Origin of the sequence: Tsukamurella paurometabola DSM 20162 (genome assembly GCF_000092225.1) — a bacterium.
Lineage (GTDB): Bacteria > Actinomycetota > Actinomycetes > Mycobacteriales > Mycobacteriaceae > Tsukamurella > Tsukamurella paurometabola.
In genome coordinates this window covers 1883438-2344810 of the sequence record NC_014158.1, presented here as the reverse complement: position 1 = coordinate 2344810, position 461373 = coordinate 1883438, and the positions used below count along the sequence as shown (strand labels likewise).

Here is a 461373-nt window from a genome sequence, read left to right as displayed (position 1 = left end):
CCACCGACGCCGAGCGAGGCGCTCATCGTGCCCACTGCGGAACCGAGACGGGCGGCGGGCACGATGTCGCGCAAGATGCTGATGCCGACCGCGATCGCACCGATACCAAGACCCTGCAGGCCGCGGCCGAGCAGGAACGGAATGAAGGCGGGCGACATCGCGCAGACCGTGGAGCCGACAGCGACAGCAGTCATCGTCCCGAGAAGTACGCGCCGCTTGCCGAACATATCGCCGAGCCTCCCGGCGATCGGGGTGCCGACCGCACCGACCAGGAGGGTGATGGTCAGGGTCCACGACGCATTGCTCGGGGAGGCATGGAGCATATCGGGCAACTCCGGAATCAGCGGCACGATGATGGTCTGCATGAGGGCGACCACGATCCCGGCGGCGCACAGCACGGCGACCGCGGCCCGGGGGTAGGTGGCCGTCCCGTCGCCGCTCAGGGGCTCCCTGTTCGCGCGAGGCGACGGTGGCCCACGACATCTGCCATGACCATGATCGTCCGTTCCGTCCGTGAGAAGGTTCGGACCTCACACTACGAGGCCCTCGATGGTGGTTCTTCGGCGGCGTCGGACAGTCGCACCGAGTCGGGCTGGCATAGGAATATCGAGAACCAAGAAAGACGCGGTGACGGTTCCATGAAACGCGCCGCCGCGAATACGAAGAGTTCGTGAACGGATCGCTATTTGTTCGCTTGACGTTGGCACCGCGGTCGCCCGGTGTGGATACTCGAAAGTAGACCGGTCGAGAAAGAAAAAGTGAACTCAGCCGACCGGTATTTGAAAGAATCGCGATGGAGGTCAAGAAATGAATGTGAACGTGAATACGAAGACGTCTTCCGCGGTGATCACGAAGATCGGCGCGGGCGTCCTCGCCCTCGGCGCCGCGGGTGCGATTTTCGGCGTGGGGTCCGCCGCGGCGAGCCCGGTCCCGGGTAGTCCGAGCGGGTATCACGAGGATCACGTGGTGAGCCCCGGTCAGAACCAGGGGATCGGTCCGCAGGGCGCCGGGCACGGCACGATCGTGGTGCCCGGTAATGCACTGCAGCCGGGCAATGTGAGCGATGACAGCCGGACCGCGAACAATTCCGGGCCGAATGCGGCGGTGCCCATCGATTCCGGCGATCACCCCCGCAGTAATCCCGGTTTCGATAACCCGCTCGCGCCCTTCTGATGGTGTTGCCTGGGCGGCGGGACAGGCCTCTCAGGCAGAACGGGAGAGAGTGACGCCAGCCCATTATGTGCGGTGGGGAAGTCTTCACGTCCGGAGTATGAATTGACTGGTTGTCCGCGCAGTGTGTCGGACATCATCGCGGTATCTCGGCGTCAGCTCAGAGCGGCGCGAATGCCGTCCCAGGCGGGTTTCGGGCGGTAGTGCGCGTCGAGCAGATTCGCGTTGCCGTATCCGGAGAAGGTTGCGGGATAGTCGGTGATCCAGGAGCGCTTGTCCGTGAAGCCCCAGACCGTAGCGCCGGTGCAGCGGCGCAGTTCTCGACACAGCGACACCATGGTGCGGTACACCTCGCCCTGGCGTCGCTGGTCCGCCGTGGTGGACTGTCCGTCTTCGGTGGGGATCCGCACGTCGAGTTCGGTCAGCCGCACCTCCAGTCCGGCGTCGATGAACCTGCGGAGATTGGTTCGCATATCGGCGACGGATGGTTGCTGATCGGCTCCGCCGAGCATGTGTGCCTGGAATCCGACACCGTCGATCAGTGGCTTGCGGACGCGGGTGCCGTCGCTCTCCACGTCGACGCTCATGGCCTTGAGTTTCCGGGCCAAGGTCAGCAGCGCAGTCGACTTGTCGCTGACGGTCTCCGCACTGTGCTCGTTGAGGTACAGCTTCATCTTCGGTGCGGCCAGCCGGGCGGCGCGGAAGGCGTCCACGATGTACCGGTCATCGCCCGTGGTCCGCCACCAGGCGTTGCGCTGCAGGTTGCCGCGCTGGTCGAAGGGCTCGTTCACCACGGTCACGGTGTCGGCCGACCCGGCGTATCGCCGGACCACCGCGGTGACCAGTTCGAGCAGGAAGTCGTGGCGCGCCGGATCGCTCATCCGCTGCGCGTACGCAGGCACGATTCCCCACGCCTGTTGGTCGAGCGGATCCCAGATCAGTGAATGGATCTGGAAGCGTTGCCCGCTGCGGCGGGCGGTCTCGGCGACCGCATCCGCCTCGCGGAAGTCGAAACGGCCTGCCTCGGGGGCGACGGTGTTCGTCATCGTCCCGATCTCTGTGGTCAACGAGCTGAAGGCGGCGCGCGCCACGGCTTCGTAGCAGGTGTCGCCGGGCGCGAACGAGGATCTGTAGGCGGTCCCGACGTCGATTCCGGACCGCTGCGCCAGTGTTCGGAGCGAGGCCGCGTCGGTGCCGCACACGGTTTCGTCGGGAGGCGGGTCCGGCGTTGATGGGGGCGCCGCCGCGCAGCCGGCAGCGAGAAGTGCGACCGTCGACAGGAGTGCGGCACGACGGAACATCCCCCGACGCTACCGGGCGCGGTGCGATTGTTCGGCGAGCAGCCTGCGGTGGTCGACGGGGCATCCGCCCGCGAAGGTACCGAGCTCTCGGACCGCGAATCCGTTGGGGTAACTCTTGATCTGCGGTGACTCGTGGACGTAGACCCGGTTCGTGCGCGGCGCCATCCGTGCCACGATCGCCGCCCTGACCTTGAGCCCTCCTCGTGACAGCATCCGGGCGATCGGGTTCGGTCGCCGGTAGCGGAAGGCACGCAACAGTCGGTCATCCATGACGGAGCGGCTGAAGACGTCGACGGCGGGACGCACCAGGGCAGGCTGAAACGAAGCCATGAGTTCCAGTGTGGCGTCGGCGACCTTGCGCGCACCGTCGTCGTAGGCGTAGTGCTCGGATTCGTACTCGTCCATCAGGTGAGCGAAGCCCTCATAGGATTCGGGCATATCGGCAATCGCCATGTGCCGGCCGAGGTCCCGGTAGTAGAGCACCGACGCCTGCACCTCGGCATCGGTCAGGCGGCGCCATCCGTAGTCGTCGATCCACCGCTTCGGTACCACGACGAACGTCGCAAGAACGTATCGCATGTCGTCGTTACTGATGTCGTACATCTTGTGCATCTGGTTGATCCGGCGCACCGCGGCACGCCCGCGCTCGTCGTCGAATCCATGGAGCAGGGGAACTTCAAGGAGAAGCGCGGTGTCGTCGTAGCGCTTCTGTGTGCGCTCCTCGAATTCCCGTGTGCGGTGCAGTAACTGACCGATACTCGGGACGGCGTACGTGCGGAACAGGGCGAAGCCGAGCGCCTGGGTGAAGTCCCAAGGGAATTCGAGGGTGGTGAGGTCCCGATAGATCCGGTGGTAGTCGACCTGCGGATCCAGGTCCGCCGAGCGAGGTGTGCGCGCCATCTGGGCCTCCTTCGTGCGTGCATCTCACCATAAGTCGAGTTACGGTACTGTGCAAGAGGTCACATCGAGCGGAGGGTGGTCAATGCAACCGAAGAGCAAGTCCGCGCCCACTCGATGGGCGCGGGAACGACTCCTGGACGCAGGTCTGCACGTGCTGGCACGACAGGGGCATGCGGGCCTCAAGCTCGCATCGGTGTGCGATCACCTCGGCGCGACGACGGGCAGCTTCTATCACGCCTTTCCTAGTTGGAACGCGTACCGGTCCGATCTGATCGCCTACTGGCGCGAAGATCAGAGCCACCGGCTGATCGTCGAGGCGGAAGAGATCACCGACCCGTCTGAACGCCTCGAACGCCTCACGCAGATCGGCTTGACCCTGCATTCGGATGTCGAGGCCGCCATCCGGGTCTGGGCTGCCCATGACCCTCAGGTGCAGGCTTTCCAGGCGGATGTCGATGCCACCCGCTACGCCGTCATTCGTGACACTTACCGTGAGCTTCGCGACGACGCCGAGCGGGCCGATGCGTTCGCGCGCATCGCGATGTATCTGCTGATCGGCTATCAGAGCGGCACGCTGCGCTCGGATGCCGCTCTGGAGCGCGGATACCGCATGGTGATCTCCGCGGCGCTGAGTGACCCGGACTGAGCGCGCTCATCTCGATCGTCCTTCGACGGGCGTGAGGTGTTCGTCACATGGATCTCCGAATGTATTCCGGCACACATCGATGAATGTCGTGCGATCGTGCGCCGCGACGAGGGGTTCGGCGGCCCCGTGTCATCCGGGATGCGGGAGTGACGCGCGTCGCTGTGCCAGCTCACACGCCTGATGACGGTCTGGTAGCCGCCCGAGAATCTGCATCACCGAAGGGTTCGTCGGAGGCGACGCCGGCCGATCGAACCGGAGTACGTCGTGGTGGTTCGGTATTGCAACGTGCGGATCGTCTGGGGTCCGCCTATCCGATACCGCTAGTCTGCGTTGGCGTCCGAAGTACCGGCGGACGTGGCGTGCCCCTCGGAAGTGGGGGCCGATGGAAGCTAGTAGCAGTGTGAGGGTCCCGTGTCGATCGTTCAACGCAGCGTTGCCAAGGCCGCGCAGGGTGGCACGTCCGCGCTGACCCAGGCGGGAATGATCTTCCAGCTGTTCGCCGACATCGTGCGCAACACCTTCCGCCGTCCCTTCCAGTACCGCGAGTTCATCGAGCAGTCCTGGTTCATCGCCAGCGTCACCATCCTCCCCACCGCACTCGTAGCCGTTCCGTTCGGCGCGATCGTCTCGTTGCAGACGGGTTCGCTGATCGGCCAGCTCGGAGCCGAGAGCTTCACCGGCGCGGCCAGCGTGCTCGCAGTGGTCCAGCAGGGCGCTCCCGTGGTGACCGCCCTGCTCGTGGCCGGTGCCGCAGGTAGCGCCGTCTGCGCCGACCTCGGCGCTCGTACGGTGCGCGAGGAGATCGCCGCCATGGAGGTCTTGGGCATCAATCCGGTACAACGTCTCGTGGTTCCGCGTGTACTGGGCATGATGCTGGTGAGCATGTTCCTCAACGGCCTGGTGTCCGTGGTCGGCGTGGTGGGCGGCTACTTCTTCAACGTCGTTCTGCAGCACGGCACCCCGGGCGCCTACCTCGCATCCTTCTCCGCACTCGCGCAGCTGCCGGACCTGCTGGTCGGCGAGTTCAAGGCACTCGTCTTCGGGCTGATCGCGGGTGTTGTGGCCGCGTACAAGGGCCTGCACCCGGGTGGGGGACCGAAGGGCGTGGGCGATGCCGTCAACCAGTCGGTGGTGATCACCTTCCTGTTGCTGTTCTTCGCGAACATCATTCTCACGGCGGTGTACCTGCAGGTCGTCCCGGCGAAGGGGTCGTAGATGTCGCGCAGCTTCACTGACAAGGCGCGCAAGGCCGCCGGTGCACCGCTCAAGGTGCTCGATGGCGCGGGCGAGCAGATGTCCTTCTACGGACGCTCGATCGGATTCATCCCGCAGTCGATCGCGCGGTACCCGAAGGAGGTCGGCCGCGTTCTCGCCGAAGTGGCCTTCGGCAGCGGCGCCTTGGCCGTCATCGCCGGCACCGTCGGCGTGGTCCTCATGCTCTGCGGTTTCACAGGCATCGTCGTCGGTTTGCAGGGCAATGCGGCGCTGCAGCAGCTCGGTGCCTCGGTCATGACCGGATTCCTCTCGGCATACGTCAACACACGCGAGCTCACCCCGCTCGTGGCGGCCCTGGCCATGTCCGCCACCGTCGGGTGTGGCTTCACCGCCCAGCTCGGCGCCATGCGGATCTCCGAGGAGATCGACGCGCTCGAGGCGATGGCCATCCCCTCGATTTCCTTCCTCACCGCCACCCGCGTGATCGCCGGCTTCGTGGCCGTGATCCCGCTGTACATCGTGGGCCTGCTCGCGTCCTACGTGATGACGAGGTTCGTCAACACCACGCTTCTAGGGCAATCGACGGGCACGTACGACCACTACTTCAACCTGTTCCTGTCACCCGACGATGTGCTGTGGTCTTTCGGCAAGGTCCTCGTGTTCGCCTTCGTGCTGGTGCTGGTGCACTGCTACTACGGTTACAACGCATCCGGCGGCCCCGCCGGTGTCGGCGTCGCGGTCGGCCGGGCCGTGCGCACCTCGCTGGTGGCCATCGCCCTGCTCGACTTCTTCCTCAGCCTCGCCATCTGGGGCACCACCACCACGGTGAAGATCGCATGATGCGGACGGTGCGGCGGCGTCTGCTCGGTCTCGCCTTCTTCGGGGTCTGCGCGCTCTTCCTCGTGGCGACGATCGGCAAGTACCAGCAACGGTTCGAGACCTTCACCTGGGTCGAGCTCGTCACCGATACTGCCGGCGCCTCCCTCCCGGTGAACTCGGAGGTGCGTGCCCGCGGCGTCGAAGTGGGAACCGTGCGCGATGTGTCCGTGCGGGACGGTAAGGCCGTGATCCGGATGGGACTCAAGCCCGACGAAGCGCGGCAGATCCCCGGGGCGGTCACCGCCCGCATCCTCCCGAAGACCTTGTTCGGCCAGCGCTACGTGGCATTGCAGGTGCCGGAGGGACAGGGCGGCCCCGGCACTCCCGGTGGAGCAGCACTCGCCGACGGCGCCACCATCCACACCGACAGTTCCGGCAACGCCACCGAGCTCAACGAGCTGTTCGACAAGCTGCTGCCGCTGCTCCGTGCGGTGCCGCCCCAGGATCTCAACGCCACCCTGGGTGCTCTGTCGAATGCGCTGTCCGGCAACGGCCAGAACCTGCAGACCACGATCGGCCGGTTCACGAACATCTTCTCCCAGGTGAACGCCGTGATGCCCGATCTGCAATCCTCGCTGCGGTCGCTGGCCACCGTCTCCGCCACCTACTCGCAGGCTCTGCCCGATCTGATCACCGCGCTCGACACCTTCCGCACCACCAACAGCACCGTCGTATCCGGGCAGCAGGCGTTTCACGCCTTCTGGACCTCGGTCGCCGACGGCGCCGGACGGACCGCCGGGTTGCTCGAGGGCAACCGCGAGCAACTGGTGACGGTGATGAACAAGTCGAATACCACGCTCACCATCTTGGCCCGGTATTCTCCCGAGTTCGGTTGTACCTTTGAACGATTCGCGACCCTCCTGCCCGAGGCCAACCGGATCGTCGGACAGGGCACCAATCAGCCGGGCGCGCGAATCTCGATGATCGTCACCAACTCCCGCGGGCGGTATCTGCCCAATCAGGACGAGCCGCGGTGGTTCGACGATCGCGGTCCCGCCTGCTACAACGCGATCAAGACGCATCCGGCGCCGATGTACCCCGGCGGCCCGTACGCCGGCGGTGCGTTCCCGACTCCGGCGCGCAACCCGGGAGTCCAGGACTCCCGCTACCAGTTGCCGGAACCGTCGGTGAGGGCCCCGTCGCCGATGCCGACCGCCGCTGTCGCGGGCCAGAACTCGCGTGCCGCCCGGGCCTCGTTCGCTGTGGCTTCCGGCGTCGACCCCGGTGACGTGCCGGAATGGCTCACCGGTGTCTTCGTGCCGGCCATGGTGGGCAAGGAGGTGCAGATCCGATGAAGCCGCTCACCGGGCCGCTGCTCAAGTTGATCGTCTTCGCAGTCGTCACCGCGACCGCGACAGGCATTCTCGGCGCGTCGATCGCGCAGCTCAACTTCAGCTTCGGCCGTGACTACCATGCGATCTTCTCCGACGCGACGATGGTGCAGAAGGGCGATGAGGTCCGGATCGCCGGGGTGCGTGTCGGCCAGATCACCGGCGTGGCGATTCACGACCGCGGCCAGGCCGATGTCGCATTCAATCTCAGCGATCGCGACTCCATCCCGGGGTCGGCCACCGCGGCGTTGCGGCTGCGGAACCTCGTGGGACAGCGCTACCTCGAACTCATGCAGGCCCCAACGGACAACGATCCGGTGCGTGGCGAATCCCGGGCCACCCCGTACCGACCGGGCGATACCATCCCGATCGAGCGCACCCGGCCCGCGGTGAATCTGACCGACCTGTTCAACGGGTTCAAGCCACTGTTCAAGCAGCTCACTGCCGACGATGTGAACAAGCTGGCGAGCCAGATCATCACGGTCTTCCAGGGGCAGGGCGGCACTGTGAACGACCTCGTGGTCAATACCGCGTCGCTGACCAACACCATCGCCGACAAGGACGCTGTGATCGGCGAGCTCATCACCAACCTCACGAAGGTGCTGGGCACGATCAACGAGCGCGACAAGCAGTTCACCGACCTGCTCGACACCACCCAGCAATTGGTGACCGGGTTGTCTGAAGATCGTGGCGCGATCGGATCCGCCCTCGGCTCGGTATCGCAACTGACTGCGGTCACGGATTCGATCCTCACGCCCACGCGTGGCGCGATTAAGGACGATGTGGCTGCCCTGCGTGCTCTCACCGACAAGCTCAACGGCCGCAGCACCGACGTGGCGCACACCCTGAACTTCCTTCCGGAGAAGATCCAGGCCGTGGGCCGACTCGCGTCCTTCGGCGGGTGGTTCCAGTTCTACCTCTGCGGCGCCGACATCGTCGCCGGCACAGGCAAGGGCGACAACATCGCGCTCGCGATCGACGTGCCGTCGGTGAACCAGCCCGTGTACACCAACACTGCCACTCGCTGCTACCGGGACGGGAACCCGCGATGACCGACGACGACACCGCACAGCGGTTCCCCGAGCGCCGGCGTGGCGCGCGCCGGTCGCCGGTCACGGTCGGTGCCATGGGCATTGTGGTGCTGTTGATGGCCACCGCTTCCGCCTTCTTCATCGACCGCCTGCCGCTCATCGGCGCCGGCACCACCTACACCGCGTTGTTCAGCGAGGCCGCGGGGCTGTTGCCGAGCAACGAGGTCCGGGTGGCCGGCGTCAAGGTGGGGACCGTGCAGGCCGTCGAACTCGATACGAAGGCCGCCAAGGCCAAAGTCACGTTCCGGGCGAAAGACGTCTGGCTGGGCGAGAACACCTCCGCCAGCATTCAGATCAAGACGGTGCTCGGGCAGAAGTACGTGGCGCTGGAGCCGCGCGGCGCGAACCGTCTCGATCCCCAACGGCCGATCACCGACACCACGTCGCCGTACGACGTGGTCGCAGCGTTCTCCGACGCCAGCGCATCGATCGACAAGACCGACACCACGAAGTTGGCGGCGAGCATGCGCACGCTGGCGGACGCCTTCCGCGAGACGCCGCCCAATGTGCGGGAATCACTCACCGGGATCACGCGGTTGTCCGAGACGATCAACAAGCGCGACGAGGAGCTGCAGCGGCTGCTGGACCAGGCGGGTAAGACCTCGAAGATCCTCGCCGACCGGACCGAGACCTTCCGCACGTTGATCACCGACGCCGGACTGCTGCTCACCACATTGAATCAGCGGCAGGACGACATCACCAGGCTGCTGCGCACCACGCAGTCGTTGTCCACCACACTCACGGGAATCGTGCGCGACAACGAGCAGCAGATCGGGCCCGCGCTCGCCTCGTTGCGCCAGGTGGTGCAGCTCCTGCAGGACAACAAGAAGGGGCTCGAGAGCACCATCACGCTGCTCGCGCCGTTCTACAAGGTGTATGCCAACGTCTTCGGTAACGGTCGCTGGCAGGAGTCGGTGGTCACCAACCTCACGCCGCCCGGGCTACCGGTGATCCCCGGTTCCCGCGAACCCGTGCGCAAGGACCTGTTGACGAACGGGGGGCAGAAGTGACGGACCGTATTCCGCTCTCCCGGAAGATCATGGGCCTCAACCCCACCCGCGTTGCGATCCTCGTCGTGATGCTGGTGGCCGTGGTGGTCCTGGCCGGAGCTGGCTGGTGGCTGGTCCGCAGTGCCGGTGCCACCCGCATCACCGCCTACTTCGACCGCGGCGTCGGCATCTACGCCGGCTCCGATGTGCGGATCCTCGGGGTCAAGGTCGGCGAGATCGACGAAGTCAGCCCCGAGCGCGACCGGGTGCGGGTCCAATTGCACGTCGATCGTGGAGTGCAGTTGCCACAAGACCTGTGGGCCGCGCAGGTCACGCCGTCGGTGATCTCGGACCGCTACGTCCAGCTGCTTCCGGTGTACTCCGACGGTCCCACCGCCCAGTCCGGTGCCGTGGTCGCCGAGGATCACACGATGACGCCGGTCGAGATCGACCAGGTCTACGCCTCCGTCAGTACCCTCGCGCAAGCGCTCGGTCCCGAGGGCGCGAACAAGCGCGGAGCGCTCACCGAGGTGCTCGATGTGTCCTCGCAGAATCTCGCCGGCAACGGCCAGGCAATGGCCGATGCCATTGCCGGACTGTCGAAGGCCGCCACCACACTCTCCGATTCGCGCGACAACATCGCCGCAACCGTCAAGGGGCTCAACACCTTCGTCACGATGCTCGCGGAGAATGACAAGCAGGTCAGGGTGTTCAACACCCAGCTCGCGGATCTGACCGGCTACCTGGCCGGAGAGCGGGACGACTTCACCAAGGCGCTCAACCTGCTCGCCTCGGCTCTCGGCGATGTCGGCGCCTTCGTCCGCGACAACCGGGACGCGTTGACCTCCAACGTCAACGGCCTGACCGAGATCACCAAGATCCTCAACGACACCCGGACCGCACAGGCACAGATCCTGTCGTACCTTCCGATCGCGGCCAGTAACCTGCAGCAGGCCTACGACGGTGACACCGGGACGCTCACGCTGCGCCCGAACCTTCCCGATCTGCAAGATCCGTTCGGAGCGGTCTGCAAGATGGCCGATCTCGGCAAGCTGATGCCCGGCAATCCGCAATTCGAGCAACTGTCGAAGACCCTGGGGCCGTTGCTGAGCCAGTGCACCGGTTTGGCCAAGCAGATCACCGATGGTGTCCGCGTGCCGCAGCTCAACCTGCCGTTCGGAATCCTCTCCGGCCTGAACCTGCAGCAGGGGCCCGTGCCCGGCACGGTCCCGGGGCGCACCTCCCCGTCGGTCGACGGCGTGCTCCCCAAGACCCCCGCGGGCACCCGGCCGGCCCCGTCGAGCTCCCCGGCACCCGCGTCCGCGCCGAGCACACCGAAGCCCTCGTCCTCGGCTTCCACGGCGCCGGCGTCGTCCACCGCGACCACCGGAGGTGCCCGATGAGCCTGCGACGCCGGATCTTCGCGGGCGGAGCGTTGGCGACCGCCGCCGTGGTCCTCACCGCGTGCGGCAGCCAGGGCATCTACTCGCTGCCGCTCCCCGGCGGTCCCGCGCTCGGTGCCCGCCCCACGACCCTGCACCTTCAGTTCTCGAACGTGCTGGACCTGGTGCCCGAATCGTCGGTCCGGATCGGCGGTGCCACCGTCGGCAAGGTCGAGTCCATCGGGATCGCGGCGGATGGCTGGACCGCCGAGGTCACCGTCAAGGTTCGCGACGGGGTCACGGTGCCCGCGGATGCCCGGGCCCAGATCGAACAGTCGAATCTCCTGGGCGAGAAGTACATCACCCTCGTCTCGGCCGGCGGATCGGACGGCCGGTCCCTGCCCAGCGGCGCCACCATCCCCGCCACCCAGAACAAGACCACCGCCGGTATCGAGGAGGTGCTCGGGGTGCTGTCCCTCGTCCTCAACGACGGGGGAGTCGGTCAGCTGAAACCGATCGTGGATGAACTCAACACCGCCATGAGCAATCCGCGGCAGGTGCGCTCGTTGATCACCCAGACCGACGAACTGATCAAGGGGCTCAACGAGCAGCGGGGCGATATCACTCGCGCCATCGACGGGTTGGCCGCGTTGTCGCGACGAGCACAATCGCAGACCACGCAGATCAGCCGGATACTCGCCGAACTGCCCCGCGGTACAGCGGTACTCAATCAGCAGCGTCCCGAGATCATCGAGATGATCAAGCAACTCGATCGGCTCGGCACGGTGGGCACGGACGTGCTCAGCCGGTCGCAGCAGGAGACGATCGAGAACCTGCTCGCGCTTCGTCCCACGCTGCGCGCCCTCGCCGGTGCTGCTGATGACATCGTCACCGCGCTGCCCTTCGTCGCCACGTTCCCGTTCCCGGACGCGGGCGTCGACGCGATCAAGGGCGACTCGATGAACCTGTTCATCTCGCTCGACACCCGTCTGATCAACCAGCTCGAGGCACTCGGTGCGGGCAAACCCGCACCGACCTACGTCCCGCCGAAGTACGGTCCGGGTTCGGGACGGGGAGGCAACCGATGATTCCCAAGCTCCAGCGCCGGCAGTTGCTCGTGTTCGCCGTGCTCGCCATCGTGGGCATTGCCTTCGTCGGGGCCCAGTACGCACGGATCGACAAGATGCTCGGTTTCGGTGTGTACACCGTGAAGGTGATGCTCAAGGATTCCGGCGGCATCTTCACCAATGCCGAGGTCACCTACCGCGGCACCCCGGTCGGGAGGGTCGGGCAGCTGCACCTCGTGCCCGAGGGCGTGCAAGTCGATCTGCAGTTGGATACCAGCCGACCCAGCGTTCCCGCCGACGTGCAGGCCACCGTCGCCGAGCGCAGTTCCATCGGCGAGCAGTACATGGACCTGGTGCCCAAGAAGGTCGCCGAGGGGGTGCGCCCGACCGACGCCGTGCTCGTGGACGGTTCGGTGATCCGCGATGTGAAGACCCAGGAGCCGATCGAAGACTTCCTCAAGCACGTCACCGTGCTCAGTGAGTCGGTCGATCCGGCCAAGCTGAAGACGGTGGTCACCGAGTTGTCCGTGGCGCTCGGCGGCAACGGCCAGAATCTGCGGGCCTTGATCGAGTCGCTGTCGCGGCTCGGAAAGACCGGCACCGACAACCTCGATGCGACGCTCTCGCTCATCACGAACAGCACAACGGCGCTCGGGACGCAGGCCGAGCAGTCGTCCGCCATCCGGCAGTGGGCGGACAGCCTGAAGGTGGTCACCGAGACACTCGCCAACAGCGATCCCGATGTGCGGCGTCTACTGCAGACCGGCAACCTCTCGGCCACGCAGCTGAGCGCGCTCGTGCAGCAGGCCGGTGGTGATGTGACGAAGGTGGTCCACGATCTGGCCTCCCAGCTCACCGCCGTGGACAAGGTGGCACCCAATCTCAAGCAGGTGCTCATCCTGTTCCCGAAGATCGCCTCCGGTGCGTTCTCCACATCGCCCGGGGACGGGCTGTTGCACTACGGTGTGGTCCTCGAAGTGAACAACCCGCCGGCGTGCACCGTCGGCTATGAATCGACGCAGAAGATGATCGACGAGATCAAGAAGTCCAACCCTGATTTCGATGTGAACCGGGATCCCTTCCCGTTCAATACCGAAGTCAGTTGTGATGTGCCCCAGGGAAACCCGACCGGTGTCCGAAGCGCCGACCGCGCTCGGTACGCCGACCCGCGGGTGTCGCAGCCCTGGGATTCGAAGCCGAAGGTCCTCGCCCCCGACCGCATCGACCTAGGCCCTCTGGCGCAGGCCGCCGCCGTCATGCTCGGAGGGCACCCGAAATGACCGACGAAGTGCACGAGCCCAAGACCGGTACCGACCGCCGGCGGGTGCTCGCGGTGGCGCTGCTGGCCGTGGCCCTGGTGGCCGCCGTCGTGGTGGGGGTCCTGTGGTGGGGCTGGTTCTCGGAGCATCGCCGCGCCGCCGACCGCGACGCCGCTGTGGACGGCGCACGCCAGGCCCTGGTGGACTTCCAGACCTTCGACACCAAGGATCCCGAGGGCACGCTCCGGCGGATGGAGGGTGCGATGACGGGGGATCTGCTCGACAGCTGGCAGAAGTCGCAGCGTGCGTACACCGCAGATCGTCTCAAGGAACGCGCCGGAACCGATCTGAAGACCGACCCCGTGATCGTCGCTGCGGCACCCACCGAGTACGACTACGACGCCGGGACTGCGAAGGTGCTCGTGTACTCCGTGGTGAAGTCCGTGGAGAGCGGCAAGCTCGCCGCCGACGCCTACCGGTGGACCTATGTGGTGTCGGTGTCGAAGACCGATCAGGGCTGGAAGGCATCGGAGATGGTTCCGCTGCAGCAGCGCGGGGCCACCGGTTCCAACGATCCGAACACACCGGCCACAGCCGTCGTTCCCACCGCCGATGCGCCCGCTCCCACACCAGCGCCCACTACCGCGGGAGGGACGCCGTGACCGATCACGAAGACACGCACGACGAGCCGGTGCGGGGTGCTGCGACGGGTGCCGAGGATGAGGGAGCGAGCGACGTGCACGCCCCGCAGCCGCCCCGCAAACGCCCGGTGGCGCGGGGCACGTCGCTGCGGCGCCCGGGTGCGACGCCGGACGAGACTCGCGCCGGCGTTCCGACGACCACCGAGCCGACCGCCGAGCCGACCGCCGAGCCGGAAGCGTCCGGGGCTGCGGAGCCGGACCCGGAGTCCGGGGAGGTCGTTTCTGGCGATGCGGACTCGAGTGCCGGTGGCTGGGTGAACTATGCACTGATCGCTGCCGCGGTCGTCATCCTGGCCGCGGCGCTCACTGTTGCGTTCGCGCGGCCCTTCGCGGGCCGAGTGTCCAATGAGGCGTACGTGAACACCGCGCTCACCACGCAGGTGGCGTCGATCGCGAAGCAGGCGGCCAAGGACATCTATTCGATCGACATGAACAACGTGGGGCAATGGGAGCAGCGGATGAATGCGCTGCTCACCCCCGGCATGGTCGACGAGGCGAAGAAGATGCGACAGGGCATCACTCAGGCCGCGGGGCAGCTTCAGGACGTGACGATCACGGTCGAGGACACCGGGTTGACGGCGGGTGTTGCCTTCGCCGCGCCGAACCGGGCAGAAGTACTGCTCAACGTGGTGCGCCAGGTGACTGAGCGGGGTGTTCCCGGGATGACGGGGCAGGCGCCGGTCAAGTTCGTGCTCGACCGGTTCGACGGCGCGTGGAAGGTCTCGTCGATCACCGAGCTGTGATCACCGCGTCCAGATCACCCTGCCGGGACGGCGTTGCGGGTCGCCAATCGTCGGCCGGTCACGGTGCCGATCGATGCCGGGATCACGATCAGCAGAGTGGTGAAGCACGCCCCGATCACGAGTTCGAACGGCAGCGAGCCCTGGCCGATCCCGGGTAGCAGCCAGGTACCAACGGCCCAGCACACCGCGCCGGAGACGACGCCGGCGAACAAGGCGGATTTGAACCACCGTGATGTCAGGTCCACGCCCTTGTCGGCGTCGGGGTAGCGGCGTGCGTCGATCAGCCCGTCGTAGCCGCCGAAGACCATAGCGACGGCGATCACGACGGCCACGGCGGCGAATCTCTGTGGTGTGCCCACAGTGGGGAAAGTCGTGATGCCCCAGCCGAGTACACAGCGGACCGCCACCATGAGAACGGCCAGCGCGATACCTCGAAGCAGCCACGGTTTCATGCGGTGCAGTCTATCCGGGATCCGCCCGGACCTAGGAATTCGTGGAATCGATATATAGAGTTAGGGTACCCGAAAACAGGAGGTGATCGCTGTGCCGGAGGAACGAGGTGCGATGCGCGAGGGGGCGTGGGTCGAAGCGATCGGCCTCTTCTCCGAGCTGCGCGACGGAAGGCAGCGGGCGGCGCTGCGTCTCATCCAGAGCGCGGCCCGGCCGGATGATTTGATCGGGGATCTGATGAGCCTGCTCGGCGTTCTGGTGCGGGGGCTCGACCCCGCGGAGGTCGACCGATTCCTCGATGCCGCATACGCCGCCGGGCCGCCGCCACGATTCGGGGCGAGGCCGGAGCTGCCCCCGCTGTCCTGACGCGAATCCCGATGTGTGGAACATGTCACAACACTGTTTCGTCTAAGTAACGATACTCTCGACTGTGTCGGGCGAGACAGTCCGGCGGCAATCACATCAGGGAGGTGTCGTCGTCATGCGCGTGCGCAATCAGCTGGAATCGTCGTCCACCATGCTCGTCAGTGCGCTCAGCACGCAGACCTCCTCGGCGCTCTCGCTGCAGACCTTCTCGCGCGCCGGACCCGTCCCGGCGTCGGGGCTGCGCATGGCAGGCGCGGCGGTCATGATGTGTGCGCTGACGCGGCCCAACCTGCGGCGGGTCACTACGCGGGAATGGAGCGCGATCGTCGCCTTCGGTGTGGTGATGGCCGCGATGAACCTGTGCCTCTATCAAGCGATCGACCGACTTCCGCTCGGCGTCGCTGTGACGTTGGACTTCCTCGGCCCGTGTGGCCTCGCATTCGTGATGGCCAAACGGTGGCGAGAACGCTGCTGTGCACCGATCGCGCTGCTGGGAGTCGTGCTGATCGCCGGGCAGGGGAGCGGGATCAACCTGGTCGGCATCGCCTTCGGGCTCGGAGCAGGATTGTGCTTCGCGGGCTATGCGCTACTAGCCGAACGCGTCGGTCGGCAGAGTCAGCCGCTGTCCCGACTGGCGCTGGCGGTGACCATCGCTGCCGCGACGACCGCGCCCTGGTCGCTGCGGGCGATCGGGCATCTCACTCTACGGACCACGCTCCTGCTTCTCGCCGCCGCGTTCTTCGGTGTGGTCGTCTCATACACCTGCGATGCGATCGCCGCCGCCCGTGCGTCCGCAACGATGATCGCGCTGTTGTTCGGGCTCGATCCGGCGATCGGAGCCGCAGTGGGGGCGATCTTCCTGCATCAGCACCTCGACGCGGCCGCGATCGTTGGAATGGTGCTCGTGGTCGGCGCCGGTGTGGCGGTGAACTGGATGATGGCCAATCGACCGCACGATCGGGAACCCGACGCCGTGCTCCCGGCTCCGGAGTCACCGGCGTATGCGGCCACCGTCGGGGCCGCGGGTGAGCTCGTCGGGGAGCGGTGACGGGTGCGATCGCTCCCGTCTGGGAGCGGGCGATTGTTCCGCCAGTGTTCACCGTGCTGGTCCGCCGCGTTGATCGCCTGGTGGGATCCGGCGGTTCTAGTGCTGACTATGACGCTCTCTTTCCGCAGCCGAGCCGCCGCCCGGATCGCCACCGTGGTTCTTGCTGCCGCCAGTATCGGCACTCTCGCTCCAGCCACTGTCAATGCGGCACCGCCGAATTACGACACCTGGCGCGCCGACGTGCGCGCTGCGATGGCCGGCGGAACGAACTGGCTGGATCAGCGCAAGCAGCAGGGCGGCGAGCGTCTCGCGATCGTCCTCGACATCGACAACACCGCCCTGCAGACCGACTACCGGCCGGGCCAGGCCACCCCGGAGGTTCTCGAGTTCGCTCAGCACGCCAAGCAGATCGGCTTCGCCGTCCTGTTCGCCTCGTATCGGAAGAGTGCCGAGAGTGCGACCGCCGCGGTGACCTCGGTCGGATACCCCGTGGACGCGATGTGCCCGCGCACCCCGCAGACCGCGAAGCACGCCACTGACAGCAAGCAGGCATGCCGGGAGAAGTACACCGGCGAGGGCTACACCATCACCGCGAACGTGGGGAACCGGCCGGGTGACTTCACCGGTGGGAACTACGAGAAGGCCTTCAAACTCCCGGACTACGACGAGACCCTTCAGTAGTCGAACGGCGGTACGCTGCCGGGATGGACGTGACGAGCGAATCGGGGCCGTTCTTCCACGGCACGAAGGCGGATCTCACGGTAGGAGACCTACTGACTGCTGGCTTCCGGTCCAACTATCGACCTGAGGTGGTGATGAACCACATCTACTTCACCGCCCTGCCCGACGGTGCCGGTCTGGCAGCCGAACTCGCCGCGGGGTCGGGGGAACCGAGGGTGTACGAGGTGGAGCCGACGGGGGACTTCGAAGACGATCCGAACGTCACCGATAAGAAGTTCCCGGGGAACCCCACGCGCTCCTACCGCAGTGCCGCACCGCTGCGCATCGTCCGCGAAGTCAGGGATTGGACGCGGCTGACGCCTGAAGCCCTGCAGGTCTGGCGCGACCGGCTTGCCGCGATTCAAGCGGATGACCGTGCCGAGATCATCAATTAGCGGGCTGGAACTACGGGTCTCGCATCTCGCCCGAACTGATTCTGATCAACAACAATTCGGATCGAGAACCTTGCACAGGGCGGCCAGCGACTCTCGGCGAGGGGAGTGATGCATACTCATCCCATGCCGCTGCGACGAGATGAAGCCGGCAGTGCGGAGCTGGCTGAGGTGGTGGCTCACAGTGGATTCCGTGAGGTCGACGGCGGCGGCGAGCGAGCCGGTCGTGCAGGGCTCGCCGCACGTGAACAGTAGCGACAGCAGCTTCACTCGAACGGGATCGGCCAGGGCTTTGAGGCGCAATGCGACGTCAAGGGCGGCCGCATCGTCGGCGGGCGATGCGGCGACGGGTGCGCAGCACACCGGGTCGGTCATGTCGATCACGGGCAGGGCCTTGGGCATAGCTCGACACTACCGGACCATATTGACATATGTCGAAGAGGTGGCGTAGAACAGGGACTGGAATTAATTTGACATACGTCGCATAGCTAGGGGGTTCCCGCCATGTCCCGCGCTCAACTAGCGCTCAACGTCGACGATCTCGAAGCGTCGATCGCCTTCTATGCCAAGCTGTTCGGCACCGGTCCGACGAAGGTCAAACCAGGCTACGCGAACTTCTCGATCGCCGATCCCGCGCTCAAGCTGGTTCTCATCGAGAACCCGGGCCAGGGCGGCACTCTGAATCACCTCGGCATCGAGGTCGAATCCAGTAACACCGTTCATGCGGAAATCGCGCGCTTGACGGAGGCAGGTTTGTTCACCGAGGAGGAGATCGGTACCACCTGCTGTTTCGCTACGCAGGACAAGGTGTGGGTGTCGGGCCCGGGAGGGGAGCGGTGGGAGGTCTACACCGTTCTCGCCGATGCCGAGACCTTCGGCGGCGGAACGCAGGTCGCCGCGACCGCGGCGTGCGACTGCGGCGCGCTGTGACATCGCCCGCCGCAGGACCCCGGGTCGTGGGGAAGTTGTCGCCCCTGGATCGGTTTCTGCCCCTCTGGATCGGCGCCGCCATGCTCACGGGCCTGCTGCTCGGCAGGATGATCCCGGGGCTGAACTCCGCACTGGAGCGGATCCAGCTCGACGGTGTCTCTTTACCGATCGCCCTAGGGTTGTTGGTCATGATGTACCCGGTGCTCGCGAAGGTTCGTTACGACCGGCTCGGCACCGTCACCTGCGACCGCACACTGCTCCTCGCCTCCCTGGTGCTGAATTGGATCATCGGGCCGGCGCTCATGTTCGCGCTCGCGTGGCTATTCCTACCGGACCTTCCTGAGTACCGCACCGGCCTCATCATCGTGGGCCTGGCGCGGTGCATCGCCATGGTGATCATCTGGAACGACCTCGCCTGCGGCGACCGCGAGGCTGCCGCCGTTCTCGTCGCGCTGAACTCAGTGTTCCAAGTGGTCATGTTCGCGGTGCTCGGATGGTTCTATCTCACTGTGCTGCCCGGCTGGCTCGGGCTGGAGCAGGCGGCGATCGATGCGTCGATGTGGCAGATCGCCGCGTCGGTGATCGTCTTCCTCGGTATCCCGTTGGCGGCGGGCTATCTCTCCCGCCGGATCGGGGAAAAGCGCAAAGGGCGAGATTGGTACGAATCGGTGTACCTGCCCATCGTCGGCCCGTGGGCGCTGTACGGGCTGCTGTTCACCATCGTCGTGTTGTTCGCCTTGCAGGGCGATCAGATCACTTCGCGTCCTTGGGATGTCGCGAGGATCGCGATTCCGCTGCTGGTGTACTTCGGCATCATGTGGGGTGGTGGCTATCTGCTCGGCGCTGCGATGGGCTTGGGCTACGAACGCACGACCACAGTGGCATTCACTGCTGCGGGCAACAACTTCGAGTTGGCGATCGCCGTCGCGATCGCAACGTACGGTGCCACCTCGGGGCAGGCGCTGGCGGGAGTCGTCGGTCCCCTGATCGAGGTTCCGGTGCTCGTAGGCCTGGTGTACGTCTCGCTGGCGTTACGACGGAGATTCACGATCGCCTCGCCGGTCGCGGAGACCGGTGTGAAGGGGGCACACTAATGGCGGAAGCATCGAAGTCGGCCGGAAAAGCCAGGCCGCGTGTGCTGTTCGTCTGCGTGAAGAACGGTGGGAAGTCGCAGATGGCTGCCGGCCTGATGCGGCAGGCCGCCGGGGGCGCGGTCGAAGTGCACTCCGCCGGCACCAAGCCCGGCGCTGCGATCAACAGCCTGTCGGCCGCATCTCTTGCGGAGATCGGCATCGACATCACCGGCGAGGCGCCGAAGTCGATCGATCCGGAGCTGCTCGTGCGCGTGGATCTCGTTGTCACGCTCGGTCGCGAAGCAGTCATCGACCCGCCCGTTGGCGTACGCCTGATCAACTGGGATACCGACGAGCCCTCAGCGCGAGGTATCAACGGAATCGATCGGATGCGTCTTGTGCGTGACGACATCGCCAGACGTGTCAGCGCCTTGGCTGCCGAGCTCGCCGGGGAGTGACCAGCACAGTCGGTGCTCGTCCACTGACCTGCGTAACGTAGATAGATCGGCAATTATGTTGCAACGCAACATCATGTATCCGCGGATAGTGATTGCAAGGTTAGACCACATAAAGAAGCCTTGCGACGCTGAATGTGCTGTGCAGGAAGTGCTCGCACGGTACCTGTGACCAGGGGCGAATGGTTACGGTCGTTGAACCTCCTCCCTCCTGCTGCGCGCGCACGATCCCGCCCAGCTGCGACTCCAGCGTCTTCGTCGCAGCGGCAGGCAATTGCGAAGCCTGCGTCAGCTCCCCCTGCCCGGCGTCGCCGGGAGCTGCCCCGGTCTTGAAGAGGGTGCGGCTGACGAACTCCTGGGAGCATCAGCGTGTGCTGGCACGCATCTGTCGCCTCATGCGGGGGGCGTAGAAAAATTCGGGGGGGGGGAGTTGTTCGGCTGCACGGCAATCTGAGCGTGCTCCACTGCGACGTGCTCGCCGGGCGGCTCGTCCGCGCGCGGCCAAAGTGTCCCTTCGGAGAAGGTGGCGATCGCCCATTTGGTCGCCGGTCGTTCGGCGCTGTGATCTCCGCAACTTGGCGTGGCTGTGCGTGTGCGCTCGAATTGCTGTGGGTATCTAATGGTCTGCCAATAGGACTCCGAACAGGGAAGTAAGCGCTATGCGCTCCGCGTCGATTGGTTCAGGCTTCGGCATTCTCGGGATGGGTGGGTACCTGCCCAGCGAGGTGGTTGACAACGAGGAGATCGCCCGGGGTGCGAACACCACCGTGGAGTGGATCGAGGAGCGCACGGGCGTGCATAGCCGTCGGCGGGCCCGTTCTGGGGAGCGGGTCGCCGACATGGCTGCGGCCGCGTGTCGGGCGGCGATGGCGGACACTGTCGGCCGGACGGGTGGACGGGCGCATCCGGAACTGCTGGTCACGGCCTGTTCCAACCCGGACCGTAGACTCCCGGCGCACGCCTTCGACGTCCACAGCCGGCTTGAGCTGGGGCACATTCCCGCGCTCAACCTGGACGCGGCGTGCGCGGGTTTCGCGCAGGGGATGGTCACCGCGCACGCCTACTACCGTGCGGGCATGGCGAGCGAGGCTCTAATCGTAGGGTCGCACCGGGTGGAGGGTTCGGTTGACATGACGGATCGCCGTGTCGCGCCGCTCTTCGGCGACGGTGCCGGTGCGTTTGTGATGGGGCCGGTGCCCGAGGGGTACGGCATCCTGGGCGAGTTGCTGCTCACCGAGTCCACGTACGTCGAGGCGCTGCACGCCCCGTATCCGGGCACCGTCCCGCTCGGCGAGGACCTGATGGACATGGACGGCCACACCCTCACGCAGGTCTTCGCGACTTTCCTGCCACAGATGATGAACAAGGTGCTCGGCGAGCTTTCGATGACCCTGCAGGATGTCGAGCACTTCATACTGCACCAGGCGAATGTCCGCATGCTGGCATCGATGGGGGACGCCCTCGGCGTGGACCCGCGACGGATCAGCACCGTCGGCAGGAGGATCGGCAACACCACCTCGGCGTCGCTCCCGCTCACTAGCGTCAAGGCCGAAGAAGAGATCGGCTTCCAGCGCGGCGATCTGATACTTTTCGCGACAGGTGGGGCCGGAGTCAACGGCGCCGTCATCGTTCTGCGGTGGTATTGATGCGGCGGGTCGCGCTGATCACAGGGGCGTCCGGGTCGATCGGGGCTGCGTTGGCACGGCGACTGGCGCCGGAGTACGACCTCGCGCTGCACGGAGGGTCCGACGGTGCGCGGCTGGCCGTTTGTTCCGCCGACTGCCGGGAGGCGGGGGCGAAAGTCACTGAACATATTGCGGACCTGGAGGACTCGGATACCGCGGCGGGTCTGATTGACGGTGTGCTCGGCGCGCACGGCCGGCTCGACGCCCTGGTGCACAACGCCGCTCACGCGGAGTCGGACAAGCTGCATCGCCTCTCGCGCGAGACGTGGCGGAAGGCGTTTGCCGTCAATGTGGACGCGCTCTACGAGTACCTGCACCACGGAGGGCGGCGGATGACCGAGGGCGGGCGGGTGATCACGATCTCTTCCGCGAACGTGCGTTTCGGCCTGCCCGGCAGCGCGGCGTACACCGCGTCGAAGGCGGCCGCGGATGCGTTGACCGGTGTCGCCGCCGCGGAACTCGGGCGGCGGGGGGTCACCTGCAACACGGTGGAGCTCGGCGTCGTCGACAACGCGCTTTCGCGCCGCACGACGCCCCCTGAGATGCTCGACCTGATCGCCGCTCGCACCGCGGTGGGGCGCAATGGCACCCCGGACGACGTGGTCGGGATCATCGCCTTTCTGCTCTCGCCCGCCGCCGCGTGGATCACCGGCACCACCATCCCTGTCGACGGAGGCCTGCGATGACTACCACCGAGAGCCCCCGCGGGTCCGGCGCCGCCGCACCGTCCGTCAACGAACTCGGCCTGATCACAGCATATCTCGCGGAGCGCCTCCCGGGTGACGGTCCACTAGTCGCCGCGCCGTTGGACCAAACGGCGGGGAACAGTCACAGCATTTACACCCTCGACCGCGACTATCACCATTGGATCCTGCGGGTCGCGCCCGCTCACGCCCAGGCCTATTTCAGAGGCGCGTTCGACCTCACCCGCGAGGCGACGATCATCGAATCCCTCGCGGGATCGGGTGTTCCGCACGCAGCCGTGGTTTTCGCGGCAGGAGACGACCGCCCGACCAGGCGAGACTTTGTCGTCCTCGATCGGATCGACGGGCGTACCCTGCACGGTGCGCCGCCGCCCAACTGTCGGACCACCGCCGACGGTGCGGCACTCGCCGAGGACATCGTCGACGTCCTCGTCCGGATCGCCGCGATCGACGTGACGACGGTGCCCGTCCGGCCTTTGCGCGGGACGTTCTGGGAATCGCAGGACCGTAAGGGCCGCGAAATGCGTGCACGGTTCCGCACCCGGGACACCCCGCTCATCGACGAGTTGGCCGAGGCCGTGACCGGGGCCCCGCCCGCGCACGAGCGAAGGGGCCTCATCCACGGCGACTACTGTCCGCTCAACATCATGGGCACGGTCGACGGTCCGCCGCGCGTCGCGGCTGTGCTGGACTGGGAGACGGCTGCCGCTGGCGACCCCCTGGTGGACCTTGCGTACCTCACGGCGCGGTGGGTCACGCCCGAGGAGGATCCGCTGATGGCGGCGTTCACACTCGGCGGCGGCGACCCGGCTGCGCACGCCCTGTTGCCACAATGGACCGCGCTCGCCGGCCGGTACGCCGCCGCCACCGGACGCGACCTCACCGACCTCCCGCGCTACCAGGGCCTGGCGATGCTCCGCCTCGCCACCGCGCTCGAGGGGCGAGTCGCCGCCAGTGCCCGGCGTGGAAACGAAGCCATGCGAGCGGGATTCGCCGCCATGGCCGACACCGCCGCGCGCCGCGGCCTCACCCTGATGGAGCAGCAATGACGAACCTCCTGGACGGTGTCCGTGTAGTCGAGCTTGCACCGCTGCTCAGCGGCGCGCTCGCCGGCATGACCCTCGCGGACCTCGGCGCCGACGTAATCAAGGTGGAGCCGCCCGGAGGCGACCTGCTTCGCCACGTCTTCGGCGCCCTCGCGCCCGGGTTCAGCCCGCCGTTCGTACAGCTGAACCGCGGGAAACGCAGCGTCACCGCGGATATGGATGCCGAGGACGACCGGACGTTCGTCGCCGAGCTGGCCCGCGACGCCGACGTTCTGGTCCTCGGATATCCGCCCTCCGCCGTCGCGCGGTGGGGCCTCGACGAGGGTTACCTCAACGCCCCACATTTGATCTACTGCAGGATCACCGGATTCGGCGCTGACACCGTCTACCGCGATCAGCCCGCCCACGGCCTCACCATGGCGGCCGTCGCGGGGGCCACGTGCGGGGGAGCGGACGCGGGCGGTGTATCCGGCGACGGCACCGCGGCCGTTGCGGTCGCGCACGCCGCGGTGGAACACGTCACTGCGGCTCTGGTGCGACGCGCCAGCACCGGACAGGGCTGCTCCCTCGATGTTTCAGGGGCCGAGGCGATGCTCGCTGCCGACGTCATGCGGGTGACATACGAAACGAACGCCGGCCGTGAGGGCGTCGACGCCGCAGCGGCCGAGGCGGTGCTCCGCGGGCCCAGGTACGCCGTCCATCGCACCAAGGGCGACGGTGCTGTCGCCTTCGCCGGTGTGGAACCCCGTCAATGGCAGCGGTTCTGCACCGCCACTGGCGCGACGGACCCCGGCGGCCTACCGGAACTGTTCGCTTCGAAGACGCTCGCCGAATGGCTCGAGCTGGGCAGAACGCACCGTCTGGCCCTAGCACCCGCCTACCGCGATGCGGGGGAGGCGCGTACCGATCCGGCTCTGACTGAGCGCGGCGCGTTCGTCGACGAGACCTCCCCGCTGTACGGGGACTTCACCTACCTCGCGCCTCCCGCACGGGTAAACGGGCAGGACTATCGACTATCCGGCCCGGCACCGGCCGCGGGCGCCGACACAGACACCGTCCGTGCGGAACTCGCGATGCGGAAAGGCGTCTGATGGCCGCCGACAGCATCCCGCACCCGCCCTGGCGCGTCCCGTTCCTCGGCGACGTGCTCGGCATCGACCGAGCGCACCCGATGCAACAGGCCACCGCTCAATTCCGCGAATGGGGACCGATCCTCAAGCGCACCTTTGCCGGCCACGACTTCGTCGCGGTCGGCTCGGCTGAGCTCGCCGACGCGGTATTCGACGACGAGAATTGGCGCAAGTACGTCGGCCCGCCCCTGCGCGCATTGCGCCCGCTCGCGGGACAAGGCATGCTCATCCAGCCCGACGGTGCCGACTGGGCGCGCGGGCACGCTGCCGCCGCACCGGCGTTCGCTCGCGGACCGATGGAGGGCTACCACCACGTCATCGTCGAGTCCCTCGATCGTGCCGCCGAATACTTGCGGTGCGCCGACGGAGCCGTCGACACGTTCGAATTCACCAGCGCCCTCACCCTCCATATCGCCTGCATGACCACCTTCGGAGAGTCCGACGTCGTGATCGGTGGCGAGCCATCGCCCGTAAGCACTGCTCTCACCAGGACTCTGCGGGCGATCACTAGCACGTCGATGATCGCGCCGCGATGGGATCGCCGCCGCCGGCCGCGGACCTGGCGTGCCTTCGATCGCGATGTCGCGATGCTGCACGAGATCGTTGACCGCGCGGCACGAAAGAGAACCGCCGACGGCGCCACACACCGGGATATCCTGCACCACCTACTCAACCCCCCGGCGGGCGTTGAGCTGCGACCCGAAGAGGTGCGCGACCACGCGGTGGTGTTCCTACTCGCAGGACACGAGACAACGGCATCGTCGATGGCGACCGCCCTGCACTTTCTGGCCACGCATCCCGACGTTGCGGACCGCGTCCGAGTAGAAGCCGCGAGCGTTGACCCGCGCGAGTACGCCGACGTCGCGCGGCTGCGGTATACGCGTGCCGTTGTCCATGAGACGCTGCGCCTGTGGCCGCCGACATCTGGCGTGTTCCGACAGGCCAAGTACGACACCCAGCTCGGTGGTCACGCTATTGCGGCCGGGGAATGGGTGTTCGTGGTTCTGCTCGCCGCGCAACGCGACACCTCATGGGGGCCGCGCGCCGACGACTTCGACCCCGACCGGTTCCTCCATCCCGAGACCGGGAAAGCCCGTGTCGCTTCGCTGTTCAAGCCGTTCGGCCACGGACCACGGCAATGTATCGGACGAGCCTTCGCGCTGCATGAGCTCACGCTCGCCCTCGCCGTGCTACTGCGTGACTTCGACGTTCACGGCGACCCGGACTACACCCTGCACATGTCCGAGGCTGTCACCACGCGACCGAAAGGATTGCAACTCCAATTCGCACACAGCGCCTGAATGAGACCCCGCTCCATCACTCGCCGACCGGCTGCGGGGCAATCAGTGAAGTAGACCACCCGACCTTGCTCACCGTTCACAACGTCTCAGGCCATCGTTCCCCAGTCCGAGCCTGTTTCAACCGGCGGCCGTGCAGATCTATGACCGATCTGATCGCGACACAAAGACGCTGATACTTGTGAACATCGCTAGCTCTCAATGTCATAATGTAGATTATCGGTGAACCGTGGATGTGGGACCCTGGGTCACCATGCGCGCCGGTCCATTCCATGTCCGTATGCAGCAGTCCGCGTTGCCGCTGGCTGTCATCACTGTTTGTGACGCACCCTCAGTCGAGTTGGCGCATCCGCCGGTCTCGCTCAACTCCGGTGCGCGATTCTCGGATTGGTAACGCAGTCATCGGCTTGCCCCGCGCGGCCGTGAGTCCCGTCTGGGTCTACGTTCGATACATGCAGGCGTTGCCGGCCCCGACCTCTCTGGTTGAGTGCCGCCGGGCCCTCATCCTGCAATTCTGTCACTGTGACGTATTTGTCGTGGGGTTTTCCCCTCGGGCGGTACTCCGTTTACAGCTCGGGTCCGCGCTCGCGGACATCGTCGACGTTCTTCATCGCCTCACGCAATTGCGCCAGCCATTCATCGGTGTGCTCGCCGACGAGCCGGACGCACCATGCCAGGGCGTCGGCCCGAGACCGCGCTACGCCGCTGTCGACCAGAGTGTCCAGGACGAGCCGTTCGGGCTGCCGCAGTCGCGTCATCACCGGAACCGCCTGATGCGTGTACAGAATTGTCGCACCAGCGCCGCGGACGCCCCACGACACGCGTCGCTGATACCGGCCCTGTGCCTCGTCGGCGATCTGCATCCGCTGCTCACGGGTATCCTCGCGGAATCGCGCGGCGCGACCCTCAAACTGGGCCGCGGATTCGTCGGCGGCCACGGGTAGGTCGCCTACCACGACGATCTCGTCGCGATCGACGGTCACCGTGGGCGGACCGTCGAACCAGGCCTCCGGGAGCCGGCCGGAGAACCAATCACCTGCATCGTCGGCGCCGGGTGTTGTACCGCGCTGGCGCCCCGGTCCTCGTCCTGTCATCATCACGACCTCCTTGAACGATGTGATGATTACATGATTACACCGCAGGTGAGGGTGTGTCGATGCGTGATCGCTCTCAGCAGAATCAGGATCAGTACGGTAGATCGGGCTCCGCGAGCTTGGCCTTGATCGTCGAGAAGACCACTTGATCGCGCGCCGCGGCGATCTTGTCGCTGGAGTGCTCGGCGAAGATCGCGTCCAACTGATCGCTGATGTTCGTCACCAGTTCGTCGGACGCCGTGGTGATGGTGCCGAGGTCGGCCCACCACGCTTCCAGCGCGGGTGCGAACTTCGACATCATCGCCTTGAACCCGCCGGGCCCGCCGCCGAGGCTCGAGTTGACGAACTGTCCGAGCACCGCCCACCGTAGACCGGGCCCCTGCGACAGCGCCTTGTCGATGTCTTCGACCGAGGCCACCCCCTCCTGCACCAGATAGAAGACCTCGCGCACCACGGCGGCCTGGATCCGATTGGCGATGTGGCCCTTCATCTCCTTACGCAGATGCACCGGCACCTTGCCCTGCGCCTGGTAGAAACTCAGGGTGCGCGCGACCACGTCTTCGCTCGTCTTCGTGCCGCCCGCGACCTCGACCAGAGGAACCACATGCGGTGGATTGAACGGGTGTCCCAGGATCATGCGTTCGGGCGCCGACATGGCCTCCTGCATATCGGAGACCTTCAGGCCGGACGAGCTGCTCGCGATGATCACGTCCGGCCCCACGGCGGTTTCGATGGACTGCAGAAGTGAGTGCTTGATGTCGATCCGCTCCGGGCCGTTCTCCTGAACGAAATCGACTCCGGCCAAGCCGGATCCGAGGTCGGAGTCGAATGTCAATTGCGCTGATTCGGAACCAGGCTGGAGCAACCCGTGCTCGCTGATCTCCGCGAGAGCGGTGTCGACGTATGCGCGGAGCCTGCCTTCGGCCCCGTCGGCCGGGTCAGTCGCGGCCACGTCGAGTCCCCGCGAGAGGTAGAACGCCGCCCAGCTGGCACCGATGGTTCCGGTGCCGACGATGCCGATCTTCCTGATATCCGTTGCCATGGTTCCACTCCCACTGTCGTCCGATTGGTTGAGTCCGGTTATCGCACCGCTGCGGCGTAAGCGATGCCGGTGAGCATCCCGAGCTTCGCGATCACCCGGGCATCGTGTGCACCGTCGAGATTCACCGCGAGGATGTTGCCTGCCAAATCGCTGACGAAGGCTCGCCGCCCCTCCCGGTCGAGCGCTAGGCCGATCCCTTCCTGAAGTCCCGTCGCGAGTACCTCTTTCGGTCCGGCCGTGGCTCCGTCGAACCGGATGCGATTCAGCGAATTTCCTTCCGGGAGGTCACCTCGGTCGGTCCAGTAGAGAGCGTTCTCGGCGTCGTCGTACTCGAGGTCGATCGGCTCGGGTAGGTCCGCAGCCACGACGGTGATGTCTCCGCGATCGTCAGGTGTCGCACCGGTGGGCAGGTCGATACCGGCGGTGAAGATGCGTCCCGTGCCGCTGTCCGGCGCGCCCTTCTGCGTCCAGAAGACCCGGTCGTTGCGGTGATCGACGGTGACGCCGACGCAATGCAGAGCCGCATCCGCGGAGTCCCTGGGAAAGACACCGGTGCGCACGAGCACTGTCACGTTCGCACCGTCGAGCCCCGACCGCATCAGGCGCATGCCCTCGCGATCGCCCCAGTACAGATGACCGCGCTCGAAGTCGCCCGTCAGCTGCTTCGGCGTCACGATCTGGCCCCATCCGATGAGCGGCTCGGTACTCCCCTGCGCGGACGTGCGAAATATCGCGCCGTCCATCTCGAAGAACTCGCCCTTGGGAACGTCGGTCGGGGTGCCCATATGTGTCCACAGGATCGACGAGGTGGATTCGTCGACCACGATGCCGTCGGGAAAGTACCCGGTGACATCGGCGACGGTACGTACGCCCGACCCGTCGGGTGCCAGTTCGATGATCTCGGCACGCGGACGGATCTGGAGGACGTACAGCTTGGCATCGGTCATGGGATCCCCTTGTCTTCGGGCTAGAGCCAGGACGGCTTCCACGAGCCGAGTGGCGTGAGCGGGTAGGTGTACGAGCCGGGAGTAGCCGACATCCGGACCGTCTCGCTGACCCCCGTGTAGGTACCGAGTGGCGTCTCGACGGTGAACTGTTCGGGATCCGGGTACACATGGCCGGGGCCGGAACCGGCAATGGAGTGGGCGAAGTCGCGGTCGAAGACGGTCATTTCCGGCAGCCACAGCGCGCACCGGGACAGCGATACCCGCACCCGGTACGAGCCGCCCTCGGTCGCGCGACGGATCAGGGCCGCCACCGCACCCGCAGCGGCGAGCCAGCCCACGACGTAGTCGCAGATCACGTAAATCGGAGGGTGCGCCGGCACCTCGTCGGTGCCCTCGATGTTGTTGAGCCCCCAGGCCGCGCCCGCGCTGATGTCGAAGCCGACGCGGTCGGACCACGGCCCCGTCTCCCCCGCGTAGAGCACTTGGACGTCGACCAGGTTCGGATTGGCGGCCTGCAGTTCGTCCGGTCCGATGCCGAACCGCTCGCGCCACCCCGGCCGACGGTTCGAGTAGTAGACGTCCGCGGTGGCCGCGAGGCCGAGGAAGGTCTCGCGCTGCGCCGGGTCTGAGAGCTCCAGGCGCGTCGACCGGGTGCCGACGTGCGAGGTGTAGTGGAAGAGCTCCTGCTCGACATCCGAAGGACGCCACACGTTGAGGACGTCGGCGCCGTGCAGTGCCAATCCCCTCCCGATCGACGGCCCGGCGATCACGTGTGCGGTGCCCAGCGCCCGGATCCCGTCGAGCGGCGAGCGCGGATTCGTGGTGAACGGCACCGGCTCACCGTCGGCTACCTTATCGACGCTGATCAGCGGCATCGCGCCCACGGACTCCGTGAAGGCCGGATGTGTGACGATGTCGGAGACGGGCCGAGCCAACGCCCCGACCACGCCGGCGTCGGCAGCGGCGCGTTCGAGCTCCGCACCGTCCCAGCGGGCGACTGCATCGGCGATCGCATCCCCGGATCCGCCGGCGCCGAGAAGCCGCACTGCCCGCTCACGAATGGCGGGATAGATGTTGAGCATCATGATCCACTGGCCGTCGCGGGTGCGATGGAACAACGGGTTGGGAGAACCGAAGGGGTTATACGGGTCGGCCTTACCGGGGAACCCGTTGACCAATTCCCACTTCCCCTCGGCGAACGGCGAAAACCGGCGGAGGGCGAGCGGCACGTCGACGTGGATATCCTGTCCGATACCGGTGCGCACGCGCCAGGCTTTGGCGATCAGAGCCGCTTTCGCGGCGAGGCCGACCGCCGACATCGTCCCGAATGGAAGGCGGCTGGCGATGATGGGGTCGGCGCCCGAAAAGCTCAGGTCTCCACCGATATCCGCCACTTCAGCGCCACACATCGCGAGGACCTGATCAAGGTGACCGCGCACCGGAACGTCTGCCTGTGTTCGCGGTGCCGCGAGATTCGACAACAGGCGCGCCGCGAGTTCGCTCGACGTCTCCACCTCGTGGCCCCGCTTTCACAATGAAGTGTGATGTGCGGCGAAGACGTGCGACGTGCGGCGCCACTGAAATGCGTTGCACTTCGAATCAATTCGCTTCGCGTAAATCCGAGAGTACTGCCACCGACAGCGGTGTGCGCGCACTCTTCTCGGAATTGCGAACGTATTGTCTGATCTAGGCTTACCTGGAAACATGATTGGCGATATGCAATCGCATAATGCGGCTACGGCTGCTCGGCTGCGTAGGCTCGTGCCCAGTTTCCGAACTCGCAGGCAAGGTGCCACTCGTGCGCGCGGAGCAGGCGGCGCGGGGTTAGTGCGGGAAATTGCACGGACAGCGACGCCTCCATTGCGCCACCTCGATCGCGGAGCTGGTGGCGCACGCCGCCGATGACTGGTCCGTCATCGAGGCGCGCCTCCCCAGCGATCTGAAGCGGGAAGGTCGAGTCGGAGGGGATCGCAACACCGGTGGTTGCGGTGTAGTCCACGACGAAGCGGGACGCCGCGGGAGCGCCGCCCGTGGTTTCCACGACCTCTTGGTGACCAGATGGCGTGCGGCGCAGCAAGTAGTGGTCCGGGCAGGCGCTGAGCATCTGGACACGGCGGTCCTCGTCGACCAGGGAGGTGAACCATCGGGCGAACCCATCGGCGGAGACGTCCTCGACGCGAATAGACGTGTGGGCGAACGCGAACCGGCGCTGTCGGGCCCCGACTCGCGCAACCCTCTCCGATGCGGCGAGCTCACGTTTGAGCATTGCGTACGTACCGACCGGACCGAGGGCGAGTTTTGCAGCAGTGAGTGCCGCGCGGAGGTCGTCCGCCGGCAACGCGACGAGGTTCGCTGGGTTGTCGCCGGTGGCCTCGCGGAATCCTCGTTGTCCGAGGTGTCGGGCCAGTTTGCGCACGACCGCCCGTGCGCGCCGAGATTCCCAGGCGTCGATGTCGCCCTGCTCGATGACCGTGTTGTTGATCGACGTAGTGATCCGAGGTGTCACACCCACTCCTTTATCGCTATCAAGTATAGCGATAAAGCGCACCGCCTGCGACCCTCGCGGATCTCGCGGGGCCGATGTGCATGGCGTACAAATGCACCATGATCGCTAGGGAAGAAGCTCCGCAGCCGCGTCGGCGCACTGGCGGCCGCTCGGCCCGGGTTCGTCGCGCCGTGCTGGAGGCAACGATCGCCCAGCTCGGGGAACGCGGCCTCGACGGACTCTCAATCGCCGAGGTCGCCAGTCACGCAGGGGTGGCCGAGACGACCGTCTATCGCCGCTGGCCAACGCGCACCGCGCTCGTGGCGGACGCCGTCTCCGACCTGGCTGCGAGCGGGAATCCGGCCCCTGATCTCGGCGACGTCCGCACCGACCTCACTCGAGTTGCTGAGCAGATTGCGGGGCTCCTCTCCATGCCGGGCATCCCCGGGCTGATCGGCACCGTGCTCGCGATGGCGGCCGATCCGCACGTCGCCGCGTCGCGGCAGGAATTCTTCGATGCGCGAATCGGCATGATTGCCCCCGTCGTCCGTAGGGCGATCGCACGCGGTGAACTGGATTCCGGTGTGGACGAACGCGACGTGATCGAGACATTGGCAGCGCCGTTGTACTTCTGCGTGGTCGTCGGTGGTGAGTTGGACGACGCGGCTGTGCGGCGGAGTGTGGACCGATGTCTACGTGTGCACGCCTCGCCCTGAGTATGCGATCACGAATAGTGGCTGAGGGATGCACTAAGTCCCTTTGCTTAATCGCAGTGGTGATTCAGAAAGGGTTTTCGGATGTGTCGAAACCCTTTGCGCTGCGGTTCTTCTCGGGGCGAAAACCAATGCAGGATGGGCCCACACTGTTATCGTGAAATCATGGCGAATGAAGAGCTGTCGATCCTGCGTCGTGCCCAGGAATTGGTCAAGAGTCACGATGAGCAGGCCCGCGCCCAACGAGTCGAACGCGAGGGCAAGGTGCGCCAGGTGGCCGCCATGATCGCGACCTACAGCAAGGATTGCTCACAGCGCCTCTCCGAGGTGCTTGAGATCTCGGCGAAAGATAAGCCGGCCCCGGTGCTGAAATGGCGGCTTTCGGAGTCCGGCGAGAAGCTCATCTCATTCAACCCGGTCGACAACGACCTCATGGTGGACATGCACCGGATGCCCATGTTGGTCACTGATATCGAGGGCTATGCCGTTGGTGTGAAGCACCTGCTCGGCACCGACGTGTACGAGTTCGGACTCACCTGCGGCGCCGACAATTGGAGCGGGTTCGACGATCTCGAGTCCTTCGGGCGGTCGACGCTCGATTCGATGGGTGGCCGGTACAAGTGGGGTGAGGCGAAGTTCTCCCAGTACAACGCGTGATCGTCGCGGAGTGACGGTAGCCTGATCCGGTTGCCGCCTCGACGACACCAGGAGCGTTCATGTCTGTGCCCGCCGTGCACATCGCCGACACTCACGAGATGATCCGCGTGCACGGTGCGCGCGAGAACAACCTCAAGAATGTGAGCATCGAGCTGCCGAAACGACGGCTCACCGTGTTCACCGGCGTATCCGGGTCCGGCAAGAGCTCGCTGGTGTTCGGGACCATCGCGGCCGAGTCGCAGCGACTGATCAATGAGACCTACAGCGCCTTCGTGCAGGGCTTCATGCCCACCCTTGCGCGACCCGACGTCGACGTCCTCGACGGACTCACCACCGCGATCATCGTCGGTCAAGAACGGATCGGGTCCGACCCGCGGTCGACCGTCGGCACGGCGACCGACGCGAACGCCATGCTCCGGATCTTGTTCAGCCGCTTGGCCACCCCGCATATCGGTTCGCCCCAGGCGTACTCGTTCAACGTCGCCTCGGTCAGCGGTGCCGGCGCGGTCAAACACGGTAAGGGCGGACGCGAAGTCACAGAGCGGGTCAGCTTCAGCATCACCGGCGGCATGTGCCCGCGCTGCGAGGGCCGCGGTTCGGTCAACGACATCGATCTGACGGCGCTCTACGACGACAGCAAGTCACTCGACGAGAATCCGTTCACCATCCCCGGCTACAGCATGGATGGCTGGCAGGGCCGGATCTATCGTGGTAGCGGCTTCTTCGATCCGGCCAAACCGATCGCGAAATACACCAAGCGTGAGCTGAACGACCTGCTCTACAAGGAGCCCACCAAGATCAAGGTGGAGGGGATCAATCTCACCTACGAGGGAATCATCCCCAAGATTCAGAAATCCTTCCTATCGAAGGACGTCGACGCGATGCAGCCGCACGTTCGCGCGTTCGTCGAGCGCGCCGTCGCGTTCAGCGTGTGCCCGGAGTGCGATGGCACCCGGCTCTCGGAACTCGCCCGGTCGTCGACGATCAACGGCACGTCCATCGCCGACTGCTGCGCGATGCAGATCAACGAGCTCGCCGACTGGATCCGCACCGTCGACGATCCGTCCGTTGCTCCTCTGCTGGAGAACCTCCAGCAGACCCTGGACTCGTTCGTCGAGATCGGGCTGGGCTACCTCTCGCTCGACCGGCCCGCAGGCACACTGTCGGGCGGCGAGGCGCAGCGCACCAAGATGATCCGGCACCTGAACAGCTCGCTCACCGACATCACCTACGTGTTCGACGAGCCCACGATCGGCCTGCACCCGCACGACATCGCCCGGATGAACGATCTGCTGTTGCGGCTGCGCGACAAGGGCAACACCGTGCTCGTCGTCGAACACAAGCCAGAGGCGATCGCGATCGCCGACCACGTCGTCGACCTCGGGCCCCGGGCCGGTACCGCGGGCGGAGAGATCGTCTTCGAAGGCACCGTCGAAGACCTACGGGCGGCGGACACTCTCACCGGGCGTCACCTCGACGATCGGGCTCGACTGAAGGAAGAGGTTCGCACTCCGTCGGGTCACCTCGAAGTACGGGGCGCGACCGAGCACAACCTCCAGGACGTCGACGTCGATATCCCCCTCGGTGTGCTCGTCGTGGTCACCGGTGTCGCAGGTTCCGGGAAGAGTTCGCTGATCCACGGCTCCGTGAGCCCGCGCGAGGGCGTCGTCACCGTCGACCAGACCCCGATCAAGGGCAGCCGGCGTAGCAATCCCGCGACCTACACCGGCCTGCTCGATCACATCCGCAAGGCCTTCGCCAAAGTCAATGGCGTCAAACCGGGCCTGTTCAGCGCCAATTCCGAGGGAGCCTGCCCCGCGTGCAACGGCGCCGGCGTCATCTACACCGACCTCGGCATCATGGCGGGCGTCTCCACCACCTGTGAAGAGTGCGAGGGCAAACGGTTCCAAGCATCGGTTCTCGACTACCACTTCGGCGGTAAGGACATCAGCGAAGTGCTTGCACTACCGGTCGCCGAGGCGCTCGAGTTCTTCGGTACGGGTGAGGCGAAGATCCCCGCCGCCCACAAGATCCTCGGCCACCTCGACGACGTGGGCCTGGGCTACGTCGGGCTGGGGCAACCGCTGACCACTCTCTCGGGCGGCGAGCGTCAGCGACTCAAGCTCGCCACGCACATGGGTGACAAGGGCGGCGTCCTGGTGCTCGACGAGCCCACCACCGGTCTGCACCTCGCCGATGTGGAGCAACTACTCGCGTTGCTGGACCGACTGGTCGATTCCGGCAAGTCGGTGATCGTGATCGAGCACCACCAGGCGGTGATGGCCCACGGCGACTGGATCATCGATATCGGACCCGGAGCCGGCCACGATGGCGGCCGGATCGTGTTCGAGGGCACCCCCGCCGATCTGGTCGCGGGACGAACGTCCCTGACCGCAGAGCACCTGGCCACCTACATCCGGGACTGACGGCGCGCTGACAGCGACTGCACAGGAGACTCGCCTACTATCGCGGCGTGGCCACTGTTGAAAATCGTCGCCCGTCCGGAGCGGTGCTGATCGTCACCGGCGCGCTGGGACTCCTTGCGTCTGCGATGCTGACCATCGACCGGATCAAGCTCCTCCAGGATCCCTCGTTCCGACCGGGATGCAGCATCGACGGTGTGCTGTCGTGCGGGTCGATCATGGAGTCGGCGCAGGGTGCTGTGTTCGGATTCCCCAACCCCCTGCTCGGCCTGGTGGCGTTCACCGTTGTGATCGTGACCGGCGTACTCACCGCTGGTGGTGTGCCGCTCCCCCGGTGGTACTGGACCGGCCTGGCGGTCGGATCGGCGGCGGGCCTGGTGCTCCTGATGTATCTGATCCACGCCAGCCTCTACGACATCAGGGCACTGTGCCTGTGGTGCATGCTGGTGTGGACCGTGCAGCCCGTGGTGACCGCGGTAGCGACCGCCGGCGCGCTCGGCGAGCGGGCCACCCTGCAGGTCAAGCAGGGCTTGGCCGCACTCGTCCTGGTCTGGTACATCGTGGTCATCACGCTGATCGCGACCGCCTTCTGGGACTACTGGAGCAGCAAGTTCTAGCGACTCGCTCAGTTCCAGGTGTCCTCGAGCATGCGCGGCCGGCATGCCTGGTAGGCGCCGACACCCAGGATCACCAGGCACACGAACAGCATCATGAAGGGTGCGGTCCATCCACCGGTCATCTCGTGCAGCAGGCCGAAGCCCAGCGGGCCGGCGCATGCGGCGAGGTAGCCCACTCCCTGCATGAAACCCGACAGGGCGGCCGACCCGGCGCCGGTACGGGTGCGCAGGTTGACGAGGGTGAGCGCCATCGGGAATGTGGTCGGTCCGAGGCCGGCCGCGATCACCCACAACCAGGTGTTGGTCATCGGCGCGAGCAGCAGGCCGAGGAAACCGATCACGAAGAACATCAGGAAGACCAGGACCAGCGGGAACGGGTTACGCATCCGCACGCAGATTCCCGGGATCACCAAGGTGGCCACGAAGCCGACGCCGGAGAAGAGGGCGACCATATTGCCGCCCAGGGCTGCACTGCCACCCGAGTCCGAGAGGATCGTCGGGATCCAGGTGAACATCGAGTACGTGCACAGCGAGGTCATGCCGAACATGGCGGCCGCGCCCCACGCGAGCGGAGAGCGCCACACCTGGCCCTTGGGCTCGGCGATCTCCTCCGCGGAGACATCGGCGACGTCGTGGCCACGGCGGGCCAGGACGATGCCGAGCCACGGAAGGAAGGCGGCGATCGGGATGATCGCCCACATGCCGAGCGAGAAGCGCCAACCCAGGGCGTCGGCCACCGGGACCGCGGTCAGTGCGGGCACCATCGTGCCCAATTGGACGCACGTGAGGTACGCCGTGCTGAGGAACGCGACGCGCTCCGAGAAGTAGCGCTTGACCAACGGCGGGATCACCACGTTTCCGATGCCCATGCCGAGCAGCGCCAGGCACGAGAAGGCCAGCAGACCTCCGGTGCCGGACATGGTCGCGCGCACCGCCACGCCGATCGCCGTGGCGGCCACCGCCATCAGGGTGGTGCGTTCGAGGCCGAACCGGCCGGTCAGTATCGGGGTCACGATGCCCGCGGCGGCGAACATCGCGGTCGGAAGCATGCCGAAGACGCCGATCACCGTGGCGCCGAAACCGACCTCGTGACTGATCTCAGTGAGCAGCGGCGTCAGCGAGGTCACGGCGGCGCGCAGCGTCAAGGCGAACAGCAGGATCGCCACAAGGACCAGTGCGCGGCCCTGCATCATCGATCGCACGACGGTACTGCCCTCCGACGTCTCCGGATCGGTCGCGGTGCTGGTCATTCGGCCTCCTTACGGTCGAGGCAAATCATAGGATGAATGGACGTATAGTGGCAAGGTGATAACGCGCGGATAGGATGAATGTGATGCAGCCCGTACGACGACAGACCTTGATCGCGCAGGTCACCGAGCAACTCCGCGCCGAGATCGCAGGTGGCCGTTGGCCTGTGGGCAGCCGGATCCCCACCGAGACCGAGCTGCGCGAGCTCACCGGTACCGCGCGCAACACCGTCCGTGAGGCCGTGCAGGCGCTCGTCCATGCCGGAATGCTGGAGCGCCGCCAGGGGTCGGGAACCTACGTGCTGTCGGCATGCGCCTCCTCGGCGCTGGGCGACTACTTCTCCGCAGCACGCGACACCGACCTTCTGGAACTGCGCGAGGCGCTCGACGTGACCGCCGCGGGCCTCGCCGCGCTCCGCCGCGACGAGGACGACATCATCGAGCTTCGCCGCCTGCTCGCTCGCCGCAACGAATTGTGGTCGCCGGAGCGGGTGGCCGCGGGCAGTGAGGAGGAGGCGGTGCGGGCCGACCTCGCCATGCACCGCGGCATCGTCGCCGCCAGTCACAACACCGTTTACCTCGAGTTCTACGACTCCCTCGTGCCGGTTCTGCAGGAGCAGCTGGAGGAGTTCCCCGTCGGTGCCGCAACCTCGTACGAATCGGGTCACATCACGCTCGTCGAGGCGGTGATCGCCGGCGACGCCCAGGGTGCGCGGGATGCGGCGCAGCATCTGCTCAACGAGGTTCGGCTGCGTCGCCGCTGACCTCAGATACCCCAGTGGGGTATCCTTTCGGCGTGCGAGCGGTGCGAACGAGAGCGGTGGCCTTCGGGTTCGCCGTCGTCCTCGGGCTCGCGGTGATTCTCATGCACACCGGGCTCACGCCGGCCGGGCACCAGATGCCCACCGCCGGGCATGATGCGCCGCCCACCGCCACGGCGGCCGGCCTTCAGCACGAGACGCACGCGGGTAAGCCGTCCCTCGATGCCGTTCACGATCACCAGGCGCATGACTGCGCGGGCCCCGTCGTCACACACTCGTCGATCGGCTCCCCCGCGCTGGTCGCCGTTCTTCCCTACCTCGACGCCGGCGTGGGCCAGGAACCTCGCGCCCGTGCAGCCCTCGCCCGCGGCCCCCCGCCCTGGACCGTCCTCTCCCTCACCGACCTCTGCCTCCTACGGATCTGATCGACGCCCGCGCGCGGCCCCGCCGCGGCGCGCTCGCAGCTATCCACAACCAGCAGACTCCGAGTGAGGAACCGACAACCATGACCATCTCTCGTACCCGTATGGCCACAGCCCTGACCGCATTCGCCGCGGCAACATCGATCCTGTCGGCCTGTTCGTCGGCAGATCAGGGGGCTACGGCCGCCCGATCCACTCCCGACGGCGGACACGGCGGCCACGCGGCGTCCTCGGCCGCTTCCTCCGCCGCGGTCACAGCGGCGTTCAACGACACCGACGTGACCTTCGCGACCATGATGTACCCGCACCACGCCCAGGCCGTGGACATGGCGAACATGGTCGACGGTAAGAACGCGAGTACCGACGTCGTCGGTCTCGCCGCCGAGATCAAAGGCGCCCAGCAACCCGAAATGGACGCGTTCACGCGCCTACTCGCGTCGTGGGGCAAGCCCGCCCCTTCAGCGACGATGGCACATGCGATGGACGGCATGATGACGCCCGACCAGATGCAACGCCTGAATACATTGCGTGGCGCTGAGTTCGATCGGGAATGGCTGACGATGATGATCGAGCACCATCGCGGCGCGATCGCCATGGCCGATACCGAACTCGCATCCGGGGTCAATGAGGAGGCTCGCCGGATCGCCTCCGCGATCAAGGCGGGACAACAGGCCGAAATCGGCCGGATGCAGAAGCTGCTCGGCTGATTCGACGCAGTGGGGCGGCGTCCTCGGGGCGCGCCGCCCCACTGCTTTCCGGTGGTGGAGCGAGCCCGTCGAGTGCTCATTCGCACGGGTACAAAAAGGGCTGAAAGCGACGATTGAGGAAGGGTGGATTCGGCCTCGCGCACGGTGTTCGGCTGCGCATAATCATCGGGCTCGTGGGAGCCCGTCCCGCGCAGCCGTGACGAAAGAGAACGCCCATGTCGTCCAGCCACCGTCGTCCCGCCGCCCGTACTCCCGGTGCCTGCACCTGCGTCGCCGCGGCCGGCGCGGGACTCGTCGGAGCCTTCCTCCTCGCCGGACCCGCCTCAGGCCTCCTGGCCCAGGCGGCCGCGAAGACCATCGTGGTGGTGGGCGGTGCCAACGACCCCACCGGCAAGGACCAGTGGGCCCGCATCGGTCGCGATCATTCCGGCACGCCACCGGTGTTCGTGCCCTACTCGGCTCAATTCGGTATCGGTTGGCCCGGACTGGCGCTCAGTCAAGACCGGCGGACGACCTACGCGCAGTCCGTCGACGAGGGTGCGAACGCCACCGTCAAGGCCGTCGAGGCCGCTGCGGCCCACGACGACGAGGTCGTCGTGTACACGATCTCGCAGGGCGCCGACGTGGTCGGGCTCGCCGTGATCCGTTACGGCAAGGACCATCCCGCGCCGTCGGGCGGCGGTGGTCCGAGACTCACCTTCGTCGAACAGGGCGGTCCCAGCTTCATTCGCACCGGCATGTGGAACGTGATCCCGGCAGGGGTCCCGGGGCTGCACACCGGCCCGATCCGCAACGACGGTGCGTCCGGCGCGACTGTCGTTGGAATCTGCATCAAGGGTGATATCGCCTGTGGTGTAGGAAATCCTGTCTCATCCGTGTTCTACGCATTCCCGGGGTTCATGCTGCACGGTTCCGGGTACACCGCCGAATACATCGGCAGGTACTCCCCCGTCCATGGCGGCGAGCCCTACACCCCGGGTTCCCAGGGAGAGGTTCCGGTACGGGTCGAGACCGTGCGGCGGGACGGGCGCACAGTCACCGAATCGATCTACGCCGATGGCTCGTCGAAGCGGAGCTGGACCGAGGACGGCACCACATGGGTGGTGATCGATACCGGAGAGAACCCCTGGATGCGATTGCTGCGCTCGACCGGTACGCCGGTCCCGACGTCACTCGACGCGGTCCTCAACCGTGTGATCCCGGTGCCCGAGCCCGGTGCAGTCAATCCCTGGCTGCCCCCCGAAGAGCCGGTGCGAGCCGTCCCCGCAGCAGCGCAGCACGTCCCTTCCACCCTGCGCCACGGTATGGACCGCAGCGACGCCCTCCCTGTTGCCGATCTCCTTCGCAGGTCGAACGCAGGCGGGGCGGAACGACCGGCAGCTGAACCTCCTCGGGCGGACCCGGTGACGGACACCGACAGCGCGGTCGCCGCGCGTGACGTGTCGGAGGAGTACGCACGTGGGGCCGACGGCGCGGATTCCGATGCCTCTTCCGTCGGCGATGGCGGAGGTTCGGACCAGGTGACGCCGGACCGCAGCGACGGCACCGACACCGCCGATTCTCCGGCGCTACAGTCCGATGCGAGCCCGACGACGGCAGTCGCAGCCTGACGCCGAGCTCCGGGGTGCGGACCGGGCCGCGTCCCCGCGCGATTCGCCGCCCGGTCCGCCAGGCGTTTGCAACTGTTAAAGTGAGCGATGGTTCACTGGCGCGGCGGCGACGAGGCGAGGACGACGGTGTTGAGGCACACCAAGACTGCGAGGCATCATGGGGTAGCGATCGCGGCCGGTGCCGCCCTGTTCGTTATCGCGGCGGTCGCGGTACCGAGCAGCCTCCCTCCGGTACTCGCGGCCAAGACACTGGTCGTCGTCGGCGGTGCGGGCGATCCGACCTCTGAGGCGCAGTGGCGGCGAATCGGCGCCGACTACGCCGGCGCACCGCCGATCCTGGTCCGGCATCCGGCGCAGATCTCGGCCGGATTCCCCGGCTTCACGATCGGCGGTGACGGTAGGACCACGTACGACCAGACCGTCGATATCGGCGCGGACGCGACGGCCAGGGCGATCGACGACGCCCGGCGGGCGTCGAACGGTGACGGCGTCGTCGTTTACGCGCTCTCCCAAGGCACCGATGTCGCCGCCGCGGGATTACTCAGGTACGCCCGTACACATCCGGCGACGATCGACGGACCGGCGAATCTCACCGTCGTCCTCCAGGGCGGGCCGAGCTTCATCCGCACGGGCGCGTGGAACGTCATTCCCCCGGGAATCCCCGGGGTGAGTACCGGACTCATCCGCACCGCAGGCGCCGCCGGCGCTCGCGTGGTGGCGGTCTGCATCGCCGGCGATGGAGTCTGTGCCGCAGGGAACCCGTTCGCCACCGCCTTCTACGCACTGCCCGGGCTGGTGATCCACGGGACCGCCTACAACTCTCGGTACATCGGGCGGTTCTCCTCCCCCGGCGGCGAGCCCTTCACGCCGGGCTCCGTCGGCGAAGCTCCGGTGTCGACGACCACCGTCGTCCGGGGCGGTCGCGAGGTCGTTGAAGCGGTCTACGCCGACGGCGCGGTCAAGCGAACCTGGTTCGAGGACAACGTCACATGGGTGGGAATCGACACCGGCGAAAACCCGTGGATGTGGATGGTCCGTGCGGCAGGAGTGCCGGTGCCCACGGTGTTCGACCGAGTGCTGAACGCCCTCGTCCCCGTTCCGCAGGCCGGTGAGAGCACGCCCGGCGCCGGGAATACTCGACCGTCGAACCCGCCGACGAACGCCACTGACGACCAGAGCGGGTCGGTCGCCCCGGTATCGCCGCCGCACCCGGTGGAGCGAGCCCCCGCCGCCGCGGACACGACCGCGGGCGGTGTCGACGGACCCGCCGGGAAGTCGATACCGGTGAAAGCTTCCGACCCGGAACCCGAAACCACCCCGCCGCCGACCGCAGCGCAGTCCGAGTCGGTACGCCAAGCTGAGCCGAGCGTTGGTGACGTACCCGAGACCGCCGGCACCGCCCCAACGCGGTCCGACCGCGCAGAGCCCGTCGAGCCGGCGCCGACCGCCGAGTCGGTCGGATCCGCAGCGCCGGGCGGCGGCGACGTCGCCTAGCCGTACATCTCGTCGTACAGACTTACGATCTGCGCGGCATCGGGAACCCGAGGATTGTTGCCCGGCGATCCCGAGGCCAGTGCCTGCTCCGCCATCAGCGGTGCGAGCTGGTCCCAGCGGGAACGCTCGATGCCGTACTCCCGCGGCGTGGGCACTTCGAGGTCGGCGCACAGCTCCTCGATCGCCGTGACCAGCGACTGCGCCAGTGCCGCATCGGTATCACCGGCGATCCCGAAGGCGCGCGCGCAATCGGCGTAGCGCGATACCGCGGCACCGACGGAGAAGCGCATCACCGCGGGTAGCAACATGGCGTTCGAGAGACCATGCGCCACATGGAAATGGGCACCGATCGGGCGGCTCATCCCATGCACCAACGCCACAGAGCTGTTCGAGAAGGCGATTCCCGCCTGTGTCGCGGCCAGCATCATCGACTCCCGTGCGGGGCGATCATGGCCGTCCGCGTACACTCTCCGGATGTTCTTCGCGATGGTGCTGATCGCGCTGAGCGCGAACCCGTCCGCGAACGGGTTCGCCCTGCGGCTGACGTACGCCTCGATCGCGTGGGTGAGGGCGTCCACCCCGGTATCGGCGGTGAGGCGAGCGGGCATCGACAGCGTCAGCTCGTAGTCCACAACGGCCGCCACCGGGAGGAACGCGGGCCCCGGGCACAGCATCTTCTCGTCGCTGGCGCTGTCGGTGATGATGCTGAACTGCGTGGCCTCGCTGCCGCTGCCCGCGGTCGTGGGGATCGCGATCACCGCGAGTGCGGGACCGGGGGTCACGGTGGGTGCCTTGTAATCCCGCATGGATCCGCCGCCCACCGCGAGCACGGCGAGCGCCTTCGCGGTATCGAGCGGGCTGCCGCCCCCGAGTCCGATCACGCAGTCCGCAGCGTGCGCACGCACCGCCTCCAGCCCCGGTACCAGCGATTCGGTGGTGGGGTCGGGAACTGTTCCATCGAAGACCGCAGGAACACAACCGGCTTCCTCCAGCGCCGACACCACCCGCGCGGCGGTTCCCTGGGCGACCAGGAAGGCGTCCGTCACCACCAGCGGGCGAGCGAATCCCAGTTCCCGGACCACACGTCCGACATCGGCACTCGCACCTCCCCCGACCACGAGCCGACGCGGAAGTCCGATCTGTGCTGCCGTCATGCCCCGAACCTACCTAGACTCACGACCATGGCAGAGGGGATCGGCGGGGATCGCGACACCGCACCGGATGACTTTCACTACGAACCGCACCACGACGCCGTCGGCGGTCGCCTCAACTGGCTGCGCGCAGGCGTGCTCGGCGCGAACGACGGTCTCATCTCGACGGCCGGCATCGTGATCGGCGTGGCCGCCGCGACCGGTGACTCGTCGGCGATCCTTACCGCCGGAATAGCCGGCCTCGTCGCCGGCGCCGTGTCGATGGCATTGGGCGAGTACGTCTCGGTCAGTACCCAGCGCGATAGCGAAAAGGCGCTCATCGCGAAGGAACGGACCGAGCTCACCGAAGAGCCGGACGCCGAGTTCGCGGAGCTGGAAGCGTTGTACGTCGCCAAGGGGCTGACTCCCGAGACCGCGAGGCAAGTCGCGATCGAGCTGACCGCGCACGACCCCCTGCAGGCACACCTCGATGCCGAGCTCGGCATCGACGAGCAGACGCTCACCAGTCCGACCGCGGCCGCGGTCTCGTCCGCGATCTCGTTCAGCGCGGGCGCGGCCATTCCGATCCTGGCGTCACTCATCGACACGAACCGGATCCTCTGGATCGTACTGTCCGTGGTGGTCGGGCTCGGCATCACCGGCTACACCTCGGCCGTGCTCGGTGGCTCGGATCCCAGGCGCGCTACCGTGCGGGTCGTGGTGGGCGGGCTGCTCGCGATGGCCATCACCTACGCCGTCGGTAAGCTTCTCGGCACCACGGGCATCGCCTAGATCACTCGCAGGAGGAACGCATGATCGCACGCTTCGGGCAGGTCGTGCCCCGCATCGCGGACACCGCTTGGGTGGCCGAGAACGCCACCGTGATCGGCGATGTCGAGCTCGGCGACGCGGTCGGCGTCTTCTACGGTGCGGTGATCCGCGGCGACATGGCCACCATCACCGTCGGCGAGCGCAGCAACGTGCAGGACGGTGTGGTGCTGCACGCCGATCCGGGAGTGCCGCTCTCCGTCGGTGCGCGGGTCTCCATCGGGCACAACGCCGTCCTGCACGGCTGCACGGTGGGCGATGACGTGCTCGTGGGCATGGGGGCCACCGTGCTCAACGGCGCGGTGATCGGTGCGGGGAGCCTGATCGCCGCCAACGCGCTGGTGCCGCAGGGAATGCAGATCCCGCCCGGCTCGATGGTCGCCGGTGTCCCGGCCAAGGTGCGCCGCGAGTTGACCGAGGCCGAGCGTGCCGGGGTCACTGCCAACGCCGCCGTCTACGTCGAGCTCACGCGGGCCCACGGCACTGAGACCGCGCCGGCCTGACGAGTCAGATCCCCGACCACACCATGGTCGCGCCGGAGTGCCCGGCGGCGATCACACCCGCGATCACCGCGGCGGCGGACAGGGTCGCGAGCACTCCGAGGGTGATCGCGGCGGACCGTCTGGACAGCACCTCGACACCGGGGATCCGTTCCCGCACAGCCGCATTCGACCCCGCCCACACCAGGACGGCCAGGACCAGCACTGCGAGCGACCAGTACAACGTGGCGTCGCCCTGGGTCTCGTGCTCGGAGATCCGGTCCTGCATACGCGCCATCGACGGTCGTTGCGCGAGCCGTTCGCCGGACTGTGTGGCGAGGAACAATCCGACAGTGGCGACCAGAGCCAGTACCGGGGTCCCCGCACCCAGGCGAGCGCGGGCGGCCGGCCACCACGCCGCGGCGACGAGCAGCAGTGCGGCGATCGGTGGCAGAACCACCGCGCCGTGGACGAACAGCGGGTGAGCCGGAATTCCCGCGATCTCGGTGAGCACGTACCAATGCTGGCAGAGTGGGAGGGGTGACGCAGACGACTCAGCCAGTCCCGGCCCACGAATCGACGCTGCTCTGCCCGAGCCGTCGCGCGGTCCTGTCCGCCTTGCCTGGAATCGCCTTGGTCCCGGTGCTCGCAGCCTGTGGCGGCGGCGAGGGCGGGGGTGACGGCACCGCCACACCGGCGGGAGGCGGCACCCGCGGTCCCGGTGCGGGTGCGGCGACGGTCGCGGCCGCACAGGTCCCCGTCGGCAGCGCCGTGGTCATCGCGGGCCCCACCCCGTACGTGGTCGCGCAACCCGCCGTGGGCACCTACGTGGCCTTCAACGCTGCGTGCACCCATAAGGGCACCACCGTCGCGGCGTCGGACGGGCTGGAACTGGAGTGCCCGGCGCACGGGAGCACGTTCGACGGTGCGACCGGCGCGGCCACCAAGGGACCGGCGACCGATCCGCTCACGGCCGTCACGGTCCGCCTGGACGGGGACACCCTGGTCGTCGGGTGATCCGGCGACGGGAGGATCTGGACCCCGTCGAGCTCCGAGATGTACCATGACCCCAGTTATTGAATCGGTCTCAGTAAGCAGCCCCGAGGCTTACCGGGACCGCCAGCGACCGAGGAGTTCTTCGTGGCCAATCCCGAGGCTATCCAGACGGACGTGCTGATCGTGGGCGCCGGCCTCGCCGGCATCGACACCGCCTATCGCGTTTCCAGCACCGTCCCCCAGCTCAGCTACACCATCCTGGAACAACGCGCCGAGATGGGCGGCACCTGGGACCTGTTCAAGTACCCCGGCATCCGGTCGGACTCGGACATCTTCAGCCTGAGCTACCCCTTCCTCCCGTGGAAGGGAACCAACCGGCTCGCCAGCGGCCCGGAGATCAAGGCCTACATCGAAGAAGCCGCCGCCACGTTCGGGATCGACAAGAACATCCGGTTCAACACCAAGGTCGGCACCGTCGACTACGACTCCCGCACCGATCTGTGGACCGTGACCGCGGAGCGTGACGGTGAGCAGGTGCTCTATCAGTCGAAGTTCCTCGTCGCCTGCACCGGCTACTACAACTACGACGCGGGCTACGAGCCGCCCTTCCCCGGGATCGACGAGTACCAGGGCCAGGTGGTGCACCCGCAGCACTGGCCCGAGGACCTCGACTACGCCGGCAAGAAGGTGGTCGTGATCGGCTCGGGCGCCACCGCGATCACCCTGATCCCATCGATGGCCGACGACACCTCGCATATCACCATGCTGCAGCGCTCCCCCACGTACGTGCTGCCCGTGCCGAACGCCGACCCGCTCACCCTGTTCGGGGCGAAGGTGCTGCCGCCGCGGGTGGCGCACAGCCTGACCCGCAACATCAACGCCGTGATCAACGTGGGCCAGTACGTTCTCGCACGCTCGTTCCCGAAGACCTCGCGCAAGTTCCTGCGCAAGCTCAACCAGAGCATGCTGCCCGCAGGCTACGAGGTGGATGTGCACTTCAAGCCCAAGTACGAGCCCTGGGACCAGCGCCTGTGCGTCGTCCCCAACGGTGACCTGTTCAAGACCATCAAGGACGGCAAGGCCGACGTGGTCACCGACACCATCGACCGCTTCACCGAGAAGGGCATCCTGCTGGGCTCGGGTCGCGAGCTCGAGGCCGACATCGTGATCACCGCGACCGGCCTGCAACTGCTCGCCTTCGGCGGCGTCGATGTGCAGGTCGACGGTGCGCCGGTCAAGCCCAACGACCGCTTCGCCTACCAGGGCTACATGCTCGAGGGCGTCCCGAATTTCGCGTTCATCATCGGCTACACCAACAATTCGTGGACGCTGCGCGCCGACATCTCCGCGCGCGCGATCGCACGCCTGCTCAGCTACATGACGACGAAGGGCTACACCCACGTCGAGCCCGAGGTCGGCGCGCAGGTGCTGACCGAGCATCCCGCGCTCGACCTCACCTCCGGCTACGTGCAGCGCTCCCCCGATGCGATGCCCAAGGCCGCGACCGAGCAGCCGTGGATGATCCGGCACAACTTCGTGCTCGACTCCCTCGACTTCGCTCGCTCGCGGGTCGACGCACCGGAGCTGAAGTTCGGCACCGTCGCACCCGAGAAGGCCGGCGTCTGACGGTCCGAGACGAAGCAAGACCCGCCCCGGCGAAAACCGGGGCGGGTCTTGTCGTTCAGGGGCGCTAGGAGCCGGGCGTGTAGGTGCCGCCGACGGTGCCGCGCACCACGATCGGGGTGCCGATCGGGAAGTTGTCGTAGATGAACTTCCCGTTCTCGGTGCTCACGTTGAGGCAGCCGTGGCTGACGTTCGACACACCCTGCTGGTTCACCGACCACGGGGCGGCGTGCACGAAGATGCCGCTCCACGACATGCGCGTGGCGTACTCGACATAGGTCCGGTATCCCTCGGGGGAATTGACCGGCACCCCGTACGTGGACGAATCCATGTACATGTCGCGCTTCTTCTCCATGGTGTAGTACGTGCCGTTCGGCGTCGGGTGCTTATCGCTGCCCATCGACGTCGGCATCTTCCGCACCACCTCACCGTTGTGCCAGATGGTGATCTGCTTGGTGGCATCGTCCGCCAGCGCGACCCAGCCGGTCTTCGTGGCGACCGGAGGCGCCTCCTGCGTGGGAGCGGGCTCGTCCGTGGGCGTCGGCGTGGGCGGCACGGCCGGGGCCGCCGTGGCGATCCCGACGGTGGCGGTGGCCGCGACGAGCGCTGCCGCGGCACTCGCACCGAGACGAGCGAAGCCCCGGCGGGTCAGTGCGGTGGCGCCGGTGTGGCGGTCAGTCATCGTCATTCCTCCTGGCGGTATCAAGCATTGCGCACAATCCTACGTGTCGGTACCGACAAACCTCGAAAACACTGAACCCGAGCTGAGAACCGCACCAGCACTGTTAAGGGCCCAATGAGCGGCCATCGCGGGCCACAACCTGCGGGTTCGCCCGACCAGGGCGTCGAACGCGGCTCCCGCGACCGACGTAACGACGATTGTCGGAAATACGGGGTCGTGGGCCGCCTGAGCGGCACCCACATGCCACAGGCCGAACGTGAGCGCCCCGGCGACGGAGCCCACGGGACGGCCCAGCGCCGCCTCCCACTGCGGTGTGAGGGAACCGCGGAAGAGCAATTCCTCCGGGACGACGGTGCCGAACGGGATGTCCAGCGCTATCCATCGCGCCAGCTGCGGTGGATCCTCGCGCGGCACCGGCCGAGACCGGAGCAGACCCGCTGCCGCCAGGGCCCCGCCCACGCCGACACCGAGCGCCGCCGGGACCGGGACACGAGCCAGGGCGGCGTCGGCCGCGCAGAATCCGGCGGTGACCGCCGCCCGGGCCTCGCGGCCCAAGCCGAAACGTCGGGTCAGTCTCGGAAGTACGGCGTTCGACCAGGCGATGGCGGCACCGGAGGCCAGTGCCGCCCCGCCGAGCGCGTTCCGGTCCGTCACTGCATCGAGACCCAGGTGCCCACCGTCCGATTCAGGCTCGCCGAGAACGGCAGGTCGTTCGCGCCGTAGCGCGCCGGATCGCGGGAATCATCTTCTTGCAAGGCGTAACTCACGCCGCGCAGGCGGACGAAGTTCGCGTGCGTGCCGGTCATCATGTCGACCACGCCCTGCACCGCGGAACAATCGACCGCGATATCGGAGTCGGAACAGGTGACCAGATTGTGCTTGCGCTTGTCCAGGTACTTGTTCTGTGCGTCGGTGAGCGCCAGGGTGTTCTGGTAGATGTCCGGGGCGTTCGGCAACGGATTCGCGACCACCGGCTCGATCAGCGCGATCGGCCTGGGCGGACGTTGCGCCTGCCCGGCACCGATCGCCACCACGAGCGGTGCTGCCACCCCGTGGCCCACGGCGAGCAGCCGCGCATCGTCGACCTTCGCGATATCGGCCAGCGCACCGAGGGCGCGGCCCGCGCGGTCGAGCGCCTGCGCGTAGTCGGGTCGACCGGTCACCACACCGGTGTAGCGGAGCGTCGCGACGCCCTGATGGGCAAGCATGACCGCGATCTGCTTGGTGGCCACGTCACTGCCACGGTCATCGCCGCCGAGTACCAGGGCTGCCCGCATCCGGTCGGGCGGGGTCTGCGGCGCCGTGTAGGTGCCCGCCACCTCGCTGCCGGGCACCGGAACCGTCGACTCGGTCCAACCCGCCGGAATCGCGGCGGGCGCCGGCGGTGCCGGTGGAACGGACGTTGCCTGCGGAGTGGGATCGTTCGACGAGCACGCGGACACCGCGAGCACGATGGCCGCGATCAGGGCGCCGATCCGTAGGCGGGCGGGCGTCATCGGATTCTCTCCTCGGGTCGGGGCCGTCGATCAGCGCAGGCGTTCCGCGGCGCGCGCGGTTTCCACCAGCCGGTCCGCGAGCTCGGACAGCTCGTCGATCGTTGCGCCTTCGGCGACGGCGGTCTGCACGTCCTCCGCTGCGCACCGTACCTCGAACATACGCTCCGCCACGGCCTCGGCCTCGGCCGCCGTCAGCACCACCGAATCCGTGGGGAGCGACGAGCCGTCGAGCGCTGCGCGCGCCTCGTAGGCGCGCTGCCGGCACGAGCGACGACAGTACTTGCGCGTGCGGCCCGGTCCCTCGGACACCACTTCCCGGCCGCACCATGCACACGCGGCCGAGCGGCGGCGGCGTGCGGAGGTCATGGCGGGTGATTCTATCGGGTGTATCGGGGAGCCGTGCGCGACCGCTCGCGGTGGGAGTCGGCCTCTCGGTTGCTGACAGGTAGACTGGGAATGTTCGGCGTACGGCGATCGTTGGGAGAAGCATGGCAGATCGAGTTCTACGAGGCAGCCGCCTGGGTGCGGTGAGCTATGAGACGGATCGGGACCACGACCTCGCTCCGCGGCGGATCGCGCGGTACCGCACCGATAACGGTGAGGAGTTCGACGTCCCGTTCGCGGACGACGCGGAGATCCCCGGCACCTGGCTGTGCAAGAACGGCCTGGAGGGCACGCTGATCGACGGTGTGGCTCCCGAGGAGAAGAAGGTCAAGCCCCCGCGTACCCACTGGGACATGCTGCTCGAGCGGCGGTCCGAGGGCGAGCTGGAGGAGCTGCTCAAGGAGCGGCTCGACCTGCTGAAGGCGCGTCGCGGCAAGTGACCTGAGACGAACGAAGGGCCCCGGAGCAATCCGGGGCCCTTCGTCGTACGGTCTGGTCGTCGCCGTCAGCGGCGCCGATTCTGGAACTTGCGTTTGCGCGCCTGGAAGCCCCACTTGGGCACCAGCGTCGCCGCCTCCTTGAAGATCGAGCCACTCATCTTCGAATCGCCGATGGTGCGCTCGGTGAACGTGATGGGAACCTCGACCACGGTGTAACCGGCCTGCACCGCGCGCCAGGTGAGGTCGATCTGGAAGCTGTACCCGAGCGACTGCACCTCGTCGAGACCGAGCCCCTCCAGCGTCTCCCGCCGGAAGGCCTTGTATCCACCGGTGATATCGCGAATCCGGGTCCCCAGCATGATCTGGCTGTACACATTGCCACCGCGCGAGATGATCTGACGCGAGAGCGGCCAGTTCACGGTCTTACCGCCGGGCACGTAACGCGATCCGATCACCAGGTCGGCGCCGGCGTCAATGGCGTCCAGGTGCCGGTACAACTGCTCCGGCGCGTGCGAGCCGTCGGCGTCCATCTCGACCACCACGCGGTAGTCGCGGTCGAGGGCCCACTTGAAGCCGGCGATGTACGCGCCGCCGAGGCCGTTCTTCTCCGATCGGTGCAACACGTGGATCCGCGGGTCGGCGGCCGCCATCTCGTCGGCCTTGGCCCCCGTGCCGTCCGGGCTGTTGTCGTCGACGACGAGTACGTCGACGTGCGGCTGGGCACGGTGCAGGCGACCCACGATGAGCGGAAGGTTCTCCAGCTCGTTGTAGGTCGGGATGATCACCAGCGTCTTCGACGACGGAGACGACGGCTGCTCGGTCATGTGGTTCCTCGGTCTGCTTCGGGCCGGTCTGATGCGGGCTGGTTCAAACGCCATCCATCCTGCCTTATGGCGAGCGCGATCCCGCACAGGGTGAGTACCAGCAGCGCGATGTTCCCCCATTCGCCGAGACGGGCCGCCGGGGTCCGGCCGTTCCGCAAGGCGACGGTCTCGACCAGATGGTCGCTCGTCCAGATACTGGTGTTCTGCGCGATCGTTCCGTCCGGCCGGACGAAGGCGCTGACACCGGTGGTGGCGGCGACCATCACGTCACGGTCGAGCTCCACGGCCCGCACCTGCGACATCCCGAGTTGTTGCCACGTCATCCCGGTCCGGCCGAAGGTGGCGTTGTTGGTGGGCACGGTCAGCAATTGCGCGCCGTTGTCGACGGACATACGGAGCGAGCGGTCGAAGGCCACCTCGTAGCAGGTCGCGACACCGAGGAAGACAGGTGGACCCCCGTTGCGGGAGGGCCGCACCACCCCGTCCCCGGTGCCGGGCGTGAAGTCGTTCGCGAGGTCGACGTAGCTGGAGAACAGTCGGAAGAACTCCCGCATCGGCATGGTCTCGCCGAAGGGCTGCAGGATCGCCTTATCGTGCCGTTCGATCGGTCCGTCCGGCGTCATCAGGATCATGCTGTTGTAGTAGCGGCCGGTGTCGTCGTAGTGCACGCTGCCGACCAGGATCGGCGCACCCACATCGGCGGCGGCCGCCCGCATCCGGGCGGCCACCTCCGGGTCACGCTCAGGTGAGACGTCCGAGGAGTTCTCCGGCCACACCACCACGTCGGGCTGCGGCTGTCGGCCCGCGCGTACCTCCGCGGCGAGGCGCGCGGTCTCGGTGAGGTGGTTCGTCAGCACTGCCTCGCGCTGGGTGGCCACGTCCCAGCGTTGCTCGGGCACGTTGCCCTGGATCGCGGCCACCGTGACCGTCCGGCCGTCCGACGGTGCTCCGACCGCGGGCCAGGCGGCCGCGGCCGCGGCGACCACGATCACCGCCGCGGCTGCGGGCACCAGCAGGCCGCGCGCCGACCGGCGCCGTCGCGCTGTCATCGCCGCAGCGGCGAATGCCGTACCGAGGAGCGCTACCGCGAAGGACAGCCCGGGCGCTCCGACGAAGCGGGCGAGCGAGACCAGCGGTGAGTCGCCCTGGCTGAATGCGAGCCGCCCCCACGGGAATCCCCCGAAGGGGAAGGATGAGCGCGCCCACTCGGCCACGGTGAACGCGGCCGCCGTCCACACCGGGGCGCCGGGAGCCCGGACCAGTCGCGTGGCCATCAGGCCGAAGGCTCCGTAGAAGACCGAACAGGCGATCGCGAGACCGATCCACGGCAGCGCCCCGACCATGCTGTCGATCCACTTGAGCAGCGGCACGAACTGGCCGAGACCGGTGAGTAAGCCGTAGCCGAACCCTGCGCGCAGTCGGATCCGGTCGGGCAGCGCGAGCACCGCGAACAGCACGCCGATGCCGACCGGCGCGAGCCACCACAATCCGGTCGGCGGGAAGGCGAAGTAGAGGGCGACACCCGCAGCGAGGCTCGCGGCGGAGCGCACCAGCACGGCGGTCACGCCGCGAACACCGTCCGCCCGTCGATCACGGTGCGCAGGCAGCGTGGCAGCCGGGCCCCGGGCGACAGGTCGGGCAGCGGAGCGACTCCCGCGCGCGGATCGGTGGACCAGCGCTGCACCGCGTCCGACGGTGCCCGCACCACCAGCTCGTCCGCATCCCACACGGCGAATGTGGCGGGAGCGCCCGGAACCAGGGTGCCGGCGACGCCATCGCGGACTCCCCCGGCCCGCCACGCCCCGCGGGTGGCCGCCGCGAAGGCCGCCCGCGGCGAGATCGAGCTCCCGGGGGTGTGGTGCTGCGTGGCAGCCCGCACCGTGGCCCACGGATCGAGCGGGGTAACGGGCGAATCCGACGACAACGCGAGGGGGACGGCGTTGCGGGCGAGCAAGGCGAAGTCGTTGAGCGCCGCGGCGCGGTCAGTGCCGAGGCGCAGGGCGTACATGCCGTCCGGACCACCCCAGAACGCGTCGAACAGCGGCTGCATCGAGGCGTTCACGCCGAGGTCGCCGAGCAGCCGGGCCTGCTCAGCGGTGACCATCTCGGCATGCTCGATGCGGTGGGTGCAGGAGGCGACACGAGGCCCGCCGAACCGTTCGGCGGCGGCGACCAGTCCGGCGACGATCCGGCTCATCGCCGCGTCGCCGATCGCGTGGAATCCGGCCTGGATACCGGCTTCGGTGCAGGCGGCGATGTGGTTCGCGACGGTCTCGTCGTCGAGATACGAGACGCCGCGGGTATCGGCATCGGCGTACGGTTCGTGCAGCAGTGCGGTGTGGCTGCCGAGGGATCCGTCGACGAACAAGTCGCCGGCGAGTCCGTCGGCACCGGTCCGGGCCAGGATCTCGCGGGCGTGATCGGCATCGCGGGCGGGCTCACCCCAGTATCGCCGCACGTGCACGGGATGCTCGATCCCCGCGAGCAGAGCGAAGTCCCGTTCGCCGGCGATGTCGGGTCCGGAATTCTCGTGCACGGCAGCGATGCCGGAGCGGGCCGCGGCCTCGAGCGCGGCGGTCTGTGCCGCGGTGATCTGGCTGTCGCTGAGCGCGGCGATCGCGGCGGCCCGGACGGCGTGGTGCGCGGCGGCGGTCAGCGGACCGTCGGGCGAATATCCGGCCAGTCCGGCGAGATCGGGAACGAGGGCCCGCAGCGCGGTACTGGCCTGCGCCGAATGCTCGTCGATGCGGGCGGCGTAGATGACGCGGTCCGCCGGCAGGTCGGTGCGCAGCAGCGGCGCCTCCCAGGTGGTGTCGTCCCAGCCACGGGCGAGAACGGCGTCACCGAGGGTGCCCTGAAGGGTGGCGACCACCGCATCGCGCGGGCCCGATAGATCCAGGCCGGTGAGCGCGAGCCCGGTGGCGCTCAGGTGCACGTGCGTATCGACGAAGGCCGGTGCGACGAATGCCCCGTCGAGATCGGTGACCTGCGCATCCGGGTGCAGCGCGCGGGCTGCCCGGTCCTCGCCGATCCAACTGATCACGCCGTTCTCAACGGCGATCGCGGTGGCCGTGGTGGAGGCGGGCGTGTAGATGCGGCCGCCGACGAGGAGTTCCGTGCTCACGCCGTAGAGTCTGCCAAGCGTTACGCCGGCGGCAGCTCCCGGTATCCGGGACGGGGTCCGCCAGGCGCCCCCGCGTCCATCACGACGCCGTCGACCACTGGCTCGGATCGCGCCCCGCGACCGTCGGTGGCGCGATCGTCGACCGACCCGTCGATCACGGTGCCGAAACCACGGGGCTGTCCGGCGAGCACTGTCACGAGGCCGGATTCCTCGACGAACCGGCTGATCCGCTTGGCGCCGACATAGGCGGCGACCGGACGGACCACCGCGCGCACCGGCCGGACCAGAAGCAGCAGGCCGAGCGCGGTGCTCACCACACCGGGCACGGCGAGCAGGAACACCGACGAGCCGAGCAGCGCGGTGTCGATCAGCGCGGGGCCGGCGGACTTGCGGCCGTCGAGAGCGGCACCGAGGTCGCGCAGCACGTCCGCGGCGGTACGCCGCAGCATCAGCACACCGATGGCCGTCGCAGCGACCACGGTGAGCAGGGCCCAGCCGAACCTGAGCCACGCGACGAGGCCGGCGAACGCCGCGATCTCCACGACGAGGTAGGTCAGGAACGCAAGGAGCTTCATACCCGTCCAACGGACCGCGATGTCCGAAAGTTCCCCCACCGCCCCGATTGAACACTGTTACCGAGAGTGAACGCCCAGGTCGGTGTCGCGGTAACAGTGTTCAATCGGAGGCGGGGTCAGCGGTCCTCGAGATCGCCCTCGGTGTCGAGGTAGGTCTGCTGCAGGGCGGCGAGCAGGTCGGGGTCCGGCGACTTCCACAGCTCGCGCTGGGTGGCCTCCAGCAGGCGCTCGGCGATGCCGTGCAGCGCCCACGGATTCGATTCCTCCATGAACGTGCGGTTCTCGGGATCGAGGACGTAGTTCTCGGCGAGCTTCTCGTACATCCAGTCGGCCATCACCCCGGCGGTGGCGTCGAAACCGAACAGGTAGTCCACCGTGGCCGCCATCTCGAAGGCGCCCTTGTAGCCGTGCCGGCGCATCGCCGCCATCCAGCGCGGGTTCACCACGCGGGCCCGGAAGACGCGTGTGGTCTCCTCGTTGAGGGTGCGCGTGCGCACGCTGTCGGGACGTGTGGAGTCCCCGACGTACGCCTCGGGGTCCGATCCCGTGAGGTGACGGACGGTGGCGACCATCCCTCCGTGGTACTGGAAGTAGTCGTCGGAATCGGCGATGTCGTGCTCGCGGGTGTCGATGTTCTTGGCCGCGACGTTGATCCGCCGGTACGCCGCGCGCATATCGTCGGCGGCGGGCGCACCGTCGAGGCCGCGCCCGTAGGCGTAGCCGCCCCACGCGGTGTACACCTCGGCGAGATCGGCGTCGGTGCGCCAGTTCTTCGAGTCGATCAGCTGGAGCAGGCCGGCGCCGTAGGTGCCCGGTTTGGAGCCGAAGACGCGTGTGGTGGCCCGCCGATCGTCGCCGTGGTCGGACAGCGCCGCCCGGGTGTGCGCCGCGACGAAGTTCTGCTCATCGGGTTCATCGAGCCGGGCGACGAGTTGCACCGCATCGTCGAGCATCGCGACCACGTGTGGGAAGGCATCGCGGAAGAACCCGGAGATGCGCACGGTCACATCGATGCGCGGCCGGCCCAGCTCCTCCAGCCCGATCACCTCGAGTCCGCTCACGCGGCGGGACTGCTCGTCCCACACCGGCGTCACGCCCAGCAACGCGAGTACCTCGGCGATGTCGTCGCCGGCGGTGCGCATCGCGGAGGTGCCCCACACGGACAACCCGACCGACCTCGGGTATTCGCCGTGTTCGGTCCGGTACCGGCGGACCAGTGATTCGGCCAGCTCCTGTCCGGTCGACCAGGCGAGCCGCGAGGGCACCGCCTTCGGATCCACCGAGTAGAAGTTGCGTCCCGTGGGCAGCACGTTGATCAGGCCGCGCAAGGGCGAACCCGACGGGCCCGCCGGCACGAAGCCGCCGTCGAGTGCGCGCAGGACATGCTCGATCTCGTCGCCGGTGCGGCGCAGCCGGGGCACGATCTCGGTGGCAGCGAAGTGGAGGATCCTCGCCACCGCCGGATCGTCGGTCAGGTCCGCCACCGCCGACGGTGCCCAGTCGGTCGCCGCCGCGGCCAGAACCAGCTCACGCGCCCGGGCCTCGAACTCGTCCGTCGTCGCCTTCGACGCCGTCCCGTCCTCGGTCAGGCCGAGCGCCTCACGCAAGCCCGGTGTATGCACCGCACCGGCCCACATCTGCTTCGCGCGCAACATCGCCAGCACCAGATCGGACTCCGCGTCGCCGGTCGGCGCCTGGCCCAGGATGTGCAGGCCATCGCGGATCTGGACATCCTTGATCTCGCACAGCCAGCCATCGACGTGCAGCAGCATGTCGTCGAAGGCATCCTCGTCGGGCTGGTTCTCCAGGCCGAGGTCGTGGTCGAGCTTCGCGGCTTGCAGGAGCGTCCAGATCTGCTGCCGGATCATCGGCAGTTTCGCCGGGTCGAGGCTCTGAACGTTGGCGTACTCGTCGAGGTGCTGTTCCAAGCGGGCGATATCGCCGTAGCTCTCGGCGCGGGCCATCGGCGGAATCAAGTGGTCGACGAGCACCGCGTGCGCCCGGCGTTTCGCCTGCGTCCCCTCCCCCGGGTCGTTGACCAGGAACGGATAGATCAGCGGCAGGTCGCCCAGCGCGGCGTCGGTGCCGCACTCGGCCGACATGCCCAGCGTCTTACCCGGCAGCCATTCCAGGTTGCCGTGCTTGCCGAGATGCACCACGGCGTCGGCGCCGAAGCCGTTCTCCCGATCCGCGAGCCATCGGTAGCTCGCGAGGTAATGGTGGCTCGGCGGCAGGTCGGGATCGTGATAGATGGCGACGGGGTTCTCGCCGAAGCCGCGTGGCGGCTGCACCATGACCACGAGATTCCCGAATCGCAGGGCGGCGATGGCGATCTCATCGGACGCGGTGGTGAACAGCGAGCCTGGGGCCTCACCCCAGTGTTCGGTCACGGCCGCGCGCAAGCCCTGCGGCAGTGTCGCGAACCAGGCGCGGTAGGTGTCCGCGGGCACCGTGACCTCGGTGGCCTCGAGTCGTTCGTCGGAGAGCCAGTCGGGATCCTGGCCGCCGCGCTCGATGAGCGCGTGAATGAATGCGTCCGAATCGTCCGCGGCGAGACCGGGAATCGCGTCGGGGTCGCCGAAGTCGTAGCCGGCGGACAGGAGCCGGCGTAGCAATTCGAGCGCCGACTTCGGGGTATCGAGACCGACGGCGTTGCCGATCCTGGCGTGTTTGGTGGGATACGCGGACAGCAAGAGCGCGATCTTCTTGTCGCCGTTGGCGATGGTGCGCAGCCGGGCATGACGCAGCGCGAGGCCCGCGACCCGGGAGGCGCGTTCGGGATCGGCGACGTAGGCGGGCAGTCCGTCGTCACCGATCTCCTTGAAGGAGAACGGCACCGTGATGATGCGGCCGTCGAACTCGGGGATCGCCACCTGGGTGGCCACGTCGAGCGGGCTCAGGCCGTCATCGCTGCCCTGCCACTGCTCGCGGGAGGTGGTGAGCGCAAGCGCCTGCAGGATGGGGACGTTCAGGGCCGCGAGCCGGCCCACATCCCACGCCTCGTCGTCGCCTCCGGCAGCGGCGCTCGCGGCGTTCACACCGCCCGCCGCCAGCACCGTGACCACCAGTGTGTCGAGTGTGCCGAGCTCGGCGAAGAGTGCGTCGTCGGCGGCGCGCAGGGAGGCGCAGAAGATCGGCACCGCTCGCCCGCCGCGGTCCTCGATGGCGGACGCGAGCGCGTCGATGTACGCGGTGTTCCCTGCGAGATGCTGTGCCCGGTAGTACAGCAGACCGATTCGCGGGGCGTCTGCGGGGACGGCCGGTGTCCGTTCGACCACGCCCCACTGCGGAGCGGCGACCGGCGGTGCGAATCCGTTGCCGGTCAGCAGGATCGTGTCCGACAGGAAACCGTGCAGCTGAACCAGATTCTCCGGACCGCCCTCGGCGAGGTACGAGTGGGCCTGGGTGGCGACGCCCGCCGCCACGGTCGACGCCTCCATCAGATCGGCATCGGGGGCTTGCTCGCCGGAGACCACGACCACCGGTTTGCCGCTCGCGGCGAGCGCGTCGAGGCCGGCCTCCCAGTACCGGCGTCCTCCGAGGATGCGCACCACGACGATGTCCGCTCCGTCGAGGAGGCCGGGCAGGTCCAGGTCCACGCTGATCCGGGCGGGGTTGGCCAGGCGGTAGGGCGCGCCGCTGGCCTTGGCGCTCAGGAGATCGGTGTCGGAGGTCGAGAGCAGCAGGATCACATAGGCGACCCTATCCTGTGGTGCCGCGCGGTCGCTCAGAGCACGGCGCCGTGCATCACCACGCCGCGCGATGCCTCGTCGATCAGCTCGGCCGGGACGTCCTCGCCGCCCGCGTATGCGACGACGCTGGATGTCTCGATCCGCGTCTCGTCGGCCACGGTCACCACGCAGTCCACGGTGAACAGGTCGATTCCCGCCTTGGTCACGCGATCGGTGATCCGGGCGCCGAGCGAAGCGATGTCACCGATCCGGACCGGAACCACCTGCCGGACCGTCTGCGAGACGTGCAGCAGCCGACCCACGTTGAAGTCGTCGATCACCTCGGACATCAGCCGCGCCGCGACCTTGAAGACCGGTTGCGCGACGATCAGCGGTGGCACTGCGGTAGTGCGGGGCACAGTGCGGCTACTCGCGTACGGCACGTGCGTTGCGCGAGTCGCCCGGGCGTACGACCGCACCCCTTCGGAATCGATCGCATAGGTGTCCTCGAGCCAGACGTCGTAGTCGTCGCGGTTCATTCGGCGGACTGTACCCGCACTGCGGATTGTGCGATGGTCAGGTCGAGCAGAGCCTTCATGCTGGAATGCACGTCGGTCAGCGGTGAGATGTCACGGGCGGCGCGCGAGCGGGCCACCGCGCCTTCCACCGAGCTCATGAACACCGATGCGAAGACGCGAGCGCCTTCCTCGTCGACACCGGAATCGACCAGCGCGACGGCGAATCGCCGGGCGCATTCGGTGTACGCGGCGGTCGCGGCCTCTTGGACGCGGGGTTCGCCGTCGGCCAGCGCGGCGGCCAGCAGCGGACATCCGACGCGGAAGTCGGAGCGCACCAGTACGCGCTTCCACAGTTCCAGGAAGCGGCCGATCCAGTCGTGCGGATCCCCCTTGCTGGTGGCGGCGTCGATGTAGCGCAACAGCCGCCGACCCGCGAGCGCCGTGGATGCTTCGACCAGCTCGGCCTTGCCGCCGGGGAAGTACTGGTACAGAGAGTTCTTCGAGGCCCGCGAGTGCGTGGTCAGCTTGGTGAGGCCGGCATCGGCGAAGCCGTGCTGACCGACGAGGGTGAGGGCCGTGTTGACCAGCCGGGCCCGGGGGCGGGGGCGTGGCTTAGGGGCGGTCGTCATTCCTCGCGATCCTCCTCGAAAACCTACGATCGGCGGCCGGGCGAAACCGGACCGGCCGCATGGCGGTGCTTGTTTGAACCGCTCGGTTCATGTTACCAATACTGCGTCGGTGAACCGAATGGTTCACCGCGCCGTCCCCCGAATGGAGTTACCGACGCATGACCGCCCCCGCCCGGATCGCCCCCGCTGCTCCCGCCGAGCAGCCGCACGCCGCCTACCTCGGGATCGGCGTCTACCGGCCGCGGCGCGTGGTCCCGAACTCCGAGATCGTGGACAAGATCGATTCGAGCGATGAGTGGATCAAGACCCGGTCGGGTATCGAGTCGCGGAACTTCGCCGACGACGACGAGACCATTCTGGAGATGTCCGTCAAGGCCGCCGAGCGGGCCATCAAGGCAGCGGGCATCGACCCGGCGCTGGTCGATTGCGTCATCTCGGCCACCAATACCCGCCTGGAGCTCGGTCCGTCCCTGGCGCCGCAGATCGCCAAAGCGCTGGGCCGCATCGGCATCCCGTCCTTCGATATCACCGCCGGCTGCTCGGGATTCACCACCGCGGCCGCCGTGGGCACAGACCTGATCCGCGCGGGCACCGCGAAGTACGTCGTCGTGGTGGGCGTCGAGCGGTTGTCCGATCTGATCGCCGAGGACGATCGCACGTGCGCGTTCATCTTCGCCGACGGTGCCGGAGCCGCCGTGATCGGGCCGTCGGACGAGGTGGGCATTTCGCAGGTCTCGTGGGGTGCCGACGGTGAGTACACCGGAGCGATCTACCAGGACAAGGATTTCGGCACCTACTTCGACGAGGTGCACGCCTACCGGGACGACACCTCCGGCGCGGTCGAGGCACCGGTGCGTCCCTACCTGCGGATGGAGGGCCGCAAGGTGTTCCGCTGGGCCGCGACCGCCCTGCTTCCCGCCTGCCAGGAAGCTCTCAAACTGGCCGGACTCACGTCGAAGGACATCGACGTCTTCGTCCCGCACCAGGCCAACCTGCGGATCACCCAGGTCCTGATCAAGGCGCTGGAGCTGCGCGAGGACTGCGTCGTCGCAGAAGACATCGTGACCACCGGCAACACCTCGGCAGCGTCGATTCCGCTGGCCGTCGAGGAACTCCTGCGCACCGGCAAGGCCAAGCCCGGGCAGACCGCCCTGGTGATGGCCTTCGGCTCGGGTCTGGCCTACGCCGGTCACGTGATCACCCTGCCGCCCGTCTACAAGGAGGACTGATCTCCGACCGGCAGCCCGACAACTGCCCCGGCGTACTCCGGCCGCACGCCGCGGCCGATGGCGCGCTGGTGCGCGTCCGGCTGCCCGGAGGCCGCCTCACAGCGGCCCAGTTGGAGGTGCTCGCAGAGCTCGCGGACGGCGGTGATATCGAGCTGACCTCGCGCGGTAACGTCCAGGTGCGGGGCGTCCGCGACCTCGACGCGGCGCGGGCCGCGCTGTCGGCAGCGGGCTTGCTTCCCTCCTCCACTCACGAGCGGGTCCGCAATATCGTGGCCTCCCCGCTGGCCCACCCGCAGGCGGCGCGCGCCGCGGAACTCGATGCGGCCCTGATCGACCGCGCAGCACTCGCAGCGCTCCCCGGACGGTTCCTGTTCGCCTTCGACGACGGCAGCGGCGATATCGCCTCGCTGATCGCCGACGTCGAATCCCGCGACGGCGTGCTCCATCTCGACGGCCACAGCACCGACCTCCCGGGCACCACCGAGATGATGCTCGACGCCGCCCAGGCCTTCCTCGACCTGCGCGCCGACGAGTGGCGGATCCGGGATCTCGCCGATGGTGCCGCACGGGTGGCCGCGGCCCTCGGGGGTACGGTCACCGGCCGGGAGGTGCCCGATGGTGTGCCCGCGCCGCCGGTCGGCTGGTTCGACCGCGAGGACGGCACAGTGGCGCTCGGCGCAGGGGTTAGCCTCGGCCGGCTGCCGGCCCGCACCGCCCTGTTCCTCGCCGCGATCGAACGTCCGATCACGATCACTCCGTGGCGCACCCTGCTGGTGCACGACCTCGACGAGGACGCCGCCGAGACGGTCGTGCGCGTGCTCGCGCCGATGGGCCTGATCTTCGACGCCGGCTCCCCGTGGTTGCGGGTGAGCGCGTGCGTCGGTGACCGCGGCTGTGCCCGCGCCGAGGCGGACGCCCTCGCGCACGCCGCCGAGTTGGCCGGTGAACTCGGCGCCGATGAGCGCATCCATGTGGTGGCGTGCAGCCGAGGATGCGGCGCACCGCCCGGCGAACACCGGCTGGTGATCGCTCCCCCACACCACGGCGAATAGACTTCCCCGGTGCACGAGTACCTCACCGACGGCGCCGAGATCTACCGGCGCTCCTTCGCTACCATCCGTGCCGAATCGGACCTGTCCGGCCTCGCGGCGGACGCGGAGACGGTGGCGGTACGCATGATTCACGCCGCCGGACAGACCGACCTCGCGGCTGACATCCGCGTGTCCGCCCGCGCGGTCGCGGCGGGCCGCGCCGCGCTCCGGGCCGGTGCACCGATTCTCACCGACGCGAACATGGTGGCCCACGGCGTGACCCGCACTCGGCTCCCCGCCGACAACGACGTGCTCTGCCTCCTGCGTGACGACCGCGTACCGGCACTCGCGGCCCGGATCGGGAACACCCGCAGCGCCGCAGCCGTCGACCTGTGGGGCGATCGGCTCGAAGGCGCTGTCGTGGCCGTCGGCAACGCGCCCACCGCCCTGTTCCACCTGCTGAACCTGCTGCACCGGGGAGCACCCACACCCGCGGTGATCGTGGGGATTCCGGTGGGGTTCATCGGTGCCGCCGAGTCCAAGGACGCGCTCGTCGCCGACGCGGCCGCGCTCGGCGTCGAATACATCACGGTGCTGGGCCGTCGGGGAGGCAGCGCGATCACCGCGGCCGCCCTCAACGCGCTCGCACAAGAGGAGGAACTGTGAGCGGCATGTTGTACGGCGTCGGGGTCGGACCCGGTGATCCGGAACTGGTGACCGTCAAGGCGGCGCGGATCATCGGATCCGTCGATGTGATCGCTTATCACAGTGCGCGCCACGGCCGCTCGAACGCGCGCGCCTGTGCCGAACCGTATCTGCGCAGCGACCAGACCGAGCTGCGCCTGATGTACCCGGTGACCACCGAGACCACCGATCACCCCGGCGGATACCGTGGCGCACTCGACGACTTCTACACGCACGCCGCCGAGCAACTCGCCGAGCACCTGGCGGCCGGACGTGATGTCGCGTTGCTGGCCGAGGGCGACCCGATGTTCTACAGCTCGTACATGCACATGCACAAGCGGCTCTCCGGCCGGTTCGAGTCCGTCATCGTGCCCGGCGTGACCTCGATCAGTGCCGCTGCTGCTGCGACCGGAGTACCGCTCGTCGAGGCCGATGAGGTACTCACGGTTTTGCCGGGCACACTGCCCGAGCCCGAACTGCGCCGCAGGCTCGCCGATACCGATGCCGCCGCGATCATGAAACTGGGCCGCACCTTCCCCGCCGTCGTGGGCGCGCTCGCGGATTCCGAGCGGGCCGCGACCGCCCAGTACGTCGAGCGTGCGAGCCGCACGGACCAACGCGTGCTCCCCGTCGGTGACGTCGACCCGCAGAGCGTGCCCTACTTCTCCACGGTGCTGGTGCCGGGCCGGATCAACGCCCCGACCGTGACGCCCACACCGGGTGTGGTGGTCGTGGGGTTGGGCCCCGGCGATGACGAGTGGACCACTCCTGAGGTGCGCCGGGTGCTCGCCGGGGCCACCGATATCGTCGGCTACCAGACCTACACCGACCGAGTACGGCCCCGCCCGGGGCAACGGGTGCACGCATCGGACAATCGGGTCGAGGCGGACCGGGCCCGGCACGCCCTCACGTTGGCCGCCGGCGGAGCACGGGTCGCCGTCGTCAGTTCCGGCGATCCCGGCGTCTTCGCGATGGCGTCCGCCGTCGCCGAGGTCGCTGTTGATCCCGCCTTCCACGACGTTCCGGTGCGCGTTCTGCCCGGCATGACGGCGGCGAACGCCGTCGCGAGCCGGGTGGGCGCGCCGCTCGGCCACGATTACGCGGTGCTGTCGCTGTCGGACTACCTCAAGCCGTGGGAGGTCATCGAGGAGCGTCTGCGTGCGGTCTCCCGCGCCGATCTCGCACTGGCGGTGTACAACCCGGCATCGAAGACCCGCCGCGAGCAGCTGGTGCGGATGCGCGAGGTGCTGCTCGAGGAGCGCGATGCCGATACGGTGGTGATCCTCGGGCGCGCCGTCGGAGCCCCGGACGAGACGGTGACGGTGACCACCCTCGGCGCGTTCGATCCCGACACCGTCGACATGCGCACCCTGCTCATCATCGGATCCTCGCGTACCGAGGTGACGGACCGTGCCGCGGGCCGCATCGTGCACACGCCCCGGCGATACTGAACACCGAACGAACGAAGGAGACCGACATGGCCAAGGCGTACTGGATGGCGTTCTACACCGAGATCCGCGACCCCGAGAAGGTCGCCGCGTATGCGGCTCTCGGAGGGCCTGCGATCACTGAGGCCGGGGGCCGGTTCCTCGCCCGCGGTCTGCCGTCGGTGACCTACGAGGCGGGTATCAAGGAGCGCACCACGCTCATCGAGTTCGACAGCCTCGACGCAGCGGTCGCAGCCCACGACTCCCCCGCCTACCAGGAGGCCCTCGCCGCGCTTGGCGACGGTGCCGTCCGCGAGATCCGGATCAGCGAAGGCGCCTGACCCGCGCTGACCGGCCGCCGCGAAGCCTGCCCCCGGCAGGGGCAGGCACCGCTGCCCGCAGTGCATCAGACTCGAGGACATGATCGATGAGACCGCCCCGACACTGAGCTCCTTCCTCCGCTCCCGGCGGGCCGCGGTGGACGCCGGCGCCCTCGGCCTCCCCAGCTACGGCCGCCGCCGTGTCCCGGGCTTGCGCCGCGAGGAGCTCGCGGACCTCGCCGGCGTGTCGGTCAATTACCTGACCCGGCTCGAACAGGGTGCCGCCGGCAATCCCTCCGACGAGGTCCTCAGCGCGCTCGCCCGGGCGCTGCAGCTGAGCGAGGTCGAGCGCCTGCACCTGCTGGAGCTGGCCCATCCGTCGGGCCAGGGGGCGGCACCGATCGATCGGCACGGCGCCGGATTCACCGGTGTGCGCCAGCTGGTCGAGGCGATGGACACACCCGCCGTGGTGCTCTCGCGCAACCAGGACATCCTGGCATGGAACCGCCTCGGTAACGCCGTTCTCGCCCCGCACGTCCCCTACGAGGACGTACACGCCGATCCGCCGCCGAACAAGGTGCGCCAGACCTTCCTCGATCCGGAGGTCAGGTCGCTGTTCGTCGATTGGGAGGTGGAGGCGGAATTGGCCGTCGCGTCGCTCCGCTGGGTCGCAGCCCAGTTCCCGGACGACGCGGCGTTGCGCGGGCTCCTCGGCGAATTGGTACTCGATCGTGACTTCGCCCGGCTGTGGGCGCTGCAGGCCGTCGAGCTGTGCACCAGCGGCGTCAAGCGGTTCCACCACCCGTGGGTGGGCCGGCTCGACCTCGGTTACCAGATGCTCCACCTCCCCGAGTCCGACGGTGCGCGGATGATCGCGTTCAGCGCCACGCCCGGCAGTTCGGACGACGATGCCCTGACGCTGCTGCGGCACCGCGTCGCCGACTGAGGCCTACCGCCCCCACTCCTTCCCTCCCACCAGGGTCGCCGAACCGGCGCGACCGCTGGCGATTCTCGCTACCCGTAGAACGGATCCCGTCATGCCCCTGCACCCCCAGTCCGCAGCCCACCTCGCCGCGGCAGCGAGCGCCGCCCCGCTGCACACGCAGGCCGTCCCCGACGTCCGTCGCGCCCTGCGGGGCTACCTCGATCTGCAGCGCCCCGCCGTGGAGATCTCCCACGTGCGGCACACGTACGTCGTAGGACCGGGATCGTCACTGCCCGTGCGGATCTACCGAGACGGACCGCCCGGCGGGGCGGTCGTCCTGATGCTCCACGGCAGCGGCTTCGTGGCCGCCGACATCGAACTCAGCGACGAACCCGCCAGGCTGCTCGCCCGCGCGACCGGCGCGACGGTGGTCACCGTCGACTACCGGAAATCTCCGGAACACCCCTACCCCGCCGCCCTCGACGACGCCGCGGCGACGCTGGACTGGATCGCCTCCGGCGCGATCGATGTCGACGCCGACCGGATCGCCGTCGTCGGCGACAGCGCGGGAGGGACGCTCACCGCAGCTCTCGTGCAACGTGTTCGGGACCGCGGCGGACCACGGATCACAGCGCACGCCGTCCTCTACCCGCCCCTGCGCCCCGGCGACTACGACGATCTCGCGCCCAGCGAGGTCGGTCTGTCACCTGCCGACATGGACTGGTTCTGGCGCCAGTACCTGCCCGACGGCGCCGCGCCGGCGGGCGCCGCGCCCCTGGACGCGACCGACTTCGCCGGGCTCCCGCAGGCCTTCGTCGCCACGGCGGAGTACGACGTATTGCGGGGGCACGGCCGGCGGTACGCCGATTCCCTGCGCGCGGCAGGCGGCGCCGTCGAATACCGCGACTACCCCGGCACCGTCCACGGCTTCTACTGGATGGACGCCGTGCTCGATGCCGCAGGCGAGCTCCAGCGCGACCTGGCCACCTGGCTGCGCGCGACCCTGAACGGAGCACGATGACCACCACCACGCACCGCCGCCTGCACCCCGGGCTGCTCGCTCTCGCCATGGGCGGCTTCGGGATCGGGCTCACGGAGTTCTCCATCACCGGCCTGCTCTCCGATGTCGCGAACGATCTCGGCGTGAGTATTCCCGTCGCCGGAGGGCTGGTCACGGGGTACGCGCTCGGCGTCGTGATCGGCGCCTTCACCGTGACGCTCGCCCTCGTCTCGCGGCCGCCGAAGACCGCGCTCCTGATCCTGCTGGCCCTGTTCGTCGCCGGAAACGCACTCTCCGCAGCCGGCCCCACCTACGAGCTCGTGATGGCGGGCCGGATCCTTGCCGCGCTGTGTCACGGTGGCTTCTTCGGAATCGGTGCCGTGCTCGCGGCCCGACTGGTCACACCCGACCGCCAGGCGTCGGCCATCGCGCTGATGTTCGCCGGACTCACCGTCGCCAACGTTCTCGGCGTGCCCGCCGGCACCGCTCTCGGCCACCGCTTCGGATGGCGGGCCACATTCGTTGCGGTCGCCGTCATCGGTCTCGTAGCCATGACCGCCATCGCCGCGCTGGTGCCGACCGTGCCCGCCGAAACGACCTCGGTGCGGACCCAGCTCTCGGTGCTGGTGCGCCCCTCCGTCTGGATCGCCTGCGGGGTCACGGCTCTGGTCTTCGGCGGACTATTCGGGGCCTTCACCTACATCGAGCCACTGCTGCGGTCCGTGACCGGCTTCGGTGCCGCCGCGATCCCCTGGCTGCTCGTGCTGTTCGGTCTGGGCCTGTTCGCCGGAAACCTCGTCGGGGGCCGCGCCGCCGACCGGGACGCGGACCGCGCGCTGCTCGTCTTCGCCTCGCTGCTGCCGCTCGGTATCGCGGCGGTCGCGTTGGTCGCCGGATCGAAGCCGCTCGTCGCGGGCGCGCTCGCCGTCATGGGGCTCATCGGGTTCGCGACGGTGCCCTCACTCCAGCTCCGGGTGCTTCGCAACGCCGGGACCGCCACCCTCATCGCCTCGTCCGCGAACATCGCTGCCTTCAATCTCGGCAACGCCGCGGGCGCCCAACTCGGCGGCATGGGGATCAGCGCCGGCGGCGGGGCTACGTCACCGGTGTGGATCGGCGTCGCGCTCAGCGCGGCGGGTGCCCTCCTCGCCGCCGCGAGCATTTCCGGGGAACGCCGCCGCGGTGGTCAGCGCGCGCGACTCGACTGATCGCCGCCAGCCGAGGGCACCGGCACGCTGATCTGCCCGTCCCCCGATCCGGATGGACCGGACGTGGACGCCCTCATCGACTACTACCGCCGTGGGGCCGGGGAGCACCCAGACTGTCGGGAGTACCGCGAGGTGATGGTCGCCGATCGCCGGGTGCTGCTCGTTCCGCAGGTCACGCACGCGCACGGAGCCCAGCTGCGCTGACCGCGCCCGAGTCAGGTACTCACACGCGCCAGCGCTTCGGCGGCGGTGACGTTCCCGGCCGTCGTCAGGTCCAGATTCGCGATCGACGCCGCGTGCACCGCCGGATCGGCGGCAGCCACACAGTCCTCGACCACGTGCACCGTCAGCCCCAAATCGGTGCCGTGCCGGGCGGTTTGCTCCACGGTGAGATTGGTCGCGACTCCAGTGACGAAGAGGGTGTCGACGCCGTGTGCCGCGAGCCACTGGGTCACCGGGCCCGCGAGTCCGGACAGTCGCTGGTTGTCGTAGACCGCAGTCGGTTGATCGCGCATCGCGGCGATGATGCGCGCACCGTCGGCATCGGGTCGGAACGCCTCCTGCGCGTCGCCGACGGCCCGCATGAACGCGGTGTTCCGCACGAGATCACCCTCATCCTCAGGCACGGTGAAGCGGGTGAAGAGCACCGGAACGCCCGCCTCGCGTGCCGCGTCGTGGAAGGCCGCGGCCCGGTCCACTACTCCGGACTCCGCGACCGGCCCCGCCAGCATCGAGCCGAAGAAGCCCTCCGGTTCGATCACGTTGATCTGCCAATGCAGGGCGAGGATGGCGGCGGTCATTCCTCGATCATGCCCCGGTACCTCACAACGCGGCCAGGAAGTCCCGTACATCGCCCGCCCACCGCGCGCCCTCGTCGGCGGTGAAGACGTGCCCCGCGCCGGGGTACTCGACCACGCGAGCACCGCGGATCGCCCCGAACTCGCGGCTGATCTCCGCGGGCACCAGGCGGTCGCCGCCACTGACCACGACGAGCGCCGGAACGTCGATTCCGGGCAGTTGCTCGGTCACGTCGACCCGTCCCACCAGTTCCATGTGATCGGGCATCCCCGGCGGCATCGTCGCGGTGATCCCGGTCCGGGTGGCCCGTTCCTCATCGGCGGTGAGCGATCGGAGCGCGGTATCGGAGGCGACGGCCGAGAGGATCGCCCCCGCGAGAGCGTCGTGTGCCCCGGCGGCGGCCAGCGCCCGGAAGGCATCGCTCGCCGTGCGCACCCGCACGTCGGCCCGGGCCAGCCCCACGGTGAGGACCAGCGCCGAGACGTGCTCCGGATGCCTGCGCGCCGCCGTCACCGCGACGGCCGCGCCCAACGACATGCCGATCACCGGGAACCGGGCGGCCCCACGGGCTACCGCCGCCGCGACGACGGTGTCCGCGAGCCGGTCGAGTTCCAGCCGATCCGCGGCCCTGGGGGTACCACCGGCCCCGGGCCAGTACGGGCCCACGAACCGGTACCCGCCGATGGCGTCCATGAGCGGGCCGAAGTTCTCGACCACACCCCCGCCCGCGCCGTGCGCCAGCGCGACGACGGGGCCCGTGCCCCGATCGACCACGTGTGCACCGGTCTCGGTGAGGATCTGCACTGCCTGTTCGGAATACATGCATGCAGTGTCGGGGTTGACGCCGGTGTGAAGGTCAAGGGCGAGTTGCTCATCGGCGAGTTGTCGCAGGTCACGGGGGCGAGCGCACGGTCACTGCGGTACTACGAGGAGAAGGGCCTGCTGGCGTCGCGCCGGACGGCGGCCGGCTACCGGGTCTACGATCGCGACGCCGTGACCCAGGTGCGCCGCATCCGGGGGCTGCTGGATGCAGGATTCGACTCGGCTGCCATCGCCGTCGTTCTGCCGTGTGTACGCGAGGACGACGGCGCCGTCGACCTGTGCCCCGCGGTCGAGGCCACGATGCGCGCGACCCTGGCCCGGATCGATGCCGAATTCGACGACCTCGCGCGGCGCCGCCGGGAAGTGCGAGCGCTACTCAGCTCGCCGGCCGCCGACTGAGCAGGTAATCGCCGCCGAACGCCACGGCTACACCGGGTACCACGTTCATCAGCAGGATCGGGAACTCCTCACCGAACGAATAGCCGTGACTCATCCCGACCGCCATGTTGATCACCATGGCCACCGTCCACACTGCGGTGAACGCGATCGCCGCCTTCCTGGTCCCGATCGAGGGCACTGTGCGGCCGACGGCGAGGAACACCAGAGCGAGGACGATGCCGAGGGAAACGATGATCACTGTGCGCACTGCGGAACCTCCGGACTCGGGGATTGCGTCTGCAACCGGTCAGGCGGTCATCATAGGTCGGCGCGCAGGCGCGCGTGGGCCGACGCCGCCGATGGCTCCGTGGGCACCCCGGGCCGCGGCGGGCGGTCGACCATCACCACCTCGACGCCGAGCATCCGCGCCGCTTCGAGTTTCGCGGACACCAGGTCGCCGCCGCTGTTCTTCGTCACCAGTACATCGACCGCGTTCTCGCGCAGCAGGGCCGTCTCTGCGCCGATCAGGTACGGCCCCCGGTCGTGGATCAGGGTGTGTCGCTTCGGCAGCGAGCCCGCCGGGGTGTCGACCACCCGGATCAGGAACCGCCACGCGTCCAACGCCGCGAATGCGTGAACATCCTGCCTCCCGGTGGTGAGGAAGGCCGTCCCGCCCCGGCGCGCGCTCAGTTCCGTTGCGGCGGCGGCCACCGTGGGCACGCGGGTCCACCGGTCCCCCGGTGCCGCCGACCATTGCGGGCGGACCACGGCGAACACTGGTGTGCCCGTGCGCTGCGCCGCCGCGGCGGCATGGCGGGAGATCGTCGCCGCGAAGGGGTGGGTCGCATCGACCAGCACGTCGATGCCGGACAGGAATGCCGTCAGCCCATCAACACCTCCGAATCCGCCGATCCGGGTCTGCCCGACCGGCAGCCGAGGATTCGCTACCCGCCCCGCTAGCGAGCTGAGCACCGCGAAGTCGTCGTCCTCGTCCAGCAGCTGTGCCAACTCCCGGGCCTCGGCGGTGCCGCCGAGTATCAGGACCCGGATCGGCCGGCCCGTCAATGGCTCGCCCCGGGCGCGCGGAGTCGCGCGGCCGAGTACAGATAGCTGTCCACGACGGTCTCGGCATCGAGGACACGGCCGACGAAGATGACCGCGGTCTTGGAGATCCCGGCTTCCGTGAGCCGCTGCGGGAGGTCGGCCAGACGGCACCGGACGATCTGCTGCTCGGGTCGGCTGGCGAACGCCACTACCGCCACCGGACAGTCGGCACCGTAATGCGGGACCAGTTCGGCCGTCAGCTCGGGGCCGCGATGGGCGGCCAGGTGGAGCGCCAGGGTCACACCGGTGGCCGCGAGCGACGCGAGGTCCTCCCCCGGGGGCATATCGGTCGAGAGCGTTGATACCCGGGTCACCAGAAGCGACTGCCCCACACCCGGCACCGTCAGCTCCCGGTGCAGCGCTGCGGACGCCGCCGCGAACGCCGGCACCCCCGGGATCACCTGGTAGGGCACGCCCGCTGCATCCAACCGGGCCGCCTGCTCCGTGAACGCCGAATACAGGGACATATCACCCGAGTGCAGCCGTGCCACATCGTGACCCGCATGATGCGCCGCCACCATCTCGGAGACGATGTCGTCCAGCGGCATCCGCGCCGTATTCACCAACCGGGCGCTCGACGGGCAGCGATCCAGCATCTCCTGGGGCACGAGGGAACCCGCGTAGAGGCACACCGCGCACCGGGCCAGCAGTTCCGCGCCACGCAGTGTCAGTAGATCAGGTGCCCCGGGACCTGCGCCGATGAAGTAGACGGTCACACTTCCTCTTTCACGTAGATCCACTGCACCACGGGGCGCCGCGGCTCCCATGCGGTCCCGGCCCCCAGTGGGCGCTGATCGGCCACGGTGTAAGACCGCAGTGCGCCACCGAATCGGGCACAGAGCAGAGCGGCCCGCGTCTGGCCCTCGACGGTGACGGTATTCGCGACGAGCCGCCCGCCCGGCGGCAGGATACCGACGCACGCCGCGGCCAGCGTCTCGGTGAGACCGCCGCCGATGAAGATCGCATCCGGCCGCGGTAGGTCGGTGGACAGATCCGCGGAATCGGCGACCACCACCTCGTTGCGGACGCCCGCGCGAGCCGCATTGCGCCGCACACGATCCGCCCGGTCGGCGCGCCGCTCTACCGCCACGACGGAGCCGCCCGCGGCCAAGGCCCAGCTGATCCCGACCGACCCCGAGCCCGCGCCGAAGTCCCACACCCAGCCCGAGGAGGGGCGCAATGCGGCCACCGTCACTGCGCGGATGTCGGATTTGGTGATCTGCCCGTCGTGCTCGAATTCGAAGGGCACAGCCCCCGCGCGCGGTTCGACGGCCACCACGTTGAGATCGTCGACCCCGGCTCCGCGGTGCCAAGGCCGAACGCGCTCCCGTTCACCCCCGAGCTGTTCGAGCACCGTCAGGTCGGCGGCGAGTGCCGCCTCGGCGAGCAGATCCGCGAGCGCGTCCGGGGTGGCCCCCGACTCGCTGAGCGCGATCACCCGCCGCCCGGCACGCACCGCTTGCACCAGGGGTGCGGGATCTCGGGCCACGGCGGACACCACCACCACGTCCTGCGCGGGCCACCCCAGTCGTGCGCAGGCGAGCGCGAAGGATGACAGGTGAGGCAGCACGCGCAACACCAGGTCGGGCCGGTGCCTGGTGAGGGTCGCGCCGATTCCGTAGAACATCGGATCGCCACTGGCCAGCACGTGCTCGCCGGGCCGTACCGACGCCAACCCCGGAATCATCGGCGAGGGCCACGGTCGCAGATCCGCGGCCAGGTCCGCGGGGAGATACTGCAATTGGCGAGGTGCACCATGGATCACCCTGGCACGCTGCAATTCCTGACGAGAACCCTCGGTGAGGCCGGACCAGCCGTCGGCGCCGATGCCCACCACCACGACCGTCATCGTGGCAACCGCCGCCACACCGCCTGGGGCACGAACCGCAATCCCGCGTACAGCGGGCGCAGTACCGGCGGAATCCACACCACTCGCCGTCCCCGGCGCAGTGCCCTCACGGTCGCGTCGGCCACCTGCGGTGCAGTGCGGCTGAACGGCGCGGGTGTGACGCCGGAGGCCATGAGGTCACGGGTCATCGCGCCGATGATGAACCCTGGGCGAGCGAGCAGCACCTGAATACCGGAGCCGTGCAACGAATCCGTGAATCCCTGGACGAACCCGTCGAGTCCTGCCTTCGTGCTGCCGTATACGTAGTTCGCCTTCCGGACCCGGACCCCGGCCACCGAACTGAACGCGATGATCGCGCCCCGTCGACCCGCGCGCTGGTCCTGCTCGCGCACCAGGTTCGCCAGGCCCAACAGGATCGACACCTGGGCCACGTAGTCGGTCTGCGCGATCTGCACCGCGTGCGTGGGATCGGCCTCCGCCCGCGCCTGATCTCCGAGGATGCCGAAGGCAACGATCGCCACACCGATCCGCCCGAACCGGTCGGCGACCTCGTCGAGGAACAGCCCGTGCTGCTCCGTCCGGTCCGCGTCGAACTCCACCGGGAAGACACCGGTGGCGCCCGCGGCTCGCAGCGTCTCGATCTGCGCGTCGAGGTCGCTCGACCGGCGCGCGGCCAACACCACATCGCGGCCGGGTGCGATCCGTCGCGCGACCTCCAGGCCCACCTCGCTGCGCCCACCGAGCAGTAGCACCGCACCGTCGGGCATTCCTTGCCGAGTCACCGCACCAGACTAGGCCCCGGCTACCGTGGCAGGTGTGACAGACCTCAACGCGGACGCCCTGACCTTCGTCACCGAACGCCACCTCGCGACATTGAGCACGCTGCGCGCAGACGGCACTCCGCACACGGTGGCCATCGCCTTCACCTACGACGCCGACGCGGGGCTGGTGCGCGTGATCACCTCCGGCGGGAGTCAGAAGGCGCGCAACGCCGAACGCGGTGGCTATGCCGCCGTCACCCAGGTCGACGGTGGCCAATGGATCACCCTGGAAGGTCCGGCCCGGGTGTACACCGATCGGGAGCACGTCCGCGAGGCGGAGCGCCGTTACGCCCTGCGCTATCGCGTGCCGCGGGAGAATCCGCAGCGTGTGGTCATCGAGATCGATGTGACCCGCGTGCTGGGTTCGCCTGGACTGCGTAGCTAGCGCGCGGGCACGCTCCCGTCCATGTCCTCCAGTGATTTGCCGCGCGTCTCCGGCACGAACCGGTACACGAAGAACAGGGACAGCAGGGCGAACAGCGCGTACAGCCCGTAGGCCAGCGTCAGATTGCCCTCCATCTTCGGGAAGGTGACGGTGATGGCCCAGTTCGCCGCCCATTGCGCGGCCGCCGCGAGCGACAGTGCGGCGCCACGGATCCGGTTCGGGAACATCTCGCCGAGGAGCACCCACACCACTGGACCCCAGCTGACACCGAAGAAGATCACGAACAGATTCGCAGCGATGAGAGCGATCACGCCGACTGCGCCTCCGAGCGCCGGCGCGCCGTCGGCGCCGATCGTCGCGGTACTGAAGCAGACCGCCATCGTCGCCAGCGAGACGGCCATGCCGATCGAACCGATCAGCAGCAGCGGCCGCCGCCCGATCCGGTCGACCAGCAGAATCGCGACGATGGTCACCAGGACGTTCACGATCGAGGTGAAGACGCTGATGATGTTCGACTGGGATTCCTTGAAGCCCACCGCCTGCCACAGCATGTTCGAGTAGTAGAAGATCACGTTGATCCCCACGGCCTGCTGGAAGATCGACAGCAGCAGGCCCACCCAGACGATCGGGTACACACCGCCGCCGGGCTTGATCAGATCGCGCCAGGAGTGCTTCTGTTCACCGGCGAGGCTCTCCTCGATCCGATGCACGGTGATATCGAGGTTCTTCTCGCCCAGGAGCATCGACAACACCCGGCGGGCCTCCGGAATGCGATGACGCGCCACCAGATACCGGGGCGATTCCGGGATCATCGTCGAGGCGACGCCGTACACGATGGCGGGGATCGCCATCACCAGGAACATCCATCGCCACGCCTCCAGTCCCAGCCAGAGCTCGTTCGACGCACCGCCCGCGAGTGAGGCCAGCAACCAGTCGATCAACAACGACAGGAAGATGCCGAGCACGATCGCCATCTGCTGCAGGGAGCCGAGGCGGCCGCGGATCCGCGCCGGGGAGACCTCCGCGATGTACGCCGGAGCGATCACCGAGGCCACGCCCACGCCGATGCCGCCGACGATCCGGAAGACGATGAGCACCCACAGGTCGTAGGCGAAGGCACACCCCACCGCGCTGGCCAGGAACAGGATCGCCGCGATCTGCATCACCCGCAGCCGGCCGATGCGATCGGCGATCCGGCCCGCTGTCATGGCGCCCGCAGCAGCGCCCAATAGCGCAGAAGCTACGGCGAACCCGAGTGTGTAGCCGTGGATGTCGAAGTAGCCCTCGATGGCTTTCGTGGCGCCGTTGATGACGGCGCTGTCGTACCCGAAGAGCAAGCCGCCCATCGCCGCGACCACGGCGATCTGGATGACCCGCCCGCTGTTGCCGTCGCCCTCCTCGTAGATGGACGGTTCGTCGGGCGTGGCTCCGCCGCCGTGGGTCATGCGGGATCCTCCTGTGAGAAGTCGATTCGAGCCCCGGGATATCCCATGGCTACAGCACCGTCAGGCCGTGCGGGCGCGTATTCACCGGCTCGCATCCGTCCTCGGTGACGATCACGATATCTTCGATCCTCGCTCCCCACGAACCCCGGAAGTAGATGCCCGGTTCGATCGAGAAGGCCATGCCCGGCTCGACCGGGAGTTCGTTTCCCGCGACCACGTACGGCTCTTCGTGCACTGACAGGCCGATTCCGTGGCCGGTGCGATGGACGAAGTACTCGCCGAGTCCGGCGTCGGTGAGCAGCGCGCGGCCCGCCGCGTCGATCGACTCCGCACTCACTCCCGGCCGCACCGCGGCGACCGACGCCGCCTGCGCGCGTTCTAAGACCGCGTATTGCTGCGCGATATCGGCGGCGGGCTCGCCCATCGAGTAGGTGCGTGTCGAATCCGAGTTGTAGCCCGAGGGCAGAGGTCCGCCGATATCGACGACGACCACATCACCGGCCTCGATCACGCGGTCGGAGACCTCGTGATGCGGATCGGCACCGTGCGGGCCCGAACCGACGATGACGAAGGCAGCTACCGTATGCCCCTCCTCGACGATCGCGGCGGCGATGTCGTCGGCCACCTCGCGCTCGGTGCGCCCCACCTTCAGGATGTCGGGAACGCGGGCATGCACCCGGTCGATCGCGGCGCCCGCGGCCCGCAGCTCGTCGATTTCGGCTCGGTCCTTGATCATTCGCAGCCGCCGCAGCACACCGGTCGCCAACTCGGCGGAGACGCCGCGTTCGAGCAGAGGCACCAGGTGCAGCGCCGGAACTGCGTCACCCACCGCGATCCGCTCCGCCCCGGCGAACCGGTCGACGACGAGTGCGTACGGGTCGGCCCCGTCGACCCAATCGGTGACTGTCAGCTCGACCCCGGCGTCGGCGAGGCCCGGCACCGCGGACTCGGTAAGGATCGCCAGCTCCAGTCGCGGCAGTACCAGCGCGAATCCGTCCGCGGTGATCACCAATGCGGTCAGTCGCTCGAAGGATTCGCTGACGATGCCGGTGAGATAGGCGAGATCGGGACCGGGTGTGATCACCAGCGGGGTCCCCGCTGCGGTGCCGAGTTGTTGAGCCCGAGTGAGACGGTTCGCGTACACGGAGGCGGGGAAGGAAGTCATGGATCCATACTCTCACTGCCCGGGCGACGTCCGTGGCGGACCTGCGAGCGTCGGCCGTGTGTCACGATGACTCCCGTGACCAACGATGCCGCCCCCGCTCGGCCGCTGATGCTGCTCGATTCGGCGGGCCTGTGGTTCCGCGCCTACTACGCGATCCCGGACAAGGTGAAAGCCGCCGACGGGCGATCGGTGAACGCACTGCGCGGCTTTCTCGATATGACGTCCCAGTTGATCGCGACGCATCGGCCCGGTCGGTTGGTGGCCTGCCTGGATTTGGACTGGCGGCCGGCCTTCCGCGTGGACCTGCTGCCCACGTACAAGACGCACCGGGTGGCCGAAGACGCCGAGGACGGCGCCGAGGAGGTGCCCGATACGCTGGCTCCGCAGGTCGACATGATTCTCGAGGTGCTCGACGCCGTCGGCATCGCGACCGCAGGTGCCGAGGGGCTCGAAGCCGACGACGTGTTGGGGACGTTGGCGGCGCAGGAACAGGTGGACCCGGTGATCGTGGTCTCCGGTGACCGGGACCTGCTGCAGGTCGCGGACGACACGCCGCCGCCGGTGAAGTGTCTGTACATCGGCCGCGGTATCGCCAAGGCGGAGATGTTCGGTCCTGCCGAGGTGGCGGAGAAGTACGGGCTTCCTGCGGACCGCGCGGGCGAGGCCTACGCCGAGCTGGCGTTGCTGCGGGGCGACCCCTCCGACGGACTGCCAGGAGTGCCCGGCATCGGTGAGAAGACGGCCTCGAAACTGTTGTTGCAGTACGGATCCTTGGCCGCGATCCGGGACGCCGCCGCCCAGCAGCCGTCACCGTTGCCGGCCCGAGCCGCCGCCTCGATCGTGAACTCGTCCGACTACCTCGATGCCGCGTGGGACGTGGTGTGGGTGCGGCGCGCGGCCGACGTCGCGGTATCGGGGCCGGACGCAGTGCCCGCAGAACCGCGTGATCCGCAGCGCCTGGCCGAGTTGGCCGTGGAGCTGCGGATCGGTGCGCAGGTGGAGCGGTTGCTGGCAGCGCTGCGGAACTGAGCCGGGCCGGCGTCAGTTCGGTGCGCCCACCTGGTACTTGCCGTCGCTGTCGAGAACCTTGACGTCCACGGTGCGCTGCTTACCGCTGATCGTGGCATCGCAGGTGAAAGTGCTCCCCTCCTTCACCTTCACGCCGTCGGTGTTGCACTTGACGTCCTTGGTGTCGGACTCGTTGTAGTTCTCCTTCAGCACCTTGGTGACCCCCTCGTTCACCGCGCCGTTGTCGAACTTCTTGCCGAAGAAGGCGTCGGTGAAATAGCCGACGAGGACCACGATCACCACGATCGCGATGACGACCGCGGCGCCGATCCCGATGATCAGTCCGTTCTTCGACTTCTTCGGTGCGCCCGGCATCCCGGGTGCGCCCGCGTACTGCGGGACGAACTGGCCGTAGGGCTGACCGGGCTGGCCCGGGTATCCGAACTGACCGGAGTGCTGACCGGGCTGCGGCTGACCGGGCTGGCCCTGCGGATACTGGCCGGGCTGGCCCTGTGCCCCCGGCCACTGTCCACCGAACTGGGGGGCGATCTGGGTCTGGTCTGCACCCGGCGCGGCGTAGGGCTGCCCGGCGGGCGGCTGGCCGCCGAACTGTGGAGTGATCTGCGTCTGATCGGAGCCCTGCGGGGGCTGGCCGGGCTGACCCGGTTGCTGCCAGCCCTGCTGTGCCCACTGGTTCGGGTCCTGCGGGTTGCTCATCGGTCCACTCCTCCCCGGTCGGCGGGCGAGGACACCTACCGACTACTACGCGTGTGGGTTCAACGTACCGGATCAGGCACCGGATTCGGCGACGACGCCGCGCCGAATCCCGGCGATCGCAGCCGTCGCGACCGCGGCGAGACCGGGCCGGGTCTGCAGTGAGGTCTGGCGGATCTGGTCGAGCAGGTCGATCACCTGCCGGCACCACCGGACGAAGTCACCAGCAGGCAGCGGTTGACCCCGTTCACCGGCGGCGATGAGCGTGGCGGCGAGGGTGCCCCCGCCCGCCCACTGATACATCGGAGCGACGAATCCGACGTCGGGTTCGCGACTGGGTTCGAGCCGGTGCGCCGCCTCGGCCGCGACGATGTCGGTCCATCGATCGGCGATGTCGCGGACCGCCGAACGCACCCCGCCCGGAACTCGCTCGCCGGTCAGGATGGCGCCGCCGCGGTCGCCCCGGGACTCGAACACCATCGCCGAGACCACGGCCGCGAGCTCGGCCGGAGCGAGACCGTCGAAGACTCCGTCCTCGATGCACTCGCACACCAGGAGATCGGATTCGCTGTACACCCGGGCCAACCGGTGCCCCGCCTCGGTGAGCACCACGTCACCGTCGACCGTCTCCAGATAGCCGCGATCGTCGAGCAGAGCAACGATCCGCTCGAAGGTGACCGCGAGCGATGAGGTGGTGGCACGGACGGTCGCGGCGGCGGCCGTCGTCTCGCGCTCGAGCCGCGCGTACCGCTCGGCGAGCCGGTCGAGTTCGGCTGCCCGCTGTCCGGTGTGTGCGGGATGCGCACGCATTTGCGCACGGAGGTCTGCGAGCTCTCCGTCCGTCGCGGCCGGGCGGGCCGCCTTGGCCTGCTGCCGTGGCGCGGAGATTCCGCTGTTCCGCAGTGTCGAAGCCAAGTCGCGCTTACCGCGCCCCGACCGGTAGTCGGCGTTCTTCGGCACCCGGAGCGTGCCCAGCACGGGGAGGTCGCCGACGAAGTCCGATGCGCCGACCCTGCCCGACCAGCCGCTCTCGGTGACCACGACCGGCTTGGGATCGCGGCGATCTCCGGATGGCTCCACGACGAGTGCCAATCCGCGGCGTTTGCCGCCGGTGACCGCGACCACATCGCCCCGGCGCAGCTCGCCCAACGCGGTGGCGGCACCGTCACGCCGATCGGACAGGTGCTGGCGCCGCAGCGAACGCTCGCGGCTGCGCACGGCTTCACGCAGCCGGACGTATTCGAGGTAGTCGGCGCCGCCTGCCGCATCGGTGATCTGCGCACGCAGCTGATCGAGTTCCTTCTCACCGCGCTGCACCCGCTTGGCGAGGCCCACGACCGAGCGATCGGCCTGGAATTGGGCGAAGCTCGCTTCGAGCAGCCGTTCCGCCCCGGCCCGTCCGAGTCGATCGACCAGGTTGATCGACATGTTGTAACCGGGCGTGAACGAACTGACGAGAGGGAAGGTGCGAGCGCCCGCGAGCCCGGCCACCTCCTGCGGCCGGACCCCGGTCTGCCAGAGCACCACGGCGTGGCCCTCAACGTCGATACCGCGCCGGCCGGCGCGGCCGGTGAGCTGGGTGTACTCCCCCGGTGTGAGTTCGTTGTGGGTCTCCCCGTTGAACTTCACGAGCCGTTCGAGAACCACGGTGCGGGCGGGCATGTTGATCCCCAGCGCCAGGGTCTCGGTCGCGAAGACGGCGCGCACCAGGCCCTTGACGAAGAGTTCCTCGACGGCGTGCCGGAATGCCGGCAGCATCCCGGCGTGGTGAGCGGCGAACCCCCGCGTGAGCGCGGCGCGCCACTCCTCGAAGCCGAGCAGTTCCAGATCGGCGGGAGAGAACTCGGCGACGTGCTTGTCGATGATCGCGCCGATCTCCGCGGCCTGGTCCTGCGTGGTGAGCACGACCGGGGAGCGCAGACACTGGGTGAGCGCCTGCTCGCAGCCGGCGCGCGAGAAGACGAACGTGATGGCGGGTAGGAGCCCCTCGGCATCGAGGAGCGCGATCACCTCGGGGCGCGGAATGGGGCGCCGGGTGGCCTGTGGCCTGCCGCGTCCGGCACGCCGTCCCGTGGGGCTGACGATGCCGGGGTCGCGGCTGCGGTCGAGCGATTCGCGTTGCTTGACGTAGCGCACCAGAGCGGCGTCGAGAACCAGCGCGTTCTTACCGCCGGATTCCTGGGAGGCGCGCAGCGCCCTGGTGTCGAACAGATCGAACAGGCGGCGTCCCACCAGCATGTGCTGCCACAGCGGAACGGGACGCTTCTCGTCGACGATGACGGTCGTATCGCCGCGGACCTCGGTGATCCAGGCGCCGAACTCTTCGGCGTTGGAGACCGTCGCGGACAGGCTGACCAGCCGAACATCGGCAGGGAGGTGCAGGATCACCTCCTCCCAGACGGCGCCACGGAACCGGTCGGCGAGGTAGTGCACCTCGTCCATCACCACGTGACTCAGTCCGTCCAGCGTGGGCGAATCCGCGTAGAGCATGTTGCGCAGCACTTCGGTCGTCATCACGACCACGGGAGCGTGCGAGTTGATCGACGTATCGCCGGTGAGCAGGCCCACCTTGTCGGCACCGTACCGGGCCACGAGCTCCGCGTGCTTCTGGTTCGAGAGTGCTTTGATCGGCGTGGTGTAGAAGCACTTCGTGCCGCCGGCGAGTGCCAAGTGCACCGCGAACTCACCCACCACCGTCTTGCCGGCGCCGGTGGGGGCGCACACCAGTACGCCGTGCCCGTTCTCGAGGGCGGCGCAGCCGTCGCGCTGGAACGGGTCGAGGGTGAAGTCGAGGCGCTCGGCGAACAGCTCCAGTTCAGAGGACGTCATCGAGCCCCGAACGCGGGATCGAGTTGCGCATCAGTGTCTCGGGCGGGGCGATTGTCGAGGCGCCGCCCACGTCGCTCCCCGACGGTGCCGCCGAGGCCCCGATGGGCTGTGGCGCGGCAGGTGTCGGCGAGGCGGTCTCGTCGTCGATATCGCCCTCCCAGCCGTCGGTTGGGTTGCGCTTCGACTTGAGCCGATCGTGGAACCGAGCGAACTGGATCGACAGCTCCAACAACACGGCCAGCGCCGCACCCAGCGCGAGCATCGTGAATGGATCGCCCGACGGGGTGATGACAGCGGAGAAGATGAACATCGACAGCAGCAGGCCGCGACGCCACTTCTTGAGCTTGGTGTAGGGCAGGACGCCGACCAGGTTGAGGGCGATGATGAACAGTGGCAGTTCGAAGCTCACGCCGAAGATGGCCATGACGGTGAGGACGAAGCTGAAGTACTGCGGCCCTTGGAGGGCGGTCACCTGGGTCTCATTGCCCACGGTGAGGAAGAAGCTGAAGGCGCTCGTGATCATCAGGTAGCCGAGCACGGCGCCGCTGATGAACAGCGTCCCGCCGAGCCCCACGAACGCCACCGTGTACCGCTTCTCCTTGCGGTGCAGCGCCGGCACGATGAACGCCCAGATCTGATACAGCCACATCGGGCAGGCGAGCACGATGCCGGTCGCGACGGCCACTTTCAGACGCAGGTTGAACTGATCGAACACGCCGGTGGCGAGCAGGCGGCATTCGCCACCGCGGGTGATCTCGGCACGCGAGGTCGCGGGGAGATCGCAATAGGGCCCGGTCAGCAGGTGACCGGTGGACGGAAGCCCGAACGGACCATGGCTATACCAGTAGAACCCGACGATCGAGGTCACGACGATGGCCGCCAGCGACCACAACAACCGGGCGCGGAGCTCGAAGAGATGCTCCACGATCGACATCGTGCCGTCGGGGTTGACGACGGCACGGCGCCGCCGTGGATCGAACGGAATCTTCACGGGGTGCTTTCCGGGGGGTTCCTCCCCGCTAGGCCGACTTGCGGTCGGCCTCCTGCGGATCGACAGTCTGCACGTCGATCGGCTTATCGGTGACCTGGGGCGCGGGCTTGTCGGCCTCGGTCTTGGTGCCCTCGGTCTTCATCTCGTCCATCTCGCTCTTGAAGATGCGCATCGAACGGCCGAGACCGCGCGCGGCGTCCGGCAACTTCTTGCCGCCGAACAGCAAGAGCAGGACGACGGCGATGACGATCCACGCCCAGGGAGAGTGGGTGATGCCCATGATGATGCCTCACTTCGTTCGAGATTTCTCATTCGAGACTACCGGACCCGGTGCCCGTCTCCCGCCCCTGTTCGACGCGGTCGAGGTGTCCACTTCATGAATAGTTCGCCAGCCCTTCCGCGGCTCGTGCGGCCACCGCTCGGGCCAGCGACACGGGCTCGCGGACGGCGAGTTCGCCGCCGAAGCTCAGGACGAAGCGCACCATCCAGGATTCGGTCGCGTAGGGCATGGTCGCGACGACAGTTCCCTGATCGCCGTCCCCCACCACCGTGAAGGGGTGGTACTCCAGCGCCCATGCCGCACCGGGCGCAACCTCCACCGTGGCGGTCGTCAGATCGTCCGCGGCGGCACCGTCGAACAACCCGGACGCGGGCTCGACGTGCTCGGGCACCCGTGCCGGTTCGTCGAGCACGCGCGCCTGGTCGATCCGGTCCAGTCGGAACATGCGCAGGCCCTCGCTGCGGCGGCACCAGGCCTGGAGGTAGGTGTGCCCGTCGAAGGTGTCGACGGCGATCGGGTCCACATCGCGCTCGGTGGTGGTGTCCCGGGTGGCCGAGTAATAGCGCAGATGCAAGGCGCGGTCGTCGCGGAGCGCGGCGTGCACGGCGGCCGCGATCTCGGTATCGCGGTCGTCGCGGGTGCGCGTCCCATCGATCGAGGCCACGGTGTCACGTCCCGCTCCGGCCACCGCGGCCTCGAGCTTGGCGATCGCCCGGAGCACCGCAGCGGGATCCGCCACGCCGGGCGAGTCCGCGAGCGCGCGCAGAGCCAGGAGCAGCGACGCCGCCTCGGCCCCGGTCAGTTTGAGTGGGCGATCGATACGGGCGCTGAAGCCGATGTCGACACCCGACTCGTCGTAGTCGATCTCGATCAGATCACCCGGGTACATGCCCGGTAGGCCACACATGGTGAGCCCGGTGAGGTCTTTGCGGAGTTGTGTGACGGTGACCCCGAGGTCGGCGGCGGCGCGGTCCAGATCGGCATCCGGGTGGGTCCGGAAGTACGGGATCACGTTGAGCCAGCGGGCCAGGCGCTGCATCTGCCGGCTTGGCTGTTTGGGCTGGGTCATCGGCTCACCCCTGCGAGCGCGCGCAGGCGGCCGGTCACCGCGTCCCGTAGTCCCTCGGGTTCGAACACGACGGCATCGGGGCCGAGGCCGGTGACCTCGCGGGCGAGTGCATCGACGGAGCGCACCTCGATGGTGAGTTCGGCGCCGGGGCGGCCGCGGAATTCTGCATCGACCTGTGTGGACGCGAGGCGGCGCAGGCCGTCGCCGCGGCCGCGCGCCACCCAGAGCCGTGCCGTGCCCACCGGATCGCGTTCGGCGACGGTGGCCACGACGTGGGCGTGCAAGTCGAAACCGTCGGGTGGCCGGATGGTGGCTGGACGGTCCAACACTGCTCCCCCGCGGACCCGCGAGAGTTTGAACGTGCGGACGGCGCCGCGGTCCACATCGTGGCCGACGGCGTAGGCGTTGCCCCGGAAGGTGACCACGCCCCACGGGTGCAGGGTGCGGTCGATGAAGGGCTGCGTCGGGTTGGCGCGGTGCGCGAACGACACTTGGCGACGCCGATCGATGCCCTCGAGCATGGCGATGAGCGCTGCCTCGGCGCCCCGGTCGGGGGCCAGTGCTGGGCCGACCCCGGCGCCCGGTCCGTCGACGTCGAGCCCGCCGGCGCGGAGCTTCTGCACCGCGGATTGGGCGGCCGAGGACATCTCCGGGGACTGCCACATGGCGGCGGCGACGGCGACGGCCGTGGCTTCCTCGGGATCGAGGTCGATATCGCCGAGCGCGTAGTCGTCGAAGGCGATCCGGTAGCCCTGGGTGGAGTTGATCCGCGATATCGGCGCCACTTCGATCGGTACACCGAGCTCCCGCAGATCCGCCTTGTCGCGCTCGAACATCCGCTCGAAGGCGTCGTCGTCGGAGTCGCGGTCGTATCCGGCCACGTTGGCACGGATGTAGTCCCGATCGACCGGGAACCGCGTGGACAGCAGGCAGATCACCAGGTTCGTCAAGCGCTCGATACGCGAAGTCGCCACGTGTCGATCTTACGTTCTAGGAGTTCGAATCGCTTACATCGACGCGATGAGTCGTTCGACCCGCTCGTCGACGTTGCGGAACGGGTCCTTGCACAGCACGGTGCGCTGGGCCTGGTCGTTCAGCTTGAGGTGCACCCAGTCGACGGTGAAGTCGCGGTTCGCGGCCTGGGCGGCCGTGATGAAGTCGCCTCGGAGCTTCGCGCGGGTGGTCTGCGGCGGCGACTTCACCGCCTCGTCGACTGCTTCGTCGGTGGTGATCCGTGTGGCCAGCCCGCGGCGCTGCAGCAGATCGAAGACGCCGCGACCGCGCTTGATGTCGTGGTACGCCAGGTCGAGCTGGGCGATCTTCGGATCGGAGAGGTCCATCGAGTACTTGTCCTGGTAGCGCTGGAACAGCTTGCGCTTGATCACCCAGTCGATCTCGGTGTCGATACCGGAGAAGTCCTGTGTCTCGACGGCGTCGAGGGTACGGCCCCACAGATCGACGACGCGCGCGAGCTGCTCGTCGGGCTCGCGGGTGGCGAGGTACTCGACCGCCTTGGCGTAGTACTCGCGCTGGATATCGAGCGCGCCGGCCTGCCTGCCGCCGGCGAGCCGGACCTCATGCCGTCCCGTGGTGTCGTGGCTGACCTCGCGGATGGCCCGGATCGGGTTGTCCAGCGAGAAGTCACGGAACTGCACGCCCGCCTCGATCATCTCCAGCACCAGCGTGGCCGTGCCCACCTTGAGCATGGTCGTGGTCTCAGACATGTTGGAGTCGCCCACGATCACGTGCAGCCGTCGGTACTTCTCGGCGTCCGCGTGCGGCTCGTCGCGGGTATTGATGATGGGCCGACTGCGGGTGGTGGCGCTGGAGACGCCCTCCCAGATGTGTTCGGCGCGCTGGCTCAGGCAGTACGTGGCGGTCTTGGGGGTGAGCAGCACCTTGCCTGCGCCGCAGATCAACTGACGGGTCACCAGGAACGGCAGCAGCACATCGGCGATGCGGGAGAATTCACCCACGCGGCCGACGAGGAAGTTCTCGTGGCAGCCGTAGGAGTTGCCGGCCGAGTCGGTGTTGTTCTTGAACAGGTAGATGTCGCCGCCGATTCCTTCGTCCTGGAGGCGTTGTTCGGCGTCGAGTAGCAGATCCTCGAGGACGCGTTCTCCGGCCTTATCGTGGGTCACCAGCTGGAGCACCGAATCGCACTCCGCGGTCGCGTATTCCGGGTGGCTGCCGACGTCGAGGTAGAGGCGCGAGCCGTTCTGCAGGAAGACGTTCGAGCTGCGGCCCCAGGAGACCACCCGCCGGAACAGATATCGCGCGATCTCGTCGGGGCTGAGTCGACGGTGGCCGTGGAAGGTGCACGTGACACCGAACTCGGTCTCGATTCCCATGATTCGCCGCTGCACGTCACGAACATACCCCGCGTACGGACTCAGACGTCGGAGCCCCGTCCTGCCCGGATGCCGTCGAAGTGGAAACGCAGATGACGGCGCCAGCGGGCGTCGTCACCGGGGGTGGCGCGGATGACCGAGGCGACCGCCACCATGAGAGCCGCAAGGTCGAGATGGTCGAAGTCCTTGCGGACCACTCCCGCATCGTGCGCTCGGTCGAGGACGCCGCGCACGGCGCTACCGGACCGACCGCATTCGGCCATCAGATCCACGTCGCCGATCGGCCCTCGTGACATCGCCTCGTTCGCGGCGCGGTCATGAGCCTGGCCTGCGAACATCGCCTCGAAGAAGCCGGAGAATCCGGTCCACGGGTCGGCTGCATCCGCGCTCGCGCGCGCGAGCCGCTCCAATTCCGCGAGTCGCTCCGGGAGAAGTTCGTCCAGGAGCGCGCCACGGTCCGGAAAGTTGTTGTAGAGCGTGCCGATGCTGACGCCCGCCTCTCTGGCGATCCGGTCCAGGGGCACGTCGATGCCGTGTTCGGCGAACAGCCGCATCGCCGCGTCGAGCAGCTTCTGCCGGTTCCTGACCGCATCCGCACGGGGTGACATGGTCCGAGCATAGCGATATTGAGGGTCATCTCAACTTCTGGTATCAAGTTGAGTATGACCTCAACTACGGCGACCCCCGTCCTGTTCGTCCTCGGTGTCGGTCCCGGCCTCGGTATGTCCGTGGCCCGTGCCTTCGCGCATCGGGGTTACCGGATCGCCCTGGGGTCGCGCTCGACGGACCGCCACCGCGGTTACCTGGGCGAGTTACGCGAGCTCGGCGTCGATGCGGCCGCATTCGAGGTGGATGTCCTCCGCAGCGGATCGATCGCAGCGGCAGTGAGCGCCGTGCGTGAGCGGTTCGGTCGCATCGACGTGGCGTACTACGGTGCTGCGGCGCCCGTGGCGATGGGCCCGATCGCGGAACTGGACCCACAGGGCGCTGCCGAGGCGATGGGCACAGTGACGCCGGCTGTAGAGTTCGCCCAGGCGGTGCTCCCCGAGCTGCGGGCGCACTCCGGCGGACTCGTCTTCGTCGGAGGGCTCAGTGCCGTGCTGCCGATGCCCGACGCCGGCGGTTTGTCCCTGGTCGCGGCCGCGTACCGCTCGTACGCGCGCAACCTGCACGCCGCCCTGGCCTCCGAGGGGGTCTACGTGGGCATTCTGACGGTGGGAGGCATGATCGCGGGCGGCGACATCGCCAACGCGATGGCGGCGAGCACCCCCGCTGAGGAGCTCGCTCCGATCACCCTGCAGCCGGACGATCTGGCCGAGACGGTGTGGCGCCTGGTCGCCGACCGGGCGCACCACGAGGCCGTGGTCGACGCGATGAGCTGACGATCAGTCGTCGCCGTCTAGTTCGGGGTGGCGACGGAAGTTGATGACGGCCGCCACCAGACCGCCCCACACCACGACGATCGAGACCGCCAACATCGCGATGGCGCTGGCATTCATGCGTTCACCTCCTCGCGAGCCCCGTGATCGCCGGGATCTCCGGGGGTGAATCCGTCCGCGTTCCGATCCGGCACCAACGACATGCCGATGCCGAAGAACAGGGCCAGACCCGCGACGCCCCAGCCCGCGGCCAACAGGAACGACGTGCTGTAGCCACCGTAGTTCTCCGAGAATTCCTTGATCAGGCTGTCCACACTCATCCACACCAGCATGATCGGGGCCACCACCCCGAGGAGTACCTGCCAGAGGGTTCCTACCCGGACGCTGGAGATCGCATCCACGTGCCGCTGCAGTACGGGGAGCTTCCTGAGGACCACGGCGGCGACCAGGATCGCGACCAGAGCGGCGAGGACGATGCCGTACGAATTGATGAAGTGGTCGACGGTGTCCAGGATGTACAGGCCGTTTTCCGTGGGGTAGAAGGCGATGGAGACCATGGCGGTCAGTCCGCCCACGGCCAGCACGGCGGGGACGCGTCCGAGGCCGGTGCGGTCCTCGATGGCGGAGACGATCACCTCGACGATGCTCATCAATGACGTGATGCCGGCGATCAGCAGTGATCCGAAGAAGAGCACACCGAACAGCGCTGAACCGCCGCTGAGTTCCGAGATGACCTGAGGGAAGGCGATGAACGCCAGTCCCGTGCCGCCCTGCACCACCTCGCCGACCGGCACCTGCGCCTGCAGGGCCATGAAGCCCAGAGTCGCGAACACGCCTATGCCGGCGAGGATCTCGAAGGCGCTGTTGGCGAACCCCGCCACCAGTGCCGAACCGGTCAGATCGGCCTTGCGCTTGAGATACGACGAGTAGGTCACCATGATGCCGAATCCGACGGACAAGGAGAAGAAGATCTGTCCGTAGGCCGCCTGCCACACACTGCCATCGGTGATCGCCGACCAGTCGGGAGTGAACAGGGCGTTGAGGCCGTCGCCGGCGCCCGGCAGGAACAGGGCTCGCACCACGAGGATCGAGAAGAGGACCACCAGCAGCGGGATGAAGATCTTGTTGGCCTTCTCGATGCCACGCTTGACACCGAGCGCGAGGACGAGCAGCGTGGCGATCCAGACGCCGATGAGCGGGACGAGAACGCCCGGCACGAAGGCTCCGAGCAGTGCGGGGGCGTCCGCGGTGTGCAGGAAGTCGTTCTGGAAGAAGGCCGCCGGATCATCACCCCACGCCTTCGAGGTGGAGAAGCCGATGTAGCGCACCGACCATGCGAGGATCACCGCGTAGTACGTGGCGATGAAGAAGCAGATGCCCACCTGCCACCAGCCGATGAACGCGGCGGGTCTCCCCAGGCGCCGCATGGACCGTGGCGCAGAGGCCCGGTGCCGGTGGCCGACCGCGTACTCGAAGATCAGTAGCGGGATTCCCGCGGACAACAGCGCAATCAGATAGGGCACCATGAACGCGCCGCCGCCGTTGTCGTACGCCTCCTTCGGGAACCGCCAGATATTGCCCAGGCCCACGGCCGAGCCGATGGCGGCGAGCAGGAAACCTGCACGCGTGCCCCACTGTTCGCGTGGACGGTCTTCCACCTCTGCCGTCACACCGGCCCCTCCTCAAGATCAGTTCGGCGACATCGTTCCCCCGACCGTATCGAGAATCGGCCCAGAATCGGAAGATTCACGCAAATCGGTGCGTCGTCTCCGGTCCACGAGGTACGCGATCGCCGCCAGCGGCGCCAAAGTCGCACTGGGAAGGACGAATCCGGCAACCACCGCACACTGCGGACTGAACTCCGCCAACGTGGCCGCGAACACCAGAGTGAAACCCCGCGTGGGCCACCGACGTCGGCCAGATGCTTCTGGATCCGTACCACAAAGCACTCCAGACGATTTCAACTAGCACCGACATCATGATCCGCAGTGGGATCAACAACAGAAGGTCGCGCAACGGCGGTTGGAAGCCGCAATAGCCGACCGAGGCCAGCGTCCAGTGCCAGGCCACCCCAGACCGCCCCGTTGCCCGCGGAGGCGGTAGTGGGACGGTCGCGCAGGAATGAGATGTCGGCGAGCGCACCCTGTAAGTACGCGGTCCAACCGAACTCCTCGCCGAAGTAGGCCGGAGCCAACACCACCATCACGAGCGGTCCGAACGCGACGGCCTGGAGGTGGGCCGGAACGCCGTCAGGTACCACCGCCCCTTCGCCTTCACGTGCGGGCTCTACCCCAGCAGTTCGGCGACCCTGTCGTCGGTGAGCCGTTTGAAGGCGCGTCGCGGGCGGGTGCGGTCGAGGATCGCCACTTCCAACTCACCGGCGGCGAAGGTCTTCGCCTCAGCCGGTGTCGACGAGGATGACGAGCCGTTCGACGGTGCGGGCGCACCGAGCGCCTTCGCCGCCAACGACAGCGCCGCGCCCAGCTCCAGATCGTTCTCGTAGCCCTCGGTGAGCACCGGGCTGATCGCCTCGGTCTGGCCACCCATCACGATGAAGGCCTTCTCGTCGCCGATCGACCCGTCATAGCCCACGCGGTACAGCCGCGCTGAGCCGGGCCCTGAGGTCTCCGGTCCCGCAACCTCGGCCACGCACAGCTCCACTTCGAACGGCTTGGCCTGCTCGGTGAAACCCGTGCCGAGCGTCGACGCGTAGGCGTTCGCGAGCGACCACCCGGTCACATCGCGTCGCGAGTACTGATAACCGCGAGTATCGGCGAACTGGATGCCGGCGCGGCGCAGCGACTCGAATTCGTTGTACTTGCCCACAGCGGCGAACCCGATGCGGTCGTAGATCTCACTGACCTTGTTGAGCGAGCTCGGATTGTCGGCCACGAACAGCACGCCGTCGGCGTACTTCAGAACCACGACGCTGCGCCCGCGGGCGATGCCCTTGCGCGCGAGCTCCGAGCGATCGCGCATGATCTGTTCGGCGGATGCGTAGTACGGGAAGGTCATCGCGCACCTCCCCCGCCGTTCGCCTCGGATCGCCGGGCGATCACGCGCTCGGTGGCCGCGGACACGGACGCCTCGGCCACCTCGACCGCGCCGTCGGAAGTGATCGCGATGGCGGTCGGGTACAGGTTGCGCAGTACATCCGGTCCGCCGGTCGCGGTGTCGTCATCGGCCGCATCGAACAGAGCCTCAGCCGCGACATCGAGCGCGCCGTCGGCATCGAGTCCGTGCCGGAAACGCTTCTTGATCGAGGACTTCGCCCAGGCCGAACCCGATCCGATCGAGTGGTAGTCCACCTCGTCGTGCCAGTCACCCGTCACGTCGTAGGACACGATCCGACCGCGGGCATCGGCGTCGTCGAATCCGACCAGCAGCGGGACCGCGACTAGGCCCTGCAGCGCGGCACCGAAGTTGCTGCGCACCATGCCGCCGAGGCGATTGGCCTTGCCGTCGAACGTGAGCGGGACGCCCTCGATCTTCTCGTAGTGCTCCAGCTCCACCGTGAACAGCTTCACGATCTGCTTGGCGATGCCCGCCGTGCCGGCGATGCCGACGGCGGTCAGATCGTCGGTGACGAAGGTCTTGGTGATGTCGCGCTGCGCGATCAGGTGGCCCATCGTGGCGCGGCGGTCGCCCGCGATCAGCACGCCACCGTCGAACTTGATCGCGACGATCGTCGTGCCGTGCGGGACGTCCGGCGCACCGTCGAACCCGGCGACCCGGCCGGGCAGCGCCTCGGGCGCCACCGCAGCGAGGTGCTCGACGAACGACGAGCCGCCGTGCAGAACCTGCATCGAATCGCCGCGCCGCGGCGGGGTCACTCGCCGCCCTTCTGCACGTAGGCGCGCACGAAGTCCTCGGCGTTCTCCTCGAGCACGTCGTCGATCTCGTCGAGCAGATCGTCGGTCTCGTCGGTCAGCTTCTCCATGCGCTCCTGGCCGGCACCCGAGGGTGCACCTGTGGCGTCGTCCTCGTCGCCGCCGCCACCACGCTTGACCTGCTCCTGCGCCATCTCGCTGCCTCCTTAGCGACCATCCGGACTGCTCGGCCCGATGATCCAACCCTACCGTCAGCCCCCGCAACCGCGCCGATACACGCCGCCGATCGGTACGCTGAACCGGTGGATCCGTACGTGCCTGTGGGAGTGCCGGAACCGGTGCTGGTGAGTATCGGCGATATCCACTGCACTCGCAGTGAGGTGATCACTCCTGCCGGGCGTTTCCCGATCGATAGCGTGCAGTGGGCGGTGTCCGACCAGACCATGACCACCCGCGTCACACCTACCTGGGCAGTGATCGTGGCGATCGTCGTGGCGCTGGGGACGTGTCTCCTCGGTCTGTTCTTCCTCCTGGTGAAAGAGGATCAGACGCAGGGTTTCGTGCAGGTCACAGCCTTGGGGCCGGACGGGAGCTCGTACACCACGGCGATTGCGGTGCAGTCCTACGCCGCGGTCCAGGACACGTTCAACCGCGTCAACTACGCCCGCGGCCTCAGCGCCGGCTACTGATCAGGTGTGGGGCGCAGCCGGATCACCGGGATCGGTCGTGAGGTCTTGCGCTGGTACGCGGCGTAACGACCGCCGTTGTTGGAATCGGCAAGATCCCAGAGTCGCTGATAGTCGCCGTCACCGGGAAGCAGTGCCGTGACCTCGGCCGGGAACGACTCCGTACCCACCTGAACGTCGACGGTGCCCGCTTTGATGATGTTGTGGTACCCCGCGGGATTGCGCGGCGCGCCACCCATCGACGCGACCACGATGTAGTCGTCGCCGTCCTTGACGTAGGTCAGCACGGTGGTACGAGGTTCCCCCGACTTCGCGCCGACGGTGCGGATGATCAGGCTCGGAACACCGAACAGCAGCTTGTGCCCGATCCGGCCGCCCGAGCGTACGTACAGCTCGCCGTGCGCCTCCAGCACCTTCGGAAAGGCCTTGGCGTAGGCCTTCGACAGTTCCCGTCCGATGTCCATGATCAGCCCTTCAGAGAATCGACGAGTTCGCGGGCGGTGGCGGCACCGTCGAGCAGCGCCCCGACGTGTTCCTTGGTACCGCGCAGCGGTTCCAACGTGGGAATACGGACCAGCGAATCCGCGCCGATATCGAAGATCACCGAATCCCAGCTGGCCGCGGCGACGTCGGTGCCGAAGCGGCGCATGCACTCGCCGCGGAAGTAGGCCCGGGTCGACTCGGGCGGCGTGAACACCGCGTCCGCCACCTGTTGCTCGGTGACGAGACGCTTCATCGAACCACGGGCCACGAGCCGGTTGTACAGCCCCTTGTCGAGCCGCACATCGGAGTACTGCAGGTCGACCAGTGCCAGCTTCGATGCCGCCCAGCCCAGGCCCTCGCGCTGCCGGATCCCTTCGAGCAGGCGCAGTTTCGCCGGCCAGTCGAGCTCGTCAGCGAGCCGCATCGGGTCGTCGGCGAGGGTATCGAGCACCCGCACCCACGTGGCGTGCACATCGAGGGCGCGCGCATCGTCGGATCCGTCCAGGAACTTCCCGACCCGGTCGGCGTACTCGCGCTGCACGTCGAGCGCCGTCATCTGCCGACCGTCGGCGAGTTCCAGCGTCGCCGCCAGGGACAGGTCCCGAGAGACCTGGTGCACCGCCGACACCGGCGTCGCGAGCGCGAGATCCGAGAGATCCACACCGGCTTCGATCAGGTCCAGCACCAGTGACGAGGTTCCCACCTTGAGGTACGTCGAGGTCTCCGCGAGATTCGCATCCCCGATGATCACGTGCAGCCGGCGATACTTGTCCGGATCGGCATGCGGCTCATCACGAGTGTTGATGATGCCGCGTTTGAGGGTGGTTTCCAGCCCCACCTCGACCTCGATGTAGTCGGCTCGTTGGGAGAGCTGGAAGCCCGGCTCGTCGCCGAGCGCGCCGATCCCGACACGGCCACTGCCGCAGAAGATCTGCCGCGTCACGAAGAACGGCGTCAATCCCGTGACGATCGCCGGGAACGGGGTATCGCGGCGCATCAGGTAGTTCTCGTGGGTGCCGTACGAGGCGCCCTTGCCGTCGATGTTGTTCTTGTACAACTGCAAAGCCGCCGCGCCGGGCACCGTCGACGCGTACCGCGCGGCGGCCTCCATCACCCGCTCCCCCGCCTTGTCCCAGATCACCGCGTCCAACGGATCGGTGACCTCGGGGGCCGAGTACTCCGGATGCGCGTGGTCCACATAGAGCCGCGCGCCGTTGGTGAGGATCATGTTCGCGGCGCCGATCTCATCGGCATCGATGATCGGCGCCGGTCCGGCATTGCGGCCCAGGTCGAAACCGCGGGCATCGCGCAGCGGCGACTCGAGGTCGTAGTCCCACCGGGTCCGCTTGGCCCGCGGGACGGCGGCGGCCGCTGCATACGCGAGCACCGCCTGGGTCGAGGTGAGGATGGGGTTCGCCCCGGGATCCTTCGGAGCGGAGATGCCGTACTCGACCTCGGTACCGATGATGCGTTGCATACGGTCCAGCCTATCGGGACGAGGTCAGGACGACTTCCGCGAGATCCGGAACCAGGTCGCCGCCCAGAACGCGGCGGCCATCACGACGAGCGCACCGATCGCCAGAGCCCAGTTCGCCGGAGAGGGATCCCACAGCGGATCAACGGACGTCGGCTTGAGCAGCGCTGGATTCGTCGGATCGGGGATCGAACTCACCTTCTGCAGATCGATCGTCGACGCGCTCGCTGCGAAACCCCACCGCGATGGGAACAGCCAGGAGATCTGCTCCAGCCCGGCGCGACCGTGCAGCCCGAACAGACCGCCGCTCATCACCAACTGCACCATGATCACCACGACGAGCATCGGCATCACTTGCTCGCTCGACTTGGCAAGAGCGGAGATCAGGAGGCCGACCAGAGTGGACACGCAGGCGAGCACCGCGATGTCGACGATCAATTCGATCGAGGCGTTCTTGAGCACCGCGCCCTGTGTGGACGGACGCTCGACGCCGAACAGCACGATGCCCATCATGATCGCTGCCTGGATCGTGGCAGCGAGGAAGTAGACCACGGTCTTCGCCGACAGATACGCCGCGGGCCGCAATCCGACGGCACGTTCGCGCTGGTAGATCGGCCGTTCCCCCACCAGATCGCGCGAGGTCAGTGCGGCTCCCATGAAGCAGGCGCCCACCACCAGCAGCACCAGGATCATGGCGGGTCCGCCCGTGGTCTCGCCCGGTCCCATTCCGGCGAGACCGCGTTCGGCGGGCACCAGCAGGGTGATGCCACCGAGTGCGATCGGCATGAGGAGCAGGAACACGAGATAGCCACGGTCGGCCAGGATCAGCCGCACCTGCCGGCGCGCGACCACCGAGAGCTGTTTGCGCGTCGAGGTCTTCGGTGCCTTCGTCGGGGTCGGCGGCGCCCCGGTGGGCGCGGGCGGCGGTGGCGCGGGGTGCGCCGACCGGTACCGCTGCCAGGCCACATCGGGCTGCTTCGCGACGAAGTCGAAGATCTCGGCCCAATCGGATGTGCCCATCGCCGCCTGGACGCCCTTCGGCGAACCGCAGTAGGCCGTCTTGCCGCCGGGGGCGAGCAGCAGCACCTGGTCGCACATGTCGATGTGGGTCAGCGAGTGAGTCACCACGATCACCACGCGGCCGGCATCGGCGAGACGCCGCAACGTCTGCATCACCTGCCGGTCCAGAGCCGGGTCGAGTCCCGAGGTGGGCTCGTCGAGGATCAGCAGCGATGGGCCGGTGAGCAGTTCCATCGCTACCGAGGCCCGCTTGCGCTGGCCGCCGGAGAGTCGGTCGACCCGGGTCTTCTTGTGCTCGGTGAGCTGTAGTTCGGCGAGCACGCCGTCGATCACCTGTTCACGGTCCGCCTTCGACATATCGGGCGGCAGTCGCAATTCCGCCGCGTAACCGAGCGCCTGCTGCAGGGTGAGTTGCCGGTGCAGCACATCGTCCTGCGGCACCATCCCGATGCGCGAGCGCATGGCGTCGTAATCGCGGTGCACATCACGACCCTCGAATTCGACACGGCCGGCGGTCGGCGTCACTGCGCCCGAGACGACACGCGAGACCGTCGACTTGCCGGCACCCGAGGGCCCGATCACCGCCGTCAGCGTGCCCGGCGCGGCGCGGAAGTCGACCCCGTTGAGCAGGGTCTTGTTGCCCTCGACAGTGAGCGTGATGCCCTGCACTGCAAGGCCTGCGCCGGCGAACTCCTGCGGTCGCGGCCGGGTGAGCCGGCCGTTGTCGACCACGAGGTCGGAGTTGCCGACCGTCACCAGGTCGCCGTTGCGCAACAGGGTGGGGGCGGTGATCCGGCGGCCGTTGACCTGGGTGCCGTTGGCCGAGTGCAGATCCTCGACGACGAGGCCCTGTGGTCCCGTGAGCAGCCGCGCGTGACGACGGGAGACCAGCATGTCGGGAATCACGAGGTCGTTGTCCGGGGTGCGGCCGATGGTGACCTGGCCACCGGCGGCCTGCGGTGCCGAGACCGGTGCCACCTGGAACAGACCGGTGTTGCCGGCCATGGCTCGCAGGTGCGGCGCGAGTTCGCCCGGTGCTGCGACGGGAGCGGAGGTCGGGCGCGCGATCGGTGCGGACGCAGCGGCGGGCCGACCGGGATTCGACGGTGGCTGTTGCTGCCGTGGCGGGAGGGGCTTCGGTGCCGACGGTACGCGCTGCGCCGCGCTGCCCGAGGGCGGTGCGGTGTGCGGTCCCGCCGGGGTGCGCGGCTGCGCGGGTGGTGCCGACGGCACCGAACCACCGGACGGATTCGGGAGCATCCCGGGGGCGGCGACGGAAACCGCGGCACCCGTCCGCGGATCCCCGAACATCAGCGTCTGCGTCCCGTTGAGCGCGACCGTCGGGCGCCGGACCCCAGCGACGAAAACCCCGTTCGTACTGCGATCGGTCAGCACCCACCCGGTGGGGGTCGCGGACGCGACGGCGTGCGTGCGCGACACCAGCGGATGGTTGATCGTCACATCCGATTCCAGGGTGCGCCCGAAGGTGACCGTCTTGCCCGGCGCGAAGGTGAGGGTCTGGCCGTCGACGGTGACGGTCAGCACGCCCGTATCAGTACTCATCACGCATCACTATAAAGACGCCCGACTTGTCCGGCGCTTACGTGACGCTTGTTGTGCTTACAAGTACTGGCCGGTGCTGCTCTCGGTGTCGATCGCTCGCGATGCACTGGCGTTCTTTCCCGTCACCAGGGTGCGGATGTAGACGATCCGCTCGCCCTTCTTACCGGAGATCCGCGCCCAATCGTCCGGGTTGGTGGTGTTCGGGAGATCTTCGTTCTCCGCGAACTCGTCGACGATCGACTCCAGTAGATGGGTGATCCGGAGGCCGGGCTGGCCGGTGTCGAGGAAGGCCTTGATGGCGTGCTTCTTCGACCGGTCCACGACGTTCTGAATCATCGCGCCGGAATTGAAATCCTTGAAGTACATGACCTCCTTGTCGCCGTTGGCGTAGGTCACCTCCAGGAATCGGTTGTCGTCGGTCTCGGCGTACATCCGCTCGACGACCCGCTCGATCATCGCCTTGACACAGGCTTCGCGATCGCCGCCGAACTCGGCGAGATCCTCCTCGTGGATCGGCAGTTCGGGCGTGAGGTACTTGGAGAAGATGTCGATCGCACCCTCCGCGTCGGGACGTTCGATCTTGATCTTCACATCGAGCCGGCCGGGCCGCAGGATGGCCGGGTCGATCATGTCCTCGCGGTTCGACGCGCCGATCACGATCACGTTCTCCAGGCCCTCGACACCGTCGATCTCCGACAGCAGCTGCGGGACCACGGTGGTCTCCACGTCGGAGCTGACACCCGAACCGCGGGTACGGAAGATCGAGTCCATCTCGTCGAAGAAGACGATCACGGGTGTGCCCTCAGAGGCCTTCTCGCGGGCGCGCTGGAAGATCAGCCGGATGTGCCTCTCGGTCTCGCCCACGAACTTGTTGAGCAGCTCCGGACCCTTGATGTTGAGGAAGTAGGACTTCACCTCGCGGGAGTCCTCGCCTCGGACCTCGGCGATCTTCTTGGCGAGCGAGTTCGCGACCGCCTTGGCGATCAGCGTCTTGCCATTGCCGGGCGGACCGTACAGAAGCACACCCTTGGGCGGCCGCAGTGCGTAATCGCGGAACAAGTCCTTGTGCAGGAAGGGAAGTTCCACGGCGTCACGGATCAGTTCGATCTGCCGGCCCAGGCCTCCGATGTCGGAGTAGTCGACGTCGGGCACCTCCTCCAGGACCAGGTCCTCGACCTCGGCCTTGGGGATCCGCTCGAAGGCGTATCCCGCCTTGGTGTCCACCAGCAATGAATCGCCAACGCGGAGTTTGCGATTGGGGACTCCGAACTCGTCTTCACCGGTCTGCTCGCCGGCCTGCGCCGCGAGTGGGGCGGCCAGCCGGACCACGCGCTCCTCGTCGGCGTGGCCGACCACGAGGGCGCGGGCACCGTCGTCCAGGATCTCGCGCAGGGTGCAGATCTCCCCGACAGCCTCGAAGTCGGTCGCCTCGACCACGGTGAGCGCCTCGTTCAGGCGGAGCGTCTGTCCCACCTCGAACGCGGATACGTCCAGATTGGGCGAACAGGTCAGTCGCATTTTGCGGCCAGAGGTGAAGACATCGACCGTGTCGTCCTCGAAGGTTCCCAGGAGGACGCCGTACCCCGACGGAGGCTGACCGAGTCGCTCCACCTCCTCGCGGAGCGTGAGCAATTGGGTCCGGGCGTCACGCAGCGTGTCGAGCAGCTTCTCATTCCGGGTGGTGAGTGCGTCCACGCGTTCGCGCAGGGCCGCCTCGGAACCGGCGGACGGGGAGGACGACGCCGGGGTCGTCGGACGAGTCGAATCGGATTCGGTCACGAATGCTCCCTTCGAGCGGGTATATCTACGCTACCCCTTGTTCGACCGTCGCTGCGGACGCGGCGCGACCGTGCCGTCCGCCAACCGGCGGCAGGTGATCAGGAATGCGGTGTGGCCCTGCATCCGGTGAGAGGGGCGCACCGCGAGGCCGACCACGTGCCACTCCCTGACCAGCGCCTCCCACGAGCGCGGCTCGGTCCAGACCGCCTGTTCGCGGATCGCCTCGACCACCTTCGACAACTGTGTGACGGTTGCCACATAGACGGTCAATACACCGCCCGGGACGAGCGCAGTGCTCACCGCGTCCAAGACGTCCCAGGGTGCGAGCATGTCGAGCACCACGCGGTCCACCTGCGGGCCGTCGTACTCCGCGAGGTCTCCGAGCCGGAGGTTCCAGTTGTCGGGGCGGCCACCGAAGAACTCCTCGACGTTCTTGGCCGCGTACTCGGCGTGATCCTCGCGGACCTCCCACGAGGTGACCGATCCTTCGGGCCCCACCGCGCGCAGCAGCGAGCAGGTCAGAGCGCCCGAGCCGGCACCGGCCTCCAGGACTCGCGCGCCGGGGAAGATATCGCCCTCGGCCACGATCTGCGCGGCGTCCTTCGGGTAGATCACCTGAGCGCCGCGGGGCATCGACAACACGTAATCGGTGAGAAGGGGCCGCAGGGCCAGGTAGGGAGTGCCGTTGACCGCCTTGACCACGCTGCCCTCGGGGGCGCCGATCAGCTCGTCGTGCCGGATTCCACCCTTGTGCGTGTGAAACTCCTTGCCCGCTTCCAGGTGCACCGTGAACTTGCGCCCTTTGGCGTCGGTCAGCTGTACGCGATCGCCCACCTGGAAGGGCCCACTGTTTGCCATGGTCGAGGATTCTCCCAGCTCCCCCGGTCGTCGAGCGAATTCGCCCCGGACCGCGGACTCCGCGAAGGGCACCCCGCCGGTCGGCGCGATCCGATGTATCGGTAGGACTGATGCATGGCAGACGATGCTTTCTTCCATCCCGCCGGTGACCTCGCCGTGGACGGCCGTGAATACGAGGTGTTCGACCCGACCCCGTCGACGGCCAGTGTCTGGGCCGACACGATGCAGCACGGCGCACCGCCCGCCGCGATCATGGTGCGCGCCATGGAACAGCTCGTGGCCGACAATGCGCGGATCTCCCGCGTGAGCATCGACCTGCTCGGCGTGGTGCCGATCACTCGGAGTCGTGTGCGCGCCTGGGTGGTTCGGCCGGGGCGCACGATCTCACTGCTCGCTGCCGAGATGGACTGCATCGATGCGAACGGTGAGTACCGCACCGTCGCCCGCGCCCAGGCCTGGGCACTGGCCGCGTCCGACACCGCCGCGATCGCGCGCGACCTGTCCCCCGTTCTGCCGCCTGCGGGATCAGAGCAGGGGGTGATGCCCGGCTTCTTCTCGCACCTGAAGGATCAGGGATTCCTGGCGGCCTGCGACTGGAAGTTCGTGGACCATCCCGATGGCCCGGACGGCGTCAAACAGTGCTGGATCCGCGCCCGGATACCGCTCGTGGCCGGCGAGAACCCGTCGCCGCTGGTCCAGGTGTTCTCGGTGATCGACGCCGCGAACGGGATCTCGGCCTACCTCGATCCCACCGCGGTCACCTGGATGAACATGGACATGACGGTGCACTTTCATCGATCACCTCGGCCCACCGACGGCTGGATCGGCGTGATCGGCGATCAGTTGGTCGGCGGGGAGGGCATCGGCACCACTGCCTCACGCCTCTACGACGCCGACGGAGCATTCGCGCTCGGCGCGCAGACCCTCCTCGTCGCCGCGCGGTAGTCCCGCCGGGTCAGAACCGGCAGCTGCGGATATCCGTCATCAGGATCGCTTTGGCGCCGAGCTCGGCCAGATCATCCATCACGCCGTTCGCGTCCTTGCGAAGTACCATGGCGCGCACTGCGACCCACTTCTCGTCGGCCATCGGCGCCACGGTGGGCGATTCCAGGCCCGGCGTCACGGCGATGGCACCGTCGAGCAGCGTGCGCGGGCAGTCGTAGTCGAGCATCACGTACTGCCGGCCGAAGACCACGCCCTTGAGTCGCGCCGTGAGCTGGTCCCGCGCGCGATCCGATTCTGCGCCCACGCGTTCGATCAGCACGCCCTCCGAATCGCACAGGGACTCGCCGAAGGCGACCAGGTTGTTCTGGCGTAGTGAACGCCCCGATTCGACGACGTCGGCGATCAGATCGGCGACGCCCAGCTGGATCGAGATCTCCACGGCTCCGTCGAGGCGGATGACGTCGGCGGCGATACCGCGCTGCGCGAGATCGCGGCGCACCAGGTTGGGGTACGAGGTGGCCACCCGCTTACCGTCGAGGTCGTCGACCGACCATTCGATGCCGGCGGGCCCCGCGTAGCGGAAGGTGGAGCGGCCGAAACCGAGCGCGAGGCGTTCGGTGAACTCGGCGCCGGAGTCGAGCGCGAGGTCGCGGCCCGTGATGCCCATATCGAGTTCACCCGAGCCCACGTAGAGGGCGATGTCCTTCGGGCGGAGGAAGAAGAACTCCACCTCGTTGGCGTTATCGATGACCGTGAGGTCCTTGGCGTCCGAGCGCCGGCGGTAACCCGCCTCGCTCAGGATGGCGGCGGCGGCTTCGGAGAGCGCGCCCTTGTTCGGTACGGCGACCCGCAACATGTGAGTGAGATTCCTTCGGAGGATCAGAGGTACGAGTACACGTCGTCGAGCGTCAGGCCCCGTTTGATCAGCAACACCTGCAGCCAGTACAGCAGTTGCGAGGCCTCCTCGGCGAGCTCGGCATCGCCCTGATGCTCCGCCGCGATCCACACCTCGCCGGCCTCCTCCAGCACCTTCTTGCCCAGGAAATGGATGCCGTTGTCCAGTGCTTCGACGGTCCCGCTCCCGGCGGGCCGCGTCCGGGCCTTCTCGGCCAACTCAGCGAACAGCGTCTCCATGGTCTTCACGGTGATCGATTGTCCCACGCCCGCAGGGCCGCAGGTGGGCGGGGCCTAGAGTGTTCAGCGTGAAGGGCGCGATGACCGACGATGCGGCGCCGTCGGCCGCGAGCGACGTTCCCGCCCCCAACACCCCGACCAAGGGCGCCGCGCAGTACCGCTTCGCCCGAGCACTGATCCGGGCCCGGCTCCGGGTGGTCCGTGCGACCCGCGACCCGGACCGGTTCCTGCGGGAGAACTTCGACGACTTCGCCGCCCGGCATCCGCTCCTCGCCTGGGCGTGGGGTCTGCTGCACCTCGATTTCGCCGGGCTGTTCGTGGGCGGGCTGTTCCTGATGAGCAGTTTCACGGTCTCTCTCGTGCCGCGCTCGTGGTTCTTCCAGGGCATCGTGGCGGGCATCAATGCGGTGATCGGCTACGGCATCGGGGTGCTGCTCAAATGGATCGTCGTGGACCTGCTGGTGCGCGCGCACCCGATCAGGGATGACCCGAAACGTGCCCGGCTCGTCCCGGTGTGGCGGGCACTCATCGTGCTCGGTGTGCTGATCGGCGGCCTCACCATGCTGGTGGTGTCCAAGCGCTGGCAGGACGACGTGCGCGCACTCATGGGGATGCCTCCGGGATCGAACCTCTGGTACGTCCTCACTCCGATCGTCGCCTTCGTGGTGTCGGCTGTCTTGATCTCGCTGGTCCGTGTGCTCCGCGACCTCGGCCTGTATCTCGCGCGCCGTGCCAACCGATATCTGCGTATTCCTCAACCCGCCGCGCAGGTCCTGGGGTTCGCGGTGGTGGTGATCCTGGTCGTCATCGCCGTCAACGATGTGGGCGTGCGCGGATTCACCGCGGGGGCGAACAGGCTGGCATCGGCATCGAACGACGAAGAGGCGTCCGGATTCCCGCAACCCGTCGAGCCGGAGCGATCGGGATCGCCCCGCTCGCATGCCGAGTGGAAGGGCCTCGGCAAGGAGGGGCGCAAGTTCGTGGCCGGCGGGCTGGACGCCGCCGACCTCGCCCGGTTCACCACGGCGCCCGTCACCGAGCCGGTGCGCGTCTACGTCGGGTTGGAGAACGCGAAGACACCCGAGAGCCGGATCGCGCTATTGCACCGGGAACTGGACCGCACGCGTGCACTCGACCGCAAGTACGTCGTGGTCATCCCGACCACGGGATCGGGCTGGGTCAACCCGACTGCCGCCCGCGCGGTCGAACTCATGTACGGCGGCGATGTGGCACTGATCGCCATGCAGTACTCGTACCTGCCCAGCTGGATCTCCTTCCTCACCGATGGCGAGGCCTCCCTGCGGTCCGGTCAGCGCCTGATCGATGCCGTTGTCGGGGACGTTCGCGCCCGGCCCGTGGAGACCAGGCCGAAGGTGCTGGTGATGGGCGAGAGCCTGGGCACCCGCGCCGGCGAGGGCGCCTTCGATTCGCTCACCGACATCCGGGACAAGGTCGACGGTGTGGTGTGGCTCGGTCCGCCCCGGGCCAACCCGATTCACTCCGCGGTCACCCAGCGGCGCGATCTCGGAACCCCCGAAGTGCTGCCTTCGTACACCGACGGACTCATCGTCCGGTTCACCGACGGTGTGGTCCCACTGTCGGAGAACGGCGGCGCCGAATGGTTGGCGCCGCACATCGTGTACGTGCAACATCCGTCCGATCCGGTGGTCTGGTGGTCGACCGATCTGATTTTCCGGCAACCGGATTGGTTGCGCGAGCCGGCGGGGCGCGACCGCAGTTCGGCGATGGCCTGGTATCCGTTCGTCACCTTCTGGCAGGTTTCGGCCGACCTCGCGAACGCCGCCGGCGTCCCGGACGGCCACGGCCACAATTACGGCACCGCGGTCGTCGACGCCTTCGCCGCGGTCATGCCGCCGCCCGGTTGGACGCCCGCGGATACCGAGCGGGTACGCATGGCCGTCATGGCCAGCGCTGCGATCGACGGTGCCGAGAAGTGAGACGTACCACTGCGCGCACGTGAGTCTCGCCACCTTCCGGCGTTGCTGCCGGGCGAGTACCGAGCGGGAGCGCTACCGTCCCGATCATGAACCTTCGTTGGGTGACTACTCGCGCCGGTGCTGCCGTGGCGGCGGGTTCGGTCGGGCTGCTCGCCCTCTCGGGATGCGCCACGTCGGGAGATGATTCGACGGCGAGTGGCATCAGTTTCAGCCCCGTCGCTCAGGCCGCCTCCGGCTCCGCGGGCGCTCCGGCCCGCAGCGCCGCCACCGGCGGCGCCGGTGACGTGCCGGTCGCTTCCCCCGGAACCGTGTGCGGCTCCGTGAACACCGCGAACGGTCCCGCGAGCGTCGTGGTGAAGTCCGGCCACGCCAACTGCGTCGACGCGCTTCGCGTGGGCAAGGCCTACGCCGCCGCGGCCTCGAACGCCCAAGGCCAGGCGGTCACGGTCGAGAGCGCAGGCTGGCGCTGCGCCGCCCGCGTCACCGACGCCGTCGCTACCTGCTCGAACGGGGAGAACGCCTTCACGGTCGGTTAGCGGCTGAAGGTCTGCAGCCCTGCGCCCGCGAGGGTGCCGAGGTGGTGCGCGCCGTCGGCCACGGGGTTCGGGCCCACGGTGAAAACGGCGCAGCCCGCAGCGAGTGCCGAGCGTGCCCCCGTGGGGGAATCTTCGACGGCGATGCACTCCGACGCCGGGACACCGGCCAATTCGGCCCCCCGCAGGTACGGGTCGGCGGCGGGTTTGGGGTTCGGGATCTCGTCGCCGCATACGGTTCCGACGAAGCGCTCACGCCCCAAGGTGCCGAGCGCGTGTTCGGTGATCTCGCGGATCGTGTTGGTGACCAGTACCAGTGGAACCCCTGCCTCGGCGAGCAGGTCGAGGGTGTCCCGGGCCCCGGGCTGCCAGGGGATGCCGCCGTCGAAGAGCTGCACCACCCGGTCGGACACCCACTTCTCGGCGGCGATGTAGTCGCGCTCGGGCTCCGGCACCTCCGCGAAGTCGAAGATCGTGCGCAGCGAATCCGCTGTGGCGTTACCGAGGGTCGCCTCCCGCGCCTCGGCGGTGATCTCAGTGCCCAGCGTGCGGGTGAATTCGGCAACCGCTATGTCCCACAGCTTCTCAGAATCCAGGAGGGTTCCGTCCATGTCGAACAGGACCGCGGAGGGAAGACTCATAGCTCCAGGCTATGTCAGGCGGGTCCGCCCGGTGGCGGCGACCTGACGCACGCCCCGGACCCGTTCACGCGTGTCCGAGCCGATGTCGCCCGGCGGTTGTTAACTGATTCGTCACCCACACGACCTATCGCTGTGTTTGGGTCGATCCATGCGTCATCATCGGCTGATCACCGCGCTGGCCCTGACCGCTTCGGCCGCCGTGCTAGCGAGTTGCGGCACCGCCGGCGACGGGGCGGCACCGTCGACCAGTCCCGCATCGTCGAGCGCCCGGGCCGGCTTCACGGTGCCCGGCGTGGGAGACCTGCCCCCTGCGAACCCGGACCAGGTGCACCTGTTCGCGTTCAACGACTTCCACGGCAACCTGCAGCCACCCACCGGCTCGACCGGCAAGATCGGCGGCACAGAGGCAGGAGGTGCCGTGTACTTCGCCACCGCGCTACAGCGACTCAAGCAGGCCTATCCGAACAACCTCACCGTGGCCGCGGGCGACCTAGTGAGCGCCAGTCCCCTGGTCTCCGCGTTGTTCCGAGATGAACCCACGGTGAAGTTCCTCAACTCCGCCGGTGTGCAGGCATCGTCGGTGGGCAATCACGAATTCGACCACGGCACCATCGAACTCGAACGCCTGCAGAAGGGTGGCTGTGCCCCCGACGGATGTGAACCCGGCGAGCCCTTCACCGGAGCCGCCTACCAGTACCTGGCCGCCAACGTCACCAACGAGGCCGGTCAACTCCCTCCGGGCACCGTGCCGTGGAAGATGTTCGAGGTGTCCGGACGCAAGATCGCCGTGATCGGCACGGTCACCCCTGAGACCGCGACGATCGTGGCCCCGGAGGGGGTGCGCGGCTATACCTTCGGCGATGAGGCCGAGGCGATCAACCGATACGTGCCGGAGATGAAGGCGGCCGGTGCGCAGGCCATCGTCGCGACGATGCACGACGGCGGCGCCCAGAAGGGCTCCGGCGAAGCCGATCCCAATGCCTGCAACAACGTCTCCGCGCCCACGCCGGACCTGGCTGCCAAAGTCGACCCCGCCGTCACCGCCCTGGTCACCGGCCACTCCCACCAGGCGTACGTGTGCACGATCGGCGGCCGCACCGTGACCCAGGCCGCCTCGTACGGACGACTGATCACCGACATCACGCTCGACTTCGGCGCAGACCGGGTGACCTCGAAGGCCGTGAACCGTCTCGTGGGGCGCGATCTCCCGCCGGACGCCGCGACGCAGCGACTCGTGGAGTTCTACGAGCAGGAGGCCAAGCCGCGCGCCGACCGGGTGATCGGCACCATCCCCGCAGACCTCAACCGGGCGCCCTTCCCCGGCGGAGACTCGGCGCTCGGCGATGTGATCGCCGACGCCATGCTGTTCACCACCCGCGCCCCGAACCCGGCGGCGGGCGTGATCGCGTTCATGAACCCCGGCGGCGTCCGTGCCGACCTCAAGGCCGGCGATGTGACCTACGGTGCCGCGTACACCGTGCAGCCGTTCGGCAACCAGGTGGTCACCGTCTCGCTCACCGGACAACAGATCATCGACCTGCTCGAACAGCAGTGGCAGAACCCCGACAAGACCACGATCCTGGCACCATCGGGCATCAGCTACACCTACGATCCGAATGGCGCGTCGAACCGGAAGGTGCTGCGCGACAGCGTGAAGGTGGGCGATCAGCCGCTCAATCCGGTAGCGGTGTACCGCGTGACCACCAACAACTTCCTGGCCGCGGGCGGCGACGGATTCAGCGTGTTCACCCGAAGCACGGATCTCACGGTGGGCGGAATCGACCTCGATGCTCTGGAGAAGTACTTGCAGGCCACGGAGAACCTGCGAACCCCCACCAGCCGGATCACGAAGCAGTAATCGCTGGCAGGCCGCCGCTCGCGGAGCGGGCGCGATGGCGCCATCGCGGCCGAAGCGGCCTCTGCGGGATACGCCGCAAAGAGGTTGTTGACGACCCACCGGTTGGCGAGTTCGCGACGCTGTCGGTGACGACGTAGACTTTTCTGGTCGAGAGGCGTTGCAACGGTTCCGGGCCCCGGTATCCGCCACGCTCGGCGAGCCAAGGACGCCTTCCGCTACGGAAGGAACGTACGTGAGCTCCTTTGAGCCGAACATCCGCCCCGACTGCACCGACGAGCTGGCGGCTACTCTGCGCCGGCGGATCATGGTGATCGACGGCGCGATGGGCACGGCGATCCAGCGGGACCGGCCGGATGAGGATGGATACCGCGGCGAGCGGTTCACGGAGTGGCCGACGGCTCTTCAGGGCAACAATGACCTGCTCAATCTGACGCAGCCGCAGATCATCGAGGGGATCCACCGCGAATATCTCGAGGCGGGCGCAGACATCCTGGAGACGAACACGTTCAACGCGAACGCGATCTCGCTCTCCGACTACGACATGGGCGAGCTGAGTTACGAGCTGAACTTCGTCGGTGCCGCCCTGGCTCGCAAGGTATGTGACGAGTTCAGCACCGCGGACAAGCCCCGCTACGTCGCCGGCGCCCTCGGGCCGACGACGCGGACCGCGTCGATCTCGCCGGAAGTCAACGATCCGGGGGCCCGCAACGTCTCCTACGATCAACTGGTCGCCGCCTACCTCGAAGCTGTCAACGGCCTTGTCGACGGTGGTTCAGATGTGATCCTCATCGAGACGATCTTCGATTCGCTCAACGCCAAGGCGGCGGTGTTCGCGGTCGAGACGCTGTTCGAGGATCGCGGGCGCCGCTGGCCGGTGATCATCTCGGGGACGATCACTGATGGTTCTGGGCGGACGTTATCCGGTCAGGTCACGGAAGCATTCTGGAACGCGATCAGGCACGCGAAGCCGATAGCGGTGGGTCTCAATTGCGCCCTGGGTGCGCCGGAGATGAGGCCCTACATCGCCGAGATGGCGCGGATCTCGGACACGTTCGTCTCCTGCTATCCGAACGCGGGCCTGCCGAACGCCTTCGGCGAGTACGACGAGTCTCCGGAGCACCAGGCCGCCTACCTGGCCGAATTCGCCGAGGCCGGTCTGGTCAACCTGGTGGGCGGCTGCTGCGGTACGGCGCCGGCGCACATCGCCGAGATCGCCAGGGTCGTCGAGGGCACGCCGCCGCGTGAGATTCCGCAACTCTCGGTGGCCACCAGGCTGTCGGGTCTGGAACCGCTCAACATCACCGCCGACTCCCTGTTCGTGAACATCGGCGAACGCACCAATATCACCGGCTCGGCACGGTTCCGCAACCTGATCAAGGCGGAGGACTACGACACCGCCCTGTCAGTCGCCCTGCAACAGGTCGAGGTCGGTGCCCAGGTCATCGACATCAACATGGACGAGGGAATGATCGACGGTGTCGCCGCGATGGACCGGTTCACCAAGCTGATCGCGGCCGAACCGGATATCAGTCGTGTCCCGGTGATGATCGACTCCTCCAAGTGGGAGGTCATCGAAGCCGGCCTGAAGAACGTGCAGGGCAAGCCGATCGTCAACTCGATCTCGTTGAAGGAGGGCGAGGAGAAGTTCATCCGCGAGGCGCGGCTGTGCCGCAAGTACGGCGCCGCCGTCGTTGTGATGGCCTTCGACGAACAGGGGCAGGCCGATAACCTGGAACGTCGTAAGGAGATCTGCGGGCGCGCCTACCGGATCCTGACCGAAGAGGTCGGCTTCCCGGCCGAGGACATCATCTTCGACCCGAACTGCTTCGCATTGGCGACCGGTATCGAGGAGCACGCGACCTACGGCATCGACTTCATCGAGGCCTGTGCCTGGATCAAGGAGAACCTCCCCGGGGTGCACATCTCCGGTGGCATCTCGAACGTGTCGTTCTCCTTCCGTGGCAACAACCCCGTGCGCGAGGCCATCCACGCGGTGTTCCTGTTCCACGCCATCAAGGCCGGATTGGACATGGGCATCGTCAACGCCGGAGCCCTGGTGCCGTACGACGCGATCGACCCCGAGCTGCGGGACCGCATCGAGGACGTGGTGCTCAACCGTCGCGAGGACGCGGCCGAACGGCTCTTGGAGATCGCCGAGCAGTTCAACAAGTCCGAGAAGGCCGAGGATCCCAAGGCCGCCGAGTGGCGCGGCCTCCCGGTGCGCGAGCGGATCACGCACGCCCTGGTCAAGGGCATCGACGCCGATGTCGAGACCGACACCGAGGAGTTGCGCGCCGAGATCGCCGCTGCGGGAGGGCGGCCGATCGAGGTGATCGAGGGGCCGCTGATGGACGGTATGAACGTTGTCGGTGACCTCTTCGGTGCAGGCAAGATGTTCCTCCCCCAGGTCGTGAAGTCGGCGCGGGTGATGAAGAAGGCCGTGGCCTACCTGCTGCCGTACATCGAGGCGGAGAAGGACGAGTCGGGCGCCGCGAGTAAGGACACCAACGGCACCATCATCATGGCGACGGTGAAGGGCGATGTTCACGACATCGGCAAGAACATCGTCGGGGTCGTCCTTCAGTGCAACAACTACGAGGTGATCGACCTCGGCGTGATGGTGCCCGCCGAGAAGATCCTGGCCGCCGCCAAGGAGTACGACGCTGACATCATCGGTCTGTCCGGCCTGATCACCCCGTCTCTGGACGAGATGGTCAACTTCGCCGTCGCGATGGAACGCGAAGGGTTGGACATCCCGCTCCTGATCGGTGGCGCGACGACGTCCCGCGCGCACACGGCCGTGAAGGTGTCGCCACGCCGCAGCGGTCCGGTCGTCTGGGTCAAGGACGCCTCGCGTTCGGTGCCGGTGGCGGCCGCGCTGCTCGACGACAGGCAGCGTCCGGCCCTACTGGAGGCCACCGAGGCCGATTACGCCGCGCTGCGCGAACGGCACGCCCAGAAGAGTGAACGGCCGATGCTGACGCTGGAGAAGGCTCGCGCCAACCGGACGCCGATCGAGTGGGCCGCCTATACGCCGCCGGTGCCCGCCCAGGGGCTCGGCGTCCGTGAGTTCTTGGATTACGACCTCGCTGAGCTGCGCGAGTACATCGACTGGCAGCCGTTCTTCAACGCGTGGGAAATGAAGGGCCGGTTCCCTGACATCCTCAACAATCCGGTCTCGGGCGAGACCGCCCGCAAGCTGTACGACGATGCCCAGACGATGCTCGACACCCTGATCAAGGAGAAGTGGCTCACCGCCAACGGCGTGATCGGGTTCTTCCCCGCGAACGCCGTCGGCGACGATATCGAGGTCTACACCGACGAGACCCGTACCGACGTGCTGACCAGATTGCACAACCTGCGCCAGCAGGGCGAACACCGCGACGGCATCCCGAACCGGAGCCTCGGCGACTTCGTTGCGCCGAAGGACACCGGTCTGGCCGATTACGTCGGTGCCTTCGCCGTCACCACGGGCCTCGGCAGCGCCGCCAAGATCGTCGAGTTCAAGGCTGCTAACGACGACTACAACGCAATCCTGCTGGAGTCGCTCGCCGACCGATTGGCTGAGGCCTTCGCAGAACGGATGCATCAACGGGTCCGTACGGAGTTCTGGGGATTCCAGCCTGACGAGGATCTCGACAACGAGGCGCTCATCGATGAGAAATATGTGGGAATCCGCCCTGCTCCCGGTTACCCGGCCTGCCCGGAACACACCGAGAAGGCGACACTCTGGGAGTTGATGAACGTCCACGAGCGGACCGGCATCGAGCTGACCGAGTCGATGGCGATGTGGCCCGGTGCCGCCGTCAGCGGCTGGTACTTCTCGCATCCGCAGTCGCAGTACTTCGTGGTCGGCCGGTTGGCGCAGGACCAGGTAGCAGACTACGCGAAGCGCAAGGGCTGGACTCTGCAGGAAGCCGAGCGCTGGCTCAGCCCCAACCTCGGCTACAACCCGGAGGACTGAGCCCATGTAGGAGCGAGGCGATCGCGTCACGAGAACCCCGTCGACGCATCCCCCGGTTCCCCGGACATCGGCCGCCTCGCGGCGGTGGGTGCGAGCAAACCGGTTGGCTCCGGCGCTAGGCTTCTTCAGGTGACGGAGATGCCGAAGCTCGAACGGCCGGTGCTCATCGCGGCGTTCGAAGGGTGGAACGATGCCGGCGATGCGGCATCGGGCGCCGTCGAGCACCTGGAACTGATCTGGGATGCCCAGCCCCTGACCGAGCTGGATTCGGATGATTTCTACGACTTCCAGGTGAACCGGCCCACGATCAAACAGATCGACGGTGTGACGCGTGCGGTGGAATGGCCGATGACCACGCTGTCGGTGTGCCGGCCTCCGAAGGCGGACCGGGACGTGGTGCTGCTACGGGGTATCGAGCCGAACTTCCGGTGGCGCGCCTTCTGCGATCAGTTGCTCGCGGTGTTCACCGAGCTCAAGATCGATACCGTCGTGATCCTCGGAGCCCTGCTCGCCGACACCCCGCACACGAGGCCCGTTCCGGTCACCGGCACCGGCTACGACTCCGATTCCGCGCGCCGGTACGGACTTGAGGAGAACCGGTACGAAGGCCCGACGGGGATCACCGGTGTGCTTCAGGACGCGTGCGTGCGCTCGGGATTCCCGGCTGTCTCGTTCTGGGCGGCGGTGCCGCACTACGTGTCGCAGCCGCCGAACCCCAAGGCCACCGCGGCCCTGTTGCAGCGCGTCGAACACGTCCTCGACCTGGCCGTTCCGTTGGGTGATCTGCCGGAACGGGCCGAGGAGTGGGAGAACTCGGTCACCGATATGACCTCGGACGACGAGGACGTGGCGGCGTACGTACGCGGCCTGGAGGAGCGCGGCGACGAGGAAGCCAAACGCGAAGACGTGGAGCGTCACATCGACGGCGATGCCCTCGCCGAGGAGTTCGAGAAGTACTTGCGCCGCCGCGACCCGGGAACCGGTCCCTAGCGCACCAGGACCGGGACGAGCTGCTCGTCTTCGGTGAGTGAGCCGTGTTGGCCGAGCAGGTTCGACACGACCGGCTCCGCGGACGGGACGGCCACGGTGTGCGCACCGCGCATCGCCACGACCAGGTCTCCGATCCGCTCCCGGGTGCGGTCGAGCACCCGCGGACCGAACCAGCCGGCCTCGGCGGCCTCGTCCCGGGTATGGATCCACGCTCGTTCTCCGAGCACTGCCGACCATGCCGCGCGGACGTCGGTAACGGCACCGTCGGCGGTGTACACGTGCCGGACCCGCGGCTCTCCCGCCAGTTGCCGGACGCCGGCCCGAAGCGCGGGCTCCGCGTCGAAGTCGATGCGGGACTGCTCCGGAGCCTCGATCATGCCGTGATCGGCCGTGATCACGAGCAGACAGTCCGGGGGCAGCGCCATCGCCAGTGACTCGGCCAGGGTGTCGACCTGCCGCAACTGCATCAGCCACGGCAGCGAACCGGGACCGTAGACGTGGCCCAGCATGTCGAGGTCGCCGTGGTAGGCGTAGCAGAAGGCGCGTTCGCCCGTCCCCGTGGCGGTGGCGGCCGCCACGCGACCGACGATGTCACCCAGCGCGGTCGCCGCTACCGGATCCGCGCCCCGCAGGACGGCGCGGCTCAGACCGCTTCCCACGTGATCCTTCGGCGTCACCGTGGTCACGGCGACGCCGTCGGCCGCCATCGCCTCGAACAGTGTGCGCTCCGGCTGCACCCGCTCCGGGACCACCGACTCGCGGAGGTCCCGCGCATGCCGGACCCCGTAGGAATTCCAGCCGAGAGCGTTGATGGTGGTCCCCGTGGCGATACCGTCACCGCAGACGGCGAAGGACAGGCCGACGATGCCGTGCTCCCCCGGGGGCAGTCCGGTGCCGATCGAGGAGATGCTGGTGGCCGTGGTCGACGGGAAGCCCGCGCAGATGCGGGTGGCGGTGAGCTCGGAGAGGAACGGCGCCTGTGCGGCGTACCGTTCCAGGAGAAGATGTCCGAGGCCGTCCACGAGCAGCAGGCAGACCCGTCGCGTCGGGCGGAAACCGAGCTGGTTCACGAAACCGCGAACGCCGAGCGCGGCGGCGGCCGACGGTACGACATCGGCGAGCGAGGCCGACCCGTACTGTGGGACCACCTGTCCCATCGGGGTCAGCCGATGCGTTCGATCGATACCACCGGTGTGGTGATACGCCAGGTACGAACATCGGGATCGTCGGCGGCGCGAACCCAGAACTGCGCCGACTCCCCGACGCGGCAGCTCTTGATGCCCAGCAGCGGGATGTCTTCGGAATCACGGCGCAGCGAGCTGATGCTCCATTGCTCGTCCTCCGACGTCCCCCCTATCCCGGGCGCACGCATCAGCGTCATCTCCCCCAGGTCCAGCACATAGGTCGACGTGCGGGTCTGCACGGTCCACACGCCCTCGGTCAGATCCGGGGCCAGCTCGCTGACGGTCCTCACAGGCGAAATATAGCGCGACGAGCCGCTACGCCGATACCGCAACGCCGAGGAGGGCGTCGACTGCGGTGGCCACGGTGGACGGTCCGTCGGGGTCGGGACCCCCGGAGGTGACTGCCCGATGCGCCCAGGCATCGAGTGCGGAGAGGGCCTTCGGGGTGTCCAGATCATCGGCCAGGTAACGCCGCAACCGACCCACGAGCTCGGCACCGTCCGGGCTCGACGCCGCGGCGAAAGCGTTGCGCCACAGGTCCAGACGGGCCTGTGCGCGCGCCAGGACCTCATCGGACCATGCGCGGTCGGTGCGGTAGTGACCTTCGAACAGGCCGAGCCGGATCGCAGCGGGATCGACGCCCGCGCGGCGCAGAGTCGAGACGAACACGAGGTTGCCGCGGCTCTTGGACATCTTCTCTCCGTCCAGTCCGATCATCGCGGCATGCACGTAGTGCCGGGCGAACCGCCGCTCGCCGGTGTCCGCCTCGACGTGCGCGGCGGAGAACTCGTGGTGCGGGAAGATCAGGTCGCTGCCGCCGCCCTGGATATCGAAGCCCACTCCGAGGCGATTCTGGGCGATCGCGGCGCACTCGATGTGCCAGCCGGGGCGCCCTGGTCCCTGTGGCGACGGCCAGGACGGTTCACCCGGCCGGGCGGCGCGCCACAGCAGGGCATCGAGCGGGTCGCGTTTGCCGGGACGGTCGGGGTCGCCGCCGCGTTCGGCGAAGAAGCGCTCCATGGTGGCCCGGTCGTAGCCCGATTCGTATCCGAACTGCTCGGTGGCGTCGGTTCGGTAGTAGACGTCGGGGAACTCCGGATCGTCGACGATGTACGCGGCTCCGTTCTCCAGCAGCCGACCGACCAACGCGATCACCTCGTCGATCGACTCCACGGCGCCGATGTAGTCCTGCGGCGCCAGCACCCGAAGGGCCTGCATGTCCTCGCAGAACAGGTCGGTCTCGCGGGCTCCCAGGTCACGCCAATCGATGCCGTCACGCGCAGCGCGCTCGAACAGCGGATCGTCCACGTCGGTCACGTTCTGTACGTAGTGCACTTCGTGACCATTGGCGCGCAGCACCCGATTGATCAGGTCGAACGTGAGGTAGGTGGCGGCGTGGCCGAGGTGAGTGGCGTCGTACGGGGTGATGCCGCAGACGTACATTCCGGACACGGCGCCGGGGTTCACCGAGCGGACCGCCTGATCCGAGGTGTCGTACAGCCGTAGCGGTACCGACGGACCGGAGAGGGTGGGGACGGCGGGAGACGGCCAAGAACGCATGTCCCCTACCCTATGCGTCGCGCGGCGCGCAGGTTCTCCGGGCCGGTCGGCCGCAGCGCGCACCGGCCGGGGTCCGCATCAGAAGGGCGGCCACGGGATCGGTCGCTGCGAGGCCGGTAACGGCATCGTTCCCAGTTCGACCAGCAGCCGCGCCCGGTCGACCAGCGCCTCGCGTTCCGTCGTCGTGATCAACCCGGTGAGGTCGGGTGGCGTATCAGCGAATGCTGCTATGTCGGTAAGCATCTCGTCGGAAACGGGACGGCCCGCCCAGCCCCAGAGCACAGTTCGCAACTTCGGCTGCGCATGCAGGCAGATGCCATGATCCACACCGAAGAGCCGCCCGTCGGGACCGGTCAGGATATGGCCGCCCTTGCGGTCGGCGTTGTTCAGAATCACGTCGAGTACCGCCAGCCGCCGCAGTCGGGGATCGTCGGCGTGCGCAAGCGCAACCTCGCGTACGCCGTCCTCGGCGTCGGAATACTCGACGTACCCCGAGAACACGGGCAGATAGCCCTCGGGCACCGCGTCCTCGGCGAAGATGTCCACCGGATCGACGGCGTCGTCGTCACCGAGGTCCGGCTCATCGATCCAGCGCTGCACCATCCCCGGACCCAGGGGACCGTCACGCAGCACCGTCTCGGGGATCAGGGACCAGCCGAGGGCCTCGGAAATCAGGTACGAGGCGCGCTCGCGACCGGCAAGGGTGCCGTCCGGGAAGTCCCACAGCGGTGCCTCGCCGCGTACCGGCTTGTAGACCGCCCGCTCCCCCGCATCCCGTGCGGAGTGGTCACCGAGCTCGCACAGCAGCGTGGCATTGGATGCGCTGGTGATCCGCCCGAGGATGGTGAGATCTGCCGTGGCGAGGTCCACCTAGGTGGCTTCCGAGCCGAAGATCTCACCGCGACGGTAGCCGTTGAGCCGTACGCACATGTGGCCGTCGGGGTCGAGCGGTGCTCCGCACAGTGGGCAGGCGGGACGGCCGGCGCCGATCACCCGGTCCGACCGTGCGGCGAACTCACGAGCTGCGACGGGCGAGAGGAAGACCCGAACCGCGTCGGGCCCCTCGTCGGCGTCATCGGCCAGGACCACGGATTCATCGAGTTCCTGCTCGGTGATGGCGAGCAACTCGATGACCACGGCGGCGGCCTCCGCATCCCAACCCAGGCCCATGGTCCCCACCCGGAACTCGGCGTCGACGGGCATCACCAGCGGTTGCAGGTCGCTGACCGGGGCGTCCGCAGGTGGCATCTCGGTGCCGAACCGGCGCGCCACCTCGTCGAGCAGGGCACCGATCCGTTCGGCGAGAACCTGTACCTGCTGCTTCTCCAGCAACACCGACACCACACGGGCCTCGTGCACGGCCTGAAGGTAGAAGGTGCGATCGCCGGGCTGGCCCACGGTGCCCGCCACGAGGCGATCGGGCGTGCGGAAGACGTGCACGGAACGGCTCATGCCACCTCCCCGGTTCGTCGCGAGTCGATCATCATCGTCATCCAGTATCTCTCGGACGAGCTCATGCGCCGCTCTCGCCTCCCACCGTCGCCTCTTTCGGGGGCTGTTTCGGAAGCCGGACGGTACCCGTCGAGTTCACGCAGTGCACCGCGGGGCGGGCCGGGCCGTAGCCCACGATCGTCACCGATGCCGGTGAGACGAAGATGCGTTGGAACTGGTCGAGGTGCGTGCCGAGCGCATCGGCGACGACCGACTTGATGACGTCGCCGTGGCTGCATGCCACCCAGACCGCCCCGGGGCCGTGTTCGTCGGTGATTCGCCGGTCATGCTCGCGGATGGCCGCGACTGCACGGGACTGCACCTCGGCGAGGCCCTCGCCGCCGGGAAAGACTGCGGCCGAGGGCTGTTGCTGCACCACCTTCCACAGCGGCTCCGCCAGCAGATCCGAGATGGCGCGGCCGGTCCAGCTGCCGTAGTCGACCTCGATGAGCCGCTCGTCGACGGTGGTGCGCAGATCGTGTGCTGCGAGCAGTGGAGCGAGGGTCTGTTCGCAGCGCAGCAGCGGCGAGCGAACCGCCTCGACCAGCTCGACCTCGGCGAGCCGGCCCACCAGATCCGCCGCTTGTGCGCGGCCGGTGTCGTCGAGTGCGACGCCCTCGGTGCGCCCGGCGAGCACGCCGGAGGTGTTGGCGGTCGAGCGGCCGTGGCGGATGAGGATCACGGTCATGTCGACGAGTGTAGGCGCCGGACTCCGGTATCCCGCCGTCGCGGATCCAGCCGACCCTCGAACACCCCTGCTACAGGCCCGTGCACCCATAGACTCGGGCCATCAGTGTTCGCCGCGAAGGAGCCCGCACCGTGCACGACGAGACCTCACTGACCATCGGCCGCGTCAATCGGGTACTCGGTGAGCGCATCCGGCCGGCGATCCACTCCGCCCGGATCCCGCTCGACGTCGCCGCCAACCATCTCCCCGGAGAGCCGATCCCACCCGCCGCGGGCCTCCGGCTCGACTACTCCCCGTTCGCCGATGACCGGCGCTGGGGTCCGGCGTGGGGCACCACCTGGTTCCGGCTCCGCGGCGATGTTCCCGCGGAGTGGGCGGGCAAGCAGGTCGAGGCACTGATCGACCTCGGTTTCGACGTGAACCAGACCGGATTCCAGTGCGAGGGACTCGCCTACCGGTGCGGGCTCGACGGTGCGCCGGTGCCCGTGAAGGGCATCAACCCGCGAAACCAGGCGGTGGCGGTGGCCGACCGGGCCACCGGCGGCGAGCAGGTGGAGCTGTTCGTCGAGGCGGCGGCGAACCCCGTGATCCTCGATTACCACCCGTTTCTGCCCACCCGGCAGGGAGACGTGCTCACCTCCTCCCCGGAGCCCCTGTACCGGGTCCGCGCCATGGATCTGGCCGTGTTCGAGCCCGAGGTGTTCGCGCTCGCTCTCGACGTCGAGGTGCTGTTGGAACTCCAGGCCGAACTCCCCGAGACGCAGCCGCGGCGGATGCGCATCCTCCAGGCGCTCGACGACGCCCTCGACGTGCTCGACCTTCAGCGGATCGTCGAGACCGCGCCCGCGGCCCGCGCCGCACTGGTGCAGGTTCTGGCGGCGCCCGCGGATGCGAGCGCGCATCGGATCGCCGCGATCGGACACTCTCACATCGACTCCGCGTGGCTGTGGCCATTGCGGGAGACCATACGCAAGGTCGCCCGCACCACCGCCTCGATGACCACATTGCTCGATGAGCAGCCACAGTACAGCTACGGCATGTCGAGTGCGCAGCAGTACGCGTGGGTGAAAGAACACCGCCCCGAAGTGTGGGAGCGGATCCGCGCGGCGGTGGCGGACGGGCGCTTCCTTCCGCTCGGCGGAATGTGGGTGGAGGCGGATACGGTGATGCCCACCGGTGAATCGCTGGCGCGCCAGTTCTCGTACGGACAGCGGTTCTTCGAGCGCGAGTTCGGGATCCGCAGCCGTGGAGTGTGGCTGCCCGACAGCTTCGGATACTCCCCCGCGCTGCCGCAACTCATGCGCCGCGCCGGCTTCGACTGGTTCTTCACTCAGAAGATCTCCTGGAACCAGCGAAACGTGTTTCCGCACCATACGTTCGATTGGGAGGGGATCGACGGCACACGGGTCTTCACCCATTTCCCGCCGATGGATACCTATTGCTCGTCGCTCTCCGGCGCGGAGGTGGCGCGGGCCGCGCGGCAGTTCAAGGAGAGTCGGGTCGCGACCCGGTCGATCGCCCCGGTCGGTTACGGCGACGGTGGTGGCGGTACCACCCGCGAAATGATCGGCAAGGCCGAACGTCTCGCGAATCTGGAGGGCAGTGCGCGAGTCCACTGGGTGCACCCGGACGAGTTCTTCGACGCAGCGAAGGCCGAACTGCCCGATCCCGCGGTCTGGGTCGGCGAGCTGTACCTTGAGCTGCACCGGGGCACCCTCACCAGTCAGCACGCCACCAAGGCCACGCACCGGCGGTGCGAGCAGGCATTGCTGGAGGCCGAGTTGTGGGCCGCGACCGCGGCGGTACAGCAGGGCCTCGCGTACCCGTACGGCGACCTCGACGCCCTGTGGGAGCAGGTACTCCTGCACCAGTTCCACGACATCCTGCCGGGGACTTCGATCGCGTGGGTGCACCGGGAGGCGGTGGCCGTGCTCACCGACGTTCTCGCCCGGGCCCGCGGCCTCGCCGCCGACGCGCGCCGCGCGCTCGCGGGTGACGGTGGAGTCGACCTCGTCTTCCGACCGGTACACACCCCGGTCGACGCGGCCGGCGCGCTCGGCGCCGCACCCGCCGCACCACCGTCCGGCGCGGTGACCCTGACCCCGCGGGCCGGCGGATACCGCCTGACCAACGAACTGATCTCGGTCACCGTCTCGAAGAACGGGACCATCACCTCGGCGATCGACCTCGCCACCGGCCGGGAAGCGATCCCGGACGGGCGGCCCGCCAACCTCTTCCAACTGCATCAGGACTTCCCGAACGCCTGGGATGCCTGGGACATCGATCGGTACTACCGCAACCGGGTCGACGATCTCACCGCCGCTACGTCCATCACCGGAGATCTCACCGATGGTGTCGCGGAGGTCGTCGTCACGCGGACGTTCTCGGAATCATCACTACAGCAGACGATTACACTCGCCCCTGGGTCGCGCACCGTGATGCTGCGCAATCGGATCGATTGGCACGAGACGGAGAAGCTGCTCAAGCTCGCCTTCCCGCTCGATGTCTTCGCCCGGGAGACCGCCGCCGAGACGCAGTTCGGATTCCAGCGCCGGGCCACGCATGTCAACACCAGTTGGGAGGCGGCGAAGTTCGAAACCTCGATGCATCGATTCGTCCTCGCCGAGGAGGACGGCTTCGGTGTCGCCGTGGTCAACGATTCGGTGTACGGCTACGACACCGCCCGCGATGACGCGCAAGGGGCGATCACGACCACCGTCCGGGTCTCCCTGCTGCGCGCGCCGCGGTTCCCCGACCCGGATACCGACCACGGGGTGCACGAGATCACCGTCGGACTGGTGGTCGGCGCAGATCCCGCGATCGCCACGACCGAGGGGCAGCGGCTCAATGCGCCTGAGACGGTGGTCCGCGGCGCGGGGCCGGTGGCGCCGCTGGTCACCCTCGACGGAGAAGGCATCGTCATCTCCGCGATCAAACTCGCCGACGACCGCTCCGGCGATGTGATCGTGCGCCTGTACGAGGCTCTAGGCCGGCGCGCCAGAGGCTCGCTGTCCGTAGGGTTCTCGCACGGAGGGATCCGGGAGGTGAGCCTGATCGAAGACGAGATCGACGATCCGCGGGTCGGTGGCGACCTGGACCTGCGGCCCTTCGAGGTGCGAACCCTGCGGATCAGTCGACGCTGACCAGAACCCGACCGGTGGCACGGAGCGCGCCGGCGACCGCGGTGTCCGACGCAGGCAGGAGTGGCAGTCGTACATCGGCGGTCGCAATCCGGCCATGAGCAGCGAGCACGCCTTTGATGACCGTCGGGTTGGGCTCGGAGAACAATGCCGACGCCAGGGCGGCGAGACCACCCCCGATCAGGCGCGCCTCCTCGATGCGACGTCCCCGCCAGGCATCGACCAGCGCAGCGAATTCCCCCGCCGCGACGTTCGCACTAGCGGAGATCACCCCGTGCCCGCCGAGCGCGAGGATCGCGCTCGCGAACGGATCGTCACCTGCGAGCACGGAGACGCCCACCGGTACCTCGGCGAGGAGGCGCACGGTGGTCTCGGTGACCCCGCCGACGGCGTGCTTGAACCCGGCGACGCCGTCGATGGCGGCGATCTCCAGCAGTGATTCCAGGCCCAGGGTCCGGCCGGTGCGCTGCGGGATGTCGTAGACCACCACGGGCACCCGGCTCGCGGCGGCAATGTGACGGTAGTGCTCGACCACGCCGGCTTCGGACGGACGGGTGTAGTGCGGCACGGCGACCAGCGCGTAATCGGCGCGGGGATGCAGAGTCCGGAGTGCCTCGGCGCAGCCCGCCGTGGCGTTCGAGCCCGCGCCCACCGTGAGGACGGCCCCGCGGTCGGCGGCGACGCCGGCGATCCGATCGATGATCACCGCGCGCTCAGCGTCGCTGAGGGTGGCGGGCTCACCGGTGGTGCCGAGAGCGACGAGGCCGTCGGCGCCGTCGTCGAGGTGATCGTGAGCGAGGCGTTCGAGCGCCGGGAGGTCGACGGTGCCATCGGCGGCGAACGGGGTGATGAGCGGGACGTGGAGACCGGTGAGCTGCATAGTGCTACCGTCGCGCGATCCGAGCCTCAGCACCAGCGCGGAAAACAGGTGATGAGCGTAAGCTGAACTGATGCTCGATGTGCACCGGCTGCGCCTGCTCCGCGAACTCTCGCTGCGCGGCACGATCGCGGCCGTCGCGCACGCCCTCGACTACACGCCTTCGGCTGTATCGCAGCAGCTCACCACTCTCGAGCGGGAGGCCGGTCGGCCCTTGCTCGAGCGCACCGGCCGCAGCGTGCGGCTCACCGAGGCCGGCCGGCTACTGGTCGTGCACGCCGATGCCGTCCTCGCCCGGTTGGAGCAGGCGCGCGCCGACCTCGATGCCCTCGGCGGTCAGGTGACCGGCGAGCTGCGGATCGGGGCCTATCCGTCGGCGATGCGCACCGTCATCACCCCTGCGCTGATCCGGCTCTCGGCCGACCATCCGCAGTTGCGGGTGCGGGTCACCGAGATCGATCCGGCGACCGCGCCCGAGGCACTGCGCTCGGGCCGGTTGGACGTGGCGCTGCTGCATCGTTACGACTGCCTGCCGGGGCGAGATGATCCGTCGCTCGACACCGAGCCCTTGTTCGACGAGGCGGTACACCTGGCCACCCCTGCTGATCGGAGCGGGGCCCTCGCGGACTTTGCCGGAGCTCAATGGATATCCGGAACCCTGGGCACTCTGTGCGACGACGCGACGGTACGCACCTGCGAGTCCGCGGGATTCACGCCTCGAGTGCGGCACCGGACCGACGATTTCGCTGCGGTGCTCGCGCTGGTCGACGCCGGGCAGGGTGTCGCGATCATCCCCGATGTGGCCGCCGCCGATGCTCCGTCGACTGTGCGTCTGACACCGCTGCGGATCCGGCGCCGAACCGCCCTGGCGTACCGACGCGGCGCAGCGAACGATCCGCTGGTGAGTGCGGCCCGGAGCGCGCTTACTGCGCGCTGATCACTCCCGCTTGTAGCAGGCCGAGCACCGTGACGCCCACGATGATCCGGTAACCCACGAACCAGTTCAGGGAGTGCTTGGCCACGAAATCGAGCAGCCAGGCGATGGCGGCGTACCCCACGACGAAGGCGATCACGGTGGCCACCAGCAGCTGCGGTCCCGAAGCATGCAGGCCCGGACCGCCCTTCTCGAAGGCGTCGGGAAGGCTGAACAGGCCCGACGCGGTGACCGCCGGGATGGCGAGCAGGAACGACAGGCGTACCGCCGCCTCACGACTCAGGCCCAGGAACAGGCCCGCGCTCGAAGTGGCACCCGACCGCGAGACGCCGGGGATCAGTGCGAGGCACTGTGCGAGGCCCATGATGATGCCGTCGCGCGCAGTCACCTGCTCCAGCGGACGCTGCCGGTGCGCGTAGTACTTCGAGCTCACGTACTCCGCGGCGAGGATCACGAACGAGAACACGATGAGCATGGTGGCCACCAGGTACAGGTCTCGCGCCGCCGTGCGGATCTGATCCTTGAACAGGTAGCCCAGCACGCCGATCGGAATGGTGCCGATGATCACGTACCAGCCGATCCGGTAATCCACCCCGCGCTGCGCCTTGTCGGCGAGGCCCCGGAACCACGCGACCACGATCCGGTAGATGTCGCGGGCGAAGTAGATGAGCACCGCGAGCTCCGTACCGAGCTGGGTGACCGCGGTGAACGAGGCACCGGCATCGTCGCCGAACCAGATCTCGGAGACGATCCGCAGATGTCCCGAGGAGGAGACGGGCAGGAACTCGGTGAGTCCCTGCACCAGTCCGAGCACGATGGCCTGAATCCACGTCATGTCCACCCGGGCAGGCTACCGGCCGGGGCCGGGTCCGGCGCAGACGGTAGTTTCGAGGCATCATGAGCCGCTCATTCCTCGCCCCGGTCGTCGCCGTCCTCGTCGCCGTCTCCCTCGTCGCGGCGGGCTGTTCGTCGACCCCGGCCCGCGAGGACCGGCCGACGATCACCCCCGCGAGTCCCGCGGTCGCCCCGGAGCCCGCGGTTCCCGCGGCCGGACAGGTCATCCCGGCGGCTGCCGGCCAGGGCCTCGCCTTCGATCCGGTCAGTCGGCGGCTCGCCGCCATCACCGACGGTGCGGTGGTGCTGTACTCGGTCGACGGTGGCCTGCGAGAGACCGGACGGTTCGCCACGGAGGGCCGCGCCAACCAGGTCGTGCCATACGGCGACGGGTTTCTGGTGGCGGCGAAGACCTCGGTGATGGAGATCTCGGGCGATCAGATCCAGCGCAACGAGAAGGTCGACGGTGAGGTGCTCTCCGTCGCGCCGTACACCGTGCAAGACGATGATCACGGATGGGCCCTTGCGGGCACCGCGCAGGGGGACATCGTGCTGCTGCGCACATCGGCGGCCCAGAAGAAGATCACCGGCCCCGTCGAGGCCAGCCAGGTGCTGGTGCGCGGCGGCAAGGTCGCGGTGGTGGACCGCCGGCAGGCGTCGATCACGGAGGTTGATGTGCCCGGCGGGAAAACAGGGAAGTCGCTGCGGGTGGGCCGCGGCATCACGAACGCCGTGATCGATCCCTTCGGCCGGATGCTCGCTGTCGACACCGGCGAGAACCAGGTGTTCTCCTACACGATCGACCCGTTCATGCTGCGCTTCCAGTACCCGGTTCCTAGCGCCCCGTGGGCCGTCACGTACGACGAGGCGGCGAAGCTGATGTGGGTCACCCAGACGGCGACCAACGAGGTCGCGGGCTACGCTCTCGGTTCGGGCATGCCGGATCCGAAGCTCCGTTTCCCGACGGTGCGCCAGCCCAACGCCGTCGCAGTGGACGCCACGACCGGCACGCTCTACGTGCAGTCGGCCACGGGTGCCGGCATCCAGGCGATCCCGACCAGGTAGGAGGCCCGATGACCGCGGGCATCGCGCGAGGGGACGCGGACGACCCCTACTCGGGTGAGGAGTACGATTTCCTGCCGTTGCGATTACCACGGGACGTGTCCCGGGTGACCGCCGCGATGCGCCTGGCCATCGAGGCCGAGTTCGGAGGCTGGGAGCTGTCCCGCGTCCGGCTCTACACCGACGGGTCGCGCCGGGTGCTCCTGCGTCGCCGTCGCACGAAGACCTCCGGCCTACTACCGCCGGACGCCACGAAGGGGCTGTAACCACCATGTCGTCGCTCTACCAGGTGCTGCTGCGCACGATGTTCCTGATCTCGCCCGAGCGCATCCATCACCTCGTGTTCGGGCTGATCCGGGGCACCACCGCTGTGCCGCCGGTGCGGACCGGGTTGCGCCGGGCGATCGCCTTCCGTGACCCGGTCCTCACCCAGACCGTGTTCGGCGTGGAGTTCCCGTCGCCGGTCGGGCTCGCCGCCGGGTTCGATAAGAACGCGCGCGCCGTCAACGGATGGGGTCCGCTCGGTTTCGGCTTCGCGGAGATCGGCACCGTCACCGCACACGCCCAACCCGGCAACCCCGCGCCCCGGCTCTTCCGACTCCCCCGGGACCATGCACTGATCAACCGGATGGGCTTCAACAACTACGGCTCCGGGGCAGCGGCGAACGAGTTGCGCAAGCGCGACGCCGGGCCCTCGGCGGTCCCGATCGGCGCCAATATCGGTAAGACCAAGGCGACCCCGCTCGATGGGGCCGCCGACGACTACCGGGTCAGCGCGATGCTGCTCGGACCTCTGGCGGACTTCATCGTGGTCAATGTGTCGTCGCCGAACACGCCCGGCCTGCGTGATCTCCAGGCCACCGAATCACTGCGGCCGGTTCTGCAAGCGGTACTCGACACCGTGAGCGTCCCCGTCCTGGTGAAGATCGCGCCCGATCTCGCCGATGAGGACGTCGACGCCGTCGCCGACTTGGCACTCGAGCTCGGCTTGGCCGGCATCGTCGCCACCAACACCACGATCAGCCGCGAGGGTCTGCGCACACCCGCGGCGGAGGTCGAGGCGATCGGGGCGGGCGGACTGTCCGGACACCCGGTGAAGGCGCGCTCGCTGGAGGTGCTGCGCCGCCTGTCCGCCCGCGTGGGTGACCGCCTCGTACTGATCTCCGTCGGCGGCATCGAGGACGTCGACGACGTGTACCAGCGCATCCGCGCCGGCGCTTCGCTGGTGCAGGTGTACACCCAGTTCATCTACGGCGGCCCGCTGTGGGTGCGCACGGTGCAGAAGCAGCTCGCGGAGCGGCTGCGCGCCGACGGCTTCGCGTCGATCTCCGAGGCCGTCGGCGTGGACCGCTGAGCTACACCTGCGCGTAGGTCGCCGTCAGGGTGGCGCGGGCGATGGCCGTACCGAACAGATTGAAGCCCAGGAACGCCGGGGTCGCGGTCTCCGGCAGGTCGAGCGTGTCCACGCCCAGGGCGTGCACCGCGAAGATGTAGCGGTGCGGACCGTGGCCCGCGGGCGGTGCGGCCCCCAGGAAGCGCTTGATGCCGCCGTCGTTGGTGAGCGTCACGGCACCGTCGGGCAGAGAACCGGGGGCACCGTTACCGGCGTCCTCGGCCAGCTCGGTCACCGACGCGGGGATGTTCGCGACCGCCCAGTGCCAGAAACCGGACGCGGTGGGCGCATCGGGATCGTAGGCCGTGACCGCGAAGGACTTGGTCTGCGCCGGGAACCCCGACCACGAGAGCTGCGGCGAGACGTCCTGTCCACCGGCACCGAAGATTCCGCTCAGTTGCGGGGAGGCGAGGGTGCCGCCTTCGGCGATGGTGGTGGAGGTCAGCGTGAACGCCGGCAGCAGCGGGAGCGGCGCGTACGGGTCGAACTTCTCGGTCATGGTTCCCTCTCTCTCGTCGAACTGGGATGAATCAGGAGTGCAGCAGGAAGTGCTCGAAGACGCGAGTGCCGAACTTCAGCGATTCCACCGGGACCCGCTCATCGACACCGTGGAACAGCGCGGCGAAGTCGAGCTCCTCGGGCAACTGCAGCGGGGCGAAACCGAAGCAACGGATTCCGAGCTTGGCGAAGGCTTTGGCGTCGGTGCCGCCCGACAACATGTACGGCACGGTCCGCCCGTCGGGGTCATGGGCCAGGATCGCGTCGTTCATCGCGTCCACGAGTGCACCGTCGAACGAGGTCTCGTACGGTTCGAGTTTGGTGATCCACTCGCGCTCGATATCGGGTCCGAGCACCTCGTCGAGTTCCCTCTCGAACGCCTCCTGGCGGTCCGGGAGCACGCGGCAGTCGATCACCGCCTCCGCGGTCTGCGGGATCACGTTCGCCTTGTAACCGGCCCGCAGCATGGTCGGATTCGCGGTGTCGCGCAGCGTCGCCCCCACGATCCGGGAGATTCCCCCGATCTTCGCCAGCTGTCCCTCCAGATCGGGGGAATCGACGTCGATGTCGATGGTCGATTCGAGATCCAGGGCGTGCAGGAATTCGCGAACGGCATCGGTGAGCACCAGCGGGAAGCGGTGCCGGCCCAGCCGGGCCACGGCCTCGGACAGCAGCGTGACGGCGTTGTCCTCGTGGACGAACGAGCCGTGACCCGCGCGGGCCTTCGCGGTGATCCGCATCCAGCACATGCTCTTCTCGGCGGTCTCCACGAGGTAGAGCCGCTTCTTATCGCCCGACGGTGTGTCCACGGTGAGCGAGAAACCGCCCACCTCGCCCACGGCCTCCGAGATCCCGTCGAAGAGGTCCGGCCGGTGTTCGACCAGCCAGTGCGAACCCCACGTACCGCCCGCCTCCTCATCGGCGAGGAAGGCGAAGACGATGTCACGCGGCGGGACGGTGCCCGATGACTTCAACTGGCGGGCCAGGGCCAGCATGATCCCGCACATGTCCTTCATATCCACGGCGCCGCGACCCCAGACGTATCCGTTCTCGACCGCTCCGGAGAACGGGTGCACGGACCAGTCCGCGGGCTCCGCCGGCACCACGTCCAGGTGTCCGTGGACCAGAAGCTTCCCGCGCCCGGAGTCGGCGCCCGGCAGGGTCGCGAAGACGTTGCCCCGGCCCGGCTGACCCGACTCCACGTACACGCTCTCGTAGCCCACTTCGTCGAGCTGCGCCTGCACCCAGCGCGCGCATTCGGCTTCGCCCTTGGTTGTCGCCAGCTCTCCGGTGTTGGAGGTGTCGAAGCGGATCAGATTGCTCACGGTCTCGACGACCTCGTCGAGTGCGTTCACTGCAGTGGTAGCCACCATCTATACCTATCACGGGCGACGGCCGCGGGAACGGGCCGAGCATGCGCCCCGACGTGCCGATTTGGAGCTGGAGCAGCGGATCGATTACTGTGAACGAGCTTCCCGCGCGGGTGGCGGAATGGCAGACGCGCTAGCTTGAGGTGCTAGTGTCCTACTAATGGACGTGGGGGTTCAAGTCCCCCTCCGCGCACACGACGAAAGACCCCGGTCCCGGCCGGGGTCTTTCGCATTTCCGGGAACGAATCTGCCGGCGCCCTACTTCACCGGTTGCGGCGCCAGTTCCACGCGGTGCGTCGGGTCCCACGGGATATCGGGGTGCAGTGAGGAGAAGCTGTACTCAACGACTTCCTGCGAACCGGACTCGTCGAGTGTGAGTCCCGACAGCCGACCCGCGGCGAGTAGCCGACCGTCCGCGTCGTAGATGCGCGCGTCCCGGTCGGTCACCGCGTCGTAGTCCGCGTGGAAGGCTTCGTACAACTCGGATCCGCTGAACGTGTCCATACCTCCATCGTGCGCCGGACCGGCACCCGCGCGCAGGCGGTTGCGACGATTGCGCCCGAGCGGGATTCAGTTCTTACGGTTCGGTCATAACCGGGTCCGGGACCGGGTTGCGGTCGATCGAATCGCTACGGTCGAAACAGTGACGATCGACCGCACCTCCGTTCAGAACCTCGGGCTCCACGTGATCCGGGCAGGCCTCGTCCTCAACCTCGGGTGGCAGGGGCTCGGAAAGTTCACCGCCGCCGAAGCAGCGGGAATAGAACCGCTCGTCAGCGGGAGTCCGCTCATGGCCTGGACGGTGCGTCTCGTCGACATTCGTACGGTGTCCGCCGGTATCGGCGTGATCGAACTGATCGCCACGGTGGCGCTCATCACCGGCCTGTGGTGGCGCCGCGCCAACGACATCGCGGTGACCATCGCCGCCGTCACCTTCCTCGGGACCTTCTCCTTCCTGTTCACCTCGATCGACTACGACTGGGGGCTGCTTCCGCCGAACGGTTTCCTGCTCAAGGATCTGGTCCTGCTCGGCGGCTCACTCGCACTCATCCGCACTGCGCAATCCGCGCTGCGGCCCGATGCAAACGTGGGGACCCCCGTGTCCACCTGACCGGTCTCTGGCAGGGTGAGGGGCGTGCCCCAGTCGATCGCACCGCCACGCATGCACAAGGTTCGCGACATCACGCCCGTCAGTCGGTTCGGCGTCGGCGGCACCGACCTGGGAATCGCCTGCCGCGTAGGCGACGAGATCCTCTACGTGTTCGGCGACACCTTCGAGGGACTGACGATCGGTGCCGGCGACTGGCGCTCCCCCGTCGGGCTGTTCGGCACCACCACCGGACACATCACACGGCCGGCCGGTCCGGACCCGAAGCGGGCCCGTCAACTCCTCGAATACCGCCACGACACCGGCGAATTCACCACCATCCTCCCGACCACCTGCATCCACGTGGACGGCGCCCTCTACCTGCACACCATGACCATGCAGAGCCTCGACACCGTGGTGCGCACCGCTCTGTGGCGTTCGGACGACGGTGCGCAGACCTGGCGCGAGGTGGCTCGGTTCAACGCCGACCAGGCGGACGGCTGCCGGACCATGTGGGCGCTGTGCCCCGCACCGGACGGTTACACCTACAACGTGTCCACCGGCGGGCTCAGCCGGGATAAGGGGCTACGGCTGCACCGGCTGCCCACCGCTCTGCTCGCCACGTTGCATCCCGGCGTGGAGATCGCCTGGGAACCCTGGGGCTGGCGGCCCGATACCGGCTGGAAATGGGGGAACCCACCCACCGACCTCGCCCTCGGCAGTGGTTACGGCGAACTCTCCCTGGCCCGGGTCGAGGGTACGTGGGTGATGACCTACTTCGACGCGGCGCACTACCGGATCGCAGCCCGCTTCGCCGACCGGATCGATGGAGTCTGGTCGGACGCCGTCACCCTGCTCCAGGGATCGTCCTGGCACGACGAAGATCATGCCGACGGCCGGGTCGCCCAGTTGTACGGCGGCTACCTGGTGCCCGGATCGACGATGCGGTCCGCCCGGCTCGTGGTCTCGCAGTGGAACACCGCGAACAACCATCCCTACAAGTCGATGCTGTTCACCGGCCCGTTGCGCGGGGCCTGAGGCTCGCCCTCAGGCGATGCCCGGCACCTCGGTGGCGGCGAAGTCGGCCAGTGCCTCGGTGACGATCTGGGGGATATCGCCCGCCACGTTGACCGTGACGCCGAACTCATCGCGCGCCAACGGCTCGAGGATCGCCAACTGCGATGCCAGCATGTCGGCCTTCATGAAGTGTCCGGCGCGGGCACGCATGCGCTCGAGCAACAACTCCTCGTTACCGGTCAGGAAGACGAAGTAGACGCTCGCACCGGCCGCGCGGATCCGGTCCCGGTACTCCCGCTTGAGTGCGGAACAAGCCACCACCGTGGGTCTTCCCGCGACCATCTCATCGCGGAGGTAAGCACCGATCGTCTCCAGCCACGGCCACCGATCGGTATCGGTCAGGGGTTGCCCGGACGCCATCTTGGCGCGGTTGGCATCACTGTGGAAATCGTCACCGTCGGCGAAGCTCCGGCCCAGGCGGGAGGCCAGCTCGGCCCCCACGGTCGACTTACCTGAGCCGGACACTCCCATCACGCAGATCTGGATAGTGGACACTGATCGAGTACATCACGACCCGCCGACGTACCAGGCAGGAAAGGCCCCATGTCCGACCCGATCTCCGCGGAAGACCTCGCCGCGTTCCACCGCGTGCTCGACGCAGCGGCCGGCCTCGACGCCGAACACCCGCAGTCCATCGAGGTACAACGCTCGGTCGGACACATGTTCAAGCAGCTCAAACGCCTGCGCCGCAAAGAGTCCCGAGCGAAGGTTCGCGAGGCCGACCGCGATGTCCTCGAACGCACCGCGACCGGTAACGCCGAGCGGATCGACGACGAGACCGCAGGGATCCTGCTCACCACGCCCACGGTCGGCGACAGCGCGGGCGAGCTCCTGCGCCCCCAGAGTTGCTACATCTGCAAGCAGCCCTATACCCGGATCGATGCCTTCTACCACCAGCTCTGCCCCGAGTGTGCCGCCTTCAGCCACGGCAAGCGCGATGCCACCACCGACCTCACCGGGCGCCGCGCGCTGCTCACCGGCGGGCGGGCCAAGATCGGGATGTACATCGCGCTGCGGCTGCTGCGCGACGGCGCCGATCTCACCATCACCACCCGCTTCCCGACCGATGCCGCCCGGCGCTTCGCCGAGCTCGCCGACAGCGCCGAATGGCTCGACAGGCTGCATATCGTGGGGATCGACCTGCGCGACCCCTCGCAGGTGAGCGCCCTGGCGGACGCGGTGGCAGCCCGCGGACCGCTGGACATCATCATCAACAATGCCGCGCAGACGGTGCGCCGCTCCCCCGGCGCCTACTCGGCGCTGGTCGACGCCGAATCGGGTGACGTGCCACCCGAGCTGGCGAGCCGGATCATCCGATTCGGGCGCGCCAGTTCGGCGCACCCGGCCGCCCTCACCGAAGCACTCGATGGGCACACCGGCGGCGTCACCGGCGACCTCGCTGCCCTCGACCCCGCAGCACTCACCGCGCTCGCGCTGCGCGGCGGATCCTCGTCCGCCGCGCGGATCGAGGACGGCACCGCCATCGACGCCGGCGGTCTGCTCCCCGACCTCGTGCACACCAACTCCTGGGTGCAGACCGTCGAGGAAGTCGAACCCCTCGAGCTACTCGAAGTGCAGCTGTGCAACTCCGTGGCGCCGTTCATCCTGATCTCGAAACTGCGTCCGGCGCTGGCGGCGTCGCCCGCACGGCGCAAGTACGTGGTCAACGTCTCGGCCATGGAAGGCCAGTTCGGCCGTGGCTACAAGGGGCCGGGCCACCCGCACACCAATATGGCGAAGGCCGCGCTCAACATGCTCACGCGCACCTCCAGCGCGGAGATGCTGGAGCAGGACGGCATCCTGATGACCGCCGTCGACACCGGCTGGATCACGGACGAGCGTCCGCACCACACCAAGATGCGCCTCGCCGATGAGGGGTTTCGCGCGCCCCTCGACCTGGTCGACGGTGCCGCCCGCGTCTACGACCCGATCGTGCAGGGCGAGGCCGGCGTGGATCTCTACGGCTGCTTCCTCAAGGACTACAAGCCTTCGCCGTGGTGACAGGCGGCTCGCCGCCCTGGTATCGCGTACCGATGGCTAGGGTGGTTCCGTGGCGGAAACGAAGGTCCTGTTCGACTGCGATACCGGTGTCGACGACTCCTTAGCCCTGCTGTACCTCCTGGCCCAGCCGGAGGTGGATCTGCTCGGCATCGTCTCCACCGCCGGCAACGTCCCCGGCCCACAAGTGGTCGAGAACAATCTCGCGTGGCTCGATCTGCTAGGCCGCAACGACATCGATGTCTTCGTCGGATCCGACTCCCCGGTCTCCGCGCCGCTCATCACCACAGAGGAGACGCACGGACCGTTCGGCGTGGGCTACGCGGAGCTGCCCCCGCCCACCAGGACTCCGTCGGACCGGTCCGGGGCGCAGGCGTGGTCGGAGATCACCCGGGCCCACCCGGGCGAGGTGGTGGGCCTGGTGACCGGACCGTGCACGAACCTCGCGTTGGCCCTGCGCGACGATCCCGGCATTCTCGCCCGGCTGCGCCGGTTGGTGATCATGGGCGGGGTGTTCTGGCACCCGGGAAACACCACGCCCACCTCGGAATGGAACGTCGCGGTGGACCCGGAATCGCTGTGGGAGGTGCTGCGGGCCTACGGCGAGCTGGACGGCACCGGCACCGCGCTCCCCATCCTGTGCCCGCTCGATCTGACCGAGACCATCGAGCTCACACCTGACCACGTGCTTCGCCTCGCCGATGCCGCAGGAAGCAGCCCCGCCGAGGTCCTCGACCCCGAGGATGCCGACGGTACCCGTTCCACCGCGAGCAATTCCGTGGTCCGTGCCATCTCGGACGCCGTGCGCTTCTACTTCGAGTTCCACCGCGACCACGACCTCGGCTACATCGCGCACATGCACGACCCGTTCGCCGCCGCGGTCGCCCTCGATCCGACGATCGCCCGCACCCGCGCCTACACCGTGGACGTGGAGCTGAGCGGCGCGCTCACCCGCGGTACCACGGTCGCCGATGTCCACCGTGCCTGGAACCGTCCCGACACCGCCCAGATAGCGGTCTCCGCCGACCCGGTGGCCTTCTTCGACGACATGCTCGATTCGATCGCCAGGCTCGCCCGTGGCCGCGTCTGAGGGCCAGATCGCCGCCTTCCTCCAGGTGGCGACCGAGACCCTGGACACGATCGAGGGCGTGCTCGACGACTGCGATGACACCACCGTCAACGCGGTTCCCGGTGCGCCCGGGGTGAACTCGGTGTTCGCCTTGGTCACACATATCGGAGGAGCTCTGGGTTACTGGGGCGGCTCACTGTTGGCAGGCGAGGACATCCCCCGCGATCGCTCCGCGGAATTCCACGCGACGGGCACCGTCGAGCAGGCACGGGCTCTCGTATCCCAGCTGCGCACCGACCTGGCGCGCTGGGTCCCGGTGGCTGCCATCGGTATCCGCAACCCCGATGCCAAGGGCACCACCCGCCGCGACTCGGCCGCCGCCACTCCGGAATGGGTGCTCACCCATATGCTGCGTGAGCTGACCCAGCACACCGGACACCTGGAGGTCTGCCGCGATCTGGTGGCGCGGCGCGCAGACTGAACCCATGCTCATTCCGAAGGCCATTGCTGAAGGCGTCCGCGCCGGCACCGTGAGCACGCAGTACCGGCGCTGGGATGCACCTCGGGTGAAGGTCGGTGGTACCCAGCTCACCCCCGCCGGACTGGTGCGATTCACTCGCGTCACCCGGGTGAGCGATGTGGACCGGATCAGCGACCGGGCGGCACGCGCAGCCGGGATGAAGGACGCCGCCGCACTGCGGAAAGCCTTGCGCCCCCGCGACCCCGACGCCCCGCGCCGGGAACGTGCGGCGCGCGGAGGTGCCCATGTCTATCGGGTGCACCTGGAATGGGCGGGCGAGGACCCCCGGCTCGCACTGCGCGCAGAGCTGCCCGACGATGCCGGGCTCGCGTCGATCGCGAAGCGCCTCGCCCGGCTTGACGCCCGGCCGACCGGACCGTGGACGCGCTAGATCCTCACCTGGATCCGCGAGCATCCGCATACCGTCTCCACGGTGCTCGCGGCCGAGCGGGGCGTCGATCTGCTCCCGATGAAGGCAGACATTCGCAAACTCAAGGGCATGGGCCTGACGATCAGCCACGATGTGGGCTACGAGCTGTCCCCGCGGGGCGCCGCCTACCTGGCGTGGCTCGACGGGACCTAGGCAGGCAACTGCGAGTCCGCGGCGACCTCGGCAGTCGTCTTCGCCCACCGGTAGTCCGCTTTCCCGGCCGGGGTGCGCTTGACCTGGTCCACGAAGACCACGGTCCTCGGAACCTTGTAGCCGGCCAGCTCGCCGCGCGCGAAAGTCTGGATGTCCTCGATGCTCGGCTGCGGGTGTCCCTCGGCGACCGCGACGACAGCGGCCACGCGCTGGCCGTAGCGGGCGTCGGGCACCGGCACCACGAGCGCATCCGCGATCGCGGGATGTCCGTGCAGGGTGGCTTCGACTTCCTCGGCGTACACCTTCTCGCCGCCGGTGTTGATGCATTGGCTGCCACGTCCCAGGAACACGATGCCGCCGTCCTCCGCGGGGTACCCCATATCGCCGAGTACCGAGATCCGGCGGCCGTCCTTGAGGGTGGGGAAGGTACGGGCCGACTTCTCCGGGTCGTTGTAGTAGCCGAGCGGTACGTTGCCGACGCGCGCGATGTAGCCCACTTCGCCCGGCGTGGTGATCTCGTCGAACTGCTCGTCGACCACCATCATCTTCTCGGTCGGCGGGGCATGCAGGTTCCCGTCCTCGTCGAGCTGCATGACGCCGTCGTTGCCCGTCTCGGAGGCACCGAAGTTATCGCGCAGGATGAGCTCCGGCTTGATCGCAGCCATCCGGTCGCGCACGTGCTTGGACCAGATCGCTCCACCGGAGGTGATCGAGAACAGCGACGAGAAGTCGGCGGTGTCCTTCTGCCTCTCCATCTCCTCGACCAAGGGAACACCCATCGCGTCACCCACGATGAGGATGGTCTGGGTCTGATCGCGGGCGATGTTCCGAACGATCTGCTCCGCGTTGAAGTCGCGCTCCAGGATGATCCGCGATCCGAGGACGAAGAACGTGAACAGCGAGTACGCGCCGGCACCGTGCATCAGCGGCGCAGCGATCAGGAACGCCAGCGGCGGGAAGGACTTCGCGCCCTCGCCGACCTCGGCGAGCGAGGTCCGCGGTTCGCCGCCGTACGGCACTCCGGCCGACAGCGGCTTGCGGAAGAAGTCGTCGTGTTGCCACACCACGCCTTTCGGGTAGCCCGTGGTCCCGCCGGTGTAGATGATGTAGTGCTCCTCGCCGGTGCGCGGCTCGAAGTCCCGTTCTTGCGAGAGTGTTTCGGAATCCTCGAACGACACCACCGCCACAGCGCGGTCGCCGAGCTCCGCCGCCGCCGTGGCGAGTGCCGGGTCGGTCTCCCCGACCACGAAGACGGTCCGCAGGTCGGGCAGGTTCGGAAGCAGGGCGGCGAGCGTGCGCTGATGTTCGGGCAGTTCGACGATGATCGCGACCGCGTCGGAGTTGGTGAAGATGTACTCCAACTCGGTTGCGGTGTACCGATAGTTCACGTTCACCGGCACGGCGCGGATCTTGATCAGACCGAGCAGCGACTGCACGTGCTCGACGCTGTTCTTCAGAAACAGGGCCACATGATCGAACGGTCCCACGCCGTGCTCGGCAAACAGGTGCGCCACCCGGTTGGTCTGGGCGTCCATGTCGGCGTAACTGGTCTGCTCGCCGTTGTAGCTCAGCACGATCCGCTCGGGCACCGCGTCCACGACCGCCTCGAAGATGTCGGCGAGGTTGAACTTCATGAGCACTCCTGTCCCTGACCTGCCGCGTCGGCACACCGGCAGAACGTGTTCTAGTTCTACCAGTCGTGGCGGTCCACTGTCTGCGGATTCCAAGGGAATCGGACAGCAGTTTGAGAACGTGTACTAGTTTCTCTGGCCGTGCGCCACCACGCTCACCACGGCCCGTGCCTGCGTGACGATCGCCGCGAGGTTCGCCCGGTATTGCGGCGATTCGAGAGCACTGCGTTCGGCGGGTAGCCCATCGAGCACCGGCGTGTGCAGGTGACCGCCCGGAATCGGTGCCGCGAGCCGGTCGCGAACCAGTGTCACGCGGTAGCCGATCTCGTTGGACAGATAGTCCCCGCCCGCTCCCTGGCGCGCCCGGGCATCGATCGGCGGTTCCGCCGTCGTGGTGGTGGACGGCAGCTTCGGCAGGTCGCAGACGGTGCTCGGTGCAGGATCGGAGCCTGTGGCATAGCTGACCTCGGTGTTGCGTACCACCGGGTACGTGCCCCGTGCCGCCGAGACGATCGCATCCATCGGCAGCGTGCTCCGGGTCCACTGCGGGGCGGCTCCGGCCACCGGTGCCGGGCCGCGGTAGCAGGCCCCCTCGTTATCGACGGCGCCGCCGCGCCAGGCTCCGTTGATCGCCTCCAGGTCGAACTTGCCGGGCCGTCCCTGACTGACCGTGGTGAACCCGACCACGCGGGACGATCCGGGCGCCAGGAAAGGAGTCACGGCACGTTCGACCATGCCCGCACCGAAATCGCGCCACCGCACCGGGAACAGCATCGCCACCACCGTCACGCGGCCCGCCGGCGTATCGACCTGTGTTCCATCCAGGGCGAGCGCGATCGCGCCGGACGGATTGCCCTGGCGGATATCGCGAGTGAGACGGAACGGGTCGAAACCCGTCACCAGCACCGTCGGGCCGACCGGCGCGCGCCGTTGGCCACGGGAGACCTCATCGATGGTGCCGACGATCCGGTCGCGCTCCGACTCCGTCACCGCGGTCGCCGGTTGCCAGTTCCGGACGGTGCGGATCAGCGCGATCCGCGCCCAGTACAGCGGCCGATCGTCGGCGGTGAAACCCGGACCGGCGCCCTGCGCCCGCTGTACCGCCGCGCGGAACAACGCGGACGACACGCGCGAGGCCTCCCGGTCCGCCTCATCGGCGGTGCGCGCCCGGTCCAGTGCCGAGGCGAGGTCGCGGGCGAACCGGTCGAAACCGGCGCCCGTCACCAGTCGGCCGGGCACGTCGCCCGCGTCGTACATCCGTTCCTCCGGTGTCGGGCCGGGGGCGGGGGCAGAGAACGCGGTTCCGGGCGCGAGCACGCCGCCTGCCAGGGCGAGCACGGCGGCGAGGGATACAGTCGTCGTCATCAAGCGCATCGCCCGAATCTAGTGGTCCGCGGGCGGCGGCGCCGATCGAACCGCCAGTGGTACGCCTGCCGAAGGAGATTCGTTCACGACGCGGCGAACCCTCGTCAAAGTGCCCGAGCCCGACGACAGTTGCCGGGCATGACCACCTCGCTCACCCGCACCCCGTCCGATACCGAACTCGATGCGACGTTCGGCCCCGTCTACGCCCGGATCGCCGAGGGAGCCGTCGAGCGCGAACGCGGACGCGTGCTGGCTCACGCGCCCATCGCGCTGCTCAAGGAAGCCGGCTTCACGGCGCTGCGTGTTCCGGCCGAGTTCGGCGGGTCGGAGGTCTCCGTCCGCCAGTTCTTCCGGCAGTTGATCAACCTGGCCGCCGCCGACTCCAATCTCCCGCAGGCGCTGCGCGTGCACTTCCTGTTCGTCGAGGACCAGCTGCTCGCGAAGTCGGCAACCGGCGACGCGTGGTTGCGTGCGGCCGCGGGCGGCACGGTGATCGGTAACGCGATCACCGAACCCGGTGCGGGTTCGGTGGGCGGCTACCAGACCACACTGACCCCGTCCGAGGGTGGATACCGGTTGAACGGCACCAAGTTCTACTCCACGGGCACGCTGTACGCGGACCACATCCTGGTGGCGGCCGACCTCGACGGCGAACGCGTCTCGGTGCTCGTCGACGCCGACTCACCCGGCGTCGAGAAGGTCGATGACTGGAACGGCTTCGGCCAGAGGCTCACCGCGAGCGGCACCACCGTGTTCACCGATGTCCACGTCCCGGCCGACCGGTACCTGGGCGCCGGGTACGGCGCCCCCGGCCCCACCTACGCCACCTCCTACCTTCAGCTGGTGCAACTCGCGGGCCTCGCCGGTATCGCGCAACGCGCCACCGACGACACCGTCGCTTGGGTACAGGCCCGCACCCGGACCTTCTCCCACGCCGCGGCGGATCTGCAGCGGGACGATCCGCTGGTGCAGCAGGTGATCGGCCGCCTTTCCAGCGCTGCATTCACCGCGAAGCAGGCCGTTCTCGCGGTCGCCGACATCCTCGATGAGGCGCTCGCCGGCCGGACGCTGCACGAGGACGTGCTGCCCGAGGCCGAACTGGCCGCCGCTCATGCCCAGATCGCGGCGATCGACCTGGTCCTCAAGGCGACCACCGACCTGTTCGAGGTGGGCGGCGCATCGATCGTCGACGCCGAACTCGGCCTCGACCGGCACTGGCGCAATGCGCGCACCCTCGCCGTGCACAACCCCGCCATCCAGAAGGCGCGCGCGATCGGCGACCTCCTGCTCAACGGCACCGAACTTCCCTATGCGTGGAACGCCGGTTCCCGCACCACACGCACCAACTGACGAAAGGTACGACCATGACGCAGACACGCATCGCCATCATCGGCGCGGGAGTGGTGGGTGCCACCGCCGCTCTCGTCCTCGCTCAGCGCGGCCATCAGGTGGACCTGTACAGCGAACGGACCGCTGAGCAACTCCGCGACGACGTCCCGGCAACGGGCACCGCGGTGCTCTTCGGGCACTCCCGCGACGTCGACCACACGCTGGTCCCCGAGCTGTACCCGCAGGCCCCCGTATCCACGGGGATGAACACCCGCCTGCAGACCGGCGAGCCGGGTGCACTGGAGCAGGTGCTCGCCTTCGATCCCGACTTCGCGTACACGGCGGCCGGTATCGATGTGCGGCTGCGCGCCTACGACCGGATCCGGCTGTTCGAACAGGCCGGTGGCCGGTTCATCGTGGACACCGTGTCTCCCGAGAGCCTCGACACCATCGCCGGCCAACACGACCTGACCTTGGTCTCCACCGGAAAGGGCGGTCTTTCGGGTCTGTTTCCCGTCGACGAGGCCCGTACCGTCTACCGCGCACCGCAGCGACAGTTGCTGGCGGCGGCGTTCGCCGGGCTCGGTCACGGCGACGACGTGTTCACCGCCCGTGGTCACGGCGCAGGCGCACACAATGTGTTCAACCTGCATACCGACCACGGCGAGATCTGGATCGGTCCGTACTGGCACAAGGACGCCGGCGCCACCTGGAGCGTCCTGGGGTTCGCCAAGCCCGGGGGCGCCTGGGTCGAGCGATTCAACGAGGTCACCGATCCGCAGAGTGCCCTCGAGGTGGTCGTCGGTATCTACCGTGATTACTTCCCCGACGACCTCCCCGATATCGAGAAGCTCCGCGTGATCGAGGAGGACCGCCACCCGTGGCTGCGGGGCGCGGTGACGCCCACGGTGCGCCAGGGCGTCGGCTTCACCCGCAGCGGCCATCCCGTGGCGTCGCTCGGTGACACCTCGATCGCGTTCGACCCGATCGCGGGGCAGGGCGCGCAGACCGGCTTGATCCAGGTGGCCGCGCTGGTCAAGGCGATCGACGACCGCGGACCGAACTTCACCGCCTTCACCCCGGACTGGATCCGCGACCAGTTCGACCGACACTGGGAGGAGCGCGGCCACGCCGCCGCCGAGGTGACCCGGCTGTTCCTGGGTGACCCGGACTACGCCTTCGCCGCCGGCCCGCTGTTCGCCGGCGCGACCGCCGACGACGCCGTGGGCGCCGCGCTGTTCAACCTGCTCTCGGTTCCCGATCCGATCCTCGATCTCAAGACCGAGGACGACGTGCAGCGGTTCATCGACGAGGCGAAGACCGCCGCTCTGGTCCGGAGTTGACCGGGCTGCGCCCCGCGAACGTGTCAGTCGATAGCTCTGCACGCGTCCCGGGGCGCGAGTAGGGTCCCGCGGAATGGACCTGTTGCGGACCAAACCGATTGCCCGGATCAAGGCGGACGGCGCGGCGGAGGGCGGCCTACGACGCGACCTCGGGCTCATCGACCTGGTCGGGTTCGGCGTCGGAATCGTGATCGGGACCGGCATCTTCACCCTGACCGGCATCCAAGCCAAGGTGAACGCCGGGCCCGGTATCGCGGTCTCGTTCGTGGTCGCGGGCGTCGTGAGCCTGTTCGCCGCCCTCTGCTACGCCGAGCTCGCCTCCGCGGTCCCGACGGCGGGCAGCGCGTACACCTACGCCTACGCCACCATCGGCGAAGTGTTCGCCTGGATCATCGGTTGGGACCTCCTCCTGGAGTTCGGACTCGGTGCGGCGGTCGTCTCCCGCAGTTGGTCGGGGTATCTCGCCGATCTGTTCGGGCTTCCGCCCAGCCTGTTCACCGAGGAGGCACCGGTGAACGTGGGCGCAATCGCGATCATCCTGGTGCTCGGGCTGGTCGCCGCCTTCGGGATCCGTGAATCTGCCCGGGTGACCAATGGACTGGTCCTGGTGAAGGTCGGGATCTCGGTGTTCGTGGTGATCGTGGGGGCGTTCTTCGTCACCCGGTCGAACTTGGTCCCGTTCATCCCCGAATCGGTACCTGCGGCGGCCGGGGGCAGCGCGCTCGACCGCCCGTTGATCGAGACCGTGCTCGGCGGCGCACCGTCGCATTACGGGATGGCGGGGATTCTCACCGCCGCGGCGGTGGTCTTCTTCGCCTACACCGGATTCGAGGCGGTCGCCAACCTCGGTGAGGAGTCCAAGCGACCCGAACGCGATATGCCGCGCGCCCTGATCGGCACCCTGCTGGCCTGCACCCTGCTGTATGTGCTGGTGTCCCTGGTGCTCACCGGCATGGTCAAGTACACCGACATCGATGAGAGCGCGCCCCTGTCGAAGGCCTTCGAATTCGTGGGCGCAGGGTGGGCCGGAGATCTCGTCGCCGTGGCGGCCGTGGCCGGGCTCACCTCGGTGATCCTGGTCGAACTGGTCACCATGGGCCGGATCGGGTACGCCATGGGCCGCGACGGACTGATCCCACCGGCGGTGGCCAGAGTCTCGCCGAAGCACGGCACCCCCGTGCGCTTCACCGTGCTCGTGGTGATCGTGTGCGCGCTGCTGGGCGGTTTCGTGCCGATCGAGAAGCTGTCCGAGATGGTCAGCATCGGCGCCTTGTTCGCCTTCCTTCTGGTTTCTCTCGCGGTACCCGTGCTGCGCCGCACGAAGCCCGATCTGAAGCGGCCGTTCCGCGTCCCGTTCTCGCCGGTCATCCCGATCCTCTCGGGTCTGGCGTGTGTCGCCCTGATGACGAATCTGGCCATCGCCACCTGGTTGCGGTTCCTCGTCTGGTTCCTTCTGGGTCTCGCCATCTATCTTCTATATGGACGGCGTCATTCGGTGCTTGCCCGTGAGGCCGCGGCCGAGAAGGAGTAAGAAGTTGAGCGCATCGCTGCGGGTGGGTCTGGTCGGAGCGGGCCCGTGGGCCCAGGAGACCCATGCCCCCGCGCTCGCGGCGCATCCGGGCATCGACTTCGTCGGTGGCTGGGCACGCAACCCGGAAGCCGCAGCCGCACTGTTCCCCCAGTCCTTCGACTCCGTCGACGCACTGTTCGCCGCCGTCGACGCGGTGGCCTTCGCGGTTCCGCCGAACGTGCAGGCACCGCTCGCCGTCCGGGCCGCCCAGGCGGGCAAGCACGTCGTCCTGGACAAGCCGATCGCACTCGACGTGGCCGGTGCCGAAGAACTGGCCGCAGCCGTGACGGCGGCGGATGTACGTTCGATCGTCGCGTTCACTCGTCGGTTCGCCCCGGAGACCCGGGATTTCGTGGCGCGCGCCGCGGCCCTGGACGCGGTCGCGGTCGAAGCGCAGTGGCTCTCCGGTGCGGCGCTCGCGGGGAGATTCGCCGCGTCCGCGTGGCGTCAGGAACAAGGTGCCCTGTTCGACGTGGGCCCGCATATCCTCGATCTGGTCGACGCTGTGGCCGGTGCCGTCGAATCCGTTGCCGCGGCGCGGTACGACGAGCCCAGCGACACGTGGACGATCCAGCTGGAACACCGCAACGGCGCGGCCTCGACGGTATCGCTGTCCTTGCGGACCCCGGCGATCCCCACGGTGATGCGGGTGGCTGCGCACTCGGGGGCGGGCGTCGCGGTGCTCGAGAGCCGGGACACATCGGCCGTCGCCTGTTTCGGCGTGCTTCTCGACGAATTCTTGGAATCGATCTCCACCGGGGTCGACCATCCGCTCGGCGTTGCGCGTGGCCTCGTCCTCCAGCAGCTGATCGGGCGGATCCAGGACGCGGCGAGGGCGACCGGTCGATGAACCACGATGGGCTCGCGGCCCTCCTCACCGACGATCTCTATCGCACGTTCATCGAGCGCTCGCACGACAGCTTCTACATCCATGACGTCGAGGGCCGGCTGGTGGCGGTGAACCCGCAGACCTGTGTGAGCACGGGGTACAGCCGCGAAGAGTTGTTGCAGATGAATGCGCTCGACATCGTCCAGATGACCGCGGAGGCGGCACGCATCGGGTGGGCCGAGGCTTTCGCCGGGCGGACCGTCCTGGTGCCGGCGATGCATCGGCGCAAGGACGGCAGCACCTTCCCGGTCGAGGCACTCTTGTCCAGCCATCTGATCGGCGACCAGCGCTACATCGTGGGCCTCAGTCGCGACATCTCCGAGCGGGTCGCTTCCGACCGGGCGAAGCGGGAGGCGGCAGCGCGCCTGCAGGAGCGGGTCGAGGAGACGAAGACGTCGTCGCAGCGGACGGCGGACCTGCTCCAGGCCGTGATCGATGCGGCACCCGACCTGGTCTACATCAAAGACCGGGCGGGCCGCTACCAGTACATCAATGCCGCGGTCGCCAAGCTCTCCGGCGTCGCACCGGAGGACGCGGTCGGCAAGGACGACACCGTGCTCTTTCCCGGCCCTCTCGCCGAGACGTTGATGGCGACGGACCGGCGGATCATGGAGACCGGCGTCGGCCGTGAGGTCGAGGAATACCCGGTAGTGGACGGCGTCAAGCGCACGTATCTGTCGAACAAGTCCGCCCACCGGGACGCCGACGGGAATGTGATCGGGTTGATCGGCATCTCCCGGGACGTCACGGCGAGCCGTAGCGATGAGGAGCGCCTGCGGCGCAGCGAGGCCCGTTGGCAATTCGCGATCGACGGTGCCGGCGACGGCATCTGGGACTGGGATCCGTTGTCGGACCGCATCTTCTACTCCCGGCAGTGGAAGCAGATGCTCGGGTACGAGGACGACGAGATCGAGGACTCCGTCGAAGCCTGGGCCGCGCTGGTGCATCCGGACGATTTCGAACGATGCTGGGAGGCCGTGCACCGGGTCGCGCGCGGCGAGGCCACCGAGTACAAACTCGAGCTCCGGCTGCTGACCAAGAGCGGTGAATGGCGGTGGATCTACGACCGCGGCCGGGCGATGGAATGGGACGACGATGGACGGCCCACGCGCATCATCGGTACCCATTCCGATATCACCGAGCGGCATACGCACGAGCGCGAGATCCGCGAGCTGACGCACCGGCTGCAGTGGCGCGCCGATCACGATGACCTGACCGAACTGCTGGGACGGACCACTTTCGTCGAACGCGCCACGCGCGTGGTCGAAGAGCGCCGTGCCGACGGCGCCGAGTTGGCCGTACTGTGGGTCGACCTCGACTCCTTCAAGCGCATCAACGACTCGCTCGGCCATAAAGTGGGCGATCTGGTGCTGCGCGTCGCGGCGCAGCGACTGATCGCGGCATGTGCCCCGGACGATCTGGTCGGGCGCCTCGGCGGCGACGAGTTCATCGCGCTGCGGCCCCGCGTGTTGCCGAACGACGATGTGCTCGCTTGGACCGAGCGCGTCCGCCTCGCGCTGGCCCGCCCGATGGAAGTGGATGGGATTTCACTGACAGTGACCTGCTCGATCGGGCTGGTCGAATCCACCGCACAGGACGACATCGGCCAGTTGCTGATCGACGGCGATCTGGCACTCCTGCACGCCAAACGGTCGGGACGCAACCGTGTGGTCCGGCACAGCTCGACGTTGCGCGCCAGCCAGCAGGAGCGGGTCGATCTCGCGACGCACATCCGCGCCAAGATCGACTCCGGCGACATCGTGGTCCGATACCAGCCGGTGGTGGACTTCACCACCGGTGAGATGGTGGGTGCCGAGGCGCTGACCCGGATCGCCGGTCCCAATGGCATCGAGCTCAGCCCCGGGGAGTTTCTACCGCACCTCGAGACCCTTGGACTGATGACCTCATTGGCCGCCCTCGTCCTGCACCGTGCGTGCGCGGATTTCGCCTCCGCTCCGGAATTGGGGTGGGTGTCGGTGAACCTCGCCTCGGAGGACCTACTGGTTCCCTACCTCCCCGCCACACTGGGCCGGACGCTCGACGTGACCGCCCTCGATCCCGCGCGACTGATCCTCGAAATCAACGAGCGTGTCGTGCCCGAGCCGCACATCCTGGCGGCCACCCGGCGGTTGTCCGAGCTCGGCCCGCGCATCGCGCTCGACGACTTCGGTACGGGCTGGTCCAGCATGGCTCAACTCAAAGACCTCGACCTCGCGTTGGTGAAGATCGATCGATCGGTCGTCACGGCCTCCACCACGCACGACGATCCCCAATTGGAGGCGATGCTCACGGCGGCGATCGCCATGGCGCGAGCCCTGAACCTCGATGTGATCGCCGAAGGTATCGAACGGGTGGAGGAGGCTCGGGCCCTGGCCGCCGCCGGTGCCCGGGTCGGGCAGGGGTTCCTGTGGAGCCCCGCCATTGATTTCGCGGCGCTCCGGACCTGGTCTCCGGAGCCCGCTTCCTGACCTGCGCCACCGGCGCATCCGCGGGACCGGAGCGCTGATCTGTGCCCCCGCCGATCACCGCGGCATGTGGCTACGCTGGAAGCATGACCACTTCCGGCGATGCACAGCCCCCGGCGTCCGAGCCGACCGCACCGGCGACCGCCGAGGTCCCCGTCGACGTGCCGATCGAAGCCGAGATCGTGGATCCGACCCCCACCGGGGCCGATGTCAGCGGCTACACCGACGCCGGGGTGCCGACGTTCGATCACGTCCGCGAGAGCATCGAGCGGCGCACCGCCACCGCGCTCGGTTTCCAGGAGCTCTCCCACGGCTCCGCCGCAGGCGATAACGCCGAACGCGCCTTCGCCGAGCGAGAGAAGGCTGCGAAGGCGAAGCTCGACGAGATCCGCAAGTCACTGGGCAGTACTCCCCCGCCGTCCGGGTAGGGACCCACCCCCAGGCGGGGGAAGACACGCGGGTACGCGGGCAGGGCAGAATGAAGGAACGACGACGCTTCTTCGAAGGTGACCACTCGTGACGCCGATGCTGGACGTTCCGCTGACCGCGGGCATGCTCCCGGTCGTGCTCGCACTGGCGGGCGCGCTCGGTCTGGCAGCGCTGCTTGTGCGTCTGCCGCGGCGCCGGCCGGCCCGCACGGTCGCGCTCTGCGTGCTCGGCGGGGTCGGCCTGACAGCGGTACTGGATTTCCTCGTGGAGTACGTGTGGCGGCCGTTCCCCGACCGCCTGGATCCCGCGGTGCTCTTGTGGGTCGCCGTCGCGCTGACCGGAGTTCTGTTGGCGGTCGTGCACGTCGCCGATCGGCGCAGCTGGAGAACGGCTGCGGCCAGTGGCACAGCGCTGATCGCGGTGTTCGCGATGGCCGCCGCAGAGATCAACATCGTGTATTCGGCCTACCCGGTGGTCGAGGACCTGATGCCGGTGGAGTATCCGGACACCGTGCCCGCGCCGGAGGCCGGCAGCAAACCTGCGCGCGGCAAGGTCGTGAACGCGACGATTCCGGCGACCACCTCGAAGTTCGCCGCGCGGCCCGGGCTGGTCTACTTCCCACCCGCGTACCTCTCGGCGGCGCGGGGCCGGTTCCCCGTGCTCGTCCTGCTCGCCGGCCAGCCCGGCGGACCGCGGGACTGGTTCGTCGGCGGCAAGCTCGCGCGAACGATGGACGCGTACGCGCAGCGGCACAACGGAGTCGCGCCGGTGGTGGTGGTACCCGATGCGACCGGTGGCCCGCTCGCCAATCCGCTGTGTTCGGATACCCGGCGTGCGAAGGCGGCGAGCTACCTCGGCGTCGATGTCCCGGCCTGGATCCGGCGCAGCCTTCCGGTGGCCACGGAGCCTTCGGCGTGGGCCGTCGGCGGCTTCTCTTACGGCGGTACATGCGCCTTGCAGCTCGCTACCGGCTATCCCGACGTCTATCGCAGCTTCCTCGCGCTGTCCGCGGATGCGGAACCGGATCTGGGCGGGCCCGCTCGCACCCTCGCCGAGGGCTTCGACGGTGACCGCGCGGCCCTGGAGCGCAACAGCCCCCTGCGGCGGATGGCCACGCAGCGCTACCCCGATACCGCGGGCGTCGTGGTGGTGGGCACCGACGATCCCGCGGTGCAGGCGGCCTCGGTGAAGATCCGGTCGGCGGCGGCACGGTCGGGTATGGACGTGCGCGAGCGTCGTCTGCCCGGTGGGCACAGCTTCGCCGTGTGGACGCCCGGCCTCGCCGCCGAACTGGACTGGCTGGGCGCCCGAATGGGCCTCGGGGACTGATCAGGTCTCGAGCAGCGCCCCGGCGGCGAAGTCACCGGCGTGCGCGAACGCGCCCAGTACCACCGACTCCCCGCTCGCGATCCGGCCGTCTGCGTACGCCGTCGCCAGGGTGTGCGGGACGCCGACCGCGAACAGGTTGCCGCATTCGTCGAACGTGTCCGGATGACGGTCCGGCGGCAGCTCCAGGGCTTCCCGCCAGTTGCGCAGGAAAGTGCGGTTCGGCTGATTGGTCACGAGGTGCCCCACCTGCGGGCCGTGCAGCCCGCAGGCTGCCGCGGCGGCGAGCGTGACCTCGGGCACGAGTCGGTTGCCGCGGGCCAGCACCGAGGCGATCTTGGATTCGGTGAAACCCACGTGCAATTGCCCGGTGCCGGGCTCCCAGTACTTGCGTGGGGGGTCGATCGCGGCGGTCATATCGCCCGCGTATTCGCTGTGCTGCGCGATCACCACCTCCCGCACTGCGATACCGCCGGCGTCCGGGTCTGCGGTGACCAGCGCGGCGGCGGAACCGTCTCCGGGAATCGCCGCCTGGGGCAGTACGCGGACCCGGTCCTGGGTGAACACAGTGCCGGCGGCGTTGGTCGCGGTGAGCAGCAACGCGCTGTGCGCGCCGCCGGCGGCGAACACCGTGCGAGCCAGGTGCAGCATGAGTATGAAGGCGGCGCAGCCACCGTTGTGCAGGTCCAGGACCAGTGACGGGGTGATCCGGAGCCTGCGAGCGACGTCTCCGCCGCAGCCCACAACGGGCAGGTCCGGTAGCTGGGAGTGGGTGAAGATCACCTCGACGTGGTCGATGGCATTGCCGCCCACCTGCTCGCGCAGCCTGCCGATCGCCGCGCACATCAGGTCCACATTCGACTCCCCCGGCGCTGCATGATGCCGGAACGCAGGTGGCGCGAACATCGGATTGTCCGACAGGGTGCGGCTGTCGGCGTCGGCGAACTCGCGGAAGTACTCCGCCGGGACCCGTTTCTCGGGGAGGTAGGAGGCGAGGCCGGCGATTCGGGCGGACATCAGGACATCCACTCGGGCCGGACCGGCAGACCGCGGGCGTGCCGGTGTTCGGCGATCGCCGTCAGATTCTCGAGCTCCAGTTGATGACCGGCGGAGAACATGTCCCAGAAGTCGCCCACCCATACGGGACGGTCGGGTGGCGCCGTCTCCGGGTACGGGTTGTGGTCGTAGAACGGATGGTGGCAGTTGGTCCACAGCACGACCGATCCGGGCTTGTCGAACACGGTCCGGGCGTCCACCACTCGCATCAGATAGATCATCCACAGATGTGCGCCCTGGTCCCAGGCGCAGTGATAGTCGACGGTGCGCGCCTGCGGCTGGGCCACCGTGCGGGTGTAGATCTCGGTCGCGTCGCCGAGCATGTCCCGTGCCACCCAGAGGCCGGGTTCGTCGGTCTCGCGGAAGCCGCGCAGGCTGTACGTCCACTCCTCCAGTGACCGAGTGTCGGAGAGCCACTCGTACACCGCATCTGGCGGTGCGTTCACGTAACCCTGCACGGTGCAGAATTCGCCGTACATCTGCTGGTGCGGGTACACCGAACGGAGTCGATCCAGCACCACCGCAGTGGCGACCGGGCGTGGATGCGTTTCGATGCGGATGGTTCCTTCGATATCGTCGAGCGGTGGGATCATCTCGGCTCCTTCGTCGATTCGGGCAGGATGGCGGCGAACGGCGGAGTCTCCAGCGGATCGGTGTCGACCACCAGGCACAGCGGCCCGCGCCCCGGACGTCCGAGTTCGGCTGCAGCGGAACGAATCGCATCGACGGTCCCGGCGCTGCGCACCCGCAGGGTGGGGAACATTGCGGCTAGGCCTTCACCGATCCTGCTGTGCCGGAACAGGTTGAGGCTCGGGAGGTCGGCGAAGAACCGGTCCTCGCGCGCGACGCACATGCCGTGAGCGTCGTTATTGAGCACCACGAGCAGCACGGGGGCGTTCGCCTCGATCGCGGTGTGGATCTCCATGCCGTGCATGTAGAAGGCACCGTCGCCAGCGAGGATCACGGTCGGTTCGCCGGTGGCGATGGCGGCGCCGATTCCCGCGGCGATACCGAATCCCATACCGCCCATCCCCAGTGCGACGACGAACCGTGAACCGGTGCCCAGCGGCAACCGATGGACGGCGGCGGCCCCCGCATTCCCGGCGTCGGCGAAGACGAGCGCGTCGCTGGGGATCGCGGGGGCCAGGGCATCGATGGCGTCGGCACAGGTGATCCGCCCGGTCCCCGAGCGCGGCACGGTGAGCGGTTCCGCACGTTCGCGCGTCCAGGGCATCCGTGGCGGCCCCGAGCCGAGCTGAGTCGTCAGGGAGCGCAGATACCGGGTGAGATCACCCGTGGACTCGTGTCGCGATACCTCGCACAGCGGCGGTGCCGAGTCCACGTGCACGGTGAAAGCCGCACGTAGTGCAGAGTCCAATCCTCCGCGATCCATCACATCCAGGTCGGTGCCCAGTGCGAGGATCAGATCGGCTTCGGCAGCCACGCGGGGCACCGACGGGTGCCCCATGACACCTGCGACCCCCACCGTATGTGCGCCGTCGGGTACCGCATCGCGGCCGTTGGGCCCTACCGCGACCACTGCCCCAATGCGCCGCGCCACCGTCCCGGCTGCCTCAGCTACCCGGGCTCGCGAAGCCGCAGCGCCGAGCAGGATCAGGGGACGCCGCGCGGCGTCGACCGCGCCGACGACGTCGGGCGAGCACGTCACCGGCGGCGGTGCGGGCCGACGGTGCCGCACATCGGGCTCCCACGGCGCTGTCTGGACATCCTTGGGCAGGATCACGGCGGCGGGGAACCCGTGATCGAGGGTGTCGAGCGCATGCTCCAATGCGGGACCGAGTTGATCGGGGGCTCCGACCCGGACGGCGAATCCGGTGACGGTCCGGAACATCGATGGTGCGCGGCCACGAGCACATGTCCTGGAAGCCGCCGCGGCCCTCCGCCGAGATCGGTGGGCTACCGATGAGCGCGAGGACCGGGACGCGGCTCTGGTAGGCCTCGGCGAGCGCGGGAACGCAGTTCATGGCGGCGCCGCCGGAGGTGGCGATGAGACAGGAGGGGCGGCCGGTGATCCGGGTGGCTCCGTCCGCCATCGCGCCGGCCCCGAACTCGTGCTTCGCGATGGTCAGGTGTATCCGGTTGCCTTGCGGCGCACGCATGAACGCGGCGAACAGATCCTCCGAGTTGGCGCCGTGAATCCCGTACGCGTTACGAATGCCATAGGCATGCAACGCGTTTGCAATTCCACTTGCGCAACTCGTGGTCACCTTCGTCACGGTAGGCGCGTGTGTGGTACATCACAATGGTGTGAAGCAAAGCAAACGAGCGCACGCCGGGGTCGGCCGGATGCATTGCGGCGGACGGTATCTGCCGATTCGGACTAATCGCCGGCGGGCGTAGCATCGAAGGCGTCGAGAAGCCGCTTCGCCGCCAGTGCGGGCGTGAGTCCGCCTGCCCGCACCGCGGTCTCGACCTCGTCCCGGATCGAGCGGACGCCGGCCGATCGCTCCACTCTCGCGAGGACCGCGTCGCGGACCATCGTCCACGTCCAATCGACCTGCTGTTGCTGCCTCCGACGGTCGAATTCGCCCGCCTCCTGCAGCGTTCGCTGGTGGCGCACGATGGCGTCCCAGAACTCGGGTACTCCGGTTCCCTCCAGGGCGCTCATGGTGAGTACCGGCGGTCGCCACAGCGACCCCCTGGGATGAATGAGCCGCAACGCGCTGGAGAGCTCCCTGGCGGCCACGCGCGCCTCGACGATGTGGTCACCGTCGGCCTTGTTCACCGACACCACATCGGCCAGTTCGAGCACGCCCTTCTTGATTCCCTGCAACTGGTCACCGGTGCGCGCGAGGGTGAGGAACGCGAACGTGTCGACCATGTTCGCGACCGTGACCTCGGACTGCCCGACTCCCACGGTCTCCACCAGGATCACATCGAATCCCGCGGCCTCCAACAGCACGATCGTTTCCCGGGTGGCCTTGGCGACACCGCCCAGTGTGCCCGAGGTCGGTGAAGGACGGATGTACGCGCGGGGGTTCACAGCGAGCGTGCCCATCCGCGTCTTATCACCGAGGATGGAACCGCCGCTGCGGGTGGACGACGGATCCACCGCGAGTACCGCGACCTTGTGCCCCAATGCGATCAGGTGATTGCCGAGCGCCTCGATGGTGGTCGATTTGCCCACGCCGGGCACACCGGTGATCCCCACGCGGATAGCCAGCGCCGCATCGGGCGCAGGCGTGAGCGCGAGGAGGAGTTCCTGGGCCAGCATCTGATGATCGGGGCGGCGCGATTCGACCAGGGTGATGGCCCGCGCCAGCACCGCGCGCCGATCGGCGCGGACTCCGGCGGCGAGGTCGTCGACGGACATCACGCCAGGTCGTACCCCAACGTGTCCCCGAGCCCGCGGAGCAGATCGACCGCGGCGTCCGCGATCACGGTGCCGGGCGGGAAGATCGCCGAGGCACCGGCCGAGTACAGCTCGTCGAAATCGCCGGGCGGAATCACGCCGCCCACGACGATCATGATGTCCGGCCGGTCGACCGCGGCGAGCGCATCGCGGAGCGCCGGAACCAGCGTGAGGTGCCCGGCGGCGAGGCTGGAGACGCCCACCACGTGCACATCGTTGTCCGCGGCCTGCTGCGCGACCTCCTCGGGCGTGGAGAACAGCGGACCCACGTCGACATCGAAGCCGAGATCGGCGAACGCGGTCGCGATCACCTTCTGGCCGCGGTCGTGCCCGTCCTGGCCCATCTTGGCGACCAGCACGCGGGGGCGGCGGCCGTCGGCCTCCTCGAACTTCGCCACCAGATCGGAAGCGGTCGTGATGGTGTCCGACGAGCCGGCTTCATCGCGATACACGCCACTGAGCGTACGGATCTCGGCCTGGTGTCGCCCGTAGACCTTCTCGAGCGCATCGGAGATCTCACCGACGGTGGCCTTGGCCCGCGCCGCGTCGATGGCCAGGGCGAGCAGGTTGTTCTCCAGTCCGCCTTCGCTCGAGCCGGCGGCCCGCGACAGATTCGCCAATGCGGCGGAGACCTCGGCGTCGTTGCGCTCGGCGCGGAGCTGCTCCAGTTTCGCGAGCTGCTCGGCGCGCACCCGGGAATTCTCCACCTTGAGGATCTCGATCTCCGCGTCCTCGGGAACCTGGTACTTGTTCACGCCGATCACGGGTTGGCGCCCCGAATCGATGCGCGCCTGTGTGCGCGCCGCGGCCTCCTCGATGCGGAGCTTCGGGATGCCCTCGGCGATCGCCTTGGTCATGCCACCCGCCTCCTGCACCTCTCGGATGTGCGCGCGGGCGCGCTCGGCCAGCTCGTGGGTGAGTGTCTCGACGTAGTACGAGCCGCCCCACGGGTCGATCGGCCGGGTGGTGCCGGACTCCTGCTGCAGCACGAGCTGCGTGTTGCGGGCGATGCGGGCCGAGAAGTCGGTGGGGAGGGCGATCGCCTCGTCGAGGGCGTTGGTGTGCAACGACTGGGTGTGTCCCTGCGTCGCGGCCATCGCCTCGACACAGGTCCGGGCGACGTTGTTGAACACGTCCTGCGCGGTGAGCGACCAGCCCGAGGTCTGCGAATGGGTGCGCAACGAGAGCGACTTGCTGTTCTTCGCATCGAACTCCGCGACCAGTTCGCTCCACAGTAAGCGCGCAGCGCGGAGCTTCGCGACCTCCATGAAGAAGTTCATCCCGATGCCCCAGAAGAAGGACAGACGCGGTGCGAAGGTGTCCACGTCCAGGCCCGCGTCGATACCGGCCTTGATGTACTCGACACCGTCGGCCAGCGTGTACGCGAGCTCCAGATCGGCTGTGGCACCGGCTTCCTGGATGTGATAGCCGGAGATCGAGATCGAGTTGAACTTGGGCATCTTCTGCGAGGTGAAGGCGAAGATGTCCGAGATGATCCGCATGGACGGCGCGGGCGGATAGATGTAGGTGTTGCGCACCATGAACTCTTTGAGGATGTCGTTCTGGATGGTGCCCGCGAGCTTCTCAGGGCCCACTCCCTGCTCCTCGGCCGCGACCACGTAGAGCGCGAGGATCGGCAGCACCGCGCCGTTCATGGTCATGGAGACGGAGACACCGCCCAGGTCGATGCCGTCGAACAGCTGCCGCATATCGAGGATCGAGTCGATCGCCACGCCCGCCATGCCCACGTCGCCGGTGACGCGCGGGTGGTCCGAGTCGTAGCCGCGGTGGGTCGCGAGGTCGAAGGCGACCGAGAGTCCCTTCTGACCGGCGGCCAGGTTCCGGCGGTAGAAGGCGTTGGACTCGGCGGCGGTGGAGAAACCGGCGTACTGGCGGATCGTCCACGGCTGGTTGACGTACATCGTCGGGTACGGGCCGCGGATGAAGGGCACCGCCCCGGGGTACGAGTCGACCGGATACCCGGCGTCGGCGATGGCCTCGCGGTCGGCGCGCGTGTACACCGGTTTGACGTCGATCCCCTCCGGGGTCGACCACACCAGTTGGTCGGGCGTGTAGGCGTGGGCCTGGGCGGCGGCCTCGACGAATGCGTCGACATCCGCCGCACGGGGTGCCTCCGGTGCAGGGGCGTCGGAGTCGAACGGGATGTCGGCGAAGCTGCCGATCGTGGTGTCAGTCATCACGCCCCCAATCGGGTGAGCAGGTCGTCGAGTACGGCAGCCGCATCGATCTTCGCGTGCAGATAGAAGTCGATCAGACCGTCACCGACGGTGCCGGGGGCGCCCGCGAGGAGCACGAGGTACCCCTGCTCGCGCAGCGACCGGGCGAGTGTTTCGCCCTCCTCGGCATAGCCGGCGTCCGAGCCTGCGAGGACCACGATCTGTGCGCCGGGCGAGCCGTCGACGGTGGCGGTGCCGGCGCGCTGCTCGTCGGCATCGAGCACCGCCTCGATACCACCGGAGGCGAGCAGATTGGTCACGAAGGTCGACCGTGCGTTGTGTGCGGCCACGGATCCGATGGTGACCATCCGGATCCGGGGGCGCACGCCGTGTTCACGCAGGAAGGAATCGGAGCGGGTCCGCAGTGCGTCGAAGGGCGCCGCGTACGAACGGAGGACGGGCCCGTTGGTGGCGGCCGACGGGGCGATGGGCGCCTCGGCGAGGTTCGGGAATTCGTTGACACCGGTGATTTTGCGGGCGCGTCTGGACACCGCGGCATCGCGACGTTCGGCCGCCTCCCCGATCCGGCCGGCGATCGACTCGTCGGACACTCCGGCGGTGAAACCACCGGCGCGCTCGACGGCCTGCAACTCCGCCCAGGCGGCCCGGGCCACATCGTCGGTCAGCGATTCGACGTGCCAGGAGCCGGCACCGGGATCGGCGACGCGGCCCAGGTTGGACTCCTCGAGGAGGAGCAATTGCGTATTGCGGGCGATGCGCCGGGAGAATCCGGCCGAGTAGCCCTCGACCCCGCCGGGAAGTGCGGCGTCGTATCCCAGAGTGGTCACGTAGTCGGCCCCGCCGACACCCGCGCCGAACGCGGCAACGGTGCCGCGGAGCATGTTCACCCAGGGGTCGCGCTGCGTCGTGGCAGCGAGCGAGGTGACCGCGTGCACCGGGGCGTTACCGGCCCCGGGATGGCCGAGACACTCGGCGACCCGAGCCCAGACGGTGCGCCACGCGCGGATCTTGGCGAGCGTGAGGAATTGGTCATCGGTCGCCGCGAGCCGGAAGGTGAGCTGATCGAGCGACGAGGCCGTATCGAATCCGGCGGCGACGAGCGCACGCACGTGGTCCAGCCCGGCCGCGGCCGCAAGACCCAGTTCCTGGGCACAGGTGGCGCCGGCGTTGTGCAGGTCGGCACCGTCGACGACGAGGGCGCGGACGTCTTCCGTGCGGATGACCGCGATGCGGGCCAGCTCGATCGCTTCGTCGTCGGAGACATCGGAGCGGCCGACCACGGCGGAGGTCAGTGGTGCGGCGCCCAGGCTCACCCGCACCAGGTCGGGCCGGTACTGGTCGCTCTGCGCCGCGGCGTCGAGCTTCGCCAGCACCTGCTCGGCGGCGCGTCGCGCCTGCGACCCCGCGGTCACCAGGATCGGGGCCATATCGGGATAGACGCCCTCGAGCAGCGGTCCCGGGTCGGGCCGGGTGAGCCACAGTGCACTGGCGCCGGATTCGAGGGCACCGAGTACATCGGCGGCGTCGGTCTCGGGGCCGAATACCTCGGCCACCCGCCATCCGAGGCGGACGTCGGGAGTCGGCGATCCGCCGCGCGTGTACGGGTACACACCGGGTAGCAGCGCCTCGGGCCGTTCATCGCGGCGCGAGTAGAGCGGTGCGATGAGGACGCCGTCGTCTTCGGTCGGGGTGGTGAGGGTCGCGATCGGGTCCTCGGGCGGAGTCCCGCCTCGCGACTTCGCGAGCACGGCGCCGACCGATGCGCGCCATGCGTCGTAGGGATTGTCTGCCACACGCCCTCCTCACCTGTGGCCCAGCACACCTGCGGGCCCCTGGCGCCGTGCCATCACAGCGGCGTCCGAGAACTCACGTTAACTGATTGCGCTTCCTACGCCCCAGTAGGGTGGTTCGGTCGCGGGCCGACCGGGCGCCACCGCGTATCTTGGCTCGACGTGGGTGCCAACGAAACTCGGTTCCGTCCCGGCGACCGATCGCTGGTGATCCGGGCGGCGGCCGGGGGCCTCGTCATCATCGCCGTGGTGGCGGCCGGATTACTGATGCCGCATCCCGCACCGTCGACGATCCGGGCGTGGGCGGACTCGACGGGCCCCTGGTTCCTGGCACTGTTCTTCGTGGCGCATGTGGTGGTGACCGTCTTCCCGGTACCCCGCACCATGTTCACGGTGTCGGCGGGCTTCCTGTTCGGCCCCGTCGTCGGGATCACCGTCTGCATGCTCGCATCGACCCTCGCCGCGATCATCGCCTTCCTCGGAGTACGGGAGATCGATCGCCGACACCCGTCCGAGGTCATCGCGCGCCTGCGCGAACACCGGGCGTACGCGCCGGTCGCCGCGCGTTTGCGCACCCGCGGCTGGCTCGCCGTCGGGTCGCTGCGGCTGATCGCGCCGGCACCGTTCTCGCTCGTCAACTACGCCTCCGCGCTCTCTCCGGTGCGGTTCTGGCCGTACACGGTGGCGACGGTGGCCGGCCTGGCCCCCGGCACGATCGCTGTGGTCCTGCTCGGTGACGCCCTCACGGGGCGCTCGGACCCGTGGCTGGTCGCGATCAGCGTCGGCCTGATGTCGGTCGGTCTCCTCGGCCTGGTCGCGGACGCCCGCATGCCGGCAAGCCCTAAGCCTTGACAAGCCGAATAGCAAGCCCTAGGGCTTTGCAGGGGCGGCCAGGAGCGCCGGGAGATCGGTGACTCCGTCGAGGACGTGGTCGGCGCCCGCCGCCGCGAGGACCTCCGGATCGGCCTTCCCGGTGAGCACCCCCACCGAGATCGCGCCGGCGTTCGACGCGGCCTGCACGTCGACCGCGGTGTCCCCCGCGGCGAGCACGCGGCGCACATCGCGCGCACCGGTCTTCTCCATCGCCCGGTGGATCAGGTACGGCGCCGGCCGCCCGGCCGGGACGTCGGAGGTGGTGACCACCGCGTCGACCGTCGATTCCAGGTCGGTCCCGATCTTCCAGCCGAGCGCGGCGAGCAGAGGATAGGCGACGGCGTCGTCGAACCCGGTGGTGAGCGCCACGGCGATACCGCGCGCCCGGAGCTCAGCGAGGGCCGCGGGCACGCCCTCAATCGCCCTCGGCGGTGCCGCGGCGTAGGCCTCGGCGAGTCGCTCGCGGAAACGCCGGAAGCCGGCGGCCACGAGCGTGTCCGTTGGCTCGATCCCGCCGAGGCGCAAAAGATGGGTGATGGCCTCCACCTTGTCGGTGCCCATCCAGACCTGCAGATCGGATTGCGCCACAGAGGCACCCGCGTCCTCGACGGCCCCGCGCAGCGCCTCGTAGACGGCGCCGCCATCGTCGATCGTGGTGCCGGCCATATCGAGTGCAACGAGATCGACGGGGTTGTTCATGCGTTTCTCCTGACGGCGACGGATCGCAGCGCTGCGTTCGGGGCTGCGAAGAGACGGTTCTCGACGGTCACGGTGGTCACGCCGGGCACGTACCTGTCCTCGGAGTATTCGACGATGTCGCCCGCGGAATCCGTGGTGGTGCGCCGCACGCGCAGCAACGGCGCTCCCTCGGCGAGGAGAAGATCGGCCGCATCGTCGGCGGTCGCCGCCACGGCGTCGAGTCGGTGGGTGGAGGCGAAAAGATCGGCTCCCCGGTCGAGCAGGAAACGGTTCACCGAGCCGGAATCCGGGTCGAACTCCATCAACTGACGTCCCAGGTCCCAGACGAAATACATCTCCTCCCGGAGCGCAGGCGCGCCGTCCAGGGTGCGCACTCGACGGAGCGCGAGCACGGGCTCCCCCGGCTCGATCTGTAGGCGCTCGGCAAGTTCCGCCGAGGCCGGCACTCGCGCCTGCAATGTGGTGCGCTGGCCCGGTTCACGGCCGTGTTCGCGGGCCCACGCCGTGAACGAGCCCAGGGCACTGGCGGAGTGGCTGGCCACATTCCGGCGCACCACCGGTGATCGACCTTGACCTCCGACGATGAGTCCCTCGGCACGGAGCGTCGCAAGCGCTTGTCGCACCGGGCCGCGCGAGGTTCCGAACTCCTCGCATAACGCCGCCTCGCTCGGCGCCTGCTGACCCTCGGGCCAGGTGCCCGCGGCGATCCGACCGCGGAACTCCGCCGCGAGGCGATGGTGGAGCGGCTGACCTGCTGACATAGACCTGAGTCTACAAGTGAGGATCAAACCCTGGTGGATCGCGCGTGAACACCTCGTGAACGCGTCGATTACCTGGGTGTACACGAGAACAACTTGTATAGACATCTGGTGATACACCTTGCGAGAGGTCGGCGCACAAGCCACGATCGAGGCTGTGAACAGCGCAGCGGACATCGTCATCGTCGGGGCCGGCGTCGTGGGACTGGCCCACGCCGTCGAGGCGCTCGAGCGTGGCCTCCGGGTGACCGTGCTCGAACGCGACGAACGCGCCGTCGGCGCCTCGATCCGCAACTTCGGCCACGCATGCGTGACCGGCCAGTCGGGCGAGCTCGCCGAGCTGGCGCATCTGGCTCGCGAGCGATGGCTCGACCTCGACGCACGAGCGCACCTCGGCGCCCGCGCAACGGGCGGTCTGGCGGTGGCCCGGCACAGCACCGAACTCGCCGTCCTCGAAGAATTGGCCGCGTCCCGCCCGGACGATGTGCGGCTGCGAACCGCCGCACAGACCCGGGCGGAGCTTCCCGGGGACGCAGCCGACGTCGTCGGTGGCGCGGCCCTCCTCTCGGATCTGCGAGTCGATCCGCGCACCACGGTGCACCATCTGGCCCGGTGGGTGCAGGCACAACCCGGCGCGGACATCGCCTTCCGCACCGCCTACCTCGGCTACGACGGCACTCGTGCGATCACCAGTCGCGGCACCATCACTGCCGGCCGCGTGATTGTCTGCGTCGGGCACGATCTCGACCATCTACTCCCGGAGCTGGCCGACGCGAACGAGGTCCGGCGGTGCACACTGCAGATGGCCCGCGCGGCCGACCCCGGGACGACGATCGAGCCGGCGGTGCTCTCCGCCACCTCGCTGCTGCGCTACCCGGCGTTCGCGCAGACGGCTGCCGCGACGGCACTGCGTGCCCGGATGGACCGTGAGCGGCCCGACCTGATGGGCATCGATGCCAACGTCATGCTCACCCAACGCCCCGATGGCAGTGTTCTCATCGGCGATTCGCACCACACTGAGGTCACGGTGGACCCGTTCCTCGACGAGTCCGCCTCATCGACCCTCCACGACGAGGCGGCTCGAATCCTGGGCCTGCGTGGCCTGCGCATCCTTGAACGCTGGCAGGGCGTCTACGCCTCGAGTCCGCAGCGTCCCTACCTCGTCGCCGAACCGGAACCGGGCCTCAGTGTCCGGGTCGTGACCTCCGGGGTCGGCATGACCATTGCGCACGGGCTCGCCCGGCGCCACTTCCCGAGCTGATCGTACGAACCCCCCCATCCGATCTCCCCTCTTCAGTTCCGACCACGTCATCCACGAAGGGCGATACCCCATGCGCATCAACCGTTCTCTCACCGCGGCGGTGGCCGTCGCCACCGTGCTTGCGGCCACCGCCTGCGGGGGCACCGGCGGCGGTTCCGGATCCGGTGATTCCGTCACCGTGTACAGCGCCGACGGTCTCGGCGACTGGTACAAGGCCGAATTCGCCGACTTCACCAAGCGAACCGGCATCACGGTCGCTCTGGTCGAAGCCGGTTCGGGAGAGGTGATCTCGCGCGCGCAGAAGGAGAAGTCGAATCCGCAGGTCGATGTGCTCGTCACTCTCCCGCCGTTCATCCAGCAGGCGCACCAGCAGGGCTCACTCGCGCCCTCCGGCGTCGATACGGGTTCCGTTCCGGCCGAACTGAAGTCGAATGACGGTACCTATGTGGCCGTGGTCAACAACTACTTCGCGATGATCCGTGGCACCGCTGCGCTTCCCAAGCCTGCCGACTGGGCGGAGTTGACCGGCCCGGCGTACAAGCAGAAGATCCAGTACTCCACCCCGGGAAAGGCGGGCGATGGCACCGCGCTCCTCCTTCTGCTCCAGCAGATCATGGGCAAGGAGGGCGCGCTCGCGTACCTCGCCGAGCTGCAGACGAACAACGTGGGACCGTCGACATCCACGGGCAAGCTCGGACCGAAGGTCTCGAAGGGCGAACTGAGCGTGGCCAACTCGGATGTGCAGATGGCGCTCGCCGCCATCGCCGCCGACAAGGTGGCCTACGAAGTGTTCTACCCGGCCTTCGGGGGCAAACGCAGCACGCTCCCTCTGCCGTACTTCATGGGGCTGGCGGCTCAGGCACCGCATGCCGCGAACGGGACCAAGCTCATGGAGCACCTGCTGTCGAAGCAGACCCAGCAGAACATCCCCGCCCGCGCCTGGGGTGCCCCGGTGCGCACCGATGTCACCCCGTCGGGCCAGCAGTGGGACGCTTTCCGCGCCGCTATCGACGGCGTCGAGATCTGGTACCCGAACTGGGATCAGGTGCTCAGCGGTCTCGACGCCGATATCAAGGCCTACGAGAAGGCGACCGGCCAGTGAGCGGCACGGATCGCGTCATCCGCGCGCCGCGGGGACTCGCCGACCACGAGGTGGACCGCACCGTCCGCCGCCGCTCGGCGGTGCGACTCGATCGGGTCAGCGTGCGCTACGGCGACACGATGGCGCTGCGCGAGTGCAGCTTCGAGGTGGCGCGCGGTGAAACCGTGGCCCTGCTCGGTCCGTCCGGATCGGGGAAGTCGACGGCACTCAAAGCCATCGCCGGTTTCGAGCAGGTCGCTTCGGGGACGGTGACGATCGACGAACGCGACGTGACCCGCCTCTCGCCTGCCAAACGCGGGATCGGCATCGTGGTCCAGAGCTACGCCCTCTTCCCGCACATGACAGTGCGCAAGAACGTCGCTTTCGGCCTCGCCGCCCGAGGCGCCGACCGGGCCGCCGCCGGGCGCCGCGTGGACGAGGTGCTCACCATGGTAGGTATGAGCGCCTACGGTGATCGCTTGCCCCGCCAGCTTTCCGGCGGACAGCAGCAGCGGGTCGCGATCGCCCGCGCCCTGGCCACTCGTCCTGCGGTGGTGTTGCTGGACGAGCCTCTCTCCGCGCTCGACGCCGGTATGCGCAAGGACATGCTCGGTGAGCTGCAACGGCTGCGGGCCGAGCTTCCCGAGGTCGCGATGGTGTATGTGACCCACGATCAGAGCGAGGCGCTCGCACTGGCCGACCGGATCGCCGTGATGCGCGATGCCCGGCTGGAGGCGATCGGGCACACCGACGAGCTCTTCCACACGCCGCCCACCGAATTCACCGCGACCTTCCTCGGTGGTGCCGACGTTCTCGAGGTGACCCACGTGCGCCGCGAGAGTTCCGGGCTCCGCGGTGACTACGGCCGCCGGGTCCTGCGTACCACGCGTACCGCACCCGCAGGCACGGCCGATATCGGTTTCGCGGTCCGACCCTGGGCATGGCGGTTCACCCGGACGGAGCCGGACAACGGGGTTCGGGTAACGATCGAACAGGAGCAGTGGCGTGGCTCGGTGCGGCACCTCACCGCCCGCATCGTGGACACCGGACGTCGCATCGGCGTCGACGTGCCGGTTCTCACCGAGGCTCCGATGAGAGCCGAGACCCTGTGGGCGGAAGTCGATCCCGCCGATGTCATGGTGGTACCACTCGATCGCGCCGGAGACCAGTCGTGAGCACTGTCGTGGCCCCGCCCGCCGAGCCGTCGCATGCGGTCCTGGCCGGGAAACGCGCCCCACGATGGCTTTGGGCATTGCCGCCGGTCGCGTTCGTCGTGGTGGCGGTGGCGTACCCGCTGACCGGAGTCGTCGCCCGGACCTTCACCGACAAGGCCGAGCGCCCAGCGGGCTTGGCCACCTGGCGCGAGACCCTCACCGACGGTGCCGTTCTCCGGGCGCTCGGCACGACGATCCAGGTGGCGGCGCTGTCGACGATCGGCTGCCTCATCGCCGGTACCTTTCTCGCGCTCGTGCTCGCCTACGTCCCGTTTCCGGGAGCTCCCGCGGTGGTACGGCTCATCGAGGTCGTCGTCTCGTTCCCCAGCTTCCTCATTCCGCTGGCCCTGGGCGTACTCCTGGGACCGGTAGGCGTGATCAACGCCGCGATCACGCCGCTCGGACTGTCGACCGGGGCGTTCAGCACATCGCTGTGGGGTGTGGTGCTGGCCGAGATCGCCTTCTACACACCATTCGTGGTGCGCCCCGTGCTCGCTGCATTCGGACAGCTCCCGGCGGCGCAGATCAACGTGGCGTCCTCGCTCGGTGCGGCACCGGCGAGGATCGTCGCCCGGGTGATCCTTCCCGCCGCGTATCCGGCGCTCGTTGCCGCCGCCTCCCTGACCTTTTTGTTGACACTCAATGAGTTCGGGATCGTGCTGTTCACCGGGGCGAAAGACGTGATCACCCTCCCGATGCTCGTCTACACCCGCTCGATCGTCGGCCAGGACTTCGCCTCGGCCGCCGTACTCGCCACCGTGCAACTGATCCTCTCAGTGGGTGCGTACCTGCTGTATCGCTCGTTCACCCGTCAGGAGGCGCACTGATGTTGATCCGCAACGGGGCCGCGCGCATCGCCGTATGGCTCGCATTCGCCGTAGTGCTGGTGGCGTTGGTGATCACGCCCATCGTGGTCACACTGGTCACCGCGTTCAGCGCCACCTGGACGTCGGTACTGCCGTCGGCACTGACCTTCGATCACGTGCGGGACGCCTTCGCGCCGGAGAACGCGGCGAGCGTAGGCGTCTCGGTGCAGACCGCGATCATCGCCTCCACGGTCGCGGTGGTCGCCGGCACCTGGGCAGCGCTGGCCGTGCCGGGGTTGCCACCGCGCCTGCGTGGGCTCGCCGACGCCTTCTTCCACCTTCCCGTCGCGGTGCCGTCGGTGGTGGTCGGTCTGGGAGTGCTGGTGGCCTTCTCCGCGCCGCCGCTCGTGCTCAGCGGGACGGCGGCGATCGTGATCCTGGTGCAGGCGATCCTGGTGTTCGCCTTCGCCTACTCGATGGTGTCCGCCGCGGCCGTCCAGGTGGACCCGATGCTGGACAAGGTCGGCGCGTCGCTCGGTGCGTCCCCGCTACGGTTGCTGGTGCAGATCAAGCTCCCGCTGCTCGCGCCGGCGATCGCCGCCGCGGCAGGACTCTCGGTGGCCCTGTGCATGGGCGAGCTCGGCGCCACGATCATGGTGTATCCGGCGTCCTGGCGGACACTCCCGGTCACGGTATTCACGCAATCCGACCGCGGCGACATCTTCGGCGCCGCCGCGAACACACTGTTGTTGGTGCTGGTCACCGTGATGATCCTGGGCGCGCTTTCAGCGCTCCGGCGGCACGGCCGGAACTGACCGCCAGCAGGGTCGAGACCACTTCGCGAGGTGGGGCGTCCTTGCGGCGCACCGCACGCAATCGTCGCCGGAGGTCCACGCCCGAGGTAGCGACCTCGACGAGTCTGCCGTCGCGCAGCTCAGCGGCCACCGCCAACTCGCTGAGCACTGCGGCGTGGCCGCCTGCTTCCACCATGATCTTCACCGCCGCATTGGTTCCCAAGGCCACGGCATCGGGATCAGGGGATCCACCGGCCCGAATCAGGGCCGCCTCGAACGCGTCCCGGGTACCCGCGCCGCGCTCACGGGTGACCAGCGTGAGGCTGGCGAGTTCGTCCACGTCCACCGGGCGATCGGCGCGGCGCCGGGTGAGGGGGTGTCCTGGCGCCGCTACCAGCACCAGCCGGTCGGTTCGGATCGTGCGGGCGGTGAGATCGGCGGGCACCGCCGGACCCTCGACGAATCCGACGTCGGCGACGTGTCCGCGGACGTCTGCGATCACCGCGGTGGTGTTGCCCACGGTCAGGTGCACGGGCTCGTCGGTGTACTCACGCATGCGGGCCAGCCAGGCGGGCATGAGGTACTCGGCGATGGTCTGGCTGCACGCGATCCGCACCGTGTGGTCGGCGCGGAGGGCCTCGGCCCCGGTCTGTAGGCCCGTCATGGCCGTGACCACGCTGCGCGCCCACTCGGTGACCGCCGCCCCTTCCGGCGTCAATTCGGCCCCTCGAGTTCGCCGATCCAGCAGGTCCAGGCCGAGCAGCCGCTCCAGGTTCCGCAATCGTGAGCTCGCGCTGGGTTGTGAGATCCCGCATTCGCGCGCAGCCGCAGAGATCGAACCCAGATCGGCGACCGCAACCAGTAATCGCAGCGACTCCACCGACGGCATCTCCATAGACCAATTCTATGGGTAGATAGTAGAGCTGTGGCTACCGGATCACATGGTGCACGGCCAGAGTGGTCGGCATGCACGCCACGACCACCGATACCGGCGCCGCACTACGCTCGCGGCCGAAGCTGTTGCGTGATCTGAGCTCACCCTGGCACGCGCTGTCGAACCTCACACCGAACTGGTTCGCGTCGGTGATGGGCACCGGCATCATCGCCAATGCTGCCGTGGGCTTGCCCATCCAGGTGCCCGGAGTGCGCACCGCGGCGGCCGCGTTCTGGTCCGTCGCCGTTGCTCTGCTGATGGTCCTCACCGCGGCCACGGTCGCACATTGGGTCCGCTATCCCGCGTTCGCCCGTCGACACCACAGCGATCCCGTGATCGGGAACTTCTACGGGGCCCTAGCGATGGCCTTCCTCACGGTCGGCATCGGTGCGGTAACGGTGGGCCAAGACTGGATCGGACGCACCGCGGCGGTCGCGATGGGGACCGTCCTCTGGGGGATCGGTACCGTGCTGGGCCTGGTGGTCGCCGTGGCACTTCCCGTGCTGATGCATCGCGGTGGACACTATCGTGCGGACCACGCCTTCGCCGGCTGGCTGATGCCCGTCGTCTCCCCCATGGTGACCGCCGCCGCAGGCGCGGTGCTCATGCCCTACGCCCCCGCGGGCGCGCCGCGCTCCGCACTGCTCTGGTTGTGCTACGGCTGCTTCGGCTTCACCGTCATCGCCTCCGCGATCGTTGTCCCGTTGGTGGTGCGGCGCCTGCTGCGCGGACCGTCCTGGACCGCGACCATGGTGCCCACCACGTGGATCGTGCTCGGGCCGCTGGGGCAATCCATCACCGCGGCGAACGGTCTCGGCGCGACCGCTCACCTCGCTGCGCCCCCGGACACCGCCGTCACCCTGCAGCGATGGGGTGTGGAGTACGGGTGGGCCGTCACGGTGGCGGTGCTGATGTGGACCGCCGTGGCACTCGTACTGACCGCGCGTACCGCGTTGGCGACCCCGGAAGGTCTGCCGTATGCACTGACCTGGTGGTCTTTCACGTTCCCAGTCGGCACCTGCGCTACCGGATTCAGCGCCATGTACAAGGCTACCGGTGCGATCGGTTTCGCGGTTCTCGCGATCGTGTTCTTCCTCGGCCTCGTCGCGGGCTGGTGCATCGCCGCTCGCGGCACGCTCACGCGCGCCCTCGTGAGCGGTGCGCTCCTGCGACACCCGGAGCTGACCGAGAGAAATGCGCAAGCCAATACACTTGCTTAAGCCATTCGCAAGTTCATATACTTGCTTCATGTTCGTGGTCACCGCAGATCAACGTCGTAGTCGTACCGATTCCGATCGGGTCGAGGCGGCACGATCGCTACTAGCGTCGCTCGCCTGGCTGCGCCCACCCGACCGCACGGCGGGCGACGAATTGCAGGCCGTCGCGGACGACCCTGCAGTCGCCGTCGACGCAGCCCTCGCACTGCTCACCGACGGGCACTGGAGCATCGGCATCGGGGTCGGTCCGGTCGAGACGCCACTCCCCTCACAGACCCGGGCCGGGCGGGGCCGCGCCTTCGAGGCGGCACGCGACGCGGTCGAGGCGGCCAAGGGAACGGCCGTGCCCGTGCAGGTCCGCGCCGACGATGATGTCGCCGCCGCCCGGGCGCAAGCGATTCTGTCGGTGCTCGGCCTTATCGTGGGCCGCAGATCACGGGAGGGACAGGAGGTGACGGCATTGCTGAACACGGGGATGTCGATCACGGCGGCGGCTGCGGAGCTCGGCGTCTCGCGACAGGCCGCGTCGCAGCGCGCGGCGGCGGCCGGCTGGTCGGTGGAACCCGCCGCGAGGGAGCTGGCCGTCGAATTGCTCGGTGCCGCCGATACCGCAGCGCAGGCGGCATCGTGACCGCCGCGGTGATCGTGGTGCTCCTCATCGCAGCGGCGGCGGGCGTGGTCGCGGCCCGCGCGGGCACAGATGGCAAGGCCGGGCTGATCCGCGCCACCGTGCCCCTGCTCCTCCTCGCCGCCGCCGCAATCCTGGCGCTGGCCGCCCCCGCGACCACGGGATTCGGGTTGGCCGCGGTGCGGGTGGCCGCGGTCATCGCCGCCATGGCCGGCGGCAGTGTCCTGGTGACCGCGACGTTCGCGCTCGCGGGGGCGAACGGGCGGGCGGACGAGAGCGTGCCGGTCAGCGCGGCGGCGCCCGAGACCGACGAGTCCCCGGCCGCGGAGAACGGCGAGACCGTCGAGGAACCACTGCGCGGTGGACTGGCGATAGGGATTCTCGAGCGCGCCGCGATCGCCGTGTGCATTCTGGCCAATTTCGCGGCGGGTCTGGCCGTGATCGTTGCGGCGAAGGGGCTCGCCCGTTACCCCGAACTGCGAAACCCCGGCGCCGCAGAGCAGTTCATCATCGGCACCTTCGTGTCGGTGCTCTGGGCTGCGGGATGCGCCGGGGTCGCAGTGGCGATCAGCAGGTAGGTCAAGCCTCTTCGTGCGGCTCATTCGCGGGGTAGCCGGGCTGCTGCACCTGATACGGCGAGGGCTGCGCCGGCGTCACGGGAAGCGGCGCGGTCATCGGTTCGGGTGTCACGTTCGGGGTGCGGGGCGCGCTGAGCGGGTCGGGTGCCTGCTCGGTGACCACGACGGGCGCGACCGGCTCAGGATTGTCGAACCAGCCTTCGGTATCGATCCGATCGCGTGCCGCGGGCTGCGGCTCTTCGGTCGGTTCGAATCGGAAGACGCCGTCGGCCCCCTGCGTGCCCAGGTTGCGCATGAACCCCTGCAGCGCCGCGTTGAAATCGCTCGGCACCACCCACACCTTGTTCGCATCGCCCTGCGCCATCTCGGGGAGAGTCTGCAGGTATTGGTAGGCAAGCAATTCCGGGGTGGGGCGGCCCGATTTGATAGCGGAGAACGTGGTCTCGATGGCCTTCGCCTCGCCCTGCGCCTCCAAATAGGAGGCGGCCCGGCGGCCCTCCGCACGGAGGATCTCGGCCTGCCGGTCGGCCTCGGCGGCGAGAATCGCCGCCTGACGCTCGCCCTCGGCGAGCAGGATCCGGCTCGCCTTATCACCCTCGGCCGACTTGATCGCCGCTTCCCGGTGTCCCTCGGCGGAGAGGATGGTGGCCCGCTTCTCGCGGTCCGCCTTCATCTGCTTCTCCATCGACTCCTGGATGGTCGGCGGCGGGAAGATGGACTTGAGCTCCACCCGCGCCACCCGCAGGCCCCAGCGCGATGTCGCTTCGTCGAGCACGCCGCGGAGCTGGCCGTTGATCTTCTCACGCGAGGTGAGGGTCTCCTCGAGCGTCATCCCGCCCACCACATTGCGCAACGTGGTGGTGGTGATCTGCTCGACACCGACCACGTAGTTGCTGATCTCGTAGACCGCGGCTTCCGGCCGGGTCACCTGGAAGTAGACGACGGTATCGATCTGAACCGTCAGATTGTCCTGCGTGATCACCGGTTGTGGCGGGAAGGACACCACCTGCTCGCGCAGATCGACCCGCGCACGCACGGTGTCGATGAACGGGATCAGCAGAGCCAGTTGTCCGGACACGGTTCGGGTGTACCGGCCTAGGCGCTCGATGACGGCGGCCTGGGCCTGCGGCACCAGGACGAGCGATTTGAACAGGATGAATGCCGCGGCGATGATCAAGAGGACGAGTACGGCGATGCCGATTTCCATTGTCTTCCTTTCGTACCGGGTGGTCCCGGCGTCAGCTGTCCACGACGATGGCGACGGCACCGTCGATTTCGACGATCGTCACCTCGACTCCGGCGGGGATCGGCGCACCGTCGTAGGGTGTCCGAGCCGACCACTCCTCACCTCCGACCAGCACTCGGCCTCCCCCGCCGGTGACCTCGGCCGAGACCACGGCCTTCATGCCGGGCAACGATTCCAGATACGACGGCGCATCGGCCCGCCTGGCCTCGACGTATCGGCGCAGCGGCGGCCTGGCGAGCACGAGCAACAGCACCGACGAGACGGCGAACACCACTCCCTGTGCCCAGAGCGGAAGCGTGAAGAGCCCGGTGGCGCCGGCAGTGATGAGCGCGCCGCCGCCGAGCATGAGCAGCGTGAATTCGCCGGCCGCCGTCTCCGCAACGGCCAGCAGGACCGCTCCGATGAGCCACAGCGCCGCTGCCATACCTCCGATCCTGCCAGAAGTCGGACATCGGCGGTGTCACCCGGAGCGGAGTATCCGATCATCGCCGACGGGATCCGCCGCCCCTGTGATGCCGGACTACAGCGGGAAAGGCGGGGCACCGACTCCGACGAGCCGGTAGGTACCCCAGACGGTCTTATCGGTGACCAGCGCAGGGCTGCCGTCGCCGTCGCCCACCGCCACGGTGACGCTGCCGCGGGGCATCTTCTTCAGTGCCGCACCGATCTCCAGATCGTCGACGGTGCCGTACCAGTGGTAGTTGCCGTCAAGAGGTTCGAGGTGTCCGGCCAGGCGCACCGGTGAGGTGGCCTCGTAATCGCCGGATCGGAGCACCGCTTCGCCGGCGTAGACGCCCTCGTCGCGGATGTGCTCGTTCGACAGGTCGACCGCATCGCGGTCCGGTTTCGCTGGATTGCGGCGACCCTTGCCGATCCACCGGGCGGTGACCGGTGGCCGCGACATCAGACGAGTCGCCTGTTCTGCGTACGCCCATCGCAGCCAGGTCTGCAGCGTCGCGATCTGCGCCTTCCGTTGCGGCGCTCCTGCGAGCAGGACCAGATTCGGGACACCGTCGATCAGCATGCCCAGGTATGCACGGTCGGCATTGTCAGGCCCCACCGAGAGCGGCGGAGCGACCCGTGGATCCAGAGTGGGAACGTCGATCCGCAGTCCGGCATCGGCCAGCACGATCACGTCGTAATCGGAGGAGCCGGAGGCCGTCGTCAGTGACCACGCGTCGCGATCCTGATGAAATCGCGCCGAGGTCACCTCGGCGGGGGCGATGACGGTCCCGTCCACCCCGGGTACCGCCGATGCGGCGAGAATCGCGGTACGAGGGCCGCTCACGCGAGGAATCCTGCCTTCTTCCACGACCACCGCGCGATCGGCCCCATCAGACCGACCGATTCGAGGAACCGGCCCAGGTCGCGGAAGCCCTCCTGCTTGGCCTTGCGGTGGTGCGGATTCGTGATGGCGGCACGGTAAGCGGCCTTGGCATCAAGACCGACGCGTGCGTACATCCGCGGATTCGCGAAAAGCATGCGGAAACCGAAGGCCGCGAGTGCGTGCAGGTTCCCGACGAGCAGAGTTTGAGCTCGGCTGCGGCTGGCGACACCGCGGCGGGCGCCGTCGCGGGCGTAGCCGATGTGCCGTGCCTCCTCGGTGACGTGGATCTGCATGAGGCGGGCCACGATCGGCTGCAGTTCGGGATCGTCCTTGATCTGACGCTGTTGGGCGTCGAAGATCTCCTCGCCCACGAGTGCCGCGATCCACACCGCCTGGCCGCGAATCACTGGCGCCAGCGCGTACTTCACCACGGCGAGCTGCCACCCACGCAGCCGGAACGGGCGGGTGCCGATCCGATCGATCACCTTGCCGAACATCACCATGTGGCGACACTCGTCGCCCATCTCGGTCAGCGAGTAGAACGAATCACGCGAGGTGGGGTCGGCGGAGAGCAACTCGCGGAGCAGGAGTCGGTTGAGCAGATTCTCGAACCAGATGCCCATCGACAGCAGATTCGTGATCTCCTGCTTGGACAGCTCGATCCGCTGCTGCTCGGTCATCTGCTCCCAGATCTGCGTGCCGTACAGGGTGCACATGTGGGGCGGCAGGAAGTACCTGTCGGGATCGATCGGAGCATCCCAGTCGATATCGACGACGGGCGCGTACGAGCGTTTGACGGAGCCGCCGAGCAGGCGGTCGGCGACGTTCTCGCGGGTGCGTTCCGGCAGAGTCGTGTCGGTCATGCGGCGAACGTAACATCAATGCCAGACAGAGTCCAGCATTCTGTCTATATCAGCAGGTTGCAGGCCCGCCTACTCGGCGAATTGCGCCCTGGCGGGCAACACGAACATCTCCGCGTAGCGCCGTCCTGCTTCCAGGTTCGCCGAGCTCGGGCCGGTCTGTCCGGGCTCGTCGACCGCGTCGGCGACCGGCGCCAGCGGGGTGAGCAAGAGCGAATGGAGCTGTCGTACGAAGAAGTCCGCGAAGGCTTCGACATCGGCACCGTCGCGGTATTCACCGCGCCGGATCTCGCGCAGGAAGAACTTCCGCCCCTGTTGCATCTGGGGCGAATCGCCGTGCACGTACGGCAGGAGCAAGCTGGGGCTCACCGCGAGGACTCGCTGCAGCGCACGGTGCTCCCGCAGGTAGGCGTAGGCGTAAGCGAACCCGGCAGCGAGCCGCTCGCGATTGTCCTCGATCCCGTCGGCGTAGTCGTGAATCCGGCTGTAGAACTTGTCCAACTCGCTGGCGACCACGGCATCGACCAGCGCCTCCTTGCCGGTGAAGTGCTGGTACAGGGTCGCCCGGGCAAGCCGTGCCCGCTTGGCGAGTGCGCCCATCGAGATCCGGGTCAGCCCCGCCTCGTCCACCCAGTCGAGGGCGGCACGCAGGATCTGCGCGCGGGTATCCGGTCTGGTCTGCGGTGCGGCCACCCGGTGATCGTAATCCGAAACACCCGTGGTGCAGGACCGGAACGCGACCGTGGTTTACGATTACAAATAGTCTATTCGATTGCGCTGAGGGAGACCATGGGAGACCAGGCCACAACCGGGGTCGTATTCGCGTTGATCGCAGTGGCGTATCTCGGGCCGGGGCGGGTCGACGCACTCGGGCGTTTCCGTGAGACACAGCGCTCCCTTCTCGTCGTGGGGTTCCTCATCGCGGTCTTCGGCAACGGCCTACTGGTGTGGGCCACCGAAGCAGAGAAGACGATGTACGGACCCCCGACGTGGGCGGTGACGCTTCCCGTGGCGTGTTCGCTCGTCGTGGTGGCGGCCGCGGTGACGGTCCGAAACCCTTCGTCGCCGCCGCAGCGGATGACCGCGCCCGTGTCACCGGGCCCGCGCGAGCTGATCGGCGTCCCCGCGGTGTGCGCGGTATACGCAGTACTCGCGCTGGCCAAGGTCCTCGACACCGGCAGGCGCAATCGCGACGCGTTCGGTTACGCGCCGACGCTTCCGCCCGCCGTCACCGACCGTTACGCGAACGAGCCCCTGCCGAGGTACGAGACCTACCTGTCCGACCGCTGGGTGATAGCGGCCGCAATCGCCGTCGTCGTGCTGACGTTAGCCACGATCGCCGCCGGACAGGCCATCGTGCGCGACGACGATCCCGATCGCCCGGGGGTGGCGCAGCACGTCGCCCGGCTCGGTGCCGGGGCGGCGCTCATCGCCGGGACCGGCACCGCGCTCTGGGCGTCGAGGGCCGTATCGCGGATCGGCACCGAGAACCGAGAACACTATGACCAGGCCCAGAGATTGCTGATCGAGGCGGGCGTGTCCAACGCCGGCCTCGAGTCACCGCGCGATCTGCAGGGCGCGGCCAGCGCGTTAGAGACTGTGGGGAATCTGCCCAACCTGATCGGCTGGACCCTGATGTTCTTGGTTCTCGGCCGGGTCTTCGTGACCAACGGCATCCGAGATCGACGCGGAGAGGTCAGTTCTCCGGTTCGGTGACGAAATCCACCAGACGTTCGACGGCACCGATCAATGAGGAATCGAGGTCACGGAACGACGTGACCGCGGCCTGAACCCGGCGCCAGCCGTCTTGCGGTGTGCCCCAGCCCAGCCGGGCGCAGGTGCCCGTCTTCCAGTCCTCACCCCGCGGCACATCGGGCCAGGCCGCAATGCCCACCGAAGCCGGCTTCACCGCGGCCCAGATGTCGATGAACGGGTGCCCGGTCACCATCACGTACTTGCCGAGGGACTGGGTCATCCGGGACTCCTTGGAACCGTCGACCAGATGATCGGCAAGCACGCCCACCCGGCGCCCGGGACCGGGACCGAACTCGGCGAGTCGCGCGCCGAGATGGTCAAGCCCTTCCAACTGTTCGACGACCACACCCTCGACCCGGAGATCGTGGCCCCACACCCGCTCGACGATGGCCGCGTCGTGGATGCCCTCCACCCAGATCCGGCTCGGCAGAGCGACCTTCGCCGTCACTTTCTCGACGCGGGTCGAACCGGAGGCGCTGCGCTGCGGCCCGGACGGTGCCTTCGCTCTCGGCTTCACCAGCGTGACGGGCGCGCCGTCGATGAGGAAGGCGGCCTTGCGCATCGCGAACAACCGGACGGCACCGCGGCCGTCCTCGAGCTTGACGAAGTCGCCGTCGTAACTCTTGTCGAATCCGACCACGGCACCGCAGAATCCGGTCGCGGCGTCTTCCACGACCAGATCACGGTCCGCGGGTACCTCGGGAACGGTGCGGGCGCGCTTGCCCGCGTGTCCGGCGTAGATGTCTCCATAGCTGTTCGCCACGGCGCTCAACCGTAGCCGAGACGACGACCCGCATCGCGCAGGACGGGCCCGTGGTTTCTCGACGCGTCCGCGTTAGATCCGAATCGCCGGAGGTCGCCCGTGTCGACCGTCCGGGACAACGGGCCTACCCTTGATGCTCATGACCACCGTGGCAACACTCGCCCGCCGCGCCACCGCGGGGCCCGCGCAAGGCTTCGCGGTGTGGTCGGCGGCGTGGCTGGCCGGTTCGGCCGGGACCGACGATGTGCTCACCGCGCTCGCCGAGTGGGCGCCCGTGCAATCCGTCGTCGACGGCGATCTGCCGGATCTGCTGGCCGAGGTCCGCGCGCTCGATCCGCACGACGTCCGGCTACTGCTCCCCGCTCCCGGGGACGCCCGCGGCCTGCCCGCGGGTACCGACCTGGAGGATGCGGCGATGGCCCGTGGTGAGTTGGTGTTGTTCGACGGCGCGAACGCGACCATTGCGCTGGTGCCCACGCCCGAAGCCGGCGACGTGATGCGCTGGCAGGCATTCGAGCACGTTCCGCCACTGGTGGACCCCGATCCGGTCGCTCTGGGTGCGGCCGAACACTCGCTGCGCGACGCGGTGCGCGAGGCACCGTCGGCCCTGGCGAGCCTGCCCCCGGCGCCGGACGCTTCCGCCGATCCGCGCCGGCTGGTGATGGAGCTGACGCGGTACCTGGGCGCGCATCGGCTGCCGCGCGGCGCCTCGGAGCGTGCGCACCGGGTGCTCGACAGCGCGGGGATGGTGGAGGCGATCCTCTTGGTGGCCGGCGCGGAGAACCCGTACGCCGGACTCACCCTGGCCTCGGCGCAGGGCGGCGACGCCGCCTACCGCGACCTGTGGCGCACGGTCCGCGCCGCCCGCGTCGCCGCCGTCAACGCGGTGTGCCGAGAGGAATTGCGGACGGCGTTCTGACACCGGCGTCCTGCCGGATGATGAACGACCAGCCCACGACAGCCGGCCATCACGAGCGAACGGGCCGCCGCACCGCCGGGCAGCAGCCGACCACGCACGGTGCACCGTCGACGCTGACACCGAGCCCCGCCGACCGGCCGGCGATCGCGTCCTCGATGAGCGTCACCACCATGTCCGCGAATCGAGGATCGGCACTGCATGTGGCGGCGCGGGCGAAGGGCATGCCCAACTCCCCCGCCAATTCCTTGGCCTCGGTGTCCAGGTCCCAGATCACCTCGAGGTGATCGGAGACGAAACCGATGGGTACCACAGCAACACCGGGAATCCGCTCGTCCCAGAGAGATTGGATGTGGTCACAGATGTCGGGTTCGAGCCAGGGCACCTGGGGCGGCCCCGACCGTGACTGCCACACCACATCGTGTTCCGCCGCGCCGATCCGGGCGGCCACATTCGCGGCGGCATCACGGACCTGCCGCGAGTACAGATTCGACGTCCCTGGCGGCCCCGCCGCCTCGTCGGCGGCAGTCGGAATGGAGTGCGCGGTGAACACTAGCCGGGCCCCGAACGGGACCTGATCCAGTGCCGCCTGCGCCGCATCGGCGAAGCAGTCGAGAAACAGCTCGTGATCGGAGAACTGCGGCAGCTTGGTCAATTCCGGCGCTCCCGGACCGACCGTGGCGAGTGCCCGGGCGATGTCCTCGTCGTACTGCCGGCATCCCGAATAGCCGCCCCACGCGGAGGTGGCGAACACGAGGGCGCGCCGTACACCATCGGCCTTCATCTGCGCGACGGTGTCCTCGACCATCGGGTGCCAGTTCCGATTCCCGAAGTACACCGGAAGCGCGTGACCGCGGCGCCCGAGCTCCGCCTCGACGGCGGTGATCAGTTCCCGGTTCTGGGCATTGATCGGCGAGACGCCGCCGAACCGCAGGTAGTGCTGCTCGACGGCGTCCAGTCGTTCCGGTGGTACGCCACGACCCCGCGTGACGTTCTCCAGGAACGGCCGCACATGGTCAGGATGTTCCGGGCCTCCGAACGAAAGCACCAGGAGGGCGTCGTACGTCACGGCTTACTGCGCGTTGATGAAGTCCTCGGGGAACCAGGTGTTGTGGCTGGCGCCGCCGTCGACGTACACGATGGATCCGGTGGTGCCGGGCAGCCAGTCGGACAGCAACGCGCACACGCTCTTGCCCACCACCTCCGGGTCGTCGACGTTCCAGCCGATGGGCGAAGCGCCGTCCCAATAGGTGTTGAGCATGTTGAGCTTCTTGGCATCGTCGGTCGCGGTGCCCGAGATCGCCTTCGCCGCAAGGGTCTTGATCGGACCGGCGGCGACCAGGTTGGAACGGATCTTCTTGGCGTAGCCGACCTCGCGGGCGACGTACCGGTTGACCGACTCCAGGGCCGCCTTCTGCACGCCCATCCAGTTGTAGTCCGGCAGCGCGGTACGGGGATCGAAGTCCATACCCACGATGGAGCCGCCCTCGTTCATCACGGGGAGCACGGCGCGGGCCAGCGAAGCATAACTCCACGCGGAGATCTCGAAGGACTTGGCGACGTCCGGGCCGGGGCCCTCCAGGAAGGGCAGCGCGTCCGGACCCATCAGGGTGCGCGGCGCGAACGCGATGGAGTGAAGCACACCGTCGACGCCCTCGGGCGCGAGCTCGCGGATCTTGTCCGCCAGGGTGCCGAGATACTCCTCGTCGGTGATGTCGAGCGGGATCGCCGGGGGCACCTCCTGCGGGAGGCGCTTGGCGATGCGGTCGATCAGGCGGAGCCGGTCCGGGATGCCGGTGATGATCACCTTGGCGCCCTGCTCCTGGGCCACCTTGGCGGCCGAGAAGGCGATGGAGGCATCGGTGATGATGCCGGTGATCAGGATGGTCTTACCTTCGAGCAGTCCGGTCACGGATCTGCCTCCTTCGTATGATTCGGGGTGCGGGGCTGGTTGTTTCGTGGACCTAGTGGCCCATGCCCAGACCACCGTCGACGTTGATGACGTTGCCGGTCACGTACGCGGAGTCGTCCGAGGCGAGGAACGAGACCACCGCGGCGACCTCCTCGGGCTGGCCGATCCGCTTTGCGGGGATGCCCTGCTTGATCAGCGGCTCGGTCATCTCGGCCGGCAGCTCGCGAGTCATATCGGTATCGATGAGGCCCGGCGCGATCACGTTGGCCGTGATGTTGCGCGAGCCCATCTCCCGGGTGACTGAGCGGGCGAGGCCGATCACGCCGGCCTTCGACGAGGCGTAGTTGGCCTGGCCGCCGGTGCCGGCGAGGCCGACAACCGAGCCGAGATAGATGAAGCGGCCCCAGCGGTTCTTGAGCATGTCGCGGGTGGCGGCCTTGGTGACGCGGAAGGCACCCGTGAGGTTGGCGTTGATGACCTTCTCGAAGCTCTCGACGCTCATGCGCATGACCAGCGTGTCGTCGGTGACGCCGGCGTTGGAGACGACCACCTCGACGGGGCCCTGGTGCTCGGCCACCGCCTTGAAGGCGGCGTCGACCGACTCGGTGTCGGTGACGTCGCACTGCACGCCGAACAGCCCCTCGGGTGCTCCCGAGCCGCGGTGCGTCACGGCCACCTTGTGACCGTCGGCGGCGAGGCGCTGCGCGATAGCGAGGCCGATGCCGCGGTTGCCACCCGTCACGAGCACGGAACGGGGCGTGAAGTCAGAAGAGTTCGACATGGCTGCCAACTTAGCAATCACGCTCACCCGCCGGGAAATCTCGGTCGATCCACCCGCGTGTCAGCGCGGTCACGGCAGGCGTCGGTTCATGCCCACCGCGGCGGCCGCGCCCACGAGGATGATCAGGGTTCCCCACAGCATCCAGATCCGCGAGTTGTCGCCCTTCTGCATCTCCCAGCCGATCTCGTCGCGCAGGCTGCCGTACGCCTCATTGAGGTCGTTGAGCGACGAGGCGGCGAAGAACTGGCCGCCCGACAATTCGGCGATCCGCTTCAGTGAGGCGTCGTCCACCGGGACCGGGATGTTCTGACCGCCGATGTTCACGCTGCCGCTGGTGGTACCGAACGAGATGGTGGAGATGGGTATCCCCTCCTCCTTCGCCTTGCGCGCCGCGGTGAATCCGCCCCGCGGGTCGTCGAGGTCGGTGGGCACGGTCTGCTTACCGTCCGATTCCAGGATGATCCGCGCGGGTGGGGCGTTGTCCTCGCCTCCCAGCACGTCCCGGATGTTCTTGATCGACTGGATCGAGGTGTAGATCCCCTCGCCGGTCGCGGTGCGCTGCGCCAGTTCGAGCTTGTCGACGGCGTTGAGCGCGAGCGTCCGGTCGGGGGTCGGCGAGACCAGGAGAGAAGCCGTGCCCGCGAACGAGACGATGCCGAGGTTCACACCGTTGGGCAGCTCGGTCACGAACTTCTTGGCCGCCTCCTTGGCCGCGGTGAGGCGGTCGGGCTCCACATCGCGGGCCTCCATCGACAACGACACGTCGATCGCGAGCACGACGGTGGCGCGATTACGCGGCACCTTCCGCATAGCCTGCGGCCCCGACAGCGCGACCATCAGCAGCACCAGGCCGATCGCCAGCAGTGCGATCGGGACGTGCTTCCACCGGTTCGTGCCGGGCGGCGCCACCGAGTCGAGCACCGACGTGTTCGCGAACTTCAGTGTCCGCTTCTGTCTCCGGCGTTCGTTGTAGACGTAACCGGCGAGCAGTGCGGCGACGAGCAGGATGCCGAGCAGCCAGATCGGGTTCGCGAGCGAGGTCAATCCACCCATCTAGGAAGCACCCGCCAATCCGCGCCGGCGCGCGGCGACGAACCGCCCGATATCGGCGAGCCAATCGCGGTCTGTGCGCAGTTCCAGCACAGGCGCGCCGACGCCGCGCAGCGTGCGGGCCACGTCCTGACGGTGCTTCTGCGCAGCATCGGCGAACCGTGCCTGCAACTCCGGGGTCACGGTGAGTTCGCGCACCGCGCCCGTCTCGGCGTCGCGGAGCGCGATCTCCCCGACATCGGGCAGCTCCACATCGCGGGGGTCGAGCACTTCGACGGCCAGGACCTCGTGCTTGGCGGCCAGGCCGCGCAGCTCACGGACGTAGTCGATGTCGCCGAGGAAGTCGCTGATCACCACGATCAGGCCGCGGGGCTGTTCCGGGCGGCGCAGCGAGTCCAGCGCTCCTCGCAGGTCGCCGCGGGTGCCCTCGATCGCGCGCGGGGCCCCGGCGATCGTGCGCAGCACCAGCTGCCGGTGCGCGCGGCCGGCGCGGGGCTGCACCCGCAGTGTGGTGGATCCGTTGGTGACGATGCAGCCGACCCGGTTGGCGGCCCCCGCCACCAAGTGGGTGACCGCCGCGGACGCCGCGACGGCGAGGTCGCGCTTCGTGCCGCTCACGGAGCCGAAGTCCATCGACGCCGACAGGTCGACCACGATCCAGGTCTGCAGTTCGCGGTCGGCGATCATCTGTCGCACGTGCGGGTGCGTCGTGCGTGCGGTGACCGACCAGTCCATGAGCCGGACGTCGTCGCCGGGCGTGTACGGGCGGGACTCGCCCGGTTCGGAACCGGGGCCGGGCAACAGGCCCTGATGGTCGCCCTTGAGGACGCCGTCGAGGCGGCGGCGGACCAGCAGCTCGAGCGTCTTGAGCGACGCTTTCATGCGGGTCTCGTCGACCTCGCCGCCGGCGAAGCTCGGGAGCGGGGCGGAGGACACGGATCAGCCCTGCGGGTGGGTCGCCTGCTGCGCGGCGGGCTGCTGCTGCACCGCCGGCTGCTGCGGGTAGGTCGGCGCCGCTTGTTGCGGCACCGACTGGCCCACGACCTGAGGGAGCGCGACCGTCTGCAGTACGCGGGTGATGGCCTGATCGGCGGTCACCTCGTCGGCCAGGGCGTCGTAGCTCATCACCAGGCGGTGGCGCAGCACGTCCGGGATGATCTCGACGACGTCCTGCGGAACCACGTAATCGCGGCCGCGCAACAGCGCCAGGGCACGAGCCGCGGCGACGATGCCGAGGGTGGCACGCGGTGACGCGCCGTAGGTGATCCAGGAGGCGACGTCGTCGAGTCCGAACTCGCGGGGGGTTCGGGTCGCGGCGATCACCCGCACCACGTAGTCGACGAGGGCGTGATGCACGAAGACCTCGCTGGCCGCGCGTTGCAGCCGGATGATCGTCGCCGGGTCGAGCACCTGCGAGGCGGTGGGCGGCGTGGTGCCCATGCGATAGACGATCTCGCGCTCCTCCTCGACGGAGGGATAGCCCACGACCACCTTGAACAGGAACCGGTCGCGCTGCGCCTCGGGCAGCGGATACACACCCTCGTTCTCGATCGGGTTCTGCGTGGCCAGCACGAGGAAGGGGTCGGGCATCGGGAAGGTCTGGCCACCGATCGACACCTTGCGTTCGGCCATCACCTCGAGCAGGGCGGACTGCACCTTGGCGGGCGCGCGGTTGATCTCGTCGGCGAGCAGGAAGTTCGCCGACACCGGGCCGATCTCCGTGTCGAACTGTTCCTTGCCCTGCCGGTAGATGCGAGTACCGACGAGGTCGGACGGCACCAGGTCGGGGGTGAACTGGATGCGCGAGAACGACCCGCCGACCACCGTCGCGAACGTCTCCACCGCGAGCGTCTTGGCGACGCCCGGCACGCCCTCGAGCAGGACGTGGCCCTTCGCGAGCATGCCGACCAGGATCCGCTCCACGAGCTGGTCCTGGCCAACGATCACTCGCTTGACCTCGTAGACCGCCCGCTCCAGCAGCTTGACCTCATCGCTCGATGCGGTGTCGCGCCCCTGAGAGTGAGTCACGCAAGTCCCCTTCGTCGTCTCGTCCCCCGGCCCTGTTGCGGACCATGTCGACAGCCCGCTCCGGGCTCGTCATCCGAGGGTACGCAATCCTCGGACGAATCCGGTGGGACCGGCGCGTCGCGCGTCAGCTGTTGATGACGCGGACGACGGTGGACAGGAACGTCGAGGCGTCGAAGGGTGCCACGCGGACCGCGCCGCCGGACTGCGGCGATTCCAGGATCTGATTGTTGCCGAGGTAGATCGCAACGTGCTGGGTGCCGCCGGGGCCGCGGAAGACCATATCGCCGCGCTTGATCTGGCTGATCGGGTACTGCTTGCCGGTGGTGTACTGGTACCCCGAGTACTTGGGCAGGGCGATACCGACGGCCGCGAAGGCGTAGGCGGTGAAGCCCGAGCAATCGAATCCGATGCGGTTGTAGTCGCCGAAGCTGTCGGCGACGCCGCCGTCGCGGACTCCCCGGGTGGCACCCCAGGCGTTGCCGCCACCCCAGGCGTACTGCACGCCGATGACGGACATGCCGCGGGCGATGACGGCATCGATCGCTTGAGCGCCGGTCATGTTCGCCGCGCTGGCGATGGCCTGCGGGGACGGCGCGGGCACGGCGGGCTGTGCGGGCTGGGCCGTCGATGCGGTCGCCGCGGCGGGCTGCGCTGCGGCCGCAGTGATGCCGAACATCGACGTCGCCTGGTTGACCAGGTTCTGGGCGAACGTGCGTGCCCCGGCCAGCGGATCGGCGGTATTGACAGTGGCGCCACCGGCGGGGGTCGCGGACCCGGCAGCGGGTGCCGCACCAGGAACGGTCGGCACGGCAGCTGCACCGGGAGCGGTCACCGTCTGGGTCTGCTGCTCGTCGACGACGTACTGCGCGTACACCCGCTGCTGCTCGGCGCGGTCGTCGGCGCGTTTGGCGGAGTCGAGCGCCTTCTGCGCGAGTTCCCGCTGCGCCGTGAGCGTCGCCTGCTCCTGCTCCTGGGTGTTCAGCGAAGCGACAGCGGTGGTGATCGAGTCTTCGGCTGCCTTCTTGCGGTCGGCCGCAGCGGCGGTGGCCGCATCGGCCTGGACCTTCGCGGCGCGAGCCGCGGTGCGCGACGCCTCGGCACGTGCCTTGGCGGCCTTGAGGTCGCCGAGGGCCGCGCGCTGCTTATCCGCAACGATCCGCAGGGTGGTCGCGCGTTCGAGCGTGGCGTTGGGGTCTTCTCCGCCGAGCGTGTTGACCAGCGCGCCGGCGTTGTTGCCCTGCTGGTACGCGGCACGCACCATCTGGTCGAATTTCTCCTGCGCCGCCTGGATCCGGGTGTCCGACTGTGCCACGGCGCCCTCCGAGACCTTGATCGCGCCCGCAGCCGCGGAGGCGGCGTTCTGCGCGGACTGCAGGTCGACGACGGACTGGTTGACCGATTGCCGCTTGGTGGCGACATCGTCGCGAAGGTTGGCGATCTTCTGATCGGCCTGCGCGATCTTGTCCACGAGCGCCGCGACCACGTTGCCGGGTGCGGTCGCATCGCCGACCGGTTCGGCGGCCACGGAAGCGAAGGTGCCCACGGCCAGCGAGCCCGTGGTGACGGCCGCGAAGAGCGACCGCACGGCGAAGGTGGTGGCGGAGTGTGCCGTACGCCTCAAGGGTGTCTCCTCAGTCTGCGTTCACGCCCAATGAGTACGCGTTTACAACACGCACAACATTAGTTCCATGAGTACCGTACGACACTTTGGCAACAAGAGAAAACACGAAAGCCTGAATTACATTGATGTGAGCCCAGCCGCACGCAGTTGACCTGCTTCGATGATTTAACCGAGAGGAATTGCCAGTATCCCTCCGGCCGCGAAGTTACAGCGGTGGAATTATCGAATGAATGCGCTATGGCGCGGTCGAAGAATGGGACACATCATCGACTGCGTCAGTCTGATCCGGTCGGAGCCCTGCGGCGCGCCGGGCGGCATCCACCTCGCGGCTACGGTTGCGTGTGATCACCCGGGCTACGCCTGCGAGCACGGCGACGAACAGGACCAGGGCCACGGTGAAGCCCGCCCACGGGAAGGTCGCGTTATCGGCGATATCCACGAAATCCCGGGCGGCCGCCGGCGGGTTGTTCAGCGTCAGGCCGGTCGGCTTGTGACCGTCCTGCGCCTTCTCGATCTGATACCGGCTGAGCTGACCGGTCGAGAATCCCGCCACCTGAGTCGGCGACATCACGAGCACCGACATCGTGCCGCCCTCCTGCTTGGCGAGCTCGGTTCCGAGATCGCGGAGCGAGGTATCGGGCCGGTAGTCATGCGCCAGCACGATCACCTTGAAGTTCTCGATCCCCTTGGCCTCGGCGTCCTTGACCACGGCCGCCACCTGAGACTCCATCCCCTGGTACGCGGGGTTGAGGATGGCCACGCCGCCGTCGGCGAGGTCGGCCTTGAGCGCGGTCATGTCCACGTCGGTCGGCACTTCGGTGAGAATCGGCAGGGGGCCCATGACCTCAGGCTACGACACGCCCCCGCGCACCCCGCGGACAAGGCAGAATGAGCACCGTCCGCCGAGTGTCGGCCCCCGCGATCTCACAGGACAAGCGTACTGTATTATGGATTTCACGCACCGACACAGCCCGTCGGTGCACACCACACAACGTTGAGTGGAGCTGACGTGAGCAAGAGCATCGATTCCTTCTCGTCGCGCGGCACGCTCGAGGTAGGCGATCAGTCGTACGAGATCTTCCGCCTCAGCGCCGTACCCGGCACCGAGAAACTCCCCTATGCCCTCAAGGTCCTGGCAGAGAACCTGCTGCGGACCGAGGACGGCGCGAACATCACCACCGATCACATCAATGCACTGGCCAACTGGGACCCCTCGGCCGAGCCGAGTGTCGAGATCCAGTTCACCCCCGCACGCGTGATCATGCAGGACTTCACCGGCGTGCCCTGCATCGTCGACCTCGCCACCATGCGCGAGGCCGTCACCGCTCTGGGCGGCGACCCGAACAAGGTCAACCCGCTCTCCCCCGCCGATATGGTCATCGACCACTCGGTGATCCTGGACGTGTTCGGCCGTGCCGACGCCCTCGAGCGCAACGTCGACCTTGAGTACCAGCGCAACGGTGAGCGCTACCAGTTCCTGCGCTGGGGTCAGGGCGCGTTCGACGACTTCAAGGTCGTCCCACCCGGCATGGGCATCGTGCACCAGGTGAACATCGAGTACCTGGCACCGGTCGTCATGACCCGCAACGGCCAGGCCTACCCCGACACCTGCGTCGGCACCGACTCGCACACCACGATGGAGAACGGCCTGGGCGTTCTGGGCTGGGGCGTCGGCGGCATCGAGGCCGAGGCCGCGATGCTCGGCCAGCCGGTCTCCATGCTCATTCCGCGCGTCGTCGGCTTCAAGCTCACCGGCGAGATCCAGCCGGGCGTCACGGCTACCGACGTGGTGCTCACGGTGACCGACATGCTGCGTCAGCACGGCGTGGTCGGCAAGTTCGTCGAGTTCTACGGCAAGGGCGTCGCCGAGGTGCCGCTGGCCAACCGTGCCACCTTGGGCAACATGAGCCCCGAATTCGGCTCCACCGCAGCGATCTTCCCGATCGACGGCGAGACCATCAACTACCTGCGCCTGACCGGCCGCACCGACCAGCAGCTCGCGCTGGTCGAGGCGTACGCCAAGGAGCAGGGCATGTGGCACGACCCGGAGCATGAGCCGGCCTACTCCGAGTACCTGGAGCTGGACCTGAGCAGCGTCGTCCCGTCGATCGCCGGCCCGAAGCGGCCGCAGGACCGCATCCTGCTCAGCGAGTCGAAGGTCGCCTTCCGCAAGGACATCCACAACTACGTGGAGGAGCAGCATCCGGCAACGCACACCCAGCTCGACGAGGCCGTCGAGGAGTCCTTCCCGGCGTCGGACCCGGCTGCGCTCTCGTTCGCGGACGACGGTGCCGTCAACGTCCAGTCGGCCGCCAACGGCGCCGAGGGCCGTCCTTCCAAGCCGGTCACCGTGACCGGTGAGCGCGGCACCTTCGTGCTCGACCACGGCGCCGTCGCGGTCGCGGGCATCACGTCCTGCACCAACACCTCGAACCCGTCGGTCATGCTCGGTGCCGCCCTGCTCGCCCGGAACGCGGTCGAGAAGGGCCTGACCACCAAGCCCTGGGTGAAGACCAACATGGCTCCCGGCTCGCAGGTCGTCACCGACTACTACGAGAAGGCCGGTCTCTGGCCGTACCTGGAGAAGCTCGGTTACTACCTCGGCGGCTACGGCTGCACCACGTGCATCGGCAACACCGGTCCGCTGCCCGATGAGATCAGCAAGGCGATCAACGACAACGATCTCACCGTGACGGCAGTGCTCTCGGGCAACCGCAACTTCGAGGGCCGCATCTCCCCCGACGTGAAGATGAACTACCTGGCATCGCCGCCGCTGGTCATCGCCTACGGCCTGGCCGGCACGATGGACTTCGATTTCGAGACCGACTCGCTGGGCAAGGATCACGACGGCAACGACGTCTACCTCAAGGACATCTGGCCCTCGGCGCAGGAGATCGACGACACGATCAAGAACGCCATCAACCAGGACATGTTCCGCAAGTCCTACGAGACCGTGTTCGCGGGCGATCACCGCTGGCAGAACCTGGACACCCCGGAGGGTGACACCTTCGCGTGGGACGAGAACTCGACGTACGTCCGTAAGGCCCCGTACTTCGACGGCATGACCATGGAGCCCGAGCCCGTCTCGGACATCTCCGGTGCTCGTGTCATGGCGCTGCTGGGCGATTCGGTCACCACCGACCACATCAGCCCGGCCGGCCCGATCAAGCCCGGCACCCCGGCCGCGCAGTACCTCGACTCGCACGGTGTGGCCCGCAAGGACTACAACTCGCTGGGCAGCCGGCGCGGTAACCACGAGGTGATGATCCGCGGCACGTTCGCGAACATCCGCCTGCAGAACCGCGTGCTGGACACCATCGGCCTCGAGGGCACGCAGGGCGGCTACACCCGCGACTTCACCCAGGAGGGCGGCCCGCAGTCGTTCATCTACGACGCGTGCCAGAACTACCAGGCCGCGGGCATCCCGCTGGTCGTCCTGGGCGGCAAGGAGTACGGCTCGGGCAGCTCGCGCGACTGGGCGGCCAAGGGCACCAGCCTCCTCGGCGTCAAGGCGGTCATCGTCGAGTCCTTCGAGCGCATCCATCGCTCGAACCTCATCGGCATGGGCGTGGTTCCGCTGCAGTTCCCCAAGGGCGAGTCCTGGAAGAGCCTCGGCCTCGATGGCACCGAGACCTTCGACATCGCGGGGATCACCGAGCTGAACAACGGTGTGACTCCGAAGACGGTGCACGTCACGGCCACCAAGACCGACGGCACCAAGGTCGAGTTCGACGCGGACGTGCGCATCGACACCCCCGGTGAGGCGGACTACTACCGCAACGGCGGCATCCTGCAGTACGTGCTGCGCAACATGGTCAACAGCTGACCGACGGTGTGACGTAGACGCGTGAAGGCGGGTCCGGCCTCCAGCCGGGCCCGCCTTCCCCGTCAGATCAGGAGTGCTCGTGCCCAAGGTCAGCGACGACCACCTCGCCGCGCGCAGACGTCAGATCCTCGACGGTGCGCGGACCTGTTTCGCCGAGTTCGGCTACGACGGCGCCACCGTGCGCCGGCTCGAGGCCGCGACCGGTCTGAGCCGGGGTGCGATCTTCCACCACTTCCGCGACAAGGACGCGCTGTTCCTGGCACTGGCCCGCGAAGACGCCGAACGCATGGCCGATATCGCCGCCACGCAGGGTCTGGTGCAGGTCATGCGTGACATGCTGGCTCATCCGGAGCGGTTCGACTGGCTCGGCACCCGCTTGGAGATCGCACGGAGACTCAAGAACGACAACGACTTCCGGGCTCAATGGACCGAACGCAGTGCCGAGCTGACCGCTGCCACATTGCGCCGCCTGGAGCAGCAGAAGCAGCGCGGCCGGCTGCGCGATGATCTGCCGACGAACGTGATCCTCGGCTATCTCGACCTGGTCCTCGACGGCCTGGTCACCCACCTCTCCTCCGGTCGCCCGACGGACGGCCTGGAGGCGGTGCTCGACCTGGTCGAGGAGAGCGTGCGCCGCCGCGAGGACTGAACTCCCGCTACATCCCGGCCGGCGGCGTGGCGTAACAGAAGAAGGCGCCGTTGACGTCGGTGGCGGCGGCGAGCGTGCCCCACGGCGTGACCTCGCCCGGCTGCACCACGGTGCCGCTCGCCGCGGTGATCCTGGCTCCGGCGGCCGCGACGTCCTCGACCGCGAGGTAGATCTGCCAGAACGAGGGCGTGCCTTCGGGATACGCGCCGGAGGCGAACAGCGGCGCCGAATCCATGATCCCCGCGACGCCCTCCTTGGTGCCGTCCGCCGCCGGGACCAGCACCTGTGCGTAACTGTCCGGGCCCACGGCGTCCGCGTCTCCCCCGGTCCCGACCTCCTCGTACTCCCACCCGAAGACGGTGCGGTAGAAGTCCTTCGACACGCCGTACTCTCGGCTCTGACAGTCGAACCAGTAGGGCGTACCCGGCACGCCGCGCTCGAGGAAGCCCGGATGGGTGCCGGGCTCCCAGACGCCGATCGCGGCGCCGGCCGGGTCGACCACGAAGCCGAACCGTCCCAACTCACCCACCGGGGACGGTGGCACGATCACGGCGGCGCCGGCCTCGGTGGCGGTGGCGATCGACGCATCGGCGTCGTTCGTGCGCAGGTATACCGACCACATGTCGCCCGGTCCTTCACCGCCATCGGTGGCTCCCATGAGCCCGGCCACGAGATTGCCGTTGACGCGGAAATTCCGGTAACCACCGAAGTCGGGATGCGGAGGATCGGCCTCCCAGCCGAACACCGCCCGGTAGAACTCCACCGCCGCATCGACATCGCGGCTCATCAGATCGATCCAGACGGGTGCCCCGACGGGCGCTGTGTACTCGGTCATGCCCCCTACCGTGGCACAGCACTCCGACATGCGCCGGGAGTCCGCGGGATCAGCGCGGGGCGACGGCGTGCAGGGGCCGCGCCGCCGTGATCGTGACCGCGGCGCCGAGCTCCGGGACCTCGGACACCGGCACGTCGAGCCGCACCCTCGTCTCGCCGACGGTGGCGGTGACGGCGCAGTGCTCCCCCCGGAATCCGACGCTGCGGACCCGATGCGCACCGCCGGCGATGAGGGTGAGTTCACCGGGGCGGGCGAGCACCTCGACGGGTCCGGTCGCACTGTGCCGCAGTGGGATCCGGCCCAGTGCGCACACGACGTGATCGCCGCTCGCGGTCCCGGGCAGAGCGGAGACCTCGCCGAACAGACGAGCGACTCCCACGTCGATCGGTGACGTGTAGACGTGCTCCGCAGGACCGGCCTGGCGCACGGCACCGTCGACCAGCACCACGATCGAGTCGGCCATCGCGAGCGCCTCCTCCGCGTCGTGCGTCACCAGCAGTGCGGTCGCCTGCTCCGCGCGCAGGGTCGCGCTCACGTGCTCGCGCAGCCTGCTCCGTAGCGCGGCGTCGAGCGCCGAGAAGGGCTCGTCCAGGCCGATCACCGTGGGCCGCGGCGCGAGTGCACGCGCCAACGCCACCCGTTGCTGCTGTCCACCGGACAGCTCCGCGGGACGGCGGTCGGCCAGCTCGTCCAGGCCCACCGTGGTGAGCAGACCCGTCACGCGGTCCTCGCGGCCCGGTGTCCGCCGCCATCGGGGCCCCAGACCGAAGCCCACGTTCCCCCGCACCGTCAAATGGGCGAACAGCGCGCCCTCCTGGGGTACGAGGCCCACGTTCCTCCGGTCGGGCGGAACGTGGATCCCGGGTGCCGCGACCACCGCACCGTCGATCTCGATACTCCCGCCGACGGCCCGTTCCAGCCCCGCGATGGCCCGGAGCAGGGTGGTCTTTCCGCAGCCCGACGGGCCCACGACCGCGGTGACGGCGCCGCGGCGCACCGTGAGATCGACGTCCCGGAGCACCGCGGTCCGGCCGTACCGCACCGACAGTCCGCGCACCACGACGGCGTCGTTCATCGTCTTCCCTCCCGGGTGAGCAGCATCGACAATGCCACGGTGGGCACCGACGCGACGAGTACCAGCAGCAGGCCCAGCACTGCGGCGCGGCCGTAGGCGACGTCGTTGTTCAGGCTCCACATGTGGGTGGCGAGTGTCGAGGTGCCCACCGGTGCCAGCATCAACGTGGCGGGGAGTTCCTTCGCCACCGACAGGCACGCCAGTGCCGCGCCGGCGGCGATCCCGGGGGCGGCCAGTGGCAGGCGCACCCGCGCCAGCGTCCCGACCGCGGAGGCCCCCAGAGTCCGCGCCGCGTCCGGAACCCGCGGCGGTATCGCGTCGAGTGCCTGCCGGGCCGGGCCGAGGCACACCGGCAGGAAGAGAATCACGTAGCAGGCGATCAGCAGCGGGGTGGTGAGATACCAGTCCGGCAACAGCCGGATCCCGACGAACACGGTCGCCAACGCCACGGTGACGCCGGGTAGCGCATACCCGAGGGACGAGAGGGATTCGATCGGACCGGCGCCGGGCCCGGGCGGCCGGGCCGTGTACACCGCCACCGGCAGCGCAGCGACGGCGATCACCGCGGCGGCGGTCACCGACAGCACCAGGGTGGCCCGCAGATCGGGCCAGGCCCAGGCGAGCACACCGCCCAGCGTGGTGAAGCCGAGCCGGGTCGATTCGCTGATCTCGCGCAGCAGCCCGGCCACCGGCACGGCGATCCCGGCCAGCAGCACGAGGGCGCTCACCGCCCACGCCGCGACGGCGCCCGAGCGCGCCGGCGAACGTTCAACGGTCGCCGCCGGCGGCGTGTCGCGGCGCACCCCGCGCTCGGCGGCCGCCAGGACGATCGCGACCACCGCGAGAACACAGCCGTACACCGCCGGCGTGCTCCGGTCGTACGCACCGTTGTACGCGTTGTAGATGCCGACGGTGAACGGCTCGTAGCGCACCACGGCCGGGCCTCCGAAGTCACTGATCGTGTAGAGCGCCACCAGGAGCGACCCGCCCGCGCAGGCGGGCCACACCCGGCGTGCGGTGACGCGCAGGAACACCGCGATGGGGCCGAGACCGAGGGTGCGGGCCACGTCTTCGTGGTCGCGGCCGAGACCGGCGAAGGCGGCCGCCGCGGGTAGCAGGACCAGTGGGTAGCAGGCCAGCACCAGGATCAGCACTGCCGCCCAGAAGCCCTCGAACCCCGGGAACAGCCGGGTCCAGACGAACCCCGCGACGTACGAGGGAATCGCGAGCGGCGCCGCGAGCAGCGCGAGAAGCAGCGATCGCCCTCGTCCCACCCGTGTGGTCACCAGCCATGCCGTACCCACGCCGAGTGCGCCCGCGGCGACGGTGACCGTCGCAGCGAGCCGAGCGGTGTTACCGGCCAGCTCGGCAGTGCGCGGACGCATCAGAAGCGCACGGGCACCGTCGAACCCGAGCTCGGACGCCCGCAGCACGAGGTAGGCCACGGGTACCAGAACAGAGCCTGCGACGGCCGCCGCGACCAGCCCGAGCGCGAGCCGGCCCGGGTTAGAGCGCACCCACCTCGGTAAACAGTCGCTCGGTGCCCTTGGTGTCGGCGAGCTGCGCGTAATCGACCTTCGGCGGCGTGAGGGCCGACAGTGGCGGCAGGCCGGGCACCGAGAACGGGACACCCGAGACCACCGGGTACTCCCCCGTCTTGGTGGCGAAGTACTCCTGCGAGGAGTTCGTCAACAGCTGGCGCACGAACTCGATGGCCTGCGGCTTCTTCGTGGAGCTCTTGAGCACCGCGGCGCCGGCGAGGTTCACGAGACCGCCCGGATCGTTATCGAAGAACGTGAGCTTCGACGGCACGCCCGCCTCGCCCTTCTCCTGCACGGCCTGCGCCCAGTAGTAGTGGTTGATCAGGCCGGACGCCACGGTGCCCGAGTTCACCGCGTCGAGGATCTTGCCGTTGCCCTCGAACTTCTTCGGCTCATTCGCCAGGAATCCCTGGAGCCACGCCTTCGCGCCGTCTTCGCCGCGGAGCACCCGCAGCGCGGTCACGAACGATTTGAACGACGCATTGGTGGGCGCATAGCCGACCTTGCCCTTGAACTTCGGGTCGAGGAGCCCGTCGATCCCGGTCGGCAGGTCGGCTTCGGGCAGCTGTGCGGGGTTGTACACCAGCACGCGCGATCGCGCGGAGGTCGCCGCCCAGGTGCCGTCGCCGGAGCGGTACTGCGCCGGGATCTTGTCCACGATGTCACTGGGCAACGGTTCGAGGAGCCCCGCCTTCGCGAGCGCACCGAGTTCGCCCGCGTCCTGACCGAAGTAGACGTCCGCGGGGCTGCGGCTGCCTTCCTCCTGAATCTGGTTGGCCTTCTTGTCGTAGGCGACGTTCACGGACACGGCACCCTTGATCTGATCGATCAGCGGACCTACGAGTTCCTTCGACCGGCCCGAGTACAGCGTGATCGTGGGGCCCGCCGACGAAGCGCTGGAGGTACCCGCGTCCGGAGTCGATCCGCTACCGCACGCGGTGAGCGAACCCACCGCGAGGACCGCTGCTCCTCCGAGCGCCGCCCACCGTCGAAAACCACCCATGCCTCTTCCCTTCGTCGCGCCCGCGCTGTGGAGCGTTGGCAGGACCATACCCGACGAATCGGACAATAGGCGAGGTTTACCTTTGTATACTTGTACGAGGTCAGAGGCGTTTTCAAACCGTCACGAACGTGTCATCAGATCTTCGCAACACCGCGGGCGTCACGGTAGACGGCTTGCACGCCCGACTGCGACATCGGTGCCGATTGGATCTTGGCGTCCGAGGCCACCACGGCCTGCAGCGTGACCCCGGCGACCAGGAAGTCGGCCACCGACCGCCGGGTGTGATCAGCCGATGTCACCAGGACGGCGCCGTTGCCGAACCCGTTCTGCCGCATCAGCGCCGCAGTGTTGATCGCGTTGCCCTGCGTGGAGCCGGCGCCGTTCTCCGTATAGACCCGGGTAGGCGAGATCCCCTGACCGATCAGCCATTCCTTCATCGCCGCGGCCTCGGTCTTGCCCGCCTTCGGGTTGCCCCCGGTGACGATCACCGGGAACGCAGGGTAAGCCTGCGCGACGGCGAGACCCTTGGTGAGCCGCTCGACGAGGATCGGTCGCAGGCCGCCGTTGTCCTCGAGGCCGAAGCCGAGGATCACGATCGCGCTGCCCGCCGCGACGCCGCCGGGCACCTGATCGGTGAGCGGAAAGGTGAGCGCCTGGTTGACGTTGGTCATCAGAGCCACCACCTTCTGGGCGTGATCGACCGGCATCTGGTTGACCGCGGCCTGCGCGCCGGCGGTGTCACCCGCCGCCTGCTTGCTGATGGCCTCGTCGGTCAACGAGGAAACCGACGCCGTCGCCGCCGGTGCCGCCGTGGCCGCGCCGACTGCGAGCGCGGTCGATGCCGCGACGGCGACCGTCAGGGCCGAGATCGAACGAATGAAGCCAGAGACACGCATGTTGTCCTCCGTGACATATGAGTCTACTGGTGAAAAAATACACGACTGTGTCGTGTGTTGCACATGCGACCGATGTTTCCCGTGCGGATCAGGGTTTGATCACCCACCGGTCCTCGCCGCGCATCGGCCCCACGGTGTACACGAGCGTCGCTGCGGTACCGGCCTGATCACGCGCGGTGCAGCGGAAGGTCGAGCCCGGCGGCAACGCCCGGAGTCCGGTTCCGCAGTCCACGGCGACCTGCGCCTTCACCTGCTCCGAGACCCTCGCAGCGAGTGCCGGGCCGGCGGAGCCCAAGTCGAAGAGTTTCTGCAGGGTCACGAAGTCGACCCGCATGTCGTCGTCCTTGACGGTGACCTCCACGGGCACGCTCACCTCGCGCACCCGGGCATCGCAGGTGAACCGCGAGCCGGGCTTCGGACGTCGCTGCGACTCGTCGCAGTCCACCGCGTCGACCTTGACCCCGAACTTCACGTACTCAGCGGACAGTTCCTGGGCGATCCGCTTGGTCAGCGCGTCGAAATCGATCGACGGACCGAACAGAGAGCAGCCGACCACGGCGGGTGCGGCGACGGCGGGGACAAGGACCAGCTTCGCGAGCCTCATGACGGGACAGTAGCCGAATCGAGGTCTTCGCGATCGCATCCCGCGTGGAACGAAATCTCCGATGACGCAGTACTTCCCGCTAGCTCGACGCAGGCGATGCGATGCCGAGGTCGCGGAACACGGTGCGGGCACGGTCGGGGTAGTCGGTGATCAGGCCGTCCACACCGTCGTCGAGCAGGGCTCGCATGGTCGCTGGGTCGTTCACCGTCCACGGGATCACCTTCAACCCGAGCGCGTGGGCACGACGGATCAGCGCGGGCGTGGTGAAGCGCACGAAACCAGGGTCGCCGACTCCCCCGTCCTGCGGATTACCCTGGACCGGTGAAACGGCGGTCAACCCGGCGATGGTCTCGGCGGCGGCGCGCACCCAGTCGCCGCCGTATCGGTCCACGTCCAGACCCAACCACGGCGATGCCCCGGGCTCGCCGGTCTGCAGGAACTGCGCGCCGTTGGTGAGGGCGATCAGGCCGACGCCCGGCAACAGCGGTCCGATCTCCCGCAGCGCGTTCCAGTCGAAACTCTGGATCGTGACCTGCCCCGCGAGGCCGGACCGGGTGATCTCGCCCGCGACGGCGCCGACGAACTCACCGCGGGGTGCGGTCTGCTCGGGAGCGCCGGCCTCGACTTTCGTCTCGATGTTCATCCGCACCGCAGACCTCCGCGAGCGCACCAGATCGAACAGCTCACGCAGCTCCGGGATACGGGCCCCGGCCACCACTCGCTGGGTGGTGTGCCCCTCCAGCTTCTCGTAGCCGCAGTTCATGGTGCGGATCTGCGCATAGCGAAGGTCGCGGATGTACTTCCCGACGTACGGGAACTGCGGATCGCTCGGTGTCGCGGGCGCGGTATCGGTGCACTTCTTGGCGTCGACCTTGCGGTCGTGCGTGATCACCACCTTCCGGTCCTTCGTCACCTGTGTGTCCAGCTCCAGCGTGGTCACGCCGAGCCGCATGGCGGCGTCGAAGCCCGCGAGCGTCGACTCGGTGGTCAGGCCGAGGCCGCCGCGGTGGGCCTGGAGGTCGACGGTGCGCTGCGGTGCTGCTGACACCGGAGCGGCGGTTCCAGCGACGACGGCGACCAGGGTGAGGACGGAGAGCATCAGGCGACCGGGGGTCATGGGTGCCGACGCTATGAGGCTGACGTGAATGCCGAGTGCACGACACCTCACGCGCCGGTGACGGGACCGCCGCTAGACTGGGCCGTCGCTCATCGATCGGGAGGTACACATGGCGCAGTCCGCCGCCGAGCTGTACGCCGCGTTCACGGACAACGCCGACAACGATGTCGCGCTGCGCCTGCTCCGCTCCCCCAACGCCGTCGCCTACCTGGCGCTGATGGCCGCCCGGCTGGGCACGGGCCCCGTCGACGCCGAGGAGCTCGCCGATGCGCTCACCGTCGACCTGCAGACCCTCGCGCAGCACTTCACGGACCGCGCCCGACCGGTCCCGGACGGCTCCGACGTCCTCGACACGTGGGTGAAGAACGGTTTCGTCTCCCGCACCCTCGACGACGAGGACCGCGAGGTCTGCCAGCTCACCCGAGGAGCCACCACCGCCCTCGGACAGGTGCAGGCGGTCTCCCTCGACCGGAACGTGGCCACCGAAACGGCTCTGGAACTGGTGACGGCCAGGCTCGCCGCGGTCGCGGTCACCGTCAGCCCCGACCCGGACGATCACCTGCGCGCTCTCGACGAACAGATCGCAGAGCTCACCCGGCGCCGGGAGGCACTGCGCGCGGGCCTGATCCCCGAATACGACCAGGGCAAGGTCGTCGATGATCTGAAGATCGTCAGCTCGCTGGCGGAACGGATGCCGGCGGACATCCTCGGCTACGGCGAGAAGCTGCGAGAACACACCCGGGCCCTGCTCACGCACGGCCTTGATGCGGCCGACAGCTCCGAGGCGGAGGCCTACGCCCGCACCCTCCAGCGCCTGTTCGACGGCCATGACGAGCTGGCCAACACCCCCGAGGGCAAAGCCTTCGACGCCTTCTACACGCTGCTCTCCGATCATCGGCTGCGCCGCCGTCTGGAGGATTCGGTGGCGGCGGTGGTCGTCGGCGTCGAACTACCGGACGATCTGCGCGAATCCCTGACCGGCTTCCTCGATCGGATGTGGATGCAGGTGCAGCGGGTCGACGAGATCCGCGGGCAGGTGTATCGCCGGATCAACACCTTCGTCAAGGACGGCGACTTCCTCCAGTACCAGTCGCTGCGGGCCCGGATCACCGAGGCACAGCGCGCCGCGGTGGAGGCCTTCGACACCGTCTCCGCCGGCCGCGATACCGGGCTCGCGGTGCCGATGAGCGCCGTCGACACCACGTCCGTGGGCGCACTGAAATTCCACGACGGCATCGTCACCCTGCCGCCCGAGGTCCGTGAGACGTCGGGTGAGTTCACCATCGACCCGGCCCGGCTGATCGGGCGCGAAGCGATCGACTGGGACTCGCTCGCGAACGCGGTGAACACCGCCGTCGCCGCCGCCGACGGTGCCTCGCTCACCGACGTCCTCGACGCCATCGACGCGCCTCGCGCGGGCGATGTGGTGGGTGTGTGGTCGCTCGGGGCGCGGTACGGCACCGTCGATGCCGACCGGCCCGTGACCGTACTCGCGCACACCGCCCGCGGGCCACGTGAGCTCACCGTCCCGCATGTGGTGTTCTCCGCCGCTCTTCCGCCCCTGACCCCGTCCTCGGCCGCGCCCGAGCCGACCACGCTCTTCGAGCAGGAGGCCTGACATGACCGACGAGTCCCTGGACATCGATGCGGGCGCACTGCCCGAGATCGACCTGGCCGACTTCTCCATCGCCGACGAGGACGCGGTGCGTTCGCTGCGCGGCGCCGACACCGCGCCGCGGTTCGACGGCGACACCTCACAGCTGCCCAACTCGGTGTGCTACGCCCTGCAAGAGCTGATCGCGGCGCCGCACGTGTCCGCGCGGTCGAAGAACTGGGCGGTGATCGAGGCGGAGGAGACGCTGCTGCGGTCCCGATTGTCCGAGCTGAACCTGCTGCTGGAGATCAACCGCGAGACCAAGCACGCCTTCACTCGGCAGGTCAGCGAGAACGACCCGCGCCAGCGGAACCTGCTGCGTGCCCAGAGCCTGTCGCTCGCGGCATCGGTGCTCGCCCTGTTCCTGCGTCTGAAGCACCTGTCCAGTCCGGACGAGACTGCGGTCGTGGAACGGCAGGAGATGATCGACCATCTGCTCTCCTTCCGTCCCACCCGCGACACCGACGAGGCCGGGTTCGTGAAGAAGGCCGATGCCGCGATCAACCAGTTGGAGACACGCCGCCTGATCCGGCGGGTGGGCACCTCGGACCGGTACGCCGTGCACGCGGTGATCGCATCGCTGCTCACTCCGGAACAGGTCGATCTGTACACGGCCGCCTACCGGGATCTGGCGAACACCGATCACGATCTCGCCGAGACCGCCGCACCCGACGAGGGCACCATCGACGAAAGCACCGCCGATACCGAGACCGAGGAGCAGAAGTGACGCGACGCCACCTCGGCCAGTACCGCCTCACCCGCCTGCAGGTGGTGAACTGGGGCACCTTCGACGGCTACAAGGACTTCCCCATCGACGAGCGCGGGGTGATCCTCACGGGCCCCTCGGGTTCGGGCAAGAGTTCGCTGATGGACGCGCACTCGGTGGTCCTGCTCCCCACCTACGACCAGTCCTTCAACGCCTCGGCGGATATGACGGCGAAGGGCGCCAAACGTGCCGCCCGATCGATGGCCGACTACGTGCGCGGCGCCTGGTCGGTCAACGATGACGAGCACCAGCAGTCCAAGGTGCAGTATCTGCGCGGAGATTCGGCCACCTGGTCAGCGGTCGCCGCGACCTATGACAACGGCGCGGGCACCGTGACCACCGCGGTGGCGGTGAAGTGGTTCGCCGGTTCCGGCACCGACGGTTCCTCACTGAAGTCCTGGTACCACCTGCACTCGGGCCCCTTCGATCTGCTCGACTTGCAGGACTGGGCGACTGCGGGCTTCGACACCCGCGGCTGGCGATCACGCCATGCCGACGTCGAATCCTTCGACACCCAGGCTGCCTACCAGGAGGCGCTGCGCCGGCGCGTGGGCATCGGTACCTCGTCGGCCGCGCTCGCCCTGCTGGGCAAGGCCAAGGCGATGAAGAACGTCGGCGATCTCGACGCCTTCATCCGCACCTACATGCTGGACCGGCCGCAGACCTACGCCCGCGCCGAGCGGCTGGTGGAGAACTTCACCCAGCTCGACGAGGCCTACCGTGCCGCCGCCCGCGCCGAGGCGCAGGAGAAGGTGCTGCGCCCCATGCCCGAGGCGTACGAGAAGTACCGCACCGCCACCGTCGGGACGACGCGCGCGGCCGATCTCCTGGGCGCCCCGGTGCGCTCGTATCTGCGTGGTCATCGGCTCCGGTTGCTCCAGGAGGAGATGGACCGGATCGAAGGCGAGCGCGCGGGTATGGACGCGCAGATCGCCCGCTGGGAGGACAAGGCCGAAGAGCGCAAACAGCGCTACAACGATCTGCTGCACCGGCTGCGCCAGGAGCAGGGCGAAGTGGGTGTCCTGGAGGCCGAACTCCAGTCCCGGGAATTGCAGACCCAGGCCCGCCAGCGCGCCTATGAGCGGTTCGCCACCGCAGTCGAGAAGCTCGGAGAGCGGGCGCCGGAGTCCGCGGAGGAATTCGCGGCCCTGCGCGAACAGGTCCCGGGCATCCGTGATCGCGCCACCGAGGCCGCCGAGGCGCTCGCCGGTCGCGTCCACAGCGCCTACACCGACGAATCCGACGCCCGGCGCGCCGTCGAATCCGTCGACGACGAGCTGGCCGTGCTGGATCGGCGCGCATCGCTGCTGCCACCCGCGCTACTCGACCAGCGCGACGTGATCGCCCGCTCCACCGGTGTCCCCGCCGAGGAGCTCCCGTACGCGGCGGAGTTGATCGATGTGAAGCCCGCGGAGCAGGCGACGTGGGCCGCCGCCGCCGAGCGCGTGCTGCGCCCGCTCGCCACCACGCTGCTGGTGCCCGCGCGCCACCAGCGCGCGGTGGCCGATCACGTGAACGCCCATCGTGTGCAGGGCGTCCTCACCTACCAGGTCGTCGAGGGGCCCGACCGCACTGCCGCGGTCGAGGGTTCGCTGGCCACCAAGCTCATCGTCGACGAGCGCACCGACGCCGGACAGTGGCTCGCGGGCGCGGTGGCGCGGGCGGCCCGCCACATCTGCGTCGACTCCCCCGCTGAGCTCGAGGACCACGACCAGGCGGTTACGCCGGAGGGCCTGGTCAAGGGAGCGGGCGGGCGGTTCCGCAAGGACGACCGCCGCGCCGTCGCCGACCGGTCGCAGTGGGTGCTGGGAACAAATACCGGGTCCAAGCGCGAGGCGCTGCAGCGCCGCCGCGACGAATTGGCGTCGGTGCACGTCAAAGCCGCCGAGGCGTCGGCGACGCTGCGTGATGACCTCGCCGAGTACAAGGCCGTGGCCGACGGGGCCACGGGGGTGCTCGGCTACGCGTCCTGGTCGGAGCTCGATCACTGGGCGGCGAAAGCCGAGGCCGAGGACCTCGCCGACCGGATCTCCGACGCCCGGTCGGGCAATGCCGACCTGAGCGAGCTGGAGCTGCAGGCCGACAACGCCTACGGCGAACTCGCCGAGGCGCAGACCCGGATCGGCGCGCTCACCGAGACGATGAACCGTGCCGGGAGCGAATTCGATGATCTGCTGGCCGAATTCGAGAAGCTCGACGGTGAGAGCGCCCCGAAACTGACGGACGAGGACCGGGAGTTCCTGGACACCGCGCTGTGGCATCTGCTCACGGCCGACGAAACCCGGCGGCGCCGCCTGACACTGGACACCTACGGCGAGATCCGCGCGGATCTGCGAGCCGAGTTGGAACGCCAACAGGCCGCCGCGACCGCCGAGCGCGATGCGGCGGAGACCCGCATCGTGCGCACCGCCGAACAATTCCTGCGCGAGTGGCCGGATGCCTCCACCGAGCTCCGGGCCGCTGTGGCGTCGGCACCGGACTTCGTCGCGGTGCACGAGAACCTGATCGCACACGGGCTGGCCGCCGCGACGGAGAAGTTCCGGCGGCTCATCACCACCGACGTCAGCCACTCGGTCTCGAACCTTTTCAAAGAAGTCGATGACACGCACCGGGCGATCACCCGCGGTATCGCGGACGTCAACGCCGGCCTGCGCCGGGTGGAGTTCAATGAGGGCACCTACCTGCAGATCGCGTACGCCGCACGGCCGACGCCGGAGGCCACGGAGTTCGCGACTCTGGTCGACGAGATGGTGCGCGACGCGCCGGCCGCGAAACGGGCCGAACCCGAGGCGATGGCCGCACAGTTCAAGCGGATCCGCGGCCTGGTGTTGCGCCTGACCGGCGACGACCCCGAGTCGCGCAGGTGGACCGAGAACGTATTGGATGTGCGCACCGGCTATTCGTTCTACGGCCGGGAGAATGCGGTCGGCGCCGAACCCGACGCGCCGGCGGTGGTGACCTACCGCAATACCGCCACCAATTCCGGTGGTGAACAGGAGAAATTGGTGGCCTTCTGCCTGGCCGCGGCGTTGAGCTTCGCACTCGGCAGCCATGGCATCGACGGATCGAACGAGCCGGCGTTCGCGCCGCTCATGCTCGACGAGGCCTTCAGCAAATCCGATGAACGGTTCTCGGCGCAGTCCCTGCGCGCGTTCGAGCAGTTCGGTTTCCAGTTGATCATCGCCGCCCCGATCCGCATGGTGGGCATCGTCGAACCCTTCATCGGGCAGGTCATCCTGGTCGACAAGCACACCGGGGCGGACGGTGCGCGCTCCGACGCCCGGTACGCCACCTTCGGTGAGCTGACGACGGCGCGCTAGTTCCCGCCGAAGCTGATATACACAAGCCCATGGCCTCGGTCGTCGCGCTCAACGCCCACCCGGACGATGAGACGATCCTCGAAGGCGGCACGCTCGCCGCGCTCGCAGCCGCGGGCCACCGGGTGATATTGGTGGTCGCCACCGACGGACTGGTGCACGACGAACCCGAACCCCGTCGGCGGCTCGACGAGTTGGAGGCCGCCGCGGCCGCACTGGGCGTCGACGACGTCCGCTGGCTCGGCTACGCCGACAGTGGACACGGCGCGGAGCTGTATCCCGATCCGCCGGGGCGGGTGCGACTGGTGCGCGCCGGTGTCGACCAGCCCGCCGAGCAGGTGGCCGAGATCCTGCGCGAGGTGGCCGCCGACCTGCTGATCGGCTACGACGCCGCCGGCGGCTACGGGCATCGCGACCACCTGGCGGTGCACGCGATCGGCCAGCGGGCGGCCGAACTCGCGGGGGTGCGTCTGGTCGAGGCGACAGCGCCCCGCGAAGTGCCGGTGCGCCTGTTCACCGTCGCGTCCCGTCTCCACCTGGTCTCCGCGTCGGATGTGGGCCGTGCGCGCACCTGGTTCACCCCATCGGCACGGATCACACACAGGATCGATGTGCGCGGGCACATCGCGGCGAAGCAGCGGGCGCTCGCCGCGCACCGGACCGAGCTGGAGAAGCCGGGTCCCGTGGCGCGGATTCAGCGGCTGATCGTCCGCCTCCCACCACGGCTGCTGGTCCCGCTGTTCGGCACAGAGTTCTTCATCGAGCCCGGCGTCGCGGGCCGCCATCGGCGCCTGCTGTGACCGGACGGTGGTTCGGATACTCCGCGCGCGGCAGATATCGCAACCAGTGTCGCCAGGCCATCGCGCACCCCATCGGAACCGGCCTTGACCTGGCCGGTTGCGGCCCCGCGTTCGTCGAACCGGCGCGCTAGAAGGCTTCCCGGGCAATAACGATCGCATAACGCGGCTAACGCTCCGCGTGCAGCGCTCCGATCTCCCCCATGTCAATGACCGTGAGGGAACACCGAGGAGCATGCGATGCGAAACGCGACCCGAGACAACCGAATCCGCAGGGCGCTCGTGGTGCCGGTCGCGCTGGCACCGCTCATCGCGGTACCGGGCAACGTGGCCGCCGAGCCCACCACCCCGCCGCCGACACCGTCGACCGCCACTCCCGCACCGACGACCACGGCGCCGACCACGACCCAGCCGCCCACCACGCGGCCGCCGGAACCCGGTTCGACGCGGCCCACCACGCCGCCCACCACAACGAGCAGCACCGCGCCCCCGGCGTCGACCACGACGCCGCCGGCACCGAATCGGCTCACCGTCGGGGCCGTGCGGATCGTCGACGAGCAGGGCGCACCGGTTCCCGGTGCCACCGCGTTCGTGCAGGGGTGCACCGGCGGACCGGGCGCCTCGCTCGCCGACGGGGGCGCCACCACCGTGACCGGTCCCTGTGTGACCGCACGGATGGAACGCGTGCCCACGAATTGGCGGCTGCTCACGCCGTCGACGCTCACCGTCACCACCAACGCCGGCCGGGCCGAGTTCCGGTTCGTACTCGCGCGAGGCGGGATCGTGCCGCCGACCAGCACGCCGCAGCCCGGTGGCGTTCGGTTCACCCTGGACGCACGGGACCGCAGCGGACGCGGCGTCGCCTCCCAGTACGCCGTGTACGCCTGCGAGAGCGGACGACCGCTGGGCGGCCTGGCCACGGACAGCGCCGGCAACGGTGGCGGTGCATTCCCGGGTGACTGCCTGACCGTGGTGCCGACGGCGTGGCCGCGCGAGTGCGTACTCGTGGGCCCGCACATGTACTCCCGCGTGGTGGGGAACGGGGTGAACCGGCTCAACTTCACGTTCAAGTGCGGCGGGCAGAACCCGCCGGGACCCGCGGATGTACCCGGTGTGCTCGTGAAGACGGACCGCATATCGGGCGTCCCGTTGGCCGGCGCCTCGTTCGCGATCTCCCAGTGCGAATCGGGCGAGACGATCCGGGCGGTCTCCACTGGCGCTGACGGCAGGGCACCACTCGCGTTGCCTCCGGGCTGCTACCGGGCCACGGAGACCGTCGCCCCGTCGGGTTACCTCCGCGACCCGGCCGCCGTGGCATTCCGGGTGACTCCACCCGGTTTCGAGGTGCGGGTCACGAACGCAAGGATCTCCGCACCCGTCGTTGTTCGTAATCCCGCTGTTCGAGTGCCGATCTCGTCGATCCCTTCGGGGCGGGTGTGGTGAGATGCGCAGGCTCAGTGGGCTCGTGCTTGCCGTGGCGGTACTGGCCGCGGGGTGCGGCACCGTCGAAGGCACGGCCGAACCGGTCCCGTCGAATCCGGCCGCTCAATCCGACCTCCGGGCCCCGGTCGTCGCCACCGCGAATGAATCGGCCGCCCCGGTGCGCGTATCGGCGAGTGGGAGCGACGCCCCGGTCGACGGTGTGGCAACCGACGCGCAGGGGGCGCTGTATCCGCCGCAGGACGTCGGTCGGGTCGGCTGGTGGATCGACTCCGCCCTGCCCGGCTCGGGTCGCGGCTCCGTCGTGGTGACGGGCCACATCGACGATGCGCGACAGGGCGACGGATTCGCCAAGCGATTCGGAGCTCTCCGCGCCGGCGACACCGTTTCGCTGACCGGCAAAGATGGCAGAACCATCGCCTACCGAGTCACCCGGACGATGTCGGTCGGCAAGGGGGCACTACCGGTGGGCGATCTGAACCGTCAGGACGGCCCGGAGACGCTGATCCTGGTCACCTGCGGTGGACGCTTCGTCGGACCGCCGATGGGCTATGAGAACAACGATCTGGTCTACGCGGAGCGCGCCTGAACCGCCGTGACTAGGGTCGGAAGTATGCGTATCGATCTGAGCGGCAGGACCGCACTCGTCACCGGATCCACCCAGGGCATCGGGCTGGCCATCGCGACCGGACTGGCCCGGGCGGGAGCACGGGTCGCCGTCAACGGTCGCACGCAGGACCGCGTCACCGACGCGCTCGCTGCCATCCGGGCTGCGGTCGACGATGCCGACGTCGTCGGTGCGGTCGCGGACATCACTGACGAGGGCGACACCGAGCGCGTCGTGGCCGAACTCGGCGCGATCGACATCCTGGTCAACAACCTCGGAAACTTCGGGGCCGCCGACCCGCTCTCGATCAGCGACGACGAGTGGCGGCGCTACTTCGAGGTGAACGTGCTGGCCGCCACCCGACTCTCGCGGCTGGTGCTACCCGGTATGACCGCGGCGGGCTGGGGCCGAATCCTCAACATCGCCAGCGATTCCGCGATCGTGATCCCCGCCGAAATGATCCACTACGGCGTCTCCAAGACGGCACTGCTCGGGGTCTCGCGAGGATTCGCGAAGGCGGCGGCCGGCACCGGCGTCACGGTCAATTCGGTGATCGCCGGACCGACTCACACCGCGGGAGTCGAGGATTTCGTCTACCAGCTCGTCGACAAGGCCCTGCCGTGGGACGAGGCGCAACGCGAGTTCATGCGCCTGCACCGCCCGCAGTCGCTGATCCAGCGGCTCATCGAGCCGGAGGAGATCGCGAACATGGTGGTCTACCTCAGCTCGCCGCTCGCCTCCGCCACCACCGGCGGCGCCGTCCGCGTGGATGGCGGATACGTGGACTCGATCCTCCCCTGACCGGCACCGCGCTCAGGCCAACTCGATGAGCTCCTGGTACTCCTCGTTCCAGTGGTCCTCGGTCCCGTCGGGCAGCAGGATCACGCGCTCCGGGTTCAGCGCCTCAGCGGCACCCGGATCGTGCGTCACCAACACCACGGCGCCCTCGTAGGAGCGCAGTGCCTCCAGCACCTGCTCGCGGCTCACCGGGTCCAGGTTGTTGGTCGGCTCATCGAGGAGCAAGACGTTCGCCGCCGACGACACCAGTCCCGCGAGCGCCAGCCGCGTCTTCTCACCACCGGAGAGGGTGCCCGCGGGTTGGTCCAGCTGCGGCCCGGTGAACATGAAGGCGCCCAACAGGCTTCGAAGGTCCTGCTCCCCCGCATCCGGCGACGCGTGCCGGATGTTGTCCCACACGGAGGCCTCGTCGTCGAGGGTGTCGTGTTCCTGCGCGAAATAGCCGATCTTCAGGCCCCGCCCGGGCTCCAGCCCGCCGGTGTCCGGTGTCTCCACGCCCGCGAGCAGCTTGAGCAGCGTCGTCTTGCCGGCACCGTTGAGGCCCAGCACCACCACGCGTGAGCCCTTGTCGATCGCGAAGTCGACGCCCGTGAAGATCTCCAGCGACCCATAGGTCTTGGTGAGGTTCTTGACCATGAGCGGGGTCTTGCTGCACGGCGCCGGCGCGGGGAACTTGATCCGCGCGGTCTTGTCCTCGACCCGCACATCGTCGAGCTCGCTCATCATCCGCTCCGCGCGGCGGAGCATGTTCTGCGCGGCGACGGCCTTGGTCGCCTTGGCCCCCATCTTCGCGGCCTGGGCCCGGAGCGCACCCGCCTTCTTCTCGGCGTTGGCGCGTTCGCGGCGGCGGCGTTGCTCGTCGGTGGCGCGAGCGTCGATGTACTTCTTCCACCCCATGTTGTAGACATCGGCCTCGCCGCGCACGGCGTCGAGGAACCAGACGCGGTTCACCACGTCCGCCAACAGGTCCACATCGTGACTGATCACGATGAGGCCACCGTCGTGGTTCTGCAGGAACGTGCGCAGCCAGCCGATCGAGTCGGCGTCGAGGTGGTTGGTCGGCTCATCGAGCAGCAACGTGGTGTTGGACTTGCCACCGGATCCGTCCGAGGCCGCGAACAGGATGCGCGCCAGTTCCACACGACGCCGCTGTCCACCGGAGAGTGTGCGCAGCGGTTGCTCGAGTACTCGGTCGGGCAGGGCCAGGCTGTTGCAGATCCGGGCTGCCTCCGATTCGGCGGCGTACCCACCGAGGGACGAGAACCGCTCCTCGAGATTGCCGTACTTGCGCACCGCGGTGTCGAGTTCGTCGCCGAGCAGCTCGGCCATGCGGACCTGTTGCTTCTGCATCTGGGCGACGATCTGGTCGAGACCGCGCGCCGACAGCACGCGATCCTTGGCCAGCACGTCCAGATCCCCCTCGCGCGGATCCTGCGGCAGGTATCCGACGTCGCCGGTGGAGATGACCCTGCCCGCGTACGGCTCACCCTCACCCGCCAGGATGCGCATCGTGGTCGTCTTCCCCGCGCCGTTGCGCCCGACCAGGCCGATGCGGTCGCCCGCCTGCACCCGCAGCTGATCGCCGGGGGCCGTCAGCAGGGTACGGACCCCGGCACGGACTTCGAGGTCGGTCGCGGTAATCACAACGGGCCAGTCTACCCGCCGGAACAGGCCCGATTCACCATCAATACGGGTCGGTGACTCCGGTCACTCCGGAGCTGCCGGGAGCCCTGCCCGCCACGGTGGGACCGGCGAGGGCGCGGCGACCACCTCACGAATCACGATCCGGAGGGAACGATCGGCTTTCGCTTCGTAGAGGGCGGTATCGGCCTGGGCCACCGCCGCCGCGAATTCAGCGCGGTTGAGCCCCTCGGAGACGGCGATACCGATGCTGCCGCGAATCGTCCGCTCCCCCGACGGCCCCGGTGTCACCAGGGCCCGCAGGTCGTCGATGACCGCATCGACATCGGCGCGCAGATCACGAATCGCAACGATGAGGAACTCGTCGCCACCCAGACGAGCATTGAGTGTCTCGCGGACGCCACCGCGCAGCGCCTGCGCGGTCTCGGCCAGATACTGGTCGCCTGCCAGGTGCCCGTAGGAGTCGTTGAACTGTTTGAATCCATCCAGGTCGAGGAGACCGACCACCGCGATACCCCTGCCGCGCTTGTACAACACCCGGCGCAGAGCGAACTGGAGCCCGCGTCTGCTGTAGAGACCGGTGAGCGCGTCGTGGTTGCGTTCGGAGGCCGCCTCGCCGATACCTCGTCGGCCGAATTCGACGAGCACCTGCACCACCACCGGCAACGCGAACTCGATGGTGATCGCGGGAGCGAGATAGACGTAGAGATCCATCAGCGCGTACCCGTTGACCACCATCGTGGTCGCCGTGACAGCGATGATCGATGCCACCGAGAACAGGCAGTGGACCAGCAGGAGCCGCCACCCCAGGAGGAAGGCGGTGAGCATGGCGAGCATGCCCAGATAGATGGTTCCGGTGATCCGCGACGGGCCGTCCTGCGCGAGGCATCCCACGAGTAGACAGATATCGGCCACCGCGACGAAGACGACGGCGTCGCGGCGTCGCGGATTCTTCAGTGTGAGCCACCACAGCCCCACCACCAGGCTGCCACTCGACGCCAGCACGAAGACCACCATCGTGACCGGGTTCTGCGGCCGCATCGGCTGGAACAACACGCCGATGCACAGGGGCACCATGAGCAGCGCGAGTCCGCCGACCACCCACCGGAGCGGGTTATCGCCACCGTGGACCGCGATCCCCTCCTGGGCGAACTTGAACTCCGCTTTTCCGGCGTTGCGCCAGGCCTCACCGTCGACCAGGCGCCGCCAGGCCGCCCGCGCGAGACGACTCGCGGTGACGGGCTTCCGCCGAGAATCAGTCACCGTAGCCGCCTCGGCGATCCGCTGCCGCCCCACCCATCACGTGGCGGAACTCTACCCCCCGATACGTACAGTTCGGGCATTCTCACGGATGCACTGTCGCGATGGTCACAGGTTGCGATAGCAAGGCGCCGAACAGGTTTCGTTAGTTTCGGACATCCTCGGGGGTACGCACCACGATGCGCAGCGAACGATCCCGCTTGGCCTCGTACAACGCCCTATCGGCCTGAACCGCCGCGCGCTCGAGGGCGACCGCATCAGGGGTCCGCACCACGACGGCGCCGATACTGCCGCGGATCGGCGCTACGCCGCTGGATGCCATCACCAGCCGCCGCAGCGTGCGCACCACCGAGTCGGCGCCGTAGCGCGACGGCCGCATCGCGTACAGCAGGAATTCGTCGCCGCCCATCCGCGCGATCACGGCACCGTCGAGCTCAGCGCGGAGTGTGCGGGCGGTACGGGCCAGGAGCAGGTCCCCGGCGGGGTGGCCGTGCGCATCGTTGAACTGCTTGAACCGGTCGAGATCGAGCATCGCCACGACGCAGAATTCGAGACGCCGCTCCCGGACGAGTGTGCGCAGCGCCAACCGCATTCCTTGCCGGCTGTACAGACCCGTCAGGGCATCACGGTTGCGCTCGGTGAAGATCTGGGTCATCCCACGCCGCGAGAGCTCGACGATCACCTGCATGAACAGCGGGAGGCCCACCTCCATGGTGACGGCCGGCGCGACGTAGACGTAGAGGTCGAGCAAGGTCGCGCCGTCGAAGATCTGCGCGGTCACCACATAGACGCCGAGCACTGTGAGCGAGAAGGCGCACTGGAGTGCGAGGATTCGAGCGCCGAGCAGTACTGCGGTGAGCAGCGCGATCATCCCGAGGTAGATGGTGCCGCAGATCCGCGAAGCGGGAGCGCCCAGCACCGCCGTACCCAGCAGGATCAACGCGTCCGAGCACACCACGAAGAACACCGCGTGCCCGCGCCGAGGCCAGGGATCAAGAATCCACCACACCCCTAGAGCCACGCTCGCGAGCAGGGCGCCGATGTACAACCCCACGCGAAGCGGATCGGGCGGCCCCATGGGATGCCACACCATCACGATGGACAGCGGGAACATCAGGACCGCGATCCCACCGATCACCACGCGCATCGCCAGGCGACCGCCGCGCAGCCGCGAAACCCCGTTCCACATGAACGCGTACTCGTCCCGGCCCGCGGTACGCCAGGCCTCTCGGTTGAGCAGGCCCCGGCGCAGGGCCAACGACAGCAGGTGCGCCGGACGCACCGATGTCGACCGCGACCTGGGCGTGGCGTTCACGTCGGTTCGCCACCCCCTCAGGTTCACACGTCGGCGACTACGTGCTCAGTGTCCTCGACGTGTCGCTGCCGTGTCCCGAAGTCGGTGAGATCGCAACGTCGCGAACCGTCATCGACCGCTCGTCGCTGCGCTTCGCGTCGTACAGCGCGGCATCGGCCACGGCGACCAGATCGCGCACGCGATCGGCATACTCGGCGGAGCCGATCGCCACGCCGACACTGGCCGCGATCGTGTCGCCCGCGGCACCTCCACGGGGGCGGATCAGCCGGCCGAGGCTCTCGACGATGTCCTGCGCCTCGGCGCGTGTCGCGCGGACTCCGAACACGGCGAACTCGTCGCCGCCGTTGCGGCCGACCAAGGTCTTGGGCAGGCTCTCCTCCAGTCTCGCCCCGACCGAGGCGAGTAGCGCATCGCCGGCAAGGTGGCCGTGGGTGTCGTTGTAGGCCTTGAACTCGTCGAGGTCGATGATCGCGCTGATGTACACCGAATCAGGGGTCGCGAAATGTCTGACCGCCCTGGCGATCCACGCCTCCATACCGCGCCGGTTCAGCAGCCCGGTCAGGCTGTCGACGTACCACTCGCGGGAAACCTTGGTGATGCCCAGCCTGCTGATCTCGATAACCGCTTGAATCATCACCGGCAAAGCGCTCACGATGATGGCGGCGGGCGCCGCGTAGGCGACCAGATCGAAGAAACCGCGCCCATCGATCACCACCCCGTACACGGTCTGACCCGAGATGAGCAGGAGACAGGCCAGGCAGTGCACCAGCAGGACGCGCCACCCCAGTAGGAACGCCGCGTACATCCCCAGCATGGCCAGCAGAGTCGCGCCGGACAGCCGAGCCTCCGGGATCCGGTTCGCCGTGACACCCGTCGCGAGAAGAACGTCGGATGCGGCCAGGAAGGCGATCGCCTGACCGGCCGTCGGCCACGGCCGCACGATCCAGAACATGCCGATGACCGCACCGAGCGTCGCTGCGGTCATGTACAGAATGCGTATACCGGTGGTGCTCGGTCCATAGGGCATGAAGACCGAGAAGGCGCCGATCGGGAGCAGCATCACGCTGAGTGTGGCGATGGTGACGCGGAGCACGCCGAGGCCCCCCACCGTGGTGAGTGCTCGGGTCATGAAGGCGAATTCGGCGCGTCCCGCGTTCCGCCAGCCCACCGGATCGAACAGGACCCGCAGAATCAATGCGGCCACACGACGAAATCCCATGCGCCGCTGCGCGAACTCCCCTCGACTCTGGCTCACGTCAGCTCCGGTCGCGGACTCCGGCCGCCAGCTCCGCGGTCAATCGTTTCACCGCGTCGATCGACTCAGCCGCCGCACTCACCAGAGCTGATCCAGCGATCACGGCGTCCGCGTAGGCGGCGATCTCGGCCGCCTGCTCGCGCGATCGAACTCCCAAGCCCACACCGACCGGGATGTCGGAGACTTCGCGCACCCGCGCAACCAGCTCCGGAGCGACGTTGTCGACGGTGTCGCGCGCCCCGGTGACGCCCATCGTCGAGGCGACGTAGAGGAAGCCCGAGGACGCCTCCGCCGTCATGCTGAGCCGCTCGGTCGTCGACGACGGGGCGACCAGGAAGATCTTGTCCAAGCCGTACCGGTCGGCGGCGGCGATCCAGTCCTGTGCCTCCTCAGGGATCAGGTTGGGCGTGATGATCCCCTGACCACCCGCGGCCGCGAGGTCGCGGGCGAAGGCCTCCACCCCGTACTTGAGGATCGGGTTCCAATAGCTCATCACGACCGGCGCGCCACCCGCCGCAGCGACCGCCTCCGCGTAGCCGAAGACGTCGTGCACCCGTACGCCGCCGCGCAACGCGTCATCGGCGGCGCGCTGGATCACGGGTCCGTCCATGACGGGATCGCTGTACGCCACGCCGATCTCGACGATGTCGGCGCCCGATCCGACCATTCCGGCCACGATCGCTCGGCCCCCGTCCTTGGAGGGATACCCGCACGGCAGATAGGTCACCAGCGCGGCGCGATTCTCGGCGTGGCAGGTCTCGAAGACGGAGGCGAGCGCGCTCATTTCGCGGCCTCCTCGGCGTCGCGGAATTCGGTGTTGAGATCCTCACCGATCACCTTCTGCCCCACTACGTTCCCTTCGTCGTCGAGCAGCCCGAACCACCGCCCGGCGGTGTCGACGTCCTTGTCTCCGCGACCGGAGAGGTTCACCACGATCACCGCCCCCGGGCCGAGTTCGGCCCCCAGTTTGAGCGCGCCGGCCACCGCGTGCGCGGACTCGATCGCCGGGATGATCCCCTCGGTCCGGCACAACAACTCGAAGGCGTCCATCGCCTCGGCGTCGGTGATCGGGACGTATTCGGCGCGACCGGACTCCTTGAGCTCGGCGTGCTCCGGGCCGACGCCCGGATAATCGAGCCCGGCGGAGATCGAGTGCGATTCGATCGTCTGTCCGTCGTCGTCCTGCAACAGATACGAGTACGCCCCCTGGAAGGCACCGGGCGTCCCGCCGGTGAAGGTGGCCGCGTGCCTGCCGGTTTCGACTCCGTCGCCGGCGGCTTCACACCCGACCAGGCGTACGCCCTCGTCCGGAATGAAGGGGTGGAAGATGCCGATGGCATTGGACCCGCCGCCGACACAGGCGACTACGGCGTCCGGGAGCCGCCCGGCGAGGTCGAGCACCTGCTCCCGTGCCTCCATTCCGACAATGCGCTGCAGGTCTCGCACCAGCAGCGGGAACGGATGCGGCCCGGCGGCGGTGCCGAAACAGTAGTAGGTGTCGTCGGCGTGACTGACCCAATCCCGAAGCGCCTCGTTGATCGCGTCTTTGAGAGTCGCCGATCCGGACGCCACCGCGATCACCTCGGCGCCGAGCAACCGCATCCTGGCTACGTTGAGCGCCTGCCGGTCGGTATCGACCTTTCCCATGAAGATCACGCACTCGATGCCGAGCAGCGCGCATGCCGTCGCCGTTGCCACGCCGTGCTGACCGGCGCCGGTCTCCGCGATCACCCGCGTCTTGCCCATCCGCTTGGCGAGCAGCACTTGTCCGAGCACGTTGTTTATCTTGTGACTGCCGGTGTGGTTGAGGTCCTCGCGCTTGAGGAGGATCGACGCACCGCCGGCATGCTCGCCGAGCCGGGTGCACGGGTACAAGGGAGACGGGCGACCGGTGTACTGCCGCTGGAGCCGGTCGAGCTCCGCCAGGAACTCGCGATCGCTGCGGACCTTCTCGAATTCGGCCGTGACCTCCTCGATCACAGCCATCAGCGCTTCAGGTACGTGTCTACCGCCCCAGACTCCCCAGTGCCCGGTCCCATCCGGCTCGTACGCCGATCGCTGGGACAGTCCGGTGCTGGCTTCTGGGAGACTCACCAGCCCAGTATCCCTCACTCGGTCAAAGCAGAATCATGGCGACGCCAACCATTCCTCGAATCGGACGAACCGACCAGTGTTCTCCGGCATGACCACAGCAGTGAACCGGACTCTCGACACCGTCCTCGACGATCCGGTGCGGGCGTCATTGTTCGGCGCGCACAGCAGGTTCCGTATCGGCGACGGTGCCGTCGTCCGGTATCCACCCGAAGTGGCCCGGTTCGTCGGTCACCCCCGGTGCCCCTCCGCCGCCGATTTCGCAGCGCTGGCGCGCCTGGCCGTCCCGGGCGCGCCGGTGTCACTGCGCGGCGTGCGCGGGCCGCTCCCACCCGGGTGGACGGTTGCGGACCGTCTCACCTTGGTCCAGTACGACGGCTCCGGACTGCGCACGGCGCAAGCGCCTGACGCGGACATCCTCGGACCCGCCGACGTCGACGAGATCCTTGATCTCGTGCAGCGGACCCGCCCCGGTCCGTTCGAGCGCCGCACCGTCGAACTCGGTACCTACCTGGGCCTGCGCGACGGCGACGGCCGCCTCATCGCCCTCGCCGGGGAACGGCTGCACCCGCCCGGGTGGACGGAGATCAGCGCCGTTTGCACCGACCCGGCCCATCGCGGCCACGGCCTGGCGACCCGACTGATCCGTGCCGTCGGCCACGGGATCCGTGCGCGCGGCGAAGTTCCGTTCCTGCATACCTCCGCCGCGAACAGTTCGGCCCGGGCGCTCTATGAGGCGCTCGGATTCCGCCTTCGGGCAACGCTTCCCCTCGTGCTCGCCCATCCGCCCTCACCTACCCCCGGAGCATCATGACCCTCGCGCTCACACGGCCGCCGTCAGGCGACGTCGATTCCGACCTCGCACAGCTTGCCGCCCTCCCCATCCGCCACCGTGCGCAGTGGGGACGGTGGGTGGCGGTCGCGGTCACCCTGGTGCTGTTCGCGCAACTCGTCGCGTCGGCGATCACCAACCCCCGATTCGACTGGCCCACGTTCGGCGCCTACCTGTTCAGTCCCACCGTGCTTGAGGCGCTGTGGTTCACGGTGCAGCTCACCTTCATCGGTGCCGTGCTCGGTTTCCTGCTCGGCGGCGTACTCGCGCTGGCCCGGCTCTCGGGGAATCGCGTGCTCGCGAGCTTCAGCTTCGGTTTCGTGTGGGTATTCCGGTCCGTTCCGCTGATCGTCCAGATCCTGTTCTTCGGCTATCTCGGCGCGCTGTACCCGACGCTCGGCATCGGCATTCCCTTCGGCCCGACCTTCGCCGACGCCCCCACTAAGGACCTGCTGTCGCCGTACACCGCGGCCGTGATCGGTATCGTGCTGCATCAAGCCGCGTACGGCTCCGAAATCGTCCGCGCCGGCATCCTCGGTGTCGCGCCGGGACAGCACGATGCCGCACGGGCGCTCGGCATCCCGCCAGTGGCCCACCTCCTGCGAATCACGCTCCCGCAGGCGCTCCGCACCATCGTGCCGCCAGCGGCGAACGAGGTGATCGGTCTGCTCAAGGGCACCACCGCGGTGTTCATCCTGGCCTTGCCGGACCTGTTCTACCAGGTGCAGGTCATCTACGGCCGCAACGGCCGGATCATTCCGCTGCTGTTGGTCGCCGTGGCCTGGTACGCGATCCTCACCACCGTGCTGTCGATCGGACAGCACTCCGTGGAGAAGCGGCTGTCCCGCGGGTACGGCGCCACCTCCACTCCGGTCACCGCGGCGAAGGAGGTTTCGCAGTGACCGCGCCGACCCCGCCGCGGCTCGAAGCCGTCGGCCTCAGCAAGACCTTCGGGCACGACCAGGTGCTCCGCGGCGTCGACCTGACCGTCGCGCCGGGCGAGGTGGTCTCGATCATCGGTCCCTCGGGTTCGGGCAAGTCGACTCTGCTCCGCTTGCTCAATCATCTGGAAGAGCCGACCGCCGGCGTGGTGCGACTCGACGGTGAACTGATCGGTGTGCGCCGCAGCGGCGATCACCTGGTCGCGCTGCGCGAGCGGGAGCTACGCCGCCAACGCGCTCGGATCGGTTTCGTCTTCCAGCAGTTCAATCTGTTCCCCCACCTGACCGCTCTGGAGAACATCGCCCGGCCGCAGCGACTCACTCTGCGGCGTGGCCGCCAGGAGGCACTGTCGCGAGCGCGCACGCTGTTGGATCGGGTGGGCTTGGCGCGACACGCCGACCACTACCCCGGTCAGCTCTCCGGTGGACAACAGCAACGCGTCGCGATCGCACGCACCCTGGCTCTTGACCCTGATCTGATCCTGTTCGACGAGCCCACGTCGGCGCTCGACCCCGAGCTGGTCGGCGAGGTCAACGCCGTCATCACCGAACTCGCCGCCGAGGGCCGCACCCTCGTCGTCGTCACTCACGAGTTGGCCTTCGCTCGCCGGATCGCCGACCGGATCCTGTTCCTCGATCAGGGGCGAGTCGTGGCGGCGGGGCCGCCGGCCGCAGTCCTCGATCACCCTGCCACCGACCGCACCCGCGCCTTTCTCACGCACTGGAACTCCAAGGAGACAGCATGACCACCCGACATCGTCTGGCCGCTCTCGGCATCGCATTCGCCCTGACGGGCGGGACCCTCGCGGGCTGCGGCGGTCAGAGCACCGAGTCGACCACGGCGAGCGTCACCGGCGCCGCCGGACAGCAGCTCAATCTCACCGCGAATCAGGACCGCGTCATCCCGGTGAAGGACGAGGCCGCGGCGGCCCTGCTCCCCCAGCCAGTCCGCGACCGCGGCACCCTGCGAGTGGGGCACGGCTCAGGAGCGGGCAACGCTCCCTTCTACTTCCCGGCCACCGACGACGAGCGCGTCTTCATCGGCGACGAGAGCGACATAGCCCACCTCATCGCAGGTGCACTCGGGTTGAAACTGGAGGAGTCGAACACTTCATGGGAGGGCCTGTTCCTCGGCATCGATAGCGGCCAATTCGACCTGGGGGTCTCGAACATCACCGTGACCGAGGCGCGCAAGGAGAAGTACGACTTCGCCACCTACCGCAAGGACGACCTGGCAGTCGAGGTCCAGGAATCCTCCTCGCTCACCTTCACCGGGCCGGATTCGCTGTCGGGTAAGACCGTCGCGGTGGGCTCGGGCACGAATCAGGAGCGCATCCTGCAACGCTACGACGCCGATCTCCGCGCGGCCGGCAAGCCTGCGATCACGATCAAGAACTACCAGGACAACACCGGCACGTACGCCGCACTGGCGTCGGGCCAGATCGACGCCTACTTCGGGCCGAACCCGATCGCTGCTTTCCATGTCGCACAGACCAAGGGAACGCCGCAGGCCACGAAGATCGTCGGTCGAGTCTCGGGTGCCGGATCCTCACTGCAGGGACTGATCGGTGCCACAACGAAGAAGGACAGCGGCATCATCCGCGCCGTGCAAGCGGCGCTCCAGTCCACGATCCGCAGTGGCGACTACACGAAGGTCTTGCACCGGTGGGGGCTCGATGCCGAGGCGGTACCCTCCTCCGAGATCAATCCACCGGGACTGCCGAAGAACGACAAATAGCGGCGCTCACCGCTGGGCAGTGGCGTGCGCGACGAATTTGAAGCGGTCGCCGCGGTACACGCTGCGAGTCCACTCCAGTGGCGCGCCCTGGGCGTCGCGGCCCAGGCGGTGAACCATGAGCAGCGGGTGGCCGTTCGGGATGTCGAGCAGCTCGGCTTCGTGCGGTGATGCGAGCGCCGTCTCCACGGTGTCCTCGACGGCGACGATGTCGCGTCCGTACTGTTCGCGCAGAGTGCGATACAGTGAGGCGGTGGAGTCGAGCCGGTCCGCCAGACCGCGCAGCGGACCGCGCAGGTGAGCGCATTCGATCGCCAACGGCTCCTCGTCGACGATCCGCAACCGGGTCACCCGGTACACCCGGGTTCCCCGGGCGAGTTCGAGCGCGGCCTGCGTCTCGGCGTCGGCGGGAACGTGTTCGCACGCGAGGACCTTCGATTCGACGGACTTGCCGGTGACGCCGATATCCTCGCTCAGTGACGTCAGCTGGCGCACCCGGACGACCTTCGGTGGGGCGACGTAGGTACCGCTACCGTGCTCGCGGCGCAGGATACCCTCGGCCGAGAGCTCGGAGAGCGCCTTGCGTAGGGTGGTCCGCGAGACCCCGAGTTCGTCGGCGAGCCTGCGTTCGGCGGGAAGGGTGTCACCGTGGCCGAGCTGGGCGATCCTACGCTGCACCTCGACCTTCGCGCGGAAGTAGCGGGGCAGCTCAGCTCCGGGGGCGACCGACGTCGACGTTTCCACCATGTGCGCCACAGTACCCCTTGACGGCCAAAGTGGTCTATGCCACTCTTGGCTCACTGCAATTGGTATAGATCACTTGCGGTGGACCTCAAGGAGTGGAAATGAGCAGTACGCAGGCTGCGAAGCCGGCCGCCGGTCTCGGCGTCATGGTCGGTGTCGCTGCGGCGAGTCTGGGCGTCATCTACGGATACGACACCTCGAACATCGCCGCCGCGAAGGACTTCATCCGCGCCGACTTCGGCCTCGACGACACGATGACCCAGGCGCTCGCGACCGTCGTCGTCGTCGGCGAGATCCTCGGTGCGATCGTCGGCGGCTGGTTCGCCAACAGGGTCGGCCGCCGTACCGCGATGATCTCCGTCGCCCTCGGATACACCGTCTTCGCGCTGTTCGGTGCGCTCGCGCCCACTGTGCCCCTCCTGCTCGTCGCCCGGTTCCTCCTGGGCCTCACCGTGGGTGTCTCCGTCGTCGTGGTCCCGGTGTTCGTAGCCGAGTCCGCGCCGCCGAAGCGCCGCGGCGCGATGCTGGTGGCCTACCAGTTCGCCACCATCGTCGGCATCATCCTGGGCTACGTCCTGGGCTACCTGCTGGCCGATCTCGGTGCCGCCGCGTGGAAGTGGATGCTCGGTGCGGCCGCGGTGCCCGCTATCCTCGTCGCGCTGGTCCTGGTCCGCCTGCCCGACACCGCGCGCTGGTACATGACTCGCGGCCGCGAGGACGAGGCCCGGGCCGCGCTCATCTCCGTGGAGCCGAGTTCGACTGCCGCCGGAATCGAAGCCGAACTCGACGAGATGCGCGCCCAGCTCTCCGACGAGGCCGGCGGTCGGCTCAGCCAGCTGTTCCGCCAGCCCTACCTGCGCGCCACCTTCTTCGTCGTCGTGCTCGGCTTCTTCATCCAGATCACCGGCATCAACGCGATCATCTACTACAGCCCGGACATCTTCGCCTCGATGGGCTACGAGGGGAACTTCGGCAAGTACATGTTGCCGGCCTTCGTCCAGCTGTTCGGCCTTCTCGCGGTGGTCATCTCGATCTTCACCGTGGACAAGTTCGGTCGGCGCCCGATCCTCCTGGGCGGCATCGGCACCATGATCCTGGCGTTCGCGGTGATGATCCTCGCGTACCGCATGGCCGACGGGAATTTCGCCGGCCACCAGAGCGCGGGCGTCGTCGGTTTCGCCGGTCTGGTCCTGGTGGTGATCGGGTTCTCGTTCGGATTCGGCTCGCTGGTCTGGGTGTATGCCGGGGAAGCCTTCCCCGCCCGGCTGCGCGCCTACGGCTCGTCGGCGATGCTCACCTCGGACCTGGTGGCCAACGCGATCGTCGCACAGGTCACCCTGACCATGCTCAACAGTCGGCTGCTCGGCGGCACGGGCACGTTCGCGGTGTTCGGTGGGCTCACGGTACTCGCGTTCTTGTTCGTCCTGAAGTTCGCCCCGGAGACCAAGGGCCGCAAGCTCGAAGACATTCAATACTACTGGCAGAACGACGCCCAGTGGCCTGCCGCCGACGCGCCGTCTCCGGCGGTGGCGCGATGAGCGGCACGGTGATCGGGCTCGATATCGGAGGCTCGAAGACCCATGCGGTGCGCGCCGAGAACGGTGTCGTGGTGGCGGAGGCACTCGCGGGCAGCGCGAACATCTCCTCCGTCGGGCCGGTCGAGGCGGGCCGCCAGCTCGATATCGCACTGACCCGACTGGGCGTCGGCGACGTCGCCGCGGTGTGCGCCGGCGCGGCCGGCGTGGAGACTCCGGCGGGCGCCGCCGCGCTCACCCGGCTCCTCGCCGATCGCGTGCCCAGTGCCCGGGTGCGCGTGGTGCACGACAGCCAGCTCATCCTCGCCGCCGCCGGCGTCCGGGACGGCATCGCCGTCATCTCGGGCACCGGCGCCGTGGCCTGGGGACGCGCAGGCGAGCGTCATGCCCGTGCGGGCGGCTGGGGCTACCTCCTCGGCGACGAGGGCAGCGGCTACTGGGTGGCGAAGGAGGCCGTGCGTCGTACGCTCGACCGGATCGACCGCGAGGAGCCCGCTGATCACCTCGGCCAGCAGCTGGCGGCGGACTGCGGACTGCAGGATCCCGATGAGCTACTGGACCACTTCTACGCGCAGACCGAACGCAGGTACTGGGCGGGGCGGGCCCGCGTCGTCTTCGAACTCGCCCAATCCGGCGATGTCGCCAGTACGGAGATCATCGACCATGCGGCGCTCGCCCTGACGGATATCGCGATGTCGGTAGCCGAGCGGATCGGCTCGGCCGGACCGGTGATCCTCGCGGGCGGGCTCGCGGTACATCAACCCGCCTTGCAGCGCCGCGTCCGGCACCACCTGGGACTGCGGGGTGTGGCGGACGTCCGGGTGCTCACCGTCGATCCGGTACGGGGAGCGATCGAGCTGGCGCAGCGAGAACTGGACCGGTCCGGCGCAACGGCCTGATCAGCGCGCGGGGCGCGGGCAGCTGGGGTGCGATCCGGCGGTGACCAGATCGGCCACCGCCGACCTCGGGTCACCGGCGGTAACGAGTCCCTCGCCGACCAGGACACCGTCGGCACCGGCGCCGGCGTAAGTCAGAAGATCCCGGCTGTCGCGTACTCCCGATTCGGCGATCTTGATCACCGACGACGGCAGGCCCGGGGCGATCCGGGCGAACGAATCCCGGTCCACCTCAAGCGTCTTGAGGTTGCGTGCGTTCACTCCGATCACTGTTGCACCGGCCTCCAGGGCGCGGTCGGCCTCGTCTTCGGTATGCACCTCGACGAGCGCGGTCATCCCCAGCGATTCGATGCGGTCCAGCAGGGAGACGAGCACCGACTGCTCCAGCGCAGCGACGATGAGCAGCACGATATCGGCGCCGTGCGCCCGGGCCTCGTGGATCTGATAGGGCGAGACGATGAAGTCCTTGCGCAGCACCGGGATCTGCACCGCTGCACGCACGGAGTCGAGATCGGCGAGCGAGCCCTTGAAGCGGCGCTCCTCGGTGAGCACGCTGATCGCACGCGCTCCCCCGGCCTCGTACTCGGCGGCGAGCTGAGCGGGGTCGGCGATGCCTGCCAGATCCCCTTTCGACGGACTCGCCCGCTTCACTTCGGCGATCACGGCGATGCCGGGCTCACGGAGTGCGGCGGTGGCGTCGATGGCGGGCGGCGCGGCCTTCGCAGCGGCCTTGACGGCGGCCAGGTCCAGCACCGCCTCACGGGCGGCGAGGTCCGCGCGCACACCCTCGATGATCGCATCGAGCGCAGTGGGTGAAGTCACGGCGGCGGGCCTTTCGGTGGGACGTACAGCGTGCTTCAAGGTTAGCCCGAGGCCTCCGGGCGATCCCTGCGGACCCCCTCGGTCGGATCGTCGCCGCTGTCCAGCGCATCCCACAGGTCACGCTCCGACGATTCCTCGGCCGCGGCGTCATCGAACACCCGCTTCTCGAGCTCCGCCCGCCGGGCCGCGGGCGAGGTGTACTTCGAATCCATCCCGCCGCCGCGCTGACCGCGCAGCAGCAGTGTCGCCGCGATCACCGCGAGGACACCTCCGAGGACCGCCGTCGCGGGCCCCGCGACCAGCTTGTCGGCCTGCACCACGATGTCCTTCGGCGCGAGTTCGAGGATCTGCTCGATGTACGCGACGTCGGGCTCCTGGGTGAGCACCTGCAGCGCCGGGAACGCGGAACCGATCGCCGCCGCCGCGACCACCACGGCGACCGCGACCCGCGCCCAGCCCTTGACCGCGATCGCGGCGGCGATCGCCGCGAGGAAGACCAGCGGCAGCACGTTCAGCGCGGAGGCCCAGGTGTGTCCCGCGATGTCCACATCGCGACCGGGCTGGAGGAAGTCGTTGACCGAGACCCGCATCCACGTCATCCGGCTGGCACCCCAGACGGCGCCCGCCGCCAGCAATAACAGGCCCGAGGCGACCGCGACAGCACGTTTGCCGTTCATCGGCCCTCCCCCTCCGTCTCGGTGACCGCGCGCAGCGTATTGGCCGCCGCCACCGCCTTGAGCGCGGCGAGCGCCTTGTTCCGGGATTCGTTGTACTCGTATTCACCGACCGAATCCGCGACCACGCCGCCTCCGGCCTGGACGAAGGCGGTGCCGTCCTTGAGCACGGCGGTGCGTATCGCGATCGCGGTGTCGGCGTCACCGGCGAAATCCAGGTAGCCGACGATGCCGCCGTAGAGACCGCGCCGCGTCAGCTCGGCCTCGTCGATCAGCTCCATCGCCCGGACCTTCGGCGCCCCGGTGAGCGTGCCGGCGGGAAAGCAGGCGGTGACCGCGTCGAGCGCTTGCTTGTCGGGGGCGAGGTCACCGGAGACCGTCGAGACCAGGTGCATCACATGGCTGTAGCGCTCGATCCGCCGGTAGTCGGTGACGCGGACGGTGCCCGGCGTGCACACGCGTCCGAGGTCGTTGCGGCCGAGGTCGACGAGCATGAGGTGCTCGCTGTTTTCCTTCTCGTCGGCGCGCAGGTCCTTCTCCAACAGCAGGTCCTCCTCCGCGGACGCCCCGCGCCATCGCGTACCTGCGATCGGGTGGGTGGTCGCGGTGCCATCGCTGACCGTGACCAGCGCCTCCGGGCTGGAGCCGACGATCGAGAAAGCGAGCGATCCGTCCGGCGCCGGTACCTGGACCAGATACATGTAGGGACTCGGGTTCGATGCCCGCAGCACGCGGTAGACGTCGATCGGATCGGCGTGGGACGGCACCGAGAAGCGCTGCGACGGCACCACCTGGAAGGCCTCGCCGGCCTCGATGTCGCCGACCAGCTTCTCAACGATCGCGCTGTACTCCTCGACCGTCCGTTGCGCGCTGTAGGCGGGCTCGGGCCGGGTGAACGAGGCCACCGACGAGGCCAGAGGCGCCGCCAGTGCGGTCTCCATCGCATCGAGCCGGGTGACCGCGTCGGCATAGGCCTCGGCCGCACGTTCGCGGGCGCCGTCCCAGTTCACCGCGTTGGCGATGAGGGTGATGGTGCCCTCGTGGTGGTCGATCGCGGCGAGATCGGTCGCGAGCAGCCACACCATCTCCGGCAGGCCGAGATCGTCGACCGTGGTCTCGGGCAGACGCTCCAACCGGCGCACGGCGTCGTACGCGAGGTAGCCCACCATCCCGCCGTTGAGCGGCGGAAGCCCCTCGATCGGCTCTGAGCTGAGCAGGCGCAGCACCTCGCCGAGCGCGTCGATCGGATCGCCGCCCGATGGCGCGCCCGCCGGCTTGGTGCCGATCCACGCCGCTTCACCGTCGACCACCGTCAGCGCCGCCGGAGCGGGCGCACCGACGAACGACCATCGACTCCAGGATTGGCCGGCCGCCGCGGATTCCAGCAGGAAGGTGCCGGGGCGTCCGCCCGCGAGTTTGCGGTACGCCGAGAGCGGGGTCTCGGCATCGGCGAGCACGGTGCGGGTCACGGGTACCACGCGATGCCGTTCGGCGAGCTCCAAGAACTCATCGAGGCTGGTGGTGGCGCCGTCGGGCTGGAGGTTCGAAGCCGATTGCGTACTCATCGCGTCCCATTATTGCGGGGCCGGTAAATTCGCCGGTATGCGCACCGGCGGACCGGCCCCCGATTTCGCACTTCCCGACCAATCGGGCACCGTCCGCACCCTCGACGAACTGCGCGCGGGCCGCCGCGCCGCAGTCTTCTTCTATCTGACCGCGGGGCTGCCGGTGTGCGTCGCGGAAGTCGGCCGGTTCCGCGATGCCGCGACGCAGTTCGAGCGGCTCGGCACTGCCCGGATCGGTATCAGCATGGACCCGCTGCTGCGCACGCAGGCCTTCGCGGAAGTGATGGCACCGGGTTTTCCGCTCCTGACCGATGCCGACGGTGCGGTGGCCGCGGAGTACGGCGTCAAACGCGGCAGATACGCGATGGCCCCGGTGCGCCGCCAGAGCTTCCTCGTCGACACCGACGGCACCGTCCTGCAGATCGTGGTCGGTGAGTTGCGGGCGGTGGCGCACGTCGAGGAGACCCTCGCGTTCCTGCGCACACTCAATCCGTGACAGTCAGTCCCGGCCGAGTAGAAGGTCACCGTCGAAGCAGGTGTGCGTACCGGTGTGGCAGGCCGGACCGCTCTGCCGGACGGTGAGCAGCACGGTGTCGCCGTCGCAATCGAGCCGGACATCGACGACCCCTTGAGTGTGGCCGGAGGTTTCGCCTTTGACCCAGAGCGAGTGGCGCGAGCGCGAGTAGTACGTACCGCGGCGGGTGGCCAGAGTGAGGGCCAGTGCCTGATCGTTCATCCACGCCATCATCAGTACGTCGCCCGTGCCCTCCTCCTGGGCGATGGCAGCGATCAGTCCGTCGGCGTTGCGCTTGAGCCGGGCTGCGATGGCAGGATCGAGCGACGTCGCGGATGCGCTCATCGGCGCACCACCAACCCCTGCGCGGCCATCTCATCCTTGACCTGGCCGATGGTCATATCGCCGAAGTGGAAGACACTTGCGGCGAGCACGGCGTCCGCGCCGGACTGCACGGCGGGCGCGAAGTGGCCTACCGCACCGGCGCCGCCGGAGGCGATCACCGGAACGCGGACCGCGGCGCGGGCCGCGGCGATCATCCGGAGGTCGAAACCGGCCTTCGTGCCGTCCGCGTCCATGGAGTTCAGCAGAATCTCCCCCACCCCGAGTTCCTCTCCGCGGCGGGCCCATTCGATCGCATCGAGTCCGGTGCCGGTACGTCCGCCGTGCGTGGTGACCTCCCAACCGGACGGAGTGGGTTCGTCGCCGTCGGGAACGGTGCGCGCATCAACCGAGAGTACGATGCACTGCGAGCCGAACCGGTTCGACAGCTCGCGCAGCAGTTCGGGACGGCTGATCGCCGCGGTGTTCACCGAGACCTTGTCCGCGCCGGCCCGCAGTAGGGTGTCGACGTCCTCGACGGAGCGAACGCCGCCACCGACCGTGAGCGGGATGAAGACCTGTTCGGCCGTGCGCCGCACCACCTCGAGCATCGTGCCGCGGCCCGAGCTCGAGGCGGTCACATCGAGGAAGGTCAGTTCGTCGGCTCCCTGCGCGTCGTACGCGGCGGCGAGTTCGACGGGATCACCCGCATCGCGCAGGTTCTGGAAGTTGACGCCCTTGACCACGCGCCCGGCATCGACATCCAGGCACGGGATTACGCGCACGGCCACCGTCATCGGCTCCGCCTCCTTCGAAAGTGTCTGCCTGCCAAGGTCAATAGCTCAAGATTCCAGGGTGGCCCGGTTCGCCTCGATAGTCCGACGGCGCTCCCACGGAGGCGACGATGTCGAGGAGTTCGTCGTACACGCCGGGGCCCCCGGCGAGGACCGAATCGGACCCGGTGTGCCACTCGGTTCCGGCGAGGTCGGTGACCGTGCCGCCGCCCGCGAGAACGAGGGCAGCGCCGGCGGCGTTGTCCCAGGGGTGGTGCCCGAAGACCACGGCACCGCCGAAGACGGCGGTCGCGGTGTACGCCAGATCGACGCCGGTGGACCCGAACTGCCGTACTCGGGCCACCCGGCGTGACACCTCACCGAGGATCGCGAACCGGTAATCGCCCGGGAAGTGTCCGTTGCTGCCGCGACTGAAGCTTCCGACGGCGATCATGGAGTCGACGAGCGATCGCTCGGGCAACGGCGCGAGGGCCTCACCCCGGTTGTACACAGGGCCTTCGACGTGGCCGGAGATCGCATCTGCGACCAACGGGAACCAGGCCAGACCGGCGACCGGGCGGCCGTCGTGCACCAGGCCGAGCAGAGTGCCGGTCGCGGGGAACCCCGCAGAGTAGTTGAAGGTTCCGTCGATGGGATCGAGCACCCATACGGTGCCCTGGTCAACGGGCGGTCCGCCGAACTCCTCACCGTGCACCGGGATTCCCGTTGCGTCGGCGATATCACCGGCGATGCGGCGCTCCAGTTCGAGGTCCAGGTCGGTGGCGAAGTCGGCCGGCCCCTTGGCCACCGATGCGGGCGCACCGACGCCCTCGATGAACCGCGGCGCCACGGCGTCGAGCACCGCGCCCGCGGTGGCGAGCAGGCGGTCGGGGTCACCGGTGAATCCCGTGGGCAGCGCCGCCACTAGCGCGACACCGCCGCCAGCGCCTCGGGCAGCGTGAACCGGCCGGCGTACAGAGCCTTGCCGACGATCGCACTGTCCACTCCGCGGTCGACCAGGGTGGCGATGGCCTCGAGATCGGCCAGCGCGGAGATTCCTCCGGAGGCGACCACCGGCGCATCGGTCGCATCGGCCACTGCGGCGAGCAGGTCGAGATTGGGCCCGGTGAGAGTGCCGTCCTTGGAGACGTCGGTGACCACGTACCGGGAGCAGCCGTCCCGGTCCAAACGGGCGAGGACCTCCCAGAGGTCGCCGCCGTCAGTGACCCAGCCGCGGCCGCGCAAGCGCCACTGGCCATCGATCTGCTTGACGTCGAGTCCGACCGCGATCTTGTCGCCATGGTGGGCGATCGCGCGTGCGCACCAGTCCGGATTCTCGATGGCGGCGGTGCCGAGGTTGACGCGAACGCATCCGGTGGCGAGCGCCGCAGCCAGCGAATCGTCGTCGCGGATTCCGCCCGAGAGCTCGACCTTGACGTCGAGTTCGCCGATCACCGCGGCGAGCAGCTCACGATTCGATCCGGTACCGAAGGCCGCATCGAGGTCGACCAGGTGGACCCACTGGGCACCGTCGTTCTGCCACGCGAGGGCGGCGTCGCGCGGCGACCCGTACGAAGTCTCGCTGCCTGCCTCGCCCTGAACCAGGCGCACGGCCTGGCCGTCGGCGACATCGACTGCGGGAAGAAGTACCAGACTCACGGGGACAGCCTAGTCGGTATCGTCGTGCGATTTTCCGTCGCCGTCCGTCGCCCGGCGGACCATCCTGGTGGAGACGAAGCCCATCGCGCCGACTGCGGCGACCAATCCGGCCGACACGATCAGCAGCCCCACCCAAGGACTCGGCCGTAACACGGTGAGCAACAGGGTGACCAGCCCGAGCACGACCACGGCCGCGCCCATCGAGAACAGGGCCAGGCGACCGATCGAGAGTTCGCGTTTGCCGGTCACAGCACGCCGACCCAGTTGCGCAACAGCGTGGCACCGGCGTCGCCGCTCTTCTCCGGGTGGAACTGCGTGGCCCACAGTGGGCCGTTCTCGACCGCGGCGACGAATCGCCCTCCGTGGTCGGCCCAGGTGACCCTCGGTGCGGTGATGTGGTGACTGATATCGAGCTCCCACTCCTGCGCGGCGTACGAGTGCACGAAGTAGAACCGAGTGTCAGCATCGGTGCCCGCGAACAGTTGCGACCCCTCGGCGGCCTCGACGGTGTTCCAGCCCATGTGCGGCACCACGTCGGCGCGTAGGCGCTCCACGGTGCCGGGCCACTCGCCACAGCCCTGGGTTTCCACACCGAACTCGATTCCGCGCTCGAAGAGGATCTGCATACCGACGCAGATGCCCATGACCGGCCGGCCTCCCGCCAACCGCTCGCCGATGATGCGCTCCCCCTGAACGGCTTTGAGGCCCGCCATACAGGCTTCGTAGGCGCCGACGCCCGGCACCAGCAGGCCATCGGCTTCGACCGCGACCTTGGGATCGGCGGTCACGGTGACTGCGGCACCGGCACGCTCCATCGCGCGGTGGGCGGATCGGATATTGCCGGAACCGTAGTCGAGGATCGCCACCTTCTTCATGGTCATCAGCCTAATCGCCGACGATTCGTGCCCTCTACTGCGGCGCCGCCGATGGCCTCAACACTCAGCCGGACGTCTGAGTTGCATGCTTTGATCTGTCTGCAATTTCAGTTGCATCGAGGTCGATTGTGTAGTTACATGGGCCGCACTCCCCTCGAAGAATCACTGCATAGGAGAACGATGACCACCGTCTGGGTCGACCGTTCGGGTCCGACCGCCACCGTGACGTTGCACCGGCCCGAACGACTCAACGCGGTCAGCGAGGGCCTCTACCAATCTCTGATCGACGCACTCATCGATCTGGACGATGACCCACAGACCCGCGCCGTCGTCCTCACCGGAGCGGGACGGGCGTTCTGCGTCGGCGCGGACCTCAAGGCGCACGGCTCGGCCACTCGCAGCCGCGTCGAACAGGCCCACTATCTGGACCTGGGACAGCACGCCTGCGAACAGATCCAGACGATGGGCACACCGGTGATCTGCGCCGTCAACGGATACGCCCTGGGCGCAGGTGCGGAGCTGGCTGTGAGCGCGGACTTCCTCATCGTGGCCGACGACGCGCTCATGGGCTTCCCCGAAGTAGGTCTGGGAACCTTCGTCGGCGGTGGAGTCACGAACCGTCTTCCCCGGCTCGTCGGGCTCCGCCGCGCGAGCGAGCTTCTGGTGCTCGGCGAACGTTTCACAGGTAGCCAAGCCGTCGAGTGGGGGCTCGCGCACAGTGCGCCCGCACCGGCAGATGTGAGCGCAGCGGCGCAAGCACTCGCCGAGACGCTCGCAACGAAAGCCCCACTCTCGCTCGCACATATGAAGGCCGCATTGCGCCGCAATGATTCGCTGGACGTAGCACTGGGCTCCGAACCGCGTGTGTTGCTCGACCTCATGACGACGTCGGACTGGGCCGAGGGCGTGGCCGCCTTCGCCGAGCACCGCACACCGCAGTTCCGGGGGAGATAGCAATGACCGGCACCACCGATCTCCCGGCGGCCGAGACGACGCCCACCAAACGCGGTCCCATGGCGCGACTGTTCGACCCACGGTCGATCGCCGTGGTCGGAGCCTCCACCGATCCCGCCAAACGCGGTTACCAGAGCATCCGGGCGCTCCAGCGATCCGGCTACCGTCACCCGATCCATCCGGTCAATCCACGCGCCACGCGAATCCTCGGCCTCGACGTCGCGCCCTCCGTGGAAGAGCTCCCCCGCGATATCGATGTCGCGCTCATCGCCCTGCCCGGCCCATTGGTCCCGGACGCACTGCGCGCCTGCGCCGGCGTCGGAATTCGGTCGGCGGTCGTTCTCGCCAACGGCTTCAAGGAGTCCGGCCACGCCGGCGCCGCGCTCGAAGCCGAACTCGCGGCAGTCATCGCCGAAACCGGTATTCGCGTGATCGGTCCAAACACCTCGGGAATCATCAACGCGAGCACTGGCGCGAATCTGGTTGGCCTACTGGATATCCCACAGGGACCGATCAGTGTGGTCACGCAGAGCGGAAACATGCTCCTGTCGCTCGTCAACGACGACCGAGCGCTCCAGGGACCGGGATTCCATGTCTACGCGGGACTGGGCAATCAGGTCGATGTCAGCTACGCCGATTGCCTTACCGCGATGGCCGAGGACGACCAGACGGGCGCCATCGCCGTTCACGCCGAGGGCTTGATCGATGGGCGCGGCTTCCTGGTCGCGGCGGCACGGGCCGTGGCAGACACTCCCGTGGTCATGGTGCGCGGAGGGCGGTCCGAGATCGGACGACGTACCGCGCTCTCCCACACCGGCTCGGTCGCCGGATCCGACGCCGTAGCGACGGCGGTCCTGCGCCAAGCCGGCGTGGAACTGGTCGATCGTTCCGATGAGCTGGCGGTGGTCGCGGGAGCTCTTGCCGCGACGGTACCGGTTCAGGCCGGCCGCAGTATTGCGATCCTCGCGGACGGAGGCGGCCACGCCACGCTCGCCGCGGACGCACTCGCCGAACTCGGCGTTTCTCTGGCGAACACGAGCGAGCAGACGCAGCACCGGCTGCGGCAACTGCTCGGTGACGCCGCTGCCGTCGCCAATCCGGTCGATGTGGCCGGGGCGACCGATGCCGATCCCACGGTGTTCGTGGACGCGGCACGCATTCTCATGGCGGATCCCGCCGTGGGCCTGGTGCTCATCGTGGGAATGTTCGGCGGATATCATTTGCGGTTCGATGCCGGGCTCCACGCCGCGGAGCAATCCACCGCCGACCGGCTCGCCGATCTGAGTCGGGCCGCTCGTATCCCTCTCGTCGTGCAGAGTTGCTATGCCGCAGCGCCGAATCCGGTGCACGCCCGGTTGCGCACGGAGGGATTCACCGTGGTCAATTCGATCGACCACGCCGCGCGAATCGTCGCCGCCCTCACCCGCCGAGGAGACCGTCTTGGCACCGCCGGACTCCGGTCGGATCTCGCGCTTCCCACTCCGATTCGCGCGCCCGGGGGGCCCGACGCGCCAGGCGGGCTGCTCGACGAGCCGGCCGCGCGCCGGCTCGTCGAGGCCTCCGGAATCGATCTGGGCGCGTGGGCCTTCGCCCGGACCGCGGACGAGGCCGCCGAGGCGGTCGAGGGATTCGATCATCCGTGCGCACTCAAGATCGTTTCCCCCCAAGTGGTGCACAAATCGGATGTGGGTGGCGTGCAGCTGGGGGTTCTTCCCTTCGACGCCGCCGACCGTGCGCGCGCGATGATCGAGACCGTTGCCGCGCGGGCGCCCGGGGCCGAGATCGACGGCCTCATCGTCAGTCCGATGGCCCGGCCGGGTATCGAGCTCTTGGTCGGCGCGATGCAGGATCCGATCTTCGGGCCCGTCGTCGTCTTCGGGAGCGGAGGCGTGCTCGTCGAAGCACTCAAGGACGTGACCTTCCGGGCCGCACCGTTCACCGAACTCGAAGCGCGGGAGATGATCGACGAGACCGCGGTCTCCCGGATGCTCGACGGGCATCGGCATCTGCCCCGGATCGATCGCGACGAACTCGCACGATTGCTGGTCCGGATCGGCGATCTCATCGCAACCCGGCGCGATATCGACGAACTGGACCTCAATCCCGTCATCGCCTCGGCGGACGGCCTCGTACCCGCCGATGTCCGCATCGTCCTGACCTCACAGCACACGGGAGCCCCCGCATGACCGACCCTCTGCTCGTCGACCGCTCGGGCGACACCGTGATCTGGACGCTGAACCGTCCCGAGTCCCGCAATCCGATCTCCGATGACGAGATGATCACGGCCCTCGAGGCCGCTGTCACCGCAGTCAACCGCGACCGCGCCGTGCGCGCCGTGATCCTCACCGCGGCCGGCTCCGCGTTCTCCGCCGGGGGCAACGTCAAGGACATGAGGGACCGCCGGGGCATGTTCGGCGGGTCTCCTGCGGAGATGCGGCAGGGGTACCGCCACGGCATACAGCGCATCCCGCTCGCCCTGTACGACTGCGAGGTGCCCACCATCGCCGCGGTCAACGGCCCGGCGATCGGCGCGGGATGTGACCTGGCGACGATGTGCGACCTGCGGATCGCCTCGACGACCGCGACCTTCGCGGAGAGCTTCGCGAAGCTGGGAATCATCCCCGGTGACGGCGGCGCATGGCTGTTGCCGCGGGCCATCGGTATGGCGCGGGCCAGCGAAATGGCGTTCACCGGTGAACCGATCGACGCACGGACAGCGTGGGAATGGGGCCTCGTCTCGCGAGTCGTCGAGCCCGACGACCTTCTGCCGGCCGCGCACGACCTCGCACGGCGCATCTCGGCGAATCCGCCGCAGGTGGTGCGGATGACCAAGCGTCTCCTCCGCGAAGGTCAGCACCAATCGCTCGGTTCCCTGCTGGAACTGTCGGCCGCCATGCAGGCCGTCGCGCAGCACACCGACGATCACTGCGAAGCGGTCACCGCGATGCTGGAGCGGCGAGCACCGGTGTTCACGGGCCGGTAGTGCAACGGCGCGGCGCCGCACGTGGGACCTCGAGGGATCACACGACGGATAGGATTTCGGCAGGCGTGCCGATCAGACGAGGCAGCGCCGAGAGGCAGGACACCGTGGCAGCGACACCCCCCAGCACCTACATGGAGCTCCGCACCGTACTGCAGGCACAGATGGACCGCTTCGCGCCTGGGCAGCAGCGAATCGCGACGGTAATACTCACCGATCCCGAGGGAACGGCGCTCCGGACGATAGCGGAGACCGCTCGCATCGCAGAGGTTCACCAATCATCACTCGTGCGATTCGCCACTGGTCTGGGGCTCTCCGGCTACCCGGCCCTGGTCAAACTCTGCCGGGAGCATCTCGCCGAACAGGCACACCTCGTCAGCAGGTTCGACCGCGCCGCCGCCGAGCACGAGGACTCGGAACTCTTCCTGGCGGCGGTCGACAACGATCAGCAGAATCTGTCGCGGACCTACGCGCGAATCGACTCGCACCAGTGGAGCCGCACCGTGACCGCCCTGGCGGAGGCACCGAACGTGCACGTCATGGGACTACGCAAATGCCTTGGTGTCGCTCAGATGTTCGCCTACCTGCTGCATATGGTGCGTCCCGGCGTCCACCAGATCGCACCTCCCATGGGAGGTCTCGTGGACCAATTACGAGACCTGCACACCGATGACGTCTTCGTCGGAATATCCATCCGGCGATACACCGCGGACACCGTCAATGCGATGCGCTACGCCCGACGCACCGGACTGCACACGATCGCCCTCACCGACGACGCCGCGTCGCCGCTGGCCGCCGTCGCGGACACGACATTCCTCATCGACACCCATGGCGTCACGATCTTCCGGTCGATGTCGGCTTTCACCTCGCTCATCCAGTCGTTGTCCACGGCTGTCGCTCTCGCACGCGGGGCACGCACCAGGAACGAATTGGCGCAGGACGAAGCCCTGCTCGACGAATTCGAGGTCTATATCCCCTGACCGTCCGCGCGGCGACCGGTGCTCAGCTCTCGCGAGAACCGATGAGGGCGTCCGAGATCACGCGGGTGGCGTGCTCAAGGGCGGGCACGGCGCGATCGATGAAATCGTCGCCCAGACGTGACACCGGACCGGAGATCCCGACCGCCATGGGGGTCGGCGCTCCCGGCACCGCCATCGCATAGCACCGCACGCCGAGTTCCTGTTCCTCATCATCGACGGCGTAACCCTGACTGCGCACCTTTTCGACCTCGGCGAAGACACCCGACAACGTGGTCACACTGTTCGGGGTGGGAGCGGTGATCCCGGCCTGGGAGACGAGCTTGACCACTCGCGCGTCATCGAGTTCGGCGAGAACGGCCTTGCCGACACCGCTGTTGTGCAGGTTCACGCGCCTGCCTGCCTCGTTGTTGGTCCTCATGTTGTGCGGAGAGAGCACCTGACCCGTGTAGATCACCATGTCACCGTCGAGCACGGCGAGACTAGCGGTCTCCTCGAGTTCACCGACGAGAGCTTCCAGAACGGGTACCGCAACAGCGCCCAGCTGTCGATTCGCAACCTCTCCGAGCCGGATAAGCCTGGGACCTAGGGCATATCGCCGATTGGGGAGCTGCCGGACGTATCCGATACCGACCAGTGTCCGTAATAGGCGGTGGATGGTCGGCGGCGGCAACGGCGTGCCCGCCGACAGCTCACTGAGAGAACATTCCCCGCCTGCGCGTCCCATCAGCTCCAGTAACTCGAAGGCGCGCTCCACCGACTGCACCCCGGTGGTGGTCTTCGCCGCCATCGCCCGCCCTCCATGATCAACGCCGATGATCCGTTCCACACAGAGCTTACCGCTTCGCTACCACAACTTGTTCCGTATCACGGAAAGTGTCCCGGGCGACGCTCACCGAGGAAGCTTGTGCGGAGAAACCATCGCACCTAAACTCCACATTACGGAATTTCGCTTCCACCACTCGCAGGAGACCTTATGGCCCCCCGTTCGCTGTCCGAGGATGCACTCGCGTCGATCGACGACCGTCTCGCGCCGACCGACGCGATGCTCGGACACAGTTACCCCGGCGACGACGGCCGCCGACAGCCCGTGCACACGGTGTACCTGCCCGCGGACCGGTTCGCGACCCACACCGCGGCGCACTGGGGCGCCATCGCACTGAGTGCTGCGGAAGCCGGCGGCGGACTCGAGCGGCTGATCACCGACATCGGAATACCATCCGCCGCGAGTGACACACTCGCCGACCTGGTCCGCACCAAGCTCACCGCGGAGCCGATCGAAGACCTGCGACTGGACTTCGAGGACGGCTACGGCGTTCGCGGCGACGAGACCGAGGACGCCGACGTCGCCCGCGCCGCCGATACCGTCGCCCGCGCGGTCGCCGACGGCACGGCCCCACCCTTCATCGGCATCCGATTCAAATGCATGGAGGCCCCCACCCGTCGCCGAGGCCTGCGCACGCTGGACCTTTTCCTCACCGGGCTCCGTGACCACGGCGAGCTCCCGGAGGGATTGACACTCACGCTGCCGAAGGTGACGACGGTGAGCCAGGTCGAGGCGATGGCCGAGGTGTGCGAGAGCCTGGAATCCGCCCTCGACCTCAGCCCCGGCAGACTGCGATTCGAGGTGCAGATCGAAACGCCCCAGGTGATCCTCGGCCGCGACGGAACAGCGCCGGTGGCGCGCCTACTGCACGCCGCCGCAGGTCGGATCAGTGCGTTGCATTACGGCACCTACGACTACTCGGCCGCGCTCGGCATCGCGGCAGCCCACCAGGCGATGGACCACCCCGCGGCTGACCACGCGAAGAGCGTGATGCAAGTCGCCGTCGCCGGCACCGGTGTGCACCTGTCCGACGGTTCGACCAACATCCTCCCGGTGGGCGCCGCCGAGCACGTGAGCGCCGCATGGCACCTGCACGCGCGACTCGTGCGCCGACACCTCGAGCGGGGCATCTACCAGGGATGGGATCTGCACCCGGCACAGTTGCCGACCCGCTACGTGGCCACCTACTCGTTCTACCGCGAAGGCTTCGCCGCGGCATCCGCCCGACTGCGAAACTACGTACACCACAACGCTTCCGGCATCCTCGACGAGCCCGCTACCGCGCGGGCACTGGCACTGTTCATCCACCGCGGCCTCGCCTGTGGCGCGCTCACCGCGGATGAAGTGGAAGCGTCGACACACGTCCCCATCGCTACCGTCCGCGATCTCGCGCTCGGCCGTTCGCAGCAGACCCAGGAGGAGAACAATGGTTGACGCAACGTACTACGCGCCGCAGGGCGGCCTGCCGCCGCAGACCGATCTGCTCACCGACCGGGCGATCGTGACCGAGGCGTACACCGTGATCCCCCGCGGTGTTCTGAGCGACATCGTGACCTCGGTACTGCCCGAATGGACTGGCACTCGCGCCTGGATCCTCAACCGGCCGGTGGCTGGCGGCTCGACCACTTTCGCTCAGATGATCGTCGAGGTCTCCCCCGGCGGCGGCGCCGATCATCCGGAGCCGCAAGAACAGGTACAAGGCTTCGTCTTCGTGACCCAGGGCGCTCTCACAGTGACGATCGGCAACGAGACTCGAATCCTCACCGAAGGCGGATTCGCCTACGCTCCCGCGGGTTCCACCTGGAGCGCTCACAACGCCGCTGAACGCACCGCGGTATTCGTGTGGATCCGCAAACGATACGAACCGATCGCGGGGCATGTGCCCGCGCCGGTCTTCGGAAACGAACAGGACATCGAGCCATCGGCGATGCCGGGAACCGACGGCCGGTGGCGGACCACCCGCATGCTCGACCCGAACGATCTCGCCTACGACATGCATTGCAATGTGGTCACCTTCGAGCCCGGCGCGTCCATCCCGTTCGCGGAGACCCACGTCATGGAGCACGGCCTGCTGATGCTCGAAGGTAAAGCCGTCTACCACCTCAACGGCGATTGGGTCGAAGTGCAGGCGGGCGACTATCTGTCCCTGCGCGCATTCTGTCCGCAGGCCTGCTACGCGGGCGGACCGTCGAACTTCCGCTATCTGCTGTACAAGGACGTCAACCGACAGATCACCCTCTGACCCGTTCGCCGCGGGCCCTACTGCCGCGCCGCGTAGATCTGGCTGAGGTAGTCCGGGGTGCCGTCGATGCGCTGCAGGTGCGGATACCGCAGACCGTCATGGTAGTTCACCTCGACGGTGCGCGTCTGATCGAAGTCCTTCACCTGCAACCGGATCGGCGCGGGATTGGTCTTGGCGGCCTCGATCGCGGTCTGCATCGTCGCCTGCGAGTACGCGGCGTCGTTCACGGATACCACGGTCATCCCGGTACCCACGCCGGCCTTGAACGCGGGGCCGTCCCACCGCACGTCGGTCACCTTCCCGGTCGCCGAGACGTTGAGTCCGATCGAGTACGTGTAATTGACCGCACCCTGCGCCTCCTTCATCTGCGCTTCGAGGAAGGCGCCGGGATTGTTGTCGTACACCAGTTTCCATCCGGTCTTCTCGATGCTTCCGGCGAAGGACTCCTTACCGTCGAGCCGGTCGCGCAGGTACTTCGACCAGTCGTCGGCGACCACGCCGTTGAGGGTCGAGACCACATCGTCGAAGTCGTAGGTCTTCTGCGACTCCCACTTCCCGTCGTCCACACCGAAGAAGGCCCGGGCGAAGTCATCGAGTGATTTGGTGTTGCCCGACAGCTCGCGGATCCGGGCGTCGACGCCCAGCCACACCAGCTGGCCGCCCTGGTAGTAGTCCTCGCTGAGCTGCCACGAGCGGTAGGGCTTCGTGCGCCGCTGCGCGATGATGGGATCGTTCGTCGTGTCCTGCAGGCTGCGCCAGGAGAGCCCGGGGCGTCCGTCGGTGTAGGTGGCCACCACGGCCGCGAGGGCGTCCCGGGAGACATCGGCGGGACGCAGTCCGGACCGGCCGGTGAGGATGTTCCCCCAGTACTGGGTCTGCCCCTCGTAGACCCACATCAGGCTGTCCTGCATCGGCACGTTGTAGTCGGGGGTCCACAGATCAGCGGGACGACGGAACTTCCCGTTCCACGAGTGGGTGTACTCGTGCCCGAGTAGATCGTCGCTGCCGAGAGCGGGGTTCCACCCGGTGAAGTAGTCGGTGGATTGTCCGTTCTCACTGGACCTCTGATGCTCGAGACCGTTCGAACTGAGCTGGTCGGACAACGACAGCAGGAAGTCGTAGCGGTTGTAGTGCTGCGCGCCGTAGAGCTTCACCGCCTGCTGCACGAGCGCCTTGTGCGCCTCGATGTGCTCCGGCTTGGCGTCCAGCTGTTCCGGCGCATCGGCGAAAACCTGCAGCCGCACCGGCACCGCCGCGCCGGGGGCGAGGTCGAACTCCCGGTGGAAGCGGCCCGCGTACACCGGCGAGTCGACCAGCACATCGAGCGGGACGGTCTCGTAGTCGACCGTGTCGCCGTTCTTCCCGGAGGCCTCGAGCGCGGTACCGGCCTGGAAGCCGGGCGGATAGGTCACCTTCGCGGTGAACGGGATCTTGCTGGCCGGCTTGCCCTCCGGATACAACAGCACCGCATTCCACTGCAGGTTCAGCATGTTCGGCGTCATCACGACACGGCCCTGCGTCGTGTCGGTCGGAGTCAGGTACTCGAACGCGGCATCGATGGTCGAAACGCCGTCGGGGACGGTGACCTTAAAGGCGTAGACGTTGAGCGGGTCCCGCTTCCATTCGAGCCGCTTCCCACCGCCCTCGAAGGTGATTCCGGCGATCTTGTCGATCGGCCCCGACGGCGAGTGATTGCCCGGAAGCCACTGCGGGAAAAGCAGTGTGACCTCGCCCGAGCGGACGGGGATCGACTGCTTCACCCCGATGATCCGCTGCGGCAGGTTGGTGGCGTCGACCGACAGGGAGATGGGTTTCTGTTCGGCGTCAGCGCCGCCGTCGCGCGGACCGCAGGCCAGCAGGCCCGCCAGGAGAACGACCACGACGCCGACGGCGCTGATGGAACGAGTCTTGGACACCAGTACTCCTCAATCCCGCAGACAATTTCGTTGATCCTACGAAACGACTGCGGGACCCGCCACCGCTAAACGGAGATTGGCCAGCCGGTCACCGTTTTCGGGCGAGGCGCCGCATAGGTGCGAACCTTGGAGGTGCGCAGGCCCATCCGCACCAGCCCCTCCGCGATCGTAACCGCGGCCCGCACACCGTCGACGATCGGTACTCCCGTTGCCGCCGAGACCTTCTCCTCGAGCTCCGCCATGCCGCCGCAGCCCAGGCAGATCACCTCGGCGTGATCGCGCTCGACGGCCTTCCGGGCCTGCGCGACGATCGCCTCGACGGCTCGATGGGGGTCGGATTCGAGTTCGAGTACGCCGAGACCGGAGGCCCGCACGGATGCGCACCGGGCATCGAGGCCCGCGAGTTTAAGTCGGTCCTCGATGAGGGGCACCGTCCGGTCGAGGGTGGTCACCACGGAGTACTTGTGCCCCAGGTACATCGCCGTGGACGCCGCGGCCTCGGTGATGTCGACCACCGGCACCGGGAGCAGCTCCTGCAGCCCTTCCCTGCCGTGTTCGCCGTAACCTGCCTGGATGACCGCGTCGTACGGCTCGTCGTAGCGGGCCACCGCGTCCATGACGGCGATAGCGGCGAGGTAGGACTCGAAGTTCCCCTCACAGGAGTCGGCCCCGAATCGTGGGGTGATGCCCACGATCTCGGTCCCGGGCGCGGCGACGGCGCGGGCCGATTCGGCGATCGCGGCAGTCATCGACGCGGTGGTATTGACGTTGGCGACGAGGATGCGCATGCGGAGATTCTCCTAGTGCTTACTGGGGACGGCGATCGGTTCGCCGGAGACGTCGACGAAGGGCCCAGAACGGTCCGCCACGAGCAGGTACACCACCGCGCCGAGTCCCGCACCGATGAACCACGAGTAGTTCGACACCACGTGCAGAGCCGGAACGTAGGCCATGAGAAGGGCGATACCTGCGGTGGGCACGAGGGCGAGCACCGCCCTGCCGTTCACGCCGCGCCGGTAGTAGTACGGCGCATCGGGCAGATCGCAGTACAGATCGGGCACGTTCACCTTCGACCGGCGAATGAGCCAGTAGTCGGCCATGACGATGCCGAACAGCGGGCCGAGCAGCGCACCGAGTCCACCGAGGAAGTACGTGATGACGGCCGGCGAGTTGTACAGATTCCACGGCAGGATGATCAGCCCCAGCGCACCGGAGACCAGTCCGGCACGGCGGAAGTCGAGCGCCTTCGGGAACAGGTTCGACAGCGCGTAGATGGGCGCAACGAAGTTGGCCATCAGGTTCACTGCCACCGTCAGAACCAGCAGTGCCAAGCACGCCAAGACCAGCAGGAGGGTGTTGGGTACCGTCTTGACGATATCGGCGGGTGATTCGATCACCCGGCCGTCGATCCGGAACTGAGCGCCGGCGAGCACGACCACGATCGCCCCGAACAGCAGCATGTTCAGTGGAATCCCCCAGAAGTTGCCACGCACGATCGCCCGCTTGGAGGTGGCGTTGCGGGTGAAGTCGCAGAAGTTCAGGACGAAGGTGCCGTAGATGGCGACCCAGAGGCTCGCGCCGCCGATGATCTGCAGCCACATGTCCAGGCCGGTCTTGGTCGCGGGCGTGCTCCAGGCGATCGAGAAACCGGCCTTGCCGAACATCCACACCGCCAACGCGGCCATGGTGACCAGAATGATCGGACCGGCGAAGGCCTCGTACTTGCGAATCATCTCCATGCCGTAACTGACGATCACCAGCTGGACCGCCCACAGTACGAGGAACGAGATCCAGCCGAGGGTGGACAGCCCGAGGACACTGTTCCGGTCCAGCGAGTCGGCGCCCGGCCACACGGCGACGACCATGATCCGCAACACCACGGAGGCGAGGTACGTCTGGATGCCGAACCAGGCGATCGCGACCGCACCGCGGATCAGCGCCGGGACCTGTGCCCCGCGGATACCGAAGGCGATGCGGCTCATGACCGGGAAGGGAATTCCGGTCTTCTCCCCCATGAAGCCGGACAGATTGAGCAGCAGGAACAGGAAGACACCACCGAGCAACAGTGCGAGCAGGATCTGCCATCCGCCGAGACCGAGCGCGAAGAGTCCGATGGCGAAGGCGTAGTTGCCCAGACTGTGCACGTCATTGGCCCACAGGGTGAAGATGTTGTAGGCGCTCCAGGTGCGTCCGCTGCGCTTCGTGGGTGCGAGATCACGGTTGTACAGGCCCGAACTCAGCCGATTGAGCGCCTCGACGTCAGGGAGATCATCGACCGAGTCGGCGTCACTCAGACGGATCGGGTCGGCTGAGGCCGCTCGCGGAGCGGGTGCGGGGCTGTCGGACATGCGGGTCCTTCGTTCGGGGCTCAGGGTTGTTCACCCGCTCGGAATCTTCCGTAAAGCGGAATCACACTTCCATCAATGTCGATTAGTAACGCCCATATGGTCCATCCGTGTCAAGACCCATATCGCATGACGGAATATGATCGTCACACGCTGGAAACATGCGTCTTGACCGCCACTGCGGACACACCTACTCTTTCCCACTGGATAGACGCGGCATTCCGCGGTACAGAACTGGCGAAGGAGCCGGCATGAGCACGGACAGCACCGAGTACGACGTGGTCGTCCGCGGCCGCCGGATCATCACCACAGCGGGTGTCGTCGCGCGAGAGGTCGGTATCCGCGACGGCCGCGTGGTGGCGATGGAACCGCTCGGCAACGCTCTCCTGGGCAGGGAGACGATCGAGCTCACCGACGAGCAGGTCATGATTCCTGGGCTCGTGGATACCCACGTGCACGTGAACGAACCGGGCCGTACGGAATGGGAGGGCTTCGAATCCGCGACGAAGGCCGCCGCCGCCGGTGGTGTCACGACGCTGGTCGATATGCCGCTGAACTCGATCCCGCCCACCGTCGACCGCGAGGCGCTTCGGCTCAAGCGCGAGGTCGCAGAGCCCAAGGCGTACATCGACGTCGGATTCTGGGGCGGCGCCGTTCCGGGCAACCGTGACCAACTGCGCAGCCTGCACGACGACGGGGTGTTCGGCTTCAAGTGCTTCCTGCTGCACTCCGGCGTGGACGAGTTCCCGCACCTCACGGCCGACGAGATGGAAGAGGACATGGCCGAACTGGCCACGTTCGATTCCCTGATGATCGTGCACGCCGAGGATTCCCGGGCGATCGATCACGCGCCCTCTGCGGAGGGCGCCGAGTACGCGCGCTTCCTCGCTTCCCGTCCACGGGGCGCGGAGAACGTCGCGATCGCGGAGGTGATCGAGCGCGCCCGCTGGACCGGCGCCCGCGCCCACATCCTCCATCTCTCATCGTCCGACGCACTGCCGATGATCGCGTCGGCTCGCCGGGACGGCGTGAAACTCACCGTCGAGACCTGTCCGCACTACCTCACGTTGCTCGCCGAGGAGATCCCCAACGGCGCCACCGCCTTCAAGTGCTGTCCCCCCATCCGGGAAGCCTCGAACCGCGAACTCCTCTGGCAGGGCCTCAAAGACGGCGTGATCGACTGCATCGTGTCCGACCACTCCCCTTCGACGCTCGACCTCAAGGACGTGGAGAACGGCGACTTCGGCGTGGCGTGGGGCGGCGTCGCCTCACTCCAGTTGGGGCTCTCACTGATCTGGACCGAGGCCAAGCGCCGTGAGATCCCGCTGGAACAGGTAGTGGAGTGGATGTCCGCCAAGCCCGCCAAGCTCGCAGGCATGACCCGCAAGGGCCGCATCGCGCTGGGCTTCGACGCCGACTTCGCGATCTTCGAACCGGAGGCGGCGCAGGTCGTCGACGTGCACCGGCTGCACCACAAGAACGCCATCTCGCCCTACGACGGCAAGGCCCTCGCCGGTGTCGTGACCCAGACCTGGCTGCGTGGCGTGCGGATCGACTTTCAGACTCCGCACGGCAAGCTGCTGCGCCGCGGCGACGCCTGAGGCCGGCTCGCACCGGCTGTCGGCTACAGGCTCCCCTTCGTCGACGGCACGCCGCTGACCCGCGGATCGGGCTCCACTGCTGCACGCAGCGCACGGGCGACGGCCTTGTACTCGGCCTCGGTGATGTGGTGCGGGTCGCGGCCGTAGAGCACCCGCACGTGCAGCGCGATCCGGGCGTTCATGGCCAGTGACTCGAATACATGGCGGTTGATCACCGTCGAGTACGGAACGCCCGGGTAACCGCCGATCACGGAGTGCACCAGGTACTCCGGCTCTCCCGTGTGCACGGCGTAGGGCCGGCCGGAGACGTCGACGGAGGCATGCGCGAGCGTCTCGTCCATGGGAATGAAGCAGTCCCCGAACCGCCGGATGCCCTTCTTATCGCCGAGCGCCTCACCGATGGCCTGGCCGAGCACGATCGCCGTGTCTTCGACGGTGTGGTGCGCGTCGATCTCAACGTCGCCCTTGGCCTGCACGGCGAGGTCGAAGCTGCCGTGCTGACCGAAGGCGGTGAGCATGTGATCGAAGAACGGGACGCCGGTGGCGATCTCAGTGGTGCCGTTGCCATCGAGGTTCAGCTCCACCACGATGGCGGACTCCCTCGTCGTGCGCTCGATGCGGGCGATGCGGTCGGTCATGGAAGTCACTCACTTCTTCTCGGGCGCCAGCTTCTCGCTGATCGCGAGGAAGGCGTCGTTCTCGTGGTCCAGCCCCACCGACACGCGCAGGTGGCCCGGGATGTGCATGTCACGTACCAGGACTCCGCCGTCGAGATAGCTGCGCCAGGCGGCGGACTCGTCGGTGAAGCCGCCGAACAGAATGAAATTGGCGTGCGATTCGATCACGTCGTAGCCGAGGTCACGCAGCCGCGCGGTGATCCGGTCCCGCTCGGCGGACAGGTGCGCCACCGAGGCCAGGGTCTCCGCGCGGTGATCGATCGCCGCGATCGCGGCCGCCTGGGTGAGCACCGACAGGTGGTACGGCAACCGCACCAGTTGGATGGCGTCGACGATCGCCGGTGCCGCGACGAGATAGCCCACACGCCCACCCGCGAAGGCGAACGCCTTGCTCATGGTTCGGCTCACGATGAGCTTCGCTCCGAACCGCTCCACAAGGCGCACCGCCGACGGACCGGAACTGAACTCGCCGTACGCCTCGTCGACGATGACGATGCCGGGGGCGGCCTCGATCAACCGGATCAGGTCGCCGTCGGCGATCAGGTGCCCCGTCGGGTTGTTCGGGTTCGTGAGGAACAGCACGTCGGGGCGCAGCTCGTCGATCGCACCGACGGCGTAGTCCACGTCGAGCGCGAAATCGGCGGTGCGCTTGCCCGGGATCCAGTGCGTGTCGGTGCCGTCCGAGATGATCGGGTGCATGGAGTAACTCGGCACGAAGCCCATCGCGGTGCGACCCGGTCCGCCGAACACCTGCAGTACCTGCTGCAGGATCTCGTTGGAACCGTTGGCCGCCCACACGTTCTGCGGCCCGACGACGACTCCGGTCCGCTCGGTCACATACTCCGCCAGCCGGTTCCGCAGGGTAGCCAGATCGCGATCGGGGTATCGGTTCATCGTGGCGGCGACGGTCGCGACGGCCTCCGCGATATCGGCGACCAGCGCCGGGCTCGGCGGGTGTGGATTCTCGTTGGTGTTCATCGCCGCGGCCACGGGCAACTGCGGTGCGCCATAGGGCTCCTTGCCACGCAGCGTGTCCCGGATCGGCAACTCATCGAGCGTCACCTGACCGCCGGGGACCCCGGAGTCGCCGGTCACGACGCGCCACCGTTGAGCGATTCGAACCGCAGCCGCACGGCCTCACCGTGGGCCGGCAGATCCTCCGAATTGGCCAAAGTGATCACGATTCCCGCGATGTCCTTGAGCGCCGCCTCGTCGTACTCGACCACGTGCACACCGCGCAGGAAGGTCTGTACCGACAGCCCCGAGCTGTGTCGCGCGCAGCCGGCGGTCGGTAGCACGTGATTACTGCCCGCGGCATAGTCGCCGAGGCTCACTGGAGAGTGCGGGCCGACGAAGATCGCACCGGCGGCACGGACCCGCGCAGCGACCTCACGGGCGTTCGCGGTCTGAATCTCGAGGTGCTCGGCTGCATACGCATTGACCACGGCAAGTCCCTCGGTGACATCGTCGACCAGAACGGTGCCCGACTGCGCACCGCGCAGGGCGGTATCGACCCGCTCGCGATGACGGGTCCGCTCGAGCTGTGCGGAGAGCGCCTCGTCGACCCGGTCGGCGAGCTCCACGGAGTCGGTGACCAGCACGGACGCAGCCATCACATCGTGTTCGGCCTGACTGATGAGGTCCGCGGCCACGTGCACCGGATCGGCGGTGGTGTCGGCGAGGATCGCGATCTCGGTGGGTCCGGCCTCGGCGTCGATGCCGACCAGGCCGCGGCACAGTCGCTTGGCAGCGGTGACGTAGATGTTTCCGGGACCGGTGATCAGGTCGACGGGTGCCAATTCGGCACCATCGATGTCAGTGCCACCGTGCGCGGCGAGGGCCACGCCCTGCGCGCCACCGGTCGCCCACACCTCGTCGACACCGAGCAGGGCGCACGCCGCCAGGATCGTGGGATGCGGTAAGCCGTCGAAGTCCTTCTGCGCGGGCGAGAGAACAACCAGAGACCCGACGCCGGCGATCTGCGCGGGGACCACGTTCATCACGACCGACGACGGGTAGACGGCGTTACCGCCCGGCACATACAGACCTACCCGGTCCACGGGTATCCACCGCTCGGTGACGGTACCGCCGGGCACGACCTCGGTGACGGTGTCGGTGCGGCGTTGATCGGCGTGCACGGTGCGTACCCGTGCGATGGCGGTTTCGAGCGCCTCGCGGATCGCGGGGTCGAGTGCGGCCAGGGCACCGGCGATGGCGGCCGCGGGCACCCGGACCGTGTCCGGCCGGACCCCGTCGAACCTGGCCCCCCACTCGAGCGCGGCCTCGGCGCCACGGTCGGCGACCGCGTCCACGATGGGCCGAACCTGCGGGACCACGGCGTCCACATCCACGCCGCCGCGCGGCAGCGCCGCGCGCAACTCGGTCAGCGACGGACGGCGCCCGCGCAGGTCGAGACGGTTCAGCTGCAGAATCGGCATGGCCTCATTCTATGGGTTGGGCGCCACTGCGTTTTCGGCCAGGGCGGCCTCCACCTGCGCGGTCCTCCGGACCTCGACTCCGATCAACCGCAGGTCGTCGAGCCGGCGCTCCGTGGCCTGTGAGGTCGCGTCGGCGACGACCACGGCCCGGAAATCCCGCTCGGTCGCATCGAAGAGCGTCGCCCTCGGGCAGTTCGGCAGGTTGCACCCCGCCACGACGACGGTGTCCACTCCACGACCGCGCAGGTGTTCATCGAGCGATGTGCGATAGAACGCCGACCAGCGCGGCTTGAACAGCACCACTTCATCGTCGCCCACCTGCTGGAGCCGATCGTCGAGGAGGCATTCGGCATCGAGCGGCACCGACAGCAGCGAGGCCGCCACGTCGGCACCGGCTGTGCCCGGTGCCGCGATCCGGATGCCGCTCTCGATCGCCGATCGGCGCAACGGGTCGACGTCGCTGCCGCCGGGAACATAGAGACGGACCACGTGCACCACCGGGCGGTGTGCCGCGCGGAACGCCGCGAGCAATCGGGCCATGGCAGGGAGCGCCGCCCGGGTTCCCGGTACCGACGCGGCGCCGTCGACGAAATCGTTCTGCACATCGATCAGGACGAGCGCCGCACGATCCCAGTGCGGCGATGTGTAATCAGAGGCATCCGTGGGGCTGGTCACACGTCGATCTTCCCGCACCGCGCAACTGACGGTCCGGTAACTTCTCTGGCATGGCGCAGACCAATCACGGCGATCAAGGACTCCTGTACTGGCTCATCAAGCACGTCTCGGTGGGCCCCTTGATCACAGTGGTGAACCGGCCGACGGTGGAGGGCCTGGAGAACGTCCCCACCGAGGGCCCAGCATTGCTGGCCGGCAACCACCTGTCGATCGCGGACTGGTTGTTCGTGCCGCTCGCAGTGCCGCGCCGGATCTCCTACCTGGCCAAAAGTGACTACTTCACCGCACCGGGCCTGTCCGGCACGCTGCAGAAGTTCTTCTACACGCAGACCGGACAGGTCCCGATCGACCGCGCGGGCGGCGACGCCGCGACCGCCGCGTTGAACACGGCGAAGAAGCTGCTCTCCGAGGGGCGATTGGTGGGCATGTACCCGGAGGGCACCCGCTCCCCCGACGGCCGCCTGTACCGGGGCCGGACCGGCCTGGTCCGCATCGCCTTCGAAACGGGAGTACCGATCGTCCCCGTCGGCGTCATCGGCACCGACAAGGTCTCGCCTCCCGGGCCGTTCCGCTGGCACGCCGAGCGCGTCCAGGTGAAGTTCGCCAAGCCGATCGACCCGATCGAGTACGACGTGCCCTCGGACCCGGACGAGCGGCACCACCTCGAGCGCACCGTGACCGATCGCCTGATGCAGGAGATCCAGTTACTCACCGGACAGGAGTACGTCGACGAGTATTCCAAGAAGTGGCGCCCGGAATCCTGACGTGAGCGAGCAACAGCGGATTCGCGACCTCGCCGTGCTACGGCGCGTGCGGGACCGGATCGACCGGGAGTTCGCGCAACCGCTCAACGTCGAGGAACTCGCCCGGGGCGCGCACATGTCCGCGGGCCACCTGAGCCGAGAGTTCAAACGGGTCTACGGCGAATCCCCTTACTCGTACTTGATGACCCGCCGGATCGAGCGCGCCATGATGCTGCTGCGGCGAGGCGACGTCTCCGTCACCGACGCCTGCTTCGCCGTCGGCAGCTCGTCGCTCGGGACCTTCAGCACACGATTCACCGAACTCGTCGGTGTTGCGCCCAGTGTCTACAAGCGCGACCACGGCGCGGCGGCGCAGGGCATTCCCGCGTGCCTCGCGCGCCAGATCACCAGACCGATCAGGAATCGAGAAGCACCTCCGGACACGCCCGTCTAGCGTTGCTAGGCATGAACGTCAGCATTCATTACGCCTTCCTGCCGCACACCGACGCCGAAGCCGCCTTGGGCTTCTACCGCGACACCCTCGGGTTCGAAGTCCGCAAGGACGTCGGTTATCAGGACATGCGCTGGATCACCGTCGGCCCTGCGGGACAGCCCGTCTCGATCGTGCTGTATCCGCCGGCGGTCGACCCCGGCATCACCGAGGCCGAGCGGCAGACGATCCTCGATCTCATCGCGAAGGGCTCGTACGGCGCGATCACCCTGGCCACCGACGATCTGGACGGTCTGTTCGAGAAGGTCGCCGGCTCGGGTGCCGATGTGGTGCAGGAACCCATGGACCAGGACTACGGCGTACGGGACTGCGCCTTCCGTGATCCCGCGGGTAACCTGCTCCGGATCAACCAACTCTGACACCGACGCCGCCGCCGCACCCGAGGATGCGGCGGCGGCGTCGTGGCTCTGCCGGTCAGAGTGTGGCGGTGTCGATCACGAAGCGATACCGCACATCCGAGGCGATCACGCGCTCATACGCCTCGTTGATCTGGTCGGCGGAGATCAGCTCGATCTCCGAGGCGATGTCGTGCTCGGCGCAGAAATCGAGCATTTCCTGGGTCTGCGCGATGCCGCCGATCATCGATCCGGCGAAGCTACGCCGGTTGCGAGTGAGGTCGAAGACATTGACCGGGACCGGATGCTCGGGCAGTCCCACCTCGACAAGCGTGCCGTCGACCGCGAGCAGGTTGAAGTACTGGTGCATGTCCAGGTTCGCCGACACCGTGTTGATGATGATGTCAAACCGGTTGCGCAGCAACGTGAAAGTATCGGGGTCGGAGGTGGCGTAGTAGTGCTGGGCTCCGAGTCGCAGTCCGTCCTCCATCTTCTTCAGTGACTGGCTGAGCACGGTGACCTCGGCACCCATGGCCGCCGCGATCTTCACGCCCATGTGGCCGAGTCCACCGAGACCGATGATCGCGACCCTGGTACCCGGGCCCACATTCCAATGACGCAGCGGGCTGAACAGCGTGATACCCGCGCACAACAACGGTGCGGCGGCTGCGTAATCGATGCTCTCGGGTACCCGCAGCACATAGTTCTCGTCCACCACGATGGACTGCGAGTAGCCGCCCTGGGTGGGCTGACCGTCGCGGCCCTTGGCGTTGTAGGTACCGGTCATCCCGCGCTCGCAGTACTGCTCCTCGCCTGCTTTGCACGCGGCACACTCGCGGCAGGAGTCCACGAAACAGCCGACGCCCACCCGGTCGCCGACGCCGAACTTCGTGACCTCGGTGCCGACCGCGGTGACCTCGCCGACGATCTCGTGACCAGGCACCACGGGGTAACGGGCGGGGCCCCACTCGCTGCGTACCGTGTGGATATCGCTGTGGCAGATGCCGGCGTAGCGGATCGCGATCTGCACGTCGTGCGGTCCGGGATCCCGCCGTTCGACGGTCATCGGGGCCAGGGGTTCAGTGGCGGACACGGCTCCATATGCGTTGACGATCATGGTTTCCATTGTGCGCTCACGCGCTGGCCCCTGCTCGTCGGCCCCGGTTCATGACGATTTCTCCACGGCTCGGCTCCACCACACCGTTGCAATGCTTAAATCACTTCATGTCGAACGATGCAAGTGCAACCGACTCGGAGAGCAGCCGGCCGGTAGTGGCCCAGCGACGTGCCGCGGTAGCCCGGATCCGCGCCACCGTGATGATCCTGGTGGGCGGTGGCGTCGCGGTCGCGGTCGGCGTACTCGATTCCTGGCGTCACGCACCGGCTGCCGGGTGGGCCGCCGCCGCCGGGATCTACGTCGTCTGGGTGTGGGTCACCATCTCGCCGATGGACGCCGAGACCACGGCCGCCCACGCCACTGAAGAGGACCCGCAACGACGCCTCGCCAACTTCCTCACCACTACCTGTGCGCTGGCCAGCCTCATCGCCGTCGCGATCGTCATGGCGGACGCGCACACCGCGACACCCGGCGGTCGGCTCGCGCTCGGTGGTCTCGCCCTCAGTACCACCATCCTGTCCTGGCTGATGATGCACCTGCTGTTCACGCTGCGGTACGCGGAGACCTATTACGACACACCTCCGCCCGGGGGCATCGACTTCAACCAGACGGACCCGCCCCGGTACACCGACTTCGCCTACATCTCGCTGTCCTTCGGCACCGCCTACTGCGTCTCCGACACGGCGATCACCTCCAGTGCCGTCCGCGCCGAAACACTGAGGCACACGCTGCTCTCCTTCGTCTTCGCGAACGGGATCCTTGCCACCACCATCAACCTGGTGGTGAGCCTGGCCAGCAGCAACTGACTACCTGCCGGCGGTGGGTAGCGTGAGGTCGAGCCGGAATCCAGCTTCTGTGCTGCGCGCGACGACCGAGCCTCCATGTGCTTCGACGATCCCGCGGACGATCGCGAGCCCCAGGCCCGCGCCCGTTGTTCCGCCGTCATCGTCCGCCGACCGCGCGGCGTCGGCGCGCCACCCGACGTCGAACATCCGTCCCAAGTCTTCGGCAGCCACACCCGGGCCTTGATCGATGACACTGAGCACCAACCGTCCGTCCGCGAGGGGATCGGCCCGCACCACGACCTCACTGTCGGCGGGCGCGTGCCGCAGACTGTTGGTCAGTAGGTTGCCCACGACGCGGGTCAGCTCCCGGGGGTCCACCAACACCAGGTGACCGTCGATGCCGTCTTGCGCGATGGTGATCCCGCGACGGCGAGCGATCGGGCTGCAGTCGGCGACGGCATCACTGACAAGATCCAACAGGACAACGGGTTCGGGGTGGATTCGCAGGGTTCCGGACTGCATCGTCGACAGTTCGAAGAGGTCTGTGATCATGCCGTTGAGAGTGTCGACCTTGCCTCGAAGTGCCGTGAGGTATGCGGCACGGTCGGGGGCCGTACCCTCGTCGAGCGCCTCCGCCAGGGCACGGATCCCGGTGAGCGGGGTACGCAGATCGTGCGAGATCCACGCGAAGAACTGCCCACGCGCGGCGTCCAATTCAGCGACACGAGCGCGCGATTCTTCCAGTCGCCGTGACGTTTGCGCTAGCTCCGCCGAAACCTCGTCGAGTTCCGCGAGACCTGTGCGGGTGGGTTCGACGACATCACCGTCTCCGACCCTGCGGGTTGCGGTCCGCAATGCGGTGATCGATGCACCGATGGCGCGGCCCACGACGAGCGGGGTGGCGATCACGCTGAACACCGCGGACGTGGCGATCACCCACAACAGCACGGTGAGGTCGTGTCCCGACAGGTACATCTGCACTGCGATGGCCAGCGTGGAGGCGACGACCGACAGCAGTGCACCCGCGATCGCGACCGCGGCGCGCAACCCTATGCTCGCCCGGGGCGTCACTCGGAGCACACCGAGCGTCGCCACCGTCACCGCCAGGGTCACCAGCAGCGCGGTCACTACGATCTGCGCGAGCGCAGCACCGTCGAGCATCATCGGCCCCAACCGAATCGGTAACCCGCGCCCCACTCCGTCTGTAAGTACACCGGGTTTCGCGGATCACTTTCGATCTTCTCGCGCAATCGCCGCACGTGCACGGTCACGGTGGACGCATCACCGAATCCCCACCGCCACACCTCGCGCAGGATCTCGTCCCGACTGACCACCCGGCCCGGATTGCGAACCAGATAGAGCATCAACTCGTACTCCCTTGTGGTCAAAGTGATCTCGCGATCGCCGATCCACACCCGCCGATGTGCGGCATCGATCCGGAAGGGTCCGGCGTCGATCACCAGGTCGACTTCCGACGGAGTATTACGTCGCAGCTGAGCATTCACCCGGAGTTGGAGCTCACGCAACGAGAAGGGTTTCGCAAGGTAGTCGTCCGCGCCGCTCTCCAGCCCGTCGATCCGGTTCTCAAGACCGTCGAGAGCGGTGAGCATGATGATCGGCACCGTGGAGACCTCGCGGACGCGTCGGCATAGGTCGTCGCCGCTGAGCCCCGGAAGCATACGATCGAGCACCAACAGGTCGGGCCGATCAGCCTGGAAGGCCTCCCAGGCCCGCGCCCCGTCACGGTGCTGTGAGACCAAGCAACCCGCCAGGCGCAGGTGATCGGCGACCACCGTCCGCACTGCCGGATCGTCTTCGACGACCATCACCCGCGAGCCCTCCTGCATCCTTCGAGCGTAGGCGTCACAGCACACGGTCCGGAGATCCTTACAGAATCGAAATGTCGCCTTACAGCGCTGACCGGTCCCTTCGCCGCGGAGGCACCGACTGCTTCACTCGAACACGAGCCGGCGCCCGAGCCGCCGGACAAGTCCGAGAAGGAGTTCCGATCATGCGCATCACCCGTCTCACCGGTGCCGCCACCGCCCTCGTCCTGGGCGTCTCCCTCGCCGCCTGCGGCGGCTCCACTCAGATGGCGGCGGTTACCACGACCAGCACGACGGCGGCGATGTCGATGTCGCCTTCGACCGCCTCATCCGTACCCGCAGCGGCCCGGGCGATGGGCTCGTTCGAGGGCCTCAACGATAAGCGCGTTGTGGGCACGGCAACCATCACCGGCACGGCGGTCGAACTCGCCGGCTTCGCCTCTGACGAGGGACCCGACCTGCATCTGTACGCGACCACCGGCACGTCCGAGGCGGACGTGAAGGCGGGCGTTCGGCTCGGATCGATCGCGTACGACAAGGCGAGCCAGCGGTTCACGCTGCCCGGTGGCGTATCCCCCACCGCGTACACCCACCTCGTGGTGCACTGCGACAAGGCGCTGGCGGTGTTCGGCGCCGCTCGGCTCAGCCGGTGAATCGGCCGACGATCCGGGCGGCGTCGGTGATCGTGGTCGGCGCCCGGGTCGTGCTGGGACTGCTGTTCCTGCGCGAGGGCTACGTCAAATACCACGCCGGATTCGGTGCCGCCGATATCCGCCTGGTGGTGCGCAGCGCAGTCACCAACCCCCGGGTCCCGGAGCAGTTCACCTGGTTCGCCACCGAAATCATGGACCAGTTCGCTACCGGGCTCGGCGTGCTGGTCCCCATTACCGAGGTCGCACTCGGCGCTGCGGCCGTCCTCGGGATCCTGCCCAGAGTGGTCGCCCTCGGCGCTGTCGCCCTCCTCAGTGTCTATTGGGCATCCGATCAACTCATCGCCCAGTACCCACCGATGGTGCTGTTCTCCGGAGTAATTCTGGCCGGAGGCACGCTGGCACAGATCTGTTCTGTACCAGCGATTCTCACACGTCGAGTCCGAGGTCGAGCGCCCGCACCGAATGCGTGAGCGCGCCGACGGCGAGATAGTCGACACCGGTTCTCGCGTAATCCCGCGCCATATCGAGCGTGAGCCCACCGGATGATTCGAGGCGGGTCCGGGGCCCGTCCTTCTTCCGGCGCTGAACGGCCGCCTGGGTCATCCACAGCGGCATGTTGTCCAGGAGCACCAGGTCGACGCCCAGCGACAGCGCCTCGTCGAGCTGCTCCAACGTGTCGACTTCGACCTCGAGTGGAATTCCGGGTGACCGACGCCGAACTGCCTCCACCGCCGCGGTGACCGATCCTGCCGCCGCTACGTGGTTGTCCTTGATGAGCGCGGCATCCCCGAGTCCCATCCGGTGATTGACTCCGCCGCCGGCGCGCACGGCGTACTTCTGCAACACCCGCAGTCCTGGCAACGTCTTACGACTGTCCCTGATCTTCGCGTCGGTGTCCTCGACCTCGGCGACCCAGGCGGCGGTCGCGGTCGCGATGCCTGAGAGGTGGGTGAGCAGATTGAGCATGGTGCGCTCGGCGGTCAGCAGCGCCGAGGTGGGCGCCTCGATGGTCAGCGCCACATCGCCGGGGCCGATCACGGTGCCGTCGGCGATCTTCGAGGGCACGCGGTAGTTTCCCGGCCCCACCACCTCGTCAAGCACCCACTCGGCGGCGGGGATCCCCGCCAGCACACCGTGTTCGCGGCTCACCACGCGTGCCACCGTCGTGGCGCCGTCCGGGACCGTTGCCGCGCTGGTCACATCCGGGCCGTACCTGAGGTCCTCATCAAGGGCGGTGCGGATCAGCCGCACCACCTCAGCGCGATCTGGTTCCAGCGTCAACTCGGTCATGCCACCACCTCCTGTGGGGTTTTCGATCGCGTCAGGGCCTCGGCCGCCATGGCCGAGGCCACTGTGGTGAGCGCGCGATCCTCGAAGGATGGCCGTGCGACGGACCGGAACGCGGGATCGGCGAGGAGCGCGTTCAGGTCACTGAGTCCATCGACGGTGCGCCGCACACCGCATCGCGCGGTCATCGCATCCTGGAGTGCGGCGCGGTCTGCCGCGGACGGATCAAGCTCGATCACCCGGTCTGCCGATCGAGTTGTCCAGGAGGGAGCTGTCACGGCGCGAGCGACCCGCTGGCCCATCACCAACGCCTCCAAGAGGCTGTTGGAGGCCAGCCGGTTCGCGCCGTGCAAGCCGGTACGAGCGACCTCACCGGCGGCGTACAGGCCGGGTACCGAAGTAGCGCCGGTGAGGTCGGTGACCACACCGCCGCAGAGGTAGTGCGCACCGGGGGTCACAGGGATGAGGTCGGACGCCGGATCGAGCCCGGCGGCACGCACGGCTTGGGTGACAGTCGGGAACCGCTGTGCGACATCGGGAACGGTGCGGGCGTCCAGGTAGACACACGGCGAACCGGTACGTTGCATCGCATCGGTCACCGCGCGGGCGACCACATCGCGCGGCGCCAGATCGCCCATCGGGTGTACGCCGGCTGTGACGGAATCCCCGTGAGCGTCTATCAGTCTCGCCCCCTCACCGCGGACCGCCTCGGAGATCAATGGTCGTCGACCGCGCGCGCCGGGCGTGTAGAGCATGGTGGGATGGAACTGCACGTAGTCCAACTCGCGCAGTTCGGCGCCTGCAGCGGCGGCGAGCGCGATACCGTCGCCGGTGGCTCCCAACGGATTGGTGGTACTGGCGAAAAGGTGGCCCGCGCCGCCGGTGGCCAGGACCACGGCGCCGCCGAACTCATCGCCGACGTCGGTGCGGACGCCGACGATCCGATCGCCTGCGACCAGCAGGGCCTGCACGCGAGCGGGTTTCGCCGTGATCAGCGGCCGGGCACGCGCCGCGGCGGTCAGTGCACGCTGCACCTCCGCACCGGTGGCATCGCCGCCCGCATGAATGATCCGGGCGACGCTGTGCCCGCCCTCCCGTGTCCGTCGCAGACGTCCTGCGGAGTCGGTGTCGAATCGTGCGCCCCAGGTCACCAGCCGGGCGACTGCGGCCGGACCGTCGGCCAGGATCGACCGGGCGGCCGCCCGGTCGACCAGCGGCCCACCGGCGGCAACGGTGTCAGCGAGATGCCGATCGATCGAATCCGGTTCGGCGGACGGATCGGTCGTGTCGACCACGGCGATCCCGCCCTGGGCGTACGACGTCGTCGTAACCGGTGCGCCCCCGGTGGCTGGTTTGTACAGCACCGTCACCGTGCGGCCCGCATCCGCGGCGGCCACGGCAGCGGTGAGCCCGGCGACACCGGCACCCACGACCAGGAGCTCGGTCACTCCCCGCCGCCCGGCTGTCCGATCTCGATCATGCGGGTCACGGCGCTGCGCCCGGCCGCGGCCATGGCGGGATCGACGAAGACCTCGTCTCGGCCCTCGACCAGGCAACGCAGCAACGCAGCCGGGGTGATCATCTTCATGTACTTGCAGGACGCCCGGTCGTTCACTGCGCGGAAGTCGACCCCCGGAGCCGCACGTCGGAGCTGGTGGAGCATGCCGACCTCGGTGGCGACGAGCACCTCACGGGCCCCGGTCTCGCGGGCGGCGTCGAGCATGCCGCCGGTGGAGAGGATCTTCACGCGGTCGTCGGGAACGGCGCCTTCACCGGCCAAGTACAGCGCCGATGTGGCACAGCCACACTCCGGGTGCACGTAGAGATCGGCCTCGGGATGCGCCTTGGCCTGCGCAGCCAGCTCGTCTCCGTTGATCCCGGCGTGGACATGGCACTCGCCGGCCCAGATGTGCATGTTCTGCCGGCCCGTAACGCGCTTGACGTGTGCACCGAGGAATTGATCAGGGAGGAAGAGAATCTCGGTGTCCTCAGGGATCGACTCGACGACCTCGACGGCGTTCGAACTGGTACAGCAGATGTCGGTGAGGGCTTTCACCTCCGCGGTGGTGTTGACGTAGGAAACCACCACGGCGCCGGGGTGTTCAGCCTTCCATTGCGCGAGCTCGACGGCCGTGATCGAGTCCGCCAGGGAGCAGCCTGCGCGCTGGTCAGGGATCAGCACCGTCTTCTCCGGGCTGAGGATCTTCGCGGTCTCGGCCATGAAGTGCACACCACAGAAGACGATGGTGTCCGTGGGCACATCGGCCGCGATCCGCGACAGTGCGAGGGAATCACCGACGAAGTCCGCCACGTCCTGAATGGCGGGAAGCTCGTAGTTGTGCGCGAGGATCGTGGCATTGCGCGCCTTCGCGAGACGTCTGACTTCGGCGACCCAATCGGGCCCGGCTTCGACCCCGGCGTACACGCCATGGTCGGTCAGGCCCTCGAGGAGGGGCGAATCGAAGGTGCGGGCGGCGGATGCGGCTGAGGTCATCGCGCTGCCTCCATTCTTGTTCCGGAGGCCCCGACCGGGCGATCGGAGCATTTTCGTCTTACAATCGAAAACTATGCCCGATGGTAGCACCGGATCGGCGGAACCCGCGATCGCTCACGAAGTGCTGAGTGTCGTCTTCCGCGTCGCCGCAGGACAGGTGCACGTGCTGTTGTGGCAACGCGCCATGGATCCGTACTCCGGAGCATGGGCGCTGCCGGGCGGTGCGCTGCGATTCGACGAGGACCTGCCCACGTCGGCCCGGCGTCAGCTCGCCGAGAAGGTGGACGTGACCGATGTGGCCCACCTCGAACAATTCGGAGAGTTCTCCGATCCCCACCGGGTTCCGGCGACCCCTTCCTCCGCACGCACGATCGCATCGGTCTTCCTCGGGCTGGTGCGCACCGACACCAACCCACGACTGCCCGACGACACCGATTGGCACGACCTGGACAGCCTGCCCGAAATGGCCTTCGATCACGCCGTGATGGTGCACCGGGCGAGAGCCCGGGTCGCGGCACGCCTGTCCTACTCCAATATCGGATTCGCCCTCGCTCCGCGCGAATTCCCCGTCTCGGAGCTGCGCGACATCTACGTCGCGGTGCTGGGATACCCGGTGGACGCGACGAACCTACTGCGGATTCTGTCGCGCCGTTCGGTGATCACCGCCACCGGAGGCACGGCACGCTCAGGACGCGGACGTCCTCCGGCGTTGTACCGGTTCACCGACTCCTACCTGCGGATCACCGACGAGTTCGCCACGCTGCGGCCGCCGGGCTGACTCCCCACGGATTCCCACCCTGCAGGATCGGGGCCTCGTTACGATCGCACGGTGACCGAGGACCACGCCGAAGAGGAACTCTCCAGCGCCGCCAAACAACAGATCTCGGACGCCACCGACGCCCGGATCGTGCGCACGCTCGGCACCGGCGCCAGTGTCGCGGTTCTGTTCGTGGTACTGCGACTGCTGGTGGTCTCGGAGTGGGACTGGCGAGTGGCATCGCGGATCATGGCGGTCACCGATGTCAACAGCGCGCTCACCATCGTGCTCGGCACCCTGATGAGCGATCCGGAATTCACTGGCGCCCTGGTCATGGTGCTACTCCCACTGTCTGCGCTGCGCCTGGCCTGGCGGATGCATGCGAAATCATCGACCAGTGTCTGGTCGGCACTGCTCGTGGCCGTTCTCGCCTCGGCGTGTATTGCTCTCACCCTCACCTACGGGTACTACTGGGTCCCGGCCGGAGCCGGAGCGATCGCTCTGGCAATCCTTGCTGTCAGGCACTGGTTCAGCGATGGGATCAGCGCCCGCACAGCTGATTTCGCCGTTCGTGAGGTCGGCAGTATCGCCGCCGTCGCCGTGCTCGTTCTGGCTGCGGTCGAGCGCACACCGTGGACCCCCACCGAGCGGATCCACACCCGGAGCGGGGTGGTCGCGGCGCACGTCCTGAAGGTCGAATCCGGCTACCTCACCGCACTGACCGAGTCGGACCGCGAAGTGATCATCATCAATTCCTCCGAGGTCCTTCGGCGCGAGCCGATCTGACCGCCGTCGAGCCGTCGACGCTGAGCCGTCGGCGCCGCGCAGCGCTACCGTGGTGGCATGAACGCGTCGCGCACCGCCGACCTCGTCCTGGAAGGCGGTGGCGTGCGAGGAATAGCTCTGCTCGGCGCCGTCACCGAACTCGCCTCAGCCGGTTTCCGATTCCCCCGCATCGGCGGTACCAGCGCCGGCGCCGTGATCGGAGCCCTCGTCGCCGCCTACCAGCGAGCCGAACGCCCACTCGACGAACTCGTCGTCGCCCTGGACGAGGTGGACTTCCCGCGGTTCACGGCGGAGCCGGCCCTGCAGCGGGCCCTCGGCCCGGTCGGTGACGGTGCGGCAATCCTGCTGCACGAGGGCATTCATTCGGGCGACTACCTCCTCGAATGGCTCACACCCCTGCTGGCCCGCGTCGGTGTGCGGACCTTCGCCGACCTCCGCATCGACGACGATCCCGGTACGAGCCTCGCGGACTACCAGCGCTACGCCTTCGTCGCCACCGCATCGGACGTGAGCCGGCGGGTTCTCGTGCGGCTGCCGTGGGACTACGACCAGTACGGTCTGACCGCCGACGAGCAGTCCGTGGCAGCGGCGGTGCGTGCGTCCATGGCGGTTCCGTTCTTCTTCCGCCCGGTCCGGGTCGAGACCGATCGCGGCGCCGTCACCTGGGTCGATGGCGGCCTGCTGTCCAACTTCCCGGTGCAGATGTTCGATCGCTCGGATGGCCGCGCCGATCGGTGGCCGACGCTCGGCATCAAACTCTCAGCCGAACCCGGTGACGCGAGACCGGATGCACCGCTGAGCAATCCCGTGAGCCTGGCGATCGGTTGCCTGCGCACGGCGATCGATCAGGACGCCAACCGATATCGACTGGCCGACGAGTGCATATCGCGCCGCACCGTCTACATCGATACCGGCGACGTCTCATCGCTCGACTTCTCCCTCGATGCAGCAGCCCGCGCGCGCTTGCTGCAGGCCGGGCGAGACGCCGCTCGAGCCTTCCTGACCACGCAGGATCACGGCCTCGCCTGAATCGGGAACGACCGGGAACATATTCGGACCGCGGTCCGTTACAGTGCATGAAGGGCCCACCAGGGGCCCGACCGGGAAGGATCGACATGCAGTTCGGCGTTTTCACGGTCGGCGACGTGACCACCGACCCCACGACGGGAACCACCATCAGCGAGCACGACCGCGTCAAGGCAATGACTGCGATCGCCCTGAAGGCCGAAGAGGTGGGCCTCGACGTCTTCGCAACCGGGGAGCACCACAACCCGCCCTTCGTCCCGTCCTCGCCCACCACCCTGTTGGGCTGGGTCGCAGCGCGCACCGAGAAGTTGTTGCTGAGCACGGCGACCACCCTGATCACCACGAACGATCCGGTGAAGATCGCCGAGGACTACGCCATGCTGCAGCACCTCGCTGACGGCCGTGTCGACCTCACGCTGGGGCGCGGCAACACGGGCCCGGTGTACCCGTGGTTCGGCAAGGACATCCGGCAGGGAATCCCCCTCGCCATCGAGAACTATCACCTCCTGCGCAAGCTCTGGCGCGAGCCGGTCGTCGACTGGGAGGGCCAGTTCCGGACTCCGCTGCAGGGATACACATCTACTCCGGCTCCGCTCGACGGCACACCGCCCTTCGTGTGGCACGGTTCGATCCGCTCCCCCGAAATCGCCGAACAGGCGGCCTTCTACGGAGACGGCTTCTTCCACAACAACATCTTCTGGAACTTCGAGCACACCCAGCAGATGGTGCGCCTGTACCGGCAGCGGTTCGAGCACTACGGCCACGGCTCCGCCGATCAGGCGATCGTCGGCCTCGGCGGCCAAGTGTTCATGGCCGAGACCGAAGCGCAGGCCAAGCGCCGGTTCCGTCCGTACTTCGACAACGCTCCGGTATACGGTCACGGTCCGTCGTTGGAGGACTTCGAGCAGATGACCCCGCTCACCGTCGGCACCCCCGAGCAGGTGATCGAGAAGACCCTGGGCTTCGCCGATTTCGCCGGCGACTATCAGCGCCAGCTATTCCTCCTCGACCATGCCGGGCTGCCGCTCGACCAGGTGCTCGAACAGGTCGAGATCCTGGGTACTCAGGTGGTGCCCGTGCTGCGCAAGGAGTTCGAGTTGCGCCGCCCGGCGCACGTCCCGTCGGATCCGCCGACGCACGCGTCGCTGGTCACCGCCGGTACGAATGCTCCGCACCGCCTGGTATTGCCCGCACAGGAACTCGTCACTGCGAAGGAGGCCTGACCATGTCACGCCACCTGGTGGTGATCACCGCCGGCGTCTCCGAACCCTCGTCCACTCGGCTGCTCGCCGATCAGCTCTCCGACGCCACCCGCGCCGCGGTATCGGCGCGCGGCGAGGAGGTGGACGTCCGCGTGATCGAGGTCCGGGAACTGGCCCGCGATCTCGCGACGGTGATGACGACGGGGGTGCCGACACCGGCGCTCACCGCAGCGAAGGACGCGGTGGCCGAGGCGGACGGCGTGATCGCCGTCTCGCCGGTGTTCACCGCCTCGTACAGCGGATTGTTCAAGATGTTCGTCGATGCCCTCGATCCCGATACGCTCACCGGCGTACCCGTCATGGTTGCCGCCACTGCCGGAACCCCCCGCCACTCGCTGGTGCTCGATCACGCTCTGCGGCCCCTGTTCGCGTATCTGCGCGCGCAGATCCTCCCGACCGGTGTGTTCGCCGCGACCGAGGACTTCGGGTCCTCGGAACTCGCCGCACGGATCGGGCGGGCCGCGGCCGAACTCGCCACGGCGATCGTGACCGACGACGGAGCCGTATCCGGGTTCGGCGGACCGTCGGATCTGAGCAGACCGCGCCGCTCAGGGAAGGCGAACGATCTAGGGCCGGTCACCGACTTCGCCGAGTTGCTGCGGGGCCACACGGGCGATTAGGGGTCTTGTGGTGCAAGCCGGTGCCGCCCGTCAGGTCAGGGCAACCTGCGCGCGAACGCGGCGGCGAGGCCGCACCACAGGGCAGTGATCGCCGGCCACACGAGCACGATCACCCAGGAGGCGAGCACACCGATCACCCCACCGGGATGGTTGGCCACCTCCATGATGTTGGCACCGTCGAGCCGGATGGAGGGCGCGGCCGTATAGTCGAGCCCGCGCCCGCTCGGCCCGGCGAAACGCGCGTCGGCGATCGCCTGCCCGAGCACCGCAGCGATGGCGACGGCGATCGCGGCCGCGGTCAGTGTGACGCCCACCCATTCGGGCGTGCGCCGCCGACTTCGGAACAGGGACATCGCGGTCAGAGCGCCGCCGAGAATCGAAATGCCCACGAACATCGCCGTCGCGACGAAGTAGTTGTCCAACTGCCCTTGACGCACCAGGACGTCTCCCGAATCGGTGACGATGCCGCGGACACCGGGCACCGTCAGACCCCAGATCAAGCCGGCGGCGGCACCGAGCACCGCGGCCACGACCGCCGGGACGACGAGAGAAGGGCGCTGCGGCGCCGTAGGTACGGGAATCACCGGCGCCAGCCTAGCGACTGTCCGCAGCGCCGGCGCTCAGCGCTCGCGGCTGGTGGAGTCGATCTCACCATGTCGAGAGCAGCGGGCAACCCAGCCGTCGGGCACGATCTGCACCACCATCCGGCGCGCACAGTGCCCGCAGAACCGGGGTGGTTCGAGACCGAGTCGCGCCGCCGCGAAGACCGGCCCGCCCTCGGCGAGCGGCTTGCCGGTGTACTCGTTGTAGACCGGCGGTGCCGGATCGTCGGTGACCACGATGCTCACAGCGAATCGTTGAGAGCCTTGATCGGCATCTTCAGCTCGTTGAGCAGATCGAGGTCCGTCTCCGCCGGGCGTCCCAGGGTGGTGAGGTAGTTGCCCACGATGACGGCGTTGATACCACCCAGAATGCCCTTCTCCGCACCCAGATCTCCCAGGGTGATCTCGCGACCACCGGCGAACCGGAGGATGGTGCGCGGCAAGGCGAGCCGGAACGCGGCGACCGACTTGAGCGCCTCCGCGGCAGGCAGCACGTCGAGATCGCCGAACGGGGTTCCGGGCCGCGGGTTGAGGAAGTTCAGGGGAACCTCGTCGGGCTCGAGTTCGGCGAGGTTCGCGGCGAACTCGGCGCGCTGTTCCAAGGACTCCCCCATCCCCAGGATGCCTCCGCAGCACACCTCCATACCGGCCTCACGGACCATGCGCAGCGTGTCCCAGCGCTCCTCCCAGGTGTGCGTGGTGACCACGTTGGGGAAATGCGACCGGGACGTCTCGAGGTTGTGGTTGTAGCGGTGCACACCCATATCTTTGAGCTGATCGACCTGCTCCTGGGTGAGCATGCCGAGGCTGCACGCGATCTGGATGTCGACCTCGTTGCGGATGGCCTCGATCCCCGCCGCGACCTGGCTCAGCAGCCGCTTGTCCGGGCCCCGCACGGCGGCGACGATGCAGAACTCGGTGGCACCCGTCTTCGCGGTCTGCTTAGCGGCCTCGACGAGCGACGGGATATCGATCCAGGCGGACCGAACCGGCGATTCGAACAGGCCGGACTGGCTGCAGAAGTGGCAATCCTCGGGGCAGCCGCCGGTCTTGAGGCTGATGATGCCCTCGACCTCGACCTCGGGACCGCACCACTTCATGCGCACCTCGTGCGCCAACTGCAGCACCTCGTCCAGCCGGTCGTCCGAGAGCTGCAGGACGGCGAGCACCTGTTCCTGATTCAAGCCCTCGCCGCGTTCGAGCACCTGCTCGCGTGCGACGTCGATGATGTCGGCCAGCACTCCGGTCATGGATTCTCCCTCGTCGTCAGCTGAGTCGTCGCGGCGGGCTCCGCCGCGCTGTTACGAGCACTGTACAGCGTTCAATTCATGAACAGTGTTCAGGTCCCGCGCGGGCGCGGCAAAGGTTCATCCGATCGACAGAATTCGTTTCCTTCCCTTTTCTAGGCATTCGAGCAAGGGTTTCCGTCATGAATCTGCGCACGAAGAAGCTGCTCGCCGCGAGCATGGCGACCGTCGCCCTGATCGCCCCGGTGAACTGGTCGATCACCACCGCGGCCGCGGCCACCCCGGCCACGAACTGCGCTTTCACTCCGACGGCCGTGCCGCAGAGCGCCCCGTTTCCCGCCGATCGGCTGGCCTCGACGGGCACTGCGAAGACGTACATCGCTGAGCTCGCCGCATTCTCGTCGCTCCCGGAATCGGTGAAGAAGGCGAATCTCGACACCGCCGTCGCCACCAACAACGCCGCCTCGAAGGCGGAACAGCAGTACGCAGTCAACGACAATTACGGGATCGTGGACGACTCGGTGTTCAACGCCCTCGGCGAGAAGCTCTACCCCGCCTTCCTCGCAGCCGAACGGGCGGGCCAGCTTCCCAAGACCGCCGCGCTGCTGATCGGCAAGAAGGCGGCTCTGAACTCGTACGTCGACACCTCTGCTGCCAAAAAGCACTTCCAGTACCCCCGCCCGTTCGAGGTCGCCCCCGATCGGATCCACCGGTACGGCGACGACCGCCCGGACCTGTACCAGAGCGTGCGCGGCTCCGGCTCGTACCCCTCCGGACACACAGCGTGGGGTTACTCCGAGGCATTGATCCTCGCCACACTCGTCCCAGAGCTCGGTCCCCAGTTCCTCGCCCGCGGGGCTGACTACGGCCGGCACCGCGTGGTGCTCGGAGTGCACTACCCGCTCGATGTGATCGGTGGCCGGATCCTGGCGCAGGCTGCGGTGGCCGACGCATTGGCGAATCCGGGATTCGCAGCCCTGGTCACGGACGCGCGTACCGAACTGCGCGAGGTGCTCGAGGCCCGGGTCGGCGGCACGATCGGCGATGTGGTCGCATGCCAGAAGAACTACGTCAGCACCGATGCGGCTGCGGCCGCCTACCGTCGCGATCTCACCTGGGGCCTCCCCCGCGTGAGTGGCGATGCGCCGGTGCAGGTCCCCGCGGGTGCGACCGCACTCCTGCGCGCCGCACATCCCGGGATCAGCGATGCACAGCTGCGAGAACTCCTGTCCCGCACTGCCACTCCCGCCGGTTACCCACTCGATGTCAGCGGTGGCTGGCAGCGGATCGACCTGCTCAGTGCATGGATAGCGACGTAAGCCAAGCCGCGTCGAACCATGAGGGCGCCGCGGCGCCGAACTGCTCCGGCGGGAAAGCGGTGGCGCCGTCGGGTATCCGGCCCACGATCGGTACGCCGGTCACCTCGGGCAGATCGTCGATATTGCACCGCTCGGCGAGTCCCGGCCGTTCGGGCCAGCGGGACAGCACGATCCCGGCGCAAGCGACATCCGCCGCATCGAGCGCGCGGACGGTCAGTTCGGTGTGATTGAGGGTGCCGAGGGCGGGATCTGCGACCACCACGACCGGTGCCCCTAGGTCGGCGGCCACATCCACCAACGTGAACGGCGTTCCGGCGGTGTCCAGTCCGAGCCGGACCAGGACGCCGCCCGCACCTTCGACCAGCACCACCCCGGCGCGTCCGCGGGCCAGGGCCACCGCCTCGGCACGATCGAGCGGTGCGGCGCCGACGCGCCGAGCGGCCGTGAGCGGTGCGAGCGGGTCCGGGTACCGGCGGTGTTCGACGGTGATCGCCTCGGGTACGAGCCGCGCGACCTCCGCCGCATCCGAGAGCTGACCGTTCTCGTCGAGGTCGGCGCCCGCGGCGAATCCGGTCTGAGCGGGCTTGATCACCGTGACCCCGGCCGTGGGCAACAGCGCCGCGGCGAGCGCGGCGGTCGCGACCGTCTTTCCGACGCCGGTCGATGTGCCGGTCACACAGAGGATCACCCGGCGGCCCGACGGATCGCCGCCACGGCACGCGCGATCTCGGCGTCGGTGAGGTCCGCACGCACGGTGATGCGCAGCCGTGAGGTGCCCTCGGGTACGGACGGCGGACGGAAGCAACCGACCCGCACCCCGTCGGCTGCGCAGGCATCCCGCGCCGCGACAGCGCGTTCCGGATCGCCCAGCACCAGCGAGACCACCGCCGAAGCCGGCTCGAGTGCCCCCACGCCGGCGGCGATGGCACGCGCCCGATCGAGCACCCTCACCACCCGCGCCGGCTCCCTCTCGATAACGGTGAGTGCGGCATCCGCGGCGGCCACCGCGGCAGGCGCGAGCCCGGTGTCGAAGATGAACGGGCGCGCGGCATCGATGAGGTGGGCGCGGACCCGCTCGGCGCCGAGCACCACACCGCCCTGCGATCCCAACGCCTTGGACATCGTCGCGGTGACCACCAGGTCGGGTGCACCGGCCAGGCCGAGCTCGTCAACGAGCCCACGGCCGCCGTCACCCCGCACACCCAGTCCGTGCGCCTCATCGACCAGCAGCGCGGCGCGGTATTCGCGCGCCGCCGCGTAGAGCTCCGCGACGGGCGCGAGCGCACCGTCGGCGCTGTACACCGAGTCGGTGAGCACCAGGGCCCGTTCCTCCGGGCGATCGGCGAGCGCCGCCCGAGCCGCGGCGACATCACCGCGCGGCACCACCACCACCCGAGCCCGCGAGAGCCGGCAGGCGTCGACGAGCGAGGCGTGCGAACCGCCGTCGGAAACGATGAGCGAGCCGCGTCCGGCGAGCGCGGTGACCGCGCCCAGGTTGGCGAGGTATCCGGAGGAGAAGCACAGACCTGCCTCGGCGCCGACGAACCGTGCGAGCCGGTCCTCGAACGCCTCATGCAGCACGGTGGTGCCGGTGACCAATCGGGATCCGGTCGAGCCCGTCCCCCAGGTGCGAACGGCGGCCGCGGCGGCATCGATGACCGCGGGATGGCGGCTCAACCCGAGGTAGTCGTTCGAGGCCAGATCGATGTCCGCGCCGTCGGGTCCCCGGGCGACGAGCGAGCGGCGCAGGCCCGCGGCCTCGCGGTCGTGGGCGTAGCCGTCCAGCCAGTCGAGGGCTTCGGCCGCGTTCGGGGCAGTGACTTGAACGCCGTTCATGCGATCACTGTAGCGCCGCGTGCACCGCCGCCGTGACGCCCCGGGTGATCGCGTGGACTTCAGCCGCCGAGCTGATGAACGGTGGCATCGTGTAGATCAAGTCCCGGAAGGGCCGCAACCACACGCCGGCGGCGACCGCGGCGTCGGTCGCCGGCGCGAGGTCGACGGGGCGATCGAGCTGGACCACACCGATGGCACCGAGAACCCGCACGTCCACCACGCCGGCGATACTGCGCAACGGTGCGAGGCCGGCGTCGAGCCCAGCTTGGATCCCGGCCACTTCGGATCTCCAGTCCCGCGAGAGCAGCAGCTCGGTACTGGCCACAGCGATCGCGCAGGCCAGCGGGTTCGCCATGAAGGTCGGTCCGTGCATGAGTGCGCCCTGGTCGGATTCCGAGATCGCGAGCGCCACCTCATCGGTGCACAGCATCGCCGCCAAACTCACGTACCCGCCGGTCAGGGCTTTGCCAACGCACAGGATATCGGGGGTGATCCCGGCGGCATCCGAAGCGAACAGCGTGCCCGTCCGGCCGAACCCGGTCGCGATCTCGTCGAGGATGAGCAGGACGCCGTGCCGACGGGTGATCTCACGCAGCGCGGCGACGTAAGCGGGCGGATGGAAACGCATCCCCCCGGCGCCCTGGACGACGGGTTCGACGATCACCGCCGCCAGCTCGTGGGCGTGCTCGCCCACGAGCCGGTCGAGTTCGGCGACGTAGGCCTCGTCGTATTCGGCGGGCGGCGCCGGAGCGAAGACCTGCGAGGCGAGCACATCGGTCCACAGTGTGTGCATGCCCCCCTCCGGATCACAAACGCTCATCGGAGTGAAAGTGTCGCCGTGATAGCCACCACGCCAGGTGAGCAGGCGATTGCGGCCGGCCACTCCCCTGGCCCGCCAGTATTGCAACGCGGTCTTCACCGCGACCTCGATCGAGACGGACCCACTGTCGGCCAGGAAGACGCGGTCGAGTCCAGCCGGGGTGATCTCGACGAGCAGTTCCCCGAGGCGGGCAGCGCTGGCGTGAGTGAGACCGCCGAACATCACGTGCGACATGGAGTCGATCTGGGCCTTCGCGGCGCCGTCGAGCACGGGGTGCCGGTAACCGTGGATCGCCGCCCACCAGGAACTCATACCGTCGATGACCGCGCTACCGTCGCCCAGCGTGAGCCGTACCCCCTGCGCCGAGGTCACCACCCGCGCCCCGGAGTCACCCACCGGACTGTAGGGATGCCACAGGGTCTGCGCGTCGAGGGCGAGAATCTCTTCGGGCGTCATGGTCGGCCACAGTAGCGGTGCACTCGGGATGGATGCACGGCGCGACCGGCTGCGGCGGTGGACGAAGCGGCGGCACACTACCGGCATGGGCCCCGAGGTTGCCGTCGCAGGTCTGCGACGGCACGGGGATCGTCGTGAGTCCGTCGCGCTCTCGTCGAAGCCGGACAAATCGCCCCATTGCATCCGTACGTTGAGGCTGGGTCGCCAAGAGCGGCCGTCCTAGTTACGAATTCACGTCCACAGACATGGAGAGTCATGATGAACAGCTCGATACGAAAGATTGCCGCGACGTCGTTCGCGATCATAATGTCCACGGGGGCAACCGCCTTCGCGGCAAGGACCGCCACCGCGGCGACTAATCCCATCTTCGCGGAGGGAGCTAATGCGACGACCACCGGGAAGGCCGGGGACACCGTGGATGCCAAGGTCGTATACCGCCTCCAGAATCCCGGATCGCACGAGATGACCTTCGGCCGTGCACCGTTCGACCTGATCTTCACAGCGCCACCACCCGCGACATTCGCGAGTGACACCGTCAAGGTCGACGGCCTCAGTTCGACGAGGTCGCTGTCGTGCACTCTGGTCGGCGCCGCTACCCAGCTCCACTGCTCTCTTCCCGGGCCCGCGACGGTGAAGGGCGATATCACGTTCACACCGAAGGTGACGTTGCCTCAGTGGTCACCTGCCGGCTCTCGATTCAACGGCGGCAGTGTCCTCTACTACAACGGCAACCCCGCGCCTGTGACGGCGTCGGTGAATTACCTCGTCGGCACCTGACGAGAGCGTCCCAGGGGCGGCCTTCACTGGAGGTCGCCCTTGACGTAGGTCGATGCGGATGGTCACCCGGACAATCCGCGAGGAGAAAACTTGTCAGTGGCACGTCGCACACTGGGGTCATGAACAACGACGCCTCGCGGCCTCTCCGGTCGACCTTTACCCAGTCGCCCACCGCGCGTATCGGCGTAAGCGGTGGCAGAATCCACGACTCCGCACTCGCCCGGGTGGCACAAGCGCTGCACGAGCACGGGCTGCCCGCCACGCTGCGGCCCACAGGCAGCCTGAAACTCTCGGTCGCCACGTCGCGGTTCACCGCGCACACCCTGCCTGGGCCCGGTACCGCCATCGAAGTCCGAGTCTTCCGCGAGGGCCGGCATTCGATCCTCGGGCTGGTCTCCCATCCCGACGAGGCGGCGCATCTACTCATCCGCAGCGCGGGGATGGCGGCGGCCTGGCAGTTGGCCTCCGAGGTCCACGACCGGCTCGTACTCGACGGCGACACCACGGTGCTGGCCGAGGTCCCGATGGGCGACACCGTGTTCGTTCGTCTCGGTGAGCGCGCCTACGCCGAACTGGTCGCCGATGATGCCGATGCCTGCCTCGGCCAGGCGGCCGGGATCACGCTCACCACGCATATCGCCCGGCAGCCCCTAGGGTCGGCATGGCGGTTCGACCACCTCCTGGACCGCGATTTCCCCACCATGGGGCGGATCGCCGGTGGCACGTTCTCGTCCGCCGAATCCGCCTGTGCCGCAGTAGCTCTACACCGTGCCCGCACCGCCGAGTGGGAGTCACTGCACTGACGCGTTCCATGCTGCAACACGCTCTACCGGCCGTGCCGAACGGGTGAGTTAAGGTTCACTGACGTCCATAGGAGCACGGAAGGCGACCGACATGCGCATCGGCCTCGGCATCAATTACGCAGGTGAGTTCAACGAGGTGGCCGACGAGGTCCTCGACCTGGAGAAAGCCGGGCTCGACATCGTCTTCGTCCCCGAGGCCTACTCCTTCGACGCGGTGAGCGCCCTGGGCTATCTGGCGGCGAAGACCGACAAGATCAAGCTGGCTTCCGGCATTCTGCAGATTTACACCCGCACGCCCACGCTCACCGCCATGACGGCCGCCGGCCTGGACAACGTCTCGGACGGCCGTTTCATCCTGGGCCTCGGCGCTTCCGGCCCGCAGGTGATCGAGGGCTTCCATGGCGTGCCCTACGACGCTCCGATCGGCCGCACCCGCGAGATCATCGAGATCTGCCGCAAGGTGTGGCGCCGCGAGCGCCTCGAACACCGCGGCAAGTACTACCAGATGCCGCTCACGGCGGAGGACGGCGGCACCGGCCTGGGCAAACCGCTCAAGTTGATCAATCATCCGGTGCGCGAGAACATCCCGGTGCTGCTCGCCGCGCTCGGCCAGAAGAACGTGGCCCTCGCGGCCGAGGTGGCCGAGGGTTGGCAGCCGATCTTCTTCCTGCCCGAGAAGGCGAAGGACGTATGGGGCGATGCAGTGGCCGCGGGCAAGGCCAAACGCGACCCCGCGCTCGGGGAGCTCGACGTGTACGCCGGACCTGCCCTCGCCATCGGCGACGACGTCGATCACCTGCTGGGTTTCGTCAAACCACACCTCGCCCTCTACATCGGGGGTATGGGCGCCAAGGGCAAGAACTTCTATCACACGCTGGCCACCAGCTACGGCTACGGCGCCGAGGCGGACCGGATCCAAGAGCTGTACCTCGCGGGCGAGAAGACGGCGGCGGCCGAAGCGGTGCCCGATGAATTGGCCCGCAACGTCTCCCTCATCGGACCGAAGGGCTTCGTGGCGGAGCGGATCAAGGCTTTCGAACAGGCCGGAGCCACCGTCCTCAACGTGACGCCGATCGCCGCCACCAAACAGGATCGCATCAAGCAGGTCGAACTCCTGCGCGACCTCGTCTGACCAGGACTGATCGCAGCGCGGGAAGATTCACCCAGTCCCGCGGGTTGAATCTTCTGTGCCCGAAGATTCTGCCCTCCGTCCCCGCCTGTCCCTGTTGGAACTCGCTCCCGTCGTCGATGGGGCGTCGTTCGGCGACGCTCTTCGTGCCACCATCGCGACCGCCCAGGAGGCGGAACGACTCGGCTACGAGCGCGTGTGGGTGGCCGAGCACCATTCGATGCCCGGGATCGCCAGCTCTGCGCCGGCCGTGCTCATCGGACAGATCGCGGCGGCCACCGAGTCGATCCGGGTGGGCTCCGGCGGCGTGATGCTGCCCAATCACCAGCCACTGGTCGTCGCCGAACAGTTCGGCACCTTGGAAGCGCTCTACCCCGGGCGGATCGACCTCGGTATCGGGCGCGCCCCCGGAACCGATCAGCTGACCGCGCATGCGCTGCGAGGTGGGAAGGTGAGCGAATCGGTCGATGACTTCCCGCAGGCGCTGGCGCACTTGCGCGCGTTCCTGCGCGACGACTTCCCCATCGATCACCCGTACGCCGCGATCACCGCCACGCCCGGCGTCGCCGCGGACCTCGACATGTGGCTCCTCGGTTCCTCGACGTTCAGCGCGAAACTCGCAGGCATGCTCGGACTGCCGTTCGCTTTCGCGCGGCACTTCGCGCCGCAAGCGACGCTTCCCGCGCTCGCCGAGTACCGCGAGTCGTTCCGTCCGGGCGACCGGGCCGAACCGAACGCAATGCTCACCGTCACCGTCATCGCCGCTGACACCGATCAGGAGGCCCAGCGCATCGCGGGCCCCGCCAAGGCCGCGATGTACCGCGTGCGCACCGGCAATCCCGGGCGACTACTGACCTACGAACAGGCCGAAGCAGCACCGCTGTCCGCCGATCACGAGGCGGCGATCGCGCCGTCGACCTCGGCGTGGATCGTCGGCTCGCAGGACACCGTCCGTCGCGAGCTCACCGATCTCGTGCAGCGCACCCGCCCACAGGAGCTGATGATCTCCGGCATGATCCCGGGCCTCGAGGAGCGCACCCGCAGCCTGGAGATCATCGCCAAGGCAGTCGCCGAGATCGGCTGACCGCACACGTGCTAGGCGGTCGCGTTACCGCTGAACAGGACTCGGGTGGGGCGGATTCTCACGATCACCTCACCGGGGACGGCGTTCCGGCGGCCGAATTCCTCGGCCCGTTCCGGCCCCATGTACCTCGCACCACACGCGGTACAGATCTTCAGCAGGTACTCGGGATCCTGGTCGATGATGTCGGCAATGCCCTGCACTTGGGCGAACGCATAGGGCGGTTCCGGCAGGTCGACCGAAACCGCGACCCGGGGATCCCGGGCGATCAGTTTGCCTTTCGCAGTTTGCGCCCCGGTCGCGAAGACGAGCGCACCGTCGTCGACCACGAACCAGACGGGCGTACTCAACGGCCGCCCGTCCCGACCCAGGTAACTCAGATGCGCGGTGCGTGTTCCCTCGGAGAGGAAGGCGATGACGTCGGGTTCGAGATGATCTGCGGCGGCCATGCCCCCGAGACTACGTCTCCACCCGGATCTCCACCCGCGGGTCGATCCCCGGGAGGCCGGTTCTCGGCAGAGTCATCGGCATGAACAACATCACCCTCACCCTGATCATCATCCTCGCCGTCGGTTGGGTCATCTTCCGCCAATTCCAGGCCCGCCCCATCAAGGACAAGACTGCGAAAATCGCGCTCGTGCTGGCGGCGGTGGGCCTGGTACAGACCGTGCAGTACGTCTCAGGGGGCGGCGAAGTCGGCATCGGCCATGCCGTCGCTGCTCTGCTCGGATTGGCTCTCGCCGTCGGGCTCGCCTACCCGCGCGCACTGACCACGAAGGTGTTCCCCGGCCCCGACGGCCGGTACCTGCGACAGGCCACGCTCGCCACCCTCGGACTGTGGGTCGTCGCGATCGGTGCGCACTTCGCGATCGACATACTGGTTCCGGCGATCTTCCACGACCACACCGGCCGCGGTTTCGCCGGCGTGACCACCATGCTGTTCGTCGGCGTCACACTGTATGCGCAGTACTCGTTCCTGCAGCGGCGCGTCGATGCACACCGTGTTCAACAGCCGCTGCAGACCGTCTGATCAGGTCAGGTAGCGGTACGCCGGAGAGCCCGGTTCCAGGCGTTCGCAGTGCAGTCGAGACCGGTCCATCCGGGCGAGCAAAGCGTCCAGGTCTCCGGCCCGTCCGAGCTCGACACCGACAAGCGCTTCGCCGGTGTCCCGGTTGTTGCGCTTGACGTACTCGAACAGCGTCACATCATCATCCGGACCCAGAACCTCGTCGAGGAACCTGCGCAGCGCGCCGGGCTCTTGGGGGAAGGCGACCAAGAAATAGTGCTTGAGCCCCTGATGCACCAGCGACCGCTCGATCACCTCGTTGTACCGAGACACGTCGTTGTTGCCACCCGAGAGCAGACACACCACGGTGGCGCCGGGCTCGAACCGCAGCTGTGCCAGCGCAGCCACCGACAGCGCACCGGCGGGCTCGGCGATCACGCCCTCGTTCTGATACAGGTCGAGCATCGCTGTGCAGACGGCGCCCTCATCGACCTCGACGATGCCCATCGCGCCGGGCGCGACATCGCGGACGTCGTGTCCGGGCCACACGTGCGCACCCTGCTCCCGGGCCACGTCGAAGCCGATGCCACCGATCCGGCGGACGGCGGCTCCGTCGACGAACGGATCGATGGTGGCGAGCTCGACCACCTCGCCCGCATCGAGCGACCGTGCCAACGACGCGGCACCGGCCGGTTCGGCACCGACGATCGCGATCTCCGGCGACTGCGAGCGCAGGTACCGGGTGACACCGGCGAAGCAACCGCCCCCACCCACCGGGACAACCACCACATCGGGGACACCGCCGAGCTGCTCGACCAGTTCCACACCGATCGTGCCCTGCCCTGCGGTGGTGCGCACGTCGTCGAACGCGTGCACCCAGGTGGCCCCGGTCTCGACCACATCGGCTTGCGCGGCCGCGGCGGCGGCGTCGTAGGTCTCGCCGGTGGCGATGAGCTCGACGAACCGGCCCCCGTGCGCCCGGATCCGGTCGCGCTTCTGCTTCGGCGTGGTGGTGGGCACATAGATCCGGCCGTGCACCTCCATCGCACGGCACGCGAACGCAACCCCCTGGGCATGATTGCCCGCCGACGCGGCCACCACACCCGCGGCCTTCTCCGCCTCGCTGAGCTGCGCCATCAGGTTGTAGGCGCCGCGGATCTTGTAGGAGCGCACCACCTGCAGGTCCTCACGCTTGAGGTACACCTTCGCGCCGGTGAGCGCCGACAGCCGGTCCGCCTGCTGCAGCGGGCTCTCGGTGACTACCCCGGCCAGACGCGCACGCGCCTCGATGATCGCGCGCTCCGTCAGGTCGGCGGCGGCGCTGGACATCGATGAGGTAGACATGCCGATCAGTTTCCCACTCGCTCGTGCCCACCGCGCATCCCGGTCCGCGGCCCCACCGCCGCACGCGTGCCAAGATGGCCGGGTGTTCGACGGTGACCGCATGCGCTTCGGCTTCGCCGCGTCGGTCATCGGCCTCATCACGGCCGTGCCCACGCTGCGGTGGGGCGAGAATTCGCCGTGGACCTACGTCCTGTTCGCGATCACCAGCGCCGTCATCGTGCAGCGCACCCTTCCCGCCGATCGTCTTCCACTCCAGGCCGCGGTCGCCGTCGAAGCGATCGGCGCCGTCGCGAGCGGCGCGCTGTTCGCCCTGCAGCCGAACCCGGGAATCGGGATGCTCCTGTACGTCTCGGCGGTGTACTTCGGGGCACGTTTCCCACAGCGGATCGCGATTGCGCTGGCGGTACTGCTCGGCGGCACCGTCGCGGCCGGACTGGGCCTGCAACGCTCCACGGATTTCTGGATCGGTCTGAGCGTCACCGTCGCGGTGTGGGCGGGCATCGTGCGGCGCACACGACGCGAACGGACCCAGGCACTGGAACAGCTCGTCGAGCAGACGCAGCGCACCGCCGCGTCGGAGGCCCGCAGCAGCGCGCTCGCCGAACGTGCGCGGATCGCCCGCGACCTGCACGATGTGCTGGCGCACACGCTCTCCGGCGCGGGAATGCAGCTCGAACTCGCGGACGCCCTATTGGAGGCAGGCCGGCCGGAGGACGCGCGGACCGCGGTGCAGCGGGCCCGGGGCGCCATCGCCGGCGGGGTCACCGAGGCCCGCGACGCCGTGCACGCCCTCCGCGAGGACATCATCGATCTCCCCGCGGCGCTCGCCGCCCTCGCCGACGGGGAGAACGAGACGGTCAGTGCCGATCCGGTCGACATCGACGACGCGGCCGGGCGCGCCGTCCTGCGCGTCGCGCAAGAGGCCTTCACCAATGCCCGCCGCCATGCGCCGGGTGCCGCCGTCACCGCTTCGCTGTCCGCGCAGCCGGACGGTGTGCGTCTGACCGTCGCCAACGGTCCCGGCCGGACCGCCGAAGCCACCCACGGATCGGGCATGGGATTGATCGGTATGCGCGAGCGCGCCGCGGAAGTCGACGGCGTGCTGCACGCCGGACCCGCGGCCGACGGCGGATGGACGGTGACGCTCACCGTCCCAGAAAGGAGCCCGGTGCAATGACCGATACACGACCGTCGGAAGCCGAGGTCACGGTGGTGGTCGCCGACGATCAGGCGACCGTCCGCGACGCGCTGGCCGCCATGCTCGACCTCAGCCCCGGCGTCACCGTGGTGGGGACAGCAGCGGACGGCATCGAGGCGGTCGATCTCGTCCTGTCCCTGCGGCCCGCCGTGCTCCTCACTGACCTGAGGATGCCGAACCTCGACGGAGTCGGCGCGACCGAGCGGGTGGTCGCCGCTGCACCGGCAACGGCCGTCATCCTGCTCACCACGTACGACGACGAGGAGTCCATCCTCCGAGGGCTGCACGCGGGCGCCCGCGGCTACCTCACGAAGAATGCGGGCAGAGCGGAGATCGCCGCCGCGATCTCCGCCGCGGCGGCGGGGCAATCCGTGCTGGATCCCGCGGTGCAACAGCGACTGCTGGCCTCGATCACCGCGACACCGGCGCCCGCCCAGGCTGCGGGCACACCTCCGGTCGACCTCACACCGCGCGAGACCGAAGTACTGCAGCTGATCGCCGAAGGGCTGGCCAACCGCGACATCGCCGCTCGCCTGTTCGTCAGCGAGTCCACCGTCAAGACCCACATCAACAATCTCTTCGCCAAGGCCCATCTGCGAGACCGCGCGCACGCGGTGCGATACGCCTTCGACACGGGCATCGCCGCATCACGTCAGGGCGATTGAAAACCTTCTCGCCGAGGCACCGCGTGCCTACCGTCGAACATCATGGCCACAACGATCCTCCCGCCGCCGAGTCCGGCACTCGACGCGGCACCGACGCAGGTCCGGCTGGTGGGCCGCCGACGCCCGGGCCGGTGGGTCACCACCGCCGCCGTCGCCGTCGTCGCGGCGATGCTCGTGCACACCCTGATCACCAACGAGCGTTTCGAATGGCCAACGGTGGCACACTATTTCACACAGGAGTCCATCCTCGAGGGACTCGGACTCACGCTGTGGCTGACAGCCGTCACGTTCACGGCCGGTTTCGTCCTCGGAATCGGCCTGGCGGCGATGCGGTTGTGGGGCGGGCCCCTGCTGCAGTCGGTGTCGTTCGGGTTCGTGTGGATCGTCCGCTCGGTACCCCCGCTCGTGCTCCTGCTCTTCTGGTTCCAGCTCGCCTCGCTCTACCCGCAACTGTCACTGGGCATTCCGTTCGGACCGGAGTTCGTCACGTTCAACACCACGCACCTGATCGCACCGCTGGTGGCGGCATTCATCGCGCTCACCCTGGACGTAGCCGCGTTCGCCGCCGAGATCGTCCGCGGCGGGCTGGTTTCCGTCGATCCCGGACAGACCGAGGCGGCACGCTCTCTCGGCCTGAATCCGCGGCGCATCTTCCGACGGATCGTGCTCCCCCAGGCGATGCCCGCGATCATCCCCTCGTCCGGGAACCTCCTGATCGGTTTGCTCAAGTCGACGTCCTTGGTGAGCGTCATCGCGGTGACCGATCTGCTGTACTCGGTACAGCTGATCTACAACCAGAACTTCAAGGTGATGCCGCTGCTCCTGGTCGCGACCATCTGGTACATCGTGATCACCTCAGTCCTCGCCATCGGCCAGTACTTCGTCGAGCGCCGGTTCCAGCGCGGGCGTCGCGACGCCCGGCCGTTCCGGGAGATCCTCCGGGATGCGGCCCGGCTCCGTCCACACCTTCCCGCGATCGGGGCGCGCGCATGAGCGCCATCGAGATCCGCGGACTCACCAAGTCCTTCGGCGCACGCGAGGTGCTCCGCGGCATCGATCTCGACGTGCAGGCCGGCGAGGTCGCGATCATTCTCGGCCCGTCGGGGTCAGGCAAATCAACTCTGCTGCGCTGCATCAACCACCTGGAGCGACCCGATTCCGGCGTCGTCCGAGTGGGCGGTGATCTGATCGGTTACCGGGAAGCGGGCCGCCGCGGCGATGTCACAGTGCTGCGGGAACTGCACCCCCGCGACGTGGCGCGTCAGCGAGGACGCATCGGTATGGTGTTCCAGCAGTTCAATCTGTTTCCGCACTTCACGGTCTTGCAGAATCTGACCGAGGGACCGGTCGCCGCCGGGATCCCCGCTGACGAGGCCGCCGATCACGGCCGCGAGCTGCTGCACCGAGTCGGCCTGACCGGGCGGGAGGACACCTACCCCGCGCACCTGTCCGGCGGTCAGCAGCAGCGCGTCGCGATCGCTCGCACTCTCGCCATGCGACCCGACGTCGTGCTGTTCGGCGAGCCCACCTCGGCGCTCGATCCCGAACTCGTGGGCGAGGTGCTCGCCGTGATCCGCGATCTCGCCGCAACCGGGATGACGATGGTGGTGGTGACGCACGAAATCGGCTTCGCCCGCGACGTCGCCGACACCGTGATCTTCATGGACGACGGACAGATCGTCGAATCCGGCACCCCTGAAACGATCTTCGGTGAAGCCGAGCACGACCGCACCCGCGAGTTCCTCGCAGCGGTGCGCTGACAACACTCCCCACCCCTGTATCCGCCCAGCACTCAAGGAGCCCCCTCATGCGCAGGCGCGCCCGGTTCACCCGTCTCCTCTCGGCGCTCGCCGCCACCGTCGCCGCGGCGGCCCTTGTGAGCGCGTGCAGCGCAGGCTCCACCGACTCCGGTGCGAGCAGTTCCGCGTATCCGATTCCGACGCAAGACGTGGTGTCGTCGATCGCCGTCGACCCCGCGGCCCGAGCTCTGCTACCGGCCGGCACCACGGAGGTCACGCTCGGGCTCACCCGCCAGCCGGGGGTGAACAATCTACCGCACGGCGGAGAGGTACCCGATGGCAATCCGGTAGGACTCGACGTGGACCTGCGCAATGCCGTGGCCAAGGCGCTCGGCATCTCCTGGAAGCAGGAGATCGGCACGTTCTCGACCATCATCCCGGGCGTGCAGAACGGGCGGTATCAGGTGGGACAGGGCAATTTCGGCGTCACCAGACCGCGACTCGACGTGGTGGACTTCGCCACGTACCTGCACGACGGGCAAGCCTTCGTCGGCTCCGCCAACTCCGGCCTCACGGAGGTCACGACACTCGAGGATCTCTGCGGAAAGAAGATCGTGACCGGCTCCGGCACCACCTTCCAGCAGATCCTGGAGAAGGGCGCGCAGCAATGCGCGGCGAAGGGCAAGCCGGCGTACGCGGTGCAGTATCTGGACGAGCAGGGTGCCATCATCCTGAGCCTGCAGAACAATCGGGTCGACGCCTACTTCGGTCCCACTCTGTCGCTGCGGTACCTGGTCGACAAGGTGCCGGGCACGAGGTTTCTCGGCGAGTACTCCACGTCGGTGGTCGGCTTCGTCACGGCGAAGGGGTCACCCCTCGCACCGGCCATCACACAGGCCGTGAACACTCTCATCGCACGCGGCGAATACGGGCGGCTGTTCGACAAGTGGAAGGTACCGGCGGCGGCCGTCGCCAAGTCCGAGGTCAACCCCGCACCGGCGTTCTGATGGCGATCGCATCGCTGGCCTTCCTCACCCCGGGCAATTACCTCGACCACGATCCGTCGGCAGGACTCGAGGACACCCTGCGACTGATCGAATTCGGTGAACGATCGGGCTATCGCGGCGCGTGGGTCCGGCAGCGGCACCTCGAACACGGCATCTCGTCGGCGGCGGTTTTCCTGGCGGCCGCGTCGCAGCGCACCTCGACCATCGAGCTCGGCACGGCCGTGATCCCGATCGGCTACGAGAACCCGTTCCGGCTGGCCGAGGACCTCTCCCTCGCCGATGCGCTGTCAGGCGGCCGGATACAGGCGGGCTTCTCCACGGGTATGCCGCACGCCGAGTTGTTGGCCGACATCGTCTTCGACGGTGACTGGCGCGGCTACGAGCTGGGGCACGCGCGGGTGGCGCGCACCGTCGAGCATCTCCGCGGTGCCTACCTCGGAGGTCCCGACACCCGAATCGAATCGCCCGGCAACGTTCAGCGGCCGCGGCTGCAGCCGCACACACCGGGCCTGGCCGAACGAGCCTGGTACGGCGGGACCAGTCTCGCGTCGGTGCGGTGGACCGGTGAGACAGGACTGCACCTGCTGACCGGGAACATCGTCTCCGCAGCAGGAATCGACTCCGACGACTTCGGGACGGTGCAACGCCGACTCATCGACGAGTACCGTGCCGCGGGCGGGTCGGGGCGCCGCGTGGCCGTCGGCCGGGTGATCGTTCCGACCGACGGTGCCGACCGGGCCACAGCGCGGCGCTACCGGGACTACGCGCGCTCGCGCTACGACCGCACGCTCAGGGCCCACGGCGACAAGCGCACCCTGTTCGCGGAGGACCTGGTAGGTCCGGTCGCGGAGATCGCGGAACGCCTCGCGGACGATCCCGCCCTCGGCGGTGTCACCGAGCTCCGACTGGAGTTGCCGTACGAGTTCGACGTCCGCGATTACGAACAGATCCTCACCGACGCACTGTCATTGGTACCGCGGATCGCTGTGGCCTAGGCCGACGACCTAGGTACGGCTCGCGTGTAAGGCTCGTACCAGGTGCTTCTGGATCTTCCCGGTGGCGGTCTTAGGCAGTTGATCGACGAGGACGATCTCCTTGGGCACCTTGAAGCCCGCGAGGTGCTCGCGCGCGTAGTCCACCAATGCACCGGAGTCGGAAGGCGCGCCCGAGCGGATCACCACGAAGGCGGTCACCGCCTCACCCCAGCGCTCATGCGGGGTGCCGACGACTGCGACGTCGATCACGTCACGGTGGCCGAGCAATACACGTTCGACCTCGACCGAGGAAACGTTCTCTCCCCCGGTCTTGATGATGTCCTTGGCGCGATCGGTGAAGTACACCACGCCGTCCCGGTCGACATAGCCGATATCACCGCCGTGAAACCACCCGTGGGCGAAAGCCTCCGCATTGGCAGCCGGGTTGTTCCAGTACCCGGACATCAGTTGCGGCGCGCGATAGACGATCTCACCGATCTGTTCCGCGGGAAGCAGCACACCATCGGCACCCATGATCGCGATATCGGTGGAAACGGTGGCCGGACCCCACGAATCGTCCTTGACTCCCTGATGCCCCGCCCACTGCAATTCGGAAGCGGGTGTCGTCTCGGTCTGCCCGGAACCGAGGATGATGTCCGCGCCGGGGAACCGGTCGCGCACCCGGGCCAGGAGATCGGCCGGCATCGGCGCCATGGCGTACAGCCCGGTGCGCAGGCCCGCCGTATTGGCGTCCGTGAGCTCCGGCTGGTCGATCAGCGCAGCCCACATCATCGGGAGCAGAGTGAGATGGGTGACGGTGTGCTCGGCGAACGTACGGGCCACAGCCGCAGGGTCGAATCCGCGGAGCAGGACCGCGGTGCCTCCGGTGAGCAGCATCGGCATCAGCAGGGCGTCGAGGGCGGTGACGTGGAACAGCGGCAGGGCGATGGGTTGCACCGCAGGTTGCACATCGGGCCGGACACCGAGTCCGACCGCCGAGGACAACGCCGAGATATGCACCGCCACATGGCTGGTGACCACGCCCTTGGGGCGCGATGTGGTGCCGGAGGTGTACAGGCAGTGCAGCACGTCCCGGTCGTCGACGAACACCTCCACCGGTGTGCCTTCACCCGACGGCAGGTCCGCGAAGGCCAGGGCCGGCAGCCCCGCGACCTCTGTCGGAGGCTCTCCCGTCCCGGTGCCCACCACGTACACCGTGGCCACGTCGTTCTCTGCGCCGCGAAGTGCCGTCGCGAGGCCGGGCACGAAAGCGTCCTCGGTGATCACCGCCGCCACACCGCTGTCGGCGAGTTGGTAGCCCACGTCCCCCGGAGCCAGTAGCAGATTCAGCGGCATCGCGACGACGCCGAGTTTGGCGCACACGAACAGGGAGACCACGAATTCCCAGCGGTTCTGCAGTTGCAGAGCGATCGCGTCGCCGCGCCGGTGACCGCGCTCCGAGAGCCCGCGCGCCAGTGCATTGGCCCGGGCCTCCAGTTCCCGGTAACTCACTCTGCTCTCGCCGTCGACCAGGGCGATGCGGTCGCCGAAACTCCGGGCGCCTCGGGTCGGCACATCACCGATGCAGACGCGCTGGGTGAGATTGACGACGAGAGCGTCGACTCCGGACAAATCGGGGCGCATACCGCGGTTCATGGCCGAACGGTAGTGCACTCCGACCGCTCGCACGCAGCGATCCGGTGAAAATTCGCTAACCCACCTGCTGCGCTTCGGCGCGCTGCTGCGGCACCGGGAGCCCGAGGTGTTCGCGCAGCGTCGTGCCTTCGTACTCGGTGCGGAAAGCGCCCCGCTCCTGCAGCAGCGGTACCACCTTGTCAACGAACTCGTCGAGTCCCGTCGGCGTCAAATGCGGCACCAGGATGAAACCATCGGCCGCATCGGCCTGGATGAAGGTGTCGATCTCGTCGGCGACCTGCTGGGGTGTGCCGACGAACTGCGGACGAGTGTTCAACTCGATCACCAATTCGCGGATCGAAAGGCCGTCCGCCTCGGCGCGGGCCCGATAGGTGGCGACGATCTCGCGGGGATCCGCATGCAGTACGCGTCCTTTGACCGCCTGGGTGTCGAAGACCGGGTCCACATCGGGCAGCGGCCCATCCGGATCGTAGGACTGCAGCTCTCGGCCCCAGACCTGCTCGAGAAGATTGATCGCGGTCTGTGGGCTCACCTGCTGTCGGCGGATAGCTCGCGCGTTCTCGGCGGCGTCGTCCGGGGTGTCACCGAGCACTGCGGCCGCCCCGGGGAAGACCTTCAGATGAGCGGGATCGCGACCCCGATCGGCGGCCCGACGTTTGACATCCGCGTAGAAGGCGCGCCCCGCTTCGAGGGACCCGTGCCGGGTGAAGATCGCATCGGCCTGCGCGGCTGCGAAATCCCGGCCCTCACCGAAGTCGCCCGCCTGGAAAAGAACGGGGTGGATCTGCGGACTGGGCGGCAGGGCGGCGGTGCCGCGCACCGCGAACTGCTCACCTCGATGCGCGACATCGGCGTTCCAACCATCCCAGAACGTGCGGGCCACAGTGATGAACTCGTCGGCGCGGCGGTAGCGGTCCGCGTGCGCGAGATAGCCGCCACGGCGGAAGTTCTCGCCGGTGAAGGAATCGGAGCTGGTGACCATGTTCCAGGCGGCGCGTCCGCCACTGAGGTGGTCGAGGGTGGCGAATTGCCGGGCTACATCGGCGGGCTCGTTGAACGTGGTGTTGATGGTTCCGGCCAAGCCGAGCCGGTCGGTGACCGCGGCCAGCGCTGCGAGCACGGTGAAGGTGTCCGGGCGCCCGACGACATCCAGGTCGTGGATGCGCCCGAGGTGCTCCCGCAGGCGCAACCCCTCGGCGAGGAAGAAGAAGTCGAATCTCCCCCGCTCGGCGGCCTGGGCAAGGTGAACGAACGACTCGAACTCCACCTGACTGCGCGCCGCCGGATCCGACCAGACGGTGTTGTGGTTCACGCCCGGGAAGTGGGCCGCGAGGTGGATTCGTTTGCGGTGCTCTCCCTCTCGCACCTCGATGTGCGGTGTGGCGCTCACAGCAGGCCCCATTCCTTGGCGAGGAGTTCGTGGCTGCGCAGGCGCGCGCCGTGGTCGTGGGTGACCGAGGTGATCACCAGTTCGTCGGCACCGGTGCGGTCGGCGAGCTCGCGCAATCCCGCGGCCACCCGTCCTGGATCTCCCACGAACTGCGTCTCGGTGCGGTCTGCCACCGCGGCGCGTTGCTCGTCCGTGAGATCGGCACTGTCGCGCGGGTACGCGATGGCTCCGTCGCCGAACCGGATCGAGTGCACCCAGGCCGGGAACCCGGCGGCGAGATCGCGCGCCGCGGCATCGGTCTCGGCGACGACGACATCGGCGCTCACCACCAGCCGCGGCTCGGCGAGGAACTCGGACGGCCTGAAGGCCTCTCGGTACGCGTTCGAGGCATCGACCGTGGTAGCCGGACTCACGTGGTAGTTGGCGACGAAGGGCAGCCCGCGCGCCCCGGCGAGTTGCGCGCTCTCCCCGGCGCTACTGCCGAACACCCATACCGGGCTGCCCTGGGCCGCCTCCGCAACCGGCGATCGCAGCGGTACACCGCGGCCGGCGTACGTTCCTGCGAACAGGGCCAGTACGTCATCGACCTGCTCGGTGAACGACGCCGGTTCGGCGGCCGGATCCTGCAACAGCCGCTCGTAGCCGGCCACCAGTTTCGGATTCACCGCGGGCGCACCGGGCGACGGCGTACGCAGACGCTGCCCGGTACGGCCGACGCCGACATCGACACGCCCCGGATGCAAGGCCGACAGCACACCGAAGGCATCGGCGACGGCGGGGGCAGTGGTGAAACCGATCAGGACGGCCGCCGAACCCACCCGGATCCGCCGTGTGGCGGCCAGTATCTCGGCGATCAGCACGGTGGGCGCCGCACTGGCGACATGCGCGAAGTGATGCTCGGCCACCCAGTACCGCTGGTAGCCCCAGTCTTCGGCACGGCGGGCCAGATCGAGAGTGTTGCCGAGCGCGTCGGCTGCGGTGGCGCCGGCGGGAATCGGTGCCAGGTCAAGGATGTCGAGAGCGGGAACCGCGGTCACTGGGCGCCTCCCGCCTTCGCGAAGCGGCCGGCAGGGCGGGAAAGGCCCAGCAGGTCAGGGAAGGTCCCGGTGGCGGGCCGTCCCGCCAGCAACGGGGCGAAGGTGTCGCGGAGCCGCGGCAGGTCGACTGCGTTCACACCTGGACGCAATCGCACACCATCGAGGCCCAACCGCTGCCAGCGCTCGACGAGCAACGCCAGTTCCGCACCGGTACCGGCGAAGACCAGCGCGTCGTCGGCGAGTTCCTCGCGGCGGTCGAGCTTCTCGATGCGGCGCGCCGCGGTGCGTTCGGAGTCCGCGAGGAAAACCGTGACATCGCCGAGGATGCGGGTCACGCCCGCGGCACGCAGGCGGGTAGCCACCGCAACGATCTGCTCGTCCGTACCTCCGGGGACGATCGCGATATCGGCGACGGCCGCCACCGACTCGGACGCGAGATCGTTCACGCGGGCCAGGACGACAGGCTGTCCCTGCGGCGGGCGCGGTGTGATCGACGGACCCTTGACATCGAAGTACTCACCACGGAAATCGATGTAGTGCAGTCGTTCCCGATCGACGAAGCGGCCGGTCTCGACGTCGCGGATCACGGCATCGTCGTCCCAGCTGTCCCAGAGATCACGGAGCACGCGGACGTATTCGAGCGCCTCGGCCGCCTGCGAGGCGCTGTCTTGGGTCGGCTTGCGTCCGAACAGCTCCGCATCGGCCTGGCGACCCGTCGTCGCCGGCAGCACACCGGCCCGGCCCTTCGAGACGTAGTCCAGCGTGGCGATCGCCTTCGACGCGTGAAAGGGCTCGGTATGCGTCGCGGTCACGGTGGGCACCAAGCCGATCCGAGTGGTCGACGGTGCCACTCTCGCGGCGAGCAGCGTGGCGTCGAACCGGCCGCTCAATCGGTCGCGGGCCGTGAGGGTGAACGAGTCCTCGAACGAGACGAAGTCGGCGGCGGCCGCCTCCGCGGAGCGGGCCAGCCCAACCCAGTGCTCCGCGGAGGTGGCCGTCAATGGATCCGCGCCGACCTCGGCGAACGCTGCGGGATGCCAACCGAACGGTTCCAGGGCGATCCCGATGACAGGGCGAGTTCTTGACGCGGTCACGCAGACGACGGTATGCCGACGTGGTGCCCCTGTGACCCCTTGCGCTCAGCGTGCATTCAACGTCAGCACCACCGCGGTCACCGCCCCGAGGATCATCGCGGGGCCATGCGGCACCAACCGGTCGCGGACGACGACGGACCACGCGACGGTGATCGCCTGCGCGCCGAGCACCGCGAGGAGCACCGCCGAAGCGCCGGCGAGACCACCGACGAGCGCGCCGAGCGCGGGCGCCAGCTTCACGTCACCGGCACCGACGCCGCCGAGCAGAAAGACCACGAGGTAGGTACCTCCCCACAGGCCCATCCCCGCGAGCGCGGACGGCGCACCGCAGAGCGCCAGGGTGAGGGCCGCGATCACGCCGCAGGCGGCGGCGGGAACGGTGAGAGCGTTCGGGAGGCGGCGTTGCCTCACGTCGAACCAGCACAGCGCGGCGCACCACGCAGCGACCGTACCCCCGAAGAGCCCCCACCCCACGGACCCAGTGTGTCAGGCTTGCAGGGCCGCGCGCAGGGCATCCGGAATCGGGATGGCCCCCGAGCCATCGGCGGCGATCACGGCGTAGACGATCCGCCCGGCAACGGCCTCCGTCGGCCGCTCGGCATCGAGGTCGGTGACGAAGACGAAGTCGATCGTGAAGCTCTTGGTCCCGATCCGGCCCGTCCGCATGATGAGCTCGGTGTCGGCTTCGTCGGTCAGTCCCGCCGCATAGTCGAGCTCGACGTGCACGACCTGTGAGTCGTACCCGGCCGCCAGCATCACCTCGTAGGGCATCCCGCGGTCGGCGTAGAACTCACCGATCGCCGTGTCGACGTAGCCGAGGTACCACATGTTGAACATGACGCCCTGGCGGTCGATCTCGTAATACCGCGGACGAAACCGGTACCGGAAATCGGTCATTGCGGTTCCCTGTGCTCCTCGAGCGCCGCAGCCATCGCGGCGCGCGGCGCGGTCGCGCCGGTGAACAGTTCCGTTTGCCGGAACGCCTGATGCAGCAGCATCGTCAGGCCACCCGCAGTCCGTGCGCCCTTGGAGTCCGCCGCGGCGACCAACAGCGTGGGCCACGGGTCGTACGCCACATCGGCGACCGCGGGCGCCGCCGATGTGAGCGCATCGACCAGCGGGAAGTCCTCGGGCTGCGCCGAACCGGGCAGGGTGGAGACGACAACGTCCGCCGCGGGCACGGCGTCGGCGCGCAAGGGGGCCCAGCGAGCGGCGAGACCGAAGGAGTCCGCGCAGGCGAGGGCGCCGGCCGCCCGGTCCTGCGAGCGGGCCAGCACACACACGTCGGTGAAGCCGCGGGCTGCGAGCGCGGCGAACACGGGCCGGGCCGTCCCGCCGGCGCCGACGACCACGGCCGACGAACCGGCCGCACCGCACTCGTCGAGAAGTCCGGCGGCACCATCGACGTCGGTGCAGTCGGCGAGCCAGCCGTCGGCGATGCGAACCAGTGTGTTCGCCGATCCCACGCGTACGGCCCGATCGGTGCGCTCGGTGGCCAGCTCGAGTGCCGCGAACTTGCCGGGCATCGTGACGGACAACCCGACCCACTCCGGGCCGAGACCGGCCACCAGGCCGGGGAGGCCCGCCGCATCGCACTCGATCCGCTGGTAGCTCCAGTCGAGGCCCAATGCCCGGAACGCGGCGTTATGCAGGACCGGAGAGAGCGAGTGGTCGACCGGCTTCCCGACCACCGCGGCGCGGCGCGGCGTAGCGGAGGTCACTTCGGCGCGCACCCCACGGTGAGGAACTTGTTGTCGCACGCGGTCTGCCGATTGCGCTCATGCTGGGCGAAGTCGTCGGTGAACTGCGTGGTGCCCTGCGCATCGACCGTCACGAAGTACAACCACGGGCCCGGGGCGGGATTCTCCGTGGCGACCAGGGCCGACGTGCCCACCGCACCGATCGGGGTGGCGGGCAGTCCCGTCTTGGCGTAGGTGTTCCACTCCGTCTTCTTCAGCAATTGCTCACCACGGACGTCGATGCTGGTGACCGCTTCGGTGTAGTTGACCGTCGAATCCATCTCGAGCTTCTGGTTCTTCGCCAGCCGGTTCAAGATCACGCGCGCAACCTTCGGGTAGTCCGCGGGCTGGTTCACCTCACGCTCGACGATCGACGCGGAGACCAGCACCTCGTACGGGTCGAGCTTCGCGGCCGAGCTACGGCTCGCGCTGAGTAGGCCCTGCGCCTCGTACTGCTTCGCCGAGGCCGTGATCAGACTCTTGAGAATCGACACGGGCGTCCCCGACGGGTCGACCTCCTCCCACACTCCGGGCGCGATAAGACCCTCGATGCGGCGGTGATCGCCCTTCATCCGGTTCACCGTGGCCAGCGCCCACTGTGGCACGCCCAGGTCGGACGGACTGGCCGTCGCAGCGACCCGGACGAAGTCGGCGGCGGGGATCTGCGTCTTCACGCCGTTGCTGGTGTGCGCCGTCGCCGCGGAGATCTGGCTGAGGATGCCACGAGCGACCTTGTTGTCCTTGCCGCGCTTGTCGTCGAGCTGCGCGCCCGCCGACACGTTCACCATGCCGACCCGGTGCGACCGAGCCGGATCGGTGATCATGTCCACCGCCTCGGCGGCGGGGATCGCCTTGCGCAGTTCGTAGTACCCGGCTGAGATGGGCTTATCGCCCGCCGCTTGGTTGAACGCGGCCACGGACTTCACCACGCCCGCATCGACCAGGTTCTGGGCGAAGTCGGAGTTGTTCGTGCCGGTGATGTGCACGACCACCGCGGGGCCAGGGCTCCCCGAGGCGTAATCCTCGGGACTCGCACCACTTCCCATCAGGGTGTGCCGCATGGTCCACACGATCGTGCCCACGATCAGCAGGAAGATCACCAGGATCGCTGCCAGCGCCACCCGACGGCGGCGCTTGATCTGTGCCTGGCGCGCGGCACGGCGACGTTCGAGCCGAGTGGAACCACCGCCGACCGTCATCGGCTCGGCCCGGTCGGAATGCCACCCGTCGCTCACTCGTCGTCCTCCTCGCGGCGGGCCACCGGCCGCCGCTCATCGAGCCATCCCTGCAGGATGGCTACCGCCGCCGCCTGGTCGATCACGGCACGCTGCTCCTTGGCGCGCACTCCGTTGTCCCGAAGCGCGCGCTGCGCCGTCACCGTGGTGAAGCGCTCATCTGAAAAACATACCCGGGGTGAGGGCTGGTCTGTGGCATCAAGCACCGTGGCGAGCCGCGCGGCGAACCCCTCGGCCATCCGCGCGGACTCCCCACGATCGCCGCGCAGTGTCCGCGGTAGCCCGATCACGATCTCGACCGGCTCGTAGTCGGTCACGAGCTGTGCGATGCGCCGGAGGTCGGAGCCGTCGCGAGCGGCTTTCACGGTCTCCACCGGAGTGGCGAGTATCCCGTCGGGGTCGGACACAGCGACTCCGATGCGAGCCTTACCCACGTCGAGGGCCAGTCGGCGTCCGCGCTCCCAGGCGGGAGATCCGCTCACCGTCAGGCGCCCGCCACCCGCGCGACCTCGGCCCGGACCGCGGCGAGCGCGGCCCCCATACCGGACGCGTCGGAGCCGGCGCCCTGCGCCATATCGGCCTTGCCGCCGCCACGGCCACCGACCGCGGGCGCCGCGGCCTTCACCACGTCACCGGCCTTGACGCCGAGATCCTGGGCGGCATCGTTCGCGGCCACCACGAAGGGCACCTTCTCACCGTCCACGGCGAACAGCGCGATCACCGCGGCTTCGGCGCCGAGCCGCCCCTTGAGCTGCGTCACCAGACTCCGTAGCTCGCCCGCCGCGACCCCGGAGGGGGCCTGTGCGGCGACGAGCCGCACCGCGCCCACCCGATCGGGCGAGGAGGCCAGCTCGGACAGCGCTGACAGCGCGGCCTGAGCACGCAGCTTCTCGAGTTCCTTCTCGGCATCCTTGAGGCGGCTGACCAGCGACTCGACCCGGCCGGGCACGTCCTCGGCGGGCACCTTGAGTGAACTCGTCAGCGCGGACACGAGAGCGCGCTCCTTGGCCAGGTACTTCTGCGAGTCGAGCCCGACATAGGCCTCGACGCGGCGCACACCGGATCCGACCGAGCTCTCGCCGAGCAGGGTGACGGGCCCGACGAGGCCCGAACTGGCGACGTGGGTGCCGCCGCACAGCTCCATCGAGAACGGGCCACCGATCTCGACGACACGCACCTGGTCGCCGTAGTTCTCGCCGAACAGCGCCATCGCCCCGCTCTTCTTGGCGGTTTCCAGATCAGTGACCTGGGTGTGCACGTCGTAGTCGGCCTGCACGGCCTCGTTCGTGACGCGCTCGATATCGGTGCGCTGGTCCTCGCTGAGCCCGCCGGACCAACGGAAGTCGAATCGCAAGTACCCGGGCCGGTTGAGCGAGCCTGCCTGAACGGCGTTGGGGCCCAGCACCTGTCGGAGTGCGGCGTGGACGAGGTGGGTGCCGGAGTGGCCCTGAGTACTGCCGTGCCGGTGGCCCGCATCGACGGCGACGGTGACCGCATCGCCCTCGGAGACCTCGCCCACGGCGACGGTGCCCTGGTGGCGCCACAGCGTCTTGGCGACGCGCTGTACGTCGGTCACGACGATCTGCGCGCCGGCGGCGGTGGTGATGGTGCCGATGTCGGCGAGTTGGCCGCCGGCCTCGGCGTAGAGGGGGCTGCGGTCGAGCACGATCTCCACGTCGTCGCCCTGGTGCACGACGGGCACGCGCACGCCGTCCTTGACCAGACCGAGCACCCGGGCATCGGAGACCAGTTCATCGAAACCGGTGAACTCAGTGGGACCGCGGTCGAGGAACTCCCGGAACACCGAGAGATCCGCGAGCGCCGATTTGCGGGAGTTCGCATCGTCCTTGGCACGCTGGCGCTGCTCGGCCATCAGTGCGCGGAAGCCGTCCTCGTCGACCTGAAGGCCGGCCTCGGAGGCCATCTCCAGGGTGAGATCGATCGGGAAGCCGTAGGTGTCGTGCAGGGTGAAAGCGTCGTCACCGGACAGCACGGTCTTACCGGCGGATTTGGTGGAGTCGACGGCATTACCGAACAGGGTGATGCCCTGCTCCAGAGTCTTGAGGAAGGCCGCCTCCTCGCCGGTGGCGACAGTGCGGATCCGCTGCGCATCGTCGGCCAACGACGGATACGACGGCGACATCGTGGCGATCACGGTATCGACGAAAACACCCATGGTCTCGCCCGTCGCGCCGAGCAGGCGAGCCGACCGGACCACCCGACGCAACAGGCGGCGCAGCACGTAGCCGCGACCGTCGTTGCCGGGGTTCACGCCGTCCTCGATCAGCATCACCGCGGTGCGGGTGTGGTCGGCGATGACGCGAAAGAGCCGATCGTGTTCGGGATCTCCGGCGTTGTAGCGCTGGCCGGTGAGGTCCTGCGCGCGGTCGATCACCGGACGCAGCAGATCGGTGTCGTAGACGTTGTCGACACCTTGTAAGAGGAAGGCGACGCGCTCGATACCCATGCCGGTGTCGATGTTCTTCTTCGGCAGCTCGCCGAGGATCTCGAAGTTCTCCTTGCCGCCGCCCTGGCCGCGCTCGTTCTGCATGAAAACGAGGTTCCAGATCTCGATGTAGCGGTCCTCGTCGGCCTCGGGACCACCCTCCACGCCGTACTCCGGACCGCGGTCGTAGAAGATCTCCGAGCAGGGGCCGGCCGGGCCGGGGATGCCCATCGACCAGTAGTTGTCCTTCATGCCGCGGCGCTGGATGCGCTCGGGTACCTGCCCTACCTCGAGCCACAGGTCGCGGGCCTCATCGTCGTCGAGATAGACCGTGGACCACAGCCGCTGCGGGTCCATGCCGAATCCGCCGTCCTCGACCGGGTTCGTAAGCAGGCTCCAGGCGAACCGGATCGCGTCGCGCTTGAAGTAGTCGCCGAAGCTGAAATTGCCCGCCATCTGGAAGAAGGTGTTGTGCCGGGTGGTGATGCCCACCTCCTCGATATCGAGGGTGCGCACACACTTCTGGATCGACGTGGCGCGCTCGTACGGCGGCGTCTGCTGGCCCAGGAAGTACGGAACGAAGGGCACCATGCCCGCGATCACGAACAGCTGATTCGGGTCGTTCAGCACCAGCGATGCACTCGGCACCTGGGTGTGACCGGCCTTGACGAAGTGGTCCGTGAACCGCTTCCGAATCTCATGGGTCTGCACTGTGATCCTTCGCGTCTCTACTGAGGGTGTTCGATGGTTGCGACCCGTCAACCTTACCGGCGCCTGATGATCCCCCGCAGCCGCGTTACCCGTGGTCCGATCTCACGCTCGAAGCCGTGGTCCGTGGGCTCGTAGTAGTCGACTCCCACCAACTCGTCCGGCGGGTACTGCTGGGGCGCCACTCCCCCCGCCACGGCGTGGGGATAGACGTATCCCTGGGCGTTGCCCAGGGCCTCGGCGCCGGCGTAATGCCCGTCCCGCAGGTGCGGCGGGACGGCACCGGCCTTCCCGGCCGAGACATCGCCCATCGCGGCGCCGATCGCCGAGACCACGCCATCGGACTTCGGCGCGGTAGCGAGGTGGATGGTGGCCTGCGCCAGGGCGAGCCGCGCCTCGGGCATACCGATCAACTGCACCGCCTGCGCGGCCGCGGTCGCGATCAGCAGCGCCTGCGGATCGGCCATACCGATGTCCTCGGAGGCATGCACCACGAGCCGCCGGGCGATGAACCGCGGGTCCTCCCCCGCGGTGATCATCCGCGCCAGGTAGTGCAGTGCGGCGTCGACGTCCGAGCCCCGGATCGACTTGATGAATGCACTGATCACGTCGTAGTGCTGATCGCCGTCGCGGTCGTAGCGGACCGCGGCGGTGTCGATGCTGGACTCGACGATGTCGAGGTCGATCTCTGCGGCCTGCTCACCCATCGCCACATCGGCTGCGGCCTCCAGTGCGGTGAGTGAGCGCCGCGCGTCGCCGCCCGCCAGCCGGACCAGATGGTCTCGCGCCTCGTCCGTGATCGTCAGCGCCCCGTCGTAGCCGCGCGGGTCGGTGAGCGCCCGGTCGATCAGCTCGCTGATGTGGCCCGGTTCGAGCGGGCGAAGTTGCAGGATCAATGATCGCGACAGCAGCGGGGAGACCACGGAGAAGCTCGGGTTCTCGGTGGTCGCGGCCACCAGGAGCACGACGCGGTTCTCCACCGCGGCCAACAGCGCGTCCTGTTGTGCCTTGGAGAAGCGGTGCACCTCGTCGATGAACAGCACGGTCTGCTCATCGACCAGGAGGCGCCGGCGCGCCATCTCGATGACGGCGCGCACATCCTTGACCCCCGCCGACAACGCCGACAGCGCCTCGAAGCGGCGGCCGGTCGCACCGGAGATGAGCGAGGCGATGGTGGTCTTACCGGTGCCGGGTGGGCCGTAGAGGATCACACTCGCAGCGCCGGCGCCCTCGATGAGTCGACGCAGCGGAGTGCCGGGGCCCAGCAGGTGTTCCTGACCGAGCACCTCGTCCAAGCTGCGCGGCCGCATCCGTACGGCGAGCGGAGTGCCGGCGTGCGCGGGAACGAAGTCCACCTCGCCGGCGTTCGACGGCGTCGTCCGAGGCGTGCCGAGGTCCCCGTCGTCACCGAACAGGGAATCCGTCACAGCGAGCGGACCTCGGCGGCGACGGCGGCGGCGAAGGCGGCGATCCGGGGATCGGTCTCGGCGAGGCGTTCCCACCGGGTGGCGAGCTCGTCGGCCGACCATGCGGACAGGCTGTCGAGGTGTCCGGCATCGATCCGGCTGGCGGAGTCGAGCCCCAGCGCCCAGTACGTGGCGAGCGCCAGCCACGCGAGTGTGGCGGTGGCGAGGTGCCGGTGCAGCGCCACGTCATCTGCCAGTCGCGGCCACAGGCGCACGATCTCGGAGCGCCAGGCCTCGATGATCGCGCTGTCGTGGTCCGCCGAGCGACCTTCGGGCGTGCAGTCCGGGTAGGTCAGCAGCACATAGGCCACATCGAGGGCACCATCGCGGAAACCGGCCCACTCGTAATCGAGGAACCGGGCCGCACCTCCCACCACGTGCGTGTTGTCCGGGCCCACATCGGAGGGACTGAACGCCCGGAAGGGCCCGTCGGTGAACAGGGCGACGGCCGCGTCGAGGACACCGGTCGTCGTTGCGTCGGTCCCGCCGACGGCCCGAGCGACCGCGACAACGGCCTTTGCGGCCTCACTGGCGACGGGGTCGTTGCGCGCATCGGTGTGCTCCAGGCGGGCAAGGGTGTGCAGATCGATCTCACGGCCGTAGGTGCCCGCGTGCATCCGGCCGAGTGCCTGCGCCCACGCCGACAGCACCATCGAAGCGCCGGCGACAGGGGTGCGGCCCAGCACGTCGGTCATCGTCTCGCCCTCACCGAGGTCCTGCAGCACGAGGATCTTGGCGTCGGCATCGGAGGCGAGTAACTGCGGTCCTGGACGCGAATCGACGGGGAGCGCGGTGGCGAACTTGTACGCCGCGCTTTCGCGGGCGAAGGCCTCGGCGTGATCGCCTTCGGCGTGATCGGGGAGGCGAAGCTGCTTGATCACCACGGACCGAGGCAGCAGGGGATTGTTGTGCAGCACGCGCACCCGCATGACGAGAGTGCGCCCGGATCCGCCGAGGTCTTCGGGATCGCCCAGTTCCACCGGCGTCCCCACGCGGCGCCCGAGGAGCGTTTCGACCGCCGTGAGGGCAGCCTGCGTCGTCTCGAAACCCATCGCGGCAACCATCGATTCCAACCTACCCCAGCGGCGGCGGCGTGGTTGTCCACGAGCCTCCGATTCACTGTGAATTCACTGGTCAGGCGTTGTGGTGCGTCACGCCGAGGATGTCGTGCAGGATGCGGTGCACGATGGCATCGGAGCGCAACGTGTACCGCACGGTTCGCCCGTCGCGCGATGTGCTCACCCACTCCGCGTCCCGGAGTATGCGCAACGCCTGCGAGGCCGCGTTCTGTCCCACCCCGGCCCGCTCGGCCAGCTCGCCGACACCGAGTCCCGGGCGATCGTGCATCGCGATCAGCAGCCGGAGTCGGGTGGCGTCTCCGAGCAGGGCGAAGCGGGCGGCCCAGGCGTCCGCGTCCACGCCGTGCCGGTGCCCGTGAGCCATCGTCGCCGCCTCTCGTCCGACATCTGTCCAGATGAACAGATAAGGTTCTCGACCATGCGCAGCGCCCGCCGCACCGTCGGCCTCATTACAGCAGTAGCACTGGCACTCGGCGCGTGCTCGTCGGGCGCGGGCGGCGCGGAGGACCGCCTGGTACTCGCCGAGACTCAGCCGCTGGGCGGATTCAACCCACTGATGGGGTACGGCGAACTGGGCGTGTCCCCTTTGTACGAGGGCCTGTACCGGCCGGATGCGGCGTCGGACGGGCAGGTGCCGGATCTTCTGCCGGCACTCGCCACCGCGGCGCCGCAGCGGATCGGCCCCCGCACCTGGCGGATCCCGCTACGGGCCGGAGTCACCTTCTCCGACGGGACACCGTTCGACGCCGCTGATGTGGTTGCGACCTACCGCGCGGCGCGCGATCCAAAGGTGGCGGCCGACATCGCCACCCACGTGGCGCCGGTGCAGGACGTGACCCCGGACGGCGGCGGCGCCGTCATAGTGCGGCTCGCCACCGACGGTGATCCGACTCCCTATCTGCTCCTCGGCATCGTGCCCGCCGAGCGCATCGAGGAGCGTCCGGTCGCCCAGTGGGGCCTTAATCGCACGCCCGTCGGCACCGGGCCGTACCGGCTCGACTCCCTCGCCGATGACCAGGCCGTCCTCGTGGCCCGTTCCGATCGCGGCCCGCAGCCGGCGGTGCGCCGCGTGGTGTACACGCTGGTGCCGGACGACAATGCCCGGGCACAACGGGTACGGGCCGGCGAGGTCGACGGTGCGCTGCTGCCGCCGAAGCTGGCGGCGTCCCTCGACGGCCGTGACGGCGTGCGCACCATGACGGTGAAATCGGCGGACTGGCGCGGTGTCTCGCTCCCCGCCGCCAATGCGTTCACCGCCGATCCGGTGGCGCGGCGTGCGATGAACCTGGGCGTGGATCGCGCCGCGGTGATCTCCGGGGTGTTGGCCGGCGCCGGGGAACCGGCGAGCACGCCGTACTCGTCGGTGTACGGCGCCGCATACGAACCGGGAGCGCAGTTCGACTTCGACGCTGCGGAAGCGAGTCGACTGCTCGATGAGGCAGGGTGGCTACCCGGACCGGACGGGGTGCGCACGCGCAACGGCAGCACCGCCGCGTTCGGGCTGCTCTACAACGCACAGGACACGGTGCGGCGCGACCTGGCCGTGGCCTTCGCCGCGGCGATGAAGCCGCTCGGTATCGCCGTCACACCGCAGGGCAGCAGCTGGGACGAGATCGAAAAGCGCACCCGCGATGCCGCGATCCTGCTGGGCGGCGGCGAGACGCCGTTCAGCATCGACGCGCAGGGCTACGACGCCCTGCACACCCGGGTGCCCGGCTCGTCGCCCTACAGCAATCCCGGAGACTTCACCGCGCCCGGACTCGATGATCTGCTGGAGCGGGCCCGGAACCTGACTCCCGGTCCCGAGAAGGACGCCGCGTACCGGCAGGTGCAGCGCATCTACGCCGCCCAACCCTCGGCCGTCTACCTCGCGCACCTGCACCACGCGTACGCCGTCCGGGCCGGCGGCTGGACCTACGCTCCGCCGATCCTGGAACCGCATTCGCACGGCGTCACGTGGGGACCGTGGTGGAACCTGCCCTCGTGGAAACGCTGATCGTGGCTCGCCGCGGTCGCGGACGCACGGCCGGCCGGCTGCTCCTGGTGCGCGTGGCGATCGCGTTCCCGGTCCTGCTGGTGGTCTCGCTCGCCCTGTTCGCGCTGGCCGGCCTATCTCCGTTCGATCCCCTCGCCACCTACCTCGGGGGCGAGTACCAGTCCGCTTCCCAAGCCCAGCGCGAGGCCGCGCAGGTGGCCTACGGTCTCGACGCGAGCTGGTGGTCGGCGTGGTGGCGCTGGGCCTGCGCGCTGCTGTCCGGCGATCTCGGCTTCTCCTCGACGAAGGGGCGTCCGGTCGCCGAGGTTCTCGCGCAAGGACTTCCCTTCACCATCGGGTTGTCGGCGACCGCGCTGCTGATCGCCGCCGCTGCGGCGATCACGCTCGGCGCCGTGGCCGGGATGCGCAGCGGCAGCCGGCTCGATAAGACGGTGAGCGCACTGGCCACGGCGCTGGCGGCGACCCCGCCGTTCGTGGTCTCCCTGCTGCTGGTCGCGGTGTTCGCGGTGGGGCTACGGGCCTTGCCGACCTCGGGAGCGCGCGCACCGGGCGAGCCGTACACGCTGGGCGGCATCGTCTCCCACGCGGCACTGCCCGTGACGGCGTTGGCGCTGTCACAGATGCCCTGGCTGTTGCTGTCGATGCGGTCCGCCGTCGTCGACGCCGCCCGGTCCGATGCGGTGCGCGGAGCGCGGGCCCGCGGGATCAGCGGGGCGACCCTGCTGCGCGGCCACATCGGCCCGATGTCGGTGCTGCCGACACTGGCCCTGCTCGGCACCCGGCTGCCGGAGGTGATCGCCGGTGCGACCATCGTGGAGACGGTCTTCGGCTGGCCGGGAATAGCCTCCGCCCTCGTGGATTCGGCGACGGCACTGGACTTTCCCCTGTTCGCATCGCTGTCGCTGCTCGCCGCGGCGGCAGTGCTCGCCGGATCGGCGCTCGCCGATGCGGCGGCGGTGTGGCTGGACCCCCGGATCGAGTTGGCCGGATGACACGGTGGCCGTGGATCGCACTGGCCGCGATCGTCGTCTTCGCCATCGCGGTGCCTGCGGTGACGGGCCCGCAAGTGGCGGACTTCACCGCTGCTCTACGGCCGCCCGGTCCGGGCGGCCCGCTGGGCACCGATCATTCCGGCTACGACCTGGCAGTGCGGACGGCGTCGGCGCTGCGGATCTCCCTGCTACTGGCCGCTATCTGCGCCGTGCTGTCGACCGTGATCGGGCTCGTGATCGGGCTCTCCTCCGCCACGATCGGCGGTTGGTTCGATGCCGTCCTGATGCGCATCGTGGACGGTGTGAACGCTCTACCGCACCTGGTGGTCGGTGTGGTGATCGCAGCGCTCTGGCGCGGGGATCCGGTGGCGATCGTCGCGTCGATCGCGCTCACCCATTGGCCACCGGTGGCCCGGGTAGTGCGGGCAGAGCTGCTGGCGGCCATGTCGTCCGGGTGGGTCGAATCGGCACGGCTGGCCGGCGCCTCCCGGGTGTTCGTGGCGCGCCGGCACCTGCTGCCCGCGGTGTCTGGCCAGGCACTGGTCGCCGCGATCGTGCTGTTGCCGCACGCGGTCTGGCACGAGAGCACACTCTCGTTCCTCGGCGTCGGACTGTCCCCGGACCGAGCGAGTCTGGGCTCGCTCCTCGGACAGGCACGCGGCGATGTGCTGCTGGGCGCGTGGTGGACACTCGCCGTGCCCGGCCTCGCGCTGGTGGCCACCGCACTCGTGTGTGCGGCGTGCGGTGCGCGCATCCGCCGGTCACTCGCGGTCCCGGCCCCGCAGGTGTGGCGATGACCGCCCGGACCCGCGGGCTGACAGTGCGCGCCGGCACCACGACGGTGCTCGACGGCGTCGACCTGCACGTACCCACGGCGGCGGTCACCGCCCTGGTCGGCGAATCCGGTTGCGGTAAGTCGATGGTCGTCGCGGCGCTGAGCGGACTGTTGCCACCCGGCGTCGACGTCTCGGGCGAGGTGGAGGTGAGTGGACACGTACTCGGCGCCCGCGATGACGGCTGGGCCGAGCTGCGTGGGCGCACCGTGGGCGTGGTTCCGCAATCGGCGGCCACGTCCTTCACCCCCGTCCGCACTGTGCGTTCCCAGCTCGACGAAGTGATTCGCGTCCTGGACGGGTCCCGCAGCGCTGAGGAACTCAGCGTGGCGGCAGGGCTGCCGGCTGCCGCCCTGGATCTGTACCCGCACGAGTTGTCCGGTGGCATGGCGCAGCGCGCCGCGGTAGCGGCTGCCGTCGCGGCCGGCCCACCGCTGATCCTGGCCGATGAACCCACCTCGGCACTGGACCCCGCGACAGCCGCCGCGGTGTTGGGGCTGCTTCGCACTCTCGCGGACGCCGGTGCTGCCGTCCTGGTGATCACGCACGACCTCCGATCGGTGCTCAGTGCGGGCTGCGATGCACTGGCGGTCATGCGCTCGGGTCGCCTTCTGTACTCGGGCTCCCCCATCGCACCGGCGGACCACGCCGACGCCGAGTACATCCGGGCGTTCTTCGAGGAGGTCGAATGACGGCGATCATCGGCACGGGCATCGTGGTTCGCCGCCGCGGCCGTCCGGTGCTCGACGGGGTGAACGTGACGGTGCACGCGGGCGCGGTGACCGGTGTGCTCGGCCCGTCGGGCGCGGGCAAGACGACACTGCTGCGGGTACTCGCCGGACTGCTCTCACCCGATGCCGGTTCCGTCGACCACGGCGGGGGTGCGCCGCGCCCGGCGGCGGGGACGCTCGCGATGCTGGCGCAGCATCCACGGACCGTGTGCAATCCGCGGTGGCCGCTCGCGCGGATCGTCGGCGAGCCCCGTCGCATCAGTGGCGTCGGCATCGGGGTCGACGAGGCCGCGGACCGCGCAGGGCTGCAGCCATCGCTGCTGGATCGGTTCCCGGCGCAGGTGAGCGACGGACAGCTCCAACGTGCCTGTGTGGCACGGATTCTGGTGCAGGCGCCGCGGTTCCTGCTCGCCGATGAGCCGGTGGCGATGCTCGACCCCGTTTCGGCGCGCGCGGTGCTCCGGATACTCGACGCCGTGACCGCGGCGGGCACGGGGGTGGTCCTGGTGAGCCATAACGCAGCGCTGGTGCGGCGGCGAGCGGCGACGGTGATCGAGCTTCAGTCGAGCGGTGCGACGTCGACCGAGACGTCGATCGAGGATCCCCGCGAATCCGTGTAGATCACACCGCGCAGCGGTGGTACGTCCTCGTAGTCCCGGCCCCAGGCGACCGTCACGTGCCGCTCATCGACGAACTTGTTGTTCGTGGGGTCGAACGGGAGCCAGATATCGCCGGGCAGCCACACCGCCGCCCACGCGTGTGTCGCACCCGCACCCACCACGCGGTCCTGGCCGGGCGGTGGTTCGGTGGCGAGATATCCCGAGACGTACCGCGCCGCAAGGCCCTTGGACCGCAGGCAGGCGATGGCAACCCGGGCGAAGTCCTGGCAGACGCCCTCCCGGCGTTCCATCACGGTGGCCACTCGGGTCGCGACATTGGTGGCACCCGAGCGATACGTGAAGTCGGTGTAGATCGCGGTGGTGAGTTCCTCGACGGCCTCGACGAGTGGTTTGCCGGGCGTGAAGATCGCATCGGCGAACGCGCGCACATCGTCGTCGATCTCCGCGGGCCGCTGGTCGAGCCGGTACTGCGCGGCGAGGGCGCCCGCATCGCCCACCGGCCGCGCGAGTTCCCAGGGTGCTAGGGCGGGGCCCTCGTCGGTGATCGACTCGTGCAGTGGCTCCACCTGCACGATGGACTCACCGCGCACGCTCAACTGGGTGTGCGGTGTGGTCACGTGAAAGTACGTGTCGGTGTTGCCGTAGGCGTCGACGCCCTCGGAGCGGTCGGTGGGCTCGGGTCCGATCACGATGAAGTGCTCGTCGACCCGCTGTTGGTCGAGTTCGCGCGGGCTCAGATAACAGCGGCCGAAGCTGGAGGTGACCTCGGCGTCGTAGCTGTAGGTGGTCTCGTGCACCACGCGGTAGCGCCGGCTGCGCGAATCGGGCGTCCGGCGGGAGAAGCTCAGGCCCACGACGGCACCCCGACCCAGATCGGACGAGCCTCGGCGGGCAGCGCGAAACGGGTCCGCTCAAGCACGTCTGAGATATCGCGCAGGCCACCGGTGATGGCATCGATCAGTGCGACGAGTTCGGTGCGGACACCGTCGGTCACGGTCTCGGCCTCCTCGGGGTCGAACCGGCGCAGCCGGCCCAGTAGTTCGGTGGCGGTGCGTTCGGCGGCCACGCTGCGCATCTCGTCCGGCAGGTTCTGCAGGTCGCGCGAGAGCGAGTCGAGCTGGAAGACCATCGACCGTGGATTGTCGGCGTCGAGGAACATCAGGTCGACCACGGCGCCCGCACGCAGTACCGACCGGTGCCGCCGCCGATAGGTGACCGACGACTCACAGGCCACGAGGTACGCGTCGAGCAGGCCTGTCTCGACCTCGGATTCTCGGGCCGGGACCACGGTGGATGTGGTCAGGTCGGCCAACTGCAGGGCCCGCTCGATCCGCCGCCCGGCGTCCATCATGCGCCATCCTGGATCTTGGACCAGCGATTCACGGGCGAGTCCGGCGAAGGCGAGCAGCGAGACCAGCACCTCGCCGAGGGTCTGGTCGAGTTGCTCGCCCCCGTCGTGCCGGTCGGCGGCGAGCCGGCCCAGCGAGCGCTCGGCGCCGCTGAGCACGAGCCAGGTGTCGGTCGACATCTGATCCCGGACCGCGCGCAGGCAGGCGCGCAGGCGCACGCCGGCGAAGGCGACGGTGCCGGGCAGGTCGGTGTCGAGGGTGAGTCGACGCAATCGGGCGAGCACATCGGACTGGTCGGCGCCCTCGGCCACGATCGGTCCGAGTTGCCCGGTATCGGACACCTCGACGACGGCGTCGAGCAGGGGCTGCAGGGAGGCGGCCCCGGGCTGCCAGGGCCGGTGCCGGAACTCCTGATCGCGTTCGCGGGCCACACTGAGCAGCCGCACCATCGCCTCCGCGCGTTCTGCGTACCGGCCGATCCAGAACAGGTCGGACAGGACGCGCGGGGTGGCGACGGGTCCGCTCGCCGTGACGCCGTTCATCCTGGCCACGCGCGGAGAGGTCGCCACGCGGATCGATCCGCGGCTGTCCTCCCCCGCGGGCACCCAGACGTCACGGGCCGCCGATGTATGCAGTTGCGCGCCGGCGGCACCGTCGAGGAGGACCTGGCCGAGGCCGCCACCGAGCACGGTGTAGCCGGCCTCCTGCGCCAGCGAGAAGACCCGCAGGGAGAATCCGCGGTCCAGCACGGCACCGTCGGACAGAGCGGGCTCGGTGTCGAAGGGCACCAGTTCCTTCGCGCACCACAGCGCGGGCTGCTCGGCTATGCGGGCGCGCAGTGCCGCGGCGGCCTCGGCGGTGAGGTCGGCGCCCAGGATCCGCTCCCCGGTGGAGAAATCGATCAGCAACTGATCGTCGAGTGCGCCGTCGATCACGGCGCGACCGGCGGGAGTGGCCGCGTGCACGGTCGGGGTGGAGTCGAGCAACAGGTCCTCATCGAGCAGGGCGCGGCACAACTGCGGCAGGTAGGCGTGCAGGGCCGGGTTCTCCAGAACGCCGGAGCCGAGTGTGTTCACCACGGTGACGGCCCCGCGGGTCATCATCTCGACCAGGCCGACCACACCGAGCCGGGAGTCGGTGCGCAGATCGAGCGGGTCGGAGAACTCGGAGTCGACACGGCGCAGCACCACGTCGACGCGTTTCATTCGGCCGAGTGCGCGCATGTACACACCACCGTCGCGGACGGTGAGGTCGGAGGCCTCGACCAGCGGGAATCCGAGCACGGAGGCGAGGTAGGCCTGGTCGAACGCCGTCTCGGAGAACGATCCGGGACTGAGCACCACCACCGTGGGATCGTCGACCCCGGGTGGAGCGCTCTCGAGCAGTTGCCCCCGCAGCGCGGCGGCGAACGACGACACCGGTCGCGGTGTCTCGGAGCGGAATTCGCGGGGCAGGGCGCGGGAGGTGACCCGCCGGTCCGCGAGGGCGTAGCCCACGCCCGACGGCGCCTGGGTGCGGTCGGCGGCCACCGCGTACGCGCCGCCGGCTCCGATCCGGCCGACGTCAGCGGCGTGCAGGAACAACGCCTTGGTCCCGGGCGCGGGAACACCGAAGGCCCGGCGGATGAAACCGGGGTGGGCGAACAGCACCTCGGGGGGCAGCAGGCCGTCGCGGATGGTGCGCTGTTCGCCGTAGAAGTCGCGGAGCAGCGCGTCGAGCAGCGTCGACCGCTGGGCGGCGCCGCGCGCCAGGGGTTCCCACTCGTCGGTACTCAGCAGCACCGGCAACGGATCGAGTCGCCACCGCCCGGTGGTGGCCGGTGCGGCGAGGTCACTCGGTAACGCGTCGAGTGCGTTGTAGGTGATGCCCTCGTCATCGATCAGGCCCCGTACCCGTGCCTGCAACCGGGCGAGGGCATCGGCGTCGAGATCCTGTAGTCCGTCGACGGTCACAGCCCCACCTGCTCTCGCATATCGCGCCATGCCGCGGGCCGCAGGACCAGCACCAGGACGCCCGCGACGACGATCCCGACGAGGTTGATGGCGAGCTGCCCCGTGGATTCGAGCGCGCGCTGCCACTCCCCGACGGTAGCGGCCACTACTGCGTACCCGGCGGCGGGAACCGTGGTCACCGAGATGAACACGCCCACCAGCGCCGCGGACTTCGCGGTGACCATCGAGATCATGCCCGCGGCACCGGCGAGCAACGCGACGATCAGCGAGAACGGGCCGACCCGGTAGATGAAGTCCACCTGGCCCGCCGTATCGAGGACGTCCACGGTGAACAGATCCGCGGCGAGCGCGGCCTCGGCCCCGAGCCAGGTGCACACCATCGCCACCGGGAAGCCGACCGACAGCGCGATCAGCGGGCGCGCCGCGAAATGCAGGCGACGGGTCGCGAGTGCCACGGCGATCGCTGCGAGCGGCCCGAATTCGGGTCCGACGACCATCGCGCCGACCACTGTGACCGGGGAGTTGGTGACCACGCCGACCGCCGCGAGCAGCACCGCGAGCACAAGGAAGGCGAGGAAGGTCGAGTTGAGCGTCGACTCCTCGCGGGTCCGGGCGGTCAGTTCTTCCCAGACCACGGCATCCGATGGGTCGCCGGGCACCGCCTTCTCCGCGGCGTCCGCGGCATCGGAGAGCACCGTGTCCAGGGTCGAGACGGTGACCGCGCCGTCGGCGGGGATTCCCAATTCCTCGAGGCCCTGCAAGACGCGATGGGCGGCCTCGCGGGTGACGTCGGCGCCCAGCACATCGCCCGCGGGGGCGAGTGACGCACCGACCGCGAGTGTGACGTGGGTGACGCCCGGCCGCGACCGGAACAACGCGAGCACCGCGTCGGTCCGGTCGGGTGGACTGATCACCCGGATGTGGCGCACTGGTCGCGTTTCCCCGGGATCGACTACTCGGTGGGCTGTGCGGCGGCCGGATCGGGCTTCGGCTCGGCGGCCTTGGGCTTGGCGTCCATGCCGGATTCACGGCGTTGTTGCGCGGTGATCGCCGCGGGCGCGTCCGTGAGCGGGTCGACGCCACCACCCGACTTCGGGAACGCGATGACTTCGCGGATCGACGGCGCACCGGCGAGCAGCGAGACCACACGGTCCCAGCCGAAGGCGATGCCGCCGTGCGGCGGTGCGCCGTAGGAGAAGGCGTCGAGCAGGAAGCCGAACTTCTCGCGGGCCTGCTCCTCGTCGATGCCCATGATCGCGAAGACGCGCTCCTGGACGTCGCGGCGGTGGATACGGATCGAGCCGCCGCCGATCTCGTTGCCGTTGCAGACGATGTCGTAGGCGTAGGCCAGGGCGCTGCCCGGATCGGTGTCGAAGGTGTCGATCGACTCGGGCTTGGGGCTGGTGAAGGCGTGGTGCACCGCCGTCCAGGCGCCGTCGCCCACGGCCACGTCGCCCGAGGCGGTGGCGTCGTCGGCCGGCTCGAACAACGGGGCGTCGACGACCCAGGTGAAGGCCCAGTCGCCGTCCTTGATCAGGCCCAGCTTGTCGGCGATCTCGCCGCGGGCCGCGCCGAGCAGGGCGCGCATCGTCTTGGTGGGGCCGGCGGCGAAGAAGACGCAGTCGCCCGGCTGGGCACCCACATGGGCCGCGAGGCCGGCGCGTTCGTCGTCCGAGAGGTTCTTGGCGACGGGGCCGGTGAGCTCGCCGTCCTCGCCGATCAGCACGTACGCGAGGCCGCGGGCGCCGCGCTGCTTGGCCCACTCCTGCCAGGCGTCGAGCTGGCGGCGGGGCTGGCTCGCGCCGCCCGGCATGACGACCGCACCGACGTACGGCGCCTGGAAGACGCGGAACGGGGTGCCGGAGAAGTACTCGGTGCACTCGACCAGTTCGAGCCCGAAGCGCAGGTCCGGCTTGTCCGAGCCGAAGCGGCGCATCGCCTCGGCGTAGGTCAGGCGCGGGATCGGGGTGGGGATCTCGTGGCCGATGAGCGACCAGAGCGCCTTGACGATCTGCTCGCCGAGGGCGATCACGTCCTCCTGGTCCACGAAGCTCATCTCGATGTCGAGCTGGGTGAACTCGGGCTGCCGGTCGGCGCGGAAGTCCTCGTCGCGGTAGCAGCGCGCGATCTGGTAATACCGCTCCATGCCCGCGACCATGAGCAGCTGCTTGAACAGCTGCGGGCTCTGCGGCAGCGCGTAGAAGGTGCCGGGGCGCAGGCGCGCGGGCACCAGGAAGTCGCGGGCGCCCTCCGGGGTGGACCGGGTCAGCGTCGGCGTCTCGATCTCGGTGAAGTCGTTGAGCGCCAAGATGTTGCGCGCCACCGCATTGGCCTGGCTGCGCAGCTTGATCGCAGCCGCCGGGCCCTCGCGGCGCAGATCCAGGTAGCGGTACTTCAGGCGCGCTTCCTCACCGGGCTCCTCATCGAGCTGGAACGGCAGCGGCGCCGACTCGTTGAGCACGGTCAGGTCGGTGACGTTGACCTCGATCGCGCCGGACGGCAGGTTCGGGTTCTCGCTGCCCTCGGGACGCTTCTCGACGGTGCCGGTCACCAGCACGCAGTACTCGGAGCGCAGGCGGTGGGCCTGCTCGGCGACCGCGGACTCCCGGAAGACCACCTGCGCCACACCCGAGCTGTCGCGCAGGTCGATGAAGATGACGCCGCCGTGGTCACGTCGGCGGGCGACCCAGCCGGTGAGGGTGACGACGGTGCCGGCATCCTCCGCTCGCAACGATCCAGCAAGGTGGGTGCGCAGCACGTTCGGGTGTCCTTTCGATGACGATTCGTAGAGCGCCTGCCATGCTACGGGGCGAAGCAGTTCACGATCGCACCCCACTCATGGAAAGCTGTGCGCATGACCTTTCGGGATAACGGACCTCTCGATACCAGTGCAGTCAGCGCTGGCGGCGGCGTCGGCCGCAGTGTGATGATCGGCGGCGGCAGCATCGGCACCGTCATCATCGGCCTGCTGATCTACTTCCTCACCGGCGGCAGCGGCGGCGATCCGAACTCGGCCTCCCCCGCCGGGCCCGGCGCCGGAGCCGGAGCGGGCCTGAGCCAGTCCGAGCAGGAAATGAACGATCGCATCCGGGCCTGCACCCCCCAGTTGGCGAACACGGACACCACCTGCCGGATCGTGGCGACCACCAACTCACTCAACAAGGTCTGGCCTCAGTTGCTCCGCGGCTACCAACCGCCGAAGGGGGGAACCAGGATCATGCCCGTGGGTGCGAACTCCATCAACACCGCCTGTGGCGTCGCGGGCGCCGATACCGGGCCGTTCTATTGCCCGAGCGACCAGGTCGCCGTCTTCCAGCTCGACTTCATGGATCGAGTGATCCAGAAGATGGGCGGGTCGAACGCCGCGTTCTCGCAGGAGTACATCGTCGCCCACGAATTCGGCCATCACGTGCAGACGCTGCTCGGTGACATCAAGAACTCGCAGAAGGGGTCCGGCGCCGACGGCGGCTCCGTGCGCACCGAACTGCAGGCCGACTGCTATGCAGGCATGTGGGGCTCGCGAGCCGATAAGGGCCCCGACGCGATGCTCGAACCGCTCTCACAGCAGGATGTCTCGGCCGCCATCCAGACCGCGCAGGCGATCGGCGACGACACCATCCAGCGCAATGCGGGCCGCAACCCCAATCCGGAGTCCTTCTCGCACGGCACCTCCGCGCAGCGCGTGAAGTGGTTCACCATCGGATACCGGGCGAACGGGAACATCGCCCAGTGCGACACCTTCAGCGGCGCCATCTGACCCGATGCTCGAAACGGTGATCCGCTGGGGCGCGTACCTCGGCGGCTGGCTGCTGGTGATCGGTCCGCTGTTCCAGTCCCGCGTGGAGCTGGAAGCGGAGCGGGCACACCTGACCGAGGTACGGGAGACGATCGAGTCGACCGCGCCGCCGTCGCGGGTCTCGGCGTGGTGGTGGCTGATTCCGCCGGTCGCCCTGTTCCTCTCGCGCCGGCGCCAATCGCAGTACGTCGACACGCTCACCACGGTGCTCACGACGGCGCAGATGGAGAGCCTGGAGCGGTACTTCTCGGTGGCCCGGGGCTGGATGATCGTGGCGGCGGGCGCCGTATTGATCGCCGTCAAGGAGACCTTCGAACTGGCCCACCACCAGCACTGGCTTCCGGGTGGGTTCTGGGTGCTCGCGGTGATCGGGCTGATCGCCACCGTGGCGTTCACCTCGGCCGGACCGGCCCGCTCGGACCGGCACCGGCTCCGCCGGACGCCTACCGTCGTCCGGTAGCGGCCCGATCCCACGGACGGCGATGCGGGCCGGACGGCCGCCGTAGGATCGGTTCATGACTTCGCCGATCGATGACCTCGCCGACCGCTTCGCCCAGGAACTCGCCGCGGCGGATCCGGTGGAGGCGACCGCGGTCGGGGTCACGGACTTCGACGACCGGCTCACGGACTACTCCCCCGGGGGCATTCGGGCCCGGATCGATCTGGCCCGCACCACGCTCGCGGAACTGGCCGCACTCACACCGGAGTCCGATGCCGACCGGGTGACCGCCGATGCACTGCGTGAACGCCTCGGTGTGCAGATCGAACTGGCCGACGCCGGACGGATCGTGGGCGACCTCAACGTGATCGCCTCACCGCTCCAAGGCATCCGCGATGTCTTCGACCTGATGGGTACCGGCACCGACGAGGCGGATGCCCTCCTCGTCGCGCGTCTGTCCGCGGTGCCCGCCGCCGTCGACTCGGCCATCTCGGGTCTGCGGGCCCGGCTCACCGACGGTTCGTGGCCGTTCGCCGCTCTTCAGGTCACCGAGTGCCTCACCCAGGCCCGCGAAGCGGGAGAGCAAGTCGCGGCGAACGCCGACCGGCTCAGCGGACCGATTCCGGACGGCCTCGTCGAGGCCATCCACGCGGCGTTCGCCAGGTTCGCCACGGTGCTCTCCGACGAGATCGCGCCGTCGGCGGTGCCGGTGGATCGTTCGGGCGGTCTGGGAGTGGGGCGCGAGGCCTATCCGCTGTACTCGCGGCTGTTCCTGGGCACCAATGTCGATCTGGAGGAGACGTACGCCTGGGGGCAGCAGCTGCTGGCGTCGATCGTCGCCGAACAGCACGAGGTCGCGCAGCGGCTGTACCCGGGATCGACGGTGGCGGAGGCGATCACGCGCCTGGACACCGAGCCGCGGTACGCACTGCACGGCACCGATGCACTCCAGGCATGGATGCAGCGGACCTCGGACGAGTCGGTCGCCGCCCTGGCGGGCACACACTTCGATATCCCGGCGCCGCTGCATCACTTGGACTGCCGGATCGCGCCGAGCAGCAGCGGCGGCATCTACTACACCGGACCCTCGGCCGACCTGACTCGTCCGGGTTCGATGTGGTGGTCGGTTCCGAAGGGCGTCACCGAGTTCCACACCTGGCAGGAGAAGACCACCGTCTACCACGAAGGTGTCCCGGGACACCACCTGCAGATCGGGCAGGCCGTGATCGCGCCGCTGAACCGCTGGCGCAAGCTGTACTCGTTCACCTCGGGACACGGTGAGGGCTGGGCGCTGTACGCGGAACGACTCATGCGGGATCTCGGCTTCCTCGACGACGACGGCGACCTCATGGGCATGCTCGACTCGCAGCGGCTGCGCGCGGCGCGAGTGGTGCTCGACATCGGTGTGCACTGCGGCTTCGAGGCGCCCGCCGAGGTGGGTGGAGGCGCGTGGACGTACGAGAAGGGCTGGGCCTTCCTGCGCTCGCACGTCGCCATGTCCGACGAGCAGCTCCGGTTCGAGTACCACCGATACCTGGGCTGGCCCGGCCAGGCACCGTCGTACTCGGTGGGACAGCGGGTATGGGAGCAGACCCGCGACGCCTACCTCGCGGCGCACCCGGGATCGTCGGTCAAGGACTTCCACCGGGACGCCCTCGCCCTGGGCGGCATGGGTCTGGACACCCTGCGCGCCGCGATCGCCTGAGCCGTCAGCGCGGGACGAGCACCGGGAGAACGGCTTTGCGGAGACCGACGGTGACGGGCAGCTTCTGCAGGTAGTCACCGTCGGAGTGCACCGGGATCGGTCGATCGGCCGTCACGGAGATCTCCTGACCGGTGAAGGTGATCACCTCCGGGCGGTGTACGTGGACACCGGTCTTCGCCTCCCCCATCGCCCCGATCAGCCTGACCACGGACCCCTCGCCGCGCACCGCGAGCACGTCGATGCGGCCGTTATCCGCGGACGCCGAGGGAACCATGTGCAGACCGCTGCCGTAGCGGCCGGAGTTCGCGATGACCACGATGTGCGCCAGTAGTCGGTGCGCGACACCGTCGACGGTCACCGTGAAGGTCGCCGGCTTCCACCGCAGGGCCGCCAGCGCCGGGGCGATGCGGTAGGCCAGCGGACCCATCCAGCGCAGGCGGTTGATCATCTCCGTCGCCACGGAATCGAGGCCCACGTACACGTTGCCCACGGCGATCCGATCCCCCACCGTGAGCACATCGAGGTCGCGGCGGCGGCCGTCGGCGAGGACGGCGGCGATGCCCGCCGGGTCGATGGGCATGCCCAGGTGCCGGACGAAATCATTGCCGCGGCCGGCGGCGGCGATGCCCAGCGGGGCGCCCGGCACCCGCAGGACACCGGATGCCACGTCGCGGATCTGGCCGTCGCCACCGACGGCGACGGTGAGGGCACCACTGGCCGCCGCCTCGGCCGCGCGAGCGGCTGCGTCCTCACCCGAGTCGGACTCGACCGCTTCGACATCCATGCCGTACCGGTGCAACTCGGCGGCCACCGCGGCCCATTGCTCCCGGGCGGCACCGCCGCCGGAGATCGGGTTGATCACGGCGACCACGTCCGGCCGGGCGCTCACGGGAGCAGAACCCCGGGGTTGAGCACACCGTGCGGGTCGAGCGCGGACTTCACGGCGCGCAGGGCCGCGAGCTGAACGTCGCCGATCTCCTCCAGGTAGGTCGCACGGTGGTCGACGCCGACGGCGTGGTGATGCGTGATCGAGGCACCGGCCGCGCGGATCGCCGCGTTCGCGGCCCGCTTGGCGATCGTCCACTGCGCCAAAGAATCCGGTAGCGCTTTGGCGATCACCGTGAAGTACAACGAAGCCCCGGTCGGGTAGACGTGCGAGATGTGACACATGACTACCGCGGGGCTGCCCTGGTCGCCGAGGGCGCCGGTGATCGCCGCGGTGACATCGGCTTTGAGCCGGTCGATATTGGACCAGAAGGTGACGGTCTCCAGCGTCTCGACCAGAGCCCCGGCGTCGAGTAGTGGATCGCGGAGGTACGGGCCGCGGAACCGTCCCACACGCCACGCCTCGCCGGGCCCCTCGCCGAGGAACGTGCCGCCCAGCTCGATCAGCCGCGCGGAGACGTAGCCGTCCCGGCAGTCGACGTCGGGCTCGTCGCCCTCGAAGCCGACGATCATCAGACACCCACCGACGGGGCCATCGGCCGTGCCCGCGGATCCGGGGTTCGCCAGATTGAGACCGGTCTCCGCCTCGTCGGACAGCCGCAGCACCGTCGGCCGTATTGCGCTCTGGGCCAGGTACCGCATTGCTGCGGCACCGGCGGCGAAGTCGGTGAAGTGCCAGCCGTAGAAACGCCGGACCGCCGGCACGGGGTGCACCCGGACACGCACGGCGGTGACCACGCCGAACACCCCCTCGGAGCCGAGGAACAGCTGGCGCAGGTCGGGGCCGGCGGCAGACTTGGGTGCGGTGCCGATCTCGCTGGTGCCCACCGGGGTGGCGACGGTGAGCCCGACGACCATCTCGTCGAAGCGGCCGTAGCCGATCGAGGACTGCCCGGCGGATCGGGTGACTGCACAGCCGCCGATGGTCGCGCCCTCGTAGGACTGGGGGAAGTGACCGAGCTCGAAGCCTCGCTCGCGCAAGAGCTTCTCCGCCTCGGGCAGCCGGGTTCCGGCGGCGAGCGTGGCGACCTGCGAGACGGAGTCGAGGTCGAGCAGGCCGGTGAGACCACGCAGGTCGAGCGCGACGACCGGGCGCGTACGTTCCGGGGCGAGTCCGCCGGTGACGGCGGTACCTCCCGCGAACGGGCTGAGCGTGAACCCGGCCTCGCCGCACACCCGCAGAACAGCGGTCACCTGGTCGGCCGTGCGCGCAGTGACCACCACATCAGGGGCGTCGGAGGCGTCGCCCGTACGAAACCTCAGCAGATCGGGGGTCGAGTAGCCGCGCAGGTGCCGTAGCCGGTCGGCCTGATCGGTGGAGACGTCCGCACCGGTGGCGCGCAATGCGGTGACCGCGGATTCATCGGCCCGGCTCGCGGCCACCACGGGTGTGATCGGCTCGGGCGGCGCCCCATCGATGCCGAGCATGGTCAGCGCGCCGAGCACCGAATCGGACAGGTGCATCGGCGTGGCCGGATCTCCCCAGCGACCGGGCTCGAAAGCGACGACGGGAAGCTCCACCTCGGAGGAAGTCATGATACATTTGTACACATGATGTCGCAGGATCTCAACGAGGAGGTCGCGGCCCCGGCGCGGACCCCCGCGAACGCCATCGACGACCAGACGATCCTCGATGCCGCACGTGATCTGATGACCACGATCGGCATCCGGCGCACCACCATGGCCGATGTCGCGCGCGCCGCTCAAGTGTCGCGCGCCACACTGTATCGGCGCTACCCCAATGTCCAGGCTCTCGCGGCAACCGTCACCACACGCGAGTTCTCGGCAGCCCTCGCAACACTCACCCCGGTCCCGGGCGACGACACGCGCGAGAGCCTTGCGCGCACCGTCGTACACCTGACCTCGTCCGCGCGGTCCCACCCGTTGCTGCGCCGGATCATCGAACTCGATCCGGAGTTCTTGATCCCCTACCTGCTGCACCGCCAAGGCCGTACCTCGGCGAATCAGCTCGATACGCTCGAAGCGGCGGTCCGTGCCGGGCAGAACGACGGCAGCATCCGGTCGGGCGATCCCCGTGAACTGGCGTCCGTGGTACTCCAGGCCGCATGGTCATCCGCACTATCCGGGCCCGTCTTCGCCGGGGCCGACGGCGGCGATCTACTCGATTCCCAACTCTTCGATCTCGTCGAGAGGTATCTGCGCCCGTGACCGAAAGATTCGCCGCCGCACTCGAGTCGGTGGACCCGCGCTCCCGGCTCGACGCGACGCGCCGCAAGGCCGACCTCGCCACCCTCGCCGACGACCCCGCCGTGGACGTCCTGGTGATCGGCGGCGGAGTCACCGGCACCGGAGTAGCACTCGACGCCGCGAGCCGGGGACTATCGGTGGCGCTGGTGGACAAGCACGATCTGGCCTTCGGCACCAGCCGGTGGTCATCGAAATTGGTGCACGGCGGCCTGCGCTACCTCGCCTCGGGTGCGGTGGGCATCGCACATGAGAGCGCAGTGGAACGCGATGTCCTGATCCGGTCGATAGCCCCGCACCTGACCCGCCCGCTCGCACAGGTCGTGCCGCTGCTCGCCGATGTTTCGACGTTCGACGCCGCACTCACCCGGGTCGGCTTCCTCGCCGGCGACGTCTTGCGCCGCGCCGCAGGCACTCCGGCTACGGAACTGGGCCGTTCGCGACGCATCTCGGCCGCCGAAGTGATCCGCATGGCACCGACGGTCAAACGTGCGGGTCTGCGTGGCGGCCTGCTCAATTGGGACGGCCAGCTCACCGACGACGCCCGGCTCACCGTCGCGATCGCGCGCACGGCCGCCGCGCACGGCGCGCGCATCCTCACACACTGTGCCGCGTCACAGGTCACGGGTACGGCAGCGACGGTGACCGACGAGCTGACCGGCGCCAGCCGCGCGATCCGCGCCCGCGCAGTGATCAATGCGACCGGGGTGTGGGCGGGCACCGTCGACCCCGCGATCGCATTGCGGCCGAGCCGGGGCACCCATCTGGTCTTCCGCCAGGACGTCTTCGGCGGTCTCACCGCCGGGCTGACGGTGCCCGTCCCAGGTGCGTTCGGCCGGTACGTCTTCGCACTCCCCCAGCCGGACGGGCGCATCTATGTGGGTCTGACCGACGAGGAGGCCGACGGTCCACTGCCCGACGTGCCGACCGCGTCCGAGGAAGAGATCGACTTCCTGCTGGCCACGGTCAGCCTCGCGCTCGATACCCCCCTGCGCCGGGACCACATCGCGGGTACCTTCGCCGGTCTTCGGCCGCTGTTGGACTCCGGTGCAGGGCGGACCGCGGACGTCTCACGCAAGCACGCGGTTCTCACCCGTGGCGACGGCTTGATCACCGTGGTGGGGGGCAAGCTGACCACCTACCGGCGGATGGCGCAGGACGCCGTCGACGCGGCCGTCACGGCCTCGGGCCTGCTCACCGGGCCCAGTGTGACCCGGTCGGTGCCGCTCGTCGGCGCGGCGCCGCGAGGGGAGCTGGCCGCTGTCGCGGCACCGCAGCGACTGGTGCACAAGTACGGCACCGAGGCCACCGCCGTGGCCGCCCTCGCCGAGGTGCAGCCGGCGCTGGCCGAGCCGGTGACGGCAGGCACGGAGATCACCGGCGCCGAAATGCTCTACGGCGCACTCGTCGAGGGCGCCCTGACGGTCGACGATCTTCTTGAACGCCGCACCCGTCTCTCGCTCATCCCCCATGTCGCCGCGGCGGCGACGAGCTCTGCGGAGGCTGCGCTCGCGGCTCAATGAACGTGATCGGGCACATTCCACGCGGGCAGATGATCAGGGTAGTCGCGCCACGCAGCCGGCCCGTCGGCCACCTCGGCGTCGGTGAGCAGAGCGCGGTCGAGCAGTGACCGCATGCGGTCGGCGTCGAGCTTGACCCCGATGAACACCAATTCCTGTTGCGGGACGCCATCGACGTGCGACCAGTACGCCGCGGGCTCGATGGTGAGATTCGGTCCTGCCTGCGACCACACGGCCACCAGATCTGGACGGCTGGCGATCCAGCAGAACCCCTTGCTGCGCAGCACCGCCCGGACCTCGCTCAGTGATTCCAGGAGGCGCTGCGGATGAAACGGACGGTCGGACCGGTAAGCGAACGACGAGATGCCGTACTCCTCCGTCTCCGGAGTGTGCCCGCCGAGAACCTCGTCGTCCCACCCAGCGACCGCGGAGGCGGCTTCGTGATCGAACAGCCCGGTACCGATCACCTCGGCGAGCTCGAGTGCGCCGTGGCGCAACGGCAGGATCTTCGCGCGGGGATTCAGGCGTCCCACCGCGGCCTGGACGGCGCCGCCCGCGGCGGCCGAGATCAGGTCCAGCTTGCTGAGCAACACCACGTCGGCGAACTCGACCTGATCGACGAGGAGGTCGGCGATGGAGCGCTCGTCGTCCGGAGCGGCGCCCATCCCGCGCTGGGCGAGGTTGTGCCCCTTCGCGATCTCGCCGAGGAAGGTGCTCGCGTCGACCACCGTCACCATCGTGTCGAGGACTGCGATATCGCCGAGCCGGCTGCCGTCGTCGAAGGTCCAGTCGAAGGTGGCCGCCACGGGCATCGGCTCGGAGATGCCGGTCGACTCGATCACCAGGTGGTCGAAGCGCGGCGCACCGTCGGGCGTGCGCTGGCGGGCGATGGCTCCGACGGCGTCCACCAGATCCTCGCGCAGGGTGCAGCATATGCACCCGTTGCTCAGCTCGACGAGCTTCTCCTGCGTGCGGTCGAAGCCGCCGAGCCCGATCAGGGAGGCGTCGACGTTGACCTCGCTCATGTCGTTGACGATCACGGCGATGCGGCGGCCCTCGCGGTTGCTCAGCAGGTGGTTGAGGAGGGTGGTCTTCCCGGCGCCGAGGAATCCGGACAGGACGGTGACAGGGAGGGGAGCTGCGGTTTCCATGCCACTAACGATAACAGTTTTCATTAGCGGCGGGGTCGTCACTCCCCGCGGTAGTACGCCACCATCCCCGGGAAATAGCCCTCGTCGAAGTCGGGCAGCGACCGGCCCGCCTCGGCGGCGACCAGCGCATCCAGGTAGAACTCCCAGCCCGGACCCGTCTCACCGGGGTCGGTTCCCGCACCGAGGTGGTGCAGGAAAGTCAGCCGAGTGCGCTCGCCGTCCCGGTCGATCAGTACTTCGAGGTTCCATTCGCCGTACTCGTCCGTGGCCTGCAGGCACAGTCGGCGCGGCGGTTCGCAAGCCGTGATCGTCATCGGCATCGTCGGCGAGCCCTCTTCGAAGCCCATGGTGACCATCACCTCGGCGCCGACGCCGGGAGTTCCGGTCCACCTCCCGAACCAGCGCGCGGTCCGGTCGGACTCGGTGATCGACGCCCACACCTCGTCGATGTCGGCATCGAAGTACCTCTCCAGCAACAGAGCCCGGCCCGCGGCCGTCGCCGCCACGCGTCCCGTCGGCTCTCTCTTGGTCATGCCGTGCCTCTTTCGTCGTGCGTCGCCCGCTCGGCGAGCGCGGGGTTGCGTGCATCGCGCCGCGCGCGCCGCACCTCGGTGTCGAGCGCCGGCGAGCCGAGCAACTCCGCGAAACGCGCCGGAGCGCGGAGGTGTTCGATCCAGGCCTCCACCTCGGCCAGCGCATCGAGGCGCAGCGCGTAGCTGCGTTCCCGCGCGTCGCCGCCGCGTTCGGCCGCCACCAGCCCGGCCTCGCGCAATACTCGCAGGTGCCGACTGATCGCCGGCCTGCTGATCTCGAAGGATGCCGCAACCTCCCCCGCGGTGCGCGGTGCCGCCCGCAGCAGCGACAGGATGTCCCGTCGCACCGGGTCGGCGATGGCCGCGAAGACAGTCACCGCGAAAGCGTAACTGATACGTTACACACTGTCTAGAACAGGGGCTCCTGCAAGTCCGGCGCGACCGATCCCGTGGGCCTGCGCACCGGGCGCCGATCCGGCGCCGAATACTCTTCGCGGATCGAGAGGCCGAACTCCTTCATCAGCGGCTCCGTCCGCGACCGCAGGTGCGCCCGGTACTCGGCCGACACCCGCCCGGTAGAGCCGTAGAGTTGCCGGTACCGGCGCACCAGCGCCGGGTGATTCTGCGCCAGCCAGCTGAGGAACCAGTCCCGGTAGCGGCCGGTGAGATTGAGCGCCATCACCGTGGCGCTCGCCGCGCCTGCCCCGGCCAGCGCCTCGAACAACGCCCGCAGCGACGCGGAATCGTCCGTGAGATACGGGATCACGGGTGCCACCATCACATTGCAGTCAAAGCCCGCGTCGGCGATCGCCCGGATCAGACCGAGCCGAGCGGCAGGCTTCGGAGTTCCCGGTTCGAGCGAGGCCTGCAATGCCGGATCGAGCAGGGCGAGCGAGACCGACAGGCGCACCGGCACCGTGGTGGCGGCGGTGGCGAGCAACGGCAGATCGCGTTGCAGCAGTGTGCCCTTGGTGAGGATCGAAATCGGCGAACCCGCACCCGCAAGGGCACCGATCACGCCGGGCATCAGCCGATACCGCCCCTCCGCACGCTGATAGGGATCGGTGTTGGTCCCGAGCGCCACCGCCTCGCCGCGCCAGGACGCGCGGCGCAGCTCCTTCTTGAGCACCGAGACCAGGTTCGTCTTCACCACGATCTGGGTGTCGAAATCTCCCCCGGCGTCGAAGTCGAGGTACTCGTGGCTTGAGCGAGCGAAGCAGTAGGTGCACGCATGGGTACATCCGCGATACGGGTTGATCGTCCATTCGAACGGCAGCGCCGCCGATTCCGGCACCCGGTTGAGCGCACTCTTACACAGCACCTCATGGAAGGTGATCCCCTCGAAATCCGGGGTGGTGACCGCCCGTCCGATCCCTTCGAGCCCCGGCAGAGCGCGCACGCCGGAGCCGGGCTCGTCCGTCAGTAATTGGCCTTCCCATCGCACCCACTCAGTCGAACACTTTGTTCGATTTCAGTCAAGCGTTCGAACGGCGCGTCGGGTTCACCAAGGCGGGCGATTGAGCTCCCCGACTTCGTCGGCGGTGAAGACGAGTTCTTCGCGGCCGCCCACCTCTCGGGCGATGCCGGCCGCACGGAACAGCGGGCGATCCCGGATCGGCACCGCGGTGGCCTGTTCCCGGGATTGCTCGCCGAGCACGCGGGCGATCTCCCGCACATGCGGATCCGCATGCTTGCTCAGCGATTCCGACAACCGTCGCGTCGCCAGCATCGGCAATTCACGACCGCGCACGCGGCCCCGTCCCGGGGTGCCGTACAGCGCGATCGGCACGCGCATCGTGGTGCGGCCCTGCCGCAGCCGCAGGGACACCTGGGCCAGCCGAGCCACCTCGGCCACGAGATCGACTTCCTCGGCCGCGATCAGGTTCATCCGGCGGGTCAGCAGCGTGCGGCGCGTGATCACACGGTGGTCGAGCACGACGCGTCGTCGCGCGACTCCCAGGTAACTACCGAGGCCCGGGGCCGCCCCGGCGACCAGCACCACGACACCCCAGAGCGGAGTCACCACCAGGGCCGTAGCGAGCGCCGCCACCACCGTGAGGAGGAGACCGACGGCGACCGCCCGACGCACCTTCGGCAACATCAGCCGCGGCGGGATCAGATCGATGTCGACGGCGTCCTCCGCACTCAGCTCCCGCGGATCGCGGGCGCCGGGCTCGGCGGGGCTGGCCGACACGCGGTTACCCCGCGCTCCGCGCGCTCGCGCCGTCGGCACCGTTCACGTCGTTCGCGGAGGCGATCACGCCCGCCACGGTATCGAGCGGCACCGCCCGCTGCTCGCCGTTCGCCAGATCCTTGAGCATCACCACGCCGTCGGCCAGCTCGGAATCGCCCAGGATCAGGGCGAATCGGGCACCGGAACGGTCGGCGGCCTTCATCGCGCCCTTCATCGCGCGGTTGCCGTAGGCCATATCGGAGGGCACACCGAGCGCGCGGAGCCGTCCGAGGAGCGGGACCATCGCATCCCGGGCGTCGTCGCCCAGCGGGACGCCGAAGGCCACCACGCGAGGCGCCGCCGGTGCGCGCTTGCCCTCGGCGGCCAACGCCAGCAGCGTGCGGTCGACGCCGAGTCCGAATCCGACGCCGGTCACGCCCTCGCGGCCGCCCAGCTGCTCGACCAGGCCGTCGTAGCGGCCGCCGCCGCCGATTCCCGACTGGGCGCCGAGACCGTCGTGCACGAACTCGAAACAGGTCTTGGTGTAGTAATCGAGGCCGCGGACCAGGCGCGGATTCACCACATAGGGCACCCCGAGCGCGTCGAGGTAGCCGAGCACCTTCTCGAAGTGCTCCTTGGGCTCCGGGGTGAGGTTGTCGATCATGAGGGGTGCATCGGCCGTCATGGCCTTCACCTCGGGCCGCTTGTCGTCGAGCACGCGGAGCGGATTGATCTCGGCACGCCGACGGGTCTCCTCATCGAGGTCGAGCGCGAACAGGAACTCCTGCAACTTCTCCCGGTACTGCGGGCGGCAGGTCTCGTCACCCAGGCTGGAGACCTCCAGGCGGAACCCGTCGAGACCGACGCTGCGATAGGCGCGGTCGGCCACGGCGATCACCTCGGCATCGAGTGCGGGATCGTCCACGCCGATCGCCTCGATGCCCACCTGCTGAAGCTGCCGGTACCGGCCCTCCTGTGGACGCTCGTAGCGGAAGAACGGACCGGCGTAGGCCGCCTTGACCGGCAGTTGGCCCCGATCCAGGCCGTGTTGCAGGACCGCGCGGACCACACCGGCCGTCCCCTCCGGGCGCAGCGTCACGGAGCGGTCGCCGCGGTCGGCGAAGGTGTACATCTCCTTGGCCACCACATCGGTCGACTCACCGACGCCGCGCGCGAACAGGGAGGTGTCCTCGAAGATCGGCAGCTCGATGTAGCCGTAGCCGGCATCCGCGATAGCGCGCAGCAGCGCCGTGCGCACCGCGAGGAAATCAGCCGAGCTGTTCTTCTCGCCGGACGGGACCGGGATGTAGTCGGGGATGCCCTTGGGAGCCTGGAAGCTTCCGGCGCTCACAGTCCGAATCGTCCTTTCCGCTCACCGGGCGCCTGCGCCCCGGTGAGCCCCTGGAGGAACGGGTTCGACGCCCGCTCCTGCCCGATGGTGGTAGCAGGGCCGTGGCCCGGGAGTACGACGGTCTCGTCGGGGAGCGGGAGAAGTTTCGCCGCGATCGAGTCGAGCAGTTGCTCGTGACTGCCGCCGGGGAGATCGGTACGCCCGATCGAACCCTGGAAGAGCACATCGCCGGAGAACGCGACGATCACGGGCTCGGCGCCGACCGGCTCCCCGGCCTCGTCGATCTGCGGTACCTCGGTGGTGAAGACGATCGACCCGCGGGTGTGGCCGGGCGCCAGATCGACGCCGAACGTGATGCCCGCCAGTGTGACCGCTTCACCGTCGTCGAGCTCGATGACCTTCTCGGGTTCTGTGAAGATTTGACCACCGATCATCGACCCCAGAGCGGGACCGATGCCGACCGCGGGATCGGCCAGCATGGGGCGGTCGGCGGCGTGGATGTACACCGGGATACCGAACTCATCGGCCAACGGCTGCGCGGTCCAGGTGTGGTCCAGATGACCGTGCGTGAGCAGCACGGCCACGGGATTGAGGCGGTGCTCGGCGAGCAGCGCCTTCACCGATTCGACGGCGTCCTGCCCCGGGTCGACGATGACGGCGTCGGCGCCCGGCCCCTCCGCGAGCACGTAGCAGTTGGTCTGGAACACCCCCGCCGGGAATCCGGTGATCAGCATCCGACCATTGTGTCACCAGACCCGGTGGCGGCGTCTATCAGGTTTAGCTGGCAGACTTGGCTCGGCGGCGGCGCCGCCCTGTGTCACCGCGGCGGTACCGTCCGTGTCACTGCGTCGTGCCCGCCGGACTAACGGTTACTAGGAGGTCGTCACACCGTGCCGAGCAATGAGGAGCGCCGTCAGGCAGCCCGAGACAAACTCGCGCGCCAGAACGAGCGGCGTGAGGCCGAGGCCCGCAAGCGCAAGATCACGGCGATCGGCATCAGCGCCGCCGTGGTCGTCGCGCTCGTCGCCGCGGGCTGCTACATCTGGCTTCCCCAGGGCCCGCGGGCCCCCCTCCGCGTCGGCGCGGAGAACCGGTACAAGTCGCTGCACACCCAGTGCACATACCCCGACCGTCCGGATCAGGCCACGACGCTGCGGGACAACATCAAGACCACGCGCGACCAGATCGCGAAGCAGCGCGCGCAGATGGGCGCTCTGCCACCAGAGCAGCGAACCGCCACCGAGGCTCAGATCAAGCAGACCGAGGATCAGATCGCCGAGGTCGAGGCCATCCTGCCCGCCCTGGATAAGGCTGCCGATCGCAACAAGTCGGTCGCCAAGCCCGACGGCAAGGACGTGCCCAACACCGGCACTCTGGCGGGGTCGATCGCAACCAACCAGGGCACCATCGGATTCGAGTTCGACCGGTCGAAGGCCCCGTGCAATGTGCAGGCCTTCATCACCATGATCAATGCGAAGTACTTCGACAACACGATCTGCCACCGGGAGACCGCCACGCCCGGCGCGGACAAGAAGAGCGGTCTCTACGTGCTTCAGTGCGGCGACCCGTCCGGCACCGGCAGCAGCGGCCCCCTCTGGACCTCACCGGACGAGACGCCGACGTTCCTGCAAGGCGCCGCGGCTCCGTCCCAGCCGGGAATGCCGCCGACGGTGATCTACCCGGCCGGCACGATCGCGGTGGCGAACGCCAACTCGCCACAATCGGGCCAGTCCAACACGGGCGCGAACCAGTTCTTCCTCGTGTACCAGGACACCACGCTGCCCGCGAACTATTCGGTGATCGGCAACACCACCCCTGATGGGCTCAAGGTGCTCCAGGCTATCGCCAAGAAGGGCATCAAGCCCAAGCCCGGCGCACCCGCACCGAAGCCGGGGGAGCCTGTGACCGACGGCGCGCCCGCCGATCCGGGCGTCAACATCACCTCGATGGTGCTCAACTCCTAGGCTCCGCAACGAAAGGGCCCCACGGCGAACCGTGGGTTCTAGCGATCCCCGCAACACCGCGGATAGCAAGGAGTTGCGGGGATCGTGCATTCACCGATGGTGAAGAAGAGGTTCTTCAAGGAATTGGACGTGTCTGACGGCAATGTGTCGGTCGCTGCTAGGGCGGCGGGGGTGACAGTGAATACGGCGTTTGGATGGATGCGCAGGGCGGGCCTGCGTGGACGTGGGAGCACTAGCAATGGTGGTCATCCCGGCCGGGCCGAGTACGACCGGCTTCGCCGTGAGGGGGTGCTGCGGCCGGACGCTGCTCGGCGTGTCGGTGTCAGCGTTCGCACTGCTGGGGACTGGGATCGAGGGGTGCGCAAGATTGGCGATACTCGTATCCATCCCGACGGACGCAAGATCGATTACCTGACAGGTGCGGTCACGTGGGTCGGAGTGGAATCGGATGCACCGAGGCAGCGGAGCCTGCATCCACGGTTTCTGACCTTGACCGAGCGGGAAACTATCGCTGACATGCGCCGCGAGGGGGCATCGCTGCGGGCCATCGGCAGGGAGCTCGGCCGGCCAGCATCGACGATCAAACGGGAGATCGACGCTGGCGTTGTCAACGGTGCCTATCGCCCGCATCAGGCGCACCGCAGGTGGGAAAAGAGCCGGTCACGGCCGAAGCCAGCGAAACTGGCCCAGGCCGGTCCGCTGCGGGACTACGTCGAGAACAAACTGCAGGACCAGTGGTCCCCAGAGCAGATATGTCACTCTCTAGTGACCGAGTTCCCCAACGAGCAAAGTATGCGTGTGAGCGTCGAGACGATCTACCAGTCGATCTACGTTCAGGCTCGGGGCGGCCTGCGCCGTGAAGTCGCGATGGCCTTGCGAACGGGCCGCACCCGCCGCAAGCCCCACCGCCGCGCCGAACATCGCACCAGACGATTCGTCGACAAGATGGTGATGATCTCCGACCGGCCCGCCGAGGTCGAGGATCGAGCCGTGCCAGGCCACTGGGAAGGTGACCTGATCGTCGGTACTCGCAGCGAGTCCGCGATCGTCACACTCGTCGAACGCTCCACCCGCTACGTCATGCTCGGCCACCTGCCTGGCGGCCACTCCGCCGAAGAAGTCCGTGACGTGCTGGTTTCGTTGATCGGAAATCTCCCAGGACATTTGCGGGGATCACTGACCTGGGACCAGGGCTGCGAGATGGCCGCCCACCAACAATTCACGGTCGCCACCGGGGTTCCGGTCTACTTCTGCGATCCCCACTCACCCTGGCAGCGCGGAAGCAACGAGAACACCAATGGACTACTGCGCCAGTACTTCCCGAAAGGCACCGACCTGAGCGCCTACGGCCGCGAAGACCTCGAACTCGTCGCCCAGAAACTCAATCGCCGACCACGCAAAACGCTCGGCTGGAAGACACCAGCCGAGCGTTTGCGTGACCTCATTACAGCTCGCTAGCACCGATGCCCCGCGCTCGTATCGCGAGCGTAGGACATCGTGCGGCGTTTGGATCAGTGCTCGTCGTAGTGGTCACCATGCGGAGCGTGACGGTGCCCATCGTGGACGTAGTCCACGTGATCGCCGTGCTGGATAGCCTCGTGGCCGCAGTCGGGTCCATGGGCATGGTCGGAGTGGTCGTGTGCCAGGTGCTCAGTGCGCGTCATCGTCATAGGCATGATTATATGCGAATGCGTGCACGTAATGCAACGAGCACCGCGGATCCCAGAAGCGCTCCGCTGGAATACTCAGCGGAGCACTTCCGTATGGTGGGCCCTACCAGGCTCGGTGTTGCGACGATCCCTAGAATCCGCCAACGCCGTGGGGCCCTTCACGTGCCAGGAGGCGTCCGCGCCCGCCCGTGCAAGGACGGTGCTCTCGCCTACTGGGCCGAGGTCACGCGGTAGACGTCGTAGACGCCCTCCACATTGCGCACCACGTTCAGTACGTGACCGAGATGCTTCGGATCGCCCATCTCGAAGGTGAAGCGCGACACCGCGACCCGATCGCGAGACGTGGTCACCGATGCCGACAGGATGTTCACCTTCTCGTCGGCCAGCACCTTGGTGACATCCGAGAGCAGGCGATGCCGGTCGAGGGCCTCGACCTGGATCGCCACCAGGAACACCGACGACGGCGACGGGGCCCACTTCACGTCCAGGAAGCGCTCGGGCTCCTTCCGCAGCTCCGCCACGTTGGTGCAGTCCGTGCGATGCACACTCACGCCGCCGCCGCGGGTGACGAAGCCGACGATCTCGTCGCCCGGCACCGGGGTGCAGCACTTGGCCAACTTCGCGAGGACGCCCGGCTGACCGGTCACGAGCACGCCCACATCGGTGGACGGTGTCGACGGCCCCGACAGGGTGGACGGGGTACTGCGCTCGGCCAGCTCCTCCGTCGCCTCCTCGAAGCCGCCGAGCTGCTCCAGCATCCGCTGCACCACGGTGTGCGCGGACACCTGGTGCTCACCGACGGCCGTGTACAGCGCCGAGACGTCGGCGTAACGCAACTCCTTGGCGATGCCCGCCATCGACTCGGCATTGGTGAGCCGCTGCAGCGGCAGGCCCGAGCGGCGCACCTCCTTGGCGATCGCGTCGCGACCGTTCTCGAGCGCCTCCTCACGGCGCTCCTTGGCGAACCACTGCCGGATCTTCGCCTTCGCGCGTGGCGACACCACGAACGACTGCCAATCGCGCGACGGGCCGGCGTTCTCGGCCTTGGAGGTGAAGACCTCCACCACCTCGCCGTTCTCCAGCTTGCGCTCCAGGGCCACGAGCCGGCCGTTCACCCGGGCGCCGATACAGCGGTGACCGACCTCCGTGTGCACGGCGTACGCGAAGTCCACAGGGGTGCTACCGGCGGGCAGGTTGATCACATCGCCCTTCGGGGTGAAGACGAAGATCTCCTTGACGGCGAGGTCGTAGCGCAGCGATTCGAGGAACTCTCCGGGATCCGCGGCCTCCCGCTGCCAGTCGAGGAGCTGCCGCATCCAGGCCATGTCGTCGACCTCGGACAGATCGGAACCGCCCTTGCCGCCCTTGCCCTTGGTCTCCTTGTAGCGCCAGTGCGCCGCGATACCGAATTCGGCGGTGCGGTGCATGTCACGGGTGCGGATCTGCACCTCCAGAGGCTTGCCCTCCGGGCCGATGACGGTGGTGTGCAGCGACTGGTAGACGCCGTACCGGGGCTGTGCGATGTAGTCCTTGAACCTGCCCGCCATGGGCTGCCACAACGAGTGCACCACGCCGACGGCGGCATAGCAGTCCCGCACCTCATCGCACAGAATGCGTACGCCCACCAGGTCGTGGATGTCATCGAAGTCGCGGCCCTTGACGATCATCTTCTGATAGATCGACCAGTAGTGCTTCGGCCGCCCCTGCACATCGGCGACGATCCGCGACGCCGTGAGTGCGCCGTTGATCTCGGCGCGCACGCTCGCCAGGTAGGTATCGCGCGACGGTGCGCGATCGGCCACCAGGCGCACGATCTCGTCGTACTTCTTCGGGTGCAGGATCGCGAAGGAAAGGTCTTCCAACTCCCACTTCACCGTGGCCATGCCGAGTCGATGCGCCAGCGGCGCAATGACTTCCAGTGTCTCCTTAGCCTTGCGGGCCTGTTTCTCGGGAGGCAGGAAGCGCATCGTGCGCATGTTGTGCAGACGGTCCGCCACCTTGATCACCAGCACGCGCGGATCCCGCGCCATCGCGATGATCATCTTGCGGATCGTCTCCGCCTCGGCCGCACTGCCGAGGGCCACCTTGTCGAGCTTGGTGACGCCGTCGACCAAGTGCGCGACCTCGGAGCCGAATTCGGCGGTCAGCTGGTCCAAGCTGTATCCGGTGTCCTCGACCGTATCGTGCAACAGCGCGGCGACGAGGGTGGTGGTGTCCATGCCGAGCTCGGCGAGGATCGTGGCGACGGCGAGCGGATGGGTGATGTACGGATCGCCCGACTTCCGCATCTGCGTGGCGTGGCGTTGCTCAGCGACGTCGTAGGCGCGCTCGATGAGGGCCACGTCGGCCTTGGGGTACACCTCGCGGTGGAGGGCGACCAGGGGTTCCAGCACGGGCCGCACGTGATTGCGGGTGCCCGTCATCCGGCGTGCCAGCCGAGCCCGCACCCGGCGGGTGGTGGACCCCGTCTGCTCCAGATTCGGCGGCTGCGGAGCGGCCTCGGCCGTGGGGGTACGCGCGGCGTCGGATCCCTGGGACGGCAGCGACATCATTCCTCCCCGTCCTCGTGTCGTGGCTGGGCTAGGGATTCAGCCTACCGAGATCGCCGAGACTTCGACGGGACCACCCGGCATTTCCGCCAGCCGCGAACGTCCACCGAGCGCTTCGAGCTCCAGCACGACGGAGACCCGCTGCACCTGTGCCCCGGCGCGGCGCAGCAGCGCCACCGCGCCGGTGACGGTGCCGCCGGTGGCGAGCACGTCGTCGACCACCAGGACTCGGCGGCCCCGCAGGTCGATCCCCTCGGCCGGGATCTCCAATGCCGCGCAGCCGTATTCGAGTGTGTACTCCTCGCGCAACACCGGCGGTGGCAACTTGCCCGCCTTGCGCACCGCGAGAACGCCGACACCGAGTCGCAGCGCCACGCCGGAGCCGAGCAGGAACCCCCGGGCATCCAGGCCCGCCACCAGGTCGACGGCGACCGCGCCCGCCGGATCACGGCCCGATTCGGCGAGCGCGTCGATCACGGCAGCAAGGGCGGCACCGTCGGCGAAGACCGGTGTCAGGTCGGCGAAGACCACGCCGGGCTCCGGGAAGTCGGCCACGTGCCGGGTATGCGCGGCGACGGCCGCGCTGGCTTCGTCAGCCACGACGGCGGTCGCGCTTGCGCACCGGCGGACGGGAGAGCCGCTGTGCGGTCTGCACCACAGCGGACTCCGCCTCGACGCCCACGGCCCGGCGCTTGTTGAGCACCTTCTGGGTGTGCGCCTTGTACTCGGGCTTGCGCTCCTTGAGTGTCACCAACAGCGGCGACGCGAAGAACACCGACGAGTACGTACCGACGACCACACCGACCAACTGGACCAGGCCGAGGTCCATCAGGGTGCCCACGCCCAGGATCCATGCGGCGACCACCATCAGCGCCACGATCGGCAGCGCCGAGATGACCGTGGTGTTGATCGACCGCATCAGAGTCTGATTCACAGCGAGGTTGGCCTGTTCGGCGTAGGTCCTCCGGTTGGTGTGCAGTACGCCGCGCACGTTCTCCTCGACCTTGTCGAAGACGACCACCGTGTCGTAGAGCGAGAAGCCCAGGATGGTGAGCAGGCCGATCACCGTTGCGGGACTGACCTCGAACCCCGACCAGGCATAGACGCCGGCGGTGACGATCACGTCGAAGAACAGCGATGCCAGTGCGGCGAGCGCCATCTCCAACTCCCGGAAGCGGACCGCGATGTAGATCGTCACCAGCACCAGGAACACGATGAGACCGAGCAGCGCGCGCTGGGTGATCTGTCCGCCCCACGTCGAACTCACCGCTGAGAAGCTGATGGTGTTCGCGGAGGGCTTGCCGTCGCGGCCCGGGGGCTGGAACTGCTCGAAGAGCGCGGCGCGGGCCTTGGTGATCTGGTCCGCACTGAGCTCGGAGGTCGAGATCTGGTACGTCTGGGAGGCACCGGATCCGGCGGTCTGCACGGCAGACGGTGCGATACCGGTCGCGGACTGCACCACCTCGCGAGCCTTCGCGGTATCGGCTTGCGCACTGCCGACCGGGAACGACACCTGGGTACCGCCCTCGAAGTCGATGCTCAGCTTGAAGCCCGGGATCAGGATGCCGAGGATCGCGATCACGATGATGATGCCGGTGGCGATGTAGTAGCGGTTGCGGCGTCCGATGATGTCGAAGGCACCGGTGCCCGTGTAGAGCTTGGTGAAGAATCCGGCCTTCTTCTCCTGCTCGGAGACCTGAGTCGTGGTGTCGCTCATGCCTTCGTCTCCCCTGCGTTCGAGCCGGTACTCGCGTCCTTGGCCGTGGCACCCGTGTTCGCTACCGCGCGGCGCCGCTCGCGACCGATCGCTGCGACCGCACCGAGCCCGTTCATCGACGGCTTGGCGAAGAAGTCGGTGCGGGAGGCCAGCACCACCAGGGGATGCGTCACCAGGAACACGATCACCACATCGAGGACGGTGGACAGGCCGAGGGTGAACGCGAATCCGCGGACATCACCGACGGCGAGGATGTACAGAACCACGGCGGAGAGCAGGGACACCGCGTTGCCGGTCCAGATCGTGCGGCGGGCGCTGGCCCAGCCGCGCGGGACGGCGGAGCGGAAACTGCGCCCGTCGCGGATCTCGTCCTTAATGCGTTCGAAGTAGACGACGAAGGAGTCGGCGGTCATGCCGATACCGATGATGATGCCGGCGATACCGGACAGGTCGAGCGAGTAGCCGATCCACCGTCCGAGCAATACCAGCAGTCCGTACAGCAGCGCGATGGACAGCACCAGCGACAACGCCACCAGCACGCCGAGCGCACGGTAGTAGGCGAGCGCGTAGATCAGCACCAGAACCAGTCCGATGAGGCCGGCGATGACGCCGGCGCGCAGCGAGTCGAACCCGAGCGTAGCGCTCACCGTCTGCGCGGTGCCGGCCTTGAACGACAGCGGCAGCGAGCCGTACTTCAGCACGTTCGCGAGGTCGGCGGCGGACTGCTGGTTGAAGCTGCCGGAGATCTGTGTCTGACCACCGGTGATCGGCTCGTTGATCTGCGGCGCGGTGATCACCTGCGAGTCGAGGACGAAGGCGGCCTGCTTCCCGCGATTGTTCGAGGTGTAGTCGGCCCACGCCTTGGCGGCGTCGCCCGTGAACTCCAGCGTGACCACGTACTGCGCCTGGTTCTGGGGAATGCCCGAACTGGCGTTCTTGATCGACTGGCCGTCGATGATCGACGGGGCCAGCGTGTACACCATCCGCGGCTGCGGGTTCTTCGGGTCGTTCTCGAGCTTGCCGCAGGTGACCAGCGGCAGCTTCGGATCGTCGTTACCCGCGAGCGGATCGGTGGCATCGCAGTTGAGCTGCGAGGCCGCCTTCTGCTGAGCCGCCGGATCGGTGGACTGCCGGGCCGCCTTCGCGTCGAGCAGGGCCTTCTTCGCGGTATCGGGATTGGTGAGATCGGGCGCCGGGGCATTCGGTTGCGGCGTCGCCGGCACCGCGCTGAGTACCGGGCGCACCAGCAGGCGGGCGGTCTGGCCCAGTGTGCGGGCCTGGTCGCCGTCCTCGCCGGGCACGGTGATCACCAGGTTGCTGCCGTTGATCTTCACCTCGGATCCGGCGACACCCAGGCCGTTCACGCGCTGGTTGATGATGTCGCGGGCCTGCTCCAGCTCCGGTGAGTTGGAGTCGGGCACGGTGCCGTCAGGTCGCGTGGCCTGCAGGGTGACCGAGGTCCCGCCCTGCAGGTCGATGCCCAGCTTGGGCTCGGGCTTCTTGTCGCCGGTGAAGAAGATCAGGCCGAACACGGCGATGAGCAGCACGCCGAAGAACGCGAGTGGCTTCCACGGATCTCCGCTTCCGTCACGGCTCGATGAGGTCTTGGCCACGGGTAGTTACTGCTCCTCGACGTGGATGGAGTGCTCGGCCCCCGGGCCGAGCGTCAGGGGTCGGTACGGTTCAGCGGTCCTCGGGACGCTTGTCGTTCTCGACCTCGGGGGTGGTGTCGGCGTCGGGGATCGACTCGATGTCGGGAGCGTCCAGCTCCTCCGGCGTGATCACCTTGGCGACGGCGCGACGCACCCAGGTGGTGGTGATACCGGGGGCGATCTCCAGCTCGATGGTGTCATCGCCGAGCCCCACGACGGTGCCGTAGAGGCCGGTGGAGGTCATGACCTCGGTGCCGACGCCGAGGTTCTCCTGCATCTGCAGCGTCTCGTTCATCTGCTTCTTCTGCTTGCGGAAGCTGAAGAACATGAAGCCGAGCATCATTACGAGCAGCAGGGGCAGCACGAGTTCCATCGTCGATCTCCTTCGATCATCGGGGCGCGGGGTCGCTCCGCGGGGCAGCCGCCCGGGTCGCGGGCAGCACTCGACCGTCCAGTGTTCCACAGCGCACAGAACGCGGGCCGTTCCCCCTGGCCGAGCGTGGTTCGGATCAGGCCGGACGGTGCAGGACCAGCGGCAGCACGCATGCGGCACCGGCCTCGCGCAACCGGGCCGCTGCGATCGTGACGGCCCACCCGGTGGACGTGGAGTCCACGACGAGCAGCACCGCGCGAGCACGGACCGCCGAGGCGGAGGCATCGTCGACCGTGATCGTGTCGAGCCAGTGCGCGGCCTCCTGGGCGCCGGACGCATCACGGCCGGGGGCCGGGCCGCGCGGTACGGGCAATGTGATCCGATCCAGCCTGCCGATCTCGGCGATACGGTCGGCGACCGGCTCCACCGGCTGAGACCGATCAGTGACCTGCAGCGACACCACCACGTCGGGGCGGGCGCGCCACTGCTGACGCCAGCGGGACAAGGTGGCGACGGCGGCGTCCGCGAGGTCGGACACGGCGTGGGAATCGCCCGACCGGGCTGCGGCAATCGTGCCGGTCCATTCGGGCGCGTCGGCGAACACGATCACCCGGCCGGGTTCGGCGGCGACATCGGGGGCGATGCGTCCCTTGCGACCCGATACTCCGCCGGGCCACATTTTTCGCGGATCGAGCACCTGGCTCTGCGCACGCAGGGCGCCGCCGACCAGCCGGGCGGTCTCGGGTGGCGGCTCCTGCCCCAATCCGTCGGGGACGTGGCCGAGGCAGACGGAGCAGCGGCCGCAGGGCGCGGCTTCGGGGTCGTCGAGCGACTCGGTGAGCAACTGCATGAGACAGCGTTCACCACGGGTGTAGGCGCGCATGATGTCGGCCTCGCGGCGCCGGGTGGCCACGATGCCGTCGTAATGCGCGCCGTCGTAATGCCAGTTCGCTCCGGTCAGCCGGTATCCCCCCTCGACGCGCTCGACGGCACCGTCGACGGCGAGCTGCTTGAGCATGAGGTCGATCCGGGTACGCCGCAGTCCGGTGCCCGCTTCGAGCGCGATGGCCGAGAGGCCCTCGCCCGTCTCGTCGTCCCCGAGAGCGGTGAGCACCGTCGCCATCTGCTCGGGATCTGGAATCGTGGCGGTCGCGAAGTAGTCCCACACGCCGGCATCCGACTCGGACGGGAGCAGCGCGACGACGGCGTGGTCGATGGCGCGCCCGGCACGACCGACCTGCTGGTAGTACGACACGGGCGACGGCGGCGAGCCCACGTGCACCACGAAACCGAGATCGGGCTTGTCGAAGCCCATCCCGAGCGCCGATGTCGCGATGAGCGCCTTGATCTCGTTGGCGCGCAGCGCATCTTCGAGGCGCTCCCGGGTGTCCGGGTCCAGCTTTCCGGTGTAGGCGGCCACCGGGTAGTCGGCGCCGTGCACCGCCCGGATCCCGTCGACGAGGCGTTCGGCGTCGGACACGGTGAGCGCGTACACGATTCCCGATCCGGGGAGATCGGGCAGGTGCCGGGCGACCCACGCGTAGCGAGTGATCGGGGCCAGTGTGGGGAGCACGTTCAGTTGCAGGGAGCGCCGGGCGAGCGGGCCGCGCAACACCAGTGTGGCGTCGCCCAACTGCGCCGCGACGTCGGCGGTGACGCGGGCATTCGCGGTCGCGGTGGTAGCGAGAACCGGGGTCGCCGGGTGCAGCCGCGTCAGCACGTCCGACACGCGCCGATAGTCCGGGCGGAAGTCGTGGCCCCAGTCGGAGACGGCGTGCGCCTCGTCGATCACGAGGAGCCCGAGCTTCCCCTCAAGCGCCGCCAGGACGCGGCGTCCGAACGACGGATTGGCCAGGCGCTCGGGTGAAACGAGGAGTACGTCGATCTCGCCGGCCGCGAGCCGCGCTTCGATGGCGCCCCACTCCTCGAAGTTCGACGAGTTGAGCGTGGCGGCACGCAGTCCGGCTCGCTCGGCAGCGGCGACCTGATCGCGCATGAGGGACAGCAGTGGTGACACGATCAGGGCGGGACCGGCTCCTTCCGCGCGCCGCAGCGCGGTGGCTACCCAGTACACCGCCGACTTGCCCCATCCGGTGGCCTGCACCACGAGCACCCGTGCAGCCGGTTCGAGCAGTGATGCGACGGCGGTCTCCTGGTCGGCACGGAGCGCGGCACCGGGCCCGGCGAGCGCCTCGATCACCGCGCGGGCCCGCTGGGCGCGCGCACCGCTCAGCACGGCATGGTCCTGCTCCGACATCGCGTCCCCTCGTCTCTGTTGTCTCCGAGGCTAGGCGCTGCCACCGACAGATCTCGGGTGGGCGTCTCCCAGCGACCCCACAGAGTGCCCGCAGGGTCACGGCAGCGGGGCGCTGAAAGCTCAGCGGCATGACAACCGAGACCGCACCCGACGGTACGCGCTTGGCCGCGGCCGAATCCCGACATGCGGCATCGCCCGCCGCCCCCGTCCTCGACATCGTGATCCCCGTGTACAACGAGGCGCACACCATCGCCCACTGCGTGGAGACCTTGCACGCCTACCTCACCGACACCCTGCGGGTCCCTGCGCGCATCACCATCGCCGACAATGCGAGCACCGACGAAACCCTGCGCGTGTCCCACTCCCTGGCGAGCGCCATCGACGGAGTCCGCGTGGTGCACCTGGACGCGAAAGGCCGTGGCCGGGCGCTGCGCCGAGTGTGGTCGGAGTCCGATGCGCAGGTGCTCGTGTACATGGACGTCGACCTGTCCACTGACCTCAACGCCCTGCTCCCGTTGGTCGCTCCCCTCATCTCCGGACACAGCGACCTCGCGATCGGCACCCGGCTGGGCCGTGGTGCCCGAGTGCGACGGGGCCCCAAGCGGGAATTCATCTCCCGCGGCTACAACGTGCTGTTGCACACCGCGCTGCGCGTGCGCTTCTCCGACGCCCAGTGCGGATTCAAGGCGATCCGCACCGACGTCGCGCGGGAGTTGCTACCCCTGGTGGAGGACGGTGAATGGTTCTTCGACACCGAACTACTGGTGCTGGCGGAGCGCGCCGGACTGCGCATCCACGAGGTCCCGGTCGATTGGACCGACGATCCGGACAGCCGGGTCGACATCGTCGATACCGTGGCCAAAGATCTGCGAGGCATGGCCCGTGTGGGTCGGGCGCTGGCGGCCGGGCGGCTGCCACTCGACGACGTACGTCGTGCGGTCGGACGCGACGAACCCCGGATCGCCGGCGTGCCGCACGGGATGATCGGTCAGCTCGCCCGGTTCGCGGTCGTCGGTTTGGCGAGCACGGTGGCCTACGCAGTGCTGTATCTGGCGCTGCACTCGGCGATCGGCGCACAGGCCGCGAACTTCGCAGCGCTCCTCATCACCGCCGTGGGCAACATCGCCGCGAACCGCGCATTCACCTTCGGTGTGCGAGGCCGGCGCGGCGCGATGCGGCACCACACGCAGGGCCTGGTGGTCTTCCTCGTCACGTGGGCACTCACCGCCGGAAGTCTGGCACTGCTGGCGACGGCGGCGCCCGCAGCATCCCGGGAGCTGCAGCTCGCGGTGCTGGTGATCGCGAATCTGGTGGCGACGGTGCTGCGCTTCGTGGGCATGCGGCTGATCTTCCGGTCCCCCGGGGCCGCCCCGTGACGCGGCTACAGGAACGGGGCGCGATCGCCGTTCTCCTGGCGGGGACGGCGATCGCGTACGTCTGGGGGCTGGGGCGGGCCGGATGGGCGAATGCGTTCTACTCGGCAGCGGTGCAGGCCGGAACGGTGAGCTGGAAGGCCCTGTTCTTCGGCAGTTCCGACGGCGCCAACTCGATCACCGTCGACAAACCGCCCGCATCACTGTGGGTGATGGAACTCTCGACACGGATCTTCGGTGTGAACTCCTGGGCGATGCTGGTTCCGCAAGCGCTCCTGGGGGTCGCCGCGGTCGCTCTCCTGTACGCCACGGTGCGCCGCCGGTTCGGCGCCGTGGCGGGCCTGCTCGCCGGGCTGATCCTGGCAGTCACGCCGGTGGCGGCCATGATGTTCCGATTCAACAATCCCGATGCGCTGCTCGTTCTCCTCATGATCGCCGCGACGTGGGCGATGCTACGGGCCGTCGAGGACGGCCGGTGGCGGTGGCTCATCGTGTGCGGTGCCTTCGTGGGTGTCGGGTTCCTGACCAAGCAGCTCGCCGTGATGCTCATCGTCCCCGGGCTGGCGCTGACATACCTGGTCGCGGGACCGCCGAAGATCGGTGTCCGCATCGCCCAGTTGTTCGCCGCGGGCACCTCGATGATCGTCGCGGCCGGCTGGTGGCTGCTGACCGTCGAGCTGTGGCCCGCAGCGTCGCGGCCATGGATCGGTGGCTCGCAGAACAATTCCATCCTGGAACTCACACTCGGATACAACGGGCTCGGCCGGCTCAACGGCGACGAGAAGGGCAGCGTGGGCCCCGGCCGCAGCGGGATGGAGGTACCCGCGGGTTTCGAGCTGCCGCCCGGGATCGAGATGCCGGATCGCCACGGCGGCGGCATGTTCGGTGACGCCGGGGCCTTGCGCATGTTTGCACCCGCGCAGGCCGGGCAGATCGCCTGGCTGCTCCCCGCCGCGTTGATCGCCTTTGTCCTGGTGCTGGTCCTGCGTCGGAGCGCTCCGCGCACCGACGGCGACCGGGCTGCCGTGATCGCCTGGGGCGGCTGGCTGCTCGTTACCGGGGTCACCTTCAGTTTCATGGCCGGCATCTTCCACCCGTACTACACGGTGGCACTCGCGCCGGCGATCGCGGCGCTGGTCGCGATCGGCACGACCGTGGCCTGGCGCGAGCGCGACCGGACATGGGTGCGGGTAGTCGGCGCCCTCGCCGTCGCCGCGACCGGCGCGACCGGCTGGTACGTCCTCGATCAGACCCCGAACTGGAATCCGTGGCTGCGCTGGGCGATCGCGGCGGCCGCCCTCGTTTCGGCGGTCGCGATCCTTGCCACGGCAGCGCCCGCAATAGGTCGGACACGGCGACTCACGGCGACGATCGCCGTCACCGCACTGTTCGCCGCTCTTGCCGGTCAGGTGGCGTTCACCGCGGAGACGATCGCGTCACCACGGCAGGGCGCCATCGTCTCGGCGGGGCCATCGAGCGGGCACGGTTTCGGACCGGGCCGTGGTCGTGGCCGGATGGACAGATCGGGTGGCGGAACATCGTTCTTGCAGGGCAGCACCGCAGGACCGAAGGTGACCGCGTTGCTGCTCGCGGACGCGGACCGATACACCTGGGTGGCCGCGACAGTCGGCGCGAACGCCGCCGCCGGCTACCAATTGGCGACGGCGAGGCCCGTGATGCCGGTCGGCGGCTTCAACGGCACCGACCCCTCCCCCACGCTCGACCGGTTCCAGCAGTACGTGCGGGACGGCCGGATCCACTACTTCCTCGCCGAATCGGGCAGTGGCTTCGGCGGATTCGGCGGCTCCGGCACCGCATCGCAGATCCGGTCGTGGGTGGAGACGACGTTCTCGTCGCGCACCGTTGACGGGGTCACGGTCTACGACCTCACCGCCCCCACGCGGTGATCAGTCGCGGCGCCCGGCCCAACTATCGGGCCGGGTGCCGTCGATGTCGGTAATGCCATAGGCGTCCGCGAGTGCCGCTGAACTCAGTGACCGCTGGTTCCATCGATCGCGCTCGGGATCCGCGGCGAGCGCTGCGATCCCGCGGCCGACGTAGCGGGGCGACTCGGAGTAGGCGAAGCCCGGCGGCGCCGTCGGATACCCGGGACGCACGGTCAGCGCGGCGCGCCAGTCGTCCTCGGTGACGCCGTAGGCATCGAGCATCATCTCCGAGCGCAGCCATCCGGGAGTGACGGCGACGGCGGCCGCGCGGTGGTCGGCGAGCTCGTGGCCCTGGGAGAAGGCCAGCCGGTTGATCGAGGCCTTGGCGAGATCGTAGAACACCGATATCCGGTAGGTAGCGGCATTGAATTCTGCTGTTCCATCGGTTATTTCGACGATCAGCCCGCCGGGATGGCCGATCAGCAGCGGGCTCAAGAAGTGCGCGGTGATGAGGTGGGTATCGACGGCGAGGTGGAGGAGGCGCAGCCCGGCGTCGAGGTCCTGGCGCCACAGCGGAGTGTTCCACGTGGCCGGCGCTCCCTTGAGCAGTTCACCGCCCCAGATGTCGTTGACCAGGAGGTCGATCCGACCGTAGTCGGATCGGAGGCGATCGGCGAGACGGGATACCTGCTCAGGGTCGAGATGGTCGACCTGGACGGCGACACCGATACCGCCGAGAGCATCCACGAGTTCAGCGGTCTCCTCGATCGTCTCGGGACGCGGATAATCGGAGACGATCCTGGAGTCACCCGAGCGGCTGCTGCGGCCGGTGCACACGACAGTGGCTCCTTGTTCCGCCAGACCGGCGGCGATCCCGCGGCCCGCGCCGCGCGTGGCCCCCGCGACCACCGCGACACGGCCGCGCAGCCGATCCCGGACCTGCTCCACTCCTCGGGTCTAGCAGACCCACCCGGACATCGCAGGCTTCCGGCTAGAACAGTCGCTCGTCCGCGTCGAAGTCACCGCGCACCTCGATTCCGGATGCGAGCGCACCCGCGGGCGGCTCCAGCCCGAGGTGGTGCCAGGCCGCCATCGTCGCGACGCGGCCGCGCGGAGTCCGGGCGAGCATCCCGGCCCGCACGAGGAAGGGCTCGCACACCTCTTCGACGGTGCCGGGCTCCTCGCCCACTGCGACCGCGAGGGTCGAGACCCCCACCGGTCCGCCACCGAAGCTGCGGATCAGAGCACCGAGCACCGCGCGGTCCAGGCGATCGAGGCCGAGCTCGTCGACGTCGTAGACCTTCAGCGCACCGCGTGCCACATCGACCGTGACGATGCCGTCGGCGCGCACATCGGCGAAATCGCGCACCCGGCGCAGCAGGCGGTTCGCGATGCGCGGGGTGCCGCGGGAGCGACTGCCTATCTCGGCGGCCGCCTCGCGCACGATCTCGATGCCGAGGATCTTCGCACTGCGCTCGATCACCTGGATCAGGTCGGCCGTGTCGTAGAAGTCCATATGCGCGGTGAAGCCGAATCGGTCGCGCAGCGGCCCGGTGAGCGAGCCGGACCGTGTGGTGGCGCCCACCAGGGTGAACGGCGCCACGTCGAGCGGGATGGAGGTGGCGCCGGGCCCCTTGCCCACCACCACATCCACCCGGAAGTCCTCCATCGCGAGGTACAACATCTCCTCAGCCGGGCGGGCCATCCGGTGGATCTCGTCGATGAACAGCACATCGCCCTCGACCAGGTTCGACAGCATGGCCGCAAGATCGCCGGCGCGCTCCAGCGCCGGACCGGAGGTGACGCGGAGAGCGGTACCGAGTTCGGCGGCGATGATCATTGCGAGGCTGGTCTTGCCCAGCCCGGGCGGACCGGACAGCAGGATGTGATCGGGGGTTCCGCCACGCTTGCGCGCGCCGTGCAAGACCAGTTGCAATTGCTCACGGACCTTGGGCTGCCCGATGAACTCGTCGAGCGATTTCGGGCGCAGCGAGTCGGAATCGTCGCCGGACAGTGCCGACGGCCCCATCAGGCCGGAGACCTCGTCCTCGTCGTACTCGCTCCCCACCTCGTCGTCGTACTGCACGTCAGCCGCGCCCCAGAGACTTCAGTGCATCGCGCAGCAGTTCGGAGACCGGCTTGTCCGGTCCCGCCTCGACCGCAGCGGCGACGGCCGGTTCGGCCTGCTTCGGGGTGAAGCCGAGGCCCTCCAAGGCGTCGAGCAGTTGCTGTGCGGTCCCGCCCGACGGGGCGTTGGACGTGCCTGCCTGGCCCACCGAGGTGCTCGGCGCCGCCACTTTGTCCTTGAGCTCGATGTGGATCCGCTCGGCGACGCGCTTCCCGATACCGGGAATCAGACACAGGGTCTTGATATCGCCCGAGGCGATCGCGGACTGCATCTGTGCGGGCTCGAGGACGGCGATCGCCGCCATGGCGAGCCGTGGCCCCACTCCCTGCACCGTCTGCAGCAGGTGGAACAGTTCCTGCTGCGGCGAGTCGGTGAAACCGTACAGAGTCATCGAGTCCTCGCGCACCACCATCGACGTCAGCAACGAGCCTTCGGAACCGCGGGTGAGCGCACCCGCGGTGGCAGGCGCCACCAGTACCTTGTAGCCCACGCCGGCGCACTCGACCACCACGTGATCGAGCCCGATATGCCGTACCTCGCCGCGCAGCGACGCGATCATCGCGCTCCTCCCGTCATCGTGCGGCTGGCGCCCGCACTTCGTGTGCCGCTCGCACTTCGTGTGCCGCTCGCACTTCGTGTGCCGCTCGCGCGGCGTTGCGCCGCGAGCCGCTGCTCGAACACCTTCTTCTGCGCCTCGGCGCGGCGTTCCGCCTCCGCCATCCGCGCGATCATCGGGGCGCGCCAGCTGTGACACACGGCCAGCGCGAGGGCGTCGGCGGCGTCGGCGGGTTCGGGCGCCTTCTGGAGCCCGAGGATTTTGGTGATCATGGCCGTCACCTGCGCCTTGCCCGCGTTGCCATTGCCGGTGACGGCAGCCTTGACCTCCGACGGGGTGTGGAAGTGCACATCGATACCGCGTCGGGCGGCGGCGAGGGCGACCACGCCGCCGGCCTGCGCTGTCCCCATGGCGGTGGAGACGTTGTGCTGCGCGAAAACGCGTTCCACGGCGATCACGTCGGGCCGGTGCGTATCCATCCAGAACTCGGCTGCGGTCCATACGGCCAGGAGTCGCTCCGGTAGAGGCATCGTCGACGGTGTGCGCACCACGTCGACGTCCAGCGCGACGACCTTGCGCCCCGAGCCGGTCTCGACCACGGAGAAGCCGCACCGCGTGAGACCGGGGTCCACCCCCATCACCCGCATCGCGCACCTCCGTCGAACACTCAAACCTTTGTTCGAGAGCCTACCCTGCATCGCTCGGATGCCGAGCGCAGACACGCGCTGCTACTCGCAGATGACGGTGGGCACCGGGTCGTACTTCACGGTCCGGGTGTTCCGCGAGATCAGGTTCCCCGTCCGGGCATCGGTGATCACCCGGGTGTTGCTGGTGGTGAAGCCGGGCTGCCCGGTGCTGGCCACGCAGTGCGGGCCCTTCGGCAGACGGATGGTCGACGGTTCGGTGGATGCGCTGCGCTCGCCCTTGATGGACTCGACCGACCGGGTCTTGGTGCTCCACATCCGCACCGACACCGACGACGAGCCGGCGCTCGACTCGATCACCACGCCGTACGGGGTGTCGTTGGTGAACTTCAGGTCGATCGAGCCCTCGAAGACGGTGGCCTCGCGTGCCTCCGGGTACCGGGAGATGTAGTAGCTGTGCTCGGTGTGGCCGGCGTCGGCGAGCCCGGCGAAGTACGCGGCGTTGTACAGCGTGGTCGCGAACTGTGAGATACCGCCGCCGACGGCCTTATCGGGGCGGCCGTTGTTGATGATGCCCGATTCCACGTATCCCTGCGCGGTACCGCGGGGCCCGGTGTACCCGTTGAGCGAGAAGGTCTCTCCCGGCAGGATCACCGCACCGTTGACCTGCTGTGCGACCCGCCGGATGTTCACACCGGAGGCATCACTGAAGCCACCGGTGGAGAACTCGCTCACCACCTCCTTGACGCCGAGTTCGTTCGCGCGTTTGGTGGTGATCTTCGGTTCTACGGTCTTGAACTGCGCGGTGGCTTCGCGGTTCGCGTCGTCGCGCTGGTTGACGGCCTTGGCGACCGCGTCGATGGTCGGATCCCAGACCACCTCGCTGCCGGGTACCGCCGCGGTGATCGTCGGCGCCCCTCCGGACAGCGAGAAGGACGCGTCCTTCGGCTTGGACACCGCCGACTCGAGGCGCGTACCGAGAACCTTGCGCGCGGCATCACGGTCGACCGTGGGCTTGAGCTGCCCCTCGCCGTCGGGCTGGAACGATAGGAACGTCCCGATGTCGTCACCGCTGAGCCGGCCGACAGTAGTCGGGTCGGCATTGGGTGCGCCGTCTTTGCGCAGTGCGACGGGTGAGGCGACCGCGCGCGCCGCCGCACCGGAGGCCACCGACCGGACCATCTGCTCGGAGACGGTGGGGCGCACGTTCTCGGTGGGGACACCGATGTCGGTGGTGTCCGGCCAGGCTTCGAGCACCGCCTTCGCCGCCTCATCGAAGTTGATCTTGTCGCCGGGCTTGGGCAGCACGGGAACCGGCTTGCCGTCCTTGAAGACCACCGCGCCATCGCCCGCGGCCGAAGTGAGCGCGGGCGTCGACTTCGTGAGCGCGGCGTCGAACGTACCGCGGTCGATGTTCGCGGCGGGGTGCACGTGCCGCTGCTTGACGTACCCGATCAGGTCACGACCCGGATTTCGGTCGCGGATGGCCTGATCGACGGTGCCCTCGACATCCATCGTCAGGCCCAGCTGTTCCGGGCTGAACCGCACCGACCCCTTCGGCGTGCGCAGCGTGACCTGCTCGGTGGCTGCCTGCTGCGCCGCCGGGCGCAGCCGGTTGATCGCCTCGTCACGGCTCACGCCGCCGAACTTCACGCCCAGCGCCGTGGCGCCGTGGACGGTTTCAGCGCGTCCGCTCTCCCAGACCGCGGCTCCGCCCGCTCCGAGGAGCAGGGCCCCGACTACGGCGAGTGCGGAGGCACGGCGCAGCGAGGTTCGAGTCCGAGTCACACTCTGAGAATATCCTGACGCATCAGTACCGGACAGTAGGGGCGATGCAGAACGGCAATGCGGCCGTCCGGATCAGTCGGCGTCGAGCTCGGCGAGCACCTCATCGGAGATGTCGATGTTGGTGTACACGTTCTGCACGTCGTCGCTGTCCTCGAGCGCGTCGATCAGCTTGAACACCTTGCGGGCACCGTCGGCGTCGAGCGGCACCTCGACCGAGGCGCGGAATCCCGATTCGGCCGATTCGTAGTCGATTCCGGCCTCCTGCAGCGACGTTCGCACCGCGACCAGATCCGTGGGTTCGGAGATGATCTCGAACTGCTCGCCGAGATCGCTGACCTCTTCGGCACCGGCGTCGAGCACGGCCATGAGCACGTCGTCCTCGGATTGATCGTTCTTGTCCAGGGTGACGATGCCCTTGCGCGTGAACAGATACGACACCGATCCCGGATCGGCCATATTGCCGCCGTTGCGGGTCATCGCGACGCGGACCTCACCGGCGGCGCGGTTGCGGTTGTCGGTGAGGCACTCGATCAGCACCGCCACACCGTTGGGGCCGTAGCCCTCGTACATGATGGTCTGCCAGTCCGCGCCGCCGCCCTCTTCGCCGCCGCCGCGCTTGCGCGCGCGCTCGATGTTGTCGTTGGGAACGGAGTTCTTCTTCGCCTTCTGGATGGCGTCGTACAGCGTGGGGTTACCGTCGGGGTCGCCACCGCCGGTACGGGCCGCGACCTCGATGTTCTTGATCAGCTTGGCGAACAGCTTGCCGCGCTTGGCATCGATCGCCGCCTTCTTGTGCTTGGTGGTGGCCCATTTGGAGTGGCCGCTCATCGAACCCTCGATTCAGTCCTGGTGCGCTGTATCAACCCCCCGAGTTTACGCGAAAGCCTTCTCCAACTCGCCGAGCGCATCTTCGAGGTGGTGGATGAGGCGCTGCACGTGCGGCACAGAGGTACGGCAGGCGACGATGCCGAACTCCAGGTTGTCGTAGTTGGTGGAGATGGTGATGTTGATGGCGGCACCGTCGAGCACGATCGACGCCGGATAGATGCCGTCGAGGCGGGAACCGTTCCAGTACATCGGGGCGCGGGGGCCGGGAACATTCGAGATCACCAGGTTGAACGGCGGCCGGGTGCGGCCGGAGTACCCGGGCAGCAGGCCCGGTGCCAGTCCGGCGATGTTGGCCGCGCTCACCGCGAGCACCTGCATCGGCGAGAGCTCGCCCATCACCCGGCGGGCGGCCCGTACCGAATCACGCGCCATGTGCAGCCGGTCGGCGGCGTCGGGGATATCGGTCCCCAGCGTGGCGATGATCGTGCCCACCGCGTTCGAGTCCGACGCGTCACCCTCCTTACGCAGGTTCACCGGGACCATCGCCGTGAGCGACCGGTCGGGCAGTTCGCCGAGCTCGGCCAGATACGACCGCAGTGCGCCGCCGCACATCGCCAGGACCACATCGTTGACGGTGGCTCCCGCCGCGCGGCGGATCGCGTTGATCCGCTCGAGCGAGTACGACTGGGCGACGAAACGCCGGGCGCCGCCGATCGGGACGTTGAAGATGGTGTGCGGCGCCTGGAACGGCGCCATGTAGTCGTGATCGCGAAAGGCGTTGCCCACCACCTTGAGCGAGGCGGGAACCATACCGAGCACCTCGCTCGTGAGACCCGCGGCCTGCTTCGCCACGCCCAGCGGATCGACGCCGAACAGACCGGACGGCTTCGCCGGGGCCGGTTCCTGGGGCCTTGCGCGCTTGCCGAGCCCCGGCTGCCAGACGACGCGCCCCTCCATGTCGTTCGGGTCCTCCGAGAGCGAGAGGGTCATGTACTTCAGGGCCGAGACACCGTCCACCAGCGAATGATGCACCTTGCTGTAGACCGCGAACCGTCCGTCCTCGAGCCCCTCGATGACCTGGAGCTCCCACATCGGACGATGCCGGTCGAGCAGGGTCTCGTGCCACAGCGAGACCATCTGGAAGAGCTCGCGGATCCGTCCCGGCTGGGGCAGCGCCGTGTGCCGCACGTGGTAGTCGACGTCGATCGAGTCGACATCGGTCCACCACGTGTTGCCGACGATGCCGACCGGATCCGCCGGGCGACGTCCGAAGCGGCTGCTCACATCGGTATGCGCGCGCATCGTCTCGACCACCGAACGCACGTAATCGGGCCCGGCCCCGTCGGGTGGGGTGAACAGCTGCAATCCGCCCACGTGCATGGGATGCTCGCGCGATTCCGCGACGAGGAACATCGAATCGGTCACCGGCATGTAGCTCATGCGCGCACCCCCTGTCCGTCTGCGGGTACCGCACGCGGCCCCACCACCTCAACACGATCCGGCAGAGGGCGTGGGCAGACCGAGACGGGTCAGCCGCGCCGAACCATCGAGAGGAAGTGCTCGTGGATCCGCAGATCCCCGGTCACCTCGGGATGGAAGGATGTGGCAAGCGTCACACCCTGCTGCACTGCGACCACCGTACCCGCCGACTCACCCGCCTCCGCAGGCACCCTGGCCAGCACGTCGACACCGTCGCCGACCCGTTCCACCCAGGGCGCGCGGATGAACACGGCCCGTACCGGTGCGCCGTCGATGCCGGCGACGTGGAGGTCGGTCTCGAACGAATCCACCTGTCTGCCGAAGGCGTTCCGCCGGACCGTCATATCGATCGCGGCCAGGCAACGAGCATCGGGCCGGGTGTCGAGTACCTCGGAGGCGAGCAGGATCATCCCGGCGCACGATCCGTAGGCGGGTAGCCCACCGGCGAGGGCGGCGCGCAGCGGGTCGTACAGGTCGAACACGCCGAGCAGCCGGCTCATGGTGGTGGACTCGCCACCCGGTATCACGATGGCGTCGACGGCGGCGAGGTCGGCAACGGTGCGCACCGCGCTGGTGGCCGCCCCCACCTCCTCCAGTGCCCGCCGATGCTCACGCACATCACCCTGAAGGGCCAGAACTCCGATCCGCACAGTCACGGGTGAACAGCGTAGGTGCCCGGCACCGGATCGCCGCGGGTGGCCTAGTGCCGGTAGCGGTGCAGGCCCTCCTGGATCACGACGGCGACCAGCGTGCCGTCCTGGCTGAAGATCCGTCCGGCGGTCAGGGCACGGCCTCCGCCGGCCGACGGCGACGTCTGGTCGTAGAGCAACCATTCATCGGCGCGGAAGGGCCGCAGGAACCACATGGCGTGGTCCAGGGAAGCCACCTGGGTATCGACGCCGGGATGGCCGACCCGCGCGGAGGTCAGCAGCGTCATATCGCTCATATAGGCCAGGGCGCTGGTGTGGATGTTCTGATCATCGGGTAGCCGGCCGATGTGTTTGAACCACACCTGCTGATGCACCGCTCGCCCGGCATAGGGCTCGGTCTGCGCCTGATCGACGATCCGGATGTCCCAGTTGTTCCACTCCTGGATCAGCCCGCGACTCTCCGTGGAGGCGTTGGGGTCCTCGCGCGGGTTGGGCACCGTCTCGGGGTCGGGGGCCACCGGCATCTCGTCGGCGTGTTCGATGCCCTCCTGCCCGGGCAGCTGGAACGAGGCCGACATGGAGAAGATCGCCTCACCGTTCTGCACGCCGTTGACCCGGCGGGTGCAGAAGGATCGGCCGTCGCGGATGCGATCGACGAGGAAGACGGTGTCGGCATCCGGGTTGCCGGGACGCAGGAAGTAGCCGTGCAGTGAGTGCACCTGCATCGAGTCGGGGACGGTCGAGATCGCGGACCGCAGCGCCTGTCCGGCGACCTGCCCGCCGAAGGTGCGCACCAGGATCGACGGTGCGTGAATTCCGCGGAAGATATCGCGGTCGATCTGCTCCAGGCTCAGGAGTGCTTCGATGTCAGCCACGAGGTGACTCTACTCAGGTCACCAGTCCTCGCCGACCGGTTCGGTGGTGGCTTCCACCACGATCACGGTGACGTTGTCACGGCCGCCCGCGTTCAGGGCCGCGGACACGAGCTGATCGGCGCACTCGTCGATCGGGACCTCGGATTCGAGTATCGACTGGATCTCGTCGTCCGTGAGCTCGCCGTTGAGGCCGTCCGAGCACACCAGCAGCTTCTCCTGCGGCTGTGCAGGCACGATCCAGAAATCTGCGTCGGGCTCCATGCCGGCACCGAGAGCGCGGGTGATCACGTTGCGCCGCGGGTCGACCCGCGCCTGTTCGGGGCTGAGGAAGCCGCCGTTGATGAGCTCCTGCACCTGGGAATGGTCCACGGTGAGCTGCTCGAAGTAGCCCTCGGCGAGGCGGTAGGTACGCGAATCGCCGATGTTGACCACGAGCCAATGCGGCACGTCCTCGTAGGTGGTCAGCAGGACCCCGGTCACCGTGGTGCCCGCACGCTTGCCGGTCTCCGAATCGATGGCCTCGATGGTGGCGTGCGCCTGCCGCAGTCGATCGACCACCTGTTCCATCACGACTTGCGCGTCGGCGGGCTCGGGGCCGAAGACCTCGGCGAGTGCCTCCAGCGCAGCCGCTGAGGCGACCTCACCGGCATCGTGCCCGCCCATGCCGTCGGCAAGCAGGAACATGCCCGGTCCGGTGAGCGCACCGTCCTCGTTCGTCATCCGGACGCGGCCCGGGTTGCTGATCGCGACCCACTTCATCGAGACGCCGCCCTGGGCGCCGTAGACGATCTCCGAACGTGCCGAGCCGTCTCCTGTGGCCTCGGCGGTCATCCGCCGAGCACCTTGAAACTGCGCTGCCCTATATGCACGACGCTGCCCTTCTCCACGGCGTACCTGACTCCCTTGGTGAGCTCGGTCCACGAATCCTCGTATGCGATCGCAGATCCGTTCGTCGACCCTACGTCTTCGACCCACAGCTCACCGCGAGTGAGTCCGAACAAGAGGTGGGTCTTGGACACCGAGGCGGTGTCGTCGACGAGAACGTGCTTGGTGACCTTGGACGGGTCCAGACCTGCCGGGATCACCGGCTCGCGGCCGATGATGCCGTCACCGCGCACATCGACCGAGTGGCCGTCGTCGAAGCGGAGCACGATCGGCGCAGCGCCCGCAGGGCGCTGACCTCCGGCCCCGGCGGTCTGGAGCGGCGACGGTGCGCTCGGACGCTGCGGGGGCGGCCCCTGCGGCGGTACCGGGGGCGCGGATGAGGCCGGGCGAGGCGGAGCACTCTGCGGCTGCGGCGGCTGGGTCGGCTGCGGCGGGAGGCTCTGCGGGTGTGCGGGGCGGGGTGCGGGCGGCACCGGCGCCTGCGGCGGCGAAGCGAACGCGGCGGCCGGCGCCGCGGGACCGGCAGGCTGCTCGCCCTCGGCGAGCGGCGGGCCGAAGCGGGGCGGCACAGGGCGCAGGCCGGGAACGTCGTCGGGCAGTGGAGGCAGCGACGGCGGCTGCAGTCGCTCCCGGGGCTCAGCCTCGGTCTCCGCACCGGTGTCGGTGAGCGCGGCGGTCCGGGCACCGTCACCCGGCAGTGGGGTGGGGATGCGCTGCAACCCGGAATCGTCCTGGGCACCCTCGCCGGTCACCAGGCCGCCCAGGGGGCCGGATGGCGCCGCCGCCGTGCGCGGTGCCTGCTCGACCTCGACTTCGGTGCCGTCGACGACGGTGGTCTTGGACGCCTTCTCATGGATCCCGCGACGCCCGGCGTCCGCGAGGATCGACCAGGCGGGGAGGTACACCAGCGGCGCGAGCACGTTGAAGACCAGCGAGCGAATGGCCGACGCGGGATAGCCCAGGGCGGCCCGGGTATCGGCGTCGACCACTTTGAGTCCGGCCAGCATCTTGCCGGGGCTGGCCGCGTAGGCGCCGTGCAGCACGATCGAGGCGATGATCGCGACGATCACGCCGCCACCGAGGAAGTACAGCCCCTTCTCGAGACCGGCCAGCACATTGATGATCAGTGCCACGGCGATCACCGTGGAGGCCAGGCAGAGGTCGGCGATGTACGCGAGCACCCGCAGCGCGATCGGAGCGCCGTCGGCCCGCTGTCCTCCGGTTGCTGTGTCTGACATCCTCCGCCTCACCTGCTACATCGTCGATCGTGCGTTGCTATTCGGCTCGTCGCCCCGGAACCCGGCGTACGCGCAGCCTCGACGCTAGCGCGATTCCCCCGGCACCGGCAGGCGACATGCCGTCACCAGCCGCGTTCCGCCAGGCGGTGCGGCTGCGGGATGTCGTCGACGTTGATGCCGACCATCGCCTCGCCCAGCCCACGGGAGACCTCGGCGAGCTTGCCGGGGTCGTCGTAGAAGGTGGTCGCGGCGACGATCGCCTTCGCGCGCTGCTCCGGGTTGCCCGACTTGAAGATGCCCGAACCCACGAACACGCCCTCGGCGCCGAGCTGCATCATCATGGCCGCATCGGCGGGTGTCGCAATGCCGCCCGCGGTGAACAGGGTGACGGGCAGCTTGCCGTTCTTGGCGACCTCGACGACGAGGTCGTACGGAGCCTGCAGTTCCTTGGCCGCCACGTACAGCTCGTCCTCGGGCAGCGAGGTGAGGCGACGGATCTCGTCGCGGATCTTGCGCATGTGCGTGGTGGCGTTGGAGACGTCGCCGGTCCCGGCCTCGCCCTTGCTGCGGATCATCGCGGCGCCCTCGGTGATGCGGCGCAGGGCCTCGCCGAGGTTGGTCGCGCCGCAGACGAACGGCACCGTGAAGGCGAACTTGTCGATGTGATTGGCGTAGTCGGCCGGGGTCAGGACCTCGGACTCATCGATGTAATCGACGCCGAGGGCCTGCAGGATCTGCGCCTCGACGAAGTGGCCGATGCGGGCCTTGGCCATCACCGGGATCGAGACGGCGGAGATGATGCCGTCGATCATGTCGGGGTCGGACATGCGGCTCACGCCGCCCTGCGCGCGGATGTCGGCGGGCACGCGCTCCAGGGCCATGACGGCCACGGCCCCGGCGTCCTCGGCGATCTTGGCCTGCTCGGGGGTGACCACGTCCATGATCACGCCGCCCTTGAGCATCTCGGCCATGCCGCGCTTGACGCGTGCGGTGCCGGTGACGGGTGCGGTCTGGGGATCAGTGGTCACTGACGGGTCTCCTTGAGCGGGGTGGGACGTGTGGGGTCCCAGTATTCCCGATGACGGTGCGCCTTCCGCCGGGTGGGTCACACGCCTTCCCGCATACACTTCAGGCATGGGCGGATTCATCGACGTGTACTCGATCGAGCCGGAGACCGAGCTCACCGGCCCCGAGTTCGACCCCGCACTCGTCGCCGCATTCGTCGACCGGTGGTCGCTCACGGCACTCGGCGACGGCGAGTACCTGGCACCGGAGAACGAATACGGCTATCAGTCGGAGATCAGCGTCGACGCCCACGGCATGTCCATCAGCCGGCCGACCCAGGCCGATGTGGATCGCGCCATCGACTTCATGGTCACGGTCGGTGGAACGATCGCCAGTTCGTCCAACCCCTTCATCTCCACCGATACCCGCTGGCTCGACGTGCCGCCCGATGACGAGCGGATGGTCTTCGTGGTCGCCGACGCCGCCGGGGCACGGGACGCCTTCGACATCCAGAACGCCCCGCCCGGCGTCTGGGACATCCGCGCGGGCTACGAGGCGGTGCCGATCATCGTGGGGCGTCCTATGGCCGGGTATCCACCGGAGCTGTGTTGGAACGGATGGCTGGTGATGTTCCACGCGGACGAGATCGAGGTCCAGGTGGTTCCCGACCACGGTTTCTGGGGCGTACCGCTGCGCGACGTCGAACCGGGTCGTGTGTACCTCGCCAACGGCTGGACCGTCCGCGAGGTGGACGGTGCGCTCGTCGCACGTCGCGCCCGCACCGTACGGATCACGGAATCCGGCGGTGTTCCCCTCATCTCCGAATCGACGTGACTCACAAACCGGCGGTTTTCTCGGCCACCCGGCGAATAGCGGCGCATGACCGAGAAAACCGCCGGTTTCCGAACTAGTCGATGGCGATAGGGGCACCGGCCGGCACGCCGCCGGCAGCGAGCGCCGCCCGCACATCGGCGACGAGGCCCGGGAGCGCCTGCGGGTAGACGGGGTCGGCGAGACCGGTCACGTCGTCCGGCTGGCACCACCGCATCTCATCGATGGTGTGCAGTTCGACATCGGTGAGCCCGGCAGGGCGCGGATCGAACCGGTCGACGGTCGCAGCGAAGAAGTACTCGTCGGAGTCCATGACGTCGCCGTCGAAGGCGAACACCGCCTCGCGCCGGTAGAGCGGACCGAGCAGGGAGCCCGGGGACAACTCGAGCCCGGTCTCCTCCCGGACCTCCCGCAGCGCCGCCGCCGCCAGTTCCTCCCCCGGCTCCACACCGCCACCGGGTGTGAACCAGAACCGGTCGCCGGTGTTGCGGGGATCATGGCCGTGTACCAGCAGCACCGCACCGTCGCGGTCGACGAGGATCACCCGCGCCGACACCCGCCGGTCCCCGCTTTCCGCGAGCAGCGCCGCCGGCAGCACACCGCCGCGATCGACGATGTCGAAGTAGCGCGGCATCGGCGCGGTGCCGCCCAGGTGCAGCCAGCGCACGAACCGGCGGCCCCGCAGCGCCCGGGTGTCGCGGACCGCGTCGTTGTGAAACCGGCGGGCCATGGTGACACGGGTGTCGGCGTCGGCGATCTCGGCGACCAGCGACCGCGGCAGGGTTTCCACGTCGATGGCCCCGATAGCGGCAGAGAGTTGGTTCTCACGCACCTCGCGGTTATCGCGGTCGGCGTTCTCCGCGCGGTCGGCGATGAGGCGCAGTGCCCGCCCCTGCTCAACGGGGATCGATGCGGCGACGGCACGGGCGACCACCGCTCGCCGAGCGAGCGCGGATTCCAATGCCTGGTACGAGAGGTCCGTGCGCACATGCAGCCGGTCAAGACGGTGCGCGGTCTGGTAGGCCAGTACGGCGACGATCAGTACCGCCGCGACGATCAGCCCGATCACGAGCACGGTGGTGGCGGTCAGGTTCAGCACGGCAGCCTCAGTCGTCGATGCTCACGACCACGCCCGGCACGGCGACGGTCTCGTACACGCGGAGTACCTGTTCGGCAACGACCGACCAGTCGAAACGCCACACCGCCTCCGACGCGCGCGCGACCTGGGCACGACGGGCCTCCTCATCGGACAGCAGGCCGGCGACCGCGGCCCCGAGTGCGGCCCCGTCGCCGACCGGGACGAGCACGCCGCACTCCCCCGCGTCGAGCACGCGCTCAAAGGCGTTGAGGTCACTGGCCACCACGGCGGCACCGGCGGCCATGGCCTCGACCAGCACGATGCCGAAGCTCTCGCCGCCCAGGTTCGGCGCAACGTAGACGTCGGCCGATCGCAGCGCGGCCGCCTTCTCGTCATCGGTGACGGCGCCCAGCAGTCGGAGGTGCTTCGCATACGGTCCGGCGTCGCGGAGCAGCTTCTCCTCGTCGCCCCGACCGATCACCAGGACCTCGACATCGGGCTGCGCCGCGACGATCGCGGGCAATGCCTCCAGGAACACCGCCATGCCCTTGCGGGGCTCGTCGTACCGGCCCAGGAACAGGATGGTCTTACCGGGGCGCGGATAGCCGGGCAGCGGGTCCCCCTCGGCGAAGTGCGCAACGTCCACGCCGTTCGGGATCTCGATGGCATCGGATCCGAGGGACTCCATCTGCCAGCGGCGGGCCAGTTCAGAGACGGCGATTTTGCCGCGGATCTTCTCGTGCGACGGACGCAGCACACTCTGGAACACCGACAGCACGAGCGACTTCTCGGTGGACGTGTGGAACGTCGCGACGATCGGCCCGTCGGCGATGGCCAGCGCGAGCATCCCGAGACTGGGTGCGTTCGGCTCGTGCACGTGCAGGACATCGAACTCGCCGTCACGAATCCAGCGGCGAAGCCGGGAGAAGGCGACCGGACCGAAACTGAGGCGCGAAACCGAGCCGTTGTACGGGATCGCGACGGCCTTGCCGGAGGAGACGGCGAAGTCGGGCAGCACCGTCTCCTTCGACGACGGGGTGAGCACCGAGACCTCGTGGCCGCGCGCGATGAGTACACGAGCCAGGTCGACGACGTGGGCCTGCACCCCGCCCGCGACGTCGAACGAGTACGGGCAGATCATCCCGATCCGCATCAGCGCTCCTGCGGCCCGAGGATGCGCTCACGCCGGGCCTGTGACCAGTCGGCCTCCCAGAGCGGCTGCAGCATGTGCCAGTCGGCGGGATGCGCGGCGATGTTGTCCGCGAAGGCGTTCGCGAGTCGCTGCGTCGCGTCCTCGATACCGAGGCTGACGTCGATCGGAGGTCCGGCCTTGAAACCCCAGGCGTCGCCCTCGAACCAGCAGTGCACCGGCAACAGCGGGGCACCGGTGTCGATCGCCAGCTTCGCCGGGCCGGCGGGCATGCGGGTGCGTTCACCGAAGAAGGTGACCGGCACGCCGTGGCGGGCCAGATCGCGCTCACCGAGCAGGCAGATCGGGCGACCCGCGCGCAGACGCTCTGCCAGTGCAGGCATCGGTGGCTGCTCGCCACCGGAGGTCGGGAAGATCTCGAACCCCAGGGACTCGCGGTAGTCCACGAACTGGCGGAACAGCGATTCGGGTTTGAGGCGCTCGGCGACGGTGGCGAACCTGCCGTACTGCTGCACGAGCCACACCCCGGCCATGTCCCAGTTGCCGCTGTGCGGAAGTGCGAGCACGGCGCCCTTCCCGTCGGCCATGGCCTCGTGGACGCTGGGGGCTTCGACGTACTGGTCGAGTGTGCGACCGAGTTGCGTGAGATCCATGGACGGGAGCCGGAACGACTCACGCCAGTACCGCGCGTACGACCGCGCTGACGCCTCGATCAGGCTCTGCGGCACCGCATCCGGCGTGGTGCCGAGCACCCGCGCCAGGTTCTTCCGGAGCTGGACGTTCTCGCCGCGAGCGCCCAATCGACCACCCAGGTCGTCGAACAGGAACCGGGCGGCGGCCTCGGGCATCCGTTTCGTGATCGCCCACCCGGAGCGATAGGCGAGGTCAGCGGCCTCCTCGCGCGGGTTGATCACGCCTGATCCCCTTCGTGCTGCGCGGCCGCCTGGGGCAGCGGCAGCAGATCGGTGGCTCCGGGCGAGTGGCGCACGCTCATGGCGCGTTGGAACACGGTGATGATACTGGTGACGGCGAGCAGCCACATCGCGATGTGGATGGCCCACCAGAGACCGAGTCCGGTGAATCCGGCTCCGACGAGAACGATGATCAGGCGCTCGGGGCGTTCGATCCACCCGCCGTCTCCCTTGAGACCGGAGGCTTCGGCGCGGGCCTTGGCGTAGCTGATCACCTGGGATGTGACCAGGCAGATCAGAGTGGCGATCAGCAGGTTGTAGCGGTTGTTCTCGGTGAACACGGCCCACCACGCGAGACCGGCGAAGATCGCACCGTCGGCGATCCGGTCGCAGGTGGCGTCGAGCCATGCACCGAACCGGGTGCCGCCGCCGCGGGCGCGGGCCATGGCCCCGTCGAGCATGTCGAACATGACGAAGAACCAGATCACCAGAGCGCCGGCGAACAGGTGATCGGTGGGAAAGAGCCACAGCGCCGCGGTCACCGAGCAGACGGTCCCGAACAGAGTCACCGCGTCGGGCGTCAGGCCCGTCTTGATCAGCGTCTTTCCGATCGGAAGGGTGACCTTGGACACCGCCTCGCGACTGAAGATCGAAGACACTAGACCTCCTCCCAGGCCTTCGCCATGAGCGCCCGGGTCTGTCCCAGAAGCTGCGGCATCACCTTAGTGCCCGAGAGCACCGTGATGTAGTTCGCATCGCCGGGCCAGCGCGGCACGATGTGTTGGTGCAGGTGCTCGGCGATCGAACCACCGCCCGAGCGGCCCAGGTTGAAGCCCACGTTGAACGCGGCGGGCCGAGAGATCCGCTTGATCACTCGGATCGTCTTCTGGGTGAGCTTGATCAGTTCGAAGGCCTCGTCGTCGGTCAGCTCCTCGAGATCGGCGACCTGACGATACGGAACCACCATGCAATGACCCGGGTTGTACGGGAACAGGTTCAGCACCACGTAGCAGTGTTCGCCGCGGGCAACGATGAGGCCGTCCTCGTCGGCCAGCTTGGGGATCTCCAGGAAGGCGGTGCTGCCCTCGGGGACGGGAGGGGTGTCGACGAGGTATCGCATCCGGTACGGCGTCCACAGCCGTTCGATGCTCTCATCGCCGTCACCCACACCGAAATCGCGGTGTGCGTCGCTGGATTCGTCGACCATGTCGTTTCCCCTCCCGTCTCGTTCGTTTCCGTCAGGGCGTGACGACGGTGCCCAGCAGCTCGGCCGTCGGCGATTCATTGCGACGCGCGCGCACCCACTCCACGATCCGCTGGACGGCATCGTCGACGGGGACCTCGTTGACCTGGGTGCCGTCGCGGAACCGGAAGCTGACGGCACCGGCTTCGCGATCGCGCTCCCCCGCCAGCAGCATGAACGGAACCTTTTGGGTGGTGTGGTTGCGGATCTTCTTCTGCATCCGATCGTCGCTGTGGTCGACGTGGGCGCGGATGCCTTCGGCACGGAGTTTGCGGATCACGGTCTCCAAGTGATCGCCGAACTGCTCAGCCACGGGGATGCCGACGACCTGCTCGGGTGCCAGCCACGCCGGGAACGCACCCGCGTAGTGCTCGGTGAGCACACCGAAGAACCGCTCGATGGAACCGAACAGAGCGCGGTGGATCATCACCGGACGCTGTTTGGTGCCGTCCGGCGCGGTGTACTCGAGCTCGAACCGCTCGGGCAGGTTGAAGTCGAGCTGGATCGTCGACATCTGCCAGGTACGCCCCAGGGCGTCCTTCGCCTGCACCGAGATCTTCGGCCCGTAGAAGGCGGCGCCGCCCGGATCGGGTACCAGGTCGAGGCCCGAGGCTTCGGCAACCTGCTGCAAGGTCTTGGTGGCTTCTTCCCAGACGTCGTCGTCGCCAACGTACTTCTCGGGATTCTTGGTCGACAGCTCCAGGTAGAAGTCATCGAGGCCGTAGTCCTTGAGCAGCGACAGCACGAACTTCAAGGTCGTGGTGAGTTCGCCATGCATCTGCTCCTTAGTGCAGTAGATGTGCGCATCGTCCTGAGTCATTCCGCGCACCCGAGTCAGGCCGTGAATCACCCCGGACTTCTCATACCGGTAGACGGAGCCGAACTCGAAGAGCCGCAACGGCAGTTCCCGGTACGACCGGCCGCGGGCGTCGAAGATCAGATTGTGCATCGGGCAGTTCATCGGCTTGACGTAGTAGTCCTGGCCGGGCTTGGTGACGTTGCCCTCGTCGTCGTACTCGGCGTCGAGGTGCATGGCCGGGAACATGCCGTCCTTGTACCAATCGAGGTGCCCCGAGACCTCGTAGAGAGCGCTCTTAGTGAGGTGCGGGGTGTTGACGAACTCGTACCCGGCGTCCACATGACGCTGCCGCGAGTACTCCTCCAGTTCCTTGCGGATGATGCCGCCCTTGGGGTGGAACACCGGCAGGCCGGAACCGAGGGCGTCGGGGAAGCTGAACAGGTCCAGCTCGGCACCGAGCCGGCGGTGGTCGCGCTTCTCCGCCTCGGCCAGCAGCTCCAGGTATTCGTCCTGTGCCTCCGGGGACTCCCATGCGGTGCCGTAAATGCGCTGAAGGTCGGCGTTGTTCTGGTCGCCACGCCAATACGCCGCGGAGCTACGGGTGAGCTTCACGGCCGGGATGTACTTGGTGGTGGGCACGTGCGGTCCGCGGCACAGATCACCCCAGATCCGTTCGCCGGTACGGGGATTGAGATTGTCATACGCGGTCAGTTCGGCCCCGCCGACCTCCATGACCTCGCTGTCGTCGGCAGCGCCCTTGTCGTCGATCAACTCGAGCTTGTACGGCTCTCCCGCCAGCTCGGCGCGGGCCTCGTCCTTGCTCGCGTAGACACGGCGGCTGAACTTCTGACCCGCCTTGATGATCTGCTTCATCTTCTTCTCGAGGTTCTTCAGATCCTCGGGGGTGAACGGCTCGGCAACGTCGAAGTCGTAGTAGAAACCGTCCGTGATGTACGGGCCGATCCCGAGCTTGGTACCGGGGAAGCCGTCCTGAACCGCTTGCGCCAGAACATGCGCCGCGGAGTGCCGGATCACATTGCGGCCGTCGTCGGTGTTCGCCGCCACGGCCTCGACCTCGGTGTCGGTCTCCGGGACCCAGCTGAGGTCCTTGAGGGTGCCGTCGGTCGTCTTCACCACCACGACGGCCTCGGGGCCCTTGTTGGGAAGATCCAGCTCGCGCATGGCGGCCCCGGCGGCGATTCCGGCGGGGACGACGAAGGTGGTGCTCACGGTGCTCCTATTCATGCGGGCGGCATACCTGGCCGCACGCGGGTTGTGTGTGCACCGATCCTATCGGTCGCTTGCCACCGATAATCGGCGGCGGCGCTCCTCCGGCGTCTGCCGTGGGCAACTCAAGCATTTACGGGTTCCCGGGCACAGGTACAGCAGGCAGCAGGAGCCCCGTCGAACGACGATGCCGCGGCCGGCTGCGGATTCGAACCGAGCCGATGGTGCGTGGGGCGCGCAGTGAGCCAGCGCCTCGTCGGCGCGGGCGGTGGGATCGGCCGAGGCGAGGGCGGCGGATGCCACAGAATCGGTGGCAATGGCCCACAGTGCGCGTTCGGGCGCACCAGAAGCGGCGGCGACCGCAGAGACATCGGTGCGCAGGCGGCGACCGAGACTGTGCAGCGGCGTCGCCGTGAGCGGAGGTTCGTCGGTCTGCGGCCAGCTCCCGGGCCCGACGGTGACCCCGGCCCGATCAGCATCGCGTCCGTCGACGAGGGCCAGGCGCGCCAACGCACCGGACAGGGAGTACCAGTACAGGGTTCCCGCGACCCGCCGATCGGGGGCGCGCATCGACCGGCGCAATTCGTCGATGACTGCGGCGAGATCCCCGCCGGGCATCAGCTGTTATCGCCGAAAATGGGGCTCTGCAACCATGACCAGTCGATGCCGAACCATCCGCCCACCATGCCGAGAGCGCCGAGTAACCACAACGTCAGCAGCACGATGGCACAGGTTCCCAACCCGAACAGACCCTTGACCACCACGTTCTGCTTGCCGAGCCACTCGGCGAAACGGTCGTAGCGGGCGCGGGCGAACTTCAGCAGTCGGTGCGCCCACTCGAATTCGCTGGCCAGGATGCCCAGGCCGGCGAACACGATCAACCAGCCCGGTCCGGGATACGGGATGGCGATGATGCCGGCGATGAGCACGGCGCCGCCGATCACGCCGACGGCGATCCGCCATGCCAACTGCCCTTGGCGGGTTGACTTCACGCGATCGCGCCACGTGTGCAGGCGCGCCAGGGGCGAACCGCCTCCGGCGCCGCTATCGGTGTCGTGGTCAGGCATTCCCCCAGCGTACCGACTCGGTGGCGCGCGATGCCGCCACGACGCCGCTAGTCGGCGACCTCTTCGAGCAGCGGGAGCGCGACGGCGTCGCCGATCACGGGTGCCGTGGACTGCAGTTCGTGGTCGAGGATCTGGACGGCGACACCGAAGGCGCGCTCGACTTCGATGAAGGAGACGGAGGATGGGAAGGTGGCCTGGATGGTGTCTCGCTCCTGACGGGGCAGGTACCCGGCGGGCGCTCCGGTGCGCGCACCGATCAGGGCGATGAGTGCATCACGAAGCGGATCGAGTTGCGCCGCTGCCCCGGGCCCGTCACCACGGCGCAGCGCGGCGCGGGTTCGGAGCGCCCCGAGCCAGGCTGGTCCGATCAGATCGACCGTGCCGACCTCGAGCGTCGGCTGCGGGTCGGTAACGCCGAAGAGCTGCTGAAAGGGTTCGCCGGCACGCGGTCCGAACAAGTCCGCGGGCACGACGGCGATCCGCGCCGTCAAGAGGTTCGGCAGCAGGAACACCGGGGTGCCGTTCTCCACCGTGTGGTGGATCGCACCGAAATCCCGGTAGAGGGTACGAACGAGGCGCTCGCGCACGTCCTCGATGGCGGCACCGGGCGCGGCGGCGAATTGAAGGTCGATGCCGGTGACGTCATCGAGCATGCCGATCGCCGCGGCACCGACGACGGCGCCGGCCACGAAGTCCTCGGAGTCCTGAGCGCTCCCGATCAGCCTATTCGCGATACCCTGCCGTTCTTCTGACGTGAACATGGTATTCACGGTAACGGCTCGGCGTACAGCACGTCCCACCCAGTTGGTCCCGCCCGATCATCGCCCGAGAAGCCGCTCGACCTCAGTGACGACACGGCCCGCACCGTCTTCGTGCCGGATGCGTTCGGCGATCCGCGCCGCGGCCTCCCGGTACGACGGGTCGGTGATCGCAGCCGTCACTGCGTCGGTGAGGCGCTCGGCGCGCAATGCCGGTCGTGGCAGCGTCGCGGGGCTCACTCCGAGGCGGCGGAGTTGCTCCGCCCAGAACTGCTGATCACCGCCGGGCGAGGGCACGCCGACCGTCGGAACTCCCGACCGAAGACCGGAAGCGGTGGTGCCCGCGCCACAGGAGTGCACCACCGCCGCGACGCGACTGAACAGCCAGTCGTAGGGGACGGTGCCGATGGAGAGGGTGTGCTCGTCGTTCTCCACCGTCAACCCTGCTCCCCCGGCCTGCACCAGGAACCTCTGTCCCGAGCCGAGCGCCGCCGCCCGCACCGTATGGGCGAGGCGGTCGCGCTCGGCATCGGTCACCGGAAGGCTGCCGAACCCGACGAATACCGGCGGCGGACCGGCGGCCAGGAATTCTTCGAGGTCCACAGGTGCCGTCCAGCTTTCGAGTCCTCGCGACCACCAATAGCCGGTGACATTGATACCCGTCCGCCAGTCTGCGGGGCGCGGGAGTACCGACGGGGAATAGCCGTACAGGATCGGCCACTCCTGCGCGGTGCGGGTTCGGCGGAGTGCCCGTGCGGACTGCACCGGGAGGCCGAGGCGCCGACGGAAATCGGCGACGGCACCGCCGTATACACGGTCGACCGCGGCGACCGCGAGGTTCCCGACCGCACGGTTGCCCGGCCCGCCCAGCGATCGGGCTCCGAGCAGACTGGGCGGGTAGGCACGGGTCGCGGACATCGGCTGGAACCGGAGGCCGAGCGTTGGGATGCCGTGCGCCTCAGCGAGGGCGTGCCCGGGGAGCTCGGTGAACGGAGTGAGCATCACCAGATCTGGCTCCAGATCCGCGACGACATCGAGGAAACTGTTGCCCAGCCTGCGGATTCCCGCCGGCTTCACCACCTGGAGCGCCACCTTGAGGGCGTCCTCCTCGCCGGTTTCCAGGTCGCGGTCGACATCGAAGGAGATTCCGCGCGTTTCGAGCCCGGTCGCGCGGACCTCGTCATCCAGTTCGCCGTTGGAGGTGAGCACTACGCGGTGGCCGGCGTCGCGGAGTCGGCAGCCAATGTCAGTGAGCGGCATGATGTCGCCGCGGGAACCGTAGGCGGCGATGAGAACGGTGGCCATGATTACTCTTTCGCTCGCACGGCGCGGGTGAACGCATCGACCAGGTCCTCGCCATACCCGGCGAGGTCGGCATCCGGGGCGGCGATCGATCGCATGAGGGCTGCGCCGATCGCCCCGCGGACCGCCGTGGCCATCGAGTCTGCGGATAGTTCACGGAATTCGCCGGATACGATGCCGTCCCGGAAGATCCGTTCCAGCTCGACCTCGGCCAGAGCTTCCGCGAACTCCGGATCCACATCGAGATCCTGCACCCTACGACCGTCCGCGGAGCGGTACCCGGTGGCGATCTCGGTCAGCGCGATCTGATGAGAGCGGTGGCTCTCGATAAAGGAGATATGCGCACGAATATGTGCCGCCAGCTTCCCGGTCGCCGTCGTTTCGGCGGTGACCGCCGGGCGCATCGTTTCCAACAGCGACCGATAGCATTCGGCCACCACAGCCGCGACCAGGTCATCCTTGTGGCCGATGTGATGCATCACCACGCTGAGGCCCACGTCGGCGCGCTCGGCGATCTTTCGCACGGAGGCCTGCGCGTAGCCGAGTTCGGCGATGGTTTCGATCGCGATCTGCACCAGTTGTCGACGCCTGGTCTGCCCGATGAAACTCTCTTTGGATCGCATGAACCAATAATAGATCAGTTGATCCAACTTTGCGAGAGATCGGTGGACAGAGGGAGCTGAGCTGGCGGGATACAGCCACCACCGTCGCAACGCACCTCTGTGAGTAGTGTCACCGGCCGCCAGGCTGCAACGCCATCGCCTCGGGTCTAGCGTTTCACCATGGCAGAGAACACTTTTGCAGTTGTGATCCCGGCCTACAACGAGGACGACGTCATCGAGGAATGCCTGGAGCGACTTCTCGCCGAGGGCCCCGAGATCGATGAGATCATCGTGGTCGACAACAACTCTTCGGATCGCACCGTCGACCTGGTCGAGAAGCTGGCCGAGTCGAATACCGCCGTCAAGCTCATCCACGAAGCCCGCCAAGGGCTGGTGTACGCACGCAACACGGGTCTCGACGCCGCAGAATCGTCGGTGATCGCCCGGATAGACGCCGATACCGTCGTCGCGCCGGGTTGGGCCCGGCGACTACGAACCTTCTTCGACACCGACGACGGCCGGGCGTTCGACGTCGTTTCAACTCTCGGCGAGTTCCGCGGCTTACCGGGGAGGAACTTCCAAGCGGCACTGAACAAGTGGAACGACCCGCTGGGCCGCAACGCCAACCGCGCGCAACGAGTGAGCTACTGCTTCGGTCCGAGTATGGCGTTCCGCGCCGAGACCTGGCACCGGATCCGATCCCGGGTCGCAATGCGCCGGGACATCTTCGAGGACGTCGACATCGCACTGTGCGTCGAAGAGTCCGGCGGCGCCTGCGGATTGATCAGGGATGTCGTAGTGGAGGTCTCGCCGCGGCGGTTCTACACCGGCGTGGCGAGCTACGCCACGTACGCCGCTTACCTTCCCCGCACCTTCTGGCTGCACGGCCGGCGCGTGACCGCGGCGTGGTTGACCGCGGCGCTGCCCCTGACGGTCGGGTTCCATGCGGTACGGCTCGCGATCCTGCGCGGGATCGGCGACGGTGGATTCTCCGTCCGCGACATGTTCCGGAGCACCGGAACCGAGCGCGAGCGACCATGAGGCGACCGCCGCCCGCGATCCTGGGCGCCCTCCTGCCCGTTCTCGCCTATTTCAGTGCGACCCGATTGGCCGGACTGTCGCAGCTCAACGGGGTCGTACTCGGAATCGTCACCGGACTGGTGATCGTGTCCTGGCGAATGCTGGCGACCCGACAAGTGGGACAGCTGGAATTGTTCACCACCGCGATTCTGGCGGTGTCACTCATTCCGTCGCTGGTGACGGGAGAGCCGCGAATCGCGTTGGCGGCACAATCGATTGATGGCTTCTTTGCCGCGGCATACTTCCTCGGATCGTCCTTCACCCGCCGACCACTCGTCGCGAGCATCCTCGGACCGATGTATGTGAAGTTCCTCAAGGTGACTCCCGAGACCTGGGACCGTTGCCTGGAAGAATCTCCGCGTTTCCGCACCCGCATTCGCCTGATGAGCGTGGTGTGTGCGGCGACGGCGGTCACCGGTTCGGCAGCGGGCCTGTACCTGGCGCTTCACTATCCGATCGACACTGTGGTTTTGGTGGGCCCGGTGATCGGATTCGTGCTGGTGCCACTGGCACTGCTGGTTATCAAGCTGGCGGACCGGCCGCTGCGTACCGAGCTGCGCGGATTCGGCCCCGCGACCGACCCTGTGTAGCTGGACCCGCGGTCACGAGACCCGCGACGATTCACCTGCGCAGGGTCACTGCCGACCCCGACACGCGAAAACCACACCGAATGAACCGTCCGGCGTAACGCTCGATTCGTCAGTCACTCCGTAGACCCACCGGGTTCCATCCGCCATCGTCACCTCGAAGGAAGCGACGTCGGCGTCCCCGAGTACGGCCCCATCCATCGGGCCGCCCCGTGCGATCGCGACACCAGGTACGTCCGTTCCGTGCATTCAGCTCTGAGTGAGGTCCTGCGCGAGCATCACGATGATGCCGCTGGGACCGCGGAGGTAGGTGAGCTTGTAAACGTTCTCGTAGGTGGCCACACCACGAAGCGGATAGCACCCGTGGGTTGCCGCGATCGCGAGCGCGTCGTCGAGATCATCGACGGAGAAGGCGACCCGGTGCATGCCGATCTCGTTCGGCAGAGTCGGGCTCGTCTCGATCGCATCGGGATGGATGTACTCGAACAGCTCCAGTCGCCCCCGCCCGTCCGGCGTCTGGAGCATCGCGATCTTGGCATGGTTGCCGTCCAACCCGACTGCCGTGTCCGCCCACTCTCCGCTGACCGTCTGTCGGCCCAGGACTGTCAGTCCCAGGTCGGTGAAGAAGGCGATCGTGGCCTCGATATCGCGGACCGCGATACCGACGTTCTCAAGTGTGATGCTCATGCGGATCACGCTACTGAGAACGCCGCCGTCTGACGCCACATCAGAAGAGTGCGAACAATCGTCGTACGCGCCTCGTCGTCCACCGAGAGGCGGTGTAATCGGGACAGACGCCTGGCACGCGCCGCGACCGATCGCATCCGCGCGAGCTCCGAAACGAAGAAAACCGCCTGTCACCAGGCGGTTTTTCGGTGGTCCTAGCTGGGATCGAACCAGCGACCTTCCCCGTGTGAAGGGGACGCTCTCCCACTGAGCCATAGGACCGAAGTCGCGTTCAACCTCGCGTTACCGCTCGGCCGAACGAGAGAGAACATTAACACGACGCCTGAGCGGAAGGGTAATCGGGGCACCTACCTGCGGCTATCGTCGGCAGGGTGAGCCGACGAGGCTAGATGATGCTTCACCACCTCGCCGACTGCGACGCGAATACAGGGTGACCAGGCGATTTGTTAACCGCTCGATGTTCACGTACTGTTCTCTCTCGCACCGGGAAGGCGCCGAAAGGGCCGGTCCGGCTGTGATTGCGGATGTAGCGCAGTTGGTAGCGCATCACCTTGCCAAGGTGAGGGTCGCGGGTTCGAATCCCGTCATCCGCTCGAAGTGGGCTTACCGTGGCGGTGTGGCCGAGTGGTGAGGCAACGGCCTGCAAAGCCGTGCACACGGGTTCGATTCCCGTCGCCGCCTCCAACACGCTCAGCCACTCCGCAACGGAGCGGCTGAGCGCCACTTCTTGTTACGCGCGATTAGCTCAGTGGGAGAGCGCTTCCCTGACACGGAAGAGGTCACTGGTTCAATCCCAGTATCGCGCACCACGAAGTAAACCCGCTGGAGACGGCGGGTTTTTTCGTATCTCCACCCTGCACTCATCCAGAGTCTGCACCGAAACTGCGGATTCGTACGCCATCGCCGGCTTCCGCAGACATTTCCGCAGACTCGACGAGTACGCCTGTGCACGTACCCGCGTTGCAGGTGACCGCAGTCACGTTTCACATTCGGGCAGAGAACCAATCCCGCTATCCCCCACCCTCTTCGAGGTGCCGACTGTCCGTCGTGTACGTTAAGACGAGCCTCAACAGCAGGCGGATGTAGCGCAGTTGGTAGCGCATCACCTTGCCAAGGTGAGGGTCGCGGGTTCGAATCCCGTCATCCGCTCCAGAAGCCCCGGTCGCGTATGCGGCCGGGGCTTCAGCCATTTCTGTACGCTGATGCAATGACCATCGAGATCCTCCGGAGGCTCCCCCGGTGGGGCGACTTCTCCGCGCCGTGGATCGCGGTGGTCGCCCTGTTCCTCGCCAGCGTCACCGTGACGGACGGTGCCGCCGCCCTGGTGGGAATCACACTCGCTATCGCCATCGCGGCCCTATGCCAGGCGGCAACAGCGGACCGGGACGGCGGCGCACCGTCGGGCCCGAGAACCGGCCGAGAACCGGACCAACGCCTGCGAGGCGCCTATCGCCGCAGTTTCATGCCGAACGGGGCCGGGCGGCCCCGTCGACCCCGAGCACCCGGCTTCGCCGCCACCGCGGCGTAGCTCCTCAGCACACGCCGCACGCGTCCCCATTCCGCGCGTCGCGGTCACGCACGCGCACTCACGCCTGCGAGGTGCTCTTTTCATGCTCGATGTCGTCTATTACCCGATTTCCGCCCTGCTCTGGCTCTGGCACCGCGTGTTCGGTGCGTTCCTGGGCGCCGACAACGGATTCGCCTGGGCATTGTCCGTGGTCTTCTTGGTCTTCACCGTTCGTGCCGTGCTGCTCTGGCCGGGCCTCGTGTCCGCCCGGGCCGGGCGGCGCCTGGAGAGGATGCGCCCCGAATTGGACAAGCTGCGCAGGAAACACGGAAAAGACCCGCAGAAACTCGCACTGGAAACGCAAAAGCTCCAGCGCGAGCACGGTGTTCGTCCGTTGCTCGGCTGCCTCCCAGCACTGGCGCAGATCCCCGTCTTCTTCGGGCTCTATCACGTTCTTCGATCGTTCAACCGCACCGGCACTGGGCTCGGACAGCTCGGGCTCACCCCGGACCAGAACGCGAACACCGCGAACTACGTGTTCTCGGCTACCGATGTGCAGTCCTTCCTCAGCGCTCGACTGTTCGGCGCGCCGATCTCGGTCTCCATATCCAGTTCCGACACCGTCCTTGCTTCGTTCGCGCAGTTCGGCGGCATTCCTAGTCTGACGACGATCGCCGCGGTCGCGATTCCGCTCATGGCGATCGCCTGCCTCGCCACGCACATCAATGCGCGGTTTTCGGTCCGGCACCAGGCCATCGACCCCACGAGTGCAATGCAGTCCGACCTGATGCGCACGCTGATGCTGTGGGTGATGCCGCTGGGCAGCATCATCAGCGGCCCGATCCTGCCGATCGCCATCCTGCTGTACTGGGTCGCGAACAACGTGTGGACCTACGGCCAGCAGCAACTTGTGCACTTCGTGCTGGAACGGGAGGAACGAACGCCAGTGTCCTCACGTTCGTCGTGATGGCCACGGCCCGTCGGGCATGGCGCGATCCACGCCATGCCCGACGGTACCCGCGCGTCGGCGCCCGTTGATACCCTGACCACGGATCGTGACTGGCGCAAGTAGGTGGAGCACCACCGGGAAGCGATCATGACGACGATGCCGTGCGCCTGGGCCACCGACCCCAGGAGACCACCATGTCCACCAATCCCCTGCTACTGCGCGGCGATCTGCTCGCCGATGCCACCAACTCGGACAGTGCGCGTCGCGCCACGAGGTTCCACTCCGAGACCGGCGTCCGCCCCACTCTGGCAACAATCCTCGTCGGCGACGATCTCGCCTCGGCGACCTACGTGCGCATGAAAGAGCGGCGCGCCACCCGGGCCGGGATCAGGACACGACACGTCGACCTGCCCGCGTCGACCGACACCACACGCCTGGTCGACACCGTCGCAGCGCTGTCCGACGACCCGGACGTGCACGGAATCCTGCTGCAGCACCCCGTCGGCGAACACATCGATGAGCGAACGGCATTCGATGCGATCGCTCCGCAGAAGGACGTCGACGGAGTGACCTCGGCATCCTTCGCCGCCATGACACTCGGCGGCACAGGCTTCGCATCATGCACTCCCGGTGGCATCATCCGGCTCCTCGACCACTACGGCGTCACCGTGCGCGGTGCGAACACCGTGGTGATCGGCCGCAGCCCGATCCTCGGCAAACCGATGGCGGCCCTGCTTCTTCGCCGCGATGCCACGGTGACCGTCTGCCACTCGCGCACAAGAAATCTCGCAGACCACATCGCTGCCGCGGACCTCGTGGTGGCGGCCGTAGGGCAGCCCGAACTCGTCCGAGGTGAATGGATCAAACCCGGAGCCGTAGTGATCGATGCCGGCTACAACCCCGGTAACGTCGGCGACGTCGACTTCGCCGGTGCCTCGCGACGCGCATCGATGATCACCCCGGTACCCGGTGGTGTCGGTCCGATGACCATCGCGACGCTCTTGTCGCAGACAATCGACGCCGCCGAAGCCTCCGTAGATTCATCGTCAGGAGTCGCCGGCCCCAGACCAACGGCTGAGTAGGGCGGTCAGCGAACTCGATAGACAGATCGGGGCCACGTGTCCACCGACGTGGACCGTGCTGCTAGCTTCCGATCGTGACCGAGAACACGCAGGCACCGGCGACCACGAGCCCTGAGGAGGCGCTCAACGACCGGGTACGGGAGGCGTACCGGGCCGTGACCGACGAGGCACGCGCCGACAAGGTGGCCAAGCAGCACGCCCGCGGGAAGATGACCGCCCGCGAGCGAGTGGCGCTCCTCGCCAACGGCGGCTTCCACGAGTTCGGGGCATTGGCCGGGCCGGGGCCCGCACAACAGGGCGCCGCTCCCCTGGTAGCGCCGGGCGATGGTGTCGTGACCGGCATCGGCTACATCGACGGGCGTCCGGCGGCGATCGCCGCCTTCGACTTCACCGTGCTCGGTGGCAGCAACGGCGCCACCGGCATGGCGAAGCTCGACCGGTGCGCCGAGCGCGCCCTACTCGACGAGATCCCGCTGATCATGCTCATGGACGGCGGCGGGCACCGGATGCAGGAGGCCCTCGACTCCCGCCTCGCCGCGCCGGGGTCACGACTGCTCCTGCGGCTTGCTGACCTCTCCGGCCACGTACCCCTCGTGGCGGCGATGATGGGGCCGGGATTCGGTGCGCCCGCGAATATCTCGGCGTGTTGCGATTTCGTGACCATCGTCCGCGGCATGGGGACCATCGGCATCTCGTCGGCACCGCTCGTTCACGCCGCGACCGGTGAGACCCTCACCAACGACGAGATCGGTGGCGCCGATCTACAGGCCGACCGTGGTGTGGTCGACGTGGTCACCGATACCGAGCAGGAGGCAGTCGATTCGATCCGCGCCTTCCTCAGCTATCTCCCGGCATCCGCCACCGGCGACCCGATGATCTCCCCTGGCCCCGCCGAACCCGGCGACACCGCGGACGGCATCGACACCTTGATCCCTTCATCGATGCGGCAGGCGTACGACGTGGTCGACGTGATCGAGGCGATCGCCGACATCGACACCGTCTTCGAACTCAAGCGCCGGCACGCCCAGAACATCGTGACCGCATTCGTTCGCATCGACGGCCGCCCCGTCGGTGTGGTGGCGAATCAGCCCCGGTTCCACGCCGGCGCGCTCGACGCGAACGCGTGCGAGAAGGCGGCGCACTTCATCGCGGTCTGCGATACCTTCGGCCTCCCGCTGCTGATCCTCATCGACCTGCCGGGTTTCCTCGTCGGCGCAGGCGCCGAGGAGACGAATCTGGTGCGGCGCAGCGCACGCCTCGGTTACGAGCTGGCCGCGGCCACGGTGCCGCGGTTCGTGATCGTGACTCGAAAGGCGTACGGGGCGGCCTACATCGCGATGGGCGGCGGCCGCAGTATCGAGGCCGACCTCTCGCTGGCATGGCCCACCGCGGAGATCTGCGCGATCCCCATCGAGAGCGCCGTCGACCTCGCCTTCCGCAGTCAGTACGAGGCGGCGCCCGACCCGGCCAAGGCTCGCGGCGACCTGATCACGCTGTTCCAGGCGAGCGTCGACCCGCTGCTCGCCGCCGACGGATTCGGCATCGACGATGTCGTGCTCCCGTCAGCCACTCGGCCCATGCTGGCGGAGGCGTTGGGCCGCGTCCGGCGCCGCCCGCCGCGGGTACCCCACAAGCGCCGGTCCATCTCGCCGATCTAGGAGCGACGGTGCCGCCGCACGGCGTCGGTGTTCGCGCAGCGCGACGAGCAATACGACTGACGCCCGCCGCGACTGGTGTCGGCGAATACACGCGAACAGCCTTCGCGCGCACAAGAACCGAGGCGGCCACCCTCCGCCTCTGTGGTGAAGATCGCCAACCCGCCTGCGGTGACCGCCTTCACCCGGCCCAGGAGGGATTCGGACTCGGGTGTGAAGTGCAGGTGGGGTCGCCAGTCGTCGTGCGCCGTGAGGTAGATCCCCGCGGTCCCCTCGGCCAGGAGCCGGTTCACGGCCTCGCAGCGGTCGCCGACGGTGGTGGTGTGGAAGGGAGCACGCAACACGTCCGACCACACACCGAGGTCGCGCACCACGCCCCCGTCGAGTTCGATCCGGCGGATCTCATGGCCTCGCAACACCTCTGCGACGCGGTCGCCGGTCCACCCGCCGTCGCCCCTCAGGTTCACCAGGTCGACGGTGAGCCGCACACCGGTCATGTTGTCGTGGTCGAACTGCACCCGTCGATCATCCCGCCTGCGCGGCGCTCTCCGGCAGCGACACGGGAACCTCGACCACCGCGCCGACCGTCGTGATCCGCCGCGCCCCGCACGCACAGCGCTGGTACAGCACGATGCCCTGACTCGTGGGGTGGTGCGATTCGGTCTCCCAGGCGTGCAGTTGCTGCTCGATCTCGTCCATGCGGATCAGCGTGCGACCGGCTCATCAGACGTTTCAACCATTACATCGGCAGAGCCGGCACGCAGAGCTCCGACCAGCGGAATCACAGTGAACGCCACCGCCGGGACGATGCCGCCGACCACCCCGAAGACCCACGGGGGTGCGCCACCGAGCCGAGCGGCGAGCAGCCCGAGACCGCAGGCCGTGAGCGCGCAGCCGAGCGCGCCGAAGGTGGCGCTCCACCGACCGAAGAGCGCCCACATGAGCGGGAAGAAGTGCACACCGACCGCGATCAGGACCACGCTCAGCGAGAGGTCTTCGCGGCCGTTCGCACGCAAGACCGCACTTCCCGCCACGACGAGCACGACCTCGAAGCCGACCGCCGCCCAGTACCGCCGATTGCGGGCAAAACCCCGCTCCACCGGCTCCGATGCCGCCGCACCGCCCGCGGTCCGCCGGGCGACCGTCACGGAAGCGACGGCGAGCAGCGCCACCACCGCGACGCACGCCATCCAGACCGGGCGATCCACACCCTCGCGGCCCGGACCGAGCACCCACCACAGTGCGGCGATCGCCCCGACCAGCGTCCCCACCATCACCCGACCAGTGAAACACCGATTCGTACGCAGTGCTCATTGTCTACCCCCAGGGGGTATAGAATCCGAATCGATGACTCCCGACAGCTCGCCGAGCCTCCAGGGCCGATGCCCCGACACCGAACGTGCACCTCACCGCCTCGTTGCATACCCTAGGGGGGTATAGTATGTTGAGGTGGTGTCGAGGACAGGAGCAGCCATGAATCCCATGGTCACCATCGGGACCTACACCGCGGGGCTGGCAGTGGTCTTCGCCGCCGCATTCGCAGTGGGTTCCGCGATCGGCCCGGCGGCCGATCAGCCCGGACCGCACGTCACAGCACCGTCGACCAGCGAAGGGGGCCACGATGGCCACTGAGACCCACGCGCCCACCACTGTGGTGGACCTCGACATCGACGGTATGACCTGCGCCTCCTGCGCCAACCGCATCGAACGCAAACTCAACAAGCTCGACGGCGTCACCGCCACCGTCAATTTCGCGACCGAGAAGGCACACGTCACTACGCCCGCGGGCACCGACGCCGCGATCCTGATCGACGCCGTGGAACAAGCCGGTTACGCCGCGCACGTCCCCGCGCCGTCGGGCGACGAGACCATCGGCGATCCGACCGGCCGGACCCACGAGCCCGTCGACGCACTCCGTCAACGACTCGTGATCAGCGCCGCACTCACCATCCCGGTGATCGCGATGGCCATGATTCCGGCCCTTCAGTTCGACTACTGGCAGTGGCTGTCACTGACTCTGGCCGCCCCCGTTGTGGTGTGGGGCGCACTCCCCTTCCACCGCGCCGCCTGGACCAACCTCAAGCACGGCACCGCGACCATGGACACCCTGGTGTCGATCGGGACGCTCGCCGCCTTCGGCTGGTCGGTGTACGCACTGTTCTGGGGCGCCGCCGGGGTCACCGGCATGACGCACCCGTTCAGCTTCACCATCGAGCGGATGGACGGCACCGCCAACATCTACCTCGAAGCCGCGGCGGGCGTCACCACGTTCATCCTGGCCGGCCGCTACTTCGAGGCGAAGAGCAAGCGGCAGGCGGGTGCGGCGCTGCGCGCCCTCCTGGAACTGGGCGCCAAGGACGCCACCGTGCTCCGCGACGGCGTCGAGACACGCATCCCGATCAGCGAACTCACGGTCGGCGACGAATTCGTGGTGCGCCCCGGCGAGAAGATCGCGACCGACGGCCTCGTGGTCTCCGGCCAGTCCGCGATCGACGCTTCCCTGCTCACCGGTGAATCCGTTCCCGTCGAGGTGTGCGCGGGCGACGCCGTCACCGGCGCGACCGTCAACGCCGGTGGCCGCCTCGTGGTGCGCGCCACCCGCGTGGGCGCCGACACCCAACTGGCCCAGATGAGCCGGCTGGTCGAGGACGCACAGGCCGGAAAGGCCAAGGCGCAGCGCCTCGCCGACCGCATCTCCGGCGTCTTCGTGCCGATCGTGATCGCGATCGCCGTCGGCTCGCTCGGCTTCTGGCTCGGCTCCGGCCAGCCCGCGTCCATGGCGCTCACCGCGGCCGTCTCGGTGCTGATCATCGCGTGCCCCTGCGCCCTCGGACTCGCCACGCCGACGGCTCTGCTCGTCGGCACCGGACGCGGCGCGCAGCTCGGCATCCTGATCAAGGGTCCCGAAGCGCTGGAATCCACCCGCAGGGTCGACACCGTGCTCCTCGACAAGACCGGCACCGTGACCACCGGCATCATGAAGCTGCACGCCGTGCACGCCGCGCCCGGCGAGACCGAGACCGACGTGCTCGCCACCGCCGGCACCCTGGAGGCCGCCTCCGAGCACCCCATCGCCCGCGCGATCGCCCAGGCGGCACAGCACCGCGGCACCCTCGCCGCCGTCGACCAGTTCGTCAACGTCCCGGGCCTCGGCGTGCAGGGCATGGTCGGCGACCGCGCCGTCGTCGCCGGACGCCCGACACTGCTCGACGACTGGGCCATGCCCCTGCCCGACGACCTGCGCACTGCGTTCGACGAGGCGCAACACCGCGGCCAGACCGCGATCGCGGTCGGCTGGGACGGCGCCGCCCGCGGCGTGCTCGTGGTCTCCGACGAGATCAAGCCCTCCTCGAAGGACGCGATCAGCCGGCTCCGCGGCCTCGGGCTGCGACCGATCATGCTGACCGGCGACAACGAACCCGCCGCGCGGTTCATCGCCGACCAGGTGGGCATCGACGAGGTGATCGCCGAGGTGCTGCCCGAGCAGAAGGTGGACGTGGTGCGACGCCTGCAGGGCGAGGGCCGGTCGGTCGCGATGGTCGGCGACGGCGTCAACGACGCCGCTGCGCTTGCCGGCGCCGACCTCGGCATCGCCATGGGCACCGGCACCGATGCGGCGATCGAAGCCGCCGACCTCACGCTGGTGAGCGGGGACCTGCGTACCGTGGTCGACGCGATCCGGTTGTCCCGGCGCACCCTGTCGACGATCAAGACGAACTTGTTCTGGGCGTTCGCCTACAACCTGGCCGCTCTGCCGCTCGCCGCGGCGGGGCTGCTCAATCCGATGCTGGCAGGCGGTGCCATGGCGTTGTCGTCGGTGTTCGTGGTGAGCAATAGCCTCCGCCTGCGCGGCTTCCGGCCGCAGAAGTGAATACTGGAATCATGACGACCACAGAATCCGGTCACGATCACGCCCATGGGTACATGTCCGACAAGGACGAGTACCTCAAGCGGCTCCGGCGCATCGAGGGGCAGGCGCGCGGCCTGCAGCGGATGGTCGAGGAGGAGAAGTACTGCATCGACATCCTCACGCAGGTCTCCGCCATGACCAAGGCTCTCCAAGCAGTGGGTCTAGGACTGCTGGAGGACCATCTGAGTCACTGCGTGGTCGATGCGGCCCGGTCCGGCGACGACGCCGAGACCGCGGCGAAGATCAAGGAGGCCTCGGCCGCGATCGCCCGATTCTCCCGGTCGTAGAGGTTTTCACGGCTTTGCACGCCAATCCGCGTCCTACATACCGCGACATACCGTACAGTGAGTTTCTGTCAGCGATGTGAGCTGCGTCTCACTTCGCCGACACCCTCACCCTTTGGACACCCGCCCGGCCCACAAGATCCCGGGCGGGTGTTCGTGGTTACGCCCCCGACCGTGGCGAAGCGGCTAGGCCCCCGCGTTCTCGGCGCTCGCGAACCGGGACAGCGCCAGCAGGCGCGATGTGGCCCGCAGGTACTTCTTGCGGTAACCGCCGGCGACCATCTCGGGGGTGAAGATCTCGTCGAGCTTCGCGCCGGACACCAGCACCGGGATCCCGGCGTCGTAGAGCCGGTCGGCCAGCACCACGATGCGCAGTGCCACGGTCTGATTGTCGGCGGGATGGACGCCGCTGATGCACACCTTCGAGACGCCCTCGACCAGCTGCTTGTACTTCGACGGATGCAGCTTCGACAGATGCTCGGAGAGCGCATCGAAGGTGTCCAAGGTGGCTGTCGGATCGGCTTCGGCGATCGCGACGAGTTCCTCGTCGGACAACGGATCGGGCGCGGGAGGCAGGTCGCGGTGCCGATAATCCGGGCCGTCGACGCGCACAGACTGGAACACGGCGCTGAGCTTGCTGATCTCCCGCATGAAGTCCTGCGCGGCGAATCGCCCCTCACCGAGCTGCCCCGGAAGGGTGTTGGAGGTCGCGACGATCGACACCCCCCGCGAGGCGAGTTCGGTGAGCAGCCGCGACATGACCATGGTGTCGCCCGGATCGTCGAGCTCGAACTCATCGATGCAGAGCACGCTGTGGTTCGACAGGTACTCCACGCACTGGTTGAAGCCGAGGGCGCCCACCAGATGGGTGTACTCGACGAACGTACCGAACGCCTTGGGCGAGGGAACACTGTGGAAGATCGATGCCAACAGGTGGGTCTTACCCACGCCGAAGCCGCCGTCGAGGTAGAGGCCCACGCCGTGCGGCGGGGTGTTCTTGCGGCCGAACAGACCCTTCTTGTTGCGTTGCTTCGAGAGCTTGGTGACATCGGCCACGAACTGCCGAGCGCTCTGCACCGCAGCCGCCTGGCTGGGCTCGTTCGGGTCCGGGATGTAGCTGTCGAAGCTGACCTCGCTGAACATGTCCGGCGGCACCAACTGCTCGACCATCTGCTCCGGCGTCACCGTCGGCGTGCGATCAACGAGATGCAGCGTCATGGCAAGCACTTTATCCGCAGGTCACTCCCCCGCTTCTCTCGGCTACCGTCGGTGCGGTGACTGCGCTCCTGCCACCGCCACTGCCGCACGACGCCGAAACCCTCGCCACGCTGTACCGGCACCCCGTCGCCGACGGACGGCCGTACGTGCGCGCCAACATGATCACCTCGCTCGACGGTGCGGCGACTGCGGGCGCGACGTCCGGGGCGCTGGGCGGTGCGGGCGATCGGCGGGTCTTCCAGGCGTTGCGCCAGGGGGCCGATGTCGTCCTCGTCGGAGCGGCGACGGTGCGCGAGGAGGGCTACGGCACACCGCAGAGCCCTGCGCTGGCGATCGTCACCCGCGGCGATGTGGAGCGCACCGAGCGGCTGTACCCAGCCGGAGGACCCGAACCGATCGTCTATTCCGGGCACGGCGAATCCGTCGACCTTCACGAGGTACTCGCCGATCTTCACCGGCGCGGTCTGCACCGAGTCCTCGCCGAGGGCGGCCCCGGCGTGCTCGGCGCGCTGCTCGCCGCCGACCTGGTGGACGAACTGTGCCTGACGATCGCACCCCGGGTGGTCGGCGGTCACGGCGGGCGGATCGTCGCGGGCCCGGACCTGCCTGCCGACCGCTGGCGTCCCGCGCACACGCTCGGCGACGACGAGGGCTACCTCTACACGCGCTGGCTGCGCTGACCCGGGGCGCCGGAGAACGTGGCTAGGGTGAACACCATGCCCCACCCGCGTGCCGTGCGACCGCTCATCATCGGCGTCGTCCTCATCGCGGCGGCCGTGGCCGCCGCCGGATGCGCGCCCTCGCCCGCCCCGTCACCCGGGTACGTCACCGACTTCGGTTCCGGTGGCGGCGGCGCGGCGCCATCAAGCTCGACGAACCCGGTGGACAGCGCGCCGGCCTGGCGTGCACCGCAGAACGATCCGATCGCCTGGCAGGACTGCACGGGCCAGCTGGGCGAGCGGTACGCCGCGCCGGCAGCGGGGAACGCAACACTCCAGTGCGGCACCCTCACGGTGGCGATCGGGCAGTCGCGAGCGCCCCTGCGGGTGGCACTGACCCGAGCCGTGGGCCCCGGCACACCGAAGGATGCGGCACCGCTGGTGCTGGTCGGTGGGACGGAGTTCACCAGCCAGCGCGCGCTCACCACGCTCGCCGCAGCCGAGGCTCCGCTCCTGGCCTCGCGACCGGTGGTGGCGATCGACCGGCGAGGTCTCGGCGCCTCGTCACCGCTGACCTGCCGATCCGCGGAGCAGCGGGCCGTCTTCCGTACCGGCGGCAACCCGACCGCCGATCTGGACGACCGGATCGCGGCCCTCGGGAGGGCATCGATCGAGGCGTCGACACTGTGCGGCGACGCCTACCCCACGACCCTGACCGCATTCACCGCTGCGGGGGCGGCGGAAGACCTCGAGGCGCTGCGCAGCGCGTGGAAGGTGCCCGCGCTCGCCCTGCTCGGCGTGGGCGACGGCTCATCGACCGTGCTGGCCTACGCTGCGGAGCACCCGAAGCAGGTGGCCCGGCTCGCCCTCGACTCCCCCGTGCGGTACGCCGCAATGGAATCGGCGCGGGCCGAGGACGCCGCCAAGGGCACCGCAGCGACGCTGCAGGCCCTGTCGACCCAGTGCGGCCCCGGTTGTGCGCTGGGTCCGGACCCCGCGAGTGCCGTGCGGGAGCTGGTGGACCGTGCCGCATCGGGTGCGCTCGCGCCGTTCACGGACACCGACGTGCGCCGCGCCGTGATCACCACGCTCGGTATCGGCGCGGGAACCCGCGACGCCCGCATCGCGGCGCTGGCCACCGCGCTCCAGGCGGCCCGCACCGGCGATCCCGGACCACTGCGCGCGATCCTCCGCACCGCCGACGATGCGCTCGGGACCGATGGCCAGTTCATCGGCCGCTGTTCCGACGCGGTGCAGAAGGCCTCGCCCGACCAGGCCAAGTCGCTGGCCCAGAAGTGGGGCCCGCAGTACCGGCTCGGGGCGGCATCGGCACTCTCCCTCGCGGACTGCTCGGCCTGGCCGACGATGCCCGCACCACCGACGCTCACGCCGCTGTCGGTGCGCTCACTCGTCGCTACCGCGGCCGCCGACCCTCTCACCTCGCGGGATGCGCTGGAATCGCTCACCGGCCAGTTGACCGTCGCCGGCGCGCAACCGGGCGCGGTCACCTGGGGCGGGATCGGCGACGGTGCCGTGCTCCGCTCATCGTGCGTCCAGAACGCCGTCGTGACGTACCTGGACCGGCTCGAGGCGCCCAGCACCCGGGCCTGCCCCGCCTGAGCGGCCCGGTTCGGTACGGTCTATCCGTGTCAGTAGCTCTCACGCGGATGAAGTCCGACCCTGTCCTCGTCATCAAGTGGATCCTGTGGCCGCTCGCCATCCTGACGCTGCTGCAGCGGCTGATCGTGCTGGTCCCGAATCGAGCCAAGACCGACGACTTCACCACGGTCTACACCGCGGCCGTGCGGTTCCTGCGGCACGAGCCGGTGTACGTGGAGAACTACGACACCGTCGACCCCCACTACCTCTACGCACCGTCCGGCTCGCTACTCATGGCACCCTTCGGGTACTTCGATCCGGAGACGGCCCGGAACATCTTCGTGGCGCTGAGCACGATCGCGCTGCTGGTGGCGCTGTACGTGATGCTGCGGATGTTCGGATACGGCCTCAACTCCGCCGTGGCGCCGGCCGTACTGTTCTTCGCGGTGATGACCGAGGCCGTGACCAACACCCTGGTCTACACGAATTTCAACCTGTTCCTGCTGCTCGCCGAGGTCGTGGCGATGGCGCTGCTGCTCAAGCGCAAGGACCTGTGGGCCGGCGTACCGCTCGGACTGTCGTTCGCGGTGAAACCTCTCCTCGCGGTCTTCCTGCTGTTGATCATCCTGAACCGGCAGTGGAAGGCCCTGATCACGGCGATCAGCGTGCCCGTCGTGCTGCTGGGTATCGGTTGGGCCCTCGCAGCGGATCCCGAGAGCTACATCGATCGCACCATGCCGTACCTCGGCCAGGCGCGCGACTATTACAACAGCTCGATCAGTGGCAACGCCGCCTACTTCGGGCTCCCCGATTGGCTCACGCTGCTGCTCAAGGCCGCCGTGGTGGTCATGGCACTGATCTCCGTATACCTGCTGTACCGCTACTACCGCACCAGCAACGAACTGTTGTGGTGGTCCACCTCGGCCGGCGTGCTGATGACCGCGATGTGGCTGGTGGGGTCGCTCGGGCAGGGCTACTACTCGATGCTGCTGTTCCCGATGCTGATGACAGTGGTCTTCCGCAGCTCGGTGATGACCAACTGGCCCGCGTGGCTCGCCGTGTACGGCTTCCTCAGTTACGACTTCTGGCTCTCTGGGAAATGGCTCGCGCTGGGCCGCAGCCTCGCGTATCTCAAGTGCACACTGGGCTGGACTCTGCTCATCGTGGTCACCTTCTGCGTGCTCCTCTACCGCTACCTCGACGCGCGTGCCGAGGGTCGGCTCGACCAGGGCATCGACCGGCCGCTCCCGCCCGGTGACGAACCCGGCCAGCATGAGCGGCACGAACCGGCAACCGTTGCGGCGCACACCGACACCGGTGATGACGGACCGGTGGCACCCGGCGTCGCACGCGGTTAACGTGGAGAGATGAGCACTCCGTCGGAAGCTTCCGATTCGACTCCTCGCCCCACACTGCAACTCAGCGATTCCGAATGGCGTAAGCGGCTGTCCGCGTCCGAGTATCGCGTGCTGCGCCAGGCCGGCACCGAGGCACCGTTCACCGGTGAGTACACCGATACCAAGACCACCGGCGTGTACCGCTGCCGGGCGTGCAACGCGGAACTGTTCCGCTCGGACTCGAAATTCGATTCGCATTGCGGTTGGCCGTCGTTCTTCTCCCCGCTGGCCGGTGACGCGGTCATCGAGCGGGAGGACACCTCGCTCGGCATGCGCCGGGTCGAGGTGCTGTGCGCGAACTGCGGCAGTCACCTGGGCCACGTCTTCGAGGGCGAGGGCTACGACACGCCCACCGACCTGCGCTACTGCATCAACTCGATCAGCATGCGCCTGGAGCCCGACGAGGCCTGATCTCGACCCGGGCGGCTACGGCAACGCGGCGATCAGATCGCGTACCTGCACGCGCGGCCCGGAGAAGAACGGGGTCTCCTCACGGGTGTGCCGGCGGGCATCGGTCGCGCGCAGGTCGCGCATCAGGTCGACGATGCGGTACATCTCGGGCGCCTCGAAGGCCAGCAGCCATTCGTAGTCGCCGAGCGCGAACGCGGGAACGGTGTTCGCCCGGACATCGGGATACCCCCGTGCTGCGCGGCCGTGATCGGCGAGCATCTTGCGCCGCTCCTCATCGGGCAGGAGGTACCACTCCAAGCTGCGCACGAACGGGTACACGCAGATGTTCGCGCCGGGCTCTTCTCCGGCGAGGAACGCCGGGATGTGACTCTTATTGAACTCCGCCGGGCGGTGCAGCGCCGTCGACGACCACACCGGATCGCTGGCACGGCCCAATACGGTGCTGCGGCGGAAATCGTTGTACGCGGACTGCAGATCTTCGAGCTTCTCGGCGTGCCACCAGATCATGAAGTCGGCATCGGCGCGCATACCCGACACGTTGTACACGCCGCGGACGATGAGATCGCCCTGCTGGATGCGCTCGAAGAAGGCCTCGGCCTCGGCCGCCGCCGCAGCCCGCGAGGACTCATCACCCAGCTCACCCGGATTGATCGAGAACACCGAGAACATGAGGTAGCGAACGGTCGAATTCAGCTCTGCGTAATCGAGTTTGGCCACGTCATCCATACTGCCACGCGGCTGTGGCAGGGTGGCGCCGGGGCTCGGTGCCCGCTAGGACAGTTGCTCGATGACGCTCGCCGCGGCCGCCTCCGCGCGAGCGATGCAGGCGGGAACCCCGACACCGTCGAAGTAGGCGCCGGCCAGCACCAGGCCCGCCGGGGTGGCGGCATCGATCGCGGCCAACGTGTCGCGGTGGCCCGGCAGATACACCGGGATCCCCTCGTACCAGCGCTGCACGTGCACCGCCGTCGGATCCGCGGTCACACCGAGCACGGTTGCCAGATCCTCGCGTGCCGCGGCGATCAGCCCGGCGTCGAGGTCGTCGACGATGCGGCTCACGCCGAGACGGCCGAAGGACAGCCGCACGGCACCGTCGGGCAGGTGGTCCCACTTGCGGCCGGAGAGCGTGATCGCCTTGGCGCTCACCTGTTCCCGGCTCGCGACCAGGACACCGGACAGGTCGGGCAGCGGGGTGTCATCGGGCAGCCGCAGGGTGACCAGAGCCGAACTCGCGGCGGGGATCTTGCCGACCGCGGCGGCGAGTTCCGGGTAGTAGCCCGATACCAGTCGTCCCACCTGCGGCGCAGGCACTGCGAGCACCACGGCGTCGAACATGGAACCGCGCAGGCTCCACTGCGGCCGTACTTCCGGTACCGGGGCGCCGAGCATGATCCGGTCGCCGAGACGCTCCGCGAGGGCGTCGAGCAACTGCTGGTAGCCGCCGCGGAAGGTACCGAAGACCGGGGTATCGGTGGGTTCACCGAGGGCGTCGCGGACCGCGGTGCTCAACGAGTCGGTGCCCTGATCGAGGCGGTCCGCCAGCGCGGGCAGCGCGGCACGCACCGATACGTCGTCCGCATGCGCGGCGAACACACCGGACACCATCGGGTCGACGCTGCGCTCGACGACCTCATCGCCGAACCGGGACCGCACCAGGTCGCCGATCGACGAATCGCCGCCGCGCTTCCAGCTCATCGGCAGTCGTACCTCGTCGGCATCGACGGGGACGCCCATCAGGGTGCGGCCGAAGTGACCACGCAACGCACCGTCGGAGAACAGGGCCGGACGACGGCCCGCCGGAGCGACCACCTCGTCGGCCAGTCCGAGTTCGGCGGCCAGGTCCAGGACCTCGGGCCGGCGCTGCACGAAGGCCTCGGCGCCCACATCGAGCCGGGTTCCTCCGATGGTCTCCGATCGGAGCTTGCCACCGACCCGATTCCCGGATTCGAAGACGGTGACCCGGGCCCCGGCCTGTTCCAGCCGGAGGGCGGCGACGAGCCCGGAGATGCCCGCTCCGACGACGGCGATATTGCTCATAGCGAGTGCACCAATTCGACGACGCGGGTAAGGACCTCGGGATCGGTCGACGGGAGGACGCCGTGCCCGAGATTGAAGACGTGACCGGTGGCGCCGGCTGCGACGGCGGCGTCGGCATCGGCGCACACGCGTCGCACCTGCGCTTCGACCATCTCCCACGAGGAGGCGAGTGCCGCCGGATCGAGGTTGCCTTGCAGCGCCTTTCCGGGACCGACGCGGCGTGCGGCCTCGTCGAGCGGGACGCGCCAATCGACACCGACCACATCTGCTCCGGCCTCGCCCATCGCGCCGAGCAACTCGCCGGTACCCACACCGAAGTGGAATCCGGGCAGGGCGGTGCCGGTTTCGCGGAGGGCGGCGAAGACGCGGGCCGAGTGCGGCAGCACGTACTCGCGGTAGTCGGCCAGCGATAGTGCGCCCGCCCACGAGTCGAACAGCTGGAAGGCCTGCACCCCGGCGTTCGCCTGCACGGACAGGAACGTGATCGCGATGTCCGCGAGCTGGTCGAGCAGCGCGTGCCAGGTGGTGGGATCGGTGTACATGAGCGCCTTGGTGCGCTCGTGATTGCGACTCGGCCCGCCCTCGACCAGGTAGGAGGCGAGAGTGAACGGCGCACCGGCGAAGCCGATCAGGGCGACCCCATCGGGCAACTCGGTGCGCAGCATCCGCACTGCCTCGGCCACCGGCTCCACCTGCTCCGCATCGAGCGACGGCATCGCCGCGACCGCCGCGGCATCGCGCACGGGTTGCTCGATGACCGGGCCGATGCCGCTCACGATGTCCAGGTCGATACCGGCCGCTTTGAGCGGAACCACGATGTCGGAGAACAGGATCGCGGCGTCGGTGCGGTGCCGCCGCACGGGCTGCAGCGTGATCTCGGAGACCAGCTCGGGCATGAAACAGGACTGCAGCATCCCGACGCCTTCCCGGACCTTGCGGTACTCGGGAAGCGACCGGCCGGCCTGCCGCATGAACCACACCGGGCGCCGCGCCGGAGGTTGCCCGGCGGCTGCGGCGAGCAGCGGATAGGAGGTACCGGCATCGGAGGCCGGCGCGATCTTGTCACTCATCGTCAACGATCATGTCACGCCCCGCCGTCCTCGGCGTCCGTCCCCTGCGGCGCGCCTCCCCCGAGGGCGGCACGGGAGGCGCTACCGTCACGTTTTGTGAGTCAACCAGGAGCGGGAGAGAACGGCGCCGACACCGGCACCGGACAGGTGGGAGCCGATCCGGCGCCCTTCCGGGAGGCCGTCGACTCGATGCACACCGCCACGGTTCGCCCGGAGATCGAGATCGGGACCATCCGGCCGCCGCAGCGACTCGCTCCCTACAGTTACGCGCTCGGCGCGGAGGTCCGCACCCCCGAATCCGATGTGGTGCCCGAGAACTCCGAAGGCGAGACCTTCGGCCGCCTGATCCTGCTGTACGACCCGCACGGGCACGAGGCCTGGAACGGCCTGATGCGGCTGGTCGCGTACGTCCAATCCGACGTCGATGAGACCCTCGCGGCGGACCCCTTGCTGCCCGAGGTCGCGTGGAGCTGGTTGACCGACGCGCTCGCCGACCGTGGACAGGAGGTGACCGCCCTCGGCGGCACCGTGACCTCGACGTCGTCGGTGCGCTACGGCGATATCGCGGGCCCACCGCGCGCCCACCAACTCGAACTCCGCGCGTCGTGGACGCCGCTCGACCCCGACCTTTCGGGCCACGTCGAGGCCTTCAGTTCCGTGCTGGAAATGGCCGCCGGGCTCCCGCCTGCGGGCATCACCCGCCTCGGCTCGGTCTAGGCCCGTGGCGAAGGCCGCGCAAGAACCGGTCCCCGGGATTCCGCTGACGGAGCCGGCCGAGGGCGTGCCGGAGCCACTGACCACGGTTGCCGAGTTCGCGGAATGTGCTGCGGCGCTGCGCCGCGGAACGGGGCCGATCGCACTCGACACCGAGCGAGCCTCGGGGTTCACATATTCGTCGCGGGCCTATCTGATTCAGATCAAGCGCACCGGTTCCGGGTTGTTTCTGCTCGATCCGATACACGAGCCGGAGGGCCTGGCGCCGGTGATCGAGGCGCTGCGCGGCGTCGAATGGGTACTGCACGCGGCCGACCAGGACCTGCCGTGCCTGCGCGACGACGGCTTCGTCTGCGACGCGCTCTTCGACACCGAACTCGCCGGCCGACTGCTCGGAGAGCCGCGGGTGAACCTGGCCGCGATGACCTCGGAGTTCACCGGATACGCCCTCGCCAAGGGGCACGGTGCTGCGGATTGGAGCACCCGTCCACTCCCCCACGACTGGCTCAACTACGCCGCGCTCGACGTCGAACTCCTGGTGGACCTGCGCGACGAAGCGTACGAGCGACTCGATGCCGCGGGCAAACTGCCCTGGGCCCTCGAGGAATTCGAATACGCGCGCACCCGTCCCGATCCGGCACCGAAGCCCGACCCGTGGCGCCGCCTTTCCGGACTCAGCACGCTGCGCACCCGGCGCCAACTGGGCCGGGCGCGAGAACTGTGGCTGGCCCGCGACGAGATGGCCGAGCAGCGCAATGTGGCGCCGGGACGCACCCTGCCCGATGCGGCGATCGTCAACGCCGCCGCGAAGAACCCGACCACCGAAGCCGAACTCACCGCTCTCCCCGTGTTCGGTGGACCGCGCATGCGCCGCTCGGCCACGCGGTGGATGGGCGCGATCAATCGGGCCAACGCGCTGCCCGATTCCGCACTGCCGCCGTTGCACGGCCCCCGGAACGGGGTGCCCGCGAACAACCGGTGGTCGAAGTCGAACCCCGAGGCGGCGGAACGCCTGGCCCGGGTCCGGGCGGCGCTGTCGGAGATCTCCGAAGAAGTGCAGGTGCCGGTGGAGAACCTGTTGCCGCCCGACGCCGTCCGGCAGTTGTGCTGGGACGACACAGCGCATGGCCGGGACCAGGTGGACGCGGCCCTGGCCGCATCGGGTGCCCGGTCCTGGCAGCGAGATCTGACCGCGCGCGCCGTCGCCGACGCCCTCGGCTGATCCGCTAACTGCGCACCTTTCCGGCGGGTGCGGACGCCGGGGCGACCCCGTTCGACGTCTCGTGCAGGGCCGTCGGCGTGCACGCGGTGACCCAGCCGGTGATCCGGAAGGCGATCTCCGACGGGGTGAGCCCGAGGTCCTTGAGTAGCTCACCGCGCGAGCCGTGATCGAGGAACTGCTGCTCGATACCGAGCACTCTGGTGGGGACGTCGACGTCGGCGCGTTGGAGCGCGGCCGTGACCGCGGCGCCGACGCCGCCGGCCACTCCGCTGTCCTCGAGCGTCACCACGAGCTGATGCGACCGAGCGAGGTCGACCACCGATCCGGGGACCGGCAGCACCCATCGCGGGTCCACCACGGTGGCGGCGATGCCCTGATCCCGGAGCCGGGTGGCTACCTCGACCGCGGTATGCGCGAAGGCACCCACGGCCACGAGGAGGACATCGGCCGGACCGTCGCCGACGAGCACGTCCACACCGTCGTCGAGTCGGCGCACCGCATCGAGATCGGCCGGTACCGCGCCCTTGCCGTACCGGATCAGGGTGGGGGCGTCGTCGACGGCGAGGGCCTCGGCGAACTCCTCACGGAGGCGGGCGCCGTCACGGGGGACCGCCGCCCGCAGGCCCGGCACGATCGCGGCGAGCGAGAGATCCCACATACCGTGGTGGCTCGCACCGTCGGGCCCGGTGACGCCCGACCGGTCGAGCACCAGCGTGACGCCCTGTTTGAGCAGCGCGACGTCCATGAGCAACTGGTCGAAGGCGCGGTTGAGGAAGGTCGAGTAGAGAGCGACCACCGGATGGATGCCGCCCAGCGCGAGTCCCGCGGCTGAGGTCAATGCGTGCTGTTCGGCGATGCCCACGTCGAACATGCGGTCCGGGAACTTGCGTCCGAAGTCGGCAACGCCGGTGGGTTCGGCCATCGCGCCGGTGATGGCGACGATATCGGAGCGGCGTTCGCCGTGGTTGATCAGTTCCTCGGAGAAGATCGATGTCCAGTCGGCGCCGCCGCCCCCGCCGCCGACCGGCAGACCGGTGACGGGATCGATCACGGGGATGCCGTGCATCTGATCTGCCTCGTCGTTCTCGGCATGCTCGTAACCGTTGCCCTTGCGGGTGATCACGTGCACCACCACGGGACCGCCGAAGTCCCGGGCCCGGCGCAGTGCGTCCTCGACCGCTTCCTCGTCGTGGCCGTCGATGGGGCCGACGTACTTCAGGCCGAGGTCACCGAACAGTGCCTGCGGGCTCAGCATGTCTTTGATGCCGGCCTTCATACCGTGCAGCACGGAGTACAGGGGCTCGCCGACCACGGGCGTGCCACGCAGCCGCTGACGGGCCTCGCCCAGCAACTTCTCGTACTCGGGCTGGGTGCGCAGACCGGAGAGGTGGGTGGCGAGGCCACCGATGGTGGGCGCGTAGGAGCGGCCGTTGTCGTTGACCACCACCACGACCGGGCGCTGCGAGGCAGCGATGTTGTTGAGCGCCTCCCAGCACATGCCGCCGGTGAGGGCGCCGTCCCCGACGACCGCCACGACGGTGCGCTGCTCGCCCTTGAGCTCGAAGGCCTTGGCGAGGCCGTCGGCGTAACTGAGTGACGCCGAGGCGTGCGAGGACTCGACCCAGTCGTGCTCGGACTCGCTACGGCACGGGTAGCCGGAGAGACCTCCGGCCTGGCGCAGGGTGTCGAATTGGTCGTGGCGCCCGGTGACGATCTTGTGCACGTACGCCTGGTGGCCCGTGTCGAAGATCACCGGGTCGACCGGCGAGGAGAAGACGCGGTGGATGGCCAGGGTGAGTTCGACGACGCCGAGGTTCGGACCGAGGTGGCCGCCGGTCGCGGAGACCTTCTCGATGAGGAAGGCACGGATCTCCGACGCCAATTGCGACAGCTGTGCCTGGTCCAGGCGACGCAGGTCCCGCGGGGACTCGATGGTGCTGAGCAGATTCATACCGCCGTACCGCTCCTTCCGATATCCCTCGTGTTTACACCGCACGCAAACGCTCCCGCCAGTTTACGGCGCTCCTGCGGGCATGAGCACCGCGAGGCACTCGAGATGATGCGTACCAGGGAAGGCGTCCAGCGCCACGACCTCGCGCACCGCGAAGCCGGCGTCGCGGAACAACGCCAGGTCGCGTGCGAACGCGGCCGGGTCGCAGCCGACGTGGATCACGGCGGCGGGACCGGCGGCGGCCACCACCGCGACGACGGCTTTCCCGGCACCGGACCGCGGTGGGTCCAGCACCACCACGCGGGGCGCACGCAGCCGCCCGACGGTGCGCGCCACATCGCCGCGATGGAACCGCACGGCGGAGGGGTCGAGGCTCGCGCGGCCCGCCGCGACCGCATCCGAGGAGGTCTCCACGACGTCGACGCGCAGGCCCAGGCGGGCGAGGACCGCCGCGAACACACCGGCACCGCCGTACAGGTCCCACGCCCGGTCGCCGGGCTCGACGGTGCCCTCGGCGGTCAGGCCGGCGGCCCAGCGTCCGACCAGTTCGCTGTAGCGGGTGGCAGCGTCCCGGTGGGCCTGCCAGAACCCTCCCGCGGGCAGCCGCCACGCGGTGTCCCCGACGCGGTAATCGGCGACACCGGTGCCGTCGAGCACCGTGGAGCCGACGGCGTGCCGCGCACCGTCGTCATCGAGGACCACGGCGACCTCGTCGCCGGGCGCCGGACTGAGGCCATAGGTGAATCCGGCGGGGAGCTGAGCACAGCCGGCGGCGGGAACCAGATCGTGACTGCGGGCGCCCCGCCAGCCGAGGGTGCCGTCGGCATCGGCGTGCAGTCGGGCCCGGTGCCGCCAGCCGGTGGTGACCGCCGGGGTGATCTCGTCGACGTGCGGTGCGAGTTCTCCGGGGGCGAAGCGGCCGAAGCGAACGAGGAGGTCGGCGAGCACATCGGACTTCCAGATGCGCTGGTAGTCCGGTGTCGCGATGGTGAGATCACAGCAGCCGGCACCCGCGGCGGCGGCCGGACACGCCTGCGGAACACGGGACTCGGACGGGGCCAGCACATCGACGGTACTGGCACGCGCGTACGACTTCTTCACATCGGTGACCCGGGCGCGCACCGTCTCCCCCGGCAGCGCGCCGCGAACGAAGACCGCCTGACCATCGTGCCGCGCGACCGCGATACCGCCGTGGCCGGGCGAGCGCGGGGTCAGCTCGACGAGGTCATTCGTCGTCAGCATGCGTGAGTTTCCGGGCCACGAGGAAGGTGATCAGCAGTCCGGCGGCGAACATCGGCCAGCCCATGGCGATCCGGGCCACGCCGAGCCAGTTCACGTCGTCGCCCAGGTACAGCGCGAGCTGCACCACGAAGCGGACGGTGAACATGGCGAACCACATCACGGTGAGCCAGACGAAGCCGCGGTACTGGCGGCGGTCGGCCCGCCAATCGTGCCCGTCGTCGACCGCCTGCTTCGACCGCTCGTCGAACAGGTGCCACAGCACCCCGACCAGCGGCCACCGCACGATGATCGAGATCGCGAACACCACGGCGAGCACGGCTTGCATCACGATGCCGTAGAGGTAGTAGCCCTTACCGTTACCGCCGACGATCAGGGCGATGACCACGCACACCGCCACGCCGAAGAATCCGGAGATCGCGGGCTGGATCGAGGTCCGAGTGGCGAGCCGGATGACCATGACGATCGCGGCCACGACGAGCGCGGTGATCACGCCGCCCTTCAGGCCCCAGACGGCATTGGCCGGGACGAACGCAGCGACCGGGAGCGCCGAATACACCAGGCCCTGCCAACCGCCCATCTGATCGAGCACCTGGTCCCGGATCGACGGCTCGGCCGCGTCCGCTCCGGACACGACCGGTTCGGCGTCGCCCCGAGCGCCCCCACTCGTCCCGATCGCGGGGTCTCCTGCGTCTCGTCCAGCGCCATCCGTCACCACGTCAGCGTACTGGCATCATCACCGCATGCCGTCCTTCGCGCACACCACCGCCGTTCTGTTGCCCGGATCGGGTTCCGACGCCGACTTCGTCGAGCGCGCGTTCGCACCGCTGACGGCGCTGTGTCCGCGGACCGTCGCGGTCGAGGCGACGCCGCCGTCGGTGGTCGGCGGGTACCGCGCCGCCCTCGACGAGGCGGCGGCCCGGGGACCGGTCCTGGCCTGCGGAGTCTCGCTGGGGTCCGCGGCCGCGGCCCGGTGGGCGCTCGATCGTCCGGACGCCGAGGTCACGCTGGTGCTGACGCTCCCGCCGTGGTCCGGGCTCGCGGATGCGCGGGCACCGGCGGCGCTATCGGCGCGGGTCACCGCGGAGACGGTCGACGAGTTGGGCGCGGCGGAGGCCATCGCCCGGATGCAAGCGGGTAGCCCGCCGTGGCTGGCACGGGAACTGACCCGGTCCTGGGCGGCGCACGGCGACTTCCTGGCGCCCGCGTTGCGGGAGGCGGCGGGTTACCGCGCACCGACCGAGGAGGACCTGGCCGGCCTGCGGGCGCCGGCCGTGATCGTCGGCGCGGAGGGCGATCTCATCCATCCCGTCGCGGTCGCGGTCGCGTGGGCCGCCGCGATCGACGGTGCCGCGGTCGAGATCGTCGACCTCGCCGACCTCGGGCCCGACCCGGCCACGCTGGGCCGGGCCGCGCTCCGGGGCCTGAGGGCGTTCAGTCCTGGTGCTTGAGGCGCGAGAGCGCGGAACCGCGGGTGAGGCGGTCCTGGTTGCTCTGCCGCAGCGCCTCCGGGCCCTCGGCGGCGGCACGCTGCGCGACCTGCTGCGCGATCGATGCCGCGGCCTGCTCCTGCTGCTGCGCCTGTTGCGCCATCGCCTGCTGCAGCTGGGCGACGAGCTCGCTGGGCAGCTCGATCTCGAGGTGATCGCGCGCGGGACGCGGGTCGGTGCCGCGACGCACCACGGTCTCCGCGAGCATGGCGCGTGCCAGCTGCGCCGCCTGCTCTGCGGCCTCGGCGGGGGCGGCGACGACGAACCTGATCATCCATCGCGGACCGTCGACGCCGATGAACCGGAGTACACCGTCGGGCTGGATACCGACCACCTCGCGGCCCCAGTGACCGTCCTCGATGGTGACCTGGGCGCCGTTCTCGCGCAGTGAGTCCGCGAGCTCGGTGACCACCTCGCGCCACTGGCCGCCGGTCTTGGGGGCGGCGAAGACGCCGGGCGTGATCCGGCCGGCCGGGGTGTCGAGGTGGACACCGACGGGCTGGCCCTCGGGGCTCATCTCGACCTGGAGCTGCGCCTCCGGCGGCATCGCCAGAACGAGGGAGCCGAGGTCGAGCCGGCCGTCCTCAAGCCCCTCGATGTCCTCGAGCAGCGCGAGGTCGTACGGGCCCTCGCCGGAGCCGAGGGTCTGCGCCGCCTCATCAGGCGCGGGCGTCGGAATCGCGTGATGCTCGGGCTGTCCGATCGAGGCGTACGGATCGACGCCGGCGTCGCTGCGCTGCTTGCCGGACTTGCGGCGGCCGAGGGCCATGGGGCGGTGCTCCTTGGTTCGAAGGGGACGACGTGTGTTCAGCCTAGAAGGCGCGGCGCTACTGGTCGAGGCTGGCGTGCCCACCCGACGAGCCGTAGCCGCCGGTGCCGCGGACGGTCTCGTCGAGGAAGCCGACCTCGACGAAATCGGGAAGTTCCACCTGCTGCACGAGCAGTTGCGCGATCCGGTCGCCCCGCGTGATCTCCACGGCCCGGTCCCGATCGGTGTTGAGCAAGCACACCTTCACTTCGCCGCGGTAGCCCGCGTCGATGGTGCCCGGGGTGTTCACGATGGTCAGGCCGTGCTTGGCGGCGAGCCCGGAGCGCGGGTGGATCAAGCCGACGGTGCCGTGCGGCAGGGCGAGAGCGATGCCCGTGGGCACCATCGCGCGGGTGCCGGGTTCGATCCGGATGTCGACCGTCGAGTACAGATCCACGCCCGCGTCGCCGGGGTGCGCACGCTTGGGAAGAGGTAGGCCCTCGTCCAGCCGAAGTAGGGGTATCTGGGTCACCATGGCTTGCAGACTACGCTGGCGGTGTGGCGCAGGATCCAGCAGTGAACACCCCCGGCACGAGCACCGGCTACTTCGAGCGACTCACCGTCCCCTGGTACTGGTGGCTGTTCGCTGCGGGGGTAGCGGCGCTGATCTGCTACGAGATCAACCTCGCGGCGCGGGGTGCATCGTGGATGTACGCACTGTTCCCGGTGGTCTTCCTGCTCGCGGCGGCGATCCTGTGGTCGATGAGCCGGGCGTCGGTGGGAGTGCGCGACGGTGAGCTGTGGGCGGGGAACGCCCATCTGCCGCTGGATGTGATCTCGCGGGCGGCGGCGGTCCCCGCGGAGGCGAAGAGCGCGGCCTTGGGGCGGCAGCTCGATCCTGCGGCTTTCGTGTATCACCGGGGCTGGATCAAAACCCTGGTGGCGGTGGTGCTGGACGATCCGGACGACCCGACCCCGTACTGGTTGGTGTCGACGCGGCATCCGGAGAGGTTGCTCGCCTGCATTCCCGCCGCGACCACGCTCGACTGAGCGGAGCGGGTCGCCGCGGGTGAGCTACGCCGTCAGGCGCAGTCGATGCAGATCAACTCGCTGCCGTTCGGATCGGCGAGTCGGCTGCGGTGGTACACGAGGAAACAACTCGTGCACGTGAACTCGTCCGCCTGCTTCGGGACCACGCGAACGCTGAGTTCCTCGCCGGAGAGGTCCGCGCCGGGGAGCTCGAACGACTCGGCGGTCTCGCCCTCGTCGACGTCGACGGTGCCCGACTGTGCCTCGTTGCGGCGCGCCTTGAGTTCCTCGAGCGAATCCTCCGAGATCTCATCGGCCTCGGAGCGACGTGGCGCATCGTAATCAGTTGCCATACCTTGTAATCCCCATCCTTGCTCAGCCCGCCACGCCGGGGTCACCGTTGTGGACGGGCCCGTTGTCCCGCACCGAGCGGCCCAGAGTATAGCGCACGGAAAGACCGATGTCACGCCTTATGCGTCCGCAACCCTGCTTCTTCCGCTCGCGCCCTGTAACGCGCGGTCCCGGCGATTGATTCCCGGCCTCGCCTCCCCACTCGGACGGGGTCGCTCCCGTACAGTCGGGGCCGTGGTTTCCCAGCTCACCGGCGCCGGCCGCCGATTCGACCGCAAGGGCGAGCCGTTCCGGCGCAGGAGCGCGCTACCCCTCCTCATCGTGATCGCGGTGCTCGCCGTCGTCGCCATCGGCACGTGGGCGCGAGCGTTGTCCTCCGAGGAGACCACCGCGGCCCCGGTCTCGTGCCCGGCACCCGCACCCGCGGCGGCCCCCTCCTCCGGAAAACCCGCCACCAGCTCAGCGGCTCCGGTTCCGGCTCGGTTCGAGGTGGTCTCCCCCGACGACATGATCAGTGTGCGGCCCGCCCCGCTCGCGGCGACCGTGGTGCGGGTCCTCAACGCCTCGGGCCAGTCGGGCCGGGCCGAGACCACGCTCAACAAGCTCACCGATTACGGCTTCGCCGCGCCCCCGACGGGCGCGTACGGCAACGACAGCTTGTACAAGCAGATGGATTGCCAGGCGCAGTTGAGGTTCGGCGACGCCGGTCGTGCGGCCGCGGCGGCCGCTTGGGTGATCGCGCCCTGTGCCGAGCTGGTCAACGACGGCCGCCGGGACGCCACCGTCGATCTGTCATTGGGCACCTTCTTCACCGACCTCGAACCCAGCACCGACGCGCAGGAGGTCCTGCGCATCCTGCGGGCAGCACCCGCGGGAGCGACCGACGGCGGAGCGAACCCGGCGCTGGTGGCCGCCGTCCATCAGAACGCGTGTAACTGACCGGCCGACCGCTACAGGTTCTCGAGCCCGCCGGCCGCGCGGAGGATCTCGATCAACTGCTCCGCGATCCCCGGGGCAGCGGCCAGAGTGAGCGCGCCCTGATCGCTGGTCGAATCGGGCGCCGGGACGATCACGGTGGCGCCCGCCTCGGCGGCGATCAGGGACCCGGCGGCCCAGTCCCAGGGGCTCAGACCGTGCTCGAAGTGCGCGTCGGCGCGACCGGCGGCGACCATGCACAGGTCGAGCGCTGCGGAACCGATACGCCGCACGTCGCGAACCTGCGGGAGCACGGCGGCGAGCACCCTGCCCTGGCGCTCACGGCGCTCGCGGGCGTACCCGAAGCCAGTGGCCACCAGTGCGAGCGCGGGGTCGACGATCGGGTTGGCGCGCAACGTGCGCTCGGTGCCATCCGCGAGGATCTCGCGGGCGCCGGCGCCGAGAGCTGCGGCGTAGACGCTGCCCTGCACCACGTCTGCGACCGCGCCGGCCACGGAAACCCCGTCGATCTGCGCGCCGAGTGAAACGGCGTACGCCGGGACGCCGTACAGGAAGTTGACGGTGCCGTCGATCGGATCGACGATCCAGCGGACCGTGCCGGGTTCGCCGGACCGGCCACCGAGTTCCTCCCCGAGCACGGTGTCGTCGGGTCGCACCTGCGCGAGCCGCTCGCGGATGAAGTGCTCGGTTTCGGTATCGACCACGGTGACCGGGTCGGTCGGCGTCGACTTGGTGCTCACCGCCTCCTCGGGGTCCGCCTCGAATGCGTTGGCCCCGAATACTTCCGCCCGGCGGCGGACGACGCGTTGGGCGGCCTCACGGACAACGGCGACGGCGATCTCGGACAACTGCTGCCGGTCATGCTCCACGTCCTCCACCGAACCACAATCCACGGTAGTTTGACACCTCGAGGGCGCCCGGGATTCGGATCGACGGGCGCTCCCGCACGAGCAGAGGCGATCCGACGAGGCCGGTACGGCGGGAGTGAGCATGGCGGATAATCACGGTTTCGGCGTCGACATCGGCGGCAGCGGCATCAAGGGCGGCGTGGTCGATATGGACACCGGCGAACTGGTCGGTGAGCGGTACAAGGTGCTCACACCGCAGCCATCGACGCCGCAGGCCTGCGCGGAGGCGGTGCGAGAGGTGGTCGACAACTTCGGTTGGCAGGGCCCCATCGGGGTGACGGTGCCCGCCGTGGTCACCGGTGGCGTGGTCCGGACCGCCGCGAACATCGACCCGAGCTGGATCGGTACGGATGCCGACGCGCTGTTCACCGCGACGTTGGGCCGCGACGTCACCGTCCTCAATGACGCCGATGCCGCCGGCTTGGCCGAGGACCGATACGGGGCGGGCCGCGATATGGAAGGCGTGGTGCTGCTTCTCACATTGGGCACCGGCATCGGCTCGGCACTCCTGCACAAGGGAACGCTCGTCCCGAACACCGAGTTCGGGCACCTGCAGGTCGACGGCAAAGAGGCCGAGCACCGCGCGGCGAGTTCGATCAAGGATGCCAAGGGCTGGTCGTACGAGAAGTGGGCGGAGCAGGTCTCCCGCGTCTTCCGTGAGTACGAGAAGCTGCTGTGGCCTGACCTGATCGTGGTGGGCGGCGGCATCAGCCGCAAGGCCGAGAAGTGGATCCCCATGCTGGACGTCGCGACGCCGGTTGTTCCCGCGGCACTACTGAACACGGCGGGGATCGTCGGCGCGGCGATGGCCTGCGGGGGCTGAACACCCGCTCCGATGGCACCGATTCGGACGCGTGAGGCGCAGGTGATCGCAGGCGTCGCCACCGAATCGTTACAATGGAACTCCCGGCATCGATACGCCGGACCAGAAGCCGGACCTCATCGCTCCCCGGACGCCTCAGCCGCCACTGCACCCGCACCGTCGGGACCGGCGGTTTCGCCGCGCCCGACGAGCGTTCGCCGGTGGACGAACGGACAGCAGGAAAGGGCGTAAGTGGCAGCGACGCAGACCAGCTCCAGCGCGCAGTCGGCAGACGGCGCGGACGGTTCGGCCACCTCGGCGGAGACCCCCGCCAAGAAGACCACCGCCAAGAAGGCACCAGCGAAGAAGGCGGCGGCCAAGAAGGCTCCCGCCAAGGCCGCGGCGAAGAAGGCTCCCGCCAAGGCCGCGGCGAAGAAGGCTCCCGCTAAGAAGGCTCCGGCCAAGCGCACGGCGAAGAAGGCCGCGGGCAAGAAGGACGCCTCGGCGGCGAACCCCGAGGACGGCGCGATCGAGGAGGAGGACGTCGAGCTCGACGGCGATCCCGATCCCACCGAGCTCTCCGACGAGGACGTCACGATCGACTCCGACGACACCGCGGACGATGTCTCGGATTCGAAGGCCAAGAGCGCCGTCACCAAGCCCGCCCCCGCGGACGCCGAGGACGACGAGCCCTCCGAACAGGACAAGGCCTCGGGCGATTTCGTCTGGGACGAGGAGGAGTCGGAGGCGTTGCGGCAGGCCCGCAAGGACGCCGAGCTGACCGCCTCGGCCGACTCTGTGCGCGCGTACCTCAAGCAGATCGGTAAGGTCGCGCTGCTCAACGCCGAGGAGGAGGTCGAGCTCGCCAAGCGGATCGAGGCCGGCCTGTTCGCCGAGCAGATGATCAACCGCTGGGTCGAGCGCGGCGAGAAGCCGGCGATCGGCATCCGGCGCGATATGAACTGGATCGCCCGCGACGGCAACCGGGCCAAGAACCACCTGCTCGAGGCCAACCTCCGGCTCGTGGTCTCGCTGGCCAAGCGCTACACCGGCCGCGGCATGGCCTTCCTGGACCTGATCCAGGAGGGCAACCTGGGCCTGATCCGCGCGGTGGAGAAGTTCGACTACACCAAGGGCTACAAGTTCTCGACGTACGCCACCTGGTGGATCCGGCAGGCGATCACCCGCGCGATGGCCGACCAGGCCCGCACCATCCGCATCCCGGTGCACATGGTTGAGGTCATCAACAAGCTCGGCCGCATCCAGCGCGAGTTGCTCCAGGACCTGGGCCGCGAGCCCACGCCGGAGGAACTGGCCAAGGAGATGGACATCACGCCCGAGAAGGTGCTGGAGATCCAGCAGTACGCGCGTGAGCCGATCTCGCTGGATCAGACGATCGGCGACGAGGGTGACAGCCAGCTCGGCGACTTCATCGAGGACTCCGAGGCCGTGGTGGCCGTCGATGCGGTGTCGTTCACCCTGCTGCAGGACCAGCTCCAGTCCGTTCTCGACACGCTGTCCGAGCGCGAGGCCGGTGTCGTCCGCCTGCGGTTCGGTCTCACCGACGGTCAGCCGCGCACGCTGGACGAGATCGGCCAGGTCTACGGCGTGACGCGCGAGCGGATCCGCCAGATCGAGTCGAAGACGATGAGCAAGCTGCGGCATCCGTCACGCTCGCAGGTCCTGCGCGACTACCTGGACTAGAGACGTCGCGAGACGGCCCGGCGGATTTCCGCCGGGCCGTTTCGCGTTCGGGCGGTGCCGCTAGCCGAGGTCCTCGACAAAGGCGAGCAGATCGCCCGAGAAGTCCTGCGGCACCTCGAGCGCCGCGAAGTGGCCGCCCCGCGGCATGCTGGTGTACCGGACCACGTTCGCGGCCCGTTCGCACCAGGAGCGCGGAGATTGCGCCTCGCGCGGGTAGATGGCCATCGCGGTCGGCACCGTGACCCGGGTGGCCTCGCCGCCCCAGCCGTCGGCGGCATAGCTGTCGGCGGCCGTCGCGGCGGTCTGCGTGAACCAGTAGATGCTGACGTTGGTCAGCAGCTCGTCGCGGCCGCCGAACGCGCCCTCCACATCGTGGTCCTGGGCGCCGGTGTCGATGAGGCCCAGCATCCACGCGGCGAGCCCGGCCGGGCTGTCGTTGAGTGCGGGGCCCACGATCTGTGGCTTCGTGGATTGGACGGCGGCGTATCCGCCCTGCGTGGCCCACCAGTACTGAATGAACTCGGCGTACTCGCGTTCCTCCTCGGTCAGGTCGGCCTCGGCACCGGTCGGGTACTCGGCGTTCGTGAGATACAGGCCGCGCACCTGGTCGGGGTGTCGGCGGGCGATCTGGGTACCGACGACGGTGCCCACGTCACCGCCTGCCACCACGAAGGACTCGTAGCCCAGGGTCTCGGTCATCAGGCGGGTGAACAGGTCGGCGGTATCGGCGCTGGACAGAGCGTGGCCGCCGGTGAATCCGAACCCCGGCAGCGACGGCACGATGCAGTCGTACCCGGCGGCGGTCAGATCGTCGAGGACCCGGCGGTATCGGAACGGGGTGTCCGGCCAGCCGTGCAGCAGCAGGATCGCTCCGCGCGATGGTGCTGCCTTCCGGTGGATGAAGTGCACCGTCCGGCCGCCGATCTCGGCCTGGAACTGCGGGATGTCGTTGAGGGCAGACTCGGCTCGGCGCCAGTCGAACTCATCGGCCCAGTAGGCGACCAGCTCCCGCAAGTACTCGCCGGAGGTGCCGCGAGCGAAGTCGGTGTTGGGCGCGACGTCGGGGAACCGCGTCGCCCGCAGGCGGTCTCGCAACTGGGTGATCTCGTCGTCGGGCACGGCGATGGTGAACGGGGTCGGGGGCATCGAATTCTCCGATCGAGAGGAACCACCTGGACAGCAGAAGAATATTCGCAATTGCGGACAATCCGCTTCCTCAACGACGGTTTCTCCCGCGGAATTCTCGGCACCCACGTCGGCCCGCCGTCCGACCGCTACCGCGAACCGGATCACTCAGCGGTTGGCGGTCTCTCCGCGGCCCGCCACCCAGAGCGGCCCGGTGAGCAACCAGATCACGGTGACCACGCCGAGTCCGCCGAAGATGCCGAACAACTGCTCGCGCTGGGAATCATCCGCGACGGTCGCACTGAGCAGGCCGGTGACCGCGGCGGCGATCGCGACGGCGCCGATCCAGCGGTAGAAGTCGGCCCACTCCTTGCGGGTGCGCTCCGGACCCAGCTTGGGCACCGTGGAGGGCGCGGGCGCTCCGTCGAAGCGGTGGGCGAACTTCGCGTCGGCCCACGCGATCATCCGCGGCCCGAACATGATGGTGCAGCCCAGATAGATGCCGGCCAGCCGATGCCCGATGCCCACCTCGCCGCCGCGGTACAGGTCGACGGCGACCGCGATGATCAAGACCACGTCGAGCACGGGCACCAGGGCCAGCACGAGGCCGCCCGCCTTCTTCGCCCGCGCGAGGTAGCGCAGCGACAGGCCGCCGAGTACGAGCACCCAGAAGCCGATCTCACAGCCGGCGATGGTCCACAGAACCGGATTGTTCAACTCGCTCATGGCTCCACAGTGACGCACCCCAGCCACCACGTCGTCCATCGAAGGGCGATCCGCCCATCCCCCGTTCGACGGACCCCGAATCCGCCCCGGTGTGCTGCAATATGAGGCATGGCCGACAGGATCCCGCGGACGTCCGAGTTCGCCGGCGTCTCCGCCATCGGCGTCGCCGCCGTCGGCATCCTGTTGTGGATCGCCGACGGCTGGTCGATCGTGGCCTCGAACGAGCACGTGTATCCCTGGCAGGTGAAGTTCGGCCTGCTGTGCGCCGCCCTCGCGATCCAGGTACTGGCCCGCGACCGGCCGGCGCTCGGCTTCGCGCTGATGCTGGCGCTGGTCGCGTGGGACCTCCCGTTCGGACCGTCCGTCGCTCTGTGGATCGCGCTGTCCGACGTGATCTACCTGGCCACGGCCCTGGGCAGCCGCCGGCTCGCCGACATCGTCGCCTGGGTGTCCGTACTGCTCACGGTGGTAGCCGCGATCGTCGCGACGGTGTACGGCGGGGTGAAGGGCGGCGTCTACGCGACCTTGGTGATGGTGGCGGTCACCTGGTCACCGATCGGCTACGCGCGGGCGGTGCGTGCCTATCGTCGCCTTGCCCACCTCGAGCGCGCCGAAGGGGAGAGTCGGCGCGCTGCCGCCATCACGGAGGAACGCCGGCGGCTGGCGCGCGAACTGCACGACACCGTCGCCGGGCATCTGTCGGCGGTTGCGATCCTCGCGGATGCGGCGCAGCGCTCCCCCGGCGATCCCGGGGTGCTGAAGACGATACGGTCCGGCAGCCTCGCCGCCCTGGAGGAGATGCGTTCGACGATCAACCTGCTCACCTCGCCCGACGACGCGGCGGTGCGGACCACCCTCGCCTCGCTGGACCCGCTGATCGATATCGCGCAGGCGGCAGGGGGAACGGTGACGGTGCACGGGCCCGGCGATACCGCGCTCCCGATCGCGGTCGAGGCCACCACCACCCGCATACTCGGCGAGGCCATCGCCAATGCCACCAAGCACGCACCCGGCACACCACTCGAAATCACCCTCACCATCGACGGAGGCGAACTGATCGTGATCGCGACCAATCCCCTCCCTGTCGGCATCACCACCGGATCCGGAAACGGGTTGCAGAACATGGCCTTCCGCGCCGAGTCGGTGGGTGGCGATGCTTCCGCCGGGCCACGAGGCCGGGACTGGGTGGTCCGAGCCAGGATCCCGATGCAGGTGGCCACGCCGTGACGGTCACCGTGGTCCTGGCCGACGATCACGCCGCGATCCGAGCGGGCCTGCGTCTGCTGCTCGAGTCGTCCGGTGAGGTGGAGGTGATCGGAGAGGCGGCCGACGGGGCCGCCGCCCTGCGGCAGGCGAAGGCGTTGCGGCCCGATGTGGTGATCATGGACGTACGGATGCCGCGAGTGGACGGCATCGCCGCGACCGCGCATGTGGTGGCGGAGACCGATGCGGCCGTGCTGGTGCTCACCACCTTCGATCTGGACGACTACGTCCTGGGCGCGCTCGCGGCGGGAGCGAGCGGCTTCCTGCTCAAGTCCGCGGGCGGCGACGAGCTGATCCGCGGCGTGCAGGCGGTTGCCGCCGGCGATGCGGTGCTCGACCCGAAGGTCACCCGCGCTGTGATCACCTCCCTGCCTGCGCCACCGACTGCGGTGCACCCGGACCTGTCCTCACTCACCGGCCGGGAGCGAGATGTATTGGCGGGGCTGGGCGCCGGCCTGTCGAACTATCAGATCGCACGCCGACTCGAGATCGGCGAGGCAACCGTGAAGACACACGTCTCGCGGGTGCTGATGAAGCTCGGTGTGCAGTCCCGGGTGCAGGCCGCGGTGATCGCGGCGCAGTCGGGCCTCGAAGCACCGTGACCGAACCGCCGTGACCGCCGGCCCGGGGTCAGACCCTTGACCTCAATAATGGTTCTGGTTGTGCAATGGAGTCGTTCTGAAAACCACGACTCCGAGGAGCCACCATGACCACCACCATCGCCCCACCCCGCAGCGCATCATTGCGGTTCACGCGCACGACTGCCGTCGTCGGTGCGGTGCTCGCCGCACTCGTGCTGAACCTCATGCTGTGGCTGATCGGGATCGCCGCGGGTGGCGATTTCACCATGACCGACACCGACGGTGCTCGCGCCTCCGTAGCGCCAGGCGGCGTGATCCTGATGACCGTCGTACCACTGGCCGTCGGTATGACGCTCGCCGTCCTGCTGTCGCTGGCCTGGGCGCCGATCCTGCGGGTGGCCGCAGTGGTGGGAGCGGCGGCCTCGCTCGGCACGATCGCCGGCACCGTGGCAACCGATTTCGATGCACCGTCGACCGTAGCGCTCGCTGTGATGCACGTGGTGATCGCCGTGATCCTGGTCGTCGCGCTCGAACGGCTCTACCGCAGGGTCCGGTAGGTGTCGCGGGTCCGTGCCCTCGGCCTACCGCGCGAGGGTACGGATCCACGCTCGGGTGGCCGCCGGGTCGATCACATCGTCGAGTTCGAACGTGGTGGCGGCGTGCAGTGCTCGGCCACGCTGATATGCCAGAGCGAGGAGCTGGTCGAACAGTTCGGCGCGGGCGGCCTCGTCGGTGGCGGCTGCGAGTTCCTTACGGAAGCCGAGGCGTACCGCGCCTTCGAGGCCCATACCGCCGATCTCACCGGTGGGCCACGCGACGGTGAACTGCGGCGCGTGGAAGGAACCGCCGGTCATCGCCATCGCACCCAGTCCGTAGCCCTTGCGCAGGAGGATGGCGCCGATCGGCACGGTGAGCCGCGCCCCCACCACGAAGAGCCGGGAGAACCGCCGGACGGTGGCCTGCTCTTCGGCATCCGGCCCCACCATGAATCCCGGCGTATCGCACAGGGAGATGAGCGGAAGTCCGTGGGCCTGTGCCAGTTCCAGGAAATCCGCGAGCTTGTCCGCGGCATCGGCATCGATGGCACCACCGAGGTGCCGGGTGCTGTTGGCGATGAGGGCGTACGGCTGCCCCTCGACGCGCACGAGCGCGGTGACCATGCCGTTGCCGTAGTCCCGACGCAGCTCGGTGGCCGATCCCTCATCGACGATGGCGTCGATCACGGCGCGAACGTCGTACGCGCGGAGCCGGTTCTCGGGCACGACGTGCCGCGCGCGCCGCGGATCGGGAGCGGACCAATCCTCGACGGCGCCGGTGAAGTAGCCCAGGCATCGCCGCGTAGCAGCCACGGCCTGCATCTCGTCGTCGGCGACGAGGTGCACCACTCCGTTACGGCACTGGACGTCGATCGGGCCGATGGCCTCGGGTGGGAAGTCGCCGAGTCCACCGCCGGAGATCATTGCCGGTCCACCCATGCCGATATTCGAGTCCGGGGTAGCGATGAGCAGGTCGCACACCCCCGCAAGGGCGGCGTTGCCGGCGAAGCACCGGCCCGAGACCACGCCGATCAGCGGGACCTCGCCGCGCAGCGCCCCCATCGACCGGAAGGTGGGTACGTCCAATCCAGCGACGATATCGAAGTCGGTGTCACCCGGCCGGCCGCCGCCGCCCTCGGCGAAGAGCACCACCGGCACCCTTCTGCGGCGGGCGATCTCGAGCAGCCGGTCCGTCTTGGCGTGGTTGCGCCACCCCTGGGTTCCCGCCATCACCGTGTAGTCGTAGGAGATCACCATCGCCTCGCGGCCACCGATGGTGGCCAGGCCGCCGACGAGTCCATCGGCGGGTCCCACGGCGATGAGATCCTCCTCCGAGCGCCGGTTCCGCTGTGCGGGAAGCACCAGCGCGCCGTACTCGGTGAAGGAATCGGGATCGACGAGGTCAGTGATGTTCTCGCGCGCGGTGCGTCGACCGATCCGGTGGCGCTTGGCCACGGCATCCGGCCGGCACGCATCCTCGGTGACGGCGTGCCTCGTGGCCACCTCGTCGAGGTCGGCGCGCGAGCGATCGAGATCCTCGGCGGCACGGCCGTTGCCACCGGCGACTGCCTCATCCGCGGGCACGAAGGTGAGCAATGCGGTGCCTGCGGACACCGTTTGGCCTGGCCGCACCAGCACGTCGGCAACGATCACCGACATGGCGAGCGTCTGTTCGTGCTCCATCTTCATCGCTTCGAGGACCACCAAGGCCGCACCGGATTCGACGGCCGCACCGGTCTCGGCCACGGCGACGACGGTGCCGGTGAGAGTCGCCGTGAGCACGTCCGCATCGTAGGAGCCCGGCTCGGCCGCGGAAACGACCGGCGAACCGGGCACCAGGTCGGCGAGGCGTCGTTCCAGGTAGCCCGTATCAACAGGGCCCGAACGGAACTCGGCGTCAGTGAGCACGGCGCGAATCAGGTCGATGCTGGTATCGGGGCCGTCGATCACGAACTCCCCCAGCGCCGCCTCGGCTTTGGCATAGGCGCGCGTCGGGTTCGCCGCCCGCACGATCACCTTGGCGAGCAGGGAGTCGTAGCGGGCTGAGGTGGTCAGGCCCGGCCGGCCGTAACCGTCGACGCGGACTCCCGGACCGGTGGGCGGGGTGTAGCCGGCGAGGGTTCCCGCGCTCGGGACGACGGTGCCGTCGGCGAGCGGGGTTTCGAGATTGACCCGCACCTGGACCGCGGTTCCCGTGGCCGCTGCCGTGGCACCGCCGACCGCGCCGTCGCGGCTGCTGACGCCGGCCGGAAGGTCGAGTTCGGCCAGCCTGCACCCCTCGGCGAGGGCGAGTTGCACCGCCACCAGGTCCACACCGGTGACTTCCTCGGTCACGGTGTGCTCCACCTGGATCCGGGGATTCACCTCAAGAAACACCGCCGCGTCCTCACCCACCAGGAATTCGACGGTGGCAACGCCGCGGTAGCCCGCGGCTGCGCACAGCCGCGCCGCGGCGGCGTGCAGTTCGGCGCGCAGCCCGTCGGACAGCGCTGGCGCAGGGGCCACCTCGATGAGTTTCTGGTGACGGCGCTGCACACTGCAGTCCCGGTCCCCGATGGCAAGCGCGGCGATCCCGTCTCCCACGATCTGTACCTCGATGTGCCGAACGCCCGCCTGCAATTCCTCTGCGAACACCCGGCCATCGCCGAAGCCGAGTTCGGCCTCGGAGACACATGCGCGGTAGGCGGCGTCGACGTCGTCGCCGGGAAGCACCGCGCGCATACCTCGGCCACCACCGCCTGCGACGGCCTTGATCATCACGCCGCGAGGATGCTCGGCGGCGAAGCGGCGCACCGCGGGCAGGTCGGCACCACCGGCCGTGGCGTCGGGTACCGGGACGCCTGCCGCGGTCGCGGCGGCGCGAGCCCGCGCCTTGTCGCCGAAGGTGCGCAGGACGTGAGGGGCCGGCCCGACGAAGGTGAGGCCTGCGGCGTGGCACCGGTCTGCGAAATCGGCTCTCTCGGCCAGGAACCCATAGCCGGGGTGCACCGCGTCCGCCCCGGAACTCAGCGCCGCGGAGAGCACTGCATCCTGGTCGAGGTAGGCGGCGGGTCCGCTTCCGGGGAGGGCGATCGCCGTATCTGCGGCAGCGACGTGCGGGGTGTCGGCGTCATCGGCGGCGAACACGGCCACGGTCGGGATGCCCAGTTCGCGGGCGGTCCGGACGACGCGCAGGGCGATCTCGCCGCGATTGGCGATGAGCAGTTTCACTTCGTGTTCCCTTCGGCAGCGATTCGCTCGGCCCGCTCGAACAACTCCCCCTTGCGCACCTTGCCGGTCGCCGTCATGGGCAGTGCGTCGACGAAGACGAACTCGGGCACCTTGTACGACGCCATGTTCGCCTGAGACCATTCGGCGAGTGCAGCGGCATCCACCGCCTCCCCTGCAACCACGAAGGCCAGCGGAATCTGTCCGCGGCGCGGGTCCGGTCGCGGAACCACCGAGACGGCCGCGACACCTGGGTGTGGTTGTGACAGCTTGGGTAGGCCCCGGTTCGACGGCTTGACTTGGACCCGTTTGCGACTCGCCGGTGGTGTTGCGGCGGTTTGATCTGGCCCCATCTGATGGTTGCTCGTGAACATCGTTTCCGAGCTGAAGCAGGTGGTGGTCGATGATGGGATCGAAGGTGGAGCTGTTCGCGCAGATTCGGCGGGATGCCCGGGTCGAGGGCATGAGTATCCGGGCGTTAGCCCGGAAACATGGTGTGCATCGTCGGACGGTGCGGCAGGCGTTGTCGTCGGCGGAGCCGCCGCCGCGGAAGACGCCGGAGCGGTCATCGCCGCGGTTGGATCCGTTCAAGGCGGCGATCGATGCGATGCTGCGGTCGGATCTTCAGGCTCCTCGGAAGCAGCGGCATACGGCGACGCGGATCCGGGAACGTTTGGCGATCGAGCACGGCGCGGTCGAGTTGTCGTATTCGACGGTGCGGGACTACGTGCGGGTTCGGCGGGCGCAGATCGAGGTGGAGGCCGGACGGCGCACGGAGGTGTTCATCGCTCAGGATCACGCGCCGGGTGCGGAGGCGGAGGTCGACTTCGGCGAGGTTTGGGTGATCCTGAACGGGGTCAAGACCAAGTGCCACATGTTCGTCTACCGGCTCTCGCATTCGGGCAAGGCCATTCACCGGGTCTATCCGATCGGCGGGCAGGAAGCGTTCCTCGAAGGACACGTGGAGGCGTTCCGCGAGCTCGGTGGGGTCCCGACCCGGCACATCCGCTACGACAACCTGACCTCGGCGGTGGTCGCGGTGCTGCAGGGCGGGGACCGGCGCCGGCAGGAGAACCCGCGCTGGACGTTGTTTCACTCGCACTACGGGTTCGATCCGTTCTACTGCCAGCCTGGTATCGCCGGGGCGCATGAGAAGGGTGGCGTTGAGGGCGAGGTCGGTTGGTTTCGCCGCAACCGTTTGACCCCGATGCCGCAGGTGGAGTCCCTTGATGAGCTCAACGAGCAGATCAAAACTTGGGAAGCGCGCGATGAGGGCCGGCGTATCGACGGCCGACTGCGGACCGTCGGCCAGGACTACCAGCACGACCGGGCTGCGCTGGCTCCGTTGCCGGTGGAGGATTTCGACCCTGGTCTGGTCCTCACACCGCGGGTGGACCGCTCGGCGATGATCACCGTTCGGATGGTCCGCTACTCGGTGCCGGCGCATCTGATCGGCCGCCGAGTCCGCGTCTCCCTGCAGGCCTCTCAGCTGCTGGTCTACGACGGCCGCGCCCTAGTCGCGCGGCACCAGCGCGTCGCCGGCCGCGGTATCGCGAAGGTCGACCTCGACCACTACCTCGAGGTTCTCAAGTTCAAACCCGGCGCCCTGCCGGGATCAACAGCGTTGGCTCAAGCCCGCGCAGCGGGGGTGTTCACCGCCAGCCACGACGCGTTCTGGGCCGCAGCCCGAAGAGTGAACGGTGACGTCGACGGCACCAGCGAGCTGATCGACGTGCTGCTCTTGCACCGCAGCCTGCCCGCGGACGCGGTGACTGCCGGCATCGACGCTGCATTGCGGGTCGGGGCGGTGACCGTCGAGGTGGTCGCGGTGGAGGCCCGCCGCGCAGACGCAGCACTGCTGACCACTAGCGACATGACGGGTGGGGCCAGCTCGGGTCGTCATCGCGTTCGCCACGCTGATCGGCGTGAGCAACGAGTTGTCAGCCTCACCCAACGACGCCTCGCAGACCCGGCCGCGGTGATCGCCGGCCTCCCACCTGACCGACGGCCACTACCGACGGTCGCCGCCTACGACCGGCTCCTCCGTCGGCGCACCGCCTCAGACGCTCCACCACCACCGACTCCGGAAAGGCACCCATGAGCACCACCACCTCGAAGTCCCAGGCCACCACGCTGGCGCCATCACTGCGGCGCCGCGGAGGTCTCACCGAAGAAGCCGCGATCGCTGCCGTTGACCAAGCCTGCCGACGCCTGCGGCTACCGACGGTGCGGTCGATGATCGACCAGCACCTCGCCGCCGCGGCCAAGCAACAGCTCTCGTATCAGGGGTTCCTCGCCGAACTCCTCCTGGCGGAGGTCGATGACCGCGACCGGCGCTCGACTGTTCGCCGCGTGAAAGCCGCCGGGTTCCCGAGGGATAAGTGGTTGGCGGACTTCGACTTCGACGCCAACCCCGACATCGAGGCCGCCACCATCCACCAGCTCGCCACCGGCGACTGGATCCGCCACGGCCTGCCGCTCTGCCTGATCGGCGACTCCGGAACCGGCAAATCCCACCTGCTGATCGGATTGGGAACCGCCGCCGCTGAGCAGGGCTTTAGAGTCCGCTACACCCTCGCCACGAAACTGGTGAACGAGCTGGTCGAAGCCGCTGACGACAAGCAGCTCGCCAAGACCATCAACCGCTACGGCCGCGTTGACCTGCTCATCATTGACGAGCTCGGCTACATGGAACTCGACCGCCGCGGCGCCGAACTGCTCTTCCAAGTCCTCACCGAACGCGAGGAGAAGAACAGCGTCGCGATCGCCTCCAACCAATCCTTCTCCGGCTGGACCGACACCTTCACCGACCCCCGGCTCTGCGCCGCCATCGTCGACCGGTTGACCTACCGCGGCACCATCATCGAAACCGGCACCCACAGCTACCGACTCGCACACACCGAGGGGGCGGCAGAGTTCTGACAGACGGGCATGACTCGCTGACTTCAACGGCACTCGATACGGTGGCGGGTATGGCGATAACGCGAGGCACCGAGCGGTTCGCGCTGCTGGCGGAGCAGACGCAAGCCGCTGCCCGGCGACGGGGGATTGCGGTCACCGACGAGGTGATCGATCAGATCCTCAACGCCGAAATTGAGCGGGTGGCCAAGTTGATGGGAATCGAACCTCGCACAGCCCTGCTATACACGCCTGCGGATCTGCCGCTGACGTTGGCAGAGATGATCGCAGCCACCCACCACCAGTAACCGGGTGCCAGCACTGACCAGCGGTGTTATCGCTGGTTGAGCACTGCGCGGGCGGTAGCAGCGATACCGTCGTCTGTTCCGCGCACGTGCCATCTATCGCGGTGCGTATCGGTCATGCTCTCGAGGATCGTGTAGGTCGGGCTCGTCACGGGCAGCATCATCGGGTAGCGGTTGGCGCCGCCGGTTCTCCATCCTGCTGCGTAGAGCAGGTCACTGACCTCTTTTCGCCAGTTCTCCACCGGTGTTCCGCTCCCGACCACGGCAAGCAGGAGCCATCCGGCCTCACGATCGAAATCCTTGGTACCGCAAGGAAGCCGTCCCACGATGTGTTCCCACAACGCTGTGGGGTCACCGCCGATGCGACGAGCAGCCCGGGTTGGGCTGATCCTGCCCTTGCGGACACTGAGTAGCCCCACCGCCTGCGCCGCTTCACGCACCGTCGCCACCGGAGGCGTGAGATCCTCCCGGTTCGCCTTTCCCATCCACCAGTTCGCGATGCCACTGCGCTGCGCGAACCGCTCGACCACAACAGGCGGGAGGTAACCCGCGGCGGTGAGCTTGACCCCCTCACCGACTTCTTCGAGCAGCAGACGGTAAGGCTCGGTGAGCCGTTCAGCTTCCGCGGCGGACACACTGGCCTGGCCGTGCGACTGCGGCCGCGCGAGCACCCCCTGCAACAACGAGCTGCCCTGCATCGTCAGCCGATGGGCGATCTGCCCCAGTTCACCGTGGCCTGGAGCCAGAACCGAAGCAGGATCGAAAAGAGCGAGCGTGATGGCGGCATTGGCGTCATCGACGTCGAAGACATCCGGGTCCCAGCCCCCAGGGAGCCAGTCGTTCGCCTCCTCCGCGCTGCCGAAACTGTCAGGAAGGTGCGCCGCGTCCCTACCCTTGCGAACCCACAGTGCTACTTCATGGAACCCGCCCAGACCACCGCAGTCCTCAGGCGGGCACGCGTTCTTCCCCGCCACACACAGCGACGCAGACGGACAGGTGTCGAGGACCTGCTCAACCTTGAGCTTGTGCTCCCAGCCATCGCCAAAGTCGTACTCGTACCACAGCTCGTCACCCACGCCCGCGATGACCTGATCGAGCCGGACATCCTGCTCCAGCACCCCTTCCTCGCCCTCGCTGACATCGAATGCCGTCAGGAAGGCCGGAGAACGATGATCGCTGCCTGTCCTGAACTTGTGCAGGTGACAGTCGTACCAGCCCATCGCCGCCTGGATCACCTCGTGCACAGCAGAAAGTGTCAGATCGCCGGGCAACTCCAGCCGCCGCCACACAGGAGGCTTCGCGCCATGCAGATCCAACCGGACACGAAACCCGACCACCCGGTCAGGCACAGGTAGCAGCGTCGGCTGCCGCACCCGCGTCAGAGCATCGACCTCTGCAGCGAACCGCGCGTTCACCACCGCATCAAGCACAACCCGTCTCTCCTGCGGGCTCAGCCCCTCCACATACTCGCGGGCCACAGCAGACAGATCCTCGACCATGCCCCCCAGTCAACCAGGACTCGACACAACCCGCCCCACCGCGAACCAGACTACGCCCGGGGCCAAATCAAACCGTCCCAGTGGGGCCACTCCCAGTTGACATAGCCATGGGTGCCGCTTGAGGAGCGCCTCGACCTCTGCGGGAAACACCGACATGCCGTTCACCTTGATCATCTCCTTGGTGCGGGCGAGGTAGTGCACCGCACCCCATGCGTCCAGCTTGCCCACATCACCGGTGTGCAGCCACCCGTGCCGGATCGCCGCCGCAGTGGCCTCCGGCCGGCGGTGGTGGCCGGTGAGGATCGAGGGGCTGCGCACCACGATCTCGCCCGTCGCGCCGATCGGGACGGGAGCACCGTCGTGGTCCACAACGAGGATGTCCGTGCCGGGCACGGGCAGTCCGCAGAACACGGGATCGCCGGCGAGGTCGCGGTCGTCGTTCTGGAAGCCCAGGGTGAAGGTGTCGGCGGTGTGGGTCTCGGTCATGCCGTAGGACGCCTCGCGCAGCGTGCCGCCGGTCCACTCCCGCCAGCGCCGGCGGATCTCTGGGGTGAGCGCCAGCACGAAGGAGACGGCGAGCGGATGGGCGAGGCTCGCGAGATCGCGTCCGGCGACACCGGGTGAGTCCATCAATTCGACGTAGTTGTCCACGGTGGCCACCGTTTCAGTCACCGCGTACCGGGCCATCAGAGTGGCAGCGCAGGCCGCATCCCATCGGGCCATGAGCACCACGGTCTGACCATTGAGGAGCGGCTTGAGAATGCCGAAGTCCTCTCCGGCGATCCAGAATACGGGTAGGAAGTTCAGGGCCACAGCACCCGGCCGGCCCACCTCGTGGCCCCCGCCGAGGGTCGCAGTGGCCGCGGTGTACGCCATGTGCCGCTGGGTGTGCTGACATCCCTTCGGGAGTCCGGTGGTGCCCCCCGGTGTAGTTGAGTGCGGCGACCGCATCGGGATCGGACGGGCGTACCGGTGCGCGGTCTGCCGCCGTCACCCGGTACCAGTCACTGCGGGGATCGGGTCCCACTGGGAATGGCACCGGCACATCGGCGGGGTCGGTAACGAGATCGCCGAGCGCGGTCACGAGCACGGTGTGTACCGCGGTCTCCGCGCGCACGGTGTCGACGAGATCGAGGAGTTCGATCTGTACCAGCAGAAGGCCGACCTGCGCATCGTCGAGTTCGTGACGGAGCTCGTGCCCCTTGAGGAGCGGATTGATCGGGACGTGGACGGCACCTACCTTGAGGATGCCGAGCATCGCGATGGCGAACTGCGGGCAGTTGCCCAGATACACCCCGACACTGTCTCCCGATCGGATACCTTCCGCGAGAAGGTATCCAGCGAATCTGTCGGACAGTTCGTCGTATTCGGCGTAGGTGAGGTCGCTCCCGTAGAACGAGATGGCGACGGTATCGGGGCGGTGCCGCGCCCAATACCTGAGGTGCTCGACCACGGTGGGCGTCCCTGCCGGATAGTCGACGGTGCGCGGTACCTGCGGCGGCCAGTTCCGCTGCCGCACAGCATTGACTTCGTCGGCGGCGCGGTCGAGGAGGGCGGCGAGGTCTGCGGTAGTGCCCGTCATGGCGGGTGGTCTCCCAGTGGGGTCGGGGCCGACTCAGCGGAAGCCGACCAGTCGTTCGGTGATGCGGATCTGGTCCGCGATGAAGCGTTCGCGTTCATCGGCGTCACCCCGGGCTACGCGTTTGGCGCCGTGGTGGATGCTGTCATTGAGAATCTGCACGAGCGCACCGGGCTCGATGCACAGATCGATGCTCGCGGGGTCGAGGGATGCGAGGTACCGGGTGTAGCGGCGATGGGTGCGCCGCATGAGTCGGTCCCAGATCTGGGCGACGTCGTCCCGGACGGCCGCCATCGCGTCGAACAGCGGTACCAGGCCACCGTTGGCGAAGACGGCATCGGCGTACGCGCGCATGGTCGCCGCGATCACCTCGCGGGGCTCAAGGGTGTCCATGCCGTCGAGGAACTGAGTCGCCTCGAGTTCGGCGCCCACGCGGTCCATGACGGCGAGCAGGATCTCGTCTTTGGACCGGAAGTAGGCGTAGAACGTCGGCCGGGAGGTCTGCGCCCGCGCCGCGATGAGTTCGACGGTCGTCGCGGCGTAGCCGAGATCGTCAAAGCATTCGGCGGCCGCCTGCAGCAGTTCCGCGCGGCGGGCTCCGCCGGCGTCCTTGCGCGAGGCCCGGGCTCGCTCCTGAGATTCGCTGATCGTCACACTCACGAGTCTGCTCGGCTCCCGGCTCGGCTTCAAGGACGCCGGCGGACGGCTACGCCGTGGCCGGGACGCCGGGCACCGCCGCGGGATCCTCACGGACGGCAGCGGGATTCGATTCCGGCAGGAACCAGGCGCTGAGCAGCGTGATGAGACCCATTGCGGCGAGATAGAGGGACACTCCCCAGGTGGAGCCGGTCTCCGCGATCACCCATGTCATCAGGAGGGGCGCCACGCCGGAGACGGCGACGGCGGCCAGTTGATAGGCCAGAGACGCACCGGAGTATCGCACTCGCGGCTCGAACAACTCGGCCATGAAGGCGGCCAGCGGGCCGTACGTCAGTGCCTGACCGGCGCTGGAGACGAGCATGGCGATGACCAGCAAGGTTCCGGAGGCGGTGTTGGCGAGCAGGAAGAACGGGAACGCCCAGAGGATGAGCACGCCGCCGCCGAGCAGGATCAGTGGACGGCGGCCCAGCCGGTCGGAGGCGGACCCGGCCCACATGATCACGAGAGGCATCAGGATCGAGGTCACCAGGATGGAGGTGAGCACGGTGTTGCGGTCCATACCGAGTCCACCGTCTGCGGTCTTCTGGGTGCCGTAGCTGAGGAATCCGGCGATGGACACGTAGAACGCGGAGTTGGTGCCGGCGAGGAGGCCCGCGCCGAGCAGGATCTTGCGCCAGTGTTTGCCGATAGCCTCGGACAGCGGTGCCGCGGCGACCTGCGCCTGCTCACCGCGCTTGGCCTCGACCTCGGCCTTGAGCTGTCGGAACTCGGGCGAATCCTCGACCTTGAGATGGATGTAGAGCACCACCGGGATCAGGGCTGCACTGGCCCAGAAGGGGATTCGCCATCCCCAGCTCAGGAAGGCGTCGTTCGGCATCGCGTAGCTGACCACGATCATCATCAGGTTGCCGAGCACGAGACCGAGAGGCACGCCCATCTGCCCGAACGTACCGGCGAAGCCGCGCCGCTTGGGGCCGGCGGATTCGGTGAGCAGAAGCACGATTCCGCCCCACTGGCCGCCGCATGCGAGGCCCTGCACGAACCTGAGGGTGATCAGCAGCACGGGCGCCACGGTGGCCATGCCCGCGACGTTCGCGGATGGCAGGCAGCCGATGAGGAACGTGGCCGCTCCCATCGCGATCAGGCACAGCAACACCATGGGCTTGCGACCGAGCTTGTCGCCGTAATGGCCGGCGAGGATGCCGCCGAGTGGCCGCGCGATGAACCCGATCGAGAAGGTGCTGAACGCCGCCAGCGTCGCCACGAGCGGCGACGCGTTCGGGAAAAAGACCTTCGGAAAGACCAGAGCGGCAGCGGTGCCGTAGACGAAAAAGTCGTACCACTCGATAGAGCTGCCGACGAGCCCGGCGGTGAGGAGCTTGCGGTGGGATTTGCGGCGATCGCCCTCGTCGAGCGCGGCGGACGGCGTGACTGACATGTGACTCCCGAATGTAAGAGAATGTGACCCCCGACACATAGAATGATTGACGTTGACGTTCATGTCAACCAGTTCCGCGAAACTTCTAAGCGCCTGCTTACGCAGGTCAAAAGGTTCGCAAACGACCATTTCGCCCATTGGCGCCGTTCTTCGCGACGACGATCATCGTTCGGCTCGGGTTCGCGGGCGCCCCCGAAGCTCACCGCGGTGCGCGCAGCTCCCGCTTGAGGATCTTGCCGGTGGCCCCCTTGGGCAGTTCGGGAAGGATGACGAATGACCGCGGGTACTTGTACGCGGCCAGGCGCTCGCGTGCGAAAGCGGTCAGCGCCTCGGTATCGGTCGCCGAGCCGGGACGGAGCACCACGAAGGCCTCGACCTCCTCGCCGAGGCGCTCGTCGGGCCGCCCGACCACCGCGGCCTCAACGACATCGGGGTGGGTGTAGAGCACCTCCTCGATCTCGCGCGGATAGACGTTGTAGCCGCCGCGGATCACCAAGTCCTTGAGCCGATCGACGATGAAGAAGTATCCGTCCTCGTCGCGGTACCCGAGATCGCCGGTATGCAGCCATCCGTCGCGCAGTGCCTCCGCGGTCGCCTCGGGCCGCTTGTAGTACCCCTTCATCACGTTGTGGCCACGGACCAGCACCTCGCCGACGTGAGCGTCCCCCGGCGGCAGTTCCACACCGTCGGGGTCGACGATCCGCATCTGGACACCCCAGATCGGCTTGCCGATCGATAGCACCTTGCGCTGGTCGGCACTGATGTTGAACGTGGCGGTGCTGGCCGTCTCGGATAGACCGTAGCCCTCGAGCACGGCGATCCCGCCGAACGCCTCCTCGAAACCTCGCAGCACACCGCCGGGAATCGAGGCCCCACCCGAGACCGCAGCGCGCAACGCGGACAGGTCGCGACCACCGGGGCCGGCACCGAGCAGCGCGACGTACATGGTGGGCACTCCCGACAGCACGGTCACCCGGCGTCGCTCCATCACGTCGAGTACCGCTGCGGCCTCGAAACGCGGGACCAACGCGACCGACCCGCCGTACCGGACAGCAGCGTTGAGCACACTGGACAACCCGAACACGTGGAACAGCGGCAGTACGCCGAGCGCGACGTCCGCCGCCGTCATCCCGAACAGTTGCGGCGCGACGGTGCAGTTCATGTACAGCTCGAAGTGGGTGAGCTCGGCGCCCTTCGGCCGCCCAGTGGTTCCGGAGGTATACAACAGGACGGCGGTATCGTCCGACGCAGTGGGATGGATCTCGCCGCTGCCCGCGGTAGCGAGCAGGTCGGAGAAGGCAGTGGCGCCCCGTGGGATCGAGGCGTTTTCGGACACGACCAGGACGTCATCGACGCCTGCGGCGGCGGCGCCGGCGCCCGCGGCCTCGGCCGAGGAATCGGAGGTGATGAGCGCTCGCGAATCGCTGTCGCCGAGGTGGTACTCCACTTCCCGCGCAGTGAACAACGGATTCAGCGGAACCATGGTCAGGCCCGCTTTGAGCACACCGAAGTAGGCCATCACGAATTCGGGCAGGTTGGGCAGTTGCACCGCGACCTTGTCGCCGGGCACGAGACCGCGAGCGAGCAACGCCGACGCGACCCGGCCGGAGCAGTCGTCGACCTCGCGGTAGCTGAGCACGCGGTCGCCCGCGAACAGCAGCGGCGCTTCGGGCGTCGCAGCGGCAGACTCGCGGAGCATGATCGCCAGGTTGAACGACACTGCTACTGCCCCACCAGTACACGCCGCGGCACATCCACCAGCATGGTCTCGATCTGAGCCTGCGTCACGCCGCGCTCGAGCACATAGGGGAAGACGTCGTCGAAGACGTGCGTGTAGTGCCACTGCGTCATACCGGATTTGACGTTCGGATCGATCCAATCGATGTAGCAGGCGGCATCCTGCGAGATCACGATCCGGTCGGCATGGCCGCGGCGCACCATCTCGATCAGGGTGTCGTTGCGGGCCTCGAAGGTGGTCTCCAGGTTGATCCCGAATCGGTCGAAGCCCAGCGTGAACCCGGCGTCGGCGAGTGCGGACAGGTGCTCGACATCGGTGGTATCACCACTGTGCCCCAACACGATCCGAGCAGGGTCGACGCCCTCCTCATCGCACATCACGCGCTTGACGATGAGACCGCTCTCGGACCCGGGATGCGTGTGCACCGTGATCGGCACACCGGTGGCATGGTGCGCCTTGGCCACCGCCCGCATCACGCGTTCCACACCCTCGGTGAGGCCATGTCGGTCGATGGCACATTTGAGCATGCCGGCGCGCACTCCGGTGTCCGCGATCCCCTCGGTGATGTCCCGGACGAACATGTCCACCATGGGATCCGGGAAGTCGATGCCCGTCATCGCGGTGAGCGCCGGTCCGCGGTACATGAAGTAACGCGGTAGATCTCGGTAGGTGTACACGCCGGTGGCGGCGACGATCCGTACCGGAGTGCGATCAGCGATCCGTTGGATGCGGGGAATGTATCGCCCCAGGCCCACCACCGTCGGATCGACGATGGTGCGCACACCCGCGTCGTAAGCCTTGCGCAACTGGCCGATCGCGTCCTCGATGCGGGCGTCCTCGTCGCCGAAATCTTCCGGATAGTTCTGCTGGATATCGGGGGTGAGCACGAAGAGGTGCTCGTGCATCAGCGTGACGCCGAGTTCGGCGGCATCGACGTCTCCCGTGACGGTGTGGACGGCTCCCATGATTCCTCCCTCCTGGGGTGGTTCGCGCTCAGGCGGGCACATCGGCGAGCCCGGCGAGGGCCGCACGGTGCTTACCGGGGGTCCCGAGACCGATCTGATCTGCCTTGGCGCGCTTGAGATACAGGTGCACCGGCGCCTCCCAGGTCATACCGATACCGCCGTGCAGTTGCACCGCCTCCTCGGCGGCGCGCACGGCCAGGTCGGAGCAATACGCCGCGGCCACGGCCACCGCGAGGACGCTCTCGGGATCCTCCGCCCCGAGATCGCCCAGGGTAACGGTGGCGGACCGGGAGATCGCCGCAGCGGATTCAGTGTCGGCGTAGAGCTCGGCGAGCCGGTGCTTGAGCGCCTGGAACCCACCGACGACCCGGCCGAATTGCCTGCGTTCCTTGAGGTAGCCGACTGTCGTCCGCACGCACCAGCGCGCGACTCCGGCCTGTTCCGCGGCGAGCAACGCCGCCCCGGTCAGCAGGCCCGCACGCACGGCCGCGGCACCGTCGGCGGTGAGAGGGGTGCCCGGCGCCCCGTCGAAGGTCACGTCCGCGACCTGACGGGTCATGTCCAGTGAGGACACCGGATTCACACGAGTCCGCGCGGCATCGAGGGCGTACAGCGCACCGTCGTCGCCCAAGACCAACAGGACGTCGGCCCCGATCGCGCCCGCCACGGAGCGGACGGTGCCCGTGATCGCCCCGTCGGCCACCGGACCGCCCGTGAGCGGTCCGTGCGGGTCGACGGAAAAGGGAACGACCAGAGCCGCCGTGGCCGCACCGGAAGCGAGCCGCTCAACCAGGTCGTCCGCGCCCGCCGCGAGCGCCACCGCGGTCGCGATCCCCGCGGAGGTGAGGAACGACGACGATGCTGCCGCGGCCCCCAGCTCGTCGGCCACCACGCCCGCGACGGCGACTCCGGCCTCGGCCCCGCCGAGCCGCTCCGGAACGAGCAGCCCGGCCACGCCCATCGCGGCGAGCTCGGCGTCGATCCCGGGCACGGGGGCACCGTCGTACGCGGCGATGAGATCCGACGGTACGCTGCGCCGTTCGAGCAGATCGCGGACCGCCGAGCGCAGATCCTCCTCGACGTCGGTCAGCAGCAGATCGGGGGTCAAGCTCATTTGGGCACGTCCTTCCACGGCAGGTCTTTATCGACGCGATGCTCCGGCGGCAGACCCAGGACCCGCTCCGCCACGATGTTCTTGAGGATCTCGGAGGTACCGCCCTCGATCGAATTTCCCTTGGCACGCAGGTATCGGTAGCCGGCGTCACGACCGTAGAAGTCGACCCGGTCGGGGCGCACCATCGTCCAGTCGCCGTAGCGCAGTCCGTCCTCGCCGAGCAACTCCAGCTCGAGACCGGAAAGCTTCTGGTTGAGCCGCGCGAAGGAGAGCTTCATCGCGGCACCCTCGGGTCCTGGATGGCCGGATGCGAGCTTCTGGGACAGACGCAGCGCCGTGACCCGCGCGACCTCGCTGTCGACCCACAGGCGGAGCAGATCGTCATGCAGCCCGGGCGTACGTAGTTCGGGTCGCTGCCGCCAGGTCCGCGTGACGACGCCGATCATGCCGTCCTCGCGCTGTGCCGCGCGGCCGCCGATCGCCACCCGTTCGTTGTTGAGCGTGGCGTTCGCGACCTGCCAGCCCTGCCCGACCTCGCCGAGGCGGTGCGCATCGGGGATCCGCACGCCGGTGAGGAAGACTTCGTTGAACTCGGCCTCGCCGGTGATCTGGCGCAGTGGGCGCACGTCGATCCCGGGATCCGACATGTCGCACAGGAAGTAGGTCAGCCCCTTGTGTTTCGGTTGATCGGGGTCGGTGCGGGCAACGAGGATCGCCCACTGCGCGTTGTGCGCGCCCGACGTCCACACCTTCTGGCCGGTGACGATCCAATCGTCACCATCGCGCACCGCGCGGGTGGCGAGGCCCGCGAGGTCGGAGCCGGCGCCGGGCTCGCTGAACAGCTGGCACCAGATCTCCTCGCCGGTCCACAGCGGGCGCAGGAAGCGGTCGATCTGCTGGGGGGTGCCGAAGGACAGGATCGTGGGCGCCGCCATTCCGAGCCCGATCCCGTTCACGTGGCTGCGGTTGTCGGGTGCCCCGGCCGCGGCGAACTGCGCATCCACGGCCCGTTGCAGGGACCGGGACAGGCCCGATCCCCCGCGCCCCTCGGGATAGGCGACCCACGCCAGGCCTGCGTCGTACCGGGCGCGGAGGAAGTCCAGCGGGTCCGTCGTGGCCGGCGGATGCGCGGCGAGGAAGTCCTCGATCCGCTGTGCCAGGTCCTGCGCGCCCGGCCCCGTCACTTCGCCGCCGCCCGCTTCTTCAGCTCGGCGCGCGCGAGGGAATTCTTGTGTACCTCGTCGGGACCGTCGGCGAACCGGAGAGTACGAATGCCCGCGTAGTACTCGGCCAGGGTGAAGTCCTGCGAGAGCCCACCGGCGCCGTGGGCCTGAATGGCCTTGTCCAAGATCCACTGCACCGTCTGCGGAGTCGCAATCTTGATCGCCTGGATTTCGGTGTGCGCGCCGCGATTACCTACTGTGTCCATCAACCAGGCGGTCTTGAGCACCAACAGGCGCAATTGCTCGATCTTCACGCGCGACTCGGCGATCCAGTCGCGGATCACCCCTTGTTCGGAGAGCGGCTTCCCGAAGGCCGTGCGGCCGGATACCCGGTCGCACATCAACTCGACAGCGCGCTCGGCGACACCGATCGACCGCATGCAGTGATGGATTCGTCCGGGCCCGAGACGGGCCTGGGCGACGGCGAAACCGCCGCCCTCCTCACCGATCAGGTTGCTGGCCGGCACGCGAACATCGGTGAACCGCATCTCGGCGTGGCCACCGTGGTTGTGATCGTCGTAGCCGAACACCTCCATACCGCGCAGTACCTCGACCCCGGGAGTCTCACGCGGCACCAGGATCTGGGACTGCTGGCGGTGTCGTTCGGCATCGGGCGCTGTCTTGCCCATGACGATGAAGATCTTGCAGTTGGGATTCATGGCACCGGTGATCCACCATTTGCGGCCGTTGATCACGTAGTCGTCGCCGTCGCGGACGATGGACAGCCCGATGTTGGTGGCATCGGAGCTGGCGACGTCGGGCTCGGTCATCGCGAACGCAGACCGGATCGACCCGTCGAGCAGAGGCGTGAGCCAGCGCTCCTTCTGCTCCGGGGTACCGAACTCGTTGAGCACCTCCATGTTGCCGGTGTCGGGCGCGGCGCAGTTGAATACCGCGGGGGCCAGATGCAATGCGCGGCCCGAGATCTCGGCCAGCGGAGCGTACTGGAGGTTGGTCAGTCCGGCGCCGCCCTCACCGGGTAGGAAGAAGTTCCAGAATCCACGCCGACGGGCCTCGGCGCGCAGTTCCTGCAGCACGGGAACGCTGTCCCAGGCCCAGCGGTTGTCGAGTTCCCCCAGCTGCCGGTGGAACGTCTCTTCCGCCGGGTACACGTGGCTCTCCATGAACTCGTTGACCTCGGCGATCAGCTCCGTGGTCGTGGCGTCGTATCCGAATTCCATGTCAGTTCTCCTCGAGTGATTGCAGCCCGGCGTCGAGCAGCGGGTTCACGGCGTCGCCTGCCTCGGCGAAGCCCGCGCCGACGGTCTGGCCGTTGACGTAGCGGTAGTGGATGCCCTCGACGATCCCCGCCAACTTGAACGCCGCGAGCGCGAGGTAGAAGCCGAAATCGCCCAGATCGCGGTCGCTCTGAGCGGCGTACCGGTCGATGATCTCCTGTTCGGAGAGAAAACCCGGAGCCTCGGTGACATCGGCGACCGTCTCGCGCGAGACCTTCGCGAGTCTGCCGTAGACCACCATCAACGCGAGGTCGGTCAGCGAGTCGCCGATCGTGGCGAGTTCCCAGTCGACCACGGCGGCGGGCCGGTCCTGCGGGTCGACGAGGACGTTATCCAGGCGATAGTCCCCGTGCACGATACCGGGTTTCGCATCAGCGGGAACCCGGGAACTCAGTGCGCGATACAACTGGTCCACCTTCGGCAGATCGCGGGTATGCGCGGCGGCGAACTGCTTGTTCCACCGCTCCACCTGCCGCCCGAGGAAGCCTTCGGGACGGCCGTAATCCGAGAGCCCGACCGCGGCCGGATCAACACCGTGGAGCGCGACAAGGGTGTCGACCAGTCGCTCCGAGATGGTCCGCGTGCGTTCGGGTCCGAGTTCCTCGAGCTCGGCCGACCGACGGTAGGGCACGCCGTCGATCTCGCTCATCACGTAGAAGGGCGCGCCGAGCACGCCGGGGTCGTCGCAGAAGGCGTGCATCACGGGGAGCGGAACACCGGTACCGGCGAGCGCGGACATCATTCGGTACTCGCGGCCCATATCGTGCGCGGACGGAAGCAGCTTGCCGACCGGCGGGCGGCGCAGGATCCACGCCCGGTCACCGTCTGAGATGCGATAGGTGAGATTGGATTTGCCGCCTGCGATCAGCGTCGCTTCGAGGTCCGAACCGGCGCCGTCCACGTGCTGCGGTAGCCATGTTCCGAGAACCTCGAGATCGAGCCCGGGGTGCTGGTCGGTCATCAGAAGACCACCACCGAGACCGTTTCGGCGACACATGCGGGCTTATCGGCGCCCTCCCGTTCCACGGTGACCCGGGTGACCACCTGATACCCGCCGCCGCCCTCGGCGACCGAGAGCAGCTCGACGCCCGCTCGCAGCCGGGACCCGACGGGCACCGGTTGCGGGAATCGGACCTTGTTGCTGCCGTAGTTGACCCCCATTTTCGCGCCCCGTACCTCGTAGACCTGCCACACCAGCATCGGGATGAGCGAGAGAGTGAGGTACCCGTGGGCGATGGTCGATCCGAAGGGGCCGGCCGCGGCTCGCTCGGGGTCGACGTGGATCCACTGGTGATCCCCCGTCGCCTCTGCGAACAGGTCGATTCGCTTCTGATCGACGGTGACCCAGTCCGAGTAGCCGAAGTGACGCCCGACGGCGGCCTGCAGTTCCTCCGGGCCGTTCACGATCTCCATGGTGTGCTCCCTCAGTCCTTGGGCCCACCGGCCACGTAGATGACCTGCCCGGAGACGAAACCCGCTCCCTCACTGGCGAAGAAGCTGGCGGTGTGCGCGATATCGGACGGTGCTCCCACTCGCTGTACCGGGATCTCCTTGGCGGCTGCGGCTTTGAAGTCCTCGAAAGGGACACCGATCCGCTCAGCCGTCGCGGCGGTCATATCGGTGGCGATGAAGCCCGGTGCGATCGCGTTCGCGGTCACGCCGAACTTGCCGAGCTCGAACGCGAGGGTCTTGGTGAAGCCCTGCATACCGGCCTTCGCTGCCGAGTAGTTCGCCTGCCCGCGGTTGCCGAGGGCAGACGTGGAGGAGAGGTTGATGATCCGGCCCCACCCCTCCTTGGTCTGGTACTTCTGCACCTCGCGCGACATCAGGAATGCGCCGCGCAGATGCACGGCCATCACCTGGTCCCAGTCGGAGAGCGACATTTTGAACAGCAGGTTGTCGCGAAGGATGCCGGCGTTGTTGACCAGGATCGTGGGAGCGCCCAGTTCTTCGGCGACACGGCCGACTGCGGTCGCCACCTTCTCTTCGTCGGCGACGTCGACGCCGACGCCGATAGCCTGGCCACCCGCGGCGACGATCTCTTGCGCGACGGCTGCGCAGGCGGTTTCGTCGAGATCGAGGACGGCCACCTTGTGGCCGTCGGAGGCGAGCCGGCGGGCGACTTCGGCGCCGATGCCGCGGGCGGCACCGGTCACGATGGCAACACGTTGGGTGGTCATACGTTCTCCTTTTCGGATGTGGGTTCGGTTGCGAGGCCGGGGATCAGGGTGGCCAGGGCCTCGCGGGTGGTGCGGGCGTCGGTGTGGTGCACGGCGTGCAGTCCGAGGGCGGCCGCGCCCTCGACGTTGGGGACGGCGTCGTCGAGGAAGGCCGCGCGGCCGGGCGGGACGCCGAGCCGGTCGAGCGCCAACTCGAAGATGGCGGGGTCCGGCTTCCGCAGGCCCACCTCCTCCGAGATGATCACCGCGCCGAACAACCCCGCGAGCCGGTCACGGTCGTACAGGTTGCCGCTGCCCCAGCTGTTCGACACGACGCCCACCGCGACTCCCGCCGCGCGGAGATCCTCGGCGAGACACCACATCGCGGGATCGGCCGCGACCCGGGCGAACATCCGACGGAGCACGCCGTCGGGATTCACGGCTCCTCCGTCGCGGGTGCGCAGCGCCGCGGCGAAGAGCGGATCGAAGTCCTCCTCGGGCAGGTCGCCTGTCTCCAGCCGGTGGATCGGGCTCCCCTCGGCGGCGTCGCGGCCGAGCCAGGCCTTGAGGGTGGCGGTGAACACCGCGGGATCGATGTCCTCGTCGGCGATCCAGGCGCGGATGCTGTCGCCCATCGGCGTGGTGAGCACCCCGCCGTAGTCGAAGAGCACCACGTCCACCGCACGGCTCACCGGTCGGCCTGGTAGACGACGCGGCCCACGGTGCTGCCGTCGGCCAGGCGCTGCAGACCGTCCGGGACCTCGTCGAAGGACAGTCGCTCACTGACCAGCGGGGCGACCTGCCCGGCGTCCGCGAGGACCGTCAGATCGGCGTGGCAGGCCCGCACCGCTGCCGGATCGAATCGGTTGTACAGACCCCAGTGCAGGCCCACGATGGAGTAGTTCTTGATCAGCGCGTGGTTGAGCGCCGCCTCCTGGATGCTGCCGCCGGCGAAGCCGACGATCAGGATGCGCCCCTCGAAGGCGATGCACTTGGTGGACCGCTTGTAGGTCTCGCCGCCCACCGGGTCGTACACCACGTCGGCGCCGCGACCGCCGGTCTGCGCCTTGACCACCTCGACGAAATCCTCGGTGTGCCGGTCGATCACCACGTCGGCGCCGAGCGCGCGGGCCACCTCGGCCTTGGCGGGCCCGCCGACCACGCCGATCACCGTGGCGCCGGCGGCCTTGCCGAGTTGGATCGCAGCGCTGCCCACCCCGCCCGCGGCGGCGTGCACGAGCAGGGTCTCCCCCGCCTTCAGCTGGGCCCGGCGGTGCAGGCCGAACCATCCGGTCTGGTAGCCGATGAACAGCGAGGAGGCCTGGGCGTCGTCGAGCGAGGACGGTGCCGGGAAGGTCTCGGCCGCGTTCATCACGGCGTACTCGGCGAAACCGCCGTGCGGGAGCGCGACTCCGCCCAAAACCCTTTCGCCCACGGCGAATCCGTCGACTCCCTCACCGACGGTGACGATCTCGCCGCACAGTTCCACGCCCGGGGTGAACGGCAGATCGGGCTTGATCTGGTACAGCCCGCGACACATGAGGACGTCGGGGAAGTTCGCCGCCGTGGCCAGTGTGCGCACGGTGACCTGCCCCGGTCCCGGGGTCGGGATGTCGAGATCCACCGCGCGCAGCACGGATGCCGGCTCGCCCAGTTCCGGTACCTGCCAGGCCCTCATCACTGCCCCTTCTTCTGCTCCAGCCGCTGCTGGATCTTGTTCATTCCGGCGAGCCACCGGTCGGGGGCGGCCGCGCGGGCCCGGTAGTAGTCGCGCACCTCGGGGTGCGGCAGGATCAGCAGTTCGTCGCCCGCGAGCGCCGCCACCGTCTGCTCGGCGACCTGCTCCGCGGTGAGCGCGGTGTCCCGGGAGAGCAGGTCCTTGAGCGGGCCGGAATCGTCGAGCATGCGGGTCTGCACACCCTGGGGGCAGATGGCCTGGACCACCACGCCCCGGTGCCGGTAAGTGGCGGAGAGCCATTCGGCGAAGGCCACGGCCCCGTGCTTGGTGACGGAGTAGGCGGGAGCGTCGAGCATCGTGAGCAGTCCGGCGGCCGATGCGGTGACCACGAATCGGCCCCGTCCGGCCGCCGCTCAGTCAGGTACCAGCAGGCGCGCGGCGCGCACGTGCGCCATCACGTTCACCTGCCAGGACAGATCCCAATCCGCTTCGGACGCTTCGATTCCCCGGCCGCGATCGACGCCGGCGTTGGCGAACCAGGCGTCGATCGCGCCGAGCCGCTCGCGCGCCGTCGCGACCAGCGCCGCGACGCCCGCCTCGGAAGCGGCATCGCCGGGCGCCGGGTAGGCCGTGCTCCCGGCCGCGGTGATCGCCTCGACGGTGCGCGTCACGCCGTCGGCGTCGAGATCGGCGACCACCACGCGGGCACCCGCGGCGGCGAGCGTGCGAGCGAGGGCTGCGCCGATGCCCGCGCCGGCGCCGGTCACGACGACGCCCGCACCCCGAGGATCGAATCCGCTCATCGGATCAGACTCCTCCGGTGAGCAGGACGCCGCCGTCGATGGTGAGGGTCTGCCCCGTCATCCACCCGGCATCGTCGGAGAGCAGGAACGCGACCACCGAACCGATGTCGTCCGGGACGCCGAGGCGTTTGAGCGGATACGCCGAGGAGACCTCGTCTTCGCGCCCCTCGTACAGAGCGGTGGCGAATCGCGTCTTGACCACGGCGGGCGCCACCGCGTTGACCCGGATATCCGGTCCCAGTTCGACTGCCAGCTCCTCGGTGAGGTGGATGACGGCCGCCTTGGAGACGCCGTAGAAGGCGATACCCGGGGCGGGGCGCAGTCCGGCCACCGACGCGACGTTGACGATGGCGCCGCCGTGCTCGCGCTGCCAGGCCGCGTTGACCTTCTGCACCCAGGACAGGGTCGACATCACGTTGACCTCCATGATCTTGCGGGCCGCGCCCACATCGAGATCCATGAGCGGTCCGTACACGGGGTTGATTCCGGTGTTGTTGACGAAATAGTCGGCGCTGCCGAAAGTGTCGATAGCGGTGGCGATCACCTCGTCCTGGTGCGCGAGATCGTCCCCCGAGCCGGCGACGGCGACGGCCGCACCGGGGCCGCCGAGCTCGGCGACCGCGGTATCGAGGGCCTCCTGTTTGCGTGCCGTGATCACGACCTTCGCGCCATCGGCGACGAGGCGCTGCGCAATCGCGAGACCGATGCCCCGGCTAGCGCCGGTGACGATGGCGGTCCGGCCGTCGAATCGCCCCGCCATCAGCGCAGCCGCTCGATGATCATGGCCATGCCCTGGCCGCCGCCCACGCACATCGTCTCCAGCCCGAACTGCTTGTCATGCCACTGGAGCGAGTTGATCAGGGTGCTGGTGATGCGCGCACCGGTCATACCGAAGGGGTGGCCGACGGCGATCGCGCCACCGTTGACGTTCACCTTGTCGGCGTCGATGCCGAGGTCGCGCACCGAGGGGATCACCTGCGCGGCGAAGGCCTCGTTGACCTCCATGAGGTCGATGTCGCCGATCGACATGCCGGCGCGCGCCAGCGCCTGCTTCGAGGCCTCGACCGGGCCGAGGCCCATGATCTCGGGCGAGAGGCCGGTGACACCGGTGGAGACGATCCGCGCGAGCGGGGTGAGGCCGAGCTGCTTCGCCTTGCTGTCGGACATGATCACCACCGCGGCCGCGCCGTCGTTGAGCGGACAGCAATTTCACGGTGCCGTCGGGTCGGAAAACGGGCTTGAGTTGACTCACTGCCTCGTAGGTGACGCCGGCGCGCGGGCCGTCGTCCTTACTGACGACGGTGCCGTCGGCGAGCGTGACGGGGGTGATGTCCTTGTCCCAGAAGCCGGCCGCGAGCGCGATCTCCGCACGGTTCTGACTGCGTACACCCCATTCGTCCTGGTCGTGACGGCTGACGTTCTTGAACTGCGCCACGTTCTCGGCGGTCTGGCCCATCGCGATGTACAGATCGGGCACCAGGCCGGACTCGCGTGGATCGGCCCACGTCTGGCCGCCGGCGGCGAAGGTCGCTGTGCGTGCCTCGGCATCGGCGAAGATCGGATTCTTGGTGTCGGGCAGCCCATCCGCGTTGCCCTTGACGTATCGACTGACGGTTTCGACGCCGCCGGAGAGGAAGACCTCGCCCTCACCGGCCTTGATGGCATGGAAGGCCATCCGCGTGGTCTGCAGGCTGGAGCTGCAGTAGCGGTTCACGGTCACGCCGGGTGCGTGGTCGAGGCCCGCCTCGACCGCGATGGCGCGGGCGATGTTGAAGCCGGACTCGCCGGCGGGCTGGCCGCAGCCGAAGAGCACGTCCTCGATCTCCCGCGGGTCGAGCTCGGGCACCTTGGCCAGGGCCGCGCGCACCATCTGCACCGACAGGTCGTCCGGGCGGATGTCCTTGAGTGATCCCTTCCCGGCGCGGCCGATCGGAGATCGCGCGGTGGCGACGATGACGGCTTCGGGCATTGCATCCTCCTGAGTAACGACTACGATGCTGACTAAGCGCTCGCTTAGCGAACGAGGTAGTCTCTACCTTGCACCACTGAGAGCCGATCGTCAATCGACCGGGTGATGTGGCTTGGATCACCCTATGCATCCACCGGGACGTACGGTGGACGAAGCCGAAAAGGACGCCGATCATGACCGACGCCGACGCACCGTCTCGCGCCGATACGACGCGAGCCCGGCTGCTCTCCGCGGCAGCCGAGGCCTTCGCCGAACGCGGATTCCACGGCACCACCACCCGCGACATCGCCGCCGCCGCGGGGATGAGTCCCGCCGCCGTCTACGTGCACTACAAGTCGAAAGAACAGTTGCTGTATCAGCTCTCGCACCACGGCCACGGCCTGATCATCGATCTGATCGATGCGGTCGACGACCCCACCGCGGCACCCGCCGACCGGTTGCACGCGGTGATGTACGCGTTCGCCAGCCACCACGCGGCGCAGCACACCAGCGCCCGGGTAGTGAACTACGAGCTGGAGGCGCTCACCGAGGAACACCGGGTCGAGGTCGGTGAGCAGCGTCGGGAGATCACCCGCAGGCTGCGTGCCATCGTCGACGCCGGCGTCGAGGACGGCTCGTTCGACACCGCGGAACCGCGACTGGCCACCACCGCAGTGCTGTCCAGTGGCATCGACGTGGCCCGCTGGTACCACGACGGCGGCGACATCACCCCCGAACGAATCGGCGCCTACTACGCCGATCTGGCACTCCGAACCGTGGGCGCCACCCGAACCCAGTAATCGCAATACAGTTATCGAACAAGGAGATTCACCATGCGCCGTACCGTTTACACCGCCGATCATGAGGCCTTCCGCGAGACGCTGCGGGCCTTCATCGAGGCGGAGGTCGTGCCGCACTACGACGAGTGGTACGCGAACGGCATCGTGCCCAAGGACTTCTACCTCAAGCTCGGCGAGCTGGGTGTCTTCGGAATCGAGGTCCCTGAGGAGTACGGCGGCGCCGGCATCGAGTCGTTCAAGTACCAGGCCGTGATCAGCGAGGAACTCGGGCGGGCGGGCGTCTCGTTCGGCGGTTCGAGCGTGCATATCGCGCTGTGCCTGCCGTACCTGACCAGCCTGGGCACCGACGAGCAGAAGCAACGCTGGCTACCCGGCATGGCGTCGGGCGAGACGATGTTCGCCATCGCGATGACCGAACCCGGTACCGGCTCGGACCTCGCGGGGATGAAGACCACCGCCAAACTCTCCGCCGACGGCTCTCACTACGTGCTCAACGGCGCGAAGACCTTCATCACCGGCGGCGTCAACGCCGACCGTGTGATCGTGTGCGCCCGGACCGCCCCGGCCACGGAGGACGACCGCAGGTTCGGCATCTCGCTGTTCGTGGTCGACACCACCCTGGCCGGGTACGAGGTGGGGCGCAAGCTCGACAAGATCGGCCTGCGCACCTCCGATACCGCCGAGCTCTCGTTCACCGATGTCGCGGTGCCGGCCGCAGACCTGCTCGGCGAGGAGAACAAGGGCTTTGGTTACCTCGGACAGAACCTGCCGCAGGAGCGGCTGTCCATCGCCGTGGGCGCGTACTCGCAGGCGTCCGCCGCGGTGCGGTTCGCCCAGGCATACACCCAGGACCGCACCATCTTCGGCAAGTCGGTTGCCTCGTTCCAGAACACCAAGTTCGAGCTGGCCGCCTGTAAGGCGAAGGTGGACGCCATGGAATCCAGCGTCGATCGCGGGCTCGAGCTGCACGACGCAGGCGAGCTCACCGCTGCCGACGCCGCCTCGCTCAAACTGTTCTGCACCGAGGCCGCGTCCGATGTGATCGACCGGTGCCTACAGCTGCACGGCGGCTACGGCTACATCAACGAATACCCGATCGCCCGCTTGTACGCCGACAACCGAGTCAACCGGATCTACGGTGGCACGTCCGAGGTGATGAGGTCGATCATCGCGAAGGACATGGGCCTGTAGCCCTCCCTGTCGGGGACGCCCGGTATCCGCCGCCTCGGAGACCGAGCGTTCCGGGCGGAGGTCAATTAACCTTGATACATGTCAACTTTGCGATGTCCACTGTGTGCCTGCGAGGATTTCCAGCGTGAGGTCTCGCGACAGGAGTCCAAGTGGGGTTACACCAACCACAAGATGATCCTCATGATCTGTGTCCAATGTCGCTACGTCCTGCACTTCTACGACAAGAGATCGATCTTCGACGTGCACTGACGCCCGCGGCGGGCGATGCAACCCCCGTGCAACTCTCGCCCTCGTAGTGTCCTGCGTCACAACCCACGACCGCCCCGGGAAACTCGGGGGCAACGCCCCCGCAACACCGGCGCGGTTCGATGGGCTGCTCGATCAGAGAGGCAGCACGTGACCGCAGAACCGCAGCGCACCGTCCACCACGACGGGGTGGACGAATCCTTCGAATCCGAGGCGTACCTGGCCAAACGCACACTCCGGTCCGGATCGGCCGGGTGGGTGCTCCTCGCCGGGCTCGGAGTGAGCTATGTGATCTCCGGCGATTACGCCGGGTGGAACAACGGCCTCGCACAGGGGGGCTTCGGCGGCCTCGCCATCGCCTCCGTGGTGATCGCCGGCATGTACCTGGCGATGGTGCTGGGAATGGCCGAGATGTCCTCGGCCCTGCCCGCGGCGGGCGGCGGTTACACCTTCGCTCGCCGAGCGCTCGGACCATGGGGCGGATTCGCCACGGGCACTGCCATTCTCATCGAGTACACCATTGCTCCGGCGGCGATCGCAACGTTCATCGGTGGTTATGTGCAATCGCTGAACCTGTTCGGGATCACCGACGGCTGGTGGGTGTACCTCGCGGTGTACACGGTGTTCATCGGGATCCACCTCACCGGTGCCGGTGAGGCCCTCAAGGCGATGTTCGTGATCACCGCGATCGCACTGGTGGGACTCGTGGTCTTCGCCGTGGCCGCGATCGGCCGGTTCGACGCGTCCAAGCTCACCGACATCGCCGCCACCGATGCCGCGGGCGCATCGAGCTGGCTCCCCCACGGTTACCTCGGCATCTGGGCCGCGCTCCCCTTCGCGATCTGGTTCTTCCTCGCCATCGAGGGCGTACCCTTGGCCGCCGAGGAGGCCCGCGAGCCCGAGAAGAACGTGCCGCGCGGCATCATCGTGGCGATGGGCATCCTGCTCGTCACCGGCGCGACCGTCTTCCTCCTTGCGACCGGCGCGCTCGGAGCGAACGCACTGTCCGACAGCGGCAATCCACTCGTCGAGGCGCTCGGCGACAGCGGTGCGGCGAAGGTGGTCAACTACATCGGCCTGGCCGGCCTGGTGGCCAGCTTCTTCTCCATCATGTACGCGTACTCGCGGCAAACCTTCGCCCTATCGCGGGCCGGCTACCTGCCCAAGAACCTGTCAATCACCAACGCGCGCAAGGCGCCCGTGCTCGCACTCATCGTGCCGGGCGTGATCGGATTCGCCCTGTCGCTGACCGGCAAGGGCGCGATGCTGCTGAACATGGCTGTGTTCGGGGCCGCGGTGAGCTACGTGCTGATGATGGTCAGTCACATCGTGCTACGCCGCCGCGAGCCCGATATGCCGCGCCCTTACCGCACCCCCGGCGGCGTCGCGACCACCTCTTTCGCGCTGCTCGTCGCATGCATCGCCGTGGTCGCAACCTTCCTCGTCGACCCCCTGGCCGCAGGTCTCACGCTGGCTGCCTTCGCCGCCTTTCTGGTGTACTTCGGCCTCTACAGTCGCCATCACCTTGTGGCCAACTCGCCCGACGAGGAGTTCGCCGCGCTCGCCGACGCCGAGCGGGACCTGACGTAACGCCCGAAGCCCACCGCACATCGCCGCGCGGCGCGTTGAATAGAAGACGATGCACCCGATCATCGCCGAACGGAGCACCATGATCCGCACCCAATCCGTCCGCGGGGTGACGTACACCTTCACCTCCATGGCAGACCTGCTGGCCAAGGCCACCCCGCTGCGCTCGGGCGACGAGCTCGCCGGGTGCGCCGCACACTCGGACGCCGAACGCGCCGCCGCGAAATGGGCGCTCGCCGACGTTCCGCTGACGGCTCTCCTGGAAGAGCTCGTCGTCCCCTACGAGTCCGACGAGGTGACCCGGCTCATCATCGACGCGCATGACCGCGCGGCGTTCGCCCCGATCGCCCATCTCACCGTCGGCGATCTACGGGACCTGCTGTTGCGCATCGCCGTCGCCCCCGACGCCGGGGATCGCCTCGCCGCCCTCTCCCCCGCACTCACTCCGGAGATGGTGGCGGCGGCGAGCAAGCTGATGCGCAACCAGGACCTGATCGCCGTGGCGCGCGCGGTCCGGGTGACGGCCGGCTTCCGCACGACCATCGGACTTCCCGGCACCGTCGCCACCCGCCTGCAACCCAACCACCCGACCGACGATCCACAGGGCATCGCCGCGGCGACGCTCGACGGACTGTTGCTCGGTTGTGGGGACGCGGTGATCGGCATCAACCCGGCCACGGACTCGCCGCACGCCACCTCGGATCTGCTGCACCTGCTCGACGAGGTGCGTACCCGGTTCGATATCCCCACGCAGTCATGCGTGCTCAGCCACGTCACCACCACGCTCGCACTGATCGAGAAGGGGGCGCCGGTCGATCTCGTCTTCCAGTCGATCGCGGGCACGGAAGGGGCCAATTCCGCTTTCGGCGTGTCGATCCCACTGCTGGAGGAAGCGAACGCCGCAGCACGCGAACTCGGGCGCGGCACGGTTGGGAACAACGTGATGTACCTGGAGACCGGGCAGGGATCGGCGCTGTCCTCCGGCACGCACCTGGGCACCGGCGGTGCTCCGGTCGACCAGCAGACACTCGAAACCCGGGCCTATGCGGTGGCGCGGCATGTGGACCCACTTCTGGTGAACACAGTGGTGGGCTTCATCGGGCCGGAGTACCTCTACGACGGCAAGCAGATCACGAGAGCCGGTCTCGAGGACCACTTCTGCGGGAAATTGCTGGGTCTGCCGATGGGCGTCGATGTCTGCTACACCAATCACGCCGAGGCCGACCAAGACGATATGGACGATCTGTTGACTCTGCTCGCCGTGGCCGGGGTCTCGTTCGTGATCACCGTCCCGGGGGCCGACGACGTGATGCTCGGCTACCAGTCCCTCGCCTTCCACGACGCGCTCTACGTGCGCCGTGCCCTGAACCTGCGGCCGGCGCCGGAGTTCGACGCGTGGCTTGACCGTCAGGGCATGACCGACGATACCGGCGCGCTGCGAGACATCGCGGTCGAGACCTCGCCACTGCGCGAACTCACCGCCGGAGTGGCGCGGTGACCGCCCCGCACCGTCGCGACGGCGACTTCTGGGACGCGCTGCGCACCACGACGCAATCGCGGATCGGCCTGGGCCGCACCGGGGATGCGCTTCCGACACGGCGCGTTCTGGAGTTCGCGGCGGCACACGCCACGGCACGAGACGCCGTCCATCAGCCGCTCGACATCGCCGCCTTCGCTGCAGCGGTACGCGACCTGGGGCTCGGCGAACCGCGCATAGTAGCCAGCCGCGCCGCCGACCGCGGCGAGTACCTGCGGCGCCCGGATCTGGGACGCGTCCCCGCCGACGTGTCCGATGTGCAGGCGAGCGGTGCCGACCTGGGAATCGTCCTGGCGGACGGTCTCTCGCCCCGCGCCCTGACCGATCACGGGCTCGCGCTGACCCGAGCGATCCTTCAGGCGCTACCCGCGGACATCGCAGTCGCGACGCCGGTCATCGCGACCCAGGCGCGCGTCGCACTCGGCGACCACATCGCCCGGGCACTCGGCGTGCGCAGCCTGCTCGTGCTGATCGGCGAACGCCCAGGGCTGTCCGTAGCCGACAGTCTGGGCATCTACCTCACTCATCGAGCCGATCCCGACGATTTCGGCACCGGTGTGACCGACGCGCACCGCAACTGCATCTCCAACATCCACCCCCCGGAGGGCCTGGGCTACGCCGATGCCGCCCGGATCGCCGCCGGTCTGGTGGTGGGCGCACGGCGACTCGGCCGATCGGGAGTCGATCTCAAAGACACCTCACGTGCCGAACTGCCGGGGTCGTCGGGGTCCGCGGCACTGGGCTGATCACCAGACGCGGACGCGATCCTTCGGGTCGAGCCACTCCCGGTCGGCGGGCCCCACACCGAAGGTCTCCGCGAAGGCGGAGACATTCTTGACCACCTGATTGGCGCGGAACTCGTTGGGTGCGTGCGGATCCGTGGCGAGCGCTTGGATCGCGGCCGATTGCCGACTCTTCGACCGCCAGATCCGCCCCCAGCTCAGGAACAGGGGCGCCAGGTCGGGCCCGGCTGCCGGCGCCGCACTCGACGGTGCCGCGGCGGACGCCGAGGCGGCCGCGGATTCCGTGCCGGCATCACCGTTCGCCACGGCGATCCGGTACGCAGCGATCGCGATCGACAGACCACCAAGGTCAGCGAGGTTCTCCCCGACGGTGAACCCGCCGTTGACCTTGTTCTCGGGCGGCAGGCCCGCGGGTACCAGGGCGTCGTACTGCGCGATCAACGCCTTGGTGCGCTTATCGAATTCGGCACGATCGGCGGGCTCCCACCAGTCCTTGAGGTTGCCGTCGCCGTCGTACTTCGCCCCCTGGTCGTCGAAGGCGTGCCCGATCTCGTGGCCGATCACCGCACCGATTCCGCCGTAGTTCACGGCCGCCTGCGCGTCCGGGGAGAAGAAGGGCGGTTGCAGGATCGCCGCCGGGAAGACGATCTCGTTCATCCCCGGGTTGTAGTAGGCGTTGACGGTCTGCGGCGTCATCAGCCACTCGCTCCGGTCGACCGATTTCGGTAGCTTCGCCAACTGGTAGGCGTTGTCGAACTCCGCGGAGGCGCGGGCGTTGCCGACCACCGACTTCGAGTCCGTCTTCAGGCCGGAATAGTCGCGCCACTTCTCCGGATAGCCGATCTTGGTACGGATCTTCTCCAGCTTCGCCGCGGCGGCGCGGCGAGTAGCCGGTGTCATCCAGTCCAGATCGGCGAAGCTCGCCCGGTAAGCACCCTTGAGGTTGTTCACCAACTGTTCGGCCTGATGCTTGGAGTCGGCCGGGAAATGCTTGTCCACGTACAGTTTCCCGAGCGCCTCTCCGAGTGCGGATTCCACCGCCGCCACGGCGCGCTTCCATCGCTCGGGCTGCTGCTCCACACCGCGCAGGGCCTTGGAGTAGAAGTCGAAGTTGGCGTCGGCGAAGGGAGAGGACAGCAGCGAGGCGTAGGCGCGGATCACCTGGATCCGCGCATGGTCCTTGAGAGTGGCCAGATCGGTGTCCGCCCACAGCTTCGCGACCGAGGTGAGAAAGCTGGGCTGAGCGACCACCACGTTCTTCGCATCCTCGGCCTTGATGCCCACGGCCTTCTGCCAGCGGTCCCAGTCGTAGCCCGGCGCCAGAGTCGCCAACTGCGACCACGGTTGGGGATTGTAGGTGGCCGTGGCGTCTCGCGAGCGCACCTTGTCCCAATGCCCCTTCGCCACAGCGGATTCGAAGGCGAGCACTCTGGCCGAAACACCGGGAGCATCGGAGAGCCCGGCCAGTGATGCCACCTTCTCCAGGTAGGCGCGGTACTTGTCGCGAGCCTCGGCGTACTTGGGATCGCGGTAGTAGGCCTCGTCGGGCAGGCCGATCCCGGACTGCACCAAGGTCAGGGCGTACTTCGACGAATCCTTCTGGTCGGTGTCGACCAGGTAGCCCACCAGACCGGACACGCCCTGCTTCTGGTGTGCGCCGATCACATCGAGCAACGCCGCCTTATCGGCGGCCTTGTCGACGGCCTCGAGATCGGGCTTGATCGGATCGGCGCCGGCTTGATCGATCCGGGCGGTGTCCATGTAGGCGTCGTAAACGTCCCGGATCTTCGCCTGGTCGCCCCGCGGACGCGGATCCTTGATGCCCTCGATGATCGCCTTGAGCTGCTCCTGGGCACGGTCGGATAGATCGGAGAAGGTGGAGTACTGCGCCTTATCGCCGGGGATCTGGAAGCCGTCGTACCACGCGCCGTTGACGTGCCGGTACAGATCGTCCTGGACTCGGATTCCCGGCGCGGCACCGGACAGGTCCGGTCCGGTGAGCGGCCGGGTCGGACGCGCCGAACTCGAGGGCGCTCCCGTGGGCGACTGCACGCCACAGGCAGCGAGCACGCCGGCGCCGGCGAGTACGCCGAATCCGGCGAGGAATCTACGACGGTTGAAACCGGGAATCGGTGCGCCGAACGGGTCCCGATCGGGACGCGGCGGATGGACAGTGCCTCGTGCGTCGTCGCTCTGCATACCTGAATCTAACCGGAACAGCGGCGGTGTCACACTGAACGACATGGATCTCGCGGTCACGGTCGCGGTCCTCGCCGTGTTCGGCGCCTGCACCTGGCAGGTGCGGCGCGGCGGGCGCGGCGCCGATCGATTGCAGGCACTGGCACGTGCCGCGGTCGCCTGGGTCCGGGCGAGCCCGGCCGCCACTCTGATCTGGCTGATCGTGTGTGTGAATTCGATCATGCTGATCGGTCTTCCCCCATCGCTGCAGACCCAGGTCCTCCTGGCGCACAGCACGAACCTGACGCAGTTCGCACAGCACCCGGTGCAGTCGCTCATCACCTCGGCTCTGTGGATCGAGCCGGTGGACATCGTCTTCGCGACGATGGTGACCGTGCTCGTGCTCGGTCCGGCCGAACGGTGGCTCGGTCACCTCGGCCTGATCGCGGTGTACTTCACGGGAAGCGCCGCGGCCTCGCTGGTCGCCGTACTCTCCGCGGGCCGGCTCGTCGCACACGGCTGGCTCACCGACGATGTCGACGTGAGCGGCATGATCGACGTGGGAGTCAGCTACGGGAGTCTGTGCGTGGCAGGGCTTCTGGTGTACCGAATCCAGCGCCTGCGATGGCGCGTGCTGGCGATGCTGACACTTCCGGTCGCGGTCCAGCTGACACTGCCCTTCTTCGGGCTCTACGCCACATTGGGGCATCTGCGGGCCGTACTGCTGGGCTATCTCCTCTGGCCCGTGACGATGATCCCGGCGATCCGACGACGAGCCACGACCTGGACATATCGGCCACCGTCAGCCCCCGGAGGTGGGCGCGGCCTCGGCTGCGACATCACGTGAGGTGAGCACGATGGCGCCGACGACCAGCGCGATGCCGGCGGCTTCGAGCCACCCCTGCCGCTGGCCGAGCATGACGGCGCCGACGGCGGTCGCGGTCACCGGAAGGAGGGCCAGCAGCAGTGCGAACCGGGCGCGCCCGACGCGGCGCAGGACCACCTGATCGAGGGCATACGGAATCACCGAGCTGAGCAGACCGAGCCCGAGGCCCAGCACCCACACCTTCCACCCGAGGAAGGACTCCGGCCGGGTGAGCACGTCGGTTCCCAGCGCGGGCAGCGCAAGGATGAGCGCGCCGGCGGCGAGGCCGACGCCGAGCCCCTCGATGCCTCCCCCGGCATCGGCGACTCGCTTGCCCAGGACGATGTATCCGGCCCACAGCGCCGCCGCGACGAGCGCGCACCCCACGCCGAGCGCACCGTCGACTCCGGCGACGCCACCGATGTTGACACCCGCCACGCAGATCACACCCGTCAGCGCCGCGGCCGCGGCGACCAGGTCGAGGGGCCGGCGCGAACCCGCGACCGCGACGGCGATCGGACCCAGGAACTCGATCGCGACCGCGGTCCCGAGGTCGATGTGGGCGATCGACTCGTAGAAGGCGATGTTCATCAGCACCGTCACGGTGCCGAACGCGGCCGCCGCACGGAGCCGGGCCGGCGACCAGTCGGCGGATTCTAGGGATCGTCGCAACACCGAGCCTGGTAGGGCCCACCATACGGAAGTGCTCCGCTGAGTATTCCAGCGGAGCGCTTCTGGGATCCGCGGTGCTCGTTGCATTACGTGCACGCATTCGCATATAATCATGCCTATGACGATGACGCGCACTGAGCACCTGGCACACGACCACTCCGACCATGCCCATGGACCCGACTGCGGCCACGAGGCTATCCAGCACGGCGATCACGTGGACTACGTCCACGATGGGCACCGTCACGCTCCGCATGGTGACCACTACGACGAGCACTGATCCAAACGCCGCACGATGTCCTACGCTCGCGATACGAGCGCGGGGCATCGGTGCTAGCGAGCTGTAATGAGGTCACGCAAACGCTCGGCTGGTGTCTTCCAGCCGAGCGTTTTGCGTGGTCGGCGATTGAGTTTCTGGGCGACGAGTTCGAGGTCTTCGCGGCCGTAGGCGCTCAGGTCGGTGCCTTTCGGGAAGTACTGGCGCAGTAGTCCATTGGTGTTCTCGTTGCTTCCGCGCTGCCAGGGTGAGTGGGGATCGCAGAAGTAGACCGGAACCCCGGTGGCGACCGTGAATTGTTGGTGGGCGGCCATCTCGCAGCCCTGGTCCCAGGTCAGTGATCCCCGCAAATGTCCTGGGAGATTTCCGATCAACGAAACCAGCACGTCACGGACTTCTTCGGCGGAGTGGCCGCCAGGCAGGTGGCCGAGCATGACGTAGCGGGTGGAGCGTTCGACGAGTGTGACGATCGCGGACTCGCTGCGAGTACCGACGATCAGGTCACCTTCCCAGTGGCCTGGCACGGCTCGATCCTCGACCTCGGCGGGCCGGTCGGAGATCATCACCATCTTGTCGACGAATCGTCTGGTGCGATGTTCGGCGCGGCGGTGGGGCTTGCGGCGGGTGCGGCCCGTTCGCAAGGCCATCGCGACTTCACGGCGCAGGCCGCCCCGAGCCTGAACGTAGATCGACTGGTAGATCGTCTCGACGCTCACACGCATACTTTGCTCGTTGGGGAACTCGGTCACTAGAGAGTGACATATCTGCTCTGGGGACCACTGGTCCTGCAGTTTGTTCTCGACGTAGTCCCGCAGCGGACCGGCCTGGGCCAGTTTCGCTGGCTTCGGCCGTGACCGGCTCTTTTCCCACCTGCGGTGCGCCTGATGCGGGCGATAGGCACCGTTGACAACGCCAGCGTCGATCTCCCGTTTGATCGTCGATGCTGGCCGGCCGAGCTCCCTGCCGATGGCCCGCAGCGATGCCCCCTCGCGGCGCATGTCAGCGATAGTTTCCCGCTCGGTCAAGGTCAGAAACCGTGGATGCAGGCTCCGCTGCCTCGGTGCATCCGATTCCACTCCGACCCACGTGACCGCACCTGTCAGGTAATCGATCTTGCGTCCGTCGGGATGGATACGAGTATCGCCAATCTTGCGCACCCCTCGATCCCAGTCCCCAGCAGTGCGAACGCTGACACCGACACGCCGAGCAGCGTCCGGCCGCAGCACCCCCTCACGGCGAAGCCGGTCGTACTCGGCCCGGCCGGGATGACCACCATTGCTAGTGCTCCCACGTCCACGCAGGCCCGCCCTGCGCATCCATCCAAACGCCGTATTCACTGTCACCCCCGCCGCCCTAGCAGCGACCGACACATTGCCGTCAGACACGTCCAATTCCTTGAAGAACCTCTTCTTCACCATCGGTGAATGCACGATCCCCGCAACTCCTTGCTATCCGCGGTGTTGCGGGGATCGCTAGAACCCACGGTCACGCCGCCGGGGCCGCAGTACCGCGATCAGGATCAGGCCTGCTCCCGCGCCGCGCAGCCAGGCGACCGCCGCCGGCGAGAGCTGCTCGAACAACCCGACGCCGAGCGAGGCGCCTACGTACTGACTGATCGCGCCGACGACGAACATCGCTGGGATCAGGAGACGTGACACGCCGTCACTGTACGAGTGTGAGCCCCGCCTCCCGCGCGCGGCGGGAACAATTCGGTATCGTCAGACGTATATAAAGATGTAGAAAGACCACGCGGGGGTCGGAGATTCCTCCAGCTCCACGGGGATAGAGAATCAGTTCGTAGAACGGAGGAGTCATGACGAACATCGACACCACCACGGTTGCCACCGCGGCTCCGCTCACCGCATCCGATCGGTGCGACCGCTGCGCGGCGGCGGCCCAGGTACGAGCTGTCCTTCCATCCGGGTTCGAGTTGCTGTTCTGCGGGCATCACTTCACCGCACACCGCGACAAGCTCGAGTCCCAGGGTGCGGCCGTCACCGGCGGCGAGCCGGTCGGAGTCTGATCCGACCGCACCACGGCTGACGCGTGCCCGGCGACTGCGGTCGCCGGGCACGCGTCGTTTCGGGGCAGCCGCCGGCCCTAGCGCCAGGTGCGCAGAGCGGCGATCCGCTCGCGCAGTTGCTCGGCGGACGCCATCGCAGTGACCGGGCCGCCCAGGCGGCTGCGCAGCTCGTTGTGGACCACACCGTGTGGCTTGCCGGTGCGGTGATGATGCATGGCGACCAGCGAGTTCAGCTCGCGACGCAACGCCGACAACTGCTCACCGGCGGTGGCCCGCTGTTCGACCTCGACCGGCGGAGCCGGCCGCTCGGCCTCGACGGTGCGGGTCTGCACCTGTTCCTTCTGCCGCTGTTTGAGCAACGCCCGCATCTGCTCCGCATCGAGCAGGCCGGGCAGCCCCAGGTAGTCGGCCTCCTCGTCGCTGCCCGCGAAGGTTGCGGTCCCGTAGGACGATCCGTCGTAGATGAGTTGGTCGAGTTCGGCGTCGGCGTGCAGTGAGACGAAGGCCTTCTCCTCCTCGCCGGGCTCGTCCTTCTGCTTGTTCGCGTCGATCAGCAGCGCGTCGTCGAGCCCGTCGGACTCGCGATGCGGCTTGCCCAGGACGTGGTCACGCTGTTCCTCCAGCTTCGACGCGAGGTCGAGCAGAACCGGGACCGAGGGCAGGAACACGCTGGCGGTCTCGCCCTGCGCGCGCGACCGGACGAAGCGGCCGATCGCCTGCGCGAAGAACAGCGGCGTCGAGGCGCTGGTGGCGTACACACCCACCGCGAGACGCGGAACATCGACGCCCTCGGACACCATCCGCACCGCGACCATCCACTTGTCCCGGCTCGACGAGAACTCGCTGATCCGTTTCGAGGCGGTCGGATCGTCGGACAGCACCACCGTGACCTTCTCGCCGGTGATGTCGTGCAGCAGCTCGGCGTAGTCGCGGGCGGTGCTCTGATCGGTCGCGATCACCAGGCCGCCGGCATCGGGCATCGTCCGGCGCAGCTGATCGAGACGGGTGTTCGCGGCGTGCAGCACGGCGGGGATCCAATCGCCGTGCGGGTCGAGCGCCGTGCGCCACGCCCGGGCGGTCTGCTCCTTACTCAGCGGTTCGCCGAGGCGGGCGGTGAATTCCTCACCGGCGCTGGTGCGCCAGCTCGCCTGGCCCGAGTAGGCGAGGAAGACCACAGGCCGCACCACGCCGTCGGCGAGTGCGTCGGAATAGCCGTAGACGTGGTCGGCCTTCGACCGCTGTCCCCCGCCGAACTCCGGCTCGTAGGTGACGAACGGGATCGGGTTGTCGTCGCTGCGGAACGGGGTGCCGGTGAGCGCCAGACGGCGGGTCGCACCCTCGAAGGCCTCGCGCACGCCCTCGCCCCAGCTCTTCGCGTCACCGGCGTGGTGGATCTCATCAAGGATCACCAGGGTCTTGTAGGCGGTGGTGCGCGCGTGGTGCTTGTACGGGTGCATCCCCACCTGTGCGTAGGTGATCACGACACCGTCGAAGTCGGACGAAGTGCTGCCGCCCGAATTGGTGAAGTTCGGGTCGAGGTTGATGCCGTTCCGCGCGGCCGCTTCGGCCCACTGGTACTTCAGGTGCTCAGTGGGGGCGACCACGGTGACCCGCTCCACGGTGCGATCGGCCAACAGCTCGGCTGCCACACGCAGGGCGAACGTGGTCTTTCCGGCGCCCGGAGTAGCCACGGCCAGGAAGTCCTGCGGCTTCGCGGTCAGGTACTTCGTGAGCGCACGGCGCTGCCAGACACGAAGTGAACCCGCCATGGAAAAACGCACCCCTCAACGGCGCCCGATGGGCGCGGCTTCGACGACTGAAGACCGGAAGAAGTCTACCGGCAACACGCGGCGGATCCGGTTACGGCGCGATCGGCCCTGGTGGGGAAGACTAGAGGGCGATGGACGATGCAGACTCCGCTCACGCGCCGCAGCCGCCGGCCGCGGGGCCGCAGACCCAGGACCTCGACCGGCCCCGGGTGGCCCCGCTGCATACGCGTGCCCTGGCGGTGATCCGGTCGCTGCCACGCATCTTCTGGCGCACCATCGTCAAATCCTGGGACGACTCGATCATCGGGCAGAGCGCGCAGGCCGCCTTCTGGCAGACGCTATCGCTGCCGCCGCTGCTGCTCGGTCTCCTCGGCCTCACCGGTTACGTGGCGAATTGGTTCGGTCCCGACACCATCGGCGTCATCCAGGGCAAGATCCTCTCGTTCAGCGAGTCGGTGTTCACCGAGAGCGTGGTGACCGAGATCATCGGCCCGATGGTGAGCGGCGTGCTCAGCGAAGGCCGGTTCGACATCGTCTCGATCGGTTTCATCATCGCGCTCTGGGCCGGATCGTCGGCGTTGTCGTCGTTCGTGGACTCCATCTGCATGGCCCACGACCAGCACACGGTCCGGAATCCGGTGCACCAGAGGTTCTTCGCCGTTCTGCTGTACGTCGAGTTCCTGGTGATCGCGGTCCTCACCCTGCCGCTGGTCGCGCTCGGGCCCACCCTGATCGTGAAGTACATGCCCGCGTCCTGGCATCCGGCGGTGGCGCGACTGATCGACGTGGGATATCTCCCGTTCGTTGTCGCCCTGCTGGTGGGCGCGCTCGCGCTGCTCTACCGGCAGGCACTCCCCCGGCCGCTCCCCTGGTACCGGCAGGTGCCCGGTGCGGCGCTCGCCGCGCTGATCTTCCTCATCGCTTCGACCGGCCTGCGCGTCTATCTCAGCCTCATCGCCACGCGCGGCTACTCCTACGGGGCGCTGGCCACACCGATCGCTTTTCTGCTGTTCACGTTCTTCCTCGGGTTCGCCGTCATGGTGGGCGCCGAGTTCAACGCCGCGCTGCAGGCGCGGTGGCCGGCACGTGAGGTGCGTACCGACCAGCTGCGCGGCTGGGTGGCAGAGACGATGAAGGAGGTCGGGATCGACAACCCGGGCAAGGCCGCAGCGGAGGGACTACGCCGGGCCACCGATCCGATCCGGCGCCCGAAGCGCAAAGCGGATCCGGAACCCGCCTCCCGGCCGGGCCCTCCGCCCGAGGCCCGCGAAATCTCGCGAACGCGGCCACCGCAGGACGCGCCACCGCACGAGATCGGCGCGCGGCGCGAAGTGGAACCGCGCTGACTACTTCTTCATGCGGTCGTAGATCTTCTTGCACTCCGGGCACACCGGCGAACCGGGCTTCGCCGACTTGGTGACGGGGAAGGTCTCACCGCACAGTGCGACCACGAAGTTGCCCATCACCGCCGATTCGGCGATCTTGTTCTTGCGCACGTAGTGGAAGAACTTGGGAGTGTCGTCGTCGTTACCCGTGTCGGCATCGACATCGACTTCGGGCTTCTCCAGGGTCTTCGTGCTCATGACTTTCATTCTGCCAGCACCAGTGGGACGATCGAAGGGTGACTGAGAACGAGGGGACGGGCGCGAGTACCCACCGGGGTGCGTACGTGATCACCGACGCCGAGGACTCCTACGAGGAGCAGCACCGGCGCCGAGTCCGCCGCTACCTGCTCATCATGGCCTTCCGGATTCCCGCGCTGGTGCTCTCAGCGGTGGTGTACTCCGCCACCGGCAGCTGGCCGATCGCGCTCGCGATCATCGCCGTCTCGATTCCGATCCCGTGGATCGCCGTGATCCGCGCCAACGACCGGCCCAAGCGGCGCCGCGGCGAGCCCGGCCGGTTCACCGCTCGCAAGAGCGATCGCCTCGCGCTGCAAGGCCACCCGATCAAGACCGTCACCGTCCCCGGTGAGTGAGCGCCGCCGCGACGCGATGCGCTTGTCTCCCACGCTTGTACCCGTGTGCCATCGGCTCGGGCCGGTGCTCGCCGCGGCGGACTTCTCCGAGGCCGCTGTCCGTACCCTGCTCGGCGACGAGGTGTTCGGCTGCCTGTCCCGCGGTGAGCCCGGACCGGTCGAGGCGGCCGCCGCGGGCGATGCGCCGCTCCCCGTTCTGATCCGGCTGTTCCTCGCCGCCGCGCCCGTCGAGCGATCCCGGGCCGGCCGGGTGTTGACACCGGTCACCGTCGACGAGGCGATCGAGGCGGGCCTGCTCGAGATCGACCCCGACGACCCGTCGGCGGTCCGGTCCGCCCTCGGGCTGCGTCCCCTGGACCCGCCCGCGGGCGGTACGCAGTGGTTCCTCTCCGATCTGGACGGATTGATGCGCCCGCATCCACAGGATCGTGAGCACGTGCTCGGTGTGGGCCACGCCTCGCAGTCGCTGCTGCGAGCGACGCCCCGCGAACCAGCGGGATCAGTCCTCGATCTGGGCACCGGCTGCGGGGTGCACGCCTGCGGTGCGGCGCGGTTCGCCGACCGGGTGGTGGCGACCGATATCAGCGACCGGGCCGCGGGATTCGCCGCTGCCTCCGCGGCGCTCAACGGTGTCGAGGTGGACGTGCGGACCGGCGATTGGTTCGCACCGGTCGCGGGTGAACGATTCGATCTGCTGCTCGCCAACCCGCCTTTCGTCGTGGGCGAAGGTCGCGTCGACCACACCTACCGCGATTCCGGTCTCGATCTCGACGGTGCGACCGAGCTGGTGGTCCGGTCCGCACCGGCGCACCTGGCGCCGGGCGGCACCGCGGCGCTGCTCGGCGCCTGGGTGCATCGCGATGACCAGGCCTGGCAGACGCGGGTCGCGTCCTGGCTGCCCTCCGAGGGGATCGCCGCATGGGTGCTCCAGCGCGACGTCGCCGATCCGGCACTGTACGTGGGCACGTGGCTCCGCGATGAGGGGCTCAATCCGCGCGTCGGCGAAGGCCGGGCGAAATCGGACCGCTGGCTCGCACACCTCGACGCGGCCGGTGTGACGGGGATCGGATTCGGGTTCGTCCTGCTGCGCGCGATCGACGGCCCATCGGAGGTGGTGTGCGAGGAGCTCACGCAGCCGTTCGACGATCCGCTCGGCGAGGAAGTGCCCGGACACTTCGCGCGAATGGCGTGGCTCCGCGACGCCGACCTGGGTGCGGCGCGCCCGCTGCTCGGCTCCGATGTCGCGCTGGAACGGGTATCGGTGTCCGGTGACGAGGGCTGGAACGAGGTCGCTGTCCGGGTGACCCGGATGTCCGGGCCGCGCTGGACCCACGAACTCGACGATGCGGGCGCCCGGCTCTTGGCCGGCTGTCTCGGCGGGCTCAGCACCGATGATCTGGTCGAGTTGCTCGAGGCGGCGACGGGCACGGACGGGCTCCGGGAACCCGCGCACCGGCTGCTGGCCGACCTGCACCGTCACGGCTTTGTCACATTTCTTTAAGCAACTTCTTAGATCGAGTCTGCGTTTACGCTGGTCAGAGCGGTGCGTCTCGGGAACTCTCCACGCCGGTCGTCCGTTGAACAGATGTACCGGCGATTAGGAGGAGCCACCATGGCACACCGCTTCAGCACCACAGCCCCCGCAGCCGAGCGTGTCCGGCCCGAGTTGACGGAGGCCGATCTCGACGCTCAGAGCCCCGCAGCAGATCTGGTGCGGGTGTACCTGAACGGCATCGGCCGCACCGCCCTGCTCACCGCGGAGGACGAGGTCGAATTGGCCAAGCGCATCGAGGCGGGGCTCTACGCCCAGCACCTGCTCGATACCAAGAAGCGGCTGTCGGCGTCGAAGAAGCGTGATCTGGCGTTCATCGTGCGCGACGGCCAGGCGGCCCGGCAGCACCTGCTGGAAGCCAACCTGCGCCTGGTGGTGTCGTTGGCCAAGCGCTACACCGGCCGCGGCATGCCGCTGCTGGACCTGATCCAGGAGGGCAACCTCGGACTCATCCGCGCGATGGAGAAGTTCGACTACGCCAAGGGATTCAAGTTCTCGACCTACGCCACCTGGTGGATCCGGCAGGCCATCACCCGCGGTATGGCCGACCAGTCGCGCACCATCCGGCTCCCCGTCCATCTCGTCGAGCAGGTCAACAAGCTGGCCCGCATCCGCCGTGAGCTGCATCAGCAGCTGGGCCGCGAAGCCACGGACGCCGAACTGGCCGCCGAGTCCGGCATTCCGGCGGAGAAGATCGCCGACCTGATGGACCACTCGCGCGACCCGGTGAGCCTGGACATGCCCGTCGGCTCGGACGAAGAGGCCCCGCTGGGCGACTTCATCGAGGATGCAGAGGCCGCGTCGGCCGAGTCCGCGGTGATCTCCACGCTCATGCACAGCGACGTCCGGTCGGTGCTCGCCACCCTGGACGAGCGGGAGCAGCAGGTGATCCGGCTGCGGTACGGTCTCGACGACGGTCAGCCGCGCACCCTCGACCAGATCGGCAAGCTGTTCGGCCTGTCCCGTGAGCGGGTGCGCCAGATCGAGCGCGAGGTCATGAGCAAGCTCCGCAACGGCGAGCGCGCCGACCGGTTGCGCGCCTACGCCAGCTAAGGCGTCACCGAAGAACCAGCACGATAGGGACCGCGTCGGCTTACAGCCGGCGCGGTTCCGCTTGTTGAGTGAGCATGTCGCTGGCGTGCCCGATACGGATCACCGACGACAACACCGCGGCGCCGTCGGTAGTGGCGAGGATCGGCTGGCAGTCGATCGATGTGATCTCCGGAATCTCATAGGCGAGGGCCGCGATGCGGGTCACGATGGCGATGAGCGCCGACCGGTCGACTCCCGCCTCACCGGCGAAACCTTCGAGTAGGGGCGCGGATTTCGTCGCGGTGAGCAGATCCTGGGCCGCCGCGTCGGTCAGCGGCAGCAGCCGATAGGCGCGGTCCCCCAGCAGCTCCGGCACGGCACCACTGAGCCCGAAGGACAGGAGCGGGCCGATCCGCGGATCGTTCTCGTACCCGACGGCGCAACCGATCCCCTTGTCCGCCATTCGCTGCACGTGCAGCAAGGTCTCACCGGTCGCACCGGCGAGCTCACCGAAAGCGTCGGCGACAGCCTGCGGTCCCGTGAGATCGAGGCGCACCGCGGCGAGGTCGGCGCGCAGGCGCCAGCGCTCTCCCATCGCCTTCACCGCCACCGGGTAACCGAGCCGGTCGGCAGCGGCCATGGCCTGCTCCGGCGTGGAGGCCACCTCGAAGGGGACCACCTCGACGCCGTACAGACGGAGGAGCTCGGTGCTGCGCTCGAAGTCCAGCGTGACGGGACCGGACCCGGAATCATTCGGCGGCAACCACTCCCGCACACGGGTGCGCGCGGTCTCGACGTCGGTACCGTCCGGGCGCGCGGTCTCGGAGATCGGCCGTGCCCGCCACTGGGCGTACCGCCAACCGTGTGCGAGCACCCGGGCGGCTCGCTCCGGCTCCGGGTAGGACGGGACCGAACCGCGCGTACGCACGCCCTCGGCGTCGGTGGCCGCGAGCAACTCGGTGACGCCGTCGAACGCGAGGAACGTCGACACGATCGGTTTGATCTGCTTGCGCGAGGCCTCCAGGAGCACCGCGGCGTGCGCCTCGGGCGGCGCCTCCACCGGCGGGACGAAGACCGCGATGATGGCGTCGACCGTGTCGTCGGCGAGGGCGGCGTCGATCGCGGCACCGAACTCCTGTGGGGTGGCGGCGGCGCCCAAGTCGACCGGCTGAGCCACGTCAAGTCCGGCACGGATCCCGGTATGGGTCGCGAGCACCCCCAGCGCGGTGGAATTGCCGATGACCGCCACCCGTGGACCGGTGGGCAACGGCTGGTAGCTGAAGAAGGTCGCGCAGTCGAACAGCTCGGGGATCGAATCGACCTGCACCACACCGGAGTTCTCGAACAAGGCATCCGATCCTCGTTGACGCCGGTCGGCATCGACGCCGCCGCGATGCACTGCCACGATCGGCTTCTGCCGAGCCAGCCGGCGCGCGATCCTGCCGAACTTACGGGGATTGCCGAAACTCTCCAGGTAGAGCAGCACCACTTCGGTGTCGTCGTCGGTGTCCCAGTACTGCAACACGTCGTTACCCGAGACATCGGCCCGGTTGCCGGCGGAGACAAAAGTGGTCAGTCCGACACCGCGTTTGGCGGCGGTGTCCAGGATGGCGATGCCGAGCGCACCGGACTGGCAGAAGAAGCCGACATTGCCGCGGCCCGGTACGACGGGGGCGAGCGTGGCGTTGAGCCGCACCTCCCGGTCGGTGTTGACCACGCCGAGCGCATTCGGCCCGATCAACCGCATCCCGTGCGAGCGCACCGCTTTGAGCAGCCGTCGTTCGGATTCCTTGCCACGGCCACCGGCGTCGGAGAAGCCGGACGAGACCACCAGCAGGGTCCGCACCTCCTTGGCGAGGCAGTCGTCGAGTACCTGCCCCATATTGTCCGCGGGCACGGCGACCACGGCGAGATCCACCCGATCGGGGATATCGCGCACCGACTCGTAGGCACGGATCCCCGCCACCGAGCGGCGTTCGGGGTGCACCGGATAGACCGGCCCCGCGAAGTCGCCGGCGATGATGTTGCGCAGCACCGCGTGGCCGACCTTTCCCGGTGTGGCGGAGGCGCCGATCACGGCGATCGACGTGGGCCGCAACGCATTGCTGACGCTGCGCGCCTCGGACGCCAGTTCGCGGGCGTTACGGACGGCGACCAGCGCCTCGGTGGGGTCGATGCCGAATTCGACGTGCACGACGCTGCCGTCGAAGCTGCGCCGTAGCTCGTAGCCCGCGGCCTTGAAGACGTTGACCATGTACCGGTTCTCGGCCAGCACCTCGGCCTCGAACCGGTGGAAGCCGTTCTCGGCGGCGGCACCCGCGAGATGTTCGAGCAGGATCGGACCCAGCCCGCGGCCCTGGTGCTCGTCGGCGACCACGAAGGCCACCTCCGCGGAGGTCGGCTTACCGGAGTCGGCGAGACCCTCGTACAGACCGACGGCGATGATCTTGCCGCCGAGGATGGCGAGCAGGCACACGCGTTGCTCGTGATCGACGGTGGTCATCCGCGCGACATCGCGCGGCGGCATCACGGGATACGGGCCGAAGTAGCGTAGGTACCGGGTGCGCTCGGAGAGGCCGCCGTGGAATTCGACCATGGCGTCGGCGTCGTCGGGCACCACGGGACGCAGGTGCACCACGCCGCCGTCGGAGGCGAGCACATCGGCCACCCAGTGCGCGGGGAACTCGTACGGACCCGACGGCGCCTGTGCGCCCGGCGCCGGGAAGGGATCGGTCGAGGGCCCAGACGGATGCAACGGCTGCTCGTCAGTCACGGGGATCCTCCGGGTCGAGTCCGTGCAGGGGGAAGACATCGGTACGTGCGCGGGCGATGAACCGGTCGGTGGCGGCGTCGATACCGCGCTCGGCCGGGTCGTGCGAGACGGGTTCCCACGGAGTGAATCCGACATCGCCGCTCTCACCCATGGTCTCCGGAAGCGGGCCGGGTTCGCCACCGAGGCGCTCGGCCGGGATCTGTGCGACGAGGTCCTTCCATGCGGCCGGGATGGGGGTGGCCGGGTCGACGTCCACGCCGACCACCGCCGCCAGCAGGTGGGTCCAGGTGCGCGGGACCACCGATACCAACTGGTACCCACCGCCGCCGACGGCGAGCCAGCGTCCGTCGCAGACCTCATCGGCCAGATCCCGCATCGCGAGGATCGCCGCCCGCTGACCGTCGACCGAGAGCGACAGATCGGTGAGCGGATCGGCGGCGTGCGAGTCGCAGCCGCACTGACTCACGATGAGCTGCGGCGCGAACTCGCGGACCACCGAGGGAACCACCGCGTGGAAGGCCCGCAACCACAGCGCGTCCGGGCTGAACGCGGGAACCGGCACGTTGACGGCAGTGCCGCGGGCCTCCGGTCCGCCCAGCTCCGATGGGTAGCCGGTGTTGGGCCACAGGTGCTGCGGGTCCTCGTGCACCGAGACGGTGAGCACCCGGGCGTCGTTCCAGAACGCGGCCTGCACCCCATCCCCGTGATGGGCGTCGACATCGATGTAGGCGATGCGGTCGTAGCCGTGGTCGAGCAACCAGGAGATGGCGATCGCGATGTCGTTGTAGACGCAGAACCCGGAGGCGTGGCTGCGCATCGCGTGGTGCATACCGCCCGCGATGTTGACGGCGCGCGTGGCGGTGCCGTCGGCGATCGCCTTGGCCCCGGAGAGCGTGGACCCGACGATCGACGCCGCCGCCTCGTGCATGTGCAGGAACACCGGGTTGTCGTCGTTGCCGAGACCGAACCCGGTGAGGTCGATGCGCGAGCGGCCGGATCCGGCGACCCGGACCGCGGCCTGATAGTCGTCGGTGTGCGCCCGGGCGAGATCGGCCACGTCGAACCCGCGCGGTGCCACCACCTCGGCACCGTCGATCACGCCGAGCATCCGGGCCAGCTCCATCGTCAGGCGCAGCCGCACGGGGTCCATCGGGTGCGATTGGGAGAAGCGGTAATCGAGGACCGAGGGATCCCACACCACCTGGGAGTCGGGGAACCGTGCCATGCTTCGACCCTATCGGCGTGGCCATCCGGACATACGGCTTTGTCCCGCATGCGACGCAGCACACGTGGGCCCGGCCACGGCTCCGGACCGAAGGGAATATCTCCGCATGATGACACGTCTAAGTTAGGTAACCTTTAGTCGAAGGGAATGGCGTTGCGTCTCCGTTAAGCTGATCGCGACGAGAAGGAGCTGGATTCGTGAACGATCTGGTGGACACCACCGAGATGTACCTGCGCACCATCTACGAACTCGAAGAAGAGGGCGTGGTGCCGCTGCGCGCACGCATCGCGGAGCGGCTCGACCAGAGCGGGCCGACCGTGTCGCAGACCGTGCAGCGAATGGAGCGCGACGGACTGGTCCGTGTCGCGGGCGACCGTCACCTGGAACTCAGCGACAAGGGTCGCGCGCTCGCCATCGCCGTGATGCGCAAGCACCGGCTGGCCGAGCGACTGCTGGTCGACGTGATCGGCCTGCAGTGGGAGAACGTGCACGCCGAGGCGTGCCGCTGGGAGCACGTGATGAGCGAGGACGTCGAACGGCGCCTGCTCGAGGTGCTCGGCAACCCCACCACCTCGCCCTACGGCAACCCGATCCCGGGCCTGGGCGAACTCGGTGTGTCGATCGGCAACGAGCCCACCCGCCCCGCACGGCTGACGGACCTCCCGCAGGGCGGTCCCACCGCAGTGGTGATCAAGCGGCTGGCCGAGCACGTGCAGGCGGACAACGATCTGATCAGTCGCTTCCGGGAGGCGGGCGTCGTGCCCGATGCCCGCGTCGCGGTGACCGTCCAGCGCGGATCCGTGGTGATCTCCGTGGCGGGCCACGAGGACTTCGAACTGTCGGACGAAATGGCGCACGCCGTGTTCGCCGAGGCGGTGTAGGGCTCGATGCGACTTCTGGTGACCGGCGGCGCCGGCTACGTGGGCAGCGTGTGTACCCAGGTTCTGCTGGAGCAGGGCCACGACGTGACCGTGCTCGACGATCTCAGTACCGGCAATCGCGAGGCGGTACCCGCTGGGGCGACCTTCGTCGAGGGTGATGTCGCGACGGCGGCACGCCAGATCCTGGCCGACGGCGAGTTCGACGGCGTCCTGCACTTCGCCGCGAAATCCCTCGTGGGCGAGTCGGTCACGCATCCGCATAAGTACTGGCAGGGCAACGTGGTGACCACGCTGTCGCTGCTCGACGCGATGCTCGCAGCCGGGGTGCCGCGCCTGGTGTTCTCGTCCACCGCCGCTACCTACGGTGAGCCGGAGTCGGTCCCCATTACCGAGGACGCGCGCACCGCGCCGACGAACACCTACGGCGCTACCAAACTCGCCATCGACGCCGCGATCACCTCGTACGCCACCGCGTACGGGCTCGCCGCCGTCTCGCTGCGGTACTTCAACGTGGCCGGCAGCTATGCGGGCATCGGCGAGAACCGCGAGGTGGAGACCCACCTCATCCCGCTGGTGCTGCAGACCGCCCTCGGCCAGCGCGCCGATATCGCCGTCTTCGGCGCCGACTACCCCACCGCGGACGGCACCGCGGTGCGCGACTACGTGCACGTCAAGGATCTGGCCGATGCCCACCTGCTGGCCCTCGACCATGCCCGCACCGGTGCGCACGACATCTTCAATCTGGGGTCCGGCGAAGGCTTCTCGGTGCGACAGGTGATCGACACCTGTCGCGAGGTGACGGGCCTCGAGATCCCCGAAGTCGCCGCTGATCGGCGTGCGGGCGATCCCGCCGTGCTCGTCGCCTCCTCACGCAAGGCGCACGACGAGCTGGGCTGGCGCCCCGCGCACACGGAGCTGCGCGGTATCGTCTCCGACGCCTGGGACTTCACGCAGGCGCTCGGCGACCGGGCACACGCCGCGCGTCGCTGACCTCGCAGTCCCGCGCGAATCATCACCCCGCCAAAGGGAATTCGGTATCCCTCGGTGGCATGGTGATGCCCAGCCTCGCCGCGACCCGCTCCCCTGACTCCGCGGCCGCGCTCACGGCGCGCGGGCTGATCCCGTTCTCGAATGCCGCCGCGAGCAACCGGGCGGCCCGGTAGCCGGGATCGGCGGCAAGCGCGGCATCCAGCGCGATCCCGGTGAGCGGACCGTCGCCGCGGGCATAGGCCGAGGCGGCGACCAGGAGAGCGGCGGCGGCCCGCGGCGTACCCCGCAGACGCCGTGCGAGTTCGGCGAACATCTCGAGCGCATCGTCGGCGACGACGGACAGGCTCAGGCTCAGCGCGGCGTCGCGGACGTTCACATCGAGCAGGGCGCCGCCGAGTACGGCGACGTCCGCGTCACCCAGCGGCTCCGGCCGCGACCCCACCTGCAGTACCGCCGCGACCACGGCGCCCAGCAGCTCGGCCGGGTCCCGGTCGGATACATTGCTCGCCGCCGCCAGGCAGTCGGCGCGGCCGATTCCGCGCCCTGCGGCGGCGAGCAACGCCACGAGTTCGGTCCGCGACGCCCGCACCGGGCGGCCTTCCAGGGCGGCCGCCAGCGCGACCGGCGAGGTGGCGGGGTCGGTCACGGCGCCGCTCTCGCCGTGCCGGCAGAGCCACCGCGCACCGTCGGCGATGGCGCTGACGAAGAAGAGATCGGCCAGCACCACCTCGGCTCCGAGCGTGGGTTCGGCGCTCACCACGGTCTCCAGGCAGTCCACGAGCGCCGGGACCGCCTTGGTCAATCGCCGGTCGTCGACCACCAGAGCGTAGAGCCGATCGGCGCCCTGCCTACGCAGCAAACCGACCGCTTGACCGAGATGCCGCCGACAGTCCACCCTCAGCGTGCCCGCCCGAGTGAGACCGAGATCGGTGCGGGCGGTCGCTCCGATCCTCCCGGTCACGTCGTCGTGCACCAGCAGGACCACGGATCGTTCCGGGACGAACCCGAGCAGGGCCGGCACCGCGGCGATCAGCTCGCCGACGTCGTCGATGGGCAGGGCGTGGGTGCTGCGCTGGGTCGTCATGGTCGAAGACTGGCCGAGCGGGCCGACCCGACGAGGGTAGGTGCGCCGCACCATCCCCAGGGATGCGTACGAAACCTCGGCGACGGCCGCGCTCGTCCACAGCCTCCGACCTGGGGTCACGCCGGAACCCGGCCGTTCCGGACACCGACGCGCCACAGCCCCGACGCGTGCCCCGAACGAGGTCTACTGTGTACCGCGTGATTGGCCTACCCCGGTTCTCGGACCGCACCCGCGACTGGTTCCTCAGCGGCATGTCCGAACGCGCCGGCACCCACGTCGGCCCGCACGCCTCGGACAGCGATCATCCGCAGCCGTGGTGGAAGGTCATGTGTCTGACCGGCGTCGACTATTTCTCCACGCTGGGCTACCAGCCGGCCATCGCCTTCATCGCCGCCGGCGTCATCTCCCCCATCGCCACCCTGGTGCTCATCGCGCTCACTCTGCTCGGCGCGCTCCCGGTGTACAAGCGTGTGGCCCGCGAGAGCCCGAACGGGGCGGGGTCGCTCGCCATGTTCGAGCGGCTGCTGCCCTGGTGGGGCGGCAAGCTGTTCGTTCTCGTACTGCTGGGATTCGCCGCCACCGACTTCATCATCACCATCACGCTCTCGTCGTCGGACGCCGCCGAGCACATCGTCGAGAACCCGTTGGCGCCACAGTTCCTCCAGGGCGCGAACATCCCGATCACCCTGCTGTTGGTACTGGCACTGGGTCTGGTGTTCCTCAAGGGCTTCCGGGAGGCCATCGGCACCGCGGTGCTCCTGGTCACGGTGTACCTCTCACTCAACGTGGTCGTGATCCTGGTGTCGCTGTGGCACATCGTCGAACGACCGCAGTTCGTGCTGGACTGGCAGAACCTGCTGTGGGCCGAGAACTCGAATCCGCTGATGGTGGTGGCGGTCGCTCTGATCGTGTTCCCGAAACTCGCGCTCGGCCTGTCCGGCTTCGAGACCGGTGTCGCCGTGATGCCTCAGATCAAGGGCGATCCCAACGACCCGCCCGAATACCCGGCCAAGCGAATCCGGGACACCGGGCGGCTGCTCACCACCGCCGCGGTGATCATGAGCGTGCTGCTCGCGACGTCGAGCTTCGCGACCACGCTGCTGATTCCCGCGGAGGAGTTCGGTCCGGAGGGAGCGGCGAACGGTCGCGCGCTGGCCTACCTCGCGCACGACTACCTGGGCAACACCTTCGGCACCGTGTACGACATCTCGACCGTGGCGATCCTGTGGTTCGCGGGGGCGTCCGCGATGGCGGGCCTGCTCAACCTGGTGCCCCGCTACCTGCCCCGATACGGCATGGCCCCGCGCTGGGCCTCGGCGGTACGCCCCCTGGTCGTCGTGCTCACCGTGATCGCACTGGTGATCGTGCTGATCTTCGAGGCGGACGTGAATGCGCAGGGCGGCGCGTATGCGACCGGTGTGTTGGTGTTGATGACCTCCGCCGCGGTGGCCGTCACGATCTCCGCGCGACGCAAACGGCAGACCGCACAAACCTGGATGTTCGGTCTCATCGCGGCCGTGTTCGTGTACACCACCATCGACAACATCATCGAGCGGCCCGATGGCGTGCGGATCGCCGCGCTGTTCATCCTGGCGATCGCCGTGGTGTCGATCGGCTCCCGCGTGCGGCGCTCGTTCGAGCTGCGCGCATCGTCGATCAGCTTCGACGACAAGGCCCTGGAATTCATCCGCGACGACGCGCAGGCCCAGCACGCGATCCGCATCGTGGCCCACGAGCCCGACGTGGACACCAAGAAGGAGTACCGGGACAAGGTACGCGCCGAGCGCAAATTCGGGCACATCCCCGGCCGGTCCCGGGTGATCCTGCTCGAAGTGTGGCCGCGGGACTCGTCGGACTTCGAGCAGGATCTCGAGGTGCGCGGCATCGAGAAATTCGGATACCGCCTGCTCAAGGTGCGCTCGGGCAACATCGCCAACACGATTGCGGCGGTGCTGCTCTACATCCGCGACGAGACGGGCGTGGTGCCCGAGGTCTATTTCCAGTGGTCCGAGATGAATCCCGTGCTCAACATGGGCAAGTATCTCGTCGAGGGCACGGGCGAGGTGGCCGCGGTCTGTCACGAGGTGCTCCGGCAGGCCGAGCACGACGCGAAGCGCCGACCGACGGTCCACGTGTCCTGACCAGACTCAGGGCCGATAGGCGAACGGCAGTTCGTGGTGGGCGACGGGCAGGCTGGTGACCGTCATCCACGGGTAGCGCTGGGCGATCGCACGCACCAGGCGCGGACCGTCGTGGGACTTGCTGCGCTCACCGACGACGACGGTGACGCCGCCGGAGACCTCGCGCAGCGCATCCAGGCGATCCGCGGCCGGTCTGCGCGGAACGAGCCGTAGGAGCGCAGTGCGCGGACCGTCGGCGAGGGCGTCCGACAGCCGGCCGAACGCCGCCGACGGGGGCCAATGCCCGTCGGTCTCCCACTCGGCGTACGCGCGCTGCCGGCGCGCGGACGGAGCGAGCAAGAGCGGGACGGCGCGCAGGACGGTGCTCGGGCGCATCCGGCAGAACACATCGGTGGGGTCGAGCAGGGTGATCGCCGCCGGGACGCCCGGGCGGCGGAGCGCGTAGTCGACCGCGAGCTGGGCCCCGAAGGAGTGCCCGACGAGCGCGGGCGCGGACACATCGAGCGCGTCGAGCACCTCGTCGATCCAGTCGGCCCACTGATCGCGACTGCGTAGACCCCGCGGTTGGCTGCCACCGCCGTCGCCCGGCAGATCGGGGGCGATCACGCGATGGTCCCGTGCCAGGGCGGAGGCGGTGGCGTACCAGGAGGCCGCCGTCGCACCCCCGCCCGGGAGGCACACGATCGGCGGCGCGGCGGGGTGTCCGCAGAGCACCACATGGGTGCGGGCCAGGGCCCCGTCGAGGATGCGACGCTCGACGGGTACGCCGAAGTCCTCCAGAACGGCGCGGTACGCCCGTTCGATGGCGTCGTTATTCACGCTTTCCTCTCGATCATCGAAATACTTGATTGACAAACTACCTGCTATCGTCGGCGGATGAGCCGGAACGAACACCTGATCCATGCGCTGCGCGACGCCGCGCTGCGCTGGAACCGGGAGATCGCCGCGTTCGGCCGGGTGAACGATCTCGGGGAGACCGATATCCGGGCCCTGATCGCGCTGCTCGATCTGGAACGCGCACACACGGCCGCCACTCCCGGCGCCCTCGCCGCACAGCTGGGCCTGAGTTCGGCGGCGTGCACCGCCCTCGTCGACCGGCTGGTGGCATCATCGCTGGTGGAGCGCGCACCCGACGCTGCGGACCGGCGCCGGGTCCGTTTGGTTGTGACGGACTCCGCCCGGCGCCTCGGCGAGGACTTCTTCGCCGGATTCCTCGGCCCGCTGCGTTCCGCCGCGGCGGGGCTCGACGCCGAGGAGGCCGCTGCGGTCCAGCGTTTTCTCGCCGCGGCGGTTCAGCCGTGAGCAGAAACACCCCGGCCCGGGGAATCGACACACCACGCGAAGGGTTGTCTCACGTGAAAAGCTGGTGGGACCCCGCACGGGGCGCACGGTAGGAGGTTTCGGGATGGACGAGCAGTCGCACATGTACGAGCTGGAGTTCCCCGGCCCGGCGGTCTCGGACACGGACGGCAACGGGCCGGTGCTCGTGCACGCCCTGGACGGCTACGCCGACGCCGGTCACGCCCTCAAGCTGCTCCGCGAACACCTCACGTCGAACCTGACCACCGAACTGGTGGCGTCCTTCGATGTGGATGAGTTGATCGACTACCGCTCACGACGGCCCATGATGACCTTCGAGGACCGGTTCACCGGCGTCGAGGAACCCCAGTTGAACCTGTACGCGGTGCGGGACAGCGCGGGTAAGCCCTTCCTTCTGCTCGCCGGCGCCGAGCCCGACCTGCGCTGGGAGGGTTTCGTCAGCGCGGTCGCGGGGCTCGCCGAGCGATTCGGCGTCAAGACCGTCGTGGGCCTGCACGCGATTCCGATGGCCGTCCCGCACACCCGCCCGGTATCGGTGACCGGCCACGGCTCGAACCCCGACCTGCGCAAGAACCTGCGTTCCTGGGACGGCGCCATGCGCATCCCCGGGAGCGCCGCGGGCATGCTCGAATTGCGCATGGCCGATAAGGGCTACGACACCGTCGGCCTGTCCGTGCACGTACCGCACTACCTCGCGCAGAACGACTACCCCGAGGCGGTTCTCGGCATGCTCGGCGCGCTGCGCAGCACCGTCGACCTGCAACTGCCCGATGGCGAGCTCCCGGCCGAGGCAGCCGAGCTGCGCGAGCAGATCGACGCCCAGGTCTCTTCCAGCGCCGAGATCACGCAGGTGGTCGAGGCCTTGGAGCATCAGTACGACGAGGCGACGCACGCCGCCCAGCCGCGTGAGCTGCTCATTGCCGACGGCGAAGCCATTCCCACAGGCGACGACCTGGCCAGCGAGTTCGAGGCCTTCCTCGCCGAGCAGGCGGGCGACGAGGGCGACGAGTCCGCTTCGTGACCGCCGTGCAGCGGCGGGTAGCGCTGATCCACGGTTACCGCCGCGCCTATCGGATCGGTGGCGACGGGCCCGCGCTGCTGCTGATCCATGGCATGGCGGACAATTCGTCGACGTTCGAGCCGATTCTGGAGCGGCTCGCCGAGCGGTACACGGTGATCGCGCCGGACCTGCTCGGTCACGGCGACTCCGACCGTCCGCGCGCCGACTACTCGCTCCCGGCGTTCACCAACGCCATGCGCGATCTGCTGCTCTATCTCGGCATCGATCGCGCCACTGTAGTGGGGCATTCGCTCGGCGGCGGTATAGCCGGACAGTTCACCTACCAGTACCCGGAGGTGGTCGAGCGGTTGGTGTTCGTCAACACCGGGGGCGTCACCCGGTCGGTCTCTCCCGTACTGCGAGCCGCGTCTGTACCGCTGTCCGAGATCGCCATCCGCGCAATGGCCATACCCGGCGCCCTGCCGGTGGCCAATGCCGCACTGACGATGCTCGGCAAGGTGCCGCACCGGGCGTTCGTCGACAACGCCGAATGCGCCCGCGTGCTCGCCGGACTACCGCACGCGGGCACTCCCCGCGCCTTCACCCGGACGCTGCGCGCCGTGGTCGATCCGCGCGGCCAAGTGGTCACCATGCTCGATCGCAGCTACCTCGGTGCCGACGTGCCCGCCCTCGTGGTGTGGGGCGCCGACGATCCGATCATCCCGGTCGAGCACGCGCACCTGTTACACGCCACCCTGCCGGCCTCGCGCCTGGAGATCTTCGACGGTGCCGGCCACTTCCCGTTCCGGGCCCAGCCGGACCGCTTCGTCGACGTGCTGCTGAACTTCCTGGACACCACCGAACCCGCGCACCTGACCCGCGACGACCTCCAGTCCGCGCTGCGCCGCGACCGCGACCTCGACGCCGAGATCGAAACCACCGCGTAACAACCGGCATTTCCTGCGGTAACGCCACGCCCCGACACTGGGTCCACCAGCGACCGTGCCGAGGAGGAGTCATGAGTCCCGAGGTTCTGCCCTTCCGGTCCCGTCCCTACGCGCCGGAACTGCGCTTCGCCGAGATCCATGGACACCAGCGCGCCTACCGCATGGGCGGCAGCGGTCCCGTCGTCCTGCTACTGCACGGCATCGCCGACAACTCGCTGGTGTGGGAACAGGTGATGGTCCAGCTCACCGACCGGTACACGGTGATCGCGCCGGACCTCCTGGGGCACGGCCTCTCCGACCGTCCCCGCGCCGACTACTCGGTGGCGGCGTTCGCGAACGGGATGCGCGATCTGCTCTGCTATCTCGGCGTCGATCGCGCGTCGGTGGTGGGCCACTCCCTCGGCGGTGGTGTCGCCGGACAGTTCGCCTACCAGTTCCCCGACATGGTCGAGCGGCTCGTCTTCGTCGCCCCCGGCGGCGTCGATCATGACGTCTCGCCTCTGCTTCGACTGCTGTCGTTGCCGTTCTCGGAGCAGGTGGTCGCACTGACCGCTCTCCCCGGCGCGAAGCAGATACTCGGTGCCGCGCTCGACGTGGCCGCTGCGCTCCCGGTCCCGGCGCGGGCCGATCTCGTACAGCTACGTCTCGCACTCGATCGGATGCCGAACACCGCCTCACCCCACGCCTTCGCGCGCACCCTCCGGTCCGTGGTCGACCTGCGTGGGCAAGTGGTGACGATGCGCGACCGCTGCTATCTCACTGCCGAGGTGCCCACCCTGGTCGCTCGGGGCACAGATGATTCGATCATTCCGGCCGCGCACGCCGAAGTGCTCCGGGCGACGCTGCCCGCGGCCACGGTCACCCTGTTCGAGGGGGTCGGGCACTTCCCCATGATGGAGGCGCCCGAGCGCTTCCTCGAGGTGCTCACCGGATTCCTCACCTCGACCGAGCCGGCCCGCCTGGTTCGCACGCACCTGCGCGACGGGCTCCGCTCGGCGGCCGGCGTGCGGATGCCGGAGCCGGCGCAGGAGCTGGGCTAGCGGGAAATACTCATTGCGGACTTCGGGTGCCCGCGCTACCGTAAATTCAGTCAGTTGACCGACTGAGTTCTACGGCACCAGGAGCCCGCATGCAGCAGCCGACCAGTACCACCGTTGCGGTGATCGGCGCGGGCCTGTCCGGGCTCATCGCGGCCCGCGATCTGCACCGTCGCGGTGTCGACGTGCTCGTCATCGAGGCGGCCCACCGGGTGGGCGGCCGCGCTCTGTCGGAGACCACCGGCCTCGGCACCCGAGTCGACCTGGGCGGTCAATGGATCGGCCACAATCACCGCCGAATCGCCGCGCTGGCTGATGAGATCGGCGCGACCCGCTTCCGCATGCGCAGCGGCCGACTCCCGGCGATGTACCACCGATCCCGCCGGCTCGGCCCGATCTCCGTGCTCGCCGCCGCACCCGCGCTTCTCGTCACCGAGGCGCTCTCGCGAATCGGCCACACCGAACGATGGAACTCCATCACCCTGGCATCCTGCCTACGCCGAATTCCCGGCGAGACCACTCGGCGGCTGCTCGAGCTACTCGCGACAACCAGCTGGACGGCAGACCTCGATCTCCTCTCGGTCCACGCCGCCGCACGGATGACCCGCCACCAGGGCGGACTCCTCACCATGCTGGGCACCCGCGGTGGGGCACAGGACACGCTCGTCGCAGAAGGCATGGGCACGCTGGTCGACGCGATCGCTGACGAGCTCGGCCCGCGAGTCTGGACGGGCACCCGGGTCACCGGTATCACCCGCACCGGAGACGACGTCGTGGTGCACACTGCGTCGGGTGAGGTGCGGGCGGCCCGAGCGATTGTCACAGTGCCCCCACCCATGGCGGCGGCGATCGACTTCGAACCGAAGCTCCCGGCGAAGCGCGAGGCGCTGATCCGCACCACCTACATGGGCATCGTCTACAAGGCCATCGCCGTGTACGAGCGACCCTTCTGGCGGGACCGGGGTGCGGGCGACGTGCTCGTGCTCGACCCACCTGCGCGCGCCGTGTTCGACACCAGCCCGCCCGGCGGTCGCGGTCACCTGTGTTTCCTGGTGGGCGGGCCGAAGGCACGTGAGCTCGACGACCTCGATGCCGACACCCGCCGGTCGATCCTCCTCGAGCCGCTCGTCCAGCACGCCGGCAGCGAGGTCCTCGCACCCTCCGGTTGGCACGAGAAATCCTGGCACCTCGATGAGTTCGTCGGCGGCGCCTATCTAGCGCTGCCGTCGCCCGGCACAGTCGAGGGCCTAGCTCCGATCGATGCGAGCCCGATCGACGCCCTGCACTGGGCGGGTACCGAGTCGGCGCACGAACATCCCGGCTACCTCGACGGTGCCATCGAGTCCGGCGAACGAGCCGCCGCTGAGGTGTTGGCGGCGCTGACCGCCCGCGGTACGGCGGGCGGGAAGTCCGAGATCGAGGGGCCGTAGAGTTGCGGGAGTGAACCTCTCCGACCTCCTCCCCGCCGATCCGACGGCGGACGCGTGCTTCGAGGCGTTCACCGACTGGACCACCGACCGGGGCATCGAGCTGTACCCCGCCCAGGAGGAGGCCCTGATCGCCGCCTGCTCCGGGGCGAACGTGATCGTGGCGACACCCACCGGGTCCGGAAAGTCCCTGGTGGCCATGGGCGCACAGTTCGCCGCCCTCGCGCAGGGGCGCCGCACGTACTACACCGCCCCGATCAAGGCCTTGGTCAGCGAGAAGTTCTTCGCCCTGTGTGAGGTCTTCGGCACCGCCAACGTGGGCATGGTGACCGGCGACGCGGCCGTGAACCCGGACGCCCCGATCGTGTGCGCGACGGCCGAGATCGTGGCGAACCTCGCACTGCGCCAGGGCGCCGACTCCGATATCGCCCAGGTGGTCATGGACGAGTTCCACTTCTACTCCGAGCCGGACCGCGGCTGGGCGTGGCAGGTGCCGCTCATCGAACTGCCGCGCGCGCAGTTCGTACTGATGTCCGCGACATTGGGCGACACGTCCTTCTTCGAGGACGATCTCACGCGCCGCACCGGACGCGAGACGGTCTTGGTCGCCGGTGCAGAACGTCCCGTCCCGCTCCACTTCTCGTACTCCACGATGCCGATCCAGGATCAGATCGTTGAGCTCGTGACCACCCACCAGGCCCCCGTGTACGTGGTGCATTTCACCCAGCAGGCCGCGGCCGAACGCGCACAGGCCTTGATGTCGCTACCACTGTGCTCGAAGGAGCGGAAGGCCGCGATCGCCGAAGCGCTCGGCGACTTCCAGTTCACCACCGGGTTCGGCAAGACCCTGTCGCGGTTGATCCGCTCCGGCGTGGGCGTGCATCACGCCGGCATGCTCCCCCGTTATCGGCGGCTGGTCGAGAAACTGGCACAGGACGGCCTGCTCACGGTGATCTGCGGAACCGACACCCTGGGCGTCGGAATCAACGTGCCGATCCGCACCGTCTACCTGACCGGGCTCACCAAGTACGACGGCACCCGCACCCGGCACCTGCGGGCCCGCGAATTCCACCAGATCGCCGGCCGCGCAGGGCGCGCGGGCTTCGACACCCTGGGCACGGTGGTCGTCGCGGCACCGGAGCACGAAATCGAGAATGCCAGGCTGGAGGCGAAAGCCGCCGGGGATCCGAAGAAGCTCAAGAAGATCCAGCGCAAGAAGCCCCCGGAGGGGTTCGTGTCCTGGGGTAAGCCGACCTTCGACAAGCTCGTCGCCGCCGATCCGGAGCCTCTGGTGTCCCGCTTCGCCGTGACGAACTCCCTGCTGCTCAACGTGATCGCCCGACCCCAGCCGTGCTTCGATTCGATGCGACATCTCCTCGAGGACAACCACGAGACGCGGCGCAATCAACTGCGACACATCCGCACGGCGATCACGCTCTACCGCGGGCTCGAAGCGGGCGGCGTGGTCGAGCGGCACGGTGAACCGGACGAGTTCGGCCGGTACGCGCGGCTCACCGTCGACCTGCAACCCGACTTCGCCCTCAATCAGCCGCTGGCGCCGTTCGCACTCGCGGCGCTGGAACTGCTCGACCCCGAATCGCCCGAATACGCGCTGGACGTGATCTCCGTGATCGAGTCGGTGCTCGACGATCCGCGGACAGTGCTGCGCGCGCAACAGAATGCGGCCCGCGGAGCGGCGGTCGCGGAGATGAAGGCAGACGGCATCGATTACGACGAGCGGATGGCGCTGTTGGAGGATGTCACCTATCCGAAGCCGCTCGACGAGCTGCTGGTGCCGGCGTTCGCGACCTATGCCGCCGGGCATGCCTGGGTGACACAGTTCGAGCTCTCGCCGAAGTCGGTAGTGCGCGAGATGATCGAGCGGGCGATGACCTTCAACGACTTCGTCTCGCGCTACCAGCTCGGGCGCTCCGAGGGCGCCGTACTGCGCTACCTCTCCGACGCCTACCGCACGCTGCGGCACACCGTGCCCGAGAACGCCCGCACCGCCGAACTGGAGGACTACATCGCGTGGCTGGGCGCGCTGGTGCGGTACGTCGATAGCTCACTCGTCGACGAGTGGGAGGAGATGACCTCGCCGGACCCACTGCGCGCGCACGTGGAGGCGCCCGAACTCACCCGGTCGGTCTCGCTCACCGACGATGCGCGCGCGTTCACGGTGATGGTGCGCAATGCGATGTTCCGGCGCGTGCAGTTGGTCGCCGAGGAGGAGTACGACCTACTCGACGCAATGGACCCCGGCGTGGACTGGTACGCGGCCTTCGACGATTACTACGAGGAGTACGACGATATCGACACGGGTCCGGGCGCTCGTGGGCCGCACCTGTTCTCGCTCGATACCTCGCTCCCGCGAGCCTGGAAAGTGCGGCAGACCATCGCCGATCCGAACGGCGATCACGGCTGGGCGATCACCGCGACCGTCGACCTTCCCGCGTCCGACGAACGCGGTGACGTGGTGCTGGCGGACGTAGCGGTGGTCGCGGGCTGAATCAGCCCTGCAGGTGTCGGTCGAGGGAGGCGAGGGACTCGTCGAGGAACTCGGACGGGAAAGGTGGCATGCCACCGATCTGGTCGCGGAAGGCCTGCGGGGTGTCGGTCCAGTCGTAGGTCAGCGTGACGTCGGTGCCGTGTGCGGCCGGGGCCAGGTCGTAGCGCCACCACCAGCCGCCCTGTTGCCACCTGCCGTCCTGCGTGGTTCCGGGGAGCCAACCGATGGTCCGGTCCGGGACGAAATCGGTGACCTTGTTCTCCATGACGTAATCACCGCCGGCCTGGTCGAGATACATGTTCACGGAGAACATCTGGCCCACATGGTCGATCGGGGTGGGGTCGACGGCGCCCCGGACCCAGGTGCCGGGTTCGGTGTACTGGTGCCGGTCGGGGTCGGTGAGGACGGCGAAGACCTGGTCGGGGCTCGCGGACACGGTGCGGGTGGCGACGTAGCGTTCCATGTTCACACCGTACACATGAGGGCGTGGCGGCCGCGCCGGTTCGGCGTTATTCGCCCCGGGCGCGCTCGGCGTGGAGCGACTTCACGCGCCGCTCCTCGCGCAGCACCTGCTGATAGGTGTCGCGCTCGACGACCAACCAGTCCGGCTTCTCCGCCAGCAACGCCTCGATCTGCTCCGTGGTCAGGGCGTCGTCCACACCACCACGGGCGAGCCCGGAGATCGAGACGCCCAGTTTCGCGGCAACGAGATTCTTCGGGTGCGGGCCGTTCTTGCGAAGCTCCTGCAACCACTGCGGCGGATCCGCCTGGAGGGCCGCGAGCTGGTCGCGGGTGATGCTGCCGTCCTGGAACTCGGCGGGCGTGGCCGGGAGGTACACGTCCAGCTTCTTCGCCGCGGTCGCGGGTTTCATGGACTGCGCGTTGGGCCTGCTCATACCCCCAGCCTATCGGTAGCCTGGCACCCGTGACCTCGCCATCGCTGCGCGTGGGCTACGTGCCCGGCGCCACTCCCGCCAAATGGGTGCGCATCTGGGATGAACGCCACCCGGACACCCCACTGGAGCTGGTGCCCGTCGACAGTGCGGCTGCCGCGGACGCTGTGCGCGCCGGCGCAGTGGATGTAGCCCTCATGCGGTTACCGTCCGAGACGTCGGGACTCGCGGTGATCCCGCTGTACGAGGAAGTGACGGTGGTGGTGGTCCCGAAGGACCATGTGATCACCGCGGTCGATGAGATCGCCGCCGCCGACCTCGATGACGAACAGGTCCTCGTTCCCCACGACGACACGCTCGCCTGGGCGGACGCACCGGGTGCGCCGGTCGCGCACCGTCCGGACACCACAGCGGACGCCATCGAACTGGTGGCTGCGGGCACGGGTGTCCTCCTCGTGCCGCAGTCCCTGGCCCGGCTGCATCACCGCAAGGACCTCACCTACCGCCCGCTCACCGACGCGCCGCCCGCACCGGTCGTGCTGGCCGCCGCCGAGGGCGTGCAGTCCGATGAGGTCGCCGAGTTCATCGGCGTGGTGCGCGGCCGCCGGGCCGGATCGTCGCGCGGGAAGGCCGAGCCCGCGCCGAAGCGCAGTGCTCGCGAGAAGACGCTCGCAAAACAGGCCGCGCGAGCCGCCGCCGGAAAGCGGGTCGGCGGGAAGGCGACGGGCAAACCCGGCCGCACCGGAGGTCCCGCCCGACGGGGACGGCGCTAGGCCAGCGCGTCGACCCATTCGTCGACGGTGACGACCTCGGCCTGCCGCGGGAACACCTTGCGCATGAGCACCCGGTGCACCTCGGGGTCATGGTCGGCGCACGCATCGAACAGCACGGTCAGCCGGTAGTCGAGATCGGCGGCGTAGCGCACGGTGGAGAGCACCACACCGCTGGTGCTGATGCCCGCGAGCACGAGCCCATCGGCACGGAGCCCGCGCAGCACGGCGTCGAGATCGCTCCCGCTGAACGCGCCGAACCTGCGCTTGGTCACCACCGGCTCGCCCGGAAGGGGCGCAACCTCGGTGACGATGGCGGTGAGGGGCGAAGCCTCGGTCATCGAGTCGCCGCCCTCCCGGATCGGGGCGAAGGCCTGGTTGTTCGGAGAGATCTCGGGATAGTCCGGACGGAACGCCACGCGCACGTGCACCACGGGCAGGCCGTGGTCGCGGGCGGCACTGAGTGCCCGCTCGGCATTGCCTAGTGCCGTCGCTCCGGCGCGTTCGGCACCGTCGACGATGCCACGCTGGAAGTCCATGAGAAGCAGTACCGGACGATCGAAAGCCATGCCGCCAGGTTAGCCCCGGCCCGCTCAGCCCGCCGCGGCGGCGCGAGCGATTTCGGCGAGCGTGGCGAAGCCCTCGGTCTTCGCTGTGGAAGCCCGGTACACGAGGCCGATCCGCCGGCCCGGCTTCGGGGAGGCGAATCTCGCGGTGGCCAAATCGGTTCCACGTAACTCCACGCCGACGGCGGGCTCGGGCAATAGAGTCACGCCGAGGCCGCCGGAGACGCATTGCACGATCGTGGCGAGCGAAGCCGCCCGGGTGTCGCCGATGACTCCGACCCCGGCCTCGGCCTGCCGACACAGGTCGAGCGCCTGATCACGCAGGCAGTGCCCCTCGTCGAGAAGGAGCAGCGGGAGCCCGGTGAGATCGTCGGGGCCCAGATCGGTGCGACCGGCCAGCGGATGCTCCGGCGGCACCACGAGGACGAATTCCTCGTCGTAGAGCGGGATCTCGGTCAGCCCTGAGTTGAGAGCCGGCAGCGCGAGGATCGCTGCGTCGATGCGGCCCGCGCGCAGCGACTCGAGCAGTCGTGCGGTCTGGTCCTCGACGACGGTCACCGTGAGGTCGTCGACCTCGGATCGCAGCTTCGGGAGCAGCGCCGGGAGCCGGTACGGCGCGACCGTGGGGATCAGGCCCAACCGCAACGTACCGCGGAGCTCGCCGGTGAGCCCGGCGGCCGAGCTGACCAGCTCGGCCGCCGACGAGACGATGCCGGATGTCTGCTCCAGCAGCGACATTCCCGCCTCGGTGATGAGCACCTTGCGGGTACTGCGCTCGACGAGCTGCACACCGAGCCCGGACTCCAGGGACGACAACGCCTGCGACAACGAGGGCTGGCTCACGCCGAGCTTCGCCGCCGCGGTACCGAAATGCCGTGACCGCGCGACGGCGACGAAGGCACGCAACTGGGCGAGGGTCGGCTGGTACGGCTGATCGGACATACCTATCAGTCTAGTCCCGTTGATCACCGGAACGCGGCTGCGGCGCTGTAGGGTCCCTTCCGGGAAGGGGAGGAATGAGATGAGGGCCGCACGGCTGGTGTTCCGCATCGCGGGGCTGCTGATCCTTTTGGTGGGCGGTCTCGCCGCCGCCACCGCGGGGACTCCGCGCGACGCGACGTACGCCGATTTCGCGGCGGCCCTCGATCGCGGCGAGGTCGTCCAGGTGATCCCCGATCGGTGGTCCGACGGGACCGTCTCGACGGGCGACTGGTCGACAGGGCCGTTCCAGTGGCGCTCCGGACAGGTCACCGAGGACGGTAGGACTCCCGCGGCGGACTTCCGCACGCAGATGTCCGACCGCGGCGTCGACATCGAGACGCTCGACCAGGACTCCTGGATCCAGTGGCCCTTCGGCATCCCCACATGGTTCGGCATGCTCGTGGCATCGGTATGGGCGCTGACCTTCCTGACCATGCTCGCCTCGCGTCCCCGCTATGGCAACCGATGGGCGTGGTTCTGGCTGTTCACCATCGGCCAGATCGGCGCACCGCTGTACCTGCTGATCGAACCGAATCCGCTGTGGCGGGCGGTCCGCGGCGAGGACCCGGCCCCGATCACCGACGAGGATCCCGGGCGGGTTCGGTGGACGGGCCTGCAGGGCTGTCTCGGCTCGATCCTCACCGGCATGGGCGCGGCGATGCTCGCCGCCGTCGTCGGCTGGGCGGTCAACTCGCTCCTGGCCTGACGGCACCGTCATACCAGGAAGACGACGCCCGCCCCCGCGATCCGGGGACGGGCACCGTGTTCGACCGAGGGCTACGTCAGTGATCGATCGCCTTCTCCACGCCGACGCCGGTCAGTGATCGCACCTCCATCTCAACGGCCTTATCGGCGAGGTCGGTATCGGGTTTGCCGAAGATCGTGCCCAGGATCGCGAGACCGAAGCCGATCGGGATGGACACCAGGCCCGGATTCTCCAGCGGGAACCAGGCGAAGTCGGCGTTCTTGAACATCGAGGTCGATTTCCCGGACACGGCCGGCGAGAAGATGATCAGGCCGATCGCGGAGATCAGGCCGCCGTACATCGACAGCAGCGCTCCGGTGGTGTTGAAGCGGCGCCAGAACAGGGAGAACAGGATCGTGGGCAGATTGGCCGAGGCCGCCACCGCGAAGGCCAGAGCCACCAGGAAGGCGATGTTCTGCCCCATCGCGCCGATGCCCAGGATGATCGAGACGATGCCGATCACCACCACGGTGATCCGAGAGACCCGCACCTGCGACTCGGGCGTGGCCTGGCCGTGCTTGATGACGCCGTTGTAGATGTCGTGCGCGAGACTTGCCGACGCGGTGATCGCGAGGCCGGCGACGACGGCGAGGATCGTGGCGAACGCGACCGCCGAGATCACCGCCATGAGGATCGTGCCCCCCAGTGAGAACGCGAGCAGCGGTGCCGCCGAGTTCACGCCGCCCGGTGCCGTGGTGATCACATCGGAGCCGACGTAGGCCGCGGCACCGAAACCCAGCACCAGGGTGAAGATGTAGAAGGCGCCGATCAGGCCGATGGCCCAGGTGACGGAGCGCCGCGCCTCCTTGGCGGTAGGCACGGTGTAGAAGCGCATCAGCACGTGCGGCAGGCCTGCTGTGCCGAGCACCAGCGCCAGTGCCAGGGAGATGAAGTCGAGCTTGGTGGTCTCGGTCTTGCCGTATTTGAGGCCGGGCTCGATGATCTTCTGCCCCGAGGCACTGCCGTCGATGGCCTTCTGCAACAGATCGGAGAAGTTGCCCTTCACCGCCGCGAGCACCATGAGCGTCATGAGCAGCGCGCCGCCGACCAGCAGGACGGCCTTGACCATCTGCACGTAGGTGGTGCCCTTCATACCGCCCACCAGCACGTACACAATCATCAGGATGCCGACGACGGCGACCACCACGGCCTGTCCGGTGGTCCCCTTGATGTTGAGCAACAGCGACACCAGGCCACCCGCACCCGCCATCTGAGCGATCAGATAGAACAGCGACACGGTGAGCGTGGCCAGGGCGGCCGCCATCCGCACGGGACGCTGCCGCAATCGGAAGCTGAGCACATCGGCCATCGTGAACTTGCCGACGTTACGCAGCCGCTCGGCCACGAGCAGCAGCGCGACGAGCCAGGCCACGAGGAATCCGATCGAGTAGAGGAAGCCGTCGTAGCCCTGGATCGCGATGGCGCCGCAGATGCCCAGGAAACTGGCCGCGGAGAGGTAGTCACCGGCGATGGCGAAGCCGTTCTGCGGGCCCGTGAACGAGGCTCCGCCGGTGTAGAAGTCGGTGGCCTTCTTGGTGGTGCGGCTGGCCCGGATCACCAGGCCCATGGTGACGCCGATGAACAGCAGGAAGATGACGATATTGAGGGTGGTGGAGCCGATCTGCTGGCCCGGCTCGATGGTCCTCGGCTCGTACCCCGCGAGGAGTGCGGTCATCCCTGGTCACCCCCGACGCTCTTGAGCTCGGCCTCGATCTCCTCGCGCAAGGCGGTCGCGGGCGGGTCGATCTCGGTGTTCGCGAACCGCACGTAGGCCCAGGTGATCCCGAAGGTCGTGACGAACTGCAACAGCCCGACCACCAGGGCCACATTGATGTTGCCCCACAGCTTCTGGCTCATGAAGTCCGTCGCGTAGGTGGCCAGCAACACGTAGGCCAGATACCAGGTCAGGAACGCCACCGAAACCGGGATGACGAACCTCGCCAGGCGGCGACGGAGGTCGTGGAATTCCTTGCTGTCGTATGCGCGCTGATAGACCGCGGCCGTATCGTCCTCGTTCACGCCCGCAGTGTGTCACGCCTCACATTACGAAGGGGTTTGATTGGTCAACAATCAGTCAAGGCGCAACCTTGTGCAACCCCCGCGCGACAATCGCGCGCACATCAGGCGTCGAGCGCCCGGCGGGTGGCGGCCGCGATCTCGGCCACCTGCTCGTCGGTGGTGATCAAGGCCGGCGAGTACTGCAGCGTGCCCAACCCAGCGGCACGACCCGAGACACCTTGTGCGCGTAGCTTCTTCACCATCGCCATCGCCTCGGCGGGCTCGTTCAGCTGCACGCCGGCCACCGCGCCGACACCGCCGCGGACCTGCTTGACCTTGGGGTGATCAGCCAGCGGTGCCAGCTCCCGCAGCAGTGTGTCCTGCAACCGCAGGGCTTCGGCGACGAGATTCTCCCGCTCCATGATGTCGAGTACCGCCATCGACGCGGCGGCTGCCGCCGCGTGGCCGCCGTAGGTGTAGCCGTGGCGCCACCACACTCCTCCCGCGAAGAAGGGCTCAGCGACGTTCGGCGCCACGAACAGTGCGCCCATCGGTACGTATCCGCTGGTGAGCCCCTTCGCGGTGGTCATCAGATCGGGCTGCAGGTCGAACCGGCTGGAGGCGAACCAGGCACCGCCGATCCGGCCGAAACCGGTGATCACCTCGTCGGCGATGAACAGCACGTCGTGTTCGCGGCAGATCTCGCGCACCTCACGCAGGTAGCCGTCGGGCGGCGGCAGCAGGCCCCCGGCGCCGATCACGGGCTCGGCGACGAAGGCGGCGATGGCGTCGGCGCCGACGCGCTCGATGAGTCCGAGCAGCTCCTTGGCATCGTCCCAGGCCACGGTCGCGGTGTCGTCGAACAGGACGCCGCCGTATCCCTCGGCGTTCACGGGGATGCCGCCGAGGCTGGTGCCGCCCACGTGCATGCCGTGGTAGGCGTTGGACCGGCCGACGATCAGCTTCTTGGTGGGCTTGCCCTTCTCCTGCCAGTACCGCCGGGCCAGCTTGATGGCGGAGTCGACGGAATCGGAGCCGCCGGAGGTGAAGAAGATCTTGCTGTCCGGGACCGGCGCGATATCCCGCAGCCGCTCGGCGAGAGCCACCGTCGTATCGGTGGCGGCGTCACCGAAGCCGGTCACGTGCGCCACCTTGAGCAACTGGTCGCGCACGGCATCGGCGACCTCCGCCCGGCCGTGGCCGACGTTGGCGAACCACAGGCCGGCGGTGGCATCGAGATAGCGGTTGCCAGTGGTGTCGTAGACGTACGCACCGTCGCCACGGGCGAAGACGAACGCGCCGTCGCGTTGCACTGCGCCCATGTCTGCGAAGCCGTGCCAGAGTGCCGATGGTCGCGTGGATCCCTGTCCGCTCATGGTGGATAAACTAGTCCAAATGACGAAGCAGGCGAGCACGACGGCGGCGGACGCCCCGGCCAAGCGCGACCTGTACGCGGCGCTCGGCACTGCGACCGAACCCGCGGTCACGCTTCGCGACGAGACCAGGCTGCGTGGAAAGCTCAAGCGCAGCAAACCCGCCGACCTGCCGCGCATCGCGCGCGACATCGAAGCCGCTCGGGACAGGTACGCCACCCGCGTCGCGGCGGTGCCGGCGATCGTCTACCCCGAAGACCTCCCGGTCAGCGCGCGGCGCGAAGAGATCGCGAAGGCCATCGCCGAGAACCAGGTGGTGATCCTCGCGGGTGAGACCGGCTCGGGCAAGACCACGCAGCTACCGAAGATCTGCCTCGAACTCGGGCGCGGCGTGCGCGGCATGATCGGCCACACCCAGCCGCGCCGGCTGGCGGCGCGCAGCGTGGCCGAGCGCATCGCCGAGGAGACGAAGACCGAACTCGGCGATGCGGTGGGATACGCCGTGCGGTTCACCGACAAGGTCTCCCCCGCTACCTCGGTGAAGCTGATGACCGACGGCATCCTGCTGCGGGAGCTGACCCGCGACCGGCTACTACGCGATTACGACACGCTGATCATCGATGAGGCGCACGAACGCAGCCTGAACATCGACTTCATCCTCGGCTACCTCAAGCAGATCCTGCCGCGCCGGCCCGATCTCAAGGTGATCGTCACCTCGGCGACCATCGAGCCCGAACGGTTCGCCGCCCACTTCGCCGCGCCAGACGGTGCGCCGGCACCGGTCATCGAGGTCAGTGGCCGGACCTACCCGGTGGAGATCCGTTACCGCCCGCTCGATGAGCTCACTCCCGAGGGCGACGATCCCGCCGACCAGGTGACCGGCATCGTTGCCGCCGTCGACGAGCTCTCCCGGGAGGCACCCGGTGACGTGCTCGTCTTCCTCTCCGGCGAGCGCGAGATCCGCGATGCCGCCGAGGCCCTGTCGGCCTGCGCCCGCCCGGGAACGGAGATCCTTCCCCTCTACGCCAGACTCTCGGCCGCGGAGCAGCACCGGGTGTTCGCCCCGCACAGTGGACGCCGGATCGTTCTGTCCACCAACGTCGCCGAGACCTCACTCACCGTGCCGGGCATCAAGTACGTGGTGGATACCGGCACCGCTCGCATCTCCCGGTACTCGATGCGCACCAAGGTGCAGCGGCTGCCGATCGAACCGATCTCGCAGGCCTCGGCGCAGCAGCGGTCGGGTCGCTGTGGCCGCACCTCGGATGGCATCGCGATTCGGCTCTATGCCGAGGACGACTTCGACAGCCGCCCGATGTTCACCGATCCGGAGATCCTGCGCACCAACCTCGCGTCGGTGGTGCTGTCGATGACTGCGCTGGACCTCGGTGAAGTGTCGGCCTTCCCGTTCGTGCAGCCGCCCGACGAACGCGCCGTCCGCGACGGTGTGGCACTCCTCGAGGAACTCGGCGCGCTCGAAGACGCTCATGTGGGACACAAGCGCCTGACCCCGGTCGGGCGACAGCTCGCGGAGCTTCCCGTGGATCCGCGCATGGCGCGGATGCTGGTGGCCGCCCGGGAGTTCGGCGTGCTTGCCGAGGTTCTCGTGATCGTGGCCGGGCTGTCCATTCAGGACGTGCGCGAGCGGCCGGCCGAACACCGCCAGGCCGCCGACGACAAGCATGCGCGCTTCGCCGATCCGACATCGGACTTCCTGTCCTACCTGAACCTGTGGCGTCACCTGGGCGACCGTCGCGCGGAATTGAGTTCGAGCGCCTTCCGTCGCGAGTGCCAGCGCGAATTCCTGCATTACGTGCGGATCCGCGAGTGGCAGGACTTGCACGGCCAACTCCGGCAGATATGCCGCGATATGGGCTGGACACTCGACTCGATCGGGCGGGAACCGGCACCGTCGGCCGATCTGATCCATCAGGCGTTGCTCTCCGGCCTGCTGTCCCAGATCGGACTGCGCGAGAGCGACGGCAAGGAGTTCCTGGGGGCCCGCAATGCCACGTTCCTGATCTTCCCCGCATCGGCGCTGTACCGGAAGCCGCCGCGGTTCGTCATGGCCGGCGAGTTGGTCGAGACCTCCCGCTTGTTCGCACGGACCGCCGCCAAGATCGAACCGGAGTGGGCCGAGAAGCTGGCGGGTCCACTCGCCAAACGTCAGTACTCGCAGCCGCATTGGTCCACCAAGCGGGAGGCGGTGCTCGCCAAGGAACGGGTCACCCTGTTCGGAGTGCCGCTGGTCGCGGACCGCACGGTGAGCTTCGGCACGGTCGATCCGGAGGCGGCACGCGAGATCTTCCTGCGGCACGCCCTGGTGCAAGGTGAGTGGCGCACCCGGCATGCCTTCTTCGCGCGCAACCGTGCTCTGCTCGACGACGCTTCGTACCTGGAGGACAAGGCTCGACGCCGCGACATCGTGGTCGACGAGGACGCGCTGTTCGACTTCTACGACCTCCGGGTGCCCGAGGGCATCGTCTCTTCGCGGCACTTCGATTCCTGGTGGAAGAAGGCCTCCCGCGAGGATCCCGGACTGCTGGACTTCACCGAGGACGACCTGCTGGTGGATGGTTCCGCCGGGATCACGGGCGAGGCCTACCCGGCCGCGTGGTTGCAGGGCCGAATCGAAGTGCCGCTGAAGTACCGGTTCGAACCTGGCGCCGCCGACGACGGCGTCACCGCACGGATCGACGTCAAAGACCTCGCGACGGTGCGTGCCGACGGGTTCGAGTGGCTGGTACCGGCGATGCGTGACGAGTTGGCGACAGCGCTGATCAAGACGCTGCCGAAGCAATTGCGGCGCGAGGTGGTCCCGGCGCCGGACTTCGCCGCGGCGGCACTGGCCCGGCTGACACCACGTGCCGAGCCGCTGACGGACGGACTGGCGCGGGAACTGACGCAACTGTCGGGCACCGTGATCCGGCCCGACGACTTCTCCCCCGAGCAGTTGCCCGCGCACCTGCGGGTGACCTTCGTGGTGATCGGAGACGACGGCCGCGAACTCGGCGCGGGCAAAGACCTGACCGCGCTCAAGCGGACGCTCGGCGCCGCTGTCCAGGAGGACCTGTCCAGCCGCGCGGGCGCGTACGAACGCGCGCCCGCGCGCGAATGGACCGCGCAGACCCTCGGCGACGTGCCGCGACGGATCGACACCGAAGTGCGCGGCAGCCGGGTGACAGGGTTCGGCTCGCTCTATCCCGACGGTGACCGTGCCGGCGTGCGGGTGGTGGCGGACGAAGCCGAGCAGACACGGCTCATGGCCGCGGGACTCGACGTGCTGCTGGCGAATGTGCTGCCCGCCGCGCACAAGTCGGCGTTACAGGGATTGAACCCGCGCGAGCGGATGGCGCTGTCGCAGAGCCCGTACGAATCTCCGATGGCGCTGCTGGAGGATTGTCGCCGCCGCGCGATCGCCGATCTGCGGGCGCAGGCGGGGACGGCCTGGACCCCCGACGAGTTCACCTCGCTCGCGGCGACGGTGCGCGCCCGGCTCGGCGAGACGCAGCAGCAGTACCTGACCTGGGTCGCATCGGCGGTCTCGACGGCGACCGAGGTCCGGGGGTCGATCGGGAATCCGCCGCCGGCCGCCCGGGATGCGGCCGATGACATCGCCGATCAGCTCGATTCGCTGCTGTTCCCGGGTTTCGTGGGGGCGACGGCGGGCGTGCATCTGCGGCATCTGCCGCGGTACATCCAGGGTGCGGCCGTCCGCTGGGCGGCCCTGCCCGCGTCGATCGACCGTGACGATCGCGGGATGGCAACGCTGGATCGGGTGTACGGCGCGCTGACGGCGAAGCTGGATTCACTGCCGCAGCACCGGCGCGATGCCGGCGTGGAACAGGTGAGCTGGCAGATCGAGGAACTCCGGGTGAGCTTGTTCGCACAGGCGCTGGGCACCGCGGGCTCGGTGTCGGAGAAGAAGGTGCTGGCCGCGATCGCGGCGCTGAGCTGACCGTGTCCCGTCAGGCGGCGTCGGTGGGACCCGCCGCCGCACGGGTGCGGAGATCACGGATCGCGGACTCGAAGTCTTCGATCGACATGAAGCCTTGGTAGACCGAAGCGAAGCGGAGGTAGGCGACCTCGTCGAGGTCGCGAAGGGGCCCGAGAATGGCCAGGCCGACCTCATTCGACGGGACCTCGGCGACGCCCGAGGCGCGTACGGCGTCCTCCACTTGCTGGGCGAGCTTCTGGAGATCGTCCTCGGCGACGGCGCGTCCCTGACAGGCGCGACGCACGCCCTTCATGACCTTCTCACGACTGAACGGCTCGGTGACGCCGTTGCGCTTGACCACGGCCAGAACCGCGCTCTCCACAGTCGTGAAACGACGGCCGCACTCGTTGCACGAGCGCCGACGCCGGATGCCCTGCCCGTCGTCGAAGACGCGCGAGTCCACCACGCGGGTGTCCTCGTTCTTGCAGAACGGACAATGCATCGGTTCACCACCCTCAGCCCAGACATCGGCATACCGCTGGGGCAGTTGCAGCACCGTGGCACCGGCGTGCGTCGCGCCCCGCGTTGTTGCCTTCGAGGATACTCGCCGGGGCAGGCGCACCACGTTGTCGAGGTGCACGACCCGCGCGCCTGGCCGGGTTTCCGCCGTCGCGGTGTTCGTGATCATCTCTCGCCTCTCAGGGAAAGTGTTGGAGTTCGGGCTGGTCGGAATCAGTACCGCGGAGTGACGAGAGTCTGTCCGGCGCGGACGCGGCCGTCGGTGAGCCCGTTGATGCGGGAGACCTCGTCGACGACGGAGGCGACGGGGCGCTCGGGCGCGATCTCACGTGCGACTTGCTCGAGCGTCTGCCCCGAGCGGACGGTGACCACCGATGTCAGGGCCGGGGTGCCGGCGGACACCGGGGCGGCCTGCGGCTCGGGCGAGGCGCCGCCGAAGAGCAGCACCACTGTGGCGAAGGTGGCCGCCGCGGCGAGCACGCAGGCGAGCCAGGTGGGCCGAGGACTGCGCCGCGCGCACCCGTCGGCCCGGGAGTAGCCGCGCGGACGGCGTGCCGATTCGCGCACGCGGATGCGTTCGATGGAACGCGTCCGCGCACCGCGGGCGCCGACCACTCGGATGGCCGATGGGGCCGAACCAGCGGTTCGAACATCGCCTCGTTCCGGCGTGTTCGACACGGTGATCGAATCCCCGGAGCCCTCACCGGAGCGACTGCGGACGAGCCGGGGCGAGAGCCCCCGCGCCTGCGCGGCGCCGCGGCGATGAACCGTGGCCGCCGTACCGTGGCCAACCAGCCCGGCACGACGGGGTGCACTCTGGCCTGCCTCGATGGTGTCCCGATCGATGATCGCGGTCATGACTTCTCCTCTAGTGGATGGCGGACGCTCCTATGCACTTACTGGTGTACCGAGGGGGACTGACAAGTTTTCAATCCAGCCCCACCAGTCACACCAGTGTGCGTGCATGTGTTCGAAAGAATCTCTGTTCGATTTCTATCACAGGGTCCGATCGAAGGGAAGACACGCGGGCGAAATTCTCGAACAAATGTTTGTCGAGTCGCTCGGACTGGACTACAGTGGAATCACCAGCGACGGGCGTGAGGAACGAGACGATGACAGAGGAACGGCAGATTCAACACCGCGACAAGCGCTTCCGCGATGCGCAGGGCAATGTGTCCGAGGATCACCTCACGCGGCGGCAGAAGCAGGTGCTCGAGGTGATCCGTAGGTCCGTCCGAGACCGCGGCTACCCGCCCAGCATCCGCGAGATCGGCGACGAGGTCGGGCTCACCTCCACCTCATCCGTCGCTCACCAGCTGCGCACGCTCGAACGCCTCGGCTTCCTGCACCGGGATCCGAACCGTCCGCGTGCGGTGAACGTCCAAGGCACCGAGGAACGCACCGCACAGGTCATCCAGCGGGTCATGGAAGACGAAGAGCGAATGCCCGAGCCGGCCTTCGTCCCGGTACTCGGCCGGATCGCGGCGGGCGGGCCCATCCTCGCCGAGGAGGCTGTGGAGGAGATCTTCCCCCTCCCCCGCGAGCTCGTGGGCGAGGGGTCGCTGTTCCTGCTCAAGGTGGTCGGCGAGTCCATGGTGGACGCCGCGATCTGCGACGGCGACTGGGTCGTGGTGCGGCAGCAGTCGGTCGCGGAGAACGGTGACATCGTCGCTGCGATGCTCGATGGCGAGGCCACGGTGAAAACGTTCCGGCGCACCGGCAAGGACGTCTGGCTGATGCCCCACAACCCGGCGTTCGATCCGATCCACGGTAATGACGCCGTGGTGCTCGGCAAGGTCGTCACCGTCATGCGCCGCATCTGATTCGCTCCCTGTGCGCCTCACCCCCGTCCGGATCCGGACGGGGGTGAGGCGTGTTCACACCGGGATCAGCGGGCGAGCTCGGCGTACCGGTGCAGGTGATCGGTGGCGGAGCCGAACTCCGTCTCGATCGCGGTGAGCCGCTTGAAGTAGTGCCCGATCGCCAGTTCCTCGGTCATCCCCATACCGCCGTGCAACTGGACGGCGTTCTGGCCGATGAATCTGGCCGCCCGCGCGATGGTGATCTTCGCGGCCGAGACCGCCCGCGCGCGGCGTCGGTCGGGACCGGACAGGTTGAGCACCGCGAGATAGGTCGCCGCCACGGCCTGCTCCAGTTCGAGCGACATGTCGACCATCCGGTGCTGCAAGGCCTGGAACGATCCGATCGGCACGCCGAACTGCTTGCGCTGCTTGGCGTACTCCACCGTATCGGCCACCACGCGGCGCATCACACCCACCGCCTCGGCGCACACGGCAGCGGTGCCGTTGTCCAGTGCGCGTTCGACCACCGGCCACGCCTGACCGGCGGTGCCGAGCAGTGCGGAGGCCGGAACCTCAAGATCGGTGAAGCGCAGATCTCCGGTGTGGTGGTCGTCGATCGTCCGGTAATAGTGCGCCTCGACGCCTGTCGGCGGCTTCTGCGCGTCGAAGTCGATCAGGAACAGCGACAATCCGTCCCGGTCGAGCCGATCCCCGGAGGTCCGGGCCACGACGATCAGATGCGTCGCCAGAGGTAGATCAGCGACCACGATCTTCTCGCCGGAGAGGACGTAGCCGTCGCCGTCCGGCGTGGCCGTGCAGTGAACGTCCCACGGTTCGCGGCCCGATTCCGGTTCGGTGAGAGCGAGGGCGATCCGCGCGTGACCTTCGGCGACGGATTCGGCGAGGGCGTCGGCTGCCGGCCCGCCCGCCCCCGTCAGCAGGGCACCGCCCACCACCGCGGTACCCACATAGGGTTCCACGACGAGCGCGGCACCGAGCGCTTCGCTGATCACCATCATCTCCTCCGGCCCGCCGCCGAGCCCGCCGACCGACTCCGGCAGCGTCGCGGCGAGGATCCCGAGCTCGGAGGCGAACGCCTCCCACACTTCCGGCTGCCAGCGTTCCGGAGAGCGGGCGGCCCGGCGCGATTCGAGGAGTGGATACCGTCCCGTCAGGTACGCGGTCACGGAGTCGCGCAGTAGGGCTTGTTCGTCGGTGAGTGTGAAGTCCATTTACAGCCCCAATGCCGCTTTCGCCAGGATGTTTCGTTGAATCTCGTTGGAGCCGGCGTAGATCGAGCCGGCTCGGTCGTTGAAGTAGCGCAGGGGCGCCACCGCTTGCCACAGGTCACCGCTGTGCGCACCGTCGGCCGGCGGAACGTACTCGACCACCGGGCCACCCGGGCGCGTCACATGTGGCTGATAGATCCGCCCGCGGGGACCGGCGCTCTTGTGGATGAACTCGGTGACCGCCTGGCTGATCTCGGTGCCGAGGATCTTGAGCATCGACGATGCCGGTCCGGGGTTTCCACCCGCCGCCAGCACCGCGAGCGAGCGGTGTTCGAGAATCTCGAGCACGTCGACCCGCGCGTGCAGTTCGGCGAGGCCCAGTTCGAAGTCGGGATCCTCGGCGAGCGGTCTGCCGCCACGGCCGGGCACCGTTCTCGCCTGCTCCGCGAGCCGGTCCAGCGAGACCTGCAGCCACGGCGCCGCCGCGCCGCCGCCGCGTTCGAACTCCAGGAGGTACTTGGCGACCGTCCAGCCCTGGTCGATCTCACCGAGGACGTTCGCCTTCGGGACGCGGACCTTGTCGAAGAAGACGACGTTCTGCACCTCCTCACCCGAGGCCATCACGAGCGGCTGGATCTCGATGCCGGGCACCGTGAGGTCGAGCAGGATGAAGGTGATCCCCTGCTGCTTGCGCTCCTGCTTCGACGTCCGCACCAAGGCGAACATCCAGTTGGCCTCGCGTGCGTGCGTGGTCCAGATCTTCGATCCCGTCAGCAGGAAGTCGTCGCCGTCGGATTCGGCACGCATCTGCAGGGACGCCAGATCCGAGCCGGATTCCGGTTCGGAGTAGCCCTGGCAGAAGAACACCGAGGCATCGAGGATGCCCGGCAGGAAGAACTTCTTCTGTTCCTCGGTACCGAATCGGATGATCGCGTGCGCCACCATCCGAATACCCATCGGCGACAGGAACGGGGCGCCGGCCAGCACCGATTCACGGGAGAAGATGTAGTGCTGACCGACGGTCCAGTCCTGGCCGCCGTACTCCACGGGCCACGCCGGTGCGGCCCAGCCGCGCTCGTGCAGAATCGCCTGCCACTGCAGACTCGCGTCGTGGTCCGAGTACACGCTGGTCGCCAAGTTGCCCGCGGCGCGCAGGTCGGGGGTGAGATGCGTGTCCAGGAACGCACGGACCTCGTCCCGGAACGCCTCTTCCTCGGCCGTGAAGTTCACATCCATGCAGGATTCTCCTCTGAGCTTTGACACCCGCCAACAGGCGAGACAAAATAGGAGTATGTCTCATCCCGACCGTCCTGCCAACCACATCGCGCTGATTCGCCGCGCGGCGGATTGGTTTCGCGAAGGACGCCGGGTCGACATCGGTCAGTTGGCGACGGACCAGGGCGTCGGCCGGGCAACCGTGTACCGCTGGTTCGACAGCCGCGAACAGGTGGTGGGTGAGGCGATCTGGCTGGGCATCGCGCAGGCGATCGCGCGCGTCGAGGCCGATGAGCCGATTCGCGACCGGGCCGCGTTCCTCCGCGCGTTCTCCCGGCTCGCCTACGAGGTGCGCGGCTACCCACCCCTGGCGCGGTTCGCCTCCGACGAACCGGAGTTCGCCATGCGCGTGCTGCAATCGGGCAGCAGCGTGGTGCAGGAGCGCCTGATCTCGTGGGTCGCGGGGTGGCTCGACGCGATAGACCTACCGCGATCCGGTGTCGTGCACGGCGTCTCACGCGGCGACCTCGCCTACGCCATCGTCCGACTCGCCGAATCCTTCCTCTGGTCCGACATGATCATCGGCAGCGCACCCCAACCCGACACCGCGGCCTCGATGGTCGAACTGCTGTTGCGCGGCGCGGAGACCACGGCACAGTCCGGACGGTCGGGTTGATTCCCGCGTGGCGATGACGAACGCTCAGAACATGCGCAGCAGCAGTCCGATGAGCGTCGCGAAGAACGCCCCGATTCCGTACGCGTGGAACAGAGCACCGCGCCCCAGCTGGCTGGCGTTGTACCGTCCGGCCCAGTGCTCTTCTTTGAGCCACCCGATCAGCGCGATCACCGAGAATGCCAGCACGCTGAGCGGCGCGAGAACCGATAGTTCCCGGCTCGCGGTGAGCAGCCCCGCGAGGATGCCGGTGATCAGCGCAGCCCACGTGATCCAGTCGGGCATGCGGACTCGGGCGAGTCCGCACAGCGGCACGACGATCACCGCGAAGACGAAGACGACGACAGCCGACATCGTCGGAGCGAAGAAGCTCACTCGCGCCTCCCTCTAGCGAATCTG

Annotated in this window: 448 protein-coding genes, 6 tRNA genes, 5 pseudogenes and 1 riboswitch (1 of these 460 running past the window's edge); of the genes and pseudogenes, 207 read left to right on the top strand and 252 right to left on the bottom strand. The window is 68.4% G+C overall.

All coding sequences use genetic code 11. The features are described from left to right. Positions 1–398, bottom strand: the 5' end (the start) of a protein-coding gene (locus TPAU_RS11290; RefSeq protein ID WP_041944391.1) for an MFS transporter. It extends 1000 nt beyond the left edge of the window; 398 of the gene's 1398 nt are visible here — the first part of the coding sequence; its start codon is at positions 396–398; its stop codon lies beyond the left edge, outside the window. A gap of 421 nt (positions 399–819) precedes the next feature. On the opposite strand from TPAU_RS11290, the gene TPAU_RS11285 reads away from it, so the two are divergent. Further along, positions 820–1173, top strand: coding sequence for a hypothetical protein (locus TPAU_RS11285; protein WP_147291089.1), 354 nt, complete (start codon positions 820–822; stop codon positions 1171–1173). Positions 1174–1325: 152 nt separating this feature from the next. Here TPAU_RS11285 and TPAU_RS11280 read toward each other — a convergent pair whose 3' ends face one another. Both TPAU_RS11280 and TPAU_RS11275 read right to left on the bottom strand, forming a co-directional pair. After that, a complete protein-coding gene (locus TPAU_RS11280) occupies positions 1326–2471 on the bottom strand; it encodes an endo-1,4-beta-xylanase (RefSeq protein ID WP_013126884.1) in 1146 nt (381 codons plus the stop codon). A gap of 9 nt (positions 2472–2480) precedes the next feature. Continuing rightward, complete coding sequence (locus tag TPAU_RS11275) at positions 2481–3371, bottom strand: oxygenase MpaB family protein (protein WP_013126883.1); 891 nt, start codon at positions 3369–3371, stop codon at positions 2481–2483. A 151-nt stretch (positions 3372–3522) separates the two neighbouring features. Here TPAU_RS11275 and TPAU_RS11270 point away from each other — a divergent pair, with 151 nt between their 5' ends. From TPAU_RS11270 to TPAU_RS11220, 11 genes are all read left to right on the top strand, one after another. After that, the gene (locus TPAU_RS11270) at positions 3523–4017 is read left to right on the top strand and encodes a TetR/AcrR family transcriptional regulator (RefSeq protein ID WP_245537784.1); all 495 of its coding nucleotides are present in this window, start codon (positions 3523–3525) and stop codon (positions 4015–4017) included. Between the two features lie 480 nt (positions 4018–4497). Then, positions 4498–5232, top strand: coding sequence for an MlaE family ABC transporter permease (locus TPAU_RS11265; RefSeq protein ID WP_083773939.1), 735 nt, complete (start codon positions 4498–4500; stop codon positions 5230–5232). Then, positions 5233–6072, top strand: a complete 840-nt coding sequence (locus tag TPAU_RS11260) for an MlaE family ABC transporter permease (protein ID WP_013126880.1) — start codon at positions 5233–5235, stop codon at positions 6070–6072. Continuing rightward, complete coding sequence (locus TPAU_RS11255) at positions 6069–7406, top strand: MCE family protein (protein WP_013126879.1); 1338 nt, start codon at positions 6069–6071, stop codon at positions 7404–7406. The genes TPAU_RS11260 and TPAU_RS11255 overlap by 4 nt, the downstream gene beginning before the upstream one ends. Then, a complete protein-coding gene (locus tag TPAU_RS11250) occupies positions 7403–8494 on the top strand; it encodes an MCE family protein (protein WP_013126878.1) in 1092 nt (363 codons plus the stop codon). The genes TPAU_RS11255 and TPAU_RS11250 overlap by 4 nt, the downstream gene beginning before the upstream one ends. Continuing rightward, complete coding sequence (locus TPAU_RS11245; protein WP_013126877.1) at positions 8491–9543, top strand: MCE family protein; 1053 nt, start codon at positions 8491–8493, stop codon at positions 9541–9543. The genes TPAU_RS11250 and TPAU_RS11245 overlap by 4 nt, the downstream gene beginning before the upstream one ends. A 29-nt stretch (positions 9544–9572) precedes the next feature. After that, positions 9573–10925 (top strand): MCE family protein, encoded by a 1353-nt coding sequence (locus TPAU_RS11240; RefSeq protein WP_013126876.1) that lies wholly within the window; start codon positions 9573–9575, stop codon positions 10923–10925. Continuing rightward, positions 10922–11992, top strand: coding sequence for an MCE family protein (locus tag TPAU_RS11235; protein WP_013126875.1), 1071 nt, complete (start codon positions 10922–10924; stop codon positions 11990–11992). Before TPAU_RS11240 ends, TPAU_RS11235 begins: the two co-directional genes overlap by 4 nt. Further along, positions 11989–13251 (top strand): MCE family protein, encoded by a 1263-nt coding sequence (locus tag TPAU_RS11230; protein WP_013126874.1) that lies wholly within the window; start codon positions 11989–11991, stop codon positions 13249–13251. The genes TPAU_RS11235 and TPAU_RS11230 overlap by 4 nt, the downstream gene beginning before the upstream one ends. Beyond that, positions 13248–13892, top strand: coding sequence for a hypothetical protein (locus tag TPAU_RS11225; protein ID WP_013126873.1), 645 nt, complete (start codon positions 13248–13250; stop codon positions 13890–13892). Before TPAU_RS11230 ends, TPAU_RS11225 begins: the two co-directional genes overlap by 4 nt. Then, positions 13889–14674 (top strand): hypothetical protein, encoded by a 786-nt coding sequence (locus TPAU_RS11220; protein WP_013126872.1) that lies wholly within the window; start codon positions 13889–13891, stop codon positions 14672–14674. The genes TPAU_RS11225 and TPAU_RS11220 overlap by 4 nt, the downstream gene beginning before the upstream one ends. A gap of 14 nt (positions 14675–14688) precedes the next feature. Here the strand turns inward: TPAU_RS11220 and TPAU_RS11215 are convergent, their stop codons facing one another. Continuing rightward, positions 14689–15126 carry a B-4DMT family transporter gene (locus TPAU_RS11215; protein WP_013126871.1) on the bottom strand — a complete coding sequence of 146 codons (438 nt, stop codon included), beginning with the start codon at positions 15124–15126 and terminating at the stop codon, positions 14689–14691. Positions 15127–15217: 91 nt separating this feature from the next. Between TPAU_RS11215 and TPAU_RS11210 the strand changes: the two genes are divergently transcribed. The 4 genes from TPAU_RS11210 (at position 15218) to arr (ending at position 17653) form a co-directional block, all read left to right on the top strand. Next, positions 15218–15490 (top strand): hypothetical protein, encoded by a 273-nt coding sequence (locus tag TPAU_RS11210; protein ID WP_147291088.1) that lies wholly within the window; start codon positions 15218–15220, stop codon positions 15488–15490. Positions 15491–15605: 115 nt separating this feature from the next. Further along, entirely contained in the window at positions 15606–16538 is a 933-nt protein-coding gene (locus tag TPAU_RS11205; protein WP_013126869.1) for an EamA family transporter, read from the top strand. A gap of 108 nt (positions 16539–16646) precedes the next feature. Continuing rightward, positions 16647–17219: an HAD family acid phosphatase gene (locus TPAU_RS11200; protein WP_013126868.1), complete on the top strand. Its 573-nt coding sequence runs from the start codon at positions 16647–16649 to the stop codon at positions 17217–17219. A gap of 23 nt (positions 17220–17242) precedes the next feature. Further along, positions 17243–17653, top strand: a complete 411-nt coding sequence (gene arr / locus TPAU_RS11195) for an NAD(+)--rifampin ADP-ribosyltransferase (RefSeq protein WP_013126867.1) — start codon at positions 17243–17245, stop codon at positions 17651–17653. A 45-nt stretch (positions 17654–17698) separates the two neighbouring features. On the opposite strand, the gene TPAU_RS11190 is transcribed toward arr, so the two are convergent. Further along, complete coding sequence (locus TPAU_RS11190) at positions 17699–18052, bottom strand: Rv2640c family ArsR-like transcriptional regulator (RefSeq protein ID WP_013126866.1); 354 nt, start codon at positions 18050–18052, stop codon at positions 17699–17701. 102 nt (positions 18053–18154) lie between these two features. Between TPAU_RS11190 and TPAU_RS11185 the strand changes: the two genes are divergently transcribed. The 8 genes from TPAU_RS11185 to TPAU_RS11150 all read left to right on the top strand — a co-directional run bounded on the left by TPAU_RS11185 (position 18155) and on the right by TPAU_RS11150 (position 25974). Further along, a complete protein-coding gene (locus TPAU_RS11185) occupies positions 18155–18580 on the top strand; it encodes an ArsI/CadI family heavy metal resistance metalloenzyme (protein ID WP_013126865.1) in 426 nt (141 codons plus the stop codon). After that, on the top strand, positions 18577–19674 hold the full coding sequence (gene arsB, locus TPAU_RS11180) for an ACR3 family arsenite efflux transporter (protein WP_013126864.1): 1098 nt from the start codon (positions 18577–18579) through the stop codon (positions 19672–19674). The genes TPAU_RS11185 and arsB overlap by 4 nt, the downstream gene beginning before the upstream one ends. Continuing rightward, positions 19674–20111 (top strand): arsenate-mycothiol transferase ArsC, encoded by a 438-nt coding sequence (locus tag TPAU_RS11175; RefSeq protein WP_013126863.1) that lies wholly within the window; start codon positions 19674–19676, stop codon positions 20109–20111. The genes arsB and TPAU_RS11175 overlap by 1 nt, the downstream gene beginning before the upstream one ends. A gap of 656 nt (positions 20112–20767) precedes the next feature. Further along, positions 20768–21754, top strand: a complete 987-nt coding sequence (locus TPAU_RS11170) for a 3-oxoacyl-ACP synthase III family protein (RefSeq protein WP_013126862.1) — start codon at positions 20768–20770, stop codon at positions 21752–21754. Continuing rightward, positions 21754–22479, top strand: a complete 726-nt coding sequence (locus TPAU_RS11165) for an SDR family NAD(P)-dependent oxidoreductase (RefSeq protein WP_013126861.1) — start codon at positions 21754–21756, stop codon at positions 22477–22479. Before TPAU_RS11170 ends, TPAU_RS11165 begins: the two co-directional genes overlap by 1 nt. Beyond that, positions 22476–23546, top strand: coding sequence for a phosphotransferase family protein (locus TPAU_RS11160; RefSeq protein ID WP_013126860.1), 1071 nt, complete (start codon positions 22476–22478; stop codon positions 23544–23546). The genes TPAU_RS11165 and TPAU_RS11160 overlap by 4 nt, the downstream gene beginning before the upstream one ends. Continuing rightward, the gene (locus TPAU_RS11155) at positions 23543–24634 is read left to right on the top strand and encodes a CaiB/BaiF CoA transferase family protein (RefSeq protein WP_013126859.1); all 1092 of its coding nucleotides are present in this window, start codon (positions 23543–23545) and stop codon (positions 24632–24634) included. The genes TPAU_RS11160 and TPAU_RS11155 overlap by 4 nt, the downstream gene beginning before the upstream one ends. Then, positions 24634–25974 carry a cytochrome P450 gene (locus TPAU_RS11150; RefSeq protein ID WP_013126858.1) on the top strand — a complete coding sequence of 447 codons (1341 nt, stop codon included), beginning with the start codon at positions 24634–24636 and terminating at the stop codon, positions 25972–25974. The genes TPAU_RS11155 and TPAU_RS11150 overlap by 1 nt, the downstream gene beginning before the upstream one ends. 563 nt (positions 25975–26537) lie before the next feature. Here TPAU_RS11150 and TPAU_RS11145 read toward each other — a convergent pair. From TPAU_RS11145 to TPAU_RS11125, 5 genes are all read right to left on the bottom strand, one after another. Then, complete coding sequence (locus TPAU_RS11145) at positions 26538–27068, bottom strand: hypothetical protein (RefSeq protein ID WP_013126857.1); 531 nt, start codon at positions 27066–27068, stop codon at positions 26538–26540. Positions 27069–27156: 88 nt separating this feature from the next. Beyond that, a complete protein-coding gene (locus tag TPAU_RS11140) occupies positions 27157–28107 on the bottom strand; it encodes a 3-hydroxyacyl-CoA dehydrogenase NAD-binding domain-containing protein (RefSeq protein ID WP_013126856.1) in 951 nt (316 codons plus the stop codon). A 38-nt stretch (positions 28108–28145) separates the two neighbouring features. Next, on the bottom strand, positions 28146–29054 hold the full coding sequence (locus tag TPAU_RS11135; protein ID WP_013126855.1) for a YncE family protein: 909 nt from the start codon (positions 29052–29054) through the stop codon (positions 28146–28148). A 20-nt stretch (positions 29055–29074) separates the two neighbouring features. Continuing rightward, positions 29075–30373: a CoA transferase gene (locus tag TPAU_RS11130; protein WP_160160263.1), complete on the bottom strand. Its 1299-nt coding sequence runs from the start codon at positions 30371–30373 to the stop codon at positions 29075–29077. Between the two features lie 416 nt (positions 30374–30789). After that, positions 30790–31560: a hypothetical protein gene (locus TPAU_RS11125; protein WP_013126853.1), complete on the bottom strand. Its 771-nt coding sequence runs from the start codon at positions 31558–31560 to the stop codon at positions 30790–30792. A 170-nt stretch (positions 31561–31730) separates the two neighbouring features. Between TPAU_RS11125 and TPAU_RS11120 the strand changes: the two genes are divergently transcribed. The 4 genes from TPAU_RS11120 (at position 31731) to TPAU_RS11105 (ending at position 35949) form a co-directional block, all read left to right on the top strand. Continuing rightward, positions 31731–32255 carry a TetR/AcrR family transcriptional regulator gene (locus TPAU_RS11120; protein WP_245537913.1) on the top strand — a complete coding sequence of 175 codons (525 nt, stop codon included), beginning with the start codon at positions 31731–31733 and terminating at the stop codon, positions 32253–32255. Between the two features lie 162 nt (positions 32256–32417). Then, positions 32418–32909 (top strand): hypothetical protein, encoded by a 492-nt coding sequence (locus TPAU_RS11115; protein ID WP_013126851.1) that lies wholly within the window; start codon positions 32418–32420, stop codon positions 32907–32909. 59 nt (positions 32910–32968) lie between these two features. Further along, the gene (locus tag TPAU_RS11110; RefSeq protein ID WP_013126850.1) at positions 32969–35335 is read left to right on the top strand and encodes an ATP-binding cassette domain-containing protein; all 2367 of its coding nucleotides are present in this window, start codon (positions 32969–32971) and stop codon (positions 35333–35335) included. A 47-nt stretch (positions 35336–35382) separates the two neighbouring features. Next, positions 35383–35949 (top strand): vitamin K epoxide reductase family protein, encoded by a 567-nt coding sequence (locus tag TPAU_RS11105; protein WP_147291086.1) that lies wholly within the window; start codon positions 35383–35385, stop codon positions 35947–35949. Positions 35950–35957: 8 nt separating this feature from the next. On the opposite strand, the gene TPAU_RS11100 is transcribed toward TPAU_RS11105, so the two are convergent. Next, on the bottom strand, positions 35958–37199 hold the full coding sequence (locus TPAU_RS11100) for a CynX/NimT family MFS transporter (RefSeq protein WP_013126848.1): 1242 nt from the start codon (positions 37197–37199) through the stop codon (positions 35958–35960). A gap of 83 nt (positions 37200–37282) precedes the next feature. On the opposite strand from TPAU_RS11100, the gene TPAU_RS11095 reads away from it, so the two are divergent. The 5 genes from TPAU_RS11095 (at position 37283) to TPAU_RS11075 (ending at position 42190) form a co-directional block, all read left to right on the top strand. After that, positions 37283–37960, top strand: a complete 678-nt coding sequence (locus tag TPAU_RS11095; protein WP_013126847.1) for a FadR/GntR family transcriptional regulator — start codon at positions 37283–37285, stop codon at positions 37958–37960. Positions 37961–37992: 32 nt separating this feature from the next. Continuing rightward, complete coding sequence (locus TPAU_RS11090) at positions 37993–38382, top strand: hypothetical protein (RefSeq protein WP_147291085.1); 390 nt, start codon at positions 37993–37995, stop codon at positions 38380–38382. 80 nt (positions 38383–38462) lie between these two features. Beyond that, positions 38463–39086 (top strand): DUF305 domain-containing protein, encoded by a 624-nt coding sequence (locus TPAU_RS11085; protein ID WP_013126845.1) that lies wholly within the window; start codon positions 38463–38465, stop codon positions 39084–39086. Between the two features lie 215 nt (positions 39087–39301). Next, positions 39302–40696, top strand: coding sequence for a PE-PPE domain-containing protein (locus TPAU_RS11080; RefSeq protein WP_013126844.1), 1395 nt, complete (start codon positions 39302–39304; stop codon positions 40694–40696). Positions 40697–40783: 87 nt separating this feature from the next. Continuing rightward, complete coding sequence (locus tag TPAU_RS11075; protein WP_013126843.1) at positions 40784–42190, top strand: PE-PPE domain-containing protein; 1407 nt, start codon at positions 40784–40786, stop codon at positions 42188–42190. On the opposite strand, the gene TPAU_RS11070 is transcribed toward TPAU_RS11075, so the two are convergent. Continuing rightward, positions 42187–43344 carry an iron-containing alcohol dehydrogenase gene (locus TPAU_RS11070; RefSeq protein ID WP_013126842.1) on the bottom strand — a complete coding sequence of 386 codons (1158 nt, stop codon included), beginning with the start codon at positions 43342–43344 and terminating at the stop codon, positions 42187–42189. The genes TPAU_RS11075 and TPAU_RS11070 overlap by 4 nt on opposite strands. Positions 43345–43371: 27 nt before the next feature. On the opposite strand from TPAU_RS11070, the gene TPAU_RS11065 reads away from it, so the two are divergent. Continuing rightward, entirely contained in the window at positions 43372–44112 is a 741-nt protein-coding gene (locus tag TPAU_RS11065) for a VIT1/CCC1 transporter family protein (RefSeq protein ID WP_013126841.1), read from the top strand. Between the two features lie 20 nt (positions 44113–44132). Then, a complete protein-coding gene (locus TPAU_RS11060; RefSeq protein WP_013126840.1) occupies positions 44133–44651 on the top strand; it encodes a gamma carbonic anhydrase family protein in 519 nt (172 codons plus the stop codon). A gap of 4 nt (positions 44652–44655) precedes the next feature. Here TPAU_RS11060 and TPAU_RS11055 read toward each other — a convergent pair whose 3' ends face one another. After that, positions 44656–45141, bottom strand: coding sequence for a DUF2231 domain-containing protein (locus TPAU_RS11055; protein WP_013126839.1), 486 nt, complete (start codon positions 45139–45141; stop codon positions 44656–44658). Positions 45142–45167: 26 nt separating this feature from the next. Between TPAU_RS11055 and TPAU_RS11050 the strand changes: the two genes are divergently transcribed. Then, a complete protein-coding gene (locus tag TPAU_RS11050) occupies positions 45168–45644 on the top strand; it encodes a Rieske (2Fe-2S) protein (RefSeq protein ID WP_013126838.1) in 477 nt (158 codons plus the stop codon). 123 nt (positions 45645–45767) lie between these two features. Next, a complete protein-coding gene (locus tag TPAU_RS11045) occupies positions 45768–47249 on the top strand; it encodes a flavin-containing monooxygenase (protein ID WP_013126837.1) in 1482 nt (493 codons plus the stop codon). A 64-nt stretch (positions 47250–47313) separates the two neighbouring features. On the opposite strand, the gene TPAU_RS11040 is transcribed toward TPAU_RS11045, so the two are convergent. From TPAU_RS11040 to TPAU_RS11025, 4 genes are read right to left on the bottom strand one after another with little or no spacing between them, the layout of a single operon-like run. Next, positions 47314–47928: a L,D-transpeptidase gene (locus TPAU_RS11040; RefSeq protein ID WP_013126836.1), complete on the bottom strand. Its 615-nt coding sequence runs from the start codon at positions 47926–47928 to the stop codon at positions 47314–47316. Positions 47929–47967: 39 nt separating this feature from the next. Then, positions 47968–48582 (bottom strand): CPBP family intramembrane glutamic endopeptidase, encoded by a 615-nt coding sequence (locus TPAU_RS11035; protein WP_013126835.1) that lies wholly within the window; start codon positions 48580–48582, stop codon positions 47968–47970. Beyond that, a complete protein-coding gene (locus tag TPAU_RS11030) occupies positions 48579–49424 on the bottom strand; it encodes a hypothetical protein (protein WP_013126834.1) in 846 nt (281 codons plus the stop codon). The genes TPAU_RS11035 and TPAU_RS11030 overlap by 4 nt, the downstream gene beginning before the upstream one ends. Positions 49425–49454: 30 nt before the next feature. Beyond that, positions 49455–49790, bottom strand: a complete 336-nt coding sequence (locus TPAU_RS11025; RefSeq protein ID WP_013126833.1) for a hypothetical protein — start codon at positions 49788–49790, stop codon at positions 49455–49457. Positions 49791–49912: 122 nt separating this feature from the next. On the opposite strand from TPAU_RS11025, the gene TPAU_RS11020 reads away from it, so the two are divergent. Beyond that, positions 49913–50248, top strand: coding sequence for an RNA polymerase-binding protein RbpA (locus TPAU_RS11020; RefSeq protein ID WP_013126832.1), 336 nt, complete (start codon positions 49913–49915; stop codon positions 50246–50248). A 65-nt stretch (positions 50249–50313) separates the two neighbouring features. On the opposite strand, the gene TPAU_RS11015 is transcribed toward TPAU_RS11020, so the two are convergent. The 7 genes from TPAU_RS11015 to TPAU_RS10985 all read right to left on the bottom strand — a co-directional run bounded on the left by TPAU_RS11015 (position 50314) and on the right by TPAU_RS10985 (position 59589). After that, a complete protein-coding gene (locus TPAU_RS11015) occupies positions 50314–51072 on the bottom strand; it encodes a polyprenol monophosphomannose synthase (protein ID WP_013126831.1) in 759 nt (252 codons plus the stop codon). After that, positions 51069–52637, bottom strand: a complete 1569-nt coding sequence (gene lnt / locus TPAU_RS11010) for an apolipoprotein N-acyltransferase (RefSeq protein ID WP_013126830.1) — start codon at positions 52635–52637, stop codon at positions 51069–51071. Before lnt ends, TPAU_RS11015 begins: the two co-directional genes overlap by 4 nt. Further along, positions 52634–54196, bottom strand: a complete 1563-nt coding sequence (locus TPAU_RS11005; protein ID WP_013126829.1) for an amidohydrolase — start codon at positions 54194–54196, stop codon at positions 52634–52636. Before TPAU_RS11005 ends, lnt begins: the two co-directional genes overlap by 4 nt. Positions 54197–54216: 20 nt before the next feature. Continuing rightward, positions 54217–54810 carry an FxsA family protein gene (locus TPAU_RS11000; RefSeq protein WP_147291084.1) on the bottom strand — a complete coding sequence of 198 codons (594 nt, stop codon included), beginning with the start codon at positions 54808–54810 and terminating at the stop codon, positions 54217–54219. A gap of 77 nt (positions 54811–54887) precedes the next feature. After that, on the bottom strand, positions 54888–58463 hold the full coding sequence (gene cobN / locus TPAU_RS10995) for a cobaltochelatase subunit CobN (RefSeq protein ID WP_013126827.1): 3576 nt from the start codon (positions 58461–58463) through the stop codon (positions 54888–54890). Between the two features lie 35 nt (positions 58464–58498). Beyond that, positions 58499–58981: an FAS1-like dehydratase domain-containing protein gene (locus TPAU_RS10990; RefSeq protein WP_013126826.1), complete on the bottom strand. Its 483-nt coding sequence runs from the start codon at positions 58979–58981 to the stop codon at positions 58499–58501. Beyond that, a complete protein-coding gene (locus TPAU_RS10985; protein ID WP_013126825.1) occupies positions 58978–59589 on the bottom strand; it encodes a TetR/AcrR family transcriptional regulator in 612 nt (203 codons plus the stop codon). The genes TPAU_RS10990 and TPAU_RS10985 overlap by 4 nt, the downstream gene beginning before the upstream one ends. A 158-nt stretch (positions 59590–59747) precedes the next feature. On the opposite strand from TPAU_RS10985, the gene TPAU_RS10980 reads away from it, so the two are divergent. The 9 genes and pseudogenes from TPAU_RS10980 to TPAU_RS10940 form a co-directional block, all read left to right on the top strand. Continuing rightward, positions 59748–60818 (top strand): beta-ketoacyl-ACP synthase 3, encoded by a 1071-nt coding sequence (locus TPAU_RS10980; protein ID WP_013126824.1) that lies wholly within the window; start codon positions 59748–59750, stop codon positions 60816–60818. Then, complete coding sequence (locus TPAU_RS10975) at positions 60818–61870, top strand: hypothetical protein (protein WP_041944387.1); 1053 nt, start codon at positions 60818–60820, stop codon at positions 61868–61870. Before TPAU_RS10980 ends, TPAU_RS10975 begins: the two co-directional genes overlap by 1 nt. A gap of 9 nt (positions 61871–61879) precedes the next feature. Continuing rightward, positions 61880–62515: a precorrin-8X methylmutase gene (locus TPAU_RS10970; RefSeq protein WP_013126822.1), complete on the top strand. Its 636-nt coding sequence runs from the start codon at positions 61880–61882 to the stop codon at positions 62513–62515. A gap of 5 nt (positions 62516–62520) precedes the next feature. Beyond that, a complete protein-coding gene (locus TPAU_RS10965; RefSeq protein ID WP_049825981.1) occupies positions 62521–63984 on the top strand; it encodes a precorrin-2 C(20)-methyltransferase in 1464 nt (487 codons plus the stop codon). 26 nt (positions 63985–64010) lie between these two features. Beyond that, the gene (locus TPAU_RS10960) at positions 64011–64301 is read left to right on the top strand and encodes a DUF1330 domain-containing protein (protein WP_013126820.1); all 291 of its coding nucleotides are present in this window, start codon (positions 64011–64013) and stop codon (positions 64299–64301) included. A 79-nt stretch (positions 64302–64380) separates the two neighbouring features. Further along, positions 64381–65226 (top strand): helix-turn-helix domain-containing protein, encoded by an 846-nt coding sequence (locus TPAU_RS10955; protein WP_013126819.1) that lies wholly within the window; start codon positions 64381–64383, stop codon positions 65224–65226. Between the two features lie 91 nt (positions 65227–65317). Next, a complete protein-coding gene (locus TPAU_RS10950) occupies positions 65318–66226 on the top strand; it encodes an alpha/beta hydrolase (protein ID WP_013126818.1) in 909 nt (302 codons plus the stop codon). Then, positions 66223–67413 carry an MFS transporter gene (locus TPAU_RS10945; protein WP_013126817.1) on the top strand — a complete coding sequence of 397 codons (1191 nt, stop codon included), beginning with the start codon at positions 66223–66225 and terminating at the stop codon, positions 67411–67413. Before TPAU_RS10950 ends, TPAU_RS10945 begins: the two co-directional genes overlap by 4 nt. Before the next feature lie 9 nt (positions 67414–67422). Continuing rightward, a pseudogene (locus TPAU_RS10940) lies at positions 67423–67617 on the top strand (pyridoxamine 5'-phosphate oxidase family protein); the annotation flags it as partial. 11 nt (positions 67618–67628) lie between these two features. On the opposite strand, the gene TPAU_RS10935 reads toward TPAU_RS10940, so the two are convergent. After that, entirely contained in the window at positions 67629–68213 is a 585-nt protein-coding gene (locus tag TPAU_RS10935; protein WP_013126816.1) for a cysteine hydrolase family protein, read from the bottom strand. 22 nt (positions 68214–68235) lie between these two features. Then, a complete protein-coding gene (locus TPAU_RS10930) occupies positions 68236–69033 on the bottom strand; it encodes an alpha/beta fold hydrolase (protein WP_013126815.1) in 798 nt (265 codons plus the stop codon). Between the two features lie 27 nt (positions 69034–69060). On the opposite strand from TPAU_RS10930, the gene TPAU_RS10925 reads away from it, so the two are divergent. Next, a complete protein-coding gene (locus TPAU_RS10925) occupies positions 69061–69432 on the top strand; it encodes a MerR family transcriptional regulator (RefSeq protein WP_013126814.1) in 372 nt (123 codons plus the stop codon). On the opposite strand, the gene TPAU_RS10920 is transcribed toward TPAU_RS10925, so the two are convergent. Genes TPAU_RS10920 through TPAU_RS10900 form a run of 5 tightly spaced genes read right to left on the bottom strand, consistent with a single transcriptional unit; the run spans position 69410 to position 73131 of the window. Further along, positions 69410–69679 (bottom strand): hypothetical protein, encoded by a 270-nt coding sequence (locus TPAU_RS10920; RefSeq protein WP_013126813.1) that lies wholly within the window; start codon positions 69677–69679, stop codon positions 69410–69412. The two genes, TPAU_RS10925 and TPAU_RS10920, sit on opposite strands and share 23 nt — an antisense overlap. Before the next feature lie 50 nt (positions 69680–69729). After that, positions 69730–70476: a cobalt-precorrin-6A reductase gene (locus tag TPAU_RS10915; protein ID WP_013126812.1), complete on the bottom strand. Its 747-nt coding sequence runs from the start codon at positions 70474–70476 to the stop codon at positions 69730–69732. Continuing rightward, positions 70473–71231 carry a precorrin-4 C(11)-methyltransferase gene (gene cobM / locus TPAU_RS10910; protein WP_013126811.1) on the bottom strand — a complete coding sequence of 253 codons (759 nt, stop codon included), beginning with the start codon at positions 71229–71231 and terminating at the stop codon, positions 70473–70475. Before cobM ends, TPAU_RS10915 begins: the two co-directional genes overlap by 4 nt. Beyond that, positions 71228–72364: a bifunctional cobalt-precorrin-7 (C(5))-methyltransferase/cobalt-precorrin-6B (C(15))-methyltransferase gene (locus TPAU_RS10905; protein ID WP_013126810.1), complete on the bottom strand. Its 1137-nt coding sequence runs from the start codon at positions 72362–72364 to the stop codon at positions 71228–71230. Before TPAU_RS10905 ends, cobM begins: the two co-directional genes overlap by 4 nt. Then, positions 72361–73131: an SDR family NAD(P)-dependent oxidoreductase gene (locus tag TPAU_RS10900; RefSeq protein WP_013126809.1), complete on the bottom strand. Its 771-nt coding sequence runs from the start codon at positions 73129–73131 to the stop codon at positions 72361–72363. Before TPAU_RS10900 ends, TPAU_RS10905 begins: the two co-directional genes overlap by 4 nt. 40 nt (positions 73132–73171) lie before the next feature. On the opposite strand from TPAU_RS10900, the gene TPAU_RS10895 reads away from it, so the two are divergent. Then, the gene (locus tag TPAU_RS10895; protein ID WP_013126808.1) at positions 73172–73570 is read left to right on the top strand and encodes a pyridoxamine 5'-phosphate oxidase family protein; all 399 of its coding nucleotides are present in this window, start codon (positions 73172–73174) and stop codon (positions 73568–73570) included. Here the strand turns inward: TPAU_RS10895 and TPAU_RS10890 are convergent. Then, on the bottom strand, positions 73567–75015 hold the full coding sequence (locus TPAU_RS10890) for a sugar porter family MFS transporter (protein ID WP_013126807.1): 1449 nt from the start codon (positions 75013–75015) through the stop codon (positions 73567–73569). The genes TPAU_RS10895 and TPAU_RS10890 overlap by 4 nt on opposite strands. A 49-nt stretch (positions 75016–75064) precedes the next feature. After that, a complete protein-coding gene (locus tag TPAU_RS10885; RefSeq protein WP_013126806.1) occupies positions 75065–76180 on the bottom strand; it encodes a M24 family metallopeptidase in 1116 nt (371 codons plus the stop codon). A gap of 66 nt (positions 76181–76246) precedes the next feature. Here TPAU_RS10885 and TPAU_RS10880 point away from each other — a divergent pair, with 66 nt between their 5' ends. Beyond that, positions 76247–77209 carry a 5'-3' exonuclease gene (locus TPAU_RS10880; RefSeq protein ID WP_013126805.1) on the top strand — a complete coding sequence of 321 codons (963 nt, stop codon included), beginning with the start codon at positions 76247–76249 and terminating at the stop codon, positions 77207–77209. Positions 77210–77221: 12 nt separating this feature from the next. Here the strand turns inward: TPAU_RS10880 and TPAU_RS10875 are convergent, their stop codons facing one another. The 8 genes from TPAU_RS10875 to TPAU_RS10840 form a co-directional block, all read right to left on the bottom strand. Further along, positions 77222–77905 (bottom strand): DUF4333 domain-containing protein, encoded by a 684-nt coding sequence (locus TPAU_RS10875; RefSeq protein ID WP_013126804.1) that lies wholly within the window; start codon positions 77903–77905, stop codon positions 77222–77224. A 72-nt stretch (positions 77906–77977) separates the two neighbouring features. Further along, positions 77978–80731, bottom strand: coding sequence for a DEAD/DEAH box helicase (locus TPAU_RS10870; RefSeq protein WP_013126803.1), 2754 nt, complete (start codon positions 80729–80731; stop codon positions 77978–77980). Further along, entirely contained in the window at positions 80718–81722 is a 1005-nt protein-coding gene (gene tatC / locus TPAU_RS10865) for a twin-arginine translocase subunit TatC (protein WP_013126802.1), read from the bottom strand. Before tatC ends, TPAU_RS10870 begins: the two co-directional genes overlap by 14 nt. Positions 81723–81750: 28 nt before the next feature. Next, entirely contained in the window at positions 81751–82002 is a 252-nt protein-coding gene (gene tatA / locus TPAU_RS10860; RefSeq protein ID WP_013126801.1) for a Sec-independent protein translocase subunit TatA, read from the bottom strand. 94 nt (positions 82003–82096) lie between these two features. Continuing rightward, the gene (locus TPAU_RS10855; RefSeq protein ID WP_013126800.1) at positions 82097–83071 is read right to left on the bottom strand and encodes a helix-turn-helix transcriptional regulator; all 975 of its coding nucleotides are present in this window, start codon (positions 83069–83071) and stop codon (positions 82097–82099) included. Continuing rightward, positions 83068–84045, bottom strand: coding sequence for a helix-turn-helix transcriptional regulator (locus TPAU_RS10850; RefSeq protein WP_013126799.1), 978 nt, complete (start codon positions 84043–84045; stop codon positions 83068–83070). The genes TPAU_RS10855 and TPAU_RS10850 overlap by 4 nt, the downstream gene beginning before the upstream one ends. Positions 84046–84078: 33 nt before the next feature. Continuing rightward, positions 84079–85437: a Pup--protein ligase gene (gene pafA, locus TPAU_RS10845; RefSeq protein WP_187290994.1), complete on the bottom strand. Its 1359-nt coding sequence runs from the start codon at positions 85435–85437 to the stop codon at positions 84079–84081. 26 nt (positions 85438–85463) lie between these two features. Then, entirely contained in the window at positions 85464–86030 is a 567-nt protein-coding gene (locus tag TPAU_RS10840) for a TetR/AcrR family transcriptional regulator (RefSeq protein ID WP_013126797.1), read from the bottom strand. 54 nt (positions 86031–86084) lie between these two features. Here TPAU_RS10840 and TPAU_RS10835 point away from each other — a divergent pair, with 54 nt between their 5' ends. Next, positions 86085–86804: an SDR family oxidoreductase gene (locus tag TPAU_RS10835; protein ID WP_013126796.1), complete on the top strand. Its 720-nt coding sequence runs from the start codon at positions 86085–86087 to the stop codon at positions 86802–86804. Positions 86805–86807: 3 nt separating this feature from the next. Here TPAU_RS10835 and TPAU_RS22380 read toward each other — a convergent pair whose 3' ends face one another. The 5 genes from TPAU_RS22380 to TPAU_RS10810 all read right to left on the bottom strand — a co-directional run bounded on the left by TPAU_RS22380 (position 86808) and on the right by TPAU_RS10810 (position 90825). Beyond that, positions 86808–86921, bottom strand: a complete 114-nt coding sequence (locus TPAU_RS22380) for a methionine/alanine import family NSS transporter small subunit (protein ID WP_013126795.1) — start codon at positions 86919–86921, stop codon at positions 86808–86810. Continuing rightward, entirely contained in the window at positions 86918–88471 is a 1554-nt protein-coding gene (locus TPAU_RS10830; RefSeq protein WP_013126794.1) for a sodium-dependent transporter, read from the bottom strand. Before TPAU_RS10830 ends, TPAU_RS22380 begins: the two co-directional genes overlap by 4 nt. Before the next feature lie 616 nt (positions 88472–89087). After that, a complete protein-coding gene (prcA, locus tag TPAU_RS10820) occupies positions 89088–89816 on the bottom strand; it encodes a proteasome subunit alpha (RefSeq protein ID WP_013126793.1) in 729 nt (242 codons plus the stop codon). Then, complete coding sequence (prcB, locus tag TPAU_RS10815) at positions 89813–90607, bottom strand: proteasome subunit beta (protein ID WP_041944959.1); 795 nt, start codon at positions 90605–90607, stop codon at positions 89813–89815. Before prcB ends, prcA begins: the two co-directional genes overlap by 4 nt. Positions 90608–90630: 23 nt before the next feature. Beyond that, positions 90631–90825: a ubiquitin-like protein Pup gene (locus TPAU_RS10810; protein ID WP_013126791.1), complete on the bottom strand. Its 195-nt coding sequence runs from the start codon at positions 90823–90825 to the stop codon at positions 90631–90633. Positions 90826–90933: 108 nt separating this feature from the next. Between TPAU_RS10810 and TPAU_RS10805 the strand changes: the two genes are divergently transcribed. Next, positions 90934–91320, top strand: coding sequence for a hypothetical protein (locus TPAU_RS10805; RefSeq protein ID WP_041944384.1), 387 nt, complete (start codon positions 90934–90936; stop codon positions 91318–91320). On the opposite strand, the gene TPAU_RS10800 is transcribed toward TPAU_RS10805, so the two are convergent. From TPAU_RS10800 to TPAU_RS10780, 5 genes are read right to left on the bottom strand one after another with little or no spacing between them, the layout of a single operon-like run. After that, entirely contained in the window at positions 91314–91781 is a 468-nt protein-coding gene (locus tag TPAU_RS10800; protein ID WP_013126789.1) for a nitroreductase family deazaflavin-dependent oxidoreductase, read from the bottom strand. The two genes, TPAU_RS10805 and TPAU_RS10800, sit on opposite strands and share 7 nt — an antisense overlap. Positions 91782–91783: 2 nt before the next feature. Beyond that, positions 91784–93277: a depupylase/deamidase Dop gene (gene dop / locus TPAU_RS10795; RefSeq protein WP_013126788.1), complete on the bottom strand. Its 1494-nt coding sequence runs from the start codon at positions 93275–93277 to the stop codon at positions 91784–91786. Between the two features lie 24 nt (positions 93278–93301). Beyond that, positions 93302–95857 (bottom strand): ATP-binding cassette domain-containing protein, encoded by a 2556-nt coding sequence (locus TPAU_RS10790; RefSeq protein ID WP_013126787.1) that lies wholly within the window; start codon positions 95855–95857, stop codon positions 93302–93304. A gap of 57 nt (positions 95858–95914) precedes the next feature. Further along, positions 95915–97636, bottom strand: coding sequence for a proteasome ATPase (gene arc / locus TPAU_RS10785; RefSeq protein ID WP_013126786.1), 1722 nt, complete (start codon positions 97634–97636; stop codon positions 95915–95917). Between the two features lie 30 nt (positions 97637–97666). Beyond that, a complete protein-coding gene (locus TPAU_RS10780; RefSeq protein ID WP_013126785.1) occupies positions 97667–98494 on the bottom strand; it encodes a tRNA (adenine-N1)-methyltransferase in 828 nt (275 codons plus the stop codon). Positions 98495–98608: 114 nt separating this feature from the next. Here TPAU_RS10780 and TPAU_RS10775 point away from each other — a divergent pair, with 114 nt between their 5' ends. Beyond that, positions 98609–99439: a thioesterase family protein gene (locus TPAU_RS10775; RefSeq protein ID WP_013126784.1), complete on the top strand. Its 831-nt coding sequence runs from the start codon at positions 98609–98611 to the stop codon at positions 99437–99439. Positions 99440–99449: 10 nt separating this feature from the next. On the opposite strand, the gene hisG is transcribed toward TPAU_RS10775, so the two are convergent. Beyond that, complete coding sequence (gene hisG, locus TPAU_RS10770) at positions 99450–100295, bottom strand: ATP phosphoribosyltransferase (RefSeq protein ID WP_013126783.1); 846 nt, start codon at positions 100293–100295, stop codon at positions 99450–99452. A gap of 23 nt (positions 100296–100318) precedes the next feature. After that, positions 100319–100600, bottom strand: coding sequence for a phosphoribosyl-ATP diphosphatase (locus tag TPAU_RS10765; protein ID WP_013126782.1), 282 nt, complete (start codon positions 100598–100600; stop codon positions 100319–100321). 41 nt (positions 100601–100641) lie between these two features. Here TPAU_RS10765 and TPAU_RS10760 point away from each other — a divergent pair, with 41 nt between their 5' ends. After that, positions 100642–102531 (top strand): alpha/beta hydrolase, encoded by a 1890-nt coding sequence (locus TPAU_RS10760; protein ID WP_013126781.1) that lies wholly within the window; start codon positions 100642–100644, stop codon positions 102529–102531. A gap of 86 nt (positions 102532–102617) precedes the next feature. Further along, the gene (locus tag TPAU_RS10755) at positions 102618–103067 is read left to right on the top strand and encodes a hypothetical protein (protein ID WP_013126780.1); all 450 of its coding nucleotides are present in this window, start codon (positions 102618–102620) and stop codon (positions 103065–103067) included. On the opposite strand, the gene TPAU_RS10750 is transcribed toward TPAU_RS10755, so the two are convergent. Next, positions 103064–103705, bottom strand: coding sequence for an HAD family hydrolase (locus TPAU_RS10750; protein ID WP_013126779.1), 642 nt, complete (start codon positions 103703–103705; stop codon positions 103064–103066). The genes TPAU_RS10755 and TPAU_RS10750 overlap by 4 nt on opposite strands. A 148-nt stretch (positions 103706–103853) precedes the next feature. Here TPAU_RS10750 and TPAU_RS10745 point away from each other — a divergent pair, with 148 nt between their 5' ends. The 3 genes from TPAU_RS10745 to TPAU_RS10735 all read left to right on the top strand — a co-directional run bounded on the left by TPAU_RS10745 (position 103854) and on the right by TPAU_RS10735 (position 110517). After that, a complete protein-coding gene (locus TPAU_RS10745) occupies positions 103854–105563 on the top strand; it encodes a bifunctional metallophosphatase/5'-nucleotidase (protein WP_013126778.1) in 1710 nt (569 codons plus the stop codon). Between the two features lie 232 nt (positions 105564–105795). Next, positions 105796–109527, top strand: coding sequence for a methionine synthase (gene metH / locus TPAU_RS10740; protein WP_013126777.1), 3732 nt, complete (start codon positions 105796–105798; stop codon positions 109525–109527). 138 nt (positions 109528–109665) lie between these two features. Continuing rightward, positions 109666–110517 carry a PAC2 family protein gene (locus TPAU_RS10735; RefSeq protein WP_083773936.1) on the top strand — a complete coding sequence of 284 codons (852 nt, stop codon included), beginning with the start codon at positions 109666–109668 and terminating at the stop codon, positions 110515–110517. On the opposite strand, the gene TPAU_RS10730 is transcribed toward TPAU_RS10735, so the two are convergent. The 6 genes from TPAU_RS10730 to TPAU_RS10705 form a co-directional block, all read right to left on the bottom strand. Continuing rightward, positions 110514–111674 (bottom strand): alkaline phosphatase family protein, encoded by a 1161-nt coding sequence (locus tag TPAU_RS10730; RefSeq protein ID WP_013126775.1) that lies wholly within the window; start codon positions 111672–111674, stop codon positions 110514–110516. The two genes, TPAU_RS10735 and TPAU_RS10730, sit on opposite strands and share 4 nt — an antisense overlap. Positions 111675–111679: 5 nt before the next feature. Further along, entirely contained in the window at positions 111680–111991 is a 312-nt protein-coding gene (locus tag TPAU_RS10725; RefSeq protein WP_013126774.1) for a hypothetical protein, read from the bottom strand. 25 nt (positions 111992–112016) lie between these two features. Further along, positions 112017–113261, bottom strand: coding sequence for a cysteine--1-D-myo-inosityl 2-amino-2-deoxy-alpha-D-glucopyranoside ligase (mshC, locus tag TPAU_RS10720; RefSeq protein WP_013126773.1), 1245 nt, complete (start codon positions 113259–113261; stop codon positions 112017–112019). A gap of 78 nt (positions 113262–113339) precedes the next feature. Then, positions 113340–114131: an SCO1664 family protein gene (locus TPAU_RS10715; protein WP_013126772.1), complete on the bottom strand. Its 792-nt coding sequence runs from the start codon at positions 114129–114131 to the stop codon at positions 113340–113342. Further along, positions 114132–114713, bottom strand: a complete 582-nt coding sequence (locus TPAU_RS10710; RefSeq protein WP_013126771.1) for a DUF3090 domain-containing protein — start codon at positions 114711–114713, stop codon at positions 114132–114134. It lies immediately after the preceding gene. Positions 114714–114774: 61 nt separating this feature from the next. Then, positions 114775–115440, bottom strand: coding sequence for a histidine phosphatase family protein (locus TPAU_RS10705; protein WP_013126770.1), 666 nt, complete (start codon positions 115438–115440; stop codon positions 114775–114777). 131 nt (positions 115441–115571) lie between these two features. On the opposite strand from TPAU_RS10705, the gene TPAU_RS10700 reads away from it, so the two are divergent. Next, the gene (locus tag TPAU_RS10700) at positions 115572–118583 is read left to right on the top strand and encodes an alpha-mannosidase (RefSeq protein WP_013126769.1); all 3012 of its coding nucleotides are present in this window, start codon (positions 115572–115574) and stop codon (positions 118581–118583) included. On the opposite strand, the gene dapA is transcribed toward TPAU_RS10700, so the two are convergent. Further along, entirely contained in the window at positions 118570–119460 is an 891-nt protein-coding gene (gene dapA, locus TPAU_RS10695) for a 4-hydroxy-tetrahydrodipicolinate synthase (protein ID WP_013126768.1), read from the bottom strand. The genes TPAU_RS10700 and dapA overlap by 14 nt on opposite strands. 70 nt (positions 119461–119530) lie before the next feature. Between dapA and TPAU_RS10690 the strand changes: the two genes are divergently transcribed. Beyond that, positions 119531–120394: a LysR family transcriptional regulator gene (locus TPAU_RS10690; protein WP_013126767.1), complete on the top strand. Its 864-nt coding sequence runs from the start codon at positions 119531–119533 to the stop codon at positions 120392–120394. Here the strand turns inward: TPAU_RS10690 and TPAU_RS10685 are convergent. Continuing rightward, complete coding sequence (locus TPAU_RS10685) at positions 120381–121226, bottom strand: undecaprenyl-diphosphate phosphatase (RefSeq protein ID WP_013126766.1); 846 nt, start codon at positions 121224–121226, stop codon at positions 120381–120383. The two genes, TPAU_RS10690 and TPAU_RS10685, sit on opposite strands and share 14 nt — an antisense overlap. A gap of 62 nt (positions 121227–121288) precedes the next feature. On the opposite strand from TPAU_RS10685, the gene TPAU_RS10680 reads away from it, so the two are divergent. From TPAU_RS10680 to TPAU_RS10670, 3 genes are read left to right on the top strand one after another with little or no spacing between them, the layout of a single operon-like run. Then, positions 121289–122290: a YncE family protein gene (locus tag TPAU_RS10680; protein WP_013126765.1), complete on the top strand. Its 1002-nt coding sequence runs from the start codon at positions 121289–121291 to the stop codon at positions 122288–122290. An 8-nt stretch (positions 122291–122298) separates the two neighbouring features. Then, positions 122299–122553 carry a DUF5703 family protein gene (locus tag TPAU_RS10675; RefSeq protein ID WP_013126764.1) on the top strand — a complete coding sequence of 85 codons (255 nt, stop codon included), beginning with the start codon at positions 122299–122301 and terminating at the stop codon, positions 122551–122553. A 5-nt stretch (positions 122554–122558) separates the two neighbouring features. Beyond that, positions 122559–123641 carry a quinone-dependent dihydroorotate dehydrogenase gene (locus TPAU_RS10670; RefSeq protein ID WP_013126763.1) on the top strand — a complete coding sequence of 361 codons (1083 nt, stop codon included), beginning with the start codon at positions 122559–122561 and terminating at the stop codon, positions 123639–123641. A gap of 1 nt (position 123642) precedes the next feature. Here the strand turns inward: TPAU_RS10670 and TPAU_RS10665 are convergent, their stop codons facing one another. Both TPAU_RS10665 and TPAU_RS10660 read right to left on the bottom strand, forming a co-directional pair. Then, complete coding sequence (locus TPAU_RS10665; RefSeq protein ID WP_013126762.1) at positions 123643–124179, bottom strand: YbhB/YbcL family Raf kinase inhibitor-like protein; 537 nt, start codon at positions 124177–124179, stop codon at positions 123643–123645. A 31-nt stretch (positions 124180–124210) separates the two neighbouring features. Next, complete coding sequence (locus TPAU_RS10660) at positions 124211–125551, bottom strand: M20/M25/M40 family metallo-hydrolase (RefSeq protein WP_013126761.1); 1341 nt, start codon at positions 125549–125551, stop codon at positions 124211–124213. A 104-nt stretch (positions 125552–125655) separates the two neighbouring features. Here TPAU_RS10660 and TPAU_RS10655 point away from each other — a divergent pair. After that, a tRNA-Leu gene (locus tag TPAU_RS10655) sits at positions 125656–125741 on the top strand. Positions 125742–125806: 65 nt separating this feature from the next. On the opposite strand, the gene TPAU_RS10650 is transcribed toward TPAU_RS10655, so the two are convergent. Beyond that, the gene (locus tag TPAU_RS10650) at positions 125807–126052 is read right to left on the bottom strand and encodes a hypothetical protein (RefSeq protein ID WP_013126760.1); all 246 of its coding nucleotides are present in this window, start codon (positions 126050–126052) and stop codon (positions 125807–125809) included. 139 nt (positions 126053–126191) lie between these two features. Between TPAU_RS10650 and TPAU_RS10645 the strand changes: the two genes are divergently transcribed. Together TPAU_RS10645 and TPAU_RS10640 are read left to right on the top strand one after the other, a co-directional pair. Then, positions 126192–126659, top strand: coding sequence for a DUF417 family protein (locus TPAU_RS10645; protein WP_013126759.1), 468 nt, complete (start codon positions 126192–126194; stop codon positions 126657–126659). A gap of 24 nt (positions 126660–126683) precedes the next feature. After that, positions 126684–127673 (top strand): DUF4185 domain-containing protein, encoded by a 990-nt coding sequence (locus TPAU_RS10640; protein ID WP_147291083.1) that lies wholly within the window; start codon positions 126684–126686, stop codon positions 127671–127673. A 9-nt stretch (positions 127674–127682) separates the two neighbouring features. Here the strand turns inward: TPAU_RS10640 and TPAU_RS10635 are convergent, their stop codons facing one another. Then, positions 127683–128207: a gluconokinase gene (locus TPAU_RS10635; protein ID WP_013126757.1), complete on the bottom strand. Its 525-nt coding sequence runs from the start codon at positions 128205–128207 to the stop codon at positions 127683–127685. 48 nt (positions 128208–128255) lie between these two features. Here TPAU_RS10635 and TPAU_RS10630 point away from each other — a divergent pair, with 48 nt between their 5' ends. The 5 genes from TPAU_RS10630 to TPAU_RS23780 are packed head-to-tail and all read left to right on the top strand — an operon-like array spanning position 128256 to position 131882. After that, positions 128256–129713, top strand: a complete 1458-nt coding sequence (locus tag TPAU_RS10630; protein ID WP_013126756.1) for an SDR family NAD(P)-dependent oxidoreductase — start codon at positions 128256–128258, stop codon at positions 129711–129713. Positions 129714–129762: 49 nt separating this feature from the next. Continuing rightward, positions 129763–130800 carry a nucleoside hydrolase gene (locus tag TPAU_RS10625; RefSeq protein WP_013126755.1) on the top strand — a complete coding sequence of 346 codons (1038 nt, stop codon included), beginning with the start codon at positions 129763–129765 and terminating at the stop codon, positions 130798–130800. Continuing rightward, on the top strand, positions 130787–131260 hold the full coding sequence (locus TPAU_RS10620) for a DinB family protein (RefSeq protein ID WP_013126754.1): 474 nt from the start codon (positions 130787–130789) through the stop codon (positions 131258–131260). The genes TPAU_RS10625 and TPAU_RS10620 overlap by 14 nt, the downstream gene beginning before the upstream one ends. A 4-nt stretch (positions 131261–131264) precedes the next feature. Continuing rightward, the gene (locus TPAU_RS10615) at positions 131265–131690 is read left to right on the top strand and encodes a hypothetical protein (protein WP_013126753.1); all 426 of its coding nucleotides are present in this window, start codon (positions 131265–131267) and stop codon (positions 131688–131690) included. A gap of 42 nt (positions 131691–131732) precedes the next feature. Continuing rightward, the gene (locus TPAU_RS23780) at positions 131733–131882 is read left to right on the top strand and encodes a hypothetical protein (protein ID WP_013126752.1); all 150 of its coding nucleotides are present in this window, start codon (positions 131733–131735) and stop codon (positions 131880–131882) included. On the opposite strand, the gene TPAU_RS10610 is transcribed toward TPAU_RS23780, so the two are convergent. Further along, the gene (locus tag TPAU_RS10610; RefSeq protein ID WP_013126751.1) at positions 131879–133516 is read right to left on the bottom strand and encodes an AMP-binding protein; all 1638 of its coding nucleotides are present in this window, start codon (positions 133514–133516) and stop codon (positions 131879–131881) included. The two genes, TPAU_RS23780 and TPAU_RS10610, sit on opposite strands and share 4 nt — an antisense overlap. A 123-nt stretch (positions 133517–133639) precedes the next feature. Further along, on the bottom strand, positions 133640–134887 hold the full coding sequence (locus TPAU_RS10605; protein WP_013126750.1) for a C15 family peptidase: 1248 nt from the start codon (positions 134885–134887) through the stop codon (positions 133640–133642). A gap of 129 nt (positions 134888–135016) precedes the next feature. Between TPAU_RS10605 and TPAU_RS10600 the strand changes: the two genes are divergently transcribed. The 7 genes from TPAU_RS10600 (at position 135017) to TPAU_RS10570 (ending at position 144232) form a co-directional block, all read left to right on the top strand. Further along, complete coding sequence (locus TPAU_RS10600) at positions 135017–136228, top strand: acyl-CoA dehydrogenase family protein (protein WP_013126749.1); 1212 nt, start codon at positions 135017–135019, stop codon at positions 136226–136228. Between the two features lie 14 nt (positions 136229–136242). Next, positions 136243–137550, top strand: a complete 1308-nt coding sequence (locus TPAU_RS10595; RefSeq protein ID WP_013126748.1) for a styrene monooxygenase/indole monooxygenase family protein — start codon at positions 136243–136245, stop codon at positions 137548–137550. Between the two features lie 73 nt (positions 137551–137623). Then, entirely contained in the window at positions 137624–139081 is a 1458-nt protein-coding gene (locus TPAU_RS10590) for an APC family permease (protein WP_013126747.1), read from the top strand. A gap of 4 nt (positions 139082–139085) precedes the next feature. Beyond that, positions 139086–139970, top strand: a complete 885-nt coding sequence (locus tag TPAU_RS10585; RefSeq protein WP_013126746.1) for a Gfo/Idh/MocA family protein — start codon at positions 139086–139088, stop codon at positions 139968–139970. Beyond that, a complete protein-coding gene (locus TPAU_RS10580; RefSeq protein WP_013126745.1) occupies positions 139967–142477 on the top strand; it encodes a sensor domain-containing protein in 2511 nt (836 codons plus the stop codon). The genes TPAU_RS10585 and TPAU_RS10580 overlap by 4 nt, the downstream gene beginning before the upstream one ends. A gap of 83 nt (positions 142478–142560) precedes the next feature. Then, positions 142561–142902, top strand: a complete 342-nt coding sequence (locus TPAU_RS10575) for a hypothetical protein (RefSeq protein ID WP_013126744.1) — start codon at positions 142561–142563, stop codon at positions 142900–142902. Between the two features lie 97 nt (positions 142903–142999). Beyond that, on the top strand, positions 143000–144232 hold the full coding sequence (locus TPAU_RS10570; RefSeq protein ID WP_013126743.1) for an alpha/beta hydrolase: 1233 nt from the start codon (positions 143000–143002) through the stop codon (positions 144230–144232). On the opposite strand, the gene TPAU_RS10565 is transcribed toward TPAU_RS10570, so the two are convergent. The 7 genes and pseudogenes from TPAU_RS10565 to TPAU_RS10540 all read right to left on the bottom strand — a co-directional run bounded on the left by TPAU_RS10565 (position 144233) and on the right by TPAU_RS10540 (position 152649). Beyond that, a complete protein-coding gene (locus tag TPAU_RS10565) occupies positions 144233–145246 on the bottom strand; it encodes a 3-oxoacyl-ACP synthase III family protein (protein WP_013126742.1) in 1014 nt (337 codons plus the stop codon). After that, a complete protein-coding gene (locus TPAU_RS10560) occupies positions 145246–145878 on the bottom strand; it encodes a hypothetical protein (protein WP_013126741.1) in 633 nt (210 codons plus the stop codon). Before TPAU_RS10560 ends, TPAU_RS10565 begins: the two co-directional genes overlap by 1 nt. Next, on the bottom strand, positions 145875–147137 hold the full coding sequence (locus tag TPAU_RS10555; protein ID WP_049825823.1) for a thiamine pyrophosphate-dependent enzyme: 1263 nt from the start codon (positions 147135–147137) through the stop codon (positions 145875–145877). The genes TPAU_RS10560 and TPAU_RS10555 overlap by 4 nt, the downstream gene beginning before the upstream one ends. 82 nt (positions 147138–147219) lie before the next feature. Further along, positions 147220–147513: pseudogene (locus TPAU_RS23505) on the bottom strand (thiamine pyrophosphate-binding protein); the annotation flags it as partial. 113 nt (positions 147514–147626) lie between these two features. Then, positions 147627–148619: a methylmalonyl Co-A mutase-associated GTPase MeaB gene (gene meaB, locus TPAU_RS10550; RefSeq protein ID WP_013126740.1), complete on the bottom strand. Its 993-nt coding sequence runs from the start codon at positions 148617–148619 to the stop codon at positions 147627–147629. Further along, positions 148619–150856, bottom strand: coding sequence for a methylmalonyl-CoA mutase (scpA, locus tag TPAU_RS10545; RefSeq protein WP_013126739.1), 2238 nt, complete (start codon positions 150854–150856; stop codon positions 148619–148621). The genes meaB and scpA overlap by 1 nt, the downstream gene beginning before the upstream one ends. Then, the gene (locus TPAU_RS10540; RefSeq protein WP_013126738.1) at positions 150856–152649 is read right to left on the bottom strand and encodes a methylmalonyl-CoA mutase family protein; all 1794 of its coding nucleotides are present in this window, start codon (positions 152647–152649) and stop codon (positions 150856–150858) included. The genes scpA and TPAU_RS10540 overlap by 1 nt, the downstream gene beginning before the upstream one ends. A gap of 159 nt (positions 152650–152808) precedes the next feature. Between TPAU_RS10540 and TPAU_RS10535 the strand changes: the two genes are divergently transcribed. Continuing rightward, positions 152809–153498 (top strand): TVP38/TMEM64 family protein, encoded by a 690-nt coding sequence (locus TPAU_RS10535; protein WP_013126737.1) that lies wholly within the window; start codon positions 152809–152811, stop codon positions 153496–153498. A gap of 18 nt (positions 153499–153516) precedes the next feature. Here TPAU_RS10535 and TPAU_RS10530 read toward each other — a convergent pair whose 3' ends face one another. Further along, positions 153517–154218: a phosphonatase-like hydrolase gene (locus TPAU_RS10530; protein WP_013126736.1), complete on the bottom strand. Its 702-nt coding sequence runs from the start codon at positions 154216–154218 to the stop codon at positions 153517–153519. Next, a complete protein-coding gene (locus TPAU_RS10525; RefSeq protein WP_013126735.1) occupies positions 154215–154979 on the bottom strand; it encodes a GntR family transcriptional regulator in 765 nt (254 codons plus the stop codon). Before TPAU_RS10525 ends, TPAU_RS10530 begins: the two co-directional genes overlap by 4 nt. A gap of 154 nt (positions 154980–155133) precedes the next feature. Between TPAU_RS10525 and TPAU_RS10520 the strand changes: the two genes are divergently transcribed. From TPAU_RS10520 to TPAU_RS10500, 5 genes are all read left to right on the top strand, one after another. Continuing rightward, positions 155134–156237, top strand: coding sequence for a TIGR03364 family FAD-dependent oxidoreductase (locus tag TPAU_RS10520; protein ID WP_013126734.1), 1104 nt, complete (start codon positions 155134–155136; stop codon positions 156235–156237). 70 nt (positions 156238–156307) lie between these two features. Then, positions 156308–157339: a 2-aminoethylphosphonate ABC transporter substrate-binding protein gene (locus tag TPAU_RS10515; RefSeq protein ID WP_013126733.1), complete on the top strand. Its 1032-nt coding sequence runs from the start codon at positions 156308–156310 to the stop codon at positions 157337–157339. Continuing rightward, positions 157336–158493 carry an ABC transporter ATP-binding protein gene (locus TPAU_RS10510; RefSeq protein ID WP_013126732.1) on the top strand — a complete coding sequence of 386 codons (1158 nt, stop codon included), beginning with the start codon at positions 157336–157338 and terminating at the stop codon, positions 158491–158493. The genes TPAU_RS10515 and TPAU_RS10510 overlap by 4 nt, the downstream gene beginning before the upstream one ends. Further along, on the top strand, positions 158490–159359 hold the full coding sequence (locus tag TPAU_RS10505) for a 2-aminoethylphosphonate ABC transporter permease subunit (RefSeq protein WP_013126731.1): 870 nt from the start codon (positions 158490–158492) through the stop codon (positions 159357–159359). The genes TPAU_RS10510 and TPAU_RS10505 overlap by 4 nt, the downstream gene beginning before the upstream one ends. After that, on the top strand, positions 159359–160153 hold the full coding sequence (locus tag TPAU_RS10500) for an ABC transporter permease (RefSeq protein WP_013126730.1): 795 nt from the start codon (positions 159359–159361) through the stop codon (positions 160151–160153). Before TPAU_RS10505 ends, TPAU_RS10500 begins: the two co-directional genes overlap by 1 nt. Here TPAU_RS10500 and TPAU_RS10495 read toward each other — a convergent pair. After that, positions 160098–161027, bottom strand: coding sequence for a LysR family transcriptional regulator (locus TPAU_RS10495; RefSeq protein ID WP_013126729.1), 930 nt, complete (start codon positions 161025–161027; stop codon positions 160098–160100). The two genes, TPAU_RS10500 and TPAU_RS10495, sit on opposite strands and share 56 nt — an antisense overlap. Before the next feature lie 71 nt (positions 161028–161098). On the opposite strand from TPAU_RS10495, the gene TPAU_RS10490 reads away from it, so the two are divergent. The 3 genes from TPAU_RS10490 to TPAU_RS10480 are packed head-to-tail and all read left to right on the top strand — an operon-like array spanning position 161099 to position 163489. Beyond that, positions 161099–162286 carry a TDT family transporter gene (locus TPAU_RS10490; RefSeq protein ID WP_013126728.1) on the top strand — a complete coding sequence of 396 codons (1188 nt, stop codon included), beginning with the start codon at positions 161099–161101 and terminating at the stop codon, positions 162284–162286. 28 nt (positions 162287–162314) lie between these two features. Then, positions 162315–162914 carry a hypothetical protein gene (locus TPAU_RS10485; protein WP_013126727.1) on the top strand — a complete coding sequence of 200 codons (600 nt, stop codon included), beginning with the start codon at positions 162315–162317 and terminating at the stop codon, positions 162912–162914. Beyond that, positions 162911–163489: a hypothetical protein gene (locus TPAU_RS10480; RefSeq protein WP_013126726.1), complete on the top strand. Its 579-nt coding sequence runs from the start codon at positions 162911–162913 to the stop codon at positions 163487–163489. The genes TPAU_RS10485 and TPAU_RS10480 overlap by 4 nt, the downstream gene beginning before the upstream one ends. A gap of 1 nt (position 163490) precedes the next feature. On the opposite strand, the gene TPAU_RS10475 is transcribed toward TPAU_RS10480, so the two are convergent. The 5 genes from TPAU_RS10475 to TPAU_RS10455 form a co-directional block, all read right to left on the bottom strand. Continuing rightward, positions 163491–164696, bottom strand: coding sequence for an SPFH domain-containing protein (locus tag TPAU_RS10475; protein WP_013126725.1), 1206 nt, complete (start codon positions 164694–164696; stop codon positions 163491–163493). 31 nt (positions 164697–164727) lie between these two features. Continuing rightward, a complete protein-coding gene (locus TPAU_RS10470) occupies positions 164728–165159 on the bottom strand; it encodes an NfeD family protein (RefSeq protein WP_013126724.1) in 432 nt (143 codons plus the stop codon). 96 nt (positions 165160–165255) lie between these two features. After that, on the bottom strand, positions 165256–166023 hold the full coding sequence (locus TPAU_RS10465) for a DUF4873 domain-containing protein (protein WP_013126723.1): 768 nt from the start codon (positions 166021–166023) through the stop codon (positions 165256–165258). Next, positions 166020–166925, bottom strand: a complete 906-nt coding sequence (locus TPAU_RS10460; protein WP_013126722.1) for an AurF N-oxygenase family protein — start codon at positions 166923–166925, stop codon at positions 166020–166022. Before TPAU_RS10460 ends, TPAU_RS10465 begins: the two co-directional genes overlap by 4 nt. A 69-nt stretch (positions 166926–166994) precedes the next feature. Continuing rightward, a complete protein-coding gene (locus TPAU_RS10455) occupies positions 166995–167615 on the bottom strand; it encodes a TetR/AcrR family transcriptional regulator (protein ID WP_013126721.1) in 621 nt (206 codons plus the stop codon). Positions 167616–167711: 96 nt separating this feature from the next. Here TPAU_RS10455 and TPAU_RS10450 point away from each other — a divergent pair, with 96 nt between their 5' ends. Further along, positions 167712–168638 carry a hypothetical protein gene (locus tag TPAU_RS10450; RefSeq protein WP_013126720.1) on the top strand — a complete coding sequence of 309 codons (927 nt, stop codon included), beginning with the start codon at positions 167712–167714 and terminating at the stop codon, positions 168636–168638. Here the strand turns inward: TPAU_RS10450 and TPAU_RS10445 are convergent. Then, positions 168619–169440, bottom strand: coding sequence for a DUF3097 domain-containing protein (locus TPAU_RS10445; RefSeq protein WP_013126719.1), 822 nt, complete (start codon positions 169438–169440; stop codon positions 168619–168621). The genes TPAU_RS10450 and TPAU_RS10445 overlap by 20 nt on opposite strands. Before the next feature lie 139 nt (positions 169441–169579). Between TPAU_RS10445 and TPAU_RS10440 the strand changes: the two genes are divergently transcribed. Next, the gene (locus tag TPAU_RS10440) at positions 169580–170359 is read left to right on the top strand and encodes a hypothetical protein (protein ID WP_115329607.1); all 780 of its coding nucleotides are present in this window, start codon (positions 169580–169582) and stop codon (positions 170357–170359) included. A 49-nt stretch (positions 170360–170408) separates the two neighbouring features. On the opposite strand, the gene TPAU_RS10435 is transcribed toward TPAU_RS10440, so the two are convergent. The 8 genes from TPAU_RS10435 to TPAU_RS10400 form a co-directional block, all read right to left on the bottom strand. After that, positions 170409–171425, bottom strand: coding sequence for a ferrochelatase (locus TPAU_RS10435; RefSeq protein ID WP_013126717.1), 1017 nt, complete (start codon positions 171423–171425; stop codon positions 170409–170411). 3 nt (positions 171426–171428) lie between these two features. Next, positions 171429–172268: an NADH-dependent enoyl-ACP reductase InhA gene (gene inhA / locus TPAU_RS10430; RefSeq protein ID WP_013126716.1), complete on the bottom strand. Its 840-nt coding sequence runs from the start codon at positions 172266–172268 to the stop codon at positions 171429–171431. A 52-nt stretch (positions 172269–172320) separates the two neighbouring features. Further along, entirely contained in the window at positions 172321–173049 is a 729-nt protein-coding gene (gene fabG1 / locus TPAU_RS10425) for a 3-oxoacyl-ACP reductase FabG1 (RefSeq protein ID WP_041944379.1), read from the bottom strand. A 69-nt stretch (positions 173050–173118) separates the two neighbouring features. Then, complete coding sequence (locus tag TPAU_RS10420) at positions 173119–174102, bottom strand: VWA domain-containing protein (RefSeq protein ID WP_013126714.1); 984 nt, start codon at positions 174100–174102, stop codon at positions 173119–173121. Further along, positions 174103–174981 carry a DUF58 domain-containing protein gene (locus tag TPAU_RS10415; RefSeq protein ID WP_083773935.1) on the bottom strand — a complete coding sequence of 293 codons (879 nt, stop codon included), beginning with the start codon at positions 174979–174981 and terminating at the stop codon, positions 174103–174105. 57 nt (positions 174982–175038) lie between these two features. After that, the gene (locus tag TPAU_RS10410) at positions 175039–176127 is read right to left on the bottom strand and encodes an AAA family ATPase (protein WP_013126712.1); all 1089 of its coding nucleotides are present in this window, start codon (positions 176125–176127) and stop codon (positions 175039–175041) included. Positions 176128–176251: 124 nt separating this feature from the next. Continuing rightward, complete coding sequence (locus TPAU_RS10405; protein WP_013126711.1) at positions 176252–177748, bottom strand: NlpC/P60 family protein; 1497 nt, start codon at positions 177746–177748, stop codon at positions 176252–176254. 235 nt (positions 177749–177983) lie between these two features. Beyond that, positions 177984–178589, bottom strand: a complete 606-nt coding sequence (locus TPAU_RS10400) for an Rv1476 family membrane protein (RefSeq protein ID WP_013126710.1) — start codon at positions 178587–178589, stop codon at positions 177984–177986. Between the two features lie 168 nt (positions 178590–178757). On the opposite strand from TPAU_RS10400, the gene acnA reads away from it, so the two are divergent. Both acnA and TPAU_RS10390 read left to right on the top strand, forming a co-directional pair. Then, positions 178758–181574 carry an aconitate hydratase AcnA gene (gene acnA, locus TPAU_RS10395; RefSeq protein ID WP_013126709.1) on the top strand — a complete coding sequence of 939 codons (2817 nt, stop codon included), beginning with the start codon at positions 178758–178760 and terminating at the stop codon, positions 181572–181574. Positions 181575–181653: 79 nt separating this feature from the next. Next, positions 181654–182223 carry a TetR/AcrR family transcriptional regulator gene (locus TPAU_RS10390; RefSeq protein WP_013126708.1) on the top strand — a complete coding sequence of 190 codons (570 nt, stop codon included), beginning with the start codon at positions 181654–181656 and terminating at the stop codon, positions 182221–182223. 7 nt (positions 182224–182230) lie between these two features. Here the strand turns inward: TPAU_RS10390 and TPAU_RS10385 are convergent, their stop codons facing one another. The 7 genes from TPAU_RS10385 to TPAU_RS10355 all read right to left on the bottom strand — a co-directional run bounded on the left by TPAU_RS10385 (position 182231) and on the right by TPAU_RS10355 (position 189294). After that, positions 182231–183058, bottom strand: a complete 828-nt coding sequence (locus TPAU_RS10385) for a VOC family protein (protein ID WP_041944378.1) — start codon at positions 183056–183058, stop codon at positions 182231–182233. Between the two features lie 49 nt (positions 183059–183107). Beyond that, positions 183108–184133, bottom strand: coding sequence for an ABC transporter ATP-binding protein (locus TPAU_RS10380; protein WP_013126706.1), 1026 nt, complete (start codon positions 184131–184133; stop codon positions 183108–183110). Beyond that, a complete protein-coding gene (locus TPAU_RS10375; protein WP_013126705.1) occupies positions 184130–185650 on the bottom strand; it encodes an ABC transporter permease in 1521 nt (506 codons plus the stop codon). The genes TPAU_RS10380 and TPAU_RS10375 overlap by 4 nt, the downstream gene beginning before the upstream one ends. After that, entirely contained in the window at positions 185640–186677 is a 1038-nt protein-coding gene (locus tag TPAU_RS10370) for an iron ABC transporter substrate-binding protein (RefSeq protein WP_013126704.1), read from the bottom strand. The genes TPAU_RS10375 and TPAU_RS10370 overlap by 11 nt, the downstream gene beginning before the upstream one ends. Before the next feature lie 134 nt (positions 186678–186811). Further along, positions 186812–187573, bottom strand: coding sequence for a YdcF family protein (locus TPAU_RS10365; RefSeq protein WP_013126703.1), 762 nt, complete (start codon positions 187571–187573; stop codon positions 186812–186814). An 88-nt stretch (positions 187574–187661) separates the two neighbouring features. After that, on the bottom strand, positions 187662–188177 hold the full coding sequence (locus TPAU_RS10360) for a DUF4333 domain-containing protein (protein WP_013126702.1): 516 nt from the start codon (positions 188175–188177) through the stop codon (positions 187662–187664). A gap of 79 nt (positions 188178–188256) precedes the next feature. Next, complete coding sequence (locus tag TPAU_RS10355) at positions 188257–189294, bottom strand: glycerophosphodiester phosphodiesterase family protein (protein WP_013126701.1); 1038 nt, start codon at positions 189292–189294, stop codon at positions 188257–188259. A 109-nt stretch (positions 189295–189403) separates the two neighbouring features. On the opposite strand from TPAU_RS10355, the gene TPAU_RS10350 reads away from it, so the two are divergent. From TPAU_RS10350 to TPAU_RS10315, 7 genes are all read left to right on the top strand, one after another. Beyond that, on the top strand, positions 189404–190912 hold the full coding sequence (locus tag TPAU_RS10350) for a DUF3375 domain-containing protein (protein ID WP_013126700.1): 1509 nt from the start codon (positions 189404–189406) through the stop codon (positions 190910–190912). Position 190913: 1 nt separating this feature from the next. After that, complete coding sequence (locus tag TPAU_RS10345; RefSeq protein ID WP_013126699.1) at positions 190914–191675, top strand: DUF4194 domain-containing protein; 762 nt, start codon at positions 190914–190916, stop codon at positions 191673–191675. Then, positions 191672–195034, top strand: coding sequence for an ATP-binding protein (locus TPAU_RS10340; protein WP_013126698.1), 3363 nt, complete (start codon positions 191672–191674; stop codon positions 195032–195034). The genes TPAU_RS10345 and TPAU_RS10340 overlap by 4 nt, the downstream gene beginning before the upstream one ends. Positions 195035–195063: 29 nt before the next feature. Further along, positions 195064–195831, top strand: a complete 768-nt coding sequence (locus TPAU_RS10335; protein ID WP_013126697.1) for a PIG-L deacetylase family protein — start codon at positions 195064–195066, stop codon at positions 195829–195831. A 237-nt stretch (positions 195832–196068) separates the two neighbouring features. After that, positions 196069–197271: a prealbumin-like fold domain-containing protein gene (locus TPAU_RS21905; RefSeq protein WP_013126696.1), complete on the top strand. Its 1203-nt coding sequence runs from the start codon at positions 196069–196071 to the stop codon at positions 197269–197271. Position 197272: 1 nt separating this feature from the next. Beyond that, positions 197273–197857, top strand: a complete 585-nt coding sequence (locus TPAU_RS10320) for a class F sortase (RefSeq protein ID WP_013126695.1) — start codon at positions 197273–197275, stop codon at positions 197855–197857. A 24-nt stretch (positions 197858–197881) separates the two neighbouring features. Beyond that, on the top strand, positions 197882–198676 hold the full coding sequence (locus tag TPAU_RS10315) for an SDR family NAD(P)-dependent oxidoreductase (protein WP_013126694.1): 795 nt from the start codon (positions 197882–197884) through the stop codon (positions 198674–198676). Between the two features lie 12 nt (positions 198677–198688). Here TPAU_RS10315 and TPAU_RS10310 read toward each other — a convergent pair whose 3' ends face one another. The 6 genes from TPAU_RS10310 to trpB form a co-directional block, all read right to left on the bottom strand. Then, positions 198689–200317 (bottom strand): ABC-F family ATP-binding cassette domain-containing protein, encoded by a 1629-nt coding sequence (locus tag TPAU_RS10310; protein ID WP_013126693.1) that lies wholly within the window; start codon positions 200315–200317, stop codon positions 198689–198691. A gap of 63 nt (positions 200318–200380) precedes the next feature. Further along, positions 200381–201577: a GGDEF domain-containing protein gene (locus TPAU_RS23715; protein ID WP_013126692.1), complete on the bottom strand. Its 1197-nt coding sequence runs from the start codon at positions 201575–201577 to the stop codon at positions 200381–200383. A 142-nt stretch (positions 201578–201719) separates the two neighbouring features. Continuing rightward, a complete protein-coding gene (locus TPAU_RS10300) occupies positions 201720–202889 on the bottom strand; it encodes a GGDEF domain-containing protein (protein WP_041944375.1) in 1170 nt (389 codons plus the stop codon). A 37-nt stretch (positions 202890–202926) separates the two neighbouring features. After that, positions 202927–204093 (bottom strand): GGDEF domain-containing protein, encoded by a 1167-nt coding sequence (locus TPAU_RS10295; RefSeq protein ID WP_041944374.1) that lies wholly within the window; start codon positions 204091–204093, stop codon positions 202927–202929. 52 nt (positions 204094–204145) lie between these two features. After that, positions 204146–204928, bottom strand: a complete 783-nt coding sequence (trpA, locus tag TPAU_RS10290) for a tryptophan synthase subunit alpha (protein ID WP_013126689.1) — start codon at positions 204926–204928, stop codon at positions 204146–204148. Beyond that, on the bottom strand, positions 204925–206256 hold the full coding sequence (trpB, locus tag TPAU_RS10285; RefSeq protein ID WP_013126688.1) for a tryptophan synthase subunit beta: 1332 nt from the start codon (positions 206254–206256) through the stop codon (positions 204925–204927). The genes trpA and trpB overlap by 4 nt, the downstream gene beginning before the upstream one ends. A 70-nt stretch (positions 206257–206326) precedes the next feature. On the opposite strand from trpB, the gene TPAU_RS10280 reads away from it, so the two are divergent. The 4 genes from TPAU_RS10280 to TPAU_RS10265 are packed head-to-tail and all read left to right on the top strand — an operon-like array spanning position 206327 to position 209746. Then, positions 206327–207049 carry a GNAT family N-acetyltransferase gene (locus tag TPAU_RS10280; RefSeq protein WP_013126687.1) on the top strand — a complete coding sequence of 241 codons (723 nt, stop codon included), beginning with the start codon at positions 206327–206329 and terminating at the stop codon, positions 207047–207049. Continuing rightward, positions 207046–207969: an amino acid ABC transporter permease gene (locus tag TPAU_RS10275; RefSeq protein WP_013126686.1), complete on the top strand. Its 924-nt coding sequence runs from the start codon at positions 207046–207048 to the stop codon at positions 207967–207969. Before TPAU_RS10280 ends, TPAU_RS10275 begins: the two co-directional genes overlap by 4 nt. Continuing rightward, positions 207966–208754: an amino acid ABC transporter ATP-binding protein gene (locus TPAU_RS10270; RefSeq protein ID WP_013126685.1), complete on the top strand. Its 789-nt coding sequence runs from the start codon at positions 207966–207968 to the stop codon at positions 208752–208754. The genes TPAU_RS10275 and TPAU_RS10270 overlap by 4 nt, the downstream gene beginning before the upstream one ends. Continuing rightward, complete coding sequence (locus tag TPAU_RS10265; protein WP_013126684.1) at positions 208751–209746, top strand: ABC transporter substrate-binding protein; 996 nt, start codon at positions 208751–208753, stop codon at positions 209744–209746. The genes TPAU_RS10270 and TPAU_RS10265 overlap by 4 nt, the downstream gene beginning before the upstream one ends. Before the next feature lie 6 nt (positions 209747–209752). On the opposite strand, the gene TPAU_RS10260 is transcribed toward TPAU_RS10265, so the two are convergent. After that, positions 209753–210490, bottom strand: a complete 738-nt coding sequence (locus tag TPAU_RS10260; protein WP_013126683.1) for a GntR family transcriptional regulator — start codon at positions 210488–210490, stop codon at positions 209753–209755. A 98-nt stretch (positions 210491–210588) separates the two neighbouring features. On the opposite strand from TPAU_RS10260, the gene TPAU_RS10255 reads away from it, so the two are divergent. Together TPAU_RS10255 and TPAU_RS10250 are read left to right on the top strand one after the other, a co-directional pair. Beyond that, positions 210589–212025, top strand: a complete 1437-nt coding sequence (locus TPAU_RS10255) for a sugar porter family MFS transporter (protein ID WP_013126682.1) — start codon at positions 210589–210591, stop codon at positions 212023–212025. Further along, positions 212022–212921, top strand: coding sequence for an N-acetylglucosamine kinase (locus TPAU_RS10250; RefSeq protein ID WP_013126681.1), 900 nt, complete (start codon positions 212022–212024; stop codon positions 212919–212921). The genes TPAU_RS10255 and TPAU_RS10250 overlap by 4 nt, the downstream gene beginning before the upstream one ends. On the opposite strand, the gene trpC is transcribed toward TPAU_RS10250, so the two are convergent. The 3 genes from trpC to TPAU_RS10235 are packed head-to-tail and all read right to left on the bottom strand — an operon-like array spanning position 212922 to position 215979. Then, entirely contained in the window at positions 212922–213740 is an 819-nt protein-coding gene (trpC, locus tag TPAU_RS10245) for an indole-3-glycerol phosphate synthase TrpC (protein WP_013126680.1), read from the bottom strand. A 41-nt stretch (positions 213741–213781) separates the two neighbouring features. Beyond that, complete coding sequence (locus TPAU_RS10240; protein WP_013126679.1) at positions 213782–214417, bottom strand: TIGR02234 family membrane protein; 636 nt, start codon at positions 214415–214417, stop codon at positions 213782–213784. Continuing rightward, positions 214414–215979, bottom strand: a complete 1566-nt coding sequence (locus TPAU_RS10235; protein ID WP_013126678.1) for an anthranilate synthase component I — start codon at positions 215977–215979, stop codon at positions 214414–214416. Before TPAU_RS10235 ends, TPAU_RS10240 begins: the two co-directional genes overlap by 4 nt. Positions 215980–216016: 37 nt before the next feature. Between TPAU_RS10235 and TPAU_RS10230 the strand changes: the two genes are divergently transcribed. Beyond that, entirely contained in the window at positions 216017–216475 is a 459-nt protein-coding gene (locus tag TPAU_RS10230) for a peroxiredoxin (protein ID WP_013126677.1), read from the top strand. A gap of 3 nt (positions 216476–216478) precedes the next feature. Here TPAU_RS10230 and hisI read toward each other — a convergent pair whose 3' ends face one another. Genes hisI through hisH form a run of 6 tightly spaced genes read right to left on the bottom strand, consistent with a single transcriptional unit; the run spans position 216479 to position 220127 of the window. Further along, entirely contained in the window at positions 216479–216838 is a 360-nt protein-coding gene (gene hisI, locus TPAU_RS10225; protein WP_013126676.1) for a phosphoribosyl-AMP cyclohydrolase, read from the bottom strand. After that, entirely contained in the window at positions 216835–217611 is a 777-nt protein-coding gene (gene hisF / locus TPAU_RS10220) for an imidazole glycerol phosphate synthase subunit HisF (RefSeq protein ID WP_013126675.1), read from the bottom strand. Before hisF ends, hisI begins: the two co-directional genes overlap by 4 nt. 37 nt (positions 217612–217648) lie before the next feature. Then, on the bottom strand, positions 217649–218512 hold the full coding sequence (locus TPAU_RS10215) for an inositol monophosphatase family protein (protein ID WP_013126674.1): 864 nt from the start codon (positions 218510–218512) through the stop codon (positions 217649–217651). Then, a complete protein-coding gene (gene priA / locus TPAU_RS10210) occupies positions 218512–219246 on the bottom strand; it encodes a bifunctional 1-(5-phosphoribosyl)-5-((5-phosphoribosylamino)methylideneamino)imidazole-4-carboxamide isomerase/phosphoribosylanthranilate isomerase PriA (protein ID WP_013126673.1) in 735 nt (244 codons plus the stop codon). Before priA ends, TPAU_RS10215 begins: the two co-directional genes overlap by 1 nt. Before the next feature lie 9 nt (positions 219247–219255). After that, entirely contained in the window at positions 219256–219495 is a 240-nt protein-coding gene (locus TPAU_RS10205; RefSeq protein WP_013126672.1) for a hypothetical protein, read from the bottom strand. After that, positions 219492–220127, bottom strand: coding sequence for an imidazole glycerol phosphate synthase subunit HisH (gene hisH, locus TPAU_RS10200; protein ID WP_041944373.1), 636 nt, complete (start codon positions 220125–220127; stop codon positions 219492–219494). Before hisH ends, TPAU_RS10205 begins: the two co-directional genes overlap by 4 nt. A gap of 174 nt (positions 220128–220301) precedes the next feature. On the opposite strand from hisH, the gene TPAU_RS10195 reads away from it, so the two are divergent. The 4 genes from TPAU_RS10195 to TPAU_RS10180 all read left to right on the top strand — a co-directional run bounded on the left by TPAU_RS10195 (position 220302) and on the right by TPAU_RS10180 (position 225035). Further along, positions 220302–221075: an enoyl-CoA hydratase/isomerase family protein gene (locus TPAU_RS10195; RefSeq protein WP_013126670.1), complete on the top strand. Its 774-nt coding sequence runs from the start codon at positions 220302–220304 to the stop codon at positions 221073–221075. A gap of 2 nt (positions 221076–221077) precedes the next feature. Beyond that, complete coding sequence (locus TPAU_RS10190; protein ID WP_013126669.1) at positions 221078–223261, top strand: acetate--CoA ligase family protein; 2184 nt, start codon at positions 221078–221080, stop codon at positions 223259–223261. Further along, positions 223258–224058, top strand: a complete 801-nt coding sequence (locus TPAU_RS10185; RefSeq protein ID WP_013126668.1) for a crotonase/enoyl-CoA hydratase family protein — start codon at positions 223258–223260, stop codon at positions 224056–224058. The genes TPAU_RS10190 and TPAU_RS10185 overlap by 4 nt, the downstream gene beginning before the upstream one ends. Positions 224059–224162: 104 nt before the next feature. Continuing rightward, entirely contained in the window at positions 224163–225035 is an 873-nt protein-coding gene (locus tag TPAU_RS10180) for a MurR/RpiR family transcriptional regulator (protein WP_013126667.1), read from the top strand. A gap of 22 nt (positions 225036–225057) precedes the next feature. On the opposite strand, the gene TPAU_RS10175 is transcribed toward TPAU_RS10180, so the two are convergent. Continuing rightward, the gene (locus tag TPAU_RS10175; RefSeq protein ID WP_013126666.1) at positions 225058–225822 is read right to left on the bottom strand and encodes an IclR family transcriptional regulator; all 765 of its coding nucleotides are present in this window, start codon (positions 225820–225822) and stop codon (positions 225058–225060) included. Positions 225823–226008: 186 nt separating this feature from the next. On the opposite strand from TPAU_RS10175, the gene TPAU_RS10170 reads away from it, so the two are divergent. Both TPAU_RS10170 and TPAU_RS10165 read left to right on the top strand, forming a co-directional pair. Beyond that, entirely contained in the window at positions 226009–227292 is a 1284-nt protein-coding gene (locus TPAU_RS10170) for a DUF6986 family protein (RefSeq protein WP_013126665.1), read from the top strand. Beyond that, a complete protein-coding gene (locus TPAU_RS10165; RefSeq protein WP_013126664.1) occupies positions 227285–228100 on the top strand; it encodes a bifunctional allantoicase/(S)-ureidoglycine aminohydrolase in 816 nt (271 codons plus the stop codon). The genes TPAU_RS10170 and TPAU_RS10165 overlap by 8 nt, the downstream gene beginning before the upstream one ends. A gap of 17 nt (positions 228101–228117) precedes the next feature. Here TPAU_RS10165 and TPAU_RS10160 read toward each other — a convergent pair whose 3' ends face one another. The 3 genes from TPAU_RS10160 to TPAU_RS10150 all read right to left on the bottom strand — a co-directional run bounded on the left by TPAU_RS10160 (position 228118) and on the right by TPAU_RS10150 (position 232364). Then, entirely contained in the window at positions 228118–230016 is a 1899-nt protein-coding gene (locus tag TPAU_RS10160) for a M61 family metallopeptidase (RefSeq protein WP_013126663.1), read from the bottom strand. A gap of 65 nt (positions 230017–230081) precedes the next feature. Next, entirely contained in the window at positions 230082–230804 is a 723-nt protein-coding gene (locus TPAU_RS10155; RefSeq protein WP_013126662.1) for an aspartate/glutamate racemase family protein, read from the bottom strand. Between the two features lie 12 nt (positions 230805–230816). After that, on the bottom strand, positions 230817–232364 hold the full coding sequence (locus TPAU_RS10150; protein WP_013126661.1) for an NCS1 family nucleobase:cation symporter-1: 1548 nt from the start codon (positions 232362–232364) through the stop codon (positions 230817–230819). A 248-nt stretch (positions 232365–232612) separates the two neighbouring features. Here TPAU_RS10150 and allB point away from each other — a divergent pair, with 248 nt between their 5' ends. After that, on the top strand, positions 232613–233962 hold the full coding sequence (allB, locus tag TPAU_RS10145; RefSeq protein WP_013126660.1) for an allantoinase AllB: 1350 nt from the start codon (positions 232613–232615) through the stop codon (positions 233960–233962). A gap of 23 nt (positions 233963–233985) precedes the next feature. On the opposite strand, the gene hisB is transcribed toward allB, so the two are convergent. Genes hisB through TPAU_RS10125 form a run of 4 tightly spaced genes read right to left on the bottom strand, consistent with a single transcriptional unit; the run spans position 233986 to position 237752 of the window. Continuing rightward, positions 233986–234600 (bottom strand): imidazoleglycerol-phosphate dehydratase HisB, encoded by a 615-nt coding sequence (gene hisB / locus TPAU_RS10140; RefSeq protein WP_013126659.1) that lies wholly within the window; start codon positions 234598–234600, stop codon positions 233986–233988. Positions 234601–234609: 9 nt separating this feature from the next. After that, positions 234610–235734: a histidinol-phosphate transaminase gene (locus TPAU_RS10135; RefSeq protein ID WP_013126658.1), complete on the bottom strand. Its 1125-nt coding sequence runs from the start codon at positions 235732–235734 to the stop codon at positions 234610–234612. After that, entirely contained in the window at positions 235731–237077 is a 1347-nt protein-coding gene (hisD, locus tag TPAU_RS10130; RefSeq protein WP_013126657.1) for a histidinol dehydrogenase, read from the bottom strand. Before hisD ends, TPAU_RS10135 begins: the two co-directional genes overlap by 4 nt. Positions 237078–237086: 9 nt before the next feature. After that, the gene (locus TPAU_RS10125; RefSeq protein ID WP_013126656.1) at positions 237087–237752 is read right to left on the bottom strand and encodes a cysteine hydrolase family protein; all 666 of its coding nucleotides are present in this window, start codon (positions 237750–237752) and stop codon (positions 237087–237089) included. Positions 237753–237802: 50 nt separating this feature from the next. On the opposite strand from TPAU_RS10125, the gene TPAU_RS10120 reads away from it, so the two are divergent. Genes TPAU_RS10120 through TPAU_RS10110 form a run of 3 tightly spaced genes read left to right on the top strand, consistent with a single transcriptional unit; the run spans position 237803 to position 239365 of the window. Next, positions 237803–238516, top strand: a complete 714-nt coding sequence (locus TPAU_RS10120; RefSeq protein WP_013126655.1) for a lysophospholipid acyltransferase family protein — start codon at positions 237803–237805, stop codon at positions 238514–238516. 1 nt (position 238517) lies between these two features. Further along, complete coding sequence (locus tag TPAU_RS10115) at positions 238518–238949, top strand: helix-turn-helix transcriptional regulator (protein WP_013126654.1); 432 nt, start codon at positions 238518–238520, stop codon at positions 238947–238949. A gap of 11 nt (positions 238950–238960) precedes the next feature. Further along, entirely contained in the window at positions 238961–239365 is a 405-nt protein-coding gene (locus TPAU_RS10110; protein WP_013126653.1) for a VOC family protein, read from the top strand. Between the two features lie 55 nt (positions 239366–239420). On the opposite strand, the gene TPAU_RS10105 is transcribed toward TPAU_RS10110, so the two are convergent. Continuing rightward, on the bottom strand, positions 239421–240467 hold the full coding sequence (locus TPAU_RS10105) for an NAD(P)-dependent alcohol dehydrogenase (protein ID WP_013126652.1): 1047 nt from the start codon (positions 240465–240467) through the stop codon (positions 239421–239423). A 98-nt stretch (positions 240468–240565) separates the two neighbouring features. On the opposite strand from TPAU_RS10105, the gene TPAU_RS10100 reads away from it, so the two are divergent. Then, positions 240566–241264, top strand: a complete 699-nt coding sequence (locus TPAU_RS10100) for a DUF1345 domain-containing protein (protein WP_013126651.1) — start codon at positions 240566–240568, stop codon at positions 241262–241264. On the opposite strand, the gene TPAU_RS10095 is transcribed toward TPAU_RS10100, so the two are convergent. Together TPAU_RS10095 and TPAU_RS10090 are read right to left on the bottom strand one after the other, a co-directional pair. After that, a complete protein-coding gene (locus TPAU_RS10095; protein ID WP_041944934.1) occupies positions 241265–242404 on the bottom strand; it encodes a sensor histidine kinase in 1140 nt (379 codons plus the stop codon). Next, complete coding sequence (locus TPAU_RS10090) at positions 242404–243090, bottom strand: response regulator transcription factor (protein ID WP_013126649.1); 687 nt, start codon at positions 243088–243090, stop codon at positions 242404–242406. Before TPAU_RS10090 ends, TPAU_RS10095 begins: the two co-directional genes overlap by 1 nt. A 164-nt stretch (positions 243091–243254) precedes the next feature. Here TPAU_RS10090 and TPAU_RS10085 point away from each other — a divergent pair, with 164 nt between their 5' ends. Then, on the top strand, positions 243255–243722 hold the full coding sequence (locus TPAU_RS10085) for a DM13 domain-containing protein (RefSeq protein ID WP_013126648.1): 468 nt from the start codon (positions 243255–243257) through the stop codon (positions 243720–243722). Further along, a complete protein-coding gene (locus TPAU_RS10080) occupies positions 243719–244192 on the top strand; it encodes a DoxX family membrane protein (protein ID WP_013126647.1) in 474 nt (157 codons plus the stop codon). The genes TPAU_RS10085 and TPAU_RS10080 overlap by 4 nt, the downstream gene beginning before the upstream one ends. Here TPAU_RS10080 and nadC read toward each other — a convergent pair. The 3 genes from nadC to nadA are packed head-to-tail and all read right to left on the bottom strand — an operon-like array spanning position 244149 to position 247503. Beyond that, a complete protein-coding gene (gene nadC / locus TPAU_RS10075; RefSeq protein WP_013126646.1) occupies positions 244149–245012 on the bottom strand; it encodes a carboxylating nicotinate-nucleotide diphosphorylase in 864 nt (287 codons plus the stop codon). The genes TPAU_RS10080 and nadC overlap by 44 nt on opposite strands. Continuing rightward, entirely contained in the window at positions 245009–246457 is a 1449-nt protein-coding gene (gene nadB / locus TPAU_RS10070) for an L-aspartate oxidase (protein ID WP_013126645.1), read from the bottom strand. The genes nadC and nadB overlap by 4 nt, the downstream gene beginning before the upstream one ends. Next, on the bottom strand, positions 246454–247503 hold the full coding sequence (gene nadA / locus TPAU_RS10065) for a quinolinate synthase NadA (RefSeq protein ID WP_013126644.1): 1050 nt from the start codon (positions 247501–247503) through the stop codon (positions 246454–246456). The genes nadB and nadA overlap by 4 nt, the downstream gene beginning before the upstream one ends. 73 nt (positions 247504–247576) lie before the next feature. Between nadA and TPAU_RS10060 the strand changes: the two genes are divergently transcribed. From TPAU_RS10060 to TPAU_RS10040, 5 genes are all read left to right on the top strand, one after another. Beyond that, a complete protein-coding gene (locus tag TPAU_RS10060; protein ID WP_013126643.1) occupies positions 247577–248281 on the top strand; it encodes an NUDIX hydrolase in 705 nt (234 codons plus the stop codon). A 51-nt stretch (positions 248282–248332) separates the two neighbouring features. Continuing rightward, a complete protein-coding gene (locus TPAU_RS10055; protein WP_013126642.1) occupies positions 248333–249046 on the top strand; it encodes a hypothetical protein in 714 nt (237 codons plus the stop codon). Between the two features lie 57 nt (positions 249047–249103). Then, positions 249104–250075 carry a patatin-like phospholipase family protein gene (locus tag TPAU_RS10050; RefSeq protein ID WP_013126641.1) on the top strand — a complete coding sequence of 324 codons (972 nt, stop codon included), beginning with the start codon at positions 249104–249106 and terminating at the stop codon, positions 250073–250075. Positions 250076–250161: 86 nt separating this feature from the next. Then, positions 250162–251295 (top strand): LLM class flavin-dependent oxidoreductase, encoded by a 1134-nt coding sequence (locus tag TPAU_RS10045; RefSeq protein ID WP_013126640.1) that lies wholly within the window; start codon positions 250162–250164, stop codon positions 251293–251295. 2 nt (positions 251296–251297) lie between these two features. Beyond that, entirely contained in the window at positions 251298–251954 is a 657-nt protein-coding gene (locus TPAU_RS10040) for an FMN reductase (protein ID WP_013126639.1), read from the top strand. A gap of 35 nt (positions 251955–251989) precedes the next feature. Here TPAU_RS10040 and TPAU_RS10035 read toward each other — a convergent pair whose 3' ends face one another. The 3 genes from TPAU_RS10035 to bioB are packed head-to-tail and all read right to left on the bottom strand — an operon-like array spanning position 251990 to position 253806. Then, positions 251990–252538 (bottom strand): DUF2567 domain-containing protein, encoded by a 549-nt coding sequence (locus TPAU_RS10035; protein ID WP_013126638.1) that lies wholly within the window; start codon positions 252536–252538, stop codon positions 251990–251992. A 36-nt stretch (positions 252539–252574) separates the two neighbouring features. After that, positions 252575–252802, bottom strand: a complete 228-nt coding sequence (gene bsaP, locus TPAU_RS10030) for a biotin synthase auxiliary protein BsaP (RefSeq protein ID WP_013126637.1) — start codon at positions 252800–252802, stop codon at positions 252575–252577. Then, positions 252799–253806, bottom strand: a complete 1008-nt coding sequence (bioB, locus tag TPAU_RS10025; protein WP_013126636.1) for a biotin synthase BioB — start codon at positions 253804–253806, stop codon at positions 252799–252801. The genes bsaP and bioB overlap by 4 nt, the downstream gene beginning before the upstream one ends. Positions 253807–253985: 179 nt before the next feature. On the opposite strand from bioB, the gene TPAU_RS10020 reads away from it, so the two are divergent. Next, complete coding sequence (locus tag TPAU_RS10020) at positions 253986–255122, top strand: acid phosphatase (protein WP_013126635.1); 1137 nt, start codon at positions 253986–253988, stop codon at positions 255120–255122. On the opposite strand, the gene bioD is transcribed toward TPAU_RS10020, so the two are convergent. Genes bioD through TPAU_RS10005 form a run of 3 tightly spaced genes read right to left on the bottom strand, consistent with a single transcriptional unit; the run spans position 255100 to position 258234 of the window. Further along, positions 255100–255807: a dethiobiotin synthase gene (gene bioD / locus TPAU_RS10015; RefSeq protein WP_245537910.1), complete on the bottom strand. Its 708-nt coding sequence runs from the start codon at positions 255805–255807 to the stop codon at positions 255100–255102. The genes TPAU_RS10020 and bioD overlap by 23 nt on opposite strands. Continuing rightward, positions 255807–256958 carry an 8-amino-7-oxononanoate synthase gene (locus TPAU_RS10010; protein WP_013126633.1) on the bottom strand — a complete coding sequence of 384 codons (1152 nt, stop codon included), beginning with the start codon at positions 256956–256958 and terminating at the stop codon, positions 255807–255809. The genes bioD and TPAU_RS10010 overlap by 1 nt, the downstream gene beginning before the upstream one ends. Positions 256959–256962: 4 nt before the next feature. After that, positions 256963–258234 (bottom strand): adenosylmethionine--8-amino-7-oxononanoate transaminase, encoded by a 1272-nt coding sequence (locus tag TPAU_RS10005; protein WP_013126632.1) that lies wholly within the window; start codon positions 258232–258234, stop codon positions 256963–256965. A 255-nt stretch (positions 258235–258489) separates the two neighbouring features. Between TPAU_RS10005 and TPAU_RS10000 the strand changes: the two genes are divergently transcribed. The 4 genes from TPAU_RS10000 (at position 258490) to TPAU_RS09985 (ending at position 262027) form a co-directional block, all read left to right on the top strand. Further along, positions 258490–259011 carry a hypothetical protein gene (locus tag TPAU_RS10000; protein WP_148227401.1) on the top strand — a complete coding sequence of 174 codons (522 nt, stop codon included), beginning with the start codon at positions 258490–258492 and terminating at the stop codon, positions 259009–259011. 119 nt (positions 259012–259130) lie between these two features. After that, positions 259131–259814, top strand: coding sequence for a hypothetical protein (locus TPAU_RS09995; RefSeq protein ID WP_013126630.1), 684 nt, complete (start codon positions 259131–259133; stop codon positions 259812–259814). A gap of 91 nt (positions 259815–259905) precedes the next feature. Further along, positions 259906–260946 carry an LLM class F420-dependent oxidoreductase gene (locus TPAU_RS09990; RefSeq protein ID WP_013126629.1) on the top strand — a complete coding sequence of 347 codons (1041 nt, stop codon included), beginning with the start codon at positions 259906–259908 and terminating at the stop codon, positions 260944–260946. Between the two features lie 55 nt (positions 260947–261001). Further along, entirely contained in the window at positions 261002–262027 is a 1026-nt protein-coding gene (locus TPAU_RS09985) for an LLM class flavin-dependent oxidoreductase (protein WP_013126628.1), read from the top strand. An 11-nt stretch (positions 262028–262038) separates the two neighbouring features. On the opposite strand, the gene TPAU_RS09980 is transcribed toward TPAU_RS09985, so the two are convergent. Next, a complete protein-coding gene (locus TPAU_RS09980) occupies positions 262039–262473 on the bottom strand; it encodes a PPOX class F420-dependent oxidoreductase (protein ID WP_013126627.1) in 435 nt (144 codons plus the stop codon). A gap of 80 nt (positions 262474–262553) precedes the next feature. Between TPAU_RS09980 and TPAU_RS09975 the strand changes: the two genes are divergently transcribed. Then, entirely contained in the window at positions 262554–263054 is a 501-nt protein-coding gene (locus TPAU_RS09975) for a hypothetical protein (protein WP_013126626.1), read from the top strand. Here TPAU_RS09975 and ilvA read toward each other — a convergent pair whose 3' ends face one another. Then, a complete protein-coding gene (ilvA, locus tag TPAU_RS09970) occupies positions 263055–264374 on the bottom strand; it encodes a threonine ammonia-lyase IlvA (RefSeq protein WP_013126625.1) in 1320 nt (439 codons plus the stop codon). A gap of 82 nt (positions 264375–264456) precedes the next feature. On the opposite strand from ilvA, the gene TPAU_RS09965 reads away from it, so the two are divergent. The 6 genes from TPAU_RS09965 to TPAU_RS09940 are packed head-to-tail and all read left to right on the top strand — an operon-like array spanning position 264457 to position 269978. After that, positions 264457–265551 (top strand): sensor histidine kinase, encoded by a 1095-nt coding sequence (locus TPAU_RS09965; protein WP_013126624.1) that lies wholly within the window; start codon positions 264457–264459, stop codon positions 265549–265551. Then, positions 265548–266237 carry a response regulator transcription factor gene (locus TPAU_RS09960; protein ID WP_013126623.1) on the top strand — a complete coding sequence of 230 codons (690 nt, stop codon included), beginning with the start codon at positions 265548–265550 and terminating at the stop codon, positions 266235–266237. Before TPAU_RS09965 ends, TPAU_RS09960 begins: the two co-directional genes overlap by 4 nt. A gap of 42 nt (positions 266238–266279) precedes the next feature. Beyond that, positions 266280–267230: an amino acid ABC transporter permease gene (locus tag TPAU_RS09955; protein WP_013126622.1), complete on the top strand. Its 951-nt coding sequence runs from the start codon at positions 266280–266282 to the stop codon at positions 267228–267230. Continuing rightward, positions 267227–267997 carry an amino acid ABC transporter ATP-binding protein gene (locus TPAU_RS09950; protein ID WP_013126621.1) on the top strand — a complete coding sequence of 257 codons (771 nt, stop codon included), beginning with the start codon at positions 267227–267229 and terminating at the stop codon, positions 267995–267997. Before TPAU_RS09955 ends, TPAU_RS09950 begins: the two co-directional genes overlap by 4 nt. 47 nt (positions 267998–268044) lie before the next feature. Further along, a complete protein-coding gene (locus TPAU_RS09945; protein ID WP_013126620.1) occupies positions 268045–268983 on the top strand; it encodes a transporter substrate-binding domain-containing protein in 939 nt (312 codons plus the stop codon). Further along, positions 268983–269978, top strand: coding sequence for an LLM class flavin-dependent oxidoreductase (locus tag TPAU_RS09940; protein WP_013126619.1), 996 nt, complete (start codon positions 268983–268985; stop codon positions 269976–269978). Before TPAU_RS09945 ends, TPAU_RS09940 begins: the two co-directional genes overlap by 1 nt. Before the next feature lie 9 nt (positions 269979–269987). Here the strand turns inward: TPAU_RS09940 and TPAU_RS09935 are convergent, their stop codons facing one another. From TPAU_RS09935 to TPAU_RS09875, 13 genes are all read right to left on the bottom strand, one after another. Next, positions 269988–271613, bottom strand: a complete 1626-nt coding sequence (locus tag TPAU_RS09935; RefSeq protein ID WP_041944927.1) for a class I adenylate-forming enzyme family protein — start codon at positions 271611–271613, stop codon at positions 269988–269990. Between the two features lie 55 nt (positions 271614–271668). Further along, entirely contained in the window at positions 271669–273015 is a 1347-nt protein-coding gene (locus TPAU_RS09930) for an LLM class flavin-dependent oxidoreductase (protein WP_013126617.1), read from the bottom strand. Continuing rightward, positions 273000–274040 carry an MsnO8 family LLM class oxidoreductase gene (locus TPAU_RS09925; protein WP_013126616.1) on the bottom strand — a complete coding sequence of 347 codons (1041 nt, stop codon included), beginning with the start codon at positions 274038–274040 and terminating at the stop codon, positions 273000–273002. The genes TPAU_RS09930 and TPAU_RS09925 overlap by 16 nt, the downstream gene beginning before the upstream one ends. After that, the gene (locus tag TPAU_RS09920) at positions 274037–275134 is read right to left on the bottom strand and encodes an LLM class flavin-dependent oxidoreductase (protein WP_013126615.1); all 1098 of its coding nucleotides are present in this window, start codon (positions 275132–275134) and stop codon (positions 274037–274039) included. Before TPAU_RS09920 ends, TPAU_RS09925 begins: the two co-directional genes overlap by 4 nt. Positions 275135–275179: 45 nt before the next feature. After that, positions 275180–275608: a prepilin peptidase gene (locus tag TPAU_RS09915; protein ID WP_013126614.1), complete on the bottom strand. Its 429-nt coding sequence runs from the start codon at positions 275606–275608 to the stop codon at positions 275180–275182. A gap of 12 nt (positions 275609–275620) precedes the next feature. Next, on the bottom strand, positions 275621–276031 hold the full coding sequence (locus TPAU_RS09910) for an acyl-CoA thioesterase (RefSeq protein ID WP_013126613.1): 411 nt from the start codon (positions 276029–276031) through the stop codon (positions 275621–275623). Further along, the gene (locus TPAU_RS09905; RefSeq protein WP_013126612.1) at positions 276028–276855 is read right to left on the bottom strand and encodes a shikimate dehydrogenase; all 828 of its coding nucleotides are present in this window, start codon (positions 276853–276855) and stop codon (positions 276028–276030) included. Before TPAU_RS09905 ends, TPAU_RS09910 begins: the two co-directional genes overlap by 4 nt. Continuing rightward, positions 276852–278108 (bottom strand): endolytic transglycosylase MltG, encoded by a 1257-nt coding sequence (locus tag TPAU_RS09900; RefSeq protein ID WP_013126611.1) that lies wholly within the window; start codon positions 278106–278108, stop codon positions 276852–276854. Before TPAU_RS09900 ends, TPAU_RS09905 begins: the two co-directional genes overlap by 4 nt. Then, positions 278105–278590 (bottom strand): Holliday junction resolvase RuvX, encoded by a 486-nt coding sequence (gene ruvX / locus TPAU_RS09895; RefSeq protein WP_013126610.1) that lies wholly within the window; start codon positions 278588–278590, stop codon positions 278105–278107. Before ruvX ends, TPAU_RS09900 begins: the two co-directional genes overlap by 4 nt. 2 nt (positions 278591–278592) lie before the next feature. After that, positions 278593–281265 (bottom strand): alanine--tRNA ligase, encoded by a 2673-nt coding sequence (gene alaS, locus TPAU_RS09890; RefSeq protein WP_013126609.1) that lies wholly within the window; start codon positions 281263–281265, stop codon positions 278593–278595. Positions 281266–281318: 53 nt separating this feature from the next. Continuing rightward, positions 281319–282689: a replication-associated recombination protein A gene (locus TPAU_RS09885; protein WP_013126608.1), complete on the bottom strand. Its 1371-nt coding sequence runs from the start codon at positions 282687–282689 to the stop codon at positions 281319–281321. Next, positions 282686–283792, bottom strand: coding sequence for a hypothetical protein (locus TPAU_RS09880; protein WP_013126607.1), 1107 nt, complete (start codon positions 283790–283792; stop codon positions 282686–282688). The genes TPAU_RS09885 and TPAU_RS09880 overlap by 4 nt, the downstream gene beginning before the upstream one ends. Before the next feature lie 70 nt (positions 283793–283862). Beyond that, a complete protein-coding gene (locus TPAU_RS09875) occupies positions 283863–284171 on the bottom strand; it encodes an ArsR/SmtB family transcription factor (protein WP_013126606.1) in 309 nt (102 codons plus the stop codon). A 54-nt stretch (positions 284172–284225) separates the two neighbouring features. Between TPAU_RS09875 and TPAU_RS09870 the strand changes: the two genes are divergently transcribed. The 5 genes from TPAU_RS09870 to TPAU_RS09850 are packed head-to-tail and all read left to right on the top strand — an operon-like array spanning position 284226 to position 288979. Further along, positions 284226–285803: an ABC transporter substrate-binding protein gene (locus TPAU_RS09870; protein ID WP_013126605.1), complete on the top strand. Its 1578-nt coding sequence runs from the start codon at positions 284226–284228 to the stop codon at positions 285801–285803. Continuing rightward, positions 285791–286795 (top strand): ABC transporter permease, encoded by a 1005-nt coding sequence (locus tag TPAU_RS09865; RefSeq protein ID WP_245537871.1) that lies wholly within the window; start codon positions 285791–285793, stop codon positions 286793–286795. The genes TPAU_RS09870 and TPAU_RS09865 overlap by 13 nt, the downstream gene beginning before the upstream one ends. Continuing rightward, positions 286792–287592 carry an ABC transporter permease gene (locus tag TPAU_RS09860; RefSeq protein ID WP_013126603.1) on the top strand — a complete coding sequence of 267 codons (801 nt, stop codon included), beginning with the start codon at positions 286792–286794 and terminating at the stop codon, positions 287590–287592. The genes TPAU_RS09865 and TPAU_RS09860 overlap by 4 nt, the downstream gene beginning before the upstream one ends. Then, positions 287589–288320, top strand: coding sequence for an ATP-binding cassette domain-containing protein (locus TPAU_RS09855; protein ID WP_013126602.1), 732 nt, complete (start codon positions 287589–287591; stop codon positions 288318–288320). Before TPAU_RS09860 ends, TPAU_RS09855 begins: the two co-directional genes overlap by 4 nt. Then, entirely contained in the window at positions 288317–288979 is a 663-nt protein-coding gene (locus tag TPAU_RS09850; RefSeq protein ID WP_013126601.1) for an ABC transporter ATP-binding protein, read from the top strand. Before TPAU_RS09855 ends, TPAU_RS09850 begins: the two co-directional genes overlap by 4 nt. Here TPAU_RS09850 and TPAU_RS09845 read toward each other — a convergent pair. The 4 genes from TPAU_RS09845 to aspS are packed head-to-tail and all read right to left on the bottom strand — an operon-like array spanning position 288919 to position 295038. After that, positions 288919–289833, bottom strand: coding sequence for a transglutaminase family protein (locus TPAU_RS09845; protein ID WP_013126600.1), 915 nt, complete (start codon positions 289831–289833; stop codon positions 288919–288921). The two genes, TPAU_RS09850 and TPAU_RS09845, sit on opposite strands and share 61 nt — an antisense overlap. Next, the gene (locus TPAU_RS09840) at positions 289824–292280 is read right to left on the bottom strand and encodes a circularly permuted type 2 ATP-grasp protein (protein ID WP_013126599.1); all 2457 of its coding nucleotides are present in this window, start codon (positions 292278–292280) and stop codon (positions 289824–289826) included. The genes TPAU_RS09845 and TPAU_RS09840 overlap by 10 nt, the downstream gene beginning before the upstream one ends. Next, positions 292277–293209 carry a DUF389 domain-containing protein gene (locus TPAU_RS09835; protein WP_013126598.1) on the bottom strand — a complete coding sequence of 311 codons (933 nt, stop codon included), beginning with the start codon at positions 293207–293209 and terminating at the stop codon, positions 292277–292279. The genes TPAU_RS09840 and TPAU_RS09835 overlap by 4 nt, the downstream gene beginning before the upstream one ends. 23 nt (positions 293210–293232) lie before the next feature. Continuing rightward, positions 293233–295038, bottom strand: a complete 1806-nt coding sequence (gene aspS / locus TPAU_RS09830) for an aspartate--tRNA ligase (RefSeq protein WP_013126597.1) — start codon at positions 295036–295038, stop codon at positions 293233–293235. A 96-nt stretch (positions 295039–295134) separates the two neighbouring features. On the opposite strand from aspS, the gene TPAU_RS09825 reads away from it, so the two are divergent. From TPAU_RS09825 to TPAU_RS09815, 3 genes are read left to right on the top strand one after another with little or no spacing between them, the layout of a single operon-like run. Continuing rightward, a complete protein-coding gene (locus tag TPAU_RS09825) occupies positions 295135–296037 on the top strand; it encodes a neutral zinc metallopeptidase (RefSeq protein WP_013126596.1) in 903 nt (300 codons plus the stop codon). A gap of 4 nt (positions 296038–296041) precedes the next feature. After that, on the top strand, positions 296042–296536 hold the full coding sequence (locus TPAU_RS09820) for a hypothetical protein (RefSeq protein ID WP_013126595.1): 495 nt from the start codon (positions 296042–296044) through the stop codon (positions 296534–296536). A 55-nt stretch (positions 296537–296591) separates the two neighbouring features. After that, positions 296592–298220 carry a DUF885 domain-containing protein gene (locus TPAU_RS09815; protein ID WP_013126594.1) on the top strand — a complete coding sequence of 543 codons (1629 nt, stop codon included), beginning with the start codon at positions 296592–296594 and terminating at the stop codon, positions 298218–298220. Between the two features lie 4 nt (positions 298221–298224). Here the strand turns inward: TPAU_RS09815 and TPAU_RS09810 are convergent, their stop codons facing one another. Both TPAU_RS09810 and TPAU_RS09805 read right to left on the bottom strand, forming a co-directional pair. After that, positions 298225–299109, bottom strand: coding sequence for a diacylglycerol/lipid kinase family protein (locus TPAU_RS09810; RefSeq protein WP_013126593.1), 885 nt, complete (start codon positions 299107–299109; stop codon positions 298225–298227). Next, positions 299106–300701, bottom strand: a complete 1596-nt coding sequence (locus tag TPAU_RS09805; RefSeq protein ID WP_013126592.1) for an FAD-binding oxidoreductase — start codon at positions 300699–300701, stop codon at positions 299106–299108. Before TPAU_RS09805 ends, TPAU_RS09810 begins: the two co-directional genes overlap by 4 nt. Positions 300702–300716: 15 nt before the next feature. On the opposite strand from TPAU_RS09805, the gene TPAU_RS09800 reads away from it, so the two are divergent. Together TPAU_RS09800 and TPAU_RS09795 are read left to right on the top strand one after the other, a co-directional pair. Beyond that, a complete protein-coding gene (locus tag TPAU_RS09800) occupies positions 300717–301334 on the top strand; it encodes a TetR/AcrR family transcriptional regulator (RefSeq protein WP_013126591.1) in 618 nt (205 codons plus the stop codon). Then, positions 301331–302893: a glycerol-3-phosphate dehydrogenase/oxidase gene (locus TPAU_RS09795; RefSeq protein WP_013126590.1), complete on the top strand. Its 1563-nt coding sequence runs from the start codon at positions 301331–301333 to the stop codon at positions 302891–302893. The genes TPAU_RS09800 and TPAU_RS09795 overlap by 4 nt, the downstream gene beginning before the upstream one ends. On the opposite strand, the gene TPAU_RS09790 is transcribed toward TPAU_RS09795, so the two are convergent. The 7 genes from TPAU_RS09790 to TPAU_RS09760 are packed head-to-tail and all read right to left on the bottom strand — an operon-like array spanning position 302887 to position 308832. Next, positions 302887–304041 carry a GTP-binding protein gene (locus TPAU_RS09790; RefSeq protein WP_041944368.1) on the bottom strand — a complete coding sequence of 385 codons (1155 nt, stop codon included), beginning with the start codon at positions 304039–304041 and terminating at the stop codon, positions 302887–302889. The genes TPAU_RS09795 and TPAU_RS09790 overlap by 7 nt on opposite strands. A 38-nt stretch (positions 304042–304079) precedes the next feature. Further along, a complete protein-coding gene (locus tag TPAU_RS09785) occupies positions 304080–304574 on the bottom strand; it encodes an SRPBCC family protein (RefSeq protein WP_013126588.1) in 495 nt (164 codons plus the stop codon). Beyond that, complete coding sequence (locus TPAU_RS09780; protein ID WP_013126587.1) at positions 304571–304951, bottom strand: metalloregulator ArsR/SmtB family transcription factor; 381 nt, start codon at positions 304949–304951, stop codon at positions 304571–304573. The genes TPAU_RS09785 and TPAU_RS09780 overlap by 4 nt, the downstream gene beginning before the upstream one ends. Positions 304952–304983: 32 nt before the next feature. Continuing rightward, on the bottom strand, positions 304984–306018 hold the full coding sequence (locus TPAU_RS09775; RefSeq protein ID WP_013126586.1) for an Rv2578c family radical SAM protein: 1035 nt from the start codon (positions 306016–306018) through the stop codon (positions 304984–304986). 57 nt (positions 306019–306075) lie between these two features. Next, positions 306076–306768 carry a hypothetical protein gene (locus tag TPAU_RS09770; RefSeq protein WP_013126585.1) on the bottom strand — a complete coding sequence of 231 codons (693 nt, stop codon included), beginning with the start codon at positions 306766–306768 and terminating at the stop codon, positions 306076–306078. 4 nt (positions 306769–306772) lie between these two features. Further along, positions 306773–308098 (bottom strand): histidine--tRNA ligase, encoded by a 1326-nt coding sequence (hisS, locus tag TPAU_RS09765; protein WP_013126584.1) that lies wholly within the window; start codon positions 308096–308098, stop codon positions 306773–306775. After that, positions 308095–308832 (bottom strand): MBL fold metallo-hydrolase, encoded by a 738-nt coding sequence (locus tag TPAU_RS09760; protein WP_013126583.1) that lies wholly within the window; start codon positions 308830–308832, stop codon positions 308095–308097. Before TPAU_RS09760 ends, hisS begins: the two co-directional genes overlap by 4 nt. Positions 308833–308988: 156 nt before the next feature. On the opposite strand from TPAU_RS09760, the gene TPAU_RS09755 reads away from it, so the two are divergent. Beyond that, complete coding sequence (locus TPAU_RS09755) at positions 308989–310062, top strand: peptidylprolyl isomerase (RefSeq protein ID WP_013126582.1); 1074 nt, start codon at positions 308989–308991, stop codon at positions 310060–310062. Between the two features lie 198 nt (positions 310063–310260). Continuing rightward, positions 310261–311520, top strand: a complete 1260-nt coding sequence (locus TPAU_RS09750; RefSeq protein ID WP_425358565.1) for an IS30 family transposase — start codon at positions 310261–310263, stop codon at positions 311518–311520. Between the two features lie 53 nt (positions 311521–311573). On the opposite strand, the gene TPAU_RS22375 is transcribed toward TPAU_RS09750, so the two are convergent. The 7 genes from TPAU_RS22375 to TPAU_RS09715 form a co-directional block, all read right to left on the bottom strand. Next, positions 311574–311726, bottom strand: a complete 153-nt coding sequence (locus tag TPAU_RS22375; RefSeq protein WP_041944754.1) for a hypothetical protein — start codon at positions 311724–311726, stop codon at positions 311574–311576. A 215-nt stretch (positions 311727–311941) separates the two neighbouring features. Next, positions 311942–314281, bottom strand: coding sequence for a RelA/SpoT family protein (locus TPAU_RS09740; protein ID WP_013126581.1), 2340 nt, complete (start codon positions 314279–314281; stop codon positions 311942–311944). A gap of 39 nt (positions 314282–314320) precedes the next feature. Further along, positions 314321–314881, bottom strand: coding sequence for an adenine phosphoribosyltransferase (locus TPAU_RS09735; RefSeq protein WP_013126580.1), 561 nt, complete (start codon positions 314879–314881; stop codon positions 314321–314323). Then, positions 314874–315998 carry a protein translocase subunit SecF gene (gene secF, locus TPAU_RS09730; RefSeq protein ID WP_013126579.1) on the bottom strand — a complete coding sequence of 375 codons (1125 nt, stop codon included), beginning with the start codon at positions 315996–315998 and terminating at the stop codon, positions 314874–314876. Before secF ends, TPAU_RS09735 begins: the two co-directional genes overlap by 8 nt. Then, positions 315995–317611, bottom strand: a complete 1617-nt coding sequence (gene secD / locus TPAU_RS09725; protein ID WP_013126578.1) for a protein translocase subunit SecD — start codon at positions 317609–317611, stop codon at positions 315995–315997. The genes secF and secD overlap by 4 nt, the downstream gene beginning before the upstream one ends. A gap of 70 nt (positions 317612–317681) precedes the next feature. Beyond that, positions 317682–318023 (bottom strand): preprotein translocase subunit YajC, encoded by a 342-nt coding sequence (gene yajC / locus TPAU_RS09720; protein ID WP_013126577.1) that lies wholly within the window; start codon positions 318021–318023, stop codon positions 317682–317684. Between the two features lie 136 nt (positions 318024–318159). Continuing rightward, positions 318160–320280 (bottom strand): RecQ family ATP-dependent DNA helicase, encoded by a 2121-nt coding sequence (locus TPAU_RS09715; RefSeq protein ID WP_013126576.1) that lies wholly within the window; start codon positions 320278–320280, stop codon positions 318160–318162. A gap of 128 nt (positions 320281–320408) precedes the next feature. Between TPAU_RS09715 and TPAU_RS09710 the strand changes: the two genes are divergently transcribed. Together TPAU_RS09710 and TPAU_RS09705 are read left to right on the top strand one after the other, a co-directional pair. After that, positions 320409–321656: a bifunctional glycosyltransferase family 2/GtrA family protein gene (locus TPAU_RS09710; protein ID WP_013126575.1), complete on the top strand. Its 1248-nt coding sequence runs from the start codon at positions 320409–320411 to the stop codon at positions 321654–321656. Then, positions 321653–323560 carry a glycosyltransferase family 39 protein gene (locus TPAU_RS09705; RefSeq protein ID WP_013126574.1) on the top strand — a complete coding sequence of 636 codons (1908 nt, stop codon included), beginning with the start codon at positions 321653–321655 and terminating at the stop codon, positions 323558–323560. The genes TPAU_RS09710 and TPAU_RS09705 overlap by 4 nt, the downstream gene beginning before the upstream one ends. Here the strand turns inward: TPAU_RS09705 and TPAU_RS09700 are convergent, their stop codons facing one another. The 12 genes from TPAU_RS09700 to pdxS all read right to left on the bottom strand — a co-directional run bounded on the left by TPAU_RS09700 (position 323561) and on the right by pdxS (position 335638). Continuing rightward, positions 323561–324487 carry an SDR family oxidoreductase gene (locus tag TPAU_RS09700; protein ID WP_013126573.1) on the bottom strand — a complete coding sequence of 309 codons (927 nt, stop codon included), beginning with the start codon at positions 324485–324487 and terminating at the stop codon, positions 323561–323563. A gap of 43 nt (positions 324488–324530) precedes the next feature. After that, positions 324531–325568 (bottom strand): Holliday junction branch migration DNA helicase RuvB, encoded by a 1038-nt coding sequence (gene ruvB, locus TPAU_RS09695; protein ID WP_049825975.1) that lies wholly within the window; start codon positions 325566–325568, stop codon positions 324531–324533. Positions 325569–325626: 58 nt separating this feature from the next. Next, positions 325627–326226: a Holliday junction branch migration protein RuvA gene (gene ruvA, locus TPAU_RS09690; RefSeq protein WP_013126571.1), complete on the bottom strand. Its 600-nt coding sequence runs from the start codon at positions 326224–326226 to the stop codon at positions 325627–325629. After that, positions 326223–326870: a crossover junction endodeoxyribonuclease RuvC gene (gene ruvC, locus TPAU_RS09685; protein ID WP_013126570.1), complete on the bottom strand. Its 648-nt coding sequence runs from the start codon at positions 326868–326870 to the stop codon at positions 326223–326225. The genes ruvA and ruvC overlap by 4 nt, the downstream gene beginning before the upstream one ends. A gap of 81 nt (positions 326871–326951) precedes the next feature. Beyond that, on the bottom strand, positions 326952–328655 hold the full coding sequence (locus tag TPAU_RS09680; RefSeq protein WP_013126569.1) for a VanW family protein: 1704 nt from the start codon (positions 328653–328655) through the stop codon (positions 326952–326954). Positions 328656–328727: 72 nt separating this feature from the next. Further along, positions 328728–329483 carry a YebC/PmpR family DNA-binding transcriptional regulator gene (locus tag TPAU_RS09675; RefSeq protein WP_013126568.1) on the bottom strand — a complete coding sequence of 252 codons (756 nt, stop codon included), beginning with the start codon at positions 329481–329483 and terminating at the stop codon, positions 328728–328730. 45 nt (positions 329484–329528) lie between these two features. Then, positions 329529–330923 (bottom strand): WS/DGAT/MGAT family O-acyltransferase, encoded by a 1395-nt coding sequence (locus TPAU_RS09670; protein WP_013126567.1) that lies wholly within the window; start codon positions 330921–330923, stop codon positions 329529–329531. An 89-nt stretch (positions 330924–331012) separates the two neighbouring features. Beyond that, on the bottom strand, positions 331013–331618 hold the full coding sequence (gene pdxT / locus TPAU_RS09665) for a pyridoxal 5'-phosphate synthase glutaminase subunit PdxT (protein WP_013126566.1): 606 nt from the start codon (positions 331616–331618) through the stop codon (positions 331013–331015). 44 nt (positions 331619–331662) lie between these two features. Further along, positions 331663–332487 (bottom strand): acyl-CoA thioesterase, encoded by an 825-nt coding sequence (locus tag TPAU_RS09660; protein ID WP_013126565.1) that lies wholly within the window; start codon positions 332485–332487, stop codon positions 331663–331665. A gap of 18 nt (positions 332488–332505) precedes the next feature. Then, positions 332506–333318 (bottom strand): PP2C family protein-serine/threonine phosphatase, encoded by an 813-nt coding sequence (locus TPAU_RS09655; RefSeq protein WP_013126564.1) that lies wholly within the window; start codon positions 333316–333318, stop codon positions 332506–332508. Then, positions 333315–334610 carry an RDD family protein gene (locus TPAU_RS23710; RefSeq protein WP_013126563.1) on the bottom strand — a complete coding sequence of 432 codons (1296 nt, stop codon included), beginning with the start codon at positions 334608–334610 and terminating at the stop codon, positions 333315–333317. The genes TPAU_RS09655 and TPAU_RS23710 overlap by 4 nt, the downstream gene beginning before the upstream one ends. A gap of 122 nt (positions 334611–334732) precedes the next feature. Next, entirely contained in the window at positions 334733–335638 is a 906-nt protein-coding gene (gene pdxS, locus TPAU_RS09645; RefSeq protein WP_013126562.1) for a pyridoxal 5'-phosphate synthase lyase subunit PdxS, read from the bottom strand. Between the two features lie 106 nt (positions 335639–335744). On the opposite strand from pdxS, the gene TPAU_RS09640 reads away from it, so the two are divergent. Continuing rightward, entirely contained in the window at positions 335745–336449 is a 705-nt protein-coding gene (locus tag TPAU_RS09640; protein ID WP_013126561.1) for a hypothetical protein, read from the top strand. Between the two features lie 73 nt (positions 336450–336522). Here the strand turns inward: TPAU_RS09640 and TPAU_RS09635 are convergent, their stop codons facing one another. Genes TPAU_RS09635 through TPAU_RS09585 form a run of 11 tightly spaced genes read right to left on the bottom strand, consistent with a single transcriptional unit; the run spans position 336523 to position 346631 of the window. After that, positions 336523–337542, bottom strand: a complete 1020-nt coding sequence (locus TPAU_RS09635) for an NUDIX hydrolase (RefSeq protein ID WP_049825974.1) — start codon at positions 337540–337542, stop codon at positions 336523–336525. A 10-nt stretch (positions 337543–337552) separates the two neighbouring features. Continuing rightward, complete coding sequence (locus tag TPAU_RS09630) at positions 337553–338677, bottom strand: glycosyltransferase family 4 protein (RefSeq protein WP_013126559.1); 1125 nt, start codon at positions 338675–338677, stop codon at positions 337553–337555. After that, on the bottom strand, positions 338677–339588 hold the full coding sequence (locus TPAU_RS09625; RefSeq protein ID WP_013126558.1) for a phosphatidylinositol mannoside acyltransferase: 912 nt from the start codon (positions 339586–339588) through the stop codon (positions 338677–338679). The genes TPAU_RS09630 and TPAU_RS09625 overlap by 1 nt, the downstream gene beginning before the upstream one ends. Next, positions 339585–340244, bottom strand: coding sequence for a phosphatidylinositol phosphate synthase (gene pgsA, locus TPAU_RS09620; RefSeq protein WP_013126557.1), 660 nt, complete (start codon positions 340242–340244; stop codon positions 339585–339587). Before pgsA ends, TPAU_RS09625 begins: the two co-directional genes overlap by 4 nt. Beyond that, positions 340244–340792, bottom strand: coding sequence for an HIT family protein (locus TPAU_RS09615; protein WP_013126556.1), 549 nt, complete (start codon positions 340790–340792; stop codon positions 340244–340246). The genes pgsA and TPAU_RS09615 overlap by 1 nt, the downstream gene beginning before the upstream one ends. Positions 340793–340823: 31 nt before the next feature. Then, positions 340824–342872 (bottom strand): threonine--tRNA ligase, encoded by a 2049-nt coding sequence (thrS, locus tag TPAU_RS09610; RefSeq protein WP_041944365.1) that lies wholly within the window; start codon positions 342870–342872, stop codon positions 340824–340826. A 45-nt stretch (positions 342873–342917) separates the two neighbouring features. After that, on the bottom strand, positions 342918–343472 hold the full coding sequence (locus TPAU_RS21900) for a (2Fe-2S)-binding protein (protein WP_013126554.1): 555 nt from the start codon (positions 343470–343472) through the stop codon (positions 342918–342920). After that, positions 343472–343921, bottom strand: a complete 450-nt coding sequence (locus TPAU_RS09600; protein WP_013126553.1) for a TIGR02611 family protein — start codon at positions 343919–343921, stop codon at positions 343472–343474. The genes TPAU_RS21900 and TPAU_RS09600 overlap by 1 nt, the downstream gene beginning before the upstream one ends. Before the next feature lie 47 nt (positions 343922–343968). Beyond that, positions 343969–344682 (bottom strand): hypothetical protein, encoded by a 714-nt coding sequence (locus TPAU_RS09595; protein WP_013126552.1) that lies wholly within the window; start codon positions 344680–344682, stop codon positions 343969–343971. Positions 344683–344739: 57 nt separating this feature from the next. After that, on the bottom strand, positions 344740–345984 hold the full coding sequence (locus TPAU_RS09590; protein ID WP_013126551.1) for a glycosyltransferase: 1245 nt from the start codon (positions 345982–345984) through the stop codon (positions 344740–344742). 2 nt (positions 345985–345986) lie between these two features. After that, positions 345987–346631, bottom strand: a complete 645-nt coding sequence (locus TPAU_RS09585) for a TetR/AcrR family transcriptional regulator (protein ID WP_245537870.1) — start codon at positions 346629–346631, stop codon at positions 345987–345989. 132 nt (positions 346632–346763) lie between these two features. Here TPAU_RS09585 and TPAU_RS09580 point away from each other — a divergent pair, with 132 nt between their 5' ends. Together TPAU_RS09580 and TPAU_RS09575 are read left to right on the top strand one after the other, a co-directional pair. Next, entirely contained in the window at positions 346764–347624 is an 861-nt protein-coding gene (locus tag TPAU_RS09580) for a glycosyltransferase family 2 protein (protein WP_013126549.1), read from the top strand. Then, positions 347621–348253: a VC0807 family protein gene (locus tag TPAU_RS09575; protein WP_013126548.1), complete on the top strand. Its 633-nt coding sequence runs from the start codon at positions 347621–347623 to the stop codon at positions 348251–348253. The genes TPAU_RS09580 and TPAU_RS09575 overlap by 4 nt, the downstream gene beginning before the upstream one ends. 246 nt (positions 348254–348499) lie before the next feature. On the opposite strand, the gene TPAU_RS09570 is transcribed toward TPAU_RS09575, so the two are convergent. Together TPAU_RS09570 and TPAU_RS09565 are read right to left on the bottom strand one after the other, a co-directional pair. Next, positions 348500–348937, bottom strand: coding sequence for a VOC family protein (locus tag TPAU_RS09570; RefSeq protein WP_013126546.1), 438 nt, complete (start codon positions 348935–348937; stop codon positions 348500–348502). Positions 348938–349126: 189 nt separating this feature from the next. Next, a tRNA-Val gene (locus TPAU_RS09565) sits at positions 349127–349198 on the bottom strand. Between the two features lie 259 nt (positions 349199–349457). Between TPAU_RS09565 and TPAU_RS09560 the strand changes: the two genes are divergently transcribed. From TPAU_RS09560 to TPAU_RS09525, 8 genes are all read left to right on the top strand, one after another. After that, a tRNA-Gly gene (locus tag TPAU_RS09560) sits at positions 349458–349530 on the top strand. A 17-nt stretch (positions 349531–349547) separates the two neighbouring features. Then, a tRNA-Cys gene (locus TPAU_RS09555) sits at positions 349548–349621 on the top strand. A 50-nt stretch (positions 349622–349671) separates the two neighbouring features. Further along, a tRNA-Val gene (locus TPAU_RS09550) sits at positions 349672–349746 on the top strand. A 267-nt stretch (positions 349747–350013) separates the two neighbouring features. Beyond that, positions 350014–350089: transfer RNA gene (locus TPAU_RS09545), tRNA-Gly, on the top strand. 55 nt (positions 350090–350144) lie between these two features. Further along, positions 350145–350465 carry a DUF6412 domain-containing protein gene (locus tag TPAU_RS09540; RefSeq protein ID WP_013126545.1) on the top strand — a complete coding sequence of 107 codons (321 nt, stop codon included), beginning with the start codon at positions 350145–350147 and terminating at the stop codon, positions 350463–350465. 82 nt (positions 350466–350547) lie between these two features. After that, positions 350548–351411, top strand: coding sequence for a membrane protein insertase YidC (gene yidC / locus TPAU_RS09535; protein WP_013126544.1), 864 nt, complete (start codon positions 350548–350550; stop codon positions 351409–351411). 78 nt (positions 351412–351489) lie between these two features. Continuing rightward, positions 351490–351573, top strand: a riboswitch (ZMP/ZTP riboswitch). A gap of 14 nt (positions 351574–351587) precedes the next feature. After that, positions 351588–352475, top strand: coding sequence for a bifunctional 5,10-methylenetetrahydrofolate dehydrogenase/5,10-methenyltetrahydrofolate cyclohydrolase (locus TPAU_RS09530; protein WP_013126543.1), 888 nt, complete (start codon positions 351588–351590; stop codon positions 352473–352475). Between the two features lie 74 nt (positions 352476–352549). Then, on the top strand, positions 352550–354133 hold the full coding sequence (locus tag TPAU_RS09525; protein ID WP_013126542.1) for an acyl-CoA carboxylase subunit beta: 1584 nt from the start codon (positions 352550–352552) through the stop codon (positions 354131–354133). On the opposite strand, the gene TPAU_RS09520 is transcribed toward TPAU_RS09525, so the two are convergent. The 3 genes from TPAU_RS09520 to TPAU_RS21895 are packed head-to-tail and all read right to left on the bottom strand — an operon-like array spanning position 354130 to position 355407. Then, positions 354130–354648 (bottom strand): CGNR zinc finger domain-containing protein, encoded by a 519-nt coding sequence (locus TPAU_RS09520; RefSeq protein WP_013126541.1) that lies wholly within the window; start codon positions 354646–354648, stop codon positions 354130–354132. The two genes, TPAU_RS09525 and TPAU_RS09520, sit on opposite strands and share 4 nt — an antisense overlap. A 7-nt stretch (positions 354649–354655) precedes the next feature. Next, positions 354656–354829 (bottom strand): hypothetical protein, encoded by a 174-nt coding sequence (locus TPAU_RS23160; RefSeq protein WP_013126540.1) that lies wholly within the window; start codon positions 354827–354829, stop codon positions 354656–354658. Between the two features lie 5 nt (positions 354830–354834). Next, the gene (locus TPAU_RS21895) at positions 354835–355407 is read right to left on the bottom strand and encodes a hypothetical protein (RefSeq protein WP_147291081.1); all 573 of its coding nucleotides are present in this window, start codon (positions 355405–355407) and stop codon (positions 354835–354837) included. A 196-nt stretch (positions 355408–355603) separates the two neighbouring features. Here TPAU_RS21895 and TPAU_RS23155 point away from each other — a divergent pair, with 196 nt between their 5' ends. The 3 genes from TPAU_RS23155 to TPAU_RS09505 are packed head-to-tail and all read left to right on the top strand — an operon-like array spanning position 355604 to position 358327. Beyond that, the gene (locus TPAU_RS23155; RefSeq protein ID WP_013126538.1) at positions 355604–355762 is read left to right on the top strand and encodes a hypothetical protein; all 159 of its coding nucleotides are present in this window, start codon (positions 355604–355606) and stop codon (positions 355760–355762) included. Further along, positions 355752–358001: a heavy metal translocating P-type ATPase gene (locus TPAU_RS09510; protein ID WP_013126537.1), complete on the top strand. Its 2250-nt coding sequence runs from the start codon at positions 355752–355754 to the stop codon at positions 357999–358001. The genes TPAU_RS23155 and TPAU_RS09510 overlap by 11 nt, the downstream gene beginning before the upstream one ends. An 11-nt stretch (positions 358002–358012) precedes the next feature. Continuing rightward, complete coding sequence (locus TPAU_RS09505; protein WP_041944364.1) at positions 358013–358327, top strand: metal-sensitive transcriptional regulator; 315 nt, start codon at positions 358013–358015, stop codon at positions 358325–358327. 183 nt (positions 358328–358510) lie between these two features. On the opposite strand, the gene zapE is transcribed toward TPAU_RS09505, so the two are convergent. Continuing rightward, a complete protein-coding gene (gene zapE, locus TPAU_RS09500) occupies positions 358511–359542 on the bottom strand; it encodes a cell division protein ZapE (protein ID WP_013126535.1) in 1032 nt (343 codons plus the stop codon). A gap of 56 nt (positions 359543–359598) precedes the next feature. Between zapE and TPAU_RS09495 the strand changes: the two genes are divergently transcribed. From TPAU_RS09495 to msrB, 4 genes are read left to right on the top strand one after another with little or no spacing between them, the layout of a single operon-like run. Then, positions 359599–360222, top strand: coding sequence for a dihydrofolate reductase family protein (locus TPAU_RS09495; RefSeq protein ID WP_013126534.1), 624 nt, complete (start codon positions 359599–359601; stop codon positions 360220–360222). Between the two features lie 36 nt (positions 360223–360258). Beyond that, a complete protein-coding gene (locus TPAU_RS09490; protein ID WP_013126533.1) occupies positions 360259–361821 on the top strand; it encodes an alpha/beta fold hydrolase in 1563 nt (520 codons plus the stop codon). 47 nt (positions 361822–361868) lie between these two features. Next, positions 361869–363158, top strand: a complete 1290-nt coding sequence (locus TPAU_RS09485; RefSeq protein ID WP_013126532.1) for a glycosyltransferase family 87 protein — start codon at positions 361869–361871, stop codon at positions 363156–363158. A gap of 9 nt (positions 363159–363167) precedes the next feature. Further along, positions 363168–363608 carry a peptide-methionine (R)-S-oxide reductase MsrB gene (gene msrB, locus TPAU_RS09480; protein WP_013126531.1) on the top strand — a complete coding sequence of 147 codons (441 nt, stop codon included), beginning with the start codon at positions 363168–363170 and terminating at the stop codon, positions 363606–363608. Positions 363609–363623: 15 nt separating this feature from the next. Here msrB and hemQ read toward each other — a convergent pair whose 3' ends face one another. Genes hemQ through hemE form a run of 3 tightly spaced genes read right to left on the bottom strand, consistent with a single transcriptional unit; the run spans position 363624 to position 366715 of the window. After that, the gene (hemQ, locus tag TPAU_RS09475; RefSeq protein WP_041944906.1) at positions 363624–364325 is read right to left on the bottom strand and encodes a hydrogen peroxide-dependent heme synthase; all 702 of its coding nucleotides are present in this window, start codon (positions 364323–364325) and stop codon (positions 363624–363626) included. 54 nt (positions 364326–364379) lie between these two features. After that, positions 364380–365645 (bottom strand): protoporphyrinogen oxidase, encoded by a 1266-nt coding sequence (gene hemG, locus TPAU_RS09470; RefSeq protein ID WP_013126529.1) that lies wholly within the window; start codon positions 365643–365645, stop codon positions 364380–364382. Further along, the gene (hemE, locus tag TPAU_RS09465) at positions 365642–366715 is read right to left on the bottom strand and encodes a uroporphyrinogen decarboxylase (protein ID WP_013126528.1); all 1074 of its coding nucleotides are present in this window, start codon (positions 366713–366715) and stop codon (positions 365642–365644) included. The genes hemG and hemE overlap by 4 nt, the downstream gene beginning before the upstream one ends. Positions 366716–366904: 189 nt before the next feature. Between hemE and TPAU_RS09460 the strand changes: the two genes are divergently transcribed. Together TPAU_RS09460 and TPAU_RS09455 are read left to right on the top strand one after the other, a co-directional pair. After that, positions 366905–367432 (top strand): DUF3000 domain-containing protein, encoded by a 528-nt coding sequence (locus TPAU_RS09460; protein ID WP_049825973.1) that lies wholly within the window; start codon positions 366905–366907, stop codon positions 367430–367432. Positions 367433–367436: 4 nt separating this feature from the next. After that, positions 367437–368651, top strand: a complete 1215-nt coding sequence (locus TPAU_RS09455; RefSeq protein ID WP_013126526.1) for an HRDC domain-containing protein — start codon at positions 367437–367439, stop codon at positions 368649–368651. A gap of 4 nt (positions 368652–368655) precedes the next feature. Here the strand turns inward: TPAU_RS09455 and dxs are convergent, their stop codons facing one another. The 3 genes from dxs to TPAU_RS09440 all read right to left on the bottom strand — a co-directional run bounded on the left by dxs (position 368656) and on the right by TPAU_RS09440 (position 372556). Next, positions 368656–370602: a 1-deoxy-D-xylulose-5-phosphate synthase gene (gene dxs, locus TPAU_RS09450; protein ID WP_013126525.1), complete on the bottom strand. Its 1947-nt coding sequence runs from the start codon at positions 370600–370602 to the stop codon at positions 368656–368658. Positions 370603–370665: 63 nt separating this feature from the next. After that, a complete protein-coding gene (locus TPAU_RS09445) occupies positions 370666–371844 on the bottom strand; it encodes a class I SAM-dependent RNA methyltransferase (RefSeq protein WP_013126524.1) in 1179 nt (392 codons plus the stop codon). After that, complete coding sequence (locus TPAU_RS09440; protein WP_147291080.1) at positions 371828–372556, bottom strand: DUF3159 domain-containing protein; 729 nt, start codon at positions 372554–372556, stop codon at positions 371828–371830. Before TPAU_RS09440 ends, TPAU_RS09445 begins: the two co-directional genes overlap by 17 nt. 28 nt (positions 372557–372584) lie before the next feature. Here TPAU_RS09440 and TPAU_RS22700 point away from each other — a divergent pair, with 28 nt between their 5' ends. Beyond that, positions 372585–373292, top strand: coding sequence for a hypothetical protein (locus TPAU_RS22700; RefSeq protein ID WP_013126522.1), 708 nt, complete (start codon positions 372585–372587; stop codon positions 373290–373292). Here TPAU_RS22700 and TPAU_RS09430 read toward each other — a convergent pair. Next, on the bottom strand, positions 373276–374100 hold the full coding sequence (locus TPAU_RS09430; protein WP_013126521.1) for a DUF3710 domain-containing protein: 825 nt from the start codon (positions 374098–374100) through the stop codon (positions 373276–373278). The genes TPAU_RS22700 and TPAU_RS09430 overlap by 17 nt on opposite strands. Before the next feature lie 58 nt (positions 374101–374158). Beyond that, entirely contained in the window at positions 374159–374614 is a 456-nt protein-coding gene (dut, locus tag TPAU_RS09425; RefSeq protein ID WP_013126520.1) for a dUTP diphosphatase, read from the bottom strand. A 23-nt stretch (positions 374615–374637) separates the two neighbouring features. Here dut and TPAU_RS09420 point away from each other — a divergent pair, with 23 nt between their 5' ends. Continuing rightward, positions 374638–375129, top strand: a complete 492-nt coding sequence (locus TPAU_RS09420) for a DUF3093 domain-containing protein (protein ID WP_115329591.1) — start codon at positions 374638–374640, stop codon at positions 375127–375129. 32 nt (positions 375130–375161) lie between these two features. On the opposite strand, the gene TPAU_RS09415 is transcribed toward TPAU_RS09420, so the two are convergent. After that, entirely contained in the window at positions 375162–375461 is a 300-nt protein-coding gene (locus TPAU_RS09415) for a DUF4193 domain-containing protein (protein ID WP_013126518.1), read from the bottom strand. 232 nt (positions 375462–375693) lie between these two features. On the opposite strand from TPAU_RS09415, the gene cei reads away from it, so the two are divergent. Next, positions 375694–376398 carry an envelope integrity protein Cei gene (gene cei, locus TPAU_RS09410; RefSeq protein WP_013126517.1) on the top strand — a complete coding sequence of 235 codons (705 nt, stop codon included), beginning with the start codon at positions 375694–375696 and terminating at the stop codon, positions 376396–376398. An 11-nt stretch (positions 376399–376409) separates the two neighbouring features. On the opposite strand, the gene TPAU_RS09405 is transcribed toward cei, so the two are convergent. Next, complete coding sequence (locus tag TPAU_RS09405) at positions 376410–377273, bottom strand: inositol monophosphatase family protein (protein ID WP_013126516.1); 864 nt, start codon at positions 377271–377273, stop codon at positions 376410–376412. A 112-nt stretch (positions 377274–377385) separates the two neighbouring features. Here TPAU_RS09405 and ppgK point away from each other — a divergent pair, with 112 nt between their 5' ends. Both ppgK and TPAU_RS09395 read left to right on the top strand, forming a co-directional pair. Further along, positions 377386–378126 (top strand): polyphosphate--glucose phosphotransferase, encoded by a 741-nt coding sequence (ppgK, locus tag TPAU_RS09400; RefSeq protein ID WP_013126515.1) that lies wholly within the window; start codon positions 377386–377388, stop codon positions 378124–378126. A gap of 231 nt (positions 378127–378357) precedes the next feature. Then, entirely contained in the window at positions 378358–379809 is a 1452-nt protein-coding gene (locus tag TPAU_RS09395; protein WP_013126514.1) for an RNA polymerase sigma factor, read from the top strand. A 60-nt stretch (positions 379810–379869) separates the two neighbouring features. Here TPAU_RS09395 and TPAU_RS09390 read toward each other — a convergent pair whose 3' ends face one another. Both TPAU_RS09390 and TPAU_RS09385 read right to left on the bottom strand, forming a co-directional pair. Further along, positions 379870–380955 carry an epoxide hydrolase family protein gene (locus TPAU_RS09390; protein ID WP_013126513.1) on the bottom strand — a complete coding sequence of 362 codons (1086 nt, stop codon included), beginning with the start codon at positions 380953–380955 and terminating at the stop codon, positions 379870–379872. A gap of 147 nt (positions 380956–381102) precedes the next feature. Beyond that, positions 381103–381660, bottom strand: a complete 558-nt coding sequence (locus tag TPAU_RS09385; RefSeq protein WP_013126512.1) for a hypothetical protein — start codon at positions 381658–381660, stop codon at positions 381103–381105. A 108-nt stretch (positions 381661–381768) separates the two neighbouring features. Here TPAU_RS09385 and TPAU_RS09380 point away from each other — a divergent pair, with 108 nt between their 5' ends. The 3 genes from TPAU_RS09380 to TPAU_RS09370 all read left to right on the top strand — a co-directional run bounded on the left by TPAU_RS09380 (position 381769) and on the right by TPAU_RS09370 (position 384061). Beyond that, positions 381769–382887, top strand: a complete 1119-nt coding sequence (locus tag TPAU_RS09380) for a sensor histidine kinase (RefSeq protein WP_013126511.1) — start codon at positions 381769–381771, stop codon at positions 382885–382887. Further along, a complete protein-coding gene (locus TPAU_RS09375) occupies positions 382884–383525 on the top strand; it encodes a response regulator (protein ID WP_013126510.1) in 642 nt (213 codons plus the stop codon). Before TPAU_RS09380 ends, TPAU_RS09375 begins: the two co-directional genes overlap by 4 nt. Positions 383526–383629: 104 nt before the next feature. Next, complete coding sequence (locus TPAU_RS09370; protein WP_013126509.1) at positions 383630–384061, top strand: DUF6069 family protein; 432 nt, start codon at positions 383630–383632, stop codon at positions 384059–384061. Positions 384062–384085: 24 nt separating this feature from the next. Here the strand turns inward: TPAU_RS09370 and TPAU_RS09365 are convergent, their stop codons facing one another. Then, entirely contained in the window at positions 384086–387250 is a 3165-nt protein-coding gene (locus TPAU_RS09365; RefSeq protein ID WP_013126508.1) for an acetyl-CoA carboxylase family protein, read from the bottom strand. Further along, positions 387247–387600 (bottom strand): AMP-binding enzyme, encoded by a 354-nt coding sequence (locus TPAU_RS22365; RefSeq protein ID WP_342612232.1) that lies wholly within the window; start codon positions 387598–387600, stop codon positions 387247–387249. The genes TPAU_RS09365 and TPAU_RS22365 overlap by 4 nt, the downstream gene beginning before the upstream one ends. 53 nt (positions 387601–387653) lie before the next feature. Here TPAU_RS22365 and istA point away from each other — a divergent pair, with 53 nt between their 5' ends. Genes istA through TPAU_RS09350 form a run of 3 tightly spaced genes read left to right on the top strand, consistent with a single transcriptional unit; the run spans position 387654 to position 390453 of the window. Continuing rightward, complete coding sequence (gene istA / locus TPAU_RS09360; RefSeq protein ID WP_041944211.1) at positions 387654–389348, top strand: IS21 family transposase; 1695 nt, start codon at positions 387654–387656, stop codon at positions 389346–389348. Next, a complete protein-coding gene (istB, locus tag TPAU_RS09355; RefSeq protein ID WP_013124931.1) occupies positions 389345–390169 on the top strand; it encodes an IS21-like element helper ATPase IstB in 825 nt (274 codons plus the stop codon). Before istA ends, istB begins: the two co-directional genes overlap by 4 nt. Positions 390170–390219: 50 nt before the next feature. Next, positions 390220–390453, top strand: a complete 234-nt coding sequence (locus tag TPAU_RS09350; protein ID WP_013124932.1) for a hypothetical protein — start codon at positions 390220–390222, stop codon at positions 390451–390453. Between the two features lie 26 nt (positions 390454–390479). Here the strand turns inward: TPAU_RS09350 and TPAU_RS09345 are convergent, their stop codons facing one another. From TPAU_RS09345 to TPAU_RS09265, 17 genes and pseudogenes are all read right to left on the bottom strand, one after another. Then, a complete protein-coding gene (locus TPAU_RS09345; protein ID WP_041944212.1) occupies positions 390480–391949 on the bottom strand; it encodes a plasmid pRiA4b ORF-3 family protein in 1470 nt (489 codons plus the stop codon). A 39-nt stretch (positions 391950–391988) separates the two neighbouring features. Beyond that, positions 391989–393531 (bottom strand): annotated as a pseudogene (locus TPAU_RS22360) (AMP-binding protein); the annotation flags it as partial. Positions 393532–393564: 33 nt separating this feature from the next. Further along, the gene (locus TPAU_RS09335) at positions 393565–394182 is read right to left on the bottom strand and encodes a TetR/AcrR family transcriptional regulator (protein WP_245537868.1); all 618 of its coding nucleotides are present in this window, start codon (positions 394180–394182) and stop codon (positions 393565–393567) included. Between the two features lie 52 nt (positions 394183–394234). After that, positions 394235–395626 (bottom strand): MFS transporter, encoded by a 1392-nt coding sequence (locus TPAU_RS09330; protein ID WP_013126506.1) that lies wholly within the window; start codon positions 395624–395626, stop codon positions 394235–394237. A 199-nt stretch (positions 395627–395825) separates the two neighbouring features. After that, positions 395826–397346: a long-chain-fatty-acid--CoA ligase gene (locus TPAU_RS09325; protein ID WP_013126505.1), complete on the bottom strand. Its 1521-nt coding sequence runs from the start codon at positions 397344–397346 to the stop codon at positions 395826–395828. A 2-nt stretch (positions 397347–397348) separates the two neighbouring features. Next, on the bottom strand, positions 397349–398329 hold the full coding sequence (locus TPAU_RS09320) for a phosphotriesterase family protein (protein WP_013126504.1): 981 nt from the start codon (positions 398327–398329) through the stop codon (positions 397349–397351). A gap of 28 nt (positions 398330–398357) precedes the next feature. Continuing rightward, a complete protein-coding gene (locus TPAU_RS09315; protein WP_013126503.1) occupies positions 398358–399443 on the bottom strand; it encodes an acyl-CoA dehydrogenase family protein in 1086 nt (361 codons plus the stop codon). Next, positions 399440–400627 carry an acyl-CoA dehydrogenase family protein gene (locus TPAU_RS09310; RefSeq protein ID WP_013126502.1) on the bottom strand — a complete coding sequence of 396 codons (1188 nt, stop codon included), beginning with the start codon at positions 400625–400627 and terminating at the stop codon, positions 399440–399442. The genes TPAU_RS09315 and TPAU_RS09310 overlap by 4 nt, the downstream gene beginning before the upstream one ends. Next, a complete protein-coding gene (locus tag TPAU_RS09305; RefSeq protein ID WP_013126501.1) occupies positions 400624–401847 on the bottom strand; it encodes an acyl-CoA dehydrogenase family protein in 1224 nt (407 codons plus the stop codon). Before TPAU_RS09305 ends, TPAU_RS09310 begins: the two co-directional genes overlap by 4 nt. A 1-nt stretch (position 401848) precedes the next feature. Next, on the bottom strand, positions 401849–402865 hold the full coding sequence (locus TPAU_RS09300) for a phosphotransferase family protein (RefSeq protein WP_013126500.1): 1017 nt from the start codon (positions 402863–402865) through the stop codon (positions 401849–401851). Beyond that, on the bottom strand, positions 402865–403317 hold the full coding sequence (locus TPAU_RS09295) for a MaoC family dehydratase (RefSeq protein ID WP_013126499.1): 453 nt from the start codon (positions 403315–403317) through the stop codon (positions 402865–402867). Before TPAU_RS09295 ends, TPAU_RS09300 begins: the two co-directional genes overlap by 1 nt. An 11-nt stretch (positions 403318–403328) precedes the next feature. Beyond that, positions 403329–404084: a 3-oxoacyl-ACP reductase FabG gene (gene fabG / locus TPAU_RS09290; RefSeq protein ID WP_013126498.1), complete on the bottom strand. Its 756-nt coding sequence runs from the start codon at positions 404082–404084 to the stop codon at positions 403329–403331. Further along, entirely contained in the window at positions 404081–404755 is a 675-nt protein-coding gene (locus tag TPAU_RS09285; protein ID WP_013126497.1) for an HAD family hydrolase, read from the bottom strand. Before TPAU_RS09285 ends, fabG begins: the two co-directional genes overlap by 4 nt. Further along, positions 404752–405741, bottom strand: coding sequence for an NADPH:quinone oxidoreductase family protein (locus TPAU_RS09280; RefSeq protein WP_013126496.1), 990 nt, complete (start codon positions 405739–405741; stop codon positions 404752–404754). The genes TPAU_RS09285 and TPAU_RS09280 overlap by 4 nt, the downstream gene beginning before the upstream one ends. Next, a pseudogene (locus TPAU_RS09275) lies at positions 405741–406544 on the bottom strand (SDR family oxidoreductase). Before TPAU_RS09275 ends, TPAU_RS09280 begins: the two are co-directional and overlap by 1 nt. Before the next feature lie 4 nt (positions 406545–406548). Continuing rightward, complete coding sequence (locus TPAU_RS09270) at positions 406549–407304, bottom strand: SDR family oxidoreductase (protein WP_013126495.1); 756 nt, start codon at positions 407302–407304, stop codon at positions 406549–406551. Further along, a pseudogene (locus TPAU_RS09265) lies at positions 407304–408513 on the bottom strand (acetyl-CoA C-acetyltransferase). Before TPAU_RS09265 ends, TPAU_RS09270 begins: the two are co-directional and overlap by 1 nt. A 173-nt stretch (positions 408514–408686) precedes the next feature. On the opposite strand from TPAU_RS09265, the gene TPAU_RS09260 reads away from it, so the two are divergent. From TPAU_RS09260 to eutC, 6 genes are all read left to right on the top strand, one after another. Further along, the gene (locus TPAU_RS09260) at positions 408687–409292 is read left to right on the top strand and encodes a TetR/AcrR family transcriptional regulator (protein WP_013126494.1); all 606 of its coding nucleotides are present in this window, start codon (positions 408687–408689) and stop codon (positions 409290–409292) included. A gap of 33 nt (positions 409293–409325) precedes the next feature. Next, positions 409326–410483: an acyl-CoA dehydrogenase family protein gene (locus tag TPAU_RS09255; RefSeq protein ID WP_013126493.1), complete on the top strand. Its 1158-nt coding sequence runs from the start codon at positions 409326–409328 to the stop codon at positions 410481–410483. Between the two features lie 78 nt (positions 410484–410561). Beyond that, positions 410562–410732 (top strand): hypothetical protein, encoded by a 171-nt coding sequence (locus TPAU_RS23150; protein ID WP_013126492.1) that lies wholly within the window; start codon positions 410562–410564, stop codon positions 410730–410732. A 147-nt stretch (positions 410733–410879) separates the two neighbouring features. After that, positions 410880–412319, top strand: a complete 1440-nt coding sequence (eat, locus tag TPAU_RS09250) for an ethanolamine permease (RefSeq protein WP_013126491.1) — start codon at positions 410880–410882, stop codon at positions 412317–412319. A 79-nt stretch (positions 412320–412398) separates the two neighbouring features. Next, positions 412399–413814: an ethanolamine ammonia-lyase subunit EutB gene (locus TPAU_RS09245; RefSeq protein WP_041944904.1), complete on the top strand. Its 1416-nt coding sequence runs from the start codon at positions 412399–412401 to the stop codon at positions 413812–413814. Beyond that, positions 413811–414599: an ethanolamine ammonia-lyase subunit EutC gene (eutC, locus tag TPAU_RS09240; protein ID WP_013126489.1), complete on the top strand. Its 789-nt coding sequence runs from the start codon at positions 413811–413813 to the stop codon at positions 414597–414599. Before TPAU_RS09245 ends, eutC begins: the two co-directional genes overlap by 4 nt. Here the strand turns inward: eutC and TPAU_RS09235 are convergent, their stop codons facing one another. Further along, a complete protein-coding gene (locus TPAU_RS09235) occupies positions 414600–416795 on the bottom strand; it encodes a M13 family metallopeptidase (protein ID WP_083773811.1) in 2196 nt (731 codons plus the stop codon). A gap of 43 nt (positions 416796–416838) precedes the next feature. On the opposite strand from TPAU_RS09235, the gene TPAU_RS09230 reads away from it, so the two are divergent. Continuing rightward, on the top strand, positions 416839–417621 hold the full coding sequence (locus TPAU_RS09230; RefSeq protein WP_013126487.1) for a rhomboid-like protein: 783 nt from the start codon (positions 416839–416841) through the stop codon (positions 417619–417621). Here TPAU_RS09230 and TPAU_RS09225 read toward each other — a convergent pair. Further along, the gene (locus tag TPAU_RS09225) at positions 417577–418311 is read right to left on the bottom strand and encodes an EamA family transporter (RefSeq protein ID WP_245537866.1); all 735 of its coding nucleotides are present in this window, start codon (positions 418309–418311) and stop codon (positions 417577–417579) included. The genes TPAU_RS09230 and TPAU_RS09225 overlap by 45 nt on opposite strands. A 124-nt stretch (positions 418312–418435) precedes the next feature. Here TPAU_RS09225 and TPAU_RS09220 point away from each other — a divergent pair, with 124 nt between their 5' ends. Beyond that, positions 418436–418588 (top strand): hypothetical protein, encoded by a 153-nt coding sequence (locus TPAU_RS09220; protein ID WP_041944754.1) that lies wholly within the window; start codon positions 418436–418438, stop codon positions 418586–418588. A 53-nt stretch (positions 418589–418641) separates the two neighbouring features. On the opposite strand, the gene TPAU_RS09215 is transcribed toward TPAU_RS09220, so the two are convergent. Together TPAU_RS09215 and TPAU_RS22925 are read right to left on the bottom strand one after the other, a co-directional pair. Next, entirely contained in the window at positions 418642–419901 is a 1260-nt protein-coding gene (locus tag TPAU_RS09215; RefSeq protein WP_425358565.1) for an IS30 family transposase, read from the bottom strand. Between the two features lie 156 nt (positions 419902–420057). Continuing rightward, positions 420058–420243 (bottom strand): hypothetical protein, encoded by a 186-nt coding sequence (locus TPAU_RS22925; RefSeq protein WP_147291079.1) that lies wholly within the window; start codon positions 420241–420243, stop codon positions 420058–420060. 155 nt (positions 420244–420398) lie between these two features. On the opposite strand from TPAU_RS22925, the gene TPAU_RS09210 reads away from it, so the two are divergent. Beyond that, positions 420399–420608, top strand: a complete 210-nt coding sequence (locus tag TPAU_RS09210; protein WP_013126486.1) for a DUF7455 domain-containing protein — start codon at positions 420399–420401, stop codon at positions 420606–420608. A 77-nt stretch (positions 420609–420685) separates the two neighbouring features. On the opposite strand, the gene TPAU_RS09205 is transcribed toward TPAU_RS09210, so the two are convergent. Continuing rightward, the gene (locus TPAU_RS09205; RefSeq protein WP_013126485.1) at positions 420686–422377 is read right to left on the bottom strand and encodes a DEAD/DEAH box helicase; all 1692 of its coding nucleotides are present in this window, start codon (positions 422375–422377) and stop codon (positions 420686–420688) included. A gap of 131 nt (positions 422378–422508) precedes the next feature. Between TPAU_RS09205 and TPAU_RS09200 the strand changes: the two genes are divergently transcribed. Further along, positions 422509–423723: a YihY/virulence factor BrkB family protein gene (locus TPAU_RS09200; protein WP_013126484.1), complete on the top strand. Its 1215-nt coding sequence runs from the start codon at positions 422509–422511 to the stop codon at positions 423721–423723. On the opposite strand, the gene TPAU_RS09195 is transcribed toward TPAU_RS09200, so the two are convergent. Next, positions 423724–423960 carry a DUF3039 domain-containing protein gene (locus TPAU_RS09195; protein WP_041944360.1) on the bottom strand — a complete coding sequence of 79 codons (237 nt, stop codon included), beginning with the start codon at positions 423958–423960 and terminating at the stop codon, positions 423724–423726. 38 nt (positions 423961–423998) lie between these two features. On the opposite strand from TPAU_RS09195, the gene TPAU_RS09190 reads away from it, so the two are divergent. The 3 genes from TPAU_RS09190 to TPAU_RS09180 all read left to right on the top strand — a co-directional run bounded on the left by TPAU_RS09190 (position 423999) and on the right by TPAU_RS09180 (position 426960). After that, positions 423999–424355 carry a DUF3099 domain-containing protein gene (locus tag TPAU_RS09190; RefSeq protein ID WP_013126482.1) on the top strand — a complete coding sequence of 119 codons (357 nt, stop codon included), beginning with the start codon at positions 423999–424001 and terminating at the stop codon, positions 424353–424355. Positions 424356–424371: 16 nt separating this feature from the next. Further along, positions 424372–425856, top strand: coding sequence for a DUF7782 domain-containing protein (locus tag TPAU_RS09185; protein WP_013126481.1), 1485 nt, complete (start codon positions 424372–424374; stop codon positions 425854–425856). 111 nt (positions 425857–425967) lie between these two features. Next, positions 425968–426960: a sigma-70 family RNA polymerase sigma factor gene (locus TPAU_RS09180; protein WP_013126480.1), complete on the top strand. Its 993-nt coding sequence runs from the start codon at positions 425968–425970 to the stop codon at positions 426958–426960. 40 nt (positions 426961–427000) lie between these two features. Here TPAU_RS09180 and TPAU_RS09175 read toward each other — a convergent pair whose 3' ends face one another. Both TPAU_RS09175 and TPAU_RS09170 read right to left on the bottom strand, forming a co-directional pair. Further along, positions 427001–429712 carry a bifunctional acetate--CoA ligase family protein/GNAT family N-acetyltransferase gene (locus TPAU_RS09175; protein ID WP_013126479.1) on the bottom strand — a complete coding sequence of 904 codons (2712 nt, stop codon included), beginning with the start codon at positions 429710–429712 and terminating at the stop codon, positions 427001–427003. Then, positions 429705–430937 carry an acetoin utilization protein AcuC gene (locus TPAU_RS09170; RefSeq protein WP_013126478.1) on the bottom strand — a complete coding sequence of 411 codons (1233 nt, stop codon included), beginning with the start codon at positions 430935–430937 and terminating at the stop codon, positions 429705–429707. Before TPAU_RS09170 ends, TPAU_RS09175 begins: the two co-directional genes overlap by 8 nt. A gap of 197 nt (positions 430938–431134) precedes the next feature. On the opposite strand from TPAU_RS09170, the gene TPAU_RS09165 reads away from it, so the two are divergent. Both TPAU_RS09165 and galE read left to right on the top strand, forming a co-directional pair. Then, the gene (locus TPAU_RS09165) at positions 431135–431818 is read left to right on the top strand and encodes an iron-dependent transcriptional repressor DtxR (RefSeq protein ID WP_013126477.1); all 684 of its coding nucleotides are present in this window, start codon (positions 431135–431137) and stop codon (positions 431816–431818) included. 6 nt (positions 431819–431824) lie between these two features. Continuing rightward, positions 431825–432808: a UDP-glucose 4-epimerase GalE gene (gene galE, locus TPAU_RS09160; RefSeq protein WP_013126476.1), complete on the top strand. Its 984-nt coding sequence runs from the start codon at positions 431825–431827 to the stop codon at positions 432806–432808. 22 nt (positions 432809–432830) lie between these two features. On the opposite strand, the gene TPAU_RS09155 is transcribed toward galE, so the two are convergent. After that, complete coding sequence (locus TPAU_RS09155; protein WP_013126475.1) at positions 432831–433892, bottom strand: DUF4192 domain-containing protein; 1062 nt, start codon at positions 433890–433892, stop codon at positions 432831–432833. A 251-nt stretch (positions 433893–434143) separates the two neighbouring features. On the opposite strand from TPAU_RS09155, the gene TPAU_RS09150 reads away from it, so the two are divergent. Then, entirely contained in the window at positions 434144–436033 is a 1890-nt protein-coding gene (locus TPAU_RS09150) for an APC family permease (RefSeq protein ID WP_218022134.1), read from the top strand. A gap of 6 nt (positions 436034–436039) precedes the next feature. On the opposite strand, the gene TPAU_RS09145 is transcribed toward TPAU_RS09150, so the two are convergent. Then, positions 436040–436852 (bottom strand): alpha/beta fold hydrolase, encoded by an 813-nt coding sequence (locus TPAU_RS09145; protein WP_013126473.1) that lies wholly within the window; start codon positions 436850–436852, stop codon positions 436040–436042. A 57-nt stretch (positions 436853–436909) separates the two neighbouring features. Between TPAU_RS09145 and TPAU_RS09140 the strand changes: the two genes are divergently transcribed. The 6 genes from TPAU_RS09140 to TPAU_RS09115 all read left to right on the top strand — a co-directional run bounded on the left by TPAU_RS09140 (position 436910) and on the right by TPAU_RS09115 (position 444273). After that, positions 436910–437335 carry a MarR family winged helix-turn-helix transcriptional regulator gene (locus TPAU_RS09140; RefSeq protein WP_013126472.1) on the top strand — a complete coding sequence of 142 codons (426 nt, stop codon included), beginning with the start codon at positions 436910–436912 and terminating at the stop codon, positions 437333–437335. A 103-nt stretch (positions 437336–437438) separates the two neighbouring features. Further along, positions 437439–438374, top strand: coding sequence for a proteasome assembly chaperone family protein (locus tag TPAU_RS09135; RefSeq protein WP_013126471.1), 936 nt, complete (start codon positions 437439–437441; stop codon positions 438372–438374). Then, a complete protein-coding gene (locus tag TPAU_RS09130; protein WP_013126470.1) occupies positions 438371–439300 on the top strand; it encodes an alpha/beta fold hydrolase in 930 nt (309 codons plus the stop codon). The genes TPAU_RS09135 and TPAU_RS09130 overlap by 4 nt, the downstream gene beginning before the upstream one ends. A 71-nt stretch (positions 439301–439371) precedes the next feature. Then, positions 439372–440340 (top strand): alpha/beta fold hydrolase, encoded by a 969-nt coding sequence (locus TPAU_RS09125; protein WP_013126469.1) that lies wholly within the window; start codon positions 439372–439374, stop codon positions 440338–440340. Between the two features lie 89 nt (positions 440341–440429). Next, entirely contained in the window at positions 440430–441767 is a 1338-nt protein-coding gene (locus TPAU_RS09120) for a flavin monoamine oxidase family protein (RefSeq protein ID WP_013126468.1), read from the top strand. Between the two features lie 10 nt (positions 441768–441777). Beyond that, complete coding sequence (locus tag TPAU_RS09115; protein ID WP_013126467.1) at positions 441778–444273, top strand: DEAD/DEAH box helicase; 2496 nt, start codon at positions 441778–441780, stop codon at positions 444271–444273. Between the two features lies 1 nt (position 444274). Here the strand turns inward: TPAU_RS09115 and TPAU_RS09110 are convergent, their stop codons facing one another. Further along, a complete protein-coding gene (locus TPAU_RS09110) occupies positions 444275–444736 on the bottom strand; it encodes an SRPBCC family protein (RefSeq protein ID WP_013126466.1) in 462 nt (153 codons plus the stop codon). Between the two features lie 46 nt (positions 444737–444782). Continuing rightward, the gene (locus TPAU_RS09105) at positions 444783–445169 is read right to left on the bottom strand and encodes a DUF5997 family protein (RefSeq protein WP_013126465.1); all 387 of its coding nucleotides are present in this window, start codon (positions 445167–445169) and stop codon (positions 444783–444785) included. A 29-nt stretch (positions 445170–445198) separates the two neighbouring features. Here TPAU_RS09105 and TPAU_RS09100 point away from each other — a divergent pair, with 29 nt between their 5' ends. Further along, entirely contained in the window at positions 445199–445939 is a 741-nt protein-coding gene (locus TPAU_RS09100; RefSeq protein WP_013126464.1) for a LysR family substrate-binding domain-containing protein, read from the top strand. Here the strand turns inward: TPAU_RS09100 and TPAU_RS09095 are convergent. Further along, on the bottom strand, positions 445936–446505 hold the full coding sequence (locus TPAU_RS09095; protein WP_013126463.1) for a cysteine hydrolase family protein: 570 nt from the start codon (positions 446503–446505) through the stop codon (positions 445936–445938). The genes TPAU_RS09100 and TPAU_RS09095 overlap by 4 nt on opposite strands. 24 nt (positions 446506–446529) lie before the next feature. Then, entirely contained in the window at positions 446530–447444 is a 915-nt protein-coding gene (locus TPAU_RS09090) for a hydrogen peroxide-inducible genes activator (protein WP_013126462.1), read from the bottom strand. 79 nt (positions 447445–447523) lie between these two features. Between TPAU_RS09090 and TPAU_RS09085 the strand changes: the two genes are divergently transcribed. Next, the gene (locus TPAU_RS09085; RefSeq protein ID WP_013126461.1) at positions 447524–448189 is read left to right on the top strand and encodes a hypothetical protein; all 666 of its coding nucleotides are present in this window, start codon (positions 447524–447526) and stop codon (positions 448187–448189) included. A 76-nt stretch (positions 448190–448265) separates the two neighbouring features. Here the strand turns inward: TPAU_RS09085 and TPAU_RS09080 are convergent, their stop codons facing one another. From TPAU_RS09080 to TPAU_RS09070, 3 genes are all read right to left on the bottom strand, one after another. Then, complete coding sequence (locus tag TPAU_RS09080; RefSeq protein ID WP_013126460.1) at positions 448266–449903, bottom strand: solute symporter family protein; 1638 nt, start codon at positions 449901–449903, stop codon at positions 448266–448268. Further along, positions 449900–450247 carry a DUF485 domain-containing protein gene (locus TPAU_RS09075; protein ID WP_013126459.1) on the bottom strand — a complete coding sequence of 116 codons (348 nt, stop codon included), beginning with the start codon at positions 450245–450247 and terminating at the stop codon, positions 449900–449902. The genes TPAU_RS09080 and TPAU_RS09075 overlap by 4 nt, the downstream gene beginning before the upstream one ends. 101 nt (positions 450248–450348) lie before the next feature. Further along, the gene (locus TPAU_RS09070) at positions 450349–451602 is read right to left on the bottom strand and encodes an aminotransferase family protein (protein ID WP_013126458.1); all 1254 of its coding nucleotides are present in this window, start codon (positions 451600–451602) and stop codon (positions 450349–450351) included. Between the two features lie 19 nt (positions 451603–451621). Between TPAU_RS09070 and hrpA the strand changes: the two genes are divergently transcribed. Then, complete coding sequence (gene hrpA / locus TPAU_RS09065; RefSeq protein WP_013126457.1) at positions 451622–455557, top strand: ATP-dependent RNA helicase HrpA; 3936 nt, start codon at positions 451622–451624, stop codon at positions 455555–455557. Positions 455558–455567: 10 nt separating this feature from the next. Here the strand turns inward: hrpA and nrdR are convergent, their stop codons facing one another. Together nrdR and TPAU_RS21880 are read right to left on the bottom strand one after the other, a co-directional pair. Next, a complete protein-coding gene (gene nrdR / locus TPAU_RS09060; protein WP_013126456.1) occupies positions 455568–456038 on the bottom strand; it encodes a transcriptional regulator NrdR in 471 nt (156 codons plus the stop codon). Between the two features lie 230 nt (positions 456039–456268). Beyond that, positions 456269–456913 carry a hypothetical protein gene (locus tag TPAU_RS21880; RefSeq protein ID WP_013126455.1) on the bottom strand — a complete coding sequence of 215 codons (645 nt, stop codon included), beginning with the start codon at positions 456911–456913 and terminating at the stop codon, positions 456269–456271. 254 nt (positions 456914–457167) lie between these two features. Between TPAU_RS21880 and lexA the strand changes: the two genes are divergently transcribed. Continuing rightward, positions 457168–457878, top strand: a complete 711-nt coding sequence (gene lexA, locus TPAU_RS09050; protein WP_013126454.1) for a transcriptional repressor LexA — start codon at positions 457168–457170, stop codon at positions 457876–457878. Positions 457879–457943: 65 nt separating this feature from the next. Here lexA and TPAU_RS09045 read toward each other — a convergent pair whose 3' ends face one another. Both TPAU_RS09045 and TPAU_RS09040 read right to left on the bottom strand, forming a co-directional pair. Further along, positions 457944–459089, bottom strand: coding sequence for an acyl-CoA dehydrogenase family protein (locus TPAU_RS09045; protein WP_013126453.1), 1146 nt, complete (start codon positions 459087–459089; stop codon positions 457944–457946). After that, positions 459090–460322: an acyl-CoA dehydrogenase family protein gene (locus tag TPAU_RS09040; protein ID WP_013126452.1), complete on the bottom strand. Its 1233-nt coding sequence runs from the start codon at positions 460320–460322 to the stop codon at positions 459090–459092. A gap of 55 nt (positions 460323–460377) precedes the next feature. On the opposite strand from TPAU_RS09040, the gene TPAU_RS09035 reads away from it, so the two are divergent. Beyond that, on the top strand, positions 460378–460977 hold the full coding sequence (locus TPAU_RS09035; protein WP_013126451.1) for a TetR/AcrR family transcriptional regulator: 600 nt from the start codon (positions 460378–460380) through the stop codon (positions 460975–460977). Between the two features lie 24 nt (positions 460978–461001). Here the strand turns inward: TPAU_RS09035 and TPAU_RS09030 are convergent, their stop codons facing one another. Beyond that, positions 461002–461349 carry a hypothetical protein gene (locus TPAU_RS09030; protein WP_013126450.1) on the bottom strand — a complete coding sequence of 116 codons (348 nt, stop codon included), beginning with the start codon at positions 461347–461349 and terminating at the stop codon, positions 461002–461004. Between the last annotated feature and the right edge of the window lie 24 nt (positions 461350–461373).

Coding starts and splice junctions, on each gene's coding strand:
- TPAU_RS11280 (WP_013126884.1), bottom strand. CDS start 2,471: ATGTTCCGTCGTGCCGCACTCCTGTCGACGGTCGCACTTCTCGCTGCC.
- TPAU_RS11275 (WP_013126883.1), bottom strand. CDS start 3,371: ATGGCGCGCACACCTCGCTCGGCGGACCTGGATCCGCAGGTCGACTAC.
- TPAU_RS11265 (WP_083773939.1), top strand. CDS start 4,498: ATGATCTTCCAGCTGTTCGCCGACATCGTGCGCAACACCTTCCGCCGT.
- TPAU_RS11260 (WP_013126880.1), top strand. CDS start 5,233: ATGTCGCGCAGCTTCACTGACAAGGCGCGCAAGGCCGCCGGTGCACCG.
- TPAU_RS11255 (WP_013126879.1), top strand. CDS start 6,069: ATGATGCGGACGGTGCGGCGGCGTCTGCTCGGTCTCGCCTTCTTCGGG.
- TPAU_RS11250 (WP_013126878.1), top strand. CDS start 7,403: ATGAAGCCGCTCACCGGGCCGCTGCTCAAGTTGATCGTCTTCGCAGTC.
- TPAU_RS11245 (WP_013126877.1), top strand. CDS start 8,491: ATGACCGACGACGACACCGCACAGCGGTTCCCCGAGCGCCGGCGTGGC.
- TPAU_RS11240 (WP_013126876.1), top strand. CDS start 9,573: ATGGGCCTCAACCCCACCCGCGTTGCGATCCTCGTCGTGATGCTGGTG.
- TPAU_RS11235 (WP_013126875.1), top strand. CDS start 10,922: ATGAGCCTGCGACGCCGGATCTTCGCGGGCGGAGCGTTGGCGACCGCC.
- TPAU_RS11230 (WP_013126874.1), top strand. CDS start 11,989: ATGATTCCCAAGCTCCAGCGCCGGCAGTTGCTCGTGTTCGCCGTGCTC.
- TPAU_RS11225 (WP_013126873.1), top strand. CDS start 13,248: ATGACCGACGAAGTGCACGAGCCCAAGACCGGTACCGACCGCCGGCGG.
- TPAU_RS11215 (WP_013126871.1), bottom strand. CDS start 15,126: ATGAAACCGTGGCTGCTTCGAGGTATCGCGCTGGCCGTTCTCATGGTG.
- TPAU_RS11205 (WP_013126869.1), top strand. CDS start 15,606: ATGCGCGTGCGCAATCAGCTGGAATCGTCGTCCACCATGCTCGTCAGT.
- TPAU_RS11200 (WP_013126868.1), top strand. CDS start 16,647: ATGACGCTCTCTTTCCGCAGCCGAGCCGCCGCCCGGATCGCCACCGTG.
- arr (WP_013126867.1), top strand. CDS start 17,243: ATGGACGTGACGAGCGAATCGGGGCCGTTCTTCCACGGCACGAAGGCG.
- TPAU_RS11190 (WP_013126866.1), bottom strand. CDS start 18,052: ATGCCCAAGGCCCTGCCCGTGATCGACATGACCGACCCGGTGTGCTGC.
- TPAU_RS11185 (WP_013126865.1), top strand. CDS start 18,155: ATGTCCCGCGCTCAACTAGCGCTCAACGTCGACGATCTCGAAGCGTCG.
- TPAU_RS11175 (WP_013126863.1), top strand. CDS start 19,674: ATGGCGGAAGCATCGAAGTCGGCCGGAAAAGCCAGGCCGCGTGTGCTG.
- TPAU_RS11170 (WP_013126862.1), top strand. CDS start 20,768: ATGCGCTCCGCGTCGATTGGTTCAGGCTTCGGCATTCTCGGGATGGGT.
- TPAU_RS11165 (WP_013126861.1), top strand. CDS start 21,754: ATGCGGCGGGTCGCGCTGATCACAGGGGCGTCCGGGTCGATCGGGGCT.
- TPAU_RS11160 (WP_013126860.1), top strand. CDS start 22,476: ATGACTACCACCGAGAGCCCCCGCGGGTCCGGCGCCGCCGCACCGTCC.
- TPAU_RS11155 (WP_013126859.1), top strand. CDS start 23,543: ATGACGAACCTCCTGGACGGTGTCCGTGTAGTCGAGCTTGCACCGCTG.
- TPAU_RS11150 (WP_013126858.1), top strand. CDS start 24,634: ATGGCCGCCGACAGCATCCCGCACCCGCCCTGGCGCGTCCCGTTCCTC.
- TPAU_RS11145 (WP_013126857.1), bottom strand. CDS start 27,068: ATGATGACAGGACGAGGACCGGGGCGCCAGCGCGGTACAACACCCGGC.
- TPAU_RS11140 (WP_013126856.1), bottom strand. CDS start 28,107: ATGGCAACGGATATCAGGAAGATCGGCATCGTCGGCACCGGAACCATC.
- TPAU_RS11135 (WP_013126855.1), bottom strand. CDS start 29,054: ATGACCGATGCCAAGCTGTACGTCCTCCAGATCCGTCCGCGTGCCGAG.
- TPAU_RS11130 (WP_160160263.1), bottom strand. CDS start 30,373: ATGTCGGCGGTCGGCCTCGCCGCGAAAGCGGCTCTGATCGCCAAAGCC.
- TPAU_RS11115 (WP_013126851.1), top strand. CDS start 32,418: ATGGCGAATGAAGAGCTGTCGATCCTGCGTCGTGCCCAGGAATTGGTC.
- TPAU_RS11110 (WP_013126850.1), top strand. CDS start 32,969: ATGTCTGTGCCCGCCGTGCACATCGCCGACACTCACGAGATGATCCGC.
- TPAU_RS11100 (WP_013126848.1), bottom strand. CDS start 37,199: ATGACCAGCACCGCGACCGATCCGGAGACGTCGGAGGGCAGTACCGTC.
- TPAU_RS11095 (WP_013126847.1), top strand. CDS start 37,283: ATGCAGCCCGTACGACGACAGACCTTGATCGCGCAGGTCACCGAGCAA.
- TPAU_RS11085 (WP_013126845.1), top strand. CDS start 38,463: ATGACCATCTCTCGTACCCGTATGGCCACAGCCCTGACCGCATTCGCC.
- TPAU_RS11080 (WP_013126844.1), top strand. CDS start 39,302: ATGTCGTCCAGCCACCGTCGTCCCGCCGCCCGTACTCCCGGTGCCTGC.
- TPAU_RS11075 (WP_013126843.1), top strand. CDS start 40,784: ATGGTTCACTGGCGCGGCGGCGACGAGGCGAGGACGACGGTGTTGAGG.
- TPAU_RS11070 (WP_013126842.1), bottom strand. CDS start 43,344: ATGACGGCAGCACAGATCGGACTTCCGCGTCGGCTCGTGGTCGGGGGA.
- TPAU_RS11065 (WP_013126841.1), top strand. CDS start 43,372: ATGGCAGAGGGGATCGGCGGGGATCGCGACACCGCACCGGATGACTTT.
- TPAU_RS11060 (WP_013126840.1), top strand. CDS start 44,133: ATGATCGCACGCTTCGGGCAGGTCGTGCCCCGCATCGCGGACACCGCT.
- TPAU_RS11040 (WP_013126836.1), bottom strand. CDS start 47,928: ATGACTGACCGCCACACCGGCGCCACCGCACTGACCCGCCGGGGCTTC.
- TPAU_RS11030 (WP_013126834.1), bottom strand. CDS start 49,424: ATGACGCCCGCCCGCCTACGGATCGGCGCCCTGATCGCGGCCATCGTG.
- TPAU_RS11025 (WP_013126833.1), bottom strand. CDS start 49,790: ATGACCTCCGCACGCCGCCGCCGCTCGGCCGCGTGTGCATGGTGCGGC.
- TPAU_RS11020 (WP_013126832.1), top strand. CDS start 49,913: ATGGCAGATCGAGTTCTACGAGGCAGCCGCCTGGGTGCGGTGAGCTAT.
- TPAU_RS11015 (WP_013126831.1), bottom strand. CDS start 51,072: ATGACCGAGCAGCCGTCGTCTCCGTCGTCGAAGACGCTGGTGATCATC.
- TPAU_RS10990 (WP_013126826.1), bottom strand. CDS start 58,981: ATGAACCGCGACGACTACGACGTCTGGCTCGAGGACACCTATGCGATC.
- TPAU_RS10985 (WP_013126825.1), bottom strand. CDS start 59,589: ATGACGACCGCCCCTAAGCCACGCCCCCGCCCCCGGGCCCGGCTGGTC.
- TPAU_RS10980 (WP_013126824.1), top strand. CDS start 59,748: ATGACCGCCCCCGCCCGGATCGCCCCCGCTGCTCCCGCCGAGCAGCCG.
- TPAU_RS10965 (WP_049825981.1), top strand. CDS start 62,521: ATGTTGTACGGCGTCGGGGTCGGACCCGGTGATCCGGAACTGGTGACC.
- TPAU_RS10960 (WP_013126820.1), top strand. CDS start 64,011: ATGGCCAAGGCGTACTGGATGGCGTTCTACACCGAGATCCGCGACCCC.
- TPAU_RS10955 (WP_013126819.1), top strand. CDS start 64,381: ATGATCGATGAGACCGCCCCGACACTGAGCTCCTTCCTCCGCTCCCGG.
- TPAU_RS10950 (WP_013126818.1), top strand. CDS start 65,318: ATGCCCCTGCACCCCCAGTCCGCAGCCCACCTCGCCGCGGCAGCGAGC.
- TPAU_RS10945 (WP_013126817.1), top strand. CDS start 66,223: ATGACCACCACCACGCACCGCCGCCTGCACCCCGGGCTGCTCGCTCTC.
- TPAU_RS10935 (WP_013126816.1), bottom strand. CDS start 68,213: ATGACCGCCGCCATCCTCGCCCTGCATTGGCAGATCAACGTGATCGAA.
- TPAU_RS10930 (WP_013126815.1), bottom strand. CDS start 69,033: ATGTATTCCGAACAGGCAGTGCAGATCCTCACCGAGACCGGTGCACAC.
- TPAU_RS10905 (WP_013126810.1), bottom strand. CDS start 72,364: ATGACGGTCGTGGTGGTGGGCATCGGCGCCGACGGCTGGTCCGGCCTC.
- TPAU_RS10900 (WP_013126809.1), bottom strand. CDS start 73,131: ATGCCCGACGGTGCGGTGCTACTGCTCGGTGGGCGCAGCGAGGTGGGC.
- TPAU_RS10890 (WP_013126807.1), bottom strand. CDS start 75,015: ATGACCCACGGCGGCGGAGCCACGCCCGACGAACCGTCCATCTACGAG.
- TPAU_RS10885 (WP_013126806.1), bottom strand. CDS start 76,180: ATGACTTCCTTCCCCGCCTCCGTGTACGCGAACCGTCTCACTCGGGCT.
- TPAU_RS10880 (WP_013126805.1), top strand. CDS start 76,247: ATGACTCCCGTGACCAACGATGCCGCCCCCGCTCGGCCGCTGATGCTG.
- TPAU_RS10875 (WP_013126804.1), bottom strand. CDS start 77,905: ATGAGCAACCCGCAGGACCCGAACCAGTGGGCACAGCAGGGCTGGCAG.
- TPAU_RS10870 (WP_013126803.1), bottom strand. CDS start 80,731: ATGACGTCCTCTGAACTGGAGCTGTTCGCCGAGCGCCTCGACTTCACC.
- tatA (WP_013126801.1), bottom strand. CDS start 82,002: ATGGGCATCACCCACTCTCCCTGGGCGTGGATCGTCATCGCCGTCGTC.
- TPAU_RS10855 (WP_013126800.1), bottom strand. CDS start 83,071: ATGACCCAGCCCAAACAGCCAAGCCGGCAGATGCAGCGCCTGGCCCGC.
- TPAU_RS10840 (WP_013126797.1), bottom strand. CDS start 86,030: ATGTCACCCCGTGCGGATGCGGTCAGGAACCGGCAGAAGCTGCTCGAC.
- TPAU_RS10835 (WP_013126796.1), top strand. CDS start 86,085: ATGACCTCAACTACGGCGACCCCCGTCCTGTTCGTCCTCGGTGTCGGT.
- TPAU_RS22380 (WP_013126795.1), bottom strand. CDS start 86,921: ATGAATGCCAGCGCCATCGCGATGTTGGCGGTCTCGATCGTCGTGGTG.
- prcA (WP_013126793.1), bottom strand. CDS start 89,816: ATGACCTTCCCGTACTACGCATCCGCCGAACAGATCATGCGCGATCGC.
- prcB (WP_041944959.1), bottom strand. CDS start 90,607: ATGCAGGTTCTGCACGGCGGCTCGTCGTTCGTCGAGCACCTCGCTGCG.
- TPAU_RS10810 (WP_013126791.1), bottom strand. CDS start 90,825: ATGGCGCAGGAGCAGGTCAAGCGTGGTGGCGGCGGCGACGAGGACGAC.
- TPAU_RS10800 (WP_013126789.1), bottom strand. CDS start 91,781: ATGGACATCGGACGGGAACTGTCGAAGGCCTACGCCAAGGCCTTTCCG.
- dop (WP_013126788.1), bottom strand. CDS start 93,277: ATGCAACGCATCATCGGTACCGAGGTCGAGTACGGCATCTCCGCTCCG.
- TPAU_RS10790 (WP_013126787.1), bottom strand. CDS start 95,857: ATGAGTACTGATACGGGCGTGCTGACCGTCACCGTCGACGGCCAGACC.
- TPAU_RS10780 (WP_013126785.1), bottom strand. CDS start 98,494: ATGGCAAACAGTGGGCCCTTCCAGGTGGGCGATCGCGTACAGCTGACC.
- TPAU_RS10775 (WP_013126784.1), top strand. CDS start 98,609: ATGGCAGACGATGCTTTCTTCCATCCCGCCGGTGACCTCGCCGTGGAC.
- hisG (WP_013126783.1), bottom strand. CDS start 100,295: ATGTTGCGGGTCGCCGTACCGAACAAGGGCGCGCTCTCCGAAGCCGCC.
- TPAU_RS10755 (WP_013126780.1), top strand. CDS start 102,618: ATGAACCTTCGTTGGGTGACTACTCGCGCCGGTGCTGCCGTGGCGGCG.
- TPAU_RS10750 (WP_013126779.1), bottom strand. CDS start 103,705: ATGAGTCTTCCCTCCGCGGTCCTGTTCGACATGGACGGAACCCTCCTG.
- TPAU_RS10745 (WP_013126778.1), top strand. CDS start 103,854: ATGCGTCATCATCGGCTGATCACCGCGCTGGCCCTGACCGCTTCGGCC.
- TPAU_RS10735 (WP_083773936.1), top strand. CDS start 109,666: ATGCCGAAGCTCGAACGGCCGGTGCTCATCGCGGCGTTCGAAGGGTGG.
- TPAU_RS10730 (WP_013126775.1), bottom strand. CDS start 111,674: ATGGGACAGGTGGTCCCACAGTACGGGTCGGCCTCGCTCGCCGATGTC.
- mshC (WP_013126773.1), bottom strand. CDS start 113,261: ATGCGTTCTTGGCCGTCTCCCGCCGTCCCCACCCTCTCCGGTCCGTCG.
- TPAU_RS10710 (WP_013126771.1), bottom strand. CDS start 114,713: ATGAGCCGTTCCGTGCACGTCTTCCGCACGCCCGATCGCCTCGTGGCG.
- TPAU_RS10705 (WP_013126770.1), bottom strand. CDS start 115,440: ATGACCGTGATCCTCATCCGCCACGGCCGCTCGACCGCCAACACCTCC.
- dapA (WP_013126768.1), bottom strand. CDS start 119,460: ATGCAGCTCACCGGTCTCCACGTCCCGCTCATCACCCCGTTCGCCGCC.
- TPAU_RS10690 (WP_013126767.1), top strand. CDS start 119,531: ATGCTCGATGTGCACCGGCTGCGCCTGCTCCGCGAACTCTCGCTGCGC.
- TPAU_RS10685 (WP_013126766.1), bottom strand. CDS start 121,226: ATGACGTGGATTCAGGCCATCGTGCTCGGACTGGTGCAGGGACTCACC.
- TPAU_RS10680 (WP_013126765.1), top strand. CDS start 121,289: ATGAGCCGCTCATTCCTCGCCCCGGTCGTCGCCGTCCTCGTCGCCGTC.
- TPAU_RS10675 (WP_013126764.1), top strand. CDS start 122,299: ATGACCGCGGGCATCGCGCGAGGGGACGCGGACGACCCCTACTCGGGT.
- TPAU_RS10670 (WP_013126763.1), top strand. CDS start 122,559: ATGTCGTCGCTCTACCAGGTGCTGCTGCGCACGATGTTCCTGATCTCG.
- TPAU_RS10665 (WP_013126762.1), bottom strand. CDS start 124,179: ATGACCGAGAAGTTCGACCCGTACGCGCCGCTCCCGCTGCTGCCGGCG.
- TPAU_RS10660 (WP_013126761.1), bottom strand. CDS start 125,551: ATGGTGGCTACCACTGCAGTGAACGCACTCGACGAGGTCGTCGAGACC.
- TPAU_RS10650 (WP_013126760.1), bottom strand. CDS start 126,052: ATGGACACGTTCAGCGGATCCGAGTTGTACGAAGCCTTCCACGCGGAC.
- TPAU_RS10630 (WP_013126756.1), top strand. CDS start 128,256: ATGTCCGACCCGATCTCCGCGGAAGACCTCGCCGCGTTCCACCGCGTG.
- TPAU_RS10615 (WP_013126753.1), top strand. CDS start 131,265: ATGCTCATTCCGAAGGCCATTGCTGAAGGCGTCCGCGCCGGCACCGTG.
- TPAU_RS10610 (WP_013126751.1), bottom strand. CDS start 133,516: ATGAAGTTCAACCTCGCCGACATCTTCGAGGCGGTCGTGGACGCGGTG.
- TPAU_RS10605 (WP_013126750.1), bottom strand. CDS start 134,887: ATGCGCTTGATGACGACGACTGTATCCCTCGCCGCCGTGCTCGCCCTG.
- TPAU_RS10600 (WP_013126749.1), top strand. CDS start 135,017: ATGACCACCTCGCTCACCCGCACCCCGTCCGATACCGAACTCGATGCG.
- TPAU_RS10595 (WP_013126748.1), top strand. CDS start 136,243: ATGACGCAGACACGCATCGCCATCATCGGCGCGGGAGTGGTGGGTGCC.
- TPAU_RS10590 (WP_013126747.1), top strand. CDS start 137,624: ATGGACCTGTTGCGGACCAAACCGATTGCCCGGATCAAGGCGGACGGC.
- TPAU_RS10580 (WP_013126745.1), top strand. CDS start 139,967: ATGAACCACGATGGGCTCGCGGCCCTCCTCACCGACGATCTCTATCGC.
- TPAU_RS10575 (WP_013126744.1), top strand. CDS start 142,561: ATGACCACTTCCGGCGATGCACAGCCCCCGGCGTCCGAGCCGACCGCA.
- TPAU_RS10570 (WP_013126743.1), top strand. CDS start 143,000: ATGCTGGACGTTCCGCTGACCGCGGGCATGCTCCCGGTCGTGCTCGCA.
- TPAU_RS10565 (WP_013126742.1), bottom strand. CDS start 145,246: ATGTCCGCCCGAATCGCCGGCCTCGCCTCCTACCTCCCCGAGAAACGG.
- TPAU_RS10560 (WP_013126741.1), bottom strand. CDS start 145,878: ATGATCCCACCGCTCGACGATATCGAAGGAACCATCCGCATCGAAACG.
- TPAU_RS10555 (WP_049825823.1), bottom strand. CDS start 147,137: ATGTTCCGGACCGTCACCGGATTCGCCGTCCGGGTCGGAGCCCCCGAT.
- meaB (WP_013126740.1), bottom strand. CDS start 148,619: ATGTCCGTCGACGACCTCGCCGCCGGAGTCCGCGCCGATCGGCGCGCG.
- scpA (WP_013126739.1), bottom strand. CDS start 150,856: ATGACTGACACCACGATCGGCAGCTTCGCCGACATCCCGTTCGACTCC.
- TPAU_RS10530 (WP_013126736.1), bottom strand. CDS start 154,218: ATGAACAACCCCGTCGATCTCGTTGCACTCGATATGGCCGGCACCACG.
- TPAU_RS10525 (WP_013126735.1), bottom strand. CDS start 154,979: ATGTCAGCAGGTCAGCCGCTCCACCATCGCCTCGCGGCGGAGTTCCGC.
- TPAU_RS10515 (WP_013126733.1), top strand. CDS start 156,308: ATGCGCATCAACCGTTCTCTCACCGCGGCGGTGGCCGTCGCCACCGTG.
- TPAU_RS10500 (WP_013126730.1), top strand. CDS start 159,359: ATGTTGATCCGCAACGGGGCCGCGCGCATCGCCGTATGGCTCGCATTC.
- TPAU_RS10495 (WP_013126729.1), bottom strand. CDS start 161,027: ATGGAGATGCCGTCGGTGGAGTCGCTGCGATTACTGGTTGCGGTCGCC.
- TPAU_RS10490 (WP_013126728.1), top strand. CDS start 161,099: ATGCACGCCACGACCACCGATACCGGCGCCGCACTACGCTCGCGGCCG.
- TPAU_RS10485 (WP_013126727.1), top strand. CDS start 162,315: ATGTTCGTGGTCACCGCAGATCAACGTCGTAGTCGTACCGATTCCGAT.
- TPAU_RS10475 (WP_013126725.1), bottom strand. CDS start 164,696: ATGGAAATCGGCATCGCCGTACTCGTCCTCTTGATCATCGCCGCGGCA.
- TPAU_RS10470 (WP_013126724.1), bottom strand. CDS start 165,159: ATGGCAGCGGCGCTGTGGCTCATCGGAGCGGTCCTGCTGGCCGTTGCG.
- TPAU_RS10460 (WP_013126722.1), bottom strand. CDS start 166,925: ATGACCGACACGACTCTGCCGGAACGCACCCGCGAGAACGTCGCCGAC.
- TPAU_RS10450 (WP_013126720.1), top strand. CDS start 167,712: ATGGGAGACCAGGCCACAACCGGGGTCGTATTCGCGTTGATCGCAGTG.
- TPAU_RS10440 (WP_115329607.1), top strand. CDS start 169,580: ATGACCACCGTGGCAACACTCGCCCGCCGCGCCACCGCGGGGCCCGCG.
- fabG1 (WP_041944379.1), bottom strand. CDS start 173,049: ATGTCGAACTCTTCTGACTTCACGCCCCGTTCCGTGCTCGTGACGGGT.
- TPAU_RS10420 (WP_013126714.1), bottom strand. CDS start 174,102: ATGGGTGGATTGACCTCGCTCGCGAACCCGATCTGGCTGCTCGGCATC.
- TPAU_RS10415 (WP_083773935.1), bottom strand. CDS start 174,981: ATGAAAGCGTCGCTCAAGACGCTCGAGCTGCTGGTCCGCCGCCGCCTC.
- TPAU_RS10400 (WP_013126710.1), bottom strand. CDS start 178,589: ATGGGCCCCCTGCCGATTCTCACCGAAGTGCCGACCGACGTGGACATG.
- TPAU_RS10385 (WP_041944378.1), bottom strand. CDS start 183,058: ATGACCGAGTACACAGCGCCCGTCGGGGCACCCGTCTGGATCGATCTG.
- TPAU_RS10380 (WP_013126706.1), bottom strand. CDS start 184,133: ATGAACGACGCCGTCGTGGTGCGCGGACTGTCGGTGCGGTACGGCCGG.
- TPAU_RS10370 (WP_013126704.1), bottom strand. CDS start 186,677: ATGGGTGGTTTTCGACGGTGGGCGGCGCTCGGAGGAGCAGCGGTCCTC.
- TPAU_RS10365 (WP_013126703.1), bottom strand. CDS start 187,573: ATGCGTGTCTCTGGCTTCATTCGTTCGATCTCGGCCCTGACGGTCGCC.
- TPAU_RS10360 (WP_013126702.1), bottom strand. CDS start 188,177: ATGAGGCTCGCGAAGCTGGTCCTTGTCCCCGCCGTCGCCGCACCCGCC.
- TPAU_RS10355 (WP_013126701.1), bottom strand. CDS start 189,294: ATGACCCCCGGTCGCCTGATGCTCTCCGTCCTCACCCTGGTCGCCGTC.
- TPAU_RS10350 (WP_013126700.1), top strand. CDS start 189,404: ATGGCGCAGTCCGCCGCCGAGCTGTACGCCGCGTTCACGGACAACGCC.
- TPAU_RS10345 (WP_013126699.1), top strand. CDS start 190,914: ATGACCGACGAGTCCCTGGACATCGATGCGGGCGCACTGCCCGAGATC.
- TPAU_RS10335 (WP_013126697.1), top strand. CDS start 195,064: ATGGCCTCGGTCGTCGCGCTCAACGCCCACCCGGACGATGAGACGATC.
- TPAU_RS21905 (WP_013126696.1), top strand. CDS start 196,069: ATGCGAAACGCGACCCGAGACAACCGAATCCGCAGGGCGCTCGTGGTG.
- TPAU_RS10320 (WP_013126695.1), top strand. CDS start 197,273: ATGCGCAGGCTCAGTGGGCTCGTGCTTGCCGTGGCGGTACTGGCCGCG.
- TPAU_RS10315 (WP_013126694.1), top strand. CDS start 197,882: ATGCGTATCGATCTGAGCGGCAGGACCGCACTCGTCACCGGATCCACC.
- trpA (WP_013126689.1), bottom strand. CDS start 204,928: ATGAGCGCGCTCGCCTCCGTCTTCGAGACCTGCCACGCCGAGAATCGC.
- TPAU_RS10280 (WP_013126687.1), top strand. CDS start 206,327: ATGACCACAGCAGTGAACCGGACTCTCGACACCGTCCTCGACGATCCG.
- TPAU_RS10275 (WP_013126686.1), top strand. CDS start 207,046: ATGACCCTCGCGCTCACACGGCCGCCGTCAGGCGACGTCGATTCCGAC.
- TPAU_RS10265 (WP_013126684.1), top strand. CDS start 208,751: ATGACCACCCGACATCGTCTGGCCGCTCTCGGCATCGCATTCGCCCTG.
- TPAU_RS10260 (WP_013126683.1), bottom strand. CDS start 210,490: ATGGTGGAAACGTCGACGTCGGTCGCCCCCGGAGCTGAGCTGCCCCGC.
- TPAU_RS10255 (WP_013126682.1), top strand. CDS start 210,589: ATGAGCAGTACGCAGGCTGCGAAGCCGGCCGCCGGTCTCGGCGTCATG.
- TPAU_RS10250 (WP_013126681.1), top strand. CDS start 212,022: ATGAGCGGCACGGTGATCGGGCTCGATATCGGAGGCTCGAAGACCCAT.
- TPAU_RS10240 (WP_013126679.1), bottom strand. CDS start 214,417: ATGAACGGCAAACGTGCTGTCGCGGTCGCCTCGGGCCTGTTATTGCTG.
- TPAU_RS10235 (WP_013126678.1), bottom strand. CDS start 215,979: ATGAGTACGCAATCGGCTTCGAACCTCCAGCCCGACGGCGCCACCACC.
- TPAU_RS10230 (WP_013126677.1), top strand. CDS start 216,017: ATGCGCACCGGCGGACCGGCCCCCGATTTCGCACTTCCCGACCAATCG.
- hisI (WP_013126676.1), bottom strand. CDS start 216,838: ATGAGCGCATCCGCGACGTCGCTCGATCCTGCCATCGCAGCCCGGCTC.
- hisF (WP_013126675.1), bottom strand. CDS start 217,611: ATGACGGTGGCCGTGCGCGTAATCCCGTGCCTGGATGTCGATGCCGGG.
- hisH (WP_041944373.1), bottom strand. CDS start 220,127: ATGACCATGAAGAAGGTGGCGATCCTCGACTACGGTTCCGGCAATATC.
- TPAU_RS10195 (WP_013126670.1), top strand. CDS start 220,302: ATGACCACCGTCTGGGTCGACCGTTCGGGTCCGACCGCCACCGTGACG.
- TPAU_RS10190 (WP_013126669.1), top strand. CDS start 221,078: ATGACCGGCACCACCGATCTCCCGGCGGCCGAGACGACGCCCACCAAA.
- TPAU_RS10185 (WP_013126668.1), top strand. CDS start 223,258: ATGACCGACCCTCTGCTCGTCGACCGCTCGGGCGACACCGTGATCTGG.
- TPAU_RS10175 (WP_013126666.1), bottom strand. CDS start 225,822: ATGGCGGCGAAGACCACCACCGGGGTGCAGTCGGTGGAGCGCGCCTTC.
- TPAU_RS10170 (WP_013126665.1), top strand. CDS start 226,009: ATGGCCCCCCGTTCGCTGTCCGAGGATGCACTCGCGTCGATCGACGAC.
- TPAU_RS10165 (WP_013126664.1), top strand. CDS start 227,285: ATGGTTGACGCAACGTACTACGCGCCGCAGGGCGGCCTGCCGCCGCAG.
- TPAU_RS10155 (WP_013126662.1), bottom strand. CDS start 230,804: ATGCGCATCCTCGTCGCCAACGTCAATACCACCGCGTCGATGACTGCC.
- TPAU_RS10150 (WP_013126661.1), bottom strand. CDS start 232,364: ATGTCCGACAGCCCCGCACCCGCTCCGCGAGCGGCCTCAGCCGACCCG.
- allB (WP_013126660.1), top strand. CDS start 232,613: ATGAGCACGGACAGCACCGAGTACGACGTGGTCGTCCGCGGCCGCCGG.
- hisB (WP_013126659.1), bottom strand. CDS start 234,600: ATGACCGACCGCATCGCCCGCATCGAGCGCACGACGAGGGAGTCCGCC.
- hisD (WP_013126657.1), bottom strand. CDS start 237,077: ATGCCGATTCTGCAGCTGAACCGTCTCGACCTGCGCGGGCGCCGTCCG.
- TPAU_RS10120 (WP_013126655.1), top strand. CDS start 237,803: ATGGCGCAGACCAATCACGGCGATCAAGGACTCCTGTACTGGCTCATC.
- TPAU_RS10110 (WP_013126653.1), top strand. CDS start 238,961: ATGAACGTCAGCATTCATTACGCCTTCCTGCCGCACACCGACGCCGAA.
- TPAU_RS10105 (WP_013126652.1), bottom strand. CDS start 240,467: ATGGAAACCATGATCGTCAACGCATATGGAGCCGTGTCCGCCACTGAA.
- TPAU_RS10100 (WP_013126651.1), top strand. CDS start 240,566: ATGTCGAACGATGCAAGTGCAACCGACTCGGAGAGCAGCCGGCCGGTA.
- TPAU_RS10095 (WP_041944934.1), bottom strand. CDS start 242,404: ATGCTCGACGGTGCTGCGCTCGCGCAGATCGTAGTGACCGCGCTGCTG.
- TPAU_RS10090 (WP_013126649.1), bottom strand. CDS start 243,090: ATGCAGGAGGGCTCGCGGGTGATGGTCGTCGAAGACGATCCGGCAGTG.
- TPAU_RS10085 (WP_013126648.1), top strand. CDS start 243,255: ATGCGCATCACCCGTCTCACCGGTGCCGCCACCGCCCTCGTCCTGGGC.
- nadC (WP_013126646.1), bottom strand. CDS start 245,012: ATGACCGAGTTGACGCTGGAACCAGATCGCGCTGAGGTGGTGCGGCTG.
- nadA (WP_013126644.1), bottom strand. CDS start 247,503: ATGACCTCAGCCGCATCCGCCGCCCGCACCTTCGATTCGCCCCTCCTC.
- TPAU_RS10060 (WP_013126643.1), top strand. CDS start 247,577: ATGCCCGATGGTAGCACCGGATCGGCGGAACCCGCGATCGCTCACGAA.
- TPAU_RS10050 (WP_013126641.1), top strand. CDS start 249,104: ATGAACGCGTCGCGCACCGCCGACCTCGTCCTGGAAGGCGGTGGCGTG.
- TPAU_RS10045 (WP_013126640.1), top strand. CDS start 250,162: ATGCAGTTCGGCGTTTTCACGGTCGGCGACGTGACCACCGACCCCACG.
- TPAU_RS10040 (WP_013126639.1), top strand. CDS start 251,298: ATGTCACGCCACCTGGTGGTGATCACCGCCGGCGTCTCCGAACCCTCG.
- bioB (WP_013126636.1), bottom strand. CDS start 253,806: ATGACCGGAGTGCTGGCCGACATCATCGACGTCGCACGCGAGCAGGTG.
- TPAU_RS10020 (WP_013126635.1), top strand. CDS start 253,986: ATGAATCTGCGCACGAAGAAGCTGCTCGCCGCGAGCATGGCGACCGTC.
- TPAU_RS10010 (WP_013126633.1), bottom strand. CDS start 256,958: ATGAACGGCGTTCAAGTCACTGCCCCGAACGCGGCCGAAGCCCTCGAC.
- TPAU_RS10005 (WP_013126632.1), bottom strand. CDS start 258,234: ATGACGCCCGAAGAGATTCTCGCCCTCGACGCGCAGACCCTGTGGCAT.
- TPAU_RS10000 (WP_148227401.1), top strand. CDS start 258,490: ATGATGAACAGCTCGATACGAAAGATTGCCGCGACGTCGTTCGCGATC.
- TPAU_RS09995 (WP_013126630.1), top strand. CDS start 259,131: ATGAACAACGACGCCTCGCGGCCTCTCCGGTCGACCTTTACCCAGTCG.
- TPAU_RS09990 (WP_013126629.1), top strand. CDS start 259,906: ATGCGCATCGGCCTCGGCATCAATTACGCAGGTGAGTTCAACGAGGTG.
- TPAU_RS09980 (WP_013126627.1), bottom strand. CDS start 262,473: ATGGCCGCCGCAGATCATCTCGAACCCGACGTCATCGCCTTCCTCTCC.
- TPAU_RS09975 (WP_013126626.1), top strand. CDS start 262,554: ATGAACAACATCACCCTCACCCTGATCATCATCCTCGCCGTCGGTTGG.
- ilvA (WP_013126625.1), bottom strand. CDS start 264,374: ATGTCTACCTCATCGATGTCCAGCGCCGCCGCCGACCTGACGGAGCGC.
- TPAU_RS09960 (WP_013126623.1), top strand. CDS start 265,548: ATGACCGATACACGACCGTCGGAAGCCGAGGTCACGGTGGTGGTCGCC.
- TPAU_RS09955 (WP_013126622.1), top strand. CDS start 266,280: ATGGCCACAACGATCCTCCCGCCGCCGAGTCCGGCACTCGACGCGGCA.
- TPAU_RS09950 (WP_013126621.1), top strand. CDS start 267,227: ATGAGCGCCATCGAGATCCGCGGACTCACCAAGTCCTTCGGCGCACGC.
- TPAU_RS09945 (WP_013126620.1), top strand. CDS start 268,045: ATGCGCAGGCGCGCCCGGTTCACCCGTCTCCTCTCGGCGCTCGCCGCC.
- TPAU_RS09940 (WP_013126619.1), top strand. CDS start 268,983: ATGGCGATCGCATCGCTGGCCTTCCTCACCCCGGGCAATTACCTCGAC.
- TPAU_RS09935 (WP_041944927.1), bottom strand. CDS start 271,613: ATGAACCGCGGTATGCGCCCCGATTTGTCCGGAGTCGACGCTCTCGTC.
- TPAU_RS09930 (WP_013126617.1), bottom strand. CDS start 273,015: ATGGGGCCTGCTGTGAGCGCCACACCGCACATCGAGGTGCGAGAGGGA.
- TPAU_RS09910 (WP_013126613.1), bottom strand. CDS start 276,031: ATGACCGATTTCCGGTACCGGTTTCGTCCGCGGTATTACGAGATCGAC.
- TPAU_RS09880 (WP_013126607.1), bottom strand. CDS start 283,792: ATGGTTGCCGCGATGGGTTTCGAGACGACGCAGGCTGCCCTCACGGCG.
- TPAU_RS09875 (WP_013126606.1), bottom strand. CDS start 284,171: ATGGCTCACGGGCACCGGCACGGCGTGGACGCGGACGCCTGGGCCGCC.
- TPAU_RS09870 (WP_013126605.1), top strand. CDS start 284,226: ATGCGCAGCGCCCGCCGCACCGTCGGCCTCATTACAGCAGTAGCACTG.
- TPAU_RS09860 (WP_013126603.1), top strand. CDS start 286,792: ATGACACGGTGGCCGTGGATCGCACTGGCCGCGATCGTCGTCTTCGCC.
- TPAU_RS09855 (WP_013126602.1), top strand. CDS start 287,589: ATGACCGCCCGGACCCGCGGGCTGACAGTGCGCGCCGGCACCACGACG.
- TPAU_RS09850 (WP_013126601.1), top strand. CDS start 288,317: ATGACGGCGATCATCGGCACGGGCATCGTGGTTCGCCGCCGCGGCCGT.
- TPAU_RS09825 (WP_013126596.1), top strand. CDS start 295,135: ATGACCTTTCGGGATAACGGACCTCTCGATACCAGTGCAGTCAGCGCT.
- TPAU_RS09820 (WP_013126595.1), top strand. CDS start 296,042: ATGCTCGAAACGGTGATCCGCTGGGGCGCGTACCTCGGCGGCTGGCTG.
- TPAU_RS09815 (WP_013126594.1), top strand. CDS start 296,592: ATGACTTCGCCGATCGATGACCTCGCCGACCGCTTCGCCCAGGAACTC.
- TPAU_RS09805 (WP_013126592.1), bottom strand. CDS start 300,701: ATGACTTCCTCCGAGGTGGAGCTTCCCGTCGTCGCTTTCGAGCCCGGT.
- TPAU_RS09800 (WP_013126591.1), top strand. CDS start 300,717: ATGATGTCGCAGGATCTCAACGAGGAGGTCGCGGCCCCGGCGCGGACC.
- TPAU_RS09790 (WP_041944368.1), bottom strand. CDS start 304,041: ATGGAAACCGCAGCTCCCCTCCCTGTCACCGTCCTGTCCGGATTCCTC.
- TPAU_RS09785 (WP_013126588.1), bottom strand. CDS start 304,574: ATGACCAAGAGAGAGCCGACGGGACGCGTGGCGGCGACGGCCGCGGGC.
- TPAU_RS09760 (WP_013126583.1), bottom strand. CDS start 308,832: ATGCTGATCACCGGATTCCCGGCGGGGGTGTTCCAGACCAACTGCTAC.
- TPAU_RS09750 (WP_425358565.1), top strand. CDS start 310,261: ATGCGCAGGGCGGGCCTGCGTGGACGTGGGAGCACTAGCAATGGTGGT.
- TPAU_RS22375 (WP_041944754.1), bottom strand. CDS start 311,726: ATGACGCGCACTGAGCACCTGGCACACGACCACTCCGACCATGCCCAT.
- TPAU_RS09740 (WP_013126581.1), bottom strand. CDS start 314,281: ATGTCGCTGCCGTCCCAGGGATCCGACGCCGCGCGTACCCCCACGGCC.
- secF (WP_013126579.1), bottom strand. CDS start 315,998: ATGAGCGACACCACGACTCAGGTCTCCGAGCAGGAGAAGAAGGCCGGA.
- yajC (WP_013126577.1), bottom strand. CDS start 318,023: ATGGAACTCGTGCTGCCCCTGCTGCTCGTAATGATGCTCGGCTTCATG.
- TPAU_RS09715 (WP_013126576.1), bottom strand. CDS start 320,280: ATGTCGGAGCAGGACCATGCCGTGCTGAGCGGTGCGCGCGCCCAGCGG.
- TPAU_RS09710 (WP_013126575.1), top strand. CDS start 320,409: ATGACAACCGAGACCGCACCCGACGGTACGCGCTTGGCCGCGGCCGAA.
- ruvB (WP_049825975.1), bottom strand. CDS start 325,568: ATGGGGCCGTCGGCACTGTCCGGCGACGATTCCGACTCGCTGCGCCCG.
- ruvA (WP_013126571.1), bottom strand. CDS start 326,226: ATGATCGCGTCGCTGCGCGGCGAGGTACGGCATATCGGGCTCGATCAC.
- ruvC (WP_013126570.1), bottom strand. CDS start 326,870: ATGCGGGTGATGGGGGTGGACCCCGGTCTCACGCGGTGCGGCTTCTCC.
- TPAU_RS09675 (WP_013126568.1), bottom strand. CDS start 329,483: ATGAGCGGCCACTCCAAATGGGCCACCACCAAGCACAAGAAGGCGGCG.
- TPAU_RS09670 (WP_013126567.1), bottom strand. CDS start 330,923: ATGAGCTACATGCCGGTGACCGATTCGATGTTCCTCGTCGCGGAATCG.
- TPAU_RS09655 (WP_013126564.1), bottom strand. CDS start 333,318: ATGACCGCCGAGGCCACAGGAGACGGCTCGGCACGTTCGGAGATCGTC.
- TPAU_RS23710 (WP_013126563.1), bottom strand. CDS start 334,610: ATGTCAGACACAGCAACCGGAGGACAGCGGGCCGACGGCGCTCCGATC.
- TPAU_RS09640 (WP_013126561.1), top strand. CDS start 335,745: ATGGGCGGATTCATCGACGTGTACTCGATCGAGCCGGAGACCGAGCTC.
- TPAU_RS09630 (WP_013126559.1), bottom strand. CDS start 338,677: ATGCGGATCGGGATGATCTGCCCGTACTCGTTCGACGTCGCGGGCGGG.
- TPAU_RS09615 (WP_013126556.1), bottom strand. CDS start 340,792: ATGGTCGACGAATCCAGCGACGCACACCGCGATTTCGGTGTGGGTGAC.
- thrS (WP_041944365.1), bottom strand. CDS start 342,872: ATGAATAGGAGCACCGTGAGCACCACCTTCGTCGTCCCCGCCGGAATC.
- TPAU_RS21900 (WP_013126554.1), bottom strand. CDS start 343,472: ATGCCCGGCGGGGATCTCGCCGCAGTCATCGACGAATTGCGCCGGTCG.
- TPAU_RS09600 (WP_013126553.1), bottom strand. CDS start 343,921: ATGCCTGACCACGACACCGATAGCGGCGCCGGAGGCGGTTCGCCCCTG.
- TPAU_RS09595 (WP_013126552.1), bottom strand. CDS start 344,682: ATGTTCACGTCAGAAGAACGGCAGGGTATCGCGAATAGGCTGATCGGG.
- TPAU_RS09590 (WP_013126551.1), bottom strand. CDS start 345,984: ATGGCCACCGTTCTCATCGCCGCCTACGGTTCCCGCGGCGACATCATG.
- TPAU_RS09580 (WP_013126549.1), top strand. CDS start 346,764: ATGGCAGAGAACACTTTTGCAGTTGTGATCCCGGCCTACAACGAGGAC.
- TPAU_RS09575 (WP_013126548.1), top strand. CDS start 347,621: ATGAGGCGACCGCCGCCCGCGATCCTGGGCGCCCTCCTGCCCGTTCTC.
- TPAU_RS09570 (WP_013126546.1), bottom strand. CDS start 348,937: ATGAGCATCACACTTGAGAACGTCGGTATCGCGGTCCGCGATATCGAG.
- TPAU_RS09540 (WP_013126545.1), top strand. CDS start 350,145: ATGACCATCGAGATCCTCCGGAGGCTCCCCCGGTGGGGCGACTTCTCC.
- yidC (WP_013126544.1), top strand. CDS start 350,548: ATGCTCGATGTCGTCTATTACCCGATTTCCGCCCTGCTCTGGCTCTGG.
- TPAU_RS09530 (WP_013126543.1), top strand. CDS start 351,588: ATGTCCACCAATCCCCTGCTACTGCGCGGCGATCTGCTCGCCGATGCC.
- TPAU_RS23160 (WP_013126540.1), bottom strand. CDS start 354,829: ATGGACGAGATCGAGCAGCAACTGCACGCCTGGGAGACCGAATCGCAC.
- TPAU_RS23155 (WP_013126538.1), top strand. CDS start 355,604: ATGAATCCCATGGTCACCATCGGGACCTACACCGCGGGGCTGGCAGTG.
- TPAU_RS09510 (WP_013126537.1), top strand. CDS start 355,752: ATGGCCACTGAGACCCACGCGCCCACCACTGTGGTGGACCTCGACATC.
- TPAU_RS09505 (WP_041944364.1), top strand. CDS start 358,013: ATGACGACCACAGAATCCGGTCACGATCACGCCCATGGGTACATGTCC.
- zapE (WP_013126535.1), bottom strand. CDS start 359,542: ATGACGCTGCATCTCGTTGATCGCACGCCGACGGTGACGCCGGAGCAG.
- TPAU_RS09490 (WP_013126533.1), top strand. CDS start 360,259: ATGCCCCACCCGCGTGCCGTGCGACCGCTCATCATCGGCGTCGTCCTC.
- TPAU_RS09485 (WP_013126532.1), top strand. CDS start 361,869: ATGAAGTCCGACCCTGTCCTCGTCATCAAGTGGATCCTGTGGCCGCTC.
- msrB (WP_013126531.1), top strand. CDS start 363,168: ATGAGCACTCCGTCGGAAGCTTCCGATTCGACTCCTCGCCCCACACTG.
- hemG (WP_013126529.1), bottom strand. CDS start 365,645: ATGAGCAATATCGCCGTCGTCGGAGCGGGCATCTCCGGGCTCGTCGCC.
- hemE (WP_013126528.1), bottom strand. CDS start 366,715: ATGAGTGACAAGATCGCGCCGGCCTCCGATGCCGGTACCTCCTATCCG.
- TPAU_RS09460 (WP_049825973.1), top strand. CDS start 366,905: ATGCACACCGCCACGGTTCGCCCGGAGATCGAGATCGGGACCATCCGG.
- dxs (WP_013126525.1), bottom strand. CDS start 370,602: ATGAATCTGCTCAGCACCATCGAGTCCCCGCGGGACCTGCGTCGCCTG.
- TPAU_RS09445 (WP_013126524.1), bottom strand. CDS start 371,844: ATGCTGACGACGAATGACCTCGTCGAGCTGACCCCGCGCTCGCCCGGC.
- TPAU_RS22700 (WP_013126522.1), top strand. CDS start 372,585: ATGCCGTCCTTCGCGCACACCACCGCCGTTCTGTTGCCCGGATCGGGT.
- TPAU_RS09430 (WP_013126521.1), bottom strand. CDS start 374,100: ATGGCCCTCGGCCGCCGCAAGTCCGGCAAGCAGCGCAGCGACGCCGGC.
- dut (WP_013126520.1), bottom strand. CDS start 374,614: ATGGTGACCCAGATACCCCTACTTCGGCTGGACGAGGGCCTACCTCTT.
- TPAU_RS09415 (WP_013126518.1), bottom strand. CDS start 375,461: ATGGCAACTGATTACGATGCGCCACGTCGCTCCGAGGCCGATGAGATC.
- ppgK (WP_013126515.1), top strand. CDS start 377,386: ATGGCGGATAATCACGGTTTCGGCGTCGACATCGGCGGCAGCGGCATC.
- TPAU_RS09390 (WP_013126513.1), bottom strand. CDS start 380,955: ATGCCCCCGACCCCGTTCACCATCGCCGTGCCCGACGACGAGATCACC.
- TPAU_RS09385 (WP_013126512.1), bottom strand. CDS start 381,660: ATGAGCGAGTTGAACAATCCGGTTCTGTGGACCATCGCCGGCTGTGAG.
- TPAU_RS09380 (WP_013126511.1), top strand. CDS start 381,769: ATGGCCGACAGGATCCCGCGGACGTCCGAGTTCGCCGGCGTCTCCGCC.
- TPAU_RS09370 (WP_013126509.1), top strand. CDS start 383,630: ATGACCACCACCATCGCCCCACCCCGCAGCGCATCATTGCGGTTCACG.
- TPAU_RS22365 (WP_342612232.1), bottom strand. CDS start 387,600: ATGGGGCCAGATCAAACCGCCGCAACACCACCGGCGAGTCGCAAACGG.
- istA (WP_041944211.1), top strand. CDS start 387,654: ATGGGATCGAAGGTGGAGCTGTTCGCGCAGATTCGGCGGGATGCCCGG.
- istB (WP_013124931.1), top strand. CDS start 389,345: ATGAGCACCACCACCTCGAAGTCCCAGGCCACCACGCTGGCGCCATCA.
- TPAU_RS09350 (WP_013124932.1), top strand. CDS start 390,220: ATGGCGATAACGCGAGGCACCGAGCGGTTCGCGCTGCTGGCGGAGCAG.
- TPAU_RS09345 (WP_041944212.1), bottom strand. CDS start 391,949: ATGGTCGAGGATCTGTCTGCTGTGGCCCGCGAGTATGTGGAGGGGCTG.
- TPAU_RS09330 (WP_013126506.1), bottom strand. CDS start 395,626: ATGTCAGTCACGCCGTCCGCCGCGCTCGACGAGGGCGATCGCCGCAAA.
- TPAU_RS09320 (WP_013126504.1), bottom strand. CDS start 398,329: ATGGGAGCCGTCCACACCGTCACGGGAGACGTCGATGCCGCCGAACTC.
- TPAU_RS09315 (WP_013126503.1), bottom strand. CDS start 399,443: ATGAGCTTGACCCCCGATCTGCTGCTGACCGACGTCGAGGAGGATCTG.
- TPAU_RS09305 (WP_013126501.1), bottom strand. CDS start 401,847: ATGGAATTCGGATACGACGCCACGACCACGGAGCTGATCGCCGAGGTC.
- TPAU_RS09300 (WP_013126500.1), bottom strand. CDS start 402,865: ATGACCGACCAGCACCCCGGGCTCGATCTCGAGGTTCTCGGAACATGG.
- TPAU_RS09295 (WP_013126499.1), bottom strand. CDS start 403,317: ATGGAGATCGTGAACGGCCCGGAGGAACTGCAGGCCGCCGTCGGGCGT.
- fabG (WP_013126498.1), bottom strand. CDS start 404,084: ATGACCACCCAACGTGTTGCCATCGTGACCGGTGCCGCCCGCGGCATC.
- TPAU_RS09280 (WP_013126496.1), bottom strand. CDS start 405,741: ATGAGGGCCTGGCAGGTACCGGAACTGGGCGAGCCGGCATCCGTGCTG.
- TPAU_RS09270 (WP_013126495.1), bottom strand. CDS start 407,304: ATGGCGGGGCGATTCGACGGCCGGACCGCCATCGTCACCGGCGCTAGC.
- TPAU_RS09260 (WP_013126494.1), top strand. CDS start 408,687: ATGACCGACGCCGACGCACCGTCTCGCGCCGATACGACGCGAGCCCGG.
- TPAU_RS09255 (WP_013126493.1), top strand. CDS start 409,326: ATGCGCCGTACCGTTTACACCGCCGATCATGAGGCCTTCCGCGAGACG.
- TPAU_RS23150 (WP_013126492.1), top strand. CDS start 410,562: ATGTCAACTTTGCGATGTCCACTGTGTGCCTGCGAGGATTTCCAGCGT.
- TPAU_RS09245 (WP_041944904.1), top strand. CDS start 412,399: ATGATCCGCACCCAATCCGTCCGCGGGGTGACGTACACCTTCACCTCC.
- TPAU_RS09235 (WP_083773811.1), bottom strand. CDS start 416,795: ATGCAGAGCGACGACGCACGAGGCACTGTCCATCCGCCGCGTCCCGAT.
- TPAU_RS09230 (WP_013126487.1), top strand. CDS start 416,839: ATGGATCTCGCGGTCACGGTCGCGGTCCTCGCCGTGTTCGGCGCCTGC.
- TPAU_RS09220 (WP_041944754.1), top strand. CDS start 418,436: ATGACGCGCACTGAGCACCTGGCACACGACCACTCCGACCATGCCCAT.
- TPAU_RS09215 (WP_425358565.1), bottom strand. CDS start 419,901: ATGCGCAGGGCGGGCCTGCGTGGACGTGGGAGCACTAGCAATGGTGGT.
- TPAU_RS09210 (WP_013126486.1), top strand. CDS start 420,399: ATGACGAACATCGACACCACCACGGTTGCCACCGCGGCTCCGCTCACC.
- TPAU_RS09205 (WP_013126485.1), bottom strand. CDS start 422,377: ATGGCGGGTTCACTTCGTGTCTGGCAGCGCCGTGCGCTCACGAAGTAC.
- TPAU_RS09200 (WP_013126484.1), top strand. CDS start 422,509: ATGGACGATGCAGACTCCGCTCACGCGCCGCAGCCGCCGGCCGCGGGG.
- TPAU_RS09195 (WP_041944360.1), bottom strand. CDS start 423,960: ATGAGCACGAAGACCCTGGAGAAGCCCGAAGTCGATGTCGATGCCGAC.
- TPAU_RS09185 (WP_013126481.1), top strand. CDS start 424,372: ATGCGCTTGTCTCCCACGCTTGTACCCGTGTGCCATCGGCTCGGGCCG.
- TPAU_RS09180 (WP_013126480.1), top strand. CDS start 425,968: ATGGCACACCGCTTCAGCACCACAGCCCCCGCAGCCGAGCGTGTCCGG.
- TPAU_RS09170 (WP_013126478.1), bottom strand. CDS start 430,937: ATGGCACGGTTCCCCGACTCCCAGGTGGTGTGGGATCCCTCGGTCCTC.
- galE (WP_013126476.1), top strand. CDS start 431,825: ATGCGACTTCTGGTGACCGGCGGCGCCGGCTACGTGGGCAGCGTGTGT.
- TPAU_RS09155 (WP_013126475.1), bottom strand. CDS start 433,892: ATGACGACCCAGCGCAGCACCCACGCCCTGCCCATCGACGACGTCGGC.
- TPAU_RS09150 (WP_218022134.1), top strand. CDS start 434,144: ATGTCCGAACGCGCCGGCACCCACGTCGGCCCGCACGCCTCGGACAGC.
- TPAU_RS09140 (WP_013126472.1), top strand. CDS start 436,910: ATGAGCCGGAACGAACACCTGATCCATGCGCTGCGCGACGCCGCGCTG.
- TPAU_RS09135 (WP_013126471.1), top strand. CDS start 437,439: ATGGACGAGCAGTCGCACATGTACGAGCTGGAGTTCCCCGGCCCGGCG.
- TPAU_RS09125 (WP_013126469.1), top strand. CDS start 439,372: ATGAGTCCCGAGGTTCTGCCCTTCCGGTCCCGTCCCTACGCGCCGGAA.
- TPAU_RS09120 (WP_013126468.1), top strand. CDS start 440,430: ATGCAGCAGCCGACCAGTACCACCGTTGCGGTGATCGGCGCGGGCCTG.
- TPAU_RS09110 (WP_013126466.1), bottom strand. CDS start 444,736: ATGGAACGCTACGTCGCCACCCGCACCGTGTCCGCGAGCCCCGACCAG.
- TPAU_RS09105 (WP_013126465.1), bottom strand. CDS start 445,169: ATGAGCAGGCCCAACGCGCAGTCCATGAAACCCGCGACCGCGGCGAAG.
- TPAU_RS09095 (WP_013126463.1), bottom strand. CDS start 446,505: ATGGCTTTCGATCGTCCGGTACTGCTTCTCATGGACTTCCAGCGTGGC.
- TPAU_RS09090 (WP_013126462.1), bottom strand. CDS start 447,444: ATGTCCGATCAGCCGTACCAGCCGACCCTCGCCCAGTTGCGTGCCTTC.
- TPAU_RS09085 (WP_013126461.1), top strand. CDS start 447,524: ATGAGGGCCGCACGGCTGGTGTTCCGCATCGCGGGGCTGCTGATCCTT.
- TPAU_RS09080 (WP_013126460.1), bottom strand. CDS start 449,903: ATGACCGCACTCCTCGCGGGGTACGAGCCGAGGACCATCGAGCCGGGC.
- TPAU_RS09070 (WP_013126458.1), bottom strand. CDS start 451,602: ATGAGCGGACAGGGATCCACGCGACCATCGGCACTCTGGCACGGCTTC.
- hrpA (WP_013126457.1), top strand. CDS start 451,622: ATGACGAAGCAGGCGAGCACGACGGCGGCGGACGCCCCGGCCAAGCGC.
- nrdR (WP_013126456.1), bottom strand. CDS start 456,038: ATGCATTGTCCGTTCTGCAAGAACGAGGACACCCGCGTGGTGGACTCG.
- TPAU_RS21880 (WP_013126455.1), bottom strand. CDS start 456,913: ATGACCGCGATCATCGATCGGGACACCATCGAGGCAGGCCAGAGTGCA.
- lexA (WP_013126454.1), top strand. CDS start 457,168: ATGACAGAGGAACGGCAGATTCAACACCGCGACAAGCGCTTCCGCGAT.
- TPAU_RS09045 (WP_013126453.1), bottom strand. CDS start 459,089: ATGGACTTCACACTCACCGACGAACAAGCCCTACTGCGCGACTCCGTG.
- TPAU_RS09040 (WP_013126452.1), bottom strand. CDS start 460,322: ATGGATGTGAACTTCACGGCCGAGGAAGAGGCGTTCCGGGACGAGGTC.
- TPAU_RS09035 (WP_013126451.1), top strand. CDS start 460,378: ATGTCTCATCCCGACCGTCCTGCCAACCACATCGCGCTGATTCGCCGC.